The following is a 438,235-nucleotide window of genomic DNA, read 5'->3' on the forward strand; positions in this document are numbered from 1 at the left end:
TCATTACAACTATAATCGGCGTCACCGGTCATTAGGCTTCATTACCCCACAGGAAAAGTGGGAAATAACAATAGCTCTGACTCAACCATTATTAGAAAATATGTCCAACTAATCAGGGGCTAAGACATCCTGAATCCCTCGGCGCAAAGATGAAAGAAGCATTACGGCTTAGGCGGTCGAGTTTAGCGATAATCAGCGTCGCTCCCTGCTGCTTATTGGTGTCAATGGCTGAGGCTAGTTGAACCCGTTGATTTTTCTTTCCTGGTTCAACCTCCACAAAATTTAGGTATTCACTATAGGTAGGGAAAGGCAATGAAAGGCAGTCGGTTAGCAATCAAATCAGTAGTAAACTTAAGGCGGCTTTTATAGAGAGTTGCCAGGAGAGAGAAAGTAGTGGCTCCGACACGTTGCAGGATTTAATTGCAAAAAGTGCAAGGAATTATAAGAACGGTAAGATCAAGGGGGATGGATCGTGATAGTTTTTCGTTAACGTTATCGTCAACAAAGAAAAACGCAAGTAGCTAAGTCATTAAACAACAGCCACTTGCGTTAGTGAGTTTTGCTAAAAAAGTGATCCCGTTTGGATTCGAACCAAAGACCGACTGATTAGAAATCAGTTGCTCTATCCAACTGAGCTACGGGACCTAAAAAAGAGGAATGTTCACAATTTGCCCGCAAAACTACGGAGAATAGCCCAATTCGGCAAGTTGTAAAGCGCAATTCCGTCCGCATAACCCGTAATACTGCGTTTTTATCCGTAAAAATAGGGGCCTTGAATCTGCATCGGGATTCGAAACCGCAGGTGTCGGCCCGGATTCTAGTCGACGGCAGGCGCGTCAGCCGTGGTCACGGGAATGGTCGACAGGCGTCTGAATTCGGGTACTGTCGCTGACTGCTGCTTTATTAACTTGAGTTGCGCGGTATGTATCGCCAGCAGAAAAGCCGTTATTTTGCTGGTATCCAGGTCGAAGCAATAATACAAAGTCTGATTTCCTACCCGGCGACGATGTCCCGCCGAAAGGGCCGTTGCAAAGTGGGAGAGAACCTCCTGCTCCAGGTAGCTTTCCAGCCAATCAGCAACAATTAATTCACACGTACTCCGTAGTATACCCGTATCCGACCAAAGGGTGCTGGTGATCGTAATGTTGTTCAACATACGGCGCGGACGAGCAAAAAATGATAAAACCGTTGCTGGAAAAATAGGAGAGCAAAATAAGCTATCAATTGTTTTGGGGTCATAGCGATACGGAGGGAGTAACTGGCTGGAGATCGAAATAGAGTCAAAAAATATTCTATTTCGGTTACATGTTCCCAGTTTACCGATGAATGGAACAAAATTTAATACGGTGTTAATGGCGCCCCAGCAGGGTTAATCGTTATTTAATAAAAAGCAAAATTTGACGGATAAGGTAGCAGGTTGAGTTGTCACAGCCTTTGAAAGCCCCCGGAAAGAAGTTCGATTAATACCGAAGATTGACAGGGGCACTGCTTTGTAGGGGCCGACTAAACCGGAGAAGAACTTTTTTGAAAGGTATTGGGCAATCGGGGCTGCTCTTATGAAGAACAATTTTACTTTTAATGAAACCGTTAATAGAGGTATTGAAAACAAAATCTTCTCAGCAATGCCGGAGGATACTATTCAGCCAGAAAACCATCAGGCTTTTTTTTCACGTTCTTTCTTTCGTTTGATTGTCTTTTTGATTGTTTTTATTGTTGGTGGCTGCAAAACAAATGAAGCCATCGCTCCCGATACCTCAACTTCTGATTTCATTGTCGGGTGGGGGGATAGCCTGACGCAGGGAGTGGGCGGGACGCCCTACCTGACGGCACTGGAACAATTAACGGGTTATAAAACCATCAATGCCGGGATTGCGGGCCAGACCAGCACCCAGATTGCCCAGCGCATGCTGGCGGATAAAGAAAAGCATTCCTACAATACCATTATCTGGGTGGGGCGTAATAACTACCTGGAGCCCGACAAAATAAAATCCGATATCGCTGAAATGGTGGCGGCTCTGGGGCACAAACGTTACCTGATTCTGGGTATCATTAACGGAAGTATTCCGGTGTTAAATGAGCAGGTTTTTGGGCAAGGGCACCGCGCTATTACCCAATTAAATGTGGATTTGGGCAATATCTACGGCGATCATTACATCAATATCCACGCGTATCTGCTTTCCCAATACAATCCGGGTAGCATCAAAGATATCGCTGATCATACGAACGACGTGGTACCAGCTTCGCTTCGCTCCGACGAGTTGCACCTCAACACCGCGGGTTACATGAAAGTAGCCCAACGAATTAATCAAAGCCTGAAAACGCTGACCAATCGGTAGACAGAACTAGTCGCCGGAGTTCTGTAATTTAAGGTTCCTGCACACCGTGGCAGATCGGAACCGCTGGGGCATTGGGGCCGGGCAGGTGCCAGCCACTGACGCCCAGGCCGCGGCCAATGAGCAGTAAGGCTAAAAAAAGCGTGAAGACCGGTAGGATGCGGGTAAACCGTTGCCGAATCCGCTGCGGAAATAATTCCGGAATGAGCCGGATGCCCAACAGAGCAGGTAAGGTTCCGAGGCCAAACAAAACCATGTAACCCGCCCCGGCAACGGCCGATGACTGAGCGAGTGCTCCGGTTAAAGCCACATACACAAAACCACAGGGCAGCAAGCCATTCAGAAAACCGGCGGCACTCAGATTCAGCAAAGACGGATTGCGAAGTAATTTTGTCATGGGCGCGGTCAGCCGATTGAGAAAACCGGCCGTGTGGAAAAAACCGTACTTGCGGTTTGCCAGCGCCCACAGCAACAGTAAAAGCCCGGTTCCGATGGAAACCGGCCGCTGCAAACCGGCCAGCCATAATCCCTGACCCGTTAATCCGATCAGTAAACCCAGGAGCCCATACGCACTCACCCGGCCGCTGTGATACAGCAGGATTGCCGGAATCCGTTGCTGCGGTTGGAGCCGACCAACGGGCAGGGCCATCGCCAGCGGACCACACATGCCTACGCAGTGTAAGCTGCCGACCAGTCCCGTTACCAAAGCCGTTGAGTACCAGATATCCATGGGTGAGAAATCGATGCGGTCCGAGCGGATCGCGGGTGACTTATTTGATATAGAGTGGTTTTTCCGTAAAGTAGTCCTGCCGCCCGTCGGACCAGCTGAATTGAATTTTCCAGTACCCTTTCGCCAGTTTAGCCGTTGAAATGGTCTGCCGTTCCTGCTTCGGATTTAGAGACACGAACGTATCTTGCCGACGGTCGGAGGGCCGGTATAAGCTGACTTTTCCGCTCTGGACCGAGTCGGGGAAGGCGAATGCGATCTGCTGGTGATCTGCGTCGTAGGTTAGGTCAAACGATGACCCCAGCCGGGCGGTGCGGGCGGCCCGCTCAATTTGCAATTGATACGCCATTTCGGTCTGGTAATAATCGTCGCGAACCAGATCAACCCGCTGGCGCGTCATCAGGAAAACCAGGCTACCGATAAAACCGGCGAAAACAACGAAGACCAATACAATGCTTTTACCCCAGTTCATCTTTGTTTAGAGTTATGCGTGAAGAGTTAGGATCGAAGAGTTGTTGGAAGCACAGGGCCCCATTTTTCCTTCGTAACTCGTAATTTAGTTTGGACCCAGGAAGGTGGTGCTGACTCGGTCGACAACCGTGTTTCCCGACACTATTTCAATGTCCAGTTTGGTGCTGTTTTGCCGGATCGATTTTGCCGGTAAGCGGATAAAAAAGACGCTTTTGGCTAATTCGTTCGAAGGTACGTGGGAAACCGGCTGGACCATCCGAATTTGCCCGCCCGGATGATGGATACGGAACGAAACCGGCAGATCCTGGTAGGTTTTGTTCACAATTTCAACGGTGTACAGATTGGAAATAAAACCGTCTGCTTCCCGCTGAAAGAGCTGGCCTGGCGCCCTCAAAATGGTGGTTTCGATATCAGGGCGGCTGACCAACAGGTAAACCAACACGCCGAGTAAACCAACGAGCACGGCGGTATACGCTTTCATCCGTGTCGTAAACCGGAGCGGTTTTTTCTGTTCAATGCCCTCCAGCGAATCAACCCGAATCAGTCCCCGGGGACGGTCAATTTTGTCCATCACATTGTTGCAGGCATCGATGCAGGCTGTACAGTTGATGCATTCGAGCTGCGAACCATTGCGAATGTCAATTCCCATCGGGCAGACCTGAACGCAAAGAGCACAGTCGATACAATCACCTTTGAGCGTGGGCGAAGGTGCATTTTTTACCTTTTTTCCCCGAGGTTCACCCCGAACATAATCGTACGCAACCACGAGTGATGCTTTGTCCAGCAAAACGCCCTGCAACCGCCCGTATGGGCAAATGGTCGTGCAGACAATCTCCCGGAGTTTTGCGAAGACCAGGTAAAACGTAGCCGTGAAAATTAGGATAGAAGCCAGTCCGGCCCAATGCTCCGTCACGTCGTCGGTCATGATCTGGAAGAGGGCATCTTTTCCGATGATGTACGCCAGAAACAGGTTGCTGATGGCGAACGAGATCAGGAAGAAAACCGTATGCTTAGCGGTTTTTTTGACGATTTTCTCGCCCGTCCAGGGGGCTGCATCCAACCGTTTGCGGGCGTTGTGATCACCTTCGATCCAGATTTCAATTTTGCGGAAAACCATTTCCATGAAAATGGTTTGCGGGCAGGCCCAGCCGCACCACACCCGGCCGTAAATCACGGTGAAGAGGGCGATAAAGACGATAAATGTGATCAGTCCAATGGCAACCAGGTAAAAATCCTGGGGCCAGAACGGAACGCCAAAAAAGATGAATTTTCGCTCCAGCACGTTGAATAAAAACAGCGGATGGCCATCCATAGACAGAAAAGGCCCGGCAAATAAAGCCGCCAGCAATACCCAGGCAACGGCGGTTCGCCAGCGGAGCAGCGGCCCTTGCTCGATGCGTGGGTACAACCATTTCCGGCCACCCTGCTTGTCGGCATTCGGTAACTGGGTTCGAAAAGTATCGTTCTTGATCATCGTCGATTCCATGATGGAAGAATTAGTACGCGGGGGTCACCGGTGCTATGCCGATGCCCCGCGTGGTACTTTTATTCATTCAGCGCAACGGTTTCGGGCGCCACTTTTTCACCTTGAGGCTCCTTGGCGTTGGCCGGTTTGGAGCCTTGCAGCGACAGGATGTAACTGGCAACCTGCTGAATTTGCAGCGGGTTCAACTGATTTTTCCAGGGCACCATTCCTTTGTCCGGAACCCCTTCCGTAATCGTGTGGAAAACGGCCTTGATGGTGCCACCGTGCAGCCAGTACTCGTCGGTCAGGTTGGGGCCGATTACACCCTCGGCGCTCTGGCCGTGGCAGGCCGCGCAAAACTGGCTGTATATCACTTTGCCCGCATCCAGGGCCTGGGCATCGGCCAACACTGTAACGCTGTTTTCGTTGATCGAACCCGCTACTTTGGCGATGTAGGCTTCCCGTTGTTTCTTGGCAATGGTTACTTCCTGCGTGTATTCCTGAACCATAATGTCGCCATTACCGAAAACGTGGTAAACCAGCATGTAAATAACCCCAATGGCGATGGTGCCGTAGAAGAGTGACATAAACCAGGGCGGGGTAGGGTTGTCGAGCTCTTCAATACCGTCGTACTGGTGTTCCATCACCAGGTCTTTCTCCAGTTTCAGCGGAGCCAGCCCCGTAAACCGCTGCCAGAACGTCAACTTTTCGACGGTTTTTTGGGCTATCTCCTGCGGGGCCATCGCCTGTTTGACGGTGAGGTACAGATGGATGGATACCACCAGAAACAGCAGGCCAACCATCAGGAGAATACTGAGCAGAACAGCCAGGAAAAGGTCTTCACCGGTGTCTATCGTGAACCATCGGGTGTCGGGTTCAACGGCAAGCAAGATAGTCAATAGCTTCATTGTGAATAAACTAGGCGGTTTGGTCATCCAGTGGTAGCTGGCTAATCCGTTGAATGTGTTTCTTGTCGACGATCAGCAGATAAATGCCAACCAGCACAAAGAAGATCAGAAATGTTAGGAACGAGGTAACCATGTACAGGTCCGCGCCCGGGATTTTATCGATGAATTGCTTGAACATAGCTTTCAGGAGTTAAGATGTAGGAGCGAAGAGTGATGCGTTCGTTTCTGGGTATTTTTTAATTCATCACTCTTCCTTCCTGATGCATCATTCTAATTTCTTAATGTCGGTTCCCAGCCGCTGGAGGTAGGCGATAAGGGCAACGATTTCTTTGTCGGCTTCAACCTTGATGCCTTCCTTGGCCAGTCGTTGGCTTACTTGGGCAGCCTGGTTTTGCGCATCGGCTTCCGCGTTGGCAATCTGGAGATTATCGTAGGGAACACCGACGGCTTTCAACGCTTTCAGTTTCGCCGAGCTGTTGGTCAGGTCAAGTTTCTGTTCCAGCAACCACGGATACGGCGGCATAATCGAGCCGGGCGACATTGATGTCGGGTCACGCATGTGGTGGTAGTGCCACGAGTCGGGGTACTTACCGCCCTCCCGGTGCAGGTCCGGTCCGGTGCGTTTCGAGCCCCACAGGAACGGGTGGTCGTAGACAAACTCACCGGCTTTTGAGTATTCTCCGTATCGCTCGGTTTCACTCCGGAACGGGCGTACCATCTGTGTGTGGCAGTTTACGCAGCCTTCTTTGATATACAGGTCGCGGCCTTGCACTTCGAGCGCGGTATACGGTTGGACGGTAGCAATCGTCGGAACGTTGGAATCCACCATGAACGTTGGCACCAGTTCGATGAGTGATCCCACCAGAATCATAACCAGCGAGCCAATCAGCAGCGGAACGGGTTTGCGTTCAAACCAGCGGTGCCAATAAGTGTCGTGACCGGTCGCTACGTATTCTTTTTCCAGAGCCGGCGCTTCAGCCGGTTCGTTGGCCGTCAGGGAGCCAGCCACCATTGTTTTGAACAGGTTGTATCCCATCAGAATGGCACCGACCAGATACAGGGCTCCACCAGCCGCCCGCATCATGTGCATGGGCAGAATCTGAAGTGTGGTTTCCAGGAAACTGGGGTACTTCAGGGTGCCTTCGGGCGTAAATTCTTTCCACATCATACCCTGGGTGAAACCGGAGATGTACATCGGAATGGCGTAGAACAGAATGCCCATTGTGCCAATCCAGAAGTGAATATTCAGCAGCTTTTTGGAGTACAAAGGCGTGTGGTACAGGCGCGGAATCAACCAATACAGGATGGCGAAGGTGAGGAAACCGTTCCAGCCGAGGGCACCAACGTGTACGTGCGCTACGATCCAGTCGGTAAAGTGCGCAATGGCGTTGACGTTTTTGAGCGACAACATGGGGCCTTCGAACGTAGCCATCCCGTACGAAGTCAGACCTACCACCATGAATTTGAGAATGGCATCTTCCCGTACTTTATCCCAGGCACCACGCAGGGTCAGCAAGCCGTTGATCATCCCACCCCAGGACGGTGCAATCAACATCACCGAGAAAACAACTCCCAGTGACTGCGCCCAGTCGGGCAGAGAAGTATACAGCAGGTGGTGTGGCCCCGCCCAGATGTAGATGAAAATCAGCGCCCAAAAGTGCAGAATCGACAGGCGGTACGAATACACCGGGCGGTTGGCCATCTTGGGCAGGAAGTAATACATCATGCCCAGGTACGGCGTCGTCAGGAAGAACGCTACGGCGTTGTGGCCGTACCACCACTGCACCAGTGCATCCTGTACCCCGGCATAGAGGTAGTAGCTTTTGAACAGGCTCACCGGCATCTCAAACGAGTTGATGATGTGCAGGACCGCAACCGTTACGAACGTGGCAATGTAGAACCAGATGGCAACATACAGGTGACGTTCCCGGCGTTTGATGATCGTTCCAAACATATTGATCCCGAACACGACCCAGATCAGGGTGATGGCAATGTCGATGGGCCATTCCAGTTCGGCGTATTCGTGCGAGGTCGTAATGCCCAGCGGAAGCGTCAGCACCGCCGATAAAATGATGGCCTGCCAGCCCCAGAAATGGATTTTACTCAGTGCGTCACTGAACATGCGGGCTTTACACAGCCGTTGCAGTGAGTAATAAACGCCCATGAAAATGGCGTTTCCGACAAAGGCAAAAATGACAGCATTGGTGTGCAGCGGCCGAATCCGGCCAAACGTAGTGTACTGATTGCCGAGGTTGGCGGCTGGCGCAAATAACTGCGAAGCTGCGATTACACCCACCAACATGCCAATGACGCCCCAGATGACGGTGGCGACAGCAAAGTCGCGGACAATGGCATTGTCGTACGCGAAGCGTTCGGCCACCGGAGCGGGTTTAATGGGTACCCGGCGGCCTGAATCCGGTACGGTAGGATGACCGGAGGATGCTGCTGGTTCAAGAGATACATTCATAGGGACGGTTGGTTGTTTTTCGGTAGTTCGGTTGTTTTTAGGTCATCATCCAGCAACATTCGGATGGAGGGAGTGTAGAGATCATCGTTCTGTCCGTGGCGCATCGACCAGAAAAACGCTCCCAGAAACCCCAGCGCCAGCAACAGGCTGATGCCGATCATGAAAAAGATGACTTGCATGACGGTTTTGGTAACTTTTACGGTTTCAAAATTGGCGGAATTGTAACGGAGGAGGTATGAGGTTCATCAACAGCCAAGCTGATTTGAGTCAGGTCGACTCTTTACATGAAGAAATTGGTATGTGTGGAAGAATCGTTCGTTGAAAGGTGGAAACGGGGGAGCTGGCGGAGAAACACCGTTAGATTATCAGATTTTTAGTATAACGATATGGATATATAGTAGTATTTTACCGGTTAGGTTGTGGCGTTTTTAGGATTGAAAGTGACTTTTCCGGCAACAATTCTTCCAATAGGAAAAGGTTGTTCACTTTCAATAGGAAAACAAATGACTAGGACTCTCTTGACTGCTACGTTTGCTTTTGCCGTTCATGCTGCTTTGTGGGCCCAGCAACCGAATGCCCCGATTATTGAGCGGACGGAATCGATTATCTACGAAAAACGGGTGACCGAAAAGAGCCTGGGCACAACGCCCGTTGCCGTGACGATTCCCGAACTGCCTTCTCTGACTCTCGTTGAAGTTCCGGCTGGTGGAAATGCAGCACTGGGAAACGTTCCGCAAACGAACCGATCAGTTGCCGGGCAGTCCTTCACGCTACCTGTGGCACCCTCTGTCGATCAGAGCGAAATCCGGGCGTTGCGGTTGTTGATTGAAGCGCAGGGACATAAGATTGATAGCATCCAGCACCAAATCAGCCAGCAAAAAGCAGTAGCCATGACGCCCGAAACCGCAGGACGTCCGGCCAAGCCGCTCAAGCGCGATAATGTTTCCATCGGGGTTTATGCCGGTCCAAACCTGTCAACTTATTCAACGGACGAAGATAGCCTGGATTCGAAAGCGCGGGTTGGTTACCAGCTAGGGGTGTACGTGCGCGGTGGGGGGCGTTTGTTCGGTCAGCTGGGTGTTGAATACGTGGGTGTATCTTCCAAATTGTACAGCAAAGAAGACAAAGGAACGTCCCTGAATCAGATCAGCAGCACCATTAATACCCATTATGTCCAGATTCCGTTGCAAATCGGTTTCCGCCCCGCCATGACCCGGTCCAAACGCACCGGAATCCGGATTCAGGGGGGAGCTGAGTTATCGTATCTATTGGATACCGGTAAAAACGATTTCAAGCTGACGGATGATGACTACAACAAAACCGTCGTTAATTTACTCGGTGGTGTTGGTTTCGATTTGGGGCCGGTTACGCTCGACGTCGCTTATCACCACGGTATCAAAGATGCTTACAAAGCCCAAAATGCCAAGCTGCGCATGCTGAGTGCGAGCATTGGATTTAAATTCTAACGCAACTGGCTAGCTAAGCCGTCAAAACCACTATATCCCACCGGTCATCTTCCGGAGTCGCCTGTCTGTACGACGGCGATTTCGGAAGTTTTTATTTTCCGGCAAATACAAACTGCATCTACCGTCTGGAAACCAGAAAACAACTCTGTAATTTTGCGGGTAATTCGTGGTGATATTCCTGAAAAAATACAAAAAAGGGAACAATCATTGCGGGTTCAGTGTCTTTATTGGATAAGGACTACGCTTGCACACCATGACGCGAAGACAACACTTCATTATTATTCTGATTTTGGGGACGCTGACGACAATCAGTCCGTTCTCAATTGACATGTATTTGCCGGGCTTTCCGGCGATTGCCAAAAGTCTGCATACTTCCATTGATCAGGTCCAGCTTTCATTGACGGCTTATCTGATTGGTATTTCGTTCGGGCAGTTGCTGTATGGGCCACTGCTGGATCGTTATGGCCGCAAAATGCCGTTGTATGGTGGGCTGGTGTTATACCTGCTGGCGTCGGTGGGGTGCGCTTTTACCGATTCCATTGAAACCCTGATTTTGATGCGGCTTTTGCAGGCAATCGGGGGCTGTGTTGGGCTGGTAGCGGCTCAGGCACTGGTACGTGACTTGTTTCCGGTTTCAAAAATTGCGCAGGTTTTCTCATTACTGACCCTGGTGGTGGCTATTTCGCCCATGATTGCTCCGACCGTGGGTGGGTATGCAACGGTTGCTTTGGGTTGGCATTCGATCTTCCTGATTCTGGCCGGTATCACCGCCCTGATTCTGGTGGCTATTTACTTTGTACTGCCCGATGGAAAGCAGCCAGACCCTTCGTTGTCGCTGCGTCCGTCGGCCGTTATCGGTAATTTCTGGACGGTTTTGAAGCACCCCCAATTCCTGACCTATTCGCTGGTGGGCGGGATTGCTACTTCGGCCCCCTTTGCCTACATTTCCGGTTCGCCCGACGTGTTTATGAACATCTACCGCGTCAGTGAGCAGGAATACGGCTGGATTTTTGCTTTTCTGTCAATTGCTATCATCGCGCCTTCTCAATTAAATCATATTCTGTTAAAACGTTTCCGTAGCGAACAAATCATCTTCACAACCCTGACTTTTCAGTCGGTTATTGGGGTGATGTTGGTTTGGGGAACCTGGGCGGGCTGGTATGGCCCCTACGGTTTAATCGCCATGCTGTTTCTGTTTCTGCTGGGGCAAAGCCTGACCGGACCTAACGCGTCGGCGCTTTCCTTGATGCCATTTGCCCGACACGCTGGGAGCGCTGCGGCTTTGATGGGTAGTTTCCGGATGGGTTTTGGAGCCCTGGTTTCAGCCTCCGTCAGCATTTTTCACAATCATACGGCAATTCCAATGGTAGGCATGATGACACTTTGTGTTATTAGCGGTTTGGCGTTTTTACTGCTCGGGCAGCGGATTGTCCAATACCGGACTAAAAAGACCGGCGTAGGCGAATCGATTTCGGAAGCGATGCTATAACATACGATGCTGTATACACGAAAAGCCGTTGTAGAACTGATCTGCAACGGCTTTTCGTTTTTTGCTGTGCCGCTTACTTACTTGCCTCGGTGGTGGATTGCTCCTGAATGGCACTGGGATCCATCCACATCACTTCCCACAGGTGACCGTCCAGATCCTGAAAACCGTGTCCGTACATAAACCCCTGATCCTGCTTTTCATTCGGAGCTGTTCCACCAGCGGCTACGGCTTTGCTGACCAACTCATCGACGGCTTCCCGGCTTTCGGCCGATAGGCAGAAGATGGCTTCGGCACTTTTCTTTGTGTCCGCAATCTCTTTCTTCGTGAATGATTTGAAATAATCCTCGACCAGTAGCATGAAGTAAATAGTGTCACTGACTACCATGCAGGTGGCATTCTCATCCGTAAACTGCGGGTTGAACGTGTAACCAATTTTGGTGAAGAAGTCGACAGATTTGTTCAGGTCTTTAACGGGTAGATTGATAAAAATGCTAGTGGCCATGTGTATTTGTGTTTTGAAGTTTACAGGACAAAAGTAGCGCCGGATAAGGACAGTCAGCGTGTGTAGATGCGACAAGATGCGGGTTGTTTACGACATTTTTTTTACGCCGTTTTTAGCCTTTTTTGAGTTAAAAACCGGTTTTCTGACGCTTTTTTTGAGGGTAAATGTTACCGTATTTTAAACTATGGTTTCACAAATAAGTCTATAAGGCATTCACCTACAAAAAAGGAAGCCATGAAAACGATTCAATATAACCTCACTCTGATTGCGCTGGTCGTGATTCTGACAGGACAATCGATCCAGGCTCAAATCCTGAAAAGCTGGAGTCCACAGGCAAAAGGAGCGGCCATTGGGGCCGGTTCCGGTGCAGCCGCGGGGGCCATTATTCATAAACGGAACCGCGTTGTGGGCGGGGTTGTCGGGGGCGTTGTTGGGGGCGCTGCGGGCTACGCGATTGGCAAACACATCGACAATAAACGCAAAAAAGCCGCCTGGGAAGAAGCAGGCCGTCGGGCCGCCGAACGCCCGCTGGCGTCCGGTACGGGTGCGGCTCCTTCCATCACGAAGCGAACGGGTGCGGTGGCAAAACCGGCTAAGGCGGCAACCCCCGCCGTTGCGCCCGCGTTCAGCGCGGTGACCAAGCCAGCACCGGAAGTGGAAACTCCGGAGAATCCGGCGCTCTACATCCTGAATCAGGGGTATCTGCCCAATCCCTACTACGGGGAATCCGATTCACCCTATGGGTTGACGGACTACCGGCAAAAAAGCTGGTAACGGCCTTGATTTCTTAGTCAAACCTCAAATCGCAATCATCATGAAATCCTATCTGTATATGTTGTTGCTAACGATGCTGGGTACGGCGTGTTCAACAACCGACGAAAAAGTAACTGTTCAGGAACTGAACAAGCAGTTTATCACGGCCTGGAATACGAAAGAAGCCGATAAAATCATTGGTTTTCTGGCCGACGACGTGCAGTTTGTACAGGGCGGCAGCCACTGGCAGGGAAAAGCAGAAGTGGCCAACAAATGGGTGCGCGCTACGTTACCCACCCTGGACGACCTGAAGACCTACACCGTCAGTTCGGGAACAGACAATCAGATGGCTTACGAAGCGGGTACGTTTTCGGTGGATGTATTGCCCACCAATGCGGACGAACCGCACGGAACGGGCGAGGGGAATTTTATGCTCCTCTGGAAAAAGGCATCGGATAATACCTGGAAACTCAGCTATGCCCAACTGGAAGATTTGCCAGTGCGTGTCAAACGCTAATCAATGATTGTATTGCAATATCAGAATCACCGGCACTGGTAGCCGGTGATTCTGATTTTAAGGGGGTTACGAAAGAAAAAGCAACCGGCTGATGGGGATCATCTCATTGCCTGATGCAGATCATGGAGAGTTTGTGGAGGAACCGGCATTTTTACGGGCATTGTGAAATCGACCTTCGTCGGTTTTGATCTAATCACCTTTCTTACCGTGGCCGCCAACGGCCAGCGCTGTTTTTATGCCCATTCTTATCTTTTTTCTGGCCCATTGGTACCTGTCGGTGCTGATGCAGACATTTTTCCTCCACCGTTACGCAGCCCACCAGATGTTCACGATGAGCAAGGGTTGGGAAAAAGTTTTCTACGTACTGACGTTCATTTCGCAGGGTTCTTCGTTTCTGAGCCCCCGGGCGTACGGCATCATGCACCGGCTTCATCACGCCTACGCGGATACCGAAAAAGATCCGCACTCCCCCGATTTTTCGACCGGAATCTTCGACATGATGTGGAAAACGAAAAGCTTCTACAATGATATTGTTCACAACCGCGACACGATTCCGGCAAAGTTCAAAAAGGGTGTTCCCAACTGGAAATGGATGGAGTGGTTCGGCGACCGCTGGGCGGTTCGGCTGGCTTGGGGAACAGCGTACACGCTGTTTTACATTTACTTTGCCACTTCCTGGTGGATGTTCCTGTTGCTGCCGATTCACTACTTGATGGGGCCGGTGCACGGGGCAATCATCAACTGGTATTCGCATCGCTACGGGTACACCAATTTCGAGGTAAACGATACGGCCAAAAACCTTCTGCCGTTTGACTTTCTGATGATGGGCGAGGCTTACCACAACAATCACCACAAATTTGGCGGACGGCCCAACTTTGGTGGTTTTCGCTGGCACGAGTTTGATCCGGCGTATCCGCTGATTTTATTACTCAATAAGGTGGGCGTTCTGAAGCTCCGGCTAGGCCGGGATCTGGAGTATATGTAGCAATAGCACTGTTAGGGTAGGGTTTACTCCCGTCGCCAGTAATTTCATTGGTGACGGGAGTTTTTTATTGCCTGAAAGCGTGGAGGAAGACAAGATGATGGTCATACCAAGTACGGTTTTTGCCCCGTATCAGTCAATGGGCTGCCCAAACGTGAGCAAATTGTTGTCTGGATCAAGGATGGAAAATTCCAGCTGTTTCCAGGGTTTGTGGTCCAGTTTATTGCTGACAAGATTTTTGCTTCGGGCAACTTCATACCACGCTTCGATATGGTCTGTACGGATATACACCTGTCCGTAATTCTGGGTTGGATCAAGCTCTTTAAATTCAAAAAAATGAATTTGAATCTGATCCCGTTGAACCATCAGATAGCCTTCGTAGTCTGCGCTACCAACTTCCTGAAAGTCTAACTGGTTTAGGTAAAAATTCCGCGTAACGGTTTTATTCCGCATTGGGAGTTTGGGGTTGATGTCGGTAAGCATGTCTCTCGGGTTGCGATTTTCGGTATATGGTTTTTGGGACGCCTATGCCAGCTGTGTGGGAAAAAGAGAATGCGTCAGGCAACTAACTGTAAACGGTATTGTGTAAAAAGTGTCCACAAGCGTACGGCAGTTGTCCGTTATTGGACAGAACACTTTTCGTCAAGGTACAAAAAATCCCCTTCATGCGCAGCAATGCCTTTTGTTTGATCGTGGCAAGGCATTTGTTATACATTTACACAACTAATTAGTTGCCATGAAAGGGACCTGCCTGGGTAAATTTGAAGAGGTCGTTTTGCTGGGTATCGCCATTCGAACCGGAGATGCTTACGGAGCCTCGGTGGTCAGCGAGCTTGAGCAGCAGATGGGCCGGTTGGTCAATCTTGGGGCTGTGCACGCTGCCTTGTACCGGCTCCAGGAAAAAGGGCCGGGCACGTCAGCAATGGGAGGAATGACGCAGGAGCGGGGCGGTCGTCAGAAACGGTTGTACCCGATAACGGCGGTCGGTCGACGAACGCTGGAAAAAATCCAGCAGCTGCGCCATCAGATGTGGAACGCCATTCCCCAAACGGTCTGGTCATGAGCAGAAAATCGGATACTCCTCAGCCACCCCGGTGGGCCCGGCGTCTGCTGCACATGTTTTGCGCTCCTCATCGGCTCGACGAAATAGAAGACGATCTCGACGAGCTCTTTTACCAGCGGGTCGAGTTGCAGGGTGCCAGAAAAGCGCGTTGGCGCTACGTGCAGGATGTCATAAGCCTGATGCGGCCTTTTATTATGAAACGGAAAACGAACCCATACGCTACGCCAAACTATACCGATATGTTCTTGAATTACCTGACCGTTGCTTTTCGTAACCTGCAACGCAACAAGGTGTATACCTTTATCAACGGGGCCGGTTTGGCGCTGGGCATGATGTGTGGCATTCTGATCTTCACCCTGGTCAAATACCATCTTAGTTTTGACAATTTTCATGAACATAGCGATCGTATTTACCGGGTCGTAACGGAAATGCACCGGGATAATATCGGGTATAGCTCCAGTGTGCCGGTACCACTCGGAAAAAACTTCCGAAACGATTACACATTTGGCGAAAAAGTGGCCCGGATTGTCACCGTTCGCGATCAGCTCATTACCTTGAAAACCGGTGGTGAACCCCAAAAAATTAAGGAAGAGCAGGGGGTGGCCTTTACCGAACCGGAGTTTTTTGAGATTTTCAACTATCCGCTTCAGGAGGGCAACATCCGCACGGCCCTGCAGGCCCCCAATACGGTCATCATGACCGAACGCATGGCTCGCAAGTATTTCGGTGGTGCCAACCCCGTCGGCCGGTCGTTTTTGCTGAACAACACCATCCTGCTTCAGGTTACCGGCATTCTGAAGGATTTGCCTGCCAATACTGACCGCACGGCTGAACTCTTTGTTTCCTTTCCGACCTTAAAAAAGTACGACCCCTGGCTGGCCGATGATATCATCAGTTGGGGTGGAATCCGCGATGGCGTGGAATGTTTCGTACGGCTGCGGCCTTCTGTCTCCGTTGCTCAGGTCGAAAGTGTGCTTCCGGCCTATGTCAAAAAATACCGTCCGACCAGCAAAAATGTGCACCATTATAAATTGCAGCCGCTGGCCGATGTTCACTTCAACGCCCGCTACGGCGGTGCAATGGAGAAGAAAAACTTGTGGGTGCTGTCGGTAATTGGCCTGTTTCTCCTGGTTACCGCCTGCGTCAACTTTATCAATCTGGCAACGGCTCAGGCGTTAAAACGCGCCAAGGAAGTGGGGGTTCGAAAGGTATTGGGCGGTTTGAAAAGACAGCTATTCTGGCAATTCATTTCCGAAACCGCCATCATTACCGCTTTGGGTCTGCTGGTCGCCCTAACTGTTTCCTGCCTGATTCTTCCTACGGCTAATGCTTTTTTTCAGACCCGAATGACCATCAATCCGTTGCTCGATGGACAGTTGCTGCTTTTCATGGCCGCCCTGGGTGTCTCCATAACGTTCTTCGCGGGTTCGTATCCCGGATTAATTCTGGCGGGTTTTCAGCCGGTAGTTGCTCTGAAGGGAAAATTGTCGCAGCAAAACATTGGAGGCTTCAACACGCGTCGGGCCTTGATCATCACCCAATTTGCCATTTCACAAGTGCTTATTATGGGAATGCTGGTCATTATGAGCCAAATGCGGTATGCCAAGCAGGCTGATTTAGGCTTCGACAAAGAAGCGATTGTGATGATTCCGATGGGCAGTGATTCCACCGGTGTCAAAAAGAACACGTTGAAAAATGAGTTTGCCCGGCTGAACGGCGTCGAAAGCGTGTCACGTTGCTTTACAGCTCCGGCATCAGCAGCGGAATGGGGAAATTCGATAAAGGTTGATAATGAAGAAGTAAATTTTAGAACAAGCATCAAGTCGGCCGATGAAAATTACCTTTCAACTTTTGGGTTGGAACTGGTTGCCGGTAAGAATCTTTTTCCGTCTGATTCAGTCCGCGAGTTTTTGGTCAATGAAACATTGCTTCGAAAACTCAATCTATCACCTGAGAAAGCAATTGGAAAAATGATTGCTGCCAACGGCGGTAGAATGGTGGCACCCATTGTGGGTGTCGTGAAAGATTTTCATGATGCGTCGTTTCACCAGGAAATAAGCCCCGTCGCGATCACTACATCCGTCGATAATTACTCCGCGTATGCCGTAAAACTCAATCTGGGGCGGGCCAAAGCGACCATTGCTGCCATTGAAAAAGCCTGGTTGCAACAACACCCTGACCAGTTGTTTGAATACCAGTTTGTGGATGAAAGCATTGCTCGATTTTACCAAACAGAAGACCGGATTCTGACTCTGATTCAGGCATTTTCGTACATCGCTATCTTTATCGGTTGTTTGGGCCTGTACGGGTTGGTATCGTTTATGGCCACCCAAAAAACGAAGGAAATAGGCATTCGGAAAGTGCTGGGAAGCAGCGTGTTCCAACTCCTCTGGATGTTCGGTCGAGAGTTTTTGCGTCTGATTCTGTTGGCTTTTCTCCTGGCAGCACCCATCGCCTGGTGGGCAATGAATCAGTGGCTTCAAGGCTTTCAATTTCGTATTGAGATCGGGGCGGAGATCTACATACTGGCGTTGGGCGGCACGGTCCTGATTGCGGCCATAACCGTTGCATACCAGGCCATCAAAGCGGCCTTGATGGATCCGGTCAAGAGTTTGCGCGCCGAATGATTTTCCGTAAATAAATACCACACAAAGACTCCGCGTCGCTGCGGAGTCTTTGTGTGGTATTTATTTCATCTTCAGCAAGTGGCTTCCCCGCCACCGCATTCCGAGCGTCGCGATCAGGACCATCGTGGCCGAACTGACGGGCATGAGAATCGCGGCCACGACGGGTGATAGATTGCCAGTAACCGCAAAGGTCAAGCCGATGCAGTTGTAAATCAGTGAAATGCAGAAACTAAACCGAATCAGTCGCATCGAAAACCGGCTGTAGCGCAGAAAGGCAGGCAGGTGCCGCAAGGAACTGGCTTCCAGAATACCGTCACTGGCGGGTGTAAACTGGATGGTGTCGTCGGTGACGGCAATACCCACGTCGGCCTGTTTCAGCGCACCGGCATCATTCAACCCGTCGCCCACCATCAACACTTTTCGGCCCGCTTGCTGCAACGACCGGATCACGTCCAGTTTGTGTTGCGGGTGGCAGTCAAATACCATTTGTTCCTTGTCGGGAAACCAGCGTTGCAGATCGGCGCGGGCTGCATCGTTATCGCCGGAAAGCAGATGCAGGGCGTGGGTGGGCCGTAAAGCCGACAGCATGTCGCCGATTCCTTCCCGGTACTGGTTGGGAAATTGGAAACTGCCCCGGTAAACATGGTCAATGCTGATGTGCACCGCTGAACCTTCGGCATCAGTTTCGATAGCCGCCGACGGATGAACGAACGAACGCGATCCAATTCGCACCGGCACCAACCCGTCAACCAAGCCCTTGATGCCCTGGCCGGTGATTTCTGCGAAGTTCTGAACCGGAAAAACCGTACTTTCCGCCAAATAGGCCGTCAGCTTGCGGCTCATGGGGTGGGCCGATTGCCGGACGAGTGAGGCCACTACCGCCCGTTCGGTTTCGTCGAGTGGGCGGGCAAAGTGTTCCATCACCGAGGTGGCAGCGTTGGAGGTAAGCGTACCGGTTTTGTCAAAAACGACCGTATCACAAGCGGCCATTTGTTCGATCACATCGGCATTTTTGAGGTACAGTTTCAGTTTGCCCAAAATCCGCATGCCATTTCCCAACGCGAACGGGTACGACAGCGACAGCACGCACGGACAAGCAATGATCAGAATGGCGGTGAACGCATTGACTGCTTTAGAGGTATCGTTCAGGTACCAGTAAGTGCCCACCAGAAACGCCAGCGTTAGCACACAAATCGTGAAATAGTGTCCGACGGCATCGGCGAAGGTGCGAATCCGGCTGGGCTTGTTTTTTCGAAAGGCATCGTTGTTCCAGAGTTGCGTCAGGTAGCTTTGCGACACCTCCCGCACCACTTCCAGTTCAATGGTTTCGCCCACTTGTTTGCCGCCCGCGTAGAGCAGGGAGCCGGGGGTTTTGGGTTCCGGCTCCGATTCGCCGGTCACAAAGCTGTAATCAATGGTAGCTTGTCCTTGGTAGAGAATCCCGTCCGCCGGAATCAGTTCGCCATTCCGAATCCGGATGCGGTCACCTTTTTGCAGGGAAGCCACGGGAATCGAGGTTTCGCCGTCTTTTTTCAGCAGTGTTACCGCCAGCGGAAAATAGGATTTATAGTCCCGTTCGAAGGAGAGGAAATCGTAGGTCCTTTTCTGGAACCACTTGCCGATGAGCAGAAAGAAAATCAAACCCGTTACCGAATCGAAATAGCCCGAACCGGTGTGGGTCAGTACTTCGTAAACACCCCGGAAATAAGCGGTCAGCACCCCGACCAGAATGGGCAGATCGATGTTGATCATTTTCCGGCGCAGCGCGGCCCAGACTGACTCGAAATACTCCCGGCCCGAATAAAAAACGACCGGTGTAGCCAGCGCCCAGTTGAGGTAGCCAAACAACCGCTGGAAAGCCGGATCGTCGAGACCCAGGTACTCGGGAAAACTGAACAGCATGATGTTCCCGGCGCAGAACCCCGCCACCGCCAGCTTGTACAACTGGGATTTGTACGACGGTTTTTGGCCTTCCTGCACCACATCGTTGAGGCTGATCAGCGGTTCGTACCCCAGTGATGTCAGCAATTCGGCGAGTTGCCGCAGCGACAGTTCGCCCTGCCGGAACGACACATGGACGTGTTTTTTAAGGAAGTCCACCGTCGACCGCTGGATGGCCGGATGCAGCCGGTACAAATGTTCGAGCAGGTACAAACACGAACTACAGTGAATCTTCGGAACATAAAACGTGACGTGAGACTGGGTGCCGTCCGTGAATTCGATGAGCTGGGCAATGATATCGGGATGGTCCAGAAACTCCAGCCGCGAAACGCGGGGCGACTGGCCGGGTGCGTCCGTCAGGTCGTAGTATTGACAAAGCTGATTATCGTTCAGAACCTGGTAAACGGTTTTGCAGCCGTCGCAGCAGAACGGTTTTTCGTCGAGCAGAATGGAATCGTCGCAGTCAGTACCGCAGTGGTAGCAGGTGAGACGGGTGATGGTTGTTGGGCTCATAGTGCCTGAATTTTCCGCAAATTCGTTGTTTATGAGCCCGCTTTACATGAGAACAATCAGTTCCCCGGTTGATTTTTCTTACGGTTGGTTGAGGAGAATCCGGACAACTTTGTGCAACAATTAGGATGAACGGACGACTTGCTTCACGGCCTTCGTTCCCGCTACTTTCCCGACTACCATGTCTACGCTTATTCAGAAATACAACGTGCCCGGCCCTCGCTATACCTCGTACCCAACGGTTCCGTTCTGGGATGACAGCACGTTCAGTGAAAAAAGCTGGATCGAACGGCTGCAAACTGCGTTTTCGGTTAGCAACGGGAAAAAAGGAATCAGTCTGTACATTCACCTGCCATATTGCGAGAGCCTTTGCACGTTTTGTGGCTGCAACAAACGGATTACCAAAAACCACGCCGTCGAAGAACCGTATATCGAAGCTGTTCTGGCTGAATGGAACCTATATTGTGATGCGTTGCCCGAAAAACCGCGCATTACCGAACTGCACCTCGGCGGAGGAACGCCCAGTTTTTTCCGGCCCGAAAATCTGAAACGGTTGCTGGAAGGACTGTTTGCGTCGGCGGTTCGTCCGACCGACGGTTTTGAATACGGCTGGGAAGGGCACCCGAACAACACCACCCGCGAACACCTGCAAGTCTTGTACGATTTCGGTTTCCGGCGGGTCAGCTTCGGGGTGCAGGATTATGACCCCGTGGTGCAGCGGGCCATTCACCGGATTCAACCGTTTGAGAACGTTCGGCAAGTGACCGAGTGGGCACGGGCCGTTGGCTATACCTCCATCAGTCACGATCTGGTGTTTGGCTTGCCATTTCAGCAAATCGCTTCCATCCAGAAAACCGTTGAACAGACGCTGAGGCTGCGTCCCGACCGGATTTCGTTTTATTCCTACGCCCACGTGCCCTGGATAAAAGGCAACGGTCAGCGCGGTTTTAAAGACGAAAACCTGCCGAGCGGAGATCAAAAACGGCTTTTGTACGAAACGGGCCGCGCCCTGCTGGAAGCGGGCGGATACGCCGAAATAGGCATGGACCATTTTGCCCTTCCGCACGATGCCCTGTACCAGTCCGTGAAAACCGCCACCCTGCACCGCAACTTTATGGGCTACACCACGAATCAGACAGAGGTGCTGATCGGGCTGGGCGTTTCAGCCATCAGTGATTCCTGGACGGCTTTTGCCCAGAACGAAAAAGACATTGATGCGTACATCCGGCGCGTTCAGGCCGGTGAGCTACCGCTGCTGCGCGGGCACATCCTGACTGAAAAAGACGGATTCATCCGGCAACAGATTCTGAATATTATTTGCCGTTCGCAGACGACCTGGGAAGCAGATGACTGGTCGGAAGGGGAGTGGCAGCGACTGATTCCCCAACTCGAGGATTTTCGAGTGGATGGTCTGCTCCTCTACGATGCGAACGGTTTGCAGGTTTTACCCGCCGGTCAGCCTTTTTTGCGCAACATCTGTATGGCGTTCGACCTGCGGTTGGCCCAGGTGCAGGCCCTGAAAAATCTCTTTTCCCAGACCGTTTGACGGTTTTTCTGCATTTTATCCGATTATATCCAACCATGCGACGGCCGGAGATCTCCGGCCGTTTTTGTTTATCCCAGCTATTTGCCTCTTGTAATGGTATTTCAACCGCTAAAGTACTATGCATAGCAAGGTACCTTACGTTTGTACTATCTTTGAATCAACAAAGCAACTCAAACCGAGCAGTAAACAACAAAAACGAAACACCCAAACAGCAAATACTATGAAAACCTTATTCGCTTCCGCCCTCATCGCCCTGACTTTTGCCACTACGTCGGCTACCTATGCCGACGGACATAAGGAGGTAGCTGAGGTAAAATCGAACTTTCAGGCAGCGGTTTATCCGATGATCAACAGCATGAAGATCAACGTGAACGTAAACAAAGCGAAGGACAGCAAAGTCAACGTCCGGTTGCTGAACGCAGCGGGAACTACACTGACGGTTTTGAAATTGGGGAAACAAAACGAAGCCTCGACCATCCGGTTCGATCTCAACAACCTGGAAGATGGGATCTATACCGTCGAAATTTCGGATGGGTATAAAACGGAGGTGAAAGAAGTAAAAGTGCAAACCAACGCTCCCGAAGTAGCGAGCTACCGCGCCATTCGTCTAGACTAACTCTGGCAAACCTTCATAATTTGATAACCCATCGACAACGGAATTCGCGGTATTTTTGAGTCTCTTTTGTCTTCTCAGGTTCATTGGGTAATCAAACAGACTGCGGGATTCCGAAGGACACTGTTTTAGCGATTTAGATTGCAAGTACAAAGCCCGGCAATAGACCGGGCTTTGTTTGTAAGCAGCAGCGGCAACGGTTTTCACAATGGTTTACTGGCGGGAACATCCGTCAAGGCCTGCACAAAAGCAAGTAACGCGGCTTTTTCCTTAGGGCTTAAATTCAGCTTGTCGGTGGGCAACGTCTGGTTGTCGAGTTCAATGCCCAAACCGGCCCCACCACCATCTTCGTAAAAATCAATCACTTCTTCCAGGGTTCGGAAGGCCCCATTGTGCATGTACGGTGCGGTTTTGGCGCTGTTACGGATACTGGGCGTTTTGAAAGCATGTTTTAGCGAAGGCAGCTTCGTAAGGGCATAGCGACCCAGGTCCGGGTCAAGCTGGCGGGTGTTGGGCTGGGTCGGAACGCCGAGCACTTCGGATTCGGTTTTCGTAAAACCGGGCGGGATCGTGCCGTTAAAGAGGGGCATAAAATGGCAGATGCCGCATTTGGCTTTGCCCATGAATAAATTAAAACCGGCTATTTCTTCCAGGCTCATGGCGTTTTTTTCACCCCGCATGTAGCGGTCGAAGCGCGCGTTTAGCCGAACCAGGGAGCGTTCGTAAGCGGAGAGGGCGTTCTGGATTTCGACGGGCCGAATAGCTCCGGTTGACTGCGGGAAGGCTTTTCGGAATTGTTGCACATAGTTTGGGTTGCGTTGCAATTTGCGGGCGGCCTCTTCGAGGGAGCCCCGCATTTCATCCACGTTATGCACCACATCAAGCGATTGGTTTTCCAGCGATTGGGAGCGCATGTCGTAAAACTGGCTGTTTTGCAGGGCCGCGTTGATGATGCTGGGCGTGTTGCGGAGCACTCGTTTGTTCCCGGCCAACGTAGCATTTTGGGCCAAACCATCGGTAAAAGCTTTATCGGGTTGGTGGCAACTGGCGCACGAACGGCCATTGCCGGATGATAGGATGGGGTCGGAAAACAGTTGCTCGCCCAGCAGAACCTTGGCCGGATTGGAGCGCATGTCGGCGTTGGGCGCCCAGAAATCCGGGTTAAAAGCCGTGGTATCGAACAGCGTAGCGGCATCAGCGCGCAACGCCCGCACTTCCGAAAACGGCTGAATACCTTCCGACCGTTGGTACGCCAGCAGTTCGGTGGAAATCGGATTGGCGAAGTTGAGAATGAAGTGCGCCCGGTCGAATGCGTTGAAATCGGTGTGGTCGATCAGGTAACTTTCGGCCTCACGGAAACGATTTTGGAGGCTTGCAGACGCATCGGTTTGGGGGTAAAGCGACAAATAGGCCCGCAAACTGGCCAGCGATGCTGCGGCTTCGGGCATGGCCGTTTGGCACAAAGGCGTATCAAAACCGGCAATTCCCAGCGAAATGATCCGGAAAACCTGAAGCCGCAGCGCGTCGAAAACGTGCGCGTCGGTTAGTTCCGTGGCATTCCAGACGGTTCGGATGCGGGCGAGCTGATTGCGCAGATTCTGAATATGGCGGACCAGTTCAGGCGTGTCGATGGGTTCGTCGGAAAATACCTGTTCTTCGATCACCTGAAAACCGGCGGGCTCAAAGGCTTTTGTTTCTTCCACTTCCACTTCATCCAGCGGAGTTCCGTTGATCAGACGGCTGGTTCCGGGCAGGTAATATTCCGTGAAATGTTCCAGTTTTTTAAACCGTTGACGACACGTAACAAATACCCGGCGGAGACTGTCAGGTGATGCTGCGGATTGGGCTAACGGCAAAAACCGTCCCACGATTTCCTGTTCCAGCGAATCCAGATCCCGCATAAACTGCTGGTGGACCCGCTGGGTAGGTGGTTGGCTGACGTGCGTTGTTTTTTCGATCCAGCCGAACAGCAGCAGGCTGATCAGAATCATTCCGGCGAACAAACCGATTGTTTTTTTCATGGATGTCTTCAGGAAAATAAAAACCACACCCCGCCCATCATTAGACGGGCGGGGTGTGGCAACGTGGCAAGGTTAGTTAGGCAGTCCTTTCAGGATGACGACCTGACCACCTTCCTTGTTGGTGCTCAAACCGCTTCCGTCCGGATTCAGGTAGGCATCGCTCTGCCAGGTGTGCGGGTGCAGGTTCAGCAGGAACGTGTTCGGAACGCCGGTCAATTTCGAAACATCGTACATCGCGCCGTACTCCCACGAGCTGAGTTGCTGGTTGTTGCTCGGGTTATACTTGCTGTTGAACGCCGGCTCGTTCCGGCGGTGATTCATTTCGATCATCGGTTTCAGCTCCTTCGAAGCCATCGAATACTGCCATACCCGACCGTCGTGTTTGTTGTCCAGGTAATACGAATCACCGTCTTCCTGTATGTACACGTAGTTTTCGGTGACGCACAGGTTATCGGGGTTGACAATGTTATTGCCCGGATCGACGCTGCCGTCGGCGATAATTTCCAGCGTACCTTTCAACGGGTTGTTTTCGTTTAGGTTCACTTTGTACACCCGGCCCCACATGGTTTTGCCGGTCACCGGCGTTTTTTTATCGGCCTGGCTCACGCCCGTTGCGGTAAAGTAAAACTCCCGGCCCCGGTCACCACCGCCCCCTTTGCGGTAATCGATGTCTTCAACACGGGCAAACTGAACGGCTTTTTTCTCTACCGACTGAGCGGCAATCTGAGCACCGGTCGAAGAGCCCGGATTGTCGACTTCCACGAATTCAATGTCGTATACCTGGCCTTTTACCATATCGGTTTCCACCGTGTTCTGATTGACGCGACGCAGGAAATACAGTTTTCCGTTTTTCAGATCGCCCACGGTGTTCGACACATACGCCAGCACCTGACCGTTGGAGTCGTCTTCGCCAATGATGATAACGGTTTTGCCGGGAAACGCTTCTTTGGGCAACGGCACGGCATTTTCCATGCTGGCTTTACCCAGGGCGGGCAGCACCCGGTTTTTGTTTTTCTTATCGGGAGTGCCCAGCGGATCAATGGCGTGAACCATCGACTCGGCACCACTCTCTCCGGCAGTCAGAAACAACGGACCGAAACCGTGCTCTTCGGGCGTTGCCATCGTGGCCGAACACAACCGCCACTGACCTCCTTCGTAATCGACGATGTATTCACCCTTGACCGGTTTGAAGGTTTTGTCGAGGTACACCCGCGAGATGGACTGGTGGATTTCGTGGTTGTTGATCAACACAAAACCGTCGCCGTTGGGATCTTTCAACAATCCGGCTCCGTCGGGTTGCGCACCAAAAACAAAGTTGGGTGATTGCTCCAGTTTGTCGTCGCTGCTGATGAGGGTGTGAACTTTCAGGCTTTCAAAACCCGGCAATGTTTTGACAAGCGACGGATTAACCGAGTAATCTTTCAGTTGAACCGCCGAATTCACCGGAGGCTGGTGATCCTGCAAGGTGCAGCTGAACACCGTTGCAGCCAGGGCAGCGGTCAAAAGGGGGGGAGAGATTTTCATGGGTAAAAGCTAAAATCGTGAGTGAATTCCACTGCAAAGAAGCTCTCCGTAGATTAGTCCAGTTTTACCCGAATGTGATGGATAAAAGAAATAGATGAAAGTCGAATTAACAAAAAGGAAATCGTCGGTTTTGTGGTGTTAGTCGGTCACGATCAGGGGTTGCGAAAAGTCCATGCCGTCGGCCGTCAGGGTGTATGTTCCGGGCATCAATCGGGTTTCGATGGGGGTGCGCAAGTCAAAAATGAGTTGATTCGGAGCGGTACTTTGGCAGGAGTTCAGACAGGCCGCATCGGCACTGATTCTGATTTTCTCACCCGTCGATACGTTGGTAAAGACCAGCATCGAAAACCTGGGGTTAGTGTATAGGTTTTCGACGGGCAAGCGCATTTCCAGTCGTTTGGTCTGGCGGGAAAACGTAGACGGGCTGTTGCTGCTGACGGCTTTCAACGTACCACTGGGAATCACGCGCAGCTTGTAGGTGGCTGTCGTTGTCTGGTCACCAACTTTTAGGGTAATTTCCGTCGGTTGGTTGCTGAACGGGTTACAGCTGCAGAATGGGGTGAGATCCAGCGTATGATCCGCCAGCAAACCGTCCACCACGCGGGCTTCGTCTGTTAGTTTGAAAACGGGTTGGAGACCACCCGACAAGACCGCTGGCAGTTGAACCGTAATCCGGGCATTGGCCGCATCAAACCGCACATTCTGATCAGGAATACCGACAAACGACACCGATCGGATCGCTGGCCGACCGTTGGATTCGTCGCCCGGTGGGTGGCAGGCTTGCAGGAGAAGACTAAACCCGAGAATCAGAAAGGGAATGACGGTTTTCATGGAAAGGTGGTGGTTCCAAACTTGGCAGGTCTATCAGACTAAAAAACGCTGTAATTATCAAGGCTAATATAGCATAAAATTGATATAGTCTGGGAGGGAAACAAAAAAAGCCCGGATAGAATCCATCCGGGCGAGCTACTTTATCCAGGTATAAATGAAGCGTCAGGCCTTGGCCGTTTTCTTCTTTTTATCAGCCTTTTGTTTTTCTTTTTCTTCTTTTTTCGTGATTTTAATCAATTTTGCCGCTAATTTTTCAGCGGACTGCTGAACCGCTTTGTTTACTTTTTTGGACTGTTCGTCTACCTGAGCGAGTACTGATTCAACCGAACTGAAAATGTCAGCGGCCAGTGCCTTTTTTTGGGCTTTCATGCTAGAAATAATATTAGTTTGAATGTAATGTTACGCCCGGTAAGGGCGCAAAACGGCAGTTTTCGCGGGCTTATTTTTCGGAAACCGTCGCTTGTTCCACGACCCGGAAGCGGGTGTTGCCGGTGAATACCCGCCCGTACGAATCTTTCGCCCGAACGTCGACGGTGTGGTCGCCAACGGGTAAATTGCCGCTCAGCCGGGCTCGCCACAAATGCGTGGAGATAACGGGTGCGGAAGGTTTGGTGCCACTCAGCGGCTGCTCCGCCGAATCGTACCGATACCGGACGCCGAGCATGGCCGGGTCGGCTTCGTCAACCCGAACCATCGGTTTCCAGGCTCCCTGCCCGATCCGGTATTCGAGCGAATCGTGTTTGCTGCCCTGAAAGAAATTGACGTACAAATCGTTTTTGCCGACCTGCCCCTTTGTGATGGCTTTGGGCGCATACAATCCCATCTTGTACGTATCGGGTTGTCCGGCAATCCGGTAATCGAATGAATATTGGTTGCCGTTGAAGGTCAGGAACAGATAACCCTTGGGGGTTCCATCGCGCATGGTCGAAACCGGTACGCCCTGCGCGTTGTTTTCGCCGGAATACCAGTCGCCGGACGTGGTTCCGACGTTGTATTCGTGGTGGGGTTTGGTCCGTTCGAAACCATCTTCCTGACCGTAGAAAAAGTGCTGCTGAATGTGCGTATGGGCCGATAGCGAAAGCGTGTGTGGAAACTCTTTCAGGAGTTGGAACAGCTTTTGCCGATCGTTTCTGCGGAACGGTTCTCCGTCGTTTTCGCTGGCCAGCGGAATGTGATGACACAGCACCACCAGGTTGTCTTTGGAAACGTGTTTCAGGTCATTCTCGATAAACGCCAGCTGATCGGGCCGCAAACCGCCCTGGTAGCCGTTGCCGTCGCGCGGGTCGGGATACAGAATGTCGTCCAGGACGATAAAATGGACTTTCCCGTGCGTAAAGGCATAGTTGTTGGGGCCGTACATCGCTTCAAAACTTTCGTCCGACAGGCTATCAGCTTTTGCGTCGTGGTTCATGTCGTGGTTGCCCATCACCTGAAACCAGGGCAGATCAAGCTTTTTGATCACGGTATTGTAAGCGCCGAACAGGGTCGGGTTATCGCCAACCAGATCGCCGAGGCTCATGCCGAATCGGAACGAGCCCGTTTTGCCCTGCAACTCCGAAACCAGACCCCGGTCAAAGTACCCAATCTGATCGGTGTTGTATGCTTGCGGATCACCAAAAACCAAAATCTGGTATTGATCGGGTTCATCCTGTTTTGTCAGGGCAAAATCGACGGATTTGGGGAGCGGGCCGGTGGGAGACACACCCGTAAACTTCGACGGGGGTGAGCCCTGTGGTTTGTGGCGGTAAAAAAACTGCGGCAAGTTCTGCGCATTGACCGGCAGTTTGTAGCCCGATGGTTTGATGACGAACAGCATATTGTCGTTGCCAACGGGCAGCTGATACCGGCCGTTCGGATCGGTCAACACCACCTCACGACCGTTGGAAACGGGCACGCGCGCCAGACCGGCTTCGTGGCGGTCTTTCTTGCCGTTCTGGTTCCGGTCTTCAAAAACAAACCCCTGGGCCGTCGATTGTGCCTGAGCCAGTACGGAACCGGTCAGCAAGGCAGCGGTCAGAACGCCTTGGAGGGACGAGAAGAAATGCATACGTAATAAGGTAAATGATACAGATGCGACGAAACCGCAAAGAAAACCGTCAGGCATTAAGTCAATTCGACGGGTTTGTTACCAAATTATGAAAAGTAAGTAAAAAATTAGCGCTCGGCAGTGGTCAGGGCTTTCAGGCGCTGCCGGGGGCGTTGGGGTGTTTGCGAATTGGAATTGACGGCGCGGTTCAGGGCCGCCAGAAACAGAAAATACCCCTGCGCATGCCAGGTCCGAAACCGTTCGCCCGCAGCGGCATCGTAATGAGGAAGAAACGTAAGCAGACGATCCAGTTCGAAGGTATTGGCGGCAACGCCCGCACCCGCCCGTTGTCCGTCCAGCGCGTTGCAGGCCTGCTCGAAATGGTTTGGCTGCGGAATCATCAGCACGGGTTTGTTCAGGTAAAGCGCTTCACAAACGGATTCAAAACCAGCCGTGGTCACGACGGCCCGGCACCCCTGCATGGCATCCAGAAACCGCTGGCCATCGATGGCGTGGTAGGTCAGGGTGGTATCGATTCGTTCTTCAGTGGCCTGGGCGCCCGCGTGAAAGCACTGCATTGGAAGGGTCGGGTGGTTTTGGTGCGCTTTCGTCAGTTGGGCAACAAGACCGGGATTGGTGGTGTAGGCCAGCAGAAAGTCACCCGTTGTAGGAGTACGTTCGGTGGCTTCCCGGCGCAGGAGGGGTGGCACGATCCGTAACCGGTTGTCGGGCGCTTCCGCTTGCTTATCAAACGATAGCGCCAGCATTTCCCGTGCGCCCCAGGCCGTCAGTCGGGTGGTCATTTTGAAAAGCCAACGATCCATAAGCTGACCCGCCGGAAACGGAAAGTGAGGGTGAAAAGCGAGGTATTGATGGGCGATGCAGATCATGGGCACCGCAGGCTGGTAAAAACCGTAGGTCAATCCGCCCAATAATTCGTAAAAATTGACAACCAGATCGGGTTTGAGCGCATCAATGGTTCTCCGAATCTGACGGATGCTTTGCCGGTAGGTACGAAAATTCAGGAGGGCTTTCCAGGCGGTTCGAAGTGGCCGAAGGGCGTGCGTTTGAGTGTGGTACACCAGCCCGGGACTCAGTAAGGGCGTGATGGGCGCGGAGAAGTGTTCGCTGAAAAAAGCCGGAACCGGACGGTTCTGGGTAACGCCCACCAACGCGCCCACCACCTCATGTCCGGCGGTTTCGACCAGTTGGGTGAACGAAAGTGCCTGCGTCAGGTGGCCGCGTCCTTCTCCCTGTACCAACAACAGAATGCGCATGAACAAATGAGTTTACGAATTGGAAAGACGAAGCTAGTTTTTGAAGGTTACCTGAATTTTACGCCCGGATTATGAATTCGTTTGAACGGAGCTATTTGCTGGCACTTTTCTTAATGGTTTCTTAACGGCCTGCTTTTCAGGATATCGGCCTGAACCCGCTACCTTTCCGGCTGGTCTTTTTTGATTCATCCTTGCAATCGTCAACGTTTTCTTTTTCCCGTCAGGATTTTGGGTCGGATTTTGTCTGGGGAGCGGCTATCGCGGCTTATCAGACGGAAGGGGCGCACCAGACCGACGGGCGTGGAGCTTCCATCTGGGACACCTTCACCCACAGCCCGCGCTGGGGATGGCTTCGGGATCACGGCGATATCGCCTGTGAGTTTTATCACCGCTACGAAGCCGATCTGGTCTTACTGAAAGCGATGGGATTCCGGGCTTTCCGCTTTTCGCTGTCCTGGTCGCGTATTCTGCCCGAAGGCATTGGGCGGGTCAATGAGCAGGGGCTGGCTTTTTATGACCGGCTGATCGACACTTGTTTGCGGTTGGGTATCGAACCCTGGGTAACGCTGTACCACTGGGATTTGCCGCAGGTGCTCGAAAACCGGGGTGGCTGGACCAACCGGGCCGTTATTCGCTGGTTTTCGGAGTACGTCAATTGCTGCACCCAAGCCTTTGGGCATAAGGTGAAAAACTGGATGGTGCTGAACGAACCGCTGGTTTTTACGGCGGCTGGTTACTTTGCGGGTGTTCACGCGCCGGGTCGTCGGGGCCCCTGGAACTTCCTGCCTGCCGTCCATCATGCTGTGATTTGTCAGGGCGAAGGGGCCCGGATTGTACGCCGGAATGTACCCGGTGCCCGAATCGGGACCACGCTTTTCTGCGCACCTGTTGAACCGTACACCACGTCTCCGCGGGATGTGCAGGCTGCGGCCCGGATCGATGCACTGGGCAACCGGCTTTTCATCGAACCCAGCCTTGGACTGGGCTATCCGGTGCGGGAAGCGCCCCTGCTGCGGCAAATCCTGACGAAGTACGGCCAACTGGGCGATTTGCAGCGGGCCACGTTCGACTTTGATTTCATCGGGCTACAAAACTACTTCCGGTTGGTGGTTCGGCACGATTGGTTTACGCCGTACGTCTGGGCGCGGGAAATAAAACCTCGGCAGCGGCAGGTTTCCACCATTACGGCGATGGATTGGGAAGTTTATCCAGAAGGGATTTGTCAGGTGATTCGGCAGTTTTCGCAGTACGAAAAAGTCAATGATATTATCATTACGGAAAACGGCGCGGCTTTTCCGGATCAACTGCACAACGGCCAGGTCGACGATCCGCAGCGGGTGGCGTTTTATCAAAACTATCTTCAGCAGGTATTGCGCGCCCGACAGGAGGGATTTAACGTTAAGGGGTATTTTGCGTGGTCGTTGCTGGATAATTTTGAATGGGCCGAAGGGTATCGGCCCCGGTTCGGATTGATTTATGTCGATTATCCAACGCAGCAACGCATCATCAAACAATCAGGAAACTGGTTCCGGGACTTTCTGACGCGTTGAGCCGAATACAACAGGACGCTGGAAAATATTTTATTTTAAGACCTTAATTGTCAGTCTGCTCTGGGTAGCTTCGAAAAATAATTCGGCAAAAGTGATGATTCCGGCACCGGAACGGACTCTATTAGTAAGAAAAACACTTGTTTTTCGTCATAGGTTGGTTGAGCACAAACTCCGGCAGTTGCTGGAGTTTTGTGTTTGAGTGGGGAGCTGCCTGGATAAAACCTTTGTAATGAATAACGCCCGGGATCGTCTATGCAGCTGAACCTACTCGCGTCATTCCCATGAAAGTCACCTTTTTCTTCCTAGCGTTCGCTCTCCTGGCCATTCTGATCAGCGGAAGCGGATTGGCCCAGTCCCGCAGTGAATACCGGGTTGATGGCCACATTCACGGTTTGCCGAACGAAACCAAGGTATATTTGATCGATGGCGGCCAACGAAAAGTCATTGATTCGGCGGTGGTTCGGCAGGAACGGTTTTTGCTGAACGGCACGGTGGCAGAACCGGTTTTTACGTATTTGTATGCCGGAAAGGGAGCCGTGAGTTTGAAGCTGGCGGATATTTTGCTGGATAACCGGACGATTCGCGTCGAAGGAGCAAAACCTGTGTACGATAGCGTGGCCGTGAGTGGATCCGACATCGACCGGCTCTGGAAAGAATGGCATAAAGAAGACCAGCAAATCGGTTACCAACGCTACCGCATCAAGCGCGTGTACGAATCGCTGATGACACAAAGGGATACGGCGAACGCGGACGCCCTGAAAAAAGTCATGGATGAAATGACCGCCCGCCGGATCAGTTTATTGAAAACGTACGTCCGGCGGCACAGCACCTCTGCCGTGGGGGCGGTTCTGCCGACGCTTTGCACCCTGGGCGATTACCTGACCCGCGCCGATTACCTGGAAATGTACCGGGCTTTGGCATCAGTTTGGCAAAACTCGCAGTTTGGACGGGAAATTTTGAAAGAGGCTGAGCGGAGAAACATTCAGCCTTAGGAATATGGAACCAATCCGTTGGTTGACCAATTGCCAGACGGTTTTAAATTTGACATGATGGCTTTTTTGTATGAGCCTATTTTGCTTTTTTTACCCAAAAAATGGTAGAATAACTTTACTTACATGCGAAAAGTCTATTGTATTTTTCTGGGGCTCCTGCTAAGCCCGTTTATCACCAGCAAGGGCTTGGCTCAACAAACAGACAACGCGGCTTATTGGATCAGTCCCGGTTTGGGCTGGGCTTCGTTCCCAAGTGGCATGATCGCTTTGGGCTACGAACCGGCATCCAATAACAAGGTGATTATTAGTCGTTTCTCCGTCAGTGGCGAAATGATGCAGAATGTAGAACCCGGAATAAAAGTGAAGGAACTTGGATTACTGTATGGCGTTAAGGCGGGACATTTTCGTTTTGCCGCGGGCCTGAGTGCGGTTTGGGGCAACAACAGAGGCCAATACATCAGTACTGATCCGGACCCCCTTATTGGAACAGGACGACGTTACGATTATTTAGGGTATACTACCGTCGGTTTACCCGGTGAAATTCGCTACCTAACGGCCCTCAAAAACGTCGGAGTTGGAATAACGGCATTCGGCAATCTAAACACGAAGCGGTCAATTGCCGGCTTGAATGTGTCGTTTTACGTCGGGAAATTACGCAGATGATTACGTTTTAGCGGGGTAAAGCCGGATGGGGGACAATAAGTTTGGTTACCCAAAAACTACCATCAGCGTGATGACAACAAACGTGAGTACCACCAGCCAGTCGGGGCGGACGGGTTGGGGATTTTTCTGCGACGGTTTTCCGTACTGATTGTAGTAGTTGGCAAAGCGGGCCGGGCGGGTTTGAAGCTGACGTTGAAAGAGCAGTAGTGAAGTCATGATCCATTGGGTGTTTCGTGACACAAAACTGCACGCCAGTTCTTAAGCCGGACTGAATATCGGCTTAGAATTTACTTAGAACGCTAAAATTCGTAGCCGACTTTCTCCTGAAGGACCGGGCCGTTTTCGGGTTTGAAGGAGATGTTGACCACGGCTTTTTTATCGGTTTTCAGGTAGTGGTCAAGGTCTTTTAACTGCTGATAAGGAATCCGGGCAGAGGTAAAACCCAGCATCTTTTTTTGCTGCGAACCCTGGCCGAATGTGGTGTTGCGGAAATTGGCCTCGGTGAGCGCACTGTCAATTTCGGCCATTGTGAAAAGCGTGTCCTGTCTGGCAATTCCCTGAATCTGCACTAATAACAAGCCGTTGGCGGTGGTGGGTTTATCATTTTCGTCGACCAGCGCAAAGGAAACAATCATGCCTTTGTCATTGTCGTTTCGAACTTCGACCTGTTTCAGGAGTTTAGGAGCGTTTTCGTTTTTACAACCTGCCAGCAACAGCAACAGGGCCAGACGGATCATTTTCATGGGAAAAACAGCTAAGGGGATGGTTTTACTTACTAACCATCTGGCGAAGAAACGGTTTTACGATGCGGTTTCCGGCGGCCTAAAAAGCCGAAAAAAGGCTTTAAAAGACTCATAAACCGAAAACCGTATCGTAAAGTAGGGTCTTATTTGGGCCACTTGGCCAGTGCGTCAACGGTTTTTTGGGAACCCGATTTGGCTTTTTCCGGAATCAGTAGCACCGTTAAGGCCGATTTAGAATTGGCGGGCACCTGAACCTCAAAGCCCACCCGAACGCTACCGGGGTTGGCGGCATCGTAGTCGTTTGGTGGATCGGTCGACCACGTTTTCAGAACGGCATTGGCTGGCTCCCGGACTTCCAAGGTCAGTTTCTGGCCATCCTTGCTCAACTCCGCTTTGTTGCCGAGCAGTTTTACATCGGCCGGCGTCAGCATCGTCCAGCGAACGGTGGCTTCTTTCGAAGATGTTTCTAGTTCATCCCGCACCACTACGTAGGCTTTGTCGACCAACGCCAGTCCCCGAACGGCTTTTTGCAGCGATTCGGAGTATAGCTCCGTCAGGTCCGTTACGGCGTTCATGAATGCCGGTTTTGTCGAAACCGACGACAGTGGGGCCTTGCCCGTCACGCGCTGCAAGGCATTATCGACCGTCAGTGTGTTATGAACAAAGTTGTTGTACCGAAACACCTGCCAGCGCTGGGAGTTCTGGCTGCGGTTCCACAAATCTACTTTTTTCGACTCCAGGGATTCGTAATTCTGCATTCCGAAATCCATAGCCCAGCGAACGCCGTCGGCATCCATCACGAAGGAACCAACGTCCATGTGCGCGTGGCTGGCCGATGGCGTACCGGCCTTCATCGCCAGGTAAATGGCGTTCGGGTCGGTCCAGGATGTGCGCATCATCGCAACGGGGGTCGTTCCCCGGCCCGACCAGAAGATAGATTGGGGCGGTTTCATCTCGGCAGTTCGAACGCCCGCACTCCAGAGCAGGGCGGCTGGCAACAGCCGGTCGCTGACTAACTTCTTCGGGTCGTCGTTCATCAAGTGTTCCCGTTCAACCCACAGCAGCGATGGCTCTTTCAGGCGGCCGGAGAACCAGAACATGGCCGGTTGCAAACCGGTGCCCCCGCCCGCATCAGAGTAGTTGAAGGAGTTGCCGGTGGGGCCGGTCATGTTTTCCTGGTAGCCCGCCGTTTTCATGAAACCGGGTTTGGCCGCCAGTCCATAGTCACTGCCAAACGCTTTTTCGAGGGCGTTGATGAGCATGATGTTGAAACTCGTGCCGTAATCCCAGTAACTGTATCCTTCGGGATAGGCACCGTCGGGGCTGTATTCGGTCATTGACACGACTACGGTATTAACCGCCCGATTGACAATTGATTTCGCCAGCTCCGGCTGATCCTCAAAAATGGCCAGTGCGCCAAATACCATCCCCGCATTACAAACCTGATTCCAGTTATTGGTTGCTTTCAGCCAGCTGTTGTACTTCGCGTCAAGTGAAGGTTCAATCCCTTTTTTCAGGATCGCTTCTTTTATTTTATTCCGTGAAGCTTCGGGTAAACCACCGTATAACCAGTCATACCCAATGGACATGGCCATCGTCATTTCGCCCACATCCAGGAAGTGGGAGGGATTCCAGTCGCTGAAAGCCGCAATGGCGAGCAGTTCTTTTTCGGCCCGGCGCAGGTAGTTTTCCTGCTGGGTCATGCGCCAGGCGTAGGAGAGATAAAAGAGTCGGCGCAGGGCTTCCCGAGACTTGCCCAGCAACCGCCGGCCGATCTGAATTCGTTCAATGGGTGGCACGTCCAGCAGCGCGTCACATTCTGCCAGGATAATTCCGTGTAATCTTTCCCAGCTTTTGTCGGCGGCCAATGTTCGTTTGATGGCATTTTCTTCGTCTTTCAGGAGCAGAAGGCGTGGGTGGTCCGGCAGCGAGGCTTTGGCGCCGATATGATCAACCTGCGCTATAGCGGGGCTGTAGATCAACGCCAGTAAAATGATGATTTTCAGAGCGGTTTTCATGGTTCGTGTCGGGAGTAGGATTCTGATTACTAGTGTCTAAACCCAATGAGGCAGAACGTCTACCCATCTCAATGGTAAACTTGGGGGAAAAAGTTACCTTTTTCTGCGTTGGTAGTTTTTTAAAGTTTCGTACTTTACGAGTCTAGAGAATCATAATAAAACCTAAAAACCGGTGTCTACCGTCCGAAACCTACACATCAATGGATCTTTTTAATATCAACCGCCGACAGTTTCTGCAAGGGGCCACCGCATCGCTGGCGCTCTCGGCTTTCGGGGCGCAAGGAATGGATATACTTAACCAGGGCAAAACCTGGCGCGTTGCCCTGATCGGCACGGGATGGTACGGCAAAAGCGATTTGTTTCGCTTAATTCAAGTGGCTCCGGTTGAAGTGGTTGCCCTTTGTGATGTTGACAAAAATATGCTGGATGCGGCTGCCAAGCTAGTGAGTCAGCGGCAGAAGTCCGGTAAAACGCCCAAGCTTTATGGTGATTACCGGAAATTGCTGGCGGAGAATAAGCTGGACATTGTTTTGATTGGAACGCCTGACCACTGGCACGCGCTCCAGACCATTGATGCGGTCAAAGCGGGGGCGCACGTCTATGTGCAAAAACCGATCAGCGTCGATGTGATGGAAGGCGAAGCCATGGTGGCGGCTGCCCGGAAATACAACAAGGTAGTGCAGGTGGGAACGCAACGCAAAAGCACTCCGCACCTGATCGAAGCGAAGAAAAATATTGTCGACGCCGGTTTGCTGGGTAAAGTGTCGCACGTTGAAATGTGCTGTTACATCCACATGCGCGCCAACGGCAATCCGCCGACCGAACCTGTTCCGGCTTTTCTGGATTACGAAATGTGGACCGGCCCCGCTCCGCTTCGTCCGTACGATGGCTTGCCCCATATTCGCTGGTGGCGCACCTTTAAGGAGTACGGCAACGGCATCATGGGCGATATGTGCATTCACATGTTTGATACCGTTCGCTGGATGCTCAAACTGGGCTGGCCGACGCGCATTAGCTCCGAAGGCGGTATTTACGTGCAAAAAGAAGGTAAATCCAATATTTCAGACACACAGTCGGCGGTTTTTGAATACCCCGAACTGAATTGCGTGTGGCAGCACCGGACCTGGGGAACCCCGAATAATCCGGACTATCCGTGGTCGTTTACGCTCTATGGCGATAAAGGAACGCTGTGGGCCAGCACCATGCAGTACGACTTTATTCCACAGGCTAAAGGTGGGCAGAAAATTCACAAGGATGTGGTGTACGAAAAAGAAAAGTATCCGGAAGACAATTCCGAAGAACGCATTGAATTGAATGCGGCACCGGCTACTCGTCTTCATATGCTTGATTTTCTGGCCGCCATTGAGAAAAACAGCCGCCCGGTGGCCGACATCGAAGAAGGCCACATTTCAACGGCAAGCTGCATTCTGGCTAATATGTCGATGGAATTGAAACGTCCGATGGTGTACGATCCGAAAAAGCGTGAAGTCGTTGGCGACAAGGAAGCCACCGCGAAGCTGGCGCGCGAATACCGGAAACCCTGGATTCACCCTGATCCCAAGAAAGTATAGATGGATCGGCGAACCTTTGTGCGCATCGGAACAGTTTCGGTGTGCAGTCTATCCGTGTTGCCAATGGCAACGCGGGCTCGTTCCTTTGCCGCTGCTCCCGAAAAGAAACCCGAGTGGTTGCTGGCTACAATTAAAAGCAATGATGAGCAAATCGGAACCGTTCGGGAGCGTCGGGTCAACGAATCCGGTGCTGCGGCTTCTGGTGGGGTAAAAGATGGCGAGGACATTCCGAATCCGCAGTCGACAGCCGACTTTGTCCGGCGGTGTTGCTGCGCGATTTCCTGTCCGGAATCGTCATTTTACCGTTCGAAAGAACTACTCGGTGAAACGGGTCAGGCAATTCAGTATTTGCTAAAAATCCAGCATTCGGACGGCACCATTGATCTGCCCGCGACGAATTTTCATTCCACGCCCGATACCGGTTTTATTGTCAAACGGCTGACTACCGCGTACAGTTTGTTGAGTCGTTCAGGAACTCCGGGGGCCGAACCGGTTTTGGCGAACCTGAAAACGTTTTTGCTGCGCGCGGGCGATGCACTGGTGGTGGGCGGCATTCATACACCCAATCACCGCTGGGTGGTGTCGGCGGCTTTGACCAAGCTGAACACACTCTGGCCCGACAAACGGTATGTAAACCGCATCGAGCAGTGGTTGGGCGAACACATCGATATGGATGTAGATGGGCAGTACAACGAACGCAGCACGCTGATTTATTCACCCCTGACGGATCGCTTGCTGATCACGATTGCCAAAGGACTCAAAAAGCCTGAGTTGCTGGAGTTTGTGCGGAGAAACCTGGCCATGACGCTTTACTACATTCACCCGAACGGTGAAGTGGTGTCGGAAGCCTCGGGGCGGCAGGATAAAGCCGGCGTAGGAACGCTGGAAGGGTATTACTACGCGGCCCGTTATATGGCCTTGGCGGACAACAACGGCGAACTCGCTGCGCTATGTCGCCAGATTGAAAAAACCGTGCTGGACAAGGGCGTCTATTTTCTGGATTATTTTCTGGATGATCCCGCGTTCTGGCGCGAACTGCCGCCCAGCAAACCGTTGCCGACCAGTTATGTGAAATCGTTCCCGCATTCGGGATTGGTCCGCATTCGGCGCGGCAACTGGGACAGTACTATTCTGAAAGCCAACCCGGTTTGGATGACCTTTTCGAAGGGGGAAGCCGTGTTGCAGGGCGTTCGGGTAGCAGCTTCTTTTTTTGGAAAAGGCCAGTTTCAAACGGAAAAAATTGAGCAGCAGGGCAACAGTTGGGTGCTAACCCAGTCGCTGAAGGGACCGTATTACCAGCCCGTTGCCAAAAGCGATATTGACCCGGAAGGAGATTGGGAGAAGATGCCCCACGCGAAGCGGAAACAAACGGAAATTCAACGGTACGAAGCCAAAGTGACAATCCGGGAAGTCGATGGTGGGATGGAAGCCCAGATCCAAATTACCGGCACCGACAATGTTCCGGTTTCGCTGGAGTTGATTTTCCGGCCGGGGGGTAAGCTCGCGGGCGTTGCCAAGCACCCAACGCGCGCCAACGCGCACCTGTTAAGTGGTGATTCGGGTTCGTATACGTTTGGAAAAGATACGATTACGTTTGGGCCGGGAAAAGCCCTGCACAAAGGCGTGGTGTTGCGGGGAGCGTTGCCGCCGATGGATGCACCCACGGTTTACCTGACCGGTTTTACGCCGTTTCAGCACACCATTCGCTTTTCCTGACAATTTTGATAAACTCCCTCCCTCCGGTACTCAGCTCCGGAGGGAGGCTATGCTATTCATGACGGCTTTATACTAAGCCCTTGTCTCTGGATTGCATCCGGGGTTATTCAGAGTCAACCCCTGACGGGGTTGGATCTTAGCTCTGGATTTATGGCAGTTCTTCCAGCATCAGGTCTTTGTAATAAACCAGTGCTTTGCCTCCACCGTGGATTTGCAGACCGATCAGGCCGGTTTGTGGAATCGACTGGTCGGGCTCGGTATAGTCGATGGTTTGTTTGCCATTGAGGTACAACCGGATGCGCCGGTTTTCGGCCCGAATCTCGTAATCATTCCAGTCATTGCGCTTCAGAATTTTTGCAATCAGCGCCGAATCGGGTTTGATCAGGGTTTTGTTTCGTCGCGACTCGTCGTAGAGGCTGGCCCAGTATCCGTCGCCCAGATCGGCCTGATAGCCAGTCATTTCGTGGGCTGGGTCTGTGAGCCGTTTGCTCCGAAACTGGACGCCCGTATTAATAAAACCATCCGCTCCCAGCAATTTGAACTTAACGCGCAGGACGAAGTTGGCGTATTCGCGGGTAGTGCACAGAAAATCATTTTTGGGTACGGTTTCGGTGAGTGACCCGCCCACGAGCGCGCCGTTTTCGATGCGCCAGGTTTTCAGGGTATCGCCTTCCCATCCCCGAAAGGTCTTGCCGTCGAAAATCCGGACGGTTTTTTGCGGAGCAGGAACCATAAAAGCCATTAGCATCAATCCGCTCAGGAGCGTACCTAAGAGCAATAGTTTCATCATCGTATTTCGGTTTAGGAAGTTGGCATCCAGCCAAGAGAATACACCAGACGGTGTGCTTTTTCAAAGGTAATTAAATACGTGTCGGAATGGTGAGGTTTAATCGGGAGAATTGCCTGGAATGAAATCACTCAATGGGGACACAGGTTTTCGCCCATTTCTTTTACCGAAGGGGTGGATGAGGCAACACCATCGACGGGTACATCCGCTTTAGCGATCCAGGCGATGGCGTTCAGGACGAGTTTGCGCATGTTGTCATCGGCCCAGACTTCGTGAAAATGCCCACCCGTGATCCCGAATCCGCGTCCTCCGTCAGGCCGTTCACGACACCAGGCCATGTGCTGGGGTTGGCCGATTTTAGATCGCACCACCGGGTTGCCTTCGTGCGGGCCATCTTTTCGGTTCATGGTGTATTCGGGCGGAACGGTCGTTAAAATCGGTGTGACTCCTTCCATGTTGTTGCGAAAGCGCATGTGAAAATACCATTCATCCTTGAGCGTGAACGGTTTTACGCCCCGGGTAATCGTGTGGTTGGGGAGGGATTTGTAGTCGGCGGTCCAGACGGGGTTGACCGACCAGAACGTTTCAAAATAGCCGCCGATCCAGTCCAGAAAATAGTTGCCTGCCACGCCTTTGGGTACTTCCACCGCATAATGAATGCAGGCCAGTCCCACGCCCTTTTTCATGAGGTTGCTGACGGCTTTCAGGTGGTTATTGATCATGTGACCCTCACCGCCGTCGCCGTAGATTACCACGGCGTCGACGTTCTCAAAAGCTTTTGAGCTGGTTGGCCATCCGTCGGCGTAAACCTCCGTTTCGATCCCGGAGACATTTTCCTTGAGTCGTTTGGCCAGCAACTGGCAGCCCGCTTTGTGCTCATGTTGACCGGCGCCGTGGCTACAGGCACCCGCAATAAATACCACTTTTTTAGCGGTCGTGTGGGTGATTGGGGTGGGGAAGGAAGCCGTTAAGGAAAGAGGGGGCGGAGCAAAACAGGAAAACAAGCTCAGTAGACCAATTACACCAAAAACGGACAGAGAAAACAAGGTTCGCATCGTATTTCTTTTTGGAGTTGTCAGTAAAAGAAGGATGCTATTAGTAACTACTGATGCCTGCTTTTGATTGAAATAAATAGACTGACGGAAGAGACATTTGGTAAAAACCAATTAAAAACATTATTTGGCTTTGGTCTGGTGTTTGTGCGGTAAAGGGTGGGTAACTAATTATTTTACTGGAATTTATTAACTGTTTTTAATTTGTTAAATTGCGGTGTTTGTCGCTGTCCTTTTGGGTAAAAATTGAGTTGCTATAGGAAGACAATCAACCACGTATACGCTACTAACCGCTTGTATCGAATGAAAAAATCTGTTCTGGTAGTTGAAGACCAATCATCGCAACGCAAATTAATTGTTGATGCTTTGCAACGGGCCGGTTATCTCATTTATCAGGCGGCAGATGTGCGTGAAGCAATCAGTCAGATTCATTCGCAACGGCCGGACGTCATTGTGGCTGATATGCACTTACCCAATGGCGAAGGGGGTGATGTTATCCGGGAAGCCCGTAAGCTGGCGGGCCCTCCTATTGCCATTATAGCGGTTTCCGTTGATTTGGCCATTTTAAACCAGAATATCATGACAATGCATCCGGCCGATGCTTACCTGTCTAAGCCCTTTCATCCCCGGGAGTTGTTAAAGATTGTGGAGGAGTTGGCGGGGGTGTCGCTTTGAGCCGGATGAAGCCCATGCGGAGCAACTGTTTACCGACTTCACCCGTCACAACCCAATAGTTCGTTTTATCGTTGGTTACAATCCATAGGTTGCTTTCTTCAAAATAATTCAGCTGTATCCAAGCCAGTGCCTTTGTCGGATTATCGAATACGATGAGTGGCGTGTTGATGGAAGTGGGTAGCGCCTGCAATACTGCAAGCCATGTATCTTCATTCATAGGTAGTAAAACCAAAAAGGAATAATAAGGGCGAAAGAATAAAAGTCTCTTTTCTTAAAAAAATCCTATCGACGCCAAGCTTAATAAAACAGCCACGAAACCAATGGCCAGAGCCATTCCCAGACGACGCATTTTACGGGGGGTATTTTGGACCTTTTTAAACGCAGAGTATGCATAGTAACCAGCTACTAAGCCATACATGAAAATAGAAAAGCCGATAAAATGGATGGCTTGCATGCTTAAAGCTGTCGATAACGTGAGTAATGAGAAACTGGAAAATATATTCTTAAATTCAACAAAATATATGCCACTACTAACCTGTGAGGCCTATTTTTATTCCTTATTATAACGATTAGTAGAAAGAATAAGACGGATTTGGTGAGCTGTTGAGGAATTAGCAATGTTTTGCTCAATGCGCGCGAGCCAGGGTGAAGTGGTACAAAATTTGTGCGAACACGGGTAGGATTTTAAGTTTCGAACTGGCTTTTCAACGGGAATGAATGGCCTGGGAGCAGGGCTCATTCTCCCCGAAAACCGATGTTTACTGTTTTGCGGAAGCCCGCAGATTCAGCATTTTTCAACTTCTTTCTATAGTGGAAATAGCGACAAACAATCGTTCTAATTCTCGAAATAATTTAAGTTTTTAGAAGCGCCGACAATGAGTCTCGCTCAACAGAAGCAGTTGTGAGGGCGCACTGATTGGTTTAAGTGTGGTGTTGATGCGGAGCGGGTTTTGCTGTTCCGGCGTGGCTGAGCCAATGCCGCTTGCAGTCTGGCTGAATAGGAATATCTGGTCGAACAGGTTGGTCTGGGAACTTGTATTTGCACGTCGGAAAGTCTTCATTTTACCGTAAAAGGGAGTGGGCGGATTCCAATCCTTTATTTTTTCATTGTTCATTAGGCATTTAACCCCTAACTTGCCGCCCAACGTTACTAATTCGTAGAGAAAGTTGATTATTGAAACACGCGCCTATGCCCGCGCCGGGCTGTTAGGCAATCCTTCCGATGGCTTTTTTGGCAAAACGATCTCGATTTCCGTCCGCAACTTTGGAGCATCCGTATCGTTGTATGAGTCGCCAGAGCTGAACATTGAACCCCAGCCGCAGGATACGAATTCTTTCCGGAGTATTTACCACCTACGCGATGCCGTAGCCTCGTTGGGGTATCACGGTGGAGTGCCGTTGATCAAAGCGGCCCTCAAGCGGTTTTGTGAATACTGCGATCAGCAGGGAATCCGGCTGCCCAACAAAAACTTCACCATTCGTTACAGCACCTCCATTCCACGGCAGGTCGGGCTTTCTGGCTCCAGCGCAATCATCGTTGCTACGTTTCGGGCCTTGATGAAATTCTATCAGGTCGAGATCCCGCTGCCTCAATTGCCGACACTGGTGCTGAAAACCGAGTCGGAAGAACTGGGCATAACAGCGGGCTTACAGGACCGGGTGATTCAGTGCTACGAAGGGTGTGTTTATATGAATTTCGACCGGGAACAGATCGAACGCTGCGGACACGGTTTTTACGAGCCAATCGAACCCCGGTTGCTGCCCAAACTATACATCGCCTACAAAACCTCGTTAGGAAAACAGTCGGGGCGCATTCATAACGATGTGCGATCGCGCTGGGACAAAGGTGAGGAACTGGTAGTTAAGACGTTGCAGGATATTGCCGACGTAGCTCGTCGGGGCCGGGAAGCGATCCTGAACAATGATGCCAATCAGTTGCACGAACTGGTCAACGAAAACTTCGACCTGCGCACCCGGATTTACAACATCAGCGAAAGCAATCTGGAGATGGTTTCGGAAGCCCGGCGTATCGGCGCATCGGCCTCTTTTGCCGGTTCGGGCGGAGCCATTGTGGGTATTTACAAAGACGATGATATGCTCAACCGCCTGTTTGTTACCATGAAACAGCTCAACGCCCGGGTTATCAAACCGTACGTAGTTTAATTTCGAAAGAAAGGAAGAGCGAAAGAGCAAATTGCTCCGCCAGTTTTCAGTCTTCATTGCATCTTTTCGCTCTTTCATCCATTCACTCATTGATATGATTAAGAAAGCCGTTATTCCCGCTGCCGGACTGGGAACCCGTTTTTTACCGGCCACCAAGGCGCAACCCAAAGAAATGCTGCCCATCATCGACACCCCAACCATTCAGTATGTGGTTCAGGAAGCTGTTGATTCGGGAATTGAAGATATTCTGATCATTACCGGAAAGGGCAAGCGTTCCATTGAGGACCACTTTGATCGGAACTATGAACTCGAAACCCGGCTGGAAGAGAAAGAAGACGAGGCCCTGCTGCTGGAAATGCGCCGGTTGTCGGATATGGCCGATATTCATTTCGTTCGGCAACGGGAGCTGAACGGGTTGGGCGACGCGATTTACTACGCTCGTCACCACGTGGGAAACGAGCCTTTTGCGGTTTTGCTGGGCGATACGATCATGGATTCGGTGATTCCGGTCACGCAGCAGTTGATTGACACCTACGATCAGTACCGCGGAACGGTTATCGCCGTAGAAGAGGTACCCGCGGATAAAGTAAACCGCTACGGTATTGTAGGTGGGTCAATGCTGAGCGACAGCATCATGGAACTGAGCACCCTCATTGAGAAACCCGCCATTGATGCCGCTCCGTCAAATCTGGCCATTGCCGGACGGTATATCCTGACGCCTGATATTTTTGCCGCCATCGAGCAGACGTCGAAGGGGAAAAACAACGAAATCCAGTTGACGGACGCCATGCTGCTGCTGCTCAAACGCGAAAACATCTATTCGCACCGGATTGAGGGTAAACGGCACGACATTGGCAACAAAATGGACTTCCTGAAAACGACAGTTGAATTTGCGTTGAAGCGGAAAGAGTTTTCAGGACCTTTTCTGAAGTTCCTGAAAGAAATCGTAGCAGCTCACTCCTGAGCGTTTTTTGAACCGTTTGCTATAAACTTACAGGCCGTGTTTTTGCGATTTGCAGGCAAGAACACGGTTTTTTTATGGTTTGTTAAAAACAATGGCTAGTTCTTTCTCTAGTTCTGCTCCGTGCAGCCCTTTGCGAATCACGTACCCTTCTTTGTCGATGAGCCAGTTGATGGGCACGGAACCGTTTCCGTATTGCGTTCCCACCACATTGCGCGACCCGACCCGGTCGGAAAGCTGGGGCCACGGCAGACTCGCTTTCTGAAGTGCTTCTTGCCAGGCGCTGGGATCTTCATCAACCGAAATGCTGATAATCTGGAGGCCTTTGTCCTTGTATTGCTGGTACAGCGACTTGAGCCGATTGTGTTCCTGCTGACAATATTCGCACCAGCTGGCCCAGAAATCAAGCAGGACCACGTTGCCTTTATACGAAAGTAAGCTGACAGGTTTGGTCAGTTGATCGGCCAGGATCAGGTTGGGCATATGCTGGCGGGGTTCAGGTGCCCGATCAAAGACGTGCTCGCGGATTTGTCTGCCAACCGAGTGCTGCTGAAGCGTGTAATCCAGTTTGTTCCAGAGATCTTTTGCCTTTTCTTTGGGTAGATTGGGCAAAAGGGCATTCAACTCAAAAAGACTAACCGGAGAGCTGGCGTAGGATTCGATGAAGGTTGCCCGGACGTCAACCATATCCAGGGTTACGGATTCGTGCTGCTGCGCGTACACTACCGCTTTTTGTTTTTCTCCCTTTTGAATTGCCTTTACTCGCAACTGCTCAAGCTGGTCCCGTCTTTTCACGAAAGGTTCAAGCATTTTATCCAGCAATAGCTGCTGGCGCAACGCCGTAGAACCCACAATTGATACATGCTGCGGTGAATTGGCGTCACCGAGAATACTAACGGGCGCGTTATCCAGCAGAAAAGGGTTGAATCCATTGCCCCAGCGGACAAAAACCGCGTAATACCCCGCTTCGCCGATGATGCCCTGAAACGAAAAGTGACCGTCGGCGGAGCGGCAGGAATCCAGCGTAGCGGCTTTGGCGTCATACAAAGCCGCCTTGGCCTGCTCACGGGTGGCCAGGTAAATGGTGCGGCCTTTTAGATTGCTTAAATGCCCCGTAATTGAGTACCGGGTGGGGGCTTCCTGCCCAAATGCCTTACCGACAAGGAGCAGGATAAAAAGAAGTGTAAACCGACCCATCTCTATCTCATTTAGAATCCAAAAGAAAGGTAGAAGATGTTTTTTAAAAATGCAACGATATCTATAGTTTGACAGGAGGTCGGCTGCTATCGCATCAACCCATAGAATACCATGATGGAAATAAAAGTCGGATGAATGAAAAAAATAAAGCTAGCTTCTCTCATTGTGAAACTAGCTTTGTATGGCAAAATGGCGCTTTTAGTGATGTTTCATGCCCCCTTTTTTGCAGCAGGAGGGTAGTTTGGCGTAGCCCTTCTCATCGGCGGTTACCTCGTCGGCGTCGTAGCCGGTTTTGGAAATAGTCGCTTTGATTTTGCTGATGTCAGTTTTTTTAGGGTTGTACTTGACCGTCACCACTTTGTCTTTCAAATCCAGATTGGATTCCTTGATTCCTTTCTCAAAGGCCAGATTTCGCTCGATGCGTTCTTTACACATGGAACAGATGGCCGACGTTTTAATTTTTACTTCTTTTTCCTTGTCGTCGCTGGCCCGGGTTGTGAAGCCAACGGCCAATAAAACAAACGTCAGCATTCCAATTAAGTGCTTTTTCATAGCTATGGAGAGTTTGGGTAAAAGAGTCTCGGTTTTAATGGTGATTCATACGGTTTCCCGGCATCAATATCGGCATTAACGATGGCGTGATTCGCAAGTAAATCTGCCCTGATAACGGTGTTTTACCATAAATCGGTTCCAGTGATTTTGCGGGGAGATGACCCGTTAGCTGTGCGCCCAGCACCAGATCCGTCCGGGCTAGTTGCAAAAGTCGGCGGTTCATTCCCAACGTCAGGCTATTGATAGTAACCAGTTTCGTTCCGAAAGGCTGCGAAGCAAAATAATCTTCAAGTCCTAATTCATCAACGGATTTGGTGATGTTTTCGTACCGACCGTACAGGGCCGTCCGACCCAATTGCAAACTGCTTTCGGCCAGGTACGCGTTTTCGTGCAACCCATCGTGCGAATTCATTCCCCAGACCAGCGCCGAGGAAACATAGTGGTCGGGCCGCCCCAACGGTTTGCTATGCAAAAGTGATGCCGTTGTGCGGGTGACGTTGTGATCGGGGTCAACCGCTTCCGGACTTTTGATAAAACCCTGCGAAAACTGGAGCGCCAGCGACGGCGACGGATTGACCGACAAACGGTACGAATAACTGTCGAACCGGGGACGATCAAAGCCGTAGCGGTTTTCATTCGGTTCGCGGCCCGTGAAACTGGACACCTCCAGCTTCGCAATCTTGTAGCGAAAACCCGCCGTAGCAACGCCGTACGTAATGTGCGTTGCATCGGTCCAGTGATGGCCCAAAGGCGAATCCGGGTTGTTGAAGGACGAAATCCGGTGCATGAAAGCGGGTGGTCCCAAAGCCGGTTCGCCGGGATAGCCCACGTAGCCAAACACATCGGCGTTGGGCGAGAGCGCATAGGAGTACCCGGCCGACAGTTCCGAAAACAAATCGTGCTGGTGCTGGCGATCGACAAGCCGCTGGCCTTTGTAGGTTTCGCCCGATTGAAACAACAGTGGATAACCGCCGTTGCCAACGGTGAACGGATCGAGTGAAAGCATGGCTTTGATGGCCAGCAACCCGCGTCGACCCACTGGACGTTGTGCCATCCCCATCACGTAATTGGGCGCATCGAAAGCCGAAGCACGGCCCCGCTTGCCGGGGTTGTTGACGTTCTGGTTGGTGTGGCGTAGAAACACGCTATAGTGCAGCATCGTCATCCAGGGGCGACCGGTTGGTCCCGTTTTGTGGGACATGTACATGTACATCGGTGTTTGGTCGGGATGCCAGGCGGTGCCGGATGCATTCCGGTTCATCGGCAGATTCCGGGAATACAAGTGCGACATCATCGACATACTCTGCTGCATTTCCATCATGTTGTGCATGGCGTGCCCCATAGCGGCATGGTCCATGCTGTCCTGCCGCATCATCTTCCGGGCCGGTGGCATTTTGGCTTTCCGGCTGGTGTCGGCCGGAAAGTCGTTTGCCAGGGCCAGGCCCGTAATGCTGCACAAGAAAACGAGTACAAAGAACGGTTTTATGGTTGCATTGATCATAGTCGTACGTTAATTCAGGCGTATTCCTTACGCCGTGGCCGACAATCGCCGGCAATCGTCAGCGCAACGGCGGCAGGTTTCGGCGCAGGCCCGGCAATGGTCGTGATCGTGCCGGCCGCATTCGTCGGCACAGGCGTCACAGACATCGGCGCAAAGCACCATAAACTGCATCATAAAGGCCGAATCGCGGGCCGTCAGGCTGCCGCACATTTTACAAAAATCAGCGCAATCGCGGCAGAGCCGGATGCAATCGCGCATCATCATAATGTGATCTTCTTTCAAACAGGCCGTTGCGCAGTATTCGCAGGCGGCTGCACAATCAAAACAAATCTGGATGTGCTCCTGATGGTGTTGCAAAGTTTCCATGCCGTACTAAGTTTTTTGTTAAACAATTGATTACAAGCGAACTTCCGTTACGGTAGGATTGGCAAAGGTACAGCGGACAGACCCAGAAAAAGTACAGAACTCTGGTCGTCCTGTGCATCATTTTGAGTTGCCTATTTTGTCAATTTCAGTGCGGTAGGCCAGCCCGTTCCGTTTGTAATCGCTCGGTGTCAGGCCCACAATCTGCTTGAACTGATTCGACAAATGCTGGGTACTGCTGTAACCCAGCCGCCAGGCAATTTCACTTAAGGTTAACTCGCCGTATCGCAAATATTCCTTCACTTTCTCGATTTTCTGAGCAATGAGGTATTTTTCAATCGTCATTCCCTCGAGGGCCGAAAACAGGTGGCTCAAATATGAATAATCGTAGCCCACCTTCTGGGTCAGAAAATCCGACAGGTTCTGGTGCTCCGGGCGCTCCCGTCGGTCGTGATGAACTTCGTTCACAATGAGCGTTTTAATCTGTTCGACGACAACGGCCTTACGGTCTTCCAGCAATTCAAAATCATTTTCGGCGAGCAGCTGTTTAATTTGATCGAGTGAAACTGTCGCGGGCAACTCCCGAATCTCCACTTCGCCCAGTTCGACCTGCAGGACGTCCATTCCCAGCTCTTCCAGAATTTCGCGAACAACGCGTTTGCACCGCCCGCAGACCATATGTTTGATGTATAGTTTCATGAGAAATAGTGTCTAGAACCCTGATTACGCAGATTAAACCGGTCGGCGCGACCCGCGCTTAACATGAACTGTGTTAAAAGTCAAGCCATCGAACGTAAAATTGGTTGATAATTCGGATCATAGTCTTCGTTGAATTTAACCACCGCATACGCTTGGCGAAGCAGTTTGTTGACGACTGCCATTAACGCCACATTAGTCACCTTGCCCGCAGCTTTTAGCCGCTGATAACATTCCTGACACGGTTTATTGTAGCGGATGGCTGACAAGCTGGCCATATACAATTGGCCCCTTAAATGAGCATCTCCAGAACGGTTAATTCCCTTAGTGATCCCTACTTTCCCCGACTGATAAATAACCGGAGCTACACCGATAAACTTAGCCAAGGCCTTCGCAGAAATAAAGTCTTTAAAGCCATTGGTTGTCTCAATTAAGGCAGTGGCGACGGCGTCAGAAATGCCTTTTATGGACCGTAACCGCTTGTACTGATCGGCGAAATCAGCTTGACATACCTGGTTTATTTCGGCCTTTAATTGTGCAATGGCCGCCTGAAAATGAGCAATCATCTGCTGCAAACTAAACTGAACGGTAGCATCTTTTAGGGGTAATGGCTGGAATGATTCGAATAGGTTAAGCAGCGCTACCCGCTGTTTTTGATATTGCCGGAGCAACGTACGTTTCTGTCTGAGAAGCATCAGACTCTCGTTACTCATCTGATAAACAGGAGGTTGGATTGCCCTCCCATACTCAGACAATAAAATAGCATCACACGGATCGGTCTTAGTGATCGATAAATGCATTTTGGCGAAGTGATGGCTCTGCTTCGGGTTGATTACCGATATCGTCACCTTGGCTTTGGTGAGCATATAAGTCAACAGAACAGAATACGAACCGGTGGCTTCTAGCACACAATGGGCCTGCTCGGGAAGTTGATTTAATAGCGAATGAATACCGTCGGGCGAATTGACATAAGTACTTACTTTCCAGCCCGCCGTTGATTTCGGCATAGCCACTGACAAACTATTTTTAGACACGTCAATACCAATGTAAGTTGTCATAGAAATAGGGAGTTGCAAAGGGGAAAAGAAGAGATAACAGGTAATTGATGCCATGAATTTTAGACCCTAGCATAGCATACGCGGTTTTTTACCAATTGAACTGTCCAGGCTTAAAAATTCACCAGCGGGAGTCAAAACATGTTAAACAGGTTTGGCTAATAAGATTTCGGACTTGCCTCCGCTGGTGGCTCAAATCACAGCTGAATAACTGTCTTTTTTGAGTATTTTTCAATTCAGTTCAAACGTACTATAAGATTTCATTTATATCCTCTTAATACTACGCGTAATCCGAGGTTAAGACTTGGTTCAGATTTTAAGTTTATACCGGAATCCGGCGTAAATCATTCGACCCGTAATGGGACCCCAAACACGGCCTGCTGCGTCGAAATCCCGCCCGAACGGATCATTCGCACCAACAATGGGGTTCGCCTGCCGAAAGTTGCCGAGGTTTTCGCCACCCAGGTAGACCTCCCACAGCCGAAAGGATTTGCTGACTTGCGCGTTGATGTTGTAAAAACCGGGTGCATTTTCAATCGGCATGTTCTGGTAGCCGGTATGTTCGTAGCCTTCGCGCAGGTACGGAATGCGTTTCGGGCCGTTCCATTGCACCGTGACATCGAATTTCCACTTGTCGTAGGGCAGGGCATATCCGGCGTTGAATAACACGCGGTCGCGGCTCACCATCATGCGGGGCAGCAACCGATTTTCCCCGAAGCTCATGCCCATCGACTGCCGAACGTCAAAAAGCCGGTACGCCAGCTTTACCTCCAGGCGTTTGATCGGCTGGTAGTTGAACTCGGCCTGGAAACTGTTGGAAAACGAACGGCCTCTAGCACCACCCACTGACCGGCTGGATAGGTAGTAAAAATGCAGCTCGCGCGGGTGTTCCAGATCAACAATCAGCTGGTTTTGAAAATTCGTGCGGTAATAGTCCAGAATCAGCGAAGCTTTCTGACCAAACAAATTGAATTCCTGGGTCAGGCTGGTGCCGTAGTTCCACGAAATTTCGGCCTGTGGTTTGCTGTCAAAATAAACCGCTCGCGAGCTGACCAGGTATCCGTAATTCTCGGCGAGCGCGTTCGGTGTTCGAAAGCCCCGTCCGGCAGAAGCCCGAAGAATCAGGTTGTCCGTCAGGTCGTATTTGGCGTGGAAACGGGGCGTAAACTGCGTGCCGAACAGGTTGTGAAAGTCGAGTCGGGCTCCGGCTACCAGTGTTAGTTTCTCCAGGTATTTGTAGGTGTATTCGCCAAAGATGCCGGGAACCGATTCGGTGCGCGTCATGACCGTATCCCGGTATTTCTCCCGGTAATTGTCGAGCAAGTAACTCAAACCGGCTTTGAAGGAGTGATTGGTGTTGTCGATGATGGACTGGTAAATCAGATTACCGTACAGGGTTTGCTGGCGACCATCATACGGAATAAAACCGAACGTCGAGTTTTGTTCGTGGTTGACAGCATTCAGAATGAACCCCAGCCCCCGGTACGGTTTTTCCGGATACAACAAAGCCGTTTTGGAAAACGCTTCCAGCCGTTTGGTAGTGTTGGTAAACTGGTAGGTTGGGCCGGCGCTACGGTTTTCGTTGGCCTGGCCACCCGTACGGTCTTCGTGCAGTGCTTTGACCCCAAACTGCGTCATAAACCGTTCGGTTCCGTACTTGGCCCGAACAATACCGTTATACTGCGTGTAAAGCGGTAGATCCAGAAAATTGTCGCCATTCTGATCGATCCGGTTTTGCAGCGTGCTGGCATGACCCAGAAAGCCAACGCTCCATTTTTCGGAGAGTGGGCGCGACAGATTAAGGTTGCCTTCAACCCGGCCGAAGCTGTTGACGTAAGCATTGGCCAAGATGCGCTCCTGGGCGTCGGGCTTCTGCAACTCCACATTCATCGCGCCCGACATGCCTTCGTACCCATTCACGACCGAACCAGCGCCTTTGCCAATGTCGATGGAAGAAATCCAGGTGCCGGGAATATAATTCAGACCGAAAGTTGAAGCCAGGCCGCGAATGGTCGGAATGTTTTCGACGTTGGTTTGAACATAGTTTCCGCTTAGTCCGAGCATTTGAATTTGCTTGGCACCGGTGACGGCATCGCTGTAGGAAACATTGACCGACGCGTTGGTTTCGAACGATTCGGAAAGGTTGCAGCAGGCCGCTTTTGCTAGCGTCCGCGTGGTCAGAATTTCGTTTTGAATCGGTGATATTCGGTCAATCTGCGAGGAAGCACCCTGTACGGTGACTTCCTGCAGGGTGTTTTGACTCGCCAAAATGACCTGGAGCGGAACGGTATCCGAAACCGAAACCGTATCGGGTTGAAAGCCCACAAAACTGAACACCAGTTGATGGGTGGTTTCCGAACGGGCAATTTCGAAACTTCCCTCGGCGTTGGAGGTTGTTGACAGGGTGGTGCCGGCCCAGTAGATGTTGACGCCGACCAACGGCGTTGTTTGGGTATTAACACGCTCGAAAACCGTACCCGTGACGGTTTGGGCGTACGTTGAAATACAGTTGAAAATCAACAGCAACGGTGCTGTTAATCCATAGCGTATGATGGAAGATAGATGCATAGAAGGTCGAATTGTGGTGAAACCTGGAACAGTCCATGCGGAAAAGACGCAGTGGACTTCAACTCAGCACAAGCGATCGTCTATAGCAAAAAACGTTGGACAAACGAGAGCAGACTGCGCCCGTAGGGAAGAGGAGGGGAATCACCCGCGATTTTTACCAGATCCGTATCATCCGGAATGAGGTCGTCGATCAGCCACTGGAACAGCGCGGCCAAACCAGCCCCCGCTACGTCGGCGATGACCTTGATGAATTTGGCAACCAGTTGGGTAATGGACGACGAAAAGTCAACGTTTTCGTACCGTTGTTCTTCCTTACAGCAGTCCGTTCGTTTGACAACCGGGCCGATCGAGGTTTGGTTGGATACGGAAAATTTCTTGCTGTGGACCGGGCAGTCGGAATTGGTAGAGCGACTGATCGCCATTGACACTTTCTTGCCGCGCATCAGACACGTATGCTCAATCAGGCCAAAACCAGTACTGCTCAGCAGCACAAGGCAGGCCATCAGGAGGTTAAAGTATCGGAAGCACGTGTGTTTCATGACGGTTCAAAAGTAGAGCTTCCTGGGTGCAAATGCAAGTGCAGAATTTTGTGATCCGGTGCAGGATTTTGTGATAAAAGGCAAAACCGCATCAAAAAAGCGGTAAAGCCATTGGCTCCACCGCTTTTTACGTTATAGAGATTGGTAAGTAATAAGTGCTTAGTAACCAGGATTCTGCTTCAGAACATCGGCACCGAGAATGTCGATTTCTGCCTGCGGAATCGGTAAATACTCGTTTTTGTTCGGAGTAAATTTCGTACCACCCAGTGCACCCGGCAGGAATTGACTATCGTATTTCAGGTAGTCGTTGATTTCCTTGTCGGCCAGTCCCCAGCGAACGAGATCGTAGAAACGGTGGCCTTCCATCGCCAGTTCCAGCTTGCGCTCAAATTGAACAGCTTGCCGGGCGGCATCTTTGGTGCCAAAGGCTGAAGCGGGGTATTCGCTGATGACATATTTAGCGGCTGGTTTTCCGGCGTTCATCACAAAACCGTCGGCGTTGGCGGCCCGTTTCCGAACCATGTTAACGTATTCAAGCGCTTTCGTTAGCGAACCGACTTCAACTTCGGCTTCGGCCGCCATGAGCAGCACATCCGCATACCGGATGATGTTGAAGTTCATGGCCGTATAAGCCGGAGTCCAGGAGCTTTTATCAACCAGCGATTCGTCGGCTTTGTACCACACAAATTTTTTGGTCAGGTAAGGACCGGCGTTCGGTTGGTTCCGAATCCAGTCGTAGCCCGGCATCACGATCCAATCCAGGAACGGAATTCCCCGGCGACCGATCGTGTGGTCCAGACGAGGATCAACGTTACCTGCATCTGGAGTGAAGGCGACGTCTGATTTGAGACCCATGTCGTTTTTCAACGCATTAGCGGGCTGGTTATATGATTTGTCCAGCAAAGGCAAACCGTTAGCGTTCGTGCGGTACGAGTTAGCCAGTTCGAAGCTGGGCGCGAAGAAACCGCAGCAGCCCGCCGGGCCATTCGGCCCCGTGTTGTACGGGTAATTCAGGTCCATATCGGGGTTGGCGTTGTTGACGCTGCCTGTTCCGGAAGCGGCCTGAATCGCAAAAACGGATTCTTCATTGTTATCGTTGGCCGGGCGATACATGTCCGCGAATTTAGGAAACAGGCCGTATTTCTTACCGTTGGACGTTTTACCGTTCACAACAATTAGATCGTACAGCGCTTTGGCTTCGGTAAATTTTTTCTGGTACATGTAAATCTTCGCCAGGTACGCGGCTGCCGCCCACTTGTTCACCCGACCGACTGATGACTGCGTTTCCGGCAGGCTTTCGTAGGCGAACTTCATGTCAGCTTCGATTTTGGGCCACAGCTCCTGGTCGTTCTTCACTTTTTCGATGCCGGTGCCGTAATCGACGGTTTCATCCACGTACGGAACGTTGTTGAACGCCCGTTTCATCTCGAAGTAGAAGTGAGAGCGCAGGAAACGGGTCTCGGCTTCGATTTGCTTTTTATCGTTTGCGCTAACGTCGGGTCCGGCGGTAGGCAACAACCGCAGGATGGCGTTGGCTCGGGCTACCCCTTCGTAATTTCCCCGCCATTTATCCAGAATGACACCCTGGCTGGGCAGGTATTCAAAGCGTTGGATCGGGTTGATGTCGCTGAAATCGCCCGGATCGGTTCCTTTGTTGGCATCGCCCCCGCGGATACTTCCCCAAACCCAGTTAGAAGGGCTGGCCATCCGTTGATCCCGGCCATTTATTTGCCCATAGACCGAGATCAATGCGCCGTCTAACCCTTTCTTGGTCGTCAACTGCGCCCCGCTGACCTGCCCCGTTGGCAGCACCTCCAGGAACGAGTCCTTGCAGGAGTAACCAAGGAAGGTTAGCGCCAGGGTGGCGGCTGTCGTAACAGCCAATGTTTTATTGATAAGTTTCATTTTCGAATGAGCTTTTACAGAATCAAATAATTGGGAAATAGAGCGGGGTTAGAAGCCGAGGTTCAGACCAACCGTGAAGCTTCTGGTGATCGGGTAGTTACCCACGTCGATCCCGAAGTTGGTATCGGCATTACCACCCACACCCGGATCCAGACCCTGGTATTTCGTAACCGTGAACAGGTTGTTGGTTGAAACGAAAAGCCGGGCGCGTTGCAGTCTCAGTTTGCTGATCAGCTCGGGTGCAAACCGGTAGCCCAGGGTAATGTTCTGCATCCGCATGTACGAGCCATCTTCCACGTAGTAGGAGTTGGCCTGTGAGTTTGTACTGAAGTTAGAAACACTTTCAAAGATGGGGATATCCGTGTTGGTGTTCGTGGGCGTCCAGGAGTTTTTCACCCGCTCGCTGATGGCCGCTCCCGAGAAGGTCGGGTAGAAGTCGGTGAACAGTTTCGACACGTTGAAAATTTTGTTACCCAGGAACGCGTTCAGATACGTTTCCAGCTCGAAGTTTTTGTAGTTGATTTTCAGGTTCAGACCCCCACTGAATTTGGGCACCGGGCTGCCCAGGTACGTACGATCCTTGTCATTGATGACGTTATCGCCGTTCAGGTCAGCATAACGGAACCGGCCCACGCCTTTACCCGGTTGTTCGGGAGACGCCGTTACTTCTTCCTGGTTCTGGAAGAGGCCAATCACCTTGTAACCGTAGAAAGAAGAGATCGAGTAGCCTACCTGGTTACGAACCGGGTTGATCCCCCGGAAGCCGGGGTTAACGTAGGTGATGTAGTCCTGGTTGGGGGCCAGTGAAACGATTTTGTTGTTCAAGATACCACCCGTCAGGTTCACTTCGTAGCTCAGATCATTGTTGATACGGCCCCGGTTGATGATTTGCAGGTCAATCCCTTTGTTTGACATTTTACCAATATTCACGAACGGTGCCGAGGCCCGGAATCCAACCGTAGCCGGTGTCGGAATCTGGTACAGCAAGTCCTTGGTATCTTTCTGCCAGAGGTCGAGAACGATGTCCAGTTTTCCGTTGAAGAACGTTCCGTCAATACCAATGTTTTTGGTGATACTGGTTTCCCAACGAGCGTCCGTATTCCCGATCCGTGTCCGGTAATACCCTTCGAGCGTACTGGTGTTCGTACCGTTCAAGTCGTAGGCCGACTGACCGATGTTGGCTCCGTACAGGCTGTATTGGTTGTTGGGATCGACGTTGTTGGAGTTCCCCATCGTTCCGTAACCGCCCCGAACTTTCAGGTCGGTAATCCAGGTAATGCTCTTCATAAAGTCTTCGGAAGATACCCGCCAGGCTGCCGAGAAGGCTGGGAACACCCCGTACCGGTTGTTGGCTCCAAAGCGTGACGAACCATCCCGACGGACAACTCCCGTAACGATGTATTTGTCGTTGTAGTTATAAACTGCCCGACCGAAGACGGAGTAGAAGTTGACGCCTTTGAAGTAGTTACTGTTTACGATCCGTCCTGATGCGGAAGTCGTAGTGAGGGTGATGTAGTCAGGATCGATAGAGAACGGGTTCAAACCGTTACCGCTCATATTACGACCTGCACCGTCGTTGAGGGCTTCCTGTCCAACGAGCAGATCCAAACCGTGTAAGCCGAATTTCTTCTTATAGTTTGCGGTGTTCGTAAACGTCCAGCGGAATACATAGCCACTGCCTTCGTTATAGCCGAAGCTCCCGTTATTTTCCGAGTTTTCGTACTGAATCCGGCTATAGCCAACGTTGTAGAAATTGTCGTACTGACCACCCAGCGAACTCCGAAGCGTCAGGCCCGGAATCGGATCGTATTCCAGGTAAACGTTACCAAACGCGTTGCCGTTGAAGGCGTGGTTGTTTTTCAGGTTATCGCGTTCAGCCACCGGGTTCCGCGGGTTGTTGAAACCCTTAGCTGCCGTACCGGCATACCCGCCAAATTCGTCATAAATCGGGATAATCGATGGCATCCGGAACGCCCCCAGAATCGGGTTTTCGTCGGCGGCTACGCCTTGTCCACCGTTGCCCCCCATCTGGCCGACAACTGAGCGGTACGTAAATTGCAGGCTTTCACCAATCCGCACTTTAGGCGACAGATCAAATTCGGTGTTGGTCCGGAACGTATACCGGCTGAAGTCATTGTATTTCAGGATACCCGCCTGCCGCTGAGCTGTAAAGCTAACGTAATACCGGGCGCTTTCTGAACTGCCTGAGAACCCTAACGTATGGCGGGTTAGAGGAGCATTGCGGGTAATGGCCTTGTACCAGTCGGTACCTTCTTTATTGGCTTTTACCACCTGATAGATAGCGCCCCGCGATGGGTCGATGTTGTATTTGGCGCGTTCGGCGGCCAGATCAACCGTACCCACAACCCCGGAGCGACCACCGACGTTGATGTAGTCCGGAATAACGGGCGTAGCGCCGTTGCCAAACTGAGGGTGGGTCCATTCTTTATCACCCGGTTTCCAGCCGGAGTTCCGGAACGCATTCCAGGTCCAGGTGGCAAAATCCGTGGGATTCATCATGGCCTGACCTTGACCGGGAGTCGTCACCCCGTATTGGCCGTCATACGTTACCGATAATTTACGAGCGGTTTTTGACCCTTTCTTCGTTGTATAGACAATAACCCCGCTGGCGGCCCGGGCTCCGTAAATGGAAGCGGCCGCAGCATCTTTCAACACCGTTGTCGATTCAATATCATCCGGTGCGATGATGTCCGATGAACCTACCGGCACCCCGTCGACAATGATCAGCGGTGAGTTACCCCCGAAGGCACCGAAACCCCGTACCCGCACCTGGCTGGCCGTACCCGGTTGTCCGTTGGTAATAACCGTCACCCCCGGAACCCGTCCCTGCAACTGCTGCTCAACGTTTCCGGACGGAACGGCGGTCAGATCCTTGGACTTAACCGTTGAAACTGCCCCCGTTGTTTCCCGGCGACTATCGGTCGTATACCCTGTTACAACCACCTCGCTTAGCGCGGTAACGTCATCTTCCAGCGAAATGTCGACCGCAGACCGGTTGCCAACCGCTACTTCTTTTGATTTAAACCCGATGGCTGAAATAACGAGCGTTGGGTTTGCCCCCCGAATAGACAGGGTATACTCGCCATTTGCATCAGTGGATGTTCCCGTGGTCGTTCCTTTGATAACAACGTTAGCTCCTGGAACGGGGCCATCAGCACCGGTTACTTTTCCTGTGAGTCGGCGTTCCTGGGCCATTGCGTTGATGCTCCAAAAAAGCACGAACGCACCCAAAAATGCAGATTGGAACAATCTGTAGAATTGTGCTTTCATAATAGGTTTTGTAATAATTGGTTTTATTTTCGTACTAAAATAAGATGACTTTAAACATACTTCAAAATTTTCTAAAGAATATTATAAAAAATCGTGTTGAAACATCTTATTATAAGTTGAAATTATTCAGTTGTATTGAGTTGATTTTTAAGATTTTATCAAAAGCAGTGCGTTACATTTTTTAGCTTTTCTTTTTTTTGGTAGCGGTTGATTATTAGTGATATAGCCAGCATAACGTTGGATTTTCATTTAATTTGTCGTGCTGAATCAATGACGAAAAAGAGCGAACAGATGAGCCTGATTGAGAAGGAAAGAATTTAATTCAATTTTAACGGGCTGAATGTTTTATTTTTGTACTTTATTTATTTTGTATATTATTCTTTGTGTATGTTTCTACCATCTCTGCGGAAGCTCTGCTTAATTCTTCTAGGCGGTTTTACATGTTCCTGTCAACTCTCCGATAACCACCTTTTTAGTTTGTTGCCCGCCGGTGAAACCGGGATTACGTTTTCCAATCAGATGCCTGAAAAAGACACGCTGAGCATTCTGGACATCGATTACTTCTACAATGGAGGAGGGGCGGCCATTGGCGATTTCAACAACGACGGGTTGCAGGACGTGTTTTTTTCGGGTAACCTGGTCGAGAACAAACTCTATTTAAATCAGGGTGATTTTAAGTTTACCGATGTTTCTAGTCAGGCAGGCGTTGGCGGGGGCGGCAAATGGTGTTCTGGCGTCGCGCTGGTCGATATCAATAACGATGGGCTGCTGGATATATACGTTACCACCACCATCAAGAAATCGACCCGGGATCGGGAAAACTTACTGTTTGTGAATCAGGGCTGGAAAGGGCAGAAGGACAGCATCCCGGTTTTTAAGGAAATGGCGAAAGAATACGGAATTGCCGATGATAGCTATTCGACCAACGCAGCCTTCTTCGATTACGACAACGACGGCGATCTGGATCTTTTTGTGCTGACCAATATGGCGGAGAAATACCCGAATGCGTACCGCCAGAAGGTAGCGAGCGGGGCGTCACCCACCACCGACCGGCTTTACCGCAACGACTTTGACGCCAAGCTTGGCCACCCGGTTTTTACGGATGTATCGAAAGAAGCCGGGGTGCAATTGGAAGGGTACGGACTGGGCCTGAACATCTGTGATATCAACCGCGACGGCTGGAAAGACATTTACGTTACCAATGATTTTTTGTCGGAAGACCATTTCTTTATTAACAACCAGCAGGGCGGTTTTGGAAAACCCGCGTTTACGGAGCGGGCCGGGCAATTTTTCAAACACACCAGCAACACGGCGATGGGCAGCGATATTGTCGATCTGAACAACGATGGCCTAATGGACATCGTGGTGCTGGATATGCTGCCGAACGATAACTTCCGGAAAAAAATGTTCATTCCGCCGAACAACTACCAGACCTACCTGAACAACGAAGAATTTAAGTACACGCACCAGTACATGCGCAATACCCTGCAACTTAACCAGGGCTTTCGACCCGGTACGCGCGACCCGATTTTCAGCGAAATCAGCCTGCTGTCGGGTATTGCGGCTACCGATTGGAGCTGGGCTCCGCTGGCGGTGGACTTCGACCACGACGGGTACCGGGATATCGTGATGACCAACGGTTTTCCGAAAGACATTACCGATCGGGATTTCATGCAGTATTACGCCGATAATTCGTCGGTGGCCACCAAGGATTATTTGTTGAGCCAGATTCCGGTCATTAAGATCAACAACTACGCGTTCAAGAATAACGGCGGAAACCTGACCTTTTCGGACGTCTCCAAAGAATGGGGGTTGATGACACCGGCCTTTTCCGGAGGAGCCGCTTACGGCGATCTGGACAACGATGGCGATCTGGATATGGTCATCAACAACATCAACGATTCGGCTTTTGTCTACCGCAACAACCTGGTGGAAAAGAAACCGCAGCAAGCCAACTACCTCCGAATCAAGTTCAAAGGCAGCGCACAAAACCGGATGGGGCTGGGGGCTATGGTGGAACTGAAGTACGGCAACGGCCAACAGCAGATTTACGAGCACACCATTTACCGGGGCTATTTATCGACGGTTGAAAACGCGGCCCATTTTGGGTTGGGCGCCACGGCTGAAGTAGCCGAAGTTCGCATTAGCTGGCCCGCTCAGAATGGCCAGCCGGGCAAAGCCCAGACGTTGCGGAATGTAAAAGCAAACCAGGTGCTCACGGTTGATGTCCAAAACGCTACCGAAACCGCCACCCTGCCACCTAATGCACCAGCGGGGCCGATTTTTCGGGATATTACCGATTCGTTGCAGGTGAAATGGGTGCATCAGGAGCCGGAGTACATCGATTTTAACCAGCAGAAGCTTCTGCCGCACAAATTATCACAGTACGGGCCGTCTATTGCAGTCGGTGATGTGAATGGGGACGGGCTGGATGACCTTTTCGTGGGTGGTTCCAAAAACCAGAAAGGTACCTTTCTGGTGCAGACGGCGAGCGGCAAGCTGGTGCCGCAGGATTTGTTACCGGGTTTGCCAGGTGCTCCTAAACCCGAAGAAGATATGGGAACGTTACTTTTCGATGCGGATGGCGATGGCGACCTGGACTTGTACATTGCCAGCGGTGGCTTTGAAAGTGATGCCAATTCGGTAGCGTATCAGGATCGCCTGTATGTCAATGATGGCAAAGGGCGGTTTACCCTTTCTACCCAGGCTTTGCCGCAAAACCAGATCAGTAAATCCTGCGTGAAAGCGGCTGATTACGATCGCGATGGTGATCTGGATTTGTTTGTGGGCGGTCGGGTTGTGCCGAATCAATATCCCCGGCCGGTTTCGAGTTTTATCCTGCGCAACGATTCGCAGCCGGGACAGCCCAAGTTTACCGATGTGACCAAAACCGTTGCGTCGGAACTGCAAAATATTGGTCTGGTGTGCGATGCAATCTGGACAGATACCGACAACGATGGCTGGCTGGATCTGATGCTGGCGGGTGAGTGGATGCCGTTGACTATTTTGAAGAATCATCAGGGAAAGTTGCAGATCGATAAACGGGACGGAACGCCATCCCAGACACCAACTCTGGCGGGTTCAAAAACCGTTCCGACGGGCTGGTGGAACTCCCTGGTGGCGGCCGATTTCGACCATGATGGTGATATGGATTACATCGCGGGCAACCTGGGGTTGAACTCGCTCATGCAGGCCAGCGAGAAGGAGCCCGTACGGGTTTACGCCAAAGATTTTGATAATAACGGTTTTTACGATGCTATTCCCACGGTATTTTTTCCAAACAAGGATGGTAAAAACCAGGAGTTTCCGTTCAATGGCCGGGAGGATATGATTCGGCAGTTTATTGCCATGCGCGCCCGTTTCCCGTTGCACAAAGACTTTGCAGTGGCGACAATTGACAAGTTACTGAAAGAAGACGAACTCAAGGATGCCATCGTGCTGGAAGCAAACTACCTCAAGTCGGCTTACATAGAGAATAAAGGTGATGGCCGTTTTGAAGTGCATGATTTACCTGTTCAGGCGCAGGTGGCCCCGGTATTTGGAATGATTGCCGATGACTTCGACCAGGACGGTCACCCGGATGTATTACTGGTGGGCAACGATTTTGGTAATGAACTGCTGACGGGGCGGCTTGATGCGATGAACGGTCTGTTGCTAAAAGGCGACGGCAAAGGCGGCTTTTCGGCCCTCAATCCGTCGGCCAGCGGTTTTTACGTACCGGGTAACGCGAAAGGAATGGTTCGGCTGACGGGCGCTGGCCGGAAAGACGGTGCCGCAACCTCGCTTATTGTGGCGACCCAAAACCGGGGGCCGCTGAAAGTGCTTCAATGCACCCTTCCCACGCAAACCGTTCGGCTAAAACCAACCGACGTAGCTGCTCATCTGGTGTATACCGATGGGCGAAAGCAGAAGGTGGAATTTTACTACGGCCAATCGTTTTTCTCGCAGTCGGCGCGGGAGCTGGCACTGGGCAAAAATGTTAAAATGCTGGAAGTGATCGATTCGAAGGGGGCAAAACGAATCGTCCCGCTGCAAACGCTGGCGGGACGATAACCCTTTTGCGGTATTCGGTGTACGACGAAAAACCGTAGGCCGAATACCGGTTATTCTTCCTGGGCAACCACTTCGCTGAGCGGGCGCAGGTTGGCGGGGATCCGATCTTCTTCCGTGTACGGGAAAATGTCCAGAATCTTGGTGGTGTTGATGTCGGTTGTCTCAAACGGAATCAGCATGGTTCGCAGGCTTTCTTCAATCCGGTCATACGCCTGTTTCACGTTCTCGGCATTCACCAGCATTTGATTGACAATCCGTTTTTCACGCCCTTTGTCGTCTTCGGTGACGTACACCACCTTGCATTTGAACCAGGTTTCACCGCCATCTTCAAAATGGAATAAGTCCGCCAGGCGCATGCGGGAGATTGCCGTAACCGTAAAATCAGGCGTGTTGGCCGCGACCTCCTTGTACAAGCGGGCTTCAGCGTCAGTATACGAAACGGCGTCGATTAAGTACGCTTCATTGATGGTTTTGAATTTTCCGGTTGGATCCTGTAATTGATAGCGGATTTTCCCCTGATACCAGCTTGGCATAACGCGTTGGATTATAAGTTATATAGGGTTGTTACACAGCGTTGATCAGAGAAAGGTTGCACTTATCGAGGTCGCTCTCAGGTTACCTCCCACGGTCTCTGATCAGCGCTGTGTAACAACTCGCAACTCAAAAATACAGAACTTTCGGTAGCTTCGACGGCTCATCCGGCTTTTTAGTTAGTTCGTCGGCGGATGCTTGAAAGAGCAGTAGGGAGCGCACCATCTTTGTTAAAAAATAAGGAGTCTTGGAAATGAGTAACTTACTGGATGTACTGCTGCTTGCTGATGCGATGCCCATTGAGCCCGTAAAAAATTACCTGCACCTCACTTTGTTATCGATGGGCGTGCTGGCGCTGGTGACAACCATCTGGTGGCAGACCGATAAGGAGTCGTACGAGGAGGTCACGGAGGATCTGCCCATCACGGCTTTTGAAAAACTGGAGATTTGGGGAATGTTGAATGTCCTGGTCACCGACGGGCCATCGTATTCCCTGACCGCTCGCGGATCGCGCCGGGCCATCCAGAACGTAAAAGTACGGCAGCGGGGCAAGTGGCTGAAGGTCGGCTCGGGCTTTTTCTTCTGGCATCGCCAGTACGACTTGCTGCTCACCCTGACCACGCCGACGATCAGCAAACTGGATGTGTCGGGGGCGTGTACGGTACAGCTCACCGGTTTTCGCGAACTGACCGGTTTGGACATCGACATCACGGGGGCTTCCAACATTTCGCTGGAAGGCGAAGCGCAGGTGTTGAACATCGATATCACCGGAGCCTCGCGGTTGTCACTCATTGGTCGGGGCCGGGTGCTGGCGGCCGACCTGACCGGCGCGTCGACGCTTCATGCGCTCCAGTACACGGTTGAGGATGCTATTGTTGAAGTAACCGGCGCCTGTACGGCCCAGATTTACGCAACCCATACGCTGAAAGCCGAAGCCACCGGTGCCAGCAAAGTGCATTACCAGGGCGAGCCAAGTGTGCATTTTGAAAGTTCGGGAGCGGGTTCAATAAAAAAAGTATAGGGCGGATTGTTCATAACCACCGATGAGAAACAAAGTAAGACTGTGTATTCTGTTGATGTTGCTGGCGCTGCTAATCTACGCGCTGCTCAACACCGAAGCGAGCATACCCATTGAAATGAAGTGGACCATCATCTCCCTGGTGATCGGCAGTGGTCTGGTGATTTATACGGCCCTGTCCTGGTTCATTCCGTATATCCTGAATCATTCCGCAGAACAATTGTCGCCCCAGAAACTGGTGTCACTGACGGTGACATCAAGCGGTATTCTGGCTGCCATGACGGGCTTGCTGGCTACCTTGGGGCTGGCTTTTTTCGGCAATGTTCCGTTTGCGGTGCGGGATTATTGCTCCATCTGCGGATTGTTTGCCGTCATCACGGCGGGCGTTACGGCGGTATATTCCCTAAAATCGTTCGTGCAACGCTGGAAGGCGCTGCTCTTGATGGAGGAAGGTCTGAAGCAGGCGGTCTTGAAAGCCGAGTTTGAGTCGCTTAAAAACCAGGTCAATCCGCATTTTTTGTTCAACTCGCTGAATATTCTAAGCGCGCTGATCCCGGAAGATACCGGCAAATCCGTGCAATTTGTTGAACGGCTGTCCAAGTTGTTTCGCTACAGCTTACAGCATTCCGAACAGAATACCATTGAGTTGGCCACCGAACTGAAAATTGCTGAATCCTATCTGTTTATCAACCAGATGCGGTTTGGTGACAGCTTTACGTATACCGTTGATTTGTCGGAAGAAGACCGCGCCCGGCAGCTTGTGACCCAGGGCTTACTGACGCTGCTGGAAAACGTGGTGAAACACAACGAGTGTTCGCTGGAAAAACCGCTGGTGATTCGGATCTATACCGAAAAAGATTGTCTGGTGGTGTCTAATTCCTATCAGCCAAAGAGCCGGTTGCGCACCGATTCGACCGGCATTGGCCTGAAAAACCTGAAAAACCGGTATGTACAATTGGCCGCCGACCGGCCGGTGGTGATCGAAAAAACGGAGCGGGAGTTTATTGCTAAATTACCATTACTAGAACCGGCGACCCATCGTACGGTTGGAAATCAATAACGGGAATGAAAATAGTAATTGTGGAAGACGAGCCACTGGCTGTCAAACGAATGGAGGGGTTGATCCGGGAGGTAGCAACTGATGCCGAGATTGTCGGAAAAATAGATACTGTGCGGGCGTTTGTTCGCTGGTGGCAAACCAATCCATCACCGGATCTGCTGCTGATGGATATTCAACTGGCTGACGGCCTGAGTTTCGAAATTTTCCAGCAGGTTGACGTCAGGACACCGGTTATTTTTACAACCGCCTACGATGAATATGCGCTGCGGGCGTTCAAAGTGAACAGCGTTGATTACCTGCTGAAACCGATCGAGCAGGAAGAATTGGGGAAGGCCATTCAAAAATTCCGGGATCAGCGCCAATCCGGCGATGCCCAACCCGCAGCGTCGGAAAATCTGGTGAAAATGCTGGAAGAGTTCGGCATCAAGCCTGTTGCGTACAAAAACCGCTTTCTGATCAAGCAGGGCGGACGGTTTGATGTGGTCGAAACACCGGATATTCTGTATCTGTACGCCGATGATAAGGTCGTGTTTCTGATCACCAATCAGAATCGGAAGTACATCGTTGATGAAACACTGGATGAACTGGAAGGCAAGTTGGATCCGCGCTTATTCTTCCGTGTAAACCGCAAATACATCACGCATTTATCGGCCATCGAACGCATCGAACCGTACTTCAACGGACGGCTCCGAATCTGGCTGAAACACCGGCCCACTGAAGAGGAAGTGTCGGTTAGCCGGGAGCGGGCCGATTCGTTCAAAACCTGGCTGAACACGTAAAATAGAAGACCTAAATAACCGGATGGAGCCATGCCGAAAGGGATGGTTCCGTTTTTTGAATCGTCTGTAATTTTTCCGTATTTCGAAAAGTCCGTTAACCATCTCACTACGCGCTCATCATGCAATGTTTCAGCGTATTAACCGCGTTTTTGCTGGCGGGTTCAGTCTACGCACAAGCACCGGATTCCCTGACGGTTCAATTAGGAAGTCAGGTTTATGCCGCTACCTGTAACGCTTGTCATAAAGACGGCTCCGGGTTGAAGGCACCGAGCCAGGTTGCGTTGGGCATCCTGACACCCCGGGCGATTGTAGGTGCGCTGGAAACCGGAAAAATGCGTACGCAGGGAGCCAGCCTGACGCCCGAACAACGGAAAGCCGTGGCTCAGTTTCTCACCGGCAGAGCCCTGAAAGAAAGCCAGCCCCCCAGGGAGGCCTTTGTTCCCTTTACCTTGCCCGCCCGAAAAACCGGTCTGGTCGAGCATTCGGGTTGGGGGGGCGATCTGGCTGGAACGGGTTTTCGGTCAGCGCAACAGACAAAGATTACCCCGACCAATGTCGGATCGCTCAAACTGAAATGGGCTTTTGCGTTTCCGGAAGCGACCCAGGCACGCAGCAAACCGGCCATTGTGGGCGATTGGCTGGTGGTCGGTAGTCAGTTTGGTGAAGTATATGCCATTCACAAGGAGTCTGGCAAAATTGGCTGGCAGTTCAACGCCGATGGCCCGGTGCGGGGTGCCATCAGCGCAGTTCAGGATGAAAACGGCATTCGGGCGTATTTTGCCGACAATATCACCAACGTGTACGCGGTTGATGTGCAAACCGGAAAGTTGCTCTGGAAACAGCGGGCCGGCGAGCATTCACAAGCCTCCAATACGGGTTCGGTAGCGGTGTACCAAAACCGGGTTTTTGTGCCCATCAGTTCTATTGAGGTGTTCATGGCGCTGGATCCGAACTACAAGTGCTGTACCTCATCAGGGGAGCTGGTGGCGCTGGATGCGGGGTCGGGGCAACTGCTCTGGCGGCACCGCGTCATTCCGGAAGCAGCCAAAGAAGCTGGGAAAAAGAAAAACGATCAGCCGTTTTACGGGCCATCGGGTGCGCCGGTCTGGTGCAGCCCGACGGTGGATACGAAGCGGGGGCTGGTATACATCGGAACCGGCGAAAATTACACCAACCCGCCCTCAGCAACCAGCGATGCCGTTCAGGCCGTGGATATGAAAACCGGCAAATTGGTCTGGTCGTTTCAGGCAACGGATGCCGATACCTGGAACATGGGCTGTCCCGGTAATCCGAACTGCCCGGAAAAAACCGGTCCTGATTTTGATTTTGGGATGGCACCGATGCTGGTGAAAGATGGCAGCGGCACGGAGCGGCTGGTCGTAGGGCAGAAGTCAGGAGTGGTGCATGCGCTGAATCCGGACAACGGTAAGGTGCTCTGGCAAAACCGCATCGGAAAAGGAGGTTTTTTGGGCGGTATTCACTGGGGCATGGCAACGGATGGCAAGTATGTGTATGCGGCCAATGCCGATAACATCTGGGCCATCGATCAACGCGATTCGACGCGTAAGGCTACTCCCGGCTTGTTTGCGCTTAATCTGAAAGACGGAAAAATAATCTGGGCAACGCCGACGCCCTCCTGCGGGGAAAATAAAAATTGCGTTGCCGCCAACTCGGCCGCCCCAACGGTCATTCCCGGGCTGGTATTTGGCGGCACGCTCGACGGACATATTCGGGCTTACAACGCCACGGATGGAAAAATTGTCTGGGATTTCAACACGGTTCGGGAGTATCAAACGGCGAACGGTATTCCCGGCAAAGGCGGTTCATTGGATGGTCCGTCGCCGGTTGTTTCGGGAAAGTGGCTGTTTGTCAATTCCGGTTACGGTATGTTTAGCGAACTACCCGGCAATGTGCTGCTGGCGTTTGAGATAGAGTGAAGAGTTGGCTCCGCCGTATTAGATTGCGTCAGCCAACTCTTCACTCTCTTAAACTTTGTAGAACACCCACTTCATCAGTTCTTTGTACGACGGTTTTTTGCCGTACATCAGAATGCCAACGCGGTAGATGCGGGCCGCCAGCCAGGCTGTACCGAGAAAACCGCCAATCAGCAAGACCACAGATAGGGCAATCTCCCAGAACGGCACGCCAAACGGAATCCGAACCATCATGATGATGGGGGAGGTGAACGGAATCATCGACATCCAGAAAGCCACCGCACCGTCGGGTTCGCGAATGACGAACTGCGCCATAATAAATGATAAAACCAGCGGAATAGTGATCGGAAACATGAACTGCTGCACGTCGGTGTCGCTATCGACCGCCGAGCCAACCGCTGCAAACAAGGCGCTGTAAATCAGGTAGCCACCAATGAAATAGATCAGGAAGCAGCCAATGATGAGCGGAATATCGAGCGTGCTGATGGCTTTTAAAACCGCTCCCATTGGATTGCTCTTCTGTTCAGTTTTTGGTTTTTCCTCGGTAGGAGCCTGGTTCTGATTGGGTTGCTCAGTCATCATTTCAACCCGTTTTTGCGGCCCAACGCTTTCGCCCAGAAAACTCGACATCACCGACGAGATGCCGAACGTGAGCAAAATCCAGAGCAAAAACTGGGTTAGGCCAACGAGGGCTACGCCGGTGATTTTCCCCGCCATCAACTGGAACGGTTTGACCGACGAAATGATCACTTCCACGATCCGGTTGGTTTTTTCTTCCATAACCCCCCGCATGACCTGTACGCCGTAGATGAAAATGGCGATGTAAATCACGAAGGCACAAAAGTAGCCAATGCCCGTTGCTGCGCCCGAGCTGCTGTCTTTCTCGCCCTCGGCGCTCAGGCTATACGTATCCGATGATACATTGGCTTTGGTGCTTTCCAGAATCTTACGATCGATTCCGGCTTCCATCAGACGAATGTTTTCAATTTCCCGTTCGATGGCGTTTTCAATCCCGTTTTTCACCTCCAGGCTGACGTTCTTTTCCGCGTAAATTTTCAGGTTTTTCGGATTCGTCAGAATGTCTTTGGGAATGTACACCAATACGTCATAACCGCTTTGGGCGAAATCTTTTTTCGCTTGCTCAACCGGCACCGTTGCGGGTTTAAAAACGAGTTCTTTGGTATCTTTGAAGGTGTTGGCAAACCGGCCATTGTCGTCGATTACCTCCACTTTTTTCTGATCGATGCCGCGCATCGCGAAGAATACGGGAATGAGCCAGATGCACGAAACAAGCAGTGGTGTGACCAGGGTCATGATCAGAAACGACTTTTTCTTGACCCGCACCAGGTATTCGCGTTTGAGGATGAGGAAAATTGTCTTCATGTTGTCAATAATGGATGAGCAAATGAATGAACGGAAATAGAAGCTGGTAGTTTGTTCGCTCATTCATAGCTAATTAAGTGGTTGGAATTTCGCCGACGGCTTTGATGAAGATATCGTTCATGGATGGAATGTTTTCACCGAACGACCGAACGGTGACGTGGTCGATCAGATCGCGAATCAGCTCGTTAACAGCCGCGTCGCGCGGAATCCGGATGTTGGCGCGGTGAAAACCGTCGTCCAGCGGTTTTTTATCCAAAACCGTATAAGCCGGGTTCAAATCATTCAGCACACCCTGGTATTCGACGTGGTAGGTGTGGGTTTTGTATTGGTCCTTGATGGTTTTCTTAGGACCGTCGAGCACTTTTTTCGAGCGGTTGATCAAGGCGATGTGGTCACAAAGTTCCTCCACCGATTCCATGCGGTGCGTGGAAAAAATAATGGTGCTGCCTTTCTGACGCAGTTCCAGAATCTCGTCTTTGATCAGATTCGCGTTGATTGGATCAAAGCCCGAAAAAGGTTCGTCGAGAATGATCAGGTCCGGTTCGTGCAGAACGGTTGCTACAAACTGGATTTTCTGCTGCATCCCTTTCGACAGGTCTTCGATGTTTTTCGTCCACCAGGTTTTGATATCGAATTTGATAAACCAGTCACGCAGTTTCTCCATTGCCTGCCGTTCGCTGAGTCCTTTCAGTTGAGCCAGGTAGAGGAGTTGTTCGCCCACCTTCATCTTTTTGTAAAGACCGCGCTCTTCAGGTAAATAACCGATGCGTTTGATGTGTTCCTGCCCCAGCGGTTTGCCATCGAAAAGAACTTCGCCCTCGTCGGGGCCGGTGATCTGGTTGATGATGCGGATGAGGGATGTTTTTCCGGCACCGTTGGGGCCCAGGAGACCAAAGATCTGGCCACGTGGAATGTCAATACTCACATCGTCGAGAGCCCGGTGCTGGGCATATTGCTTGACAATGTGGCGAGTTTCAAGGATGTTCATGCAATCGTGGTTAAGACGCGTATTCCAATGGGCACTACCTGAGCGCGATTGGCCGATCAAAAGTAGCCGTTAGGCCGTTGTTCAGTGGATATTTTTGACAAAGAAACCTAATTCTACACAAACGGTCTAAAATAAACAAGCTACCAACAGGGTGCTGGTAGCTTGTTTATAAAAAAGTGGAATAGGTGCTATCAACGATAATAAGACCGTACCTGAAAAAGAAGCAGCAACCAGAGTAAGCCTATAAAAATGCCCAGAATGCTCAACGTAATCAGGCTGGACAGGAGGCTAATAAGTTGGGCATAGTAGCTGAACACCCACCCCTGGCGCCGACGATTGAACAAACCCGGCAAGGCGGCAATGCTCAGGACCATTCCGGCAATGGTTAAAATCATGGAAAGGTTGTATTGCAACCCCAAACCCGCACCACCCATAAAAGACACAGGCAGTAAGGCCGTTCCTAATCCCAGAAAAACCAGGATAGCGGGCAGGGAAATCAGTAGAAAAATAAGGGATACGATGGGCCAGTATTTCACAAATCCTTCCCGGAAACCAATCGGAACCTGAAAAGGCGCTTTTTCGGTAAAATAAGGAGCCAGCTCCGTTTCTAAAATTGCTTGTTGTGCCATGTTTGTTCGCAAAAACGTAAATGTTGTTTAAAGAAGTTGCGAAAGTAAAGAGTCAGAATAGTTTGGAGAAAGACTATTGTGTAAACGGCAACAAACTACTCTGTTTAAGCCAATTGTCAGTCTTTTAGAGCGATTTCTTCCGTGGGTTTTGTAAAATCGCCTTCCCACTTCGAAATCACGCAGGTCGCCACGGCGTTTCCCGCCACGCTCGTGGCCGAGCGGCCCATGTCCAGAAATGGATCAATACCCAGAATCAGCGCCAAACCTTCGGGGGGCAGGTCAAACAACGCCATCGTTCCCGCAATCACCACCAGCGATGCCCGGGGCACACCCGCGATTCCTTTGGAAGTCACCATCAAGGTCAATAGCATAATAATTTGTTGCTGAAGCGTTAGCGAAACACCGTAGGCTTGCGCCAGAAAACCCGTTGCGAATGTCATGTACATCATCGACCCATCGAGGTTGAACGAATAGCCGAGTGGAAGTACAAAACCGATGATTCGGGGCGATACACCAAAATTTTCGAGTGCCTTGATCTGTTGGGGAAGTGAAGCCTCCGAGCTGGCCGTACTGAACGACAGCAGCAGCGATTCTTTCATTTGGGCCAGCAGTTTGAAGAACGGGATACGCATGAAGGCGCAGATGGTTGCCAGGATCACAAAAACGAAGAACAGCAAACCGCCGTAAAAACAAAGCAGCAGGTAAGCGTAGGAAACCAGGATGCCCAGGCCTTTGGCGGCTACAACGGCGGTCATCGCGCCCAGAACGGCGTAGGGAGCTAATTGCATTACGTACCCTACCATCTTGAAAACCAGTTCGCTGAGGGCGTCCAGGGCTTTCATGAGCCCCTTGCCTTTTTCACCGATGGCACCGAGCGCAATTCCGAAAAACAGGGAGAACACCACAATTTGCAAAATCTCATTTTCTGCCAGTGCCCGAAAGGCGCTGTCGGGGAAAATATGCAGAATAAACTCTTCGACGCTGTTTAGTTTCTTGCCCTCAATACCGACGCTTGTGCCGGATGCCGGGCGGGGCCAGCTCTGAATGCTGCCGGGCTTGGTAATGTTGACGACCACCAGTCCGACGAGCAGGGACAAAATAGTGGCAAAATAGAAGTAGCCAAGTGTTTTGATTCCGATGCGTCCTACTACCTTGAAATCGCCCAGTTTGGCGATGCCCACCACCAGCGTAGAAAACACCAGCGGTCCGACGATCATTTTGATCAGTTTGAGAAAGACCTTACTAATCAACTGGAATTTATCACCGATTGAAGCAGCTGTTGCGGGGTCGGAGGTGGTATGCAGAATCTGACCAATGATGACACCCAGGATAAAGCCGACAACAATTTTGGTAGTAATGTTTAGTTTCATTCAGATGAAGATAAAGAGTAAGACGGGGATCGGAACACAGCCGTATAAGAACAAAAATAGAACAAAATTCCGAATAGGGGTAACGAAAGCCGGTTTCATCCGGAAATGAACCGGGGGCAAGAGTAATCGAAACAAATCAGATAAAACCGCATTTTCTGACTTTTAAATACCAGGTCACCAATTTTATAACATGGTACTATAGAGATTCCGTTTTACCAGCCCGGTTTCGACAACCGTGACCGGCGGGATGGCAATGCGCCGGGAAACCGTACGGCTAGTAACGGGCAGCAGTCGCGCTTGATGAAGGTTGTGAAGTAAAAGAGATGCGATAAGCAGACCCCCGATCGAACTTACGTCGTCGATGTGACGAAATTCGGTCGGGATTTTGCTTTTACCGGAAAAACCGTTTGTAAACCGGTTTTCGATACGCGAACAAACCGTAAAGAATCGGAAACATCAAAAAGTCGGTCAGGCGCGTCGGCGTGCGGAACGTGATTTCGTCAGCAATGCGGGTATGGGCGCCGTCGCGGATGATGCGGTGTCGGTGTTGCCAGTAGGTGAGGAAGAAAGGGAGTTTGACACCCCGATCGATGAAATAAATCTCCCGCTCGGTTTCCTGCTGCTCGGTAATCGAACTGATCCAGTCCTGTTTGAACAGCAGAAAATTGAGTTGCACATGCACCACATCGCCTTTCCGGCAGCCATCGAACCGAACTACTTTGACGGGCGGAAAGGGTGGATTGAGTTGTTCAAATAAGCGTCGGGTAAAACCGGTCCAAACGCGCTGGTAATCCTGCTGAACTGGAGTAATGAGCTTGATTTGCATCCCCGTAAAACGGAAAAGTCCGTGTTTTTAGGAACGGTTTCAGCGAACAAATGTTCACCTTTTCCATTCCCGAAAACACGGACTTTAGGGGGGCGTGAGCTTATAGTTGCTCCAGAATCCGCTCAATGGATACTTCCTGGCCGATTTTGCTTTTCAGCTCGCTGATCGGAACGCGCACTTGCTCGGTCGAATCGCGGTACCGGATCGTAACGGTGTCATCCTCCAGCGTCTGGTAGTCGACGGCGATACAGAACGGCGTTCCGATCAGATCCTGGCGGGTGTAGCGTTTACCGATGGCGTCGCGCTCTTCGTACACAACGCGGAATTCGCTGCGCAGCTGTTTCACAATTTCCTGCGCTTTTTCGGGCAAACCGTCTTTGCGGACGAGCGGGAAGATGGCGGCTTTCACCGGAGCCAGCGCCGGGTGCAGTTTCAGGTACGTACGGGTTTTCTGGTTTTCGCCTTCGCCCACCACTTCTTCCGTGTAGGCATTGCAGAAAACCGCCAGAAACAACCGGTCGGCGCCCACGGAGGTTTCGACCACGTACGGAATGTAGTTGCCGTACGGTTTGCCGTTTTCATCGAGGTCGTTGTCGAAATACTGCTGCTTTTTGCGGCTCAGTTCCTGGTGGCTTTTCAGGTCGAAATCCGTGCGGGAGTGAATACCTTCAATTTCACGGAAACCAAACGGAAACTTGAACTCGATGTCAACGGCGGCATTGGCGTAATGCGCCAGCTTTTCGTGGATGTGGTATTTTAGCTTTTCGGCCGGAATGCCCACGGCTTTGTGGAAGTTCAACCGGGTTTCTTTCCATTTCTCGTACCACTCCATTTCGGTGCCGGGGCGCACGAAAAACTGCATTTCCATCTGCTCAAATTCCCGCATCCGGAACGTAAACTGCCGGGCCACGATCTCATTCCGGAACGCTTTGCCGATCTGGGCAATTCCGAACGGAATCTTCATCCGGCCGGTTTTCTGCACGTTCAGGAAGTTGACAAAAATTCCCTGGGCGGTTTCGGGACGGAGGTAAATCAGGCTGGCGTCTTCGGCTACCGAACCCACCTGCGTCGAAAACATCAGGTTAAACTGACGAACTTCGGTCCAGTTGGCGGTTTTGGAAACCGGATCAACGATGCCCTCGCTAATGATCAGTTCACGTACACCGTTGAGGTCATTTTCGCCCAGCAGACGGCCCATTTCGAGCAGCAGTTCGTGGCCTTTTTCGGGCTGACCATTGGCGGCATATTCTTCCGCTTTCAGCTCGAGTAGCTGATCGGCGCGGTAGCGTTTTTTGGAATCTTTGTTATCAATCATTGGGTCGTTGAACGAGTCAACGTGTCCCGAAGCTTTCCAGGTCAGCGGGTGCATGAAAATGGCGGCATCGATCCCCACCACGTTTTCGTGGACCTGGGTCATGGCTTTCCACCAGACCGTTTTAAGGTTATTTTTCAATTCCACGCCGTTCTGACCGTAGTCGTAAACAGCCTGTAATCCGTCGTAAATTTCACTGGACGGGAACACGAAACCGTATTCTTTGGCGTGGGAGATAATGTCTTGCAGTGAGGTGGCCGGAGCCGGCGTTGGTTTTGCGTCTTCCATGATGCCGCAAAAATACGGATTTAGACCATCGCCCGGCAAAAATTTTATCTTTTTGACAATATTGCCCCGTCCACATTCCTTTGGGGCCTTTAACCGCGCTATTTCCAGGGGAAACCAATGCGGTGAGCGGTTCATCAATCCACAGTTGCCCTGGCATCATTACTCGCAGCTCCTTATTAAATATGTGTATATTTCGATATTAATTTTTATTTTTCCAGGTGTCCAACGGTTTTTCTGCTAAATGTGTCTTTGGAGGTAGCGTTCTCATTCACATCTTGTTAACTCCTTAATCTTGCCAGATTTTATGAAAAGAATTACGCGCTCTTTGCTTCCGCTTTGTTTTGCGTTTTTGTTGGTTTCCTGTGCCGTGCAGGATCACCAGAATCCGCAGCCGGTTTCCTGCCGAGTTACCGAAATCAAGTCAAATCTGGATTACTACAAACTAAAGCCCGGGGAAACGGTTTCCATTGGCCAGGTGGTGATCGGGAGGGAAACGGGGTATCCGGTCATCGATATTATTAAAATTGGGGATGATTTTTATGCGGTGGGTGGGCCGGAAGTGTCGACAACGTATGCATACAATTCAGAAGGGAAGGTGCAGAAATCCACGACGACGGGTCGGGCTCTTTCAAATTCCATCTTGATTAGTGAGTATGCTTACGGAACCAATCAGCTTACCCAGATCGATAAACAGAAACTGAGAGCGGTTCCCGATACCTCGGTTACATCCCGTGTGTATAACCTAAACAGTGATGGCCTTATTATTCTCGATAACACGACTTACCAAAATGGCTATATCGTTGAAGAGCGGTATTCGGGCTACACCACAAACTATACGCTCAATAATGGGAATGTTATAAAGCGGGAGCAATCGAATTCGAGTACGCCGGTTGTTTATGAGTTCGACTGGAGCAAACCCAACCCCATTCCGAACCTGTTGCCATTTCGGGGAAAATTGAATATAAACCAACTCATCAAAACGTATTACGAAAACGGGCAGGTTTACGAAGATCATCAATACATTTACGATGCGAATGGCAAGATCAAATTCTCAATTGGTATCCTGAAACGCCCGCAGGAACCGGATCGGTATACCATCAACCACTATACTTTTGATTGCCCAACTCCTCTCTAATTGGCAGGTTTGGCCGGAGAATACATTCTGATTCCCGGCCAAATCATTCCTTGGCCAGTAGGAGATTGAGTGTCGCACGTACCTGGGATGAATTGCCCGTGTACAGGTCAAGCACGTCCATGACGGCTTCGAAAAAATTAAAGAACTTGAGTTTTTTCGTTAAGATGACCGGTTCAGTGGGCGTTTGATAGTGCCCGGTTGCCAGCAGCCGATCAATGAATTCGGGGCCGTATTCGGCGTATAAATACTTGAGATCCAGGTCTGGGTCACCAACAGCCACATCGCCAAAATCAATAACACCCTGCGGAATTCCCGTTTCCGGATTACACAGAATGTGATCGGCGCTAAAGTCGTCATGAATCAGACAATTGGTGTCGGTAAAGTGTCGGGAGTCGGATAAAAATGCGTCAAACCGTTGGCTGACTTGTCGCTGTTGCCGCAGAGTCAGTACCGGAAGCAGCGTAGTTTGTATCTCCTGATAGGCGTCCTGATAGTCCTGCCGAGAATCCAGAAGTTCTACTCCCAGTTGGAGGGCACGCTCAGCCTGGAAAGCGTGGAGCTGGGTCAAAAAATTGCCAATTGCCGCTAGCGTTTGCTCTTGTTGTTCAGGGGTTTGCCGTTGAAAAACCGTTATGTCTCCTTCCGTGCCTTTCAGAATTGGATAGCCAACGAATGGCAGACCGTTTTCGGGATGGATGCCGGTGAACTGAAAGCAGGGAATCTGCAAAGGCAGGTCCTGAAGATGCGGCAGGAGCGCAATTTCCTTCGCCAGATTTCGGGCCACTTCCTCGCGTTTTGGAAACCGAAACACATACTGATCGTCGACGAGGAAAGTTTGACTGTCCAGACCCGCTCCCAGAAATCGGGCCTTCTGGAACGGGCGATCCGGAAAAACGCGGGCTAATAGATCAAGAATTGGCATGTTTTCCAGGGTCTTGTCGTGAAGATCGTTCGGGAACTCGACAATTGAAACATTCTGAACACAACCTGCGCCCGGATCGGTCAATGGGTTGAGTACAGCGTTTTAGCACCTTTTCAGGTGTTGGCAAATTGGTGAATTTTGCCAACGCCTGACCAGATAGTTGATGCCCGAATCTATCGAACGGAAATATACACTGGATTACAACGTACCAATTGATTGTCCATAACCACAAAGGTATCAGCCAGACGAACGGTTTTTTGCAAATCAATAGCAGGAAGTTCCAGCACGATTTTATAATCCCCTTTCGTTTGGTACAGAAAGGTGATCACGGAAAAATCTTGGAAATGCTCTTGGGCTTTCAGGAGTGTAAACAGGGCAGGCCCTGTCATACCGCTGGCTATTTTGAAGTGCTCGCGGTCGGCGTCTTTTATTTGTTCTTTATATTGGCTACTCCGGAAAAGATAGCCATACCAGAGCGAATCGTTCCGAATAAATTCGTTATAAAGCGCTGATTTTGCGTTATAATTGTTCCTGCCGAAATTATCGACAATGGTGTTAGCGACTTTAAACACACTATCTTTGAAAGCCATTTCTTTCCTTAACTCCTGAACCAGCGGATGAATCATTTCCCGATACTGCCGGGTTTGGGGATCGAGTTTGTAATATTTAATCGCTTGGGCCATGCTCCCCAACGGCGTATACAGGGCAATATCCTGATCGGCTAAATTCTTTACATCGACCAACAGACCGACATCCTGATGGGGTGCGTGACTGGTGGATCTGCTGACTACGGTCAGCTGTACGGAAATCCGTTGTTGCTGCGCGTAGGTAGACGTTACTCCCCACAAAGAAAACCACAGGAAAGCCGAAATTTTTGAGAGCATGATCACGAATTAATTACCGTACCAACTGGTCCACTAACCGTTCGAGCGTCTGGCCCGCATCTTCACACAAACCGGTATGCATGGGTGATGTCTGCACGATGGTGCTGCGGTTGGCGGCCAGCCAGCGAAACCGGGCAGCAATCGCCAATTGGCCAATGGGACCGCCTTCCCGCCGACCCGCGCAGATTTTCTGGAAAACTCGCAGCCGCTCCTGCAAATCCGTCAGATCCAAATCGGGGCAAAAAGCCCGCAGGCGTTCTTCGTTCAGGTCAAACACCGTCTGCAGAAAACCCTGCGCCGGGCAATAGAGGATAACGCCCACATTCATAAATTCTTCGCGTTCGACCCGCGGCACAGCGCGGATAACGGCGTACTCAAATAAGTGCTTTGGCATGCTGGGCTTCCTTAACAAAAATCTCAGAATGAGCGAGTCGGGTTTCCAGAAAACCGGTGTACATCCGGCGTTTGTCTGCAACCGAGTCGGTCGGATCTTCGCCGATCAGCCACTCGTCGGGCACCAGATCGACAATGGATTGGATGCGCTCCGGTGTCAGCAGCTGGCGGAATTCGGCATCGACGGTTTCGAGCTCGGTTGCCCAGGGCAACAAAACGTGGTCTTTTACGGCTCCAAACGGTTTTTTGGCCTGTTCCTCCCAGTTTTGTCCCGCGTGGTGAAAATACAGCGAAGCGCCGTGATCGATCAGCCACAGTTCCTTATGCCACATCAGCATGTTGGTGTTGCGGGCCGTCCGATCTACATTGGTAATGAAACAGTCGAACCAGACGATCTGGGATGCTAATCTGGCGCTGACGGTATTCAGAATCGGGTCGAACGTGGTAGCACGCGAGAGAAAGTGCAGCCCCAGGTTTACGCCCCCGCTGGCCCGCAGTAAATCCTGAATTTCTTCGTCGGGTTCCGTTCGGGCCATCACCGGATCGAGGTTGGCAAACACAATCTCGGGAATTTTGAAGCCCAGCGACCGCGCTAATTCCCCGGCAATCAGTTCGGCAATGAGCGCTTTCACGCCCTGACCCGCCCCCCTAAATTTCAGGACGTACAGAAAATCATCGTCGGCTTCGACAATAGCGGGCAGCGAGCCGCCTTCGCGCAAGGGGGTCACATAACGGATTACCTCGACGGTTCTGAGTTGGGATTCATTCGTACTCACAAGGCTTGCTCGGTTTTAGAAGTCCGTTCCGTAACCAGCGCTTTTCGCCGGTAACAGGAACGGACGGGAAATTTAGACCTATTTTCAGAACGGAGGAAATTTTGAGCGACGGTTTTGTGCACCGGAGCATTATTTTTGTGACCTATGCGCTATTTTATCCAACTTTCGTACCGGGGGACAGCTTACAACGGCTGGCAAATTCAGCCCAACGGCGTCACGGTACAGGAGGTTCTTGAACAGAAACTGAGTGCGATCCTGCGGGAACGAATCACCATTATCGGCAGCGGTCGCACGGATGCGGGCGTCCACGCTGAACAGCAATTTGCTCATTTTGAACTTGATCGGTCGCTCGAACTTACGGATTCCTTTATTCACGCGTTAAACTGCATGTTGCCGCCGGATATTGCGATACAGACTATCTTTCCGGTTGAAGCGCGGGTACATGCCCGGTTTTCGGCGGTTTCGCGGTATTACCAGTACCGGATTCGTCGGCAGAAAAGTCCGTTTCTGGATCTATTGCTCTACGTTTTTCGTCCCGAACTGGATATTGCCCGGATGAACGAAGCCGCTGCCCTGCTGTTTCAATACGATGACTTTGAGAGTTTCAGCAAAGTTCGGACGAAGGTTTCGCATTTCCGCTGTGACATTCATCGGGCGGAGTGGCTGGTGGAAGGCGACCAACTGACGTTCCACATCAAGGCGAACCGGTTTTTGTACGGCATGGTCCGAACACTTGTGGGAACGATGCTGGAGGTGGGGCAGGGCCGCATGACAGTTGAAGAGTTTGAACAGATCATCCAGGCCAAAGACCGCACGAAAGCAGGGCGGTCGGCCCCGGCCAGTGGATTGTTTCTGGTGGAGGTCGGCTATCCACCGGGACTTTTGCGAACAAAATGACGGATTATGAGGTATGAATGATGAATTAACGTAATTTTAGAAAGATTCATCGTTTATCATTCATACCTCATCCTTTGTAAAGCGTGATCAACGAATTCCAACAACTTATCCGCGCCTACCGAAAAACCGACTTCAGCCAGCGCAAAGCCGCTTTGGCTACGGTGGTTGGACTGACCGGTTCGGGATACCGCCGACCAGGTGCCCGCATGTACATCACCGACGATGGCCAGTGGTTTGGTGCCATCAGTGGGGGATGTCTGGAAGGGGATGCGCTTCGGAAAGCCCGCGAGGTGATGCAAAGCCGTCAGCCCCGGCTGGTTACGTACGATACCACGGACCCCGAAGGCGAAAACTTTGGCATTGGTTTGGGCTGTAACGGTATTTTGGATGTGCTGATTCAGGCCATCGATCCCAACGACCCCGATAATCCGCTCGAAACGCTCGACCGCGTCATGCAGGGGCGGCAACCGTTGACGTTCGAAACCGCGTTGCCCGATGGGGCCGGTGTTTTTGTGGAAGAACTCAAACCTGATATTCAATTGCTGGTTTTTGGTGGTGGGTATGATGCGGTTCCCCTGGTGAACCTGGCGAAGCAAATTGGCTGGCGGGTGGTGGTGACCGACGATTGTGTGGCCCACCTGCAACCCCGGCGCTTTGGTGAAGCCGACGAAATGCTGGCCGTCCAGCGGGATGCTATTCGGCAGCAGATTCCAATCGACGGTTTTTCGGCAGCGGTGCTGATTTCCCATAATTTCAAATACGATAAAGCCGTTTTGCGGGAATTGCTCCAAACCGATATTCCCTACATCGGTTTGCTGGGGCCGAAAAAGCGGGGTGATGCCTTGCTGGAGGAGGTGGCCGATTGGGTGAGTCCAAAGGACGAAAAACGCCTTTTCTGGCCGGTTGGTCTGGACGTTGGGGCCGATACTCCTCAGGAAATTGCCCTGTCGGTGCTGGCCGAAATTCAGGCGGTTTTTCGGAACGCGACGGCCCAGCCATTGAAGTTTAAAAATGCGCCAATCCACCAGCCGGTTCAGTCAATTAGCACCCCGGTTGATCTGGATTGATGAGTCTATCTATGAACATTGCCATCATTATACTAGCCGCCGGTGCGTCTTCGCGACTGGATCATCAGCCCAAACAACTCATCGAATGGGAAGGGCGCACCCTGCTCCGGCGGGTGGTCGATTCGGCTCTTTCAACACCTTTTCGTCCGGTTGTGGTGGTCGTGGGTGCTCATAAAGGGCAAGTGGTTCCCCAGCTGGACGGTTTGCCGGTAACCATCATCGACAACCAGCACTGGCAGCAGGGGCTGGCAACATCGGTGAAAACCGGACTGGCCGCCGTCTACCTGACGCAGAAAGAGATCGATGCCGTTTTGTTTTTGCTAACCGATCAGCCGCATGTCGACCGGGGCCTGCTGCAACAGTTGGTTCATGTGTATGAAGAGAGTGGTAAGGGGATTGTGGCCGCCAGTTACGCCGGTAGTCTGGGCGTTCCGGCCTTGTTCGACCGCAAATACATTCATGAACTACTGAGCCTGGACGGTGATGCCGGGGCCAAAAAAGTCATTAAAAACCATCCAGAGGATTGTGCCGAAGTGCCGTTTGAGTCAGGAAACATCGACCTGGATACCCGCCAGGATGTAGAACGGTTTTTGGGTCAGTAACCAAGAGGGCAACAGGCCGCTTTTCACGGTTTTAATTTCCCGTAGCTATTGTTGTATTCTTTCCCTTCTTTGGGATGGGTAAATTTAATGGCCGACCAGACGGAGTTAATGCTGAGTGTTTTGCTTTCAACCAGCCCGTAATCGTAACCAATTTCAATCACCTTGGTGAGCGTCAGGTCCGTTTGCAGTTGCCTGGCTTTCGGCCAGGAAACCCAAAGCATTCCGTTTGGTTTCAGGTACTTCTTCAGGGCAGGAAAACTTTCGTGTAACAGCGCCTGTGTTCGGGCAAACAGGTGAAGATAGTCAAAATCACCCCGGAGGATTGTCTCCTGTTCCAGCACCGGCAACTCCATTGCTTCCAGCGCATCGGCGGGTGCATTGATGAAAACGGCGCGGGTACCCGGTTTGATTCCCATTTTTTCGGATACGGTTTTTGTCATTTTCGTGGTTCTTTTAACCGCCCAATCCTGGTAGTGGCCAAACCGGGCTGGTTCTGTTGAAAAATGTCGCAATCGCCCCTGCCAAAAGGCACATGTTCTACCTATGTTTCAGTAAAGTGTCCCATACCTTTGTGAAGCACATAAACAACAACCATGAGAAAGTTAAAACTTCAGGTACAACTAAGCGTTGATGGATTCATGGCCGGACCGAACGGTGAAATGGACTGGCTGGCCTTCAACTGGGATGAGAAATTGCAAGCGTATGTAACAGCCCTTACCGAACCGGTGGATTGCATCGTTCTCGGCCGAAAACTGGCCCAGGGATTTATTCCGCACTGGGCCTCTCATCCCGAACTTGACGGCGCGGAAAAATTCAATAACACCAAAAAAGTTGTTTTTTCCAAAACTCTCCAGGTGTCAGAATGGGAAAATACCATGCTGGCAAAAGGTGACCTAGTTGACGAAATCACGAAATTAAAAAATCAGGACGGCAGTGATCTGATCGTCTATGGCGGAGCCACGTTTGTGTCGGCGCTCATCAGGCACAACCTGATCGACGAATACCATTTATTCGTTAATCCAACGGCGATCGGGCAGGGAATGCCTATTTTTCAGGCACTTGGTCAAAATCACCCCCTGACGCTGGTCAAATCAACTTCCTTTGATTGCGGAATTGTGGTGCTCCATTACGAACCGAAACGCGACTAGTTGTCTACATCCCGGATGGTCGGGCGGCTGTCGTTCCGACGGTGTTCGTACGAGAGTTGAAAGTCGGTCAAATCCGGACGGTTTTTGCGGGGACGTTTCAATTCGTACTGGTGAATGGTTTGCCCCAACTGGTACAGAAACGGGTGCGCCACGCTGTCGTACTCGTAGTTATTGTCGTTCAGGATTTCGTCCCTGTTCACGTAGAGTGTGGCCGACAGCATGTATTCAACCTTGTTTTTGAAGTCGGCCACGTACGAAGCATCGGTCATAAAACCGTAGGCCCAGCCTACTTTATTGAATATCCGTACGCCTTCGGGCAGGGTGCGGTGCAGACTATCCCGGAAGAAAAACTTCACGTAGCTGTCGAAATACTGCTCGGCATCGTACTTGGGATAATTGGTTTCGCCGGGAAACTGCGACAGGTATTGACGCATCAGGGCGTAATCATCGTCAGTTAGGTCAAACCGCTGGCTGGCCGGAACCGACTGCGGAAACAGCACCGATTGCAACGTTCGCTGAAACGCTTCCAGCGGGTATTTGTTGCGGGTTGTAAAATCGAACGGTTCATGAATCAGGCTGTCGCTGGCTGTTAAGTAGCCTTTCCCGATTCTGGCAGTCCGGCGGAAATCAAAGGCATCCGGGTTGTAGGCGGCAGGCTGAGTGTACAAAACCGTTCCATCTTCCCGAATAAACCGAACGGGGTTTGTATGTCGGTTTTCGTCGGGAGTCATTCGGACAAACCGGTGCGTGATGCGGGTGTCGGCATAGCCTTTGGCGTGCAGTGATCGGTTGATGGTCTGCTGCCCCACAAACTCGTACATCCGGCTGTAGGCGTCGTTGTCGCTGACCAACAAGGCTTTTTTAATGAAATGCGCAATCGACGGAAAACCGTTCTGAGCCGTATTGTCGTGCCATTCTTTCGTCTGATTGCGGTAGGCGCTGTCGAATTGCATAGCCGCGTATTTAGTCACATCCGGTTTTTTCAAACGGTTTAGTTTTTCGAGCGACAGCAGGGCCAGCGGCAGTTTTACGGTCGACGCCGGATTGAAATACGCCGTGCTGTCAACGTGGAAATAATAATGGGTGAACGTTGGAACGTTGCGCTTGTCCCGGTCGATTCGGGTGTAAATGATTTGCAATCGGTACGTTTCCGGATGGCGGATTACTTCCTGGAAAATCGGATGCGGATTTTTTGCAAACAAATGGGTCAGAAAAGCATCTGTGCGGGGCTGAGCCTGAGCGATAGTCGTTAGCAAACCGATCGCCAGAGAAAGTATTCGCTTGTTCATGAAGTGGGTAAAAGAAGATTGAAACTCAGAAATCGACTCGGTAATAAAATACCGGCAGAAAGCCCAGCTGGTATTCGCGTTTAATGAATGTGCCGTCGGGCTGGGGCGCATAACTCAGCGTCAGAATGTTCTGAATGCCCAGCGCATTGACAAAATCGACGGCGATGGTGTGGGTTAGCCGGTTGCGGTTGATTTTGTAGTCGACTTTCAGGTCAAACCGCCGGTAGGCCGGAAACTGGAGCGTATTGCGTCCGGCATTCTGGTAAATGATTTCCTGCGAAGCCTGGGAGCGGGCTTCATCGACTGGGCCGTACCAGCGGCCACCAACCGCCGTGAACTTTGCTCCCACGTTCAGGCTGCTTTTTCCGAATGTGAATTCTTTGGCAAAAACCGCATTGAAGGCGTATTTTCCGTTGAAATCTGTATTCCGCAGCACGCCGTCTGACCCTCGGTATTTGGCGTCAAACAGCGAACCCGTCACGAGAAAATAATACCCGTCGCTGAAAAACTTTTCCAGTGTCAGCTCGGCACCGTAGTTGCGTCCGGTACCGGTATTAACCATTTTATCCGGGAAGACCCGCGTAAAGCCGGAGCCGGTGTTCAGGATGGAGAATGAACTGTTTTGCTCTTCCACCGGTACGTTGAACAGCTTCTGGTAATACACTTCCGCTTTCAGACGGAGATTGCGGCTGAGCAGCCGGTCGTATGAGGTAACGTAATGCCAGCTTTTGGTTAAGCCAACGTCATGGTTCAACAAAGCCCCGCTTTGGGCCGGATTCGGATTGCGTAGGTTATCACCGTAAAAATAAATGTAGGTCGGCTGGATCTGGCTGTGTAATCCCACGGCAACGCTTACTTTCTGGCGGTTTGGCAGGTCCCAGGCTAGTCCGGCGCGGGGCTCAACAGGCGAGAAACTGTTTTTATTGACGGAAAAGTAAAGGCTGGTCAGCCCGGCACTGAGCGTTAGGCGTTCGGACAGATTCACGCGCCACTGCACGTACGGTTGTAACAGCATTGCGGTTTGGCGCGTATCCCAACGGTATTGCCACGGCCCCAATTGGGCAGGCGCGGTGGGAGAGGTAGTCACCGTGCGTACACTGTCGAGGAGGTTGAAAAATAATACATCGGCGTTTAAGCCTGCTTTCAGAATGCTGCGCGGACTAAATTTATGGTTGACTGATGCCGCCAGCGAAGTTTTGGTTTCGGCAAAACGGTAGTCGAGAATGGGCGCTTTCGCTAGAATCCTGTAACGGTTATTTTCTACAATGGGAAGCCCGTTGGCTCCGTACTGGAAGAAGAGGTAATCGTGGTTGGCATCCTGCGCGTTGGCGGACACGGCCAGTGTCGCTTTGAAAAACGTTTGTTGATTGAGCGGTTTTTCGTACGTCAGACCGGCCACGCCCATGCGTGAGGTATAATACTGGTCGCGGTCATTCTGGCCGAAAATATTGCGATCCGATACCTCCTGGTTACTAATCAGCAGGTCGATGGTGCTGGTGCCGCCAAACCCCCAGAGAGCAATTTTAGCATTGTTTTTCAGGGGGAAATTCAAGCGGAAGGAAGCATCCTGGTAGGTCGGAACGGCCTGCGTACCAATGTCAATTCCTGCTTTGTTGAACAGCCACAGATTGGCGTAGCGATAGGTGACAAAATAGGACGAACCGGTTTTTCGGGAAAGGGGGCCTTCCAGCGCGCCTTCAGTTCCTAAAAAACCGAATTGAATCATACGCTGGTGCTTTTCGTTGTTGCCGTTGCGAAGCCGAAGGTCGAAAACTCCGGCAATACCGTTGCCGAATTCGGAGGGGAAAGCGCCCGTGAAAAAGTCGGAGTTGGCCAGCATTTTGTTGCTGATGACACTCACGGGGCCGCCCGTGGTGCCGGCAATGGCAAAGTGATTGGGGTTCGGAACCGTAACTCCCTCGACGCGCCACAACACCCCGCTGGGTGAATTACCGCGGATCACAATGTCGTTGCGGGAATCGTCGGCACCCTGCACGCCAGCGAAATTGGAGGCCATCCGGGCGGGCTCGCCCCGGCTTCCGGCGTAACGGTCGGCTTCGTCGACGGTGAACTGCCGGGCCGATACGATTGCCATTTCGTTCCGGGCATCACCAGTTCGTTGTGCTTTGACGGTTACCGCCGATAGCTCAGTGATGGATTCTTCCAGTTCGACGTCCAGAATGGTTTCCCGGCCCGCGTCGACGATGATGTTATTTAGCAAGGCGTCTTTATAACCAATTCGGGTGATTCGGACGGTTCGCCGACCGACCGGAACATTGGGAATGCGGTACCGGCCTAGTGAATCGGTTTGTGTGCCCTGGCTGGCTGACGTTTCCAGTACCTGAACTGATACTTCCCGCAACGGGTATTTGGATTCCTTGTCGATGACTCGTCCGCGGACGGTTTGGGTGAAAGTGGTTTGGGCAAAGGACGGGGAGAGAAGGGCGAAATACAAAAACAGCCAATAAAGGTATTTCATGGTCTTTTAGCGGTGAAAAATGCGGTAATCCTCAAAGGATGAAACCAATCAACGCAAAAATACCCAATCCAATAACTGTTCCAAGCAAAGTTCGCCAGAAGCGCCTTCCTTCGCGCTTTCGTTCCTCTCGCGTCATCGTTTTATAGGGCTTCATCTCCTTATCGAAAACGCGTCCCAGAAAGTATAGTCCACCCGCCAGAACGCCCATTCCCAGTAAAATGACCAAGACGGCGGCAAAGCCCTGGTTGGTGCACGCCAATCGGCAGGCAAAACCGCTGGCCAGAAGCGATAAAAAGGCACTTGCAATAAACAGCAGCACATAACCGATCTTGATTCCGGAGCGGGAACGTTCCTGTTTTTTACCCTTTGCGGTATTTTTTTCGAGGGAATCCCGGGTTGAACGGGTTGTGGTCGAATCCTTCTCGCTGGCGTAGGTGCGAAATTCCCCGCTGGAAACGCTCACCGACGGTTCGGGGTGGATCACTGCCCGGCCACTAATACCGCCCGCGATACTGTAAATCAGAACATTGATGAAAAAGAAAAGGGCATACCTGTTTTTCTGGAATCGAAATCGTGCGCCAGCGGCCAGATCAATCAAGCGAAGAGCGCTATACCGGCTATACAAAATCCGAAAGACCAGCAGAGCTGCGAGTAAAAACGTCAGATACCAGGCCGGTTGATTCGCCAGCAGTGTACTCCCAAGGATTAGCCCAATCGCTGCATTCGTGAATTCTGAGAGAATAATGATACCGGCGGCCGTTCGAGGATGGCGGCTGGCGTAGGCCGAAAGGGGGCTGAGGTTCATCATCGGAAGGGTGTTTAGGATCAGCCTAAGTCCGTTGATACGACTGGCCGATGATACTTAACACCAATGGCTTTTCTACTGTTTTTGGCGATTGGCTAAAAGTCAGGAGACGAAGCTGAAAAATAAAAAAGGCGGATTCATCATCCGCCTTGTATTGGGCACTTATAAAAGTCGTTTGATAAGCTGGTTGACCGTGATACCTTCCGCTTCGGCCTTGAAGTTTCGGACGATGCGGTGGCGGAGAATCGGCAGGGCGACGGCCCGCACGTCTTCAATATCCGGTGAATATTTTCCGTTCAGGAGGGCGTTGCACTTAGCCGCCAGAATCAGCGATTGCGAGGCCCGGGGACCAGCGCCCCACTCCAGGTAAGTGTTGGCATCCGGGGCGGCTAATTCGGTATTGGGACGGGTTTTGTGCACCAGTTTTACGGCGTACTCCACCACGTTGTCGACCACCGGGACCCGGCGTACCAGATGCTGAAATGCCGAAATCTCCTCACCGGAAATAACTTTCTTAACCTGATACCGCTCGTCGGTAGTCGTTGATTTCACAATATCCAGCTCCGACTGGTAAGAAGGATAATCCAGAAAAACGTTAAACATAAAACGGTCCAGCTGGGCTTCCGGAAGCGGGTACGTTCCTTCCTGCTCGATGGGGTTCTGGGTGGCCAGAACGAAGAACGGACGGTCGAGTGGGTATTTTTGACCGGCGATCGTTACCGAGTATTCCTGCATTGCTTCCAGCAGGGCCGACTGCGTTTTGGGGGGAGTCCGGTTGATCTCATCGGCCAGAATAATATTGGCAAAAACGGGGCCTTTGATAAACTTGAAACGGCGTTCCTGATCGAGGGTTTCAGAACCTAATATATCCGACGGCATCAGGTCCGGCGTAAACTGAATCCGGTTGAAGCTAAGGTCAAGTGCGCCCGCAATGGTCTGGATGAGTAAGGTTTTCGCCAGTCCGGGCACGCCGACGAGCAGGCAGTGTCCCTGACAAAAAATGGCCGTCAGTAAAAGCCGTACGGTTTCTTCCTGCCCGATGACGACTTTCGAAATCTCACTGGTTAATTTTTTATACGCTTCATTCAGCGCTTCAGCAGCTGCAACGTCAGAATTATATTGTATCACAGGCAGAGGGGTTAAGAGTGATGAGTTAAGAATGATGAGTGAAGAGTTAAAAATTAAAAGAAGGTTGTCAATGGATAACCGCCGGACGGTCAACTCTTCACGCTTAATTCTTAACTCACCACTCCGTTAGGGTCCTTCAGTTTTTTGTGTAGCAAAAATGTGGCAGCTGTCGTATTCCGGGTCCAAATTGATGTACACGTCGCTGACCGCCTTTTTGAACCATTCATCGATGGCCTTATTCTTTTTGTTGACCATGACGATGTTCGCGATCTTTTCGTAATCCTCCTTGAGACTAGCCGTATGCGGAGCCACTTTGCGCTTGTAATACAGCAGCCGGACTGCGGTTTTTCCATCTTCCAGCCGGTAATCCATCGGTGGGCTAACCGTGCCGACCTTCATCGTGTCCAGGGTCATGTACAGCGTGTAATCCATGGTCTGGTCCAGCGGCTGGAGCGAGCTGTTGGATTGTGGATCCCGGATGATTCCCCCGGCATCGGCGGTGGCCTTGTCTTCCGAAAAATCCTTGGCGGCTTTCTCGAATTTGAGTGTATCGGCTACGATGAGGGTGCGCAGGCTGTCCAGAAACCGCCGGGGTTCTGTCAGATCGAGTCGATTGTATTCCGGGCGCAGCAGAATGTGTCGGGCGTGGTATTCGGCACCCCGAACTTCGACGAGCTGAATGAGGTGGAGGCCAAATTCCGATTCCACAATATCCGACATTTCGCCGGGTTTCAGCTTGAGGGCAGCACCTTCAAACTCGGATACCATCTGTCCGCGTTTGGCAAAACCGAGGCTGCCGCCTTTCTGGGCCGAACCGACATCTTCCGAAAACTCCGTGGCTAATTTGCTAAATTCTTCCCCTTTTTCAACGCGTTCTTTCAGCGCCTGCAGGCGTTTCCGCAGTTCGTCGCGTTGTTCTTTCGTGACTTTGGCCAGACGAACAATGTGCCCAATTTCAACCTCCGCCGGAATATAGGGCAAACTATCTTTAGGAATGGAGTTGAAAAACTTCCGGACTTCGTTCGGGCTAACCTTCACGTCGTCGGTAATTTTGGTTTGCATGCGTTGCCCCAGCATTTGTTCCTTTACTTCTGATCGCAGTTCGCTTTTCAGGGCTTCAATGCTTTTGCCGTACGCTTCGACCAGGTTTTTTTCGGAGCCAAACTGCTGGATCATGTACGACATCCGGCTGTCCATCTGGTTGTCGATAATCTTGTCGTCAACGGTTACGGAGTCAATGTCGGCTTTGGCCAGCAGCACTTTCTGAACCACCAGGCTTTCCAGAATCTGGCAATCGGCCGGAGCCTTCTGGTTTTGCTGGGAATACGACTGACGGGTTTGATCCAGATCCGATTTCAGTACGTAGTAATTATCAATTTTTGCGATGATTTTATTGATGCTTGCTCCTTTGTTCTGCGAAAAGCCAGGTAGCGCAGCCAAAGCCAGCAGGGCTGTCGCTATCAAGGAGGAGAGAATGGTTGATTTCATTAAAAAATTCCTTCAGGTTTGTTATTCAATATTACGGATTTCGGCAGGATTTATTGATATGCCCGGTCCGCGAATCTGTTAAATGATGTTAATCCGTTGCTTATTTGACGAGCTTACGGGCTTCTTCTTCGTTTATCTGAACCGGATATTGCTGCTTCAGCCGGTCCAGCCATTGTTTCTCCAGGATGGCCTGATAGTCATTGATAACCGCTCCCCGGGCTTCTTCGAACGTTTTCAGGCGAGGGGGTTCGATCTGATCAATTTTTACCAGAATCACTTTCCCATCGCGCCGTAGGGTGGTGGTCCCGGGCTTCCATTCAACGGCATCAAGGTACGGGTCAGCCCCTTTGGCAAAAATGCCTTCCGTCAATTTGACGGCTCCTGGTTCTTTCGAATTCAGAATTTTTTCAACGTCTTTTTTAGATGTTGAAAACAGCTGAAAAGTCACACGGCGGGCTTTATCATTTTTTCCTGTACTGCCGGTGACGCCCGGTCGGAACTTGCCGTGGTCTTTTTCCATGATTCGAACAATCGGTATCTGGTTAGCCGTCAGGAAATTAACCACTGTCCGGATACGGCTGGCCGAAATGGTGTCGCGTTCGGTGGGGTCGGCCGACCCGGATACCTCCACGATGTAATCGGAATTTTTAATCATCAGCACGAGTAAATCAAACAGGGTTTCCCGTTGTTTGGCGGTCAGGGCACTCTGGTTTACGCCATAACTCAGTTCTTCGACCGACCGGCGGAGTTGGTAGGGGCTTTTGACCAGCATCTCCGAAGCCTGTTTCAGGGTTTCTTCATTGGGTGCCGACAAGATGGTGGCGACGGCCCGCTGATCGTACCGATACTTCTCTTTATTGGTGTTGTGGAGCGCTCGCTGGCCCAGCGAATCGGCCAGGGACTTTTCCCACACATTGATTTCCATGACCTGCGAAAGCAGAACTCCATCGCGAATGTCGTTCATCAGGGCGCGGAATTCCGGGTATTTTTTTTCCAGACCGGCCTCTTCGTGTTCAATCAACTTATCATCCACAAACCGCTTGTACAGGCGCTCCATCTGAACGGTTGCCGAAGAAGTCGGCCCTCTACGTGGTTGTTGCCGCCGAACCACTGTTTCCAGAAACTCATTGGCCGTGTATGGTTGCTTGTTGATGAGCACAATCGGTTTTTTCTCAATGGCTGGGTCGAGGATCGCTGGCATTTTCCATTTGCCCAGCAACAACGTGCTGTCGGCCAGGGCCAGCGTCTTGTGCAGCACATCGGGCGATTCGGTAATGGTATAGGTTTTACGAAGCCGCTGCACCAGCGCATTCCGCACAATATCACCCCGCGTGTCCGTTACTACTTTCTGACGAAGCGTACCGGCCATTGAGTCGAATGATTCGAGCGGTTGGCGTTCAATTAGCCGGACAATGTGCCAGCCGTAGTTACTCTGAAACGGTTTGGAGTAACTGCCAGCCTGCGTCAGGCTGTACGCAGCTTCTTCAAAAGGTTGTACCATTTGCCCGACTCCGAAGACGGGCAAAAGCCCACCGGTGTTGCGCGATTCGCGGTCATCGGAAAAGTCCTTCGCCAGTTTGTCAAACGATTCCCCTTTTTCCAGTCGATTGTATACGTCGTCGATCCGGTTTTTAGCTGCTTTCTGCCCTTCGTCGCCATTGCCCGCCAAAGCCGCGCTTGGACTCACCCGAACCAGAATGTGCGCTACCTTCAGTTTTCCCCGGCTGGATCGCTTGTCGAGTACTTTCACCAGGTGGTAACCCGAGCGGGAACGAACGGGATTTGAAATAGTGCCAACCGGGGTTGTATAGGCAGCCGTTTCAATGGGGTAAACGACCTGAAAAGCCGTTAAATAACCTAAATTGCCACCGTTCGACGCTGCCGTCTGATCTTTGGAGTATTGCCGGGCTGCCGACGAAAAGTCCAGACCGTCCAGAAGTTTTTTGCGGACGTCGAGGGCAGCCTGATAAGCAGCCAGCGTATCGGTCGGGGCAGCATCTTCGGCCACGGCAAACAAGATGTGGGAGACGTTGACCTCTTGTTTCAGGCGCTCGTAGGCTTCGGCGGTCAAGTGCTCAATGATCTCTTTATCATTCAGATACGACTGAGCCAATTGCTTACGATACGAAGCAATCTCTTCCCGAAACCCTTCAGTGGTGTCGCGGCCTTCCTGCTCGGCCGCCAATACTTTAAGTTTCAGGTTTGTATACAAATCAATATACTCACGGAGGCCCGTCCGGCGGGACGAATCGCTGTTGATTTGGTTTTTGGTAAACGATTGAAAAAACTCATCCGTCGTAAAGGATTTGTTTCCCAATTTCACTATAACCGGTTCTGGAGCTTTGGTAGCCACCGGAGCCGATGATTTGCAGCCCGCCAGTAAGCTGCAGAAAATAAAAAGAACCGGCGCTTTTTTGGTGAGAATTGTTGAGGTCAAAACAAGTATAAATTGCGGTGAACGGTTTTCAATGCGATCCAGACGCAGAGAGGTCAGTGGCAGATAATACGGGTAAAAGGCTAATTAGGCGTATTACAATAAGCGTACATGTTCTAATTTCTTTTATCGGTTATCTGGCATATTCGCTTTAGACTTTATTCAGTAACAGCTATTTGCAGGAATTCGTTACGTTTTTAACGACCGGAAGCCGGCTTTATTTTCATTCGTTTGAGCTGAATGTCATACTCAACCTGATAGTCAAACGAATCGCGCAGATGCCGCCCCGTAAACCGGGCTGGCACGTGCACGGCCAACGGTTTTTTCTTTTTACGGGAATCCGGCGTGTCGCGCAGTTCCACGCTACTTTGCCCCAGAATGTCGTCTTTGTCCAACCGGTCGGTTAACTGAATGCCCAGACCCGCAGCCGTGAGTGCCGTGGTGACGTATTTCAATGGGGTAAGCAGCTCGGCGCCCAGTTCGAAAAAACCGAAAGGGACCTGAATCCAGCCGTTGACGTCGCGAATCCGCTTGATCAATTGCTGTGCCTGACTGTAGTCCTCTACTTCAATCAGGACCAGCGAAGCGACGACCTTGCCATCTTTTGGCACCGATAGTTGTACCGGTGCCTGCTGTTCAAAAGAAAGAAGGGCACCCTTTTTGACCTTTTCGACGCCCCAGGCGCTAGATGCGACGCCTACCAACCGGTTTTGTTTGTCAAAAGCCGTTAGCGACCAGGTCATCATCAGCTCGTCCTGACGGGTGATGGTTTCTTCCAGGTTGTTGGCTTTCAGGCTGCTAAGTTGCATTTCCGCCGTCAGCGGTTTTGAACCGGAGCAGGCTGAAAGCAGCAGCAGTAAGAACAGGTGATACGGTTTCATACGCAATCAGGCAACTTCTTCAATAACGGATGCGCCTTCCGAACCGTCCCCGTTGGTCCACCGCCAGCGCTCATGCAGGCGAATCCGGCCATCGGCCAGTAGTTCGGGCGTTGACTCGCAAACGCCCGTGCGAAACTGCCCCTCCGTATTCAGATGCTGGTACGTCATGTCCAACCGGCCGTTATCAAGTACTTTGGCAATCAGAAAACCTTTGACCACTGAGCCGCCCCGGTATTCTGCCCAGGCCACGTTGCCTTCCTGCTGGTACCAGAACGTAGTTGCGGCACTGACTTCCCCGTTGTCGGTATTGGCAACCGAACGAAAAATCTTCTTGTCGTAATTCATTAGTCAATGACGGGTTCCTGCTGACTGAGGCAATGGAATGTTCCCAGCCCCCAAACGATTTCCGTGGCATCGATGCCGACTACTTTCCGGTTCGGAAAGCAGGATTCCAGAATATCGATGGCCGTCTGGTCTTTGGCACACCGGAAGGTGGGAACAATAACCGCGCCATTCGAAATGTAAAAATTGGCGTACGAAGCCGGCAACCGCTGACCTTCGCTGATCACCGGATCGGGCATGGGCAATTCGACAATAGTAAGCTGTTTGCCGTTAACCAGTCGCATTTCGTTGAGCTCCTGGCGAATTTCCTTCAAAAACGGATAGTTCTCGTCGTTGGGGTTCGCTTCGGTTGCTACCACAACGGTATCTTCGTTAACAAAGCGTACGGTATCGTCGATGTGGCCGTCGGTGTCGTCGCCCACAATGCCTTCTTCCACCCACAACACCTGCTGGACGCCGTAGTAGTCGCACAAGTACTGTTCGATCTGAGCTTGCGTCAGGTGTGCGTTCCGGTTTTGATTCAGCAGGCAGGCCCGACTGGTCAAGACAGTGCCGTTACCGTTGAACTCCACTGCCCCGCCTTCCATGACGATGCCCGGGTTGACGTATGGTAGGTTCCGGTAGTGCGCAATTTCGACCGGAATCAGACCATCGCGGTCGTACGGCGGATACTTTCCGCCCCAGGCGTTGTATTCCCAATTAACAATCATTCGTTCTTTCGACGCCGGATTGATCAGAAACGCCGGACCATGATCACGGCACCACGAATCGTTGGTTGGGTGGGGGAGAAGCGTTACTTTCGACAGATCAACACCGGCCACTAACAGCCGCATTTTGGCGGTCTGAATAACGGTTTCGTTGTGGGCATTGATGCAAACCTGCTCGCTTTCGCTGATGGCGCGAATGAATTCAAGGTAAGCCGGAAACATTTTCTCCTGCCGTTCGTTCGACCACGATGCTTCGGTATGTGGCCAGCTGAGCCAGGTTGCTACGTGGGGATGCCATTCGGCCGGGAAGAAAAAACCGTTCTGAGCCGGAATAAAGTTGGTATTGTTTGAATGATCTTGGGATTGTATATTCATACGAAAATTTCCTATCACACTGCAAAACTACAAAAATATGTCGGCATGCCGGTTGCGAATCTTTTTGATGCTGCTCCTGGGTGGGTTGATTGCGCGCGTATCGGCGCAGAATCAGCCATTGAGTGATGAAGAACTGAATACCCTTACGAACTGGTTTCCGGCCCATCAACCCCAAACGCTGCAGCAAAAGGAGTTGATGAAAAAGTATGCTTCGCCAACGGCTTATGAAACGATTGCGGAGCTGGCTGACCGGGTTGCTAAAAACGATACGGTCCGGGCTTTGCAGATCAATACAGCGGTTTTATCGCGAGGAAACATCGAACGGATTGCGGAATTAAAGGACTTGCGGGTGCTGCACCTGACAGTTGATTCCGCGACAGCTACCGAGGTGTTATGGCGGGCGGTGAGTCAGCTCAAACGGTTGCAGCGGCTGTCGATTTCGCAGGCTACTTCGGTGGCCGGCCAGACTCCCCCGATTACCCTCCCTGCTACGTTACAGCAATTAACCGGGCTAAGTGAACTTCAGCTATTTATTAGTTGGTCGGACTGGAAGCAGACGGCTGCCACGATCGCCGGAATACCGGGCTTGCGAAGACTTGTTTTCGGAATTAATACGTTGCAGCCTGAAATACCGTCTGATCTGGGTAAAGTGGGGCAGCTGACCTCGCTGACCATCCAGAGTTACCAATCAACGGTTCTGCTTCCGACATCATTGGGCAATCTGTTGCGGTTGAAAGAATTAAATCTAAGTTATGTCCGGCTGGACCAAAAGCAGGACTGGAGTTTTCTAAACAAACTGACCGGACTGGAAACCTTACGAATGGCTTCTTCGAATCTGGAAAAGTTACCTGATCTACAAAAGCTGAAAAAACTGCGGGTATTGGAGCTGAGTATGAGCCCAAGCCTGATGCTCGGGCCGGACGCCTTGAACGGGCTTGTTGCACTGGAGAAACTGAATCTGTCCGGTTGCCAGCTGAAGCAGCTTCCTGCCTCGATCACGCATTTAATCAATTTGAAGGAATTGACAGTCTCCAACAATCCGCTGATCGAGTTGCCTGCTCAAGTTGGTGCTTTGACCAAACTTGAAATGTTGAATGCGAGTGGGTGCCGGTTGCAGCGATTGCCGGAGTCAATGGGTAAGCTAACGCAGTTGCAAACGTTAAATATGGCCGATAATCAGCTGGATTCCCTGAGTTTTGATCTGGGCAAGCTGACTCAGCTCCGTTCTGTAGAACTAAATAACAACCAGATTCGGGAGTTGCCTGCAACCATTGGGCGCTTGTCGAATTTGAGACTGCTGGTTTTATGGAATAACAAGCTGAAGGAGCTGCCGGAAACCGTTGGGGATTTGACTGAACTGACGAATTTGGCAGTGGGAGCTAATCAGTTAACCCGGTTGCCCGCCGGGATTGTGAAAACGTCAAATTTACAGAAATTGAATGTAAGCGAAAACCAGCTGCTGGATTTACCTGCTGAAATCGGCCAGCTTCGGCGCCTGAAAGACCTCTCGTTGGAATCAAATAAACTGGCCCAGTTGCCGGAAAGCTTAGGCCAGCTGGATTCATTAAATTGGCTTGATCTGCGCCGGAATCAGCTGAGCCGTCTGCCGGATGGCTTATTTCGGCTTGCTTTGTTGAATTATTTAAATTTAAGCGAGAACAAACTGGAGAGAATACCGTCGGCACTGGGGAGGTTGACGAATCTGGGAACCTTATCGCTTTACCAAAACCGCTTGTCGAGCCTGCCATCCGAACTCGGGAAACTGACGAAACTACACGCGCTCTGGCTGAGTGACAACCCGCTGGAACTATTGCCGGAAACTATTGGTGAATGCCGGGAATTGAATCAGATCATGGCCAAGAATACCAAATTGAGGGTATTGCCGGGTGGTTTTACACGTTTGAGCAAACTGCAAAACCTTGATCTGTCTGGGAATGAGCTAACCATTTTACCCGCAGGGTTGGGCAATCTGACGGAACTGCGTACGTTGCAGCTTGGAAGGACCCGACTGTTGGCTTTGCCGGAATCCATCGGGCGACTGACGAAGCTAAATCGGTTACAGATCGGAGAAATGGAAAACATTTCCGCTACTGAATACGCCGGTTTGCAGCAGTTGCCCGACAGTATTGTTTATTGTCAGGAGTTGAATCAGTTGCAATTGTTTAATCAGTTTGGACTCGACGGCGACGATACTTTTGCGAAAATCAGCCAGCTTCGAAATTTGAGAGGTCTGACGCTGTACCGCTGCAACCTCGAACGCATTCCCGCCCTGGATTGGAAAACCTTTCCGGTATTTGAACTGTCGCTCATGCGCAACCGCCTGACCGAGGTACCCATCGAATTGCTGGAGAGTCCAAAATTGCAGCAGATTGCCCTGTTTGAAAATCTACTTCCTAAACCGTTGAATACGAATTTTGGCAGCAAAGAAGCCTTGCGGCTGGCGATGAGCGAAGCGGGGTTGCTGGCATTGGATAAAATTACCAAACCCAATCGGGGGGTGGCTACCGCTTTTGTACAAATGGCCTTTCAGCAGGCCGGGCAGCGCAATTGGACCGAAGCGTTGGCCAACTTCGAAAAAGCAATTGATTACGCTTCCGATACCCTGCGAATTAGCCTGTATGCTCAACGGGCCGATATGCACCTTTTTCGCCAATCGTACGCGGAAGCCGTGGCCGACTATGACCAAAGTATTCGGCTGGCTAATCAGTTGACCAACGGGGCGTCCGCATCCAATCAAATTGTGGATCAGCAGATTGAGTACCCCACGATCATGGCTCTACGGGGCCGGTCTCATGCGAAAGGCAAACTGGGGCAGATCGAACCCGCCATGGCCGATATTAACCAGGCGATTCAGAAAGCCACGGCAATGAAGGCCGATCCGCTATTGTTAGGGAGCTTGTATACCGAGCAGGGCCGGTACCTGACGCTGCAAAACAAAGTAAAAGAAGCCAACGAAAGTTACCGCAAAACCATTGAAGAATACGAAAAAATGCGCTACGCCAACCCGGCGACTAAACTAACCGTTGTAGAATTGTATATTCTGATTGGAGAGCCGAATAAAGCGCGAAGCGCGTTGGGGCAACTCAACCATCAGGAAATGAACGGCGGTTTTGCTACTCTGATGAAGTACCTGGAAAGCAGCATTCAGGTGATGAAAAACGAAAAGCCGGACGATGAAATACTGGCCGACCTGAATACCTATTTGGCAAATCATCACGAACGAATTATGGGCTGGAGTTTTGAATTGTACGAAAATTGGCTGACTCGTTCTGGATTGCCACCGGCAAAACAAACGACTTTGCAGCAATTGACCCAGCTCGCCAAAAGCCGGCTTCTCAGGATGGACTAGATCAGAATAATTTGCTCCAGGCAAACCGGATAAGCAGAAGAACTGCTACGAAGCCAATGACTAGGTAGGCAAACGGGATGTAAGTAACGGCGTAAATGCGGGTGCGGTCGATGATCCACAAAATACCGATTACGGCGGTGATTAGCGTCATGAAACCGGACAATCTGCCAAAACCGGGAATGTACGCGAAAGGTAGCTTGCGTTTGACCAACATCAGGGTGGCTACCATGGTGACTACCGGCAAAACCTGCGTAACGAGGTTCATTTGCCAGATGCTCTGCCGCTCAAAAAGAAACAGGTAGATATTTAGGGTGACGGCAAAAATGCCGGGGATACAAGCCAGATACACCAGGGTAGCGTAGACAAACCGCCACCGCCAGATCTCCTCGGCCGTCTCGCCCGACCATAGATTAACAATGAAGGCCACCGCCGGAATGGACAACAGCAAAACCGTCAGTAGGGCAGGGTTGGATGAAACGTACTGGAAAAAATCCTGGAGCGTCATGAGTAGAAAGAAAATTATTACACAGAGTTGCTCAGAGGGAATCAGCGGATTGTTCTGAGCAACTCTGTGTAACAACTAAAACCTTACAACGTCAGCAAATATCCGATGGTAAAGTTGGCGTCCCAGTCGAAGACGAACTGGTTGCAGTTGGTACCGTCAGCGATGGCTTTGTAGATGTTAACACCGGCTTTGGTTTTGGCTTCGCCGGATTTGTAAGCCGAGGGCGCATTCAAAACCGTATAGCGTTCTTTACCATTACGAACCTGCTTGGCCAGCTCGAACGGTACCCCACCAATAATGAAGCAGGTTTTGCGATTGCCCGATGGAATTTGGCCGGCTTTCTCTTTCACTTCATTATACACTTTCGTATCGTCGTCGCCATTCTGAAAATACTTAGCGCCGTAGCTTTCCAAAGCTGAAGTTTTGCCGCCTTCTTTCCAGGAAATCTTGGTATTGCCCGATCCAATATCGACGACAAAACCGTTGCTTTCGAAATCTTTCGGTAACACTGACCGCAGCGCCAGGCGCCCTTCTTGCTCGGGCGTTACGGTATTGACCACGTAATTCAGACTCTTCAGCGCCCGGATAATTTTCTGGGTATTTTCCGCTTTTACCGCTCCGGAGCTAACCACAAAATGAATATCGCGTCCGGCCACACCGTAGTTCAGCATCTGGGCAATGTACTTTTTCAAACCCTCCCGAATGTCCTGGTCGGTAGCCATGTTTTCCAGCACCAGGCTGTTGCCAAATTCGGACTTCTCCAATTTCCAGTTTTTACGGGCATCGACCGTGATAATGAATGAATTGAAGCCACTGGCTCCTAACTCTACAACGCCTTTCAGTTTGCCGTTTTCGGGAGCAGGTGGGGTATAATTGAACGTGGACCGGGAACCGCCTTCGTCGGTGGCTTCCGTATCGGTACTCGCGGTGGTTTCAGAAGACGCCTGATCCGTTGACTCGGAGGATGCCGATGGCAGCGAGGGCGAATCGGATGTCTGTTCAGTATTGTTTTTGGACGAGAACTTCTTCAGCAAGTCAACTCCGCCGATGTATTTGAAACCAAAGTAGATAGCGGCCAAAATCAGGGCCGTAATCAGGAGCCTTCCGGCCACGGTTAATCGTTGCATGTTGGATTGAGTGGATTAGTGAATGAAAGATTGAGCAATTCTGGTGGAGAAATGAGCGGTTGATGTACAGCGTGATTCGAGCCAAATCGGGTACGAACTTCACTCAACCGCTCATTCACTCATTAATCAAGCAGACTTCGGTATCCTTCGTCCTTGGGAGGATTGATTGAACGGTTGGGAGTCGGTGGCGGGGTGTTTTCATCCAATTGGATGAGTTTGAAATCGCCGTGGTTGTAGGCTTCAAGCAGGGCTTGTCCCTTGTCCGACAAAATACCGTTCTGAATGTCTACCGAGTTGATAAAATCCATCGACATATCCATGGCGCGTTTCATCTCACCCAGTTTTTTGCTCATGTCGTCCTGAATATATTCCATCGACTCGTCGAAGTAGAACTTCTTGTCCGGATTGCCTTTGAAGATGCTGATTGCCGTCCGCAGGGCATTCGAGCTTTCTTTGACGATCTGGTATTCAGCCTCTTTCAATTTGACCTTAATCTCGGTTTCCTTGATGATGTAATCGGCGCTCTTGTTCACTTTTTCCATGAACTCCAGCACCGTCCGCATGTTGCGTTGCAGGGGGTGCAATTTTTCGTTCATTTCCTGCAAACCGGCTCCTTCGATGGTGGCCAGTTGAGCGGCTTCCCGCATGCCTGGGCGATCGGCCAGGTTGTTGGCTTTGTTAGCTTCGGCAAACTTCTGCTTGATGTTCTCGTTGTTCTCGGCAATTTTTCGGTTTAGTTTCACCAGTTGCCCGGCCAGCGTATCGATCTGACCCTGCATTTTCCGGCGTTTGTCTTTCAAATCGTCCACGTAAATTTTCATGATGGCGATCGGATCAAGCTCGATGACAATACCCGTCAGCTTTCGCATCAACGTTTTATACAGAAAGAAAACCGCCGTCCGGACGTCCTTGCTGGTAAACAGAAAAATAAGAAAGCCTAAAACCGCCAGCAAACCGGCCAGATACAAGGTGTTTTCGGTAACCCGGATCAGAAATTCAACAATCCGGTTGAAGTATACCAGGCCCATTGCACCGATAGCCGCCAGAAAAAACATGCCGGCGATGCCTTCCGGGCGGCTCCAGAACGAACGCTTGTCGCCGTCGTCGGTTCGGCCACCCACTTGTGAAAAATCAGGAGTTGATGCCATTGTTAGCGTTTGAAGTTTAAGGTTTCTGTTTTCGGTAAACGGTTTTCGGTGGCTGACGCATTCCGGGTAGTGGATCGTGAACCGAAAACCGTTTGCCGTTACTTGATGTATTCTCCCAGTTTCAGCAAATCCCGTTTGATCTGACCGATGAACACGGCCAGGGTTGCTTCGTAATTGCTTTTGTTCTGGGCAATCTTTTGGCTTTGTTCGTCAATTTCGCCCCCGATCTGAGCCAGCCGGGCGTTGTTGTTTTCAATTTTACGCTGCAACTCCAGTATCTGCTTGGCCAGCTGTTCGTTGTCGGCCTGCAACTGTTTTTGCTCGTTGGATAAACCGCCCACCTTTTCATTCAGAGCCGAATCAACGGTTTTGGCAAAGGCCTGCTGATCGTTGTTCAGAGCCGTCAGGTACTGATTGGCGGAGCTGACCAGAACCGCCACGTCTGCCGAACCACCCATCGCCTTGAAACTGGCCCAGGCTGCCTGGTACTGCTGATCTTCGCTCAGGTTCAGGTTCGAGAGATTCTTTAGCGTTTCACGAAACTCAAAATAATCCGGCCCGGGCTGGTTGGCTTTCGATAACACGGACGCAAAGTGATCAACGAATTTCGTATCGACCGATCCCTCCTTTGGCGTAGACATCGCTACGGCTGTCCCGCTTGGAATCGGATTTGACGGAGCCGCGGGAACGGGTTGAGCAGGCCGATCTACCGGGTCAGCTTTGGCGGCTGTCGGCTCGTCCTTGATGAAAATATTCAGTAGCTTTTTTCCGAAGCTTTCCAGTCCGGAGTTTGTTTCTGGTTGTTCTGCCATCGTGTTTTTCGCTCTTACGGGTGAAAGACGGAACAATATTACCTGAGTGCAAGATGATAAAATAACGGTTTTAAGCCAAACGGTCCACGGATGGCCTGTAAGGAAAAAAACAGGGCCGAGTTCAATGTATATACATCAAATCCGGCCTTTAGGAACCGATTCTGCCTAAACCGTCGTAATCAAACTTTTTTGCGGCTTTCGGCTGCTTTGGTCATGGTAGCCCGACCGAGAAAAATTTCGTCGCCAGTTAGTTTAATCGTTGTGTAAAACTGGTAGCCGTCTTCGATATAGCGCAGCATGACCTGCTTTAGTTCTCCGGTTTTGCCGTAGGGCTGCGTAGCAGCCACCAGAATCTGATCTCCGTTTACGATAGCGCGTACGAAAGGAACGTTGTGCGTTTTAAGCTGGTTGCCCGTGTACTTGTACCAGGTTTTGCCCCCGTCGATCGAACATTCGGTGTTTTCATTCAGGTATTTTTCCCGCCCATCGAACAAATCACTGTGGTGTTTGAACATGCGCCAGAGCCCATGAATGTAGTGTTCGTAGCAGGCGTATACCCGGTCATTACCCAGTTCCTGTTGATTAATGTCCGTTGGTGTCGGCTGGTCGGGCTTTAAGTCGTTGGCATCATCCCAGAAAAGCACGCCATATGCACCGGTAAACCAGAAAAAGACGGACATTCCTTCCGCAATAGCGGGCGGGGCGGCATTTTTGGCTTTTTCACTGTTCGGGAAGTCACTGCTCTGGGTATTGTACAACCATTGCCAGGCAATCCGCTTTTTGGGCGACAGCTTCATATTGACTTCCTGTTCGTGCAGCAAAGCCGCCAGCCAATGGCGTGAGCCGTCTTCGTTATGTTGAATCGAATAATCAAATTCGGGATAGAGATAATACGTTCCAGGCATCTGAAAATCAATGTAATCGGCGAAGGTTTTGCCCACAATGTCGTCGGGCATACCGCGTTGCCGGGAGATGTCGGTCTGTTTGGCGGGTAGAGCCCAAAGCCAGTCGGGCGAGGCCGTAAAGTCGCGGGCGCGCGAATAACCGTAACCGTTCAGCGGGACCGGTGCAATGGAACCCACTTCCGTGTAAGGACTCAGGTATTGCCGAAGTGTTTTGGTCATAAAAACGTACAGGTTAGCCTGTTCCTGACGGTTTAGGACGTTGTTAACGCCTTCGTTTTCAATATCAAAAAAGATTTTGCTGTAGGTAATCAGCTTTTTGTCGGGTGGGCAATCGCCGAAATTTTCACATTCACCATTCAACTCCTGAATAGCCACCGCGATGCTGTTCTTAAAATCCGGATCGCCCCACGGTCGCACGTACCAGGTGCCCGGTGCATTATCACCCGCGCGCGACCAGGGAATGTTAAACGGTGGATCTGCCATGTATCCTTGCCCAATTGTCAAGGCCCGCTGCGACGGTTTTAGCCGACTGGTCCAGCCCTCCGGCTTGGGGTTCCACGGACTTCGGAACTCCTCCGGTACCATGCGGCTTTTGTCAATGGAAGAAAAACCCCGGCGGAACAATTTGGACCAATCCTGATCGACATGCAGGTTTCGTCCGGCAGCATGAAAGGTGATGGTCTTGGTCGGGGGAAGGGCAAAATCACCGACCACATCGGGGTTCCAGTATCCTTTGCGAGTGGTGGGGGTAAAAGCTTGCCGGGGCGTAGGTGTCAACGGAGTTTGTTCGGGTAACGCACCCTGATGAACGACCACCGATTTCGCGTTACCCGGCTTAAATGCATACCAAACACCAACCCCCATTGCTCCGGCCAACAAAGCAATCAGAAAGTATTTCATGGAGTTGGTCATTCGTCAATATAGCGTTTCGTGATGGGCTGGTACGAATCGATGCGCCGGTCACGGAAATAAGGCCAGGTGGTGCGGTATTTATCGGTTAAGCCTAAGTCAACTTCCTGTACATGAACGACTTCTTGATCGTGTGGGGCCAAGTATAGCAGTGATCCGTGCGGATTGGCCACAAACGAACCGCCCCAAAACTGCTGGCCCCCCTCGGTGCCAACCCGGTTGACCGAAACCACATGAACACCATTAGCGATGGCGTGGCTGCGCTGAATGGTTTGCCAGGCACCGTATTGTTCTTCGTTCACTTTCGGATCTTTTTCTTCCGTATCCCAGCCGATGGCGGTGGGGTAAAACAGAATTTCGGCTCCCATCAGCGACGTAATGCGGGCTGGTTCGGGATACCACTGATCCCAGCAGATAAGGACGCCAATTTTAGCAAATTTCGTATCGAAAACCTTGTATCCGAGGTCGCCGGGAGTGAAATAAAACTTCTCATAATAGCCCGGATCGTCGGGAATGTGCATCTTCCGGTATTTGCCGAGATAAGTCCCATCAGCGTCCAGAACGGCGGTTGTATTGTGGTATAAGCCAGCGGTTCGCTTCTCAAATAACGAGGCCACGATAACGGTATTGGTTTCGCGGGCTACTTCTCCCAGCCGCGCCGTGGTGGGGCCAGGGATGGCTTCGGCAAGACTAAAATTATGGTGATCTTCGACATCGCAGAAGTACAGCGACCGAAATAACTCCTGTAAGCAAACAATCTGGGCTCCCTGGGCAGCCGCTTCCCGAACACCGGCAATGGCTTTTTCGAGATTAGCTTCTAGGTCGGCCGTGCACGACATCTGCACCAGGCCAATCTTTACTTTTTTTGACATGCTCTGCTAATAGGTTAACGTTCTGGACCCGTTCGATGGGCCGATGGGCCGGCTCCCCGCTTCAACTCGTACAGATCGAAGTCAAAAGGAAGTTCGTTCATGCATTTGAAATGACCCAGCGGACAGCGGTCGTAGCCAATTTTAGAACACGGGCGGCACCGTAAGGGTTTATTTTCGAGGGCAACAAATTGCGTTTTGTACGGATACATGCCCAATTGGGGGGTGGTATTGCCCCAGATGGAGTAAATTTTTTTCTTCAGCGCAGCGGCAATGTGCATCAGGCCCGTGTCGTGACTGAACACCAGCACCGATTGCTGCAACAGGGAAGCCGATTGGTTTAGGTTGTATTTCCCGCAGGCGTTGTAAATCCATGTATCGCCCAGGGCTTGTCGGATGTTCTCACCCGCTTCCGCGTCTTCCTTTCCGCCCAGCAGAATCACCGGGTAGTTGATTTGACGACACAGTTCAATCATGCGGGCAACGGGAAGTTTCTTGGTATTGTGCTGCCCGCCAATGGCGTAAGCAACATAGCCCCGTTGGTGAGTAGGCGGAATCCACCCAGGTTCAACCACGTCTTTGTACGGAATGAAGTAGTCCAGCCCGTTGTTGTCATTGACCACACCGAACGACTGGGTGGTTTTCAAATACCGGTCAACGATATGCACATTGGGCAAGGTGTTAATCTTAAACCGTACATACAGCCATTTTTCCCAGTTCAGCTTGTCGAAACTATAGGAGGGAACCCCCAGCCGCAATTTGATCAACAGCGTCCGGAGGTTGTTGTGTAAATCGATAATGTAATGATATCCTTCGGCTTTCAACTGCCGGATTAGCTCATTCAGATTTCCATCCAGGTACAGTCCCTTGTCAATATACGGATTGGATTCGACCAGCGACTGAAACGTCCGCTTCGTACAGAAATGAATTTCTGCCCCCGGAACCTGTTGTTTCAGGCAACGGACAACCGGCGTCGTCAGCACAATATCGCCGATGGAAGAAAACCGGATAACCAGGAACTTGACTGGAGTGGTATGCATGTACCGCCAAAATTACGATAAGCCCGGGAGATTTTGAAGGAAACATCCCTATCCTGCCGGTTTGTGCATCTAGAAATGATCGGACGGACCCGGACTCACCGAGAAGATGGTCAACTTCTAACGAAAAAAACGTTAAAACCGTATTGATCCGTCAAATGCGTTGTTTACGGCTTTCCAGGTAGGTCGTCATTTCTTTCAACGTTAGCCCATTAAAAGTCATATTTTTAGTCAGCCCACCTTTTCGGGCTACCGCCACGCCATAGTGCATGTCGTGAAAACCGGCCATTTCGTGGGCGTCCGGGTTGATACTTAACATGACTCCCTGACTGACAGCGTACTGCACCCAGCGCCAGTCGAGATCGAGCCGCCACGGGCTGGCGTTGATTTCAATGACCACTCCTCGTTCGGCGCAGGCATCAATCACGGCTTTATAATCGATTGGATAACCGGCGCGGGCTAGGAGAAGCCTTCCGGTCGGATGACCCAGAATGGTGGTATAAGGGTTGTGGATGGCATTAATCAGTCGGGTGGTGGCTTTTTCGCGGCTCATCGACAAATTGGAATGCACCGAAGCCACGACGTAGTCGAACGTCGCCAGAATATCGTCGCTGTAATCCAGGGAACCGTCGCCCAGAATATCCGACTCAATGCCTTTCAGGATGCGGAAGGAGTCGCCAAACTGTTCGTTCAACCGATCGATTTCCTCGTGCTGTTGTTTGACGCGATACGGTTCCAGCCCGTGGGCGTACGCAGCCGTTTGGGAGTGGTCGGCAATGCCGAAATACGAAAAACCCAGCTCCCGGCAATAGCTTGCCATTTGTTCGAGCGTGTGCTTGCCGTCGGAGTACGTGCTGTGGTTGTGGAGAATGCCGCGCAACGCGTCCCAGCTTACCAGCTCGTCGGGTTTATGGTTCTGTGCCCAGGTAAATTCAAAGCTGCCTTCCCGCATTTCGGGCACCGTATACGGCAGTCCGGCTCGGAGGTAAATTGCTTCTTCGGCCTCTTCCGGAAATGCCAGACTGGTCTGGAGCAGCGTCCAACCCGTTGAACCCGTGGTGGCCAGGTGCTTCTCAGCGGCTGAATGGGTGAAAAGGCCATTTTCGAACCGATCTGGTGCCGTTGTGATGACTTCTACTAACACCTCGTAGCCACTGGATTGCCCTCGCCAGACAAACGGTGTGGATTCAGTTTCGGATTGTTCTAGAAAGTCCAGCGAGTTCAGATAGACAAAAGCCGCGATTGGGTCCGTGGTGGCAACAATAAATTGCACGGTATCGACCTCTTCCGCTTTTTGCCGGATTTGCCCACTAATCTCAACCCGGCTGAACTCCTTTTCAAAAACATCCAGCAGCATGTTGGCGAGGGCTTCGGCTTTGTCCATCCGAAGTTTGCCGGTTTGTTTTTCCAGAAAAACGAGCGAGTCGAGAATGGCTTGCTGGGTTTTCTCCCCGAATCCTTTGATTTTGGCAATCTCACCTTTCTCACAGGCCAGGCGCAAATCCCGGAGGTTGTCGATTTCCAGCTCCTGCCAGATGACCCGGATTTTTTTTGCCCCGATTCCTTTGATCCGGAACATTTCCAGTACACCCTCCGGCGTTTGTGCCAGTAGTTCGTCCAGATCCTGTAGCCGCCCGGTTTCAACAATCTGGAGGATTTTGCCTGCGACCGATTTTCCCACGCCTGGTATCTTGACCAGTTCCGGAAAGGAGAGTTGGGTCAACTCTTCACTCGTTTTATCAAGGTTAAAAGCGGCTGCCTGAAACGTCCGGATTTTGAAGGCATCTCCGTCGTGGAGTTCCAGCAGCTTCGCCGTCAGTTCGAGCATTTCAACGATTTCGGTATTACTCATGGTGTTGGATTGGCTGTATTTTGTAACCAAAATATTCAATGTGGTTTATACTCGTCCCATTGTGAAAGAAAGTTGGGAAAAGTTATTGATTATGCCCTGAATCTGACTAACTTAATTCTCTCAACAACGGTGGAACCCTACATGGACACACGCGACCCTCATCTTTGGAAGCAGGCAAAAGCCCGCGCCGGTTTCAAAATGCATCTGCGGACTTATCTGTTTGTCAACGTTGTTCTTTGGCTGATCTGGCTTATTATTTCGCTGGTTTTTCAGGAGAAATGGGGCTATTACCCCTGGCCAATCTGGGCCACCCTGGGTTGGGGAATTGGTCTGGTTTCCCATTATTTCAGCGTTTACCACGGTTTTAACGAAAAAAACCTGGCGGAACGTGAATACGAGCGACTCAAACGGACCCACGGACTTTAATCCGGATTCGAAAAAAAGGATTCTTCTTCTCCCGGATCAAAGCACTCGTTGAGCCGTCAGACCGCCACCGGCGCTTTAATTGTCGGATGCGGATCGTAATTCTCCAGTTTGAAATCTTCGTATTTGAAATCAAAAATCGATTTAACATCCGGGTTTATTTTCATAACCGGTAAGGGACGCGGTTCACGCGAAAGCTGTAGGTTTACCTGGTCCAGGTGGTTGAGATACAGGTGGGTATCCCCGCCCGTCCAGATAAATTCATAAGGCTCGTAGCCGCACTCCTGCGCAATCATCATCGTCAACAGTGCATACGACGCGATGTTGAACGGAACGCCCAGAAATACATCGGCACTGCGCTGATAGAGCTGGCAGGACAGACGGTTTTCGGCCACGTAAAACTGGAACAGGGCGTGGCAGGGGGGCAAGGCCATGTTGGGTACATCCGCCGGGTTCCAGGCCGAAATGATCATTCGCCGGGAATCGGGACGGTATTTCAACTGCTTCAATACATCCTGTAACTGGTCGATCAATTGCCCGTTGGGGGCTTCCCAGCTACGCCATTGCTTGCCATAAACGGGGCCAAGCTCACCGTTTTCGTCGGCCCATTCGTCCCAAATCCGGACGCCGTGTTCACTCAGGTATTTGATGTTGGTATCCCCTTTGATAAACCACAATAATTCGTGGATAACCGACTTGAGGTGAATTTTTTTGGTGGTAACAAGCGGAAAACCTTCCTGTAAATCAAACCGCATCTGGTAGCCAAAAACACTGATGGTTCCGGTTCCGGTCCGATCGGTTTTTTGGGTGCCGTTGGCAAGAATATGGCGGAGCAGGTCGTGATATTGTTTCATACTGCCAAAATAAAAAAAGGCTTCCGGGATCGGAAGCCTCCGGGGTAAATTATGTTTTTTGAAAGACAAAGAAACGAGAGATTAGGCAAAGGAAACTCGGGTCGTTGGGGCTAATTGGGCACCATACCCGGTCCACGATGTGTCTATTCCCGTTTTGTCCCTTTTCTCAATTTCTCGTCTATCGCTCAATCGTCAGCGAGTATGTAATGCTGGCCGTGGGCCGGAGCTGGGCCGTGGCCGAACAGTATTTATCCATTGACAGGTCGATAGCCCGGCGTGCTTTGTCTTCGTCCAGCTCGCCTTTCAAGATATAATGCAGGTGAATCGTATGAAAAGGAGCGGGGTTAACGTCGGCGGGGCGCTGGCCTTCAACCGTAATGCGAAAGTCTTCAATGACCTGACGTTGCTTTTTCAGAATTAAAATGACATCGATGGCGCTGCATCCAGCGAGGCCCATCAACAGCATTTCCATAGGCCGGGCTCCGGCATTGTGCCCGCCAATATCAACGGCACCGTCGATGTGGATGGGAACGTCAGAAACGCCGGTTGCTTCAAAGTGGAAGGCATCATCGACCCGATTCAGTTCCACTTTCATGGTTTTTGTTGCGGGAGAAACGGTATTGGATTGCTCACTTAGCATGATTTTTTCGTTATGGCTATACGTAGTGGGTGCAAAATTGCTTGTTTCTCATAAATTACGTAATTTCACTCAAATAAATTCCTGACAATCATGTCGGATAAGCTATTTGACTTAAAAAACGACAGGCGGTTGAGCGTCTATTTATACCGCGCCGGATTTGGTTTCTGGCTGCTGTATATTCTGATGGGAGCCCGTTTTATGCAGGAATTGGTTGTTTACCGAACCGACTGTGCCCTATTCTCCTTCTTTCTGATGGTCATGGCATTGTCGGCATCGATGTATTATGACTACCATCATCATCCGGCCGAATTTGAGCAGAAGAAGAAGTGGCTGGTGATCATGTACCTGATTTTGGCCGGGCTGGTTTACGTCTTCATCATCCGGAAAGAACCGTTCGATGTTTCGCAACTTCTGCCCAATTTCTAGGATTTCATCACCTTGGTGATCTCGTTCAGCCGTTCCAGCTTTTCCTGAAAATCGCCTTTTAACCGATTCCGGATCGTTTGTAGGTTATCCAACGTCTCTTGTAAAGAATCCGGCAGGATATCTTCCAGCACTTCCCGAAACCGTTTCGCAAAGGTAGGTGATTTGCCGTTGGTAGAAATTGCTACTTTTAAATCCCCTTTTCGGACAACGGAGCTGAGGTAAAAATCGCACAGGTCGGGCGTATCGGCAACATTGACCAGAATGCGACGGTTTTTGCAGTCGGACTGGATCTGGGCATTAACGGTTTTGTCATTCGTGGCAACGATCACCAGATCGTTGTTGCTCAGAAATTCCGGAATATAGGTCGCGAAAACCAGGTGGAGGTTGGCGTGTTTTTCAGCCAGGGCAATGATCTCCGGCCGAATCTCCGGAGCAACCAGCGTAACCGGTGCCGTAGGGGCGTTGGAAAGCAAAGCCGTCACTTTTTCCAGTCCAACGTAACCGCCACCTACCACCAGCGTTTGCAGGTTTTCGATTTTCAGGAAGATGGGAAAGAGAGTATTCATGGGCACGGCGAATAAGACAGAACCGGTTTTATTGCAAAGAAAAAAGAAAAACCGGTTCTTTAAGAGCGCTCAATAGAAGTGACCAAATCAGCCAGCTGAACATCCCGAAGCCGGGCTACTTCCCCCACAACGATAATGGCCGGTGAGCTGATTTGGGAAGCAGCCACTTGTTCAACGATGTTCGAAACCGTTCCGGACACAATCTGCTCATCGGTTAGCGAACCATTCTGGATGATAGCAACGGGCAAATCCGTTTTTCCATATTCGCCAAAAACCGTCATGATTTCGGCTAGTTTATGCATTCCCATCAGAATCACCACCGTGGCAGTTGACTGAGCCGCCAGCCGTAAATCCTGCGAAAGCTGACCCGCCTTGGTCGTGCCGGTAACAACCCAGAAGCTTTCGCTCACACCGCGCGTCGTCAACGGAATACCCGCCAGCGCCGGAACCGAATAACTGCTCGATAAACCAGGAATTACTTCCGTTTCAATACCGTGTTGCTGGGCGTATTCCATTTCTTCAAAACCACGCCCGAAAATAAAGGAGTCCCCACCTTTCAAGCGAACAACGTGACCATATTGTTGCGCGTAATGCACAATCAACGGGTTAATTTCCTCCTGCGTACATGAGTATTCGTTCAACCGTTTGCCAACGTAAACTTTTAGGGCGTCCGGTTTGCAATAGTCCAGTAAATCGGGGTGCACCAGCGCGTCATACATCACTACATCGGCCTGTTGCAAGGCTTTCACCCCCTTAAGCGTCATTAGTTCCGGGTCGCCCGGACCCGCACCTACCAAGGTTAATTTCATCTTTAATGAGTTAACAATTAAGGGCTAAGAGTTAAGAGTTTGTCGACATGCTGATAAAGGCAGAGCAACTCTTCATTCTTAACTCCTAGCTCACCATTCTTCTTAACTGTCTTTTGCAATCACCAATTCCCGCAATTCCGGCAGGCCGTCCTGCTGAATTTGTTGTTCGCGGTAGGCTTTAACGCGTTCGATAAACGCTTCAGCCTGCGCAATGAATGATTGCGCAAACTCTTCGGTTGGTTCGTTTTTATTGATGCTGAACGCCAGTGCTTTGAAGTCGCCTTCCTGTTCGTGGAACCCTTCGCCTACAAAGTTTTTATCGAAGTCGCTCACAATACCATGCTGGGTATTGGTGTTGATGTCTTTCATCATCAGGCTCCCTTTCGCACCGGTAATCAGTACATTATAGGCGTGATAGATGGCATCGGCCCACCGGCTTTCCGAGAAGGCTTCTTTGGACCAGCTCAGTTTTTCAGCGGCTTCACTCAAAGTAGTGGCTACCAGGTCGATCATGACACCGGCGCACTCGCCAATCCCGATTTCGGTAACAAATTGTTCCGTATGATCCCAGTCGGTATAATCGTCCTGCGAGAGTGTCTTCAGATCGGCCAATGGTTTCAGGAACGTGTAGAAATAATTTTTTCCCTGACGAGCGTAGTAGTCGCTGTAATATTCGCCGTCGAAGGCATTGGCTTCATAATCCTGCAACAGCATCCGCAGAGCATCCGGACCGCGTTTTGTCGGAACTTTAACAACTTTATCGCCGAACAAGCCTTCGCCTTTGCCGTTGAAACCGCCACCAAGCAGTACCTGCAGAGCCGGAATCACGTAAGCGCCATTTTTTACCGAGCTGCTGTGAAAACCGATGTTGGCAACCGAATGCTGACCACAACCATTCATGCAACCCGAGATCTTGATTTTGATGTCGTTGTTGTAAATCAGGTCGGGGAATTCGGCTTTCATCATTTTCTCCAGCGCGCGCGTAATCCCGTAGCTGCTCGAAATGGCGAGGTTACAGGTGTCGGTGCCGGGGCAGGTTGTGATGTCAGCAGTTGAATCAAAACCCGGATCAGCCAGGCCTAACTCATTCAGTCCTGCGTATAAAGCGGGCAGGTTTTCCGGACGTACAAACCGCAGTAAATATCCCTGATTAACCGTTACCCGAATATCATCACCGGCATATTGCTTTACCAGGGCCGCCAAGGCCCGAGCTTTGTCTGAGTGCATATCACCTAGCAAAACCCGCAGCTGAACGGCATACCAGCCCTGTTGTTTTTGCTCAAAAACGTTGGTTTTCAACCAGGCCTGATAGCGTTCGTCGGTAGAAAGCTCGGCGGGGTGTACAATCCCGGCACCAGCGGTTAACTCGTCCAATTCAGCAGCTGGTACGGAACCGTGGGTAGTGTCAATGGCGTAAGTTTTATTTTTCAGCGCCAGCCGCTCTTCTTCAACCCGGCGTAAAAACTCGTCCAGGCCAATGTCCTGCAACAAAAATTTCATCCGGGCTTTGTGCCGCCGGGTCCGCTCGCCGTAGCGGTCGAAAACGCGGATACAGCCTTCAATGAACGGAATAACTTTATCTTCTTCCAAAAACTCGTAAGCCGTTTCGGCCATGTAGGGCTGAGCACCCAGCCCACCGCCAATCATCACTTTGAAACCGCGTTCACCAGCTTCGTTAATGCGGGCTACCAGACCTACATCGTGCATATAGCCGTAAGCATTGTCTTTTTCGCTCGATGAGAGAGAGATTTTAAATTTCCGACCCATTTCCTGGCAAATAGGATTGCGCAGAAGGTAAGTGAAAATTCCATAAGCGTAGGGCGTAATGTCGAACGGTTCGTCGGGGTCAATGCCCGCTTTGGCCGAACCCGTTACGTTGCGGACGGTATTGCCACAGGCTTCACGCAGGGTGATGTTGGCATCTTCCAGGTCGGCCCAGAGCTGGGGCGTGTCGGCCAATTTGACAAAGTGCAGCTGAATGTCCTGCCGCGTGGTAGCGTGCAGGTTGCCTGTAGCGTACTTGTCGGAAATGTCAGCAATCTGGATAAGTTGATCGGAGGTAATCCGACCGTGGGGCAGCTTGATGCGAATCATCTGCACCCCCGGCTGGCGTTGTCCGTAGACCCCGCGTGACAGCCGAAACTTGCGGAAATGTTCTTCGGTCATTTCGCCGTTTGCAAATCCTCCAATCTTTTTCTGAAGATTCAGTATATCGCGTTGGGCAAGCGCGCTGACATTATCGGTGAACTGAACTGACATAATGTATTGCTTTAGTGAGATAGTCGATAGAATTAAAAGACTAATGTAAAGAACAAAAGGCCGGTTCAGTTTCCGGCACTTTCAGTGTATGGTTTACATACAAATGTACTTCTTTATGAGTTCCAGACTGGAAACCGGTTTCGCTACTTTTTATTATCGGTCATAACTTCCGGTTATGATTAACGGAGGTAAATTGTATTAACCTAAAAAAGTCGTCAAGCGTTTTCGGATTGGTAGCGCTTAAGCTAGTTAGATCATCGTTTACAAAAACGGTGCCGCTATACTTGATAGGGCACCGTTTGAATGATTAGTTTTTGGAGGAATCCTTATTCGGCTTCGCCTTGCAGCATCAGGGCACCCACCGTCACGTTGGAGGTTTCATCAATCAGAATCGCACCACCATTGACCCGGTTTTTGCCGTAAGGATCAAAGCTGACAGGTTTAGCCGCTTTCAGAACCACTTTGGCAATATCGTTCAATTTCAGGCTTTCGACGTCCTCGGTCCGCTCATACGTATTTACGTTCAGCTGATAAACGATTTCACGGATCGCACAACGGGTTCGGAACGTACCGTGTTGCAACGTGTATTTGTTGCCAACTTTCAAGGCTTTGGTATCCATCCAGCATAGCATCGCTTCAACGTTCTGGCTGACAACCGGCTGGTTGTCGGATTTGACGATGAGATTGCCCCGGCTGATATCAACGTCGTCGGCCAGGTGCAGAACAACCGACATAGGCGCAAAGGCTTCGTCGTAATGCGCTTCGGCTATTTCAATGGCGTCGATGGTAGAGGTTTCGCCGGTTGGCAAAACCGTTACGGCATCGCCTTTGCGGAAAATACCGCTGGTGATTTTGCCGGCGTATCCCCGGTAATCGTGCAATTCGGCCGTTTGCGGACGGATCACGTATTGAACCGGGAACCGGGCATCCGTGAGGTTTTCGTCCTGATCAAGTTCAACGGTTTCGAGGTGGTTAAGCAGCGGCTGGCCTTCAAACCAGGGCATGTTGACCGATTTATCGACCACGTTATCCCCGTTAAGCGCACTTAGCGGAATGTAAGTAACCTGACCAAAGTTCAGCTTTTGCGCCAGCTCATTGTAGTGAATGCAGATATTGGAAAAAACATCCTGCGAATAATCGACCAAATCCATTTTGTTGACGGCCACCACAATATGCGGAATGCCGAGCAGAGACGCAATCAGTGAGTGCCGACGGGTTTGCTCCACCACGCCATGACGGGCATCGATCAGGACCACCGCCAGCTGGCAGTTGGAAGCGCCCGTCACCATGTTGCGGGTATACTGAATGTGGCCCGGTGCGTCGACAATGATAAACTTGCGTTGGGGCGTCTGGAAATACCGGTAAGCTACGTCAATCGTAATGCCCTGTTCGCGTTCGGAGCGCAGCCCATCGGTCAGCAGTGCCAGGTCGATTTCGCCTTCGTCACGGCTTTTGCTGGCCCGCTCGATGGCTTCCAGCTGGTCGGCCAGAATGGATTTGGAATCGTATAACAGGCGGCCAATCAGCGTACTTTTGCCGTCATCGACACTGCCTGCGGTAATAAATCTAAGTAAGTCCACTTGGTATAATGATGAGTTAAGAATGATGAATTATGAGTTAGGAAAGGATAGACTCTACATTCTTAACTCATACCTCTTACCTTAAAAATACCCGCCTTTTTTCCGGTCCTCCATAGCAGCCTCGGATACCTGATCGTCAATCCGGGTTTCGCCCCGTTCGCTGATGCGGGTGGCCTGAATTTCGGCAATGGCGGCTTCCAGCGTGTCGGCATCCGATTCCACAGCGGCTGTGCAGGAAATGTCTCCAACAGTCCGGAAACGTACTTTCCGCGTTACAATCTGATCGGTTTCTTCCACCTGAATGACGCCTTTCGCCGTAGCCAGCAATTTGCCGTCACGCAGAATCAGTTCTCGTTCATGAGCAAAATAAATGCTTGGCAGGTCAATGTTTTCGCGCTTAATGTAATTCCAGACATCCAGTTCAGTCCAGTTCGAGATCGGGAAAACCCGGACGTTCTCGCCCTTATGAATTTTGCCGTTATAGATGTTCCAGAGTTCGGGGCGTTGCAGCTTGGGGTCCCAGGAGCCAAATTCATCGCGAACCGAGAATACGCGTTCTTTAGCACGGGCCTTCTCTTCGTCGCGCCGGGCACCCCCGATACAGGCATCAAATTCGAACTCTTCAATCGTATCGAGCAGGGTGAATGTTTGCAAGGCGTTTCGGCTGGCGTTGCGGCCCGTCGGCTCCTTCAGTTTCTTTTCCCGAATGGTATCTTCTACGTAGCGAACGATCAGCTTTTCGCCCAGACTTTCAGCCAGCCAGTCCCGAAAGTCAAGCGCTTCCTGAAAGTTATGGCCCGTGTCGATATGCACCAGCGGGAACGGAAACTTACCGGGACGGAATGCCTTGCGAGCCAGGTGAACCAGCGTAATAGAGTCTTTTCCGCCCGAAAATAAGAGCGCAGGCCGTTCAAACTGCCCGGCAACTTCGCGCATGATGTGAATCGCTTCCGATTCGAGTTGATCTAAATAGTCAAGTTTGTAGGTACTCATATAGGAGTCTCTGCTTCCCTCTGCTATTCTCTGATTGACCCTGTGTAAGAGCTTTTTAATTGGTACACAGCGTTAATCAGAGAATAGCAGAATTGATCAAAGTTTATTTGGCGTGTAATCCACACTCTTTTTTCGAATTGTCTTCCCACCACCAGCGCCCGGCCCGGAAGTCTTCTCCTTCCTGAATGGCCCGCGTACAGGGCTGGCAACCAATGGAGACAAAACCGCGGTCGTGAAGGGGGTTGTACGGCACGTTGTTTTTCCGTACATAGTCTTTCACTTCGTCAAATGTCCAGTTCATCAGGGGGTGAAATTTGAACAGTTGATGGGCTTCGTCGTTTTCCAACTGGGTCATTCCCAGGCGGTTTTGCGATTGCTCCGCCCGGATTCCCGTAATCCAGATTTTGTTGCCCGCCAGCGCCCGGTTCAGGGGTTCAACCTTGCGAATGAAGCAACATTCCTTCCGGTTTTCAATCGACTCGTAGAAACTGAACGGCCCTTTGGCATTTAGCATTTTTTCCAGCGGTTCGCTTTTGGGGTAATACGCTTCAATCTTGGTGTCGTAGCGGCTGTTGGTTTTTTGCCAGACCTGATACGTTTCGCCAAACATCCGGCCCGTATCCAGTGAAAAAATGCGAATCGGGATGTTGTTGGCCAGAATCATGTCCGTAATGGCTTGATCCTCATAGCCAAAGCTGGAGGAAAAAACGACCTGGCCGGGAAATAGTTCTGCCAGCGTACGCAGGCTTTCCACCTCGCTTTTACCCGCCAGCAATTCGCTCAGACTTTCAATTGTGTAAGAAGGTTCTGCAATCATAGCATGTCTACGGGCTGGGTCTTGCGGACTGTGACCCGTACATTATTTATCCAAAGTAAGCTATAGTCGTATCACGGAATGGCGATGGGTGTGCCTCCCGACTGGGCCGACCGCCGGGCTGCATCCAGAATTTCCATCACCACCATATTCACTTTCAACGATGACAAATCATCTACTGATTTAGTTTCACTTCGTACTACTTGCGCCAGGTAATCAAAAGGATCCGTGACCGGCGCATCGGTTTTGGACGCTTCAATGGATCGTTCGGTTTTGTCCTCTTTCAGCCGAATGCGCATTCGGGTGCCATCCAGCGTCAATACATACCCCGTCTCGCCGTACACCTCCATATCTTTGCGGCTAAACGGCCAGTTCCACGATGCCTGAATCACCACCTGCGTTTTGGGGTATTCCAGGATGATGGTCGCATCATCGTCTACCTTCGGGTAAACATCCGGTTTGATCTGTAACGTAAACGCACTGACGGTACGCGGTTTTTCACCGTTCAACAGCCAGGTTGCCAGATTAGCGCCGTAGCACCCAAAATCGAACAAAGCGCCTGCTCCGTTATAAACCGGGTCGGTCAGCCAGGCGACAAATTCTTTGTTCATCCGGTTCGGGCCGTCGTGACCATCGTGGACCACAATCCGGCGAATCGGACCAATAGAACGGTCTTTAACCGCAATCTGGTGGGCTTTATGGTTACTGCCGTACCAGGTTGTTTCGTAATTGGTCAGCAAATGGATCTTATGCTTTTTGGCCAATGCTTCCATTTCCTTCGCCTGCTCGATGCTGACGGCCAGCGGTTTTTCGACCATAACATGAATGCCACGGGGCGCACAAACCCGGACGACGTTCACGTGATTGCTAATCTCGTTGAAAGCCGTTACGGCATCGGGTTTGGTTTTGTCCAGCATTTCTTCAAGGGAAGAATACACCAGACTCATTGGCAAACCGTGCTGTTTCATGTACCGTTCGGCTACTTCCCGGTTCGGTTCGGCAATGCCGACCACCTCAATGTTTGGGTCGCCCGTTTGTTTGGCCCGGTTCAGAATCCAGCCGACGTGCGAATGCACCAGACCCACCACGCCGACGCGTACCGGTTTTTTTGCAGGCTGGGCGTGAGTATTCATGCTTGAAAGGGCAGCCAGTAGCAGAAGAAAAAAGCAGTACGTGGTTCGTATGATATTCATCTGCTAGGGGCTTAGTAACGCGTTATTACACAGTTAATTTCATTCAGCAATAGCCGACTTGATCGTTTCTGCCGACTTGGCAACCGCCCGAGCAAAATCGTCGACCAGATCATCGCCGTCTTCCAGTCCGACCGATACCCGAATCAATCCCTCCGTAATACCAAGAGCGGCTTTTTCGTCCGCCTTCAGTTTGGAATGCGTGGTGGTAAAGGGGTTGGTGACAATTGTGCGCGTGTCCCCTAAGTTAGACGAAAGTGAGGCAATTTTCAAGGATTCGAACAGGGCTTTTACCCGTTCGAAACCGCCTTCCACTTCAAACGTCACAATGGCTCCTCCGGCGGCCATTTGCCGCTGGGCTAGCTCAAACTGAGGGTGGGAGGGCAGGAAAGGGTATTTGACGGCTTTTACATCTGGGTGTTGTTCCAGCGCCTGGGCTAATTTCAGTGCGTTCGAGCAATGACGATCCATCCGCAACTCCAGCGTTTCCAGGCTTTTCGACAAGGTCCAGGCATTGAACGGCGACATGGAGGGACCGGTATGGCGGGCAAAAAACCGAATCGGCGCAATGAGTTCTTCCGGGCCGACAATGATGCCGCCCAAAACGCGTCCCTGTCCGTCCATGTATTTCGTTGCGGAATGAACCGAAATGTCGGCTCCCAGTTCCAGCGGAGTTTGCAGAATCGGCGTGGCGAAGCAGTTGTCGACGTTGAGGATAAAACCGTATTTCTTCTTCAAACGCGCCAGCATTTCCAGATCGACCAGTTCCAGCCCCGGATTAGACGGGGTTTCCAGGTAGACCATCTTGGTGTTTGACTGGATCGCAGCTTCCCATTCGGCTTCGGTGGCAGTAGCATCGACGTACGTATAGGTAATACCCCATTTGGTCAGAATCTGGGAAATAATCTGGTGGGCTGAGCCAAACAACGCCCGGCAGGCCACGATATGATCACCCGATTGGAGCAACCCGGCCATGCTGGCGAAGACGGCGGCCATGCCGGTCGCGGTAGCAATCCCGGCCTGAGCATTTTCGAGCATGCAAACCTTGTCGACAAATTCGGTGACGTTCGGATTGGAAAACCGGGAGTAAATATTGCCTTCCTCGGTTTCTTCAAACAGGGCCTTTCCCTGTTCCGCACTTTCAAACGTAAAACTGGACGTCAGAAACAAAGGCGTCGAATGTTCGCGATACTGCGACTTCTTCGTCTGGATGCGGATGGCTTTCGTTTGTTTTTTCATGAATTAAAAGATAGACAGGAGAGAGGAGACGAAAGACAAAAGAAGCCTGCTTTTTAAACAGTCTCTCGTCTAGGCTCTAATTCTCTTTTGTCTCATAAAACGACCGACAAAATATTACGCAAACTTACAATGATTACTACGACGCCCACCATAATCATCATAGCTTTGATGGGCAGCCGGTTGGCCAGCAGAGCCGCAATGGGAGCGGCAATCATACCACCCAGCACCAGGCCCAGGATGACTTGCCAATGGGTCAGGCCGATGAGCGTAACGAAGGTCAGGGAGCTGGCCAGTGAAATAAAGAACTCGGCCAGGTTCACCGAACCAATCGTATAGCGTGGGTGCCGCCCGCTGGCAATGAGCGTTGAGGAGACAATCGGTCCCCAGCCGCCCCCGCCGATGGCATCCATCGTACCACCGAACCAGGCCAGCAAGCCAATTTTTTTAATCGGTTTTTTCTTTGTCTTTTTGGCCAGTGCTTTCCGCAGAATCAGAACGCCCAGGATGGCCGTATAAACCGCCACGGCCGGTTTGATATAAACGGAGTACTGTTCCAGCGAAACAAGCACGTAAGCCCCCATGCAAGCTCCAATCACGCCCGGGATCAGAACGGCTTTGAAAAGCTTGCTATTGACATTACCAAACCGCAGGTGCATGTAGCCCGAAACACCGCTGGTGAAAATCTCGGAACTGTGAACGCTGGCGCTGACAGCTGCCGGGCTGACCCCAACGGTGAGCAGCAGGGTCGATGCCGTAACGCCGTAGGCCATACCTAACGCACCGTCGATCATCTGAGCGACAAAACCGCCGACCACGTAATACCAGAAATCATTGTTGAGTTCCAGCGTCGTCATGAGCAACGTGAGCCGGTCGAGTGTCAGGTAGCTAAACAGCAGATGCCCAACCAGCATCAGAGCCAGAGCGGAAAAAATATAAATGGCAATTTCGGTGCGATTGCGTTTGCGCAGCAGAACAGAGCGCGTGGAAGCATCCGGAGCCAATTCAATGTCAGATGAAGGAAAAGCCGAACGCAGCAGGCTGATCTGCTCGGTAGCCGTTTCGCCCTGAACGGTTATTTTCAAGCCATTCAAGTTCAGTCCGACGGGAAGTGGAGCTTCGGGCGAAGAGTCGGAGGCTGAGACAGGTTGCATAACTAATTTGGTATATATAGTTACTAGAGAAAAGCTCTTAATGAAAAACGGCATATAACCATGCCGCCGGTTCATTCAGAATTGTACTGCAAAGGTGGGCAATATATTGTATTTAAGCAAGAAATGTTCGGGAGACTTTAGGGCGTTGGTTCAACCAGTGAAGCTCGTCATCATCCGGTTTTGCTTTCAGAGCACTCCAAAAGTTGCTGCGTGACGGCTACCCTGCTTCGGTTGAGGCTGGGAAATGGAAGCTGTAATTGGAATATATGAAGGACCAGTAAGATAATAATTGGCCGAATGGAAAAGAAATGCAGGAGCGGGATGCAACATTAGTGAAGTGCGCATCATCTTTGTTTAGTAGTCTTCAAGTACCAATCTCTTACCCGTTCCATTGCCTGTTCCAGGCCCGCCAGGGAATGGTTTTTCATTATTGCTGCACGTTAACCTGAACAACTACCTGTTTGATCGTTTGATGCAATCGGTGTTTTTACGCTGATTGATGCTAGATGGTTTTGCCTTTTGTAAACAACAAATCTATAAACGTATGAACCCCTTATTTCTGCAACGGACCAGCCGCCTGCTGGTGAAAGTTGTTATGGTCTTGACTCTGTTCAATTCTTCGGTTTTGGCCCAATCGGATTATTACGCCCGCGTCGACTCAAACCGGGCTTACTGGAAAATCCAGACCGATGCTACGAACCAGAAAACTCTCATTCGGTTTTTCAACCGCTGGCATGAACCCATTTATCAGGAGATATTACCGGGGCGCTATGTGAAACTGACCAATCGGAATGTTCGGGTATTCGACGAAATCCTGGATCGGTTGACCAACCAGCAGTTGGTATCGGCTGAAGTGAAAAGCTACGCCTTATCGTCAGCGAATGCGGAGGTTATCTATCCCGCTCCCTCACTACCGTTGCCCGGGGCGGTGATCACTACCTATCTATTGGACGAGTCCGGCGCATCGGCGGAATTTAATCCCCTGCGTTCTGATGTTTCGATCAGCGACGCGGGCAAGCTGAAGCTCCACGTGCTGAATTCCCTCCAGAAACCGCTGCTGATTACGTTGATGGATGAGCAAGGAAGGTATGTTTACAAAGAAAAAGCGGCTCTGCTCAATTACAGCCGGACGTTGAATTTGACGCGGTTGCACGAAGGAAGATTTACGCTGGAGGTGGCAGGTGACAAAAAGGACTACAGATACCGCTTGCTGATTCAGGGAGAACCACGAACCTACCAGTTGCGGGCTATGCGTTGATGAAGTATGCTGACTTTCGTTAGTCGTTCTTGAAGCGGTTTCTATCAGGGGATTAGGTGAGTTCGTCCTCAAAATTTACGATTTCGGCTCGCGCCACGCAGCTTTGCAGAAATAAACCATGACTCACGCAGTACGCAAGCGGACATCGTTCGCCAGCAGTGTACGGTTTCGGACAACCATTTTTGTAAAAAAGCCCTTAAATCACTCAAAAAGACAGTTTTTATTTCTGGCAACAGATTTGTCCTGCAAAGTATGAAGTAATAATAACCAGATTAAAAAACCTGTAAACAACAAGCACAATGCGCTCAAAATCCCTCCCCAAGACCCTGGCTCAAACCGCTGGAAAGCCGCTGGCTTTCGCTCTTATGCTGACCAGTTTGCTGGCCAATGCACAAACACATTCTTTTTCCGGCAAAACGGATGCGAAAGGCTACTGGAAAATCCAGACTAACTATGCCTCCCGAAGCACGGTTGTCCGCTTTTTCAATATTCAGGATGAACCCATCTATCAGGAAACGCTACCGGGTAAGTACGTGAAGCTCAACAAGCGAACCATTCGCCTGTTCGACCAGATGCTGGATCGGGTAGTGAATCAACAGTTGCTGGCTTCGCAGGTGAAAGCCCATGATTTGCTGGCGTCCAACGATTCACGATTCGTCAATGCCGCGTCAACGACTGACTACGCGCCGGAAGAAGTGTCATCGCTGGCCATTCCGGAAGCAGGGAAAGCGTTTCGGGTCAGCCCCATGATTAATTCGATGGGTAAACTGCGGGTTAGTTTTCTTAATCCCAACGAAAAGATAATCAATATCGAGCTGATGGATGAGGAGGAGCGAACCATTTATTACAATGAGTTGAGTCAGAGAACGGGGTACAAACGAGATTTCGATGTCACACACATGGCCAATGGGCGCTACCGGCTGCAATTGAGAGGGGCGGGTGAGACACATACGTACTGGCTGACGGTCGATAAAAACAGCCACCAGTTTGATTTGAAGCCGATCAAATAGAGCTTAAATCCGTTTCCGTTGTTCGGCTTCGGACAACCCAACTGTACGGATTCGGACAGATTTTTCTGGTAAAACCGTAAAGATGGCCCGTAAGGGCCATTTTTTGTTTCTGGCAATAGATTTGTTCTACAGAAGTTAATTATATCTCCGCTTTCATGAGACGATCTTATCTGGGCGAATTTGAAGAAATCGTATTGCTGACTGTAGCGGTGCTGGGAGATGGCGCGTACGGCGTGGCAATTACCGATGAACTGGACCGCCAAACGGGCCGGGCGGTCAGCATCAGCGCCGTCCATGCCGCCCTGCACCGGCTGGAAGAGAAAGGCATGCTGAAGTCGCACCTGGGCGATGCAACGGCCGAACGCGGAGGGCGACGCAAACGCCTGTTTTCGGTAACGGTTTTGGGAAGCCGGACCTTGCACGATATCCGGGCAGTTCGTGAGCAACTCTGGGATTCAATTGCCCCGAATGGACTGCCAGCGGTTAGTTTATGAATAACGGGTAATGCACAGTAGGTCGATAGCACCGGACGCGATGTCTTTATCCGGTGTGTTCCGCCCCAAGCTATGAAAAACAACAAGCCGCCCCGCTGGGCTGATCAATTGCTGGAATGGTCTTGCGCTCCGCACCTGGTCGAAGAGATTCAGGGGGATTTATACGAACGGTTTACGAAACGAAGCCGCCTGTTTGGCGTCTCGTACGCCCGTCAGCAATACGTTTGGGAAGTACTGAAATTTCTGCAACCCCGATTTCTGAAAAGAAAACAAAACCCTTTGAAACATTCCAACTGGAACGCTATGATCCGTAATTATTTCACGATTGCTTACCGGACTTTGCTGCAGCAGAAAAGCTATGCATTCATCAATGTGGTGGGGCTGGCGTTGGGTCTTGCGGCCTGTATTGTCATTTTTCTGGTGGTTCGCAATGAGCTGACCTACGATAGCTATCACCAGAAAGCTAGCCGTACTTTTCGGGTGACCAGTCATGGCCTTGATTACAACCCCAGTGTTTCTTTTGCCGTAGCACCGGCATTTCGGGCCGATTTTCCGGAAGCGGAGCAGGTTTCTCAGTATTTGTACCAGAAAGAAGTACAGATCCAGGTGGGTAACCAGCGGTATCTGCAGGAAGACTACGCCTACGCAGATGGTAATTTTTCGCAAGTTTTTGACTTTTTCTGGCTAGCCGGAAATCCTAAAACTGCTTTACTGGAGCCCAATACCGTTGTTCTGACCGAAACGCTGGCCCAAAAATACTTTGGCAAAACGGACGTACTGGGCAACATCATCCGGTTCGACAACAGCAAAGAGCTGCGCGTGACCGGTGTGATCAAAGATTTACCGGCCAACACCCACCTGCTCTTCAATTTTCTGGTTTCGTGGGAAACGATTCGGAAAGAGGTAAATACGACGAATTTCTGGTCAATTCAGGGGGGGTATCTCTACGTGGTATTACCCAAAAAACTTTCGCCCGAACGCGTAGAAGCCCGCATACCGGCTTTTCTGCAAAAAAACTGGGCGAATGAGCTCGAGCAAGACAAAGGTGTATTGCTGCTGCAACCGCTGCAGGAAATCCATTTCGACAAACGCTATTTGACTCAAATGACCATGCCGCGTTCCAAAGAAACCATCTTCGGGCTAGCGGGCGTGGCGGTTTTTATCATCCTGACGGCTTGCATCAATTTTGTCAACCTGGCCACGGCGCAGGCTGTCCGGCGGTCGAAGGAAGTGGGCATTCGGAAAGCGCTGGGTGCGTACCGGCGGCAACTGGTGGGGCAAGTGCTGGGCGAAACCACTCTGCTGGTCGGAGCGGCTGCGGTGGTGGCTCTGGGAATCGTCTGGACGTTTTTGCCCTTCACCAAACCATTACTGGACATCCGGATTGACAGCAGCCAATTACTCGAACCGGCGGTAGTGGCAGTTATGGCGGGCATTTTACTCGCAACCATTTTGCTGGCTGGGTTGTATCCGGCCTTTGTTCAGTCGGGGTTCCAGCCTATTAAAGCGCTGAAATCCCGTTCCACGGAAGCGTCTTTTGGGGGTATGACGGTTCGCAAAGGCTTGGTTATTATGCAGTTTGCCATCACGCAGGTGTTAATTATCGGAACGCTGGTGGTCGCGAGTCAGATGGATTTTTTCCAGAATCAGGGCATGGGATTTGAAAAAGACGCCATTATCTCGTTCGGGACTGGCAACAAAGCGGATGTGCTGCGGCAGAAACTAGCGGCTAATCCGGGTGTTGAGCAAGTCAGCTTCGCGTCGGCGGGACCAGCCTACAACGTCAATTTCGCTCCGTTTTCTGCCCCGGATCTGGGGATGACTGAGAACGATGTGGTGGAGCTGAAAATGGTGGATGAAAATTACCTGCCGATGTATCGCCTGGAAATGCTGGCCGGCGACCCAATCGGTAAAACCGCTGACACCGACACGATTCGCCGTGCAGTGGTCAATCAAACACTGATTCACCGGCTGGGCATTCGGAAAGAGTCTGATGCCGTTGGGAAGCAAATCCGGCTGGCGGGCAGACCCGCCCTGATCCAGGGGGTGATTCGGGACTTTCAGAGCGAATCCAAGCACGGAAAAATCCGGGCCTGTGCCTTGTTCTACGATTCGCGGGCGTTCTGGCAGACGAGCGTCAAACTACGCCCGCAAAACCTGCGCGAAACGCTGGCCACCATTGAGCGCGACTGGACGGAGCTGAATCCAGACTACCTGTTTCGCTACGAATTTCTGGACGAGCATATTGCCAAATTGTATAAGCAGGAAGAAAAGATGTACAACGCTTTCCGGCTGTTCTCGGGCATCGCTATCGTTATCGGCGGGCTGGGGCTGTTCGGGTTGGTATCGCTGATAACCGTTCAGCGGACCAAGGAGGTGGGCATCCGGAAAGTGCTGGGCGCGTCGGTGGGCAGTATTGTCGGACTGTTCTCCCGCGAGTTTGCCGGACTGATGCTGATTGCGTTTGTCGTGGCGGCTCCGCTGGCCTGGTACGGTATGGACAAGTGGCTTCACGAATACGCCTACCACATCCAGATTGGGCCGTCCATTTTCCTGCTTGCAATTCTGGCCACGTTTGTTCTTGCTGCCCTGACAATCAGTTACCAGAGCCTCAAAGCTGCCTTGGTCAATCCGGTGAAATCACTACGGTCTGAATGAAGAGTTAAGAATTAGGCATTCAGATCAGAAATGGAAGGCGTCAGTCCAAAACTCTTCATTAAAAAAGTATGAACGAGCAGCCGCCCCGCTGGGCCCAACGGTTTCTGGAGGTCTTCTGCGCTCCCCACTTGCTGGAGGATGTAGAGGGTGATTTGAACGAACGGTTTTTGCGGAATGTACGGCTGTTTGGCAAACCGTATGCCCGACGGCAGTACATCCGGGACGTGCTGGGATTTCTGAAGCCGCGGCTGGGCGGTCCGTTTTTCCAGAAAAAACCATCAATGGAATATCCATCAACGTATTCATTACAACCCGCTATGATTCGTAATTATTTCAAAACCGCCTGGCGAAGCTTATTGAAAAACCAGTTTTATTCCGCCATTAATATGGCCGGTCTGACTGTCGGCCTGGCCGTCGGAATGCTCATCCTGTTGTGGGTTCAGGACGAACTGAGCTTTGACCGGTTTCACCGGAAAGCCGACCAGATTTACCGGCTCGAAAACTGGGTAGGCACCGGAACCAGCAAACAGATCTGGACCTCAACGGTTGCTCCGATTGCCGAAATGGCAAAAAAGGAAGTGCCAGAGGTGAAGGATGCCGTGCGCATGACCAACAACGGGTTGTATTCCTTTTACAAATACCGTGATAAAACGTTTGCGGAGGAAAAGGTCGCTTTTACCGATCCAACGCTGTTTACGGTTTTCGACTTTGGACTGATCAAGGGCGACCCGACAAAACCGTTTCCGGACGACAATTCCGTGGTGATGACCGAAACCACCGCGACCCGCTACTTTGGAGCGGAAGAGCCTATCGGAAAAGTAATCACCGTCGACGGAAAAAACCGCTTTACCGTAAGCGGTATTATCCCGGATTTCCCGAAGAACTCCAGCACCAACAGTGACCTGCTTTTTCCCATTTCGATGTGGTTCAAAACCATTTACGCCTACCGCAAAGATGGTCGCAACGAAAACAACGATTTTCACGAATTTAATTACGTTACGTTTCTGCAATTGCAACCGGGCGTTTCGACGGATGTCCTGGCGAACAAACTCCGTACCATTCACCTGCGTAACAAACCGGACGATACCGACCTGACGTATCTGTTACAGGCCCTGCCCGATATGCACCTGTACAAAGCCGACGGGAGCGAAGGCGGCATTGAAACCGTTCGGATGTTTGCCATCATTGCCGTGCTCATTCTGGCCATTGCCTGCATCAATTACGTAAATCTGTCGACGGCGCGTTCCATGCTGCGGGCCAAGGAAGTGAGCATGCGGAAAATCGTAGGGGCGGCCAAATTTCAGTTGTTTCTGCAATTTATGGTTGAAACCGCCCTGCTGTTTCTGCTGTCGGCCCTGATGGCCATTACGCTGATGATGGTATTGATGCCGTTTTTCAACCAGCTTTCGGGCAAACAACTGACCATTGATTGGACGGACCCGCACATCTGGAAAGTGATGGGGCTGACAATTGCCGGAACCTTACTGGCATCGAGTATTTATCCCGCCTTGTTGCTATCCTCCTTCGAACCACTAAAGGCCCTGAAAGGCAACGTATCGGCGCGGCTGACGGATGCGGTTTTTCGGAAAATTCTGGTGGTAACGCAATTTGCGGTGACGGTAATTCTGATCTCCGGCACGCTAGTCATTGGCCATCAGTTAAGTTACATTCGATCCAAAGATCTCGGCTACGACAAAACGCACGTCTTCTCTTTTTTTCAGCGGGAAATGGGCCGTCATTACGAGGCCGTCAAAGCGGATTTACTACAACAACCCGGCGTAACCGGCGTCACGCGGGGTAATAGCAACATTGTGGAGCTGGGAGAGCAAACGGGTTCAAATTCGTGGGATGGAAAAGAACCCGGCGAAACCATGATGATCCGGCCCGTGGCGGTAGACGAAGGATTTATTCCATTCTTTAAAATGACTTTGCAACAGGGCGCTAACTTCACGGGAAGCGCTGCCGACTCGCTGCATTTTATCCTGAACGAAACCGCTGTCAAAGCCACCCGCATCAAAAATCCCATCGGCAAACGATTCAAACTCTGGGACCGGGAGGGAACCATCATTGGGGTGGTTAAGGATTTTCATTTTGCTTCCATGAAGCAGAAGATCGAGCCTTCGGTGCTTTTTTACGAACCCCGCTATGCGGGCCAGATTTACATCAAAACAACCGGCCAGGACGCGCCCAAAGCCATTGCTGCGGCCGAGCAGTTGTGGAAGCGCTACAATACCGACTACCCGTTTAAGTATGACTTTCTGGATCAGACATTTGATAATCTGTACAAAGGTGAGCAGCGTACCGGCACGCTCTTTACGATTTTTGCGTCCATTGCCATTCTGATTTCCTGTCTGGGTTTGTTCGGCCTGGTGGCCTACACGGCGCAGGTTCGCACCCGTGAGGTTGGCGTCCGGAAAGTGCTGGGTGCAACAGTTTTAGGAATCATTCAGTTGCTGGCGCGGGATTTTCTCAAACTGGTGCTGGTGGCTATCGTCATTGCGGTGCCGGTTGCCTGGTACACGATGGACCGGTGGCTCGACGGATTTGCTTACCGCATCACGATGCAATGGTGGATGTTTGCCGCAGCCGGTTTACTGGCTCTGGCCATTGCCCTCATCACGGTCAGTTTTCAGAGTATCAAAGCCGCCATTGTCAATCCGGTCAAGTCACTGCGTTCCGAATGATGGGTTAAGAATGAAGCGTGCTGAATGGAAGGCGTCGGTTCCTAACTCTTCACGCTTCATTCATCCCTTTTCACTAAAAAAGTATGAACGAGCAGCCGCCCCGCTGGGCTCAACGGTTTCTGAAAATGTTTTGTGCTCCCCACTTGCTGGAGGAAGTGCAGGGGGATTTGGATGAACGGTTTTTGCGGAATGTACGGCTGTTTGGCAAACCGTATGCCCGGCGGCAGTACGTTCGGGAAGTGCTCAGCTTTTTAAAGCCGTTCTTTTTGAAACGGCAACGTACAATGTATTCAACAACGCACCTAATGAACCCAAGTATGCTTCGAAATTATCTAAAAATCGCCTGGCGGAACATCGCTCACAACAAATCTTTTTCGGCCATCAACATACTGGGGCTGGCGCTGGGTATGGCGTGCAGCCTGCTCATCGGGCTCTGGATTCAGGACGAATTCAGCGTGGATGCTTACCACGTCAACGGGCCGCAGTTGTACAACGTCATGGAACGTCAGTTTTTTGACGGCAAGGTCGAAGCCGGCCCCGGAACGCCCGGTTTGCTGGCTGAGGAATTAAAAAAGGATTTCCCGGAAATTAAGTATGCCGCAAGCCTTTCGTGGGAGGAGGAGCAGACCTTTGCCGTCGGTGCGAACATCAATAAAGAAAAGGGGCGGGCTGCCGGAGCCGACTGGTTCAGGATGTACAGCATCCCGCTGCTGGCCGGGTCAGCGGAAACGGCACTGAATGCCCCTAACCACATCGCCATTTCCCGGAAACTGGCCGACAATTATTTTGGGAGTCCACAGGCAGCCTTGGGAAAGAGCATCCGGATCAACAACAGGACTGATTATCAGGTTGGTGCGGTTTTTGAGCTCCCGGCCAACAGTTCGGAAACCTACGATTACCTACTGACCTGGCAGGATATGCTGAACCGCAATCCGTGGCTTAAGGACTGGGGAAACAGCGTACCCCAAACCCGCATCATGCTGCAAACCGATCGCAACGGAGAATCGGCCGACGCGGCCCGGCTTGAAGCGAAAATGAAGTCGTTTCTGAAAAGCCGCAACCCCGGTATGCAGGCCAAGGGCTTCGATATTCAGCTATTTTTGCACCCGTACCAGGATGCGTATCTGTACTCAAATTTTAAAAACGGGTACCAGGACGGGGGCCGCATCGAATACGTGCGGTTGTTTGGCATTGTTGCGGTATTTATTCTGCTGATTGCCTGCATCAATTTCATGAACCTGGCCACGGCCCGCTCGGTCAAGAGGGCGCGCGAAGTGGGGGTTCGGAAGGTGGTTGGTGCCGGGCGGAGCTGGCTCATCGGGCAGTTTATCGGCGAAGCGCTGGTGCTGACGACCGTGGCATTGCTCATTGCCCTGGTGGCCGTCTGGCTCTTGCTGCCAACGTTCAACGCCCTAACCGAAAAGCACATCGTGTTTCAGTTCACCAACGCTTCGTTCTGGATTCTGTTGATTGGTATGACGCTGGTTACCGGGCTGATTGCCGGAAGTTACCCGGCGCTCTTTCTGTCGTCGCTAGATCCGGTTCGGGTCTTGAAAGGAACGGTTCGTTTTGGGGCCGGTGCACGGATGTTTCGGCAGGGGCTGGTGATTTTCCAGTTTGCGCTTTCCATGCTGCTGATCATCGGAACCATCATCGTATACCGTCAGATCAATTACATTCAGACCAAAAACCTGGGGTTTGACCGCGATGGAATGGTGTACGTGTCTTCGGAAGGAGAACTGACGAATAAATACGAAACCTTCAAACAGGAACTGCTGCGTCGGCCGGGTATTGCGTCGGTGACGTACATGGACGGCACGCCCACCAACGGTTTTGGCAGTACGAGTAACGTGCAATGGCCGGGCAAAGATCCCACCAACGGCGTCCAGTTTCAGTTTTCGACGGTAGACTACGATTTTACGAAGACGCTGAAAGTAAAGGTAAGCGGGCGGGATTTTTCGAGGGACTTTGGCGCTGATTCGCTCAATCTCCTTATCAATGAAACCGCAGCCCGCCGGATTGGTTACCGCGATCCGGTTGGCAAACCGTTGACCCTGTGGGGGAAAACCGGAACCATTGTTGGCGTCATTGCCGACTACCACCAAAGCTCCATGCACACGGCTATTGAACCGTTCATTGCCAAACTGGGACAGGGGGCCGATCATAAAATGATTGTGGTTCGGATGCTGCCGGGACAAACGAAGCTGGCCATGGAAAGTCTGGAAAAACTGGTGCGCCAGCTGAATCCTAATTTTCCGTTCCAGTATCATTTTGCCGATGAAGCCTTTCAGGCGCTGTACCGCAGTGAAACCGTGGTGGGTACGCTGGCCAACTACTTTGCGTTTCTGGCTATTTTCATCAGTTGTCTGGGTTTGTTTGGGCTGGCGGCTTTCATGGCTGAGCAGCGTACCAAAGAAATTGGCGTCCGGAAGGTGCTGGGCGCGTCAGTTCCGAGTATTGTAGGGCTGCTGTCGCAGGATTTTCTCAAGCTGGTGCTGGTAGCGATTCTCATTGCCTCGCCCGTGGCCTGGTATGCCATGAGCCGCTGGTTACAAACGTACGTCTACAAAATTGGAATGGAATGGTGGGTGTTCGGTCTGGCGGGTTTGCTGGCCATTGGCGTGGCTTTACTGACCATCAGCTTTCAAAGCATCAAAGCGGCCCTGATGAATCCGGTGAAGTCACTGCGGTCTGAGTAAAGAGTGATGAATGGAAGGCGTCAGCCCAACACTCTTCTTTTTTACGCTTCCCTAAAAAGCGATGAGACACAACGAGCCGCCCCGCTGGGCCCAACGGTTTCTGGAAATGTTCTGTGATTCTTACTTGCTGGAGGAGATTCAGGGGGATTTGCACGAGCGTTACGGGCGGGATGTGGCCCGGGCCGGGGTCGCAGCCGCCAACCGGCGATACCTGCTGAATGTAGTAAGGTTTATCAAACCGTTTGCGTTGAAAAGGCCGTTGGCGGTTCGACGCTTCGACAACTATTCAAATCCTTCTTTTCTGCATCCTGTCATGATTCGTAATTATCTCAAAACTTCATTGCGCAATCTGATCAAAAACAAGGTCAGCGCGTTGATCAATCTCTTTGGGCTGAGTCTGGGTGTAATCGCCTGTCTGGTGATCTACCTCATTACCCATTATGAGTTGAGTTATGACACATTTCACCCCGACCGGGAGCGGATTTACCGCCTGGTTGGTACCGAGAAGTTCAACCCCCGCGCAGATGCCGAACCGGCGGGTTTTGTTCCGAATGCGCTTCCGGCAGCGATCCGTCAGGAGGTGGCCGGGCTGGGAACGGTGGCGGCTTTTCACAATATCGAGTCGGAAGTGCTGATTCCAAACGGAACGGAAAAGCCAAAGAAGTTTGAAAGCCGGAGACACGGCGTCGATAACGCCGAAATCATCGTGGCTGACCCGCAGTATTTCGATATTTTCGAGTACCAATGGCTGGCGGGAAACCCGAAAACCGCTTTGCAGGAACCATTTCAACTCGTGTTGTCGGAACAGAAGGCCCGAAAATATTTTGGTGATCTGCCGCTTGAGCAAATGCTGGGCAGACAGGTCATTTACTGGGATTCGGTTCGGGTCAACGTGGCCGGAATTGTAAAAGACTGGAGCAAGCCGACGGATTTTACGTTTACGGACTTTATTTCGATGGCAACTGTCCGTACAAGTCACTTGAAGCGTGGCATCAATCTGGATCAATGGAACGATATCTGGTCATCATCGCAGGCTTTTGTCAAGTTACCGGAAGGAACCCGACCGGAACAGTTCGACGGCGCTTTCCGGCAGTTTAGCCAAAAACATTTTCAAAAAGAATTCAACTATTGGCCGGGGCTGCAACCGTTGTTGGACCTGCATTTCAATGCGGATTTTGGCGACAATTATTCCCGAAAAGCCCACCTGCCGACTTTGTACGGGATGATGGGCGTGGCGGTTTTTATCCTGCTGATTGCAGCCATCAATTTCATCAATTTATCGACCGCCCAGTCGGTGCAGCGGGCTAAGGAAGTGGGCGTTCGGAAGGTGCTGGGGAGCAGCCGAAAAAGCCTGGTTGTGCAGTTTTTGAGCGAAACCGTCCTGCTGACGATGTTAGCGGTTGTTGTCGCTTTGATGCTGGTCAACCCGATTCTTTCCGCCTTTCAATCCGTAACTCCCAAGGGGTTGACGTTCGATTTGTTTAGCTTGCCAACGTTGCTTTTCTTGGGCATTGTGACCATCACCACGGCTCTTCTGGCCGGGATTTATCCTTCGCTGGTGCTTTCGGCGTATTTGCCAGTGCTAACGCTCAAGGGCCAAAGTGTTCTGGTTGGCGGGCAACGAGGTTATTTGCGCAAAGGGTTGATTGTCTTTCAGTTTACGGTTTCGCTGATTTTCATCATCGGAACGCTGATTGTGGAACGGCAGCTCAGTTACATTCGGAATAAGGACCTGGGTTTTTCAACCAGTGCCATTATTGAGATCAAGTCGGGACGGGCGGGCAAAACCGAGGTGCTGGCCGAACGAATCAAGTCTCTTTCTGGGGTAGAGCGGGTGTCGAAGCAGTGGTTTCCGCCCATGGGCATGAGTTACATGCTGACCAAAATGAAGTATTACGGCAAGAAGGAAATTGAACTTGACGTATCGGCGAAAGTAGGCGACGAAAATTTTATTCCGCTGTATGGCATTCGGTTGCTGGCTGGCCGGAATTTCCAGAAAAGTGATTCGCTGCGGGAGCTGGTCATCAATGCGACTTTTGCCAAACGGCTCGGTTTTCGCAAACCGGCGGATGCCTTGCACCAGTTTCTGGATTTCGACGGGAAAAAATATCCGATTGTTGGGGTGGTAGACGATTTTCACGAACAGTCGTTTCATGCGCGAATCGATCCGACCTTTATCGGAAATCTGCCCCAGGCCCGCAATCTCGGTGTGAAGTTGGCCGGTAAATCGGTCGATGAGGTGACTGCGACACTGGCTCAGCTGGAAGAACAATGGAAAACCGTGCATCCCGATAAAAAATTTGAATTCGAGTTTCTGGACGAACGGATTGCCAGTTTGTACGAGAAAGAGCAGAAAACCAGCCGGTTGGTCAACACGGCTACCGCTGTTGCCATTCTAATTTCCTGCATGGGCCTGTTCGGATTAGCGACCTTTACGGCCGAACAACGTACGAAAGAAATCGGCATCCGAAAAGTGCTGGGAGCATCGGTGGCCGGTATTGTGGCCTTGTTGTCTAAAGATTTTCTGAAACTGGTTTTTATTGCCCTCTTGCTGGCCGCGCCCGTTGCCTGGTGGGTCATGACCGAGTGGCTGAAAGACTTCGCCTATAAAGTTGCCATCGAATGGTGGGTGTTCGCCGTGGCGGGTTTGCTGGCCGTTGTGATTGCTTTGTTAACGATTAGTTTCCAGAGTATTCGGGCGGCCCTGGTGAATCCGGTGAAGTCACTGCGATCGGAGTAAAGCTGTCCTGATCGGGCTGCCGACGCGGCTGGGATTATGCAAACTAAACGATTAAATGTGATGAAAAAGATTGCGCTGGGTATCTTAGTTAATCCCGCTACAGCTGACCGTTTTAATCTGCGTAATCCGAGTTCAAGACGCGACAAATTCGTACTTTTGCGGCTCAGATCATTTTTTAATCCCAGTTCAAGTGATTATTCCAGTAGCTCACCGGGCCGGACAAACGCAGGAATATTATTTTTCGGTTAAGCTGACCGAAGTACGTAAACTGCTAGCCGCCGGGCACGATGTGATTAACATGGGCATCGGGAATCCCGATATGATGCCGTCAGCCAATACCCTCCAGGCGTTAAGCCAATCGGCTGGGCAAGCCAATGCCCACGGTTATCAAAACTATAAAGGCACGCCCGATCTGCGAAAGGCCATTGCTCGCTATTACGCGCATACCTACCAGGTTTCGCTCGATCCGGAAACAGAAATTCTGCCTTTGTTGGGGTCCAAAGAAGGCATTACGCACATTTCGCTGACGTTTCTGAACGAGGGAGATGAGGTGCTTGTGCCCGAACTGGGTTATCCGGCGTATCGGGCCGTGAGCAAGATGGTAGGTGCTGCTGTAAAAGAATATCCGTTGCTCGAATACCAGGGCTGGCAACCGGACTGGCAGGCGATGGAAGGAATGGTTTCCGACCGAACAAAAATCATCTGGCTCAATTACCCGCACATGCCAACGGGGGCACCAGCCACACGAGACCTGTTTGAAAAAGCCGTCCGGTTTGCAAACGATCACCGCATTCTGCTGTGTCACGACAATCCGTACAGCCTGATCCTGAATAAAAAACCACCCATTAGCCTGCTTTCTATCGACGGCGCGCGGGAGGTGGCAATTGAGTTGAACTCGATGAGCAAGTCGCACAACATGGCGGGCTGGCGGGTTGGCTGGATGGCCTCGTCAAAACCGTACATTGATGCCGTTTTGTCCATCAAGAGCAACGTTGATTCGGGGATGTTCAAGCCCGTTATGGACGCGGCTGCCGAAGCACTGAGCAATTCGGACGAATGGCATCAGGAGCGTAATGCGGTTTATGCAGGGCGTCTGGAAGCTGCTACGGCATTTCTGGATACCCTGGATTGTACCTACTCCGACGATCAGGAAGGAATGTTTTTCTGGGCCAAATTGCCGGATGAGATCGAATCAGCGGAACAACTGGTTGATGAGTTGCTCTACAAAAAGCATATTTTCATTGCTCCCGGTTTTATTTTCGGTCCCAAAGGAAGTCGCTACATCCGCTTGTCGCTTTGCATGCCGAAAGAACGCATCTGGGAAGCCGTACACCGAATTTCAAAATAACCTCTGACTCCCTTTGGTGTTCTCTGATCAACTCTAATTTACAACCATTACACAGAGTTAATCAGGGAGGATCAGAGGTGATCAGGGATGAAAAATATGACCATTACAATAGTAGGAGTTGGTTTATTGGGCGGGTCGTTTGCCCTGGCGGTCCGGGAGAAATATCCGAAGGCAAAATTCATTGGGGTTGATGCGGCACAGGTGCACGGGCAACTGGCCCTGGCCAAAGGCATCGTTGACGAAATGAAACCGCTGGACGAAGCCGTGGCCGTCAGTACGCTGGTGGTGCTGGCAACGCCGGTGAACACTATCCTGGATTTATTGCCGCAGATTTTGGATCATTTACCGGAAGAAGCTACGGTAACGGATTTAGGCTCTACCAAAGGATTGATTTGCCAACTGGCCGACGTGCACCCGAAACGGTCGCAATTTGTGGCGGTTCACCCGATGGCAGGCACGGAAAACTCCGGGCCGGGTGCGGCTTTCCGGGAGTTGCTGCCCGGTAAAAACCTCATCATCTGCGACCGGGAAAAAAGCAAGTACGACAGCCTGAAACTGGTCGAAGCGCTGTTCAGCGATATCGGGATGAAGCTCTTCTACATGAATCCGCAGGAACACGATCTACACCTGGCCTACGTGTCGCACCTGAGCCACATTAGTTCATTTGCGCTGGGCCTGACGGTTTTGGAAAAAGAAAAGGACGAACAGGCTATTTTCGACATGGCCAGTACGGGTTTTAGCTCAACGGTTCGCTTGGCGAAGAGCTCCCCGCAGATGTGGGCGCCCATTTTCGACCAGAACCGCGCCAATGTTTCGCAGGCCCTGGGGGATTACATCGAATTTCTGAAGCAGTTTAAAGTCCTGATCGACGAGCAAAATCTGAAAGACTCCTCGGAGTTTATGACCCGCGCCAACCAGATCCGGCGGGTTTTGGAAGGTATCGACCGGAAATGACCTGTCCGACCGAATCAACGTTGGGTGGCCTTGCCGATCCGGTTGGAGCTGCTCTATGATTTCGTCTTTTTTCGTTCGCCCTCGAAAATCTGCCGGGCTTTCTCGATGCTGAGGTTCTGGATGAAGTAGGCCGTTGCGGCTTTACCAATGCCCAACGTGGCGGAACTGGCAATGCCGGCCGAAATGACGCTACCGCCCCCCGGAAACAGAAACTTGATGGACGCCCGGGCCACTTCCCGCAGCACGAGTCCGGCGCTGATGGTAGCTCCGATAGCTGTCAAAAACTCCTTCGCCGTTTCCGGACTTAGCTGCCGCCCGGCTACGTAGGCAATCGCACTGATCAGGGCAATTTGCAAGGCCGTGATCGGAACAATATCGCCAAACGGGATGGGTACGGCGGCAATGCCTCCGCAAATGGCCGCAACTATTTGCGTCAGTCGGTTGGCAATGGATTCCTGCAACGTTTGAATCTGGCTCAACCGGGCAAAGGCCAGTTTTCCTTCTTTCGGTAACTCGTTGAAAATGTAATCCAGCAGTGTGTCAATGCGCCAGCGTTCGTCGGAACGGAGCACGTCATTTTTCCAGGATTGGTAGGATGAAACGCCTAAAACCGTAATCAACGACTCGCTCAGGTACGAATCGGCTTCAAACTTGGCACGCAGGTGATTTTCAATTATGGCCACGCGTTCCAGCTTTTCCTGCACCTCGTCTGGGTCTTCGGCTTCCGGTTTGTGCAATCGAACGTTCTTGGGTTCGAGGGTGTCACAATGGGTTGCCACTACCATCACGGGTGGCCGGTAATTGTGGATTTTTTCAACGGTTTGGCTGATGGTTTTCAGTGCGTCGAGGTCGTTATCAATTCCGGCGTCGGCTTCCGTGGCTTTAATCAGAAACAGAATAATATCCGGCGCTTTTTCCCGTAAAGCCGCCAGAATCGATTCGATGGGCGAAGCTGCGGCATCCGCTTTGTCGGGGCGCGACCCTTCCTGCAACCCGCGCGTATCCAGGATGTCGATGGAGCCTAGTTCGCCCGAATAGGGCCACCAAGTTGCTTCGCCGGTTTGTGCTTTTTCGTGGCCGACTTCGGCGATTTTCTGCCCAAAAATGGCGTTGATCAGTGATGATTTTCCGCTACCTCGCCGACCGACCAACGCAAAACGGGGAGCGCGGGTGTCGACCAGCAGTTGACGAAACTCGCGCATTTGCTGGCGTACTTCTTTGGCCACGCTTTCGGGCACACGTTCCAGCAACGATTCCAGTTTCTGAAGGACTTCGCTGATCTGGGATTGCAGGGGTTGACTCATGGTAAATGCGGTTCTTGTCGTCAAGTATAGGGAAATAACGCCCGAAATGTTTTCGGAAATTCCACCATTGGTTAAATTTAGTTGCTGATCTGCTGTAGGGTGAGATTAGGAACCATCCCAATTCCAACGATTCGAGTATACAATGGGTCTACCTCGTTGGCAACCAAACCCCTTTCTACGATGAAAAACCGACTACTTCTCTTCCTTTCTGTCTTTTGCTGGCTGGCCTGCCAAAACGAAGCGTCTGAATTTGGCATTGAACCCGGTGGCAATACCTACAACGATGAAGCCGCTCCGCTCCGAAAAGTTTTCTGCTTTTCGAAGGATTGCACCGAGCTCATGAATAGTGAGCAGTACACTTACAACAAAGACGGCAAGCTCATTCGGATTGATTACCTGAATCGGGTACCAGGTGGAAAGCTGGAAACCCTGTCGTACGTAGAGCAGATTTACAACAAACACGGCAATCTGGTTGGCCGAATCCGTTACGGGAAATACGGCACTGATGGGAAATGGACCGCTTATGACGAGTCAGAATATGACTATGAAAACGGAGTTCTGAAAGCCGAACGAACGTACTATAATCAGCGAAATCCAGATCAGCGCGTCTTGTCCGGTTCTGTAGAATATGAATTTAAGGCGGGCAAAAAGGTGGGGCAGAAGTGGCTTGATCGGGATGGAAAACCCAATCACCGGGTCACCTATGAGTATAAAGGTGATGTACTGACCCGGGAAACATGGTATTCAAACACGGATCAGGTGATGCGGGTTTTTACGCATTCCTTCGCCGGTAGTCGTCGGCAGATTAGTGAACGGATGCCCAATCGGGATGAATTGATTGCCCTGATTGAGAAAACGTACGATAAAAAAGGCCGACTCTTAACCGAGGAAACGAAGGTGAATAATCCGTTGCTGTGTGCCATGGTGCCAGGCATCGTTCGGTATGAATACTGATCATCCGGTTTGTCCGAGCGTTGGGAAAGCAGTCCATTGAGACTGCTTTTTTATTTATTTCAGCCGCGACTACCCATTCAGGGTGTGGCGGGTCGGACCCGTTGGTGCTTTTTCTGAATCCAAAACGTTGACGCTCAGGAACAGCTAAAGCGGTATAAAAACCGTTGGTTGAATGAAAATTATCCCTGAAAAGTGAAAAAAAAGCCCAAAGGTTGTACATTGTGAAGGTACAACAACCCTTCAACGACTATGACCCATGCACACAATTCAGATCAACTGCTGGACATTACACTCCGGGAGCTGAATACCGATCCGGCTCATTTTCAGCCGATGGCGAACAGCTTTATCGACCAATGGGTTCGTGCCCTTGGGTCGGGACACGTGGTGTTAGACAATATTGCTGATGAACTCGAGCAGCTTAAAGCGGCTTTGGCTACGGGCAAACAGCTGCAAATTGCTGAGTCGTTGCATTCGTTGGCCAAACTGACCCGCAAAAGCCTTGAGGGAGCCGAGGAGGATGTTAAAACGAAACTGGACGAACTCGCCAACACGCTGGATGCGGTGTCGACAGGGCTGGGTAGAAAAGGGAAATAAACCGCACTAAACGACAAACAGGAATGGCATACTTGCCATTCCTGTTTGTGAATATCAAACCGATTACTCGGTCACGTCGCGCAGTGTAACAATCTGATCGCGGGTTTGGCGAAGCTCGTCAAGCTGGCTGCTGAGCGTCTGCCGAATGTAAGAAGGGATTTGTTCTTCTTCCAGAACTTCCTCGTATTCTTCAACGGCTGCATTTTCTCCGAACACACAGGATTCCAGGACGGTGTTGCGGTCTTTGCCCGTGAAAGCGGACTTAATGTCAATCCAGGCCCGGTGAATTTTGCTGCCGGTGCTGGTTTCTTCGATGCCCGGTACTTCACCGCCAATGCGGACGATGTCGTCGGCCAGCTGGCTCCGGAACTTCCGACTTTGTGAGGTCAGGTTCTTAAACAGAGAAGCTAGTTCAGCATCTTCAATATCTTCAGCGGCTTTTTCAAAACCGTTGATACGGTCATTGTTAATTTTGACCAGGTCGTTGAGCGAATCAACAATTTCGTCGTTTGTCATGATTGGATTGGGGTTGATACGTACAACCTAACTTTCGTTGCTGACCGAATGTTTACGAAAAATCGTCCGTTTTGGTAAAAAAATGAAAGCTATTTCAGGCACTGAGATGAGCCTTTCGATGCGACTCAAACGGAAATAAAACCCGCCCCGCCGATTGCGGAAAAGGGAGCACTTATTTGTGGAGAAAACCGTTTAATCCGAATCGCCGGTCTGGCCGGGCTCGATAGACACCCTGACCAGATCGATCCGGGCTTCGTTCATCGACAGGATCGTAAACGTAAAAGGCGACAGTTCTATTACATCATTAACATTCGGAATCTGGCCATTGATGGAAAGAATCAGCCCGCCCAGCGTATCATAATCACCTTCCGGAATATTCCAGCCGTATTTCTCGTTGAGGTTTTCAATCTCATGGCGGGCACTTAGGAGCCAGGTGTTTTCATCGAGTTGACGCTCATCCCAGTCTTCGTTGGTATCGTACTCATCCTGAATCTCGCCAAAAATCTGCTCAACCAGATCTTCCACGCTGACTAGTCCTGAAGTGCCGCCAAACTCGTCCACCACCAGGGCCAGGCTTTTGCGTTCGGCCAGAAATTTTTCGAGTAGCAGCCGGGCGGGCATGCTGTCGGGCACAACACGAATCGGTGTCAGGATGCTTTCGATGGTTTGCGGTTTTTGAAACAGCGACAACGCGTGACAATATCCGATCACATCGTCGAGGTTATCGCGGTAAACGACGATTTTCGAGTGGCCGCTTTCCTGAAAACAGCGTTTTAATTCCTCAATGCTATCTTCCACGTCGATGGCCGTAATATCGGTGCGGGGAATCATACAGTCGCGCACAGAAACATTGCGGAAGTCAATGGCATTGTTCAGAATTTCGGTGTCAATATCAATCTCCTCTTTGTCGCCGTTGTGATCGGTTTGTTTTTGCTGGTTAAACTGCTGGAGGTAGTGGTTTAAATCAATCAGTCCAAAAACCGGTCGGATTTCGGAGTATTTGCTGCCCGGAATAATTTTGACGATTCCCTTGGTCAGCCAGACCATCAGCCGAACCACGGGCGCGATGGCTTTGTAAATCACCCAGATCGGGATCGCCAGCCGCTCCATAAAGGCATCGGGGTGAATCAGGGCCAGGCTTTTAGGAACATAATCGGCAAACGGCATGAAGAGAATCGTCAGGATAAACGTCTCGATGACGATCAGAATGACCGGGTGCGTAAACAATTCGGGCAGGTAGCTAGCCAGAAACGGATTCAGAACCGTTACGCCCAGAACGCCATACAGAACCAGGAACAGGGTGTTGCCCGTTAGGGTTGTACCCACAAACAGAATGGGCTGCTTAAGAAAGGCCGAAACCAGCTTTTCGCCCAGCGGTCCCTGCTTGCTGTGCAATTCGAAATAGAGTCGGTTGACGGATTGGTAGGCCATCTCGACGGCCGAAAAAAAACCGGCCAGGACCAGGGCAATCAGCGCCCCGAGTAAAATGCTGTATGATTCCATACACGGTATATCTGAACTCGTATTCCACCGATTTAAAAGATAACCAAGATCTTTACCATCCTGTTACTCCTTTAATCGGTGGAATACGAGCCGCTTCGGCGATCCGATCAATACTTTTTTTTCTTCCGTTTGCCTGCTTTCACCGGAACGGACGGTTTTTGGCCCGCTGGGTTGATGCGTTGACCACGAACATACAGAAAAGCGAGCAGAAACGCCAGACACAGCATAAGTAACCAGTAGTGCTCACGAAAAGTACCGGTTCGCCGGAATTCCAGCACCCAAAGAATGAGACACCCCAAAGAAAGCGAACCCAGAACGGTTTCCTTTACCTTCATACGCGGTTAACGGAGGTTTTACGCACGGGTTGCGACGGTTTCTTTTGATCCCGTGTTTTGACAAACTCCCGGTAGCGACGAACGGAGGCCATGGAAAATCCGATTACCAGCACAAAGGTACCAATCCAGAGCAGGTTGATGAGCGGCATTTCCTTGGCTTTCATCACAACATAATCGCGCTGGGTTGTGTTGGCCGAGAAGGTAAATAAACCGGTGCGCGGATCAATTTCGTCCAGCTGTAGCCGTAGCCCCAGCTCTTCGTTGGTCTCGGGTTTGCGGCCCACCATCCGATCTTTAATGATAAATGCCGGTTTCAACACGTATTCGCGTTCTTTGTCGAGGACCCGGATGACGGCTTTTACAGCGGCATCATTTGGCCCCAACGGCGTACCTTCCACTTCGCGGGTTTGTTCAATGTTATCAAAAACCGCCACGTAATCATTGACAAAGAAGGTGTCTCTCGGCGCAATCCGGTACGTTTCAGCCTTGCTCCAGGTTCCTTCGCTGTTGGGATCGGGCACGGTAGCAACGTAGGTGTAAAGGTCTTTATCGGGCATCCGGCGAATATCGGGCGACGGAAGAAAACCACCCGCACCCATTTGATCGTTAATCTGGCCCCGGGGAAATAGCGTAAATATTTTGCCGCCGGGCTCGCGGTACTCAACTTCGTAGTACGTGTTTTCGGGATGTAGCGCTACCGTATCGCCTTTTTTGTGGTAAAGTTTGCCATTTTGCTCAATATCGCGCATGGCAATACCGTGGTAACTGAACTCGGGAGATGCGCCAATGAGCGGTTCAACCCAGTCGCGGGGCACATAGCCCGGTACATCACGAATCTCGATTCGCTGGCCACGGTAGGTCAGCAGGTAACCGCTCATTTTCTGCGGCTGGTTGAGCCACAGGATGACGTTTTCCTTGTTTTCTTTATTGTCGTTTTTCGTGAAGTCTTCACTTTTTGAAATCAGCAGGCCGGTGGTATTGAGGGACACAATTTTAGAATAGCCCGACGAAAACAAAACGCCAATCAACATCAGCGCGGCACCAATGTGCGTAACCGCCCCGCCCGACAGACGGTAATTTCCGCGAACCACACCCCATAAAATAGTGCTGTTGGCAACAATTGCGAAGATTGAGGTCGTCAGCAACGCCATAAACGCCGGTTTCGTAATGTTGCTATAGGCAATGATACCCCCACTGATGATAAGCGAAATGATTGCAGGTGTGATGAGCGCGTTTAAATTGGCTTTGGCGGTTTTTCGCCACCAGACAAACTGACCAATGCCCGTCAGGACGGCAATCACGGAGAAAAACCAGACCTGAAATTTGTTGTAATGCGCTACCTGATCGGCGGGCATCGCAATGTTGGGGCTAAAGCCGAGCGCTTCACCAATTTTATTGTAAACTGGAAACGAAGTAGTGTTTAGTATTTGAAAACCAGCAAGGCAGAGCACGATGGCGCCGATAAACAGCCAGAACTCTCGGGAATAAATTGTACTCTCTTCTTCATCTTTTTCCACCAGTTTCCATTTCACTGCAATCAGCGCAACCGCCATCACCACAAAAACCAGCATGTAAATCAGCAACTGCCCCGATAGTCCTAAATCCGTGAACGAGTGAACCGAGGCATTGCCGAGAATACCGCTGCGCGTGAGGAAGGTTGAATAAAGGATTAGCAGAAAACAGGAAACGGAGAGGATAATAGCCGTTTTTAGACCCGTTGAGCTTTTCTTTGCTATCAGCATAGCGTGGATAGCCGCTATCAGTACCAGCCAGGGAACCAGCACTGAGTTTTCGACCGGATCCCAGTTCCAATATCCACCAAAGTTTAGCGTTTCGTAAGCCCAGTAGCCGCCCATCAAAATACCAACACCCAGTACCATCGCCGAAAACAGCGCCCAGGGCAGGGCGGGGCGTATCCATTCTTTGGGTTCGTTTTTCCACAAACCGGCAATGCAAAAGGCAAACGGGATCAATGTGGTGGCGTAGCCCAAAAACAGGGTCGGAGGGTGAATCACCATCCAGTAGTTCTGCAGCAATGGGTTCATTCCCCTGCCATCTTCCGGAACGTAATTAGGATTGGTGGTAAAGATAGGGGTATCCGGAAGGGCATCCCGCAGCAGCAGGAAAGGTGAACTACCAATTTTGAAGGTTCCACCGAAAACAATACCCAGAATCATGGACGCCAGGAACGCCTGAACCAGCGCAAAAACCGTCATCATGGGAGCTTCCCACTGGCGGGAACCCAGGCTACGTGGCCGGTCATCGCGATTCGTATAAATCAACACTGCGCCCAGAATGGCGTTCCAGAACAGCCATAGCAGGAAGCTTCCTTCCTGTCCGTGCCAGAAGCTGGAAATGATGTACTCCGCCGGCAAGGCCCGCGACGAGTAACTCCAGGCATAATGGTACTCGTAGTAGTGATTGAAAATAATATAGAACAGACTGGCAACTATGCCGAGAATGGCAAAACCGTGCACAAAAAAAGCACCCCGGGCCAGCCAGCGCCACTGCGTAATTTCCCGTTGGTTCTGGAGAAGTTCGTTACCCGCCAGCGAAATCCGGAGGTAGGCAACCGTCGACACCAAAGCCGTAACAAAAGAAAGGATGACAAAGAGGTGACCGATATCACCAGCGGTCGTATGAATCATGTTTGAATGGCTAAAGGATTTGCTACCGGGCTTCGATAGAAAACCGGCTTAGATGGATGCTTTTTTTGCTTCGTACTCTTTGGTTTCCAGCTTGTTCTCCTGGTATTTTGAAGGACATTTCAACAGAATTTTGTCGGCGCGGAAATGATCACCGTTCATGGTGCCAATCACAACCACCTGCTCCGAACGGTCAAAATCCTGCGGTTTAGGGGCACCGTAGACGACTTTCTGGACCCGGTTTTCGTTATCGACCAGACTAAATTCGAAGTGATTGGGGTCGACCTGAGGCTGATACATCATGTTTGTAATTTGCCCCTGGGCGTCTTTGGTCAGTTTTCCGACCACGTGCACACCGTCTTTTTCACCATTTTCGGCCATTTCAGCCGCCTGCGTGAAGGAAACATAAGAACTGGCATCCCCGGCGGTAGAAATAATAATGCCGATGGCCAGTGCAATAACAATAATTCCCAGAATATGAGTTGTTTTCATGTCGATAGTGAGTAGAATATACCTGAGAAAGATGGGGAGTTCTGGAAAAAAAGCGAATGACAAAGATCAAGATAACGGCTTATTTTCCTCCTTTTCTTTCCGTAACCGGCTTATTTTAAAACCTCTTTTTCCAGTTTGCTGATTTTGGTGTCGAGACGAATGAGGTACAGGATAACCCCAGCAAAAGTGACTAAAAAAACCGCCACAACGACCCAGATTTTTCCATCGGCCCGAAGGCGGTCGGCCATCTCAATGTCCTGAGCCTGGCTGCTAAACGAGAGCAACAACAAAAAGCAGAGGATAAGGAATCTATGTATCATACGAGTGAGTAGTGTAAAATGGTAACAAGTTTAATCGGGTAATCATTCCGCAGTGGAGTGCGCTTTTGGCAAGGCGTCGTTGACGTTGTCCAGCCGATCACGTAACCGGCGCAGGCGAATCCGCAACTGCGTCATCCAGACGCCCAGCAGCGTCATGCCAATAACGGCAGGATACAGCACCATCCGCATTCCGTTGTCCATATCATATTGCCCAAACGCCGGGTTGCCACCGTTGCCGGGATGCAGCGAATCGGTCAGGCGGGGCAAGATGAAAATAAGCGGGATAAAAACGGCAAAGGCAAAAATGTTATAAATCGCTGAAATCCGGGCCCGGCGCAGTTCGTCGTCGAAGGAATTGCGAAGAATCAGGTACGCAAAATACATGAGCATTCCCACGGCCACACCGTTTAGCTTGGGGTCGTTCGGCCAGGGATCGCCCCAGGTAACGGAGGCCCAGAGCGAGCCCGTTGCGCAACCCAAAATACCGTACAGAATGGCGCAATTGGCAAATTCGACGGAAATATGATCGTCGTCCGGGCGGCCTTTTCGCAGGTAGCGAATCGCAAAAACCGTAGACGTCAGCATCAGAATAATCATCGAAAACCAAAGTGGAACGTGAAAATAAACGTTCCGAATGCTTTCATTCAGAATGGGTTGGCGGGGAACGGTTCCCATCAAACCGACCCAGATAACGTACGTCATGATTACGACGGACAACGCTTTCCACCAATTTTTTTTCATAGTCTTTTTAACTTCTCCACAGATAGGGAAATAACATCACCGATAACACCAGCACAATGGCATCAATCGCCAGCAAAGTACCGATTTCGTCCATGCTCACGCTACGGTCTAAGCCATCAAGTGCATTTTTTGATACCCGAATCAGCATCAGCAGCATTGGAAGGATCACCGGAAAACTCAGGACCGCCATGAGCGTCGCGCTGTTTTCGGCCTTGGAGGCAATGCCCGCAACCAGCGTAAGCGAAGCGGCAAAACCAACGGCCCCTAGCAGCAGATTCGTGACAAACAGGAGCATATCCATATCTTGCCCCGGTACGCCCATGACCAGGGTATAGATGCCAAAACCCAGCCCCGCCAGCACTAGCATCAGGATGGTGTTGTACAGAATTTTTGACAGAATAATCTTCTGGGGGCTAATCAGCGTATAATAATACAATAGCCGACCGGAACGCTCCTGAACGAAACTTTTTGCAATAGCATTTATAGCGGTAAACAGGAGAATGATCCAGAAGAGCGCGTTCCAGACCATGGGTGTCAGTTGGTTACGGCGTAAGCTGAAACTTAGAAAACAGACAAAAACCGTACTGACAATGTACAACAGCATTCCGTTCAGGGCGTAGCGTTGGCGCCATTCCAGCCGAAACTCCTTGCCTATTAGTACACTGATTTGTTGCATCGCGCTAGTGGGATAATCCTGAAAATTTCTCTGAGTAATGAAGGCAATCGTTACCTAAGACATTCCAGATTTTACAAAATTACAACACAAACCGCAGTTCCGCTTGCTAAGAATACGGTTTTTTCGAGTTGACGGCTCCACATAGAGAAGATCCGGGAAATTTTGCCTGCCTTTGAATTCAAACTATTTTCACCGTTTAGAATAAACGATTAGAAAACCGCTATTTTTTACGTTATCCTTGTAAAAACGGATCGCTACTGGTTAATTTGTAATAGTTCTAAATAGTACAGGTATGGTGAATCGGACGATAAATCCACGAAGTGTGGCTGATTTGAAAATGGGCGAAACGGCCGTTATTCAGTCGTTTAGCGACCCGTGGATGTCACTTAAACTGCTGGAAATGGGTTGTTTGCCCGGTACAGAAGTATCGTTGCATTGTAAAGCTCCGCTGGGCGATCCAATCTGCCTGAACGTTTCAGGCTATTGTTTGTCGTTGCGGAAATCCGAAGCCGCTACTATTTTGGTTGAATCTCATTAATGTTTGGCCGGGTCGATTGATTACCCTGGCTCTTTTCCCGTTGAATCATTGAAATTGAAACCTATAATCGCCCTTATTGGAAATCCGAATTCCGGAAAATCATCCTTGTTTAATGAGCTGACCGGCCTTCGTCAAAAAGTGGGGAATTTTCCCGGAGTTACGGTTGATAAAAAGTCCGGTACGGCTTTTTTGAACGAAAGCACCGAAATAGTAGTGGTCGATTTGCCCGGTGTGTATAGCATTTACCCTAAATCGGCCGATGAGCAGGTGGTGACGGATATTTTGGCAAACCCAAGCCACCCGGATTATCCGGATGCCGCCGTTGTTGTTGTGGATGCCTCAAACCTGAGTCGTAATCTATTGCTCTTCAGTCAGGTGCAGGATTTGGGGGTGCCGGTCATCCTGGCGCTGAATATGCTGGACATTGCGCAGCAGCAGCAGATCGAAGTCAATGCGGTTCGCCTGTCGATGCAGCTGCAAGTGCCGGTCGTCAAAATCAATGCCCGGGTAGGAGAGGGGATGGATCTCCTGAAAAAAGCCATTGAACAACAAATAGCCGCGCCAGCCAGGGCAGACAAGCTCTTTTTTGATCCGGAACAACTGACAACGACCGTCAATACTGACGTGAAAGGATTGATTGCGGACGTGCGAAAGGAATATAAGTTAGCGAATAACTACTTGGCTCTTCAATACGTTATCCAGCACGACGGTTTTTCGTTTCTTGGCGAACCGCAGCGCGTGGGGCTGGACCGGCTGATTGAAAAGCATCGCTTTAACGAACTGGACTTCCAGGCGAGTGAAACCATTGGGCGCTATCAGCGCATCGGAACCGTCGTAAAAGAGGTAGTGACTAATAAACGGCCGCTTGGCCAGTCGACCTGGAGCCAGCGCATCGACCGGATTTTGCTGCACCCGGTTTGGGGCTATGCCACCTTTCTGCTGATTTTGCTGCTGATTTTCCAGGCGATTTTTGCCTGGGCGCAACCGTTCATGGACGGTATCGACGAAGGCGTAGCCTGGCTGAACGGAACGTTGAAAGAACGATTGCCCGAAGGCCCGCTGACCGACCTGTTGACTGATGGCATTATTGCCGGTGTAGGCGGTGTGGTGGTGTTTATTCCGCAGATTGCCTTCTTGTTTCTGCTGGTTTCTATCCTCGAAGAATCCGGCTATATGTCGCGGGTTATGGTATTGATGGACCGGGTCATGCGGCAATTCGGGTTGAACGGGCGGAGTGTTGTTCCATTGATCTCGGGGGTAGCCTGCGCAGTTCCGGCCCTGATGGCAACCCGCAGCATTGGTTCTTGGCGCGAACGTTTGATTACGATTCTGGTGACTCCCTTGATGAGTTGTTCGGCCCGGTTGCCCATTTACACCATCCTGATTGCTCTGGTCGTGCCCGAAAAAACCGTGCTGGGTTTCCTGAATTTGCAGGGGCTGGTTCTGATGGGCCTGTATCTGCTGGGGTTGGTAGCCGCTCTGGTGGCCGCTTATGTGTTCAAAAAGATTGTCCGCTCGCGCGAGCGGAGTCTGTTCGTAATGGAGCTGCCTACCTATAAATGGCCGCGCTGGAACCACGTTGGAATTACGGTTTGGGACAGCGTGAAATCGTTTGTCTGGCAGGCTGGGCGGGTTATTATGGCCATTTCAATTGTGCTGTGGGTACTGGCTTCCTACGGTCCGGGCGATAGTATGGAGCAGGCTGAAAATCAGGTTCGTCAGGAAATGGCCAATCAGCCGTCTGAAGAAATCGAAAACCGGGTTTCATCCGAAAAGCTGGAAGCATCCTACGCCGGGCGGTTTGGGAAAATTCTGGAACCAGCCATCAAACCGTTGGGATACGACTGGAAAATTGGTATTGCGCTTATTAGCTCATTTGCTGCCCGCGAAGTGTTTGTGGGCACGATTGCCACGATTTACAGCATTGGGAGTGCCGACGGCGAAAACGATAGTACAATTCGGGAAAAACTGGCCTCAGAGGTAAACCCGGAAACGGGCGGCCCGATGTACACACCAGCGGTTGCGTACTCGCTCCTGATTTTTTACGTTTTTGCGATGATGTGCATGAGCACCATTGCCACGGTTTACCGCGAAACCAAAGGCTGGAAATGGCCAATGATTCAACTTGCCTATATGAGTGTGCTGGCTTACGGTTCGGCGTTTTTGGTCTATCAGCTAATGAAATAAAAAAGAAACAGGTTTCATAACGAGAAACAGGACTGTGAGTTCTGAGTCTCTCTATGAAACCTGCTATTTTCTTAAAATGGGTGCGCTACCAGAGTAATCCTTTTGATATAATTGGATAGATGAAGTGAAAAAGAATGTAAGCAAAAATCATAACCGTTAGCACACCCAGTAAAGAAATCTGATCGATCTCAAAACGAACCCGGCGACTCGGGCGACTTACTCTCCATTCTTTCTGAACAACATTTCTCATGGTAACTTTTCTTCGTAATGGTGTTGGATATATTTATTTATTGCGGTGTTGGATATAGTTGCAAAAATCGATAAACAGGCTGGTTTTTAAGTACGTACAACTACGTGTTTTGTAAAACAGGTAGTTTTCACTTCTTTACCTCAACCCGTTGCTTACCAAGTTCCAAATTCTATTCCAGTTACAGCCAATATTTTGCTTTTTTTGGGCAGATTAGGTAGATATACCTGAAATACAGTTCCTTAAATTCATTCAGAAAGCCCAAAAAAGCATTTCCTATTTTTAGACACTGCAAACTGGAATGGGTAAATGTGGATTAATTTCCACACTTATTGTGAAACTATTACACAGATAAGACCCAAGTAGATCTACGATGGTTGTAAGAAGATTGAATTTTGGGGGACTTTTTTTGAGAAAACAATCGTCTGAACAGTTTCCATCAGATTGTCAGGTATAGACTCTTCTAATCCCAGCGCAGCGCTTCGACGACATCCAAGGCCGTCAAACCGATGAAACCGCGCTGGTCGGCCGCCCGGTCACCTGCCCGGCCGTGTTCGAAAACGCCCAATACAGCGGCCTCAACCGGATCGTAACCTTGCGCGAGCAGGGCCGTCAGAATACCCGTCAGTACGTCGCCGGTGCCGCCGGTACTCATACCTGGGTTGCCCGTTGAATTGAAATGCATGGTGCCATCGGGGGTAGCAATGGCCGTATTGGCTCCTTTCAGAACAACGACCAGCCGATTGCGCTGGGCAAAGTCCCGTAGAATGCCCAGTTTGTCGTAATCGCTCGTCCACCGTCGGGTTAGCCGTTCAAATTCTTTGGGGTGCGGAGTCAGAATGCTGTTTTTGGGTATTCTATCGACCAATTCGCGATTTTGAGCAATCAGATTGATTGCATCAGCGTCGATTACCATGGGCTTTTCAACGCCGGTGAGGAGATGCCGGAGCATAGCCAGCGTTTCTGGGGCGGTTCCGATGCCTGGCCCAACGCCAATAGCTGAATACGAACTCAATTCGGGACTTTCCAGATCAGCCTGACCCGTCAGAATATGAATATGGCCGTCGGGCAGGCACATGGCTTCCGGCACCGTTGTCTGAATAATATCGTAGCCACATCGGGGCGTTTGGACTGATAATAGTCCCACACCTGAGCGCAGGCAGGCCCGGGAAGCCAGAACACCAGCCCCAATTTTGCCGTAACTACCCACCAGCAGCAGCGCATGACCAAACGAGCCTTTGTGCGAAAACCGGTCGCGTGACCGCAACAAATGCCGAACTTCCTTGTGGGTTGTATAAAAATAGGTGGTAGGGGTGCGTTCAATGAAGGCACGGCTAAGCCCAATATCGATCCAATGCCAGTCACCCACGTAGCGACTGAGTTGGGGCAGCAGAAACGCCAGTTTGGGCAACTGAAAGGTTACGGTATAATCGGGCTGAACAATCGTTGCATTAGGCCCATTGGCCGTATGAGCAAATAAGCCACTGGCAATATCCACCGCCACCACCGTGGCCGGGCTGTGGTTGATGGCGTCAATGACTGATTGCACAATGCCCTCGGTTGTTCGCGACAGACCTGACCCCAGAATGGCGTCAACAACCACCTCCTGGGGGCGAATCAACGGAATATCGCGTTCATTTTCGATGTAGTTGATTGAGGCAATCAGTTTCAGACGCCGGTGGTTGTGCATAAAGTCCTCCGATTCGCGGGGCGCATACCGCACCACGTACGTCTGGACAGAGTACTCCAGTTGAATCAACAGGCGTGCAATTGCCAAACCGTCACCCCCATTATTACCCAGTCCGCAGAAAATCTTTACCGGTCGTTTTTTATCAAATCGGGCGGTATACCAGTCTGTAAAAGCCTGCGCAGCTCTTTCCATCAAATTAATGGGAGCAATAGGCTCGTGTTCGATGGTATACTGGTCGAGGGCGCGAGTTTGTTCAACAGTTAGGATCTTCATTGGAAAGGGCGACGGTTTGCGGCTCGGTGATAGTCTTCAGTGCCTAAATAGCTAAAAACCTGTAAACCTTCCAACGGTTCGTGCTTCAATCAATTTATTTCGGAGAAACTATTTATAAAACGGAAACTAATGGCTATCTTTGCGGCTTATTAAGAAGTTTCATACCCCCGAAGATATCTACGGTCATGAGTGAATTAATTAAACTGGTCGAATCTGAGAATGCAGGTCGCCGGGAAGGCTTCCCCGATTTCCAGGCAGGCGACACAGTCAATGTACACGTTAAAATCCGCGAAGGAAACAAAGAGCGGATTCAGGTTTATTCGGGTACGGTAATTCAACGCCGGAATCCGAACACCAACGGAGAGACTTTCACAGTACGTAAAATTTCAAACGGTGTGGGTGTAGAGCGGATTTTTCCGGTTCTGTCGCCGAACATTGATAAAGTTGAAGTTGTTCGTCTGGGTAAAGTTCGTCGCGCCCGTTTGTTCTATCTACGTGGTCGTCAAGGTAAAGCAGCTCGTATTAAGGAGCGCAAGCCGAAAGTCAGACAGGCACAGGCATAGTACTGTATCCTCTCATCAGGAAGGAAGCTGTCTGCGAAGACGGCTTTTTTTATTTTAAAAAGGTAACAAGTAAGCGTGATGAAGGAGGGATTGGTTGTAGGAGAACCAATTCTTAAAACATCATTTTTAACGCGCCACGACCAATGATCGAATTCTTCAAATACCAGGGCACTGGCAACGACTTTATCCTGATTGATGATCGTAACGAAACGTTTCCCGTTTCGCAGGAACGCATTGCTCAGCTGTGCCACCGGCGTTTTGGCATCGGTGCCGACGGCTTGATTTTACTTCGTAATCATCCTGATTATGATTTTCGGATGGTTTATTTCAACGCTGATGGGGGCGAAGGCAGCATGTGCGGAAACGGCGGGCGGTGTATCGTACGGTTTGCGCACGACCTGGGGTTGTTTGAAAAAGAAACCCGCTTTCTGGCGGTTGATGGCGAACACCTGGCCTCGGTGAATGGGGGCGAAGTGTCCCTGAAAATGAACGACGTTGCCCGTATCGATCAGCAAACGGATTACTCGTTTCTGAACACTGGCTCCCCGCATTTTGTCAAGCTGGTTGAAGACATCGAGTCGATGGATGTGGTAGCCGAAGGGCGACCGGTGCGGTATAGTGAGCAGTTTGCGCCCGGTGGTACAAACGCAAATTTTATCGAAGCGATCGGTAATAATGCTCTGTTTGTCAGGACGTACGAACGGGGCGTGGAAGACGAAACTTATTCCTGCGGTACGGGTGTGACGGCGGCCGCGCTGGTAGCCCATCAACAGCTCGGAATGGCAAGCCCTGTTGCCATTCGTACCCTGGGTGGAAATTTGAATGTTTCTTTCGAGACGGCGGAAAACGGCGGATTCAACAATTTGTATTTAACGGGCCCGGCCCTGCGGGTATATCGCGGTTCGATTCCGGATTGAGTATGTTAATCTTCGGCGCCCAGAATACCACCGTGGAGGTGATAAAGGTGTTTGTCCTGCATTTCGGGTTGACGGCATAAGTCTTTGGCCGCGACCCGGCTTCGGACGCCATTGGTACACACCACAATAACGTTTTCGTAGGGGACCAGATGGTGGCGTTTGTTGCGAATCTCGGCGAGCGGAATATTCAGGCCACCAATGTTAAATTCTTCGAATTCCCATTCGTCGCGCACATCGACAATGACGGTATCTGGGTCCGTCACCAGCGATTCCATTTCTTCCGTGGAAATGTCGGTATAGGTTTTTGAATTCACAGAGAACAAAACTGATAAAGACGGACGACGTTATCCGGTCTCACGGTTGTATAGTGAAACACAAAAAGAACAAGGGGTGTTTGTCGCTGGGCCTGAAAAGTTGGCCAGTAAGCAGACCATGCTCGCCAGCTGACTAACCGATTTGGTGCGCATTTCCTGGCTAACAGACGAATCGGGTGGAGAGCAAAACCATCCCGCTTCGGGACGCTCTCGCCTGGTTTTCGTAGATAATCTGCCAACTTGTCACACCCTGCGGCTCTGGAACAGTTGTTGGTGCCGGATGAACAGCGATTTATTGTGTCAATTAAACAGCATTTTATTGTCATGAGCTCGACCATTCAGGAAAAAGGTCAAATTTCGATTCATACGGAGAATATTTTTCCGATCATCAAAAAGTTTCTTTACTCCGATCACGAAATTTTCTTGCGGGAGTTGGTTTCAAATGCCGTCGATGCATCGCAGAAACTCAAAAAACTGGCAGGGTTCGGGGAATTCAACGGCGAACTGGGTGAACAGAAAGTAACCATTACGCTGGACGAAGAAGCTAAAACCATTACCGTCAGTGACCGGGGTATCGGAATGACGGCGGAGGAAATCAAGAAATACATCAACCAGATTGCGTTTTCCGGAGCGTCGGAGTTTCTGGAAAAATACAAAGACAAGCTGGACGAAAAAGGAGCGATTATCGGTCATTTTGGCTTGGGCTTTTATTCGGCATTCATGGTGGCCGATCACGTGGAAATCATCACTAAATCGTACAAGGAAGGATCAGAGGCAGCCCGCTGGATTTGCGATGGTTCCACCGAATTCGAAATTACAGAGGCTGACCGCACCGAGCATGGTACGGATGTGATTTTGCACATCGCGGCTGATTCGGAAGAGTTTCTGGATAAAAACCGTCTGCGGTCGATTTTGGAGAAGTATGGTCGCTTTCTGCCGGTTTCCATCGAGTTTGACGGAACGGTTATCAACAATACTACGCCGATCTGGACGAAGTCGCCGTCAGACCTGACGGATGAGGATTACAAGAATTTCTACCGGGAACTCTACCCCATGTCGGAAGAACCGTTGTTCTGGATTCATCTCAACGTGGATTATCCGTTCAACCTGACCGGCGTTCTTTATTTCCCCCGGGTTAAAAATGACTTCCAGATCCGTCGCGAGAAAATTCAACTTTACAGCCGGCAGGTATTCATTACCGATGAGGTCAAAGACATTGTACCGGATTTTCTGATGATGCTGCATGGCGTAATTGATTCGCCGGATATTCCGCTCAACGTGTCGCGGAGTTTCCTGCAAGCCGACAGCAACGTAAAGAAAATCAACGGATATATTACGCGTAAGGTAGCTGACAAACTAGCCGAAATCTTCCGGAACGACCGTGCCGGTTTCGAACAGAAGTTCGAAGACATTGGCCTGTTTGTTAAATACGGTATCATCAGCGACGAGAAATTCTACGAGAAAGCCAAGGACTTCTGTCTGGTGAAAAACGTCGACGGCAAGTATTTCACCTTTGAAGAGTTTACAGCCGCCGTCAAGGAAAACCAAACTGACAAAAACGAAACCGTAGTCTGGTTGTATTCAAGTGACGCACAGAAGCAGGACGGTTTTATCGAATCGGCTAAAAAACGCGGGTATGAAGTGTTGCTGTTTGACCACATGATCGATAGTCACTTCATTAATACGCTGGAATACAAACTCGAGAAAACCAGCCTGAAACGGGTTGATTCGGATACGTTTGATAAACTGATCGATAAAGGTGTAAACAACGAAAGTGTGTTGTCGGAAGACGATCGGACGAAGTTGAAGACGCTATTCGAAGAAGTACTGGACAACAAAACGGCTTCGGTGTCCGTGGAAGCCATGCCAACGGACGACTTACCGGTCCTTATTACGTTGCCTGAGTTTTTCCGCCGGATGAAAGATATGTCAGCCCTAAGCGGAGAACGCAACATGTTCGGTCCTATGCCAGATAGTTATAACGTCGCGGTGAATGCCAATCACCCGCTGGCTGATCGAATTTTGAAAGTGAATGATACCGAGGAGCAAAAAGTGCTGGTGAAGCAGAGCCTGGATCTGGCTAAACTGGCTCAGGGTATGCTTTCTGGGGCTGATTTGACGGCATTCATCCGCCGGACTGTGGATACGCTTTAATGGTTGATACCATCACTAACACAAAACGGCGAGCTACCAAGCTCGCCGTTTTGTGTTAGTGATGGCCCTTACCGGACCGGTCGACCATATTTTGCTTCGTAGAGTTGCTGGGCTTGCCCAACCCAATTTTCGCGTTCGATACGATCCGGAAAAAATTCAATAATGTCACTGAGTTTCTCCACATCTTCAGCGGTGAAATTTGCAAGCTGACGGAAGCTGAAAATGCCGAGCGTATGTAACTTTCGTTCGAAAAATGGCCCAACTCCCACAATGTCTTTTAAGTCATCGGCGTCGTGTTGGGTGGCGTAACCAATGCGGGTAAAGTTGAGTTCATTAGCCCGCGACGCAATTTTGCTAAAGATAGTTTCCTCCGCTTTCCGCTTGCGAAGACACTCGTCCAGCGAGGCTTCCTGATCGGCCAGGGCCGACTGTAATTCATTGATGCGCCCCCGGGTGACTAATTGGGCGAGCACGTAGCCAACCAGAGCTGCAAAAGCTACCAGCAGCAGAATTTCGGAAATGGCAACGCCCCGGCTTAATGGATCCAGATTAAACATAAGAATGGCAACGGTTTTAAGTCAAATGGTTAGTTTATGCTCCGTATTTCTTGCGGTGTAGGGTTCTGGCCTGACCAATCCAGTCTTCGCGTTCGACGCGGTCCGGAAAGTACTCGATAAGGTTCGCAATCTGCTCGGTATCCGCCGGGGTACAATTGGCTAATTGACGAAACGTATAAATGCGGAGGCTGTGCAGCTTTTTCTCGAAAAACGGTCCAATTCCGTTGATTTCTTTCAGGTCATCCGCTTCGGCACGGGTCGCCAGGCCGATCCGGCTGAAATTTAGCTCGTTCACCCGGGAGGCTATCCGTTGCAACGCCAGTTCCTCCTGTTGTACCGGATTGATTTTCCGGCACTCTTCCACCTGAATGCTGGTTTTATTGATCTGTTTTTCGAGCTGGCGGATTGTCGCTTTGCGACCGATATACCCAATGATGAAGCCAAGGGTTCCGGAAACCAGCAGCATGATCCATTGCTGCATAACGGCGTCAGGCAGCTGATGGGGATTCATTTCAAACATAGTCGTAATAAGTTATGGAAGCAGAGGAAGGTTATTTTTTCACGACAATCGAGGTCCGGCGGTTCGTTCGGCGGCCTTTTTCAGTATCGTTGGAAGCCAGGGGTTGCGATTCGCCTTTTCCGTCGGTTTCAATCTGGCTGGCGGCAATTCCGGCAGTGACAAATTGTTTTTTCACGGCGGCAGCCCGTTCTTTGGACAGGGCAAGGTTGATGGCATCAGACCCGGTATTATCGGTATGACCGGTTATAAGGAGCTTCTGTTCAGGGTGCTCCTGTAAATACGCTCTGGTTTTTTCGAGGAAGGTTTGGGTTTCACTCGTTTTGATGTAATCAATTTTTCCCGTACTGAAATAAAGATCCAGGGGCTCAAATATGGATTCGAACTTTGCCTTTTTAGCTAGATCTTCTTCCGCTGTTGATTGCTCCACCTTCACTAATACTTCATTCAGAAAGGCGAATCGAATACCGCCGTACAATGAGTCGCCCGCCGGTGTAAAATCCAGCTGAGCATTTTCTTCACCGGCCAGTTGCAACTGCTCTTCGGGTATTCCCAGGCTGATCAGATAAGCCCGGATGCTATTGGCCCGGGCTAGCCCCAAATTGGGTTCGGTTGACGAATTTGTCTCGGTGGGATCGTAGAAACCCGTAAGTTGAATCCGTTTTTCAGGATTTGATTTCAGGTAAATAGAGAGAGAGTCCAGCAGGGGACGAACGCCATTGAGGTTGACGTCTGCACCGGATTTGGCAAAGGCCAGATGACCCGACGAGCGGAACGATGCGCTACTGCCGTCGGTAAACTGCAAACCGGGAACCGTAAAGGCGGGCGTGGTTGGGGTGCTGACAGAGGCCGATGGCGTGTCACCATCTGGGCATAGCTGTTTGATGCGGCAAACGTGCCAGTACGTAGAGCCGCCCGTCCAAAGCGCCAGGACTACTACCCAAGGGAGTTTATTGGTGAACATCGAAATAACGAGGGATTTGAGGTTGTAATCTTCCCTTGAGACTCAAAGAACCCTGGAAAGTCATGCATCCGCGTTATTATTTTTGGCCACTAACTTCATTTTCACCCCTATAAAGCAAAAAACCGCATGCAAGTCGGTGAAGACGGACATACGGTTTTTATACGAAACGGAATTCGTAAGATTATAAATAGGTTACCGGTTCATCGAAACCAGGAATTCGTCGTTGTTGCGGGTGCCGCGCATCCGGTCGAGCAGGAAATCCATGGATTCCATGGCATTCATATCGGCCATATGTTTACGCAGAATCCAGATACGCTGTAGGCTTTCCTTATCGAGCAGCAGGTCTTCGCGCCGGGTACCGGACGCCAGGACGTCAACGGCCGGATAAACGCGCTTGTTGGACAACTTGCGGTCGAGTTGAAGCTCCATGTTACCTGTTCCCTTAAACTCTTCGAAAATAACTTCATCCATTTTAGAGCCGGTATCGATCAGAGCCGTGGCGATAATCGTTAGAGAACCCCCATTTTCGACGTTGCGGGCAGCCCCAAAGAACCGTTTGGGTTTATGGAGCGCATTGGCATCAACCCCCCCTGACAGGATCTTCCCTGACGACGGTACCACCGTGTTGTAAGCCCGGGCCAGACGCGTGATGGAGTCAAGAAGAATGACCACATCGTGTCCGCATTCAACCATTCGTTTGGCTTTTTCTAGAACCATCGCCGCCACTTTTACGTGCCGTTCGGCCTGCTCGTCGAAAGTAGATGAAATCACCTCGGCATTGACACTACGGGCCATGTCGGTTACCTCTTCCGGTCGTTCGTCGATCAGCAGGATGATCAGGTAAACTTCGGGGTGGTTTTTAGTAATGGCATTGGCAATATCTTTCAGCAGAACCGTTTTACCGGTTTTGGGCTGGGCAACAATCATTCCCCGCTGTCCTTTACCAATAGGGGCAAACAGGTCCACGATCCGGGTGGAATACTGATCGGCCCGGTAGCTCAGATTCAGTTTTTCTTCCGGGAACAGCGGAGTCAGGTATTCAAACGGAATGCGGTCGCGGATTTCCTCAGTTGTTTTGCCGTTAACCGACGACACGCGCAAGAGGGCAAAGTATTTCTCGCCTTCTTTGGGGGGGCGAATCTGGCCGCGAACCGTATCACCGGTTTTCAAACCAAAAAGTTTGATCTGTGACGGTGATACATATATGTCATCCGGGCTAGCGAGGTAGTTGTAATCGGCCGACCGCAGAAAACCGTAGCCACCGTCGGACATAATTTCCAGAACACCCTCGTTTTCGATAATACCGTCAAACTCGCGAACGTGCTGGTTATACTGCCGCCGAATCCGATTGGTGTATTCGTCGGGGCGCGTGACGTCCCGCTGCTGGCGTTCAGCTGGCTGCGGTGCCTGGCTAGCCGAAACTTCCGGCTGATCCGGCTGAATCGGAGCCTCCGGCGTTGCTGGTGTTACAACAGCGACGTCGACCGGGTTTGTTTCCGGTTCAAGGGTTGGTGTATAAAAGTCTTCCGAATCGGTTTCGGCTGGCAGGTCGAGCACCGGCTGTTCAAACTCCCGTTTCCGGTTGCGAAACGGATCGTTGCGTGGACGACGATCCTGCTCTGGTTTGGCTTCCGCCGTTTTCTCACGAGCCGAAACCGCCGGAGCATCCGCCGAAAATCCTTCGTTTTCTTTCCGAATCCGCTGCCGCATCCGGCGTGGATCGTTCGATTCGGTCTGCTCATTCCGGGCCGGGCGGGCGGGGCCGTTCTGTTCCGGACCACGACGGTTTTGGGGTCGAACAGGTTGTTTTTCAGGTGATTTGTTCTCTCGCGGAGTCGTATCCCGACTCGGTTGAATCGCGGGAGCGGGAGTCGTATCCGTTTGTTCTGCTATAGGTGCGGCCTGGCTATCAGGCTGCGGTTGTTCCGGCGCTGACACCGGAGTATCCTGAACCGCGGGAGCGGTTTCCACCGCAGGAGCTTCCTGGCGGGGACGGCGTCCCCGGCGGACTCCTTCGGCAGCTGCCGGAGCCGGTTTAGTGGAAGGCTCCGTGCCGTTTTCCGAAACCGCTGACGTGGTTTCGGGGAGTAAGGCTTGTTGGTCTAATATCTTGTAAACCAGTTCCTTTTTATTGAGTTTGCTAATGTCGCGAATGCTGAACGAATCCGCAATCGCTTTCAATTCTGATAAGAGTTTCAGATCGAGGTCTTCCTTTTTATACATAAAAAGCCAGAGTAAGCAAAGAGGGCTTTACTTGATAAGTGTGAGATAATTGTCGCTACGTCGGACCATCGTTACGGAGAACCGCAGATAGATGAATGAATCCAAAAGAGGGAAAGTCGTGCTTAAATAGTTATGAAAATTTACAGTCAGATACTTGCTTGACCTATGCACTTGCAGCAACTGTTTCAGGGCGTAAACTCGACTACGCTGATGCGTGGTATGGTTTGATTGAAAGACAGTTTGTCCAGGTGGATTTGGCTTACAGCCTCAGATTACATGGATAAAATAGGCAGAATACCAGTGAACCGGGTCAGGAACTATTATGACCGCAATGTTAAGATTTAAATCCCGCTTTGTCAACTAGAACGAGTAAAACCCGTAAATGTTTTAACATTGTTAAAAAGAGCGGAAAATTTATTGCTGTTTCTCGAGCGGGTACTCAGGATGGGTCCGAAGATATACTGTTCTTGATGGAAAAGCAAACTGTCCGCTATGTTTTTTAACAATGGCAATTAATTGATAGTTCACGTCTTCCTTGACTTTGTTAAATTCCCGCCAGTCGGCGGTTGCAACATAGTATTGAATCAGAACGTCCAAAGAGCTTTCGCCCAGGGCATCAAACTGAATAAGGGCAGGATTCTGGCTCGTTTGGGGCTGGTCGGCCAGCCATTGCCGGATGTCATCAACAATGGCCCGGAGTGCTTCCGGTGGTGTGTCAAGCGCCAGACGAAGGTGAAACTTTGTTCGGCGCTGGCTGCGTTGCGTCAAGTTATCCAGCGACTGAGAGATCATCAGACGGTTGGGGACCGCAATCTGGCTGCCGTCGTCGGTGCGGAGCCGGGTGCTCCGAAACCCGATTTTCTCGACCGTTCCCGTTACCTGGTTGGGGCCTGTTCCGGCAGTAACGGTATCGCCGGTCAGGAAGGGGCGGTCGAGCAGAATGGCAAAGGAAGCAAATAAATTTTCGAGGGTTTCGCGGGCGGCCAGCGCAATAGCCAAACCGCCGATTCCCAGGCTCGTGACGAGCGCAATGACGTTAATGGCAAAGACAATGCTGAGCGTGGCAAAAAACGTGATGGCGCAAACCGCAATAATGAGCAGATCGCGCACGAAGGGAACCAACTGATCATCAAGCTTGGTTTCGGTTAACTCGGCCCGTTTCTGAAAAATGATTCCTACAAACTTGACAAACCGGATAGCGATCCAGGCCAGGTTGAACATCAGGGTTGTTTGGTACAACCGGAAGATGATAAGCCGGTAGCCGAATTCCGTGCGGGGAACCAGTCCCCACTGTTCCGGAATTGCCAGTCGGTCGAACGCCAGAAACAGCATGAGGAGCAGAATGAACAGCTCAATTGGTTTGCGCATCAGCTGAATAAAATCGCTGATGGGAACAGAGTTAGAGTCGGGTTTGACGAGTCGGTAAAAGAAGCGGCTTACGAGGAGGGATAACATGCGTTTAAGCCACAACGCCAGCAGGATCATGACAGCAAATACAACCAGATTACCGACGGAGTTGCCCATCAATTGCTGTTCAAACCACCTTTCTAACGATTCCATGCCGCTTTTAAGCTATTTTAACACCCAAAATTCAGGAATCTGATCTCTATTTACAATTTTTGCACTAATGAACATCGCCATTGATTGGGGCAACAGTGCCATTAAAGCCGGTTTTTTTGAAAAAGATGTATTACAGGAGGTGTATTCGCAATTATCCGTTGAGGCATTACAGGAACTGATTCAGAAGACTGTACCTGGCGCGGTGGTGATTTCGTCGACTAGCCGCTCGCCGGACCAGTTGCGGCAACAGTTGTCGTTGCCTTCTTCTACGTTCTGGCTGGCGGTGGATGGGAATACGGCGGTGCCGCTGGAGAAGCGGTATGATACGCCCAATACGCTCGGTACCGACCGGATTGCCTCGGCGATTGGGGCGAAGGTGCGGTTTCCGAATGATGCCTGTCTGGTGATTGATTTAGGAACCTGCGTGACGTACGATTACGTCGATGCAAACTCGGTTTTTCACGGTGGAATGATTTCTCCCGGCTTTCGTATGCGATTCCGGGCGATGCATTCGTTTACAGAAAGGCTGCCGTTGGTTGAACCGGACGAACGTCGGCCTTCGTTGCTGGGGAAAAATACCCGGCAGGCGATGCAGGCCGGTGTTGTCAATGGGTTGCTGGCCGAACTGAACGGAATTATTGATGCCCATCGCCACGAACACCCGAATATAAGCGTATTAATATGCGGGGGAGATGCGTCGTTTTTTGAAAGTAGCCTGAAACCCCCCATCTTTGTAGTTCCGGAACTGGTACTGATCGGATTGAATCGTATTTTACAATATAATGTCGACTTCTCGTAACGGATTTTACTCCGTCTTATTAACCGCCCTCGTTTTGCTTGGAATGGCGCAATCTCCCGCTCGGGCACAGGGTTTAGGCAATTCTCCTTATTCGTCATTGGGTATTGGCGAAATCTATGGAAACAGCAATATCACCAATCTGGGTATGGGGGGGCTGGGAACAGCCTACGCCAACGGTTTTTTTCTGAATACGGCCAATCCGGCTTTACTGGTACGAAACCGCTACACGATATTTGAAGTCGGTTTACTGGGTCAGAGCAAGCAAATTGCCGACAGCCGGGGGCAGAATCAGCAGGATTTTGGAGCCAACCTCAGTTACCTGAACCTGGCATTTCCGGTGACGCGGTATTGGTCGGCGGGGATTGGTCTGCGGCCTTATAGTTATGTGGATTACCAAACCACGCAATACCAGCGAGTACCCGGCACCATTTATGAGTCGGAATATATTTATCGGGGACGGGGAGGATTGAATAAGGCTACGTTTACTAACGGTTTCAGCCTGACCAAGAGTTTATTTGTTGGCGTAGAAGCAGCATTTCTATTTGGAAACATTACCAACGACTCCGACTCGCGGTTGCTCATCGGGGGCGATGATATAACCGTCAAACGCTCGACTCTGGTCAGTCACAGTGATATTGTCTGGCGGCTGGGAGCGGCCTGGCGACCAAAATTGAACAAAGACTGGTTTCTGAACGTCGGTGCGACTATTGACCCGATGACGAAAATTGGAAGCAGTTCCGTAGATACCTACCAACAAATTGACGCCAACGGAACACAGATATCGAATCCGGATACGGTTAGTACCCGGACGAGTGGTTCGATGACATTGCCGACGCAGTTTAAGGGCGGAATTGTTCTGGAAAAATCGCAAAAACTAGCCGTAGGCGTTGAATTTGGTTACCAGCCCTGGTCAAAATTTGCTGGCTTAAATGGCCAATCAGGTAATTTACGGGATAGCTATTCCATTGCCGCCGGGCTTGAATATACTCCAAAGGTCCGCTCAACCCGTTACCTGGAGTTGATCCCTTACCGGCTGGGCTTTAATTATACCAAGCTCCCGTACTCGGTTGGCGGAAAGCAACCGGATGACATGAGCGTAAGTCTGGGAATCTCCCTGCCTGTGGGGCAATACGTGAATTCGGCCACTATCTCGCTGGTCGGTGGGCAACGCGGAACGGTAGCGGATGGGCAGATTCGGGAACGGTATTTTAAAATCGGGTTGGGTTTATCGCTTAACCAATTGTGGTTCATCCGTCAAAAAGTTGATTAAACATTGGCGCATGATTCGGTTGATTGGCTAACGTGCGAACCAGGCTGGCCCGACTTGTGTTCTAAGGGGGTGACTAGTGGATGTTTTAACAACAATGAATACTACGTTTTTTGGAACGGTTGTGCTGGCTGCCTTGCTCGGCATCGGATTGACCAGTTGTAATGAAGAACCTGCAGCTAAAGCCTCCAAACCCTATACCGGGCCGTTGGAAGAGATCAACAACGTGCGGGTTTTGTATAGCGAATCGGCTCAGTTGAAAGTGAAAATGACAACGGCGTTGCAGTATAAATACCAGTCGAATGACCGAGTTTATCCGAAAACTGTCAACATTGAATTTTATGGGCCTTCCGGAGAAATCGAAACCACGTTGCGGGCGGATTCTGGACGTTACGTGCATGCCCAGAATTATTACCGTGTGATGGGCAACGTAGTGGTGGTCAATAAACAGAAAAATCAGGAGCTGTATACACCAGAACTCAACTGGAACCCAACGACCAAGAAAGTGTATACCGAAAAGCAGGTGAAAATTCTCAGCAAGAACACGAATGAGCGGCTGGAAGGCATTGGCCTCGATACAGACCAGTCGTTCTCACACTATTTTATTCGGAAGCCAACCGGTATCTTCCGCCTTTCCGGCACCAATTAAGGCAGGTGGGAATCCTGACGCTGGCGTTGTACCCGGCAGGTATCCAGGATCACCGACGCTTCCTTTACGTCCGTAAGGGTGGCTTCTTCCCCCCATTTGTTATAAATAAATGTTGTGATGGCCGCAATGTCGATGTCGGTTAATTGCGGATTGGCGGGCATGGGGCGGTTATACGTTTTGCCATTAACGATAATGGCTCCCGTTTGCCCGTACCGAATCAGGCAGAGAACCGCTTCCTTGTTTTTGAGATAATCCGAACCATTTATCGGCGGATAAAGAGCTGCCAGCCCCTTCCCGTCTTCCTGGTGACAATTGGCACAGTGCTGGGTATACAGTTGATAGCCTTCAACGAAATACTTCTCTTTTTTTAATTCCTCCTGGTTCTGGCAGGCGGTTTGGAAAAGCAACGGTAAGGCCAGAAAAAAAGGTGCTATTTTTTTCATTTTTGTTTGTATTCGGCGAGCAACCGGTCAATATCGGCCATGAGTTTGTTGGCGCCTTCTTCGGTGGTACCGTCGTACATACCCCGAACGTGTTTTTCCTTGTCGACCAGTACAAAATGGCCACTGTGCAGGAGGCCGCCTGGCGCTCCGGCATCTTCCTGAGCCACCACCATGTAGCTTTTTCCGGTTTTGAATATTTCTTCTTTGGGGCCGGTGGCAAACTGCCACTGATCACCGGTAACGCCCAGGTTGCTGGCAAACTCTTTCAGAACGGCCGGGGTGTCGTGTTTGGGATCGATGGTGTATGACAGAAACATCACATCCGGATTCCCTTTGAACTTGTCGTACACCCGTTTCATCTGGGTTTTCATTTTCGGACAAATGGTGGGGCAGGTTACAAAAAAGAAGTCGGTGATGTAAATTTTCCCATCGAATGTCTGGTTGGAAACCGGCAAACTGTCCTGATTGACAAACTGGAAGGAAGGAATTTGATAATAAGCGGTGTCCGTAACGGGTTTTCCGTCTACTTCTTTGGTAACTACGTCGCGTTCTCCGTATATCGGTAACCGGTTTTCGCTCGAAGAACAAGCGCTCAGAAGGGCAATCGCTGCTGCAATGAAGGTACTATTTTTAAGGATTGAAAGCATACGGTATGACTATGACCTATGACCAGGGATTGGATGAACAAAAATCCTACGGGAAGGATTTACCTATTCAACACACTTAGTTCGCTAAGAATTTCTTGGCTTGATTGATTCCGTCATTTATTTGCGTCTTGATGACGGTAATTTTCTTCAATTCCTCATCCAGATAGGATTTGGCCTGTGTTTCGTCCATGCCGCGAAGGGTGTCGGCGTTGTAGTTGTTCATCCAGTCGTACATGACACTGTCGGCTGCGGTCAGGGCCTGGTTGATGGCGATTCCCTGCTGCTGGCGAGTTTGGGTGGCTTCCGACGAAGGCGTAATTTTGGACAGACTATCAATCCGAAGACTGATTTTTTCTTTCAAATCCATCAGTTCGCCTGTACGTGGCATCACTTCATCGTGTACAACCATAACCTGATCCTGCATCTTTTCAATGCTTTTTTGATCGTCGGATGGCTGGCAACTCGTGGCTAAAAAAAGAACGGTAGCGGAGGAGAGAAGGACGGTTTTCATACCGCAAAAATAAAGGCTATTCGCCAGTATTAGCCTAACCGCTACGAGAAATATGCTTTCGAGAATACCAATGACCTCAGGCTGATGCTTTTAAAAGCTCTTTGGCGTTTTTCAGCACACTGGGCGACGGATTATTGCCACCAATCATCTGCGCTATTTCCTGAACGCGCTCGTTAAAACTAAGTTTTTTTACCCGGCTGACAGTCCGGTTGCCCGAATGGTCTTTGTATACGAAGTAATGGGCTTTTCCCTGAGCGGCAATTTGGTGGAGGTGTGTAATGGCAATAATCTGATGACTTAAGGCCATGTCGCGCATCATGTTGCCCATTTTTATGGCAATTTCGCCGGAGACCCCTGTGTCGATTTCGTCAAAGATGATGGTTGGCAACGAGCGTTTGCTGGCCAGAATATATTTGATGGCCATCATCAGACGGGAAAATTCTCCCCCTGAAGCGACGTTTTTGAGTTGCTGCGGTTTGACACCTTTGTTGGCGCTGAAGAGGAACGAAACCGTATCAATTCCGTTTTCGGTTGGCTTGCCAGTAGTCAGGCTGATTTTGAGTGAGGCATTTGGCATACCGAGGTCCACCAATAAGCCACCTATCTGTTGCTCAATCTGCGGACTAACCTCCTGTCGAGACGCCGACAGTTTTTCGGCGCTTGCCATAAGCCGTTGCAAAGCAACCTCATTTTCGGTTTTAGCCAGGGCCAAGGCTTCGTCAGAATGGAGTATCTTACTGACTTTCCGCTCCAGGTCAGCCTGAATTTCAAGCAGCTCGGCAATCGTTTTAACGGCGTGTTTGGTTTGCAGTTGGTAGATCAGATTCAGGCGCTCCCGAATGGCTTCAACGCGGCTGTCGTTGGTCTCGATATGATCTTGTTCCATACCGATTTCGTTGGCCAGATCCCGTAGTTCAATCAGTGAACTCTGCGCCCGATCCCGGAGCTGATCAAACCGATCCGTTAGCTTGCCGACGTAATTCAGGTTGTTAACAACGTTCCGCAGGTAATTAACCACCGATTGCTCGGGATTGTCGAGGTAGTCGGCTGATAACTGAAGGCGCTCTTTGATATCTTCCGCATTTTCCAGAATAGTCAGTTCCTGCTCTAGTGCTTCCTGCTCGGCGGGCTGGAGCGCCAGCTTTTGCAGCTCTTCGTACAGAAAATTGTTGTAATCAAATTCCTTTTTCATCTGCGCCGTTTCGCTCAACAGGCGGTCGTAGGCTTCCTGTTTTGACCGGTAAGTACGGTAATCGGTGCGGTACTGACGCAGCAGCTCGTCGTTTTGGGCGTAGGTATCAACTATCTGTAACTGGTATTCGTTAGAACCCAACAGAATAGAGTCGTGCTGTGAATGAATATCCATCAACTGGCTGGTCACCCGGCGGAGTAGCTCAAGATTCACCGGCGTATCGTTTACGAAAGCGCGGGATTTGCCACTGGGACTGATTTCGCGCCGGACCACGCAGATTTTATCATAATCCAGGTTCTCTTCTTCGAACAGGTTCTCAATGATGTAACCAGATACGTCGAAATAGCCTTCAATCACGCATTTTTCCTCCGGATTGTAAAGCGATTTGGTATCCGCGCGGTTTCCCATGAGCAGACCGATGGCACCAAGCATGATGGATTTTCCGGCCCCGGTTTCGCCCGTGATGATATTCAGGGCGGAAGCGGGGTCCATTTCCAGGTGTTCGATTAAGGCGTAATTTTTTATTAGTAAATGCGAGAGCATACAAGATTCTAATAAGGCGCTTTGGCATCCAGAATGACTTCATCAACGGTTTCCAGCGCAACAGTATGCGCATGACCACGGTTATCCCGAACCAATAACACTGATTCCTGAAAATTGGTTAGGTTGCCGTGCAGCGTTCGTCCGTCAATAAATACAACATTCACCTCTGCATTGATCAGCTTGGTGGGTTTTTCAGAAGCCCAGGTAGCTGGCAGGTCGTTGGCTCGAATGCGAATTAAACGCTTCCCCATGAATTATCGGAGTAACTTGCGGTAAAGTTCTGTTTTGGCCGGGTCGAGAGTCGACATCAGGGTGAACGCTTTCTGCCGCTCATCGCGGGAACCTTCGTTCATAATGTTAACCAGTTCTTCACCTTTGGCATCAAAAAAAGTATTGATAACGATGGAGTTGGGTCGTTGCTGACTCACCTGGCGAATGGTGTTCAAAACGTCTAAAACCTGTTGCCGCGAACTGGCAGGGCTGGCCGTAAAATTATCCAACGCCTGACGGTAATAGGTGTAAACGGCATCGTGATAAGGTAAAAATTGCTGGCTTTGCAGGTTCTCGATCAGCCAGTATCGATTTCGGATATCGCCCTGTGCGCTCCAGGCTCCCCCGCCAACGGCAGACTGATTGGCCAGCGACATGACGTTATAAGCCCGTTGGAAGAACAGTTTTCCGCCCTGTTTGCTGAATGAATCGTAGTCTACTCCCAACATGATCAATGCGTGAAAAGCCAGCAGCGAAGTAAGCTCGCTTGAGTTGGTGTTTTCATTGAAAAACATCGGATCGTTGGGGCGGTATGTAAAGTTAAAGGCATTGTCGATGTACCGGAGGGTTACGGTTTCGTAGTTACTGCCGTATACGGGCCGGGTTGTAATCACCTGCGCACGACCCTGGTAATAATTTTGCTCCGGTACCTTTAGAATATCGATAATGAGTTTACAATTGATACGTTCTTCCGGCGTAAAGGCATCGCTGGTCCAGCGACGGTTGTTAATAAAATCGGTAATGAAGGCCTGCATTTGGGGGAAAATCTGGCGATCCGTCACCTGTGAAGAATTGGCCTGATTAAAGTTGACGGTAACCTGGCAATTCAATTCCTGCGCCAGACAGGTACCGGATGACAAACCGATACTCACTGCCAAAACCCAAAAAAGTGAATGAAATTTCATACTATGGCTAGCTGTTCCTGAACGAGATTGAGCAAATCTTCGGCCACTTTATCTTTCGATTTCAGATCAAACTCATACATCCGTTCCTCTTTGTCAATAACGGTAATTTTGTTGGTATCGTGCCCAAATCCGGCACCCGGATCACGCAACGAATTCAGAACAATATAATCAAAATTTTTGGCGCGCAGTTTGGCCGTGGCGTTGATTAATTCGTCCTGCGTTTCGAGGGCAAAACCTACGATAAGCTGGTTGGGGCGTTTCTGCTGGCCCAGCGTCGCAGCAATATCCACGGTCTTGGTCATTTGGAGCGCAAAGACCGTTTCTTTCTTTTTAATTTTTTGTTCAGCGGCCTGGAGCGGGGTATAATCCGCAACGGCTGCTGCCAGCACCACGATGTGGGCTTTGGAAAACTCGGCTGCGGTGGCTTCATACATTTCGCGCGCCGACCGGACCGCTATGCGCCGGATTGTCGGATCCGGAAGGGGTAGTACGGTAGGGCCGCTAACCAGCGTCACATCAGCACCAGCGCGGGCGAAAGCACGGGCAATGGCGTACCCCATTTTGCCGCTTGAATAATTGCTGATAAACCGTACCGGATCGATGGCTTCCTGGGTAGGCCCGGCGGTAATCAGCACCTGTTTGTGTCTGAAAATTGGGCGGTGGGCCAGGTAGCGCTCCAGATCCGCGATGATATGTTCTGGTTCGGCGAGCCGACCTTCACCAATTAAGCCACTGGCCAGCTCACCGTGTTCTGCCAGAATCAGATGATTACCGAACGATTCGAGCCGGCGAAGGTTTTCCAGGGTGGTTGGATGGCGGTACATGTCCAGATCCATGGCTGGGGCCAGAAAAACCGGGCATTTGGCGGACAAATAAACGGCGGACAAAAGATCATCACAGAAACCGTGGGCCAGCTTAGCCAGGCTATGGGCCGAAACGGGGGCAATCACGATCAGATCAGCCCACAGGGCTAATTCAACATGATTGTTCCACTGCCCGTCGCCGGACGTCTGGTTAACGAAATCCGAAAATACGGGTCGCTTCGACAGGGTCGAAAGGGTAAGGGGCGTGATAAAATCTTTGGCAGAGGGGGTCATGACAACCTGTACCTCGGCACCAACTTTCACCAACAATCGGATCAGCAAAGCCGACTTATACGCGGCAATGCTTCCGGTTACGCCCAACAGAATTTTCTTTCCGGCCAGATGAGACATGGAGTTGCAATGGAAAAGTGTACCAGACAAACAAAGCGGAGAAGAACAAAGGTCACCGAGAAGGGCCGCCATTTCGGTTTCTCCGTGGTACTCTGTGCTTCTCCGCTCAGCCTTTTGTTAGGCGCTTAAAACCGTCTAACGTTCAGTAAGGCAGTACTTGATTCTTCTACAGCGAACTGTTGGTTTCTTCGTCAACGGTGCGCCACTGCAGCTTTCCTTCGAGAAACTCGTCCGTTGCTACGGTGGTTGGTTTCGGCAGGCGCTCGTAATATTTAGAAATTTCAATCTGCTCACGGTTTTCGAATACCTCTTCGAGGTTATCCACGGCCGACGCAAATTCGGAGAGTTTGTTGCTCAGCTCTTCTTTCATTTTGCTCGAAATCTGCCGCGCCCGTTTAGAAATGATCGATACTGATTCGTACAGATTTCCCGTTGCTATCGCAATTTTGTCGGTATCGCGGGTGATGATAGAAGGATTATTGGCCATAGCTAGTTTATTTTCAATCGTCTGATATGATCGCAAGGGACGCTTGCGAATCTGTTAATTATTGTGCCGTCGCGGTAACCTTGGCGGGCTTTTGTTGTTGATTCAATTTTTCTTTTTCCTGTTTGGCGATCGTTTCCAGTTCGTTTCGGCTGTCTTCATACATCCGTTCCGCCCTTTTGAGATCCGTGCTTTTGGGGAATTTATCGACTAAAGCCAGGTAATAAGTAACAACTTCCTGATGCCGTTCTTTCAACTTATCCACAAAGCTGTTCTTCGCCAGGTTATACTGAGCGTCAACCCGGAGGTAAGCAAGTTCTGCGTTGTATTTGGAGTCGGGATATTCCCGCAGGAAATTAGTGATGGAAACGACGGATGAACGGTAGTTTGCAATATTAGCCGAGCTGGTCTTGTAATACTGCTTGCACTTATCGTATGCTTTCAGCTCCAGCTTATCCCGCAACGCGGCAATGTACCCCGTACATTCCTGACGGAAAGGGCTTTGGGGATTGGCGTTGATAAAATCCTGTAAAGCCGCCATCGCGGTTAGCGTGTTCGACTGATCGAGGTTGTAATTGGGGGAATCCTTGTATAAGGAAAGGGCGTAGAAGTACATAGCCTCATGAGCGTAATCACTCCGGGCAAATGTTTCGTAAAATTGCTTGAAGTGAAATGCCGACAACTGGTAATTCTGTTGCTGGTATTCGCAATGGGCGCGGTAAAACTGAGCCATTTCCGATTCCGTGCTTCCTTTCAGAATCGGAATCAATTCTTCAAACAACAGTCCGGCTTTGTAAAACTCACCTTTCTTGAAGTACGATACGGCTGCTTTGTACTTTTCCTCGTCAGTGCCTTTTTTCTGTAATTTTTGAAAAGGGCTGCACGACGCAAGAAACACCATCAACACGACTGCCCACGCACCGGTTTTCCAATAATGCTGCATAAGGATGCAAAATTAATAAAAATCTATGTAAGACTAACGATTACGTTGCGTAAATAGTGCGGAATGGGAGGGGGATCATTGGCAAAAAATAAGCAGTAAACAGAAAACTGTCTACTGCCTACAGGAAAGAATGGCTGATCAACGGCGGCTAACCATCAATTTCTTGGTTTTCATTTTTTTGCCATCAAGGGACAGCTGGTAAAAATACATGCCTGGGCTCATTACATTAGTAGCGATCCGAATTTTTCGTTCGTTCCGGTCCAGAATGTATTCGCCAACCTGAGCACCCATCACATTATAAAATATCAATTTGGCGTCTTTAACAGTTCCCGAAATCTGGTAATCGATCTCAGCGCTCTCATCTGCCGGATTAGGGTAGATGTTAGAAACCACGATCCGGTCATTTTCAAACAACCATCTATCATCTTTCTGGGCGTCTTCAGGCGATTGGTGAGTCTCCTGAGCCGCCGAATTTCCACTGTCTGCGTTTACTGTTCGAACCGGAGCTTTGCTGGTCGAGTTCGTGAGAAGTTGGTTGCGATAAAACTGGGTAATGGCGACGTTTTTCTGAACGGTAACTCCCCGATCCAGGCTGGATACGCTCGGGTGTTTCAGAAAGGGAAAATTTCGGGAGTGAATGATGCGGCTTGCCGGAGCGGGTTTTTGCCCCAACTCCAATCGGCTTTTGGGTTTGCTGCTATCACTCTGCGCCAGTAAGCCGTGTGATACCAGAAGTCCCAGTCCGATTAACCAGGCATATAAACGTACAGGTTGTTTCATAAATTTCCATTCAGTAACATGGGTGGATATAATAGCCCACCACAAACATATTTAAAAAAGCGAGAAAGTCAACGTTTGCTTTCTCAAAAAATTGTTATTCAGATTCTTTTTTGTCAATTAGAACCCAAAAGGCTCCCAATGGTTTAAATGGCGTAGAAAATTTTATTTAATTTCATGCCGTTTCGTTCAATTACCGGGCTTCAAAGTGGGTTTGGTCAGGGCCTCTTTCTTTTTCAGGTTATCGTTTGAGACACTATCCGGGGACACTACTCTTTTAGACGCTGATTTTTCCGGAAGTGTTGCATTCTCGGAAATTTTTTTGGTGTTCGACCGAATCATGTTCTTGATATTGGACTCTTTTGTCGGCACCGCCCGCTTAATGGTTGCCGAAGCATCGGCTGGGGTAAGGGGCGTTACAGGCTGCTCCGGCTTCTTGTCTGAGAGGACGGATTGATCACTCGGCTTTTCCGGGATTCCCGTTACCCGGGCTTTGGTGGGCCGTTCGGCAATCCGCCAGTTGAAGCCGTCTAACTTTTTCTCGCTGTCTTTGAGCTCCTTTGGAGGAACTAGTTTAGAATCGGGCTGGCCGTAAAAACTGATTTTTTTAACTTTTCGATCTACGAATCGAAGGGTCATTTTGCTGCATAGGACCCGGTTCATGCCAACCATTTTGTTATTGTCGTCAACGGCGAAATACAAACTTTCGCCGTTGCCTTCAACGATTACGCGGTCAATGTCAGAGCGATCTTTTTGCTGATCGTACGCAAAAAAGGCGGTTAAAGTACGTCCTTTTACCTGATTGAAATTCAGTAGAGTATCCTGCGAAATGACGAACGAATGGCCCCGAATCAGCATTTTGTTGATCCGGTTATTTTTCATCAATGCCGTTATCGAATCGCCTTCCATCTGATAATTGGTACTCCAGACAATCGGATCCCGGAAGAAAAAGATCGTCGAATCGGCGGTTTCGTAAACAATGGAATCGCATTTACTCTGTAAATCACTTTTAAAAACCAGTACATTCTTCTGGCCGATCAACCGACGATAGGTTGAATCGGTGTTGGTGGTTCCTTTCTTCCACTTCGGATTAGGCAGTTCAAAAGACCAGAGGGTGTCCGCGCGCATGAACAAGGTATCTGAACCCGTAATACTTTTGACAACGGCATTGCCCGTCATGCGGGCAACGCCGACCTTCCGGTTGTACCGCCCGAAATTTCCCGTCAGAATCGTTTTATCTTCTTTCGCCAGCAGGATTACGTTGCCACGAGCCGTATAAAAGTCACTGGCATTATTGCCGAGCAGGGTATCACCCGTCAGGGTGTATTTTTCCGTTTCAATCGTGGCCCGGCGCTGAAAATTCGAAAACCGGGATATGGTATTGTAATCGCCATCCTTGGCAATCAGAGTTCCTTCCTTACTCACAATTTTAGTCGGCCCCTGAAACGTGGCGATCTTGCTAAACGAGTTGTAGAGCAACGAATCCGCCGTTAGCGTATATTTTGGGTTGACCAGGCGCACATCTTCCAAAAAGGTGAACAGTTTGGTCCGGGTGTTGTAATAGCCCTCCCGACTGGTCAGAATATTTTCCCGGTCAACGATCCGGCCTTTTACCGGATAATGGGCAATCCCATTGGCCATATCGTATTCCAGCTTTCGGGTGGTGAGCGTCATTTTTCGATCTTTCAGGATTACCGTACGACCTGTTACGTTAGCCTGGCGGGTTGCTCCGTAATAAAAAACCGTATCGCCCTTTACACTTACCGTATCACCCTGAACCATGCGCACGTTGCCATACGCTTCGATGACGTTGGTGGTCAGGTTCTGAATGGCCCGGTCGCAATACATCAGCATGTTTTTGTGCTGAAGAAAGACGTTGCCGGTTAGCTTCCGAATTTCCTCGGTGCCCAATTGCAGCCCCTCCAGTTGATCGGAACGTTTCAGAATCACAATCTCATCCGAGCTTCCTGCCGCTGGATTGCCAACCTGAGCACTTGCCCGGTCCACTACCAGGAGCAGCAGGATTGCAACGAGTCCGCATAACTTACTGTACGTATGGACGCACGTTTTATTCAAAAGGTTGTGATGCATGAAAAATATTGTTGAACAGCCTGCTCAGAAAAACGTGGATGAATGAAAAACGGCTTTAGGCCGGTTCGTCTTATCATTGCTCACGGAATGCCTGATTCGATGCTTCCTGAATGCAAAATTATGGCTTTCCCTGATAGCAGACGCCTGATGGCTTGTTTTTAAGCTTTATTAACAGTAAACGGTCTGATTTAATTTGGTTGAACAGGTATAATTTTTAGGCTACGAACAAATGCAATAAACTATGGGCCTGATGGGTTGAGAAGGGGGGGGTGGGTATTTTTCACACTTGCTTTGTGGTAAAATCTACACACCTATATCTAAACTAGCTTATTATAATAAGTAGCAACGGATAGTTAATAATATAAAGTAATATAACTAATGTCATAAAGTTAATGATTAGGTTGGCCCACTGTTGTCTGTTAACCAATTATATACATTCGTTCTTCCGGGTGATAATGAGCCAATTGAGAGGAGTCTAAGGAGCTATTGACCGTAAAATCAAATTGGGATTTTTACGCTAACTATCGCAAACAATTATCGAATCGGCTAGTTCATGGCCCTCAAATTGCGAATAGTAGGGTACTTACCAGAGTACAGGTAAGACAGAGAATAGTTCTTACAGCCCGGCCTATTTTAGGTCGGGCCTGTTTGATGAGTTGCTTGTAGCCAATTCGTTGGCTTATCCGTACCACCGCCATGACTTTTACATTCACAATTCTGCACCCAGAAGGGCAGATTCAGACGTTTTCTATCTCATCAGAATCGGTGGAAGAGTGCCTTATCGAGATAACTCCCATGCTGAAATTTGGCCGTTCTCTGCTCTTTGCCAGCTTTAAAAAAAGAGATCAAAGCCTAAAAATTCTGCCCGTAAAAAGAACGGATGAGGAAGCTGTCACGGAATTTATCCGACGACTTCGGAGCGAGTGGGTGCAAATCGTAGAAGAATCTTAAGTGAAAAACGGGTAGGCAACCAAGTGGCTTTTGGACAACCTTCGCAGGAGCACCCGGCGGTTTTGGTATATTTGATAAATTTACCCCACGGCATTTGAGCGTTTCCATGCCGATCCCGCGAAATGCATACAGACGAAGATTTTGACAGCGCAGCGTTGGAGCCGCAATTTCTAAGCTTCATTCGTACTCGACACCTTTTTAGCCCGGAACAGCGTATCCTTCTGACGGTTAGTGGCGGTCTGGATTCGGTGGTAATGACTGAATTATTCCGGCGCGCAGGTTTTGTCTACGGGATTGCGCACGTCAATTTTCAACTGCGCGGTTTGGAGTCGGATCAGGATGAGGATTTTGTTCGGGCATTGGCAGCGCAGCACGGGGTGCAGTTTCATACGGTTCGTAAGCCGACGACACAGAAAGCCGACGAGTGGGGCGTATCGACGCAAATGGCCGCCCGGACACTGCGTTACGAGTGGTTCGACCAGCTTGCCGACGAGTTTGGGTATGAACGCGTTGCAACCGCTCACCACCAGGACGATGTGCTGGAAACGATACTGTTAAATCTGGTACGTGGAACGGGATTGAGCGGATTGCTCGGAATTCCGGTTCGGCAAGGGCGAATTATTCGGCCGCTTTGGTTTGCGAACCGCAGTATTCTTGAACAATACGCGCTGCATCACGCGTTGCATTGGCGCGAAGATAGCTCCAATACGTCCGATTACTACCGTCGGAACCGGCTTCGTCACCAGCTGATTCCTGTCCTGAAAGCGATAAATCCTAATTTGCTCCAGACCTTACAGACAACGATTGCGCGTTTGCAATCGGCCGACACGTTGGTGGAAAACGTTCTGAACCATTCGTGGAATGAGCTGGTGGTCCATCGTTCCGGAAAAGTTTTACTCGATATTTCGCGGCTGGTATTGCTGCCCGAATGGGAATTTCAGTTGTCTGAATGGCTGAAACCGTACGGGTTTCACTATGCCCAACTGGCGCCGATTGCAGATGCGGTGCAGCATACCAATTTTGGGCAGCGGTTTTATTCAGCTACGCACCAACTCCTGCGCGACCGTCAGTTGCTGGTAATTGAACCGAAAATACTGGCCGACGATAAACCCATTGTGCTTCCCGCATTGCCGACTGAAGCAGTGCCTGTTTTTGATCAATACCGGTTGCAATTCGAACTGATCGATAAGTCCGACGATTTTCAGATTCCCGTCAACCCACATGTTGCCTGTCTGGATGCCGACAAAATGGAGTGGCCCTTGACTATTCGCCGTTGGCAATCCGGTGACCGCTTTCGACCGTTGGGACTGCGAGGAAGCCAGACCGTAGGCGATTTTCTCACCAACCACAAAATAAGCCTGTCCGATCGATCTTCGGTTACGGTTTTAACGACGACGAGCCAGATTGCCTGGCTGATCGGCTACCGGCCAGATGATCGGTTTCGAATTACTACCCACACCCAAAAAGTACTGCTGATCGAGCAGCGTTCAATCTAGCTCTCCATCCACCCATCGGCTGAAGGCAGGAAGGATGGATTGTACTATACGATGTGCAAGCAAATTTGGCATTTCTTTTGATGTAGTTATTGGGGTAACCCTTTCAATCCACTATGAAATTTGTACGACTGTTATTCCTGAGTGCCGTTTTGTGCGCAGTAGCATTGGCAGCTCAGGCACAGAGCGCGCGTCTGAAAGCGGCTAACAAGCAGTTTGAGAATCTGGCTTATGCCCAGGCAGCGCGGGGATACGAAGAATTTTTGCGGTCGGACAAACGGAAAGATGCCGCTGAAAGCCAGGAAGCTTACACCAAATTGGCATACAGTTACCGGGCGCTGCAAGATACCAAAAATGCGGAGCGGGTTTACGCGGATTTGCTGAAAGAATTTCCGGAAACGGACTCGAAAAACTATTTATACTACGCACAGGCATTGGCGGCTAATGGTAAATATCGGGATTCGCAACGGATGTACAGCAAGTATGGCGAGAAGCAGAAAGAGGACCTTAGAGGCCAGAAATTTACGGTGTCGTACATGGACTTGAACCGGTTTTATCAGGATTCGTCCTCGTACCGGGTCGAATTTTTGCCCATCAATTCCCGACAGGCTGATTTTAGCCCGATGTATTACCGGAATGGGTTAGCGTTTGTGTCGGCGCGGGACGAAGCAGGTCCGGTAAAACGGGTTTTTGGGTGGAATCAAACCCCTTTTCTCGATCTCTACTTTTTTCCGGATACGACGGAATTACAAAAAAACGTTGCCCTGCAAGCGGCCTCGCTGGGGGGAGGAAATGCAACGTCCGAAGCGGTTGGGGTAGCCTCGATGGAACAAAAACCGCTCTCCAAAACCGAGGTGTTTAGCCGGACGCTCAATACCAAATACCACGAAGGGCCCATGACCTTTTTTAAAGACCAGAAACGGGTTGTTTTTACGCGAAACAATACCGCGAGGGGTAAAGGAGGAAAAAGCTCGGACGGAATCCGGAAACTCAAATTATACACGGCTGAAGAAAATAACGGAAGCTGGCAAAAAGTAGAAGAGCTTCCCTTTTGCAGCCATGATTACTCCGTGGGCCACCCGGCTTTGTCAGCGGATGATTCCAAACTTTATTTTGTGTCGGATATGCCCGGCGGTTTTGGTGGAACGGATATTTATGTGGTTGAATACAAGGATGGACAATGGTCGACGCCCGTAAACATGGGAAAAGAGATCAATACGGAAGGCAATGAGATGTTTCCGTTTGTGGACGAAAATAATAATCTGTATTTCTCGTCCGACGGCCACGAAGGGCTGGGAGGGCTGGACTTATTTTATGCCGAACTGCGCGAGGGAGTGGCGTACAAAGGTGTTCAGAACCTGGGCTATCCAATCAATTCCGAAAAAGACGATTTTGGTTTGATTACCGACAAAAATCGGGCGACGGGCTATTTCAGCAGTAACCGTAAAATGGGGGCCAGCGACGACAATATTTATAGTTTCCGGCGGACGTGCAAGCAGTTGAATATTTACGTGTATGATGCCAAAACCAATGAGCCTATTCCAGTGGCTGATGTTCGGGTGGTTAAAGCGGGCGTGAATCAGGACCTACGTTTTACCGACAGCGAAGGCAAAACCAGCTTCTGTGTCGACGCCAACATCGACTATGAATTCAAAGCCATAAAAGAAGGATTTGCGACAAATAGCCTCCGGTTTTCCACCATGACACAATCGGAGAAGCCAGTCATGACCTTGTCAATCTATTTGGAGAAAAGCGAAAATACGCTTGTCAAAGGAACTGTGAAGACCGAGGTTAATCAGCAACCGGCTCCGGGCGTTACAGTGACCTTGCGCAACGACAAAGACAATTCAGAACAGAAAGTGGTGACGGGAGCGGACGGAAAATATGAATTTGAGATGAAGCCGGGTGCGCCTTATACTTTGACAACCCAGAAAAATCGGTACACGGCAAACCGGGAACAAATCCCGAAAATAAAATCGGGTAAAAACCCCCGACTGATTGAAAAGCAGCAGGGAATTTACGGAGAAGGGGACGTATTTGTTCTGAAAAATATTTACTACGATTACAACAAGTTCTTTATTCGGCCAGACGCTGCCCGCGAGCTCGATCACGTTGCGGTATTGCTGAAGAAGTACCCGGAAATGAAAATCGAACTGCGGTCGCATACCGACAGCCGCGCCAGCGATGCCTATAACCTCCAATTGTCGACGTACCGGGCCCGGGCCACCGTCGATTACCTGGTCAATCGGGGTATTGAACCGGGTCGTTTAAGTGCGCAGGGATACGGCGAAAGCGAAATTCTTAACGGTTGTACTGATGAGGTGGCGTGTCCGGAAAGCAAACACCAGCAAAACCGTAGAACCGAGTTCAAGATTATGGCGGTTCAATAACAAAATCCTGAGCAGGGGTTGATTCGCTCCCGTTAATGCACGAGCATCCGGCTGGACGGGGCGAAGTCGATTAGCCCGACCGTTCAAATTTCAAACGGGTTCCTCAACACTTTTGCCTTTATTTTTCCGGATTTGCTCTTATCTTGTCGCATCATCAAAGACTGTCGTTACCTAAACGGGGTTTTTAGTACCGGTATCTCAATATACCAGAGACGAATTCATTTTCGTTTCCATAACGTACGGAAAGCCCTAACCTTACTGCAATCATGACTCATCAATCTTCGGATTTACCTTCTTTTGTCCGGTCGTGGCGTCAGCTGTACTTCATTACCATTGGGAGTTTGCTGCTTGAAATTGTCTTATTTTACGTATTCATGCAGTACTTTTCATGAGTGCGCTCGATTGGCTGATACTGGTTGGGACACTGACCGTAATTATTGTGTACGGGGTTATTCGCAGCCGGGGCAACCGCAACATGGACGATTACCTGCTGGCCGATCGGTCTTTGCCGTGGTACCACGTCTGTTTGTCGGTTATGGCGACTCAGGCCAGTGCCATTACCTTTCTATCGGCACCCGGTCAGGGCTTTACGGATGGAATGCGGTTTGTGCAATTCTACTTCGGGTTGCCGCTGGCAATGGTGGTGCTGGCCGTTACGTTTGTGCCCATTTTCCATCGACTGAAAGTTTTTACCGCGTACGAATACCTGGAATCCCGATTTGACGCCCGGGTTCGGGTCTTTACAGCCTTGTTGTTTCTGCTACAGCGAGGGCTATCGACGGGACTATCCATCTATGCACCCTCCATCATTTTGTCGACCATCCTGGGCTGGAACATTTTCTGGACGAATATCATCATGGGGGGGATTGTGCTGGTTTATACCGTTACGGGCGGAACCAAAGCCATTTCGTACACCCATTTGCAGCAGATGCTGATCGTAACTGGGGCAATGTTTATTGCTGGCTGGATGACGGTTCACTTGCTGCCGGAAGGAGTGGGCTTTGTTGATGCCCTGGAAGTGGCCGGTAAAGCCGGGCGCCTGAATACGATTGCCCTAAAATTTGATCCGAATAGCCGCTATAATTTGTGGTCGGGTCTTATCGGCGGTTTTTTCCTGCAATTGTCGTATTTCGGGACGGATCAATCGCAGGTCGGACGGTATTTAACTGGACAGTCGGTGGGGCAGAGCCGCTTGGGGCTTTTGGCAAACGGAATGCTGAAAGTGCCGATGCAGTTTTTGATTCTACTAGTGGGCGTACTGGTTTTTGTTTTTTACCAGTTCAATCCGTCGCCGGTATTTTTTAACAAAGTTGAAACAGACCAACTCCTTAACAGTCCGTACGCGGATCAATTCCGCCAGCTGGAAGCGCAGCATCAGAACATTGCGGCCCAGCGACAACAGGCCGTTTTGCGCCTGAACAAAGCCGTTTCCGACAACAACGAGGCTTTTATCGAACAAACCAAAGCGCAGATCAGTCGCACCGATGAAGAAGCCAAAGCCGTCAAAAGCCAGGTTGTGGAGTTGATCAAGAAAAACAATCCGGTGGGGGATACCAGCGATGTCAATTACGTGTTCTTACGGTTTGTGCTTGATTTTCTCCCGCACGGTTTGATCGGTTTGTTGATTGCGGTAATTTTTAGTGCGTCGATGGGGTCCATTGCGGCAGCTTACAGTTCACTGGCTTCTACAACTATCGTGGATATTTACAAACGGCTTTTTTGTAAAAATTATTCGGACGGCCATTATCTGAAAGCCTCCCAGATTGCCACCATTCTTTGGGGAATATTCTGCATCGTCGTTGCGCAATTTGCCAGTAAACTGGGGAGCATGATTGAAGCCGTCAATATCCTGGGGTCGTTATTTTACGGCGTCATTCTGGGAATCTTTCTGGTAGCCTTCTATTTCAAATCAATTGGTAGCAAAGCAACATTCTGGGCAGCCGTCCTGACCGAAGGCCTGGTGGTCTGGTGCTGGCTGGTCGAATTAACCGCTTTTCTGTGGCTGAATGTGATTGGCTGCGTGCTTCTGATCGGCATTGCCTGGTTACTGGAAAAAGTGATGCCTTCCCAAAAGTCGGCTCCGGTTCATTGAGTGCAAATAAAAACACCTCCGATGGTCGTCGGAGGTGCTACCGTAAGAATTGCTGGTTGTCTTACGCTTTCTTCTTTTTGCCTTTTTGCATTTTCAAGGGTGTTGCGGGAGTCTGTGCCTGGAAATCGGAAACTCCTTTTTGGATGCCTTCCTTGTAAAACCGGAAGATCGGATCATTGGAGGCTTCACCCAGGGCGAGAGCCTTTTGCGCCAGCGGGAGCGCCTGTGCAATTTTGCCCATTTTCGACAGAATCTGCGCTTTCGTCCAGACATTCGCGTAGGTTTCCTTGAGTCCAATCGATTTATCGACCCAGGCCAGAGCCTGATCCAGATTCCGGTTTTTGGATAAGTTCCAGTTGGCCGCAGCCTGCAACACGCCAGCGTCTTCGGGTTTGTCAGCAACGGCTTTTTCGATGTTGGCCTGTGCGTTGGCTATCACATCTACCTTCAGGTTGGCCGTTGCCTGGGTTTCGCCCCAATAAAAATTTAAATTTGCTGTGCTATCGGTCAAGTCGCTGAAGTCGATGCTGAAGCTCTGAACGGGCTGCGCTACTTTGCCCGATTTAATCTGAACCCGGAGGGCATCGTCTCCCTTTTTGTAACCATTCGGAGCACCTTCTTCGGCGGTGGCATTCAGGGATTTATTAAAGATTAACGTCCAGTCGTTCTGATTTGGAATCGAGAAAACCGAGTAGGTTCCGGCGGGCAGCTTTTGCCCCTGCACCATCACATCCGTCGTTGTCTTAAAGTTGGTAGCCGCATTGGCACCGGTCCGCCAGAGTTGACCGAGTGGGGCTAGTGGGGTCTGGGTGCCAAAAGCAGTACGGCCTTTGAGACTCGGGCGGGAGTACGTAACGGTAAAATCGGTGGTGCCAACCGTCTGCACAACCGTGGCGGCCGGACTAGGTTGGGGTAATTTAATTTGCGCGATGGAAAGTTGAGCCGCCAATACAAGGGTGGCTACAAGAGTAATTTTTTTCATAATTACAGATAATTGTACGTCGTAGTAAACTTACGACGAAATTGCTTCTTTTTCACTTGAAACCTGTTATTCATTTTTACGATGCACCGACAACCGTTGCTAAACCTGTTGAAAAATCACCAGGCTTTTGATGAGGATGAACAAAAAATGCTGGAACAAACCATTCATTTTGTGGAAGATAACAGCGACTGCTTTGAGCGGCATCTGCAAATTGGGCATGTGACCGGTTCTGCCTGGATTCTGAGCCCCGATCGGCAGCAGGTCATTTTGCTGCACCATTATAAACTGGATCGCTGGTTACAACCCGGTGGCCACGCCGATGGTGATTCAGATGTGCTGAGAGTTGCCCTGCGGGAGGCCGAAGAAGAAACCGGCTTGCAGCAGATTAGCATCGTAAGCCCGGCCATTTTTGATGTAGATGTTCACCGGATTCCCGCCAGGGGATCGGAGCCCGAACACCTGCATTACGACATCCGGTTTTTGCTGGAAGCACCAACCGATCAACCGTTCATCCAATCCCGGGAAACCAAAGACGTACGCTGGGTCCGTTGTGACGAAATTGAAAAAATAACCACCGAAAAATCCATATTAAGGATGAATTGTAAGAAAAAACGGGTTAACTAGAAGAATAGTTATCGGCTAGGCTGTTATATTGTCAGCGAAAACGAATTCATAGTTTTCACAGTGCAACAAAACCACAGGATAATTATGAAGAAGATCATGCTGACCTTCGTGGGTCTGCTGGCGATAGCCATCGCTATCCCAGTATTAGCGCAAAATAAACTAAAGAGTGATCCGACGTATTCAACGGCGAATTACAAACATCCGAATAAAGCCGCAGCGGCCCGTCAGTGGGAACCCGAATCCAAGATCGAGTTTCGTAGACGGAAACGCCAGCCGGAAAACATTGCTACGTACCGTGAACAGCAGCGCCGGGGTGGCATCGGTGATCCCGCCATTGCCGTACCCGCCAATCCATCGGTAGCCAACCGGAATTACAAGCAGCAGAATCTGATGGTTAAACCGCAGCCTGCCAGTAAGCCGGAAGTGGCAAACCGGGTCGAAGCCGACGAAAGTGTTGGCAATTAATCAGAGCCTCCTCGATCGAAGCCACCTCAGTAATGGGGTGGCTTTTTTATTTTTTCCAGATACTGAACTGGTTCGGGTGGTAGCTTACTCGGATAGTTGCTGCTGGTAGAGCCGGTAATTTTCGTTGTCGAAGCAGACGAAAAGGACTTCCTTGACGGAGGTGGCTTGTTGACTCCCGAAATGGCGTACGGTTTTAACAGCAACCGCACAGGCCTGATCTTTGGGATAACCATACACTCCCGTGCTGATATTGGGAAAGGCCACTGTTGCAAGCCCGCGTTCAGCCGCAATTTCCAAAACCCGGCGGTAACAACTTGCCAGCAGCTCCGGCTCACGGTTTTTGCCCCCGTGCCAGACGGGCCCAACGGTATGAATAACGTATTGAGCAGGCAAGCGATATCCGCGGGTGATTTTCGCATCGCCGGTCCGGCAGCCGTTCAATGTCCGGCATTCGGCCAGCAGCTCGGGACCGGCGGCCCGGTGAATAGCCCCGTCGACACCTCCTCCACCTAGTAGGCTTGAGTTGGCTGCGTTGACAATCGCATCGACGGGGAGCCTGGTAATGTCACCCTGAATAATCGTCAGTTCCATGCGTTAGTATTTCAACAGTTTGACCGTCCGGCGGGCATTTTCGCTCGAAAGAGTCAGAAAATAAAGCCCCGGTGATAAGCTCAGCGTTTGCAGGGAAAACGAAGCGGGCTGATCGGACGAATACTTTTGCCGTAAAACCACCTGTCCCGCTGAATTGGTCAACACCGCATCAACGGTTTGGGTCAACGGTATTTCGTTCCATTGAACCATCAGACGGTCGGTGCTGGTGAACGGATTGGGATAAATCAGCAGCGAATAGGAGGTGCTGGCCAATGCGGTGGCCCGCTCAAAGTTTGGAATACCGTACCCCAATTGGTTATCAGGCTGGGTAAACTGGCTCCCGGATTGACGCAGGCTTTCAATAACCTGCTGGGCAGTCAGACGCGGGTGCGCCTGCCAGAAACCTGCCGCCAGCGCAGCAACCAGGGGCGAAGAATAGGAAGTCCCGTTGCCAATGGTAATCAGCCCATTGGAATTCCCGAGCGTTGTGCCGGACCCCTGAGCCACCAAATCTGGTTTGATCCGCCCATCGGGCGTGGGGCCCACCGAGCTAAAGGGCGATCGGAGACCATTGCGATCCACAGCACCAATGGCCAAAACCGTCGCTACATCAGCGGGGGCTCCGATGTAGCGCCAGGCGTCATTACCTTCATTGCCGGCCGAAACCACCACCAGCATACCGGCCTCGGCGGCCCAGCGGGCGGCCCGGCTAATGAGTGTGGTCTGGCCATTCAGGTCGTTATAGGTGTGATCCTGCGTTGGATCATCAAAGGTGGTATAGCCCAGCGATGAATTAACCACATCGACCCCGACACTGTCGGCGTATTCAACCCCGAAAAGCCAGTTGGCTTCTTCCACCCGCGTTTCACTGAACGGATCTTCCGTCCGCAGCAGAAGGTACGATGCTTTGTAGGCCGGACCAATCAGGCTATTTTCCTGGTAGCCCGCCATGATCGACAAGACGTTCAAACCGTGTGAATCGTCCTCGTAAACACTCGTTTCCTGATCGACAAAATCATACGTTCCAATGATGCGGTTTTCCTGAAAGAGCTGACTTAGAAACGGAACCTGATTGGCGTTTCGAAAACCGGCGTCCAGAACGGCAATTTGCATTCCCTCGCCGTGAAAACCCTGCGCGTGCATTTTGTCAACCCCAATCTGAATCAGTTGTGGGCCGGAATTGCCATACTGAGCCGGATTTTCGACCTGTTCCAGTTTGCTGTTGCGCTGCCGGTTGGCCAACTGAGGAGCGCCAACCCGGGCATTTCCAATGGAACGGTTTCCTTCAATTCCTTGCACGAAAGGTAAGGCCCGAATGGCCGTCAGGTTGGCTTCAGTGGTTTCTACCAGCACGGCATTGGCCCAGCGTGAGCTGAACCAGATTTTGGCACCGGCTCGCTGCAAAGCCGAAACGTAAGCCGGATTGACCGGCAAATCCTTCTCCTGAACGGTTATTCCCTGTTTATACCGTCGCTGGATGGCGCGTTGGGATAAAAATTGCTCCGGACGACTAATCGAATAAGGGCTATTGGTTTTATCTCGCAGCAGGACCAGGTATTTGCGGGTCTGGGCCTCCACCGATAGCCCGGCCATCATCAGCAACAGCAGAAAAAGTAAGGTTTTTTTCATCGTTCCGGTTAAAAAGAGATGCGTTTCATGGGATCAGGCTCGCTTTGGATGTAGCTTGACGGCGGGTGGGAGTTACTGTATAATCAATTATCCCTTCGTATTGTTTTAGATCGGAATAAAGCTTGATGCCGAGCAAGTTCCAATGAATTAGCCCCGTTACCGTATACGTAAATTCTTCGTTCTCCGTTGCGTTAACAACAATGGAAATTGGTTCCCAGCGGTGACCGCTGACTAACCCTGATGAGGATGAAGTGGCAGACACGGCAATTGGTTGGTGTGAATGATTTTCGGTTCCATAATCAACCACTAAACCGATGTCGAAAAAGCCGTTTTCTGCAATGGTCCGATGCGCAAATTGTAAGGAACTAAAAGTGAGGCTGTCCGAAGAAGCAAAAGTCCACTGCTTTACCTGACTTCTCTTTTTTGCGGGCTTCTGATAGGTAGTTGTACCCGCGATGGAAAACAAACCAAAAACGAAAAATGCAGCGGCCCAAATCCCCTTTTTTTCGCGTAGTAATTTAGTCGCGCGGAAGCAGAGAAATAAAAAGAAAAACAAGGCAACGAGATTGAACAAAGACCAGAGTGTGTAGAGCATAGATTGTCGGTTCTAGCAGTTCATTCAATAGGCCGGGCAGCCTGAGTCCTGGTGAGTAAATGACAATACCGAAAGGTAGTAAACAATCGGTTTGTACGCTATAAAAACAAAAACCGTTCCTGATTGGAACGGTTTTGGGGAGTAGTAACATTACTTTACAAATTACCGAAAGGCGGGCATTTCGAAGCTGTTGGGAATTTGTTCGCCGTCGGATTGCCGGAAGCTTTTCATGATCCAGCCGCCACCGATGACGTCTTCACCTTCGTAAAAAACCGCAGCCTGGCCCGGTGCGATGGCCGAAACGCCCTGTTCGAACAATACCTGGATTCGATCCTCAGATTCCTGCGTGATGAGCGCGGGAGTTCCCGGATCTTTGTACCGCACTTTGGTAACGGTTTCCAGCGGTTTTTCGAGCGATGCATATTTTTGCAAATTCAAACGGCTGACAATCATACCGTCGCGGTATAAATCTTTATCAAGACCGAGCACCACTTCGTTGGTGTCTTTCCGAATGTCAGTCACAAAAATTGGATAACCGAGCGCAATGCCCAGCCCTTTGCGTTGGCCAATGGTGTAGAAAGGGTACCCTTCGTGTTTACCAACCACTTTCCGGGTACCGGTTGCCGGATCTTCCAGAATGAAGTTTCCGCCCGCAACGGTTTGCTCCAATCCCGGTACGCGCCGTTTCAAAAAGCCACGGTAGTCGTTGTCGGGCACAAAGCAGATTTCGTATGACTCGGATTTGGTTACCAATTCTGTAAAACCGCGCTCGGTAGCCATGGCGTAAATTTCCGATTTGCGCAGGTGACCCAGCGGTAATTTGGTGCGGCTCAGGCTTTCCTGCGAAACGCCCCACAACACGTACGATTGGTCCTTCAGCGTATCGACACCCTTAGAGATGACGAAGCGGTTGCTTTCTTCCCGGATATGGGCGTAGTGGCCGGTGGCAATAAATTCGCAGTCGAGCCGGTCGGCTCGGCGGAGCAGCGCATCCCATTTGATGTGGGTATTGCAGAGCACACACGGGTTAGGCGTCCGGCCTTCCAGGTACTCGCCCGTAAAATGGTCGATAACGGCATCGCCAAATTCGGAGCGAATGTCCAGAATATAATGCGGAAAACCGAGGTTGACGGCGATGTTACGGGCATCGTTGATGGAGTCGAGGCTGCAACAGCCGGTTTCTTTTTTGGTACCACCCGAAGACGCATAGTCCCAGGTTTTCATGGTCATGCCAATGACTTCGTAGCCTTCTTCATGCAGCAGTACTGCCGCCAGCGAGGAGTCAATGCCGCCACTCATGGCGACCAGAATACGTCCGTGTTTGCTCATGGTATCTGACAAGGTTCAAAGCCTTGCGATAGGGGGTGAAAGATAATGTATTGACAATTAGTTGATTGCTGCCGATTGACTGGGCAAAACCGATGCAAAGATACAGTCTAACACGAATTTCGGAAAATGGATTCCCCCGGAAAGCCGAAAAGCCAGCGTCGTGCTGGCTTTTCGGATGTATCTGAGAGAAATCAATCAACGGCCCATGACAAGGCGAGTTTGGGCCGGAGCCGTTGTGGCATCCTGCAACTGAATGTTTAGCGATCCTTCTTTTTGAACATTCCGGTCCAGAGCCAGGGTGATCGAGTGAACCCCCTGACCCAGTTCGGTGACGATACCCTGATCGGTTAATTTTACCGGTTTCTGATCGATCCAGGCCGTTACACCATTAGGGTACCCCAACGCCAGGTTCACGTTTCCTTTGCTCACGACTTCAATGTCAAACCGGACAACGCTGTAGCGTTTGCCCGCACCGGCATCTACCACCGGCAACTCATCCAGCGGTAAATCACCGGCTACTTTGCTGTAAACCGGTTGCCAGTAGACCTTGGCGTTGTCCTTGGCGAGGTATCCCAATCCATCGGTCGCCAGCTTTTTGCTCAGGTCTTTGGAAGACCCTGCGGCACTCCAGCGCCGGACAAACCGGGCCGTCGGAACGCGGAATTTGCCGGATTCACCCATTTTGGAAAGGAAACCGACGAGGTTGACAAACTCCTCCCGATCTAGGCTAGCCGTCAATCCCGGCGGCATCAGCGAGCCTGGCACTTTTTCAATCGCATTAATCTGGCTTTTCGGAACGGACACTTCCGAGCCGGTAACATCCCGGATCACGATGTCGGCGGTGCCATTACTAACAATATAGCCCATCAGCTCGCTGCCGTCTTTCTTTGCTACGCGCTGCAATTCGTATCCTTCTTTGATGGACTGATTGGGGTACAACAGCGACCGGATGATGGTTTCGACCGGCGAGCTGGTTCCCAAACTGCTCAAATCCGGACCGATGCGTCCGCCCGCCCCGCCGATAGCGTGGCAGGTCTGGCAGCTCAGGGCAGTTTTCCGGAAAACGAGTTCGCCTTTCACCGGATCGGCGCTTTCCCGAATGACTTTAGCCAGCCCGTTGATTTCAATATTGCTTAATTCCTGGGGCATTTTTTCGGCGGGTAAAACGCCACCGGAGGCTTCCAGCGCCTGGGCCAGCAGCTTAACGCCTTCGTCGTTGCGACGGTTATAAGGAACCTGGCGTTGCAGGATCTGGCGACCGGTTTTGGCCATACTGGCCGGAATTTTCCGTGCCGTTAGTTCATCGGCGAGCGCACGGGCACCCTGGCGGTTGGTCAGAAACGCGCCAAAAAACTCGGAAACATCGGTTTGGGCTGGCAACGACCGCAGCAAATCTCCCCCAAGGCGGGCGGCTTCGGCTGCATTCACCGAAACCAGTTGAGCGGCCGCGGCCAGACGCAAATCGGCGGGATTTTTTGCGCCCGTCAGGTCCTTCAATTGCTTTCGGGCATTATCGTTATTCATCGCAGCCAGTGCCCCCAGTGCGGCTTTTCGCGTTGTTTTATCACCCTTTTGAGCCAATGTCACCAGTTTGTCGGTTTGCTCATTCAGTCCCCACAGACCGATCAGACGGATGGAACTGCTGGCTATGGCATCGTCATCAATTTCGACAAACTCGGTAATTCGGTTCAGATTTTGCGTCGGTTTAACACCCCGTCGGGCCGCTTCCTCCAGCGTAGTAAGCTGGGCGGCTGCATTTTTGCCCGAATTGTTCTTACCCTGAATGGCCTGATCCAGCAAAACCGTCAGGTCCGACGGGCTGCCAAATTTGGCAATGGCTCCCAACACGTCTTTTTGGTATTCGTCCGGAATCTGGTTTTTCTGGTACAGCTGCGTCAGTTGCGAAACGGCTTCGGGCGTGCTAACCGATTTGAGAGCAAAGACGGCTTTCCGCGCGTCGCCAAAGAAGTTGGGCTCGGCTTTCAGGCGTTTGGCCCACTGCGGTTCGAGTTCGCGCACGGTTTGCCACAGGGCAAAATCAAGAAATTCATCCATTGGCTGCTCCAGAACCGACAGAGCCGTGCGGGCCGCTTCGGGCGTTTGTATCTTCCGAAGAGCGATGACGGCTTCCAGCCGCACTTGCGGATGCGGGTCAGCCACGGCTTTGGTCAGTAGTGCGGGTACGTTGGTCAGCTGGCCGTGCCAGAGTTCGAGCGCCCGCAGGGCTGCGGCCCGGGCTTTGTGACTTTTCGCACTTAACAAATTCAACAGAAGCGGTTGGTTGACTACTTCGAGGGTCTGATAGGTCCAGAGCGCTTCCAGCAGCTGGTGTTCGTAATTGGCGTCGTTTTTATCCAGATTCTGCACCCACTTCTGGAGCGCCGGAATCACTTCTTTGGCACCGCGTGCCTTCAGAACCTGCTTGGCTTGCAAACGGGTCCAGTCTTCCGGCAGTTTCAGAGCGTCCAGCAATTCGGTAACGGATGCTTTGCTCAACTGCGGTGTTTTAACCAGCGGACGGTTTTTGGCAACAATCCGCCAGATCCGACCGTGCTGCTGATCCCGGCGCGGGTCGTGAAAATCCACTTCACCGTGCTGAATGATGGGGTTGTACCAATCGGCTACGTAAATGGCTCCATCGGGGCCCACGGAAATATCGACGGGGCGAAACGCCACATGATCGGTCCATAGCAAATCTTCTACCTGCTTGGACGCGTAGCCGCTGCCTTGCTCTTCCAGTTTAAACCGGTTGATCCGGTTGGCCCGAAAATCATTGGTAATCAAGCTTCCCTGCCAGGATTCGGGTAGGTGACGACCCGAAACAATGTCCAGACCGCTGTGTTTGGGCTGGCCCGGATTCAACCCCCGGATGATTCGGGCAGCTCCCGGGGCGGTTACGAATGTTGCACCCGGAAAGGCGTAGTTAATACCTTCGCCCCCGGCACCATCGGTCAGGAACGACTGACCCCAGCGATCGAACTGGAGACCCCACGGGTTGATCAATCCCCGGGCGTAGACATCCATGTTCAGGGTATTGGGCGTCAACTGCCAGACGCCACCGCCCTCGAGCCGTTTGATGCCCTGCGGGGTTTCAACGTGGCTGTAAATGTAAATTGACTGGTTGAAGTACATTTTTCCTTCGGGTCCCCAGCGGAACGTATGAATCAGGTGGTGGGTGTCACCAGTTCCGAAACCGTTCAGAATCCGGCGCCGTTGGTCGGCTTTGCCGTCGCCATCGGTATCCTTGAAGTGCAGAATTTCGGTGGAGTTGGCCACGTAAACCCCGCCATCGCCGGGCAGGATTCCCGTCGGCGTGATGAGTCCTTCGGCAAAAACCGTTGATTTGTCGGCCTTACCGTCGCCGTCCGTATCTTCCAGGACAAACACTTTGTCGTTGGCTTCTTCGCCGGTTTTCAAGTGCGGATAGGCCGTGCTGCTGACCACCCACAACCGTCCGTCGGCATCCCAGTTCATCTGGATGGGTTTGGCTACCAGCGGTTCGGCGGCAAACAGCGTGACTTCAAAACCATCGGCAATTTTGAAGGATTCCAGTTCGTGCTTGATATCCGGATTCGGGATGTCTTTTCGGTCGTCCTCGTTGACGGAGGCCGTCAGCAGCAGCAATACCGGCAGACTGATGGCGCGTATAAATTTGAAAGACCGTATTGTTTTTAAAGCGTTCATGCTACTTCAGCAGGGTTAGGGTGTAAACTCTTGACTTGGGGGCGCGGGTGAGGGCTATCTGACTTTCCAGCCATTTGATGAGGATATTTTGTTCCTCCAGCCCTTTGACGTGCCGCCCCTGTTCGTAGGAGCGGAAGCCAAGAATATAAGTTTGATTCAGCGGACGGTATTGAAAGTAAAACAATTCGTTCTTTTTCAGAATCATCTGACGCAGCTCGCGCGCTTGTTCAAACGACTGACCCTGCCGGATGGGAACGCCTTCTGCCCATTCTTTCGCCGAAGCCGTGACGATTTCTCCGTCTTCGCTTGCCAGGGTATAATATCCCTTTTTCAGACCCTCAATTTTCAGAAACCGTCCATCGGGGGCCGGCTGAGGAAGCGATCTGGGTAATGGAAGTGGCAGGAATCGCTCATCCATCGTAAACTTCAGGCTGCTGTTGTCTTTGGTTGTGGCCAGCATTTTGGCCGGAGCATTGGCCACCGGGCCACTTTTCGCAGCCTGGATGGTAATGATTTCGTTCTGGGGCGTTACACCCAGTCCTTTTTCCAGGATGTTGGCCAGATAATAATAGCCTGTTTCGTTGAGGTGAACACCGTTGTCGATGATCGGAACTTTCCGGCTAATTTCCTGAATGGGTTTGTAGAGGTCGATAAACCGTTTGCCCCGTTCGGCTGCTGTTTTGGCCAGCTCCGCCGAATACCGTTCCAGTTGCGCATTCCGCTGAGAAACGTTTTGTGTTGAATCGAACGCAACGACCGGAATGGGCGACAGGATAACGGTGCGGGCACCCAACTGGTCAATTTTGTCGAGCAATTTGGCTAAACCGTCCTTGAACCGCGTCAGCCCGGCTTCACCTTCCTGCGCTTCCACACCGCCATAGCCCAGAAAAACCACCGTGGGCTGGGCTTTGGTAAGCTGGTCCATCAGGTGCTGGTAGGCCGTTGGAGGATTGGTGAATGTGCTGCGAGCATCCCCAAAAACATTGTCGCCCGTCCAGCCCAGGTTCCGAAAGGTGACATTGCGATTAGGCCAGCGGGTGGTCAGGGCTAGTTCGAGGTAACCATACTGAAAATCATTCTCAAACAGGGAGCTCCCCAGAAAAACCACGCGATCGTCGTCCTTCAGTTCGAAGGCAGACGCAAGGTTGTCGGTATTGCTTTGGGGCTTATTCTGAGCAACGGCCAATCCGTCGGGGTAGGAGATCAGGAATAGGAATAGATAACCAAGTGTGGCCGCTACCTTCATCTTTCTCATGAATATGGGGGTTAAGTGAATATGGGTTCAGGTGGTCAAAGGTAGCAACAAATGGTTTATTGAACACTTCCATGTCTCAAGTAGTTACGGTCTTTGTCTTTCCATCCGGGCCACAGCAACGTTAATCCGATGGTACTGATTAGCCAAAACCAATTCTATGCAGTCGGCCCGCCCATTCGTTCAATACCCGTTGATTCTGGAGGAAAATCGTACGCTGCGATACGGCGTTTTCTTCTACCTGTATGTGATGCAGGGAATTCCGGCCGGTTTTTCACTGACAGCCTTGGCAAATTACCTCACCGCTGAGGGCGTCAACCCGGCCATTATTGGTTCTTTTGCTGCGCTGGTTGGCCTTCCTTGGGCGTTTCAGTTTGTGTGGGGAGCCGTCATCGACCGGTTTCAGGGGTCGTCGATGGGGCGCCGAAAACCGTGGGTACTGGGTGCGCAGGCCCTAGCGTTTACGGCTTCCCTGGGTTTGCTGGTGGTGCAGAATCCGGTTGCGCAGGTACAAACGCTGGGGTGGTTGTTTTTCGGACACAGTATTTTTGCGTCCATTCAGGATGCCAGTGTCGATGCGATGGCCATTTCGATCATCAAGGAGGACGAGCGGGCGCGCATTAATGCGTTTATGCGGGCGGGATTCCTGGTCGGTACCGGACTGGGAGCGGCTGTCTTTTCGCAGCTACTCCGGCAGTACGGTTTTTTTTGTGCCGCCCTGACCCAGTCAATCAGCTTGCTGGTGTTTATGTTGCTGACGGTTTTCGTCCGGGAGCGACCGGAGGATAGCCTATGGCCTGCCTGGGGGCGCACGAGCAATCGCCTGGACGGATACCGCCAGGTGCGTACCAGCCCTGATTTTCGGTGGCTGTTTACCGAATTATTGAAAGGCCTGATAGCCCCCAGGAGCTTGCTGTTGTTTGGGGCTTCCGTGATGGCGTATGTCAGTGTGAGCTTGTTCATTCGGGCTTATAACTACCATCTGATTCAAAAACTAGGCTGGGCGGACACGTCCGTTTCCTGGTTAACGGGCACCTACGGTATGTTGGTTGCCACGATGGCTTCCCTGCTGGGCGGTTACCTGGCCGACTGGTTTGGAACCCGTCGCTTTTTACTAATTGTTCTGACGCTGATTGCGGGATACCTGATGGGTTTTAGTCTTATAAATGGCTTTTGGCAGCGCCCGCAGATTGCCCAAACGGGTTTGATTAGCTTTTACCTGATGGATCCCTTTCTCAGCGCGGCCGCCATTCCGTTGCTGATGGCGGTTTGTCGGCCCGGCGTGGAGGGGTCGCAGTTTACAACGTACATGGCACTGATTAACTTGTCCGATATCGCCGGGTCGTACGCAGCGGGACAGGTTGTGGCTTCCGTTGATGCGCCTGTTGTCGGTTTGGTGGCGGGAGGATTGGTTTGCCTTGCTTTTCTGATCCTTGCTCTGATGCCTCATTTCGTTCCGAAGTTTTAAGAACGTCATGAACCCTGTAGCGGTAAAGGTGGAGCAGTGATTGGCTTTCAGGGGGAGAAGTGTACGGAAATGAATGTATATTTGATATCGAAAAAATAAAACAATCGGCTTTGTCTGCAACTAATCTACCTGAATTTGAGGTATCCGAACAATTTCTAGCGGGAGGGGGTGAAATGGGGCAACTGATCCGGTCGATGGATTGGTCGAAAACCGCCTTGGGACCAACCTCTACCTGGCCTCAGAGCTTACGTACCTCTGTTAGTTTATGTCTCTCCTCAACGTTTCCGATCCTGATTGCCTGGGGGCCCGAAACCATTCAGATTTACAACGACAGCTACCGGCCAATCTGTGGGGCAAAGCACCCCGAGTCAATGGGCCAGAATTTCCGGATTTGCTGGGAAACGGCCCTGCCTGTGGTGGGTGATAAGTTTACCCGTGGGCAACAGGGGGAAGGTACATACATCAAGGACCAGCGCATGTTTCTGGACCGGTATGGCTACCTGGAAGAAGCGTTCATGACCTTTTCGTTTGCGCCCATTCGGGACGAATCGGGCGAGGTCGGTGGCATTTTTCACCCCATTACCGAAACGACCGATAAGATGCTCAGCGCCCGTCGGACACAGGTGCTGCGAGACATTGCTTCGTTGACCAGCCAGGCGAAAACCAACGACGATATTTACGCCGGTCTGACGGCAGCCGCTGCGGATTTCGACCTTGATTTGCCCTTTCTGCTATTTTATGAACTTCAGGAAGAAGGGCAACGGGCCCGCTTAGTAAGCACGGCGGGTTTATCGGGTGAGCAGCCCGTTCCCGACGGTTTGGATGACCTGAGTACCGCAGAAACCGAGTGGCTTACCGATTTGCACCAGACGCAGGAAATCTCGGAGGTGGCCCAACGAATCGGTGCGTTGGTGGGCGGCCCTTATCCCGAACCACCCCATACCGTTCTGCGCTTGCCCATTTTTTTATCGACCAAAGAACAGCCAGTGGGTTTCTTTCTGGCGGGCGTAAGTCCGCGACGGGCGCTTGATCAGGATTATCTGAACTTTTACGCCTTGCTGGCAAATACGATCAATATGGCGTTTTCGAATGTTTATGCATACCAGGAGGAGCAAAAACGGGCAGAAGCGCTGGCGGCCATCGACCGCGCCAAGACGGCATTTTTCAGTAACATCAGTCACGAGTTCCGGACGCCATTGACCCTGATGCTGGGGCCATTGGAAGAACTGCTGCGGGATGATGATTTGCAGAGCTCTACGTACAAAGAGCCGGTGGAAGCCACCCACCGGAATGCCTTGCGCCTGCTGAAGCTGGTGAATAACCTGCTGGACTTCAGTCGAATTGAAGCCAATCGGGTTAAGGCTAGCTTTCGGCCACTGGACTTGCTGGGGCTGACGGTGGACCTGGCCAGTAGTTTCCGGTCGCTTATTGAACGGGCGGGACTACGCTATACCGTTCAGTGCGAGCCATTGCCGCCGGGCCTGTATGCCGACGCGGAAATGTGGGAGAAAATCGTCCTGAATCTTCTGTCGAATGCCTTCAAATATACACTGCAGGGTGAAATTCGGGTTGAATTGAAAGCCGAAGGGAGAAATGTGGTGCTGCGGGTAGCGGATACCGGAATTGGGATACCGGAAAAGGAATTGCCGCACATGTTCGAGCGGTTTCACCGGGTGGAAAACGCGGGTGGACGTACCTACGAAGGCAGCGGAATCGGTCTGTCGCTGGTGCACGAACTGGTGCGTTTGCATGCGGGTTCGATTACGGTGGAAAGTGTAGAAGGAGAAGGGAGCGTCTTTACCGTGCGTATACCGATTGGAAAAGATCATCTGCCAGCCGGTCAGGTGATTGAGGACACGCAACTGAATAAGGGCATCAGTCAACTGGCAGATTCCTTCCTGAAAGAAGCCCGGACAATGCTGTCGGACGAAAAAATACCCGCCGATCCAACGGAAGCAACGCCCAAAGAACCTGAGGTCGATCTGGCCACGAGTATCCTGGTGGTGGACGACAATGCCGACATGCGGGCGTACCTAACCCGGTTGCTGGAACCGTATTTTACAGTTCATACCGCCACTAACGGAGCGGATGCACTTCAGCAATTGACCCGTCATACTCCCCAGCTCATTTTGAGCGATATCATGATGCCGGTGCTGGATGGGAAAGAACTGTTGCATCGGTTGAAACAAAATCCGGCCACGGCGCATATCCCGCTGATTTTTCTCTCCGCCCGGGCGGGGCAGGAGGCCCGGATCGACGGGCTCGAAGCAGGTGCCGACGATTACCTGGTAAAACCGTTCTCGGGCCAGGAGTTGCTTACAAAAGTTCGGGGTCAGATCTCGCTGAATCAGTCGCGTCGACAAATTGAAACGCGGCTGCGGAATCTGGTCCAACAGGCCCCCGTGGCGATGTTGCTGGTGAAAGGCGATGAACTGATTATTGAGTTGATCAACCAATCCATGACCGAGCTTTTTCAGCAGGAAACCGATGGCCTGGGAAAACCGCTTCTCGAAGTCTGGCCGGAACTTCGGGAGCAGACGTTTGTAGAAAGGTGCCGACACGTTTACCAAACGGGCGTTTCGGATCGGAGCTGGGCGCTTCCCATGCCGATCTGGCGGAATGAAACGCAGGAAACCGGGTATTTTAATATTCTAATTTCGCCGTATTACGAAGGCAGCCTGATTACGGGCGTATTGGCCATTTGTACCGAAATTACCGAACAGATTCTGGCGGTTCAGCAGGTGGCCGCCAGCGAAGCCCGCTACCGGCAGCTTTCGGCTGAGCTGGACGAGCAGGTTCGGCAGCGAACCCACGAGTTACAGGCGTCGGTGCTCGATCTACGGCGATCCAACGACAATCTGCAGCAGTTCGCTTACGTGGCTTCTCACGATTTGCAGGAACCTTTGCGCAAAATTCAGTCGTTCGGGGATTTGCTGCTGAAACAGTATGCTGATCAACTGGACGATGGGCGCGATCACCTGATCCGGATGCAGTCGGCCGCTCACCGGATGTCGCGGCTGATCAAAGACTTGCTGACGTACTCCCGGATTTCGACCCGGCAGGAAGCCAGCCGGTCGGTATCACTTTTGCAGGTGGTGAATACCGCCATGACGGATTTGGAGCTGGTCATTCGGGAAACCGGGGCGCAAATCCGGGTGGCACCATTGCCGACTATCCAGGGCGATCCCTCTCAGCTGGGCCAGCTTTTTCAGAACCTGTTGGGCAACGCCCTGAAATTCCGCCGGCCGGAGGTAAGCCCCGAAATTCGGGTCGATTGGAGTCGGGTGCTGGCCCAGGACCTGCCCGCTGCGGTCAATCCGGTTCGGAAAACCGAGCGGTATTACCGAATCGACGTAACCGACAATGGGGTGGGCTTCGACCAAAAATACGTAGACCGGATATTTCAGGTTTTTCAGCGGCTACACGGTAAAAGCTCATTTTCCGGAACCGGCATTGGGCTTGCCATTTGTGAAAAAGTAGTGACCAACCACGGCGGAGCCATTACTGCCACCAGCGAACCCGGCAAAGGGGCTACGTTCAGTATTTATCTGCCCGACCATTCGCCCGCATGAAACCTTGCAAAACAAAATTTGGGGAATATCCGGGCTGAACGCAAAAGCAGGTTTACATTTGCGGGATTAGACCAGATCGGGTACGGTTTCGACCGGTTTCTCCGAAAACCGTGCGCCGAAAATTGAAACCACATGGCTTTAGAAACAATCGTTAAAATCAGTAACGTAACCAATTTGAGTGACGCCCGCTACTGCGCCGGGATGGGCGTCGATTTGCTGGGTTTTTCCATGGACGGAAGTTCCAACCAGTACGTAGCGCCCGAAAAATTTAAGGAAATCCGTTCGTGGGTGGCTGGCCTGCATATCGTTGGCGAAACGAATTCAATAGATGCCGTCGAAATTGAACAGTTACTGGAATTGTATCGGCCCGACGTACTGCAAATCGAAGAGCCAGCCTTGTTGCCGTATCTATCGACGTTCGACTGCCGCATCATCCTGAAAACCGACCTGTCGTTGGTGACGCTCGACCAGTTGGAAGCAGTTTTTGCGTCGGTTTCCTCGGATCAGGTGGATTATTACCTGCTCGAAAGCAAAGGAGCCGTCAACCTGGACGACGAGTTGAAAGCCGTACTGCAACGCCTGGCGACCCGCTATCCTGTTTTGCTGGGATTCGGTTTTTCGGCAGATTCAGTCCATGCGTTGCTGGCCGACATCCCGGTGCAGGGAATTGCGCTGACAGGTGGGGATGAAGAACGCCCCGGTTCGCGGGATTTTGGCGAATTGATGGACATTCTGGAAGCCATCGAAACTGACGATTAAATTATTAGGTTTTACCCGGTAGTATGTATTACCTATTATCATGTGTAGCGTACTTCCATCCCAAGCCACGTCCATTCTTCCCATCTTACTTTTAAGCTACCCAAAACGGGCCTAGGTTTACAGCGTATTTTAATGAATACGCTCATGACTAAACGCTTAGAACGTTATCGCGACGAGGCCATGTTGGGCGGTGTAGCCGCTGGTCTGGCCCATTATTTCAACATCGACCGGACGTTGATCCGGGTTCTTTTTGTGGCTGGCTTTTTCATGCCCCACGTTCCGTCCCTGATAATTTATGCTATCTTGTGGATCGTGTTGCCGGAGCGGGTTTCCGGCTATTACACCGAATATCAAGCTGAACCTTCAACCAATCTGTACACAACCATGAATACAAATGAACGCAATGGCAACCTCGTTGGGGGGGCAATTCTGGTCGGAATCGGGGTTCTTTTCCTGCTCGATCGCTGGTTTGATATCCGTTTTGGGGATATGTGGCCGCTGATCCTGATCGGAATTGGTGCCTGGTTGATTGTCAAAGACCGGAACCGGAATGACAACCCGCCACCGTCGGATCGTTACAACAGTGGCTCGAATCCATACAACTCGGGTTCGAATGATCCCTACGGTCCTACTAATCCGCCACAACAGCCGCTCTGATGATGACTAGAGGAGGTTTATTCTGGGGTATTGCGTTGATCACGCTGGGCGTGATCTTCATGGGACAGAACTACAATTGGTTCGACATCGATTGGGGCTTCTTCTCGCGCTTCTGGCCAGTGTTGATTATCCTGGCCGGGTTGAACCTGATCTTTGCCCGCCGAAACTCCGGTGCGGCTTTGGTGACTACCGTGTTGCTGGCTGTGTCGGTTCCGCTGGCTATTGTCGGGGCGTTTAGTGGCCGCTACTGGAACCATGACCGGTATGAGTATAGTCAGGACGATGACAGCGATGAGGAAGAACGTCGCGATGATGATGACGAGGATAATCACCGCTCCAAGGTGCATACCAGCCACATTGCCGAACCCATGGATTCCGTTATTCAGCAGGCCCGGCTGAAGTTTGAGAGCGGAGCCGGACGGTTTTACATTGGCTCGCCGACCGATAGTCTGATACAGGCCGACACCCGAATGAGTGTCAGCAAGTATAGCATGTCGGTGAGCCGGGACGATGAAGGCCGGTCAGCCGATATCGAACTGAAACTGGATGATGAAGAGATAAAGCTCAAATCGGGCGAACTGGTCAATCTGGTTGATCTGCGTTTAAATCCGAAACCGAGCTGGGATTTTGATTTTGGAATCGGTGCCGGAAAGGCCGCCTTCGATTTAAGCGCGTATGCCGTCCGGTCGGTCAAGTTAGGGGCGGGGGCGGCCGATATTGAACTGAAATTGGGGGACCGGGCTTCTCAGTCTGATATCAAAATTGAATCGGGTGTAACATCCGTCACGGTCAAGATTCCGAAAACGGTTGGTTGCCAGGTTGAAACCCAGGGCGCTTTAACGGTTAAAAAACTCGACGGTTTTGATCAGATAGGCGGAGGTGTTTACCAAACGCCAGCGTACGGCAGCAGTACGAAGAAAATCACAATTCGTTACGAAGGAGGAGTGTCCCGATTTGCCGTCGAACGATATTAATTGTTCAGGCAACTGAGCAAAACCGTTCACCACTATGAAAAGCAACCCGGCAGGTTCTGAAACCTGCCGGGTTTATTATTTTTTAAACACCAGTGCTTTAACCGGTTGAATGCGGGTGGCAATGAGGGTAGGGAGCCAAAGAACCAATGCAATGACGGTGATCGTGGCCAGGTTGACCAGCCCGATAATCCCAAAGTTCCAGGCAATCGGAACCGTGTCCATGTAGTAGTTTTTGGGATCGAGCGGAATTAGTTTGAAATAGTACTGAAGCGCACACAGACCCATGCCAACGAGGTTGCCAATCAGCAGCCCCCGAAACACCATATTGAGCCCAACGTACAAGAAAATGCGCCGGATCAAGTTATTTTGACTGCCGAAGGCTTTCAGTAGACCGATCATGGGCGTTCGTTCCATCATGAGGACAAGCAAAATAGCCACCATGTTAAAACCCGCGACGAAGAGGATCAGGGCCAGAAAAATCCCGGTGTTCTGATCGAGCAACATCATCCAGTCGAACAACGGTTTGTAGGTGTCGGTAACCCGCATGGGGCGCATATCGGGCGAGGCCGCATCGCGCACCTGCCGGTAGGTTTCATCCAGTTGGTTGAAATCCTTGACGAAGATTTCGTAACTGCCCACCGAATCGGGCCCCCAATTGTTTAGTTGCTGAATGAGTCGTAAATCTCCGATCACCATGACGTTGTCCCCTTCTTCAAGTCCCGTGTCATAGATGCCCGAAACCTGAAGTTTGCGCGGACGTAAGGTATTGCCAATGAAATACATAATTACATCATGCCCCACACCAAGTTGAAGCCGCTCCGAAATGCGCTTGCTAATCAGAATCTGGCAGGAGTAACCCGGGTTGCATTGCGCACTGTCTTTGAAAAACTGCGGTAGTTTGCCAGCCACCAGCGAACTCTGAAACAGATTCCAGTCGTATTCTTTCCCGACACCTTTCAGAATCGCTCCCGATAATTCGTCGGCGGTTTTGAGCATTCCGGCTTTGGTGGCCACGCCCTGGATGTGCCGGATGTTCTCGATCGTTGAAGCCTGTTTGTAGAGGGGTGTCTGAAGCTCCAGGGGCGTTTCTTCGTAGGAATTGTTCAGTGAAAACTTCGAAACCGTAATGTGAGAGCCAAACACAAAAATCTTTTGCTGAATGGCGTATTTGTAACCGAACAGGACTGCAAAAGCAACAATGATACTGGCCAGACCAATAGCAATACTTGCGATGCCAACTTTAGTAACAGTCGCTGAAAAACTCGTTTGGGTGGTGTGACGGATGCGCTTGGCAATAAAAAATGGAACGTTCAAGCGGAAAAGAGTTAAGTCGTCGTAGTCAGATTAGCGCACTGTTTGCAGTTTTATAAACTGAAAAAGTGCGAACCGGTTAACGGTTTTCTATAAAATACCACCTAAATGTAACAGATGTGGGCGGTACTACCTAATCCTTCAGCGGTTTCGTCACGCGTTTTGCCAGATGCGGGCTTGTTCGGCCAAAACAAGCGCCTGGGATCGTTTGTGCCATCTTTTAACATGCCTCAGGTATAGTTCTTCAGCCTCACTGTCACGGAGGCTTTGTGCTTGATTTTACCGGATTGCTAAATCATACGTAGATTTGTCGAAAGCCCAGAAATTGTTGAGGGACATTGTAAAAGTCAGGGTCGGAGTAGCTACTTCGACCCTGATCAATACTGAACTCCCGGCAGGGGTGTCAGTCCAAACCCACGGTACAGAGGGCTGAAACCGGCAGCTTAGTAGCTCTCATAATCATACGTTAAAATTTCGGTTACTTCACCTTTAGAGGTTGTTGTTCGGCTTGTTGGCAAATTAGCACTGTTGTAGGTATACGCATACGTGTTGGTGCCGTCTGAGAGCACGTTGTTCCGACTGAGATTGAATAAGTTGTCGAAACCACCAAAATACGTGTAATAATCCAGGATACCGGAACGGGGATTGGAAAGCTGGACCTTAAAAGGGGCCGGAATGACAAATACGCCGTAGAAAGGGTTGAGTCCTGTATCATGCGTAAAATTGATCGTTTGTGTGCCAGTGGAGGACGATGCCGGGGCACGACTGAGGGTTGACGTTACCACAGCCTGGGTTAAGTTCCGGCCGGTAAAGGTATATTCACTTTCCTCACGATAGGAAATCGGGTACAATGAAAAGGATTTGGCGCTGCTTTTCAGCACATTCGTAGGGTGATATTGAAAAAGTACCTTCCAGCTATTGTCTCCACCGTCCAGGTTATTATTGTAGTCTAGCTGAGAAACTTGCCCGGCTATGTTATAGCTGTACAAATAAGTTTCAACCGGAGTCGGGTTGGTTCCTGATCGTCTTACGATCTCCCGGCGGAGTTGCGTTAGGCGGTTTTGGGCATCATACGTATAGATGCTCTGTTCAACCGGAGCCTGCGTGCTGTCGGGTGTCTGATAAGTAAGAATCATGCTCAGTCGATTCTGGGCATCATAACTAAACATGCTGACTTTTTGAGTCGCACTGACCCGGGCCGACATGTCAGGGATTTCCTGCGTGATGGATTTAATACGAAGGCGGTCGATGACGGAGCCCGGAGAAACGGCCGGGATGCGGTGGTCATCACAACTTAGCAACCCAACTGCTGCTAACAAGCAAACAACGACACGAAGGAGCATACATGTTCTCATAGCTTTTTCCAGATAAGGTAACTGATTAGAATGTAGAATCGGTACGAACTCCCTTAGAATGAGAGCGTTTCGAGATCTAAATTATACTATTTGAGTATACGTTTACATTATTTTAATCTAACGGTAGAGGCTATTGCTTTTGCTAAGTAATTGGCGATCTTTTTATGGTTGTTCAGGAAAAATGAAGCTTGAAGGCAGAGATATTGCAGTGCAGGTAGGCATGGGTTGACACAGCCCATAAAAACCGTATCCTACGTTGGCAAAAAAATGAAGAACCGAAAGAGGACGTAAGGAGTTTAGTTTACCAGCCTTACCCACTGATCAATTCGAACGTTTTGGTTCTGGGGCCAATGATCAGATCAGATTTACAAAACTGTTGGTAATAATGAACGGGAATGGAGTTGAAGAGCAGTAGGTTACAGAGCAACCCGAAGGAAATAAAAAAAGCCCAGGTTATCGCTGGGCACATCTATGGACAATGAATTGCAGTTAACTACGTCGAGTTAAGTGCGTGATAGGATGTGCGAATATAACAACATTTAATGATTAAATTTTAATAAGGCAGAAAATATGCATCGACTACCTGGTTTGGTGCATGAACGGCATGAGCCATTCACTCGCCATATCAGGCTGGAGTATCATTTCGGCTCTATTTTGTCTAAAATGTTGACCAGGAGCCTGTCTCTCAAAAGACGTGAAAGCGGTTACCGAAACCGTTTTACAACCCTGCTAAAACGAACGGTTTGTGACTGACAAGCCACAAACCGTTGTTGTTCGATCAACCTAACCTTGGATTACTATTTACAAGCTTCGGTGTTCGATTTCAGCACGTAATTTAAAGTGCGGCTTTCGGAGGCAGTACCCGTTGTGAAACGCTCCGACCAGGTGCCTTCATAGTCTACCCGCGCTTCATAAGCCGTATTAGGTGCCAGGCCCACCAGCGTTCCCTGTCCATTGACAAAGGTAGTGCCTACCAGAGACGCGGCATCGCCATTTGCCGGACCATACCGCACCAAAACGGTTGGATACACTTCCACATTTTTACCATTTTCGCAGGAAGCCCGAACCGTAAAGGTGACATTGACCGCACCTTGGGGGGCCGAGACGGCCAACGCATGTGTTCCGCACATCGTCGCAACACGGGAGGTCCCCAGGAGGCTACCCGAGGAGGAGAATACCGACAACTCAGCTGCCCCTTCACTGACTGCTCCAAAATCCAGGGTGGAACTACTGCTGGTGCCAGAGGCCCGTAAAATACCGTCCCGCACCAGTTCATACCGATACGCGTATCCCGCCGGTAAGCCGCTGATGTTCCAGATCGCCTGGCAAGTTGACGCTACATTTTGTGCCTGCGCTGCGGCATAATCCGTGAAATGGCTTACCGAAAAGCGCACTCCTAACCCGGAACCGATTGCTTCGACCTTCGCATCCTGAACAAAGGACCAGTTTCCCGTTTTTTCGTTCCGCATGTAGATTCCTAGGTCGTCACCTATCTGCACACGTTGCCCCGTCTTTTTATTAATGTAAGTAGGGGAAATGCCCATTGCGATCCCAATCGGTTTGCTGAAGTTCGTAACGGATTGCCCAGCCTGATTGGTCAGGTTAATGGAAGTGTAGCCGGCCACACTCAGGGAAACGTTCGTCGTTGCGCCGGCATTGGCACCAACGGGGGTCGTCAGCCCGATAGGAATGCTGGCTGCATCCGCGGCAAAAGCGGCCACCGATGCGCCGACGTTGCCCGTGATGGTGGTGCCCTTGTCATCTTTCATAACCGTGCCGCTGGGGAACTGAATGGAAGTGGGGACAGCCGTAGCTACTACAATTTGTTTCTCGGCCGGTAGCGTACCGTTGGCGGCCAGACTGATCTGGTCGTTTTTGACAGCTACACCAGTCGGCGGATCGGATTGTTTAACCAGCCGAATCACGAAAGGATCATTAAGATCTTTGGTCAGGCGTAAATCAATAGCCGAAGGAATATAACCGGCGGCACTGGCCACTACCCTGAGTTGAGCCGGGGCCTGGCTGGTGGGGACAGCGCCCTGCAAGCCCAGAAAGAGGTCGCCTTTCGGACTGGTGTACGTTGTCTGGGCTTTGCCGTCAAAGGAAACTATCCGGTTGGCATCGTTGCCGGAGATAGTGACCTGAACCGGAATAGTTAATGACTGGCCGGTTTTGGCATCGACGACTAGCCCCTGTATTTGTGTTTTGGTCGGTCGGTAGTTTAGTTTATAGGTCACCCCCTTCAATGGATCCAGATTTTTTAAGTCATTACAGCTTCCCAGCAAGAGAAGCAAGGCAAGGCCCATCGCGGACGCTTTTGGGGCGGTATATAAGTTTCGTAACGTTTTCATGGTACAAAAATTAGAGTAAAGAACTATAAACGGTAAGCGAGCCCCAGGTTGAGAACGGGATAAAACTTAAGCGGCTGGAGGTTTTGCTCAATCACCGCGCCCTGATCGCTGGAGGGCTCAAGCATACCGGTTGTTACGAGCGTGACTTGGGGCGATTGCTGGTAGAACAGGCCCAGGTCCACCATGAACGTCAGCTTACTACCCCGAAAGGGATGGCCCCAGCCTAGGCCCAGATAGGGGGCCAGTTTGTTGAAAGTCGTCTTGCCGTTCATGGTGCCCACCTCTTGCCGAGTAAAAACCACGTCATTAAATTTGACATCTTTGGTGGGCATGCCGTCAAAGGTTAATTGATTGAGGTTATAAAAAAGCCCCCCTGTTAACCGAAATCCGGCTCGTTGGAAGGGGTAAAAGTCGATCAAGGCATTGACGGAGGCTAATTTGATCTGATAATCAAAGCCCATCTGAATGTCATCGGTCTGCTTGCCGCTGGTCAGGGTTCCGTTGTAACGGAAGAGGCTGGCACCCAGCCGGGCAGAAACGCGGGATGAGACCGATTTGACGACATCCAGCCCCACTCCGGCGGTACCAGCTCGGACGGCAAGGGCTAGGCCGGGTTGAAAGGAGGGGTCGTTGGAGACGCTCGCTCCATCGCTCTGAGCAAAGTTTATCAAAGGCATCAGCAAGCCAATGAAACACAGTAGTACTTTTAGCATCGCTTTTTAGGGAATTTTGTCTGATAATTATCGCTCAAAGATAAATGATAATTGTGAGGAGATTGTTTAGGTATTTCTCTATTGTTATCGGACGGTATTTTTATACATAAGCTATAAATGCTGTTTTGGTCTGAATTCTGGCCGAGCTAGTTAGATTTATAGCGTATTCTAAGAGAATATGAGTAACAGTTTTCCTTACTTAAATAATGCCTTCTCATTTTTGATTATTTTTAGAAGCGCTTTGTAGATCATCCTATCAGATACAATATCGATGATTTGTTTTAAATAGTTGATTAAAAGGATATTGTAGATTAGATGGCAGGGCCTTATTCCTAGGAATAAGGATAATATCGTTATGTTAAATTAAGGGAATTATTACTTATAATCCGGATACAAACAAAATTTAATCCAGAGAGCTCAGGTAAAAGTAAAATGTTCGCGAATTGCAAAGTTTTGTGTATGAAACTTAAAAATTTGTAATTAGATAGTGTTAATATTAGTACAGATACAGCAGGGTATTATTTTAAATAATGTCTTTATTACACTTGAAAAATAGTATTTTAGGAGTAGGTAAAACTGTCTGATAATATATTGTTTGTACCAGCAATTATAATGTTACTTTAGATCCGCTAGTTAGTGGGTAAACTTAGAAAAGGCAATAAGCATGTATTTACGGTAAATTCGGGTAAAGTAGAAAGCAAAACAACCCCGGCAGGTCGCCGGGGTTGTAGTAGTAAATTTAATTTTAGTAGTATCCCTTTTGTTGTATATACATTAGTATATCCCTGTTATTTTATCACCAATAGTTTTATCCGTATTACTGAAAAAATTACGACAACAACTAAGATTATGTTATATAAGCCTTGAATAGTCGGGTACTATCCTACTTCGTCCAGGCGATGAGAAAAGAGCAATCACCCCGTTCTTTATTTTTTTGAAGGCCTGCTGTTCTTTGGTTTTATAAGAATATGCCCATCGTCAGTTAAGGCTTTGGCAAACCGTGTACGAACCACCCAGAAAATCTCCTCATTTTTATGTTTGACCACTGAGTAATCTTTGCCGCTGCTGAACAAACGGTTACAAACCCTTGTAGCATCCAGTAGGTTTGTATACTGCTGTGATTGAGCTTCGTTTATTGCTTTAGCAAGGCGGCTAACTTGCAGATAGGAGCGAATAGATTCAAACATTGAGTAGCTGATATTAAAGTACTTTTACTCAAATATTGCTGATTGTTCATTAAAAAGCAACTAATAATTCATTGTTAACCAAATTTTAATAATAATAAATAGAGTTTTGTGAAATTTTATAATAACATAATATTATTATACCAAATTATGTATTAATGATTGAGCCTGTTTCCATTCGGCTTTGAAAGTACTTTCCTTTTCTACGCTCTGCTGTCGAACGATGCAGGAGAGTTCCATTGTCTATGGTATTTTAATTCCCCTGCGGAATAGCATTCTCTGTCTCTTTCGCACGTTAGTGACTTTAGGCTATGTTCTTGTATACTGATACCTGCCCGAAATCGTATCGTTTACTGCTTCGTGTGATTTTAATGTTACACACTCACAATCCATGTCTGGTAACTATACTATCTGTACAAATTTTTGTGAAAATATTGACGTACTTGCTCAGCTGGAGATGAGTACCAAGACACTTGAGTTAGCGTGACTATCCACTAAATTAAAGCGATTCGGGAAGGGGGGCAAGAAAAAGCTATCAACAACAGTTATCGGTACATCAACAACAAAAAATGGTAAATGAGATCAACGCCTGAACGTTTTTGAGCAGGCTACTTAGCATTTGTTTGTTGGAAGCTCAACTTAGGTTGGGAAAGAGGGTTTCAAAAAAAATCCCTGCACGCAAATCAGGTGCAAGGATTCCGTACCCACCGTAACTTGTACTTAAACATACAAATATACGAGAAGGCAGATTGTAAGCGTTCATAACTGATTATACGGAGAGCGAAGCGGGCATTATTAAAAAAATGGCACGGCCAACGGTTTTTTAATCGGGCTTGCAAATTCGTGCTACCTTTGCGAAAACCTCCCTAATCAGCGAATTGGCTGACAAAAGGTGTTTTTAGGCAAATTTTTCTGTTCATAAGTTCCTGAAAAGGTTGGGACCTGTCCCTGCTAATTTGTTAGGATAAACAACCTGTGACCATGACATCGTCCGCGAAATTGCTAGTTATCATTGGCTTCGTCAGTCTTCTCAGTTTGTCGATGGGATGTTCGGGACAAACAAACCGGCAAACCGATGCCGCAGCCGTGGCCCAAACTATTCAGACGGGGGCCGAGCAAATGAACTTATACGTACCTTCCCTGCTCGGGAAAAAAGTGGGTTTGATTGTCAACCATACTTCGGTCGTTGGCAAAACGCACCTGGTCGATACACTCGTAGCAAAGGGAGTTACAATCAAGACTATTTTTGCGCCCGAACACGGTTTTCGTGGGCAGGCCACCGATGGGGAGCACGTTGCCAATGGACGCGATCCGCGCAGTGGTATCTCGATCATTTCGCTCTACGGCGCCAATCGTCGGCCAACCAAAGCGCAAATGGATTCGCTGGATGTACTTATTTTCGACATTCAGGATGTAGGCACCCGCTTTTACACGTACATCAGCACCATGCACTACGCCATGGAAGCCTGCGCGGAATACAAAAAACCACTCATCGTCTTGGATCGCCCCAATCCGAACGGGCGTTACGTGGATGGGCCGGTTCTGAATCCGAAATTTCAGTCGTTCGTTGGGATGCATCCTATCCCGGTTCTGCATGGATTGACGGTGGGCGAACTGGCCCGTATGATCAATGGTGAAAAATGGCTGAAACCGCTGAAGGGAAGCCAGGAACTGCGGTGTTCGCTGACGGTAGTACCGGTAAAAAATTATTCGCATGAAATGGTGTACACCCTGCCCGTAGCACCGTCGCCTAATCTACCCAATCAGCAGGCTATTTTGCTTTATCCTACGCTTTGCCTTTTTGAGGGGACAATCGTTAGCGTTGGACGCGGAACGGACAAGCAGTTTCAGGTGATTGGTGGGCCCGGTAATCCCCGATTCGGCTCGTATCAGTTTACGCCCGTGGACAAACCCGGCGCTATGAACCCGCCCCAGGAGGGAAAGCTTTGTTACGGAGTAGATCTATCCGGAATCGACGCCACGAAGATGGGCTTTACACTGAAATACATCATCGATTTTTATAATAAGGCCGTCGACAAAGACAAGTTTTTTCTGGCTACGAACTACATTTATAAGCTGTATGGCAGCGAGCAATTGCCGTTGCAGCTCAAAGCTGGTTTGACGGAAGATGCGATCCGGAAGACCTGGGAGCCTGGCCTGGGTGACTACAAACTGAAACGCAAGAAGTACCTCATTTATCCGGACTGATTCCTAACGCTAAATAAAAAGTATGGCCGTACCAACCGGTTTTGGCGCGTTTACGTTAAAACCGGTTGATTAATTGGGGCGAATGGCAGATATTTCGGATTGATATGGAGCGTGTCATATGAAAAAATATTCTACTGTTTTTGGCTGGCTTATTTCGTTTCTATTTCCATTGGCCTCCTTTGCTCAGGTAAACGTAATTTGGCAAAAATGGCCGGCAGCTTTGCAACTATATCCCCGCGACGAGCAAAACAAAGCCGAAGTGCCGCTCGCCGGGCAACTCCAATCAACGGCTTATTCGCACGCATCGGTATGGGTTTTTCAGGATGGTAAAAAGTGGAAATACCAGCGGGTTGCTCTTACGAAAGCGGGTAACCTGTCGCAATTTCAGCTAACGCCTACGATAGCAGCGGGGCAGCATCTGTACAAATTTGAGGTATACGCAGTGAACGGCGCCGATTCGGTGCTGGTCGACGCACGCAATGACATTGTCTGCGGAGATGTGATTGTTTTCCACGGTCAGTCCAACATCACGGGTTATTATCCGGATGACTATTTTTACCGGAACGACTACCTGCGGACGTTTGGTAACAGCTCCTCGGATAACCCCCCCGATACACTCTGGCATTATTCGAACGTGCAGGATGGGCAGCCCGGGCGGATTGGCGCGGTACTCCAGCGGCTGATTCTGGAGAATTTCAAAATGCCGACCTGCCTGATCAACGGGGCCGTTGGCGGAACCTCGGTATTGGAACATGTCGCGCGTAATCCGGCTAACCCGGCAGATCCGAACACCCTGTACGGCAAACCGCTGTACTGGGCCCAAAAGGCTGGCGTAGCCGACCGGGTGAAAGCCTTTGTGTGGCGGCAGGGCGAAAACGAAGCGGGGGGCGGCAAGGCCGACGGATATGATCAGTACCTTAAAACCTTATTTGACTACTGGCAGAAGGATTACCCGAATGTCGGGAAGTTTTATATTGCGCAGATAAACCTGTTGTCCGATGAAAACCTCGGCGCGGCTCAATTACGGGATTTTCAACGCCGGACCCCGCAGCTTTTCCCCCGCACGGAGGCCATCGCTACCGTGGGGCTGGCGGGGTATGATGGGGTGCACTACGATCCGCCGGGGCATTACCAGTTTGCTCATGAACTCTTTCGTCTGATTGCCCGTGATGTCTATAAATCGGATGATGTGGACGGAATCGACTCGCCCTCCATTCAGCGGGCGTATTTTGGCACGGCGAATAAAAACGAAATCGTCCTGGAGTTTGAACCCGGAACAAACATGGTCTGGCAACAGGATACGATAGTGAATGGCCAGAAAATAGACCTGCGTGATTTGATTTATTTTGACTACGCGGGCGATCAGCAGGAACGCGTTATTGCAAGCGGAGTGGCCGACAATAATCGGATTGTACTGAAATTAACAAAGCCGATTTCGGCCAAAACCGTTACCTATCTGCCCAACAGTTACCCCACTGCTTTTCGCGGCCCTTTCCTGAAAAATCGGCGCGGTATGCGGGCATTTACATTCCATAATGTGGCCATTAGTGACACACCGCCCGCACCGGATACCCTATATAGCGGTATGTTGCAAGGAGCCAGTTGCGACAGCATCTGGGGGTGGGCAGGTGCCAGTCCGGGTGCTGCCAATCCGTCTATCACGGTGGACGTTTTAGCCAATAATGCGGTGATCGGCACGTTGAAAGCCACAACCGTTCGAGCGGACCTGAAAAATGGAGAGCGCGGTTTTTCATTTACGACGCCGGAGGTTGTCAAGAATGGACAGAATCAGGCGATTTCGGCCCGCATTGCTGGGAAAAACTTTACGTTGGCGGGTGGTCCCAAAACAATCAATTGCCCGAAAGATTCTCCAATTTTAAATAACCCGGAACGGGAGGATTTGTCGGTGAGTGTGTATCCGAATCCCTCATCGGGCCAGTTTGCTATCAAGCTTTTCATTCCGTCTCGTAAAACGGCTGATCTGCGGATTGCCGACCTGGCCGGTCGGCTGGTGTGGCAGAAAAGCATACAGGGTGCCGGAAAAATCCATGAGGAGATTGTAGAATTACCCGATTCGGTGATGCAGTTGTTGCTGGTTTCGGCCCAATTAGACGGCAGGAAAGCCGTTCGGAAAGTGCTGATTACCCGTTGAGGACGGGAAGGTGGGAAGGTTTTTTCGCCGGATTTGGCACCGAAAGAAAGATTCCCAACGGGATTCGGCAGGATGTATTGTCCGGTTCCTAAAAACCGCCTAATTTTGCGTTTTAGATACGTACCATGACAACCGAACAAATTCTAATTCTCGACTTCGGTTCGCAATATACCCAACTCATTGCCCGCCGGGTTCGCGAACTTAATGTCTACTGCGAAATCCATCCGTATAATCACATTCCCCCCATAAGCCATGATGTAAAGGGAGTCATTCTGTCCGGCAGTCCCTGCTCGGTTCGGGATGAGGACGCGCCCATGGTTCATCTGGCCGCTTTTCGGCATCGCTTACCGATTCTTGGTGTTTGTTACGGCGCTCAGTTGATGGCCCATACCAGCGGGGGAGAGGTGAAACCGTCGGCCATCCGGGAATACGGCCGTGCCAAATTGAGCACCCTCAATGGCGAAAATGCGTTGCTGAAGGGACTTGACGTAAATACGCAGGTCTGGATGTCACACGCCGATACCATTACGTCGGTGCCCGATAATTTCGAAATTATTGCTTCTACGGAAAGCGTGCGCGTTGCGGCTTTTCAGGTGAAGAATGAAAATACGTACGGGATTCAGTTTCACCCCGAAGTAACGCACTCGACGCAGGGGAAAACCTTGCTGAAGAATTTTGTTGTCGATATCTGCGGCTGCGCGCAGGACTGGACGGCCGAGTCGTTTGTGGAATCAACAATTGCCGATCTGCAGCAAAAATTAGGCACTGATAAGGTGGTCATGGCGCTTTCGGGCGGGGTTGACTCGTCGGTTGCCGCCACGCTCGTTCACCGGGCCATCGGACAGAATCTGTATTGTATTTTTGTGGATAACGGTCTGTTGCGGAAAAACGAATTCGAGGACGTTCTCGAATCGTACCAGCACCTGGGCCTGAATATCAAGGGCGTCGATGCCAAAGACCAGTTTTACTCGGCGCTGGCTGGCCTGACGGACCCCGAAGCCAAACGCAAAGCCATTGGCCGGACGTTTATTGAGGTTTTTGACCACGAGTCGCATCTGCTCGAAGGGGTTGACTGGCTGGGTCAGGGGACGATCTATCCCGATGTGATCGAGTCGGTTTCGGTCAAAGGACCGTCGGCGACCATCAAATCACACCATAACGTTGGCGGGTTGCCCGATTTCATGAAACTGAAAGTGGTAGAACCGCTCAACACACTGTTTAAGGACGAGGTAAGAACCGTAGGAAAGGCGCTGGGCTTGCCCGAGGCTATTCTGAAACGGCATCCATTCCCCGGTCCGGGGCTGGCTATCCGGATTTTGGGTGATATTACCGCCGAGAAAGTCCAGATTTTGCAGGAGGTTGATGCGCTCTACATCAACGGGTTGAAAAAATACGGTTTATACGATCAGGTCTGGCAGGCGGGTTCCATTTTGCTGCCGATTCAATCAGTGGGGGTTATGGGCGACGAACGGACGTACGAGCGTGTGGTGGCCCTCCGGGCCGTTACCAGCGTGGACGGCATGACTGCCGACTGGGCACACCTGCCGTATGAATTTCTGGCTGATATTTCCAACGAAATCATCAACCGGGTGAAAGGCGTCAACCGTGTTGTTTACGATATTTCGTCTAAACCGCCGGCAACCATCGAGTGGGAATAACAAAAGTAAGGAGCAACCAGGAATGAGGAACGATAAACTGCGCAAGTCGCTTTTCCATCGTTTCTCATTCCTGGTTTCTCATTAAAAAATTAATCTTCGCTGGTTAGGCCAGAATCATTGTCTTCCTCTTCGTAGCGTGTAGATTCCTCCAAGTCTGGTTCGGGTCCCGGTAAATTACCCGATGGGCTCAGATCGGGCTCCAGTTGTTCGCCAACTTCCTCATCAGTGCGGGCCAGGGTAGAAGCAACGCCCTGATTTTCGTCTTCGGCAGGATTGTAGTTTTCCATACGGTTTTAAGTTAGGTGCCACTTCGGGTGACTTTACCGCCGAGGGCATAGTTATCGTCTTGGTGATGATCGTGTTCGCCGGTCGGGTCACCGTCTTCATCGACCGGTTCGTCGTAAAGGTCCGTTTCCTCCTCAACTTCTTCAAACTCCTCGTCATCATCGGCAATGGCCGCGCCACTCTGGTTGGTGAACAGGCCGGGGCTCATCCGTAAAATACGGGAGCCAATCAGTTCCAGCTTTTCCATAACGTAACGGTTTTGTGTATTGCACAATGAGCCAAATGGCCGCTCATGCATTGGGTTGCGAGTTCATTTATAACAACTCGATTCCAGAAAGGTTTTTTGTAACTTATCGCCGTAAACCTTTACCCTCGTGGAAAAAATACGCATACTCATCCTGTTGGCCTGGTCAGTTACGGTATTCTCCCAAACCGTTCGGGAGTCCTTATTCACGTCGTTTGATGGAACGAAGATTCATTATGAAGTAGCGGGCAGCGGCAGGCCCGTGGTGCTCGTACACGGTTTTATGGGCAGTGGGGCTTCCTGGCAGAAAACCGTTCTGCGGCAATCGCTGCTCGATGCGGGTTATCAGGTCATTCAACTGGACTTACGGGGCAACGGGTTGTCGGATAAACCGCATGCCGTGGCGGCTTATCAGAACGACGCCGAAGCCCGCGACATTATGGCGTTGATGGATCATCTGAAACAGAAGAAGTACAGTGTGGTGGGTTATTCGCGCGGCTCCATCATTACGGCGCGGTTGCTGGTGTTGGATAAAAAGCTGCGTTCGGCGGTGCTGGGCGGTATGGGATCAGAATTTACCAATCCGAACTGGCCGCGCCGAATGGCGTTTGCCGAGCTATTCAGCGGAAAAGCGCACCTTCATCCGGAGTTTCAGGGCGCGTTGAATTCTGCCAAAAACCGGGGCCTGGATACGCTGGCGCTGGGTTTTCAGCAGCAGGCCCAGCCATCGACCAGCCCGGCCGAATTAAGCCAGGTCAAGGTTCCGGTTTTAGTGATTTCCGGTGATCAGGATGAGGACAATGGCCAGGCGGCTGATCTGGCAAAAATGTTGCCCCGCGCCACGTTAAAAACCGTTCCGGGCAATCACAATAACACCTCAGGCTCGGAAGGATTTGCCCGGGAGGTGCTGGCGTTTTTGAAGACGGTTAAATGAAAGTGTCCTAGCGTTTTTGGGTGCCTAAATGCAAAAAGTAGCCGGTGACTGCATTGGCTATAAAACTTGGTGCGACATAACCCCGATAAATCCAAAAATTTCCTAAAGACAAATGAGGTTTATCGGAGAAATGATAAATAATAAGAAAAACGCTTATCCAGGCAACAGCTGCCAAAATATTCCCTCCTGTCCACCACCCATATCGCCATGTTCGAAAGATTTGCGGGCATAACAGCTCTGCAACTAGTTGACTTCCGTAAAAAGAAAGAATGTATTGAATAACGTTTCTTCTGAAAGATAAGCTGGGAAATTGGTAACCTATAAATTCTAAAATATGTCGAAGAAGAATCGCGATTAAAATACAAAATAGGATGGTCGTTACTAGAGTGCACCACCACCAATTTGGTTTAACCGCGGCAGGATGCAAACCAATGGAAATGAATTGAACCGCAACCAGGAAAAGAGGATAGTAATAGACCAACCCTGTTCCTTTAATCATGCTGAAATAATAGGCCCCAATGGGTAAAAAGACCCACAGCAAATACCACTGCTGTTTAAATAAGCTAGTATTTTCGATATTTTTCATATTATATTTTCAGAAAAAATTGAAATTTTGATGCAAAAAAATTAGCGAAACACTTTTAGGAACTGGCTCATCAACCAATTCTCCTCGGCTTTGATGACGGCGTTTAGGGTGTTGTCAGCGAAGCCCACAACCCGGCTGATATCGGTAATGACTTTCTGAAATTCCCTGGCCTCGGGCGAATCGGTTTCAACGGCTTTCAGCTGTTCCAGGACTTCAATAACCGGTGTAATTTCCCGGCGACGGCGTTCTTTAGCTACCTGACGCGCTATTTTCCAAACGTCTTTTTCAGCGTAAAAAAACTCTTTTCGTTCACCCACCTTGAGGTGCTTATAAATTAAACCCCAGTCCATTAAGTCACGGAGATTCATGTTGGCGTTGCCCCGCGATATCTGAAGCGTTTCCATGATAGCATCTGTATCAAGCGGTTCGAGTGATACCATCATCAGTGCATGAATTTGGGCCATCGTGCGATTAATGCCCCACTGGGTTGCCAACGTTCCCCAGGATTGAATAAATCGAGATTTTGCTTCATCAAGTGTCATGGCGTAAATATAAAATATCTTTTTTGAATTTTCAGTAATTATTGAAAGTTTAAATCTTCATTGATAAATAGGAGAAGAGATGAAAATACGGTTTTTTTAGTTTTCACCTGATTCTACACGATGCAAAGAATAGTTTTTATTGCTGTATTAGGACTGCTGTTCAGTAGCCAATCGGGTTGCACACAATCCCAGTCATCTGAAAGACTCACCCTTCCGGGATTGCGGCAACCGGTTGAAATTCTCCATGACCGCTGGGGCGTAGCGCACATTTATGCCCAGAACGAACACGACCTGTTTTTTGCACAAGGGTATACCGCTGCATCTGACCGGCTTTTTCAACTCGAAATCTGGCGTCGGCAGGCTACCGGAACCGTCGCGGAGCTGCTTGGGCCTAAGGAAATCAAACGGGATCAGGGGGCGCGGCTGTTTAAATTCCGGGGGGATCTGGAACCGGAGCTCAAACACTACCATCCACACGGCCCGCAGATTGTCCGTGCCTTTGTCGAGGGGATCAATGCTTACATCCGGCAAATCAATAAAACGCCCGACAAACTCCCGGTTGAATTTAAACTCCTGAAAACCCAGCCGGGTTTGTGGACGCCGGAAGTGGTAATCAGTCGGCATCAGGGATTGCTGGAAAACGTGCGTGATGAACTGAATTACGGGCGACTGGTGCATTTGCTGGGTGCTGATAAAGTCCGCGAGTTGGCCTGGTTCCACCCGAAAACGAAAGCTTCCGAACCTGACTTAACACTGCAGTTGAATGGGGCGGAGTTGTTCCAACCCATTCTGGAACTGTACGAAGCTTTCCGGCTGCCCATCCGGTTTACGGACAAAGACCGGGGGCTAGGTGCCACGGAAGAAGAAGCGGCTGTCTGGTTCGATAACGAAAAAAAGTTTGTTGGATCCAACAACTGGGTGGTGAGCGGTAAGCGATCAGCGAGCGGTTTTCCCATGCTGGCCAACGATCCGCACCGCGCCCAGGCGATTCCGTCGCTACGGTATTGGGTTCATTTGCAGGCGCCTGGCGTGGATGCGCCGGGCTGGAATGTGGTGGGAGCGGGTGAACCGACGTTGCCGGGCGTTTCGATCGGACATAACGAGTTTGGAGCCTGGGGACTGACTATTTTTGAAACCGATAACGAAGATTTGTACGTTTACGAAGCCAATCCGGCTAACCCGGATCAGTACAAATACCGGGGTAAATGGGAGTCGCTGCGGATTGTTGCCGATACAATTCCGGTCAAAGGCCAAAAACCGGTGGTGGTTCAGTTGAAATACACGCGGCATGGCCCGGTGGTGTTCGAAGATGCAGAGAACCGCAAGCTTTACGCCGTGCGGGCGGCCTGGCTCGAAACCGGTTGTGCGCCGTATCTGGCCAGTTTGCGCATGAATCAGTCGAAAAACTGGAATGCGTTTCGGCAGGCCTGCACTTTTAGTCGGATTCCGGGCGAAAACATGGTCTGGGCCGATCGTCAAAACGGATCGATTGGCTGGCAGGCGACGGGCATTTCGCCGGTTCGGCCAAACTGGACGGGGCTGGTGCCAGTGCCGGGTGACGGACGATTTGAGTGGAACGGTTTTCTGCCCATTCGGCAGTTGCCCAGTAAGGCCAACCCGCCGGAAGGCTACCTCATTACAGCTAATAACAACCTGACCCCCGCCAACCATCCACACCGGAATGCCATCGGCTGGGAGTGGGCATCGCCGTCGCGGGCGAACCGGATTGCCGAGGTTCTGAAAGCGACACCAAAACATTCGTTGGCCGACTTCAAAACATTGCAGGCAGATTATGTGTCCGCTCCGGCGCGCAGGCTTGTGCCGTTGCTGAAGAGCCTGCCGACCGCCGACGAACCGGTGGAGTGGGCACGGCAGCAGTTGCTGAACTGGGATTACCGGCTTGATCCAGAATCGATTCAGGCGGCTGTGTACGTAGCCTGGGAAACGAATTTACGGGCTGCCGTTTATGAACAGGTGGTGCCGGAAAATGCCCGGAAATACCTCAGTTCGCTCACAACGGAGCGGGTAATTGAATGGCTGCAACCCCATACGCCGGGACCATTGAAGGGTATTGACCGGGCTGAGTTGATGCTCGATTGCCTGGAAAAGGCCGTGGCCGATCTGACCGACCGGCTGGGTTTTGACCGGACGCACTGGTGGTATGGCCAACCCGCCAACAAACACATTGCGCTTCGGCACCCACTCAGTAACCTCATGGATCCGCAGCAAGCCGCCCAGTACGGGATTGAGCCGGTGGCACGGGGTGGCTACGGCGAAACCGTGAACAATACCGGCAACAGCCTGACTCAGGAACACGGCGCCAGTTTCCGGATCCTGGTCGATACGCAGGACTGGGACAAAACGCTGGGCATCAACAGCCCCGGCCAGTCGGGCGACCCAGCCAGCCCGCATTACCGGGATTTGTTCCCAATCTGGGCCAAAAACGAGTACTTCCCGGTTTATTTCACGAAAGAAAAAATAAAAACCGTCACGGAAAAACGGACGGTTTTGGAGCCGTAAACGTATTACGGATTCAGCTTTTTGAGCAAACTGCCGGGTACCTTCACCGTCGCCAGGCTGTCGGTTTGCAACCGCAGCGTGCCAAAAACATCGCGCTCCGCCATAAAACCGGAGCTATCGCGGGAAACGATTACTGCGGTGTTGATGTGTGTGGTTGGTTTGATGTGAAGATCACTGCCCTGCGTGTCGGTGACGGTCAGGGTGCCTATGGTGCTGTTGGTCAGCAAAACGCCCCCACTTTTCTGAACAACAGCCAGGTTGTTGCTTTCAAAATGGTTTACGTTGCAGCTAATTCGGTTGGTCATGACGGTTTGTAGCGTTGGCGTCAGAATAACGGCTGCGGGAATCGCATCCAGGTACATGTTGGCCCGGGACTGCCAGGGAATGCTTGATGGTATATAATTGACCAGAAGTGTGTCGCCCTGATACCGGAACGTAAATTGCGCCCGGGCCTGATCCGGAAGCCGGATTTCGTGCCTTTGGCCGGTTTGAACACTGACTAATCCGGCGTTATCTCCTTCCAGTTTTAGCACCCGGAATGGTTGCAGGGGAATTGACTCCAGACCATAAAAAGGGTCATTAAAATCAATCTTGTCGTGTTTAACTTTCAGGGCCACGTTCGCGCCGATCAGCGTAAAAAGACCCATAATGAATAAACCAATCAGAAGTTTATTGCTTGTTTTCATGGTAATGTATGATTGATAAGATTGGGGACTGGCTGATCCGCTGGTAGCAGCGTCACCGACCACCCTCGCTGACTTTGTTGGCGTTAAATTCTTTGTCAACGAAAGATTTAAACCGTTCTTCAATGTCCTTCAGGTCAATATCCAGCAGGTACAAACTGCGAAAAAACTGGGGCAGTTCGGTTTCCAGAAACACCTCCCGGCGGTAAGATTTGATGCGTTCAACGGCATCTTCAGCCGCAAAGTATCCGATGCCTCGCTTGTTGTAAATGATATTTTTCTGCTGTAAAAAGTCGTAGGTCCGCACGACGGTATTCGGGTTCACTTCCAGCTCGACGCCCAGATCCCGCACGGAAGGGATTCGCTCGCCCGGCGGCCACTGACCCAGGAGCACTTTCTCGCAGACATAGTCGGCGATTTGAAGGTAAATGGCTTTTTTATCCTGAAAATCCATGCTTAAAGTTCTTTCTCTTTGAAACGGATGTAGGCAATGTACGATAAGGAGGGAATTGCCAGCAGTAAAATGGTATTGACGATGAGGTAGGTCTTACCCGTTAATTCCAGCCGATACCAACGCCGGTTTTCCAGAAAAGATAGTTCCCGAAAGGGAGTTGAACCATACTGCTCATGCCCCGGAATCAGTTGACGAATGATCCAGTCGTTGAGGAATGTCAAAACAAGAAACAGAAGAGCAAAGGCAATGACCCCGGTTTTGACAAAGGGTAGTTTGGAAAAATAGATGGACCCCACCAGAAAAAAGTACGGCGTGATCAGGGCGATGTAGCGCATAACGGGGTCCATGTAGGGGCCTAAAATATTCAGAAATGCATAGTGCGGAGAGCCCTGGGGAAGCCGGGCGTTGATAATCGAAAAGCAGATCCCTTCGGCAGTATAAAAGATGCTCAGAAAAACGGGAATAAACAGCAGCAGCATGGAAAAAGCCACCAGAAATTTCTCCAGCTGGGAGGCTGGCAGGGTCAGATAAGGAATGCCCCGAACCGGTGTGCTGACCATTCGAAAGGCTTCGCTGGCAAACCAGGCACCGGCTCCGGTGGCAATGATGCCAAACATGGTGCCGTGGTTTCGGTATACTGATTCGTGGAAGGCGGTGATCTTGGCGGCACTGGGCATAAATGCAATAAGCCAGACACCAAACAAGACACCAATGCCGAGGAGATATGAGTTGAGATGCTCGTGCAGGTGTAATTTTAGCAGCAGCAGAAAGCGTGGGAAATTAAAGGTCTGATTCATGGTTTAGAAGAGCGATGTGAAACCGGTGAAAAACGATAGCAGAGGAGTGGGCAGGCCTGCAAAAAGAGCAGCCAGCAGAATGTGAAGAATGGGAAAAAAGCTCATAGCCGTTAGCGGAATATGCTTTTGATGCCGGCGCGGTTGGTAACAACGGCGTTGAATAGCCGTTCCAGATCCACCCGGCTGTCTTCCTGTTCCAGATTTTCCATTACAACTGAGTAACCGCGCATGGACGGCTCGGCATACAACACCCGGTCTGACTCAGTGACACTGCTCAACGTACTGAACATCAGCCGTTCGCTAATGTGATCGAGTGAATGATTCAGCAGGATTTCGCTTTCGTCGATGATGATGATTCCGTCGATCAGGTTGTCGAGATCCCGGACCTGATGGGTCGAAATCAGCATCAGCCGGTCGGCGGTAAGGGCGGAGGAAACAATTTTCCGGAATTGGCTTTTCGACGGAATATCAAGCCCGTTGGTTGGCTCATCCATGATCAGAATTTGGGTGTTGGTGGCCAGTCCGAAACTGATAATAACTTTCTTTTTCTGACCGTACGACATCGCCGTGAGTTTTTGATCGGGTGGTACGTCAAATTCGCTCAGGTACTTCCGGAACTGGGCTTCGTTGAATTTCGGATAAAACGGCCCCATCGTGTCGATAAAGCGGTTGAGCGAAACCGATGGCAGGTAGATTTCTTCCGGAATGAAATACATCTCCTGCAAAAAGGCCGGTTCGCGCTTCCGGGGTGTAAAACCTGCTACGTTGACGGTACCCGCCGTTGGGTAGAGCAACCCGCCCATCAGCCGGAGCAGACTTGATTTTCCGGCGCCGTTCTTGCCCAGCAAACCGTAAATGCTGCCCGGTTGCAGGGAAAGGTCCAGATCGCGATACAAGATTTTTTTCGGTGTGTAACCGAACGTTAAGTGAGAAATCTCGATCATAGCTTTAGTGTACTATTTGTCTAATACACTGCAAAGGATCAAAATTGTTTTCTAAATGTCAAGCGCTTAGAAAAATAAAGGGAAGTTTTACCGAAGTTTTATGGGGTAAAAATCAACTTCAATGGGTAGGTTCGGTTTCAAGTAATCCGCATTGAGAATTCGTAACCGGTTCTCCGCAGGGAGAAACTGATAGTCTTTACCGTCTTCCAAAACGGTTTTTCCAGCTCGCACCGTACTAATTTTCTCGATCAGCACGCCCGGCAACTGAATTTCACTGGGTATCGATTCGCCAGCTGGTAGTTGGGCGCCAGGTTGTACCGCGACGAAATGATGGAACGAGTGGGAGGGAAGGTCGCGCAGGGAAAGCGAATGAACGGACCGTAATGGAGAAGTGGATTGCAAGGGCCAGGCTGTTCGTGGACTAAAAAGGGCACGGTTTTGGATAAACGAAGGCGACTGGCCGAGTGCCTGCGTCAGGCCTGCCAACCCCAATAGCGTTACGGAAACGGTATTTTTCATCGGTCGTAAGGAAAGAGTTTGAATTAAAACGACCCGCCAGGGACAAAATTATCGGATAGATTCATCCGGCCCGAAAGGGCATTCATCTATATAAAACCGGCATTCGGCGATTTTGAATGGCAAAACTCGCCGGTCCGTCCTACCTTCGAACGTAATAGGCGTACTCCGCTTATTTTTTTGTAATAATTGGTTTTATTTCGCACAATCCCCGGTACTAACCGGGGATTTGTCTTAGTCAGCTATTTCACCATGACCACCATGCTGGGCACGGTAGGGGCTGCGTTCCATTCGATAGCCACCCGGCGCATTGGATCAACAGAACACCGAAAAGCGAAGCGTTACCAATGAACACGAATACCATCTCTAATCAGCTCACCAATCTTCAGAAATGGCAGTTGGCAGCCAGCGTGTTTGTCATCTACTGGCCCATCCGGGTCTATACCAACTGGCCGATCTGGATCGGCAAAAGCCCGGAGAACTATGTCGAGGAAATGTTGAATCGCATCTGGCCGTTGTGGCTGATGGAAATCATTTTCACGATGCTGTTTTTTATCCTCTGGCTCAATGTGACCGAATGGATTCAGCAGCGGTTTTTTAATCAGTTAGGCAAAGAGTTTTTGGTGGAATTTACGTTGCCGGCGCAGCTGGCCACGCTCGTCATCGCCGGGGCTTTGGCGGTTTTGTTCAACCTGGTATTCAATTATCTGTGGGTGTCGATTAGCAGTTTTCTCGAAAGGCAACTGAATGATACCACGATAGCAACCTGGCGGTTATTCGTCGATCCGGCCTGCCTGCGCACGGATTTTGAACGACGTCACAAGGTGAACAACGGATTGACCGTCATGGCGATGCTGGCCGGATTTTACCTGGCGGCAAATCGCCGGGGGTACAAACGGCTGGAGGACCTGCGGGTGAAGGGCGAGCAATTGAAACAAGAAGCCGTGCAGTCGCAGTTTTTGGCGTTGAAAAATCAGGTTAATCCGCATTTTTTGTTCAATAGCCTGAGCATTCTCTCCTCGCTCGTTGAAACCAATACCAAATTGTCGGTGCAATACATCAACCGGTTGTCCAAGGTGTACCGGTACATTCTGGAACAGCGCAATGCCGAGCGGATCAGCCTTAAATCGGAGCTCGAGTTTGTTGACTCGTACCTTTTTCTGCTCAACATCCGCTTTGCCGACAAACTGAAGGTGGTGATCGATATGCCGGAAAGTGACAAAACCCGGTACGGGATTGCGCCGTTGACATTGCAACTGCTGATTGAAAATGCCGTGAAACACAACCAGATGTCCAGTGAAAAACCGCTGGTGGTCACGATTCAGAAAGTGGATGATTACCTGGTCGTTCGCAACGGCATTCAGCTGCGACCGCAAACCGAAGGTTCAACGGGACTGGGATTGCAGAATATCATTGGACGCTATAAGCTGTTGACTGATAAGCCCGTTGTTGTTGATCGGCAGGCGGATGGATTCGTCGTTCAAATACCGTTATTAGGATGAATGTACTGATTATTGAAGATGAGGAACTGACGGCCCGGCGACTCGCCAGCCTGTTGCACCACTACGATCCGGAGATCCGGATTCTGGCGCAGTTGCCTTCCGTGGCCAAATCGATTCATTGGTTTGAAACCTACGACGAGGCTGGCCCGGATTTGATTTTTCTGGATATTCACCTCGAAGATGATCTTGGCTTTAATCTAATCGATCAGCTTAACCTGACAACGCCCATCATTTTCACGACGGCTTACGACGAATACGCGCTGCAGGCCTTCAAGGCCAACAGCATTGATTACCTGCTCAAACCGATTGATGCCGACGAACTGGCAGCCGCCATCAATAAGTTTCGGATGCTGCACCAGAACCGGGTTGAACCGTCAATCAATGAAGAGGTGATGACCCAGATCAAGGCTAATTATCGGCCGAATACGTACCGGGATCGGTTTATGGTGACGGTGGGACCCCGGCTATTCCGGATTCCGACCGACGACATTGCGTACTTCTTTTTCGAAAACAAGGCTACGTTTCTGACCACGCATCAGGGGCAGAACTACGGCATCGATTACAGTTTGGACAAATTGGGACAACTGCTCGATCCCAATCAGTTTTTTCGGGTCAACCGCTCGTTTCTGGTGGCGTCGGTGGCCATCCAGTCGGCTTATACCTACTCCGGAAGCCGACTGAAGCTGAATTTGCTGCCCGAACCGAAGCAGGAAGTGTTTGTCAGCATTGACCGGGTGACGGCTTTTAAGGAGTGGATGGGGCGCTGAGAAGGGATTCTTTGGGCCACTTTTTGTGACGAACATACCCCCAGATATCCCGGAAAAAATCCCAGTACAGCGTGGTGCCCACGCTGTAATACGTGCCGTTGTAATGCTGACTGACGTTGGTCTGAAAAACGGAATAGCGGTACCCAATCTGGGCGCTTAGCCCGATCCAACGCGTGGCTTTCCACTGTCCGTAAGCGCCGACCTGAACCGGCATGAAAAAATTCCAGCGTGCATCTTCCTTCGCATCCGTCTGGGTTTCGGTGGTGATCGTCGACGCTTTCCCGGCGCCAACCTCAACCGGCAGGCTGAACATCCACCGGCGGTTGTTGATGAGGTTAGGCCAGAACATCAAACTACCGTAGGCCATATCGGTTTGGGTGTAATAGTCCAGATTGAGTCGTCGGGCGGCATTGCGGTGCCAGTTGATCAGCCGCAGGTACGAATTGTACGACAGCCAGTAATAACCGACGGTGATCTGGTGCCGTTTGGGGCCTACGATGATGCCCGTGTTGACGCCCCAGACGTTGACCGGCTGGCGGTTGATGAATGAGTTCCGGAAATCGAGGTTAAGCGCCCAGCGCATGAGTTTTCGTTTCGGGTTCGATGTCGAATCCAGGGGGACCTGTGTTGACACGGTTTGTGCCAAACAGCCGGTGATACCGGCCCCAAGTAATCCCAATATGATCAAAACCGTTTTCATGTTCCAAGACAAAACCCGCCAAAGTTGGCGGGTCTGTACCGATTCTCTTAAAACATTATCATAATTTTTTTAAACGGCCGCCAAAGTTTTCGGCCGATAGAACACGTAAAAAATCAGCGGAAAGATGAACAGCGTCAAAAAGGTGGCCGTGATCAAACCGCCAATGACCACGATGGCCAACGGTTTTGAGGTTTCGGAGCCGATGCCCGTGGAAATGGCCGCCGGAATCAGCCCGATGGCCGCCATCATGGCCGTCATCACAACGGGCCGTACCCTTGAAATCACGCCCTGCCGGATTGACTCGTTCAAACTGAGCTTATTATGCAGGTTTTTCTTGAAGACCGAAATCAGAATGACACCATTCTGAATACAGATTCCAAACAGGGCGATAAAGCCGATACCGGCCGAAATGCTGAAATTGACGTGCGTAATCAGCAGGGCGGCAATGCCGCCGATGATGGCAAACGGGACGTTGAACAGCACTAGCCCGGCATCTTTGACGTTGCCAAACAGCACGAACAAAATAAAGAAAATGCCCAGCAGACTGATCGGGACAACCTGCTCCAGCCGGGCCGTAGCCCGTTGCTGATTTTCGAAGTCGCCCGCCCATTTGATGGTGTATCCCTGCGGTAATTTTACGTTGGCGGCTACTTTCTGCTGTGCTTCGGCCACGGCTCCGCCCATGTCGCGCCCCCGAACCGAGAACTTCACGGCCCCGTAGCGCTGGTTGCCTTCGCGGTAGATCAGAATGGGGCCGGTCTGGGTATATATTTTGGCGATTTCCTTGATCGGAATCTGGGAACCGTTGTTGGTCGGCACCATGAGGTTACCAATTTCAGATTCGTTCGAGCGGAACGGTTCATCGTAGCGAATCCGGAGGTCAAACTTGCGTTCGCCCTCGTAAATCTGGGTGGCGGCTTTTCCGCCAATCGCCATCTCGACCACCGCCTGGGCGTTGGCTTTATCAACGCCATAGAGGGCTAATTTGCGTTCATCCAGTTCGATACGGAGTTCTGGCTGGCCAATGTTGCGAATGACACCCAGGTCGGTAATCCCGTCAACGGTGGCCAGCTGTTTCTGAATTTCGGTGGATTTCTGTTCCAGGGTGTACAGATCCGGGCCGTAGACTTTAACGGCAATTGAACCCTTTACCCCCGAAACCGCTTCGGCTACGTTGTCCATGATGGGTTGCGAGAAACCAAAGTCAACACCCGGAAAAACCGCCAGTTTCTGTTGCATCTGAGCAATCAACTGCTCTTTGGTGATTCCGCTCTTCCACTCTTCTTTCGGGAAAATGCTCACCAGAAATTCGATGTTATAGAAGCCCGTGGGGTCGGTTCCGTCGTTGGGGCGGCCGGTTTGCGAGATAACACCTTTCACTTCCGGAAATTCCTCGAAAACATGACGCATCTGCGTGGTCAATTTGACGGATTCGGGTAGTGAAATGCTCATGGGCATGCTGGCCCGCACATAAATGGAACCTTCGTCCAGCTCGGGCAGAAATTCCGTTCCCAACAGTTTAAAACCCGACAGGCCGACAACAACCAGACCCGCAGCCACCAGCAAACTCAATTTTTTGTGGGCGAATGTAAAACCGAATGCTTTGGTCGCGTTGCGGGTGATGAATTCCACCACGGGGTTGTGTTTTTCGCGCACATTCTTTTTCAGCAGAAAACTGGCCAGCACCGGTACCAGTGTCAGGGTAAAAATCAAGGCACCCAGCAGGGCAAAACCGAGCGTCCAGGCTAGAGGGGAAAACATCTTTCCTTCCACTTTCTGGAATGAGAAAATTGGGATTAAGCAGGTGATAATGATGAGTTTGGAAAAGAAAATGGCCTTACCCATCTCCGTGCCGGTTTTCCGCAGTACGCCCAGCTTGGCGAGCTTATTGAACTTCTGCATCCCGTTGTGAATTGCCATTTCGTCGAGCGTCACGAAGATGCCTTCTACCATCACCACCGCGCCGTCCACGATGATGCCGAAGTCGATGGCACCCATCGAGAGCAGGTTGGCCGACATGCCTTTCAGCCGCAGACAAATGAATGCGAACAACAGCGCCAGCGGAATGATAATAGAAACCGTAATGGTGGTGCGCCAGTCGGCCATAAACAGAAAGACAATCACGGTTACGAATACGAGTCCTTCGATCAGGTTGTGGGTTACTGTATGGGTGGCGAAGTGAATCAGGGTTTCGCGGTTGTAGAAGGTATCAATCTGAACGTCCGAGGGCAGAATGCTGGTGTTCAGTTCGTTGATCTTTGCTTTTACATTCTCAATCACTTCGCTCGGATTTTCGCCTTTCCGCATGACCACGATGCATTCGACCACGTCGTTCTGTTTGTCGCGCCCCGCCTGACCCAGCCGGGGCAGCGCCGACTCCGACACTTGGGCTACGTTCCGGACCATGATCGGTGTTCCGTTGGCGTTTTTGATGATGATGTTGCCAATGTCCTGGCTGTTTTTCAACAAACCGATGCCGCGCACAACGTAGGCTTCCGAGTTTTTCTCGATCACATCCCCACCCACGTTGACATTGGAATTGGCAACGGCCTGGTACAGTTCGAGCGGGGTGATGCCGTAATCGAGCAGCCGGCGCGGATCCACCGAAATTTCGTAGGTTTTGGCTTCACCACCGAAACTCACCACGTCGGCTACGCCCGGCACACTTTTGAGTTGCCGTTCAATAACCCAGTCCTGCAGGGTTTTCAGCTCGCGGCTGTTGCGGGTGGAACTTTTGAGGGTGTACCGGAAAATTTCGCCGGTGGGTCCGTAGGGGGGCTGTACATCCGGTTTGATGCCTTCCGGCAGGTCAATGTTACCGAGCAAGTTGTTGACCTGCTGGCGCGCAAACGCATCGTCCACCCCGTCGTCGAACATTACTTTCACAACCGACAGACCGAATAGGGTGGTTGAGCGGATATCGGTTTTTTTCTGAACGGAGTTCAGGCCGATTTCAATCGGGATCGTAACAAATTTTTCGATTTCTTCGGCACTCCGGCCCGGCCACTGCGTGATGATGGTGATTTGCGTGTTGGTCACGTCCGGAAAGGCTTCAATTGGCGTGTTCTGGTAGCTGATAAACCCCGCCACGATGGCCAATGCCGTCAGGAAGAAAATGAAAAAGCGGTTTTTCAGCGAGAACGAGATGATATTTTTGATGAACTTGTTCATGGGAGTTCAATGAGTAAAAGATTGAAAGAGCGGATTGAAAAACCGATAGGATTCGAAAACCCATTCGAATCCTCACCCTTTCGAACTTTAGTTGCCTAACGCATTGTAAATCAGGAGTTGATTTTGCTTCACGACCCGGTCGCCGGGTTTCAGGCCGGAGTTGAGGTAAGTGATGTCTCCGATGGTTTTGAAGATATCGATTTCACGCACGACGGGTTGATTGCGGGAGTTGACGGCCACGACAAAATTGCGACTCCGGTCAAAAACGATGGCTTTGGCCGGTATGCCGATCCGTTGGTCGTATCCGGCGTATTCGACGCGCACGTTGGCGAACATTTCCGGCTTCAGGGTAAAATCAGGGTTCAGAAGGGTTACCCGAACTTTCATGGTTTTGCTTTCGGGGTCCAGCACGTTGAAGATTTTATCAATCCGGCCTTTGAACACGCGGTCGGGATACGACAGCGTAGTGATGGTAGCATTGTACCCTTCTTTCACGTTCGCCAGGTCGGATTCGTAGACATTGGCCAGGACCCAGACCTGGTCGAGGTTGGAAATCGTGAACAGGTTTTCGGGGTCATCGGAGCGGAGCTCCATGCCTTGTGCAGCATTTTTCTCAACCACAAAACCGTCGGTAGGTGCTTTCACCACATAAATAGAACCTGAGCCACCGAGGATGCTTTTGCGCTCGGCCACCCGGTTTACTTCACCCTGAGCAGCCTGCATTTGCTCGCGGGCGGCTATCAGGTCTTTCTGAGCCGCCAGTCCGGCTTTCGACATGTCTTCCGTAACCTGGAGGTTTTTGCGGGCCACTGCCAGTTGGCCTTTGGCCGCAACGGCCTGTTGTTCCAGATCGGCCATATCGCCGGATCGAATGATGGCCAGCGTCTGGCCGCGTTTCACGTAATCGCCCAGATCGGTTTTTACTTCTTCAATATGCCCACCCACCAGCGGAAACACCTTCACCACTTTATCCTGATTGAAGGTGATTTTTCCGGTGAGATTCAGTTCGTTATTGACGGGGAGCAATTTGGCAGTATCGATTTTCGCGGTAGCCAGCAGGTCCACTTTTTGCTGGCTGGCGGCATCTCCGTTGGATTCGGGGGTGGCTGAAGACTGGCAACCAGCCAGATGCGTCACCAGCAGACCCGTTAGGAGCCAGGCAGCCGGTTTTACTAACGATTTCAGAGACGGTTTTAAGAGATGATTCGCTTTCATGATGGTACGGTTTTCAAACCGTGGGTTATTTTGTGAATAGGGTTGTGCCGACGGCAAAGTTCAGTTCTTCAAGACTTTGCATCCGGTTGTTTTGCAGTTGATTGTATTGGATTTGACTGGATTTGTAGGAATCGAAAAAGTCCAGAAATTCCACCACGTCAATGTTCTGCTTGCGGTAATTGGTGGTCACGCCGTCGATCAGCCGCCCGAAGTCGTCGTTGAATTTCCGGTCGAAGGTGCGATACACCAGGTCGGTTTGCTGAACTTTCTGGTACGCCCGCTGAACATCGCTATCCACCTGTAGGGTGTAGGCATCGGTGGCCTGCTGGCTGCTCTGGGTGCGGATGGTGGCGGCTTTGATGTTGCCCTGGTTCTTGTTGAAAACCGGAAGGTTGATACCGACACCGATGCCCACGTAATTCGGGATGTAACCGGCGTTGCGGTCGTAGGTGGCCTGCAACGACAAATCCGGGACGGCCATCGCTTTTTGCAGCGCCAGGTTCTGTTTTTCCTGAATGGCCTGATCACGGAATGCCTTCAAATCGTACCGGTTTTCTTCGGCTAGTTTATAGAGTTCGTTCACATTAAGTTGACCGACGGCAGGCTGAACGGCCTCCGTATTTTCCAGCATCGGTTGAATGGGTACAGAAGGGCTGGCATTCAGTAAGACAGCCAGATCGGCCTGGTCGTCGGTCAGTTTCAGCAGCAGCTGCTGGCGTTCGGAAGTGAGGTTAAACAGATACGCTTTCAGGCGGGCCAGATCCTTTAACGGTACGTTGCCTTTGTCGTACTGTTGCTGGAAAAGCGCAACGGTCTGGCGAAGCGTGCTGATTTCCTGTTCGTAAACTCCCAATGCCTGCTGGCTATAATAGAGATCGTAGAACGTACTCCGGAGCTGGTAGTTCAGGGTGCGGAGCAGGTCGTAGAAGCGGTCGTTGGCCAATTCGCTGTTGGTGCGGGCAATGGCCAGCTGTTTGTTGCGTTTTCCTGCTAGCAGCAGGAGTTGCTGGAACTGAACGACCTGCTCCGAATTTCGCTGCCGAACCGGCATCACTTCTTTCGTTTGGGCGTTGTAGGGCATTTGCTCGACGTAAATGCTGGGATTATTCCAGAGCTTGGTCTGAAACTCGTACGCTTTGTTTTCGTCGATGCCCAATTTGGTGGCCATCAATTGCAGGTTGTTCTGACGGAACTGTGCTTCGGCTTGGGGCAGGGTCAGCCGCAGGGTATCGCTTTGCGCAAACGACACCAGCGGGCAACTCAGCGCGCACCCAAACACGAAAAGAAGCATCCTTTTCATGGGGGTAATGGATAATCTGTTTTAAGAGTGTATGGCGCCCCGGGGTGTTGAAGGGGCATTGGTGGACGAAAGTGTCCGGAGACTACTTAGACGGCAGGAATGCGTAACGAACAGTAAAGCAGGTAATAAGGTGGATGCGTGCCCGCAGGTTTTCGCAAGAGAAACCGTTGAATGGGTTGTTGCGCGAGGATAAGCAGCAACAGACTGAGCCATTCCGTGGGCAGCGTAGGAACAAAGTCCGGGTTGGGCGAGGCAACCGCCCGTTCGTCTTCATCCTGAATCAGAAAAACCGCCGAATCGGTCGAAGAAATAGCGTGGTGGGTATCCTGTTTAACAGTAGTTGGGGTAAGGCCCTGTGCGGAAAAAACCGTTCCGGCTACCACTGGGCAGATCCGGAAAAGCACCGCCCAGAGCAGGCCGACCGTTAACACTATGTTGCGAAGGATACCCATCAGTGGTTTGTCTTGCTGCAAACAAAACACGGCCGGATTTAAAGCGAATGAAATTGCCGTTAAAAGAAGGTTAAAACTTACGTAGGCGATACTGCGGATCGATCCGGGAAAGATTATCGGAATTTCAGCGTGGTACCAATCCGGAAGCCGAGCTTCTGATACTGCCAGTCCTGCCACTGCGAAATGACTTCAATCCGGAAAAACGGAAGAATACCGGGAATGAGTCCGTCGAGGGCGTAACCCACTTCCGTATAGTTGCGCGAGTTGGGCGTGCCCAGGTAATGCACAAACAGGTTCTCTTTCAGGCCCGTCAGCCGGACCAGCGTCAGTTGCGTGATCAGAAATTTCCGGTATTCCATCAACACATGGCCTTCGACAAACCGTTTGCCGGTGCTGTACTGGTAATACGGCAGCATCCGGAAAATGGACGTAGGATCGCCTTGTTGAAGGAAAAACTCGTTGCCTTGAAAATGCTTGAAATCCGGAAAATAGACGGCCTTGTCGTTCAGAAAAGCCCCCGCCGAAACGTTGTAGCTCAACCGGCTGCGGATGCCGGTTTCGAACGAATGACTCAGGCCAGCCTGTAAAAAATCGTAGTCTACGTCGCTGGCTTCGACTGCGCCCGATCGGAACGGAATGCCTTTGCGGTAATTCAGGGTCAGTTCGGGACTGTTGTTGCGGCTGGCCACCCGCCGACCGTTTCGAATCCGGTATTGGGTAGCCGCCAGTTTGCCCGAAACGGCCAGGTTGAAAACGAGTGCCTGATTGACCGGAAAAGCCGACGACCCCACCTCCGCGTTGGCCGGACGGTTGGAGGTATAGCTAAACTGGTTCCAGTCGATCCACGGTTTGAGATTTTCTTTGTAATTAGCGAGCTCGGTTCGTTCGGCGTATTCGAGACTGCCTGAAACGTTGATCCGGTTATTGAACGGGCGGGCGGATACCCCCAGCCGCAGAAAATCGCGCTGGTAAAACTTCGCGTAATTCTGTTCAAATAGCAGCGTGGTCAGCGAATTAAGAAAAGGACTGATGGGCTCATTGGGATTAAACTGATTCACCCAGCGCCCGGCCACCAGGCCAATGTCCGTGCTTTTGTAGTGGTAGCTGAGGCCGCCGGTTCCGATAAACCGTTTCAGTCCAAATTCGTAGCGTCCGGCTCCGCCGAGGGTCAGATCCGGTGTTGGTTTGGTGGTCACCCGTCGGCGGGTAGAGTCACGCTGCGGTTTTCGAAGGTAATACCGGAGCCGCAAACCCAGATCGACGGTGTAGCCTTCAACGGTATTGTAATAAATTTTTTGCAATGGACTGTCCCAGGTCAGGGCGGTTCGCGGACTGAAATTCCAGGTGTTGCCCGAAATTACCTGGCCTGGGTTAAACGTTTTGCTCGCCCGGTTTTTGCGGGTTGAGTCTTTGGCCGCTTTGGTACTGTCTTTTTGTACCTCCACTTTTCGGACAATTTGCAGGCTATCCCGTTTGACGTAGCTTTTTATTTCTGCCGAGGTGAGCGGAACCGCCCGGAGCGAATCCCAGAAGGCATTGCTGCGTTTGTGGGCCAGTGAATCAACGATGGTGGAATCATTGCGGGATACCTCCACTTCTTCCTTGCGTTCCTTTTTGGCCTGTAGCTCCTGTTTTTCGTACTCTTTCAGCAGTTTTTTGAAGTCTTTGGCCGAATATTCTTTCTGCTGGGCAATTTTATCCTGAAGTTTCTGTCCTTTGATCTCTTTATTTGACAGCCGAATGGCCGGTTTTTCGATTTTTTCATCAACAATTTTTACTTCCTCCACAAAAGCGGGGTTGACCTGTAAGTTGCTGAATGTCTGATTGATGATGAATTGAGCGTTTCCGGCTGCGCCCATGATGCGGCCCTCCAGATTGTACCGCTGATTGACGGGCAACCAAACGTTTTGCAGCGGACTGTACACTTGCCGGATTTTGATGTCGAAGCCGAGCGGATTGCGCGTTTCCAGTTGCAGACTATGAATGGCCCAGCTGTTTTCGATGATGAAAATAGCACCCCGGAAAACGCCTTCGCCGTAGGCCCTGGGCGTCACCTTGATTTTGCTGACATCGATGCCGCGTTCGCTGAAGGTGCCCTGGTATTCAAACTTATAATAAGCAAAGGCCTTGGGCGACAGGGGTGAAACGGCTTTGTTTACTTCCGGTCGGTAAAAACTCGTCAGGAAATAATCGGTCACTGAAACATTATCACCCAACGAATTGCGGGTGGCCATCAGGCGGTGGCGGTAAGAATTGGGCTGCTTAAAGGTTACTTCCGAAACGGACTCGTAGAGCATCGGTACACCAATTTTGAAACCTTCTTTTTCGGCTTCTTTCAGCTGTTTGCGGTACATAAACTGCATGGGCAGGTCCGTAATGGTGAACGTGGTTTTGGTGTAAGCCCGGGCGGTGTAGCTCAATACCTGCAACTCGTGGTATTTCGCTTTGGCAATGGCCCGGCGCATGATGCTGTAGGCCGGGTCTTCCTTTCCCTGCCGGGCTTGTACTTCCTGCAATCGAAACGCCTGCTCCTGCATGGTAACATCAATTGTCTGCCAACTGCTGCCGATTTCGACGGTTTTTTCCTGCGCCTGAAAGCCTAAATACTGAAATACAATCGTATAGTTGCCCGGCTTAAGAGCCACTTCATACCGTCCCTCCGAATTGGTGATTGTCCCGTAGGGCGTGCCTTTGACGACAATGGCTGCATAGGGAAGAAGGTCCCCCTGGGTCGTTTTGATGGTTCCCCGGATACCCTGAGCTGTTGAATAAGAAAGAAAAGCAAGCACGAAAAAGAAGGTCAGCAGGTATTTCATACAGTCAGGTTATGTATTCGTAAGGGAAATTACCACTTTTGGCGGTTGGGTGCAATGATACGGCAAATTAAGCCACTCTTTGTAGACTGGTTGGACGTATGATGCTGATGGAGGGGATAACGTTGCCTGAATCGACAGAAAAGACCGCATTTTTAACGGAAACACGTTTGAGACCTCTCAAAGAAATTGGGAACAGGGGAGACAGGTAGTTAGTTTTTGGCGTTATTTTCAGACAGGAATATTCTGTTAGCACTGCCTGTTTTTACTTAGCAAAAAGAATGGATTGATGAGAAAATGAACATAAAAGGCTACTTGCTAATTGGCCCCAATTAGCAAGTAGGATAGATCTGATACGACGATCATGTGATCTTACAGTAGATGAAAATATGATCAATTGTTCCCGATTCGGATGAATTTTTTTCGGCAACCCAGGCAGCGGTATAATCGATTGGTGGTGAAAAACAAAAGCCCTTTCATTAAGAACGTGCGGGGAATTCGTTCCGCCGAAGCTTCATTCCGGCCGCAATAAGGGCAGTTTTTTAAGGTGGTAAATCGTTTAGAGATGGATACTACATTCAAAGCTCCTGAAAGTAGAGATAAGGGTTTCATAACACGTTTCGAGATATATATTCGAAAATACACCAACTCACCTAAAGAAGACTAGCTTAAAATCTAATTTAATAATAAGTTCTTGATAAGTTTTTACACTTTCATTCTTATATTCAAGAATTTCGTATAAATGACTGGGGCGTGATTAAGTACAAATACGGTTTGTTTTTGGGTAGATATCAGACAGGCTAATTGGTGAGTTTACTTGTCGTTTGGCGAAATTTTCGGAATAAATGCCCCAATATCGTATGTTCGTCGGTCACCACATCCGCTTTCCCCTCCATACCGATTCGCAGCAACCGATGCAGGTGGGCCTCGTCCGTGACGCGAATCCGCACGTTGAATAGCCCTTTTTCGTCGGGTGTAAACGAGACGTTGCTGACGGTGCCGTAAGCAGGCCCCCATTCATAAACCGGGTAAGCATCTACTTTCAGAACCACGGATTGCCCGGCCCGGATTTTTCCAATCTTTGAAGAATTGACCTGCGTGTGGGCGTAGAGGGGCGTGTCGTTTTGCATCAGTTTCAAGAGAATAGAACCCGCAGCGGCTTCTTTGTCGCCCTCAAAAACAAACGAAACCAGGCTGTTTTGGGTTGCTTTCAGCCGTAAATGATTGTTTTTTGTCACCTCAAAAGCGCCGTAGGTGCCCGCAATGCGCTGCTGGGTTGTGCTCAGCGTGGTATGGAGCTGGGTATTTTCCAACTGAAGATCAACCGATGTTTTGGCCATCTGCTGCTCAAGCCCCGTAATTTCCAGCTGCTGGGCCGTGATTTGCCGGATCAATGTCGAGCGGGTATCCAGGTAATTCTGATAGGCAACGTCATACCCGCTTTTAGCGCGTAGCTGGTTGGCTTCAATACCGTTCAGGTCATTTCGGCTGATGTCGCCATCCTTGAAAAACTGGCGGTTGATCGTCAGTAAGCGGGTTGTTTCCTGCACGTCGTACGCCAGCCTGGCCGACTCGGCAGTCCATTTCTGCTCGTTCATGGAAAGTTGGGAATCTTTCAATGCAATGGCTTCGCGCAGCCGCCGAATGTTTGTTTCGATAACCGATCGTTCGTGGGCCACCGAAGCAGTACGAAACCGCTGGAAGCTGACCACGTTGGCCTGGGCTGCGGCCAGCTCATGGGTGAGTGCGGCAATGTCGGGGGCGCTGATTTCCAGCAACACGTCGCCTGCCTGGACCGACTGACCCGGCTTAACAAAAAGTTGCTCAATGTATACCGTTGATGGAAATCGGTAAATAGCCTCGGCCCGTTCCGATTTAAGCACAAAGGAGGTTGGTACGGTATCCGGCAGCACTACTACAGCTCCCAGAAAAAGACTGATTCCTACCAGAAAAACCGCCCACCAGCCCATTCGGCGCAATGCTTTCAGCCGAAGATCCGCCAGGGGCGCGTCGTCGACGTGGTAAAGATCCTCGTATTGGGTTTCATTCAGATCGTGAAGCAGGGTATTCATAACGGTTCGATTGGTTACTCTACGTAAGTTTTCATAAAGTCGTAGTAAATTCCTCCCTGGTTGAGTAGTTGGGTATGGCTGCCCTGTTCGGCAATGGTGCCCTGATCGAATACCAGAATCCGGTCGACGGCTTTGAGGGTGTGCAGCCGGTGGGCGATGGAAATGATTGTTTTTCCGGCGTATTTCCGGTAAACGTTGTCCAGAATTCGCCGTTCGGTTTCGACATCCAGCGCGCTGCTGGCTTCGTCCAGAATGATGATGTCGGGGTCGGGGGTGATGAAAAGGCGCGCAAAACCAATTTTGAGCACCTGACCGCCCGATAGATTGCTACCAAAATTTCCCACCATCTGGTTGTAGCCCAGGTGCGTGCTTTTGACAAAAGTGTGCAGGTCGGCCAGCCGCGCGGCTTCAATCACCTGCTCCGTTGTGGCCGACAGGTTGGCGCACCGGATGTTTTCCTTGATTGTGTCGTTGAATACGTACGTATCCTGTGGGAACAGGTAAACGTGGTTGCGCAGGACTTTGGGATGAATCGTGCGCATTTCCTGATCGTCGCACCAGATTTTGCCTTCGTATTCGGGATAAAGATTGAGCAGGAGTTTCACAAAGGTCGATTTTCCTGCACCATTGCGGCCCACAATCCCGATCCGTTCGCCCTTCCGGATTTCGCAGTTGAGGTTGCGCAGGACGTAATTTTCGCTCCGCTGGTTATACCGAAAGCTGACGTTTTCGAGCCGGATCCGGTGGCCGGAAAACGTATTGCTTTGCTGCTGGTAATTCGTTTCTTCGCGTTCTTCCAGGAAAATCTCGTTGATTTTTTCGAAGCTCACGCTCACCTGCGTAACCATCATCCAGAGCGCACTGACGCTATTGACGGCGTTCATGACGGTCATGAAAATAGACGTAAACGCCATGTACTGCCCGATGCTCAGCGTACCGGTAAAGACTTCGTAAGCACCCACCCAGAAAACCGCTACCTGGCTGAAAATGAAGATGAATTTTTGCAGGGAATTGATCAGAATCTGCCGTTGCTCGTCGGCCATAACCGAATTGATGGATTCCCGATGCAGGTGTTTCCAGCGCACCAGCTTGTATTTTTCCAGCGACAGCAGTTTGACGGTTTTGATGCCCAGCAGCGCATCCAGAAAACCGCCCAGCGACGCCTGGTTTTTGTGGTAAACCTTTGACCGCAGGTTCTTGACGATAGGGATAAAATAGGTAGTTGTCAGCCCGTATGCCACGAAACAGCTCAGCGCAATACCCCCTAACAACCCATTGAACCAGAACAGGATCGGGAAGTAGATCAGCATAAAGAACACGTCCAGAAACTGCTGGATAATCACCGGGTTGGTAAATTGCCGGATGCCGATGCCTTCGTTGAACCGCGCCATAAACTCCTCACGCTTGCGGTTGTCGTAGTATTTCTGCTTGAGCGAAATCATGCGGTCGAAAAACTTCGTCATGAAGTCCATTTCAAACCGAAACCGGTAATGGACCATCAGCATACTGCGGGTGTAAGTCAGGACGATCTGAATCACGAACACCAGCATCAAACCCGCCAGGATGCCAATCAGCAACTTTTTGTTCTGGTTCACCAGTACGTTGTCGAGCATGGTTTGGGTAAACAGCGGCAGCACAAGACCCACCAGCTCAAGCAGGAATGAGAAGAGGAAAATCTCGCCCAATACTTTTTTGTTTTCCCGCAAAATGGGTCGGTAGAGTTGCTGGAAAATGGTTTTCTTTTCGGCTTTTTGTTCCTGGATGGCTTCCGTCAGTGCTTCGTTCTGGTAGAACTGTTCGGTTGGTTTTAGCTCAAGTACCACCCCGCTCCACTTGTTCCGAAAAGCTTCTTTTGAATACCGAACTTTGCCGAAAGCTGGGTCGGCCACCCGAACGTGGGTATCGGTGGCTTCGTAAACAACCACAAAATGCTGCCCTTCGTAGTGGGCAATGCACGGCAGCTGAATCTGTTGCAAATACGGATAATCCAGCTCGTACCCCTCCGCCTTACAGCCAAAATTCTCGGCTACTTCCATCAGTGTATACAGGCTGGAACCCTCCTGCGAAATGTCGGCGAGTTGGGTCAGCACATGTTTGGCGTTCGCGACCCCGTAGTGCTTGAAAATCATCGCCAGGCAGGTCGGGCCGCAATCCATCATGGCACCCTGTTCCACGTAAGGAAACCGGTCTATGAAGGCGTAATGACCCATTTTGCCGCCGAACACGGTTTTAAGAAACTGCTTCATACGCTTTAGGCTTCGGATAAGGTGGGGAAACGGTTTTCGGCCGGTGTCCGTGCGCCATCCGACCATACGTTATCCGGTAATATTTATGGAGGTGATAATACAGGGCATATTCGACCTGTCGTTGCCGGTGGCAAAACAACCGATTGATGGTCATGTGGATGAGACTATCCAGCAAACTTTCCAAAGGCATCTCCAACGCTCCCTGTTGGTGCAACGAACGGAAGTAGGAAATCATCGGCTCTGATTGTCTGGTGCGCTGGTGGCTTAGTGCGTAGAAAAACCGCTGATCGTTGCTGGTTTCGTTGAACAGTGCCGCAATCGAACTTTCAATTTCCTTGTACCGGCTATCCAGCTGTTTTTTACGGGTGGCATTGTACCCGAATTCACGGCCAAACATCGCCGTTTGCTGTTCGGTGAACGCCAGGCGCTCCGGCCAGTCCAGTTCAAACGCATCCAGCAACTCGTGCATCATTTTCATCCCGAACTGCCAGCGACATTCTTCCCCCTCGGCGCCCTCAATCTGACTCAGGAAATCCAGAACAGTCTGGCTGTCAACGTGAAAAAAGGCTTCGGCGGTCAGGATGGAGTGGCGGCCATACCGTTCCAGCTCGCGGTTGTAAGTGGCGGTTTCTACCGAGGTTACGCTCCGGTTGGCGAGGTAGGGGGCCAATGCATCGTGGAATTCGCAAACCAGATTGCCTAAAAACGCAACGTCGGTCAGATGAAACCGAAATCGGAAATGATGATCCGGGTCGGACAACCGAATAAAGAAAAACTGATCGATCCAGCCAGATGTCTTAAACCGCTCGGTCAGCGGTCGCATGACTTCCGTCAACAGCCAGTCGGCGGTTTTGATGCCGGTATAAATTTTGTAATACAGCCATTCCGAGCCCGCGAAAAATTTTCGGGTAACTAACTGATGATCAGGAGAGAAAAAAGGTTTGTTCGTGGGTGGGCTGGGTTTGTTCGTACGGTTTTTGAAAGCAACCACAAACTGGTTGGTGTGCCAGCCCTGTTCCGAATGGACCACCGCTGTCTCGGCGCTGTACAGGAATTCCTTAATGGTGAATGTCGGGCGGGATTTGATTTCGTTAACGAACGTTTCGGCCAGCCAGGCGTTTTCGAGATCCACGTAGAGCTCATTGTCAGAATCAGCCAGCGTAATGTAGCGGGGTATGCGAAATTGGGCGCGCCAACGGTCGATTTCTTCGCTCAACGAAGACCATTGGCCGGTTCTGAACGCCGTTACCAACGGTTTGACGTGATGATCCCGGAAGTTCCATTGGGCTTCCACCAGAATCAGGTTATCCAGTACGATGCGCGGAATAAAAACGAACACGCTGCTGGCGTTTCCGATAAAATTGCTTAGTGACAGCCGCTGATTCTGGCCTTGCAGGTCGCAGAGAAAATGGTAGAGGTCCAGCGAATCGGGGTGGGAATAGTTATGGGCATTCGCCAGGCGGGGAATCACCGTTTTGTTCAGCGATTTTGACCGGAGCCGAATGGAATTGCCGCGTACGCTCACCATCAAATCCGTGACCGGAATCTGGTGGTCCTGATCAACCGATGCATTGCCCAGATACGGTATCTGATAACATTTCAGCGCCGGGCGAATAATAACGTTGCCGGTTCGGGCTTCGGGCAGGTGAACAAGGTCGGCGAAAATCAGGTCGGGCCGGGCTTCATCTTCCGCCCGGCTAATGTCGTGCAGCAGCGCTGCTACCGACGGATCAGTATGCCCAAAGCGGCCCAGCAACTGGGTGCCGGTGGCACCACCAAAGTGATTGAGCACGAGCTGTTCACGGCCTTTTTCCCGGATTACGGAGAACATCGCGCTGTTGGTGAGGGGCAAATCGGTTCGCCGGGGCTGCATAGTGCGTAGTTCTTCTTCCTGAATAACAAGCTGGTAGCTATTGGTTACTTGAGCGTCCGCAATTTTCCGGAACAGATACCGCTGTTCGACCGGGATCGTGAGCGTTTGCGTCTCGTTAATCCGATCGGTTTCGATGTTGTCAAGCAGTGGAGATAAATCAGCGCCCGCTTGCCCCGCCGGATAGCCCAGACCCAGCTCGGGGTCCAGGGCGATCACAAGCGGAACTTCCTCCTCCTCGTATTTTTCGTAAAACAGGTTCCGGAACGTGTCCAGCTTGGGGTTTCCGGTCGCCGACAGCGTCATCAGGGTTGGAATTTTAGCGACCAGCTTGTTCAGCAATCCCTGGTTTACCTGTCCACCGATCGAGGGTAAATAAGCGTCGATCTGAAACAGAGCCTTGCGGTCGAACGGTGTGGCAAACGGGCTGAGTTGCGATTCAATGGCGGTCAATTGGTCGATAGCCGGGTTGGGGCCGGTTTCTTTTTCAATCGCTTTCAGGCTTGTTTTCAAAACCGTCAACTGGTCGATCAGCGTGGTCAGGTTGTCGGCCGGATGCTGTTGGTGAATGGCCTGAAGTCGGGTCAGGATCTGAACCAGAAAATCATCGCCCGTCACCGCCGGTTCCAGCTCGCTAACCAGCAGTTGGGCCTGCACGATTTGCTGAACAAACGCCCGGGCATCTTCCTCCGAAATCTCGTCGGAAACCAGCGCCATTTCCAGTTGGCGTAGGGTCGTGCCGGGTTGGGCAGTTTGTAAAACCGTAGCCAGGTAGTCGGATCGGTCGGCGCTGCTGAGTTGGTGAGATCGTTGCCCGGCCTGGTCGTAGCGGTACGAAATATACCGGTATTGGTCGTTGACCACGTAAAGGCTCGAGTTCGGGAAAAAACGGAGATGCGGTTGGAGGGCCGGATGATTTTCCAGGTCCTGCGCCAGTGCGCAGAGGTAATTCATGTCAAGCCGGGTTACCTTTCGCGGTGTAACGGATGGTTGTATACGCAGTTGGGTTGGTCCGCTGGCAACTGCCAGGGTCGAAAAACCGCTAAACAACCCGAATGGGGTGCAGCGGGTGCTGTAGCGGATAAGGTACTTGATCAGGGCGTAAAGAATCCGTTTGTCTTTCTCGCCCGGTAAGCGGGTGAAATCAAGTTTGATGGCTTCTTCGTGGAGCGCAGGCGACGCCAGGTACAAGGCTTCCAGAAATGTCGGTTGCCGAATCAGACTTGTCAAGCGGGTCCAATCCAAATCCTGAATGGATTCGTACGGAGCGAGCGGCACCCGGACAAAGGCGGTTGGAAATACAGAGGTAGTCATGGAGGAGAGCGGTTGAGAGGATCAGGAAAGAAGCAGGAAACGTTCCCAGGCCGGAGAAGCACCCAACTCGGTTAGCAACACGAGGCCGATGCTGCTTTCACCGTCGAGCAGACCCAGGTTCGGCATGTACTGTTTATCCAGATAACTTAAAAATACGTTATCCTGAGCAGGCATCGTAGCCAGCCGGGCTGTTTGCTGCATCCAGTAATCGGCGGCCTGATGGAAGGCTGGATGGCTACTTTGCCGACCGAAGCGCCGAAACAGGTAAGCGACGCCAGCCGACCCGTGGCAGAGCCCGGCATCGTGAATGGCAGCGTCGGATGTGCTCCGGCGAGCTGCGGCTTTCAGCATGGTTTCGTAGGCAACGGTTCGCCAGGGAGCGTGGCGTAATTTCTGCCCGCAGAGCCAGAAGGTACTGGCAATTCCCAGATCGCCATAACACCAACCCAGGCGGCTGTCCTGATCCTGCCGGGTTTCATGAACAAAGCCTGGGAAAGTACTGATTCCCGAGCGGTTACGGTTTTGCCACATCCATTGAAGCGTTCCCCGGATCAGTTCGGCACAGCGCTGACGGGCATATCCCCGTTCGTAAAAAAGGCTGAGGAGAGCGGCAATGCTGGCGGTGCCGTGCGAAAGGCTCGGGTTATACCGGGGGGCTTCGTACGTTTTCGGACGTTTGTGGTGATCGAAACGCCAGGTCATGGCACCATCAGGCAGCCGAATGGCCGTCGCCGACAGCGCTTCAACCAGCTCCGTAACATACCGCGTAAGGGCAGGAGAGGGTTGGCGTTCCAGAAAATATAAACCGGCGCTTAAGCCACCGTGCAGGTAATCGTAATCTCCGCTTTGCAGGCAATCGAGGGAGATTTCAAAAAGCGCTTCGTCCAGGTCGGCAACAATGTCCTGAGGGTCGATTTCATCCGTTTGGAGCAAACCCTGGTTACAAAGGTGCAGAAATCCCCAGGCAATGCCCGCCATGCCGGAAGCGAACGAGTGGTGCAAGTCACCGTGCTGGACAGCGGCCAGGCTGGCCGAAACGCGGGACCAGACGCGGCTGTCGTCGGTTTGGTCGTAATAGCGGTTGGCATACGCTTCCAGCAGGGCGTAACCCATCTGGCCGCCCATCAGCGAAACATCACCGTCCAGGGGCTGACCGGCCATGTGTTTATAAACACGGTCGAGCAAGACTGCCGTTGCGGTATTTGGTACAAGCGTAACAGGATTCATAACACAGCGGTTACATCAGAAGTTGTGAAAACCGTATCGCCATAAGCCGGTAGCGCCCGGGCGAGCCATTCAATGCCGGCCCGTTTGTGACGGGTTTCTTCGGCCATGTTCAGAAAAATGAATTCGTTGACGCCGTAACGTTCCCGCAAAACGGCCAGCTGATCCAGAATGAAGGAAGGCGAGCCAATGAGTTCACTGGCTACCGAAACCGGTCGTTTCAGGGCGTTGCGGATCTGGTGGGCCTGTTGGTTGGTTCGGGCACAAACACCGGCGACCGCCAGTGTAATCTGGGGTTCGGTCTGGTGGTGGCTGTAAAAAGCCGCCCGGTACTGCTGTAATCGGTCGGCGTCCTGATGGTGGTCTTCGATTTGGGTATGAAAAACCGATTTGCAGAGGGCCGACTGCTGCCGGGCGATGGCCGGGCCGTTGTTTAATCCGGCACTTAGCGACCAGACCGTGGGAAGATACCCCCCGTGGGGTGTTATCTGGTTGGCGTTTTCGGGGGCGTACAAATAGTCGTATACGGCTTTGCTATTTCGGAGGAAGGTGCTGGTTTTGACAAACGGTTGCGAAAAATCAAGATCCGGTGCCAACTTCAAAGCGGTTTCTGGGGGTACATGTCCACCGGCAATTCCCAGATCAATCCGGTGGGGAAACAGGTTGTTCAAGAGCTTAAAGACCGTGGCCACGCGGTACGGATTGTGGTAAGCCATGAGCAGACCGGCTACGCCAACGTTGATGCGGCTGGTGAGTCCGGCAATGACGGGAATCAGCGCTTCGGGGTTGGTGTAAGCGGAGGAGGCCCCGTAATGCTCGCCGAGCCAGAACCGGGTGTAACCCAGTTCTTCCGCCTGTTGGGCGTATTCGAGTACATTTTCGACAATATCCATCGGGCTGACGCAGCCGGTTCCGAACTCAAGAAGACCAAGTTTCATGATTGACAGGGAGGTAAGGTGTGGATGCAGGAATAAGCAAACAGAGCAGCACCTACTCGTTTCAATGCTGCTCTGTAGGTTTGTCGTACCCGGCGAATTAGATTCTCACGGGGCAGTCTCTGTGTCCGCTACAGTTGCCTTTGTAGGAGATCAGGATGGGGCGTCCACCGGCGATGTTCTGAGCCTGTGATTTTGACAGCGCAATGATCTGATCGGTTTTCAATGATAGTTTTGCCAGTTGTTTTTTCATGATTGTTAGTAAACAGTGTGAATGGTGCCTACTCTGTCAAAGGTTTTCGGCGTTCCCTTTTGTGGATTAGATGTCGGTCGGGCAGAAACAGGTGTCCCGGCCGGCATTGCTTTTGGGCAGGGCACCCTTAACACTCTGAGCCTGGTTTTTTGACAGCGCGATGATTTGATCCGTTTTCAGCGTGATTTTTGAAACTTGCTTTTTCATGATTGTAATTGAATTATTGTTAAACAGTGTGAATGGTGCCTACTCTGTTGAAGGTTTTCGGCGTCCCCTTTTTGTCCGAATTAAATGGTGTGTATAAAGCCAAAAGGCTATTGGTACCTTAGATTTTTAGGGCAGCGGCATTGATTTTCATTGCGCCGATGTTGATTTTTAGGGCCACTTCGTTGATCTTCATGGATACCGTGCTTGAACGCAGATCCGGGCAATCAACTCCGCCGACGATACTTTGAGCCTGTTCCTGGGTCAGGGATTTCAGGGTGCCGTTGGTCGTCATTTTTACATTTTTCATGAGGTAATTTGATTTGTTGTTAGTGCCTACTCTAGTCGGTTTTCGGCGGCTCCCGTTGTGATTAACGATTCAAAGTTGCAGCGAAAATCACCGGAATCTGGACGGAGAAATACGGAGAAGACGAAACGCCACGTTGGCAGCGTGAAAGAAAAGCCTCGCGCGACGAATGATTGAACGGTAAAAAAAATGGCGCTACAGCTTAGCCGTAACGCCATTTGGAATCTAAAATAGGTTGGTTGAATTCAACGACGGTTTTTAATTGGCCTCGCCTTTTACGTCATCATTATTCACGGACCGGCTTTTTTTGCGCTTCTCCTCAAAAGTCATTTTACCAATACGGTACGAGAAGGTCACTTTTACATTCTGATTGTACAAATGCATGGCGCTGGTTTGCGATAGGAGCGGAGCGTTTAGGTTGGTTCGCATGGTTACGCCGTTGCCGATGAAGTTTTCGGCCGCCAGCCCGATGCTGCCCCGTTTGTTGGCAAAATCTTTCTTCACCCCCAGCGAGTACATGTACATGCCGCCCATTGTGCCCTGCAACTGGGGCATGGGCGAGCGCCAGAAACCGAAACCCTGAATGCCCCAGCCTTTATTGAGCGACCATTGCGACATCAACCGGCCACCGATGCTGAAACCGTCGTTGCTAATGGACTGCGAACGTCCGTCGGTGCCTGCCGTCATGCCCTGCATGTAGATGTAAAAACCGTCCAGTCCGCCATTGATGGTCCATTTGGGCGTCAGGCTGGTGTTGAAAAAGACGTTGGCGCCGTACGTGCGTTGCACCCCGATGTTCTGAAACGTTGTCAGAATTCCGCCCGCCAGCGTATCCGACGGCAGCCGTATCTGGGTGATGGCGTTGTTGGTCAGCCGCCCGAACAGGGCGGCATTGAGGTAGGTTTTCCTGATCGTCGAACTCAGGCTCAGTTCGAAATTATCGGTCAATTCCGGGCGCAGGATGGGGTTTCCTACCATGATATTCTGCGGGTTGGCCGCGTTGGGGTTGGGGTTGAGTTGTTGCAAACCGGGGCGCTGGATCCGGCGATTGTAAGCGGCTTTCAGCGTAACACCACCCTTCAGACCTTTCGATACGTTGATGCTCGGCACGAGGTTGCTGTAGTTCGGAATCGCCAGCGCCATCGTTTCATCACTGGTGGCGTCGATGCCGGTGTATTCGTAGCGCGTGCCCACTTTAAAGGTGTACTTGTTGGGGGTTACGTAGGTGTAGGAAACGTACCCCGCGCCGATGTTCTGCGAGTAATTCAGCGAACCCGCCGGGTTAGTCGGATCAAAAACCAACTCACCGACGGGGCCGCCAATCTGGTACTGGTACCGGCTATCGACCTGCCGCAGGATGGCTTTAGCGCCAAATTCGAGCAACTGATTCGTTCGGATGGGGGTCTGATAATCGGTTTGAAGGGTAATTTCCTGGTTGGTATTGTTGTTAAGGTTGCGCTGGCGGGCGGTCAGTTCATTACCGGCACCCAGCAGGTTGGCGTAAAAATTATTGGTTAGTCCCGTGCGGCTGTACTGCGTGGAAATGCTCCATTCCTGCTGCGGCTTGAACGTGCGGATGTAGTCCACGTTGATGTCTACAGAATTCGATAAGTCTTTGCGGTTGACGTCGCGGTTGGTAAAATTCAGCAGCGAATCACCGATGTACGCGTTGGTCAGCTGATTTTGCTCCTGAACAAAATTGCGGGTTCCGTACCGGATGTTGGCCGACAGCGATTGGTTTTTCGCCAGATCGTAATCGATTCCCAGCGTATACTGCCCGAACAACGGTTTGTCGAAGGCCGTGGCGGTCTGGCTCGTGCTCATGGGCATGCCATTGATCAGGGTAGTTTGGTCCATGCTCGACGAGGCCCGGTTGTACATGGCCCGTCCAAAACCACCCAGGCTGATGCCCAGTTTTCCCTGCCGGTACGAACCGTTCAGACCGAGGTTGGAACCCCGGATGCCCACGCCGGTATCGACGTTCAGGGTCAAACCGTGCAGGGTGTTCTTTTTTGTAATAATGTTGATGATCCCGGCGGCCCCCTCCGCGTCGTATTTGGCTGATGGCGAAGTAATCACTTCTACCGATTTGATCATGTCGGCGGGCAATTGCTTGAGGGCGTCGGCCACGCTGCTGGCCACGATGGTCGACGGTTTGTTGTTGATCAGCACCCGGATGTTCTGGCTACCCCGCAGGCTGACGTTGCCGTCCAGGTCCACCGATAGCATCGGCACTTTCTTCAGAATATCCGTTGCGTCACCACCCTTGGAAGTCAGGTCTTTTTCGGCGTTGAACACCAGCCGGTCCACTTTTTCTTCAATCAAAGCCGCCTGCCCCGTTACCACCACTTCGCTTAGCGTTCGTACATCGGGCTGGAGCGTCACATTGCTCATATTCAGGTCGGTTCCTTTGGCAATGGTGAAGGTTTTCGAATCGGCATTTTTGTAACCGATGAACGAATACTGTAACCGGTATTCCCCGGGTGCCAGTTTGGTCAGCGCGAATTTACCTTTGTCGTCGGTGGTGGTGCCGTCAATGGGCTTGCCGGTTTTGGAGCTGATCAGCGCCACGGTGGCATATTCAACGGGTTTGCCGGACGTGGAGTCGATGAGCATTCCCGTGATTTTGCCATTGCCTTTGGGGGCTTCTTCGGCTACGCCCGTAAATTCCTGCTTCTTCCGACCGCCGTCCTGGTTGCCGAAACCGCCACCCGGAGGTCCTCCGCCCGGAGGGCCAAACTGCGCCATCGCGGTCGAGTAGCTGATAAATAAAGAGAGGGCGAAAACCGCCGAACGAACGAAAAGAGAATAGTGCGTTTTCATGATCGGGCTGCCGTGAAGAAGCAGTGTACAAAGGTGACACGGCCTTCTGGCATCCGAAAAAGAATGTTGCCCAGTCGGTTTTTTGGGGCGCGGAATTGGCTTTTTTCGGTGCGGAACGCCCGGCTGCTGGTGATGAAATTGGGGCCATCAATCAATCCGCCACCTTTGTCAAAACCAGTAGCTTACATGGACGCCCGTTGCTAAAAAGTTGTTGGGGATAGCCCCCCGCTCTTCTGGTTTGGTCAGATTGGAAAGAATGATTGCCCGAACTCCAGCGCCAACCTGGGGCGTTATGGCGTATTCGTAGGCTAGCTGCAGATTAAAACCCAGCACCACTTCGGGTTTCTTCGTTCTCTCTACGGTAATTTTATCAACTTCCTGACCACCGTTAAGCCGGATCGTTACATCGGTTTCGAGTTCGTTTCGTTGATACCACAGCGAAGGACCCGCTCCAAGTTGTAGTGTGTGCCGAGGGCTTTTTAATATATTGTACAGGGCCGCAACATCGGCGGAGATTCGCTGCGAGCGCGTCCCAATGTAGCTTGCATCAAATCCAGACGCCTTTTCACGGATGTGATTTTGCAGATAACTTAAGCTTCCGTCTACCAGCCAGCGGCTGTTGGATAGTTTCCGATGATAACCGACCGAATACCGCAGGATATGCCTCTGCATTTGCACCTTGTTTTCATATTTGTTGGTGGCTTCTACCGATACGCGCAGCGCATTGTTGTAAACGGGTGATTGGGCGTATGAAGATCCGAGAAGGCCAAAGAACAGGCTGATCAGTAGAATCTTTTTCATCGTCGAATGGTGGTCAGTTAGCCTAAAAGACACCAGAACGACCGGCGGGGTTGTAAGTGGTTTTCGGGAAAATGGTTATTTCCCGAGCCACTCCTTCAAATCCGTCAGGCGATCCCCGCTGACAAACACTTCGTGTCGGGATTTGGGCTGGAGTTCAAGCTTCCATTTACCTGCCGAATACATCTGGATGGATTGAATAGCCGTCAACGCTACCAGAAACTGCCGACTGACGCGAAAGAATTGCCTGGGGTTGAGGAGCGTTGTTAGTTTGTCCAGGCTGTAGTCGACGGGCAGGGTAGAACCGTCTTTGGTAACGAGAAAGGCCATGCGCTCATCCAGGAAAAAATAGGCGATTTCGCTTGTTTCGACGCTGCGGACTTTCGATCCGACGGTAATCATGAACCGGTCTTTGTAGGTGGTTTCCTTAAACCCACCGAGCATCCGAACCAGCGCATCCAGGTCCGGTCCAACGAGCGGGGGAGCCGGTTGCGCGGATGATAATTGCTGGTGAGTCGCAAATTGGTCCCGCAGCGCCTTGAATTTGGTAATGGCGGCCACCAGCTCGTCGTAGTTCAGCGGTTTGAGCAGGTAATCAATGCTATTGACCTTGAAGGCCTGAATGACGTACTCATCGAAAGCCGTCGTGAAAACAATCGGTGTAGTCAGCTTCACCTGCTCGACGATGCGAAACGAAAGCCCGTCCTGCAAATGAATGTCCATGAACACCAGATCCGGTTTCACGGGCTGCGGGTCGGTAAACCACGCCACGGCTTTCTCGACCGATGGCAGAACGGCCAGAATTTGAATTTCGGGGTCGTAGCGGTGGAGCAGGCTTTCCAGCCGCTGGGCTGTCAGACGCTCATCTTCCAGAATAACGACGTTCATTGAATCAGAGGGATTTTAACCACAAACGAACCGTTCTGTTCGCCCACCCACACGGGTTGGTCGGTTAGCAGCGCGTAGCGGTTGATGATGTTTTGTAAGCCCAAACCCGTCGAGTGTTCGAGTTGTTCGCGCGGCTGAATCCGGTTGTGCACGACCAGAAACTCGCCCTCGGTCTGCACGAACACCCGTTGCGGTTTTTCGGGACTCATCCGATTGTGCTTGACGGCATTTTCGACCAGAAGCTGCAACGTCAGCGGAGCAATGAAATACTGGTCGGCCACGGTTTCGGGCACGTCGATCAGCACGTCAAAACTCTCTTCAAAGCGGATTTTGAGCAGAAAGGTGTAGGATCGAATAAAATCCAGTTCGGTTTTTAGCCGGACTTTGTCGTTGTCTTTCTGCTCCAGAATGTACCGGTACGCCCGCGAAAGCTGATCGATGAACTGTTCCGACAAATCGGCATCGACGTGCACGAGTGAGGATAGTATGCTCAGGCTGTTGAATAAAAAATGCGGACTGATCTGGTTTTTCAAAGCGGCAAACTGCGTCAGGATGGCTTCTTTTTCCAGCCGTTCGGCCCGAATCTGCACGTCTTTCAGTCGGCGATTGGCCCGGCGGTTGGCCGATAGATAGAAAATGGACAGCATGATGACGATGGTCAAACCGTTGTTCGACCGCTCAAAAAACTCCCAGCGTCCGTGGCGCGGTGGGTGGTTGTCCTGATTTTCATTGCGGGCTACGGCCGGGATCGGACGCGGGATGTAGTGTAAGACCTCGCGCCGGGCGTAATCACCAACCGCATTCAGACCCATGCCGGCGATGATCGTGATGAAAAGAGCAAGCACTTGAGTCCGCAGCTTGAAATCCACCAGAAATTCCTCTCCGTACCGGTTGGCCGTCCAGTCCAGCACAATTTCGGTGAGGTAAATCCAGGCAAAATACAGGGCAAACGTCACCAGGCCCTGGCCCAGCAGAAACGGAAGCGATTGCAGCACAAATAGCCAGGTACGTTCCGGCAGGTTGACGTACAATAGGATGGGGTAATAGATCACCAGCACGCTCAACGCGAGTTGCGCAATCTGACGGGTAGTAAGCCGGTAAGCTGATTTCGGATTCATGCCGCGTAAAGCTAATCAACATTCCATCAACGAAGGCGTGGACCAGCCGATGGAACTGAGGAAAAAGAATATCTTCCTTTTTCGCGACGGCGAAGGTCACGATTTGGGCGACGGTTTGACAACCAAAGTTGCAGAATACGGTTTTTGACCACCTGAATCCGGATTTTTCGGGGCGGAATAGAAATTGTAAAATTTTGCCAGAACAGGGCTGTAGGCATAATAATTGCCTTTTATCCAATCGAGCCGACCATTCGGGTCGGACGATTTATACGTGAAGCACGTCCACAAATTGTTACTCAACTTTATGAAAGCAGCTCGTGTTCTCCTTTTTCTTTGGGCGCTGAGTTTGGGCGCTTGCCGGCAAAACCTGGTCGAAGCCCAAACCGGCAGCGTTTTGGTGTCATTATCGTATGCCGAACGACCCACCGGCGATGTCTATTACGAAGTATACAGCGAATCGGGATACCGCCAGGTTCCGCCGTTGCTGACCGGAACGCTGACTGCGGCCAATTCATACCAGGCGGTCTTTACAGACCTGAATCCGGGGAATTATGTGATGGTGATCAACGGGAATCCGTTTTCATTGCAGGTTACTGCCGGTCGCCAGCGGGAATACAAATTCCCGTAAGCACGGGGTTCAGCATTCGGTTGCACTCAGCGCCAGCCCCGCTTCCGACGTTTCCTTGTATTTGGTTGACATGTCGCGCCCGGTGGCTTTCATCACCTTAACGACGGCATCCAGTGAGATTTTCTGGTTGGCCGGGGTGCCGGCCGTGGCCAGCAGAAAAGCGTTGTAGGCTTTCACGGCCCCCATGGCATTGCGCTCGATGCACGGAATCTGGACGTACCCGCCGATGGGGTCGCAGGTCATGCCGAGGTGGTGTTCGATTCCGATCTCGGCGGCTGCTTCCACGGCATCGATCGATTTTCCCGCGCCGTACGTCAGAAACGCAGCTCCCATAGCCGAAGCCGTACCGATCTCGCCCATGCAGCCCATCTCAGCGCCGGAAATGCTGGCGTTGTGTTTGACCAGAAAACCGATGGCCGCTGCGGCCCACATGCCTTTGCGGAGGGTGGCCTTGTCGTAATGAAAATGATGGCGGGCCAGGTAGGTCAGTCCCGGAATCACGCCCGAAGCGCCGGAAGTCGGCGCCGTTACCACAATACCGCCGGCTGCGTTTTCCTCCGAAGCTGCCAGGCAATAGGCGTTCAGGAAAATCAGGAAGCTGTCCGACGATTGCGGCAACCCCCGGGCCTGCTGGTAGAGAACCGGGGCTTTCCGGCGCAGTTTAATTGAACCCGGCAGCGTTCCCTTGTGCCGTAGGCCGCGCCGAACGGCTTTGTGCATAAAATCCAGAATCTGATCGATGCGGGCGTTGATTTCCTTCAAAGACCGCCCGGTCAGGGCCTGTTCGTTCGCCAGCATCAACTGGTCCAGCTTTAGTTGATGGTCGTACAGCCGGGTTTTCAACTCCTTCATGGTGCTGTACGGGTACGGCAGGTCGGCGGTGAGCGGAGAGGCAGTTTCTTCACCTCTGCGCAGGATAAAACCGCCCCCGATGGAATAATATTCTTCTTCAAAAACCGTGTTGCCATCTTTGGCCAACCGGAATATAACTGTATTGGCGTAGGGGGATTCGTACTTTTTTCGCTCAAAGTGAATGTGTTCTGCGCTCAGGGCAAACTCCCGGTGGTCTACTGGGACTGAGTAGGTCAGCTCCGGGTCTTTGAGCAGGGCCATCAGCGCCGTTGGGTCGGTGGATTCGGGTTGCCAGCCCAGCAGTCCGGCCACAATGGCGCGGTCGGTACCGTGGCCTTTGCCGGTGGCGCTGAGGGAACCGTACAGGTGAATGTGAATCGAATCGGCGGTTTGGATGGTTGAGTCGGGCAGTTGGCGCAGCCGCTCCAGAAAATCGAACGCGGCTTTCATGGGGCCGATTGTATGGGAACTGGAAGGGCCAGGGCCCACCTTAAACAGATCAAATATAGAGGTGGTGATGGGCGAATTGCGCATGGATACTAGCAATCAGTGTGTATAAAGTTGTATATTTCCGGGCTTTTGCCAACGCTGTCAGTGCTCAGTCAGCGGCAGTCGGTCGAAACCCACTTAGCTTTTCGGACTTGAATGAAACGTTTGTTATTGCCTGCCCTTTTTCTGTCGGCTGCCTTGTTTACCGCGGCTCGGTGGACGCCCGAAATACCTTCATCCAGCCAAACTTCCCGCGAATGGCCTGAATACCTCGGCGGCCCCGACCGGAACCACTATTCGCCACTCGATCAGATTAACGCTTCCAACGTCGGTAAGTTACAAATTGCCTGGGAATATCATTCCAAAGACTCCGGGCAAGTACAATGCAACGCCATCATCGTCGACGGAACGCTATTTGGCGTAACGGCCTCTAATCAGGTATTTGCGCTGGATGCGGCCACGGGCCAGGAAAAATGGCGGTACGGCGAATCCAGTAAGGGGGGCGTTAACACCCTGCGGGGGGTTACCTACTGGAGCGACAAGGAGGACAAACGCATTCTGTTCGGATCGGGGCCGTCCCTGTGTGCCGTGGATGCGCGGACGGGGGTATTGATTCCGGGTTTTGGTACCAACGGAAAAGCGAGCCTGAAAGCCGGATTAGGACCCACCGCGGTGGATAAATTCGTCATTTCCAACACACCCGGTACGGTTTTCGGAGATCTGATCATCATGCCGTTGCGGCTTTCCGAGGCTTCTGACGCGGCTTTGGGTTACATTCAGGCGTTTAATGTTCGGACGGGTAAAGTTGCCTGGGTGTTCCGCACAATTCCGAATCCCGGTGAGTTTGGCTACGATACCTGGCCGAAAGAGGCTTACAAGAACACGAACGTGGGTGGAGCCAACAACTGGTCGGGCATGTCGATCGACCGGAAACGCGGGATCGTGTACGTACCAACCGGTTCGGCGGCTTTTGACTTTTACGGCGGAAACCGCAAAGGGCAAAACCTGTTTGCCAATTGCCTGCTGGCGCTGGATGCGAAAACCGGCAAACGACTCTGGCATTACCAGTTTGTGCACCACGACATCTGGGACCGTGATTTGCCCGCTCCACCCAACCTGGTGACGCTTCGGATGAACGGGAAAACCGTGGATGCTGTCGCGCAGGTTACCAAAACTGGCCACGTCTTCGTCTTTGACCGCGTGACCGGAAAACCGTTGTTTCCCATCAAGGAAGTTCCATATCCGAAATCGGATCTGCCCGACGAACCAACCTGGCCGACGCAGCCCGTTCCGACCAAACCGGCCCCGTTTGCCCGGCAAACCATTGCCGAATCGGATTTAAATCCTTACGCCGAAAACCGCGATTCGCTGCTGGCTACCTACCGGCGCTCTAAAATCGGTCCGTATCAGCCGCTGGGCAAAACGCCAACGCTGGTGTACCCCGGCCTGGATGGCGGGGCCGAATGGGGTGGGGCCGCCGTCGATCCCGACGGAATTATGTACGTGAACGCCAACGAAATGGCGTGGGTGCTGAGCCTGCGGGATACGCCGAAAGAAGAAGAGTTGGCGCACCTGAGTCCCGGCGAACGGCTTTACACGCTCAATTGTGCCGTTTGTCACCGTCCTGACCGTAAAGGAAACCCGACCAGCGGTTATCCGTCTCTGGTCAACATCGGCCAGCGCCGGGAACGGGATTTTGTGCATAAACTCATTACCACCGGCAAAGGAATGATGCCCGGTTTTACCCGCCTGTCGGAGATTGAAAAGCAGGCGTTGGTGGCGTTTCTGTTCGGCGATGAAAAAGTGGAGGTTGCCGCCGGAGCCAAAGGTAAGAAAGAACCGTACGTACCCTATAAGTTCAACGGATATACCAAATTTCTCGATAGCAAGGGGTATCCGGGCATTCGTCCGCCCTGGGGAACCTTAACGGCCATCAACCTGAACACGGGAGAACACCTGTGGCAAAAACCGTTCGGCGAGCTCAAAGAGCTAACCGCCAAGGGGATTCCGCCCACGGGTGCCGAGAGTTACGGCGGTCCGGTGGTAACGGCCAGCGGGCTGTTGTTCATTGCCGCCAGCAAAGACGGCCTGTTCCGGGTGATCGACAAAAAAACCGGTGATGTACTCTGGCAAACCGAACTCCCGGCAGCGGGTTATGCCACGCCGAGCACCTACGAAGTGAACGGCAAGCAATACATCGTCATTGCCTGCGGAGGCACGAAGCTGGGAACCAAAAAAGGAGATAGTTACGTGGCCTTTGCCTTGCCGTAATCCCACGGGGCCGCCCGGCAGTTCAGGCCGTCAAACCGCCAGCGCCCGGCGGTATTCTCCGGGCGTTTGGCCCGTCCGCTGCTTGAAAACCTTATTAAAATGGGAAAGGTTATTGAACCCACTTTCGTAACAGACGTCGCCGATGCTGCGGTCGCCCGTTAGCAGCTTGCGGGCCTGCGTAATCCGGAACTCATTGACGAAATCGGTAAACGTCATCTGCGTCATTTTTTTGAAATAGCGGCAGAAGGCCGGAACGGTCATATTGGCGACCGATGCAACCTGCTGTATCTCAATAGGCTGCGTATACCGGTTTTCAACAAAACCATAAATGCGGTTGATGCGCTCCTGCTCCCGGCCGTTGATTTCCATATTATCATAACCTGCGTTCAGCAATTGGTATTCGGTCGATGTAGCCAGCTGCTGAAAGATTGTCAGTAAGGCCATCATGCGCTCAAACGGCGGCAGACGGACCAGCGAAGCCACCTGCGGGCCCACCTGCTGCTTTGTTTTTCCGTAAAAAGAAATGCCTTGGTGGGCTCGTTCGAACAAACGTCGGATGGCGGCCAGTTCAGGTTTTTGCAGGAAGTCGGTGCCGAGAAAATCCTCGCGCAGCTGCACCACAATTTCTTCGAAATCTCCGATCACACCGTGGCTGAAATTCAGGTGGGGCAGATTCGGTCCCAAAAAAACCAACTCCCCGTCTTCGTAAGTAGAAACATGGTGACCGATGTGCCGTTTGCCACTGCCGCGCGGTATATAAACGATCTCATGTTCAGGGTGATAATGCCAGTAAACCCAGCAGCTATCGGGTTCGGTATGGTGTACCAGCCGAAATGAACTCCCAAATTCTGGTTCGATTTTTTCAAACTGCGGTTTCATCGATCTATTTGTAATTTAGGTGCCAAATTAACATTAATGCGGAGTTATTAACACATCGGTGGTTAATACAGCATTAAAAACGGATAATTAAACTTTAGCCTAGCTCGGAAAACCGCATTAATTTTGCCACATGATTTGATGAAGTGATCATGAACATAAGCCTCGACGACAAACCTTCTTCCACACCTTCGCTGTTTCGCAGCCTGCACACGTTTTTTACGAATCCGCATGCCCGGGCCGTAGGGCTGGTTTTCACGACCGAAAGCCTGCTGCTGGGCGGCTGGGTGGCACACATCCCGCATGTGAAGGAAAAACTGCACCTGACCGATGGCGGTTTGGGCATGGTGCTGTTTGCAATGCCGGCCGGACTGCTGCTGATGAACCCGCTCACGGGCTGGATTATTGCCCGACTAGGAGCAGCCCGGACCTGTTTTTTGAGCGCTCTGGCGTTGTGCATCAGTACGCTGGTGCCCATTAACGCACCTTCCGTTGCTGTAATGGCGGTTGGCTTGTTTCTGGTGGGGTTGAGTGCCGCCTTGCTGAATGTGGCCATGAACACCAGCGCGGCTGATGTTGAACGGGAGCATAATATTATGATTATGTCGTCCTGCCACGGGATGTGGAGTCTGGGGGGAATGATGGGATCGCTGCTGGCGGGCATCCTGATTGCGTTTCAGGTGCTGCCTTCCATTCACATGTTGGCCATGACCTTTCTGCTTCTGGTATTGACCTTTTTGCTGCGACCTATCCTGGCAACCATTCCGGCTCAGCCACCGACTGAATCGTCGGCGTCTTTTGTTCAGCCCAACCTGTTGTTACTGTTGATGATTTTGATTGGTCTGGCTGTGGCAATGGGCGAAGGGGCCGCTCTCGACTGGAGTGCGGTGTATCTACGGGAAGCAACGGGCGCGACAAGCCAGCTGGCGGCCCTGGGTTTTGGCTGTTTTTCCTTAGCCATGACTTTGGGGCGGTTTATGGGTGATGCCATCATTCCGCGGGTGGGTGCCAAACGCATTCTTTTTTTCGGAAGTCTGGTGGCGGCTGCCGGGTTGTCACTGGCCATTACGGTTTCGGATCCGGTTGTTGCACTGGGTGGTTTTGCCCTGCTGGGGGCGGGTTGTTCGCTGACGGCTCCAATTTTGTACGCAGCTTCAATGCGTGTTCCGGGTATTCCGGCAGCTACCGGGCTGGCTACATTTGCCACCTTCAGCTTTGTGGGTTTCCTGGCCGGACCACCCGCCATCGGTTTTATGGCTGAGGGGTACGGGCTGACCTACGGGTTGGGCCTGGTAGTGGTGATGCTATTGCTATCCGCTGTTTTTTCACGAAAAATTAATATGTAATTAACCGATGGGAGGAGTCTGGCTTCTGCCGTCATTTTCTAACAAATGAAAGCTGCTATTTTTGACATGGATGGTGTGATTGCTGATACCAATCCTCACCACCGCATTGCCTGGCGGAAGTATTTTGAACGCTACGGAAAAACGCTGACCGACGATGATTTTATCCGGTATATCTCGGGAAAACACAATAATGAAATTCTGAGCCATTTGTTCGCCGATCAGGCGCTGTCAGTGGCCGAATCGAAGCAACTGGCGGCCGAAAAAGAAGCCTTGTTCCGGGAGTTGTACCGGCCTGATATCAAACCCGTTAATGGGTTACCCGAATTCTTGCAACGACTGCGGAAAGCAGGGGTGCAAACCGCCGTGGGAACATCGGCACCCGTTGAAAACCTTGATTTTGTGATAAACACCCTGAATCTGCGGGCTTATTTTGACGTATTGCTGAACGAAGGCGACGTGACACGGCCCAAACCGGATCCGGAGATTTATCAGAAGGCCATGCAATTGCTGGGCGTTGTGCCGCAGCAAAGCGTCATTTTCGAAGATTCGACAACGGGAATTCGGGCGGCCAGTGCCGCGGGGGCGTACGTGATCGGGCTGGCCACGACCGATTTACCGGACGTTTTGATCGAAGCCGGTGCTGATGAAGTGATTCAGGATTTTACGGAACTGACGGCCAGCCGGTTTCAGGAATTGGTGAACCGTTCCGTATCGGTTTGATCCGGTGGTAAAACCGTTATGGCATCGCCCAGCTGAATCTGACCACCCTGCAACACCCGTGCGGTAAGCCCGCCGTGGCCGCGCATGGCATTGTAGCCGCCCGGTCCCAGGTTGGTTTCCATGCGGGAGCAGGGATGGCAAAAACCGGTAATTTCCAGCACAACGGTTTTTCCAATCTGAATTTTATGATCCTTTAAGGCCAGCAGATTCAAGCCGGAGACAACGATGTTTCGGCGCAGCAGACCCGGATCAATGGATTCGTGGCCGGTTAAAGCCGCTACGGCTGGCAGGTGTTCCGCCTGAATCAGCGTCACGTGGCGGTTGCCACTGCGACCGTTGTAGTGATCGCCCACCAAACCGCTTTTTTCCGACACTTCCACTTCCGGAACGGATTGAAGCGCGGCCTTTCGAACGGGCCGAATGCCAATCCATTCAATGCGACCCGGATGAGGAAAAACTTCCAATAATTGTTTCAGGCTTGTTTCCACGGTTTTCAAAGGGATTAACTAAGCTGGCAGAAGCCAGACATGGTTAACCCGTGGCCGTGTTGAATTGTTACCGACCCGCCGGGTAATTTCTTAATAGAAAACCTCAGTTTTATTGTTTTCGAGTTGCTGGATCAGGCTGGCCGAGATGCCTTTCTGCTCGCTGACGGGATTGCCGCGCAGGTGGAGTTTTTTCAATGTTTGCATCTTTGTCAGGTGCAGCGGGATCTCGGTCAGGCGGTTATGGCTTATGTCGAGTTCTTCCAGATTTGGCAGGGTTAACACCCGATCCGGAACCGTCACAAACGCGTTGTGTCCAATATCCAGAATCCGCAGAGCGTGGAGCTTTGGCAGGCTGGCGGGCAACGTGCCCAGAAAGTTGTGGTGGGTGTAAAGAACCTGAAGTTTTCGGAGCCGTCCCAAATTCTGGGGTAACTCATTGAGTTGATTGTTGGAAATGGCCAGTTGCTGCAACCGGGGCATACGGCAGAGTTTTTCGGGAAGTACCCGCAGCTGGTTGTAATACAGGTCCAGTACTTCCAATCGCTTCAATCGGCGAATGCTGCCGGGCAATTCATTCAGTTTTGCCTTATACAGATTCAGGTCTTTCAACCGGCGCAGCTTCCGCAATGGCGCGGTATTGAGTCCCCCCGAAAAATCATTCAGGCCCAGCCAGAGGCTTTCCAGCCGTCGATTACGGGTGACGGTTTTTGGAACGGTTTTGAGGCCGGTTGACTGAATGTTAAGGATTTTAAGGTGTTTGTTACGAGCGACGTGCAGGCCGTCTTGAGCTAGTGGGTTGCTGGAGACATCGAGTTGCCGGAGTTTCGGAATCCTGAAAACCGTTTCGGGAATGGTGTTAATCCCGTTGATGCTAAGGTCCAGCACTTCCAGGTTCGGAAATCGGTAAATCACATTCGGCACTTCTTTTAATTCCAGTGTGTTGAATACCAGGTGTTTGACGGTGTCTGGGCGGGTGGTTTGCTCTGCCTGTTCAAGGGTTGTCAGGATGCCCGGCCCCCGGCGTAGTTTTCGGCGGGAAGGAAGTTTGCCGATGACCTGGCTTGTCTGGAATCGGTAGGGCTTCTCGCCGGTGACGGGGAACTGATACGTTGCAAACCACGAGCAGAAGAGCGGATTGATTTTTTCCTGAAAGCGGGCCGATGCCACGCTGTCGATTTTAGGACGCATGAAATTCTGGGTCATCTCATAATACACCCGATTGATGGAGCCATCAGCATTAGCGTAGAGAGTCACCATCAGAAAACAGGTGGTGTCCTGCAAGGCATTCGCCTTTTTCAACAGCTGGTTCAGATCGCGGCCAAACTGTTCGTGCAGTTCAAATCGCTTCTTTTCACCGGGTGTCCACGCATCGGGCGTACGCGGCCCCGCAGCGGCAGGGGGTTTTCCAAACGTCGGATCGACAACTTTTTCAACGACAACATACTCTTTGGCCAGCTTCTTGGCGGTGGCTTCGTGCTCGGCTTTGGTCAGGCAAACGGTTTGGGCATTGACCTGCGTAAGCGTGAATACCAGCAGGAATAAGAAGGAGAGGGGTCTCATGGTGCAGCCGATGTAACGTAGTGTTTAGGTGTTTAACGGTAAATGTAGTTGAAAATTTGGGTTTCCATTTTATTTTTCAATCGGGGAGGGAAAATAACGTGAAATAAGATACTACGAAAAAATTCGTAGTAGAGGCTTGACTTCTACGAAACGATTCGTATATCTTTGTTACGAAATATTTCGTAGAAGTGCTCTTCCGTTTTAAATTCCCTATTCCGAACAGTAAACAAAAAGTTATGAAACCGACCGAGTCCGAATTAGAGATTTTACATGTGCTGTGGGCCAACGGTCCGAGTACCGTGCGGCAAGTGAATGACCGATTGAGTCAGACGCGTGAAATCGGGTACACTACCACGCTGAAGCTGATGCAGATTATGCACGACAAAGGGCTGCTGAGCCGCACTGAAGAAGGCAGATACCATGTATATCAGGCATTGGTTGATGAACAGCAAACCCAGCAACATCTGCTCGAACGGTTTGTGGATACGGCCTTTCGCGGATCAGCCATGAAGCTGGTCATGCAGGCGCTGGGCAACAGCAAAGCAACACCGGAGGAATTGAAAGAGCTGCAAAAACTCATCAATAACATGAACCCCAACGCAACCAACTGATCGTATGAACGCCTTTCACTTTTTTTCAGAACCCGTTACGAATGCACTGGGTTGGGGCCTGATGCATACCACCTGGCAGGGCACGTTGCTTGCGTTGACGACCGCCCTGCTTTTGCGGCTTACCCAGCAAAAAGCTTCGTCGGTGCGCTACAGCATCAGCATCGGGGCGCTGGCTTTGCAACTGGTGCTTTTTGTGATTACCTGCTGGATCGCCTACGAACCCGTTCGACCGACGATGCTCATTCGTGGTGAGCCGCTGGAAGAGCCGGCTTCGGCGGTTCTGGTCCTGAATTTACCCGTGGTCGACAATTGGTCGGGGCACATCATCAACGGGCTGCAACCGCATTTGTCGGTTGTGGTGGCGCTCTGGTTACTCGGCTCGGCTGTGTTGTTCGTTCGCTTACTGGGCGGCTGGCTGTTTATTCAACGATTACAGAAACGCGGTATTCAGGCGGCTCCGGTGGCCTGGCAACAGCATCTGAATCGGTTGGCAGAACAGCTCGGTATCTCCAATGCCATCCGGTTGTTCGAATCGACGGAAATAACCGTTCCGATGACCGTTGGCTGGCTCAAGCCAATCGTGTTGATTCCCGTTGGCTTGCTGGCCGGGTTGTCGCCCCGGGAGGTGGAAGCGGTTCTGATCCACGAACTGGCCCATATTCGCCGGTACGATTATCTGGTAAATTTGGTACAGTCGGCGGTGGAGGTGGTGTTGTTTTTTCACCCGGCCATCTGGTGGTTATCGGCGCGGGTGCGCGAAGAGCGCGAACACTGCTGCGATGATGTGGCGATTCAGCTGTGCGGAGAGCGGGCCAGCCTGGCCCAGGCGTTGGTTCATATCGAACAACGGCGACAGGCGCAGGTGCCTACGCCGGAATTGGCAATGGCGTTTGGTGCCCGGAAACCGTCGTTTATGCAGCGTGTCAAACGGGTAATTGGGGTGCCGGTTTCCAACCCGAAACCCAACGGCTGGGGCGTGGCCGGGCTGCTGGTGTTACTGGCGGGTCTGGTTACGGGGCAGAATCACTACCGGCCCGCCATGATCAACCGGGCCGTCAGCAATCCCCGCACAGCCAGCAATGCACTGCCCCGTGCTGCTACGCAGCAACTGGATTCCCAGACAAGGGAAGAACCGCAATCGATGAGCGTGTCTACGGCAATTCCAGGCGACACAATAGAACCGGAAAAGCCTGCCGAAGAAAGTGGGCTGGAATATCAAATTAGAGCATTGGAGGAGTTGAAAGAGGAACTGGCAAAGCTGCACGAGTCACTGGTTGGCGAGCAGGTGGAGCAGGAGGGCACGAACCGCACCGATGAAAGTCAGAAGTCGAGGCAAAAACTCCAAAAGGAATTTGCGCGGGTGGAAAGGGAACTGGCCAAACAGTTTCGGAATCAGTCTCACCTACAAGGGAAGCTAAAGGAGGCTGAAGCTGATCTGTATAACCGTTTTCGTCAGCCGATGGGTCCCTCGTCCCGGCGTCACTGGGAGCAAATGCGTTATGAGGACCAGCAGAAAGTTCTTGAGGAATCACAGGAAGCCCTGCAGCAAGTCTGGCAGAGCATGGCGAAACCTATGGACGATTTCTTGAAAGAGCACGAAAATTTCGCCCAACCGGATTCGCTCCCAAAACCGAAGCCTGCTGTTGCGCCTAAATCCAGCTTTTCGGCAGAGCCAACCCAGGAGCCGAGTCCGGCCGTGGCCCCATCGGTGGCAACCCCACCGGCTCGCGTGGGCAAAGCAGCAGCGAAAAAGGGAGAATACTGGTACAATGGCAAGCGCTACAACAGCCCGGACGAAATACCAGCGCCCCCCACACCGCCTGTTCCACCCCCAGCCGTCGAGTCGGTAGAACCGTTCCCTCCGGCGGAGGTACCAACTGAGCCAGCGCCATCCCGGTTTGAAGCCGTGCCGGCTGCACCGGCTCCCCCCAAGGTTCCAAAAGCGCCCAAAGCGGCTAAGAAAGGGTGGCATATCAAAACGAATGATTGAGTCGAAAAGGGGAAGGAGGTCGTTCTTTCCCCTTTTTTATTTAAATGCCGCCCGGCGCAGACGGTCGTTGACGGCCCGGCCCAAGCCCGTTTCGGGCACCAATTCGGCGGCAATCACATCAATATCTTTGGTGTCCAGGGTTCGCATGGCCGAAAATAGGTTTTTGGCAGCTTCGGATACATCGCCCGTAACGGACAGGATCTGCTGGTTTTCGGCCGGAACCAGCCGGGTGATTTCCTCAAAGGCCAGCACGCCAATTCGCTCGGGCTGGTGCGCTTTCAGGAGTTCGTCCGGTGCTTTCAGAAAGAGCGGTTTGCGGGGGGCATAATGACTGCTCAGCATACCCGGCGCTTTGGGGTTGGATGTCGAATGGCTGCGCACGGCGACCTTCCCGACCACCGCTTCCAGCTTTTCAAGGGTCATTCCGCCAAGCCGGTAAACAATCGGCCCACCGTCCGAAAAACCGATAATAGTCGATTCGATGCCCACCTGGGCCGCACCACCATCGAGCACGTACGGAATCTGGTCGCCCAGTTGGTCGGCCACGTGCCGGGCGGAGGTCGGGCTGATGTAACCGAACGGATTGGCACTGGGCGCGGCTAGTGGAAAATCCAGGGTTGCCAGGAGTTTGAGCGCCAGCGGGTGGTTCGGAATCCGGATCGCAACGGTGTCGAGACCCGACGACACCAGGTCGGGAATGATGGATTGCTTGGGCAGTAAAATCGTCAAAGGACCCGGCCAAAACCGTTCGGCGAGCTGCCGGGCTTTTTCCGGAATGTCGATGACGAAGGTTTCTACTTTGGCAATTGTGTCGGTATGAACGATAAGTGGATCGAACGAGGGCCGGTTTTTTACCCGGAAAATCTTTAGCACGGCATCCGGATTGAGCGCGTTCCCGGCTAGCCCGTATACGGTTTCGGTGGGCAATCCAACGACGTCGCCCTGTTCTAAGAAAGCTTTTGCTTGTTGTATGTCCGTTCCAATTGCCGCCATACCGCAAAGGTACGGTTTTCTGCTTTATGGTTCCCGGCGGCTTCTCGTCCAATTCTATTCCTCAACTTTTTTTGAAGTTCCTGTCCAGTTTTTCTTTCTTCGTTCGTCGTAGGGCTGATCAATCACTAATTCACTTTCAATGTACGTACCATGGAAAAATTCATGCTGATCTTTCACGGACCGCAGACCGACGAAGAGGCTTTTCAGGAAATGTCACCCGACGAATTTCAGGCTGTTATTGAAAAATGGAACACCTGGATTGGCGGCATCGAGGCTCAGGGAAAAATGCTGGGGACGGACGCTCTGTTGCCCGCCGGAAAAGTGTTATCTAATAAGGGGCAAACGGTTACGGACGGACCGTTTACGGAAGGGAAAGAAATTGTGGGCGGCTACCTGCTGCTGAACGCCGAAAGTTTTGAAGAAGCCCTGACTCTGGCCCAGGGATGTCCGCATTTTGATACGGGCGGCAAGGTGGAAGTGCGCCAGGTCCAACAGTTCTGATTGATTTACCCAACAACAGCGTGAACGATTGGTATCTTCACGCTGTCTTATCTTTTTTGTTACGTGGAGTCGTCGAATACGCATCAACTTGTCGCGCATCTTTTTCGGCATGAAGCGGGCCGGATGGTGACGGTATTGACCAAAATGCTGGGGTTTGAGCAGCTTGAGGTGGCCGAAGATATTGTGCAGGACACGATGATTCAGGCGCTCCGGAGCTGGTCGTTTCGGGGAATTCCCGACAAACCGTCGGCCTGGTTATACCGGGTGGCTCACAACCAAGCTCTGGATGTAGTTCGCCGGGAAAAGGTACACCGGAATCTGACGGCAGCGTTGGGGCGGGAACAGCCATCCGAAGATCAGCTGGAACGGTTTTTTGCGGAAGATGAAATCAACGACAGCCAGTTACGAATGCTTTTTACCTGCTGCCATTCCGCGTTGCCGTTTGAGTCGCAGGTGGCCCTTTGCCTGAAAATTTTGTGCGGATTGAGCATTCGGGAAATTGCCAACGCGTTTCTGACAGGTGAAGAAACGATTACCAAACGCATCTACCGGGCCAAGGAAAAAATCCGTTCGAAAGAAATCCGGCTGGAAGTGCCATCGGGTGCTCAGCTGCCCGTTCGGTTGCAGGCGGTTTTGAAGAGCCTTTATCTGTTGTTTAACGAAGGCTACAATTCCTCCCATCCCGACACGCTCATCCGGCAGGATTTATGCGAGGAAGCGATGCGGTTGTGTTTGCTGCTGACGCAAAACGCTCAGACGGCGGCTCCGGCTGCCCATGCCCTGCTGGCGTTGATGTGTTTTCAGGTAGCCCGCTTCGACGCTCGCACCGACTTAGATGGGGCCATTGTTGTGCTGAAAGACCAGGATCGCACGCGCTGGAGCCAGCCACTCATTGAGCAGGGAAAACGCCAGCTGGCTCGCTCGGCCGCGGGCGACGAACTGACCGACTATCACCTGGAAGCGGTTATTGCCCTACAGCATTGCAGCGCACCGAGCTATGAAAAAACGGACTGGAAGGCTATTCTACGGTATTATGACCTGTTGCTGGAACGAAAGCCCGGCCCCGTTGTCGCGCTGAATCGGGCGGTGGCGCTAGCCGAGGTGGAAGGGCCTGCGGTAGCCTTGCAAACGGTTTTACAACTGACCGGGTTAGCGCACAACCACTATTATTACGCCATTCTGGGCGATTTTTACGCGCAGCTTCGGCAAACTGACCAGGCCCGTGAACGGTATAGGCAGGCGATACACCGCACGTCATCAGGGGCTGAACGGCAACTTCTACAGAAAAAAATAGCATTGCTTTCTGAAAATCCTTCGACGGTTTTTGCGCCGGATGAAACCCCTCAATAACGGCATTGGGGCAACCGGGTTCTTCGCAATCCCTTTTTACAAGTACGCTGGAGCTATAGCATATTTTGCTACTTAACACGTTCTAGGTTAAAAATGAGTAGTCTTTTAATACCTATGAAACAGTTTGTCAAAATCAGCGTGATTCCTGTCCTGGTGTTCGGTGTCGGTCTATCGTCCTGCGTTGTTTCCAAATTTAAACCCCTGTCGCAGGTGAGCGGGGTGGAAGCCGATTCATCCTCCGTAACGGTTTTTTTGCTGGAAAGGGACATTCCTCAAGACATCGAGAAGTTGGGGGTGGTCACGATTGCCAACATAGAAAGGGCCACGGTCAACACCGACAAACACGTCAAGCGGCAACTTCAGAAAGATTGCCAGCGATTGGGGGCAAACGGGGCTTTTCGGGTGAATGACGGCACTTATCATCCTGCCATTGTGAATTATTTAGTCTTTAAATATAAAAAGGAATAAACCTCAGAAGATTCACATGTTGGGTGTCCGGAAAAGCAAAAAGTAAAATCAGAACCGTGTGCTGGCATCTGGTGGGCCCGTCATTGTGACGGGCAATGAGCGTAACAGGGTTGCCGTCGATTTCAACGGTACAGCAAATACTTCTTACGCATTTTCTTGTAGGCGGTCAACCCCGGCTCCCAGCTGGCGCGAATTTCTTTTTCCGAACGGCCTTCCATAATTTGTTTCCGGAACAGCCCATTGCCGATCAGCCTTTCGATGGTGCCCATTTCTTTGCTCAGTTTTGAATCAAAGAATTTCTCTTTGTGGGGGTGGGCCTTGTAGAGCTCCATCAGCCATTGGATATTAATCTGACCGCTCTTGCGCAGTTGGCTGACATCGTAGGTCCGCAAATCCAGGCCGTAGCAAACCTGATCCATAAACAGGGGTGTTTCCGCCATTCCCTTGATGCTCGTCGGGGTATAGGAGAAGGAGTAGATTCCCTTGAGCTCCGGACTTCCGATCACCGTAAACGGAAATTGAGTGCCACGCCCGTGGTTCAGGTAAACGCCCTCAAACATGCAGGTGGAGGGGTACAGCAAAATGCTCTGCTGGGTATTCAGATTGGGTGAGGGGGGCACCGGCAACGTGTACGGCATATCGTGCTCGTAGTTGGCTACTTTCACAATCTTGAGTTTACACTTCACTTTGTTGGTAAGCCACCCTTCTCCGTTCGCCATCTGGGCAAATTCCGCCACCGTCAAACCGTGAGCCATCGGAATCGGAAACATGCCGATCCCTGATTTATACTGCATATCCAGTACCGGGCCGTCGATGAGGTAACCGTTGGGGTTGGGTCGGTCGAGGATCATCAATTCCTTGCCATTTTCCTGACAGGCTTCCATGACCCGGACGAGGGCGTTGATGTTGGTGTAAAAACGGCAACCCACATCCTGAAGGTCGTACAACAGAATGTCGACATTGGCGAGATCATCCCGGGAAGGTTTGTTTTTCTTGCCATAGAGCGAAACAATCGGTATGCCGGTGGCGCTATCCACTTCATCGGCTACAGAGATCCCGGCGCTGGCTTTGCCCCGAAAACCGTGTTCCGGGCCGAATATTTTTACAATATTGACGCCAAGGGTCTTCAGGCTATCGACCAGGTGTTTCTTGCCGATGATCGATGTCGGGTTTGCCAGCATGGCTACCCGTTTGCCCTTTAAATACGGCACGTATTGATCCGGCTGATCGGCACCCGTTACAATTCCTTTAGCAGCACCCCGAAAATTTTCAGTATTTCGGGAGCGGATGCTTATGGTACTAATCAAAGCAAAAGCAGTAATAAGGAGAGCACTAAGGATGGAAAACCGGTTTTTCATAAAATTACTGACGTGATGAATGGCCGAATGTAAGCACTTCTTGCTTTGTTTTAGCCGTATTTTGGATTAAAAACGGAATGAAAGGGATAAACTACTCGGATATTTTCCGGAAAGCAGGGCGGAGGGATCACCACCGAACCTGGCCGACCACCTGCGAGCGACGACGGATTTCGAAGCCCAGGCCGGAAAACGGATTTTAAAAGGCCCCTGGAGACGCCGTATGCATCGGCTCCCTGGATTTGTATTCAGCGGAGATGATTCGTAACTTTAGCCGTTATCATAAATTTGACGATTCCAAGCTAAAAGTGGACTGACAGGGCCTGGTGACTGGTAAGCCGCTTGCGCCTGATTCTGAGGATAAAAACGGCTGATTCATTTACTATTGATTGAGCTGTTCGAGCGAAAAGTCAAAAAGTTCATGTTTCAATTCTTGAGGCATTTTTTGCAAAAGGTTGAATCTTTTAGTGCAATCCGTATTAATTTTAACAGTTAAATTCTACTTTTTTAATCAGTGACCTACTCACTAAACCAAAATTCAATGGATGTTCCACAAATAAAAAAGGCAGCGAAGCTTTACGACGTTGTCATTGTTGGCTCAGGAGCAGGGGGTGGTATGGCGGCTTATCAACTTTCCAAAGCCGGGGCTACCGTTGCCTTGCTTGAAGCCGGAGGTTATTTCGACCCTGCCGACCCAAAATACATTAACCAGCTGAAATGGGTTTATGAATCGCCCCGGCGCGGGGCCGGAACAACCCGTGCGTTTGGTGATTTTGATGCTGCCTGGGGAGGCTGGGAAATTGAAGGAGAACCTTATTCGGCCGCGAAAGGCACCGAATTTCACTGGTTCCGCTCCCGGATGCTCGGCGGACGCACCAACCACTGGGGACGGATTTCACTGCGGATGGGTCCTGATGACTTCAAACGGAAAAGCCTGACAGGAATCGGAGAAGACTGGCCGCTTAGCTACGAAGACTACGCACCGTATTACGACAAAGTTGACGATCTGATTGGAGTATTCGGGTCCAAAGAAGGGTTGCGCGATGCGCCCGATGGGCGGTTTTTGCCTCCCCCCAAGCCCCGTCTGCACGAGTTGATGATTAAAAAAGGAGCCAAGAGCGTTGGAGTGCCGGTCATTCCGTCGCGGCTTTCAATTCTGACCAAACCCATCCACGACCGCGGGGGCTGTTTCTACTGCTCACAATGTGGCCGGGCGTGTCAGGCGTATGCCGACTTCTCTTCGTCATCCGTATTGTGTATTCCGGCTGTAAAAACCGGGAAAGTGACGCTGATCAACAATGCGATGGCCCGTGAGGTCCTGACCGACGCCAAAACCGGTCTGGCCAATGGCGTTTCGTACGTCGATACGCTCACGTTGACCGAACAGTCGGTTATGGGAAAAGTGGTCGTTCTGGCGGCTAGTACCTGCGAAACGGCCCGGTTGTTGTTGAACTCAAAATCATCCCGTTTCCAGAACGGTCTGGCCAATTCAAGCGGAGTGGTGGGTAAATACCTGAACGACTCGACGGGTGCATCACGCGGGGCCTTTATCCCGGCGCTGATGGATCGCAAACGCTACAACGAAGACGGTGTGGGCGGTGCACACATCTACTCGCCCTGGTGGCTGGATAATAAAAAATTAGATTTCCCGCGCGGCTACCACATCGAATACGGCGGTGGTATGGGTATGCCGATGTACGGTTTTGGTTTCGGCATGGAAGGTCGTAATGCAATGGTACCAGGCCGGGATGGTAAACCGAAAGAAGCGGGCGGTTACGGTGCGGGCCTGAAAGATGATTTCCGGCGGTTTTACGGTGCCAACATCGGGATGGCCGGTCGCGGAGAACCTGTTCCATTGGAAAGCAATTACTGCGAAATTGACCCGAATACGGTGGATAAGTACGGTATTCCGACGTTGCGGTTCAACTACAAATGGTCCGATTACGAGATCAAGCAGGCCAAACACATGCAGGATACGTTCGAGGAAATTATCCACGCCATGGGTGGGATTCCGCTTGGTAAAAAACCGGGACCGGAAAACAACTACGGTTTGGAAGCACCCGGAAAAATTATCCACGAAATCGGTACGGCCCGGATGGGAAATGACCCGAAAAACTCGGTATTGAACAAATACTCGCAGGCTCACGACGTCAAAAACCTGTTCGTTGTTGATGCAGCCGCTTTCCCGTCGCAAGGTGACAAAAACGTGACGTGGACGATCCTGGCGAACTCCTGGCGGACTTCCGATTACATCATCGACCAAGTTAAACAAAAGAATATTTAATTTATGGTTTATAGTTTAAGGTTTATAAGCGTCTGACAGCGAGTGTATTTGTTGTCCGCTTTAAACCTTAAACCAAAAACCTTAAACCATAAAAACATGAAACGTAGAGATTCTCTCAAAGCCATTACCTTGAGCAGTTTGGGATTTGCGGGGATGAATCCGCAGATTGCCGCTGCCGAGTCAATCGCACCACCTGACGTTAAACCCGTCAAAATTCCCGGCGGTCGGCAGAAGTTCGAAGCAGAACGCGATGCCAAACTGAACGCCGACAAATTCTTTACGCCCCACGAACTCAAAACTGTAACGGTTTTAGGGGACATTATCATCCCGGCGGATGCCAAATCCGGCAGCGCTTCGCAGGCCGGTGTGCCCGCTTTCATCGAGTTCATGATGAAAGACCAGCCCCAGTGGCAGACGCCCATGCGCGGAGGTATCCGTTGGCTCGACAACCAGTGCGTGAAGCGGTTCGAAAAGAAATTCGCGGATTGTACCAAAGCGCAGCAAATTGAAATCATCGACGAAATCGCCTATCCGGCCAAAGCCAAACCGGGCCTGTCGCAGGGTGTTTCGTTCTTCAACATGATGCGCGGATTTGTGTCTACGGGCTTCTTTACCAGTCAGATGGGTATCAAAGACCTCGGTTACGTAGGCAATACGCCTAACCAATGGGAAGGTGTTCCTGCCGATGTGCTGAAGCAGTACAATTTGAGCTACGAAGATTAATTCAGTTAAGAGTAAGGGGTTAAAAATCAAGCGTTAACGATCTGGTATTTGACGGTCTCATTTGTTTTTAACTCCTAACTCTTAATTCACAACTCCTTACTCCACCTATGACCTCCCGACGACTTTTTCTCCAGCAAACCGGATTGATTGCTTCTTCCCTGGCTTTTTCGCCGTTGACCATTGCGCGGTCGCCTAAAAAAGATCGGCTGGGCGTGGCGCTGGTAGGTCTGGGTTATTATAGCACTGACCTGATTGCTCCGGCTTTGCAACTGACCAAAAACTGCTACCTGGCGGGCATTGTTACCGGTACCCCATCAAAAGCGGAAACGTGGGTGAAAAAGTACAACATTCCCGAAAAGAATGTCTATAACTACAGCAACTTCGATCAGATCGCGAACAACCCGGATATCGATGTGGTGTACATCATCCTGCCGCCGTCAATGCATCGCGAGTACGTGATTCGGGCGGCCAAGGCGGGCAAACACGTCTGGGTGGAAAAACCGATGGCCATGACCGAGAAGGAGTGTCAGGATATGATCACGGCCTGCAAACAGAACAAACGGTTGCTGGCAGTGGGGTATCGGCTTCAGCACGAACCCAACACGCAGGAGTACATTAAATTGTTGCGAGACGGAAAAATCGGGAAGATCAAAATGGTGAGTTGTTCGGCGGGTTATAACGACAACCGGACCACCCACTGGAAGCAGAAAAAAGAAATGGGCGGGGGTGTCATGTACGACATGGGCGTCTACGTTTTGCAGGGTGCGCGGCTGGCCACGGGCGAAGAACCGATTTCGGTGACAGCCCAGCAGTTTACTACCCGACCCGAAATTTACAAAAATGGGTTGGATGAGACCACCATGGCCCAGTTGGTGTTTCCGAGTGGGGCACGGGCTGCGGTGCAAACCAGCTTTGGCATGAATATGAACTTCCTGCACGTGACGGGCGAAAAAGGCTTTCTGAAAATGGAACCTTATTCGGCGTATAACGGGCAAACGGGCGAAGCAACCGGTGGGGTGAAAATCCAGCACAAATACGATGTGCCCCGGCAGCAGGCCATGCAGATGGACGACGATGCCGACGCGATCATGAACAACAAACCGTTGATTGCGCCGGGCGAAGAAGGTATGCGGGATATCCGTATTGTAGAAGCCATTTACCGAGCCGCCAAATCCGGCCAGTCTGTAAAGTTGACGTAACTTAACCGAAAAAATCAATGAACGACGCAAAGTGGACCGCACCTTTTTGGGTTACACTTTGCGTTCTTTTTTTGGGGCTGGGTTCGTCGATTTGTCAAGCTCAAGCGGATGAGTGTCCCGCCCCGGGTGAGATTTCTGGAGACCTTCAAATAACACCGGGGTACGGTTGTGTTCCGTTAACGATCAAAACGTCCAGCGGAACGAGCGGGGCAAAAAACATTCGCTACGTATATGATTATAAGGGGGGCGCTGTCAATGCTGCTGAAATAACCACCAAGTCGTCTTTTGAATATAAAAAGGCGGGCCTATACAGGATTCTGCAATACTCTGAACAAGATGGACGACAGCTGCGGGCTTGTGAGTTGGTCCAGGTGTATGATACGATCCCGCCCGAGTTGGTGGTTACGGGTTGCCTGACCCGTGTGATGGTTTCTATTCCGAAAGCCGCTGATTACCAGTATGATTGGTATACGGTTAATTGGGGTGACGGAACGCACGAACAGATTAGCGGACCAGCTCCGGTGGGCGTGCATACGTATGCTGATGATAGCCAACGGAACATTACGGTTCAGGGAACTCATTTTTTTGGCCATTGCGGGGGAACAACGCGCACCGTTTTCCGGCCCAATACAAAAGTCGAAATGCCGCACATTGACCAGATGCGCCCGGTGAGTACGGACGCGCTGGAACTGGTTATTGCCAACCCGAGTGGCAATCGTTTTTGGCTGGAGCAGCGCGTGGAAGGGGGCGATTTTGAGCGCACAACGTCACACGCCGAGTTTGTCTTGAGAACCCAGATCAATGCGGATCTATCGGCTCCGATCTGCTTTCGGTTTACGTTAGCCGATACCTGTTTACAAGCTCCGCCTTCCCCCGAAGTGTGTTATTTGCCGCCCAGCCCCGAGCCGGAACCAGCGGCCGATTCGACGGTTTTTATGCCCGATGCTTTTAGTCCCAACGCCGATGGCATAAACGATCGCTTTCAACCTCAGGGCTTGCAGGTCGGTCTCTTGCAGCTAACGGTTTATAACCGCTGGGGAGAAGTCGTGTTTCAAACAAACGAAGCTCGGGACGGCTGGGACGGTAAAAGGCACGGTCAATCTCTGCCGCCGGGTGCGTATACGTACCGGCTGGATATTGAAAAAACCGATGGGCAGCGGTCCCAAAAACGCGGCATCGTGCTGTTGTTGAAGTAACTCAGGGCGTAGACGGTTCGTTCAGCAGGCCCAGGTCGGTGGGCAAACCATCGAGGCTGACAAGGTTTTTTTCCTGCATGTATTCCTGCAAACCATCTTCCCCCTTTTTGTCCGCCCATTCGAAATGAATAGCCCGTTCGCCCTTGTAGTCGAACAACGGCACACCAAAACCGCAGGATGTTTGCACGAGTGTAATGTCGGCAATTATAAGTTGCCGTGTACTCGGGTAAATCGTGAAATGCGGGGCAAATGTTTCCCACTCGTCCGTGCCGGGTAAAACCGCACGCCCCTTACCATACAGCCGCAGAATCAGCGGAGCGCCCGTGAACGAACAGAACATGAAGGTAATGCGCCCATTCTCCAGGGTGTGGGCCGATGTTTCGTTGCCACTGCTGATCAAATCCATGTAGCCCACCTGGCTTTCGGAAAACACCCGGAAGCAATCCAGCCCTTTGGGCGATAGATTGACGTGCCCCTCGGCGCTTAAAGGAGCGGTACTGACGAAAAAAATAGGCTGCTTTTCAATGAATGCCCGATGAGGAGGTTTGATTGAATCATGAAACTTACCCATGAATGTTCGGATTTCTGGTGAAAAAAGAGCGAAGTTGACGTGGGTAAATATATCAAAAATAAATCGTCCTATGTTGCCTTCCTGAACTTGCTTTTTGTGTTATATGCCGGCCTGCTCAAGTTGTCGCAGGTTGCTTTTGGCTTCTTCATAATCCGGTTTTAAGGCAACCGACCGACGAATGTCAGCCAATGCTCCCGCCCGGTCGCCCAGGTAAAACCGATCAACTCCCCGGTTGTGCAATGCCGTCGGATCGTTGGGTTTATAGCGGAGGAAGCGGTTATAATCAGACAGTGATTCTTCATAGCGTTTCAACTGTAAGTACGTAAAGCCGCGGGCGGTAAGGACCAGCGTATCTTTGCCGGGCACCAGCGCTAGGGCTTTGTTAAAATCCCGCAAAGCATCTTCAAAGCGGTTTATTTTGTTGTACGTTAAGCCCCGGTTGTAGTAAACATCGCTTTTGGTGGAATCCATCCGAATGGCTTGATCATACATCTCCAGTGCCTTTGTTAATTCATTTTTTAGACCGTAGGCGTTGCCTAGCCCTTCGTAACAATGGTACCGGCTGCTCCCGTTGGCAACAGCGGCCTGAAACTGTTGCAGGGCTTCGTCGATTCGGTTGTTTTTTCCGTAATAATCGCCCAGTCCTTCCCGCATCTGGTCGTTATCGGGATAAAATTTCAGCGCGTTGATCCAGAGCGTTTCGGTATTTTTCCAGACTTTGACCTGTTGGGTGGTCAGGTAAAAAAACAGCAAGCTGAAGCAGCCCAACCCCACCGTGGCCCACCGAAACCGTTCCGGCGAATGACCGATGAGTAGATACAGGCCGTAGACGACCAGAAACAACAGGCCAAAGTAAGAAAGGTAGCTGTACCGGTCGGCCATGATGGCAGCGCCCACCGTCATAAATTGCAGAACAAGAATGATGGTGATTAGAAAAAAGCCGATCCCGAACGCTACCAGCCGCTGCCGTTCGGTTTTGGCGGTCAGCAGATACCACAACCCCAGACTCACTACCAGGATGAAAGCTAGCGGACCCAGCCAATGCTGCGGTTCGATGTTTCGGACGTTTTCGGGGTACGGATAAAAGGCCGACAGCCGGAAAGGAGCGATTAGTTTAACCAAATACATCAGGAAACCGTAGCTGCCGTACACCAGCCAGCGGGCAGCAAACGGCTCCTGACCAACGGCATCTTTCTTTTCCGCAATTCGGACAAACCAGCCGTGAAAATCCCCTCCACTCTGTACGTTAGTCGCAATCAATCCGATGAAAATCGCCACCAGCACAAAGGGAAGCAGGGTGAACAGTACAGACGGTTTTAGCACTTTTTTAAGCCCCTGATCTCCGGCTTGCCAATAATCAATCAACAGTAAAACGAGAGGCAGAACAACCGCCATCGCCTTGGCTAGACAAGACAGAACAAACAGGCCAAACGTGAGAAAAAGCCAGCTCGCCGACTGTGTTTTTCGGTATTGAAGATACGTTAGGCAGGCAGACAGGAAAAAAAACGTGTAAAGGACATCTTTCCGCTCCGAAACCCAGATGACCGATTCCACGTGCATCGGATGCAGGCCCCACAATGCGGCAACAAACAGGCCCACCCAGCGATTTTGGTGGCTTAACTGATAAGCCAGCCAGAACACCAGCCCGGTATTAAACAGGTGAATAACCGTGTTTGTCACAATAAAAGAACTGGCTCCGGGCCCGAATAAGGCGGAGTTGGCCGCGAGCGATAGCATTGTGAGCGGGTGATAATTGAGCGCTACCACGGACTGTAGCAGCGTTTGTACGTGTCCGGCGGTTGGGTCCAGCACATACGGATTGGCGAACACATACTCCGAATCGTCCCAGTCAACAAACCCGTTGCCAAATCCAAACGCGTATGCAATAAAAACCGTTAGCAGCAGCAGCGGCAACCACAGTCCTGCCCGAATATCTGCTTTGCTCATGGAAGCGGACTTGCTTCGTACGGGCGCTGTAGGAACCGGAGTAGCAACCGGCGATGAAGACGCTACGGTACCCGAACGGGTTTTGGAAGATTTGTGTTTGGCCATGCATATAATTCGTTTTGCCATAATTACTGCAAAAGCTGTACCACATGGCTGCCGGGAGCCAAACGGAGTAAAAACAAAAAAGCCCCGCCAGGGGCGAGGCTTTTCCGGAGGAAGATCACGGATTATGCTTTGCTGGCATTATCGGTTTTTCCTTGTTGATTCGTTAATTTGGGGCGTTTTACGCCATAAGAACCGCGCCAGATTTTGCCGCGCTTGGTTTTAACATCTCCTTTTCCCATGTTCAGAACGTTAGATTGACTTAACTAAAAGGACCTGGATTAACGAGTAATCACCATTAATAAATCCTAGTTACTCATTTATTCGTAATAATCAAAACCGGATAAGAGTAAGTTTATTGCTTCTATTTTGGGGCTACCGGCGGGATTTCCAAACATCTGTCAGCGAATTGAGTTAGCCTACAAACAACAGTTAAAAACAAAACGTATGGCAGGCAATAAAACAACGGTTCTGGAAAATTCTGGAATCGGACAGCTTGAACCCGAAACGAGCGGATCAAGCCTTATCAATGTCGGTGAAGAAGAACGCGTGTGGTCGACGGTTGGCGGGGGATTGTTGCTTACTTATGGATTAAAAAAAGCCTCCATTGGTGGTATTTTGCTGGCGGCTGTGGGTGGTTATCTGGCCTACCGGGGCATGTCGGGCCATTGCCCGGTTAGCGAAGCCGTTGGACGAAATACCGCCGGAAACGAAGCCGGTCCCGTTGAACCCATTGAAATTTCGACCAGCCAGACCGTTTACAAACCCCGCGAGGAGGTGTACCGGTTCTGGCGGCACCTGGAAAATCTGCCCCGGTTCATGTCGCACCTGAAGGAAGTACGGCAGCTGGATTCAACGCATTCGCACTGGGTGGCTCAAATCGGTGAGGGAACCGTGGCCGAAGCCATCGCATCGGTGGAATGGGATGCGCAGATTATTCACGAAACACCCAACGAACGGTTGGTCTGGAAGTCAGTCGAAGGAGCCCGGATCCATAACGTGGGAGAGGTGCGGTTTTCAGATTCGCCGGACGGTTTCGGCACCGTCATTCACGCCACGATTCGGTACCGTCCGCCCGTTGGTCACTTGGGAAGCGCCCTGATGAGCCTTTTCAATCCGGCGTTTGCGCAACTGATTGAAAAAGATCTGCGCCAATTTAAGCAGGTCGTCGAAACCGGTGAGCCCACGCCGGGTCAGGAGCAGCATCCGGCAGAACTGGAGTCTGGTATCGCTGATATATAAGGTCGGTTAAATGAATCGCCAAACCTGGCAGGTCAGACCTGCCAGGTTTGGCGATTAAATTTTTAGTCATCAATCATAGGGGTAATTTCGTTAAGAGCTGTCATTAGGGCGAACAGTAAACAACGCACTAATGGACTTGCTACAATTGGAACGGGAATTACTTCCCCTGACTACCTATGCCGCTCCGGTTATTTTAGGCTCCGTCCTGCTGGAATTCTGGTTGAATCGGCACGATGAAGAACACCGCTACGAAAGCCGTGATTTCTGGTCGTCGGTGGGCATCGGACTCGGTAGTCTGATTATAAACGGCATTCTGAAAACGAGTGTATTCGGAATGGCCCTGTTCTTTTACAAACTGATCCCCTGGCGAATCGAAACCGGCTGGTGGGCGTGGCTATTGGCTTATTTTCTCGTCGATTTTTGCAACTATTTCGCGCATTTTATTGCGCACAAACAGCGCGTCTGGTGGGCTACGCACGTAACGCACCATTCGTCCGAACACCTTAATTTTTCGACGGCATTCCGGAATTCATGGACGCAGCATTTAAAGCTGGTTTTCTTCATTCCGGCCTGGGTGTCGGGCATCAATCCGGTGGTGTTGTTGACGTGTTACCAGATCAACCTGTTGTATCAATTTTGGATTCACACCGAGATGATCGGAAAACTACCGCGCTGGTTTGAATTCTTTTTCGTCACGCCTTCGCACCACCGGGTGCATCACGGGAGCAACGACCGGTACATCGACAAAAACTTTGGGTCCTCGCTGATCATCTGGGATCGTCTGTTTGGAACCTTCCAGGAAGAAGATGAAAAACCCATTTATGGGTTGACCAAGCCCGTTGCGTCGTTCAATCCGGTTTACCTGAATTTCCACGTCTGGGCCGACATCTGGCAGGATCTGCGCCGGGTTCGTTCCTTTCGGGCTGCCTGGGGCATTTTGTTCGGCCCTCCCTGATTCGGCCCGCAATCTGGTTAAAATCCCATTGAGGTTGCATCCACTGGTTTGATGCAGTGCTCGTCATCCACCAAAACCTTCTGTCATGAAAAAATACGTGCTGATTACCGGCGCCAGTGCTGGTTTGGGCAAAGCATTTGCCCTCGAACTGGCCCGGCAAGGACATAATTTGATTCTGGTAGCTCTCCCGAACGAAAACCTACCCGCCCTGGCGCAGCAAATCCGGCTGAATTGTAACGTCAGTGTGGCCTGTTACGAAACCGATCTGTGCCAGCGACCCAACCTGGAAGAGCTTGTTGCCTGGCTTCAATCGTCGCGGTTCGAGATCTTTTATCTGATCAATAACGCCGGAATTGGCGGCTCGCAGGCATTTGATCAGGCCGATACGGAACGGATTGAGCGTATTTTGCAACTAAACATCATCGGAACGGCGTTGCTGACGCGGCTGGTGCTGCCCTTTCTGCTGAAATTTCAGCAATCGTACATCCTGAACGTGTCGAGTATGGCTGCTTTTTCGCCGATTCCGTACAAAACGGTTTATCCGGCTTCCAAAGCGTTTATCTATTCGTTTTCCCTCGGGCTCCGGGCGGAGCTGAGTGCGCTGGGCGTGCGGGTCAGTGTCGTTCATCCGGGTCCGATGCCGCATTCGCCGGAGAATCAGGCCCGGTTGCAAAAACACGGTCGGCTGGGGCGGCTGGCAACGGTTCCGCTGGAGCTGATTGCGCAAACGGCCCTGCAGCAGGTGGAGCAGGGGCAGTCGGTGATTATTCCGGGCTGGACCAACAAATTTGGCTACTGGATGATGCGCTGCATACCCTGGTCCTGGCGAAAACCGTTTATGGTATCCATGTTGCGCAAAGAACTAAGTCTGGCGGTATGAACGTATTGTTGACCGGCGCAACCGGCTTGCTGGGCATCCACGTAGCAGGTGAACTGATTCGGCAGGGACACGCGGTGAAAGCCCTGTATCGCTCGCTACCGAAGCGCATGGACGAACTGCCCTGGTTCAAAAATGTCGATTGGGTGAAAGGAACGCTGATCAGCCAGAGCAATTTGGAGAGTCTGGTGCAGGATTGCCAGGCGGTGATCCACGCGGCCGCGCGGACCGATCCGTACCCAACGCAGCTTTCAGCCTATTACGAAACCAACGTTACGGGTACCGAATACCTCATCGAAGCGGTTCGCCGGAAAACGGATACGCGGCTGGTTTACGTCAGTACGGCAGCGGTTTTTCGCCCGGGTAGTCTGGCCACGCCGGCAACGGAAGAAAGCCCGTACGCGTTCAAGCTCATGGCGTCGGGCTACATCGCGAGCAAGTACCAGGCGCAGCTGCGGGTTCTGGAAGCTGTTCGGCAGGGACTGGATGCCGTGGTTGTCAATCCGACTTTCATGCTGGGACCGTATGATTTCAAGCCGAGCTCGGGCGCCGTCGTCCAGTATGCCCGACAAAACCGGCTGATCCTTCACCCCGGAGCGGGTGGCAAAAGCTTCATTGATGTGCGGGACGCGGCCCGGGCGACGGTCAATGCGCTGCAACTGGGCAAAACGGGCGAATGCTATCTGCTGGCGAACGAAAACCTGACGTACGACCAATTCTTTACCCTGCTTGTGCAGTTGTCAGGTAAGCCGAAAACCGTAGTTCCCATTCCTGCTTCTTGGATTCAACTAGCCGGTAGAATGGGGTCGACCGCGGAGCGGTTGTTTCGACGCGGTTTGCCCATGAACCGGATCAATGCAACCTTATTGACGCAGGACAACTATTATTCGGGCGAAAAAGCGCGCCGGGACCTGCACATGCCGAGATCGCCGGTGAGCCAGGCTATCGAGGAGGCTATGCATTGGTTCGATCAAAAACCGGAACGATTACAACCCGAGCGTTTTTAAAAAACCGTCCCGGTAATTACTGCCAATCGGTATCTCAAATTTTCCGATGTAAACGCGGTTGCCTTCGATGTGCGTTATTTTGGATTTGTTGACCAGAAACGAGCGATGCACTCGCAGAAACAGGGCCGCAGGCAGCATGTTTTCAAAGGAAGAAAACGTCAGGCTGGTGCTGACGGTTTGCTGGGTTGTTATCACTTTGGTGTAATTCCCGCTGGCTTCGGCATACAACAGATCGTGGTGCGCAATTTTGTAAATTTTGCCGTCGGATTTGACAAACGTATAAGGCTCGTCGCCCGGTTCGGTGGGTTCAGAAACCGGGAGTGAGGCTACCTGAATGCGTTCCAGGGCTTTGTCGACGGCCACCATAAACCGTTCCAGCGAGAACGGTTTTAGCAGGTAATCGCAGGCCGATAAATCAAAAGCATCGAGCGCATACTCCTTGTAGGCCGTGGTGAAAATCACCTGTGGTTTGTGCCGGAGGGTTTTTAAAAAAGAGATGCCGTTCAACACCGGCATGTTAATGTCCAGAAACAGAATGTCGATGGAGTGCTCCTGAAAAACCGCTTTGGCCTCCAGGGCATTACCGCAGGAAGCCACCACATTCAGGTTTGGAAAATGGCCGCAATAGGTTTGGATGATTTCCCGGGCGATGGGTTCGTCGTCCACAATCAGGCAGTTGATCCGGGTCATTTTATCTTGAGTTGAAGCATGACGTTGTAAAAATTTGCCCCGTTTTCCACCGACAGCTCATAGGCATTGGGGTAGAGCAATTCGAGCCGTTTCCGAACATTCGACAGCCCTAGGCCCCGGTTTTTTTCGAGATGCTGCTCGTCGCTCACAGTACCGCCGTGCGAATTCCAGACCGAAAACAGCAGGGAGTTGCCCCAGCTTTTTATCGAAATAGCGATGGAGATTTGCGGATCGGTGGTGTTTTTGGAATGTTTGAACGCATTTTCGATGAATACGATCAACAGCATGGGAGCAATGGTGAGATTCGTCTGGCTAAAATCCTCGATGGACGTGCTCAGGGTAAGTCGGTCGCCAATCCGGATTTTTTCAAAGTCGATGTAATTCCGGATGTACGCCAGTTCGTCCGGCAGCGGAACAAACAACTCTTTCGCATCATACACCGAATAGCGCAGCAAATCCGAAAGTTTTAACAACAACGGCGGTATTTTGTCCGACTGCGTGATCGACAAGCCGTACAGATTGTTGAGAGTATTGAACAAAAAATGCGGACTGAGCTGCGATTGTAACAAATGCAGTTCTACCTCGCTTTGTTCGGCTCGTGCGTTGGCGTTCCGGATCTGGTTCTGAACGGCAATTCGGCCCAGCTTGACAAGCATACCGAGGGCAACGCTGAGGACAAACAGCGGCAGGTAAAACAGCATCAGGTTGAGGGCGATCCGGTTGGCCAGCGGAAATTCGGCGTGCACAAAAAGCCAGATGATACTCCCGATAACCAGGAACGACAACACCGCAAAAATAGTGTTCGGGATCGGTTTCGAAATCCAGAGCTGCGATAGATAGCGTCCCAGGTACAAGCCAACAAAGACCAGGAGGGTTGCGGCAAAAGCGGCCTGTTCGCTGTCTTTGGGGTTAATGGTTTCAGCGTAATAGTTGGAGATGAAGAAGACGGCGAGGGCAATAAAAATGGCCGGTATTGTATACCGTCTCAGGGAAGAGAAATCGCTTTTGGGCTGCACTTTTTTCATGCAATTTTTTTTTGTACAAAGTTGAGCAACCTTTCCCAGTTGGTGAAAGGAGCTGGACGGATGGGGTCTAAAACAGGACAGACAAGCGTAAAACCGGCACGAACGCATTCGCCCCGCCGAAACCGCTTTTTGTCAGCGCTTGTCACCGGTTCGGCCTGATAACTTGGATACCCCGGCACCCAGGCCAACCTTTGTTGCGAACGAACTAAGCCGCTCCGGCAACCGCAACAGCCATGAAAGGTAGTGTATTGCTATTTTATCTCACTCTTTATTGTTTGCCTCTTTGGGCGCAAGATACAACCAAATCCATTCAGGGAACCGTCACGGATTTACAAAACGAGCCGTTGCCAGGCGCGACGGTTAGTTTGTACCGGGCCTCCGACTCCACGCTGGTTCGGGGTGAGTCGACCACCAACGTCGGGAAATTTGAGCTGAAAGGGTTGACCGACAACGTCTATTACCTGCGGGTATCGAGCGTTGGCAGCAACGAGCACCGCAGCGGCCCGCTGACGATTGATGACCATCATACCGTCATTGTACTGCCCATCATTGTGTTAAGTCCTTCAAAAACGACGCTTCAGGAAGTGACGGTGGTGGCCAAACGGCCGCTTTTGGAGCAGGAAATCGATAAAACCGTCGTGAACGTGGATGCCATGATCAGCAGCGTTGGCAGTAATACGCTGGAAGTACTGGAAAAAACGCCCGGCGTTACGGTGGAAGCCGACGGCACAATTAGCCTGAACGGGAAAAGTGGGGTGTTGGTGCTGATCGACGGGCGGCAAACGTATTTGTCGGGACCGGATCTGGCGGCTTACCTGAAATCGTTGCCCGGTGGTTCGCTGGATAAACTGGAACTGATGACCAACCCGCCCGCCAAATACGATGCCGCCGGAACTGCCATCATCAACATCCGCCTGAAACGCAATCGGTTGCAGGGTTTTACGGGTGACCTGAGTGCAAACTATAGCCAGGGAAGAACGGTTCGTAGTAACGAAGTAATCAATGTCAACTTTAACCGGAAAAAGCTGAACGTATTCGGTAGCTTGGGGTATAACAAAGACGCAGACTACGCCAATAATTTCGTTGACCGGATTTTTTACAACGAAAATGAGGACATCACGTCGTCTATCCAGTTACAAAACAATTTCCGGGGCCGCAGCCACGGGCTGATGGGAAGAATGGGGATGGATTACGCGGTTTCTCCCAAAACAACGTACGGTTTTGTGATTAGTTTGCAAAACCGACCCCGGCACGAAAGACGGGATTATGAAAGCCGAAATTTCAACGCCAATGCAATGCTGGATTCACTGGGAAGGGGATATACCGATGGCGATTTCGCCTGGCGAAACGGGAGCGCCAACATTAATTTTCAACACCGGTTTGATGATCAACGGGGACGGGAATTAACGGCTGACTTAACCTACGCCCGCTATCAGTCCCACGGCATTCAGCAGCTCCATAATTTTACGTATCTGCCGGACGGCACGCCCGGTAGCCGCAGTGATTTTTTGTATGACCTGCCGTCAGACATCACGATTTATACCGCCAGTGCCGACTACGTGCATCCGCTGAAAAATAAAGTTACGCTGGAAACCGGGGTGAAATCCAGCCTGGTCAATACGGATAATGATTCAAAGTATTACACCGTGATTGATTACGTTAACATTCCTGATTACCGTTATTCCAACCATTTCATCTACCGCGAAACCATCAATGCCGCCTATGTGAACTCCCGTAAAGAATGGAAACGGCTGGGGATTCAGGCGGGGTTACGGCTGGAAAATACACTGGCCAACGGGCGGCAGCTGGGCAATGCGGAAGGGCAGGCCAGCTCATTTGCCAAAAACTATACGCGCCTGTTTCCAACGGCTTTTGTTCGCTACAAACTGGATACGGTGGGAAATAATACGCTGACGGTCAGTCTGGCCCGGCGCATCCACCGAGCCAATTACCAGCTGTTGAATCCATTCGTGTTCTTCCGCGACAATTACTCCTACACGGTGGGCAATCCGGATTTGAATCCGCAATACCACTACCAATATGAACTCAAATACCAGCATAAAACGCAGCTGGGTATTGCGCTGCAATACAATCGGTTTTCCGACGTGATTTTTCCACTCACCGAGGCCGTCGGGGATCGGTTTATTACCAGCCCTCGCAATGTGGCAAAAGGACATATTCTATCACTGGCAACGAATTTGTCGCTCAATCCCACAAAATGGTGGCGCCTGAATGCGAATCTGATGGGGTCTCGGATGGCGGTTCAGGGAACGGCCTATTCCGAAAGCCTGAACCCCGGCATTTTTCACGCCCGGTTGAACCTCATGAATCAATTTCAATTTCAGAAAGGATGGAATGGAGAGGTGACCGGTTTTTTTACCACGAAAGATCTGGCGGGACAAACCATCACCGAGCCGCGTTACCGCGTTGGCTTTGCGGTCCAGAAGAAAGTATTGAAAAACAAAGGAAGCGTTCGGCTGATTGCGGAGGATATTTTTCACTCCTGGCGGCAAAACGATCGAACCGTTAGTCTGAAACAGGCCGACGCATTTCACGCCGGGTTTAGCGATACGCGCCGGATTGGCCTGGCGTTTACGTATCAATTTGGCAAAGAAACGTTCGCCCGAAAACGCCGGCACAGTGACAATGCGGCCGACGCGGAAAAAAGACGGGTCGAGTAACGTTTACGGTTTACAGTTTATAGTAGAAGATCGGTAAAAGGACAAACTGTATACCGAAAACTATAAACCGTAAACCGTAAATTGCTTAACGCCCTACCGGTACAACGCTTCGCGCTGCGTTTTTACTTTTTCGTCCGTCAGGTATTCGTCGTACGTCATCAGCTTGTCGAGGAAACCGTTCGGGGCAATTTCAATGATGCGATTGGCAATCGTTTGTGCAAACTGGTGATCGTGCGAGGTAAACAAAACCGGGCCTTTGAAGTCAATCAAACCATTGTTGAGCGCCGTAATCGATTCCAGATCGAGGTGGTTGGTGGGTTCGTCGAGCAGGAGCAGGTTGGCCCCCGAAAGCATTACTTTCGACAGCATACACCGGACTTTTTCCCCCCCGGACAATACCGTGGATTTCTTCAGCGATTCCTCCCCCGAGAACAGCATCCGACCCAGAAAACCCCGAATAAAGCTTTCGTCTTTTTCCGCAGAAAACTGCCGTAGCCAGTCGACCAGGTTCAGGTCGTTCTGGAAGAATTTATCGCGGCCGGTGTCATTCGGAAAATACGAGGGCGTGATGGTGACGCCCCATTTGAACTCCCCTTTATCGGCTTTGCGTTCACCCGCCAGAATATCAAACAGGGCCGTAACGGCCAGCCCGTCGCGGCTGAAAACAAAGATCTTATCGCCCTTTCGCATGGAAAACGACAGGTCGTTGAACAGTTTAGCGCCTTCTTCGCCCGTGTAGCTAAGCCCTTCGACGTTCAAAATCTGGTCGCCAGGTTCGCGCTCTGATTTAAAATTGATGTACGGATATTTCCGGGACGAAGGTGCGATATCGTCAATCGTCAGTTTTTCCAGCAGTTTAGCCCGGCTGGTCGCCTGTTTCGACTTGGATGCGTTGGCCGAGAAACGCCGGATGAATTCTTCGAGTTCTTTCCGTTTATCTTCCGTCCGTTTGTTCTGATCCTGCCGTTGTTTCAGCGCCAGCTGGCTCGATTCGTACCAGAAGGTGTAGTTTCCGGTAAACAGTTTAACTTTCGAAAAATCGATATCGACAATGTTGGTACAGACCTGATCCAAAAAGTGCCGGTCGTGCGAAACCACGATCACGGTGTTCTGGAAATTGGCCAGAAAGTTTTCCAGCCAGATGCTGGATTCTACATCAAGGTTGTTGGTCGGCTCGTCGAGGAGCAGGATATCCGGATTTCCAAACAACGCCTGCGCCAGCAGCACCCGGACCTTCTCCGAACCGTTCAGGTCGGCCATCAGGCTGTAGTGCAGGTCTTCCTTGATGCCCAGGCCGCTCAACAACGTGGCCGCGTCGGATTCAGCATCCCAGCCGTTCATTTCGGCAAACTCGGCCTCCAGCTCGGCGGCTCGTTCGCCGTCGGCGTCTGAAAAGTCGGTTTTGGCGTACAGCGTGTCTTTTTCCTGGGTAATTTCGTACAGCCGCTGGTTGCCCATGACAACGGTTTGCAGCACCGGGTGTTCGTCGTAGGCAAACTGATTTTGTTTCAGCACCGAAAGCCGCTCGCCCGGAGTGATGGTCACCGAACCCGTCTGGGGTTCAATTTCGCCCGAAAGAATTTTGAGGAAGGTTGACTTACCGGCCCCGTTGGCCCCAATGACGCCATAGCAGTTGCCGGGTGCAAATTTTATATTGACGTCGTCGAACAACACCCGCTTTCCGTAACGGAGTGAGACGTTTTGTACTGAAATCATTCGATTGCTTTCCTGGTTGAATTGAAGGGGCAAAGGTACGGAAATCGGACCGTTAATGCCATTTTTCGGGCGAAAAACCCTGACAAAACCGGGTCTATACAACCAAAGACGGTTTTGCCAGGGTTTTGCCCGAAAGCGGACGGAGAAATTCAATAGAGATGGTCACTAACTAGCGCGGCTACCGCTTTCAGGATTAATCCCGTTCAATTTTGCTGGCGCCGGATGAGTTTTCCTTGATAAACGTTGGGTTCCCTTTGTAGCGAATGCCGCTGGCCCCGCTGGCTTCGGCCGTCAGCGATTTGGCCACGCTCACTTCCGCCTTGCTGGCCCCCGAAGCAATCACCGTAACGTCGTCGACGGCGTAGTTAAACGCTTCGAATTTTGACGCGCCGGATACATACGCCTGCAGTTTGGTGGCGGTTCCCTTCAGGGTTAATTTTGAGCCGCCGGACAGATCAACGGCGCTTTCGGCTGCGCTGACTTCCCAAGTGCCGTGCGATCCGCCGGATAGGTTGGCTGTCAGGCTGGTGAGGTTGCTGAATCCGTTGACGGTGGAATGTACTCCGCCCGAAAAGTCCACTTTCCGGAGCGTGGGCATGGTGATGATGAATTCCGTCGTGAATTTTCGGTTGCGGTGGCTGCGGTATTCCGCCGTTAAGGTTCCGTTCCGAACTTCCACTTTTAAATCAGCCAGATTTCGTTTATCACCTTTGGCCATAACGCTGAAGGTGGTGCCAGCCTGCACGTTAACATCAAAGCCGCTGCCCATTTCGAGCTGATCGAAACCGGTTAGCGAATACGTCTGCTGATCTTCCTGAAGAGGGCCGACATCTTCCCGGTTACAACTGGTCAGGCCGGTGAGAAAAGCCGTTAGCACGGTGAAAAATAAGACAAATCGTTTCATTCGTAGTTGTGTTTATTGTACGGCAAAATTGAGTTGATTTGGATTTTTCTTCAAGAATTTGCCGACTCAATTGGCGATTTAAGGAGTTGAAACGTATAATAGCAATCCTTACTCTATCTTTCTGCCAGACCAAAATCCGCAAATGGTTTAGGTCTGCAACCCCCAACATCATGGTGTACCGGTCCCTTTTTGTTCTTTTTCAACTTGTTTTCTGGCAGGCATCCTTTGCGCAATCGCCTTACAAACCCTGGATGATTGGGGCTTTTGTGAAGCAGGATGCGGCTAATCCGGTGCTGGAGGCTACCAACACCACGACGTTTCAATGTCCGGTCCGGAACGAAACCGTTCGCTGGGAGGAAAAAGATGTGTTCAATCCGGCTGTGGTGGTTCGGAAAGGAAAAATTTACCTAATCTACCGGGCCGAAGATACCGTGGGCAAACACGCCGGAACCTCGCGGCTGGGCCTAGCTACGAGCACGGACGGTTTGCACTTTAAACGGCGACCCAAACCCGTTTTTTACCCCGATAATGATCCCATGAAGGAGTTTGAATGGGAAGGCGGCTGCGAAGATCCACGCATCGTGGAAAGCCCGAATCGGGTGTATGTGATGACTTACACGGCGTACGACGGCGACAAAGCCCGGCTTTGCGTGGCAACATCCCGAAACCTGATCAACTGGAAAAAACAGGGTCTGGCGTTCGACGATCTGAAATACCGCAAGGAATGGTCGAAATCGGGGTCCATTGTGTGTAAGCGCATTGGCAACCGGCTGGTGGCGCAGCAGATCAACGGCAAATACTGGATGTACTGGGGCGATCAGCCGCAACTGTATTGCGCATCGTCGCCGGACCTGATTCACTGGACGCCCGTCGAAACTGCCAACGGGAAGTTGTACGCAGTGGCCGAACGACGCAAGAACAAGCACGATTCCCGCTTGCTGGAACCGGGCCCGCCCGCACTGTTGACCGACAACGGTATTGTGCTGCTCTACAATGGCATGAACCAGGCCAAAGACGGTGACCGCGATTTGCCGGACGGAGCCTATGCCGCCGGTCAGTTGCTGTTTGACGCCAATGACCCAACGAAATTGGTTGACCGCTCGGAAACCTACTTCATGAAACCGGATCAGCCGTATGAAACAACGGGCCAGGTCAATCAGGTTTGTTTCATTGAAGGGTTGGTGCCCTATAAAAACCGCTGGTTTCTGTATTACGGAACCGCCGACTCAAAAATTGCCGTGGCAACGGCTTCGCTGGAAACCGGAAAATGAGCGGAAACGATCCTGACAACGTTCCATAACCGCCAGCGGTAAAATTGGCAGGGTTGACTCAGTCAAAACCGTTACGCCATTTTTGGGCGATGGCCATGGCTGTTTCCAATTGAGCGGGGTGCCAGCTTTCGACCTTCCATTCAGAATCCGCCAAACTCGAATAAGTGAGAAGTGCCTGGGCATGCTGATGGTCAGTGGCCGTTTCAAGAATAAAAGCCAACTGCCGCTGCTGGTTGAACAAACCAAGATCTTCAAGGGGAGCCTCCGCCGTTCCGTTGAATGCCGCGGGGAGAAAGGCACTCAATGGCGTGTTGGTAAGGCGTTGTTGGTTTTTGCGGGTTACAACAGCTACGATACGCTGAAAGTCTTCGGCAAACCCCTGACGGGCGTCGGCTGTGACCAGGCCTGAGCCCAACTGCTCCATAACAACGTACTTGACGTTAGGGCAGCGATCAAGGACATCGTCCAGCCAGGCGAATAACTCCGGCGGTACCGCATCGTCGTGGGTATCGCGCCGGACGGGTCGTTCGGGGGTACTTTGGGTTGTGGCCCAACTGCCGCCGGAAAGGTGAATTTCCCGCACGCGCTCCAGGGGATAAGATTCCACCAGTTTGTCAAACGCAACACCGAAGTTCTGGCATTGACAGAACAGATTGTGCAGGTCTAAAATCAAAAAACCGTTGACGGGTTCAAGGAGCCTGGCCAGAAAGTCGCCCTGTTGGCGGACGTCATCCGGTGAATAGGCAAAGGCCAGATTTTCCAGGCCAACCGGGCAACGGGCGGTATCCTGAATCCGCTTCAGGCGATCCTGCCCAATCGCCAGGGTCGATGGCGTGAGAGGAACACTCAGGGGCGCACCCGTATGAAAGTCGGCCCCCGTCATAAAGCCAAAATGCTCGGTGATGTGGCTAAAGTGGTAACGCGTCACCAGCGTTGAAAGGCGATCCAGCCAGGCTTGCTGGTCGGGTGTCCAGCGCCCCGAAAACAGCGAGAAAAAAACGCCGTGACCAATCAGCTGGTGCGCATCGCTGTACGTGCGTAATAACGCGTCGAACCAGTCCGGCAACTGATCAACGCGATAAAGGGCGTCGAATGACCACTCCAGAGCAGCTACCTGCTCGGATGCGAAAAGGGGTAGACTGGCCTGCAACATATGGCTGTCCAAATTGCAGGCCAGTGCGGAATGAATGAAGGACATGGAAATGAGCCGAATTAACCCATGCCGCAAGCCGGGCAATCATAGGGTTGACGTTTTTCGGTTTCTTTCTTTTTGGGCTTGACATCATCCAGTCCGCATGAGGAACTGACGGTGGAAACGGCCACGGCTACGGCAATGGTCTGGAGCAGGGTTTTCGAAATTTTCATGGGTATCGGCTGGCAGCCCGAATTGCGGTTGCCTAGCGACGTAGAGTTATTTCAGGCCCTAAGGGTTGGAACGGCAATCATTATTTTGGAAAATACCCGCAGTCCGGCCTGATTTCCCTGTTCGTAAACCTACCACGGCTCGACGGTTCCCTGGCCCGCGTCCAGGCGCAGGACCTGCGTGACACAGGTTGGAATTTCTTCGGCATAGTGCGAAACGTACAGCAGCGTCCGGGCCGACGATTGACACAACTCATCAACCAAATCCCGAAACCGGGCAATGTGCGCCGGATCGAGGTTCTGGCAGGGCTCGTCCAGCACGAGCATCGGCGGGTTTTTCGACAGGGCGCGGGCCAGCAACACCCACCGTTGTTCGCCCGTGGAAAGCTCCGCCAGTCGTTTATCGCGCAGGTGCCGGATGCGCAGCAAATCCAGCATGAAATCGACGCGCTCCTGTTGATCGGACGTCAGCTTCCGAAATAATCCGGCGGTATCGAACAAACCGGAGGCAATGACTTTCCAGACGGGCTGTTCGCGGGGAAAATACAGGTGCAGCTCGGGCGAGACAAAACCGATGTTGCGTTTAATATCCCAGATGCTTTCACCGGTTCCGCGCTTTCGGTCAAACAGTGCATAATCATTGCGGTAGCTTTGTGGATTGTCGGCGGTGATCAGGCTCAGTAAGGTGGATTTTCCGGAACCGTTATGGCCCAGCACAGCCCACTTTTCTCCCCGGCGCACTTCCCAGTTGATGGAGTCCAAGACCAATTTATCGCCGTAACCGACGGAAACATTCCGCATCCGGACGGCGTAATTGAACGCCAGGAAGGAGGTGTTGAGCCAGCGCGGGAGCAGGGTAGGATCGGTGAGGGTTTCCGGGTCGGATTCGGGCCGGGCCGGGCGGTTTTCTTTCGGCCCCTGCCAGCTAATCTGTCCGTGGGTCAGCTCGACGACGTGCGTGATGCAAGCCGGGATTTCGCGGGGTGTGGTGGCCAGCACGAGTGTGGTTCCTTCCGCGGCAATCCGGTTCAGAATACCGTGCAGGCGTTCCCGGCTATTGGCATCCAGCCCGCCAAACGGATTGTCCAGCAGCAGCAGCCGGGGGCGACGCAGGAGCGAACGGGCCAGCAACGTCCGGCGGGTTTCGCCGTTGGAGAGCGAAGTAAGCCGCCGTTGCAACAGGTGCGTAATGTGAACCCATTCGGCTACTTCAGCGAGCCACTCTTCCGCGTAGGCCGGTGGGGGCAGCGTCACCGAGTGCGTGTCGATGGTGCCCGTGGGCTTGATCTGATTTTGCAATACTTCCCAGACCGTCGGCGACTCTTCGGCGGCATCAGCGTTGAACCGTTGTTGGTAAAACTGAGCGGCTGAAGCCACTTTTCGGTCAAACTGGTAGTCGTTCGCAATCTGCTCAACCGAATCCCGCAAGGCACCAATCGGGTGGAAATAGTACCCGCTGGCGATCGGCAGTTTCCCGCCCAAGGCGTCGAGAAACGAGCTTTTTCCGGAACCCGTTGCACCCAGGATGGCCCAGTTTTCGCCGGGCCGAAGCGCCCAGTTGAGGTTTTGCAGAACCAGGCCGGTGGGCCGGCGAACAACAGCATTTTGTAACGAAAGCAGGGAATCAACAGTCATTTCCGGTCAGGTTTGAGCCCCAAACTTAGCAAGACCGGCACAAACATCGGACGTTCGAATCGGAAATATGTTTAAGAAGACACGGTTTCGGGACCTGAACCACCCGGCGCTCAATTGGTGGGTTCGGCGGTGGGACGGACGGTTCTTGTACGGTTCAGGCTGCGGCTTCGTGAGGAGGCAGCAGGCCTGGCAAGAGCCGCGAACAAAACCTCGTCGAACCGCCGGGCCATGTCGGCGATGGTTTGCGCTTTATCGGTTCCGTTGATGATGGCGCGGGCTTTCTCGTACTCGGGTGGCACATTGTCTTTGATGAACTGGTCGAGCCGGCGGCCCGTAAACCAGCCTTCTTTCATGCCCTGCACCGCAATTTGATACGCTAATGACGGTTGTTTCGCCAAAGCCGGATCGTTGATCAGGTCGACGTTGAGGAAATTGCCCGCTCGCTGGTAATTGGCCCGTCCGGTCAGCTGCACATAGCCGCGACCTTTGAAGTGGGCTCCATCGCCCGGTTGAGTGTTGCCCAACACGTTGCCGACCCTCGTTTCTGGGCCATAGAGCCGGTTAAACCGTTCGTCGGTGCCAAATTCGTCGATGGGTTCCATCGTGTGGGCCGTTTCCCATTTGAAGGTTGCCAGACAATACGCCAGCTGTCGACGGTTTTTTTCGGAATCCGTAAAGCGGTCGTCCTGTTCGATCTGATCGATCAGAAAATCCAGGGCGTCAACCAGCGGTTGGGTCAGTTTACCGAAACGGGTTCGGTAGGCATCAAAGAAGTTTTTACGGTTGAAGGAAAGCATGATTGGGTATTATTTACGGAAATAGTTGTTGAAAAGAAACGGCACTGAGGTCAGAAAAGGTGGGTACGCGGTTGAAGCAGGAAAGTGAAAACCTGCGGATCGTGGAGTCAATCGTTGAGCCGCAGGTTGGGAAAAGCGGTGCCGGATTTACCAGGTAGGGTTGGCGTCGGGCGGGCCAATGTCGATGCCCGCTTCCGGCGAAACGTCCGTGACATCCGGGAGGGAGCGGAGCTTTTTCGCGGTTTCCTCGCTGGCGGTTCCCGTGACGCAGTTGATTTCGTCGAGTACCTGATCGACGGTAAAACCGTTTTGGGTCAATTCCTGCGCAACTTCTTTTGTCGGACGCCGATCCGAAAGCGTCACAATCCATTTTTTGGTTTCGGCCATACGCTTGTTGATAGAAGGGTGTAACTGCCTGTTGCCAGTGACGGTTAGCGAAAATAACAAAATGAGTAACCACTTTTTACCGGCAGACATGGTGTTTCGGGTGGAGTTTCGGAAAATTGGTAAAAGCGGTTGTCGGTGGCATTCAATGCGGCAAGGGACAGAACAATCCGCCCCTTGCCGCGTGAATTATCAGGGCGCTTGTACCAGTCCGGCCCCAACCTGCGAAACCGGGTAGGGCAGCCGCCGGGCCGCGGCCTGAAGTTTTCGCCACAGGCTGAGACCGCGCAGGTTGGGCGAGGTTTCGGCCCAGAGCGCTGCGCAACCGGCTACGTGCGGTGTGGCCATGCTGGTGCCGCTTTTGTTTCCGTACCGGGTGGGGCGGGGAACGGAAGAATACACATCCCGGCCCGGCGCGGCAATCTCAATTTTTCCTTTGTTGGAAAACGAAGACGGCGCCAGGTTTTTGTCCAATGAAGCCACCGATAGGATGGTAGGCGAATTGGCCGGAAAGCCCGTTGGTCCTCCAGCGTTACCGGCCGCGGCAATAATCAGACAGCCTTTGTTTAGCGCCGATTGCCCGGCCGCTGTATAGGAGGGTTGTACTCCGCCTTGGCCGCCAAGCGACATGGAAATGACGGCGCACCGGTTGGCAATGGCCCAGTTCATACCCGCCAGCACACTCGCCCCGACGCTACCGCCCGAATTGGACAAAACCTTTCCGACAAAAATGGAAGAGCGATAACCGATACCGTACCGCGGAATGGCTCCGGCGGGAGCTTTGGGGCCGCAGGCCGTGCCGATGCAGTGGGTGCCGTGGCTGTGCAGATCCTGAACGGGCTGACCAACGAACGTGGCGCTGACGATCGGGCGACCCGCAAAATCCGGGTGACCCAGATCCATGCCGGTGTCGAGTACGGCCACCCGAATCCCGTTTCCGCTGCGGAGGCTGGGCGGCACTTTGCAGGCGGCCAATCCCCAGGTAGCACCCAGTACCATGACTTCTTCTTCAATGTCGGCTGGCGAAAAACCGTTGCCGCGCATTTCCCGGGCAATGGTTTCGGTAGCCTGAAGAAACCCTCTCAGATAATCGCTGGAAGGGGCTTCGATGGTAGGTGTATGGCCGTTTTCCAGGAAATCGGTGAAGGCGTTCTCCGCAAAGACAAAATATTCCGGATCGATGGATTCGATGGGACTGTCGGCGGTTATTTCCGCAAACGTGTTCATTTTGCGTTCCTGAGCGGGTTCGCCACCCAGCAGTGCCACGCCGATTTCCGGAAAGACAATTGCGTCGGCATCTCCGGTATTTTCCAGAATGGTAGCCTGGTCGTTGAAGTCGCGGGCATCGGCGATGCGCAGGCCCTGGGCATTCAGCGACTGAAGGCCTTCTTCACCGGCGTCCTCTTTGAAGGTAACCAGGAACCGACCGGTTTCGAAGCTGTCGTCACCGCGTTCCAATGCCGCGAGCAATAATTCGTCGACGGAGGAAGAGGCTCGGTTTGGGGAACCGTTTGTATTTTTCTTAGCCATGATTTTTGTGTTGGAAAAGGTAAACAGGATGAAGAAATGGAGAGCAGAAAGGACAGAACGGGTTGAAAAGAGGTCCCGTTCTGTCCGAAACCGTGGGGCAACTCAGACAATGTACACGTACGGTACGCCAATGAAGTTGGCGTTGCCGGTGCTGAAATTAAGCTGGGCGGTTGATCCACCTCCGCGGGCGTAGACGTAGAAGGATGCCGTAACCCGCAGATACGCCTGATCAGCACCCAGTAGCGTGGAGTAATACATGGTACGCCAGCCATCAAAGCGGTCGTTTACGTTGATGTTGTCGTTGCCCATGGAAAACACATTGGTGCTGGCGGTTGCCTTGTAGTTGTACTGGTAACCCACTGCCGAAAGACTGATGCGGGCTCTGGCCTCCTTGGAGGTGAAAATGCCGTCGTCCGACCGGATGATGTAAAAACCGTTGAACGGCACCTGAATGGTATGGGAGTAGTTCCGATTTTCGGGCGCCCGGAAGGTAAACCACCAGTCGAGGTAAATCGTGAACGAAGCTGCTCCGCTACCCAGGAGTCCTGACCCGCTGCCATTGGCGTAGTCCCACAGGTCGAAATTGCCGGGGTTGTAACCCTGCCAGGAAATTTTACCATCCGAACCGTGCAACGTGGCATAGTACGGTTTGTAAAGGCCCAATGCCTGCGCTCCAACGGATGACGAAATCAGGTGACCCTCCGCAAAACCCGGATTATCGGACACGCTCGCTTCGGGCGCTTCGTCGATTCCGGCCACGGAAAGCGTATTGGACACTTCGGTGATGTAGGCTTCGACGGCGGTTTTGGCATCCTTGTGCATTTTCTCCTGCTTGTCCAGGAACGTCACAATGTCCTGGGGCAGACTCTTTTTGTATTCCGTCATCCGGGTCTGACCCAGTTGATCGGCTTTGGCAAGTTGGTCGGCTTCGGCTTTTTGTAGCCGCATGATTTCCTGACGACGAGCGTTTACGAGTTCTTTTAAAATGGTGTCGGAAGCTTTAAATCGCGGTTCCATGTGCTTGAAGTTTTGAAAGTTTGGTTACTAGAAAAACAGGCCATTGTGGATGGCGGGAAGAAAATGAGGAGAGATAGCGGGTATCTCCGTAGGACGCGCAGCCGGTAGAAACTGGTGTGATGGAGCGGAATTCGACCCCGCCGATGGGATAGACACGGCGGAGTTAACCGTTAACGGTGGCAGAAAAAAGCCGGTAAAAGGGACCTGCCGGGAAAGACCGATAGGTCGATGATCATTCGGAAAGCAAGCCGTTCGTTTTAGCCATACACGTTTCGCATTTGTCAGTGTGGAGATAGTGAGCCTGGCCAGACCGCTGTAAAACAATGCAAAAAAATAATGGCAGAGAACTAAGGATTATTTTGCGGCAAATAGGTAATAATCAACATTTTATTGCTGGATCATATTGGCTTTTAACGCGCGAAATAAAAAGGGGGAAAAGTCAGCCGTTTGGTTCGGACCCGTAAATCTTTACGGTTTTAGCCCGATTCTATGGAACAAATTCTATTTTTGAACCACTGTTGCTGCGTTTTCCTAAACTCGTTTTCTACCCCCATGATACTCCGTAATTCACTTCTTTTGACCGCCCTGGTGGTTGCTTTTTGTCTGTCAACCCGGGCGCAGGTACCTATTAAACGGTTTGAGCCAGTTGGCTTTTCGCAGGTGGATATTACCGATCATTTCTGGCGCCCGAAGCTCGATAAGGTTGCTACCACTACCTTGCAGGCCTGCATTGTCCAGACCGAAGAAAAAACGGGCCGCATCCGGAATTTTGAAAAAGTGCAGCGCGGGCGACACGAAAAACATGAAGGTATTTATTACGACGATAGCGATGTTTACAAAGCCTTGGAGGCCATTGCCTATTCCTTGAAAAACCGTCCGGACGCTGAACTGGAAAAGAAAGCCGATGAATGGATTGACAAGATTGCGGCCGCCCAGCAGCCCGACGGTTACCTGAATACGTACTACACGCTGGTGGGGCTGGACAAACGCTGGACCGACATGGAAAAGCACGAAGACTATTGCGCCGGTCACCTGATTGAAGCGGCTGTAGCCTATTACAACACAACGGGAAAGCGCAAGTTGCTGGATGTGGCCATTCGGTTTGCGGATCATATCGATGCCACGTTTCGGCAAGCCAACCGGCCCTGGGTCAGTGGCCACCAGGAAATTGAGCTGGCCCTGATGAAATTGTATCACCAGACCAAAAACGATCGGTACCTGAAACTGGCCGATTGGTTTCTGGGGCAACGTGGCCGCGGTTTTGGTAAAGGGAAAATCTGGGATGACTGGAAAGACCCGAATTATTGCCAGGATGGGCAGCCGGTCAAGGAGCAGAAAGAAATTACCGGACACGCCGTGCGGGCGATGTACATGTATACCGGAGCCGCTGATGTGGCGGCTTCCAACGGCGACGCTGACTACATGAAAGCCATGAAAACCGTCTGGGAAGATGTGGTTTGCCGAAACATGTACATCACCGGTGGCATTGGTTCGTCGGGTAAAAACGAAGGATTTTCGGTGGATTACGATCTGCCCAATGAAACAGCGTACTGTGAAACCTGTGCGTCGGTCGGCATGGTATTCTGGAACCAACGCATGAACCGGCTCACCGGTGAGGCTAAGTACATCGATGTGCTGGAGCGGAGCCTGTACAACGGCGCGCTGGACGGGCTGAGCCTGAGTGGTGACCGGTTTTTTTACGGCAACCCGCTGGCATCCAACGGCAACAACGCCCGCAGTGAGTGGTTCGGAACGGCCTGCTGCCCTTCGAATATTGCCCGGCTGGTGGCGTCTTTGGGTGATTACATTTACGGTAAAAACGATTCCGGCATCTGGGTGAATCTTTACATCGGTAGCAACACAAAGGTTAAAATCGGCAAGACCGAAGTACCGGTTACGATGGAAACCAATTATCCGTGGGAAGGCAGCGTGCGTTTGACGGTTCAACCGGCGAAAAAGACCGCTTACACGCTGCACCTACGAATTCCGGGATGGGTCAGCAACGTGCCGGTGCCCGGCGATCTGTACCGCTTTGCCGACGAAAGCAAGGCGGCCATTACCGTTAAGCTGAACGGAAAACCGGTGGAATACAAAGAAGAAAACGGCTACGTAGTGATCAACCGGACCTGGCAAAAAGGTGATATGGTCGAGCTGTATCTGCCGATGGAAGTGAAGCGGGTAACAGCTAAAAAAGAGTTGGTGGCCGCTAACGACCGGGTTGCCATTCAGCGGGGACCGTTGGTTTACTGTGTGGAAGGTGTTGATAACAACGGCCAGGCCTGGAACCTGCTGGTGCCCGAACAAACGACCTTTACCACCCAATCGTATCAGGTGAGTACCGAACCGGTGGTGGCCATTCAGGCCCAGTTGCCGGTGGTGGGGCCATCGGCGGATGGTTCGAGTGTGACAACGGAGAAAAAAAATGTTACGGCTATTCCATACTACGTGTGGGCCAACCGGGGCAAAAGCCCAATGCAAGTCTGGCTCCCCACGAAAGCCAAGCAAGTCAAGCTGGTGGATTAATGGCCTGACTACCAACCCTGCAAGGCTTGTGCGACCTTGCAGGGTTGAGTTAGTCGAGCACTAGAACGGATTAAAATTCTTCGTTGATCAGTTCGCGGTTGAGTACGGCAGCCGCTTTCATGCCGGTCATGGCGGCCACCGAAACCTGACGCAGCATCGTTTGCGTATCACCGGCTGCATACACGCCCTCTGTTGTTGTTTTGCCAAATTCATCGACGATCACCAATCCTTTTTCATCGTGTTCACAACCCAGTTGCTGCCCCAGGTCCGACGCTTGCTGTAAGGTTGGGTGGGCATAGAGGGCATCAAGTGAAACGCTGGAATCGTCGGCCAGCTTAAGCGAACGAAGCTGACCCGCCTGGTGTTGAAGCGCTACAATTGGGGTTTCGATAATGGAAATAGCGTGTTGCTGAAGTTTGGCCTGCTGCTCGGCAGTCAGGGTTGAGGGCCCGTTGGTAAATAGCCGCAAACCGGGGTTCCAGTGTTGGATCAACTTGGCCAGTTCAAAGCCTGCATCCCCATTACCCAGCACACCAACGGTTTTGTCTTTGACTTCATAGCCGTGACAATACGGGCAGTGCAGGATCGAGATTCCCCAGCATTCGGCAAAACCGGGCAGGGCAGGGAGAATATCTCTGAGGCCGGTCGCCAGCAGCAACCGTTTGGCTTGGTACGAATCGCCCGTATGGGTGGTGACCGTAAAGCCGCGTAACGAACGCGTAGCGGAGCGCGCGGTTGCGGTTTCCAACCGGACCGTCGGATACGCCAGGGCTTGCTGCCGGGCAATGCTGCTGAGCTGGGCGGGCGTTTCGCCGTCCCGCGTCAGGAAACTATGGGAGTGGGGCGTCTGGCGATTGGCAGGCTGGCCGTTGTCGATGACCAGAACCGTGCGTAAGGCGCGGCCCAGTACCAGCGCGGCACTCAAACCAGCGTAACTACCGCCCACAATAATGACATCGAAGAAATTTGAAGAAGATTCCATGTTGAACTGAAACTACACTCGTGGGGAAATTTAGTTGCTTTCTATTTGCAACAACGTTGCAAATAGAAAGGTTTCAGTAAGGCAACAAAGATTTGGAGCGCAAAAAGAACGGTTTTACCAGAATCATTCTGGTAAAACCGTATTGACTCAGAAAGAATGAATTAACGAAGGATGGTGCTGGCCTGGGTGAGTGCACTTTCGGTTCGTTCCTGAATTTGCCGGATGTTATCGAGTGTTTCCCGCTGTAAATTCCGCATCTGATCCGCTGGCAGGTCTTTCAGCGTGGCGTCGGCATGGTGATGGTGTTCGTGTTTTCCGTGCTCGTGGTGGTGCTCATGGGGCATTCCCGGTACTTCCACCAGATTTTCCTCCCACTGTTCAAATGCCTTTTTTAAACTGTCGAGGCTGGCAGCTGTGGCTACAGCCGCGGGCTCGTTGCGGTTGGCGAGCAGCGATCGAAGCGAATCAATCTGGTCAATTTTGGGTTCTACCAACTTTTGGACCTGAGTTGCATCATTATGGTATTGAGCGGCTTCTACCAGCAGTGGGTCTTTTTTTTCGGAAGACGAACAGGCCGCCAGCAAGGAAATAAGTGCAACAGAAAGAAGGAGATGATTCATCGAACAGGTTGTTTATGGCAGTAACTTAATTTCAGCAGAAAGATACATGGTATGCAACTGTGTTGCAAGTTTGCGGTAAAAACGGTGCCAGTTTGTTCATCAGATCATTCCCAAACCGGAAACGGATCGGTAAACCGTCCCCCGGCATTGAGGAGTTGAAGTTCGGCTTCCGTACACAAGCAATCCTGCAATTCGCGGTTGATCTGGGGTTCATTTAAATCCTGCCCAATAATGACCAGTTCGTTCTGGCGGTCACCAAATTTGGGGTGCCAGCGTGCTTCAATGGAAGGCTGATTGTCGACAAAACTGGCGTAACGAATACGTTGGCTAAAGGGCATGGATGCCCACCAGATCCCGGCTTTTTCGGCCCGCAAACTACCACCGGCCTGACTGAAATTGAGGGCATCGTTGGGCCGGGAAGCCAGCCAGAAAAGTCCTTTGCTGCGAAGGATGGTGGCCGGAAAATTTTCGCTCAGGTAATGCCAGAACCGGGCGGGGTGAAACGGTCGGCGGTCGCGGAACACGAACGAACTAATGCCGTATTCTTCTGTTTCCGGCCGATGTCCTTTTCCGCTACGGTGGTTTTGTAATTCCTGAATCCAGCCCGCCGATTGCGATACTTCCTCGAAATCAAACCGCTGGGTGTTCAGGATAAGCGCCGGATCGACGCGGCCAAACTGGCTTTCGAGCAACAGGGCGCCGGGGTTGAGGGTTTGCAGGATGGCTTTCAGTTCGCCAAGCTGATGCGGACTTAATTGATCGGTTTTGTTGAGCACCAGCACATTGGCGAATTCGATCTGGTCGGTTAGCAGATTGACGATGGAACGAGTATCGGCTGCGTCGTCGTTGAGGTTTCGGTCCACCACGGTTTCCATACTCCCAAAATCGCGCCCGAAGTTTGCCGCGTCGACCACGGTGACCAGCGTATCCAGGCGGGAAAAACGTGATAGGTCAGCCCCATTTGGATCGTCGGACTGAAACGTGAAGGTCTGAGCCACGGGCAGCGGTTCCGAAATGCCCGACGACTCGATGAGCAGGTAGTCGAAGCGGTTTTCGCGGGCCAGTCGCTCCACTTCCAGCATCAGATCTTCGCGCAGGGTGCAGCAGATGCAGCCGTTGGACATTTCCACCAGTTTTTCTTCCGTCCGCGACAGAGTATTCTCATTCCGCACGAGTTGCGCGTCAATGTTTACCTCGCTCATGTCGTTAACGATGACGGCCACTTTCAGCCCGGCTTTGTTGTGGAGCACATGATTGAGCAAAGTGGTTTTGCCAGCTCCTAAAAAACCGCTCAAAACCGTTACAGGAAGTCTTTTCATGATAGTGAGTAGAGGATAAAGAAATTGCTTACGATGCGTGGTGATGCTGATGGGAGCGGAGGTTGAGAATATGCATGGCGATCAGTCCGGCAGATGCGGTAAACGCCAGGTATTCAAAGCTTTCGTGGATGTCTTCCAGCAGCAGGGCTCCGGCAAACAAACCAAGGAAAGTCCAAAGGCCGATTCGGATATAGGATTGGCTGGCCCGGCGCGTAGCGAAGAAAACCGCCACGATGTTCACGAGGATAAAAACGTAATCCAGACTCAGGAAACCAATACGGAGCGTTCGGTCGGTGAGCAGGGTAGAAGAGATGAGCAGAACGGGCGTGATGAGGCAGTGGATGATGCAGAGGACTGAACCGGTGATGCCGATGACGTCGGCTTTGTTGTACGATGTTGCCATAACAAACGGAGTTTTGAAGTAATCGGGTGCGGCAAAAGTACGTAAAATTCCATAAATGCAACAATGTTGCAAAAATGAAAAAATAAATTGTGTTACCAACTGCAATTCTAAAATCAAACAACAGACCGTCTCTGGCCGAAACCACCGGAAGGTTAAATCGAGAATTTTTAAGTTATTGGGGATTCATTGGACATTATCTTTTACAGCGCATGATTAACACCGTCATTTTTGATCTGGGAGCCGTTCTGATCGACTGGAACCCGCATCATCTCTATTCTAAATTTTTGCAACAAGAAGAAATGCTTCAGTTTCTGGCAACGGTTTGTACGCCAGCCTGGAACGAAGAACAGGACGGGGGACGCTCACTGGCCGAAGCCACCGAGCTGCTCGTGGCGCAATTTCCGGAACACGAAGAAAACATCCGGCACTTTTACGGCCGGTGGGACGAAATGCTGGGGGGCGAAATTGCCGGAACAGTCGACCTGCTCCGGCAGCTGAAAGCAAGTGGCAAGTACAAGCTGTATGCGTTGACGAACTGGTCGGCCGAAACATTTCCGATTGCGCAGGAACGCTACGAGTTTTTGACCTGGTTCGACGGTATTGTGGTGTCTGGCACCGAAAAAGACCGCAAACCGTTTGCTTCCTTTTACAATACCCTCCTCAACCGCTATTCGGTTCAACCCGATGAGGCTCTGTTCATCGATGACAGTCTCCGCAATATCAAAGCGGCTGAACAACTCGGTATTCACGCGATCCATTTTCAAAATCCCGATCAGTTGAAAGAAGCACTGATGGAATATGGCATTCTTTCCTGAATCCTCTAAAACCGTATGAAAAAACCGTTCTTCCTAACCCTAAACCTTTGTCTGGCCCTGATCAGCCTGGCCCAGGCACAACTGCCCCCCATCTTTGAACCATCCCGCGCGAAAGAAGCGCAAACCGAAGCTACCGTCCGGCGGTTTTTGTCGCCCGTGAAGATTCTGTGGCAAACCGGTACCATTCGCAACGCCGAACGGCTTTTGCAGGTCGGTAACGGCCAGGCCGATCTATCCGGAAAAAACATGTGTTCCCTGAAAAGTGACGCCAATGGCAAGGCGAGTCTATTGCTCGATTTTGGCCGCGAATTGCACGGTGGACTGCAAATCGTGACGGGGCAGTGGAAAGAAAGCAAGCCGATCACGGTCCGGATTCGGTTTGGGGAGTCAGCCAGCGAAGCCATGGCAGACATTGAACCCAAGCAGAACGCCACCAACGACCACGCCATCCGTGATTTGACGGTGCAGGTGCCCTGGCTGGGTAAACTGGAAATCGGAAACACGGGCTTCCGGTTCGTTCGGATCGATCTCGTAGACGGCAATACCGAGCTGCTGCTGAAAGAGTTGCGGGCCATTTTTGTGTTCCGGGATATTCCGTACCTGGGGTCATTCCGCAGCAGCGACGAATTGCTGAATAAGATTTGGGCAACGGGCGCGTATACCGTTCATCTGAACATGCAGGACTACCTCTGGGATGGCATCAAACGCGACCGGCTGGTGTGGGTGGGCGACATGCACCCCGAAGTAGCGACGATCAACGCGGTTTTTGGCTACAACGAGGTTGTGCCGAAAAGCCTGGATCTGGCGCGCGACATTACACCGCTGCCGGGCTGGATGAACGGCATCAGTACCTATTCAATGTGGTGGCTATTGATTCATAAAGACTGGTATTTGCAGAACGGAAATCTGGCTTACTTAAAGGAGCAGCAGCCTTACCTGGTGAAACTGGTGGATCTGCTAATCCAGAAAATTGACGATAAAAACAGCGAAAAACTCGACGGGACGCGGTTTTTGGACTGGCCTTCCAGTGAAAACCCGAAAGGCATTCACGCCGGATTGCAATCGATGCTGGTGTGGTCGCTGCAAGCGGCTGGTGACCTGAGCCGAATTCTGAAGGATCCGGCTACCGCCAAAAAATGCGACGAGGCCGTAGCTCGACTGAAGAAGTACGTGCCTGACCCAAACCATTCTAAACAGGGCGCGGCATTGCTCGCGCTCTCGGGCCTGATGACCGCCGAAAAAGCGAACAAGGACGTTCTGTCGGTGGGTGGTGCTCATAACTTCTCGACGTTTTACGGGTATTACATGCTTCAGGCGCAGGCTAAAGCGGGCGACTACAAGGGTGCGCTGGCCAACATTCGGGAATTCTGGGGTGGGATGCTGGACCTAGGGGCAACTACCTTCTGGGAGGATTTTAACCTGGATTGGGTTAAAAACGCCGGTCGGATCGATGAGCTGGTTCCGGAAGGAAAAAAAGATATTCACGGCGATTGTGGCGCGTACTGCTACGTCGGTTTTCGGCACAGTCTGGCGCATGGCTGGGCGTCGGGGCCCACGCCCTGGCTGACGGAGCACGTGTTGGGAATCAAGGTGGTCGAGCCGGGTTGCAAAGCCATTAAGATTGAACCTCACCTGGAAGACTTGACCTTCGCCGAAGGGAGCTTCCCGACGCCGTATGGAGTCGTGAAGGTCAAGCACACGAAACTGGCCAGCGGCAAAATTCAATCGGAGGTCTCAGGACCGAAGGAAGTGCGAATCATTCGGCAGTGATTGGCTGGTGGGACAATCGCGTTGCTGGGAAATTTTAGGACAAAAACCGCCGGATCAACAATCTGATCCGGCGGTTTGTCGTTGCACCATCGTGACCCCCGTCGACTTATGAAACAAAGCCTACTGCTTCTTCTTTCCTTTTTGTGTTTTTCCGGCCTTTCGCGGGCGCAAGTGCCCACCCATAAACCCATCAATCGGGCGCAATTCATTCGGTTAATGCAAACCGTAGCCGACGGCCTGAATGAAAACAACGGGCGAAAAGCCGCAGATTGCTTCGCGCTGGATGCGATTTATTCCGAACCGCCCAACAAACAGATTTACCGGGGCCGCGACCGGATTTTTGAATTTTTCGGGGGCTGGAAAGGGCGCCCGAAACTTACGCAGATGGTCTGGCATCACCTGGCTTTCGACGAGCAGACGCAGACCGGCTCCGGGGAGTTTTCGCTCACCTATGGCTCAACGGTTCATGGCATGGTTAGCATTCGGATTCGTGACGGGTTGATTGGCAACTGGCGGGAATATTTTTACCAGTCGGCGCTGGACTGGAACGGTTTTGTGTTGCAGAATCCGTTTTGAAAAACCGCTCATTCCGGTTAAAAAGCCGTTTTAGTTGTGGTTTTGTCGGTTCAGATAGTTTGTTTTTCGCGCCGGACCAATAACTTTGGTCATTGCTTCTGAACTCCTAAAAAATGAAATTCGACCCTGCCCGCAGAACCTTTATCAAGTCGTCCTTGCTGACCAGTTCCGTTCCTTTTCTTCCGCCCGGCCTTGACGCGATCTGGGCAAATCAGGAAGACAACCCAATTCCCCCCGGAGTGGCGCCCGAAACGAAAAGTATCATCGGGGCGTATGGCCCCTGGGCGGCTTCGCTTCATCCGCATCGCGCCCTCTCGTTCCGGAATGCCGAGTGGAAACCGGCGCAGCTGGCTCGGTGGAAAAAAGAAGCGGTAAGCAAAACCAAGGAATTGGTGTCGGCTCCTCCTCAACCGGCTATGCCCCGCGTGCAGATTGACCGAACGTTTGAGTATGACGGTTTGGTAATTGAAGAAATAAGCTGGCAACTGCCTTACGGCAGACCCACGAAGGCCGTTGTTCTAAAGCCGAAAGGAGCCAAGGAACCCTTGCCTGGCATACTCGCGCTGCACGACCATGCCGGGAAGAAATATTTCGGGTACCGGAAAATCGTCAAAACCGGGGATGACCAGCACCCGTTGCTGGTTGAACATCAGCAGGAGGATTACAGTGGAAGAGCCTGGGCCAATGACATTGCCAAGCGGGGATACGTGGTGCTGGTGCACGATGCGTTTGCGTTTGGCAGCCGGCGGGTCTTGTATGAAGAGGTAGTTGACTTAAAGTATGAAGGACTCGACACCAGGGGGAAAACCGATGCCGACCCGGAGAAAAAGGAGAACATCGAGGCCTACAACAAATGGTCTGCCGAACATGAAAACGTCATGTCAAAGTCCTTGTTTTGCGCGGGAACCACGTGGCCGGGGGTTTTCCTGACCGAAGATCAGGTGGCCCTGTCCATTTTGTGCGCCCGAAAAGATGTTGATCCGCAGCGGGTGGGCTGTGGCGGTTTGTCCGGCGGGGGCCTCAGAACCGTCTATCTGGCGGGGTTGGATGATCGGGTCAAATGCTGCGTTTGCGTCGGCTTCATGACAACCTGGAATGATCTGACGTTGCACAAAACGTATACGCATACCTGGATGACCTATACGCCTTTGTTGCCCAAGTACCTTGATTTTCCGGAAATTCTGGGATTGCGCGTCCCCCTTCCGACGATGGTTCAAAGCAACAATCAAGATGAATTGTATACGCTGCCCGAAATGAAAGCAGCCGACCAGATCCTTAAAGAAGTGTTTGTAAAAGCCGGAGCGTCAGATCGGTATACAAGCCGGTTTTACGACGGTGAGCACAAATTCGATAGTGTTATGCAAGCTGATGCATTTGACTGGTTTGACCGGTGGCTGAAAAAGGCATAGCCCCAAAGTAAAACGGCCTCCAATTTACCGATTGGAGGCCGTTTTGTTTGGGGAGAAGCTCAGGCAACGCAAGGGTCTTATTTGGCAATCTGGCCCGCGGGACGCACATTTTTTCCGGTTCGGTTTTGTAGATCATCACCCAGATCGTTCCGGGCTTCTTCGGCCACTTTTTCGAGGGCTGCTACAATGTCCGGATTTTGCTCGCGCACATCGTACCTCTCACCCGGATCACGCCGGAGATCATACAGGGCCGCCGGAAAACCGTGCGTCTCGGTGGTAGGACCGGGCTGACCACCTTTGCCCGGCATAAATCCTTCGTAGGTGCGTCCGGGATGCGCAAACACCAATTTCCAATGACCCTGGCGAACGGCTTCGAGGCTGTTTTTTCGGTAATAATAGTAAAACCGGTCGCGGGGCGTGGCGGTTTCATCGCCCTTTAACAGGGCGACCATGTCCACGCCGTCAATGGCTTTTTTGGGCAGGCGCGCCCCACACAACTTAGCGACCGTCGGCAGAATTTCCATCGTCGTCAGCAATTTATTGGAAACCCGCCCGGCCGGAACCACGCCCGGCCAGCGAATAATGCAGGGCACGCGGTGTCCTCCTTCAAACGAAGTGCCTTTGCCTTCACGAAAACCGCCTGCCGAACCCGCGTGCTCGCCGTAATTGAGCCAGGGGCCGTTGTCGCTCGTAAAAATGACGAGGGTATTTTTATCCAACCCCTGCTGTTTTAGTTCCTGCAAAATCTGGCCGACCGACCAGTCGAGTTCCATCATCACATCACCCAGCAAGCCGGCTGAACTCTTCCCCCGAAAGCGACTTGAAGCCGCCAGCGGAACGTGCGGCAATGGGTGAGGAACGTACAGAAAAAAGGGCTGTTTTTTGTGTTTTCGGATAAAACCGATGGCCTGTTCGGTGATGCTCGGAGTCAGCTCGCTGGCATCTTCCAGCGTTTTAATCTCCCGCCCGGGGGTATCTCCTTCGATCAGGTGCAGGGGCGGATAATGGGCGTTGGCCTGGTTGGGGTGCAACGGCCACATATCGTGCGAATAAGGCACCCCATAATAGTCATCAAAGCCCTGCTGACGGGGTAAAAAGGCCTTCTGGCTGCCCAGGTGCCATTTTCCAAAGATGCCGGTTGCATAGCCTTTTTCCTTCAGCAGTTCCGCAATCGTTTCTTCTTCCGGATTCAGACCAATGGGCGAACCCGGCCCCAGCGCTCCGGAAATGCCAACCCGGTTGGGATAACAGCCGGTTAGCAAAGCCGCCCGCGATGCACTGCAAACCGCCTGAGCGGCCAGAAAACTCGTGAATCGGGTGCCTTCGGCGGCCATTTGGTCGAGGTTGGGGGTGGTGTAACCAGTAGCACCGTAACACGACAGGTCGCCGTAGCCCAGATCATCGATGAAAAACAAAACAACATTCGGCGGACTGGCCTTCGGCTGGCTTACCCATCCGCTCAGGCCAAAACCAATTCCGGAAAGAAGAACGAGACAAAAAAGAAGGTTGAAGAAAGGGAATTTGCTGAGGTTCATTTTAACGCGTGTTAGGTCAACTGGTTCAGCTCAACCGCTTTCGGGTTTCGGGTCAAAAGATGAATAATCACCCAAACCGTCAAATACGTGAATCCGCAAATGGTGAAGAGCAGGTTGTAGCCGCCCGCTAAATTATCAGCGGCTTTGTAAGAATCCAGCAGATAGCCCACGAGCATCGGAAAAAAAATGCCACCGACGGCCCCGGCCATTCCACCAAGACCGACAACCGAACTGACCGCCTGTTTCGGGAACAGGTCGGATGCGATGGTAAAGACATTGGTGGCCCAGGCCTGATGCACCGCCACGGCCAGGCTGATCAGCGCTACAACCATCCAGACGTTGGTGGCAAACTGCGCCAGAATGATGGAAATTTCGAGAAAGGCGAACACCAACAAAACGGTTTTCCGGGCTTTTAACGTGGGCCAGCCGCGTTTGATCAGGGCCGATGAGAAATACCCTCCGCCAATACTGCCGACGGTGGTAGCGATGTAAATGATCAGCAGTTCCACGCTCACCTTCTTTAGATCGAGTTGGTAAGCCGACGAAAAATAGGAGGGGAGCCAGAACAGAAAAAACCAGAATATCGGGTCGATGAAGGCCTTTCCAACGATAAATGCCCAGGTCTGCGGCAGGGTAAATAACTTAAACCAGTTGATTGAAAGCCGGTTTTGGGCTTCGGAAGTTTCCTGATCCTGCCCGCTGGTAATCAGGTTCAGTTCGGCGGTGGTGAGCCGTTTCTGTTTTGTTGGCACATCGTAAAAAATGAGCCAGATGATCAGCCAGACAAATCCCAGCGCGCCCGTAATCCAGAATACCTCCTGCCAGCCGTAATTCCTTAAAATCCAGGGAACGAGCATGAGTGCGGCCACCACGCCAACGCTGGTTCCGGAGTTGAACAGGCCGGTTGCCAGCGCGCGCTCTTTTTTCGGAAACCATTCCGCTACGGTTTTGACAGCCGCCGGGAAGTTACCGGCTTCACCCAGTCCTAAGCCCAGTCGGGCTAGTGCAAATCCGGACGCACTGCGGGCCACCGCGTGAAGCATGCCAGCCACACTCCAGAACACAATCGTAATGGCGTAGCCCAACTTCGTGCCGGTTTTATCAATCATCCAGCCCGACAACGCCAGGCCAATGGCGTAGGCCGCCGTAAACGCCATCACAATCTGGGCGTAATCCGTTTCTGACCAGTTGAATTCTTTTTCAAGGATCGGTTTTAATAAACCGATGATCTGGCGGTCGAGGTAGTTGATCGTCGTGGCAACAAACACTAAGGCAACGACGAACCAGCGGTAGTAAGGTATTTTCACAAGGTTACAGTCTTAAGGAGGAAAAGAGTGATTGGCGCGGCAGACCGGTCAGGTCAGGTCTTGAAAATCTGAACGGTCTGGGAAATTTTACGATGAAACGGTCTTAATCTGTTGGACAAAGGCCTGGAAATGCTGCCGTAAACCGTCCCAATCCTGGTTTTTAAGGCGTGTTTTGTCAAAAAGCTGCCCGCCAATACCAAGTCCGTCGGCTCCGGCGCGTAGAAATTCCGCCATGTTGGCGAGACCGACTCCGCCGGTAGGTAAAAGCTTGACCTGATTCAACGGTGATTTAACTTCTTTGAGGTAATTGGCTCCCAGCGAAGCGGCCGGAAACACCTTGACCATTGGCGCACCGAGCGACCAGGCGCGGTAAATTTCGGAAGGTGTAAACGCACCCGGAAAGATCGGAATACCCCGCTCTACGCACCGTTTGATTACCGTTTCATTCAGAATGGGCGTCACGATGAACTGCGCCCCGGCGGCCAGTGCCCGGTCCAGCTCCTGTTCGGTACAGACGGTTCCGGCACCGATGTTCAAGTCGCCCGGTTCCTGTTCCGTCGCGGATCGGATCAGCTGCTCGGCCCCGGGCGTATTCATGGTTATTTCCAGGGTGGTCAGTCCGGCTTCCCGGTAAATTGGCAGTAGGGACAGAACATCTTCAACGGCCAGATTACGAATGATTCCGATGATCGGAACCTGCTTGAATAACGTCCACGAAAAGGTAGGTTGACTCATTCGAATGCGGGTGTTACACGTTTAAGTTTGAATGCTGAAACAGAATCGTTTGGCCAACAAAAGCCGCTTTGTCAATCACATCCGCCGGAATGGTCGTCGTCCGGTCGGTAAGCTGTAAGGTTTCAATGGCTTGTTCGTAAAACGGAAACAAGTTGGAGCCGCTGCATAGAACGAGTTTCCAGTGTTCTTTTTCCTGCAGTATTTTCAGCTCGGCTCCCACCAATAAACCACTCAGGTAGTAGGCGTTTTCCTGCTTTTTTCGTTTGTCGAACAGCTGGTTGGTCCGAACCGTAAACAGGCGGTTGAGCAGGGGCGAATCCGCTTCGGAAATACCGGCCTGAAAAGCCGACAGGTTCTGACCGGTTAGCTCACGGAGGTGACTAAGGTCAACGGAATCTTTCAGAATGCTTTGTGAGGCCATCAGGTTGAACACCTCGCCCGTCATGTACGTCTCGAAATTGACCAGCTGCCCGCCCTGCACATACATGTGTTTGGAGTGCGTGCCCGGAAAAATAAAAATGGCGTCGCTGGGCCGTTTGCCTTCCGAATCCAGCAGGGCCGCCAAACCGATGAGCTGGGTTTCTTCGCCCCGCATGACATCCTCCGTACTCTTCACCCCCGAAATCAGAAGCAGCTCGTGCGGAAACGATTCAAGGGCTTCAAAATGCCGCACGCTGGCCTGGCTTCCATCAATGGAAAAAGGGAGCGTAGCATACGGTATTTCGGCCATGCCGATGGAGGAGGAGGCCATTCCGGACACCACAACGGGCACTTTGTCCAGCAGAACCGAAGTTTGCCGGGCCAGGATGGCAAGTTGTTTTTTTAGTGCCTGGCGGAAAAATTCGTCGCGCGAAATACCATGATTTTCCCCGGTTTTTTTCCAGGCATCGAAGAGATGGGCGATTCCCTGCTGCGAAACCACTTCATCAACCAGCCGATAATTGGAACTGTCGATCAGCCGAAGCCGGAAGGAAGAGGTCCCCCAGTCGCAGCACAGTAGATAATGGATCATTTAAATTAGTTAGGTTTTGTTTGCGGTGAAAACCGTGGGTTTCATTACCAATCGACAACTGAACCGTCCAGGGCATTATACGTTTCTGGGTTTTTCCAGTCGTGGCCGATTTTGTCTTTGAGCTGGGCTTCGTCCAGTTCAATGCCGAGACCCGGTCCTTTCGGAACCAGCACCGTACCGTCTTTTTCCAGCTTGAACGGTTTTTTAAGATAGCCTTCGCCCAGCGATACCTGTTCCTGCACCAGAAAATTGGGGACGCTGGCGGCCAGATGAAGCCCCACCGCGAGTGAAATCGGTCCCATCGGATTGTGGGGCGCAATCGGCACGTAATAGGCTTCGGCCATGCCCGCAATGATGCGACCTTCGGTGATGCCGCCCGCGTGGCACAGGTCCGGCTGGATAATGCTGGCGGCCCGTTTTTCCAGGATTTCCCGGAATCCCCACTTTGTAAAAATCCGTTCGCCGGTTGCAATGGGCAGGTGCGTTCCGCGGGCAATGTCGACCAGCACATCCACATTCTGCGCCTGGACGGGCTCTTCCACAAACATCGGTTTATACGGCTCCAGCTCCTTGATCAGCAGTTTGGATGTTTGCGGTGAAATGGCTCCGTGGAAATCGATGGCTATGTCCATGTCCGGCCCTCCGGCTTCCCGCAGCGAGGCAAAGTTATCGATTGCGTACTGGATGAACTTGGGGTTTTCAACAATATTGGCCGGATTCTTTTTGGCCACCCCGGTTTTAATGACCGTATAACCTTCGGCCTTGCGTTTTTTCATGTCTTCGGCATTGCCCGCCCGGCCATAAATCCGGACACGGTCGCGGGTGGGGCCGCCGAGCAGTTCATATACCGGTACGTTCAGCAGCTTGCCTTTGATATCCCACAAGGCGTGGTCGATGCCGCTCAGGGCGCTGGTCAGGATGGGGCCGCCCCGGTAAAATGCGTGGCGATAAATGGCCTGCCAATGGTGAACGATGGCCCGCGGATCTTTGCCAATCAGGTACGGTTCTACTTCCTTGATGGCGGTTTGAATGGTCAGCGCCCGGCCTTCCAGCAGCGGTTCGCCCAGGCCCACAACGCCGACATCGGTGTGGATTTTCAGGAAAATCCAGCGGGGCTTGACCAGAAAGGTTTCCAGTTTGGTAATTTTTACTTTGCTATAATCCCGAAACTGGCCGGGATTGTGCGCATAAGAGGTTTCGGGTAACGTCAGTAGATTGGCTCCTGCCACACCCAGAACTGACTGGATGACCGTGCGTCGGGATACGGTTGATTTCATTTTTCTGAGGATTTAGGTTTGGTTATTTCGCAGAGTAAAGCGGAGGTTTCTTACGTTGAGCCGAGGCTCCGTTAACCTCCTTAAAACTCCGCTTAACTCCGCGATACAGCTCATACATCTCTATTTCTTATCCCACCAGACGCGGGTGCTTAAGGTGTTGGCTCCCTGCCGGGCAATCGCTTCGTTGACATTCTGCTGGTTAACAATGGTTTCGCTGTCGGGATACGGGATTCGGCGGATGAAGTCTTCGGTGATTTCGGAGGCCGGATACGGGTTCTTGGTCAAAGCCGGAAAGCCGCTTCGGCGGAAGTTAGCAAACAGCTCGGGACCGTTCAGGAAAGAGGCCACCCAGTATTGCGTGTTGATCTGCTCCAGCGCCCTGGCCGTTGCGAACGGGTGCGCTGTCAGGTACGCCTGGATGGCGGCTTCGGGAATGGCAGCCGCGGGGTCATAAGCAGCCATCTGTTCCATATTGGCCCGAACTCCTTTGGTGTAAAAATCCGCGGCACTCCCCGTAATCCAGCCGCGCTGGGCGGCTTCGGCCAGGAGCAGCTGCGTTTGCGCGTAGGTGACGTGAAATTCCGGTGCGTCGAGTTTCAAAACCGTATTCAGATTCACCTGCGAAAAATCCCAGAGGCTGGCAACACCATACTGCGTCAGTACTGCCGGAACCGAGATCGTGACGTTGTCGTAGCCCATGGGCATACCAATCTGCACACTCGGCTCGGTCGACGCCCGGGAAGCCACCTGTTCCGGCCCGCCTTTGGCCCCGACGTACCGCACCGCGATTGATTTCAGGCGCGGATCGTTGTTGGTTTTGAGGTAGTTGACAAAGGGTGCGGCCAGGTAAAAGTTGGTTTTTTCACGGGCCTGCAAATGGTTGGCAATCCAGTTGTTATACAAAGCCGTGTGGCGCATCACCGCGTTGTCGTCGTTGGATTGCATGACGCCCCCGGCCACGGCTTTCGTAACGTAACTCCGGGCGGTTGTAGGATCTACTTTGGTTAAGCGCATGCCCGCCCGCAGCATCAGCGAATACCCAAACCGTTTCCATTTCGCAATATTACCACCGTACAGGATATCGGTCGTCTCCACGGCTTTGGTGGCATCCAGCCCCGCCGAGGCCTCCTCCAGTTCCTTCAGTATATCCGCATAAATGGCCTGCTGGGTGTCGTATTTCGGCGCGGTGATTTCGCTGATGTAGCCTTTGGCCGCTTCGGTATACGGAATGTCACCGTACGTATCCGTCAGGATCATGAACGAATACGCTTTCCAGATCCGGGCCATGTGGTACAGGTTGGTGCGGTTGGCGTCGTCTTTGGTCTTATCCACCACATCCACAATCTGCTTCAGTACGTTTCGGTAGAAATTCTGCCAGACAAGTGGCGTGTTGCTCACATTGTTCTGGTTGTAATTTGCTCCGGCCAGCGAACTGCCGTAGGGCGTGATGATCTGCTGCACGATGCCGAATTCGTAGGTCAGCATTTGCAGCGTGCCAAAACCGTCGAGGTAGGTTGCGTCAATGATGGCCTTGTTCATCACAAAGGACGGCGAAAGCGTTGTCGGATCGACCTTGTTGGTGTTGATTTCGTCGAATCGGTCGTCGCAGCCGGAGAGCAGACAGAGCGATGTCAGCAAGCCGAACAGGTATTTTCCTTTCGTTTTCATGGCTAAGTTGTCTTTAGGAAATGGTCAGCGGCTTAAAATTTGAGATTCAGGTTGAAACCCATGCTCCGGGTGGGCGGCAAACTGGGCCAGAAATCCAGACCCGTTGCATTGTCCGATGCGTTGTTGACCATTTCGGGGTCCATGTTTTCGGTCCATTTTTTCAGCACCGCGACATTGTTGGCCACGGCGTTCAGGCGGATGCCCTTGATGAAGAAATTCTGGGGCAGGAGCTTCGTAAAATCGTAGCCGAGTGTAATCTGCCGCAACTTCCAGAAACCGGCATTGTAGATAAAATCTTCGTAAATCCCGAGCACGTTTGGGGTTTCGTAGAACGGCTGAATCGGCGAGCGGGTGGTGTTGATTTCGCCGTCTGGATTGACGCCCACGCCCACCACATACCCTTGTTCACGACCCACCAGCGTTTTTTTGTGCAAACCGTGCCGCAGGTAGTTCATGTTCTGTCCGCCAATCATTTTGTGGCCCAGTTTAAAGTCGATTAGGGTAGTCAGCGTAATGCCTTTGAAACTGAAGGTGTTGGTAATGCCACCGAAATACCGGGGCAGTGCACTGCCAACGTTCACGGGCGTGTTGTTGCGCAGGGGTCGACCACTTCCCTTATCGAACACCTGACGCCCCTGATCGTCGCGCAGGTAGTTGAAGGTAAATAACTGACCGATCGGTTTGCCAACCACTTGCCGGAGCGTGCTGCCGCCCGAACCTCCCACGGTAATCATGGTATCAGCGGGAGAGAGGCCCAGCGTCAGGACTTCGGACGTGTTATAGGATACGTTGGCGCTGATATCCCACTGAAAAGCCGCCGTTTGCACCGGTGTTCCCGTTACGAGCAGTTCAACGCCTTTGTTCATGCTCTTGCCAACGTTGATCAGTTTGTTGGTATACGACGACGCGTCTGAGATCTGGGTGGCCAGAATCTGATCCTCCGTCACTTTCCGGTAATACGTGAAATCCAGTCCCAGGCGGTTATTGAAAAACTTCAGCTCGGCCCCAACCTCGGCTTCCGAAACCCGCAACGGACGCAGGCTGCGGTTGGGCACCGATGAGGCATTGATACCGCCCACCGGCACCAACTGGCCGGCTGGTGTCGGAAAGTTGTTGTTGTTGACCGCGTAGAACAGCGCGTTGGAATAAGGACTCACGTTGTCGTCGCCAACCTGGGCGTAAGCCGCCCGGATTTTGCCAAATGTCAGCCAGGTGGGAAGGTTGGAGAAGGCTTGCGAGAACACGAAACTTCCGGTGATGGACGGATACAGAATGCTGCGGTTTTCGGGTGAGAGCGTCGAGAACCAGTCGTTGCGGGCAGTGGCATTCAGGTACAGAAACTCTTTGTACGAAAGCGTCACAGCCGCGTACAAAGAGTTGATTTTCCGTTCAGACAAGCTATACAACGGGTTTTTGACCCGGCCATTCATGACAGTATACAGGCCCGGCTGCACGAAATCCTGAACCGTCACGCTGTTGTAATCCATCCGTACAATCCGTTGGTTTCCACCGAAGGTAGCATCAATGCCAACATCACCAAAGGTATGGTTCGCGCCCAGAATGAAATCGTAATTCCGTTCGACAAACTGGCGCACGTCCTGCGTGTATGAGCCGTTGACGTACCCGGCGGGGGCTTTGGCAATCGGTGCGTACCCGTTCGGAATGTTGTAATCCTGGCTCCGGGTGTAGAGATCCTGCGCGAGCCGTCCCTGCAAATACAGCCACTTGGTAAACTGGTATTTCAGGGCGACGTTCCCGAAAAGCCGGTCGCGTTTGATGTTTTCGAAGTGATAGTATGCGGAGTAATACGGATTGTTGCGCACCAGAAACCGCGAAAACACGAACTCATCGCCGTTGGGCATCACCTGGTGTTCTTTCAGGGCATCGAGCGGCATGGAGTTGGCGAGTGTCATAATTACCGTCGGGATGGCAAAGTCCTGGGTGTTGAGCTGGGCCGGATTGCGGTTGTATTCGTTGGAGTAATTGATGTTTCCGCTTGCTACCAGGTTTTTGTTGATGTTCTGCGAAAAGCCCAGATTGATCGTTTTGCGGTTAAAATCCGAATTGGGCGTGATGGCTTTGTTATCGGTGTTGGCAAAAGACAAACTGAAGCCGCCGTTTTCCCCGTTGTTCGAAACCGTCAGGGTGTTGGTGAAATTGGTGCCGACGTTGTAAAATTTCCGAACGCGGTTGCGTACGGGTTCGTAGGGATACGTGTCGCCGTCGAACAGCACCTGCGTCATACCTGGCTGAAATTTTTCACCGAAACTCCATACCCCCGAAGTTGGATACGGTGTAGTGGGCCGCACCCCGCCTTCGCCCTGCCCGTACTCGTACTGAAAATCGGTAAAATCCAGGGGCGTGTCGGTGGTGAAGTTCGTATTGTATTCCACGCCAAACCCTTTGCCCGCGCCCCGGCTTTTGGTGGTGATCATGACTACGCCGTCTTTGGCCCGCGAACCGTAAAGGGCGGCCGCCGTGGCTCCTTTCAAAACCGTCATCGTCTCGATATCGTCGGGGTTGATGCTGGAAAGTCCATCACCACCGTCTGAGCTGTTGGCCGCGCGGTTGCCGAAATTGCCGCCCAGGGCATAGTTGGAGTTGTCGACCGGAACGCCGTTAATGACGATTAGCGGGTTGTTCTGACCACTGAACGACGACTGCCCCCGGATGCGGATTTTGGAGCTTCCGGCTGGCCCGGTCGACATGGTAGAAATGTTGACACCGGCCATTTTGCCCTGCAAACCCGACATCAGATTCGGACTCCGGTTGGTCGAAATCTGGTCGGCATTGACCGTAGCGGTGGCGTAGCCCAGCGTTTTGGATTCCCGCTTTATCCCGAGCGCTGTGACCACCACTTCGTCCAGACTTTTCGTGTCCTCGGCCAGCTGAACGTTAATAACCGAGCGCCCGTTGACCGGAACAGTCTGGCTGACATAGCTGATGTAGGAGAACACCAGCGAAGCATCCGCCGGAACGTTAATAGCGTAATTTCCTTCTGCATCGGCCACGGTTCCGGTTGTTGTACCATTAACAAGAACGTTCACGCCGGGCAGCGCTTTGTTGTCTGGTCCGGTTACCTTACCAGTAACGCGGTTGTTCTGGGCAAAGCCGTAACCCTGCCCCAGCAGTAGGAGCAGGATTAAGAGTTTAACAGGTTTTTTCATGGGTATGGTTTAGGAAATGAGTTGAGAGTTAAGAGCGATGAGTTAAGCAATCTCCGCTTTGGCAGAACGCGGCAGCCAACTCACCACTCTTAACTTACCAATTGTGAATGGAGCCATCCGGGGCTTTCAGGATCGGGTGCGGAAACTTCGTGTTGGACGTAACTTCCAGGACGAACGTTGCTTTTTTGGGGTCAAATTTGACGCCCAGACCCGGTTCCGGATTAAGGTAGAGCTTGCCGTTGTTAAACCGTACGAAATCATCGTTGAAGTAGGGCGGTCGTTCGGGTTCGCCCCCGCCCAGTTCCATCAGCGCGCGGGCCGGGCTGCTCGAACCCAGCACGTGAACCAGCGTCGCCGTGGCGAGCGGTCCCGTAAAGTGCGGAATCATGCCGACGTAATGGGTCTCGCACATCGAAGCCAGCTTTTTGAATTCAGAAATGCCGCCGGTGTTGGGAACCGTGAAGCGGGTGTAGTCAATCAGGCGTTGCTCAATGAAGTTGTTGCTGTCCCAGCGGTCGCCAAACTGTTCGCCCACGGCAATGGGCACCGTGGTCATCTGCCGCACGGTTTTGTACACATCCGGGTTTTCGGAGCGAACAATGTCTTCGATAAAATACGGTTCCAGCGATTCGAGGGCTTTACAGATTTTGACGCCCTCGGTCAAATCAAAGCGGGTGTGCAGGTCGATGGCCCAGTTGCCGTTTCCGCCAACAGCCGCATCGATGCGTTTGCACAGCTCAATGGTTTTTCGGGCATTCTGGTAAAAGTCAAACGGTTCGGCGCCGTTGCCCCCTGTGGGGCCGATGCGGTAGGAGCGCAAACCGGCTTTGAGGCAATCCTGGGCGCGTTCTTCTTCCGTTTTGGCTTTCGACGCCCGGAAACCGGTGGCGTAACATTCTACGTAATCGCGGGTAGCCCCGCCCAGCAGTTCATACACTGGTACGCCCAGCGCCTTGCCTTTGATGTCCCAGAGTGCCATGTCCAGAGCGCCCTGGGCGTGCAATTTTTCCCGGCCCGGCGGATAGAACATGCCCCGGTAGAGGTTCTGCCAGATGTGCTCAATGCGGAACGGGTTTTCACCGATCATCATCTGGGCGCATTGTTCAATCATATCTTTGGAGCCGCCTTCGCCAATGCCGATGATACCGCCGTCGGTTTCGATCTCGACAATGCCGCGGGCCTGATTGAACAAAGGTTTGTTGTAACCCGGCGCGGCATAATACCGAATTTTGGTGATCTTCAGCTTGGGTACAGCCGCTTCACTGACCAACGGGAAGCCTGTCAGGAGGGCTCCGGACCCCAGTACCGCAGATTTCAGAAAACTTCTTCGTACCATAAATCAAGAGGTAAATTTATCAGGAAAAGAGTTGGTGTTTAAACGATTAAGCAGGGATGCAAAATAATAAAACTCAAGTCACTGTTACGTTGGGTCGGGATGAATCTCTGACCATCAATTTGGCATCCATCAATACCTGTTTTCGTTTCGTATCTGTATTTGTTAAGTTTTCAACGAGAATCTCAACGGCGGTTTTGCCCAACTGCTCCATGGGTTGAAGCACATACGTGATGGGGCAGTAGTACAAGTCAAAAGCTTCAGCCTGGCCGAAACTCACAATGGCTACATCATCGGGCACCTTCAAGCCCAGGGAGTTGATGTACTTCAAACCGGTAATAGCCAGCCGGTACGTCGCAAAAATGAGGGCATCAATCCGGAACTCGGAAGCCAGCATTTCGTCGATACCAATCTTTATTTCCTTCTCGATAGCATCGAATTCCACTTCTTTCAGCCATTCCGCACGAAGCGGAATCTGGTGAGTTTCCAGGGCGGCCCGGTAGCCACGGATTCGCTCCTGCATATGGAATAGCTTCGATTTATAAGCAATCAATCCAATGTGTTTGTACCCGTTCTGGATCAGGTGAGTACCCGCATCCAATGAGGCTCTGTAGCTGTTGAGCGATACATAATCGGTTGGCAGATTCGGAAAATGCCGGTCGAGCAACACAAATGGTACGTTTTTATCAAGCAGGTATTGAATCTGTTCTTCCGAATCCTCCGACGAGACGATGATAAAACCGTCTACCTGGCGATTGAGGAATACACTGATCAAATCCCAGGATTTGTCGGCCTTTTCATCGGAACTGCCAATCAGAACCGTATAACCGTGCTTTTTAGCTTCATCTTCAACAATTCGGGCAATATTGGCAAAAAACGGGTTTGAAATATCGGCGATAATCAACCCGATGGTTTGCGTTTTACCACTGCGCAGGCTTTTCGCCAGGTAGTTGGGCTTGTAATTCAACTCCTGCGCTATCTGTTTGATTTTTTGCGCGATCTCATGCCCAACCCGGCTTTCCTTTTCTTTTCCATTTAATACGTAGGAGACTAATGCCGTAGAAACCTGTGCCTTCTCGGCAATATCCTTCAGGGAAATTTTTTTCTTATTCATACCAGTATTGGGTATTTCAAAAGTATGTTTAAACGATTAAACAAGCAATGAAATAGTATATTTTTTTTATTTAATTATGTTATTTATGTTTTGTGTGAAAAATAAGCCGTGAAATTTTATGTTTTTAAAAAAGGGATTCTGGCAGAAAGTGGGTAAAATGCTCCAGCAAAGAGAATAAGCGTTGAAAGGGGGCTGCTAAACCTGTACATTTCCGTTGATTCTGAATGGAAAAGCAGTCCTTACGAAATAGGGTTCCAGCAATTCTGGAGGCTAAAACGTATGAAACCGTTCCTGCATGGCTAGGGGAACCAACCTTATCGATTTGATGAAACGGAGTCGTGTAAGCGACGTTAATAAATTGAAACTAGTGCCGAACGCCATCGTCCACGCGCTGAAACAAGCCGCAGCTATTTCTTAAACGAGCTTTATGGCAAACGTATTTTTGAAGTCACCGGATGATAAACCTTCGCTGGATCGCGTCGATGGGCGATTGAAGGTTACCGGTGCCGCCACCTATTCCGCCGAATACCGCCTGGACCAGCTGGCCCACGCCGTGCTGGTGACCAGCACCATTGCCAAAGGGCGTATCCTAACCCTTACTACACAACAGGCCGAAAAGGCAGCCGGGGTCCTGGCGGTTCTGAGCCATCTCAATTCGCCGGGTGTACCCGCTTACGGTTCGGTAAAACAACCCGCTGAACGGGCAACGGTCGGCACCGCTTTTCGTGTGTTTTATGATTCCTTCATCTACTTCAGCGGGCAACCCGTAGCGTTAGTCATTGCCAACACACCCGAGCAGGCGCAGTACGCGGCTACCCTGGTGCGTGTTGATTATGAGGGTGATACGCATCAAACGGATTTCGACGCCAACCAGGCAAACGCCGTTTTGCCCGGTAGTGTCCGACGTAACCAAACATCGCCTTTCCAGGATTATGATCGGGGTAATCCGGCAGTCATTCAAACGGCTGATGTTCGGCTGGATGTTTCGTACATCGTACCGACGCAGCACCACCAGCCCCTGGAGCCGCACGCCATTGTAGCGGCATGGGAAACAGAAGATCGACTGACGGTTTACGATAAAAATCAGGGCGTTAAGTCCGTGCAGGGCAACCTAGCCAATGCGTTCAAAATACCCCGTGAGAATGTAAAAGTGATTTCACCGTTTATTGGCGGGGCGTTCGGGTCGGGCATTCGGGTGTGGCCTCATACCGTAGCGGCTGTGCTGGCCGCAAAAAAAGTGAAGCGGCCTGTTAAGCTGGTGTTGGGCCGGGAACAAATGTTTACGTCGGTGGGCTACCGTCCGTATACGGTGCAGAAGCTCACGCTGGGCGCGAGCAAAACCGGAAAGCTCCTCTCGCTGACACACGAAGGGATTGGTCAGACCTCTACGTACGAAGAGCATTTGGAACGAACGGTTCTGGCCACGCGGGTTATGTACGCCTGTCCGCACGTGTCAACGCGCTACCGGTTACTCCCTCTGGACGTTAATACCCCAACCTGGATGCGGGGGCCGGGCGATGCCACGGGCATGTTTGCGCTGGAGTCGGCGCTCGATGAACTGGCTTTTGCGCTCAACCTGGATCCGTTGGAATTGCGTTTGCTGAATCACGCTGATGCGGACCCGGAGCGGAACCTGCCCTGGTCAGCCAAGTTTCTGAAGGAGTGTTACCAACTGGGTGCTGATCGGTTTGGCTGGAAAAACCGTCGGCTCAAGCCACGTTCTATGCACAAGGACGGGATGATGGTGGGCTACGGGATGGCTTCCAGTTTGTACGGTTTTCATCGTCATCCTTCCAAAGCCAGAGTTGTTCTGCGGGCCGACGGTTCTGTGGTGGTGCAGAGTGCCACGATGGACATTGGGCCCGGTACCGGAACGGCACTGATCCGGATAACCTCTCAGGTCCTGGGGATCGACCCGAAGAAAATTCAGTGCGATCTGGGCGACTCTTCGCTGCCTGATGCGCCCGGCCAAAATGGTTCGGCCACCATCACGAGTGTTGGGTCGGCTGTGCACATCGCCTGTGAAGCGCTCAAACTAAAACTGCTCACGCTGGGAGCCACCATGCCCGGTAGTATTTTAGCGAATCGACACCCCGAGACTGTGAAGACAAAAAACGGACGATTTTTTTCGGTCGATGAGCCAAATCGGAACGTCTTGTTTACCGATATTTTGAAACACCATCAATTGCCTCAGGTGGAAGTAACGGAAGAAGCGAAGCCGGGCGCCGAACGGGATCGGCATTCGATGTACTCCTTTGGGTGTCATTTTGTGGAGGTGCACGTGAGCCCGGTGACGGGCGAGGTGCGGGTGAAACGGGTCGTCACCTGCGCGGATGTGGGTACTATTATTAATCACAAAACTGCCCGCAGCCAATCCATCGGAGGGGTAGTCGGCGGCATTGGCATGGCGCTGATGGAGGAATCGGTGATGGATCACCGCTACGGGTGTTACGTAACCAGCGATTTGGCGAACTATCACATTCCGGTAAACGCCGATGTTCCGTCCATCGATGTTTTATACGTTGATCAGCCGGATCAATTTGTCAATCCGATTGGGGCGAAGGGGTTGGGCGAGATTGCCATTGTTGGGGTGGCGGCTGCGGTGGCCAATGCGGTTTTTCATGCTACCGGCAAGCGGATTCGGGATTTACCCATTACACCGGATAAAGTCCTTTGAATGACCGTTGGATTGATCCCATCGGAAAAGATGATTTTCAGATAACGGTTTGGGCGTTTCATACAAATCAAGATAGCTGAACCGGGCAATGGATGTAGGTTTGCCGCGAGAAATCGCAATCAAACCACCCATTTTTCATCCATGAAAAAAGTTCAGAAGTTTTTGGTGTTCAGTTTTTTAGCGCTGGTTCTAACAAACTGCAAGAAGTCGGAAGTTGATCCGCCAGAGCCGTCTGATGCGCAGTGCAAGCTGACCGCTATTCAGGCGCAAAGCGGAGACAAAGACGAATTCCAGTATAATTCGGCGGGGTTGATTAGCAAACGCACCCTGACGCTGCGCGGATCGGGTAGTTCGGTATCGGTGTACGAGTATACGTATCAATACAATGCTAGCAACCAGGTAGTTAGTGCTTCCATTCTGTTGAATGGGAAAGTGCCGGACCATGTTACGGATGAGTGGACGGGAAACCGGATGGAATTCAAATGGACTAACGGAAAGCTGACCGAAGTGAAAGATTTGCTCGGAGCCGAAACCCTTTATACCACTACTGTCCGGTACGACAACCAGGGCCGCATCACCCGCTTTGCCGGTATGCCCGCTGATCCGCAGGAATTTCCTTACGAAAAAGTATACACCTATGAAGCAAACGGGAAGGTCAAATTTGAGTTCATCGAAAACGATTTGAAAGTTGGCTACGACGAAATCGAGTACGATAATGCCATCCGTAGCACCGAGTCTTTACTGATGACCCACGGGTTGCCATTTGATCACCATCGCCAGATACCGTGGAAAAGCAACGTCCTGAAATCCGTTAAGAGCTACGATCTGGATCAGGCGGGTACTTTTCGGTTGGCCCGTGATTATCAGGTGACGAAGGTGGACAAAAACCGTCACAACCTTGCAATCGCCCAGACCATTGATGAAGAGGGTAAACAGCGGTCGTACACGTTTACCTTGTCGGATTGCGAGTGAGCTGCCAGTTTAATTTACTCATCTTGCTCCAACGGTTTGTAAGTTTTTCGGTGTGAAAATTGATATTGAAGCCCAAGCTGGAACATAAAACCGTTGGCAGCGCCAACGGCCCGGGTTTTATAGGGAACCATTTCGCCATACGGTTCAACGGTCGTATCCATCCAGACAATTTCTTTTTGACTGAAAACCCGTTTCACCGATAAATTAGCCCCCAGTCGGCGACCCAATTTCCAGTGCAGATCAAGCCCGGCCAGGCCAATCAAAAATGATTCTTTATTACCAGTATGCGTCGTAGAGGTAACGGTGCGCGGTGTGCCGTTTGAGCCGATATTTGTTAGCGTTGAGACACTGCTGGGGTTGAAACGTATTCCGCTGCTTTCCCAGATCAACCCCATTCCTGCTGACGCCCGGAGCTCAAACCGTTTTCCTGGTTGCCAGACCGTATATCGGAAAATTAGTGGTATGTGGGCATACGTAATTCGTCGGCTCTGGCCAATGCCCGTCGCGTACATCTCGTTGACCGGCTCAAACGGAAAACGGTAACCGGTGGCTACGGGAAGATTCAAAATACCGGTTTCCAGCTCCCAGCGCTCACGGTGGTAGCCGATTGCCAGCCCAAAAGTGGTGTTGAACAAATTGCCGGGATAAGTTTTCGTAAACCGGCTGTGCCCCTGAAGCGTTGATTGGTTCTGGAACTGGCCCCAAATTGGTTTGAGATAATAATAACTGGCTATGGGTTTGAACGTATTGATCAGGCTGTCGGCCCCGCTCCACTGGGCTTTGGCGGGTGTAAGGAAGAAATAAATACCCAGGAAGATACTCAGCTGGAGCAGCTTGCAGTGGATTTTTACAAAAGCCATTTTCGAGGGAATCAGCAGACGGTAAATGGACTGGACCCTACCCATAACGAATCAGCAAACCGGTCAGATCCTTAAAACCTGACCGGCTGTATTATATGGGATTATGATGCAATATGGGATTTTTCATTTGTTTTTTGGGAAATTACGCACTAAAAAAGGGCCATCGGCTTTGGCCCAGCCCTGACGGGCGAGCTGACGTTCGCGTTCGGCGGTGGTTTTGTCACCCTTCAGGTCGGCAATGCGAGCGAGGGCAAAATGGGTGCCCGGGTAGACGGGATCGTGCTCGGCGAGTACCCTGGCCGACTCTTCCGCAAAATCATTAATCTTTAACTGGTGGGCAACCTGCGCAATCAGTTCCAGTTGAAACAGTGCTTCGATCCAGGGATCCGGCCCGGTTTGGTTCCGGGCGCTGGTCTGGAATTTCCGGATATCGGCCAGGCCTTTCTCCCGGTTGGCGGGGTCGTGCAGGGTAATGAGGGCCGCCAGCAGCTTCGGATGTGGGTCCAGCCAGGCGTTAAGCCAATCAGTTTGCGTGGCTTTTTTGGCTTCGGCCAGTTCGTTCTGAGCCGCTTTCAGCGAAGCCTGGGCGGCTTCCATGCGTTGCTGCTTCAATGCCATCATGCCCAGCAGATAGTGGCCGATAACGCGCTCACCGGGTGTTTTGCCTTTGGTCATTTCTTCGGCAATAGGCGCAGCTTCGCTGTCCCGGTTTTGGGAGAGCAGCAGGGCGGGATACCCCATTTTGTTGTAGAACGTCCGCTCCTGATTGATGGGCCGTTTGGTGTCAAACCGTTCTTTGACCAGTTTTTCGGCTTCCTGAATCCGGCCTTGGTATTGGTAGCACAAGGCCAGCAGCGAGATGTTATGAATGTGGTGCCAGTCGTACATCGATTCATACTTTTCGCTGGTGTATAAATTCCGTTCGATGGCGTCGGTTTGTTTCATTTCGGCAATGGCTTCATCCACGTTGCCGGTTTTCATCAGGTCGTGGGCGTACATATGCAGGGCATGGGCCAGATTCGGGGCCAGTCGGGCGTAGGCTTTGCCGTGTTCCAGGGCTTTGTGGTAATCACCCATCCCCTCGTAGGCATGAATCAGGTAATGGTGGGCTGCCGGATGGTCGGGTGCGAGCTGGAGTACTTTTTCGTAAATCGCAATGCTGGCCGAAGAGGTTCCCTGGCCGCGGCCTGTAGCGAATTTTTCGTAGGAATTACCTGCCAGCAACCATAGCTCCGGGTCCGTAGGAAACTGCCTGACCAGCGTGTTTAATTTGCTGCGATACTCATTCAGCAGGTTCTGATTGCTAAGTGAGTCAACGGCTTTGAGTTGGGCAAACCGGGCTTCAATATGGGCTTTTTCGCGGGGTGACGCAAGTTTTGAAAACGATTGCGCTTTTTCGGCAGCTTTGCGGGCGGTCTGGTTATCTTCCAGCTGAATATACAGACGGCTCAGGCCAACGTGCGCCATCACAAACGTTGAATCGTGGTGCAGGGCCTCGTGGAACGACCGGGCGGCTTCGACCAGCGAATAGCCATGCAGATACGCCATGCCCTGTTCAAAAAAAGCCTGTGCTTTCGGGTTTGTAGTGGAGGTTGGAGTCGGGAATTGCCCGACCCTGGACCGCAGGGCGACAGACTGTTGCAGGAGCGAAGTCGGAATTCCACCCACGTGAGCCAGACCGCATACGGGTGCGGAGGGAACCGCCGGGGCTTTGGGAGCCGATTTGGAGGATGGGTGCTGTTCCGTGGAAGAAGGCCTGCTAATGAGTAAAGCGAACAGGAAAACCGGAACAAGGGAATAAGAGTGGAGTCGGTTCATCGGATGAAGAAGATTATCGTAACCAGGTCCGTGCGGGGATTTTAGTAAAGATAGTGTTTTCCAGAGCGGCATGATCAACCGTTTGGTAAATGATAAAGCTGACACACCGGGGGTAACCCGCTAACTTTTGGGCCTTTCGTGAGTTATATTGAAAAACCAGTACTTGTATGGAAAAGATGTTTGTTATACACGCCGTTGGGGTTGACGAACTAGGCGTTGAAACACCCACCACGATACCCATGAAATTAAGTGGAGAACCCGATGCTGCCTTAATTGTGCAGGATCTGGATGCGCAGTATCCGCATCTGAAACACCGGATTACACAGATTGAAGAGCTAAAAACGCCCGATCAAGTGGAAGACTGGCAGCACTCGTACCTGGGCTCTATCTTTGGCTCTGAACACCAAAAAGGGGAGTACGATGAAAAGAATTCCAATGTGACACCTTGACGGTTGACGGTATACAGGTACGGTGAGCTGACGCATTAAAAGCATGTGTCAACCCACCGTAAACTGTGTACTGTAAAATTATTTACCCAGCAGCTCCCGGCCTTTGGCCAGGGCGCGATCCAGGCCACTGGCATCGGAACCGCCCGCCGTGGCAAAGAACGGTTGGCCGCCACCTCCTCCACGGATTTCTTTTGCCAGCTCTTTCACCAGATTACCTGCGTGGAGGTTTTTGCCACTGATGAGTTCATCGGGCAACATGACCGCCAGTTGCGGTTTTCCGTTAATGTCGGAGCCAAGCACCAGCGCGAGGTTGTCGACTTTGGCTTTCAGATCGTACGCCAGTTGTTTCAAGGCATCCGCCGAAGGAACATTGACACGCTCGACGATCACAAAATGCCCATTGTTGGCGTGTACCTTTGTCAGGAGGTCGGACTTCACCTGCTGCAATTTTTCGGCTTCCAGCGCGTCAATTTTTTTCTGCAACTGCTGGCGCTCGTCCAGCAAGCTCTGAACGGCTTTGACAACATCTTTGGGGGCTTTGAGCAAGTCTTTGAGTTGCGTCAGGGTGGCCTGCTGTTCGTTCAGGAGGGCCAGCGCCTTTTCGGCCGTTACGGCTTCGATCCGCCGAACGCCCGTTGATACCGATCCTTCCGAAGTGAATTTGAAGAGGCCAATCTGTCCCGTGGCCGGAACGTGCGTTCCTCCGCAAAGTTCGACGGAATAATTCGGATCGAATGTAATTACCCGTACGAAATCACCGTATTTTTCGCCGAACAACGCCATCGCTCCGAGGGTTTTAGCCTCTTCGATGGGGACATTGCGCCGTTCGATCAAGGGAATATTTTCGCGAATTTTCTCGTTCACAATCCGTTCTACCTCCGCCAGTTCTTCGTCCGTCACCTTGCTGAAGTGGGAGAAGTCAAAGCGCAGCGCGTCCGGCCCGACGTACGAACCTTTCTGGGCCACGTGTTTGCCCAGGACGTCCCGCAGGGCCGCGTGCAGCAGGTGGGTAGCCGAGTGGTTGTCGGAGATGGCGTTGCGCCGGTCGGCGTCTACTTTCGCCAGAACAATCGAATGATTATCCAGCACTTCCTCCAGATTTTTATCGTTGGAAATGTGAATGATCAGGTCGTTTTCTTTTTTGGTATCGGCAATTCGGATGAGTACTTTTTCGTCGCCCAGCAGGACTTCCAGTGCGCCGGTATCACCAATCTGACCGCCGGATTCGGCGTAGAACGGGGTCCGATCCAGCACAATCTGGTATTGCGTACCCTGTTTGTTCTGCACCTTCCGGTATTTGGCTACCCGCGCTTCGGCTACGACCTGATCGTATCCCAAAAACTCGACTCCGTCGATATCGTTAAGCTCGGTCCAGTCGCCGGTTGAGGAGGTAGCATCTTTCCGCGAGCGTTCCTTCTGTTGCTGGAGCGCTTTCTGGAAACCGTCTTCGTCAATCGAGAAGCCTTTTTCGCGGGCAATTAGCGCCGTCAGGTCGACCGGGAAGCCGAAGGTATCGTTCAGTTCAAAAACCGTCGCGCCATCGATTACTTTTTCGTTTTTCTGCGTCAGTTCGGCGGTGATTTTATCCAGCAGTTTCAGGCCGTTTTCGAGGGTGCGCAGAAACGCAGCTTCTTCTTCCCGAATCACCGTCGCCACGAAATCGCGCTGGGCGTTCAGTTCCGGAAAAACGTCGGCAAACTGCAACGCCAGCGTTGGTACGAGCTTGGTCAGGAACGGTTCAGTAAAACCGAGGTACGAATACCCGTAGCGCACGGCACGGCGCAAAATCCGGCGGATTACATACCCCGCCCGCGCATTCGACGGAATCAAACCGTCGGCGATGGCAAACGAAACCGCCCGGATGTGATCGGCAATCACGCGCATGGCTACATCCGGGTAGTCGCGTTGCGAACCCGCGTATGTTTTGCCCGAAATCTCTTCAATGACCCGAATCGTGTGCGTAAAGACATCGGTATCGTAGTTCGATAGCTTGCCCTGAATGGCCATGCAAAGCCGTTCGAAGCCCATGCCCGTATCAACGTGCCGGGCGGGCAGCGGTTCCAGTGATCCGTCGGCCTTGCGGTTGAACTGCATGAAGACCAGGTTCCAGATTTCCACTACCTGCGGGTGATCGGCGTTCACCAACTCCTTGCCGGGTTTCTGATCGACGTCGGCCTGGGGGCGCAGGTCAACGTGGATTTCGGAGCAGGGGCCACACGGACCCGTATCGCCCATTTCCCAGAAGTTATCCTTTTTGTTGCCGAGAATGATGCGCTCTTCGCCCACAATCGGTTTCCACAGATCCCAGGCTTCCTGATCGAAAGGAACATTGTCTCTTTCATCACCCTGAAAAACCGAAACATACAACCGGTCTTTCGGCAATCCGTACACTTCCGTCAGCAGTTCCCAGGCCCAGCTAATGGCTTCTTTCTTGAAATAATCACCGAATGACCAGTTGCCGAGCATTTCGAACATCGTATGGTGGTAGGTGTCGAACCCTACATCTTCCAGGTCATTGTGCTTGCCCGAAACCCGCAGGCATTTCTGGGTATCGGCCACGCGTTTGGCGGGCGGTGTTCCGTTGCCCAGAAAAAAATCTTTAAATTGAGCCATCCCCGAATTATTGAACATCAGCGTGGGGTCGTTTTTGGCAACCAGGGGCGCTGAAGCCACAATCAGGTGGTCTTTGCTGCTAAAGAAGTCTAAAAAGTGCTGGCGAATTTCGGAAGAAGTCATGGTACTGTCTGGTGCGTCATCGGTCATCGAATGACTACGGATTGAATTGTTTTGCAAATTTACGGAATAACTTGTGTTTCTTCCGGGTAGAACGGAAGTTTGTTGTATGGAGGAGTTAACCAAACGGTACTACGGCATTCGGGAAGTGGCCGACATGCTGGGGGTGAATATTTCAAAACTACGGTTTTACGAAAAGGAGTTTCCGACCCTTAAGCCCCGAAAAAACCGGGCGGGCGACCGCATTTATACCAAAGAAGACATTGAGCACCTGCGGGCTATTCTGGAGTTGGTCGAAGAAAGAAAGCTGACGCTGGAGGGAGCGCGCCAGCACCTGAAAACGCGCTCAACCCGTCAGTCGGAAATCAAGCAGATGATTGCCCGTTTGCAGGAAATTCGCAAATTTCTGGTCGAAGCGCGGGGTCAGCTGGACGGCTAGTCGGAAGGGGTGATTTACGACGTTTAGCGACTGGCGCATTAGGCCGTAAACCAATGGCATCCGGCGTTAGCGATTTGCCCGGTACTTATAATAATCCCACGTCTTGCGGATGCCGGCATACACCCCCGTGCTGTTCTGGAATAACCCACCCTGGTCGGATGCCGCCGAAACCGTGACCAGCAACCCATTTTTGCTCAGCGGAATGCCAACCTGAACCAGCGAAGACAATTGCTCGACGGTATTGGCGAACGGCATTTCGTACGTTCCGTAATTCTGGCTGTACGACACTTTGATGAGAAATACGGCATTCTGAGCGAAAGCACCCTGAAGCCCCGCGTGGAAAACCCGGACCCGATTGTTGACAAAAAAACCGTAGCGGGGTAAGTCGGGGCGCGTGTCGGTCATCGGCGTGATGAAGGGCGTGCCAATGCCATTGCCCATGTACGACCAGCCGTTCCGGTATTGCGAGTGGTTGAAGTAATTATCCCGTCCCCGAAGCAGATCGCTATCTTCAAAAACACTGCCTCCCTGGCTTTTGGTATACAGCAGTTCGGCTACGGCACCCGTGATGCGTAGGCCGGATGAACGGGGAGCCAGGTTGCGGTAGCGAATTCCGTGAAGCCCATCTTCCAGGTTGGTGCCGTAAAACAGCGAGCCATCCTCAATAAGGCTTTGCCGATAGAAAAGAATCGACAGCTTGCGCGTGCTGATTTCCAGGCCAACGTCAATGCTTCCCAAGTGATTACCGATGCGGTTTTCCCGGTCAAATCGGCTGAAGTAGGTGGTATCGACTTTCTGGGAGCTGGCGCTGATGCTTTTTCCCATGACCATGTTGTAATAGGCTTGCCGGTTGGCAGGAAGCTGGTTGTTTTTTACCAACCCCTCCGACAAGTCCGTGGTAGTGCCACCCCATTGAACCTGGTGGTTGAAACCGGCGTAGAGTTTGACAGGCCAACTGGGCTTGCCAAGCCGGGCGTACAAGACTTTCTGGTGTAAATACGCGTTGCGGACAATGCTTCGGTTGTCCAGCCAGCCGTGGGCGAAAAAGCCACGAAAGGCCAGAATACCTTTTGTGAAGGGAACCGCCGTAAAATCCGACAGGGCGATCTGAACTTTGGGAATGGGCAGCGCATTGCCCGCCCAGCTGTACGAGCCCGAAGTAAGGGTGGAATCAACCAGCCCTATAATTTCCCGACGGCGTCCTACAATCAGATCAAAAGCCCCGGCCCGGGCTTTGACGTACATTTCGGGCACGAGCAACGACGTTTTCATGCCGGCGCTGACATTGCCCACCAGATCAATACCGTAGCCAACGCCAAAGAAATTCCGTTTCTTGGATGAGGTACTATCGCTGACGGGATAATACCGGTAATCCTGGCGAAAGCCGGTGCGAACGGTGGCGTAAGGAATGGCTGTAGGAACAATACCGAACTGATTGGCGCGCAGCCAGAACGGGGTTTGCCCAGCGGTGGCGTAAAAACCACCCGTTTCGACATAAAATTGAAACGGTTTGATCTCAAGCCGGGGCTGACTAAATCCAAGAAGTGGGCTAAGAAGGAGTAGTAAAATTTTTCTCATTTAATTCCTTTTAAAAAAGAGAGAACGGACGAAGAAGAACATGACGTAAAAGCCAATGCCGGTGAAGCCGACAGCGATTGAACTCTCCCGGGTAAGTTCGTAGGCCATATATCCACTGCTCACCGCCAGGAAAGTACTCATTGTGAACAGCAAAGCATGCATACACCAAGAGCGGAGCGTACGTTTGGCAACGATTATCTTAAATGCCATAGCGAATAGTTGGATATGCTATAAACACATCGGGTTGTCCGTCAAAACCATTTTGACGGCTGGGGTAAATTTGAAGGGAGTTACGGTGGAACGGGGTTGGAATCCGTTTAGATTACCAGTACCAAACTTGCACGTTTGGAATATGTTTTGAAAAAAAAGACATTTTGAGTAATTTATAACAAGTCTAACTGTAAAATAATGAGAAAATATTTTTGCAGGTGGTGCATGATGTCTAGTAACTGGATCTTGATGAATTGTAACCAATTGGCTAGTAAGGCTCTAGAAAGCAATTGTTGAGAAAAGAAAAATAGGTTTACCCGTCGACTAACGAGCGATCAGCGTATGAGCATATTTCCGTGAATCTTATGGAGACACTAAAACCGGCTCCTTGGCAGGTAAACTATTCAAGGAGCGGAGGAAAGCCACTAGCGCGGCTTTTTCAAAAGAAGTGAGGTTAAGTTTACTGTCTGGCAACGTTTGATTGGCTAGGGCAATCCCCAGCCCTCTTCCTCCTCCCTGGTCGTAAAAGTCGATCACTTCCGCCAATGTTTTGAATGAACCGTTGTGCATATAGGGAGCGGTTAGTGCGCTGTTTCGGATCGTCGGAGTTTTGAACGAATAGCGGAGAGCCGCAAGCGGAAAGCGGGCGTAACGGCCCGGATCTGGATCAATCTGATGGCTTCCGGGTTGAACAGGAACCCCAATAATTTCCGATTCGGTGTGGGCGAAAGCCGGCGGAACCGTGCCGTTGAAGAGGGGCAGAAAATGGCAGGTGCCGCATTTAGCTTTGCCCATAAACAAATTAAAACCGGCCAATTCTTCGGTCGATAGCAACGGTTTTCCGGTTGGCGACCGCTGGCCCCGCATGTGTTGGTCAAACCGTGAGTTCAGACTGATCAGCGAGCGTTCGTAGGCCGCCAGCGCATTCTGGATATGCAAGGGCTGAATGGTGGTGCCCATTCGGGGGAAAGCTCGTTTGAACCTGCGGAGATACAGCGGGTTTTGCTGTAACAACCGGGCCGCAACAACTAGTGAACCGTGCATTTCATCCGGGTTGTGAATCACGTCGGACGATTGATTCTCGAGTGTTTCCGAGCGGAGATCGTAGAATTGCGCGCTTTGCAAAGCCGCATTCAGCAGGGTGGGCGTATTGCGGTGGCCGGCTCGGGCGGCCGAGAGCGTTGCATTTTTGGGCAAACCGTCGCTGAAAGCCCGGAATGGTTGGTGGCAACTGGCACAGGAACGCCGGCTTGCCGTCCCGCCGTCGCTGATCGACAGAATAGGGTCCGAAAACAATTGCTCGCCCAGCAGCACCTTGGCGGGATTCGTGCGCAGGTCGGCGCTCGGTGCGTAGAAATCCGGGTTGAAAGCCCTCGGCGAAAAAAGCGTCGGTGCGTTGGCGCGCAACGGGCGAATTTCCTGGAAAGGAGGAATGAAACGCTGTTGCTGAAAATGCAGAAGGTGTTGGGAAAGCGGATTGGCGTAAGTCGTGATGAACCGGGCGCGGTCAAACGCATCGAAAGAAATCGGTTGACGCAGGTAAGCCTGGGTGTGTTCCAACCGGTGGAGAAGCTGGTCATACACAGAGTCCTGGTCAATAGCGTACAGCGCTACGTAGGCCCGAATACTTTCAATGGCACTGGCCGCTTCCGGAATAGCCGTTTGGCAAATCGGGGTGTCAAAACCGCTGATGCCCAGGGTAGTGATCCGGAACAGTTGCAGACGCAGGGCATCAAAAATATGGGCATCGGTTAGTTCGGTATCTTTCCAGAGGTCCGAATAGCGACCCAGTTCGCGCCGAAGTTTCCGGATTTCCCGTGTCAGCCCGTCGCGGTCGCGGGGATCGAAACGGGGAAATAGCATTTCTTCAATTACCTGAAAGCCACCGGGCTCAAAGAGCTTTCCTTCTTCGGCTTCGATCTCGGGCAGGGCAGGGCCGTTGACCAACCGCGTTGTGGCTGGAAAATAATATTCCGTAAATGGCTCCAGTTTTTTGTAAGCCCGCCGGCAAGCCAGAAAAGCGGTTTGGAGCGAGTCCGAAGAGCGGCTTCTTTCGGCCAGTGGTGCCAACCGGGAAACGACCAGCTGGTCTAATGTGGCCAGATCCCGGGCAAACTGCGCTTGGGCCCGTTCCGTAGCCCGCAGGGGTACCGTCTGTGAATCCAGCCAGCCCAGTAAAACAACCGCCAGAAGCGTTGTGGCCAGCAGCACCAGTGGAGTTGACGGTTTCACCTCGGAATACCACGAACAATGACAATCTGTCCTCCTTCGGCCATATTGCCAATGGCGTTGTCGTAAATGTTAACATCTTTGGTCAATGAGCTGCCATCGGCGTTGACAAACCGCGTGTCGCGCCAGGTATGAGCCTGTAGATTGACCAGAAAGGTATTGGGCACACCGATGATCTCCGAAATGTCGTGCATGGCGCCGTACTCCCAGGTGCTGATGCCCTGGTGACCAATTGGATTGTACTTCTTCTGAAAATCAGGGTCATTGCGCCGGTGATTCATTTCCAGCATCGGTTTCAGCTGCCCGGTAGCAATGCTGTATTGCCAGACGCGCCCGTCGTGGTCCGGGGGAGTAATTGGTGCGTCGCCATCTTCCTGGATGTAGACGTAATTTTCGGTAACGCAAATGTTGTCCGGATTGACGAGATTTTTGCCCGGATCAGTAGAGCCGTCGGCGACGAACGACAACTTACCCTTCAGCGGATTTGACGGGTCAAGTTCGAGCCGGTAGATCCGTCCCCACTGGACCCGTTCACGGTCGAACGAACCGGTAACGGCAAAATAAAGCTCTCGACCGTGAGCCGGGCTGCCTTTGCGGTAATCGATGTCTTCTACGCGCGCAAACTGAACCACGTTTTTTTCCTGCTGCCGGGCGGCAATTTGCACACCCGTTGCGGTTTTGGCATTTTCAATTTCTACAAACTCCACGTCGTACCGTTGTCCGGCCTGCATGTTTTTCTCGACCGGATCCTGGTTGGTCCGCCGGAGGGTGTAAAGCTTTCCGTTTTGCAGATCGCCCACCGAGTTGGAAACATACATTGTAACCTGACCGTCGGTGGCGTCTTCCGTCATAACAATAACGGTTTGGTTGGGGTACGAATCTTTGGGCAAGGGGAGGGCATTTTCCAGTGAAGCTTTTCCCAATGCCGGTAAGGTACGGTTTGCGTTCTTTTTGTCGGCAAGGCCCAGCGGATCAATGGCGTGGACCCGACCTTCCGAATCTCCTTCGCCGACGGTCAGAAAAACGGGACCGAAACCGTGTTGTTGCGGGGTGGCCAGGGTGCCCGAACACAGCCGCCATGTTCCGCCTTCGGCATCGAGCAGGTATTCACCTTTGACGGGCCTGAAAGTTTTGTCCAGATAAATCCGGGAAAGCGAGCGGATGATCTCGTGATTCGTCAGCAGTATAAAACCGTCGCCCGATGGGTTTTTCAGCAAAGCCGCTCCGTCGGGTTGTGGGCCCAGTATAAAACCGGGCGACTGTTGCAACTGGTCATCGCTGCTGATAAGGGGGAGAATTTCGAGCCCTTCAAAACCCGGTAAGGCTTTCACCAGGGGAGGAGTCATCGAATGCGATTTTAAGACAATTTCTGGGTTCAAGGGTACGGACCCTTCCTTGTCGTTTTTTTCGCAGCCCGCCAGTGCCAGCGCCGAGAGGAGAAGGATACGGGCCGGTGATCCGGGGCAAATACGTAACTGTGTCATGAAGAGCGGCTAATTCCCAAAGATAGAATTTTTTTGCCTTCAACCGTTACTCCACCAGGCTGGCAACGTCTTGATAAAAACCGTTTTTCTGTGAATCAAACCGAATTATTTTATCAGTCGGCCCTAACCGCCGTACCCGGTGTGGGTGGCATCCTGATTCGTCAGCTGATGAGCCATTGCGGTTCGGCTTCCGAGGTGTTCAAATCGAGTTTTTCAAAGTTGATTAAAATTCCGGGAATCGGCGATGTGACAGCCCGCTCCATCCGACACCCGGATGTGCTGCGCGACGCCGAGCAAACTGTCCAGCGATGCGAAAAATTGGGAATTCAGCAGCTGTTTTATACGGATAAACGGTATCCGCACCGCTTGAAAGCGCTGTACGATTCGCCCGCCATGCTATACTGGCAGGGTGGCGCTGACCTGAATGCCGTCCGTACCATTGGGTTGGTCGGCACCCGCCAGGCGACGGATTACGGGCGGCATGTAACGGAGGAGATTATTCAGGCATTGCGTCCCTACCAGCCACTGGTTATTAGTGGCTTGGCATACGGAATTGATATTGCGGCCCACCGGGCAAGTTTGCTGAACGGATTGCCCACGATTGGCGTCATGGCGAGTGGGGTGGACATTGTGTATCCGCATGTTCACAAAAAAACAGCTCAGGAAATGACCTTGCTGGGTGGACTGCTGACCGAAAACCGGCCGGGCGTAAAACCGGATGCGCGCCTGTTTCCGGCCCGAAACCGGATTATTGCCGGAATGAGCGACAGCGTTGTGGTGGTGGAAGCCGCAGTCAAAGGCGGGGCTTTGATTACCGCCGAATACGCCAACAATTATCATCGGGAGGTTTTTGCCGTTCCGGGGCATCTGAATCAGCCCTTTTCGCAGGGATGTAACAAGCTGATTCACCAAAACAAGGCGCAAATTTATACCAAACCGGAGGATCTCATCGAAGCGCTGAACTGGGATCAGGCGATTGCGAAAAATGAACCCGGCCATGAACTGGTTCTGACCCGGGAGTTTACCGAAGAAGAAAGTCAGATTCTGGCGCTGTTTCGCCAGCAATCGGAATGGCAAATTGATGAGCTTAGCTGGCGGACGGAAGTTCATCTGAGCAAACTGGCCTCGCTGCTCTTGAATCTGGAGTTTAAAGGAATCATTCGTACGCTGCCCGGAAAGAAATACCGGATCAACTGAAGAAATTGTACCTGCGGACTTTCGTTCGTAATTTCCTATGATTTTCGATGAAACGAAAGCCCGCAGGTACGGGTTAATTAGAAGCCTAATCCGATGGCAAAACCACTTACTGTAGTCGAGAAAATACCCAGATCGGTCAGCTTGCCGTTGTTCAGGTTGATTTCGTAAAGCCGGGTTGAGTTGCCGGATGTCAGCAGCGCATAAGCTTTGTTGCTGCGTCCCCCGATATCAAAACCGTTCGTTGCGGTTACATCAATGCCCAGCGGACTGCCCCCGACCACGGTTCCGTCGTTCGGCGGAATCTGGCGGTACAAGCGATCGTCTAGGTCATCGATGTCGTATAAAACGGTGGAGGTTGCTCCCTGGAAGTTGTTCAGGTAGGCAACCGCCCGGACCGACGGTTTGTCCACCGCCGTTGGCCCAAAGTTGAGGGGTTTATCCACCGCTACTTCGGCCGTCATCGGGTTGATGCGCAGGTTCTGTCCGGTATTGCTCACCACCCGAATCCGGTCAACGGTTGGGTTGAAGTCAAAACCGTAATCACTACCCGTCAAAGCAGGGGTGAAAGCCCCGGAGCCGACTACGTTGGCCAGGGCATTAGTCGTACCGGCTGGGTAAGTGATGGCGTAAATACGGCTGGAAGAACCCAATGCATACAATTGGCCCGTTGCCGGACGCATATCGATGCCCCGGATGGTTTCACCGGGCTGCAGGCCCGTAATGACCCGTTGCGTCGGCGACAAATCCCAGGGGTTGAAAATCAGAAGGTTGTTGCCACTGACCGCGTAAGCTACCGGATCGGTCGGGATGGCTAGTCCCAGATAGGGCTGATTACCCAGTTCACTCAGCTTTTGCAGGGAGCCATCGGCCAGATTGATTCGTCCTAATTCCGATTTGCCATCCATCCAATAAACCAGCAAGGCGTATTGGTTGTCCGACGAAATGTCGAATCCGGCGCTGCCCGAAATGTCTTTGCCCAACGGGCCTACATTGACCAGCGTGCCGTTATTCGGCGGATTCTGGATGTAAAGCCGGTCGGAAGACGGATCAATATCGTACAGAGTAGTGCTGTTGGCAACGCCCTTGCTGTTGGTGTAGGCCACCGCCGAAATGGACGGGCTGGTACCGCCATTAATGGCTCCATCCTCACCGCCGGGTTGCAACAGGCCGGTGTTCGGGTTGAGCCGCAGGTTTTGTCCGGTATTGGTTACAACGCGTATCAGGTCAACCGTCGGGTTAAAATCAAACCCCACAATGGTGCCTTTCAAAGCCGGTGTAAAAGCATCGGTGCTAACGGAGCGGGCTTTTCCGGTTTCCTGATCGATCACATAAACGCGGCTGGTACTGCCCAAACCGTAGAGCTGCCCTGTAGCCGGCCGAAAATCGATGGACAGAATTTTCTCGCCATCCATCAAACCCGTTATGGTCGTATTGGACAGGTTTCGGGTTGGGTCGGTAATGGTTTTTTTCTGAATTCGGTTGTCGTTCGTAAGTACGAAAAACTGTCGTTCAGTGGCTCCTTCGCGGGCACTTTGGTGACGGGCTTCGTCCGAATTCAACGGGGTTTCCTGGTTCGTACAGGCATTCAGGCCAAGTAGCAAGGCCAGAAAACAGCCGCCCGCAATCCTGCGGAAATTGCTTCGGTCCATTGTAGTCATGTGTCAATCGTTTTGGAGTGGTTGAAATAGATAGGAAATTGACAGTCATACGCTACAAAGGCCACCTTTAGATTTCGGCAGAAGGGAAATTTTAGTGTGTGGTTCTTGAAAAAGGTGTTTATGTGTTGATAATGAAGTGGTTATCGTAGGAGTTGATTCTGAAAAAATAATGCCCATCAATGAGCAGAGAAGCGTTACCAGGTTTTTTTGACGGACAAAAAGAAGCTGGTTTGGCGAGGGTATAAGTCCCCCTGATCAATAGCCGACGAAGCAGTTAAAACCGTGTTGGAGATTCGGGGCAGTGCAAATTGGGCCGAAAGCAGGCCGGAGAATTGCCTGAATGGGGGGGAGTAAGGTTCGTTAAAGGTGCCGTAGTTCCGGCTGAGCGACGCCCGGGCGTTCAGCCGAACTTGGTACAGGGTTCCATCCAGACCCAGATGCCAGACGTTGACCCGGTTGTTGGGAAAAAAACCGCCACCGATGTATTCCCGAACCCGGGCCGTGAAATCAGCCCGGGGAGCAATAAACGGTGTGCCGATCGTCCGGCTGAAATACGACCAGCCTTCCCGGTATTGACCGTGGTTGAAATAATTATCTCCGCCCTGGTACTGTGCAGTCTGGTCAAAAACCGGCCCGCTCTGGTTGGTGGTCGGGAGCCATTCCAGAACCGCACCGTTCAGACGAAAGCGGGAATTGGACAGTGTGCGATTGCGGTACCGAATGCCCCACAAACCGTCGGGAAAATTCAGGAAAACCACCCCGCTGGCATCTTCATAGAGGTGCTGGTAATAGAGTAAAAAGTTGGCCCGGGAGTGGGTCCATTCAACCGCGTAATCGATCGAACCGATGTGGTTGCCCACCCGGTTTTCGCCGTCAAATGCGGTTTGCTGGTTGTTGACCAGATCCTTGGGGTAGCGGGCCAGAAGCAGGCTCACATAATCGTTGAAGGAGGAGGGTAATTTCCCGTTGGCCGCAAACGGACTGCCACGCAAATAATCCGCATGACCGCCCCATTGCACCTGGTGGTTTATTCCGGCATATACTTTGACGGGCCAGTGCGGCTTTCCGAACCGACCATACAGGTATTTCTGGTGCAGAAATGCATTTTGAATGTAAGGGGCGTTGAACCAGCCGTGTGCGTAGCCGGCCTGCACCGCCACCAGTTTTTTGACAAAACCGCCAATGGGAACAAACCCCGCCGTTTGCAACTGCACTTTTGGAATCGGGAGCGCATTGCCCGACCAGATAACAAAACCGGAAGTCAGGGTAGTGTCACCAATTCCGTAGACTTCGCGTCGTCGTCCGGCCCAGAGCTCGATCTGACCATAGCGAACTTTTGCGTAGTATTCGGGCAGCAGAAACTGGCTCGTTTTTCCCAGGTTCGCAGCGGCATAGATACCCGCGCCCCAGTCGAATCGGCGCTTCCGGAAGCGAGTGGTATCCGGTTTGTAGTCGCGCATCAGGCTCCCACGGAGTGTACCAAACGGGCCTTCCAGCGGCACAATGCCGTTCTGATTGGCCCGCAGCCAGAACGGCAATTGACCCACAGCGGGGCCCATTCCCCCCACTTCCAGTTCGGTTCGGACGGAACCCGTTGTGGGGGTGGATTGCCCATAAACCGTAGCGGCCAGGAGCCAGCCGAAAGCCAGCGAGAAAAGTTTTCTCATCGGCAGGAAGTGGCTATTGGTTCCATTCCGCAGGATTTTCCCGCCACGCAGCTAAGGAATCCGTGGCATCTGCCGCGATGTAGTTAAGATTTCGAGCTTCGCCGATCAGTGTTTCGTAATCGCTCAGGCATGTTAATTTCACGTCCTTGTCCGCAAAATTTTGGGCGGCAATCGGAAAACCGTACGTAAAAATAGCGACCATGCCCAGCACTTCGGCCTCTGACTGACGCAAGACATCGACCACTTTGAGTGAACTCCCTCCGGTGGAAATCAGATCTTCAATCACCACGATGCGTTGCCCCGCTTCCAGTCGTCCTTCAATCTGGTTGCCCATGCCGTGTTTCTTCGGTTCCGGGCGCACGTACAGAAAAGGCAGATTCAGCGCGTCGGCCACCAGCGCACCCTGTGGAATGCCGGCGGTGGCTACTCCTGCAATGGCCTGAACGTCCGGAAAATCCCGGCGAATGGCGTTGGCCAGTTCGTTACGGATATACGTGCGCGCTTCCGGGTGAGAGAGGGTGATGCGGTTATCGCAATAAATGGGGGATTTCCAGCCCGAACTCCAGGTGAACGGTTCGTTCGGCCGCAAACGAACGGCTTTTACTTCCAGCAATAATCGAGCAATCTGTTCTGCAATCATGGGTACTATTAATGATGAATTTTAAATGCTGAATTATGGATAGGAGAGTTGTGTAAAAGAACCTTCATCGTTCATGATCCATAATTCATCGTTAAAAATTATTCTTCCGCTCGCTTCGTTACCATGATTTTATCGATGCGGCTTTTGTCCATATCGACAATTTCAAACTGGTACTCCTGCCAGGTAAAGGTTTCGCCGGTTTTCGGGATGTCTTTGATAATCTGCAACGCAAAACCGCCTAGTGTATCGAAGCCCGTCAGCTCGCGCCGGTTTTGCATGACGATGTTGAAATAATCCAGAAAGTCATCGAACGGGATTTGCGCGTCGATCAGGTAACTGCCGTCGCCCCGGTCAACAATTTCATATTCAAACTCGTTGGTGTCCGAAATATCGCCCACCAGCGCGTCTACAATATCGTTCAGGGTAACCATGCCAAGCACCCCCCCGTACTCATCGACGATGATGCCCACGTACTGCCGGCGCTCGCGAAACCGTTCGAGCACTTGATACGCCATGTTATTTTCCGGAATATACAGCAAATCACGCTTGATGTCTTCCAGGCGGGTGAGCTGGTCGTTCAGGTCTTTACCCAGAAAATCTTTGCTGTTGACAAGGCCAATCATTTCGTCGACACCACCCCGGCAGAGCGGGTAGTGAGAATGGCGGTGTTCAATGATTGACTGACGGTTTTCTTCCACGGTGGCTTCCAGGTCGAGGTACACAATTTCCTGGCGGTTGGTCATCAGGGAGGTAATCCGGCGGTCGCCGAGCTGGAAAACGTTCTGCACAATTTCCTGCTCAATTTCTTCGATGACCCCGCCCGAGGTGCCTTCCTGAATCAGGCTCTTGATTTCCTCTTCCGTGACGGCGCTGGCGTTGGGTTTAATGTTCAATATTTTGATAATCAGGTCGCTGGAAAAGGCCAGCAAGCTGATGAACGGAGATGTCAGCCGGGACAGCATGTTCATGGGACCGGCTATGAATTTGGCAATACCTTCCGGGTTCGAAAGCCCAATGCGTTTGGGGACCAGTTCGCCCAGTACCAGGGAGAGATACGTAATAAAAATAACGGTTATGGTAACGGCAATGCTGTTGGCGTAGGGTTGAAGAAGTGGAAACTGGGTAACGAAGGCGGAGATTTGATTCGTCAGGCTATCTCCGCTAAAAATACCCGTCAAGATGCCGATAAGGGTAATTCCAATCTGAACCGTGGCCAGAAAACGATTGGGAGATTCGGCCAGTTTGAGGGCTTCTTCGGCCCGGCGGTCGCCGTTGCGGGCATCAGTTTCAAGGCGGGCTTTGCGGGAGGAAACCAGCGCGATCTCTGAGAGGGAGAAAACACCGTTCAGAATGACTAAAAATAGAATGATTGCAAGTTCCACACGGGGAAAAGTTGGCGTCTTGCAAAAATAGTGGATTTAGTTTCTCTTCAAAGATGAATGGTTTTCTAAATTTGTTTTGTAATTCACGGGAACCGTTACGTCGACGATTCGACGGATTTGTTTAACTACTTGCATGACCATTTTTATTGACGACCGGCCTATTCATCTGAAAGGCGCCAACAAAGCGGCCCAATTACAGGATGCTACCTTGGCGAGCCATATTGATTACGACCGGATTATTGACGCGCGGCTCGAAGGGTTGAAGCTGGCCATGCTGAAAGGGCATCTGCTGGTGCTGAATGCCACTACCATTACGGTCGAAAAACTGGTCAATCTGCTCAACAATTACAAGGTGAGCGAATTAAATTCCGTGACGCTGGTTGCCGTCGAAAAAAAGGCCGTTGAAGAAAAGTTCAAGAGCCTGTTTCGGATTGTGAAAGCTGCGGGTGGCGTCGTGTTCAAAGGTGAAAAAATGCTGTTGATTTACCGTCGCGGGAAGTGGGATTTGCCCAAAGGGAAGCTTGACGACGGGGAATCGTCGCGGGGGGCGGCTGTGCGCGAGGTGGAAGAGGAAACCGGGGTTGTGGCCACACTGGGCGACCGCATCTGTACTACCTGGCACACCTATACGCTGAACGGAAACCGTATTCTGAAAAAGACAAAGTGGTACCGGATGAGCTGCGTAAATGATAGCAAAATGGTGCCCCAGGCCGACGAAGATATCGAACAACTCGAGTGGATGGATTCGAAAAAAACCGCCCTGGCCCTTACCAACTCGTTCAGTTCCATACGGTATGTAATCGATGCCGTTGCTGAGAAAGTAAGCGAATAATTGAAGGATGAATTATAAACGATGGAGTAGGCGTGGTGGTCGACGGACCTCGCTCTAGCCTCCGTCATTTATAATTCATCATTATTTTAACTTGTAGGGAAGAAACTCGTCAATGTTTTTGGCGTATTTGTGAAGCTCCCGAATGATGCTCGAGCTAATGGGGGCGAGATGCGGAGAGGTGATCAGAAAAACCGTTTCCACATCTTCGTATACGTAGCGGTTGACCTGCGAAATGCTGTTTTCGTACTCAAAATCCGTCGTGTTACGAAGGCCACGCAACAGAAACCGGGCCTCCAGATCGCGGGCCACGTTGGCCGTCAGGTCATCGTAGGTGACCACCCGGACGGACGGCTGACTGGCGAACGTTTGTTCAATCAGGTTCGCCATAACATCCAACGGGAAATACCGTTGTTTGTTGGCGTTACGTCCAATGCCAATTATAACCTCGTCGAATAGCTTCAGGCCCCGTAAAACAATATCTTCATGTCCTTTCGTAAAGGGATCGAAGGAGCCTGGGAAGAGCGCAATTCGTTTCATAGAAATCGGTCAGGTGGGAGCAAGAGTAGGGTTTAATGACCTTTATCAGTCGATCAGCGAATTGCCAAATAAACTAAAATAGCGGTGTTCGGGCACGTCATCGAAAGCCGCTGTCAGTTGCAGGGCGGGCGGAGTCGGGCCAAAACGGAGGTTGGGAAGAAACTGTTCCAGCGCCGAATAAATCTCGGCGAAGGGTGTAATTTCTCCAAACAGAACCACTTGTAATTCCTTCGGCTGCGTTTTCAGCTCGTTGATGACGTAAAGAATATAATACACCAGATCGGTGGCATTTTTGTAGGAAAACCGGTTGCAGAACTGGAACTGACCACCTTTTCGGAAAATCACGGTAACGGATTCGTCTTCGAAGTTCAGCGACAGTTTCTGCGAAGAATCCAAAACAGAGTCGGTCAATGATGTGGCCTGAATCAACGTGCTTGATTGGTGTACCAGCGTAATCTGTTGCAGCGGATAGGTGGCTGCCAGCCAGTCGGTTAGCGAATTGTCGACGTTGAAAACGGAGTGAAAATCTTCTTTTTTATGCGCGTATGCCAGGGCATGTTCGGAAAGCGAGAGCGGATTGCCGCGCATTAGTTGCAGGTATTGCGTAGCGTATTCTTTCCGAAACAGGCTGCTTGGAATGAGCGTAAACGAAGATGAATTAACCGACACCTGAATTTTTTTCCAATACGTTGATTGAAGCAACGGATGATTTTGGTAAATCGTCCGGAGCGACGGCAACAGGGGGTTCTCGGTCAGTAACGTGGGAAACGTATAGTCTTCCAGCCAAAAACAACGGCGTTGCTCGGGGTCAATTACACAAAATCGAAAACGTTCATGGCTCATCTCCAGGCAAAGCTGGTAAGATTCTGTCATGGAAACATCAAATGATTCATCCCGAATGGCGACGGTTGGGGTCACAGCGGCTAGGGTCTCGATACGCACAACAACTAACTATTGAATTATTCAGTGGGGAAATAAGGCGTTTACTGCATCCTGAAACTAAAAGTACGAAAATACGGGAAAGCCTGCTCTTATTGTTTCAAATATCCTTTTAAATGGAAAACGTCGTCCATCGACTGGCAGAGCCGAAACAGCCGATGCACTTCGTCGGGAGGATACGCTTTGATTTCGTCGAACGTCATCAGGCGCACTTCGGTGATGATCTGCTGGTCGGCGCTCATCTCGGGGTCGAAACCCTGATGGAGCTGCCCACCGACAATCTGAACGTCAAAAAATAATTCCATTGCGTGCAGGGGAGGCTGCATGAATTCATTAACGAACTGCATTTCCCCCACTTCGATGGCCAGGCCGGTTTCTTCCTGAAACTCCCGAATCAGGGCTTCGTAGGCAGTTTCGCCGAATTGGGGGCCCCCGCCAGGCGGACACCAGAAGGTATCGGTCGGACCGATGCCCCGGTGCCGAACCATGAGTAGTTTGTTATCAATCAGGCATAAACCGCAGACCCGCAGCCGCAGACGATTGCCGTACAGCCGCATTACTTCTTCGCGTGCAATATCCAACGTAATTGAGAATTGTTTTTGGCAGCGCAAAGGTAGCAATTAATGGATAATGAAGAATGAACAATGAATGGGGCGCACTCATTGTTCATCGGGGTGTTTAGTAAGGACTGCCGGAAATGTAACTTTCCAGCGAATCGATGTGTACTTTCTGGGCGTTGATAATGGCCGAAACTACGTCATTAATGGAGATGATCCCAACCAGTTCACCATTGTCGACCACGGGCAGGTGGCGAATGTGTTTGTCCGACATGAGAATCATGGCGTCTTCCAGCAACTGATCACTGCTGATGGTAATGAGGTTGGCCGTCATGACCTCCCGAATCAGGGTGTCTTTCGAAGCCCTGCCTTGCAGAATTCCTTTCCGGGCGTAATCACGTTCTGAAAAAATCCCGGTCAGTTTACCGTCATCCATGACCAGAACCGCACCGATATTTTTAACCGACATCGTTTCCAGTGCTTCGTACACCGTAGATCCGGAGGTAACGGCGTAGATGGTGTTGATGGTTTTGCCTTGCAAAATCTGACGAATGTTCATGGTATCGAGGGGTTTGTTTGAACGTATTCATTCAAAATAGGCAATGTGTATGACAAAAGCAATGTAATATTGAATTTGACATCAGGATTGTGTGGTATTTCTTTGAAAAATCAAACATTTATTCTCGAAACGATGACGAGCCCTGGTAGGCAGTAGCGGGTTTACCGGGTTTGTTCATCGGCTGTCAAATGCCGAATAACCCGACAGGGATTACCGGCGGCAAAAACATCCGCGGGAATGTCCCGGGTAACGACGCTGCCCGCTCCGATGATGGTTCGGTCGCCAATGCTGACGCCCGGGCAAATGATGGCGCTGCCGCCAACCCAGACGTCTTCCCCAATTACAATGGGTTTGGCCGATTCGAGGCCGGATGCCCGAACTTTCCAGTCTGTTGGGTGAGTAGCTGTATAAATCTGGACATTGGGGCCAAAGAGTGTCCGGCTGCCAATCGTTACCGTGGTGACATCGAGCACAATGCAGTTAAAATTGAAAAATACTTTTTCGCCCGTCACGATGTTGCTGCCGTAATCGCAGTAAAACGGCGGTTGCAACCAAAGACCGGCTCCGGCCTGGGGAATCAGCTCCTGCAGAATACGCATCCGCTCGTCCGGCTGGTCTTCGCGTGACGCGTTCAGTTCCTGGATGAGCAGACGGGTCCGGGTTCGTTCCTGCGTCAACTGGGGATCAAGGGCGTCGTAGAGCTCGCCAGCGAGCATTTTTTCCTTTTCGGTTTTCATATAAAGGGAATGGTTTTAAACGTCAACGCCGAAGAGGCAGGCCTTGTTTGAGGAGACCAGACTGTCAACAGCGGTCTGGTTTCGTGGAAAAACAGTGGAAAACGAAATTTATCCGGTTTTCTGGTGCGGGAGAAGTTTACTACTTTCGGAAACATTTTTACGGTATTGCAAGTAGTCTGTAACACCGATTCCACCCATTTCAGTAAGTGTATGAAGCCCATTTCCTGCTCCTGTCTCGCTAATTGGCTGACCAGCCTGTTTCTTATCGGAACGCTGCTGGGCGCTTGCCACCGGCCACCGGTTCGCACCGAAAAAAACGAGACGAATGTGTTGATCGGTGCCTGGGAAAAAGTCAGCCCGGTGGAGTGTAGCAAGGGCTATCCGGATATGATTGAGTTTGGCCAGGACGGTATTTACCAATCGCAATCCGAAGCAACAGCGGTCGTGATGGCCTGGGATGCGGGCACCTACGAAGTTGATCGACAGATTGTGAAAATTGCCAACGCGCAGGAAATTTCGAAATCCTATCGGTTTGTAATCAAGAATGAAATTGTTACGTTTGAAGACGATCAGGGTTGTAAATTTCCCTATCGCCGGATGTAAAGCGGGTTGAAAAAAACGGGCGATTTACCGATATTCGTACAATGAATGAAACTCTTACGCCCGCTCAATTGCTGGCGAAACGCTTCCCTTTTAAGCCAACGTCTGGCCAGCAGGACTTCTTCGAGCGGATGAATGTGTTCGTGAGTCGTTCGGAGCACGAACACTACCGGGATTGTTTTCTGCTGAAAGGATACGCCGGAACCGGAAAAACCACCCTGATCAGTACGCTGATCAAAGTACTGCCCAAATTTGGGTTTAAATCGGTTTTGCTGGCGCCTACGGGCCGGGCCGCCAAGGTGATGGCAAACTATTCGAAACGCATGGCCCAAACCATTCATCGAAAGATTTACCGTCAGATCGCCGACGCCAATTCCGGGAACCTGGTGTTTCAGCGGCAGAAAAACTACCACGAAGACACGGTTTTCATTGTCGATGAGGCCTCAATGATCAGCGATGATGCCGAAATCGGAATGAACGGTTTGCTCGCGGATCTGGTCGATTTTGTATTTGAAAACGCGGGAAATCGCCTGATTCTGGTGGGCGATGTAGCCCAGTTGCCGCCCGTGGGCAAAGACATTAGTCCGGCGCTGGACAAAGGCTATCTGGAACGACAGTTTGATATGGTGGTGGTTGAACAGGAGTTGCTGGAGGTGATGCGGCAGGACGAGCGTTCCGGTATTTTGCTGAATGCCACCAATTTGCGGGGAGTTTTGAACGAGCGCAATCCGCAAATAAGCCTGGACGTGCGTAAATACCGTGATATCTACAAGATGACCGGCGACCGGCTGGAAGACGGTATTCGGTATTGTTACGACAAATACGGCCGCGAAAATACCATCATAATTACCCGTTCGAATAAGATGGCGGTGCAATACAATCAGTACATTCGCCGGGCCATCAACCAATGTGAGGAGGAACTCGACACGGGCGACATGCTGATGATTGTCAAGAACAATTATTCGGTGCTGGATGACGATTCGCCCGCGGGTTTTTTGGCCAACGGTGATTTTGTGGAGGTCCTGAAAATCCGCAAGCGCGAAGAGATGCACGGCCTGAAGTTTGCCACGGTGACGATGCGGCTGGTCGATCTGGAAGAGCAGCCGGAATTTGAAAGCAAGATTATTCTTGATACGCTGTATTCTCCGCAGCCATCGCTGGGGCGCGACGAAAACCGTCAGCTCTACGAAAATGTGCAGAAGGATTACTTCTACATCAAAACGAAAAAAGAACGTTCGGAAGCCATTCGGCGTGATCCGTACCTCAATGCGCTGCAGGTGAAGTTTGCCTACGCCCTGACCTGTCATAAGGCGCAGGGGGGGCAATGGCCCGCGGTTTTTGTAGATCAGGGCTATTTGCCCGATGGTCAGGTGAACCAGGATTTTGTTCGGTGGTTGTATACCGCCATTACAAGGGCCACCGACGAAGCTTTTCTGATGAATTTCATGCCACAGTTTTTTCAGTAACCCATTTCATGAAACTGACTGATTTTACCGCCACGCTCAACGACGCCAAGCCACCCCAGGGCTTATCGCCGGTGGCCGAAGCGCTTTGGTACGATGCCAACGGAAACTGGGAGCACGCTCACAACATTGCGCAAAGCCGCGAAGGAACTCGGGATTATGACCGGCTGCATGCCTATTTACACCGCAAGGAAGGCGACGAGTGGAATGCCGGTTACTGGTACCGGCGGGCGGGTGCATCGGTTTTTTCCGGCACACTGGAGGAGGAGTGGAAGGTGCTGGCGGAAACATTTTTACAGCAGTGAACGAAGCCCGGCCCCTTGTTCCATGAACGTTTCGAAACTTTTTGACCTGATCACCCCCTTTGTGCTGCTTGCTCTGATGGGCGGTATGATGATTCTGCACGGCCTGACCAATCTGAAAGAAGAAAACATTGTTCTGAATTTTTTCTTTGGAGTTCCACTGCTCATTTTCCCGCTCGTCTTTCACTACCTGATTCGCCAGGTTTTAAACCGCAACGTGCTGCACGTGTGGTTACTGGAGTCTTTTCTGGTGGCCAGCCTGGGTTTTTTGTTTTTTTACGTCTGGTGATCGAAGGGCTACCAAAGAAAAAGACGCGGTTCATACTGACCGCGTCTTTGTTACCTTTTATTCCTAAACCCTTTAAAAAAAATGTTGATGAAGTTACAAAATGATGTTGTTGATGAAGTGTAAGGTACTCAAATTAGGTTACGCGTTGATTTCTTCTTCTTCCTGCCGCAGCAGTTCATCTACGTTTTTTAGGGGCAATCCGAAGGTATCGGCTACTCCTTTATAAACCACCTGGCCATTGACCACATTCAGTCCTTTTTTCAATTCTTCGCTGTCGAGGCAGGCTTTTTGCCAGCCCTTGTTGGCCAACTGAAGCGCGTACGGAAGTGTTGCGTTCGTCAGCGCGACAGTTGAAGTATACGGAACCGCGCCCGGCATGTTGGCTACGCAGTAATGCACTACGTTGTCGATAACATACGTCGGATTCTCGTGCGTGGTGGGGGTACAGGTTTCGATGCAACCACCCTGATCGACAGCTACGTCGACCAAAACCGTACCGGCCCGCATTAATTTCAGCATGTCGCGTGTCACGAGGTGAGGTGCTTTGGCTCCCGGGATCAGGACGGCACCGATAATCAGGTCCGAATACCGCACGGCTTCCCGGATATTATATTCGTTCGACATCAGGGTGTCTACGTTTTCGGGCATGATATCCGATAAATACCGGAGCCGGGGCAGGCTGACGTCCATGATGGTAACGTGTGCGCCCAGACCAGCCGCCATTTTGGCGGCTTGGGTGCCAACAATTCCACCCCCCAGAATCAGGACGTGTGCGGGCTTAACACCCGGAACGCCACCGAGCAGAATACCACGTCCTTTTTGCGGTTTTCCCAGGTATTTTGCTCCTTCCTGAACTGCCATTCGGCCCGCTACTTCCGACATGGGAATAAGCAGGGGCAGGCTGTGATCCGCTTTTTCAACGGTTTCGTAGGCCAGACAAACCGCCTTGCGACTGATCATCGCCTGGGTCAGTTCTTCCGAAGAGGCAAAGTGGAAATACGTGAACAGCAACTGGTCATCTTTGATCAGTTCGTATTCCGACGCAATGGGCTCTTTTACCTTGATAATCATCTCGGCAATGCCGTATACCTCCTCAATGGTGGGCAACATGATGGCTCCCGCTTCAATGTATTCTTCGTCCTCAAAACCGCTCCCCACGCCAGCATTCACCTGTACATAAACCGTATGCCCCTGCTTGCGAAATTCGGAAACTCCGGCGGGAGTCAGTGCAACGCGGTTTTCATTGTTTTTGATTTCTTTTGGAACACCGATGACCATTTTGCTGTGTGATTGTGGTTGGTTGAAAAGACTGGTACAAAGGTACCGAGTGCCAAACTTATTTCTAATTCATTAACTGATTTTGGGAAATACTGTTTAGATTCCGTAATATGGAAGGAAAAAATTTGGCAATGTGCTTTTGCTGTGGCATTGTAAAGAAAAAATTCCGTTCTGATGATCGTAGACAAAATAGACCGGCAAATTCTGGCCCTTTTGCAAGAGAATGCGCAACTCACCATCCAGGAAATCGGGCAGCGTATTAATCTTTCCAAATCACCCATTCATGAACGAATCAAACGGCTGGAACGGGACGGGATCATCGAGCGGTATGTGACCTTACTGAACAAAAAAAAACTAGGAAACCTGCTGGTGGTGTTTTGCCACGTAACGCTTGATAAACAAACGCGCGAAACCTTTATCGTGTTTGATCAGACCATCGCGCAATTGCCGGAAGTGATGGAATGCAATCGGGTATCGGGAACGTTCGATTACCTGCTGAAAATTGTGGTTCACGATATGGAAACTTATAACCGGTTTTACCAGGAACAGCTTTCGGTTATTCCGGGGATTCTGAACATCAGCAGTTTTTTTGTGATGTCGGAGGTGAAGAATACCACCGTGATTCCGGTATGAGGTTCAAAAACAAAAACCCGGACGGTTTTCCGTCCGGGTTCGATTGTATAGTTATAGTGAGTAGGGAATCCCGGAATTATTATTCGGCACCGCCACCATCGTAGGTGATTTTCGGGATGGCTTTGTCGATCATGTACCGACCAACGCCTTCTTCGCCGATGACGTCGAACAGTTCGATGGCCCGGCGGGCAACGTATTCTTCCTCGATTTGTTCCTTCACAAACCATTGCATGAACTGGTCCGTCGCAAAATCGTTCAGCTGGCGGGCCGTTCCGACAATCCGGTTGATCGAGTTACTAACGGCAATTTCCTGTTGCAGCGCCAGTTCGAAGATATCCCGGAAGCCGTTGAATTCCTGCGGAACGTTCGTAATGTCGGGAGAAATCGCGTGGCCGCCCATGTCGGAAACGTACTGGAAAATCTTCAGCATGTGGTTCCGCTCTTCGTTCGACTGTTTGTAGAAGTAGCCAGCGCTGAAATCAAAACCGTTGCGGTCGCACCACGCAGCCATTGCCAGGTAGATGGCAGACGAGTGGGCTTCCATTTTTATTTGTTCGTTGAGAATTCCCTCAATCTCTTCTTTCAGGGAGGTTCTCATTCTAACCAAGTCTTTCATCGGTATAATCAGTTTTTAGTTCTTGTTCGTGTGGGCAGTTAATTGCCGTTTCTGTTACAAGAATACTGATTTCGACCGAAAAAAGTTTTTCCGGTATAAAATTTGGAAACAGTCTAATTGCAGTGTTTCTGCTTGATAGAAAGCGAATTGAATAAAAAGCCGGAAGCTGAAACCGTTGGAATTAATAAACTACGGCGCTGTAAATCCGTTCGTTTAGCAGCGTATTCAGGTCCAGCGCAAAGCGGGTTCCGGCCAGCAGGTCGCGCAGGGCAATGAGGTCACAAAGGTTCAGGACAAATAGATGATCTGTGCGGGGAGCGTCGATCACTTCTACGTCGTAGGCATCGTCCGTATTGAAAATCATTGTATGAATATCCACCGAATCGACCCGCTTCTTAAACGTCAAAAAATCGGAAATCCGCAACGAAACACGTGTTTCGCCGAACTGAATAATAATCCGATTGGTTGTATCGCATTGGTAGGTAACACCTTTGGAGCTGGCAAATAATTCGGTTAGTTGAAGGGTATTCGACACGGATGACACAATTTACAGAAAGGATGAAATACGAATCGCTATGCGTTAGACTTCGTAAAATTACAACCTGGATGAAGACATGTCAAGATTAATTTGAAACTATTCTAAATAAATTTATTTGTATTGCGAAGCACTTAGGCAGCAGGTTGGTTAAAATCGCACGCTCCACCGAATCAGGACGGTTTTTAGACAATTTTCGGGGTGGTGATTGCAAAAACCGCATATGCTTGAGTTACTTTTGTTCCATTCACTTGATAGATCCACATGAATCGTAATATTTCCGACGGACTGAATTTTTTATCAAAAGTTACCCCCAAGCGGGCCTGGAATGCGCTGAAAGTATTGTCGAGTTATTACGAATCGAAGTGGACCGGGAAAGCCGTTCACCGGGGTTCGCCCATTGCAATTTCGTTCGAACCCACCACCTCCTGCAACCTGCGTTGCCCCGAATGCCCCAGTGGGTTGCGGTCGTTTACGCGTCCAACCGGGATGTTGCCCGCCGATCTGTTCAAACGCACCATTGACGAACTGGCGGGCACCCTGCTGTATCTGACCTTTTATTTCCAGGGAGAACCGTACCTGCATCCGGACTTTTTAACGCTGGTTGGTTACGCGTCTAAGAAAGGTATTTACACCGGAACCTCCACGAATGCCCATTACCTGACGGATGCCAACGCGAAAAAAACCGTGGAATCGGGCCTGGATCGGTTGATCATTTCCATCGATGGAACGACGCAGGAGGTGTACCAGCAGTACCGGGTAGGAGGGAAACTACACAAGGTGCTGGAAGGAACGAAGAACATTATCAAATGGAAAAAAGAATTGAAGTCGAAGACACCGCATGTGATCTTTCAGTTTCTGGTGGTTAAGCCGAACGAGCACCAGATTGCAGAGGTGTACAAAATTGCGGACGAACTGGGTGTGGACGAAGTGGCGTTGAAAACCGCCCAGATTTACGATTTCGAACATGGCTCTGACCTGATGCCAACCATCGACAAATACTCCCGTTACGAGAAAACCGCGGGTGGAACCTACGCCATTAAAAATGCGCTGGATGGTCATTGCTGGAAAATGTGGCACTCGTGCGTTATTACCTGGGATGGGCTGGTGGTGCCCTGCTGCTTCGACAAAGATGCCGATTACCGACTCGGAGATTTAAAAGAGCAGACGTTCGAAAAATTATGGTCGAGCGAACCCTACCAGCAATTTCGGCAAACCCTGATTCACTCTCGCTCCGGAATTGAAATGTGTAAAAACTGCACCGAAGGTACGCAGGTCTGGGCCTGAGTTAGTTATGAATGAGGAATGAGGAACGAGGAATGGACGGATGAATTCTTTTCCTCGTTCCTCGTTCCTCATTCCTCATTCAGTCTGTGGAACATTTAAAAAAAAACCGTGGAACGTTACTTGTTTTAGAATAACCATCTCCTGATATTTGGGGCTGTAACGAACAAACCCATGGGTAAAGTTATTGCTATTGCCAACCAAAAGGGGGGCGTCGGAAAAACCACCACTACGATCAATCTGGCGGCCAGTCTGGCGGCACTCGAATTCCGAACATTGATTGTTGACGCCGACCCGCAAGCCAACTCCACGTCGGGTCTTGGTTATAATCCGAAAGAGATTGAGAACAGCATCTACGAGTGCATGATCGAGGACATCCGGACGCGGGATGCCATCATTCAAACCGATTTTCCGAACCTGGACCTGCTGCCGTCGCACATCGATCTGGTGGGGGCCGAAATTGAGATGATCAATCTCAAAAACCGGGAAGAAAAGATGAAGGAGGCCCTGTACGATGTCAAGGATGAGTATGACTTCGTGATCATCGACTGTTCTCCGTCACTGGGTTTGATTACAATCAACAGCCTGACGGCGGCCGATTCCGTCATTATTCCGGTGCAGTGCGAATATTTCGCTTTGGAAGGTCTCGGTAAGTTGCTCAATACTGTCAAGATCATTCAGTCGCGGCTGAATACCTCGCTGGCCATTGAAGGCATTCTGCTGACCATGTACGACCTGCGGGTTCGGCTCTCGAACCAGGTCGTGGGGGAAGTAACCGCTCACTTTCAGCAGATGGTTTTCAACACCATTATTCCCCGAAACATCCGTCTGAGTGAGTCGCCGAGCTTTGGATTACCGGTTCTGGCGCAGGATGCCGACAGCAAGGGCGCTATCAGCTATCTGAATCTCGCCCGTGAAATTCTGGCTAAAAATGGCCGGTTACCGCAGGATCAGACCGTATAGTATGCAGACCGTTAGAATGACACCAAGAAATTAGTCCGTCATGGATAATACGAACGCAAAAAGTAATCCGAAAAAAATGATAGGTCTGGGCAGGGGATTAGGAGCCTTATTGCACGACAGCGAACAGGTAAATCGACCGAGTAAGCCGTCGCCGTATGAGTCGATCTCCACGATGACGGAAATTAACGTTCACCACATTGAAACCAACCCTTTTCAGCCCCGGACCCGGTTTGACGAAGAAGCGCTGATGGAGTTGGCGGAGTCAATTCGTGTGCAGGGAATCATTCAGCCCATCACGGTTCGGCAACTGGGGCGTGATCAATACCAGCTGATTGCCGGCGAACGGCGGTTGCAGGCATCGAAACTGATCGGTCTGACACACGTACCGGCTTTTGTCCGGCAGGCCAACGATCAGCAGATGCTGGAAATGGCGTTGATCGAGAACATTCAGCGTGAAAACCTGAACTCCATCGAGATTGCCCTCAGCTACCAGCGGCTCATTACCGAATGTAGTCTGAAGCAGGAAGAACTGGGTGCGCGCGTAGGAAAAAACCGGACCACCGTTAATAATTACATCCGACTGCTGAAATTACCGCCGGTGATTCAGGCGGCTTTGCGCGATACCAAAATATCCATGGGCCACGCTCGGGCTATTATTAATGTCGACAACCCGGATATTCAGATCACCCTATTCAATAAACTGATTGAAGAAGATTGGTCTGTCCGCCGGGTAGAAGAGGCCGTCAGAAGCCTATCGACCGCGCCGGAGAGTGAGCCTGCCCGGCGTTCAACCCCGTTCAAACAGGAAATCCGGGGGCTGCAATTCAAGCTGTCGTCCATGTTTGGAACGAAAGTGTCGATCAAGGCCGATGACAAGCACAAAGGTGAAATCAAAATCCCGTTTACGTCGCAGGACGAGATGAACCGGATTCTGGAAGTCCTGAATTACAAGGCTTAAAAAATGTTAATTTCCCGGCTTTTCGTTCATTTACAGATTTCTGTTCGTTTTCTAGACGAAGCAATGGACAGGAAAATGAACGAATCAAACCGGGTAATTGATCGAATGGGGTTTCGAAGATACGTCTGGATAGGGCTGATGGTGTTGCTGAGCGGAGTGGCCTTTGGGCAGAATCCGGCCCCAACTGTTCCGGACTCGGTACTTATCCAGCCGTTGCCCGCTTCATTGGATTCCCTAAACGTTCTGGCGGCCGATACCGTTGAACTGACGCCCCAACAGAACGCCCGGATTCGCAAGATCATACCCAAAAAGTCGACGGTGCTGTCGGCGGTTTTGCCTGGCCTGGGCCAGATTCATAACGGCCACTGGTGGAAAGTCCCCATTATATATGCCGGTTTTGGAACCCTGGGCTATTTTGCCAACTATTACAGCAAGGAGTATCGAACCTACCGTCGGTACGGTATTCTGGCTTACAATGATCCGTCGAAAGAAACCGAAGTGGAGGGAATTTCCCGGAAAGTCGGCGTCGCTCAGTTGGAACGGGCCGCCCGTGCCTACGCCCGGTATCGAGACTATAATTTTCTGGGAATGGCCTTACTCTGGGGCGTCAATGTGATTGAAGCAAACGTAACGGCCCACCTGAAGACATTTGATATTTCGGAGGATCTGACCCTGAATGTAAAGCCCAGCATCCTGATGCCCGCAACGGGTATGCTCCCGGTGCCGGGCGTGCGGGTGGCTTTTCACTTTAAGAAGTAAAAACATCGATTGGAATGAAAATACTCTTACTCGGCTACGGCAAGATGGGCAAAACCATCGAACAGATTGCGTTGGATCGGGGACACGAAATTGCGGGCCGGATTGATCTCAACAACCGGGCTGATCTGGACGCTCTCGGCTCAGAGGATGTGGATGTAGCCATTGAATTTAGCTCACCGGAAGCCGCCGTTGGCAATATAAAGGACTGTCTGAAAAGGGGATGGCCCGTAGTGTGCGGTACGACCGGCTGGCTGGCTCACCAGACCGAAATCGAGGAGCTGTGCACCCAGCATCAGGGCGCGTTTTTTTATGCCTCCAATTACAGCATTGGCGTCAATCTGTTTTTTCGGCTGAATAAAATGCTGGCCCGGTTTATGAAGGGATATCCTTCCTACCATGTCTCGATGACCGAGATCCACCACACGGAAAAGAAAGACGCCCCGAGTGGTACGGCCATTACCCTGGCCGAAGGCATTATTGAACAGAATCCACTGAAAAAGCGTTGGGTGAACGATGCTGAGGATCAGGAAGATGCGCTAGCTATTGAGTCATTGCGGGAGGGTGTAGTACCAGGAACGCACATTGTTCGGTATGAATCGGAAGTGGATACCATCGAAATCAAGCACGCGGCCCACAGCCGCCAGGGGTTTGCCCTGGGAGCGGTGGTGGCCGGGGAGTGGCTGGTGGGAAAACAGGGTGTGTTTGGGATGGAAGATTTGTTGGGCGAAACCGTCGCCGGCTAAATAAAGTTGGACATTGTTCATTAATTTTTTAGTATGTCACTAGTTAAAAACCAGGAGTCGACTACCCAGAGAACCCCGAAGAAAAAATCACCTGCCCGGGAGTGGGTTGACTCCATTGTATTTGCGGTTGTAGCCGCTACGCTGATTCGCTGGCTGTTCATGGAAGCCTTCACGATTCCGACCCCTTCTATGGAAAAAAGCCTTTTAGTGGGTGATTTTCTGTTTGTAAGCAAACTTCATTACGGTACCCGAACGCCCAAAACGCCTTTACAGGTACCCCTGACTCACCAGAAAATATGGGGCACCGAGATTCCATCGTACCTCGATTGGATTCAGTTGCCACAATACCGTTTGCCCGGTTTTTCTTCCGTCAAGCAGGGTGATGTCGTGGTGTTCAATTACCCGCCCGAAGACTACCCCACCGATTTGAAAACCAATTACATCAAGCGTTGCATTGGTACGCCGGGCACTACGGTTGAGATTCGGGATCGCAAGGTGTTTGTGGATGGAAAAGAATTTGCCGACCCGGTTAAATCCGAAACGGAATACTTTCTGAAAACCAATTCAGTCATCAGTGCCAAAGTATTCAAACGGTACGACATAACCGATTACGAGCAAACGACCGAAACTTACAATGATACCATTGCTGCCAACGATGCATCGGGCTACCGGATTCATACTACCCCGGAAACAGCTGCGCTGCTGAAACAGCAGGACTTTGTGCAGGGCCTGGAGGTGTTGAATACCCCCAAAGGGTCGGTTAATCCGTTTCAACCGGTGTATCCACAGTCTTCCCTGTTTCCCTGGAACGTGGATAATTACGGACCGATTACAGTTCCGAAAGAAGGAGTAACAATCCAGCTGGACGAGAAGAATATCGCGCTCTACGGGCCGGTGATTCAAAAATACGAAGACAACGACAAGGTAGAGCTGGCTGAAAACTCGATTAAAATTGACGGGAAGGCCATCACCTCCTATACGTTCAAGCAGGATTACTACTTCATGATGGGCGATAACCGCCATAACTCGGCCGACTCGCGGTATTGGGGGTTTGTGCCATCCGACCACATCGTAGGCAAAGCGGTTTTTATCTGGATGTCCATCGATCCCAACCCGGAAAGCATTTTACATAAAATTCGCTGGAGCCGTTTGTTCCGGATCATTGAGTAAAAAGCGCCACAAAAAAGGGAAAATGACAGTGGTCGTTTTCCCTTTTTTGTGGCGCTACTCACCACTCTATTTCCTTCAACCCCTTACTTCTGAGGTAGTCATTCGTTTGGCTGAAGTGTTTGTTGCCAAACCAGCCGCCCCACTGAGCAGCCATAGGAGAAGGGTGTTTGGCTTTCAAAACAAGATGTTTCTGGGCGTCGATCACCGCTCCTTTTTTCTGGGCGTATGCACCCCACAACAGAAAAACCAAGTTTTCTTTTTCGTTGGAAAGGTGCTGAATCACCGCATCGGTAAACGTTTCCCATCCTTTGTTCTGGTGTGAACCCGCCTGGTTGGCCCGAACGGTTAGTGTTGCATTCAGGAGCAGGACACCCTGGACGGCCCAGCGTTCCAGATTCCCGGATTGGGGAATTGGAGTACCCAAGTCGTCCTTAATTTCTTTGAAAATGTTGATCAGTGAAGGCGGTTTGGTAATCCCGTCGTTGACCGAAAACGAAAGCCCGTTGGCCTGCCCTTCTCCGTGGTAAGGGTCTTGCCCCAGAATAACCACCTTGGTTTGGTCAAACGGACATTTGTCGAAAGCGTTGAAAATCAATTTGCCCGGCGGGTAGCAACGATGGGTGGTGTATTCCGTCCGGACAAATTCGGTTAATTGGGTGAAATAGGATTTTTCAAATTCATCGTGCAGCCGTTGCTGCCAGGAGGGTTCAATAACAACCTTCATAGGAATCGTGTGCTCTGTTTGAAGAGACGGGAACGGATAAAGTCGCAACAATTCATTTACTGTCCCGGCAAAAGTAGATGAATCTTAAAATAATTGTTGTTCCATGTTGGATTTATAAACTCTTAAATTTTATTTTCGTTTAAAGGTTGTTCAACAAAGAGGTCATCAACATGATATCGGCAGTTACCGACGGCGTCAAGGTCAGTGTCATGGCCGAATACCAACCCGAGTATTCTAGTCCACTGCAGGCGCATTTTGTCTTTACCTATCGGATTGCAATTACCAACGAAAGCAACGCCACCATTCAGTTGCTGCGTCGTCACTGGATCATTTATGATGCATACGGTTCGGCGCGAGAAGTGGAAGGAGAGGGGGTGGTTGGGCAGCAACCCGTACTGGAGCCGGGCGAAACCCACGAATACGTGTCGGGGTGTAACCTACGCTCAAGCCTGGGCAAAATGGGCGGTACCTACCTCATGGAGCGTGTTGTAGACGGAAAACAGTTTCGGGTTAATATCCCCGAATTTACAATGGTGGTTCCCTACCGGTTGAATTAATTATAGTCTGTAAACGCTCCGCCGTAGCGGTTTTTGGTTTCTTGATTCGTGCTTATCTAAAATTCCTCCTGAAGGCCCGCGACGCACATGCGCTGCATTCGCCTTTTGTGTTTGATCTTTACACCAAACTCATCCGTGCCGACAATCCGCACGAACCCGCATTTGAGTCCATCCGGGCGTTGCAGCTCGATTTGCTGAAGGATAATCGCAAGATTCAGATCACCGACTTTGGGGCTGGGTCGCGGATCAACGCGTCGCGCGAGCGGGCAATCAAAGACATTGCAAAAAATTCGCAAAAACCGGCTCGTTTCGGGCGATTGCTGTTCCGGCTGATCAAACGGTTTCAGTACCGGACAATCATCGATCTGGGAACGTCGCTGGGCATTACAACCTTGTACGAAGCCGTGGCAGCGCCGGGGGCCCAGATTCTGACGTTTGAAGGATGCCCGCAAACCGCAGCGGTGGCGGAGCGTAACTTCCGGAAGCAGAATCGCCAGAATATCGAAATCATAACTGGTAATCTCGATGAAACACTGACGGAACGATTAAAGACGGTTCCGGGCGTTGATTTTGTTTTCTTCGATGCCAATCACCGGTACGAACCCACCGTACGGTATTTTGAGACCTGCCTGGCGAAAGCCCATCATGATTCCTGTTTTATTTTTGACGATATTCACTGGTCCGACGAAATGGAACAGGCCTGGGAGAAAATCAAAGCCCATCCGTCCGTTACGGTTTCCATTGATCTTTTTTACGTTGGACTGGTATTTTTTCGGCAGCAGCAGCCCAAACAGGATTTTATCTTACGGTTTTAGGCGTTTGCAGCAGGGTATCTGAACGGGTCAGTAATACGGTTTCGTCACCTGAAAAGCTATTGTATGAAGAACAAATGTTATCTTTTTCAATGGAGTGTGCTGGGGGCACTGGGGCTGGGATTACTGGCTTCGGCTTGCCAGAAAAACGCTGGTAAGCCCGATGAAGAACCGGAGCCCACGCCGGTGGTAAGCAGCAGCTTTGATCTGCTACAGCGCCGGATTCTGACACCTACCTGCGCAACCTCCGGCTGCCACGCGTCGGAATCGGACCCTACGTTTGGGCAGCACCGCCTGGTATTAGCCGCCGGACAGTCCTACAAAAACCTGGTTGGGGTTGCACCGACCAACAGCACGGCCAAAGCGAACGGTTTGCTGCGCGCAAAGCCGTTTAATGCCCAGGAAAGTCTGTTGTATCATAAACTCAACGCTGCCGCGGGGCACCACAGCGGAGCGGACTACGGAAATCCGATGCCGTTGGGAAAAGACCTGCTGACAGTGGGGCAGATCGAATTCGTCCGGCGGTGGATTGAAGCCGGGGCTCCGCAGACCGGTAGTATGGTGGACTCCACCCTGCTCGACGATAAAACGCCCAGTGTTGTACCGGATGCGTTTGAAGCCCTGAAAGCCCCGGCGGCTGGCGAAGGGTTTCAGGTAAAGCTGGAACCATTTTCCATCAAGCCTTCTTTTGAACGGGAGTTGTTTGTCCGTAAACCTATTGGAAACACGCAGGATGTTTATGTCAGCCGGTTTGAGGTGAAAATGCGGGCCAATAGCCACCATTTTGCCCTGTATAATTTTCGTGTAAATCAAAATCTGCCCACTTTAAACGAAATTCGGGATTTGCGAAATCCCGATAATACCTACAACCTGCAAACGGCGCTGTCCATGCAAAACCACGTTTATTTCATTGGTGTGCAGTCGCCCTATGTCGATTACGCTTTCCCGGAAGGCACCGCCTTGCTCGTTCCGGCCAACACCACCATGGACCTAAACTCGCATTACGTCAATAAATCGGCGAGTGCCATGACGGGTGAGGTCAACGTCAATTTGTATACCGTCGACAAGTCGAAAGTGAAAACCGTGGTGAAAACCATGGACTTCGTCAATACCAACCTGGATATTCCGGCCAAAAAACGAGTGGTCATCACCAAAGAGTTTCCGATGTCAAAACCGGTGAAAGTGCTGGTATTAACGTCCCACACGCACAAGCTGGGGGAAAAATTTGTGGTGCGGGTGAAAGGCGGAGTGCACGACGGCGAAGTGATTTACACCTCCACGAACTGGGAGCACCCTGAAATAAAAACCTTTACCACGCCGGTTCAACTGGCCAAAGGCGATGCGCTCGTTTCTGAAATTACCTACAATAACACAACCGATAAGAATGTGAATTTCGGGTTGAGCAGCGAAGATGAAATGGGGATCATTTTTGGCTATTACCTGGAAAACTAATCGGGTTTATAACAAAAAAGCCGTTCGGATATCCGAACGGCTTTTTTGTTTATTCGATAATTGCGGCTTAGCGCGCAACTTCAATCTGCACCCGCTTTCCTTTGATGGTATTTCCTTCCATCGCATCCACAACACGATTGGCAACATCGCGGGGAACGTCAACATAGGTGTGTTTGTCGAAAATGTCGATATGACCGATGCTGCTGCCCGGAATGTTGGCTTCGCCAGCAATGGCGCCCACGATATCACCCGGACGGATGAAGTCACGACGTCCCACGCTTACGAACAGGCGAGTCATGTTAGCTTCCCGTTCGCGCGGAGTCCGATCCCGGTCTTCGCGCTCGAACCGACGGCCACCTTCACCGCGGTCATCCCGGTTGCCGAAGCGTCCACCGCGGTCATCCCGGTTACCAAACCGTCCACCCCGATCCCGATCGCCAAACCGGCTCTCACCGCGGCCCCGATCGCCGAAGCGGCCCGAACCTTCGCGTCCACCCCGATCCCGGTCGCCGAAACGACCGCCTTCCCGACGTTCGCGACGATCATCGTCGTGGCCCAGGTTTTGGTCGGAGAATTCATTTTTCTCGATGCCCATACCCCGTTTGACCAGGGAAGCGACAATCTGTTCAACGGTAAAACCGGCGTGTTGCAACGCCGTCAGCATGTCTTCGTACAAATGCAGGTCTTCGCTCGTCTCGATGGTTTGTTTTACCTGCTCAATAAAGCGGGCTTTGCGCAGACCAACGATATCTTCGAAGGAAGGAATCACACCTTTTTCAACCCGAACTTTAGTATAGTTCTGAATTTCGCGGAACCGGTATTTTTCATCGCGGCCCACCAGTGAAAATGCTTTCCCTGATTTTCCGGCCCGACCAGTCCGGCCAATCCGGTGTACGTAATATTCTTCGTCGAGCGGAATGTCGTAGTTAATCACCGCGTCAACATTGTCGACGTCGATACCACGAGCCGCTACGTCGGTAGCAACCAGAATGTTGGTAACGCCCGAACGGAATTTTGACATCACGTTATTGCGTTGCGCCTGGCGCAAATCGCCGTGCAAACCTTCGGCCTGATAACCGCGAACTTGCAGGTCTTCAACGATTTCGTCAACCCGTTTCTTCTGATTACAGAAAACCAGTAGCAGTTTCAGGTTGTACGTATCGATCAACCGGCACATCACTTCGACTTTCGCTTTGGGCTTCACTTCGAAGTAAACCTGCTCGATATTCTGATTCGTTAGCTCGTTTTTAACGACTTTCACCAGCACCGGATCTTTCTGGAAACGTTGGGTGATCGTCATGATCGGTTTCGACATTGTGGCCGAAAACAGAATGGTCTGGCGCTCTTCCGGCATGTCTTCCAAGATGCCTTCAATGTCTTCGCGGAAGCCCATATCGAGCATTTCGTCGGCTTCGTCCAGAATCATCATTTTGATGTTTTCCAGTTTCAGCGTCCGGCGCTCCATGTGGTCCATGACGCGGCCCGGGGTACCGATTACAATGTGAACGCCGTTTTTGAGTGACTTGATTTGCCGGTCGATGGAGTCACCACCATAGATGGATTCAACCCGGATGCCCCGTTTGAATTTTGATAATTTACGAACTTCGTCGGCAACCTGGAGCGCCAGCTCGCGGGTCGGACAAAGCACCAGCACCTGCGGATGACGCTCCGTTACATCGATCATCTCGATGGCTGGAATCCCAAACGCTGCGGTTTTCCCGGTTCCCGTCTGCGCCTGACCAATAACGTCGCGTCCAGCAAGGATGGGAGGAATGGCTTCGGCCTGGATGGGTGAGGGATGCTCAAAACCCATTTCGGTGACGGCCTGTAAAATGTCTTCGGATACATTTAAATCGGCAAAAGTCCGTTGCGGAGTTGCCGGTTTGGTACTCAGTTCCTGTTCTGTGATTTCAGGAGTCATAACTTGTAAAAGTTTTTAAAATGAAACTATACAAGCGTTTAATCGGCAGGAGTGCTCGCTCTGCACGGCCATGCAGTCCGATTGTAAAAAATCGGTAACGATACTACTATGTGTTTGAGATACAGTCGTGAAGGAACCCCCGAAAATGCCCAGCTTAGCCCAATGTGAATTGTCCACCAATGCGATTGCCCCAACAGATGCGCCCAACGAATGTTAAACCCCTTTCCGGTTGACATCCGTGCTGCTCTGCGGTAGTAGAAAAAATCTCATGAAGAATATCTATTACAGAGATCGGACGGATGTCCGCTTGAAAACTGTTGCAAAAATAAGACAAATTTCTGATAAAAGCAAGGCTCTTTTCGTCTTTTGTTGTACTATTTGGAGAAACGGTTTTACAAGATGGACTGAATGGCTTTGGCTTTCAGCAAGCATTCTTCGTACTCTTGTTGAGGGTCAGCATCATACGTAATGGCGCTGCCTACGGAGAATGAAAGGTAACGATTTTGCCGGTTGTAAAAAATACTTCGGATCATGACGTTGAAGTCAAAATCACCATCGGGTGTGATGAAACCGGCCGCTCCGGAATACAGGCCTCGTCGGCTAGATTCGTAGTGGTCGATCAACTCCATAGCCCGCACTTTGGGAGCCCCGGTCATGCTTCCCATCGGAAAGGCGTTCCGGATGGCGTCGGTAAACGGCAAACCGTCTTTCAAGGTGGCCGAAACCGTCGAGATCATCTGCGACAGCTGGCGGAACGGGTAAATACCAAACAACTCTTCCACGTGCACCGTCCCGGTTTCGGCACTGCGGGCCAGGTCATTGCGGACCAGATCGACGATCATCAAGTTTTCGGCCTGCTCTTTCTCGCTGTTGCGGAGTTGCTGGCGGAGTTGCTCATCTTCTTCCGGTGTGCTGCCGCGCCGGACGGTACCTTTGATTGGCTGAGCGATCAGTTGCTGGCCTTCTTTTTTCAAAAATCGTTCGGGTGAAGCGCCCATGACATACGCATCGCCGATGCGCTGGAACAGCGAAAAAGGCATGGGCGATTGTTCCGTCAGCGCGAAATAAACCGTGAGTGGGTCCAGGTCGGCTTCTTCAGCGAAGAATTCAATGCAATAGTTCAGCTCATACACGGTTCCTTCCAGAATATCCTGCTGAATGCGCTGAACGGTTTGCCGGTATTCGTCGGGAGCAACGCGGCTTTTAATTTGATGACGGATAGTGGGGCGGTCGGTCCCACGGATGGTGGGTTCGGCCTGATGGGAAAGAATGGCCTGCACAACAGATTCCGGGTTGCCCCACGACCGAACGGTTAAAGCGTCCTGGCTAAAATCAAGGAGATGCAGGGGATGAAAAAAGTAAATCTCCGGAAATTTCAGCCGATCAGGGTGCTGGCTTTCCAGTGGTTCGATGCGATTTTTGAGGTCGTAGCCAAAATACCCTACCAGATAATCCGGCTGGTGCAGGTGGTGGAGCCGTAGCGTTTCGAAAGGATCAGTAGCCGGTGAAAAGGCAACGGTTTGGTAAACGCCGATGGCCAGTCGGTTTGGAAAGGCACCGTAAGGCAACGTGAAGTCGGGGCGTTGCGAACGGTTGTTATTGAAATAAACAACGTGGTCAAATTGGCTTACGGCCCATTGAAGGGCTTTTGTGGGCCAGAAATCAACGGGTTGTTGGCCCGTTGATTTCAGCGATACCGTAAGCTCCTGACGAGCGTTCAGATGCATTAGTTAATTTCCAGGTGGACATCAATGGCTATATCCTTGCTCTCGGCGTTTTTTCCGATGCGGAACTTTACCTCATCGTCAACCTGTAATTCATTGAAGTCGATGTCGTTTAAACTGGTGTAGTGAAAAAACAGGTTGTTAGGCGGGTAGTTAATAAAACCGTACCCGTTTTTTAAACTACGTATTGTGCTGATTTTGTATTCAGACGGGTCCGAATCGGAATCATCCGTATACGCATCAAAATTGTCGTCCAGCGAAAGGGGATTCGTGCTGACCAGCATCCGCGTTGATTGCTTGACAAACAGATTCTGGATCAATGGATCGTTTTTCCGAAGCCGGGTGTCGATCATCTCGTGCATCGCCACCGGATAAGAAACTTCCTTCAGCAAGTCCTGCGATGTTCGTGTGACCAGTTTTTCGCCTTCGTCGTTGTAATATTCAAAATCCCAGCTCAACACCATGACACGGGTACCGAGGGTATTCAGCTTCCGAATCAAGGGGACGTAATCGCCGTCAGCGGTGATCAGCACAACGACATCAAATTTTTTGGAAATGGTTAATTCAAACGTTTCCAGAGCAAGCCAGACATCAATTCCTTTCTCCTGGCGAGATCCGTGAAAACTTTTGACGGGTAAGTAATGCGTGACGACGCCCTCCGACATTAAAATGTCATCGAATAGCCGGTCATAGAACAACTGATTGCCGCGTTGGCTGGCTTCGTGGGCATTGAGCCGCCCCCGAAAATAGTGAGCATCAACAATTTGGCACAGGCGAAACTCGGTATCTTCTTCGATAGCCACCTGTGACCGTATGAATTCATGCAATCCCGATATGCTGATTCGGCTTCGTCTTTCGTGAGAATAGTTATAATAATTACTTACATGTAGAAAATAGTTGCCATCATATATTACTGCAATACGGGTTAATTGCGTGGATTTTTTTGTTTGCATTTTTTTACTTTAAATGAAAGATAGTAACAATAAGAATCTATTTGTTGAATAAAAATACGTAGTTGCTAGTTGACTACTGGCTACAAAAAGTATAAGGCATTATCCTGACAATCTGTCAGTTAAGGCTTCGCGTGCTAATTAATAGAGTGTAGTAAGTGAATAGGGGAGGTATATAGGTGTGCAAAATAGTAAAAAATAACATAAATGCCGCTCTGTTGCGCGTATTTGCTACCTTTGTTTGCCACTATGTTAACTGTATGAAGAAAGTTTTGTTCATTGATCGGGATGGTACCATTATCTTCGAACCCCAGCCCGATCAACAGGTCGATTCCCTTGAAAAACTGGAGTATATCCCCAAAGTGCTGTCGAACCTGCGTAAGATCGCCGAAGAAACCGATTTCGAACTGGTGATGGTTACCAATCAGGACGGTTTGGGAACTGCCGTGTTTCCGGAAGATACCTTCTGGCCCGCTCACCATAAAATGATGAAGACGCTGGAAGGGGAAAACATTCACTTCGAAGCCGTTCACATTGACCGCACCTACCCACACGACAAGGCACCAACCCGCAAACCCGGGATCGGTATGTTGACGAGTTACCTCACGGGGGGCTATGATTTGGCCGGAAGTTATGTGATCGGCGACCGGTTGACGGATATCCAGATGGCGGTCAACTTGGGTTCGAAAGCCATCCTGATTGCCCCCCAGGATCCAACCGAAGGAATGACCGACAGCATGCATAACGCCCTGGCGCTGTGTACGGACGATTGGGACAAGATTTATGAACTCCTGAAGTTGCCGGCTCGCACCACAACAGTTGACCGGAATACGAATGAAACCCAGATTCACGTTGAACTGAACCTGGATGGGTGCGGTCGGTCGTCCATAGAAACCGGCATTGGTTTTTTTGATCACATGCTGGATCAGGTGGCCAAACACTCGGGGGCGGATCTGGTCATTCGGGTGAAGGGCGATTTACACATTGATGAGCACCACACCATTGAAGACACCGCTTTGGCACTGGGCGAAGCTTATCGGCGGGCGTTGGGCGACAAGCGAGGCATCAGCCGGTACGGTTTTTTGCTGCCTATGGATGACGCGCTGGCGCAGGTTGGTATTGATTTTTCCGGGCGGCCCTGGCTGGTATGGGAGGCTGAATTCCGGCGCGAAAAAGTTGGCGAAATGCCCACGGAGATGTTTTACCACTTTTTCAAGTCGTTCTCGGATGGCGCACTCTGCAATCTCAACATCAAAGTGGAGGGACAAAATGAGCACCACAAAATCGAAGCGATTTTCAAAGCATTCGCCAAATCCATCAAAATGGCGGTGAAACGTGATTTGAAAGCACTGGATTCGTTACCCAGCACGAAAGGGGTCTTGTAAAGGTAGGTGCTTTGACGAAGAATCAAAGTCGGATCAGTCAGAAGACTGCACGAAAATACCGTTGAGATTGTCTTCGATACGCAGTTTTTTATATTTTTGCGGTAACAACCAATAAACAGGTACCATTATGTTCATGACTATTGTTGCACTCGTTTTCTTCGCTTCACTTTTAATTGCGGCTTTTATTGCAGGTCGCTGGCTGGAAGGTAAAGAGCGGAACTATTAATATCAAGTGAATCAGTTGCGGTGAGGTAAGTATGTCATGTACTGGCTGAGCGGCATTATATATTAACGAAGGGCCTTTCTGGCCCTTTTTTATTGCCTGATGCTGAAGCGGTTTGGAGTTCAGATTCTGAATCAGCTGCTAGTTCAAAAAAAACAATAACCTTTCCAACGTTTGTTCATATAAGCGGGTCAGATAGCTAAACAATAACAACAAACGTAAAATGACACCATTTAAAAATTGGTACGGATTGCTGCTCGTAGGGCTATTGGCATTGGGCTGCGACAAAGGCAACAAGGTAGCACCGGTCGAAGAAAATCAGCCGGTAGCGGTCAAAGTCAACCAGTCGGCCCGGGTAAAACAGAACGTATCGCTGAATGTCGAAAGTATTACGGACGGACGTTGCCCCATCAATGCCAATTGCATCTGGCTCGGAAATGCGCAGGTGAAATTTTCGCTTAAAAACGACACCCAGTCGAAATCCGGCGAACTGTGTATTGGTCAATGCGGGGAAAAACTCCAGAACCGTAGCTCGGTAATTATTCAGTTGGGTAGTGAAAGCTACGAAGTAACGTTGTCGGAGGTACAACCTTTCCCGGGTTCCAAGCCGGACGGCACACCGCAGGAAGCGGTTATTTCTGTCACACAGAAGTAAAAAGCTGGGCCAAAACGTTTCGCAAAAACCACCTGACAGGTGGTTTTTGCGGGCTCCCAATTACAGCATCCCCTCGTCAGCAAAACTCAGGTACGCCTGATCCGTAAAAATCAGGTGGTCGAGCACCGGAATATCCAGAATTTTTCCCGCTTCTTTCAGCTTTCGGGTTAAGTCACGGTCGGCCTGGGAAGCCGTCAGGTTGCCGGAGGGGTGATTATGAATTAAAATAACGGAACTGGCCAGCTGGTCAATGGCGTGTTTAAAAATCAGCTTGGGGTCTGCTACGGTTCCCGATACTCCCCCCGAGCTAATCTGTACGGGCCGGATCACTTCATTGGCGCGGTTGAGAAGCAATATCCAGAATTCTTCGTGCGGTTTGTCCAGCAGGTGCGGTTTTATTTCCTGGTAAGCATCGCGGGAGCTGGTGATGCGCAGTTTCTGGGGGCGGTCTTGCTCCCTACGCCGACGGCCCAGTTCGAGGGCGGCCACGATGCTGATCGCTTTGGCTTCTCCAATTCCCTTGAATTTCGACAGATCCTTAACGCTCAATTTGGCCAGGTCGTTGAGGTTTTGCCCAACGCTCTGCAAGATTATTTTTGATACGTCGACGGCGGATAAGTCGCGGGTTCCGGAGCCAATGAGAATGGCAATCAGTTCCGCGTCAGACAGCGCGGAACGGCCTTTGAGCATCAGTTTTTCGCGGGGGCGGTCTTCTTCAGCCCAACTCAGAATTTTACGGAAGTTTTCGTAGGACATGATGGTGTGTGGAAAGGGCACAAAAAAACCTCATCCGATGCGATCAGATAAGGTTTCTCTAACGTTTTGGTACGCGTATCCAGGGAAAGGCCGTATCGGGCGCTATCCGGAGGTTACGTTAATTAAGCAGCAAGAGCCAAGCCGTTGACAAGTTTTGCCAGCTTCGACTTGTTGTTGGATGCTTTGTTTTTGTGAATGATGTTACGCTTTGCCAGTTTATCCAGCAGCGACGACACCGTTTTATACAATTCAGTTGCAGCTGCTTTATCCGTGGTCAGCCGCAATTTTTTGATCATCGTACGGGTCGTTTTGTGTTGGAAACGGTTCAACAAACGTTTTTTCTCGTTTGCCCGGACCCGCTTCAATGCCGACTTATGATTTGCCATTGCTTATTGGTAATGTATACAGTTTGCTCACAAATGTCCGCAAAAGTAGGAATTTGCGGGAAACAATGCAAATTATATCTTCTAATTACTGGATTACAGCCGATTTATCAGCGAATGTCCGAATTGATGATAAACACTTTGTCCCAGGCTCCCTGATTATTTTTTACGAACGCCCGTTGCTTTTCGTGCTGGTTGAACGTCTTAATGTCATCTTCACTCTGAAACGTAATATAATGCATGACGTCATATTCCCCGGAATTACTTCCCTCGGTATGCAGCGTCTTGCCGGAGGTGTAAGAAATGATCTGTGGAATTTCATGCTTTAACAAGGCAAATTCGCGCATATGCTGTTCAATAGCCTCAGTTTTAGTGCCTTCTTTAAATTTAAAACATACAATTTGCTGTTTTTGCGCTTTTCGTGCAGGTGAGTAAGCACCATAGATTACCAAGCCAAAAACACTCATAAATAAAAGAATTACGCTGTAGCCAATTGATTTGCGGTTCATGATTTTGTGAAATTAATGTTATTCGAAATATTATTCTGAATAACATAGGTATTTATAAATAAAGTGTAAACTTTTCTTTCTTAAATGCTATGTTTTGTCAAAGGTACTGGGCAAATGTTTTGAAACAAGCATTTTTGTTGTTTTTTTTCGTACCGGTAGCCAGCGCGCATTTTACCGTCAGCCCGCACTGGGGATTTTACGGCCATAAACGGATCAATCGGTTGGCGGTGTTTACATTACCACCAGAAATGATGGTCTTCTATAAAAAGCATATCGATTACCTCACCGAGAACGCGGTTAATCCGGATAAGCGTCGGTATGCGGTGGTGGGAGAGGCTCCGCGCCATTTCATTGATTTAGATGCCTACGGTGATACAACCCAGCGTGTTTTACCCCGGAGTTGGCAATCGGCCGTAGCGAAATACGGAGAGGATAGCCTGGCGGTGCACGGTATTTTGCCTTGGCACATCCAACTGGCTAAATACCAATTGACGGAAGCGTTCAAAGACCGTGATCCCCGGCGAATCCTGAAGCTCTCGGCGGATTTGGGGCATTACATCGCCGATGCAAACGTGCCGCTGCACACCACCCGTAATTACAATGGCCAGTTGACGGGGCAGCAGGGCATACACGGTTTCTGGGAGTCGCGGTTGCCGGAACTGTTCAGTGATGAGTATGATTTGTTTGTGGGTACAGCTGGTTACGTGTATTCGGCCCAGAACCGGGCCTGGCGGGCAATTTTTGATGCGCACGCTGCACTGGATTCCGTTTTGCGAATCGAGAAAGAATTGACAGAAGTGGTGGGTGGAACGCGAAAATACGGTTTTGAGGAGCGCAACAACCTGACAGTCAAAGTTTATTCCCAGGATTTTTCCCGCAAATACCACGAGCGGTTGCGGGGGCAGGTGGAGCGGCAAATGCAGGCTTCAATCAAGATGGTGGGCGATTTCTGGTATACCTGCTGGGTGGATGCCGGGCAGCCGGAGCTGAAAAGTCTGGCAACGTTCAAACTTACGGACGACGAGCAGAAAGCGGAAGTAGTGGAAAAGGAAAGCTGGTTGAAACGGTTATTGAAAGTGCGCAGTGAAGAGTAAGAGGCATTCATTTTGTCCCGAATTTTGTAGCTTCGGCCCTTCAATATAGCTCAAGCGTTCAATGGATTTACCCAAAATATTTTTACGTTCCGGTCGCGACGAAGCGGTTCGGCGGTTTCATCCCTGGGTCTTTTCCGGGGCCGTAGCCCATACCGAAGGCGATCCTCAGGATGGCGATGTGGTGGAGGTGCTGGATAAGAAAGGCAAGTACCTGGCAACGGGCCACTACCACAACGGCAGTATTCTGGTTCGGATTTTTTCGTTTGAACGGGTTGTACCTGATGTGGCTTACTGGACGGCCAAGCTGGCCCGAATTCGGAAGGTACGCACGGCGATTTTACCGCCCAATACCAACTGCTATCGGTTGGTTCACGGCGAGGGGGACGGCTGTACGGGATTGGTTGTAGATGTGTACAATGGCGTAGCGGTTTTGCAAGCCCATTCAATTGGCATGCATCGCGAGCGAAACCTGATTACCGAAGCCCTCAAAAACGTGTTTGGGGAAGAACTCAAGGCGGTGTATGACAAAAGTGCCGAAACCTTGCCCGATGAGTACGGCGCAACCGTTCAAAACGCGTACCGCTACGGGTTGGTGAATGTGCCGCATGAAGTGGAGGAGAATGGGCATAAATTCCTGGTTAATTGGATTACCGGCCAGAAAACCGGTTTTTTCCTGGATCAGCGTGATAACCGTAAGCTGTTGGCCTATTATTCGGCCGGGAAAAAGGTGCTGAACGCCTTCTGTTATTCCGGCGGTTTTTCCATTTATGCCCTGAAAGCCGGGGCTACACTGGTGCACTCGGTGGATGCTTCCCAGAAAGCCATTGATCTGACCAACCACAACGTTGCTTTGAATGTTGGAAATTCAGATCTCGGTGAACGGCACGAAGCCTTTGTGGATGATGTAATGAAATATCTCCAGGCGCATAATGATGAATACGAGGTGATGGTACTGGACCCACCTGCTTTTGCCAAAAGCCTGTCGGCCCGACACCGCGCCGTGCAGGGCTACAAGCGGCTGAATGCCGAAGGGTTGCGCCGGGTGGCCAAAGGGGGAATCCTTTTCACGTTTTCGTGTTCGCAGGTGATCGACCGCGAGTTGTTCTACAATACCGTGGTTGCCGCAGCCATCGAAGCCGGGCGCCAGGTGCGGGTATTACACCATTTGAGTCAACCCGCCGATCACCCGGTCAATTTGTTCCATCCGGAGGGTAGTTACCTGAAAGGACTGGTATTGTGGGTTGAGTAAATCGATTGAATTAAATGGGCCGGTTTTAACGAGCCTTTCGGACGTATCGGTCAGCGAAAACTGGCAACGGAAAGTAAAAATCCGTCCGGTCGCATCGTCGGCAGCCGGACGGATTAAACCACGGTGTGCGGCTAACATCCCTAGCAAGTGTTAGCCTATGAAAGAAACTCAATTTTTTTGAAAGCGTCTTCCGTACAGGCATGAACGCGAATAGTAATTGGTCAAACCAGCTTATTTATACTGCGAAAAGTATTTCTACTTTTAGCTTCTTTGGTAGACAGAAACCGCAAGCTAGCTGGATTTTGACAGTTGATCCGATTTTCTGGTGATTTTAATGGTGGGCCGGACCCGACAAAGGCCAACACCTGGACAAAATGACCGTTTTCTCCAGCAAGTGAATGCGGTAAATAACCAAGATTATGTATAAACTTGCAAGTATGAAGATTAGTACGTTTTTCATCGGACTTGCGGGTTTGGCTTCCCTGGCCACCGATTCAAAGGATATTCAGTTCAGTCGCTACTTTGTTGCCGCCGAAAGCTACGAAACCGTCGGGGTGGTCGATCTCAACAAAGACGGCCTTCCGGACTTGGTTTCGGGTGATTTCTGGTACGAAAACTCGAAAGACCCGAAAGCGATGTTTCGTAAACGCTATCTGATCGGTAACCAAAAACGGTTTGACCAATACTACGACGACTTTTCAACGATTCCGCTGGATGTCAACGGCGATGGGCATTTTGACATTATCACCGGGGGCTGGTTCGGGCAGGATTTGAAATGGCTGGAAAACCCGGGACCGGATAAAAAGGGAATGTGGCCGGTGCACGAAATTGCGAAAGTCGGCAACGTAGAAACCACCCGAGCCTGGGATGTAGACGGCGATGGAACCGTGGAAATTGTACCCAATAACCCCAAGCATCCGCTGAAATACTTTAAATTGGAAAAAGGAGGCACGTTCAGCCAAGTGAATGTGGCTCCTACCCAAGATCACGGCTTGGGAATGGGTGACATTAACGGCGACGGGCGCAATGATTTTATTGTCAGCCAGGGTTGGCTCGAAGCCCCTGCCGACCGGGAAAAGGGCCCCTGGACACTGCACTCGGAATTTGACCTGGGCCGCCAGGCCAGCGTTCCTATTTTAGTGGTGGACGTAAACGGTGATAAACTCAATGATTTGATTGTAGGACAGGGACACGGGTACGGTTTACACTGGTACGAGCAAACGAAAGAAGGGGGCAAACGGGGTTGGAAAAAACACACCATTGACGAAAAAGCGTCGCAATACCACGTATTGGAATGGGCCGATCTCGACGGTGACAAAAAGCCCGAATTGATCACCGGCAAGCGTTACCGGGCGCATAACGACGGCGATGCTGGTGCTTATGATGATGTGGGCTTGTATTATTTTACCTGGAATGGCAAAGAATTCATAAAGCATACCATCGCGTATGGCCAGCCGGGAAAAGGCAAAGGCACCGGCATTTACTTCGCCCTGGCCGATCTGCGCGGCACCGGACGTCTGGATATTGTTGTTGCAGGAAAAGACGGTCTGGAGATCTTTTTCAACGAAAAATAACGCCAGCTTTCAGGATACGGTTTTTCGGCTTTTGGCCTTTCCGTTCAGGGAAGTATGGTTTGTGGTGGTTCCTTGGTCTTCATCGTCTTCAATCGATCCGGTTGTCGCCGGAACCGCTTTTCCGACGAATTCACCTTCAGCAATGTGTTTGCCATCCTTGATACGAACGCGTCCTTCAAAGTCGGTTGCTTTTCTGCCCCCCACATTCAGCGAGCCAATCAGGCGCTGGAGCTGCGTCGGGTCATAGCCCACCAGGTAAGACAACAGCGAAACCGTAACGGCGAATTTGAAATAAGAAGAAGCCGACATACCCTGAATGGTGGTAGGATGATCGGAATCGACGGGCATGGTGAAATTGGCAATGTACGATCCGGCTACCAGAATCAGGTACGCCAGAAACCCCCGAAACATCGAAACAAGCGGATGCTCACTCATGTAAATCAGGCTTCGGTATTCGAATGATTCAGTGTCCAGTTCGCTGATGTCGACGTGCTTTTTCTGATTGTAGGCACTCAGATTACTGGCAATGCCGCCAATGATGCCGCCCAGCGCGGCCATAATAGCGGTATTGGTGGGGGTGAAACTAAGGCCGTAAACGATCAGGTTTTCCCAATTAATTCCTTTACCACTTTCGATAATTTTCAGTTCTGAAGACTGGATGCTCATTCCAAAAATAAAAAGAAGCAGCCAGCCGAAAAAAATGACAATGCCGATGAGAACCCGGCTGCCAACGTAATTTTTTCCGATTCCTAGTAGCGTGTCCGTTTTCATGGGGTAAGGGTTTATATCGGATAAGTTAATCGTTTATCTATTCATTGTCAATAAGTTAGTTTTAGTTTGAGGGATACTACGTATTGTTTTCCGTGCAACTACGTAGGAGGAAGCATACGAAATAATTGAAAATAGAGGAGCTGAAGCATCAGGTGCCGAAGCACAACACGCTGATGCTGGCTCCCTCTTTTCTGTCATTTCACTTCGCCGGGAATGACAACAATCTCATGGCGCAGGTTTCCCCGCAAGACCGTCATGGGTGTGCGTTGGCCGATTGTCTCTTCCGTCAGAACCTTGTGGAGATCATCAACGGAAGTAATAACCTGACTGTTGAATTCGACAATAATATCACCCTGCTGGATTTCGCTGTTGTACGAAACGCCGTCGGCTTCTGTGCTGACCACAATCACCCCGGTTTTGGCGTTTAGGTGATTGTACTGCTTAATGCGTTCTGTCAGGTTAATTAATTGACCGGCAATGCCCAGATACCCCCGGCGAACCCGGCCCTGCATGATGAGTTTTCCGGCTACCATAGCGGTCAGGTTGGACGAAACCGCAAAACAGATACCCTGGGCGGGCAGAATGACGGCAGTATTGACCCCGATCACGTCGCCCTGCGAGTTGACGAGCGGCCCGCCCGAATTGCCCGGATTCAACGATGCGTCGGTCTGAATGACATCATCAATTAGCCGCCCGGACTCTGAGCGGAGCGTCCGGCCAAGCGCACTCACAACCCCGGCGGTAACGGAATACTGAAAACCGTATGGATTGCCAACTGCAATGGCAATTTGCCCCACCTGCACCTGTTTTGAGTCGGCAAACCGGATCGCTTTCAGGCCTTCGCCGTATATTTTGATAACAGCAATGTCGGTAGCGGGGTCACGGCCAATGAGGGTCGCTTCAAAATCCCGTCCGTCGGGCAGAGCCACGTCAATTTTTTGCGCACCCGCCACCACGTGGTTGTTGGTGATTATGTAACCGTCGGATGAAATGATGAAACCTGATCCGGTTCCGCCGTCGGGCTGGCTACGGCCCCGGAGCGGTTGCTGGCCTTCTTTTTGCCGACCACTTACTTTAATCTGTACAATCGACGGACTGACTTTTTTCGCTACATTTACCACGGTGTTGGAATACGCGTCGAGCAAGGGTGCATCCTGATTTTCCTGAACGCCCGGTACGGTATCCAATCCCGTGTTGCTTACCAATTGTAATTCCATGGCTTGAAAATTTAGTTGTAAATACAACTTTCAAACGGTATGCCAGCAGGAACGGAACTTCAAGATCCGTCAATTTGTCAGGTTTACACAACCAGTATGCTTTGAACCAATGACTTTTGAAGAATTTCTGATCAGTAAAAAAATTAACGAACAGCTATTCCGCCAACAGGAACCGGCGCGGTTTGAGGCCTGGAAGACGGAATTCGAGCAGCTCCATCCGGAAAGTTTTACGACCCAGAAAAAATTTCTGATCAATGAAATTCGTCGGAAATACCTGATTCGCTAAATAAGGATTCATTGTTTACCAGGAGGCTGTTAAAGAAAAATTGCTATTTTTAAGCCCGTAAAAAAACTATATCGTCTGTTTATGCAGCATTACGATTTTGCAATTGTTGGAGCCGGATATGCCGGTAGTGTGTTGGCTGAGCGCCTGGCCAGCCAGTCCGGAAAGAAAGTTCTATTGATTGACAAACGACCACACATCGGCGGAAATGCCTACGATTATTACAACGAAGACGGTATTCTGATTCACCTCTACGGTCCGCACATTTTTCACACCAATTCGCCGGAAGTCTTTGGTTATCTGTCTAAATTCACGGAGTGGCGCCCCTACGAGCACCGGGTTCTGGCATCGGTAGAAGGCCAGCTGTTGCCGATTCCGATCAACCTGGATACCGTAAACAAACTCTACGGGAAAAACTTTACGTCTGACGAACTGGCTGAATATTTCAAAACCGTGGGCGAACCGGTTGATGATATCAAAACCTCGGAAGATGTGGTGGTGAGTCAGGTGGGACGCGATCTGTACGAGAAATTCTTCAAATACTACACCAAGAAGCAGTGGGGGGTTTACCCATCGGAACTGGATAAATCGGTGACTTCCCGCATTCCCACCCGGACTAACCAGGACGATCGTTATTTTTCCGACGAGTTTCAGTCGATGCCGTTGCACGGTTTTACGAAGATGTTCGAGAAGATGGTCGACCATCCGAACATCACGCTGATGCTCAGTACGGATTTTAAAGAAGTGAAAGACAATTTGTCATACGATCAATTGATCTATACGGGACCGGTCGATGAGTATTTTGATCATTGTTACGGTAAGTTGCCATATCGTTCGTTGCGCTTTGAACACCAGACACTAAACGAAGAATGGCACCAGCCGGTGGCTGTGGTCAACTACCCGAATGACCATGCATACACGCGGGTGACGGAATACAAACACCTGACGGGCCAGGAACACCCGACCAAAACAAGCATCACGTTTGAATACCCGCAATCGGAAGGGGATCCTTATTATCCCGTACCGATGCCCGAAAATGCTGAGTTATACCGGAAGTACAAGCAACTGGCGGATCAGCAACAAAATGTATACTTTGTTGGGCGTTTGGGGACGTACCGTTACTATAACATGGACCAGGTTGTGGCGCAGGCGCTGACGCTCTACAAAAAACTGGTAGGAGCCGATTCGCTGGCTGAGGCTGCGGGCGACAAAGCGTCTGTCAGCTAAGACGAAAGAACGGTTTTGGCAAGGAATAAATTTCCGGGTTGCGTAGGAGGTCAAAACCGTCTATGTGATCCGGAAATGGTTTTTTAGAGGAGTTGGAGCAGATCAATGTGATCCACATACGGCTCAAAAGGGTGTTGGTTTCGGGAATGCTGCCGCTGCTGGCTACGAAGCGAGAACAGATGCTGAAGTTCGTGATTGCCTTCGTAATATTTGCTTTCGGTAAAGTAGGCCTCCACAAAAAAATCCCCCACGGCGTACAATCCTACTGTAAAGGGAGGCACCGGCCGATTCATTAAATGTTGCCCGTGCTGCCAAAGCAAGTCGGCCTTCTGGGTTAACGGCAGTCGATCGTATTCTGGTAAAGTCACCATGAGGTGCAGGAAAATTAAGAGACGGGGGTACGTTGAAATCCAGCACAGTTTACAGTTCCTGTCGGATAAAAGTAAATCCGGGCCTTCAATTCTACGATCAAAGTTAGTTAGCGGTTTTTAATGTGACATATTTAATTGTATAGTCGATAGGGTGTTAATGAAAGAGGGTTAATGGTTACAAGGTATTTTCTTTAAACCGGGGTGTCTTTTCCGTTCTCCCTTTTTTTGATACGACTCAAATCGGCCAGGTACTGCTGTAGTTTTTCTTCTAGTTCGGCTGAAGAAATGTTGGCATACAATTCACCATCAATGGCCAGTGAGATGCGGCCCGTTTCCTCGGAAATGGCAATGGCAGCCGCATCGGTCACTTCGCTAATGCCAATGGCGGCCCGGTGTCGAAAGCCCGTTGAGGTCAGAATTTCGTCGTTTTCGGAAATGGGTAAGATGCAACGGGCCGCCCGGATACGGTCTTCGGCAATAATGATGGCACCGTCGCGAAGGGGGCTGTATTGGCTGGCGATTGATAAAAGCAAGCGTTTGGTAATGATCGCTTCGAGGGGGTCACCGGTCTGGATGAATTTGTCCAGATCGTCGTTTTTCGCAATGACGATGAGGCCGCCCGTAAATTCCGTTGACATGGATTTGCAGGCATCAATGACGGGTTTCAAAGGGGTCGACGGTTCTACCACCGCTGGTTGTCGAAACCACCGCATGAACAAACGACTGTTGGCAATATTGGTGGATTTGCCGATGATGAGCAGAAACCGTCGGATTTCCTGCTGAAAAATAATGATCAAAGCGAGTGCGCCCACGCTAATAAAGTACCCCAGGATGGTGGTCAGTAATTCCAACCCCACGGCCTTGGCGACCAGGTAAAGCAGGTACACCAGCAGATAGCCCAGGAATATCCGGCTGGCAATGGTGCCTTTTACCAGGAAATAAATCTGGTACAACAAAAAGGCCAGCAAGAGAACGTCTACAATATCAACCCATTCAATGTCGAGAAAGCCAATTTTCATAATAGAGATTGTGTGATTTAGGGATTGGTTTTAAGTCGCTTGTTGGTAACTCATCACGAGCTGAATCGCTTCGGTTGCTTCGCGTACATCGTGCACCCGCAAGATAGCGGCTCCTTTGGTCAGGGCAAGGGTATTTAAAACCGTGGTTCCGTTCAAGGCTTCGTCGGGCCGGATGTTTAGCGTCCGCCAGATGGTTGATTTGCGCGACAAGCCCACCAGCAACGGGCAGTCGAAGGTGTGGAAGGCGTCCAACTGGTTGAGCACCTGAAAATTCTGTTGCGGATTTTTGGCAAAACCGAAGCCGGGATCGATCAGAATATCTTTCTGACCAAGTTCCCGCAGACGTGCCAGTTGGAGTTGAAGCTCCGATAAAATTTCCGGCAGCAGACTTCGGTACACGGTATGCTCCGTCATGGTCTGGGGGGTACCACGCATGTGCATCAGCACGTAGGGAACACCCAGTTCGGCAACGGTTTCGAACATCTGTGGGTCCAGGGTGCCGCCGGAAACGTCGTTGATCAAAACCGCTCCCGACGCTACTGCCTGCCGCGCCACTGAAGCCCGAAAGGTATCCACCGAAATCCAGCTATCCGGAACTGCCCGAACAATGGCTTCGATGATGGGTAAAACCCGGTCGGCTTCTTCTTCCGCACTGATGTTTGCGGCCCCGGGCCGGGTCGAATAGCCGCCAATATCCAGAAACGTAGCCCCTTCGGAGCGCATGGCTGCGGCCCTTTCAACGGCCTGATCGACAGACTGAATACGGCTTCCGGCGTAGAACGAATCAGCAGTGCTGTTCAGGATTCCCATCACTACCGGGGTACTTAGGTCCAGAACATTTCCCCGCAGGTTGAGCGTTTTTTTCGTAACTTTCGGCATGAAATTAGTAGGTAGTCTTTGGGCGCCTCTCTTCAGTCATTGCTCAGAATGCTGCGGAAAACAAAAGGCTACTGAAGACTGACAACTGAAGATTCCAACGTATGTTGCAAACCGAAGCTCAATATCGGCAAGTGATTCAACTCTGCAAAGAGGTTTTCCAGAAAAAGAATAAAGACTACGGTACGGCCTGGCGCATCCTGCGGCTGCCCTCCATCACCGACCAGATTTTCATCAAAGCGCAACGGATTCGGACCTTGCAGGAACGCGGTACGCAACGGGTAGAAGAGGGTGTTGTACCGGAATTTATGGGCATCATCAATTATTGTGTGATGGCCCTGATACAACTGGAACTGGCCGACAGCGACCGACTGGAAATACCGGCTCAGGAGTTGACAGAGCTGTATGACCGGCAGGTGGGCAACGTCATGGCCTTGCTATTTGCCAAAAACCACGACTACGGCGAAGCCTGGCGGGAGATGCGGGTGAGCTCAATGACGGATATCATCCTGATGAAACTTCTTCGCACGAAGCAGATCGAAGACAATCAGGGCCAGACGCTCATCTCGGAAGGCGTCGATGCCAATTACATGGACATGATTAATTATGCGGTGTTCTGTTTGATAAAGTTAGGCATAGTAGAAACCTCTGTACCTCAATGAATGTAGCCCCAAACCGTACCCGGGTAGCCCCCAAACCGGCTACCTGGCAGCGTGTCATCGCGCAGATTTCCCGTTTCCTCGTCGGCGTTATTTTTATCTTCTCGGGATTGATCAAAATCAACGATCCGGTTGGAACGCAGATTAAACTCACCGAATACTTCGAGGTTTTTGCCCTTGATTTGCCGTCGATGGCGGGCTTTTTCCACGGTTTGATTCCATTTACATTAATTCTGTCTGTATTTTTTTGTGCAGCCGAAGTCGTGTTGGGCGTAGCGTTGCTGTTGTCGTACCGGATTCGGTTCACTTCCTGGGTACTGCTGGCGTTAATTGTATTTTTTACCTTCCTGACGTTTTATTCGGCTTATTTCAACAAGGTGACCGATTGCGGTTGTTTTGGAGACGCCATCAAACTAAAGCCGTGGACGTCGTTCAGCAAAGATATTTTTCTGCTGGTTCTGATTCTGGTCATTATCTGGCAGCGGAAAGTTTTTCGGAACCTGCCTACGGGGTTCCTGGTTGGGCTGGCTACGATTTGCTCCGTTGGCCTGGGCGTGTACGCGATTCGCCATTTGCCTCCTCTCGATCTGCTTCCGTACGCCGTGGGAAAAAGCATACCGACCCAGATGCAGCCTTCGGAACCGTTGCGCTTTTCTTACAAAATGGAAAAGGACGGAAAAGAAGTTGAACTCGAAAAATACCCGACCGACACGACCTATAAGTTTAAGGAAATGGTATTGCTGAACGAATCGGCCAAGCCTAAAATTACGGATTACCGCGTCTGGAACGACGAGGGTGACTTTACGCAGGGAACGTTTGAGGGTAACAAGCTCATGCTTATCATTCGGGATATTCACGACATGAGCATTGGCGACATGCCCGCTATCCGCAAAGTAATGAAAGGCGTAGAAGGCAGTCAAATTATGCCTATGATTTTAACCTCGGTCAGTGATCAGGAAATCAATGATTTTCGGCACGAATACCAACTTTCTGTTCCGGTTTACAAAGCGGATGCCACGGTTTTGAAAACCATCGTGCGCTCCAACCCCGGCTTGTGGCTGATCAGCGATGGCGTAGTAAAAGGAAAGTGGCACCATGTGGATACGCCAGCTCCCGAAGAGGTTGTGAAGTTGGTGAAAAACAAATAAGTGGTTGTCGTTCAGGGATTTTAAATGAAAAATATTTTTTTGGTCGGGATGCCATCGTCGGGGAAGAGTACCCTCGGCAAACGATTGGCCCGGCAACTGGCGTACCGGTTCGTCGATACAGACAAACTAATCATTAAGGAAGAGGGCGGACGCAGCATCAATGCTATTTTCCAAACCGATGGCGAGGCCTATTTTCGGGAAGTGGAAAGCCGGGTTTTGCATACCATTCAGCCCGATAGCCGGCTGGTTGTAGCAACTGGAGGAGGAATGCCCTGTTTTCACGACAACATGGCGTACATCAAAACCGCAGGGTTCAGTATTTTTCTGGATGTATTGCCGGAGCTGCTGCTCGACCGCATGGTGCGCCACCAGCACGATGAACGCCCGCTTTTCAACCGGAATGACCCTACATTACTGGAAAATCTGCGTCAGAAGTACGACGACCGGCGAATTTTTTATACCCAGGCTGATTTAATTGTCTCGGGCGAAACGGCTGTAGAAGAGCTTAGTAAGCAAATTGAACCTTTTTTATAACATTAATAGGGGTTAAAAGGTTATAATCTTTTTCGCACAGGTTGGAACCATTTAAAAGTGTCAATGTGTATTATATACAGTTTCACACTCTGATTGCTGTTTTTAAAAGGTTATCGTGCCGTAAACCTCTATGTTCGTAGCGAAAAAGTGCCTGATTGCTTGCCTGGTTTTTCTTTGGCCCTATTTGTCTTATTCGCAACAATCTGCCGACTCCACGCTACAACAGGCTACACTGGAGAATTGTATCCGCTATGCCGTTCAGCATCAGCCCGTTATTAAGCAAAACGAAATTGATCAGTTGATTGCCGAACGGACCATCAGGTCGGCTTTGTCGGCCTGGCTACCCCAAGTTTCCGGCGCTTACAACATTCAGCATTACCTCAAACTCCCCATTTCCTTACTCCCTAATTTCAGCAATCCCTCATCACCGGAACGGGTACCGGTAACCACGGGTTTGGCTAATTTATCGAATATCCAGTTTGCACTAAGCCAGAATATTTTCAACCGCGATGTGTTGCTGGCCAGCCGGACCGCCAACACCTATCGGCAACGGGCGCGTCAAAATTTGGTGGATAACCAGATCGATGTAACCGTGAACGTGAGTAAGGCGTTTTATGACCTGATCCTGACCCAAAAGCAGGTCGATATTCTGGATAGCGACATTGTTCGGCTGGAGCGTAGTTTGCAGGATGCCACCAATCAATATAAAAGTGGAATTGTAGACCGGACGGACTACAAGCGGGCGGCTATTGCCCTGAACAATTCGCGGGCTCAGCGTAAGCAGGCCCAGGAGCAGATCAGCGGAAAAGCGCAGCTTTTGAAGCAATTGATGGGCTATCCGGCCAAAGCGGAGCTGAACGTTGTTTATGACACGCTCCAGCTAACCAATGAAGTTTTTATAGATACCAATCAACTAATCAGACCTGAAAACCGCATTGAGTTTCAGCTCCTTCGGACGCAGCAGGATCTGCTGAAAGCGAACATTAAGTACAACCGATGGGCGTATCTGCCTTCCGTTTCGGCGCAGGCTAATTATAATTTTGTATTCCAGAACAATGAGTTTTCCCGCTTATATAGCCGAAACTTTCCCAATTCTCTGGTTGGTCTGTCGATAGCCTTGCCCATTTTTCAGGGTGGTCGGCGTATCCAGGAAAACCGGATTGCTGAACTTCAATTGCAGCGTTCGGAGTGGGATGTTACCAATCTTTCCAATATAGTTAATACAGAATACAGTCAGGCGCTGGCCAATTACAAAGGCAATCTGGCGACGTACCGCGCCTTACAGGAAAATCTAGAACTGGCCAACGATGTATACCGGGTTATTCAGTTGCAATACCGTTCGGGGGTTCGGGCCTATCTGGATGTAATCATTGCGCAGAACGACCTTCGCGCTACCCAACTGACGTATTTTAACGCGCTGTATCAGGTGCTGGTCAGCAAACTGGACGTGCAACGGGCGTTAGGAACGGTGCCGACTTACTGAAAATGAATTATGCAATTCCCCATTTATCCTTCATTTCGAATGAATAGGAGCTTTAAATCGCTTTCCATCCCGGTTGTTCTGCTGGTTGTTCTGACGGCTTGCGGAGGAGATAAAAAACAAGCCCAGCAGGGGCCTCCACCGCCCACCCCGGTTGCTATCGCGGTAGCTAGTCAGGGAACGGCGGTCTATTACGATGAATATCCGGCTACGGTAACGCCTTTGAATCAGGTCGAGATTTTTCCGCAGGTAGCGGGTTATATTTCCGGTATTTTCTTCACGGAAGGTCAGGTGGTGAGCAAGGGGCAAAAGCTGTACGAAATTGACAAACAGCAATACCAGGCAAATTACGACGAAGCAGTTGCCAACGTGAGCGTGGCGCAGGCAAACCTGAACCGCGCCCAGAAAGATGCCGACCGGTATCAGACGCTGGCCAAGGAAGATGCGATTGCCCGGCAGGTTGTTGACAACGCCGAAGCCACGCTGGAATCCGCCAAAATGCAGGTGGCAGCTGCCAAAGCCAATGTGTCGCGGGTGGCAACGAGCCTGAATTATGCAACGATCAAAGCGCCCTTAACGGGAACGATTGGAATCTCGCAGGTGAAACTGGGAGCAGCTGTATCGCCCGGCCAGACGCTGTTGAACACCATTTCCGCCGACGATCCGATTGCCGTCGACATTGCCATCGATGAAACCGATATTCCGCGGTTTATCCGGCTGCAAAACCGGAAGGCCAGCGACTCGACGTTTATTTTCGTGCTGCCCGACGGAACTCCCTACAAGGCTGCGGGCAAAATTGGCATCATCGACCGCGCCGTTGATCCACAAACCGGAACGCTCAAAGTACGTTTGTTTTTTGCCAATAAACAGAACATGCTCAAATCCGGCATGAATGGTAACCTGCGGGTGCTGAACAGCGAGTCGGGCCAGCGGTTGTTGATTCCCTACAAATCCGTTACGGAGCAAATGGGAGAATACTTTGTCTATGTGGTGGGAGACAGCAGCAAAGTTGCGCAGAAAAAAGTTTCGCTGGGAAACCGCATTGGGCCTAACGTCATTGTGAAAGATGGGGTTCAGGAAGGCGACAAAATTGTGACAGAAGGTATTCAAAAATTACGGGAAGGATCTGTGGTGAAAGTAGCCGCTGATTCGGCTGCGGTGTCGGCATCGACACCACCAGCTCAGTCAACCACCGGAAAAACCCGTTAATCAGAAGTAAAGATGTTTGCTAATACGTTCATCAACCGGCCGGTCATGGCCATCGTTATTTCTATTGTCATCGTGCTGGTAGGGGCTTTGTCCATTCTTAACCTGCCGGTTGGACAGTACCCGGATATTACCCCGCCGGTTGTTCAGGTAACGGGGACTTATACCGGCGCTGATGCACAGACGGTTGAGCAAACGGTAGCAACACCCATCGAAACACAAGTAAACGGAACGCCCGACATGCTGTATCTGCAAAGCAACAGCACCAGCGACGGGCGAATGACCATGAACGTGACCTTCGATGTGGGCACGGATGTCAATATTGCGGCTCTCGATGTGCAGAACCGCGTGGGCATTGCCCAACCGCAGTTGCCCTCGGAAGTAACCCGGCTTGGTCTGACGGTTCGGAAACGGAACCCGAGCTTGTTTATGCTCGTCGCGATTTATTCGCCCAACAAAACCCACGGGGTGACGTTCCTGGATAACTACGCCAATATCTTTATCCGCGACGCCTTACTGCGGGTGGAAGGAGTGGGGGATATTTTCTCGCGGGCTGACGACTTCAGTATGCGGATCTGGTTGCAGCCGGACAAAATTGCTCAATTGGGTCTGACCCCGGGTGATGTCGTTGCGGCTTTGCAGGAACAAAACCTACAGGTGGCCGCCGGTTCGGTGGGAGCTCCTCCGCAGCAATCCGCCCAGGCGTTTGAATATACGGTTTTTACCAATAGCCGGCTCAGCAAAGAAGAGGACTTCCGGAACATCATTGTTCGGAGCAGACCCGGGTCGGGGGGCATTGTGTACCTGAAAGATGTTGCCCGTGTGCAGTTGGGAAAATTCAGCTATACCAGCAACTCTTTTGTCGACGGAAACCGGGCGGCTTATTTGCTGCTCTACCAATTGCCCGGGAGCAATGCACTTTCCACGGCCAAAGGCGTTTATGCGGCTATGGATGAGCTGAAAAAATCGTTCCCCAACGACATTGACTATGTAGTGCCTTTCGAATCGGTTTCGGTTGTTCAGGTATCCGTTGATGAGGTGGTGAAAACGTTGATGGAAGCCCTGGGACTGGTCGTGGTGGTGGTGTTTCTGTTCCTGCAAAACTGGCGGGCCACGCTGATTCCGGTATTGGCCATTCCGGTTTCCATCCTGGGTACGTTCGCCTTCTTTATTCCGTTAGGATTTACCATCAATACGCTGACGCTGTTTGGCTTCGTGCTGGCCATCGGTATTGTGGTCGATGATGCTATTGTGGTGGTTGAAGCCGTTCAGCACTACATTGACCACGACCGAATATCCGCCAAAGAAGCCACCCGAAAAGCCATGCGGGATATTTCCGGCCCGGTGGTCGCCATCGCGTTGATTCTGGCTGCGGTCTTTGTTCCCGTCGGATTTATTCCCGGAATTGTTGGGCGGCTTTATCAGCAGTTTGCCATCACCATTGCGGTATCGGTGTTGATCTCAGCGTTTGTTGCCCTTTCGCTGACGCCAGCTTTGTGCGCCCTGATGCTGAAACCAACAGAAATTACCGATAAATCGAAAGGACTGAACGGGCTTTTCTACCGCTTCAACCTGTGGTTTGAACGAACCAGTAGTAGCTACAGTCGAAGCGTTAACCGCTTGATTAAAGCCTCTCCGCTGGTATTGGTGTTGCTGGCGTGTTTGTTCGTGGGAACGGGAATCCTGTTTAAAAACAAACCAACAGGATTTATCCCAACGGAAGACGAAGGCCGGGTCATCATCACGTACGAAATCCCGGAAGCCTCTTCCACCACGCGTAGTTTAACGGTGCTCAATCAGGTGATGAAAATCCTGAAAGAACAGCCTTACGTTGCCCACTTTTCGGCTTTGGGCGGTTTGAACGCCGTTACGTTTTCGAGCAAGTCCAATAGCGGTACGGTCTTTACTCAACTAAAACCGTGGAGCGAGCGGAAAGATAAATCGGTTCAGATTGATTCCGTAGTGGCAAAACTGCAGCGGGCGCTTTCTACGATTAAGGAAGCTAATGTGGTGGTTATCCCTCCTCCGGCTATTCCCGGTATGGGCCAAACGGCGGGCTTTACCTTCGAAATAGAACAACGGGAGAGTACGGACGATGTGCGGGCATTTGATAAAGTTGTTCAGAATTTTGTGGCCGAAGCGAATAAACGGCCGGAAATCGCGCGGGCTTTTACCTATTTCACGTCTAAAACGCCCGCTTTCCGCGTCGATGTAGATCGTGAAAAGTGTAAGAAGCTGGGGGTGAACGTCAGTGAAGTGTATACCACCATGCAGACGTACCTCGGCAGTATCTACGTGAACGACTTCATTGTCTACGGTCGCAAATTCAGGGTGGTGGCCCAGGCTGACACCGCTTATCGGGGCGATATTCAGCAGCTTGGCCGGTATTTTGTCCGGAATCAGAATGGAGCGATGGTACCGCTGAGTACCGTGATCAAAACCGAGGTCATTGAAAATGCTCCGCTTATATCGCACTACAACCTGTTCCGTTCCGTCGAAATCAACGGCAGTCCGAAGCCGGGGTACAGTAGTGGGCAGGCCATTGACGCCCTTCGGGAAGTTGCGGATAAGGTGCTGCCCGCCGGATATGGCTACGATTTCTCCGGGTTGAGTCGCGAGGAAATTAGTTCAGGGTCCAGCTCAGTCTATATTTTTGGTCTCTCTATTCTATTTGTTTTCCTGTTTCTGGCGGCCTTGTACGAGAGTTGGTCGGTACCTTTTGCGGTTTTGTTGTCGGTGCCCATTGGTGCATTTGGAGCTATCCTGACGCTGACGCTTATTCCGTATCTTAGCAATAACGTTTATGCCCAGATCGGTCTGATTACTCTGATTGGTCTGGCCGCCAAAAACGCCATTCTGATTGTCGAATTCGCGAAAGAGCGGGTCGATAAAGGGGTTGATTTGCTGGAATCGACACTGGAAGCGGTTCGCTTGCGGCTACGACCCATCATTATGACCTCGCTGGCCTTTATTTTGGGCGTGTTGCCGCTGGTTTTTGCCAGCGGGGCCGGAGCCGTTGCGCGGAAAACCATCGGCTGGACGGTTTTTGGCGGGATGCTGGCCGCTACCTCGCTTGCCATTTTTGTTGTTCCGGTTCTGTTTGTTGTGATTACCCGGTTTGCTTACGGCAAGAAAAAGCTGGAAGAATTAAAAGAGCAGGCGAAGAAGCCAGCTCAACAGTTGCAGGAAAACGATGGCGTGACGCTTTGATCACCCCTGAAACGCAAACTGTTCGGAGTGAAACTGTTGCCGTAATTGAATAAGAGCCAGTCGGGTCCAGGTTTTGACCGTGCCGAGGGGTAGTTTGAGCTCCTCGGCCGCTTCCTGTTGGGTGTAGCCCTGGTAGTAGAGCAAATGAATCACCTGCCAGTGGCGGGGGTCCAGCGTGGTGTTGATAGCCTCCGTAAAGCCAATATATCCCACATGATTGAAGGTCATCCCCATGCCGGGTAAATAGCCATCCAGCGGCAGTTCGGTTTGATTTTCGGTTTTCTTCGCACGTAAAAAGTCAAAGGCTGTGTTCCGGGCCACATTGAGCAGCCAGGTAAACAAGCGGCCTTTGTTAGGGTCGTGGCGGTGAATATTTTTCCAGACTTTGACGAACGTGTCCTGTAACAAATCCTGGGCCTCTGTTTCGTTTTTTACGATTTTGGTCAAAACCCCTAAAAGTGTGTTGGCGTATCGATCGTATAACTGGCTGAAGGCGACGCGGCTGTGTGCTTTCAACCCGTCGATCAAAGCAAGTTCTGAAGCGGTGGTAAAGGGCTTTTTCAAATGAAAAAAGGAATAAGCTGAAAATCAGTTCAGGTAGCCACCGTTTGCCGGATCCAACGCAGCATTTTGAATCTACCCATTGAAAGTTAGTTCAACTACTTAACCGAATTTACTTAAAATTGTTGTGAGCGGTTACAGTTTGCGTGAAAAATACTCACCCTGGACCAACAAAAAGGGCTTCCCGAAATCGGGAAGCCCTTTTTGTGCCGGGAGCGGAGCTGTTAAAAGAAAGCACCGACTGACAAGGTAACATTCGTCATTCGGGTGTCGATTTGGGCCGACGCGTAATCCGACGCGTTAGGTAATGTGTACGGAGTATAAGCCGATTTCGTGGTGCCGTACGTGCCGCTGGCATCCACGAAGAAACGATCCGTCCGCACCCCCAATCCACCCGACAGCAACAACCGGGTCCGATCAATGTTATTCAACTGCTGTTTGTAAGCATCGGGCAGGTAAGCAACCCCACCGCGAATGCGCAACAACCCGGCCCGAATTTCGGCACCGGCGCGCAGGTTTACGACGTTTTTATAGGTCCGCTGTACTTCATTTTTTACGTCGTTTTTGAAATCCGTGTTATCCTGGGTGTTGTACACGCTGGTGGTGGCCCGCATACCGCCATACCCCACGTAATCAGCCGTGGCCGTGATGAAGCCGAGTTTTCCGCCCCCCAAAAAGTATGTTAACCCCCCGGAAGCCCGGAACGGTGTTGTTATGGAATATTCGAAGTTGTTCGGAACGACAAAAACCTCAGTGCGATCCAGCCGCTGGCTTAGGTTAGGGTCTCGGGCAACAACCCTTAACGACTGCTCAAAGGTTTCCCGTACACTGGTGAACGTAGGCGTCGCTAATGTTGCGCCAATTTGCAGGTTACGGTCGGGTTTGTAAATCATGCCCAGCGAGAAGTTAATCCCATTACCCGTTACGGTAAAATTGTCGATCTGGCTATAGTTGTCGAACACAGCCCCACCCACTACGGTTTCCCGGTAAACGTTTTCAAAGTCAAACCGCAGGCGGGTTAATCCCAACGACGCTCCGATGTATAATTTGTCATCCAGGTTTCCGGCGTATCCAATGGTCCACTGCGAATGGCCGCCCGATGACTGGTACGTGTTGCGCTGTTGGGTAGGAGCCGTAGGGTCGTATCGAAAGTACGGAGGACCTCCCTGAGATGGGTCTTGGGGTGTTACCGTCCCGTTAATTAAAAAGAGCTGGTAAGCAGCCGCAGACGGAAAATCGGCTTCGTTTGTACTACTGTTATACGCACTGTTGATTTGATTGCCCGTCAGATTCCGTCTATTAGCGTCAACAATATAGGAATCAACAATTGAGCTGCGGTTGTTCCGGCCCTCAAATACAAAATTATTGCTGAGTTGAACCTGACGGTTATACGTAATCCCCAGTGCGGTTCTTCGCCAGCGACGGTTTTCGTTTTGTTTGTTGCCCGCCAGCACTACACCGAATTGACTGATGCCCGGTTTTGTCATGCTGTTCGAAGTTTGACTTCCGATGTACGTAGCCTGCGCGCTCGTTATGTTCAGCGACGGGCTCAAACTGATCTCGGAGCGGTTGTAGAAACCCAGACCGGCTGGGTTACCAAAAACGGAGCTGGCGTCACCGCCGATGCTGGCGTGGTTGCCGCCCAGTGCGCGCATTCGGGCAGTACCGGTTTGGGTAATCTCTGAATACCGAAATGCGTCACCGGCGTAAATGTCAGCCTGTCCCAGGGCAGAACCTGCGTACAGCAGAAGCCCTACAATGCAGATGCTATTTTTCATAAAAGTGTGTGCTAGAAATAAGAATCATGTAACGGTTTTGCCTGTTAACCGGGCGGTGAACTATAGATGCATTTAAAAGAGCTTTGGTTTAATAATAACTCCAAAAAAGATCATTCGTTCGACCGTTGAACAGCAATTCCGGCACGATTATACAACGAAAAAGCCCGTCGATTGTAATAACCGACGGGCTTTTTATTTTTTATGATCGGATTGAATCACCGTTAACGCGGACCGCGTGAGCCACCACCACCGGAGTAGCCACCGCCACCCGATGATCCGCCACCACCCCGGCTACCACCGTAGGACGGTGAGCTGTAGCTCGGTTGCGAGGGTGGGCTGTAGGTTCGCTGTGGAGCTTCGTAACTACGAGTTGGCGCCTGATACGTCCGGGTCGGTTGCTGTTGTGGAGCACTATACCGCGAACCGCTGTTTGACGGGGGCGTGTAGCTGCCCCGGCTGTTTTGGCGCGGAGCTGCGTAATAGTCGGAATTGCTGGGGGGAGCGCTGTAGCTTGGCCGGGCTGATGAATTGCCGGAATTCGCATTCGCGCGACCGCTATTGCCAGAACCGCCGTAGTAATAATCCGCACCCCGGCTGTTGGCCCGACCAGCTCCGTATCCACTGTTTGTGGCGTTGCCGCTGTTGTTGTTCGGGCGGCTATAGTAGGTGTTGTTGTTCGCCGTATTGTTCGACGAGTTCAGCTCACCTGACCGGCGGCCACCACTGTTGTTGTTATAGCTGCGGGGCGTATTCACGAACGAACCGTTGTAGCGGTCGCTGCTGGCTCCCCGGCGGGCACCGTAAGTGGCGCGGTTGGCACCGATGCGATCGTAATTGTTGACCACAACGACCGGGCGGTTAAAGCCAAACCCACCTCCGTACATGTACGGGTTGTAAAAACTGTTGAAACCGTACCCAAATCCGAAGGGTGAATAGGCCATGAACGGATCATAAAAACCGCCAAAACCGCCCATTCCTCCGAAACCACCGTAAAATGGATCATACATACCCATTCCACCATAGCGCCAGCTATTCCAGCCCCAGGGAGACATACCTACACCAATGCCCAGGCCTAAACCCCCGTAGAATGGGCTGTTCCAGCCCCAGCGGTTCCAGCGCGAATTCATGAAGGCCATGTTGTAGCCATCGGCAAACCCATCGTTGTAGTTCGTTGTACTCCAGCCCGGATCGGGTGAAATACCGCGTTGTACTTTCCGGGCCGTAATATCGCTGTAGTATTCATCGTCATACAAAGCCGCCGTCTCCTCGTTGTAATAGTCGGGGTTAGCGTTCAGTTTACTGTCCTCATACCGTTGTGAGGCAGTGCGCGTACGTTCAACCGGCCGAGACTCCCGCTGAGTCGAGGCATAAGCCGGGGCGTCTGATGACGAACCGTAAAGGTCATCGGATTCACCCGCAAGCTGCTTACTGGGACTACAGCCCCAAAAGCCGAGAGCCGCCAGTAGCGTGAGGTATTTCCAGGTATGTTGCACTTTCATGGTGTTGTGGTGATAAAAGGTTCTTAGGGACCCCGTCATATTACAAAAACACAGAAGTCGGCAAAATGATTACAACTAGGCCGTTTGATTACAAATATAGGATAAAAACCTATCTTTGCAAGCTTCTCATATTATTAGACCCACATTTATAGGTGAGGGTTTAATTGCACCAAAAATATATTTCAGTCAGTCATGGCAAAAGCTATTCCGTCGCGTTCCGAGAATTATTCAGAGTGGTATAACGAGTTGATCAAAAAGGCCGACCTAGCCGAAAATTCGGCGGTTCGGGGCTGTATGGTGATTAAGCCGTACGGTTTTTCAATCTGGGAAAAAATGCAACGGGCGCTGGACGATATGTTCAAGGAAACCGGCCACACCAACGCCTATTTCCCTTTGTTTATTCCGAAGTCTTTCCTGAGCAAAGAAGCATCGCACGTGGAAGGGTTTGCCAAGGAGTGCGCCGTGGTGACGCACTACAGGCTCAAGAACGCGGAAGACGGCTCCGGGGTGGTGGTTGATCCCGAAGCCAAACTGGAAGAAGAATTGATTGTTCGGCCCACCTCAGAAACCGTGATCTGGAGTACGTATAAAAACTGGATTCAGTCGTACCGTGACCTCCCGCTGCTGATCAATCAGTGGGCCAACGTGGTACGGTGGGAAATGCGGACCCGCATTTTTTTGCGGACGGCGGAATTTCTCTGGCAGGAAGGACATACTGCCCACGCGACGGCGCAGGAAGCCCAGGAGGAAACCCGGCAGATGCTGGACGTATACGCCCGGTTTGCGGAGGAGTGGATGGCGGTACCCGTGATTCGGGGTGCTAAAACACCCAATGAACGGTTTGCAGGTGCCGACGATACGCTGTGTATTGAGGCTATGATGCAGGATGGCAAGGCGTTGCAGGCCGGAACATCGCACTTTTTGGGGCAAAATTTTGCGAAGGCTTTCGATGTGAAATTTCTGACCAAAGACAACCAGCAGGATTACGTCTGGGGAACGTCCTGGGGCGTTAGCACCCGGTTGATGGGGGCCCTGATCATGGCGCATTCCGATGATGACGGTTTGGTGTTGCCGCCCAAACTGGCTCCCATTCAGGTGGTGATCGTTCCGATTTTCCGGAATGAAGAACAGCTGGCGCAGTTGTCCGAAAAAATCAATCCGTTGGTGAAAGAACTCCGCAAAGCAGGAATATCGGTGAAATTTGATACCAGCGACGCCAACAAGCCGGGCTGGAAATTTGCCGAGTACGAACTTCGGGGTGTGCCGGTTCGGCTGGCCATGGGGATGCGGGACATGGAAAACAATACCGTCGAAATTGCCCGCCGGGATCTGAAAACGAAAGAAACCATTTCATTCGATGGCCTGGTGAACCACATTCAGCATCTGCTCGAAGACATTCAGGCAACGATTTACCAGAAAGCCGTGCAGTTCCGGCAGGAAAATACGTTTCGGGTGGACACTTACGATCAATTCAAAGAACAAATCGAAAAGGGCGGTTTTCTGCTGGCGCACTGGGATGGCACTCCCGAAACCGAAGAAGCGATCAAGGAAGAAACCAAAGCCACCATTCGGTGCATTCCGTTTGACGCTGAAGCGGAAGAAGGAACGTGTCTATACAGCGGCAAACCGTCTAAACAGCGGGTGATCTTTGCCAGGGCCTATTGATTCAGGCGTTGTAGCCCAAAAGCAGGGACGGAGGGCTAAAAGAAAGTGGCTGAACGCGAGCGGATAGGGACATGTTAACTCAAATAATTACCAAAACGTAAGTGACTTTCGGTGGGTTTACCTAGTTTTGGGCACACAACTTATTCTATTTTTATGGCACAAGCAAAAGCTGGAGATACGGTGCAGGTGCACTATACCGGCAGAAAAAACGATGGTACCGTGTTTGATTCCTCCAGCGGCCGGTCGCCCCTTCAGTTTCAGGTAGGAAGCGGCATGGTGATCCGAGGATTCGACGAGGGCGTAAATGGCATGGAAGTAGGCGAAGCTAAAACCGTCCGGATTCCGGCCGAAGATGCGTATGGTCCATCCAGCCCGGATATGGTTTTTGAGTTTGAGCGTTCGTTAATTCCCGATGATATTGAACTGGAAATTGGCCTGACGCTTAACATGCATCAGGACGGCAATCCGCAAACCGTACCGGTTGTGGTTCGGAATGTAACCGCTACCACGGTAACGCTGGATGCGAATCATCCGTTGGCTGGTGAAGAGTTGATTTTCGATATTGAGCTGGTTGGTATCAATCCCCAGGGTTGATTATAACGTTCTATAAAACAATGAAAACCGGAGTTGCACTTACCGAAGGTTGCCGTAAGCAACGGGTAAGTACAACTCCGGTTTCTGATTTTTCTGAAAAGCTGTTAGTTAATCCGGATCAGATCAATTTTGAAAATCAGAATTGAATTGGCCGGAATCCCGGCCTGAGCCCGTGAGCCATAGGCCAGGCTGGGCGGGAGGTAGAGCGTGATGCTGCCGCCCGGCGCAATGAGAGGAATTCCTTCCTGCCAGCCCAGAATAAGCTGATACAAGCCAAAGCTTATATTTTTTCCGCTGTCAAAGACTTTGCCGTTGGTCAGCGAACCCTCGTAGTTGACGGTTACGTTGGAACGTACCGTTGGGTGGGGGCCTGAACCCGGAGCGTGGATGGCATAATAAAAGCCGCGTTCGTCGGCCGTTGCCGAGGTTCCGCTTGCCTCAATAAACTCCTTCAAAACCGCTACTTCAGCCTCTGGTGCTTTTGCCATAATAATATGTGATTGATTAGGGGACTTTTACGGGTGCAAGATATTACATTTAGCCCATACTACGCCGGATTCTCACCGGTTCATTTGGCCGTGGTAGGCATTGGGTAAAAGCCCGGTGCTATAAATTAACCCAGGCCGATACTTTGATGCCAAAGGTGGAAATGTTGGGATTCGTGCGGTATGTCAGGCGGTGAATGGCATCGATGCGCAGCACTTTGAAAATGTTGTCGATGCCGTAACCGACTTCTACATACGGGGTTTGCCCCAGCGACTGAAAGCCCAAAACCGTCTGGCCCAGCTCGTTTGTTGCCGGAATGAGCGCCCGATTGGCGTTGCTCACATTGCCCATCAGAATGGCACCCGTAGCCAGGAATCGCCATTTCAACCGGCGAATGGCCGGAATCCGGTTAAAGAACAACCCCTCAAAATTGTGTTCCCCGAAAGCGCCCACGTAGCGGTCGGTGACGAATTCAAAGAAATTCATCAGGTTATAGGCATTCTCGACGCGGAAGAAGGTTTCGTTCCCCAGAGGCATGTACAGCAGCGGATAGGGGATCGTGGAAGGAATATAGCCGGCATTGATCTGATATCGGGTGCGGCCCAGTACGCCCATTCGAAAGGAATGCCGCAGGTTCAAACTAAAGCGATGGTAGGCGAAGTCGCCGTGTAGAACGTTTCGCATTCCTACCTGATACCGAAAGGTGATCACCGGATTATTGACACCATCCACCCTGAATCGGTCGTTTTCACTCTGGATCATCAGCGAGCCCGGAGCAAACCGCGTCTCGAACAGCATTTCCGTGGTTTGGTAGGTGCTAGCGGTTGTCTGATCCCGTTGGCTGGTCAGGTAGGCAAATGGAAACAGCGGTTCAAACGTACGGTTTCGCAGGCTGATTGTTTGCGTGATGCCTTTGCCCAGCTCGCTCCGGATGTAAGTAGTGCGTGACTCCTGCATGTAAGGTCGTCGCAGGGTGCCAAAGCGGGTGTAAGCGGCAAAAATGGTGTTTCCGCCCAGGTTTTCAAGTGAGGTACCCAGCCGTTCGATGTCGTAGCTTTTTTGAATGCCGGCAACGGTATACGGTTTTTTACGGATAACATAGTCGACGTTCAGGCCGTACTTGAATTGCTGATCCCGCGTACCGTATGCCAGGTAGCCACCCAGCACCCACCGGCGGCTAAAACCCGTATTGGTTCGAAGTCCCAACCGCAACCGGTGCCCTTCCACGTTATTGAACGCGTAACTGTTGAGCAGCGGGCCAGCGTCGAGATGAATGGAGCCCAGCGGGTAATACCCCACCATAGTCAGGTTCACTACCTCGCCCAAGAACTTCATCAGTGGCATATTTCGTACCGAGTCGACCACATCGAAAGCGCGCAACTCCGACGGACTCAAGCCTTCCGGGCGCGCTTTCTGCCAGTAGTCCGGTGATTTCTCGCTGTAGTTTTCGGCCAGTTCGAGGGGTGGTTCGTAAAATTTGGCTTCTTTGGGCTGATTGACCTGCACGTTACGGGCGGCCATATAAAACCGGACCAGCGCCCCGGGCGCATTGGGCGTTGGCTCATCGGTATCAATCAGAAGCTGGGTTAAGACCGGCAACCGAACCGCCGTGGTCGACTCACTGTCTTCTACGTCTTCCCATTCCTGCTCAATCCGGATTTCATCGACAAAGTTAATATTGGCTCGCTGGTCGATGCGGGCTTCAATCTGCGCCAACCCCAGCCGGGTGGTATCGATCCAGACCGTACCGGCAAAGGCCAGATCCGTTGCGCGTTTGGGTTCGAAATCAATCTGATAGCAGCTTTTTCCGGCAACATCGACGGTATCGACCAGCCGAAAGGTGTAAACTGCCTGCCAGGCTTGACCCAGAGGAGAGGGGAGGTCTTTCCGGAGCAGACTGATGTAATTTCGGTAAAAGTTATACTGTTGAAACGAAGAACCCGTCAGCTGGGCCGCCACCCCGCCGTCGCTGACGCCAACACCCGACGCCCGACTTTTCAGAATGCGCTCTTTGGTTTTGTTCGGGCTGGAGCGTTGGTAATATTCCGAAAGGGTTTCGGATACATACACCGGTACTGCAGGTTTGCCGTCTTTGTCGTAAATAGCGGGTAATTTAGACAGCACACGGCCCAATGGGCCAGGTTTGCGCCCGTTTTTTCGTTCATTCGCGAAGTTGTTGACATATGCCTCCACTTTGGAATAGCTTTCGTACTGAAAAGCCAGGAGCTGGTCGGGATCAAACTGATCCCGACGACGGATCGTTTCCCGAAGAATTCGGTAAGCTGGATCGCCCCCTTTGGCGTACACCTTAACTTCCTGAAGCTTGGTGGCTGACGAAGGCAGTGCGGCATCAATGGTCTGATCGATAGCCCCGTTGATCCGGAAAGATCGTGTCTGATAGCCAATACTCGACACAAGCAGTGAGTCGCCCCGCTGCGTCGTTTTTAGCAGGTACTGACCCGTCTCATCGGAGGTTGTTCCAGCCGTTTTGCCTTTGATGGCAATGCTGGCGAATGGAACGCCTTCACCGGTGGCTGCATCAGTTACCCGGCCTTTAATCTGGTAAGATGTTTGCGCAATAACCGGCAAAAAGAGTGTATTCAGGATGACAAAAAGAAGCCCGAACCGCCCACGTAGAATATAGTTCATCCGTTGATGCAGTGGTAGTAGCAATTGCAGTTTAACACAAAAATAGTCAACATGGTTTACCAGGTAGATGGAACGGAACGATTTGTGGTGGAATCATTGAAAAGTCTAAAAAGGTGGCCAAATTGTTTTATATTTAAGAACTGTCATAGATAAATTGGTTACAAAGCTGGATGGTATGCGGGTGGTTTTCAGCCTTATTTTACAAGCGCTTCAATTTTTGCTATGCTTACCAATCATCTTAATTAACCATACGCCAGAGTACGATGAATCGTTGCCCGATTTTTGTACGGAAATTGAATGCAGGTCTCTTGTTGGGTCGGATTAAGCGCAGAACAGCGGTTATTAGTTATGAGCCGTTCTCCATTTATAGTCGATTCTGGACATTGCTAAAGCATAGAGGATGATAGCAGTTCTACATCCTGATTACTCATTAAAATCTTAACCTTGTAGACACTGAGTGATGCGTAAAGTTTATGGGTATTTTTGGGTCTTTTTGGTGATACTGAGTGCCTGCGACTCGAAAAAAATGCAGGATTCAAAAACCGTTGAACAAACTGAAGTTCAGGTAATCCCGTATGATTTAACAGCGCCCGCCCAGCGGTTTACACTTCCCCCGGAGTTGGAGGAGGTTTCCGGTTTGTCGTATTATCAGCCGGGAAAATTGCTGTGCATTCAGGACGAAGTGGCCGTGGCTTACATCTTTGACCTGAAAAAAAAGCAGATTGCAGATTCTTCGGTATTTGGGAATTACGGCGATTTTGAGGGAATTGAGTGGGTGAAAAATGAAATTTTTACGCTAAAAAGTAACGGTGATTTATACCGTTTCAAGCCGTTTTCCAAAGAAATTGCCCGGATTCCGACTGATCTGCCGGGCAAAACGGAAGTTGAAGGACTAGCTTATGACTCCGAAAGCGACCGGCTCATGATTGCTGTAAAAGACGGTCCCAAAAAAGAGGAAAAAGCGGTTTATATGTACGACCTGAAATCCAAAGTGGTTTTTAAAGGGCTTGTTTTGAAAGAAAAAGCGCTGAAGGAAGCCGGGATCAAGGCGGACAAGTTTAAACCGTCTGGGCTGGCGGTTCATCCCAAAACCGGTGATTTTTATTTCATCACATCGGTGGGTAAAATGTTGGTTGTGGTCAATCGGAAGGGGCGGATCGTGGCGTCAACGCCCCTCGATCCCAGCTTGTTTCGCCAGCCCGAAGGCATTTGTTTTGCCCCCGATGGAACGCTTTACATCGCCAGCGAAGGAGATAAAAAAGCGGGATATATTCTGGAATTTGCCAACCTGCCTTAATTCCAATTAAGGGCAAAACCGATGATGAGTAAATCGTAAGAGAAATACAGCCGGAATACACTATTTGATTTCAATGTTTTCCATAACCGGTTGTGGATGAACAATGTAAACATCCAGAACGGCCAGTGGGCGGGCAAGATACTCACGAATCAGCGTCCGGAAGGAATAACCGCCGGGAATATCCTGGGCGGCAAAAGCGACGGCTTCAATGCCCTGATGATTGCCGATGTAAAGGGCGCGGGCGTTGTGGAAGTTCTGGGAGATGATGGTAATCTTATCCTGATTAAAGACCTGTTTGCAGCGAACCACCGAATCGAACGTTCGATAACCGGCATAATCGAGGGTCATGTCAGCTTCGGGGATACCCAGCCGAAGCAGCGCCTTTTTCATATCCGACGGTTCGTTGTAGTACTCGGAGTCGTTGTTGCCGCTCAGGATGATGTGCTTGATTTTTCCAACTTTCCACAAACGGGCCGTGGCCTCCATCCGATAGCGGAAAAACAGGTTTTCATTTCCACTTTTAACGGATTTGCTAGTCCCCAGCACCAAACCGACCTCGTTGGTGGGCAGCGAGTCGGTATCAAAATAAACCTGGCTCCGGGTACTGTACACGACCCAGAAATTACAAAGGAGCACAACGGTAACCCCCACAAAGGTAAGGATAATTCCCCCTTTGATCAGACGCTTCACCCGCGACACCCGAATGCGGTGTCTGGCTCGTTTGTAATTACCGGATTGCCGGCTGGTCGTGTACGGCATCGAATTCATCTCATGAGAACAAACCTAGCTGTTTCACCTTTTTCTCCGAACTAGTATCTTCGGTGACGGAAGTTTCATCCGTTGGTTCTTCGGGTTCCGGTTCCACAACGATTAAGTTAGGAGTTCCCGTTCTATTTTCCGCACTATCCCGCTCATTATTCCGTCGGGGTGCTAATAATTTTACTTCTTTCACCTTGGCGAATGGAAGTTTTGCACCCAGGGCTTTCCAACCCCGGATGTCGATGAAGCCTTCCGGCTCCAGTACCATTTTTTCAAGTGGCCCCCGCTCTTTTAGCTGGTGGGTAATCTCAAACCGTGGGTATTGATCCGCAGAAACCGCCAGCATCTTCGAGCCTTTTGTATCACCGATGAAACTGAATTTCTTGTCCTGCGTCGTCGTTTCAACCTTAAACCGCTTGATGTAATGCAGCTTCTGGTTGGCTTCGTAATACACCGCCGACAAAACCCGTTCGGGATCAAACTTTTCAAGCACCACAATTTCTGCCGGTTCGTACCGATTGGTCAGATTGTAGTTGGTCAACTCATACTGCCCATCTTTATAGACGACCAAAATGCTCATTCCGTTGTCGAAGTTGCCTAAATATTTTCCGCGCTCGTCGCGGTTCAGGCGACCCAGATGTTCGTCGTACCAGATGTCGACACCACCCAGCGTAGAAACGCCCCCAGATTTCAGGCTCACTTTCCGGACGGGGTATTTAGAAACGATGTTGCCCTGGGCGGCCCGGTTTTTGATCAGAACTTCCGCAAAATTGTAATCAAACTGCTTGATTTTGGCGGTGCTCTGAGCGGTCAGGTTGATGGTCACCACTTCGGCTTCGCCGTTGTCGTTGGCGGTAAACCATAATACTTTGGACTTCGGATTGCCCATCGTCAGGTCGTATTCCCGGTCGCGTGTGACGGCGGTAATGCAAAACCGTTTGGCCATGGTGATACCCGATTTACCGTCCAGATACAGCATGTTATAAACTTTCCGTTCATCGTTCTTCTTGAAAACGGAGCAGTAAATAATGTCCTTGCCGACGAATGTTTTATCCTGAATTTTGGTGACCAGGCATTTTCCATCGCGCCGGAACACAATGATATCGTCGATATCGGAGCAGTCGGAGACAAATTCGTCTTTCTTCAGACCGGTCCCGACAAAACCGCCTTCCCGGTCAACGTACAGCTTGGCATTGGCAGCGGCCACCACATTAGCCGCAATGGTATTGAATGCCCGGATTTCCGTTTTACGCTCCCGTCCTTTTCCGTATTTTTTCAATAACTCTTTGAAGTAACCGATGGCGTAACGCGTCAGGTTCTCCAGGTTGTCTTCAGTTTCGGCCAATTCCTGCTCCAGGCGTCGCATCAATTCTTCGGCCTTGAAACCGTCGTATTTGGAAATCCGTTTAATTCTAATTTCCGTCAGCCGAATCAGATCGTCTTCCGTGATTTCGCGGTAGAACTGCTTCTTGAACGGTTTCAGCCCTTTGTCAATAGTTTCCAGAACGGCCTCGAAGGTTTCGCACTCCTCGATTTTGCGATAGATGCGGTTTTCGATAAAAATCTTTTCGAGCGAACTGTACAGTAATTTTTCCAGAAGCTCCGACCGCCGGATTTGCAACTCGCGTTCCAGCAGCGAAACCGTCTGGTGGGTATTTATCGTTAAAATATCGTTGACTGAAACAAAATGCGGTTTGTCCCCGATAATGACGCAGGCATTCGGCGATACCGAAACCTCGCATTCCGTGAAGGCATACAAGGCATCAATGGTTATGTCGGGCGACACGCCGGTGGCGAGGTGAACGTGCACTTCCACATCTTTCGACGTGAGGTCCTCGACTTTCTTGATTTTTATTTTTCCGTCGTCATTGGCTTTGATGATGGAATCTTTGATGGAAGTAGTCGTAGTGCCGAACGGTATTTCGCGAATGATCAGCGTTTTCTTGTCGAACTCTTCGATTTTAGCCCGGATACGAACTTTACCGCCCCGGCTACCATCGTTGTAGTTGCTGACATCGATGAAACCGCCCGTCTGAAAGTCTGGGTAAAGGGTGACCGGTTTATCTTTTAGAATATTAATTGACCCCTCGATCAACTCGATAAAGTTGTGGGGTAAAATTTTGGTCGACAACCCAACGGCAATTCCTTCTACGCCCAACGCCAGCAGCAGCGGAAACTTAACGGGCAGCGTAACCGGCTCTTTTTTGCGTCCGTCATACGACAACTGCCACTCCGTGGTCTGCGGGTTGAAAATAACGTCGTTACCAAATTTGGACAAGCGCACTTCGATGTACCGCGGAGCCGCTGCCCCGTCACCGGTACGGATGTCGCCCCAGTTACCCTGGGTATCAAATACCAGGTTTTTCTGGCCAATCGTCGTCAGGGCATCGCCAATGGAAGCATCACCGTGTGGGTGGTACTGCATGGTTTGCCCGATGACGTTTGCAACTTTATTGAAACGCCCGTCGTCCATTTCTTTCAGGGCGTGCAAAATCCGGCGTTGTACCGGTTTCAGACCGTCTTCAACGGCCGGAACAGCCCTTTCAAGAATAACGTAGGATGCGTATTCTAAAAACCAGTTTTCATACAACCCCGACACTACGGTTTGTTGCTGTAGGGTTTCTTCATTTTGATCTTCCGGTAATTCAGTGGGGTCCAGAATTTCGCTCATTCGAATGGTTACGGATAAAAATCGATGGTAAATGCTATCGTTGGGAATAGGTCGGCGGGGAAAAAAGCTCCGTCGATAGCTCAATAAAGATACAACAGTTTTCGTAAAATAGTGCCTAAAATACGCTAAAAGGCGGTATTTAAAGCGAATAAAACCGTGTCTTCAGGTCGCCAGTTCAGAAATAAACAAAAGCGATGCCGATTTAAAAAGGTGGCGCTAGTGCGTTGGTAAAAAGAAGAATTGTAGCCATAGTTTACAAAAAATATGTAATACTTGTATTACAAATATAGTGAATTTTAAATAGAAAGCCATCTTTTTTCCGGCCTACTTGGAATCTGGGCTATTGCTCTTGCGGTCTGGCTGAAACAAAATTATGGCTGGTTTTGGGCAAAGATGAATGGCAATAACCGGCTAGTAGTCACACTTTTGGTATATACCTTATGGTGCGAAGAGTCCTTTCGTTCACGTTATCCCACCACGCAGGTCTATACGTTGGTCTTTTGTGGTGGATGCAGACACTCATTACGTTAAATTCTGGCTGAATACGGGCGGGCTTTGTGGCAGATAACGCACTTATTGCCCCTGGGCAGCCTATTTTGCAATGGAATTGATAACGGTTAGTAATTCGCTGATCATCATGGCAGTAGCGCCCCAGACCTTGAAGCCCTGTACCTGATAAAAGGGAGCGTCGATCACGGTGCCGCGCACCTCTACGGCATTTTCACCAATGATGCTTTCGTCCATCAGCTCATCCAGCTCAACCTCAACAACGTGCTCTACTTCGCGCGGGTCAGGGTAAAAGTCGGGGCGGTAGGGAAGTATGCCGACCACGGGCTGCACGTAAAAATTACTCGGTGGAATGTAGATTTCGGTGAGTTTGCCCAACACCTTTACATCCGTAACCCGAATACCGACTTCCTCCTGGGCTTCCCGCAGGGCCGTGCGGATCAGGTTCTCGTCGGTGCGTTCCATTCGCCCGCCCGGAAAGGCCATCTGCCCGGCATGAACGCCGTCGTACTGGGGCCGCAGAATCAACGGAACCAGGATGGAGCCTTTGTAGGGATAAAAAACGATTAGCACGGCACTCCGCCGGGTCCGTTCATTCGGTTGCATAGCCATGCGAAGTCGCGACCGCGAAGCCATTTTCAGGTGTGCTTCAACGCCGGGCAGCGGTTCAGCCAATCGCTCCTTCAGGGCGCTGGCAAAGCTATGAAACGAATGATCAGGCATAAAGTCTATACAGTTGTTCCGCACATTTCTCGCCATCCATGGCTGCGGAAACGATCCCACCGGCGTATCCTGCTCCCTCACTACAGGGGAAAAGCCGCTGAATTTGAACGTGTTCGAGGGTGTTGGGGAGACGCGGAATGCGAACGGGCGAAGAGGTGCGGCTTTCAACGCCGATCATCTGCGCATCGTTTGTGACGTAACCCCGCATTGATTTACCAAACTGCTGCAACCCGGCTTTCAGGGGCGCGGCAATGGTGTCGGGCAATACGGTTTGCATATCAACCGGTTTTAACCCGGGTTGGTACGAAGTCGGTAACAACCGGTTGGAAACCCGCCCGTTGACGTAATCAGAAACGCGTTGGGCCGGGGCGGTTTGGTTGCCGCCCGCCAGCAGACAGGCGCGCTGCTCGAGTTCTTTCTGGAATTGCAAACCGGCCAGTGGGCCGTACGCCCGGTAGTTCTTCAAATCGTTTTCGTGAATGGCCACCACCAGGCCGGAATTGGCGTATTTCGAATCCCGGCGCGAGGGTGACATCCCGTTCACGACCAGTTCGCCCGGTGCTGTTGCCGCCGGAACGATAAAACCGCCCGGACACATGCAAAAGGAAAATACGCCCCGTTCGATGCCTTTGTAGCGGGTTTGTGTCACCAGGCTGTAGGAAGCCGCCGGAAGGTAATCTCCGCGTTCGGGGCGGTGATATTGCAGCGCATCAATCAGGGATTGCTGGTGCTCGATCCGGACACCCATCGCAAACGGTTTGTTCTCGATTGTAACTCCTTTTTGGTGCAACAACTCAAACACGTCGCGGGCCGAATGCCCAGTGGCCAGAATGACACCCAGACCCGTCAGCAGTTCGCCCCGGTCCGTCACAACGCCCTTGATTTCGCTTTGCTCGATTACCAGATCGACCATGCGGGTATTGAAACGAACGTCGCCACCGGCTTCGATAATGCTTTGCCGAAGCGCCACCACCACTTCAGGTAATTTGTTGGTACCGATGTGCGGATGTGCATCCACCAGAATCTGGTCGGTGGCCCCATGAGCGACAAGAATTTCGAGAATCCGGCGCACATCACCGCGCTTCTTGGAGCGGGTATAGAGTTTACCGTCGGAATACGTACCGGCTCCGCCTTCGCCAAAGCAATAGTTGGATTCGGGGTTGACCAGGTGGTCTTTGTTAATGGCCGCCAGGTCGCGCCGACGCGCGCGCACGTCGCTGCCGCGTTCGAGAACGATCGGTTTCAGGCCCAGCTCAACCAGTCGCAAAGCCGCAAACAAACCGGCAGGCCCGGCCCCAACCACTATCACCTCACGGGCGCGGCTAACATCCGGAAAATGACGCTGATACGACAATAGTGGCCGTGGTTGTTCGTCGACGTAGACTTCGGCATCGACGTGTACTTTAACCTGCCGGGAACGGGCATCGATGGATTGCCGGAGTTTCCGAACAACGGGGCGATCCGGCTCTGCTTCAGTCAGCAAATCAGCCGGAAGGTGTAAGCGGTTATAAATTTCCCGCTCGAAAGCTGCATCATCAAAAGCAATGTCTGGTTCGAGGGTTAACGAAAGCGTATGAATCATAAATGAAATTTCCTACTCTCTCAACAATGGAGTGTGGTTCTGGGTTCGCCCCGGATTTCTTATATTATTTAGGTATTTTTTGGTAAAATTAGTCAATTCGGCGGATAAGTACGGATTCTGATTACAGACGTTCGTATTCCCGGCGTTGAAGCAATATATTTGAAGCCAAAAACGTATTGCCGGAACACCCCGCCCGGGAGACTTTAACCCCGTTTTTAATGAAAAAATTACTCTTCGTTTTTCTACTCAGTTCAGTGCATTTGGCCGCTCAGAAAACGGCTCCGCCCGCGCCCTACGGTGCCGTGCCGAGTCCGCAGCAGGTTGAGTGGCAGAAAATGGAATATTATATGTTCATCCACTTCGGGCCCAATACCTTTACCAACAAGGAATGGGGGCACGGTGATGAAGATCCGAAAGTATTCAACCCCACGCGGCTCGACGCCCGGCAGTGGGCCCGGACGGCCAAGGCGGCTGGTATGAAAGCCATCATCATTACGGCCAAGCACCATGACGGTTTTTGTTTATGGCCCAGCAAATTTAGTAAACATACGGTCCGGGAAAGCGCCTGGAAAAATGGCCAGGGCGATGTATTGCGGGAATTGTCCAACGCCTGTAAGGAATACGGACTGAAATTCGGGGTTTACCTCTCACCCTGGGACCGAAACCATCCGGCCTACGGAACCCCGGAGTATAACCAGATTTTTGCCAAAACGCTCGATGAGGTGCTGAGCAGCTACGGCGATGTGTTCGAGCAGTGGTTTGATGGGGCCAATGGGGAGGGTCCAAACGGAAAACGGCAGGAATATGACTGGGATTTGTTTCGGGGTGTGGTTTTCAAACACCAGCCCAAAGCTATCATTTTCAGTGATATAGGTCCGGGTTGCCGCTGGATGGGCAACGAGTCGGGAATTGCGGGCGAAACCAACTGGTCGACGCTCAATACCGACGGTTTTGGTATGGGGCACGCGGCTCCACCGACCCACGTTTTGAATACCGGAAATGAAAATGGCAAATACTGGATTCCGGCGGAAGTCGATGTGTCGATTCGGCCCGGTTGGTTTTATAGCCCCGATACCGACGACCGCGTAAAAACGCTGACGCATCTGATGAAAATTTACTATTCGTCGGTGGGCCGCAATGGGAATTTGTTGTTGAACGTTCCGGTGTCGCGCGAAGGATTGATTCATAAAAACGACTCAATCCGCCTGATGGAGTTCCGAAAAACTGTGGCCGAATCGTTCAAAACCAACCTGGCGTTGGGAAAAACCGTAACGGCTTCGGCCGCGCGCGGAAACGACAAGCGGTTTGCCGCCAGCAACCTGTCCGATGGTAAGTTCGATACGTATTGGACCACCGATGATGCCGTGCGAACCGGTTCGTTGGTCGTCGATCTGGGCAAACCGACGGAAATCAATCGGTTGGTGTTGCAGGAATATATTCCGCTGGGTCAGCGCGTTAAATCGTTTAAGGTAGAAGCCTGGAACGGGAAGCAGTTTGAAATCGTCGACCAGCAGACGACCATTGGTTACAAGCGAATTCTGGCGTTTCCGACCATTAAAACCGCGAAGGTGCGGGTAACGATTCTGGAATCCAACGCCTGCCCGGTTCTGTCAGAAATTGCGGTTTATAAAGCCCCCGAGTTGCTGTCTATTCCCGAAATCATACGTGACAAAAAAGGCCAGGTCACCATCTCGTCCGAAGTCGCCGATCCGGTGATTCGGTACACCACCGATGGCAGCGAACCAACCCTGGCATCGGCCCGTTACACAGCACCGTTCAACTACGGAAAAGGGGGAGTCGTCAAGGCCAAAGCGTTTATTAACAACGGGGCCGCATCCTCCGAAACCGTACTGGCCTCGTTTGATCTGGCTCCCGAAAAATGGTCGGTTGTAAGCAGTGATGAGCAGGCCGCTCGTTCGGCCGCCCGAGCTATTGATTCAAATCCAAAAACCGTCTGGCAAACCGCCCGGCAGGAGGGAGGAAAAAAACACCCGCACGAGCTGGTCATCAACCTGGGAGAGCCGTTGAACCTGAAAGGTTTTACCTACACACCCCGCCAGGACGGGCAGAATGGCGGCACAATTTACCAATATAGCTTTTACATAAGCGAAAACGGAACCGACTGGAAGCCGGTACTGGAGAAACAGTCATTTGCTAACATCCGGAATAACCCGGTGAAGCAGGAGGTTCCGTTTGCGACTCCGCAGAAAGCCCGTTTTATAAAGCTGGTTGCGCTCTCGTCGGTCAACGAAAACGAGAACTGGGCATCGGCGGGTGAAGTGGGCGTGCTGATCAATTAATGCCTAAATAATTGTAATTTAAGCCCGTCGGGGTCGGCTAGTTGGCCGCCCGACGGGTTTTTTAGTATGAAACAGCTAGCAATGGATTTTGAAGCGCCCGATTTCTATACCATCGACGAACTGCTGAGCGAGGACCAGAAACTGGTGCGGGCCTCCGTGCGGGATTTTGTAAACCGGGAGATTCTGCCCACGATTGAAGAATACGCCCAGCGAGCCGAGTTTCCGGCATCCATGCCCCGTAAGTTTGGTGACATCGGGGCGTTTGGACCAACTATTCCGGTGGAATACGGCGGAGGGGGGCTCGACGCCATTTCGTATGGGCTGATGATGCAGGAGATCGAACGGGGCGATTCGGCCCTGCGTTCCTGCGTGTCGGTGCAAAGTTCGCTGGTTATGTGGCCCATTTACGAGTACGGAACCGAAGAACAAAAGCAAAAGTACCTGCCGAAACTGGCGACGGGCGAATGGCTAGGCTGCTTTGGGTTGACCGAGCCCGACCACGGTTCCAACCCGGCTGGGATGCAAACCTCGTTCACGGAATTGGACGATCACTACCTGCTGAATGGCTCGAAGATGTGGATTACCAACTCGCCGGTGGCTGATCTGGCCGTAGTATGGGCCAAAAACGAGCAGGGCCGTGTGCGAGGATTGGTGGTCGAACGCGGAATAGACGGTTTTTCGGCGCCCGAAATTCACAATAAATGGTCGTTGCGGGCCAGTGCGACGGGTGAACTGGTGTTTCAGGACGTTAAAGTGCCGAAAGAGAATCTGCTGCCGGGGGCTGACGGGTTGAAAAGTCCGTTGCGGTGCCTGGATCAGGCTCGGTACGGCATTGCCTGGGGAGTAGTGGGTGCTGCAATGGCCTGCTATGATTCGACGCGTCGGTATGCACTGGAACGACAACAGTTTGGAAAGCCAATTGCCGCGTTTCAACTGGTGCAGAAAAAACTGGCCGAAATGCTGACGGAAATCACCAAGGCTCAACTGATTTGCTGGCGACTGGGCGTGTTGAAAAATGAAGGAAAAGCTACCACCGCTCAAATTTCGCTGGCCAAGCGGAACAACGTCGAAATGGCGCTCAAGGTGGTTCGGGAAGCCCGGCAGATCCACGGAGCAATGGGCATTTCGGGCGACTACCCCATCATGCGGCATCTCATGAATCTGGAGTCGGTTGTTACCTACGAAGGCACGCACGACATTCACTTACTAATCCTGGGCAACGAAATTACGGGACTAAGCGCTTTTAAATGAGGAGCGAAGAGCTGGCTGATGCACTCATCACTCTTCACGCTATTTCAGTTCGTCCAGGGTTTTCTTCATGGCTTCGACCTGTCGCTTTCGTTGCAGCACGGTTGGGGCGGCTACGCGCTCGCGGCAATCGAAAATACCGCAGCGCTCGCAGGCTTCGTTGACAATGCGCTGGGGAATGCCGGGGGCCAGCGGATTCAGAAATTTCATTTTACTGCGCAGGGTGTCTGTCATCTTGAAACACATCGACACGCTCATATTCTGTTGCAGATGCGGTTGGTACGACTGGGCGACCGACACAATGAAAAAGGTGTTGCCGGAATCAGCGTATGTCGACAGCTGCGCCTGGCAAAGGGCACCAACGTGGTTTTTATTCTTCTGCAAAAACGCTAGTTCCTGAAGAATTGTCAAGGCTACCCACCGGCGACAGTAGTGCTCATCCATCATGCTTTTGGGGCCTTGCTGACGGGTCAGGTGCATCTCCTTCGTCAGGTGAAAGTTGGTTTGCCCGGCGGTACTATTAAAGCGGTAAAAGAAGAGCTGATCGATGCCGAAATACTTGGGAAGCAGGTTGCTAAGTCGGTAGAAAAACGGTTCGGGGGTTACATTAAACGACTGGATGAGGTTCAGAAAGTCGTCGTTGTGCCAGGTTGGGCGGTCAAACAATGCCTGCAGGCGCGGAATCAGATCGGTCCGGCGAATCAGAATTGTCCCGGCAAAATAGGAAGCACGGTAGTTGTTCAGAATCTGCTCAAACGATTCTACCTCTACATAGGAGTACGTGTAGGGACGAATCTTGAGGGTGAGGTATTGGAAACCTACTTCTCGAGCCAGAATAAACGTTTTTTGTTCAACAGACAGGTGGCTGTTTAAATATAAAGTACTGGATTCCGGGCGAAAAACCGAGCGTAAACCGGCCAGTTCGGGACTGGTTTCCGGGTCGAAATGCTGAATGGTGTAGTTGTATCGGTTCCGCAGCAGGCTGGCCAGCAGTGCCTCGTCTACCCGGACGTGACCTGAAGCAAATTCCGTCAGAAACCGGTCGCCATCCTGCTCGATATCGTCAAAATAGTTATCGTGCATCTCCTGGTACGACCGCAATACCGCCATATAAAGCCGTTCGACGCTGACGTGGTAACTACGGCCAATGTTCATAACCGTCGAAATCATCGCGCTAACTTTCGCCGGGGCCTCGGCCAGAAGCTCGAGCAGGTCGGCAGGGTCGATGCCCAGTAATTCGAGTGGGATTTCGGTCAGAAACCGAGACCGAAGGAGGTCGGAAATTGGCTCTAACTTTTTATTAAGCTTGAGCGAAACCAGCGTGTCGTAATCAACGTCCATCGCCTTGGCCAGGGCGGCAATTTTATCCGTTTTTGGGTATTTACGTCCTTTCTCGATCTCGGTTATGTACGAAATGGAGAGCCCCGAAATCTGGGCCAGCTCGCTGATCGAGAGTCCTTTGTCCAACCGGATCTGTTTAAGTTTCAGGCCAAAAAGCAAGCGGATATGGTCAGTATAAACGGCCACAGGTGAACGGGTGTGAAGTGATGATGGAAGTAAAAATACCGCTAAAAACGTCGGTAAACAAAAAAGTCCACCCGGTAGCTCCTTGAACCGGGTGGACTTATAGGTTGGAAAGCAGTCTTAACGCTTCAGACCTTTGTAGGATTCATTCCATTGAGCAGTAGACGCTTTGGTAATCATGCTAACGGTTACATTACGCCCTTCAAACAAGCCCGTTCCGGTAAACTCTCCTTCGTAGCTTTTTCCATTGATAATCATGGTATTACGCGTCTTATTCATGGTAAATTGCGTGCCATTCAGTTTAACCATTTCTGTTTTGGCGCTAAAGCCTGGAAACTCGATGGTCATTCGAAGTTCGTTTGTAGCATCGCCTTTTGCAAAAGTAAGACTTGCTTTGCCACTGCCTTCGCCATATTCCGGGAAGCCCGCTAAAGCGGTCGTTGTCGTATAATCAACATCGTACGTACCAAGGTATTGCTCCCGGGGGTCGACATCTTCCGAGCCAGAACCGCCTTTTTTACAGGCTGAAATGCTCAATACGAGGATAAAAAGGGTGACGATTAGTCTCATTTGGGCCTTTGGGATTTTCATAAGTTGAAAGAAAATACGATTCATCTACGCTATACAACGAAAACGAACCGGCTTATGATATATTGCAGCAAACCAAAGGCCAGAAATGGGAGTATTTTAGGATTATTCCCCCAATTGTGAATAAAAACCTAGATTATTTTGAGTGCGGTTTCTGTTGACAACTGGGGGGAAGTGCTTATGAAAGCGTGGCGTCAACACTGATTGTGGTATTGAACAATTTTGAAATCGGGCAGTTTTTTTCCGCATCAGCCACCAACTCATCAAATTTCTCTTTCGAAATATCCGGAACGCTGGCCGTAACCGTTAGCTTCGAGCTGCTGATGCTGCCGCTGTTGGAATCGAGCGTAACGACGGCTTTGGTATCAATGGAACTGGCGGTGAAGCCGGCTTCCTGCAGATTGAAAGCTAACTTCATCGAAAAACAGCCCGCGTGAGCGGCTGCCACGAGTTCTTCGGGATTGGTGCCTACGCCGTCGGCAAACCGTGTATTGAACGAATATTGGGTATCGCTTAATACGGTGCTGGCGGTACTGACGGTTCCTTTGCCATCTTTTCCGGAACCTTCCCAGTGGGCGGTGGCATTGCGTTTGATTTCCATAATGTACGTGTGAATTTGAAGTTTAAGAGCGGGAAAGTAAGAAATGTTGGGCAGAGCCGGGCCATTTACTTAGTTTTTGGGAAAGAAAATAATACTGGGGTAAAAGCCGGGAGGATAAAGTCACGCTTTTCGGCGGAATGAATAGTCTGAACCGGGTTGTCTGAGCGTACTATGAGTGCGCTCCTTAAACCGGGCGAAAACTATGTATGCAACTACTCAAAAATTTATTTCAGGTAGGTGGAGATCTGAACGGCATCACGTTCGACCAACCGGGCGCGTTGTGGAACGACGCCAATTCGTATGTGCTGAAGACGGAAGAGGGGCTGATATTATTTGATTGTGGTTGTGGCGACACCCTCGACCAGATTTTTGCCAACATGCGCTACTGGGGGCTGTCGCCCGCCGATATCCGGTATTGTTTTTTGACTCACGCGCATTTTGACCACGCGGGCGGAGCACATTTGCTCAAAAAACAGGGCGTTCCGTTCATTGCCATTCAGGAAACCGCCGATGCGGTAGCTGCGGGCGACGAACGCTGTTGTGGCTATCTGTACCATAAAACCTTCATGCCTGTATTGGTTGACCGGGTCGTGTCTGACGGGCAGCAGCTAAAGGTGTTGGGAGTCGACATTGACGTGATGCACCTGCCGGGTCACAGCATGGGCTGTACGGCTTTTCTGTTTACCTGGGAGAGCAAGCGGGTTGTCATCAGCGGGGATGTAATCGGAACATTGCTGAGTGGCGACTTTGGCTGGAGCGGTTCCATCGATTTTGATAAGAAAATCTATACGGAATCACTCCGCCGGTTTGCAAAGGTAGACACGGACCTGATGTTGCCCGGGCACGGCATGGTTTACTTCCACAAACCCCGTCGTCGGGTGGAGCAGGCGCTGAATTCGGCCCTGATGCAATGGCGGTAATAGCGGAGCAGTAATAAAAAAGGGCGCATTCAGCGCCCTTTTCATTAGTGCCCCCCGCCGTACGAGGGTTTATCCAATTGCGGTTTGCCGTCCCGATTGCGGTTGGGGTGGGTTTCCCGGACATTGGCGCCCGTCTGGTCCTCATCGCCGTCCAGGTACCGATCTTCGATTTCTGTCGGCGAAATGTCCTGAATTTCTTCGTCGGGCAGTTGACTGCCGGGGCCGCTGGTTCCTTCTACAGACTGATTGGCCAATCCAGCCGGACTAATGGCTTGTTTGGCGTTGATTTCATTTTTCTTTTCCTCGTTCATACTTTTTAAAAAGTTTAGATACTGAGTGAATTTGACCATTTTAATTGTCCCTAGCGGTTGGTATAATCGTTTTCCATCTGGTTGGTCAAACCGCACGCATGACATCCCTTTTTTGCCTTCATCACATCCTTGGGCTGGTGAAAGGTAGTCTACGGTTTTACAAATCAGCTGGCAAAAGCTACTTGCTCACTTCTGATAAGAAAAAAACAGGCGGCTTTTTTACGTAACCGTTCGGAGCGGTATAGGTTATGGGGTTTGGTCAGAAAATAGCTAGTAATTTACTCTACGGCCGCAACAAAACAACGCGCTTGAAAACGTTCGAAACCAGGTTTTAGCTTCTATGAAACGGTTTGTAAACGGACAGACCTGCGGTTAAGGCGCAACAAAATGGCAGGCAATCGGCAGGATTGTTAGGAGGTGGTTGACCAGCGTACCCCGACCCACTTGCACCTGCAAGATCTGGGACCCCGTCTGGGCGACCCCGTCTGGTTGGCCGGGATGCAACTCTTCTGGATAGTCTTTACTGCCCGAATCCGGCAACTTTGCAGTAAGCCAAACGGAGTAAATTCAGCAGGAAACCTAACTTTATTCAGTTCGTGGTGTTATTCAGATATATAATGTCTGATGCGTAATGGATTAGAAATAAGAGCTTTATGCTGGATGTGCTCAGAAGTGATGAACTACTTTGGAAAACGTTTAAGGAAGGCCATGAAGAAGCCTTCGGAGAATTGTATAATCGGTATTTCAAAATTCTGTACAGCTACGGCAGCAAATTCACGCCCGACAAGGAACTGGTGCGGGACGGTATTCACGACCTGTTCATCGAATTATGGGAAAACCGCCATAACCTCCGGGAAACGACTTCCGTCAAATATTACCTTCTGAAAGCCATGCGATATACCATGATTGACCAGCTGAAAGCCAGACCGTGGCAGGTGGTGGATCAAAGCAACCAGGTGTCGGGTGGTTTTGATTTAGTTCCTCCGCACGAAGCTCACCTCATTGCCGAGCAACTGGACGAAGAACAGAAAGAGCGTATTCTGAAAGCGTTGAATACGCTGACGCAGCGTCAAAAAGAAGCGATCTACCTGAGGTTTTACAGCAATCTGTCTTACGAAGAAATTGCATCGATTTTGTCCATGAATGTGGACTCTTCCTACAATCTGATTTCCAGAGCGATTGGTGTTTTGCGGAAAAACATAACGCCCATTGGCCTGGCGTTGCTCCTGATCCGGTTCTATTAATCGACGATTTTGGGGAAATAATCATACTTTTTGAAAATATTTTCACTTTGCTGATGAGATCTGGTTCAATTCTCAGATTAGCCTAAAATGTACTGCTAATTCTGAAACTGAGCCTGATGAATTTTGAAAATTACTCCGCCGAGGACTTCGCGTTGAACCCCCTTTTTCAACAATGGGTTCGGCATCCGGATCCGGAAAATGACCGCTTCTGGCAGAATTGGCTTGCACAACACCCTGATAAACAAGGTCTCGTTAGTGAAGCCCGGCAAATTGTGGTACTTCTGAACTTCCGCGCCGATGAACCCACGCCAGCGGAACAAACCGCCGTCTGGAACCGGATCATGCAAACCCGCCAGCAAACCCAACGACCAAAAACCGTTGGCTGGCCGTTGCAGTCGTGGGGGCGCTGGGCTGCGGTACTGGCCGGAATCGCTTTGCTGGGAAGCTTGCTGTATTACCTCAACCGCCGGGCTGCTCCGCAGTATCATACCAACTTTGGTGAAACGCAGACGATAACCCTGCCCGACGGATCGCAGGTAACCCTGAACGCACATTCCACTCTCAAACTGGCAACAAACTGGCAGGGTGGCCAAACTCGGGAAGTCTGGCTAACGGGGGAAGCCTTTTTTCAGGTGGTCAAAAAAACGGTGCCGACACGCTTCGTTGTGCATACCGACGAACTGAATGTGGAAGTGATGGGCACCGCGTTTAATGTCGCCAGCCGGAAAGGAGCGACTCAGGTGGTGCTCAATTCAGGAAAAGTCAAACTGGATGTGGGTCAGGGAACAGTCCGGAAAAGCATCGTCATGGCACCCGGCGAACTGGTGGAAATTACCGGAAAACAGAAAAAACTCACCCGGCGGATGGTAGAACCGGAACGCTACAACGACTGGACAAACCAGCAGTGGATTCTGGAAAACACAACCCTAGAAGAGGTGACGACCCGTCTGGAAAATACGTTCGGATTAACCGTTACGTTTGACGATCCCGACATCGCGCAGGAACGAATGACGGGCGTGGTGCCCGCCGAAAACCTGGACGATCTGATCGACGCGCTTGCCACGACCAACAAACTCCAGATCACCCGCGATGGTGACCAGCTTCACATTAGTCGCTAAGTTCTTTTTCTATTCCTAACCATTAGCCAAGCATGAAATGAAAAACCGTTTCTCTTTGTCAACGGCCCGTTTAGGGCTGATTCTACTTCTGTTTGGGGGACCGGGGGCCGTCTTTGCGCAGGGCGTAGCACTCGCTCAACGACCCGGCCAGGACCGAAAACAAGCGGTATCGTCGACGCCCGCATCGAGTACGCAATCGTTAAAAGATGTTCTGAAACAGCTGGAAAATCGTTTCGGTGTTCGGTTTACTTACAATGAAAAAACGGTCGAAGGCCTCCAGGTTTTGCCCCCCGATGCGTCAGCGAGCGACCTGAACCGGCTGTTGACCCCTTTGCTCAAACCGGTTGGGCTGGCTTACAAGCGCTACAAAAAACCGAATAGCATTTATTTTATCTTTTCCATCAATGAGCCATCGGTTCGGCAAAAAAGCGCACCGGTTTTGGATGAAGAATCGACCACCAGCATACCTGCCGAACAATCGGCAATCAACCCCGTACTGCCCGAAGGTAAGGTAATTGCGGGTGAAAATGCGGTTCGTCCAGCCATTGAGTTTTCTGTCAAAGGTGTTGTGCGCAGCGAAACCAATGAAGGGCTGCCGGGGGTCAGCGTCGTTCTGAAAGGAACCACGACCGGTACGGTTACGGACGTGGATGGACGGTTTTCGCTGACAGTACCATCGGGAAGCAGTACGCTGGTTTTCTCCTACATCGGTTACACGCGGCAGGAAGTAGCAATCAACAACCGCTCGGTGGTTGACGTATCGCTCGTGCCGGACACCAAAGCCCTGGACGAAGTGGTGGTGGTGGGGTACGGCACCCAGCGGAAAAGCGAGGTTACCAGTGCCATCACCAGCGTCAAAGCCGCAGAACTGCTCCAAACACCGGCATCCAATCTGGCGCAGGGGTTGCAGGGACTGGTTGCGGGCTTGCAGGTTACCCAGAGCAACGCGGCCCCCGGTGGAGCCATCAGTATGCGGATTCGGGGCACTAATTCCATCAATGGCTCGTCTGAGCCGCTTTACATTATTGATGGGGTTCAGGTTCAGAACACGACCCAAAATATTCCGATCAATACCAACGGAGGGCGCCAGATTGTGGGCGGAAACGCCAACGAAACCAGTCCATTATCCAATCTGAATCCGAATGATATCGAATCGGTTGAGGTCTTGAAAGATGCTTCGGCGGCTGCTATTTACGGTTCTCAGGCGGCAAACGGCGTTGTGATTATCACCACCAAGCGGGGGAAAAGCGGAAAAAGCAAGATCAGTTACGAATCGTATGTTGGCCAGCAGCAGATTACCAAAACCATCCCGGTGTTGAATGGTACGCAGTTTGCCGAGTTGGAGAATGAAGTGTACCGAAACCCGAACCGGTTTCCAAGACCGGATTCCATTGGGGCCGGAACGGACTGGCAAAGCCTGATTTTTCGGAAGGCGAAGATTCAGAATCACCAGTTGACGGTATCGGGCGGCAATGAAAAAACGCAGTTGCTGGTTTCTTTTAATTATTTTAATCAGGACGGAATTGTAATCAACTCGTCGTTTGACCGGTATTCACTCCGGCTTAACCTTGATCACCAGGCCACAAAATGGCTCAAAATAGGAACCAGTACCCTGATGTCCCGGTCGATCAACCAGCGGATTCCGACGGGTTCGGTTGATCCCGACGGCGGTGGGTTGCTTAATTCGCTGGTCGGACTGGCCCTGGCAACCCCGCCGGTTTTGCGGGCGTACGATGATCGGGGGGATGTTCTGAATTTTGATCGGCAACTGCGGGGTATGTACCTGGATTTGAGGCATCCTTTGCAGTTTACCAAAATCCTCGATCAGCAGCAAACCAACACGATTGTGCCGAATGTTTACCTCGATTTCAGTCTGCTGAAAGGCTTGAAATACCGGGCCAATTTCAACGCCGTTATCACGGGCAGTCTGCTGGATTATTACTTTCCCATTGTGGCAGCCACGATTACGGATATTTCGGCCAATGGCGGGGGTGGTGGTTTTGCCATGAAGCAGAATCAGAATTACAACCGGCTGATGCACGAAAGTATTCTGAGCTACGACCGGGTTTTTGCTACTGATCACACGTTTCGGGGCATCGCCGGCTACAGTTACATTGTCAACAACAGCAACTACAATTATGCCACGGGCCAACGGTTTGCGTCCGATGCAACTTCCAACGAATCCATCGGCCTGGCACAGGTGCGCGATGCCCGCAGCAGCCGATCCAGAGACGAACTCGTGTCGTTCTTTGGCCGGCTTTCCTACAACTTTAAAGGCAAATATTTCATCGATTTCAACGGACGGGTGGATGGTTCGTCGAAATTTGGCCGGAATAATAAGTTTGCGTTCTTCCCGGCGGTTTCGGGGGCCTGGAATGTCACCGAAGAGGAGTTCCTGAAAAACAGCGCCATCGTTTCCAATCTAAAACTGCGGGCGAGTGCCGGACAAACCGGGAACCAGGGTGCCATTGGAGCCTATCAGTCGCTGGCCACCGTTGGATTGGGCCGCGACTATATTTTTAACGGCGTCAACATCGTTGGAACACAGCCAACCGGGGTGGCTAATCCGGATTTGAAATGGGAGAAAAGCACGCAGGTCAATGTGGGATTTGATCTGGATTTATTCAAGAATAAACTCTCACTGGTGATGGACGCGTATTCCAAACGCACCGAGGACCTGATTTTTGCCCGCAGCCTACCGCTGTCATCGGGGTATTCAACCGTATTTGGCAACTTTGCGTCCCTGCAAAACAAAGGGTTGGAGTTTGCCCTGAAAACCCACCCTGTTACTACCGAGAAGTTCAAATGGGATGTTTCGGCCAACATTGCCTTCAATCGTAACAAAGTCACGCGGTTGCAGGATGATCTGAAAAAATTTGACGTCAATTTTTATAACTCCCTGGTGGTAGGGCAGCCGATCGGGTTGTTCAGAACCTACGTGTTTGACGGTATTTACCAGAACGGAGAGACGATCCTGGAAGGCTCCGGCTCGCGGGTTGGGGGCGTGAAAGTAAAGGATGTGAACGGGGATGGCCGGATCAATGACGGCGACCTAGTACTGACCAATTCGGCACCGGACTTTACCTACGGTTTTTCGACGAATCTCCGGTTTAAAAGCTTTTACATGAATGCGTTGTTTTCGGGTGTTCACGGCAATAAAGTGCTCAACCTGGCGGCTTACCAGCTGGAAAATCCGCTGGGTATGCGCAACGCGCTGAGCGGCCTGGCGGATCGGTGGACGCCCGAAAATCCGAGTAACGAATACGTTCATGCCGGAACCAACCTGGCGCAGCGCATTCCGCTGACGGATCGGTACATTGAGGATGGGTCCTTTTTACGCGCCCGGAACATCACAATCGGTTACCAGTTTTCGCCGATCAAAGGGCTCTCTAACGCCAAAGTATACATCAGTGGTAACAATCTGTTTACCCTAACGCGTTACACCGGTTTCGATCCGGAAGTCAATTCGTTTGGTGGTTCCAACACGCTCGTCGGTGTTGATAACATCGTTTATCCCGTCTCCAAATCCTGGCTAATCGGGCTGCAGGTCGAATTCTGACACCAAACCGTTAAAAATCAAGATGGTAATGAAAAGATATAACCGATCCCTGTCCGTTACGCTCCTCAGTCTGCTGTTTACAGCATTGACGGGCTGCGATCTGGAAGAAACGGCTTTTTCCCAGATATACACCGACAATTATTATAAAAACTCGGCGGAGGTAGAATCCGCTCAAGTGGCGATGTACGGCAGTTTCTACGATCTGTACGGCGGGCATTATCCCTTGCTGGCCGAAACCGCCAGCGACCTCATGTTTCCCCGGAATGTGGTGGGCCGGGCTTCCATTACGCTTTACACGTACGAGCCTACCTATTCGGTGCAGACCGGTTTTGCGCGGGTTTTTGAGTCACCGATTCAACTTTGGCAGTCGGCGTACCAATGCGTCGAAAAAGCGAACTGGCTGCTGGAAAAAGCGCCCAACACGGATATGGATACCATACGACGCCGGGAGGTCATCGGGGAAGCCTATTTTTTGCGGGCGCTGATGCACTGGACACTGGCCAAGAACTTCGGTGAAATTCCGCTGAAAACCACCCCGACCAATACCATTGAAAAAGCGATCAATGCCAAAGCCCCCCTGCCGGAGGTTTATGCCCAGATTTACACCGATCTGAACCGGGCAACAGCCGCCTTACCCGATTACTCCGCTAGTCTGGTTTCTGGCAGAGCCAGCAAACAGGCGGCTATTTTATTGCACGCGAAAGCCGCACTCTACGGCGAAGACTGGCCCACGGCGCTGGCCAAGTCGAAGGAATTGATCAGTTCTGGCAGACATAGCCTGTTGCCCAATGTGCTGGATGTGTACGCCGTCGATAAAAAGGCCCTGGCTCGGGTGGAGAACATTTTTGCGGCTGAATCCAACGGTTTGGCAACTCCCAATAAATACACGGCGGTAGCCTGGCAGGTGGCTCCCCAAACCGGGGTGGGTGTTTATTCAAACGGCGCTTCCGGCGGTTTTTACATGTATCAGTCGTTTTACAATTCCTTTAACCCGGCTGATAAACGGCGGTTATTGCTGGACACCAGCTTTGTGTCTAGTTCAGGAACGGTGGTCCGGCAGTCGGCCATTGATACGCGCTTGCTTTCCAGAGACAGTCTGGTGGTACTCGGTAAATTTAAAGATCCGAAATCGATCGGGGCAGCCAACAGCAATAACATGCCAATTTTGCGCTACGCCGATGCGTTTCTGATTGCCGCCGAAGCCGAAGCGCGCCTGAATGGCGGCACCGCAGCTGCGTATGATTTCATCAACGTAATCCGCCGACGAGCCGGGATTCCGGACCTGACACCTGGCTTGGGCAAGGAGGCTTTCATCGATGCGGTGCTGCGGGAACGCGCCTGGGAGTTTTTTGGAGAGGGCGATCGCTGGTATGATCTCACCCGCACCGGCAAGTTTTTGACGGAAATCCCCAAAGCAAAAAATGCGGATTATCCGGAACGCAAACCGTTGCCCAGGCATAAACATTTCCCGATTCCTCAAGTAGAAATCAACGCGAATCCCAAGTTGCAGCAAAATCCAGACTGGCAATAAGCCAGGTCCAGGCCAACCGAAAACCCGTACGGAAGCACGCTTTCGTACGGGTTTTCGGTTTCAAATGTTTACTCGAATCAATCCGCTTGAGCGTCACCTTGGTTTATGAATTTTTTCAAGCCGTAACGATAAGAGGGGCACGTAGGTAATCCAGAAAATGCAAACGAAACAAAGAACAGGTCTATCCACCCTGAAATGAGAGTATTGTCGGTTAGTTCTTACGATTGGAGAACGTTCTTTTGAGATCGGTGAAGCCCTAAAATGGATCAAGAAACCAAACTCTAACTTTTGAACAATTCCAAGGATGGAAATTATTAAATGTGTTGCTAAGTGTGTAGGTTAGTCAATTGATTTGGCAAGACCGAATGATGTTCCGGGATATTGTGAACGAGTAGTCACAGAAGAAGGAAGCGAGAAGCGCTGGGCAAGTCAGCTCTGCTCTTGAAAAAAGTTTGCTTGAAGATCAACATACTACTCAATAAATACTGAAAAACTACCCCCCGATTACTAAGATTAGAATACAGTTGAATGGTTGTAAGCGGTTGATTTATAGAATATTATTCGGTTGCGGTATCAATTGTCCATGAAAAAAAGATTTGCCATTTTAGACGGTTTTAGGGGGCTTTTTGCGCTGCTTGTTGCTGTTTATCATTATGCTCCGGGCCCGGGTTATGTAGGGTATACCCGATTTGTGTCGCACTCATCTTACTTTACTGACTTTTTTTTTGTGCTGAGTGGGTTCGTCATCTATTACAATTACCAGAATTTACAGCCAAGCGGGATAGGGAAGTTTATGATAAAGCGGGTGATTCGTCTGTATCCGCTTCATTTTTTTATGCTTTTCGTCTTTCTGGGCGTTGAAGTATTCAAAATGCTATTGTTTGAATTCATACCGTTTGAGAATCCTCCCTTCGCTCGTAACGATCTTGCCGCGTTTATCAGCCATCTTTTCCTGATTCAATCCTACGGTATGCCCGTTTTCTGGGGCTCCTGGAATGCGCCCAGTTGGTCAATTAGTGCTGAGTTTTTTAGCTATATCGTGTTTTGTATTACCATCATTTTTATAAGAAAGAATAAGCCCAGTTATAAATTGATGGTTTATCTCATTCTTTCGGCTATAATGCTTCTGGCGATCTATTTAATTCATGGCGATCTGGATGTTAAAACGGAGCAGTTTGGCGTATTGCGGTGCGCCTATAGCTTTTTTATGGGCTGTATGGCTTGCATTTGCTATGAGCACATTAACCGCCGTAGCGTTGCCAGTAAAAGGCTTTTTTCAAAGCTGGAGATCATCTTTTTGATTATATCGGTCGGTTCGATTATGTATGTACCGATTCAGTACACGTTTTTAATTCCGATTTCATTTTTTATTACCATTCTGGTTTTTTCATTTGAAGCAGGCTTCTTATCCTCCATTTTAAATACGAAGATTTTTCATTACTTAGGAACATTGTCTTACTCCATTTATATGACGCATTATATGCTCATGTTTTTGTTTAAAATTGTCCTGATCAATATGCTAAAAACGCAAAATCCTTTGCTTTACGACTTAATGATCATTCCGTATTTAGCACTGATTATTGTTGTTGCCAACTTTACATACCATAATGTAGAAATAAAAGGCAAGCTGTTCCTGGAGAAAAAGATGAGCTTCAATCCGTATAAGGCGGATAAAGAACTAACCCACAACGTTTAATAAATTGCCTGGCATTTAAAATCTACTTACTACTCTACATTAACGCCGTTATTTTGCGTCTCTGAGCAGAGCAATGGTTTTCTTACTTAACTAACAACGTGTGGTTCAGTCGGTTGTAGCCCGTTGCCGCTTCCCAGGTATTCTCGTTGGCCAGCCGGATGCTGTACTCGGGGCGCTGGGCCAGCGACGGATAGGCATCCGGTAAGTTCATAAACACCTCGTAACGGCCAGAAGGCAATTCCTTAGGCAGTTGTAGCGACTCTTTCCACTGAATGTTTCCGCTGAACCATCGCCGGATGTCGGTCTGGCTGGTCAATACAGTTAGGGCACCGGTCGTCGAATGCCGTAGGATTAGCTGAAGCGGACGCGGATTGTACGGCGCAGCATACCCCTCGTTTTTTAAGTTGATCTGGCACGCAAGCGCCTGACCTGCCCGGGCAGAGGTGGGGAACAGAGCGTTTTCCAGGACTAGTCGATACCCCAGATTTCGGCGGATCTGCGCCATACAGCCACTGCTCTGCCAATCATTGTTGACGGTATTGTTGTAGGCCGCATTCAGGTAGCTGTAATGCATAGCCGCCATTTCCTGTTCGGCCCGGCCTGCGGGGGCGCAATCGTTCTGGGGGCTGAAGGTGTCGTCGCAGGTTTCGCCACCGACTGCGGTATAGCGGCTGTCCTGTTCAAAATACCGGCGAAGCACTTCATTGGCGGGGCCGCGTTTGGTCGATGAATTGCCGTAATCATAAAAGGTCCCGTAGTCGTCGGGGCTCGCCAGAAAGCAATCGTTATGAAACCCGATGCGGGCCACATTGGATTGGTCATACGCCATCTGGGCGGTCATACCCGGCAGGGTTACCGGCGCCTGCGGTCCATTGACAAACCGCTGTTTGATCTGCGGTGTACGGACCTGAACCATTCGGTCTTTGGGTAAGGCATCCAACAGCGCCCGCAATACCGCGTTCCGATCTTGCCAGCTACTGTCGGGAATGATACCGAGGTGGTTGAGCGAAGCATCGCCGAAGTGGTCCGTGTAGTAGTTTTCACCCCAGATACCGATAAACCCCATCTGCAACACCGCGATTATGTCGGCGTTTTTCTGCAACAACGGTTTGAGCTGGGCGATGTGTTGTAAAACAACCGGTTTGCTCGCGTCGCCGTAGGGAGGGCAAATTTTGTATTCGTCGACGCAGGTGCCGGAATGCGTCTTGTCAGTATATGAAAACCGTAGGATTAACTTGACGCCGGCTGAACGGGCGGTGTTGAAATCGTCCTGAATTTTTTGCAGAAAATCCGCATCGATGGGCGAGTCCTTAAAGCGTTCGAGTCGGTAAGCGCGGTAAATGAGGGAACAGAAAAATGAATAATTGGCGCTTTTGGGTTGTTGTGCTTCGTTCCGGTATTTCTGCAGAACGGTTTTATCAAGCGGAGTAAACTTTTCCGTGCTGGTGCCGAACGGCAGGTAAAATCCCCGCTCCGGATTGGGGAAATCCTGCGTACTTTCTTGATAGACAATTCGTTTGGTCTGGGCAAAACCGGGGGTTGGGAAAATAACTGCGGGCAGACTACTCAACAGCAGGATAAAAGCGTGGAACAACCGATTATTCACGGAGAGCTACGTTTAGGAGGGAGACGTTAACAAAGCGTGAATTTCGGGGTCTGTGCCCAGATTTACAATGGATAAAGTTGATTTTAAACCGGTCAGGTGATCCCTTCTGGGCCATCCTGTCTCCAGGACCTGACCGGTTTATCGTTGGTTTAATTTGGCGACTTGCGATGCTGGGTGCCAAATACTTTCAGGGCACCCTGGTTGGTGGATACCAAAAACAGCCGTTTACCCCGCCCGTTGAGCCCAATAACACTTTTGCAGTCACCATCCGCTAGAAAACCACTTTGTGGGAAAAGCAGTGGCCGGAAGTTTCCTTTGCCATCCCCTTTCAGGACCACACCGGTCAGTGCATCATACTGGCCCGCTACCGACTCGGCATCCAGGGCGTTACCGACCGCCAGAACGTCGAGATGGCCGTCCTGATCAACGTCTTCGACCCAGAAATCCTGAATAGGCCCCCACTGCGCCAGGGCAGGCAGCGGTTTGAGCCGGAAACGGCCTCCCGTGTTTTCGAGCAACATGCTTTGTTGCTGGCAGGCCCGCAAAACCGGACTGCCTTTTTGCCGGTCGGGGGGTAATAAGTCCGTAAGCTTCGCTTTGGCGTACTGGGCGTAGTTTGTAAACTGTTTTTTAATGAGGGGTAACTGTTTGCCCAGTTCGTCGCGGGAGGCAATCGGGTATTCTGCGCCATTGAGGTAGTAAGACGCTATGGCGTCGATCCGTCCGTTGCCGTCGTAATCACCCGCGTACACGCGCATAGGCTCTTTCGGTGACATGCGGTAACGGCTGTTGAGGCCCAGGTTTCCAACCACAAAATCCAGGTCGCCATCATGATCGAAATCACCCGCCCGGATGCAGTTCCAGAAACCGTCCGAATTCGTCAGAGCATCGCTGGCCTGACGGATTAGTTTCCCCCGGTTGTTTTTAAAAACCGTTATCGGCATGAGTTCACCTACCACCAGCAGGTCGGGCCACGAATCGCGGTCCAGGTCAGCCCAGACGGCATCGGTTACCATGCCGATTGTCCGTAAGTCCGGGGCCAGCTCGTTGGTGGCATCCCGAAACCGACCGCCTTCGTTGATCAGCAGGTAACTTTCACCGGGTAGGGGATATTGCAAGGCTTTGAGCCGACCGCCCCGGAACAAATCCAGATCGCCGTCGTGGTCGATGTCCACCGCCCGTACACACGACCCGCTGTGCCGAATTGTGGGCAATCGGTCGGTGGCCAGTTGGAAATTTCCTCTGCCGTCGTTGAGGTACAGCCGGTCCTGGAAATAAGCCGAACCGTCGAAATACTCGTTGGAACCGCTAACGATGTACAGGTCGTTGTCGCCATCGCCGTCGGCATCGAACAGCAATGCACCCACATCTTCCTCGTCTTTGGGTTGGGATTCGTCGGTATACGCTTTTTGGACAAATTTTCCGGAGGGCAATTGAAGCAACAGGTTGCCGTAATGCCGGAACGAACCACCCACGAACACGTCTTCCAAACCGTCGCCGTTTACGTCGCCTACCGCCAGTTTGGGGCCCTGCTGCGAGAGTTTATGCGGCAACAGCGGTTCCTGGTTGTAATCCAGATACGACTCTTCGCGGTGGACAAACTGAATACCGGTATCCTGGGTAACATCCGTCAGCAGCGTTGCAGGAGGGTTTTCGGCTTTCAAAACGGTTTGCTGGGCCTGCCGGTAGTCCAGCGCGATAATCCGGTCAATGGCCGGGTTTCTGATGGTTTGTGATTTGCCGTCCGGCCAGGTTACGGACAAGGAGTCAACGGTTTGGGCCGTTCCCAGACCGAAGTGAATCAGGTAATCGCTCGACGATTGAAAGCCGCGCGTCACGGTTTGGTGATGCGTTTGCGTCAAGCCGTTTGCGAAAACCGTCACGTTGGCACCCAGGCCAAACCGGTTCTGCGCCGGGCCTGTTAAGTGAGCTTGCAGGTAATGCCGGTTGACGGTATTGTTTTGCAGGATGTAAGCATCCTGATTGATGTTGTTGATAATCAGATCCAGATCGCCATCGCGGTCCAGGTCGGCGTAGGCTGACCCGTTCGAAAGGGAGGTTTCCGTGCCGAACCAGTCCGTAGTTACGTCAGCAAACGTCAGGTCGCGGTTGTTACGGAAAAATCGGTTGGCTTTCCGAATGCTCGGCATCTTGGGTGCGCCCTGCCGCAAATACTGGTTGATTTCCTCGGGTGTCTGATTGCCATCGCGGGCGAAGGCGTTGTTGAACGACACAAAATCCAGGTCGGTAATGTCGCGCAGATAACCGTTGGTGATGACCAGATCCCGCCAGCCGTCGTTGTCCAGGTCGGCCAGCAGGGGAGACCAGCTCCAGTCGGTGGCCGACACCCCGGCAAACTGCCCGATTTCCGAAAACACCATGTGGCCATCGGGGGCTTTGCCGCCGTTGACCTGGAGCATGTTGCGCATGAACTGCGGGTGGTAGCCCTGCCGGACGATGCTTTCAAACTGCTGGTAGTTGGACGGTCCCGCCATTTTCTTGCGTTGTTCGTTATCGGCCGGGAGCATATCGGCCACCACCAGATCCGTTAACCCGTCGTTGTTGATGTCGGCGGCATCGCAGCCCATCGAAAACTGGCTATGGTGTTTGAAATACGTTTTGCTAACCTCGTCGAAGGTGCCATTTTGGTTGTTTACATACAGAAAATCGTTCGCCAGAAAATCGTTCGCGACGTAAATGTCCTCCCAGCCATCGCCGTTGAAATCGGCGATGGTGAGCCCCAGTCCAAAACCGTCGTGCAGGATTCCGGCGGGTTTGGTCACTTCGGTAAATCGGGGGCCGGAAGCGTCAGAATCGTTGCGAAACAGCTTGTCATTGGCCAGCCCGGAACCGTCGGCAATGACCGGCGTAACCTGGTTGGGGTTGCGAATCAGGTTGGTGCTGGTGAGCAGGTACACGTCCAGATCGCCGTCTTTGTCGTAATCGAAAAAAGCGGCCTGGTTGGTATAACTGCTGTCGGCCAGGCCGTAGCGCTCGGCGCTTTCCTCAAAACGGAAGTTTCCCTGGTTGATGTACAATTGGTTTTTTCGCCCGCTACCCGCATAATTTCCGGACTTGCAGACGTAAATATCCAGCAAACCGTCGGCGTTGACATCGACCATCGTTACGCCCGTTGACCAGCCTCCGTTTTTCAGGCCGGCCTGGCTGGTCACATCTTCGAATGTCGGATGGTCAGAACCGGGTTTCGTGGTGTTGCGGTAAATCCGGTCGCCAACCTGATTGCCGGTGAAGTACAGATCGGGAAGGCTGTCGTTGTTCAGATCCCCGACGGCTACACCACCGCCGTTGTAAACGTAGTAGTAATCGACCAGGTTGAACGAATCATTTTCGGTCACGGTATTCCGAAAACGGACCCCCGATTCGGATGCGGATAAGGTGGTAAACAGCGTGCCGGGTTTTTGTTCGCAGGCCAGGAGGACGAGGAAAACCGAGCAGAAAAAGAGGTACTTCATGAGGGAAAGATCGCTAAAAAATCGGCATCAAAAAAGGGCTTTTGCAAGCCCCTTTCTGATCGATGGAAGGTTGTCGCCTACCAACCCGGATTTTGTTTGACATTCGGATTTCCCTGAATTTCTTTCAGTGGCAGGGGCAGTACATAATCGCGGGCTTTGAGCGTTCGGCCGACGCTGTATTTGGTAATGTAATGCTTGATATGGTCGCCCAGGTAATCCGGTTGCCCACCAAATTTGCTTTTCCGGCGTAACTCCGGATACATGACCTGCTCGAACACAAACTCCTGTTCGCGCTCTTTGATGATCGCATCGCGCAATGCCGACTGGCTTAATCCGCTCAACGCTGCCAGCCCAGCCCGTGCCCGTACTTTGTTGATACCCATGAATTTGTCGCCCGAATTGCTTTCGTTGCAGGCTTCGGAATGACCCAGCAGGATGTCGGCCAGCCGGAGGTAGATGGTATTCTTTTCAGTGTTGTTGTAATTGATGCCCAGCTCGACGAGCTTGCCGGCCCAGGCTTTTCCGAAAATCAACTGCGAAGGATCTTTCGGATTGGCGTCGGCTTTCACCACTCCGCCGAAACGTGACAAGTTGAAATCGGCTTTGGGGCTCCACTTCACAACGGGGTACTGGCCATCCACCTTGCCAAACCGCCCCGTCGGGTACGATTCGATGAAGGTGGCATCAATGCGCTTGTCTTTCGGATCGTACGAGGCCCGGAATTCCTGAGTGGCACTCAACCAGCTCCAGCCTGCCCCGCCCAGTTCACTGGGGTAATCTTCGGGGTTGAAGTGCGCGGAATGTACATTCCATTCGCTGGCGTTGGCTCCGGCGGATACCTGCGCTTCGAAAAGCCGTTCGCCCTGGTTCTCGTGTGCCAGGTCGAAATTGTAGCCGAAGTTTTCAAATAGCTGTAAACCGCTGTTGTTGACGATGTCTTCGGCCGTGGTTTTGGCGTCGGCCCATTTTTCGTCCCAGAGCTGGGCTTTCATCAGAATCGCTTTGGCGGCCCATTTGGTCGCCCGCCCGGCGTCGGCACCCGAGTACGAAGCGGGCAACACGTCCGCAGCGGCTTTGGCATCGGCGTAAATCTGATCAATGACGGCGCGTTTGCCGCCCGAATTGGACGGTAAATCACTGATGCCTTTGGTCGATTTGATCGTCAGCGGAGGATTGTCAAAGTAAATCAACAAACCGTAGTAATAGAACGCCCGCAGGAATTGCGCTTCGGCTTTCAGCCGTTTCACCAACGCATCGTTGGCCGGGTCCTGCATACCATCGGCAATCTCAATGGCGGCATTGGCCCGGTTGATGGACCGGTAGCTGATTTGCCAGTAGGCTTCGATGTATTCATCGGCGGTGCTGACGTTGCCCAGGTTGTACTGCAACGGGCCCTTTTCCCAGCCGATCTGGTCGCCCGTCAGGCATTCGAACACATAACGATCGTAGAAATAACCGGAGTAGCCGGAGTTCAGGTCGTCGTAAATTCCGTTGACGCCCAATTGCAGTTCGTTGGCTGATTTATAAAACGTATCGGGATTAATAAAATCCGGGGTCTCTTTTAAGTCCGAGCAGCCCACGCCCGCGGCCAGCATTGACACCAGCAGCAGCGATTTGAGTCGGGTAGAATGAAACAGGTTCATGAGTCTTTTGCGATTGAAGGGTTAGCGTTCTTACAGACCAAGGTTGACGCCGAACGTAAACATCCGGGCGCGTGGATAGGCATCGTAATCATCCCCCCGGTTCAGGTTGTTCTGGCCCTGGTTGTTTACTTCCGGATCGAAGCCTTTGTACTTGGTAATCAGGAAGAGATTCTGCCCACTGGCGTAAATCCGGGCGCTGCGGATGTACTTGGTATTCAGCGGCAGGTTGTAGCCCAGCGCCAGGTTTTGAAGCCGGGCAAACGAACCGTCCTGAATGAAGAACGAGGACCGACGGAACGAGATAAAATCCCGGCGACCGTCAATCACAGGGCGGCTGGCGTTCGGGTTTTCGGGAGTCCAAGAATCGGTCAGGATGTTGCCGATCTGGTTGATTTTCTGCACACCGTCGCCCATCTCCGATTGTTGCAGGTTACGCACGTCGTTGCCGTGAACACCCCGGAAGAAAATGGCCAGGTCGAAGTTCTTAAACTTGACGCTGGAATTCAGCCCCCAGGTAAATTTCGGGTTTGGGTCACCAATCGTCACGTAATCGTCGGAAGTGTATTTGCCGTCGCCGTTTACGTCCTCGTATTTCGGATACCCGGCACGGGCCGCAAAGCTTTTGCCTTCGTCGTCGGACTGGAACAGGCCAACGTACTTATAGCCCTTCCAGATGCCGATTGGATTGCCCGCTTCCACCCAGCTACCAAAAACCCCCAGGTGGCCGCTCGTGCTGTTGGCGAAGAAAGGCGTACTTTTACCCAGGTCCAGAATTTCGTTGCGCAGAATCGAAATGTTCCCGCTTACGTCCCACTTCCAGGCCGAGCTATTGAAGATTTTGTAGTTCGTCGAAAACTCGAAACCCTTGTTGGAAAGTGAGCCGGAGTTGAGCATGATGGTGCTGAAACCCGTACTCTGAGGAATGGAAACGTCCAGGAGCAAATCCGTGGTTTTGTTGTTGAACACGTCGAACGTCATCGACAGACGGTTGTTCAGCAGTGATAAATCCAGACCCAGGTTCAGCATGGCGGTGCTTTCCCATTTCAGATCGGGGTTGGCAATCCGATTCGGGCCGTACCCTGCCACCAGCGTGTTGCCCAGTACGTAGTTGTACGGCACCAGACCCGCCAGCGATCGGTACACCGGAATCTGCGAATTACCCGTCAAACCGTAGCTGGCCCGGAACTTGAAATCGTCGAACACCTTGCTCAGGCCGGAATTCTGGAAAAAATTTTCGTTGACCACCCGCCAGCCCAGGGCCGCCGACGGGAAATTGGCCCATTTGTTACTGGGGCCAAACTTGGACGAGCCATCGCGCCGAACGGTAACGGTCAACAGATAACGGTCTTTCAGGTTGTAGTTGACCCGGCCCAGAAACGATTCCAGCGTCCAGTCGAGCCGTCCGGAGTTGGGAACCTGCGGGCGGCTTCCGTTCTGCATGTTCACCGACAGCGGGTCATCGGATGGTAGCCCACGGGTGGAGGCTGAATTGAGCTTGTTGCTTTCCTGCTGGTAGGTGTATCCCAGCGTCACGTCCAGGTTGTGGCCCGGGCGAAGCTGCTTGTTGTAGCTCAGGATGTTTTCGTTCAGAATGCTGCTGACGTTACGGTTGGCGCGTTCCAGTTGCCGCGCATACTGCCGACCCGTGTAGGTATAGTTATTATAAAACGTGGTGCGTTCGGCAGTAACCACATCGGCCCCCAGGCTCGTTCGGAATTTCAGCCCTTCCAGTAGGTTGATGGTCAGGGCGGTGGTGCCAAACAGGCGGTTGATATTGTCCCGGTCGTACCCTTCCTGCGCTTCGGCCAGCGGGTTGATGATGAAACGCTGGTCGTAGCTGGGGTAGTTGTAAGCACCATTCTGGTCGTAAATGGCCACGGTAGGGTCCAGGCCCAGGGCGGTAATGATGATCCCGCCCGGACCGCCCCGGTCAGTGGCGACGTTGCTGCTCCCCGTGCGATTATACGACCAACTGTTGCTCAGCGTGGCCCGGCCGTTCAGAAAATCGTTGTCCAGGTTCAGGCGAAAACCGTAGCGTTTGAAAAAGGTGTTTTTAACAATTCCCGGATTGCTCAGGTAGTTGCCCACGAAGGCGTAGCGCGTCCCTTTTGTACCGCCCGTAAACGAAAGCTGGTGGTTGGAGAGGGCACCGGTTCGTGTAATAGCATTCAGCCAGTTGGTGCCTTCGCCAATCTGGTTAATCTGCGCGTCGGTAAAACGTGGACTACCGCCCTGGCTGCGTTCCAGAATATTCAGATACCGGGCATAATCTGCGCCGTTCAGCACCTCAATAGGCCGGGCAATCTGCTGGATCGAATACGAACCTTCGTAGTCCACCCGGCTGGCACCTTCTTTCCCGCGTTTGGTCGTAATGAGCACGACGCCGTTGGCCCCGCGTGACCCGTAAATGGAGGTCGCCGAAGCATCTTTCAGAATTTCGATGGATTCAATCTCGTTGGGGTTGATGGTGGCCATTGCGTTGCTGGCCTGCCGGTTACCGGCTGTTCCCATCGCACCGTTGTCGGGGTACATCGGAAAACCGTCGATGACGTACAGCGGCTCACTCCCACTGTTGATGGAGTTGGCACCCCGCACCCGGATGGAAATGCCTCCGCCCGGTGCTGCCGAGCTTTGCGTTACTTGTACCCCCGGCGCCCGCGATTGAATGGCCTGATCGACTGATACTACGGGCATTTCCTTGATGGCGTCGGCCTTGATGGTGGATACCGAACCGGTCAGGTCGCTTTTCCGCACGGTTCCGTATCCCACTACAACCACTTCTTCCAGGCTGCGATTGTCGGTCGTCATCCGAACGGTCAGGGTAGTTTGATTGCCCACGGCAATTTCCTGGGTGGTGTAGCCAACGTAGCTGAACACCATCGTTTCATTCGGGCTGGCGTTGAGCTGAAACGCACCCGCTGCGTCGGTTGTCGTGCCCCGGGTCGTTCCTTTGATTGTGATGGTCGCACCGGGTATTCCTTCGTTTCGCTCATCCATGACCCGTCCCTTGATCAGGTTTTGGGCAAAGGAGGTGAGCGTAAAGCAAACGAGCAACAAGATCGTTTGCAGACACCGTAGAGAGAAATGCATAGAAGAAACGGCTAAGGGTTTAGTTAAGGATTCGGGAACAGGAGTGAAAATAGTCAGTTGGCGCGGTAAAGTCCAAATAGTTATTTGCTTAATTCCAAAAATACAAAGATTAGGGGTGGCTCTGGGGAAATCAATGGCGAGAATAGGGATTAAGATGGATAATCTTACGGTTTCAATGGCCGATAAAAGTTTCTTCCAGCTCTTCCAGTGTTTTTCCTTTTGTTTCCTGGACATGGCGCCGGACAAACCAGAATCCCAGCAGACAGATTATGGCATACAGCCAGAAGGGGCCGTACGTGCCCAGCCATTCGGCCAGAATCGGAAACGTGAAAACCAGCACAAAGTAAGAGCCCCACAGCGCCAGCACCGCCACCGACAGCGCCAGTCCCCGAACGCGATTCGGAAAAATCTCCGAAATCAATACCCAGGTGATGGGGGCCAGGGAAGTTGCATACACGCTGATGGCCAGGAGTACAAACACCGACAGCAGCCCCGACGACGCGCCGGTTTTGAGCAGCGTAGCAATAATAACGTACAGTACGGAAAGGCCGAGCGTGCCGATGAGCATCAGCGGTTTTCGGCCCAGCCGGTCGACCTGCCACATAGCCACCAGCGTAAACACCAGATTGACCACACCAATGGCAACGGTTTCAAAAAGTTGGCGATCCAGGTTGGCACCGACGGTCTCAAAAATGGTGGAGGTATAGTTGAATACCACGTTGATGCCGCACAATTGCTGCAAAACGGCTAATCCCATGCCCACAAAAATCGCCGGGCGGACACTTTTTTCCCACAGCAGTGCAAACGAAGACTTCCCGGTTGTTTCTTTTGACCGGTTAATGGCCGCAACGGTTTGCTGGACGAAAGCATCCCCGCCAATCCGGCGCAAGATGGTTTCACCCTGACCAACGTTTCCGGTCTGCACCAGCCAGCGCGGACTTTCCGGCAGCCAGAAAACGCCCAACAGAAAGCAGGCCGACGGTACCGCACCCAAGCCGAACATCCAGCGCCAGGCGTCAGGCCCCTGATCGGCCAGGTTATAGTTCACCAGGTTCGTAATCAGAATCCCAACAACAATGGTCAACTGGTTGATCGACACGTTACGACCCCGCACTTCGGCCGGCGAGATTTCGGCAATGTACAAGGGGCTCAACGTAGATGCCATGCCGACGCCAATACCGGCAAAAAAACGCATAGCGATAAAAACAGACAGGGTACTGGAAAAAGCCATACCAAGGGACGATAGCGCAAAGATGAGGGCAGCTACCATCAGTCCCGGCTTGCGCCCGTAACGGTCGGCCAGGGTGCCCGCCAGCAGACACCCGACCATGCAGCCCAAGGCCAGCGAACCGGTCAGGAAGCCTTCCCACCAGGCCGTCAGCCCAAAATAAGTGCGAAGAAACGGCAGTGCGCCCGAAATGACGGCAAAATCAAAGCCGAACAGGTAGCCGCCCAGCGCCGAAATAAAGGCAATGCCGAAAATATAGTTTGCATTAAGACCGTTGGTTGCCATGACGGTTGTTGGAACAAATTGAAAATTGAGCAAGAAAAGGAGACTGTTCTGTATTTTTACGGACTTTCACCTAGCCCGTACCCCAGTAAAAAGCGATATGATCAGGAAGAAGGAAGGCTTTGCCGGACAACGCAGCTGCGTCTTGCCCAGTGATCTGAAGAAACAGGTCGCCGTTCATCCCCTTTGCGAAACGTTGTACATCACCGACATTGGGTATTACCCGAAAGCGGCTTTTCACGACCGCGAACGCCGGAAAGGCAGCCCCCAGCACATTCTGATTTACTGTGTTCAGGGGGAAGGCTGGTATTTTCTCAACGAACAGAAATACAGCGTCAAGCCCAACCAGATGTTTATCCTGCCGGCTGAACTGGCTCACCGCTATGGCACCGATGCCCGGAACCCCTGGACGATATACTGGCTGCATTTTACGGGCTCGCGGGCGCATCATTTTTTAGATTTTTTGAAGTCGGACCGTGACAAGCCGGAGCACGATTTTGCTCCGGTAACGGTTTCTCCCCAGCCCGAACGGTTTCAACTGTTTGACGACATCCTGGCGCACGTTGAAATGTCGTTTAACCTGGATAATGTTATTTACGCCAACAGCAGCCTGGCGCGTTTTCTGGCGACGTTCAACACGGCGGTTTACAACCCCAATACCCTCGTTCAACCGGAAAATGACCCGGTCAGCCGGACCATCTCGTTTATGAAAGAAAACCTGAGTAAGTCGCTCAGTTTGGAAGAGCTGGCCCAGGTTGCGGGCATGTCGGCTTCTCATTACTCGGCGGTTTTTCGGGCCAAAGTACAAAGTGCGCCCATCAACTTTTTCACCTTTTTGAAAATTCAGGAAGCCTGTCGCCTGCTCGAAAACACCCGGTTCCGCATCAAGGAAGTGGCCTACCAGATCGGCTACAGCGACCCTTACCATTTCAGCCGGGTTTTCTCGCACGTCATGGGCGTGTCGCCCCGTGAATTTCGCCAGCGCCGGAAAGCCTAACCTGCTACTTCCAGAAGAGCCAGAAAATGGATCATCTTCCGATGCACCGCAGCTCCCTGGTGGTTGACATCCCGCGCCAGAACGCGGTCAAAGCAGTCGGTCGCCTGCTGCGTGTGGTTGCTGCCCAAGCCTAAATAACCCAATCCCATCAGGTAATCGCAATGCATCCGGTTTCGCTCGTTCAGGTCAGCGTCGAATACCAGCAGATCGGGTAGTGAAACGGCGAAGTAGTCGATCTTGATGGAGTCGTTACGGTGCGCCTGTCCGTACTCGATCAGACGGGTAAAGAGGGATTCGGCCCGCTCGTGCAACCCCAGCTTTTTGCGGGCTAGCCCCTGATAAAATAGTTTGTCCGGCTGCTGGTCGTTGTAAAAGACGGCCTGTACCGGCGCTTCCAGCCCCACCGACGCCCGCTCAAAATAGCCTTGGGCGGTTTTCGATTCGCCCAGTCCTTCATAAGCCAGGCCTTTCAGGTAAAAAATGTCGGGTTCGTGAACGCCAAATAATTTGCCTTCACCCAGATTCGGCGGATAGGTTTCGGCGGCTTCCAGCAGCGTCAGCGCTTCGGCGTAATTGGTGTTTTGCAGCGCCTGTTTGGCCAGCTCGAGGTGGCAAATCAGGTATTGACCCACTACTTTGCCTTCGCCCCCTTCCCAGGGATGAAATTGCCGGGCGGCCAACAAATCGCGGGCTTTCTGGTGATCGCCCAGCTGGTTGTACAGGGTGATTCGCTCCAGATACAAATCATCCCGCTGCTCGGTGATGGCGCGGTGTTTTTCCAGCAGTGCCAGTCGCTCGGCGGGCGGGTGGTTTAGCTTCTTGTACAATTGATCCAACTCCATGAACACCCGTGCATCGGTCGGGTCCAGCGTAAATGCCTTTTCCAGGGCCGTCCGGGCCTGTTCGGGCTGCCGCCGTTTGTTATAATAGGCCAGCGACAGATTTCGGAAGACTGTCGGGAAGGTATCCTTCAGGCTAACCGAGCGTTCCCAGGCAGCAATGGCTTCGTCATACTGGCGGTTGGCGTACCAGAAATTTCCCAGAAAATACCAGGTGGGGGCGTGATTGATGGGCTGATTCTGACGGACTTGCGAAGTCGCCCACTGCAAAACGAGCAACTCTTCCAGCCGGTTGGGAAACACAAAGTCCGGACTAGCGTCTGTTGCTTTTTTAAGATATTCCTGAGCGGTTTCGCTTTGGCCCAACTGATGATGGAAATGGGCCAGGAAATAGTACACCATCGGGTAAACGGCTTGCCCGGACGGCTGCCATTCCGACAGCAGGGCAATAGCTTCGTCGTACAGTCCGGCGCGGCTGTAATCCAGCGCGTAGGCCAGGTAATTATGGACGTAATGCCGCATCAGCGTATTCAGCTCCCGGCGTGTTTGGGCCGCTTTCGACGGCTCATCTGTCTGCTCAAGGAGCGATTTCTCAAACAGGCAACCAAAGTGAAACCGATCAAGAGCCAATGTGTCGTCGATAAGCCGTCGGGCTTCTGCCGTCTGCCCGGTTTTGCGTAGTAAAGCCACTTTCAGATGCCGCGCCGAATGGCCGTGCCAGTTGCGGATTAACGATTGCTCAGCCAGCTTCAGCGCTTTATCGTACGTTTTCCGGTGCGTGGCAATGCGGGCCAGTTCGAGGAAACTGGTGCCCTGCCAGGCCGCATTCCAGGTGGCTTTGTAAAAGGCGTCGTACGCTTCGTCGTAGCGACCCAGCAGTTGCAGACAAAGCCCCAGATTGTAATAGGGTTCGCCGTCGTAGGGGTTGGGGTTGCGCTGTGTCAGCGTCTGAATGGCCCGCCGGAAATACGGTTCAGCTTCGGCAACCTGTCCGCGTCGAAGCAGCCAGAGCCCCATTGCGTTGTTGCTCCGGACATCGCCGGGATCGCGCCGGAGCGCTTCCTGGTAATAATCGGTGGCCACGTAAGTCGCGTGTCGGTATTGCTCGATGTGCAAACCCGTCAGGTATAACTGCTCGTTATTCTCCACGTCGGCGGGATCTTGGGCTGCCTGGGCCGGATCCGGAATGGTCTGCTCTGCGGTTTCTTCGGGTTGGTACGTGACCAGTTCGATCGCGTCAACGGTTTTAACGACCAGCCGTAGTTCCGCTGGGGTTATCACCGGGTAGTTGATTTCGTAGAGGAAAGGCTGTTCGGGCGCCAGATCAACGGTTTTCTCAAGGATAGCCTTTCCGTTCTGAGTCAATTGGACCGTGGCACCGGCGTAAACGGCGGTTGCATAGACGCTTATCTTGACGGTTTTTGCCGTCCATTCCAAATTAACAGCGGCTTCTTTCGTGGCATTCTTGACCAGTCCAATTTCACTGTATGGCATGAAATACTGCGTAAACTGCCGCTCTTCATTGGGCATGATCCACGAAAAATCCGGCTGATTGTCCGTGAACACGCCGGTCATTAGCTCGATGTACGGGCCGTCCTCGTCGGTCAGGTTGCGGTCCCAGGCGTAGCCGAATTCGCCATTGCCCCAGGTCCATTGTTTTTTGCCCGGCGACAGGTGATGATCGGCCACGTGCAGCAAACCGCCCCGGCTGTCGTGTTCGTAGCCGCCCATGAAGTCGTACTTCGAGGCCACGGCCATGTACGAGGTTGGTACCGGGATCGTTGCATAACGAGAAATGTCAGTGCCCGGTGCATAATCCACTTTGTAGTACGTTCCCTTCGCAATCGGAAAGGCCGAAACGTCTCGTTTTCCGTGATCGAACACCGCATAGACATCCGGCGGAAACACGGACTGGTAGTGATCGTTGACCTTGACGGCGGGGTTGGCCCACCACAGGAAGGTTTGCGGCAATTGGGTGCGGTTGTAGAGCACGCCCTGAATTTCCAGGTACGCCTTGTCGGGGTACAGTCGGAAGCCCGCCATTCCTTTCGTCTGAAACATTCGCTCCACTTCACTAACCCACACCGTTTTGGAGCCATCGGCATGGGCTTCCGTGGTGTAGTCCACCGGTTCGAACGTGCTGGGACGGTGGTGCTGCGGCCAGTTGAACTCGATTCCGCCCGAAATCCACGGTCCCGTCAACCCCACAAGTGCGGGTTTTATGACCTGATTATAATAGATAAAATGACGGTTTTTGACCTTGTCGTACGCCATCTGTATCCGGCCACCCAGCTGGGGCAAAACCATGATTTTCAGGTAGCGGTTTTCGAGAAAAATAGCCTGATACACCCGGTCTTCCTTGTGGTCGTCGATCTTCTCGATGACGGCATTCGGATACACCACGCCACTGCTGCCCTGGTAGACCCGCTTTTCGAGAAACATCGGATTTTTTTCGGGAGCCCCAACACCGTAGGTGGGAATGATAACCGATTCTTCCCACACATGTACTTCCTGCAAAGCCATAAATTCGTTTAGCGGAGATGATAGGTTTGTTTATTTCTTTTGGACGGGACTAACCAGCGTGGTTTCCTGCTGAAACAATTGGTTGATCTGCTCGACCGAAAGCGCGTGGGTCGGCTTGAACCGGCTGCTGTTCATATAGTTCAATAGGCTGTATTTCAGCTGGCGGGCCGCGGGTCGCTGGGCTAAGTCCTTTTCCAGATCGATGCTGCAAACCAGCAGGTTTCCTTTGCCGACCCGCCCCTCGAACGCCAGCGACAACCGGCGGTTTTCAAACCAGGTATCAATCGGCTGAATCAGGGGGCGGAGCGTTTTCGGGAAACCGTTGAGAATGACTGTTTGGGAGTGGCTGACCAGATCCTGCCACTGGTAATTGCTGCTGGATTCTGTCGGGAAGGCTGCAAACAGCGGGTGTGCCGGATCGCAGAGCAGCCCCAGCGTCTGGGGCGCCTGGCCTTTTGTCCACGATGTGTTCCAGAATACGCTCGAAAAGCCAATTTCCACTTCGGCACCTTTGCCTTTTCGGACATGCCCGTAGGGCAGCAATAACACGTTGGCCCCGTTTTGCAACTGGTTGACAACATAGGCAGTCAGTGAGTGGGTGACAATCACCTTGCCCGTGGCCGCGTCAGGGTTGGTGCCCGCCGGGTACACCCAGAAGTTCCAGGCGTTGGTAAGGTTCGTACCTTTCAGGGCTACTTTCAACGTCAGCATCTCCGGTTTTTTGAAGCCCGACAGCGGCAATTGAACGGTGCCGACGGTTTGCCCGTTGTCGATGGCAACCCGCTCTTTTTGCAATGTGCCTCTCTGCCTGATTTTCCCCGCGGCATCGAGTACCTGCCAGGTCACGGTTTGATTCTGCAACTCCTGGGCACCGAAATGGGCTATTTCCAGCGCGGCCTGTAGCGTTTCATTGTTTTCGTAAATCAGCTTGTCCAACCGGGCCAGCAAAACCGTCGTGTTGTTAAACATCCGGTATTCTTCCGGAGAGGTGTAACCTTTCGATTCCCAGAATACGTCCAGCGCCCCGACCAGGGCCGTACCCTGGCCCGGGAAATCGTGCAGGCCCAGCAACTGAAAACCGGCAAAACCGGGCGTGCGCAGGGCCGCTTCAATGTCGGCTTTGTAACAGAGGGTTTGCAACCGGCCCGACGCGTGCAGAAAGGCTTCGGCCTGATCGCCCATGCCTGCCTCTTCGAGGGTTTCTTTGAAAATCTCGAAATTGGTCGGCTTCACCACACCCTTGTATTTGACCATCTCCTTGAAATTTGGGTAGACACACCACTGCCCAATTTCGTGGCTAATGTACGGGGCCGAAGCCTTTTGGATGATCTCCCGCCAGTCGTAGCCGGTTTGGGGAGGCTTGGCGTTGATGATGCTGTTGACACCCTGACCCCACTGCTGAATCCGGGCGTCGGAGTGAACGTGGAACTGGTTTTCGGGCAGCATCGGCCAGCCCGCTCCGCTGGTGTAGAGTCGCCGGCTGTCTTTCTGTTTGAAATGGTCGACCCAGCGGCCCAGAAAATCCGACTGAAAAGCGCCACCCGGTTCGTTGCCATACGACATCATGCAGAACGATGGATGATTTCCGTACGCTTTCAGGATGCGCTCCGATTCGCGGTAAATAAAGTCGTCGATCACGCCACCGGTTCCGACGGCGCTGCTTTGATTGGCCCAGAGCGGACTTTCCACGTACAGATACACGCCTAACCGGTCGGCCACTTCGAAAGCCGCTTCGGGCGGGCACCAGGAATGGAAGCGCAGGTGATTCAGACCGTACGCTTTGGCCGTTTTCATGATTTTTTCCCAGTAGGGTTCGGTGGTAGGCGGGTAACCCGTTAACGGAAAAGCCGCGCAATCGACGTCACCCCGCAGAAAAATGGGCCGCCCGTTGATGGTCAGCCGGGTGCCGTTGGTGCCCATTTCGCGCATCCCGAACGGTACCGTTTTTTCGGAAAGTACCTCGCCCTGATCGCTGATTAACTGGGCGCGTAATTGGTATCGGTTGGGGGTAAATTCATCCCAAAGCTGCGGGTTTGGAATCGCATAGGTAGCCGTAACGGTGGTTTCTTCGGTAGAAAAATTGACGGGTTGCTCCTGGTTGGGCAAGGTCGTTGCGTTCGGTTGCAGGGGTTTGGCCTGGAGAATAATCTTGCCCCGAAAGGTTTGACGCCGGGGTTGCTGCAAAGCAAGTTTTACGTCAATGGCTTGGGCTCCAGGTTTCGGATGGACCTGAACGTCTTCAAAGTACGTCGGTGATCCGGCGGTTAGGGAGAGGTCGCCAACCAGGCCGTTCCAATTGGTCTGTGTGTGGTCCGCAACGCTGTGGGAGTTGGGGCCGATGTGCATTTGGTAGCGGTTATCCACCCGCACCACAATCGTATTCCGGCCCGGGCGCAGGGCTTTGCTCAGGTCGAACTGGTGGGGGGCAACCAGGCTGTTGCGGGTGCCGCAGAATTGGCCGTTGACGTACACCATCGTTTCCCAGTGACAGCGTTCCAGGTTTAAGGTGAGCTGTTTTTTAGCCCAGTCCGCCGGAATGTCGATTTGCCGTTTGTACCAGGCCGGACCGGCATAATATGTAACGGGCTTAAGCCAGAACGGGATTTTGATGACTCCCTGCCGGTATTTTTGATACCGGTCCGAGACAAAGTACGTACTGTCAAAAACGTCACCTGTCCAGGGCGTTTGCAGGGTGACCTTGTTGCCTTTGCCGTTTTCCGTGAGCGAACCGGGCAGCGTCACCCGGTCGGGATACTCAAGTTGCCACCAGTGCTGGCGTACACCCAGATCGTCCGGATCCAGACGAAGTTGCCACTCACCGGCCAACGAGAGTTTTTGTTGAGCAAGGACCCGACTTGATGCGATAAACCAGATCGCGAGCACAAGGGCACTGATGCCTGGCCATAATTTTTGCATACACAGTAAGGGTTAACGGCGGAAGGTGTATCAGAATGGTATGCAAAAAACACAAGTTTATATCCGATAAACCATAGCACTAATTGGGAAAAAGATGGATAATTTAACGGCAGAGTGACGGCTAGAGAATGGACAACCGGCCAGTTAGCAGATCCAGACGATGAGTAACTGGCTTGCCACCAGATCAGTAGGTCAGGCCATTACGTAAAAAGTAACCAGTTTTTCGAAGTGTGTGAACGCCTGATTTTATATCGTTGCGGAGTGTTTGTACGGTTGCAGGATGCTGTAGCCCTCTTCAGTTAGTGCCTGGGCCGATCGGCTACCCACTACGTAATAAAAATCGTGTTGCTCGTGTTTAACTACGGCGTGTTTTTTGCCGGTTTGGCGAAATTTTTTAGTACAGGCGCTTAAGGCTTTCAGTTCATCATCGAACTGGTTCTGATGAGCCTCATTCAGGGCTTTGGCGAGTTTGCTCAGGCGAATGTACGAGCGGATGGAGGTAAACACGGCGTTCTGGTTTTTATGATTACGGTTGCCAGCAAGTTATAGTCTATTCGTTTTGCCATCTCAAAAGATGCTATCAACAACGTATACTAGTGTACAGACGGCCAAAAATAGTAAGTAAGGGTAGGCGCCAGGTAAAGTAAGTTGCTTCGATTGAACGAGACTCGGGGATTCCAGTCGAAAAAGAATAGGTGACGGTTAGCGTTTGTAAACCAGCTGGTTTTGGTGGGATTTTTGTCAGTTTGCCAACAAAATAAAAAATATAGCGTCAATAAAGCTCTTGTTTTCGGAACTTTGTAGACCAACCTCGTATCAATGAACTACCAACCACTGCCCACTCCGGAAAAATACCGCTTACTGGATCATTCGGTTCGCCTAGTATGGGAAAGCCTGACGCTTCCTCAAATCAATTGGTTAGTAAAGCAGTCCTTCTACTTCAAGGAGTTTGTATTTGCCGACCTTCCCTATTATGGACAGGTTTTTTCGCTCGACATTAAGATTGGACCGGATCAGCTAACGACTCTCTATTTCCCTAAAGCAGAAGTTGGGACCATGACCGATGAAATGATCCGGCAAATTATTGATGAGTTAGTGACCGTTCCGGTTGAATCGCAGAGCATGGTATAATAGCATAGCGGATTTCTGGCAACTCCGCCATTCACGATTAGCTTGTACGCCCGCGCTTTCGCCAAAATCATCATCCGACCCGTTTTTTTATACGCTCCCTTCTCATGGTCCAAATTCTGGTCGCGGCCGGGGAGGTGTGCGTATATCACGGAAAACCGAAACAAATTAGCCCATTTGGTTGTCAACTGGAAATGAATGATTCATAACAGTTATCGTCGCTATGCACAAACTATCGGCTGTATTAGGTTTATTGATTACGCTTTCCGCGCTGCTTAGCTTCCGGCAGACGGACGGATGGCTGGGGAAATGGTCGGGTGAGCACCCGGATGGCGTGACTTACACCATCCGGGTCAAGGATCAATACCGGGGGATGAATCTGTGTGAAATTCACGCAACAGGGGTGCAAACGTTCTACCGCCTGGAGTGTTGGGCAACGGGCAACCCCAGCACTTTAAAAGTGTATTACCGATCTACCCTGGAAGGCGCTTTTCATGCCGCAAACCGCGTGAAACTAAACGATCCATTCGTGATTTTAACGCGTGAAAAAGGAAAAGTGGATTGGCAATGGCAGCAGGTGTTCGATGGAAAAATAGCCATGCGTAAACGTTGACAGGATTGGGAAGCAAATCCAGCTATGCTGCTGTCGCATCTCAACTATTGGAGCCTGTCTGGCAGGAATGGGCTTTTTTATTTCCATAAAAATAGCCGGAAAGCAAAGGCCGTCCGGCTATCCAAAGTTCATCCTCAGAGTTAACAACCATTATACATTCCACAGCCAGTAAAACCGCTACCCTAACCTGGCGTTTCAAACGATTAGCAAACGGGCCGAAGCCGGGTTCTCGGTAGAACTCAGCCGCAAGGTCCATTCAGCTCTTTCTACAGTTGATCCTTGGTGATGGTTGGGTATAAGGAGGGTTTATTTTCCACTGCAGGTTGGAAAAAGATTCTATCAAAATTCTGTTTGACTGTTTAATATGCCATTTCAGCCCCCAATATCAGTTATTCAGCCTTTATTTTTTTATGAAAAACCTATTGTTGCCGAGCTTAGGCTAAAAATAGAGTTGAACTTTCAAGCCCGGCAACTATTTTGCCGGGTTTTGATTTTCGGAGGTTTGTTAGACTGTTCGTTGTTAGGAGTATTCTTTCTAAATTCGCTTACTATCATCCTGCCTCCAGAAGCTATGCTATCCCTTCTTAAGCTTTCCGCCCTTATCTATGTGCTATCCTTCGTGCCTTTAACGGTTTCAGCTCAGCACTGTAGCCACCTGCTTGCCCGGAACGAAAATAAAAAGGAAGGTCGTATCGGCTTTCGAACGACCTTGCTCAACCAGCCGATTGAAGCCACTAAATCCATGTCTAAAGGCACTACTAACTACTTGCTTAGACTTGAAGTGTTGGGCAAATCAAAACTTCCTTACAATTTTATGTTAACGCTTAAATTGGAAAATGGAGCTAAAATTGAGAAGAATCAGCAAGAATTGGCAGGGCATATCATGGAATCCAACGTTCAAAATGATCCCAGAAAAGTCTATATGGTTTTTGTTAAATTGTCACAGAATGATTTGGAACTTCTGGCGGAAAACCGCATGACTAACTATCAATTACATCGGTTTGCTGTTGCATTGAAACCGGAAAATCAGGACATCTTTCAGCAGTCAATCAAATGTTTGATAGAGGCTAAATAAAAATTGACCCTTGCAAAATATTGTCAGTTGAATAGGTTATGACGCCCACACAATGCGTGATTTAGATTCGGGGCTTTAAAAAAATGGTAGGATTAGTTGGCCTTCTTTATAACTGTCTTAGCCCCTTAAATAGTTGGAGACAAAATCTAAAAAGGATTTGTCACTAACTTTAAGGAAATGAAGAAAGAAAAACGAGTTTTTACTCCCGAACACCGGGAATCAATCCTGAAAGAAGCCGCA

General features: G+C 51.3%; 366 protein-coding genes and 1 tRNA gene. 142 read left to right on the forward strand and 225 right to left on the reverse strand.

What is annotated here, in order from left to right:
* Positions 1-112 precede the first annotated feature (112 nt).
* The 3 genes from ACYVH9_RS20015 to ACYVH9_RS20025 all read right to left on the reverse strand — a co-directional run bounded on the left by ACYVH9_RS20015 (position 113) and on the right by ACYVH9_RS20025 (position 1,156).
* Positions 113-277, reverse strand: coding sequence for a hypothetical protein (locus tag ACYVH9_RS20015; protein ID WP_460638530.1), 165 nt, complete (start codon positions 275-277; stop codon positions 113-115).
* A 294-nt stretch (positions 278-571) separates the two neighbouring features.
* Positions 572-645: transfer RNA gene (locus ACYVH9_RS20020), tRNA-Arg, on the reverse strand.
* Positions 646-817: 172 nt separating this feature from the next.
* The gene (locus ACYVH9_RS20025; protein ID WP_460638169.1) at positions 818-1,156 is read right to left on the reverse strand and encodes a hypothetical protein; all 339 of its coding nucleotides are present in this window, start codon (positions 1,154-1,156) and stop codon (positions 818-820) included.
* 529 nt (positions 1,157-1,685) lie between these two features.
* Between ACYVH9_RS20025 and ACYVH9_RS20030 the strand changes: the two genes are divergently transcribed.
* A complete protein-coding gene (locus tag ACYVH9_RS20030; RefSeq protein WP_460638170.1) occupies positions 1,686-2,336 on the forward strand; it encodes an SGNH/GDSL hydrolase family protein in 651 nt (216 codons plus the stop codon).
* Between the two features lie 28 nt (positions 2,337-2,364).
* On the opposite strand, the gene ACYVH9_RS20035 is transcribed toward ACYVH9_RS20030, so the two are convergent.
* The 7 genes from ACYVH9_RS20035 to ccoS form a co-directional block, all read right to left on the reverse strand.
* Entirely contained in the window at positions 2,365-3,063 is a 699-nt protein-coding gene (locus tag ACYVH9_RS20035) for a sulfite exporter TauE/SafE family protein (RefSeq protein ID WP_460638171.1), read from the reverse strand.
* Positions 3,064-3,103: 40 nt separating this feature from the next.
* Complete coding sequence (locus tag ACYVH9_RS20040) at positions 3,104-3,532, reverse strand: FixH family protein (protein WP_460638172.1); 429 nt, start codon at positions 3,530-3,532, stop codon at positions 3,104-3,106.
* Between the two features lie 84 nt (positions 3,533-3,616).
* Positions 3,617-5,017, reverse strand: a complete 1,401-nt coding sequence (ccoG, locus tag ACYVH9_RS20045) for a cytochrome c oxidase accessory protein CcoG (RefSeq protein WP_460638173.1) — start codon at positions 5,015-5,017, stop codon at positions 3,617-3,619.
* 59 nt (positions 5,018-5,076) lie between these two features.
* Positions 5,077-5,904, reverse strand: a complete 828-nt coding sequence (locus ACYVH9_RS20050) for a cbb3-type cytochrome c oxidase N-terminal domain-containing protein (RefSeq protein ID WP_460638174.1) — start codon at positions 5,902-5,904, stop codon at positions 5,077-5,079.
* A gap of 10 nt (positions 5,905-5,914) precedes the next feature.
* Positions 5,915-6,082: a hypothetical protein gene (locus ACYVH9_RS20055; protein ID WP_460638175.1), complete on the reverse strand. Its 168-nt coding sequence runs from the start codon at positions 6,080-6,082 to the stop codon at positions 5,915-5,917.
* Between the two features lie 87 nt (positions 6,083-6,169).
* Positions 6,170-8,371, reverse strand: coding sequence for a cytochrome-c oxidase, cbb3-type subunit I (ccoN, locus tag ACYVH9_RS20060; protein ID WP_460638176.1), 2,202 nt, complete (start codon positions 8,369-8,371; stop codon positions 6,170-6,172).
* Positions 8,368-8,550 (reverse strand): cbb3-type cytochrome oxidase assembly protein CcoS, encoded by a 183-nt coding sequence (ccoS, locus tag ACYVH9_RS20065; protein ID WP_460638177.1) that lies wholly within the window; start codon positions 8,548-8,550, stop codon positions 8,368-8,370. The genes ccoN and ccoS overlap by 4 nt, the downstream gene beginning before the upstream one ends.
* 324 nt (positions 8,551-8,874) lie before the next feature.
* Here ccoS and ACYVH9_RS20070 point away from each other — a divergent pair, with 324 nt between their 5' ends.
* A complete protein-coding gene (locus tag ACYVH9_RS20070) occupies positions 8,875-9,837 on the forward strand; it encodes a porin family protein (protein ID WP_460638178.1) in 963 nt (320 codons plus the stop codon).
* Positions 9,838-10,090: 253 nt separating this feature from the next.
* A complete protein-coding gene (locus ACYVH9_RS20075; RefSeq protein WP_460638179.1) occupies positions 10,091-11,326 on the forward strand; it encodes a multidrug effflux MFS transporter in 1,236 nt (411 codons plus the stop codon).
* 73 nt (positions 11,327-11,399) lie between these two features.
* Here the strand turns inward: ACYVH9_RS20075 and ACYVH9_RS20080 are convergent, their stop codons facing one another.
* Entirely contained in the window at positions 11,400-11,828 is a 429-nt protein-coding gene (locus tag ACYVH9_RS20080) for a VOC family protein (RefSeq protein ID WP_460638180.1), read from the reverse strand.
* 234 nt (positions 11,829-12,062) lie between these two features.
* Between ACYVH9_RS20080 and ACYVH9_RS20085 the strand changes: the two genes are divergently transcribed.
* The 3 genes from ACYVH9_RS20085 to ACYVH9_RS20095 all read left to right on the forward strand — a co-directional run bounded on the left by ACYVH9_RS20085 (position 12,063) and on the right by ACYVH9_RS20095 (position 14,083).
* On the forward strand, positions 12,063-12,602 hold the full coding sequence (locus tag ACYVH9_RS20085; protein ID WP_460638181.1) for a YMGG-like glycine zipper-containing protein: 540 nt from the start codon (positions 12,063-12,065) through the stop codon (positions 12,600-12,602).
* A 40-nt stretch (positions 12,603-12,642) separates the two neighbouring features.
* Positions 12,643-13,098 (forward strand): YybH family protein, encoded by a 456-nt coding sequence (locus tag ACYVH9_RS20090; RefSeq protein WP_460638182.1) that lies wholly within the window; start codon positions 12,643-12,645, stop codon positions 13,096-13,098.
* 235 nt (positions 13,099-13,333) lie between these two features.
* Positions 13,334-14,083, forward strand: coding sequence for an acyl-CoA desaturase (locus tag ACYVH9_RS20095; RefSeq protein WP_460638183.1), 750 nt, complete (start codon positions 13,334-13,336; stop codon positions 14,081-14,083).
* A gap of 129 nt (positions 14,084-14,212) precedes the next feature.
* Here ACYVH9_RS20095 and ACYVH9_RS20100 read toward each other — a convergent pair whose 3' ends face one another.
* Positions 14,213-14,563: a bleomycin resistance protein gene (locus tag ACYVH9_RS20100; RefSeq protein WP_460638184.1), complete on the reverse strand. Its 351-nt coding sequence runs from the start codon at positions 14,561-14,563 to the stop codon at positions 14,213-14,215.
* Positions 14,564-14,816: 253 nt separating this feature from the next.
* Between ACYVH9_RS20100 and ACYVH9_RS20105 the strand changes: the two genes are divergently transcribed.
* Together ACYVH9_RS20105 and ACYVH9_RS20110 are read left to right on the forward strand one after the other, a co-directional pair.
* The gene (locus tag ACYVH9_RS20105; protein ID WP_460638185.1) at positions 14,817-15,143 is read left to right on the forward strand and encodes a PadR family transcriptional regulator; all 327 of its coding nucleotides are present in this window, start codon (positions 14,817-14,819) and stop codon (positions 15,141-15,143) included.
* The gene (locus tag ACYVH9_RS20110) at positions 15,140-17,770 is read left to right on the forward strand and encodes an ABC transporter permease (protein WP_460638186.1); all 2,631 of its coding nucleotides are present in this window, start codon (positions 15,140-15,142) and stop codon (positions 17,768-17,770) included. Before ACYVH9_RS20105 ends, ACYVH9_RS20110 begins: the two co-directional genes overlap by 4 nt.
* A gap of 60 nt (positions 17,771-17,830) precedes the next feature.
* On the opposite strand, the gene ACYVH9_RS20115 is transcribed toward ACYVH9_RS20110, so the two are convergent.
* Positions 17,831-20,224 (reverse strand): heavy metal translocating P-type ATPase, encoded by a 2,394-nt coding sequence (locus ACYVH9_RS20115; RefSeq protein ID WP_460638187.1) that lies wholly within the window; start codon positions 20,222-20,224, stop codon positions 17,831-17,833.
* A 178-nt stretch (positions 20,225-20,402) separates the two neighbouring features.
* On the opposite strand from ACYVH9_RS20115, the gene hemN reads away from it, so the two are divergent.
* Positions 20,403-21,767 (forward strand): oxygen-independent coproporphyrinogen III oxidase, encoded by a 1,365-nt coding sequence (gene hemN / locus ACYVH9_RS20120; RefSeq protein WP_460638188.1) that lies wholly within the window; start codon positions 20,403-20,405, stop codon positions 21,765-21,767.
* Between the two features lie 220 nt (positions 21,768-21,987).
* Positions 21,988-22,383: a T9SS type A sorting domain-containing protein gene (locus ACYVH9_RS20125; RefSeq protein WP_460638189.1), complete on the forward strand. Its 396-nt coding sequence runs from the start codon at positions 21,988-21,990 to the stop codon at positions 22,381-22,383.
* A gap of 200 nt (positions 22,384-22,583) precedes the next feature.
* Here the strand turns inward: ACYVH9_RS20125 and ACYVH9_RS20130 are convergent, their stop codons facing one another.
* The 6 genes from ACYVH9_RS20130 to ACYVH9_RS20155 form a co-directional block, all read right to left on the reverse strand.
* Positions 22,584-24,401, reverse strand: coding sequence for a cytochrome-c peroxidase (locus tag ACYVH9_RS20130; protein ID WP_460638190.1), 1,818 nt, complete (start codon positions 24,399-24,401; stop codon positions 22,584-22,586).
* A gap of 72 nt (positions 24,402-24,473) precedes the next feature.
* A complete protein-coding gene (locus ACYVH9_RS20135; RefSeq protein ID WP_460638191.1) occupies positions 24,474-25,925 on the reverse strand; it encodes a PhoX family protein in 1,452 nt (483 codons plus the stop codon).
* Positions 25,926-26,063: 138 nt separating this feature from the next.
* Complete coding sequence (locus tag ACYVH9_RS20140) at positions 26,064-26,756, reverse strand: hypothetical protein (RefSeq protein WP_460638192.1); 693 nt, start codon at positions 26,754-26,756, stop codon at positions 26,064-26,066.
* A 162-nt stretch (positions 26,757-26,918) separates the two neighbouring features.
* Positions 26,919-27,125, reverse strand: coding sequence for a hypothetical protein (locus ACYVH9_RS20145; RefSeq protein ID WP_460638193.1), 207 nt, complete (start codon positions 27,123-27,125; stop codon positions 26,919-26,921).
* A 70-nt stretch (positions 27,126-27,195) separates the two neighbouring features.
* Positions 27,196-28,803 carry a calcineurin-like phosphoesterase C-terminal domain-containing protein gene (locus tag ACYVH9_RS20150; protein ID WP_460638194.1) on the reverse strand — a complete coding sequence of 536 codons (1,608 nt, stop codon included), beginning with the start codon at positions 28,801-28,803 and terminating at the stop codon, positions 27,196-27,198.
* A 107-nt stretch (positions 28,804-28,910) separates the two neighbouring features.
* Positions 28,911-30,059 (reverse strand): glycosyltransferase family protein, encoded by a 1,149-nt coding sequence (locus ACYVH9_RS20155; protein WP_460638195.1) that lies wholly within the window; start codon positions 30,057-30,059, stop codon positions 28,911-28,913.
* Between the two features lie 191 nt (positions 30,060-30,250).
* Between ACYVH9_RS20155 and ACYVH9_RS20160 the strand changes: the two genes are divergently transcribed.
* From ACYVH9_RS20160 to ACYVH9_RS20170, 3 genes are all read left to right on the forward strand, one after another.
* On the forward strand, positions 30,251-31,609 hold the full coding sequence (locus ACYVH9_RS20160) for a GH1 family beta-glucosidase (protein ID WP_460638196.1): 1,359 nt from the start codon (positions 30,251-30,253) through the stop codon (positions 31,607-31,609).
* Positions 31,610-31,890: 281 nt separating this feature from the next.
* Positions 31,891-32,601, forward strand: a complete 711-nt coding sequence (locus tag ACYVH9_RS20165) for a DUF4369 domain-containing protein (protein ID WP_460638197.1) — start codon at positions 31,891-31,893, stop codon at positions 32,599-32,601.
* 123 nt (positions 32,602-32,724) lie between these two features.
* Positions 32,725-33,264: a hypothetical protein gene (locus ACYVH9_RS20170; protein WP_460638198.1), complete on the forward strand. Its 540-nt coding sequence runs from the start codon at positions 32,725-32,727 to the stop codon at positions 33,262-33,264.
* Between the two features lie 45 nt (positions 33,265-33,309).
* Here the strand turns inward: ACYVH9_RS20170 and ACYVH9_RS20175 are convergent, their stop codons facing one another.
* From ACYVH9_RS20175 to ACYVH9_RS20185, 3 genes are all read right to left on the reverse strand, one after another.
* Complete coding sequence (locus ACYVH9_RS20175; protein ID WP_460638199.1) at positions 33,310-33,480, reverse strand: hypothetical protein; 171 nt, start codon at positions 33,478-33,480, stop codon at positions 33,310-33,312.
* A gap of 83 nt (positions 33,481-33,563) precedes the next feature.
* Positions 33,564-34,007: a hypothetical protein gene (locus ACYVH9_RS20180; RefSeq protein WP_460638200.1), complete on the reverse strand. Its 444-nt coding sequence runs from the start codon at positions 34,005-34,007 to the stop codon at positions 33,564-33,566.
* 143 nt (positions 34,008-34,150) lie between these two features.
* Complete coding sequence (locus ACYVH9_RS20185; RefSeq protein ID WP_460638201.1) at positions 34,151-36,025, reverse strand: heparinase II/III domain-containing protein; 1,875 nt, start codon at positions 36,023-36,025, stop codon at positions 34,151-34,153.
* A 200-nt stretch (positions 36,026-36,225) separates the two neighbouring features.
* Here ACYVH9_RS20185 and ACYVH9_RS20190 point away from each other — a divergent pair, with 200 nt between their 5' ends.
* Complete coding sequence (locus tag ACYVH9_RS20190; RefSeq protein WP_460638202.1) at positions 36,226-37,596, forward strand: Gfo/Idh/MocA family protein; 1,371 nt, start codon at positions 36,226-36,228, stop codon at positions 37,594-37,596.
* Positions 37,597-39,312, forward strand: coding sequence for a hypothetical protein (locus ACYVH9_RS20195; protein ID WP_460638203.1), 1,716 nt, complete (start codon positions 37,597-37,599; stop codon positions 39,310-39,312).
* Between the two features lie 148 nt (positions 39,313-39,460).
* On the opposite strand, the gene ACYVH9_RS20200 is transcribed toward ACYVH9_RS20195, so the two are convergent.
* The gene (locus ACYVH9_RS20200; RefSeq protein ID WP_460638204.1) at positions 39,461-40,099 is read right to left on the reverse strand and encodes a 3-keto-disaccharide hydrolase; all 639 of its coding nucleotides are present in this window, start codon (positions 40,097-40,099) and stop codon (positions 39,461-39,463) included.
* Between the two features lie 131 nt (positions 40,100-40,230).
* Positions 40,231-41,154: a ThuA domain-containing protein gene (locus ACYVH9_RS20205; RefSeq protein ID WP_460638205.1), complete on the reverse strand. Its 924-nt coding sequence runs from the start codon at positions 41,152-41,154 to the stop codon at positions 40,231-40,233.
* A gap of 300 nt (positions 41,155-41,454) precedes the next feature.
* Between ACYVH9_RS20205 and ACYVH9_RS20210 the strand changes: the two genes are divergently transcribed.
* Complete coding sequence (locus ACYVH9_RS20210) at positions 41,455-41,826, forward strand: response regulator transcription factor (protein WP_460638206.1); 372 nt, start codon at positions 41,455-41,457, stop codon at positions 41,824-41,826.
* Positions 41,827-42,097: 271 nt separating this feature from the next.
* On the opposite strand, the gene ACYVH9_RS20215 is transcribed toward ACYVH9_RS20210, so the two are convergent.
* Entirely contained in the window at positions 42,098-42,280 is a 183-nt protein-coding gene (locus tag ACYVH9_RS20215; protein ID WP_460638207.1) for a hypothetical protein, read from the reverse strand.
* Positions 42,281-42,993: 713 nt separating this feature from the next.
* On the opposite strand from ACYVH9_RS20215, the gene ACYVH9_RS20220 reads away from it, so the two are divergent.
* Both ACYVH9_RS20220 and galU read left to right on the forward strand, forming a co-directional pair.
* Positions 42,994-43,989: a mevalonate kinase family protein gene (locus ACYVH9_RS20220; protein WP_460638208.1), complete on the forward strand. Its 996-nt coding sequence runs from the start codon at positions 42,994-42,996 to the stop codon at positions 43,987-43,989.
* Positions 43,990-44,083: 94 nt separating this feature from the next.
* Positions 44,084-44,953 carry a UTP--glucose-1-phosphate uridylyltransferase GalU gene (galU, locus tag ACYVH9_RS20225; RefSeq protein ID WP_460638209.1) on the forward strand — a complete coding sequence of 290 codons (870 nt, stop codon included), beginning with the start codon at positions 44,084-44,086 and terminating at the stop codon, positions 44,951-44,953.
* 72 nt (positions 44,954-45,025) lie between these two features.
* Here the strand turns inward: galU and ACYVH9_RS20230 are convergent, their stop codons facing one another.
* From ACYVH9_RS20230 to ACYVH9_RS20275, 10 genes are all read right to left on the reverse strand, one after another.
* Positions 45,026-46,147 carry a redoxin family protein gene (locus ACYVH9_RS20230; protein WP_460638210.1) on the reverse strand — a complete coding sequence of 374 codons (1,122 nt, stop codon included), beginning with the start codon at positions 46,145-46,147 and terminating at the stop codon, positions 45,026-45,028.
* Positions 46,148-46,345: 198 nt separating this feature from the next.
* Positions 46,346-46,678 (reverse strand): heavy-metal-associated domain-containing protein, encoded by a 333-nt coding sequence (locus ACYVH9_RS20235; RefSeq protein ID WP_460638531.1) that lies wholly within the window; start codon positions 46,676-46,678, stop codon positions 46,346-46,348.
* A gap of 55 nt (positions 46,679-46,733) precedes the next feature.
* Positions 46,734-48,200 (reverse strand): hypothetical protein, encoded by a 1,467-nt coding sequence (locus ACYVH9_RS20240; protein WP_460638211.1) that lies wholly within the window; start codon positions 48,198-48,200, stop codon positions 46,734-46,736.
* 27 nt (positions 48,201-48,227) lie between these two features.
* Entirely contained in the window at positions 48,228-48,566 is a 339-nt protein-coding gene (locus tag ACYVH9_RS20245) for a four-helix bundle copper-binding protein (protein WP_460638212.1), read from the reverse strand.
* 117 nt (positions 48,567-48,683) lie between these two features.
* Entirely contained in the window at positions 48,684-49,262 is a 579-nt protein-coding gene (locus tag ACYVH9_RS20250; protein ID WP_460638213.1) for a helix-turn-helix domain-containing protein, read from the reverse strand.
* 80 nt (positions 49,263-49,342) lie between these two features.
* Positions 49,343-50,317, reverse strand: coding sequence for an IS110 family RNA-guided transposase (locus tag ACYVH9_RS20255; protein WP_460638214.1), 975 nt, complete (start codon positions 50,315-50,317; stop codon positions 49,343-49,345).
* 306 nt (positions 50,318-50,623) lie between these two features.
* Positions 50,624-52,882 carry a TonB-dependent receptor gene (locus ACYVH9_RS20260; protein WP_460638215.1) on the reverse strand — a complete coding sequence of 753 codons (2,259 nt, stop codon included), beginning with the start codon at positions 52,880-52,882 and terminating at the stop codon, positions 50,624-50,626.
* A gap of 80 nt (positions 52,883-52,962) precedes the next feature.
* Positions 52,963-53,421, reverse strand: a complete 459-nt coding sequence (locus ACYVH9_RS20265; protein WP_460638216.1) for a hypothetical protein — start codon at positions 53,419-53,421, stop codon at positions 52,963-52,965.
* A gap of 159 nt (positions 53,422-53,580) precedes the next feature.
* Positions 53,581-55,326, reverse strand: coding sequence for a RagB/SusD family nutrient uptake outer membrane protein (locus tag ACYVH9_RS20270; protein ID WP_460638217.1), 1,746 nt, complete (start codon positions 55,324-55,326; stop codon positions 53,581-53,583).
* 48 nt (positions 55,327-55,374) lie between these two features.
* A complete protein-coding gene (locus ACYVH9_RS20275) occupies positions 55,375-58,617 on the reverse strand; it encodes a SusC/RagA family TonB-linked outer membrane protein (RefSeq protein ID WP_460638218.1) in 3,243 nt (1,080 codons plus the stop codon).
* Positions 58,618-59,004: 387 nt separating this feature from the next.
* Here ACYVH9_RS20275 and ACYVH9_RS20280 point away from each other — a divergent pair, with 387 nt between their 5' ends.
* Positions 59,005-62,670: a CRTAC1 family protein gene (locus ACYVH9_RS20280; protein ID WP_460638219.1), complete on the forward strand. Its 3,666-nt coding sequence runs from the start codon at positions 59,005-59,007 to the stop codon at positions 62,668-62,670.
* A gap of 50 nt (positions 62,671-62,720) precedes the next feature.
* On the opposite strand, the gene ACYVH9_RS20285 is transcribed toward ACYVH9_RS20280, so the two are convergent.
* Positions 62,721-63,203, reverse strand: coding sequence for a DUF4494 domain-containing protein (locus ACYVH9_RS20285; RefSeq protein WP_460638220.1), 483 nt, complete (start codon positions 63,201-63,203; stop codon positions 62,721-62,723).
* A 251-nt stretch (positions 63,204-63,454) separates the two neighbouring features.
* On the opposite strand from ACYVH9_RS20285, the gene ACYVH9_RS20290 reads away from it, so the two are divergent.
* The 4 genes from ACYVH9_RS20290 (at position 63,455) to ACYVH9_RS20305 (ending at position 67,995) form a co-directional block, all read left to right on the forward strand.
* Positions 63,455-64,222: a GIN domain-containing protein gene (locus ACYVH9_RS20290; protein ID WP_460638221.1), complete on the forward strand. Its 768-nt coding sequence runs from the start codon at positions 63,455-63,457 to the stop codon at positions 64,220-64,222.
* Positions 64,223-64,244: 22 nt separating this feature from the next.
* Positions 64,245-65,279, forward strand: a complete 1,035-nt coding sequence (locus ACYVH9_RS20295; RefSeq protein WP_460638222.1) for a sensor histidine kinase — start codon at positions 64,245-64,247, stop codon at positions 65,277-65,279.
* Positions 65,280-65,284: 5 nt separating this feature from the next.
* Positions 65,285-66,058 carry a LytR/AlgR family response regulator transcription factor gene (locus ACYVH9_RS20300; RefSeq protein ID WP_460638223.1) on the forward strand — a complete coding sequence of 258 codons (774 nt, stop codon included), beginning with the start codon at positions 65,285-65,287 and terminating at the stop codon, positions 66,056-66,058.
* A 119-nt stretch (positions 66,059-66,177) separates the two neighbouring features.
* Entirely contained in the window at positions 66,178-67,995 is a 1,818-nt protein-coding gene (locus ACYVH9_RS20305; protein ID WP_460638224.1) for an outer membrane protein assembly factor BamB family protein, read from the forward strand.
* A gap of 48 nt (positions 67,996-68,043) precedes the next feature.
* On the opposite strand, the gene ACYVH9_RS20310 is transcribed toward ACYVH9_RS20305, so the two are convergent.
* From ACYVH9_RS20310 to ACYVH9_RS20335, 6 genes are all read right to left on the reverse strand, one after another.
* Positions 68,044-69,375 carry an ABC transporter permease gene (locus ACYVH9_RS20310; RefSeq protein ID WP_460638225.1) on the reverse strand — a complete coding sequence of 444 codons (1,332 nt, stop codon included), beginning with the start codon at positions 69,373-69,375 and terminating at the stop codon, positions 68,044-68,046.
* 73 nt (positions 69,376-69,448) lie between these two features.
* Positions 69,449-70,363 (reverse strand): ABC transporter ATP-binding protein, encoded by a 915-nt coding sequence (locus ACYVH9_RS20315; RefSeq protein WP_460638226.1) that lies wholly within the window; start codon positions 70,361-70,363, stop codon positions 69,449-69,451.
* A gap of 191 nt (positions 70,364-70,554) precedes the next feature.
* Positions 70,555-70,992 carry a chromate transporter gene (locus tag ACYVH9_RS20320; RefSeq protein WP_460638227.1) on the reverse strand — a complete coding sequence of 146 codons (438 nt, stop codon included), beginning with the start codon at positions 70,990-70,992 and terminating at the stop codon, positions 70,555-70,557.
* Positions 70,993-71,108: 116 nt separating this feature from the next.
* Entirely contained in the window at positions 71,109-72,362 is a 1,254-nt protein-coding gene (locus tag ACYVH9_RS20325; protein ID WP_460638228.1) for a dicarboxylate/amino acid:cation symporter, read from the reverse strand.
* A 391-nt stretch (positions 72,363-72,753) separates the two neighbouring features.
* Positions 72,754-73,188: an SRPBCC family protein gene (locus tag ACYVH9_RS20330; protein WP_460638229.1), complete on the reverse strand. Its 435-nt coding sequence runs from the start codon at positions 73,186-73,188 to the stop codon at positions 72,754-72,756.
* 100 nt (positions 73,189-73,288) lie between these two features.
* Complete coding sequence (locus tag ACYVH9_RS20335; protein ID WP_460638230.1) at positions 73,289-74,788, reverse strand: glycine--tRNA ligase; 1,500 nt, start codon at positions 74,786-74,788, stop codon at positions 73,289-73,291.
* A 304-nt stretch (positions 74,789-75,092) separates the two neighbouring features.
* Between ACYVH9_RS20335 and ACYVH9_RS20340 the strand changes: the two genes are divergently transcribed.
* Entirely contained in the window at positions 75,093-75,923 is an 831-nt protein-coding gene (locus ACYVH9_RS20340; RefSeq protein ID WP_460638231.1) for a hypothetical protein, read from the forward strand.
* Positions 75,924-75,966: 43 nt separating this feature from the next.
* Here the strand turns inward: ACYVH9_RS20340 and ACYVH9_RS20345 are convergent, their stop codons facing one another.
* The 4 genes from ACYVH9_RS20345 to ACYVH9_RS20360 all read right to left on the reverse strand — a co-directional run bounded on the left by ACYVH9_RS20345 (position 75,967) and on the right by ACYVH9_RS20360 (position 78,898).
* The gene (locus ACYVH9_RS20345; protein ID WP_460638232.1) at positions 75,967-76,845 is read right to left on the reverse strand and encodes a phosphotransferase family protein; all 879 of its coding nucleotides are present in this window, start codon (positions 76,843-76,845) and stop codon (positions 75,967-75,969) included.
* 173 nt (positions 76,846-77,018) lie between these two features.
* The gene (locus ACYVH9_RS20350) at positions 77,019-77,729 is read right to left on the reverse strand and encodes a hypothetical protein (RefSeq protein ID WP_460638233.1); all 711 of its coding nucleotides are present in this window, start codon (positions 77,727-77,729) and stop codon (positions 77,019-77,021) included.
* A 13-nt stretch (positions 77,730-77,742) separates the two neighbouring features.
* Complete coding sequence (locus ACYVH9_RS20355; protein WP_460638234.1) at positions 77,743-78,123, reverse strand: DUF3037 domain-containing protein; 381 nt, start codon at positions 78,121-78,123, stop codon at positions 77,743-77,745.
* Positions 78,104-78,898: a HipA family kinase gene (locus tag ACYVH9_RS20360; protein WP_460638235.1), complete on the reverse strand. Its 795-nt coding sequence runs from the start codon at positions 78,896-78,898 to the stop codon at positions 78,104-78,106. Before ACYVH9_RS20360 ends, ACYVH9_RS20355 begins: the two co-directional genes overlap by 20 nt.
* Positions 78,899-79,042: 144 nt before the next feature.
* On the opposite strand from ACYVH9_RS20360, the gene truA reads away from it, so the two are divergent.
* The 3 genes from truA to ACYVH9_RS20375 all read left to right on the forward strand — a co-directional run bounded on the left by truA (position 79,043) and on the right by ACYVH9_RS20375 (position 81,464).
* Positions 79,043-79,795, forward strand: a complete 753-nt coding sequence (truA, locus tag ACYVH9_RS20365; protein ID WP_460638236.1) for a tRNA pseudouridine(38-40) synthase TruA — start codon at positions 79,043-79,045, stop codon at positions 79,793-79,795.
* A gap of 83 nt (positions 79,796-79,878) precedes the next feature.
* On the forward strand, positions 79,879-80,862 hold the full coding sequence (locus ACYVH9_RS20370; protein ID WP_460638237.1) for an XdhC family protein: 984 nt from the start codon (positions 79,879-79,881) through the stop codon (positions 80,860-80,862).
* Positions 80,863-80,873: 11 nt separating this feature from the next.
* Complete coding sequence (locus tag ACYVH9_RS20375) at positions 80,874-81,464, forward strand: nucleotidyltransferase family protein (RefSeq protein ID WP_460638238.1); 591 nt, start codon at positions 80,874-80,876, stop codon at positions 81,462-81,464.
* A 23-nt stretch (positions 81,465-81,487) separates the two neighbouring features.
* Here the strand turns inward: ACYVH9_RS20375 and ACYVH9_RS20380 are convergent, their stop codons facing one another.
* A complete protein-coding gene (locus ACYVH9_RS20380; protein WP_460638239.1) occupies positions 81,488-81,904 on the reverse strand; it encodes a hypothetical protein in 417 nt (138 codons plus the stop codon).
* Between the two features lie 153 nt (positions 81,905-82,057).
* Here ACYVH9_RS20380 and ACYVH9_RS20385 point away from each other — a divergent pair, with 153 nt between their 5' ends.
* Entirely contained in the window at positions 82,058-82,612 is a 555-nt protein-coding gene (locus ACYVH9_RS20385) for a dihydrofolate reductase family protein (protein WP_460638240.1), read from the forward strand.
* Here ACYVH9_RS20385 and ACYVH9_RS20390 read toward each other — a convergent pair.
* The 9 genes from ACYVH9_RS20390 to ACYVH9_RS20430 all read right to left on the reverse strand — a co-directional run bounded on the left by ACYVH9_RS20390 (position 82,609) and on the right by ACYVH9_RS20430 (position 94,540).
* Positions 82,609-83,901 carry a serine hydrolase gene (locus ACYVH9_RS20390; protein WP_460638241.1) on the reverse strand — a complete coding sequence of 431 codons (1,293 nt, stop codon included), beginning with the start codon at positions 83,899-83,901 and terminating at the stop codon, positions 82,609-82,611. The genes ACYVH9_RS20385 and ACYVH9_RS20390 overlap by 4 nt on opposite strands.
* Before the next feature lie 25 nt (positions 83,902-83,926).
* Positions 83,927-86,380 (reverse strand): carboxypeptidase regulatory-like domain-containing protein, encoded by a 2,454-nt coding sequence (locus tag ACYVH9_RS20395; RefSeq protein ID WP_460638242.1) that lies wholly within the window; start codon positions 86,378-86,380, stop codon positions 83,927-83,929.
* Between the two features lie 31 nt (positions 86,381-86,411).
* The gene (locus ACYVH9_RS20400) at positions 86,412-87,185 is read right to left on the reverse strand and encodes a hypothetical protein (protein WP_460638243.1); all 774 of its coding nucleotides are present in this window, start codon (positions 87,183-87,185) and stop codon (positions 86,412-86,414) included.
* A 162-nt stretch (positions 87,186-87,347) separates the two neighbouring features.
* Positions 87,348-88,310, reverse strand: a complete 963-nt coding sequence (locus ACYVH9_RS20405) for an AAA family ATPase (protein WP_460638532.1) — start codon at positions 88,308-88,310, stop codon at positions 87,348-87,350.
* A gap of 129 nt (positions 88,311-88,439) precedes the next feature.
* Positions 88,440-89,801, reverse strand: a complete 1,362-nt coding sequence (locus tag ACYVH9_RS20410) for a peptidylprolyl isomerase (protein ID WP_460638244.1) — start codon at positions 89,799-89,801, stop codon at positions 88,440-88,442.
* Between the two features lie 100 nt (positions 89,802-89,901).
* The gene (locus ACYVH9_RS20415) at positions 89,902-92,238 is read right to left on the reverse strand and encodes a peptidylprolyl isomerase (RefSeq protein WP_460638245.1); all 2,337 of its coding nucleotides are present in this window, start codon (positions 92,236-92,238) and stop codon (positions 89,902-89,904) included.
* Positions 92,239-92,432: 194 nt separating this feature from the next.
* Positions 92,433-93,116 (reverse strand): hypothetical protein, encoded by a 684-nt coding sequence (locus ACYVH9_RS20420; protein WP_460638246.1) that lies wholly within the window; start codon positions 93,114-93,116, stop codon positions 92,433-92,435.
* 6 nt (positions 93,117-93,122) lie between these two features.
* Positions 93,123-93,461, reverse strand: a complete 339-nt coding sequence (locus ACYVH9_RS20425; protein WP_460638247.1) for a n-acetylglutamate synthase — start codon at positions 93,459-93,461, stop codon at positions 93,123-93,125.
* Positions 93,461-94,540 (reverse strand): agmatine deiminase family protein, encoded by a 1,080-nt coding sequence (locus ACYVH9_RS20430; RefSeq protein WP_460638248.1) that lies wholly within the window; start codon positions 94,538-94,540, stop codon positions 93,461-93,463. The genes ACYVH9_RS20425 and ACYVH9_RS20430 overlap by 1 nt, the downstream gene beginning before the upstream one ends.
* A 37-nt stretch (positions 94,541-94,577) precedes the next feature.
* Between ACYVH9_RS20430 and ACYVH9_RS20435 the strand changes: the two genes are divergently transcribed.
* Positions 94,578-97,889, forward strand: coding sequence for a leucine-rich repeat domain-containing protein (locus ACYVH9_RS20435; protein ID WP_460638249.1), 3,312 nt, complete (start codon positions 94,578-94,580; stop codon positions 97,887-97,889).
* 1 nt (position 97,890) lies between these two features.
* Here the strand turns inward: ACYVH9_RS20435 and ACYVH9_RS20440 are convergent, their stop codons facing one another.
* The 8 genes from ACYVH9_RS20440 to ACYVH9_RS20475 all read right to left on the reverse strand — a co-directional run bounded on the left by ACYVH9_RS20440 (position 97,891) and on the right by ACYVH9_RS20475 (position 107,053).
* Positions 97,891-98,394, reverse strand: a complete 504-nt coding sequence (locus ACYVH9_RS20440; protein WP_460638250.1) for a hypothetical protein — start codon at positions 98,392-98,394, stop codon at positions 97,891-97,893.
* An 83-nt stretch (positions 98,395-98,477) separates the two neighbouring features.
* Entirely contained in the window at positions 98,478-99,521 is a 1,044-nt protein-coding gene (locus ACYVH9_RS20445) for a Ppx/GppA phosphatase family protein (protein ID WP_460638251.1), read from the reverse strand.
* Positions 99,522-99,643: 122 nt separating this feature from the next.
* Complete coding sequence (locus tag ACYVH9_RS20450) at positions 99,644-100,669, reverse strand: hypothetical protein (RefSeq protein WP_460638252.1); 1,026 nt, start codon at positions 100,667-100,669, stop codon at positions 99,644-99,646.
* A gap of 98 nt (positions 100,670-100,767) precedes the next feature.
* Positions 100,768-101,481 (reverse strand): hypothetical protein, encoded by a 714-nt coding sequence (locus tag ACYVH9_RS20455; protein WP_460638253.1) that lies wholly within the window; start codon positions 101,479-101,481, stop codon positions 100,768-100,770.
* A gap of 179 nt (positions 101,482-101,660) precedes the next feature.
* On the reverse strand, positions 101,661-103,286 hold the full coding sequence (locus ACYVH9_RS20460) for a hypothetical protein (RefSeq protein ID WP_460638254.1): 1,626 nt from the start codon (positions 103,284-103,286) through the stop codon (positions 101,661-101,663).
* A gap of 8 nt (positions 103,287-103,294) precedes the next feature.
* Entirely contained in the window at positions 103,295-104,167 is an 873-nt protein-coding gene (locus tag ACYVH9_RS20465; RefSeq protein WP_460638255.1) for a carbon-nitrogen hydrolase, read from the reverse strand.
* 14 nt (positions 104,168-104,181) lie between these two features.
* The gene (locus ACYVH9_RS20470; RefSeq protein ID WP_460638256.1) at positions 104,182-105,204 is read right to left on the reverse strand and encodes a glycosyltransferase family 9 protein; all 1,023 of its coding nucleotides are present in this window, start codon (positions 105,202-105,204) and stop codon (positions 104,182-104,184) included.
* A gap of 151 nt (positions 105,205-105,355) precedes the next feature.
* On the reverse strand, positions 105,356-107,053 hold the full coding sequence (locus ACYVH9_RS20475; RefSeq protein WP_460638257.1) for a PHP domain-containing protein: 1,698 nt from the start codon (positions 107,051-107,053) through the stop codon (positions 105,356-105,358).
* Between the two features lie 72 nt (positions 107,054-107,125).
* Here ACYVH9_RS20475 and ACYVH9_RS20480 point away from each other — a divergent pair, with 72 nt between their 5' ends.
* Positions 107,126-107,479, forward strand: a complete 354-nt coding sequence (locus tag ACYVH9_RS20480; protein WP_460638258.1) for a 2TM domain-containing protein — start codon at positions 107,126-107,128, stop codon at positions 107,477-107,479.
* 56 nt (positions 107,480-107,535) lie between these two features.
* Here the strand turns inward: ACYVH9_RS20480 and ACYVH9_RS20485 are convergent, their stop codons facing one another.
* Together ACYVH9_RS20485 and ACYVH9_RS20490 are read right to left on the reverse strand one after the other, a co-directional pair.
* Positions 107,536-108,330, reverse strand: a complete 795-nt coding sequence (locus ACYVH9_RS20485; RefSeq protein WP_460638259.1) for a thymidylate synthase — start codon at positions 108,328-108,330, stop codon at positions 107,536-107,538.
* 178 nt (positions 108,331-108,508) lie between these two features.
* Positions 108,509-108,970: an OsmC family protein gene (locus ACYVH9_RS20490; protein WP_460638260.1), complete on the reverse strand. Its 462-nt coding sequence runs from the start codon at positions 108,968-108,970 to the stop codon at positions 108,509-108,511.
* Positions 108,971-109,060: 90 nt separating this feature from the next.
* Between ACYVH9_RS20490 and ACYVH9_RS20495 the strand changes: the two genes are divergently transcribed.
* Positions 109,061-109,396 (forward strand): hypothetical protein, encoded by a 336-nt coding sequence (locus ACYVH9_RS20495; RefSeq protein WP_460638261.1) that lies wholly within the window; start codon positions 109,061-109,063, stop codon positions 109,394-109,396.
* Here the strand turns inward: ACYVH9_RS20495 and ACYVH9_RS20500 are convergent.
* The 9 genes from ACYVH9_RS20500 to ACYVH9_RS20540 all read right to left on the reverse strand — a co-directional run bounded on the left by ACYVH9_RS20500 (position 109,393) and on the right by ACYVH9_RS20540 (position 119,997).
* Positions 109,393-109,962 carry a precorrin-2 dehydrogenase/sirohydrochlorin ferrochelatase family protein gene (locus ACYVH9_RS20500; protein WP_460638262.1) on the reverse strand — a complete coding sequence of 190 codons (570 nt, stop codon included), beginning with the start codon at positions 109,960-109,962 and terminating at the stop codon, positions 109,393-109,395. The two genes, ACYVH9_RS20495 and ACYVH9_RS20500, sit on opposite strands and share 4 nt — an antisense overlap.
* 59 nt (positions 109,963-110,021) lie before the next feature.
* Positions 110,022-110,771, reverse strand: a complete 750-nt coding sequence (gene cobA / locus ACYVH9_RS20505) for a uroporphyrinogen-III C-methyltransferase (protein WP_460638263.1) — start codon at positions 110,769-110,771, stop codon at positions 110,022-110,024.
* A 102-nt stretch (positions 110,772-110,873) separates the two neighbouring features.
* Entirely contained in the window at positions 110,874-113,030 is a 2,157-nt protein-coding gene (locus tag ACYVH9_RS20510; RefSeq protein ID WP_460638264.1) for a nitrite reductase, read from the reverse strand.
* Positions 113,031-113,356: 326 nt separating this feature from the next.
* Positions 113,357-114,610 carry a sulfate adenylyltransferase subunit 1 gene (locus ACYVH9_RS20515; RefSeq protein ID WP_460638265.1) on the reverse strand — a complete coding sequence of 418 codons (1,254 nt, stop codon included), beginning with the start codon at positions 114,608-114,610 and terminating at the stop codon, positions 113,357-113,359.
* Positions 114,611-114,691: 81 nt separating this feature from the next.
* On the reverse strand, positions 114,692-115,603 hold the full coding sequence (cysD, locus tag ACYVH9_RS20520) for a sulfate adenylyltransferase subunit CysD (protein ID WP_460638266.1): 912 nt from the start codon (positions 115,601-115,603) through the stop codon (positions 114,692-114,694).
* A 103-nt stretch (positions 115,604-115,706) separates the two neighbouring features.
* On the reverse strand, positions 115,707-116,420 hold the full coding sequence (locus tag ACYVH9_RS20525; protein ID WP_460638267.1) for a phosphoadenylyl-sulfate reductase: 714 nt from the start codon (positions 116,418-116,420) through the stop codon (positions 115,707-115,709).
* A 71-nt stretch (positions 116,421-116,491) separates the two neighbouring features.
* Positions 116,492-117,550 (reverse strand): Gfo/Idh/MocA family protein, encoded by a 1,059-nt coding sequence (locus ACYVH9_RS20530; RefSeq protein WP_460638268.1) that lies wholly within the window; start codon positions 117,548-117,550, stop codon positions 116,492-116,494.
* Positions 117,551-117,649: 99 nt separating this feature from the next.
* Positions 117,650-118,846 (reverse strand): trans-sulfuration enzyme family protein, encoded by a 1,197-nt coding sequence (locus ACYVH9_RS20535; RefSeq protein WP_460638269.1) that lies wholly within the window; start codon positions 118,844-118,846, stop codon positions 117,650-117,652.
* A gap of 92 nt (positions 118,847-118,938) precedes the next feature.
* Complete coding sequence (locus ACYVH9_RS20540) at positions 118,939-119,997, reverse strand: sulfite exporter TauE/SafE family protein (RefSeq protein ID WP_460638270.1); 1,059 nt, start codon at positions 119,995-119,997, stop codon at positions 118,939-118,941.
* A 544-nt stretch (positions 119,998-120,541) separates the two neighbouring features.
* Here ACYVH9_RS20540 and ACYVH9_RS20545 point away from each other — a divergent pair.
* From ACYVH9_RS20545 to ACYVH9_RS20585, 9 genes are all read left to right on the forward strand, one after another.
* Positions 120,542-121,255 (forward strand): hypothetical protein, encoded by a 714-nt coding sequence (locus tag ACYVH9_RS20545; protein WP_460638271.1) that lies wholly within the window; start codon positions 120,542-120,544, stop codon positions 121,253-121,255.
* 299 nt (positions 121,256-121,554) lie between these two features.
* Positions 121,555-122,265, forward strand: coding sequence for a hypothetical protein (locus tag ACYVH9_RS20550; protein ID WP_460638272.1), 711 nt, complete (start codon positions 121,555-121,557; stop codon positions 122,263-122,265).
* Between the two features lie 155 nt (positions 122,266-122,420).
* Positions 122,421-122,759 (forward strand): PadR family transcriptional regulator, encoded by a 339-nt coding sequence (locus ACYVH9_RS20555; RefSeq protein ID WP_460638273.1) that lies wholly within the window; start codon positions 122,421-122,423, stop codon positions 122,757-122,759.
* A 72-nt stretch (positions 122,760-122,831) separates the two neighbouring features.
* Entirely contained in the window at positions 122,832-125,417 is a 2,586-nt protein-coding gene (locus ACYVH9_RS20560) for an ABC transporter permease (RefSeq protein WP_460638274.1), read from the forward strand.
* 68 nt (positions 125,418-125,485) lie between these two features.
* Positions 125,486-128,101 (forward strand): ABC transporter permease, encoded by a 2,616-nt coding sequence (locus tag ACYVH9_RS20565; RefSeq protein WP_460638275.1) that lies wholly within the window; start codon positions 125,486-125,488, stop codon positions 128,099-128,101.
* Between the two features lie 83 nt (positions 128,102-128,184).
* On the forward strand, positions 128,185-130,800 hold the full coding sequence (locus tag ACYVH9_RS20570; RefSeq protein ID WP_460638276.1) for an ABC transporter permease: 2,616 nt from the start codon (positions 128,185-128,187) through the stop codon (positions 130,798-130,800).
* A 61-nt stretch (positions 130,801-130,861) separates the two neighbouring features.
* Positions 130,862-133,540 carry an ABC transporter permease gene (locus ACYVH9_RS20575; RefSeq protein ID WP_460638277.1) on the forward strand — a complete coding sequence of 893 codons (2,679 nt, stop codon included), beginning with the start codon at positions 130,862-130,864 and terminating at the stop codon, positions 133,538-133,540.
* Positions 133,541-133,730: 190 nt separating this feature from the next.
* Entirely contained in the window at positions 133,731-134,888 is a 1,158-nt protein-coding gene (locus ACYVH9_RS20580) for a pyridoxal phosphate-dependent aminotransferase (RefSeq protein WP_460638278.1), read from the forward strand.
* A 96-nt stretch (positions 134,889-134,984) separates the two neighbouring features.
* Positions 134,985-135,842: a prephenate dehydrogenase gene (locus tag ACYVH9_RS20585; protein WP_460638279.1), complete on the forward strand. Its 858-nt coding sequence runs from the start codon at positions 134,985-134,987 to the stop codon at positions 135,840-135,842.
* A 53-nt stretch (positions 135,843-135,895) separates the two neighbouring features.
* Here ACYVH9_RS20585 and ACYVH9_RS20590 read toward each other — a convergent pair whose 3' ends face one another.
* Entirely contained in the window at positions 135,896-137,146 is a 1,251-nt protein-coding gene (locus ACYVH9_RS20590; protein WP_460638280.1) for a GTPase family protein, read from the reverse strand.
* Between the two features lie 180 nt (positions 137,147-137,326).
* Between ACYVH9_RS20590 and ACYVH9_RS20595 the strand changes: the two genes are divergently transcribed.
* Both ACYVH9_RS20595 and ACYVH9_RS20600 read left to right on the forward strand, forming a co-directional pair.
* Positions 137,327-138,100: a hypothetical protein gene (locus ACYVH9_RS20595; protein WP_460638281.1), complete on the forward strand. Its 774-nt coding sequence runs from the start codon at positions 137,327-137,329 to the stop codon at positions 138,098-138,100.
* Between the two features lie 249 nt (positions 138,101-138,349).
* A complete protein-coding gene (locus ACYVH9_RS20600) occupies positions 138,350-138,694 on the forward strand; it encodes a hypothetical protein (RefSeq protein ID WP_460638282.1) in 345 nt (114 codons plus the stop codon).
* Between the two features lie 63 nt (positions 138,695-138,757).
* Here ACYVH9_RS20600 and ACYVH9_RS20605 read toward each other — a convergent pair whose 3' ends face one another.
* The 8 genes from ACYVH9_RS20605 to ACYVH9_RS20640 form a co-directional block, all read right to left on the reverse strand.
* Positions 138,758-139,210, reverse strand: coding sequence for a ferritin-like domain-containing protein (locus tag ACYVH9_RS20605; RefSeq protein WP_460638283.1), 453 nt, complete (start codon positions 139,208-139,210; stop codon positions 138,758-138,760).
* Positions 139,211-139,402: 192 nt separating this feature from the next.
* Complete coding sequence (locus ACYVH9_RS20610) at positions 139,403-140,713, reverse strand: hemolysin family protein (protein WP_460638284.1); 1,311 nt, start codon at positions 140,711-140,713, stop codon at positions 139,403-139,405.
* Positions 140,714-140,820: 107 nt separating this feature from the next.
* The gene (locus ACYVH9_RS20615) at positions 140,821-141,048 is read right to left on the reverse strand and encodes a hypothetical protein (protein ID WP_460638285.1); all 228 of its coding nucleotides are present in this window, start codon (positions 141,046-141,048) and stop codon (positions 140,821-140,823) included.
* Positions 141,045-143,696: a cytochrome c biogenesis protein CcsA gene (ccsA, locus tag ACYVH9_RS20620; protein WP_460638286.1), complete on the reverse strand. Its 2,652-nt coding sequence runs from the start codon at positions 143,694-143,696 to the stop codon at positions 141,045-141,047. The genes ACYVH9_RS20615 and ccsA (ACYVH9_RS20620) overlap by 4 nt, the downstream gene beginning before the upstream one ends.
* A 48-nt stretch (positions 143,697-143,744) precedes the next feature.
* Positions 143,745-144,185 (reverse strand): cytochrome c maturation protein CcmE domain-containing protein, encoded by a 441-nt coding sequence (locus ACYVH9_RS20625; RefSeq protein WP_460638287.1) that lies wholly within the window; start codon positions 144,183-144,185, stop codon positions 143,745-143,747.
* A 110-nt stretch (positions 144,186-144,295) separates the two neighbouring features.
* Positions 144,296-144,505, reverse strand: a complete 210-nt coding sequence (locus ACYVH9_RS20630) for a CcmD family protein (RefSeq protein WP_460638288.1) — start codon at positions 144,503-144,505, stop codon at positions 144,296-144,298.
* Between the two features lie 42 nt (positions 144,506-144,547).
* Entirely contained in the window at positions 144,548-145,246 is a 699-nt protein-coding gene (ccsA, locus tag ACYVH9_RS20635) for a cytochrome c biogenesis protein CcsA (RefSeq protein ID WP_460638289.1), read from the reverse strand.
* A gap of 7 nt (positions 145,247-145,253) precedes the next feature.
* Positions 145,254-145,922 carry a heme exporter protein CcmB gene (locus ACYVH9_RS20640; protein ID WP_460638290.1) on the reverse strand — a complete coding sequence of 223 codons (669 nt, stop codon included), beginning with the start codon at positions 145,920-145,922 and terminating at the stop codon, positions 145,254-145,256.
* A gap of 307 nt (positions 145,923-146,229) precedes the next feature.
* Between ACYVH9_RS20640 and ACYVH9_RS20645 the strand changes: the two genes are divergently transcribed.
* Together ACYVH9_RS20645 and feoB are read left to right on the forward strand one after the other, a co-directional pair.
* The gene (locus ACYVH9_RS20645) at positions 146,230-146,460 is read left to right on the forward strand and encodes a FeoA family protein (RefSeq protein ID WP_460638533.1); all 231 of its coding nucleotides are present in this window, start codon (positions 146,230-146,232) and stop codon (positions 146,458-146,460) included.
* Between the two features lie 48 nt (positions 146,461-146,508).
* A complete protein-coding gene (gene feoB / locus ACYVH9_RS20650; RefSeq protein WP_460638291.1) occupies positions 146,509-148,647 on the forward strand; it encodes a ferrous iron transport protein B in 2,139 nt (712 codons plus the stop codon).
* 710 nt (positions 148,648-149,357) lie between these two features.
* Here feoB and ACYVH9_RS20655 read toward each other — a convergent pair.
* Positions 149,358-150,857, reverse strand: a complete 1,500-nt coding sequence (locus ACYVH9_RS20655) for an NAD(P)H-hydrate dehydratase (protein ID WP_460638292.1) — start codon at positions 150,855-150,857, stop codon at positions 149,358-149,360.
* A 185-nt stretch (positions 150,858-151,042) separates the two neighbouring features.
* On the opposite strand from ACYVH9_RS20655, the gene rplS reads away from it, so the two are divergent.
* The gene (gene rplS / locus ACYVH9_RS20660; protein ID WP_460638293.1) at positions 151,043-151,420 is read left to right on the forward strand and encodes a 50S ribosomal protein L19; all 378 of its coding nucleotides are present in this window, start codon (positions 151,043-151,045) and stop codon (positions 151,418-151,420) included.
* A 146-nt stretch (positions 151,421-151,566) separates the two neighbouring features.
* Complete coding sequence (dapF, locus tag ACYVH9_RS20665; protein ID WP_460638534.1) at positions 151,567-152,337, forward strand: diaminopimelate epimerase; 771 nt, start codon at positions 151,567-151,569, stop codon at positions 152,335-152,337.
* A gap of 5 nt (positions 152,338-152,342) precedes the next feature.
* Here dapF and ACYVH9_RS20670 read toward each other — a convergent pair whose 3' ends face one another.
* Positions 152,343-152,651, reverse strand: a complete 309-nt coding sequence (locus ACYVH9_RS20670) for a rhodanese-like domain-containing protein (RefSeq protein WP_460638294.1) — start codon at positions 152,649-152,651, stop codon at positions 152,343-152,345.
* A gap of 324 nt (positions 152,652-152,975) precedes the next feature.
* Here ACYVH9_RS20670 and htpG point away from each other — a divergent pair, with 324 nt between their 5' ends.
* Positions 152,976-154,805 carry a molecular chaperone HtpG gene (htpG, locus tag ACYVH9_RS20675; RefSeq protein ID WP_460638295.1) on the forward strand — a complete coding sequence of 610 codons (1,830 nt, stop codon included), beginning with the start codon at positions 152,976-152,978 and terminating at the stop codon, positions 154,803-154,805.
* 68 nt (positions 154,806-154,873) lie between these two features.
* Here htpG and ACYVH9_RS20680 read toward each other — a convergent pair whose 3' ends face one another.
* The 5 genes from ACYVH9_RS20680 to ACYVH9_RS20700 all read right to left on the reverse strand — a co-directional run bounded on the left by ACYVH9_RS20680 (position 154,874) and on the right by ACYVH9_RS20700 (position 160,626).
* Positions 154,874-155,362, reverse strand: a complete 489-nt coding sequence (locus ACYVH9_RS20680) for a hypothetical protein (RefSeq protein WP_460638296.1) — start codon at positions 155,360-155,362, stop codon at positions 154,874-154,876.
* Between the two features lie 34 nt (positions 155,363-155,396).
* Entirely contained in the window at positions 155,397-155,882 is a 486-nt protein-coding gene (locus tag ACYVH9_RS20685) for a hypothetical protein (protein ID WP_460638297.1), read from the reverse strand.
* Between the two features lie 31 nt (positions 155,883-155,913).
* Entirely contained in the window at positions 155,914-156,843 is a 930-nt protein-coding gene (locus tag ACYVH9_RS20690) for an OmpA family protein (RefSeq protein ID WP_460638298.1), read from the reverse strand.
* 192 nt (positions 156,844-157,035) lie between these two features.
* Positions 157,036-159,066, reverse strand: a complete 2,031-nt coding sequence (gene rho / locus ACYVH9_RS20695) for a transcription termination factor Rho (protein ID WP_460638299.1) — start codon at positions 159,064-159,066, stop codon at positions 157,036-157,038.
* Between the two features lie 414 nt (positions 159,067-159,480).
* Entirely contained in the window at positions 159,481-160,626 is a 1,146-nt protein-coding gene (locus ACYVH9_RS20700) for a mechanosensitive ion channel family protein (RefSeq protein ID WP_460638300.1), read from the reverse strand.
* 67 nt (positions 160,627-160,693) lie between these two features.
* Here ACYVH9_RS20700 and ACYVH9_RS20705 point away from each other — a divergent pair, with 67 nt between their 5' ends.
* The 3 genes from ACYVH9_RS20705 (at position 160,694) to lptC (ending at position 163,341) form a co-directional block, all read left to right on the forward strand.
* Positions 160,694-161,425, forward strand: coding sequence for a type III pantothenate kinase (locus ACYVH9_RS20705; protein ID WP_460638301.1), 732 nt, complete (start codon positions 160,694-160,696; stop codon positions 161,423-161,425).
* On the forward strand, positions 161,409-162,695 hold the full coding sequence (locus tag ACYVH9_RS20710) for a hypothetical protein (RefSeq protein ID WP_460638302.1): 1,287 nt from the start codon (positions 161,409-161,411) through the stop codon (positions 162,693-162,695). The genes ACYVH9_RS20705 and ACYVH9_RS20710 overlap by 17 nt, the downstream gene beginning before the upstream one ends.
* 94 nt (positions 162,696-162,789) lie before the next feature.
* Positions 162,790-163,341: an LPS export ABC transporter periplasmic protein LptC gene (lptC, locus tag ACYVH9_RS20715; RefSeq protein ID WP_460638303.1), complete on the forward strand. Its 552-nt coding sequence runs from the start codon at positions 162,790-162,792 to the stop codon at positions 163,339-163,341.
* Here lptC and ACYVH9_RS20720 read toward each other — a convergent pair.
* The 11 genes from ACYVH9_RS20720 to ACYVH9_RS20770 form a co-directional block, all read right to left on the reverse strand.
* Positions 163,338-163,784 carry a c-type cytochrome gene (locus tag ACYVH9_RS20720; protein ID WP_460638304.1) on the reverse strand — a complete coding sequence of 149 codons (447 nt, stop codon included), beginning with the start codon at positions 163,782-163,784 and terminating at the stop codon, positions 163,338-163,340. The two genes, lptC and ACYVH9_RS20720, sit on opposite strands and share 4 nt — an antisense overlap.
* Positions 163,781-164,431 carry an SCO family protein gene (locus tag ACYVH9_RS20725; protein ID WP_460638305.1) on the reverse strand — a complete coding sequence of 217 codons (651 nt, stop codon included), beginning with the start codon at positions 164,429-164,431 and terminating at the stop codon, positions 163,781-163,783. Before ACYVH9_RS20725 ends, ACYVH9_RS20720 begins: the two co-directional genes overlap by 4 nt.
* 76 nt (positions 164,432-164,507) lie before the next feature.
* A complete protein-coding gene (locus tag ACYVH9_RS20730; RefSeq protein WP_460638306.1) occupies positions 164,508-164,942 on the reverse strand; it encodes a hypothetical protein in 435 nt (144 codons plus the stop codon).
* Positions 164,943-165,018: 76 nt separating this feature from the next.
* Positions 165,019-166,677, reverse strand: coding sequence for a DNA repair protein RecN (gene recN / locus ACYVH9_RS20735; protein WP_460638307.1), 1,659 nt, complete (start codon positions 166,675-166,677; stop codon positions 165,019-165,021).
* Positions 166,678-166,685: 8 nt separating this feature from the next.
* Entirely contained in the window at positions 166,686-166,928 is a 243-nt protein-coding gene (locus tag ACYVH9_RS20740) for a hypothetical protein (RefSeq protein ID WP_460638308.1), read from the reverse strand.
* Positions 166,929-166,931: 3 nt separating this feature from the next.
* Complete coding sequence (gene porD / locus ACYVH9_RS20745; protein ID WP_460638309.1) at positions 166,932-167,852, reverse strand: type IX secretion system protein PorD; 921 nt, start codon at positions 167,850-167,852, stop codon at positions 166,932-166,934.
* Positions 167,849-169,066 (reverse strand): bifunctional phosphopantothenoylcysteine decarboxylase/phosphopantothenate--cysteine ligase CoaBC, encoded by a 1,218-nt coding sequence (coaBC, locus tag ACYVH9_RS20750; RefSeq protein WP_460638310.1) that lies wholly within the window; start codon positions 169,064-169,066, stop codon positions 167,849-167,851. The genes porD and coaBC overlap by 4 nt, the downstream gene beginning before the upstream one ends.
* Before the next feature lie 166 nt (positions 169,067-169,232).
* Positions 169,233-169,553, reverse strand: a complete 321-nt coding sequence (locus ACYVH9_RS20755; RefSeq protein WP_460638311.1) for a DNA-directed RNA polymerase subunit omega — start codon at positions 169,551-169,553, stop codon at positions 169,233-169,235.
* 58 nt (positions 169,554-169,611) lie between these two features.
* On the reverse strand, positions 169,612-170,493 hold the full coding sequence (locus ACYVH9_RS20760) for an outer membrane protein assembly factor BamD (RefSeq protein ID WP_460638312.1): 882 nt from the start codon (positions 170,491-170,493) through the stop codon (positions 169,612-169,614).
* Between the two features lie 138 nt (positions 170,494-170,631).
* Positions 170,632-171,273 carry a T9SS type A sorting domain-containing protein gene (locus tag ACYVH9_RS20765; RefSeq protein WP_460638313.1) on the reverse strand — a complete coding sequence of 214 codons (642 nt, stop codon included), beginning with the start codon at positions 171,271-171,273 and terminating at the stop codon, positions 170,632-170,634.
* A 186-nt stretch (positions 171,274-171,459) separates the two neighbouring features.
* The gene (locus ACYVH9_RS20770; RefSeq protein ID WP_460638314.1) at positions 171,460-173,361 is read right to left on the reverse strand and encodes an OstA-like protein; all 1,902 of its coding nucleotides are present in this window, start codon (positions 173,359-173,361) and stop codon (positions 171,460-171,462) included.
* 696 nt (positions 173,362-174,057) lie between these two features.
* Here ACYVH9_RS20770 and ACYVH9_RS20775 point away from each other — a divergent pair.
* From ACYVH9_RS20775 to ACYVH9_RS20795, 5 genes are all read left to right on the forward strand, one after another.
* Complete coding sequence (locus ACYVH9_RS20775) at positions 174,058-174,312, forward strand: hypothetical protein (RefSeq protein WP_460638315.1); 255 nt, start codon at positions 174,058-174,060, stop codon at positions 174,310-174,312.
* A gap of 122 nt (positions 174,313-174,434) precedes the next feature.
* Entirely contained in the window at positions 174,435-175,808 is a 1,374-nt protein-coding gene (gene tilS, locus ACYVH9_RS20780) for a tRNA lysidine(34) synthetase TilS (RefSeq protein ID WP_460638316.1), read from the forward strand.
* 113 nt (positions 175,809-175,921) lie between these two features.
* On the forward strand, positions 175,922-178,195 hold the full coding sequence (locus ACYVH9_RS20785) for a carboxypeptidase regulatory-like domain-containing protein (RefSeq protein ID WP_460638317.1): 2,274 nt from the start codon (positions 175,922-175,924) through the stop codon (positions 178,193-178,195).
* Positions 178,196-178,461: 266 nt separating this feature from the next.
* Positions 178,462-178,587, forward strand: coding sequence for a hypothetical protein (locus ACYVH9_RS20790; RefSeq protein ID WP_460638318.1), 126 nt, complete (start codon positions 178,462-178,464; stop codon positions 178,585-178,587).
* Complete coding sequence (locus tag ACYVH9_RS20795; RefSeq protein WP_460638319.1) at positions 178,584-180,287, forward strand: sodium:solute symporter family protein; 1,704 nt, start codon at positions 178,584-178,586, stop codon at positions 180,285-180,287. Before ACYVH9_RS20790 ends, ACYVH9_RS20795 begins: the two co-directional genes overlap by 4 nt.
* 61 nt (positions 180,288-180,348) lie before the next feature.
* Here the strand turns inward: ACYVH9_RS20795 and ACYVH9_RS20800 are convergent, their stop codons facing one another.
* Positions 180,349-181,269: a DUF2911 domain-containing protein gene (locus tag ACYVH9_RS20800; RefSeq protein WP_460638320.1), complete on the reverse strand. Its 921-nt coding sequence runs from the start codon at positions 181,267-181,269 to the stop codon at positions 180,349-180,351.
* 81 nt (positions 181,270-181,350) lie between these two features.
* Between ACYVH9_RS20800 and ACYVH9_RS20805 the strand changes: the two genes are divergently transcribed.
* Positions 181,351-181,893 (forward strand): NUDIX hydrolase, encoded by a 543-nt coding sequence (locus tag ACYVH9_RS20805; RefSeq protein ID WP_460638321.1) that lies wholly within the window; start codon positions 181,351-181,353, stop codon positions 181,891-181,893.
* An 84-nt stretch (positions 181,894-181,977) separates the two neighbouring features.
* Complete coding sequence (locus tag ACYVH9_RS20810) at positions 181,978-182,358, forward strand: hypothetical protein (protein WP_460638322.1); 381 nt, start codon at positions 181,978-181,980, stop codon at positions 182,356-182,358.
* A gap of 84 nt (positions 182,359-182,442) precedes the next feature.
* On the opposite strand, the gene ACYVH9_RS20815 is transcribed toward ACYVH9_RS20810, so the two are convergent.
* The 6 genes from ACYVH9_RS20815 to ACYVH9_RS20840 form a co-directional block, all read right to left on the reverse strand.
* Entirely contained in the window at positions 182,443-182,949 is a 507-nt protein-coding gene (locus tag ACYVH9_RS20815) for an O-acetyl-ADP-ribose deacetylase (RefSeq protein WP_460638323.1), read from the reverse strand.
* Between the two features lie 3 nt (positions 182,950-182,952).
* Complete coding sequence (locus ACYVH9_RS20820) at positions 182,953-184,578, reverse strand: S8 family serine peptidase (protein ID WP_460638324.1); 1,626 nt, start codon at positions 184,576-184,578, stop codon at positions 182,953-182,955.
* A gap of 25 nt (positions 184,579-184,603) precedes the next feature.
* Positions 184,604-185,173, reverse strand: coding sequence for a hypothetical protein (locus ACYVH9_RS20825; RefSeq protein WP_460638325.1), 570 nt, complete (start codon positions 185,171-185,173; stop codon positions 184,604-184,606).
* Positions 185,174-185,335: 162 nt separating this feature from the next.
* Complete coding sequence (gene mnmA, locus ACYVH9_RS20830; RefSeq protein ID WP_460638326.1) at positions 185,336-186,502, reverse strand: tRNA 2-thiouridine(34) synthase MnmA; 1,167 nt, start codon at positions 186,500-186,502, stop codon at positions 185,336-185,338.
* A 195-nt stretch (positions 186,503-186,697) separates the two neighbouring features.
* Complete coding sequence (locus ACYVH9_RS20835; RefSeq protein ID WP_460638327.1) at positions 186,698-190,186, reverse strand: PVC-type heme-binding CxxCH protein; 3,489 nt, start codon at positions 190,184-190,186, stop codon at positions 186,698-186,700.
* 1 nt (position 190,187) lies between these two features.
* Positions 190,188-191,441 carry a GDSL-type esterase/lipase family protein gene (locus tag ACYVH9_RS20840; protein WP_460638328.1) on the reverse strand — a complete coding sequence of 418 codons (1,254 nt, stop codon included), beginning with the start codon at positions 191,439-191,441 and terminating at the stop codon, positions 190,188-190,190.
* 157 nt (positions 191,442-191,598) lie between these two features.
* Between ACYVH9_RS20840 and ACYVH9_RS20845 the strand changes: the two genes are divergently transcribed.
* The 5 genes from ACYVH9_RS20845 (at position 191,599) to ACYVH9_RS20865 (ending at position 198,868) form a co-directional block, all read left to right on the forward strand.
* The gene (locus ACYVH9_RS20845; RefSeq protein ID WP_460638329.1) at positions 191,599-192,906 is read left to right on the forward strand and encodes an MFS transporter; all 1,308 of its coding nucleotides are present in this window, start codon (positions 191,599-191,601) and stop codon (positions 192,904-192,906) included.
* A gap of 110 nt (positions 192,907-193,016) precedes the next feature.
* Positions 193,017-196,478 carry an ATP-binding protein gene (locus ACYVH9_RS20850; RefSeq protein WP_460638330.1) on the forward strand — a complete coding sequence of 1,154 codons (3,462 nt, stop codon included), beginning with the start codon at positions 193,017-193,019 and terminating at the stop codon, positions 196,476-196,478.
* 132 nt (positions 196,479-196,610) lie between these two features.
* Positions 196,611-197,237: a phosphoribosylanthranilate isomerase gene (gene trpF / locus ACYVH9_RS20855; protein ID WP_460638331.1), complete on the forward strand. Its 627-nt coding sequence runs from the start codon at positions 196,611-196,613 to the stop codon at positions 197,235-197,237.
* 144 nt (positions 197,238-197,381) lie between these two features.
* Positions 197,382-197,894 (forward strand): PspC domain-containing protein, encoded by a 513-nt coding sequence (locus ACYVH9_RS20860; RefSeq protein ID WP_460638332.1) that lies wholly within the window; start codon positions 197,382-197,384, stop codon positions 197,892-197,894.
* Complete coding sequence (locus tag ACYVH9_RS20865) at positions 197,894-198,868, forward strand: LiaI-LiaF-like domain-containing protein (protein ID WP_460638333.1); 975 nt, start codon at positions 197,894-197,896, stop codon at positions 198,866-198,868. Before ACYVH9_RS20860 ends, ACYVH9_RS20865 begins: the two co-directional genes overlap by 1 nt.
* A 75-nt stretch (positions 198,869-198,943) precedes the next feature.
* Here the strand turns inward: ACYVH9_RS20865 and ACYVH9_RS20870 are convergent, their stop codons facing one another.
* The 5 genes from ACYVH9_RS20870 to ACYVH9_RS20890 all read right to left on the reverse strand — a co-directional run bounded on the left by ACYVH9_RS20870 (position 198,944) and on the right by ACYVH9_RS20890 (position 205,785).
* Positions 198,944-200,182: an ABC transporter permease gene (locus tag ACYVH9_RS20870; RefSeq protein WP_460638334.1), complete on the reverse strand. Its 1,239-nt coding sequence runs from the start codon at positions 200,180-200,182 to the stop codon at positions 198,944-198,946.
* A 440-nt stretch (positions 200,183-200,622) separates the two neighbouring features.
* Positions 200,623-201,522 (reverse strand): hypothetical protein, encoded by a 900-nt coding sequence (locus ACYVH9_RS20875; RefSeq protein WP_460638335.1) that lies wholly within the window; start codon positions 201,520-201,522, stop codon positions 200,623-200,625.
* A gap of 809 nt (positions 201,523-202,331) precedes the next feature.
* On the reverse strand, positions 202,332-203,885 hold the full coding sequence (locus ACYVH9_RS20880; RefSeq protein ID WP_460638336.1) for a hypothetical protein: 1,554 nt from the start codon (positions 203,883-203,885) through the stop codon (positions 202,332-202,334).
* 23 nt (positions 203,886-203,908) lie between these two features.
* Positions 203,909-204,598 carry a hypothetical protein gene (locus tag ACYVH9_RS20885; RefSeq protein ID WP_460638337.1) on the reverse strand — a complete coding sequence of 230 codons (690 nt, stop codon included), beginning with the start codon at positions 204,596-204,598 and terminating at the stop codon, positions 203,909-203,911.
* Between the two features lie 926 nt (positions 204,599-205,524).
* Positions 205,525-205,785, reverse strand: coding sequence for a hypothetical protein (locus ACYVH9_RS20890; RefSeq protein ID WP_460638338.1), 261 nt, complete (start codon positions 205,783-205,785; stop codon positions 205,525-205,527).
* 978 nt (positions 205,786-206,763) lie between these two features.
* Between ACYVH9_RS20890 and ACYVH9_RS20895 the strand changes: the two genes are divergently transcribed.
* The 3 genes from ACYVH9_RS20895 (at position 206,764) to guaA (ending at position 211,800) form a co-directional block, all read left to right on the forward strand.
* On the forward strand, positions 206,764-207,990 hold the full coding sequence (locus tag ACYVH9_RS20895) for an exo-beta-N-acetylmuramidase NamZ family protein (RefSeq protein ID WP_460638339.1): 1,227 nt from the start codon (positions 206,764-206,766) through the stop codon (positions 207,988-207,990).
* A 118-nt stretch (positions 207,991-208,108) separates the two neighbouring features.
* A complete protein-coding gene (locus ACYVH9_RS20900) occupies positions 208,109-210,142 on the forward strand; it encodes a T9SS type A sorting domain-containing protein (protein WP_460638340.1) in 2,034 nt (677 codons plus the stop codon).
* A 125-nt stretch (positions 210,143-210,267) separates the two neighbouring features.
* Positions 210,268-211,800 carry a glutamine-hydrolyzing GMP synthase gene (gene guaA, locus ACYVH9_RS20905; RefSeq protein WP_460638341.1) on the forward strand — a complete coding sequence of 511 codons (1,533 nt, stop codon included), beginning with the start codon at positions 210,268-210,270 and terminating at the stop codon, positions 211,798-211,800.
* A gap of 89 nt (positions 211,801-211,889) precedes the next feature.
* Here the strand turns inward: guaA and ACYVH9_RS20910 are convergent, their stop codons facing one another.
* Together ACYVH9_RS20910 and ACYVH9_RS20915 are read right to left on the reverse strand one after the other, a co-directional pair.
* Entirely contained in the window at positions 211,890-212,087 is a 198-nt protein-coding gene (locus ACYVH9_RS20910) for a hypothetical protein (RefSeq protein WP_460638342.1), read from the reverse strand.
* Between the two features lie 11 nt (positions 212,088-212,098).
* Entirely contained in the window at positions 212,099-212,383 is a 285-nt protein-coding gene (locus ACYVH9_RS20915) for a hypothetical protein (RefSeq protein ID WP_460638343.1), read from the reverse strand.
* A 76-nt stretch (positions 212,384-212,459) separates the two neighbouring features.
* Here ACYVH9_RS20915 and ACYVH9_RS20920 point away from each other — a divergent pair, with 76 nt between their 5' ends.
* Positions 212,460-213,263 (forward strand): alpha/beta fold hydrolase, encoded by an 804-nt coding sequence (locus ACYVH9_RS20920; protein WP_460638344.1) that lies wholly within the window; start codon positions 212,460-212,462, stop codon positions 213,261-213,263.
* A 7-nt stretch (positions 213,264-213,270) separates the two neighbouring features.
* On the opposite strand, the gene ACYVH9_RS20925 is transcribed toward ACYVH9_RS20920, so the two are convergent.
* Positions 213,271-213,849, reverse strand: a complete 579-nt coding sequence (locus tag ACYVH9_RS20925) for a hypothetical protein (RefSeq protein ID WP_460638345.1) — start codon at positions 213,847-213,849, stop codon at positions 213,271-213,273.
* Positions 213,850-213,890: 41 nt separating this feature from the next.
* Positions 213,891-214,391 (reverse strand): GbsR/MarR family transcriptional regulator, encoded by a 501-nt coding sequence (locus ACYVH9_RS20930; protein ID WP_460638346.1) that lies wholly within the window; start codon positions 214,389-214,391, stop codon positions 213,891-213,893.
* Between the two features lie 120 nt (positions 214,392-214,511).
* Here ACYVH9_RS20930 and ACYVH9_RS20935 point away from each other — a divergent pair, with 120 nt between their 5' ends.
* On the forward strand, positions 214,512-216,911 hold the full coding sequence (locus ACYVH9_RS20935; RefSeq protein ID WP_460638347.1) for a penicillin acylase family protein: 2,400 nt from the start codon (positions 214,512-214,514) through the stop codon (positions 216,909-216,911).
* Between the two features lie 5 nt (positions 216,912-216,916).
* Here the strand turns inward: ACYVH9_RS20935 and ACYVH9_RS20940 are convergent, their stop codons facing one another.
* The 5 genes from ACYVH9_RS20940 to ACYVH9_RS20960 all read right to left on the reverse strand — a co-directional run bounded on the left by ACYVH9_RS20940 (position 216,917) and on the right by ACYVH9_RS20960 (position 220,308).
* Positions 216,917-217,597 (reverse strand): hypothetical protein, encoded by a 681-nt coding sequence (locus ACYVH9_RS20940; protein WP_460638348.1) that lies wholly within the window; start codon positions 217,595-217,597, stop codon positions 216,917-216,919.
* A gap of 52 nt (positions 217,598-217,649) precedes the next feature.
* Complete coding sequence (locus ACYVH9_RS20945) at positions 217,650-218,048, reverse strand: GntR family transcriptional regulator (protein WP_460638349.1); 399 nt, start codon at positions 218,046-218,048, stop codon at positions 217,650-217,652.
* Between the two features lie 2 nt (positions 218,049-218,050).
* Positions 218,051-218,845 carry a hypothetical protein gene (locus ACYVH9_RS20950; RefSeq protein WP_460638350.1) on the reverse strand — a complete coding sequence of 265 codons (795 nt, stop codon included), beginning with the start codon at positions 218,843-218,845 and terminating at the stop codon, positions 218,051-218,053.
* A 110-nt stretch (positions 218,846-218,955) separates the two neighbouring features.
* On the reverse strand, positions 218,956-219,789 hold the full coding sequence (locus ACYVH9_RS20955) for an ABC transporter ATP-binding protein (protein WP_460638351.1): 834 nt from the start codon (positions 219,787-219,789) through the stop codon (positions 218,956-218,958).
* 87 nt (positions 219,790-219,876) lie between these two features.
* Positions 219,877-220,308, reverse strand: a complete 432-nt coding sequence (locus ACYVH9_RS20960; protein WP_460638352.1) for a hypothetical protein — start codon at positions 220,306-220,308, stop codon at positions 219,877-219,879.
* Positions 220,309-220,652: 344 nt separating this feature from the next.
* Here ACYVH9_RS20960 and ACYVH9_RS20965 point away from each other — a divergent pair, with 344 nt between their 5' ends.
* Together ACYVH9_RS20965 and ACYVH9_RS20970 are read left to right on the forward strand one after the other, a co-directional pair.
* Positions 220,653-221,807, forward strand: a complete 1,155-nt coding sequence (locus tag ACYVH9_RS20965) for a sensor histidine kinase (RefSeq protein ID WP_460638353.1) — start codon at positions 220,653-220,655, stop codon at positions 221,805-221,807.
* Complete coding sequence (locus ACYVH9_RS20970; protein WP_460638354.1) at positions 221,804-222,574, forward strand: LytR/AlgR family response regulator transcription factor; 771 nt, start codon at positions 221,804-221,806, stop codon at positions 222,572-222,574. Before ACYVH9_RS20965 ends, ACYVH9_RS20970 begins: the two co-directional genes overlap by 4 nt.
* Here ACYVH9_RS20970 and ACYVH9_RS20975 read toward each other — a convergent pair.
* The 18 genes from ACYVH9_RS20975 to ACYVH9_RS21060 form a co-directional block, all read right to left on the reverse strand.
* Complete coding sequence (locus ACYVH9_RS20975; protein ID WP_460638355.1) at positions 222,552-223,208, reverse strand: hypothetical protein; 657 nt, start codon at positions 223,206-223,208, stop codon at positions 222,552-222,554. The two genes, ACYVH9_RS20970 and ACYVH9_RS20975, sit on opposite strands and share 23 nt — an antisense overlap.
* A 135-nt stretch (positions 223,209-223,343) precedes the next feature.
* Positions 223,344-226,445 carry an efflux RND transporter permease subunit gene (locus tag ACYVH9_RS20980; protein WP_460638356.1) on the reverse strand — a complete coding sequence of 1,034 codons (3,102 nt, stop codon included), beginning with the start codon at positions 226,443-226,445 and terminating at the stop codon, positions 223,344-223,346.
* Between the two features lie 87 nt (positions 226,446-226,532).
* A complete protein-coding gene (locus ACYVH9_RS20985) occupies positions 226,533-227,660 on the reverse strand; it encodes an efflux RND transporter periplasmic adaptor subunit (protein ID WP_460638357.1) in 1,128 nt (375 codons plus the stop codon).
* A 25-nt stretch (positions 227,661-227,685) separates the two neighbouring features.
* Positions 227,686-228,960 carry a TolC family protein gene (locus ACYVH9_RS20990; RefSeq protein WP_460638358.1) on the reverse strand — a complete coding sequence of 425 codons (1,275 nt, stop codon included), beginning with the start codon at positions 228,958-228,960 and terminating at the stop codon, positions 227,686-227,688.
* Positions 228,961-229,046: 86 nt separating this feature from the next.
* Positions 229,047-229,412 carry a hypothetical protein gene (locus ACYVH9_RS20995; protein ID WP_460638359.1) on the reverse strand — a complete coding sequence of 122 codons (366 nt, stop codon included), beginning with the start codon at positions 229,410-229,412 and terminating at the stop codon, positions 229,047-229,049.
* A 113-nt stretch (positions 229,413-229,525) separates the two neighbouring features.
* Positions 229,526-232,228 carry a DUF5686 and carboxypeptidase regulatory-like domain-containing protein gene (locus ACYVH9_RS21000; RefSeq protein ID WP_460638360.1) on the reverse strand — a complete coding sequence of 901 codons (2,703 nt, stop codon included), beginning with the start codon at positions 232,226-232,228 and terminating at the stop codon, positions 229,526-229,528.
* Between the two features lie 797 nt (positions 232,229-233,025).
* Positions 233,026-234,297 carry an HlyD family secretion protein gene (locus tag ACYVH9_RS21005; protein ID WP_460638361.1) on the reverse strand — a complete coding sequence of 424 codons (1,272 nt, stop codon included), beginning with the start codon at positions 234,295-234,297 and terminating at the stop codon, positions 233,026-233,028.
* A gap of 14 nt (positions 234,298-234,311) precedes the next feature.
* Positions 234,312-236,543, reverse strand: a complete 2,232-nt coding sequence (locus ACYVH9_RS21010) for a peptidase domain-containing ABC transporter (protein ID WP_460638362.1) — start codon at positions 236,541-236,543, stop codon at positions 234,312-234,314.
* Positions 236,527-239,727, reverse strand: coding sequence for a lantibiotic dehydratase (locus ACYVH9_RS21015; protein ID WP_460638363.1), 3,201 nt, complete (start codon positions 239,725-239,727; stop codon positions 236,527-236,529). Before ACYVH9_RS21015 ends, ACYVH9_RS21010 begins: the two co-directional genes overlap by 17 nt.
* Positions 239,728-239,748: 21 nt before the next feature.
* Positions 239,749-240,954: a lanthionine synthetase C family protein gene (locus ACYVH9_RS21020; RefSeq protein ID WP_460638364.1), complete on the reverse strand. Its 1,206-nt coding sequence runs from the start codon at positions 240,952-240,954 to the stop codon at positions 239,749-239,751.
* Positions 240,951-241,889: an LLM class flavin-dependent oxidoreductase gene (locus ACYVH9_RS21025; protein ID WP_460638365.1), complete on the reverse strand. Its 939-nt coding sequence runs from the start codon at positions 241,887-241,889 to the stop codon at positions 240,951-240,953. Before ACYVH9_RS21025 ends, ACYVH9_RS21020 begins: the two co-directional genes overlap by 4 nt.
* 97 nt (positions 241,890-241,986) lie before the next feature.
* Positions 241,987-242,139, reverse strand: a complete 153-nt coding sequence (locus ACYVH9_RS21030) for a class I lanthipeptide (RefSeq protein ID WP_460638366.1) — start codon at positions 242,137-242,139, stop codon at positions 241,987-241,989.
* Positions 242,140-242,205: 66 nt separating this feature from the next.
* Entirely contained in the window at positions 242,206-242,346 is a 141-nt protein-coding gene (locus ACYVH9_RS21035) for a class I lanthipeptide (RefSeq protein ID WP_460638367.1), read from the reverse strand.
* 118 nt (positions 242,347-242,464) lie between these two features.
* Positions 242,465-242,653 (reverse strand): hypothetical protein, encoded by a 189-nt coding sequence (locus ACYVH9_RS21040; protein ID WP_460638368.1) that lies wholly within the window; start codon positions 242,651-242,653, stop codon positions 242,465-242,467.
* Positions 242,654-242,908: 255 nt separating this feature from the next.
* Positions 242,909-245,473: a TonB-dependent receptor gene (locus ACYVH9_RS21045; RefSeq protein ID WP_460638369.1), complete on the reverse strand. Its 2,565-nt coding sequence runs from the start codon at positions 245,471-245,473 to the stop codon at positions 242,909-242,911.
* Between the two features lie 168 nt (positions 245,474-245,641).
* A complete protein-coding gene (locus tag ACYVH9_RS21050; protein ID WP_460638370.1) occupies positions 245,642-246,274 on the reverse strand; it encodes a hypothetical protein in 633 nt (210 codons plus the stop codon).
* 75 nt (positions 246,275-246,349) lie between these two features.
* Entirely contained in the window at positions 246,350-247,159 is an 810-nt protein-coding gene (locus ACYVH9_RS21055; protein ID WP_460638371.1) for a LytR/AlgR family response regulator transcription factor, read from the reverse strand.
* The gene (locus ACYVH9_RS21060; RefSeq protein ID WP_460638372.1) at positions 247,156-248,277 is read right to left on the reverse strand and encodes a sensor histidine kinase; all 1,122 of its coding nucleotides are present in this window, start codon (positions 248,275-248,277) and stop codon (positions 247,156-247,158) included. The genes ACYVH9_RS21055 and ACYVH9_RS21060 overlap by 4 nt, the downstream gene beginning before the upstream one ends.
* Here ACYVH9_RS21060 and ACYVH9_RS21065 point away from each other — a divergent pair.
* Both ACYVH9_RS21065 and ACYVH9_RS21070 read left to right on the forward strand, forming a co-directional pair.
* The gene (locus ACYVH9_RS21065) at positions 248,276-248,425 is read left to right on the forward strand and encodes a hypothetical protein (RefSeq protein ID WP_460638373.1); all 150 of its coding nucleotides are present in this window, start codon (positions 248,276-248,278) and stop codon (positions 248,423-248,425) included. The two genes, ACYVH9_RS21060 and ACYVH9_RS21065, sit on opposite strands and share 2 nt — an antisense overlap.
* Positions 248,426-248,581: 156 nt before the next feature.
* Complete coding sequence (locus ACYVH9_RS21070; RefSeq protein ID WP_460638374.1) at positions 248,582-248,905, forward strand: hypothetical protein; 324 nt, start codon at positions 248,582-248,584, stop codon at positions 248,903-248,905.
* A gap of 9 nt (positions 248,906-248,914) precedes the next feature.
* On the opposite strand, the gene ACYVH9_RS21075 is transcribed toward ACYVH9_RS21070, so the two are convergent.
* On the reverse strand, positions 248,915-250,291 hold the full coding sequence (locus tag ACYVH9_RS21075; protein ID WP_460638375.1) for an L-serine ammonia-lyase: 1,377 nt from the start codon (positions 250,289-250,291) through the stop codon (positions 248,915-248,917).
* Positions 250,292-250,402: 111 nt separating this feature from the next.
* On the opposite strand from ACYVH9_RS21075, the gene ACYVH9_RS21080 reads away from it, so the two are divergent.
* Positions 250,403-252,517, forward strand: a complete 2,115-nt coding sequence (locus ACYVH9_RS21080) for an outer membrane protein assembly factor BamB family protein (RefSeq protein WP_460638376.1) — start codon at positions 250,403-250,405, stop codon at positions 252,515-252,517.
* 30 nt (positions 252,518-252,547) lie between these two features.
* On the opposite strand, the gene ACYVH9_RS21085 is transcribed toward ACYVH9_RS21080, so the two are convergent.
* Complete coding sequence (locus ACYVH9_RS21085) at positions 252,548-253,396, reverse strand: AraC family transcriptional regulator (RefSeq protein WP_460638377.1); 849 nt, start codon at positions 253,394-253,396, stop codon at positions 252,548-252,550.
* 149 nt (positions 253,397-253,545) lie between these two features.
* Between ACYVH9_RS21085 and ACYVH9_RS21090 the strand changes: the two genes are divergently transcribed.
* On the forward strand, positions 253,546-254,739 hold the full coding sequence (locus ACYVH9_RS21090) for an MFS transporter (RefSeq protein ID WP_460638378.1): 1,194 nt from the start codon (positions 253,546-253,548) through the stop codon (positions 254,737-254,739).
* 45 nt (positions 254,740-254,784) lie between these two features.
* On the forward strand, positions 254,785-255,459 hold the full coding sequence (locus tag ACYVH9_RS21095) for an HAD family hydrolase (protein ID WP_460638379.1): 675 nt from the start codon (positions 254,785-254,787) through the stop codon (positions 255,457-255,459).
* On the opposite strand, the gene ACYVH9_RS21100 is transcribed toward ACYVH9_RS21095, so the two are convergent.
* Positions 255,426-255,947, reverse strand: a complete 522-nt coding sequence (locus ACYVH9_RS21100; protein WP_460638380.1) for an MOSC domain-containing protein — start codon at positions 255,945-255,947, stop codon at positions 255,426-255,428. The genes ACYVH9_RS21095 and ACYVH9_RS21100 overlap by 34 nt on opposite strands.
* 90 nt (positions 255,948-256,037) lie before the next feature.
* Positions 256,038-257,507 carry a leucine-rich repeat domain-containing protein gene (locus tag ACYVH9_RS21105; RefSeq protein ID WP_460638381.1) on the reverse strand — a complete coding sequence of 490 codons (1,470 nt, stop codon included), beginning with the start codon at positions 257,505-257,507 and terminating at the stop codon, positions 256,038-256,040.
* A 236-nt stretch (positions 257,508-257,743) separates the two neighbouring features.
* On the opposite strand from ACYVH9_RS21105, the gene ACYVH9_RS21110 reads away from it, so the two are divergent.
* A complete protein-coding gene (locus ACYVH9_RS21110; protein ID WP_460638382.1) occupies positions 257,744-258,118 on the forward strand; it encodes a BlaI/MecI/CopY family transcriptional regulator in 375 nt (124 codons plus the stop codon).
* Positions 258,119-258,122: 4 nt separating this feature from the next.
* On the forward strand, positions 258,123-260,108 hold the full coding sequence (locus ACYVH9_RS21115) for a M56 family metallopeptidase (protein WP_460638383.1): 1,986 nt from the start codon (positions 258,123-258,125) through the stop codon (positions 260,106-260,108).
* A gap of 36 nt (positions 260,109-260,144) precedes the next feature.
* On the opposite strand, the gene ACYVH9_RS21120 is transcribed toward ACYVH9_RS21115, so the two are convergent.
* Positions 260,145-261,101 (reverse strand): L-threonylcarbamoyladenylate synthase, encoded by a 957-nt coding sequence (locus ACYVH9_RS21120; RefSeq protein ID WP_460638384.1) that lies wholly within the window; start codon positions 261,099-261,101, stop codon positions 260,145-260,147.
* A gap of 150 nt (positions 261,102-261,251) precedes the next feature.
* Here ACYVH9_RS21120 and ACYVH9_RS21125 point away from each other — a divergent pair, with 150 nt between their 5' ends.
* The 3 genes from ACYVH9_RS21125 to ACYVH9_RS21135 all read left to right on the forward strand — a co-directional run bounded on the left by ACYVH9_RS21125 (position 261,252) and on the right by ACYVH9_RS21135 (position 263,420).
* Entirely contained in the window at positions 261,252-261,602 is a 351-nt protein-coding gene (locus ACYVH9_RS21125) for a YciI family protein (RefSeq protein ID WP_460638385.1), read from the forward strand.
* A gap of 63 nt (positions 261,603-261,665) precedes the next feature.
* The gene (locus ACYVH9_RS21130; RefSeq protein ID WP_460638386.1) at positions 261,666-262,952 is read left to right on the forward strand and encodes an RNA polymerase sigma factor; all 1,287 of its coding nucleotides are present in this window, start codon (positions 261,666-261,668) and stop codon (positions 262,950-262,952) included.
* Between the two features lie 114 nt (positions 262,953-263,066).
* Positions 263,067-263,420, forward strand: a complete 354-nt coding sequence (locus ACYVH9_RS21135) for a hypothetical protein (protein ID WP_460638387.1) — start codon at positions 263,067-263,069, stop codon at positions 263,418-263,420.
* Positions 263,421-263,542: 122 nt separating this feature from the next.
* Here ACYVH9_RS21135 and ACYVH9_RS21140 read toward each other — a convergent pair whose 3' ends face one another.
* Complete coding sequence (locus ACYVH9_RS21140) at positions 263,543-264,727, reverse strand: exo-beta-N-acetylmuramidase NamZ family protein (protein ID WP_460638388.1); 1,185 nt, start codon at positions 264,725-264,727, stop codon at positions 263,543-263,545.
* A 589-nt stretch (positions 264,728-265,316) separates the two neighbouring features.
* On the opposite strand from ACYVH9_RS21140, the gene ACYVH9_RS21145 reads away from it, so the two are divergent.
* The 4 genes from ACYVH9_RS21145 to ACYVH9_RS21160 all read left to right on the forward strand — a co-directional run bounded on the left by ACYVH9_RS21145 (position 265,317) and on the right by ACYVH9_RS21160 (position 270,177).
* Positions 265,317-267,059 (forward strand): GMC oxidoreductase, encoded by a 1,743-nt coding sequence (locus ACYVH9_RS21145; protein WP_460638389.1) that lies wholly within the window; start codon positions 265,317-265,319, stop codon positions 267,057-267,059.
* A gap of 96 nt (positions 267,060-267,155) precedes the next feature.
* On the forward strand, positions 267,156-267,782 hold the full coding sequence (locus ACYVH9_RS21150; protein WP_460638390.1) for a gluconate 2-dehydrogenase subunit 3 family protein: 627 nt from the start codon (positions 267,156-267,158) through the stop codon (positions 267,780-267,782).
* Positions 267,783-267,889: 107 nt separating this feature from the next.
* Entirely contained in the window at positions 267,890-268,981 is a 1,092-nt protein-coding gene (locus ACYVH9_RS21155) for a Gfo/Idh/MocA family protein (protein WP_460638391.1), read from the forward strand.
* 17 nt (positions 268,982-268,998) lie between these two features.
* The gene (locus ACYVH9_RS21160) at positions 268,999-270,177 is read left to right on the forward strand and encodes a gliding motility-associated C-terminal domain-containing protein (RefSeq protein ID WP_460638392.1); all 1,179 of its coding nucleotides are present in this window, start codon (positions 268,999-269,001) and stop codon (positions 270,175-270,177) included.
* Between the two features lies 1 nt (position 270,178).
* On the opposite strand, the gene ACYVH9_RS21165 is transcribed toward ACYVH9_RS21160, so the two are convergent.
* The 3 genes from ACYVH9_RS21165 to ACYVH9_RS21175 all read right to left on the reverse strand — a co-directional run bounded on the left by ACYVH9_RS21165 (position 270,179) and on the right by ACYVH9_RS21175 (position 273,039).
* A complete protein-coding gene (locus tag ACYVH9_RS21165) occupies positions 270,179-270,748 on the reverse strand; it encodes a pyridoxamine 5'-phosphate oxidase family protein (protein ID WP_460638393.1) in 570 nt (189 codons plus the stop codon).
* Between the two features lie 99 nt (positions 270,749-270,847).
* Positions 270,848-272,800, reverse strand: coding sequence for a tetratricopeptide repeat protein (locus tag ACYVH9_RS21170; protein WP_460638394.1), 1,953 nt, complete (start codon positions 272,798-272,800; stop codon positions 270,848-270,850).
* A gap of 122 nt (positions 272,801-272,922) precedes the next feature.
* Positions 272,923-273,039 carry a 30S ribosomal protein THX gene (locus ACYVH9_RS21175; RefSeq protein ID WP_460638395.1) on the reverse strand — a complete coding sequence of 39 codons (117 nt, stop codon included), beginning with the start codon at positions 273,037-273,039 and terminating at the stop codon, positions 272,923-272,925.
* 205 nt (positions 273,040-273,244) lie between these two features.
* Here ACYVH9_RS21175 and ACYVH9_RS21180 point away from each other — a divergent pair, with 205 nt between their 5' ends.
* The 4 genes from ACYVH9_RS21180 to ACYVH9_RS21195 all read left to right on the forward strand — a co-directional run bounded on the left by ACYVH9_RS21180 (position 273,245) and on the right by ACYVH9_RS21195 (position 276,878).
* Positions 273,245-274,039: an SRPBCC family protein gene (locus tag ACYVH9_RS21180; protein WP_460638396.1), complete on the forward strand. Its 795-nt coding sequence runs from the start codon at positions 273,245-273,247 to the stop codon at positions 274,037-274,039.
* A 130-nt stretch (positions 274,040-274,169) separates the two neighbouring features.
* Complete coding sequence (locus ACYVH9_RS21185; RefSeq protein ID WP_460638397.1) at positions 274,170-274,994, forward strand: sterol desaturase family protein; 825 nt, start codon at positions 274,170-274,172, stop codon at positions 274,992-274,994.
* Between the two features lie 85 nt (positions 274,995-275,079).
* Positions 275,080-275,874 (forward strand): SDR family NAD(P)-dependent oxidoreductase, encoded by a 795-nt coding sequence (locus ACYVH9_RS21190; RefSeq protein WP_460638398.1) that lies wholly within the window; start codon positions 275,080-275,082, stop codon positions 275,872-275,874.
* The gene (locus ACYVH9_RS21195) at positions 275,871-276,878 is read left to right on the forward strand and encodes an NAD-dependent epimerase/dehydratase family protein (protein WP_460638399.1); all 1,008 of its coding nucleotides are present in this window, start codon (positions 275,871-275,873) and stop codon (positions 276,876-276,878) included. Before ACYVH9_RS21190 ends, ACYVH9_RS21195 begins: the two co-directional genes overlap by 4 nt.
* Here ACYVH9_RS21195 and ACYVH9_RS21200 read toward each other — a convergent pair.
* Together ACYVH9_RS21200 and ACYVH9_RS21205 are read right to left on the reverse strand one after the other, a co-directional pair.
* On the reverse strand, positions 276,858-277,568 hold the full coding sequence (locus ACYVH9_RS21200; protein ID WP_460638400.1) for a LytR/AlgR family response regulator transcription factor: 711 nt from the start codon (positions 277,566-277,568) through the stop codon (positions 276,858-276,860). The genes ACYVH9_RS21195 and ACYVH9_RS21200 overlap by 21 nt on opposite strands.
* Complete coding sequence (locus ACYVH9_RS21205) at positions 277,565-278,593, reverse strand: sensor histidine kinase (protein ID WP_460638401.1); 1,029 nt, start codon at positions 278,591-278,593, stop codon at positions 277,565-277,567. The genes ACYVH9_RS21200 and ACYVH9_RS21205 overlap by 4 nt, the downstream gene beginning before the upstream one ends.
* Before the next feature lie 233 nt (positions 278,594-278,826).
* Between ACYVH9_RS21205 and ACYVH9_RS21210 the strand changes: the two genes are divergently transcribed.
* Positions 278,827-281,274 carry a TonB-dependent receptor gene (locus ACYVH9_RS21210; protein WP_460638402.1) on the forward strand — a complete coding sequence of 816 codons (2,448 nt, stop codon included), beginning with the start codon at positions 278,827-278,829 and terminating at the stop codon, positions 281,272-281,274.
* Between the two features lie 93 nt (positions 281,275-281,367).
* Here the strand turns inward: ACYVH9_RS21210 and ACYVH9_RS21215 are convergent, their stop codons facing one another.
* Together ACYVH9_RS21215 and ACYVH9_RS21220 are read right to left on the reverse strand one after the other, a co-directional pair.
* A complete protein-coding gene (locus tag ACYVH9_RS21215; protein ID WP_460638403.1) occupies positions 281,368-282,990 on the reverse strand; it encodes an ABC-F family ATP-binding cassette domain-containing protein in 1,623 nt (540 codons plus the stop codon).
* Between the two features lie 193 nt (positions 282,991-283,183).
* Positions 283,184-283,894, reverse strand: coding sequence for a head GIN domain-containing protein (locus ACYVH9_RS21220; protein WP_460638404.1), 711 nt, complete (start codon positions 283,892-283,894; stop codon positions 283,184-283,186).
* Positions 283,895-284,064: 170 nt separating this feature from the next.
* On the opposite strand from ACYVH9_RS21220, the gene ACYVH9_RS21225 reads away from it, so the two are divergent.
* Positions 284,065-285,165: a glycoside hydrolase family 130 protein gene (locus tag ACYVH9_RS21225; protein ID WP_460638405.1), complete on the forward strand. Its 1,101-nt coding sequence runs from the start codon at positions 284,065-284,067 to the stop codon at positions 285,163-285,165.
* Positions 285,166-285,223: 58 nt separating this feature from the next.
* On the opposite strand, the gene ACYVH9_RS21230 is transcribed toward ACYVH9_RS21225, so the two are convergent.
* The 7 genes from ACYVH9_RS21230 to ACYVH9_RS21260 all read right to left on the reverse strand — a co-directional run bounded on the left by ACYVH9_RS21230 (position 285,224) and on the right by ACYVH9_RS21260 (position 291,890).
* On the reverse strand, positions 285,224-286,363 hold the full coding sequence (locus ACYVH9_RS21230; RefSeq protein ID WP_460638406.1) for a multinuclear nonheme iron-dependent oxidase: 1,140 nt from the start codon (positions 286,361-286,363) through the stop codon (positions 285,224-285,226).
* Positions 286,364-286,377: 14 nt separating this feature from the next.
* Positions 286,378-286,530 carry a chryseobasin-related MNIO class RiPP peptide gene (locus tag ACYVH9_RS21235; RefSeq protein WP_460638407.1) on the reverse strand — a complete coding sequence of 51 codons (153 nt, stop codon included), beginning with the start codon at positions 286,528-286,530 and terminating at the stop codon, positions 286,378-286,380.
* Positions 286,531-286,659: 129 nt separating this feature from the next.
* Positions 286,660-288,162 carry an ATP-binding cassette domain-containing protein gene (locus ACYVH9_RS21240; RefSeq protein ID WP_460638408.1) on the reverse strand — a complete coding sequence of 501 codons (1,503 nt, stop codon included), beginning with the start codon at positions 288,160-288,162 and terminating at the stop codon, positions 286,660-286,662.
* A gap of 110 nt (positions 288,163-288,272) precedes the next feature.
* Positions 288,273-288,959, reverse strand: coding sequence for a glycoside hydrolase family 19 protein (locus ACYVH9_RS21245; protein ID WP_460638409.1), 687 nt, complete (start codon positions 288,957-288,959; stop codon positions 288,273-288,275).
* A 147-nt stretch (positions 288,960-289,106) separates the two neighbouring features.
* The gene (locus ACYVH9_RS21250) at positions 289,107-289,436 is read right to left on the reverse strand and encodes a hypothetical protein (RefSeq protein ID WP_460638410.1); all 330 of its coding nucleotides are present in this window, start codon (positions 289,434-289,436) and stop codon (positions 289,107-289,109) included.
* Between the two features lie 99 nt (positions 289,437-289,535).
* The gene (locus ACYVH9_RS21255; RefSeq protein ID WP_460638411.1) at positions 289,536-290,873 is read right to left on the reverse strand and encodes a S8 family serine peptidase; all 1,338 of its coding nucleotides are present in this window, start codon (positions 290,871-290,873) and stop codon (positions 289,536-289,538) included.
* A 102-nt stretch (positions 290,874-290,975) separates the two neighbouring features.
* On the reverse strand, positions 290,976-291,890 hold the full coding sequence (locus ACYVH9_RS21260; RefSeq protein ID WP_460638412.1) for a hypothetical protein: 915 nt from the start codon (positions 291,888-291,890) through the stop codon (positions 290,976-290,978).
* Positions 291,891-292,442: 552 nt separating this feature from the next.
* Between ACYVH9_RS21260 and ACYVH9_RS21265 the strand changes: the two genes are divergently transcribed.
* Positions 292,443-294,413 (forward strand): glycoside hydrolase family 127 protein, encoded by a 1,971-nt coding sequence (locus tag ACYVH9_RS21265; protein ID WP_460638413.1) that lies wholly within the window; start codon positions 292,443-292,445, stop codon positions 294,411-294,413.
* Between the two features lie 70 nt (positions 294,414-294,483).
* On the opposite strand, the gene ACYVH9_RS21270 is transcribed toward ACYVH9_RS21265, so the two are convergent.
* The 4 genes from ACYVH9_RS21270 to ACYVH9_RS21285 all read right to left on the reverse strand — a co-directional run bounded on the left by ACYVH9_RS21270 (position 294,484) and on the right by ACYVH9_RS21285 (position 297,737).
* Entirely contained in the window at positions 294,484-295,395 is a 912-nt protein-coding gene (locus ACYVH9_RS21270; protein WP_460638414.1) for an NAD(P)/FAD-dependent oxidoreductase, read from the reverse strand.
* 161 nt (positions 295,396-295,556) lie between these two features.
* Entirely contained in the window at positions 295,557-296,015 is a 459-nt protein-coding gene (locus ACYVH9_RS21275; RefSeq protein ID WP_460638415.1) for a hypothetical protein, read from the reverse strand.
* Positions 296,016-296,119: 104 nt separating this feature from the next.
* The gene (locus ACYVH9_RS21280) at positions 296,120-297,334 is read right to left on the reverse strand and encodes a GTP-binding protein (RefSeq protein ID WP_460638416.1); all 1,215 of its coding nucleotides are present in this window, start codon (positions 297,332-297,334) and stop codon (positions 296,120-296,122) included.
* 28 nt (positions 297,335-297,362) lie between these two features.
* Positions 297,363-297,737 carry a MerC domain-containing protein gene (locus ACYVH9_RS21285; protein ID WP_460638417.1) on the reverse strand — a complete coding sequence of 125 codons (375 nt, stop codon included), beginning with the start codon at positions 297,735-297,737 and terminating at the stop codon, positions 297,363-297,365.
* Between the two features lie 209 nt (positions 297,738-297,946).
* Between ACYVH9_RS21285 and ACYVH9_RS21290 the strand changes: the two genes are divergently transcribed.
* The 4 genes from ACYVH9_RS21290 to ACYVH9_RS21305 all read left to right on the forward strand — a co-directional run bounded on the left by ACYVH9_RS21290 (position 297,947) and on the right by ACYVH9_RS21305 (position 302,307).
* Positions 297,947-298,552: an HAD family hydrolase gene (locus ACYVH9_RS21290; protein WP_460638418.1), complete on the forward strand. Its 606-nt coding sequence runs from the start codon at positions 297,947-297,949 to the stop codon at positions 298,550-298,552.
* 15 nt (positions 298,553-298,567) lie between these two features.
* A complete protein-coding gene (locus ACYVH9_RS21295) occupies positions 298,568-300,322 on the forward strand; it encodes an alpha-L-rhamnosidase-related protein (RefSeq protein ID WP_460638419.1) in 1,755 nt (584 codons plus the stop codon).
* 108 nt (positions 300,323-300,430) lie between these two features.
* Positions 300,431-300,898 carry a nuclear transport factor 2 family protein gene (locus tag ACYVH9_RS21300; RefSeq protein WP_460638420.1) on the forward strand — a complete coding sequence of 156 codons (468 nt, stop codon included), beginning with the start codon at positions 300,431-300,433 and terminating at the stop codon, positions 300,896-300,898.
* A 113-nt stretch (positions 300,899-301,011) separates the two neighbouring features.
* Positions 301,012-302,307, forward strand: a complete 1,296-nt coding sequence (locus ACYVH9_RS21305; protein WP_460638421.1) for a dienelactone hydrolase family protein — start codon at positions 301,012-301,014, stop codon at positions 302,305-302,307.
* Positions 302,308-302,384: 77 nt separating this feature from the next.
* Here the strand turns inward: ACYVH9_RS21305 and ACYVH9_RS21310 are convergent, their stop codons facing one another.
* From ACYVH9_RS21310 to ACYVH9_RS21350, 9 genes are all read right to left on the reverse strand, one after another.
* Complete coding sequence (locus tag ACYVH9_RS21310) at positions 302,385-303,842, reverse strand: sulfatase family protein (protein WP_460638422.1); 1,458 nt, start codon at positions 303,840-303,842, stop codon at positions 302,385-302,387.
* Between the two features lie 11 nt (positions 303,843-303,853).
* Positions 303,854-305,149: an MFS transporter gene (locus ACYVH9_RS21315; RefSeq protein WP_460638423.1), complete on the reverse strand. Its 1,296-nt coding sequence runs from the start codon at positions 305,147-305,149 to the stop codon at positions 303,854-303,856.
* Between the two features lie 87 nt (positions 305,150-305,236).
* Entirely contained in the window at positions 305,237-305,884 is a 648-nt protein-coding gene (locus ACYVH9_RS21320; protein WP_460638424.1) for a bifunctional 4-hydroxy-2-oxoglutarate aldolase/2-dehydro-3-deoxy-phosphogluconate aldolase, read from the reverse strand.
* Positions 305,885-305,897: 13 nt separating this feature from the next.
* On the reverse strand, positions 305,898-306,896 hold the full coding sequence (locus ACYVH9_RS21325) for a 2-dehydro-3-deoxygalactonokinase (protein WP_460638425.1): 999 nt from the start codon (positions 306,894-306,896) through the stop codon (positions 305,898-305,900).
* 44 nt (positions 306,897-306,940) lie between these two features.
* Positions 306,941-308,173 carry a galactonate dehydratase gene (gene dgoD, locus ACYVH9_RS21330; RefSeq protein ID WP_460638426.1) on the reverse strand — a complete coding sequence of 411 codons (1,233 nt, stop codon included), beginning with the start codon at positions 308,171-308,173 and terminating at the stop codon, positions 306,941-306,943.
* A gap of 120 nt (positions 308,174-308,293) precedes the next feature.
* Positions 308,294-309,841 (reverse strand): SusD/RagB family nutrient-binding outer membrane lipoprotein, encoded by a 1,548-nt coding sequence (locus ACYVH9_RS21335; protein ID WP_460638427.1) that lies wholly within the window; start codon positions 309,839-309,841, stop codon positions 308,294-308,296.
* Between the two features lie 32 nt (positions 309,842-309,873).
* Positions 309,874-313,008 (reverse strand): SusC/RagA family TonB-linked outer membrane protein, encoded by a 3,135-nt coding sequence (locus tag ACYVH9_RS21340; protein WP_460638428.1) that lies wholly within the window; start codon positions 313,006-313,008, stop codon positions 309,874-309,876.
* A gap of 94 nt (positions 313,009-313,102) precedes the next feature.
* On the reverse strand, positions 313,103-314,344 hold the full coding sequence (locus ACYVH9_RS21345; RefSeq protein WP_460638429.1) for a mandelate racemase/muconate lactonizing enzyme family protein: 1,242 nt from the start codon (positions 314,342-314,344) through the stop codon (positions 313,103-313,105).
* A 73-nt stretch (positions 314,345-314,417) separates the two neighbouring features.
* Positions 314,418-315,455, reverse strand: a complete 1,038-nt coding sequence (locus ACYVH9_RS21350) for a LacI family DNA-binding transcriptional regulator (RefSeq protein WP_460638430.1) — start codon at positions 315,453-315,455, stop codon at positions 314,418-314,420.
* A 427-nt stretch (positions 315,456-315,882) separates the two neighbouring features.
* On the opposite strand from ACYVH9_RS21350, the gene ACYVH9_RS21355 reads away from it, so the two are divergent.
* Together ACYVH9_RS21355 and ACYVH9_RS21360 are read left to right on the forward strand one after the other, a co-directional pair.
* Positions 315,883-318,132, forward strand: coding sequence for a xanthine dehydrogenase family protein molybdopterin-binding subunit (locus ACYVH9_RS21355; protein ID WP_460638431.1), 2,250 nt, complete (start codon positions 315,883-315,885; stop codon positions 318,130-318,132).
* Positions 318,133-318,273: 141 nt separating this feature from the next.
* Entirely contained in the window at positions 318,274-319,104 is an 831-nt protein-coding gene (locus ACYVH9_RS21360; protein ID WP_460638432.1) for a hypothetical protein, read from the forward strand.
* Positions 319,105-319,118: 14 nt separating this feature from the next.
* Here the strand turns inward: ACYVH9_RS21360 and ACYVH9_RS21365 are convergent, their stop codons facing one another.
* Entirely contained in the window at positions 319,119-319,964 is an 846-nt protein-coding gene (locus tag ACYVH9_RS21365; RefSeq protein WP_460638433.1) for a hypothetical protein, read from the reverse strand.
* A 123-nt stretch (positions 319,965-320,087) separates the two neighbouring features.
* A complete protein-coding gene (locus tag ACYVH9_RS21370) occupies positions 320,088-321,782 on the reverse strand; it encodes a tetratricopeptide repeat protein (protein WP_460638434.1) in 1,695 nt (564 codons plus the stop codon).
* A 167-nt stretch (positions 321,783-321,949) separates the two neighbouring features.
* On the opposite strand from ACYVH9_RS21370, the gene ACYVH9_RS21375 reads away from it, so the two are divergent.
* Complete coding sequence (locus ACYVH9_RS21375; RefSeq protein ID WP_460638435.1) at positions 321,950-322,231, forward strand: hypothetical protein; 282 nt, start codon at positions 321,950-321,952, stop codon at positions 322,229-322,231.
* Positions 322,232-322,309: 78 nt separating this feature from the next.
* On the opposite strand, the gene alaS is transcribed toward ACYVH9_RS21375, so the two are convergent.
* Positions 322,310-324,967, reverse strand: a complete 2,658-nt coding sequence (gene alaS, locus ACYVH9_RS21380) for an alanine--tRNA ligase (protein WP_460638436.1) — start codon at positions 324,965-324,967, stop codon at positions 322,310-322,312.
* Positions 324,968-325,073: 106 nt separating this feature from the next.
* Here alaS and ACYVH9_RS21385 point away from each other — a divergent pair, with 106 nt between their 5' ends.
* The gene (locus ACYVH9_RS21385; protein ID WP_460638437.1) at positions 325,074-325,403 is read left to right on the forward strand and encodes a MerR family transcriptional regulator; all 330 of its coding nucleotides are present in this window, start codon (positions 325,074-325,076) and stop codon (positions 325,401-325,403) included.
* A gap of 66 nt (positions 325,404-325,469) precedes the next feature.
* On the opposite strand, the gene ACYVH9_RS21390 is transcribed toward ACYVH9_RS21385, so the two are convergent.
* The 3 genes from ACYVH9_RS21390 to ACYVH9_RS21400 all read right to left on the reverse strand — a co-directional run bounded on the left by ACYVH9_RS21390 (position 325,470) and on the right by ACYVH9_RS21400 (position 330,904).
* On the reverse strand, positions 325,470-326,981 hold the full coding sequence (locus tag ACYVH9_RS21390) for a capsule assembly Wzi family protein (protein WP_460638438.1): 1,512 nt from the start codon (positions 326,979-326,981) through the stop codon (positions 325,470-325,472).
* A gap of 573 nt (positions 326,982-327,554) precedes the next feature.
* Positions 327,555-329,423, reverse strand: coding sequence for a cytochrome-c peroxidase (locus tag ACYVH9_RS21395; RefSeq protein ID WP_460638439.1), 1,869 nt, complete (start codon positions 329,421-329,423; stop codon positions 327,555-327,557).
* A complete protein-coding gene (locus ACYVH9_RS21400) occupies positions 329,420-330,904 on the reverse strand; it encodes a PhoX family protein (RefSeq protein WP_460638440.1) in 1,485 nt (494 codons plus the stop codon). The genes ACYVH9_RS21395 and ACYVH9_RS21400 overlap by 4 nt, the downstream gene beginning before the upstream one ends.
* A 90-nt stretch (positions 330,905-330,994) precedes the next feature.
* Here ACYVH9_RS21400 and dprA point away from each other — a divergent pair, with 90 nt between their 5' ends.
* Positions 330,995-332,101, forward strand: coding sequence for a DNA-processing protein DprA (gene dprA, locus ACYVH9_RS21405; RefSeq protein WP_460638441.1), 1,107 nt, complete (start codon positions 330,995-330,997; stop codon positions 332,099-332,101).
* 77 nt (positions 332,102-332,178) lie between these two features.
* On the opposite strand, the gene ACYVH9_RS21410 is transcribed toward dprA, so the two are convergent.
* The 4 genes from ACYVH9_RS21410 to ACYVH9_RS21425 form a co-directional block, all read right to left on the reverse strand.
* On the reverse strand, positions 332,179-333,759 hold the full coding sequence (locus tag ACYVH9_RS21410) for a DUF4394 domain-containing protein (protein WP_460638442.1): 1,581 nt from the start codon (positions 333,757-333,759) through the stop codon (positions 332,179-332,181).
* Positions 333,760-333,953: 194 nt separating this feature from the next.
* Entirely contained in the window at positions 333,954-335,426 is a 1,473-nt protein-coding gene (locus ACYVH9_RS21415) for a capsule assembly Wzi family protein (RefSeq protein ID WP_460638443.1), read from the reverse strand.
* Positions 335,427-335,439: 13 nt separating this feature from the next.
* Positions 335,440-336,066: an orotate phosphoribosyltransferase gene (pyrE, locus tag ACYVH9_RS21420; protein ID WP_460638444.1), complete on the reverse strand. Its 627-nt coding sequence runs from the start codon at positions 336,064-336,066 to the stop codon at positions 335,440-335,442.
* Positions 336,067-336,164: 98 nt separating this feature from the next.
* A complete protein-coding gene (locus tag ACYVH9_RS21425; protein ID WP_460638445.1) occupies positions 336,165-337,448 on the reverse strand; it encodes a hemolysin family protein in 1,284 nt (427 codons plus the stop codon).
* Positions 337,449-337,581: 133 nt separating this feature from the next.
* Here ACYVH9_RS21425 and ACYVH9_RS21430 point away from each other — a divergent pair, with 133 nt between their 5' ends.
* Entirely contained in the window at positions 337,582-338,280 is a 699-nt protein-coding gene (locus ACYVH9_RS21430) for an NUDIX hydrolase (protein ID WP_460638446.1), read from the forward strand.
* Positions 338,281-338,361: 81 nt separating this feature from the next.
* Here ACYVH9_RS21430 and coaD read toward each other — a convergent pair whose 3' ends face one another.
* From coaD to ACYVH9_RS21455, 5 genes are all read right to left on the reverse strand, one after another.
* A complete protein-coding gene (gene coaD / locus ACYVH9_RS21435; protein WP_460638447.1) occupies positions 338,362-338,817 on the reverse strand; it encodes a pantetheine-phosphate adenylyltransferase in 456 nt (151 codons plus the stop codon).
* A 45-nt stretch (positions 338,818-338,862) separates the two neighbouring features.
* The gene (locus tag ACYVH9_RS21440) at positions 338,863-339,735 is read right to left on the reverse strand and encodes a DUF3822 family protein (protein ID WP_460638448.1); all 873 of its coding nucleotides are present in this window, start codon (positions 339,733-339,735) and stop codon (positions 338,863-338,865) included.
* A 113-nt stretch (positions 339,736-339,848) separates the two neighbouring features.
* On the reverse strand, positions 339,849-340,337 hold the full coding sequence (locus ACYVH9_RS21445; RefSeq protein WP_460638449.1) for an NUDIX domain-containing protein: 489 nt from the start codon (positions 340,335-340,337) through the stop codon (positions 339,849-339,851).
* Between the two features lie 97 nt (positions 340,338-340,434).
* Positions 340,435-340,872: a CBS domain-containing protein gene (locus ACYVH9_RS21450; RefSeq protein ID WP_460638450.1), complete on the reverse strand. Its 438-nt coding sequence runs from the start codon at positions 340,870-340,872 to the stop codon at positions 340,435-340,437.
* 161 nt (positions 340,873-341,033) lie between these two features.
* A complete protein-coding gene (locus tag ACYVH9_RS21455) occupies positions 341,034-341,609 on the reverse strand; it encodes a sugar O-acetyltransferase (RefSeq protein ID WP_460638451.1) in 576 nt (191 codons plus the stop codon).
* A gap of 210 nt (positions 341,610-341,819) precedes the next feature.
* Between ACYVH9_RS21455 and ACYVH9_RS21460 the strand changes: the two genes are divergently transcribed.
* Genes ACYVH9_RS21460 through ACYVH9_RS21475 form a run of 4 tightly spaced genes read left to right on the forward strand, consistent with a single transcriptional unit; the run spans position 341,820 to position 344,263 of the window.
* On the forward strand, positions 341,820-342,212 hold the full coding sequence (locus tag ACYVH9_RS21460; RefSeq protein WP_460638452.1) for a hypothetical protein: 393 nt from the start codon (positions 341,820-341,822) through the stop codon (positions 342,210-342,212).
* 41 nt (positions 342,213-342,253) lie between these two features.
* Positions 342,254-343,675 (forward strand): ATP-dependent DNA helicase, encoded by a 1,422-nt coding sequence (locus tag ACYVH9_RS21465; protein ID WP_460638453.1) that lies wholly within the window; start codon positions 342,254-342,256, stop codon positions 343,673-343,675.
* A gap of 8 nt (positions 343,676-343,683) precedes the next feature.
* Positions 343,684-343,977: a hypothetical protein gene (locus tag ACYVH9_RS21470; protein ID WP_460638454.1), complete on the forward strand. Its 294-nt coding sequence runs from the start codon at positions 343,684-343,686 to the stop codon at positions 343,975-343,977.
* Between the two features lie 22 nt (positions 343,978-343,999).
* Positions 344,000-344,263 carry a hypothetical protein gene (locus tag ACYVH9_RS21475; RefSeq protein ID WP_460638455.1) on the forward strand — a complete coding sequence of 88 codons (264 nt, stop codon included), beginning with the start codon at positions 344,000-344,002 and terminating at the stop codon, positions 344,261-344,263.
* Between the two features lie 138 nt (positions 344,264-344,401).
* On the opposite strand, the gene ald is transcribed toward ACYVH9_RS21475, so the two are convergent.
* Positions 344,402-345,541 (reverse strand): alanine dehydrogenase, encoded by a 1,140-nt coding sequence (gene ald / locus ACYVH9_RS21480; protein ID WP_460638456.1) that lies wholly within the window; start codon positions 345,539-345,541, stop codon positions 344,402-344,404.
* Positions 345,542-345,715: 174 nt separating this feature from the next.
* Here ald and ACYVH9_RS21485 point away from each other — a divergent pair, with 174 nt between their 5' ends.
* On the forward strand, positions 345,716-346,174 hold the full coding sequence (locus ACYVH9_RS21485) for an Lrp/AsnC family transcriptional regulator (RefSeq protein WP_460638457.1): 459 nt from the start codon (positions 345,716-345,718) through the stop codon (positions 346,172-346,174).
* A 79-nt stretch (positions 346,175-346,253) separates the two neighbouring features.
* On the opposite strand, the gene ACYVH9_RS21490 is transcribed toward ACYVH9_RS21485, so the two are convergent.
* Together ACYVH9_RS21490 and ACYVH9_RS21495 are read right to left on the reverse strand one after the other, a co-directional pair.
* Entirely contained in the window at positions 346,254-346,790 is a 537-nt protein-coding gene (locus ACYVH9_RS21490; RefSeq protein WP_460638458.1) for a ferritin, read from the reverse strand.
* A 181-nt stretch (positions 346,791-346,971) separates the two neighbouring features.
* Positions 346,972-347,325, reverse strand: a complete 354-nt coding sequence (locus ACYVH9_RS21495; RefSeq protein ID WP_460638459.1) for a hypothetical protein — start codon at positions 347,323-347,325, stop codon at positions 346,972-346,974.
* Positions 347,326-347,589: 264 nt separating this feature from the next.
* Here ACYVH9_RS21495 and ACYVH9_RS21500 point away from each other — a divergent pair, with 264 nt between their 5' ends.
* The 6 genes from ACYVH9_RS21500 (at position 347,590) to lepB (ending at position 353,202) form a co-directional block, all read left to right on the forward strand.
* The gene (locus tag ACYVH9_RS21500; protein WP_460638460.1) at positions 347,590-348,612 is read left to right on the forward strand and encodes an SPASM domain-containing protein; all 1,023 of its coding nucleotides are present in this window, start codon (positions 347,590-347,592) and stop codon (positions 348,610-348,612) included.
* 171 nt (positions 348,613-348,783) lie between these two features.
* Positions 348,784-349,572, forward strand: a complete 789-nt coding sequence (locus ACYVH9_RS21505; protein WP_460638461.1) for a ParA family protein — start codon at positions 348,784-348,786, stop codon at positions 349,570-349,572.
* A 40-nt stretch (positions 349,573-349,612) separates the two neighbouring features.
* Positions 349,613-350,530, forward strand: coding sequence for a ParB/RepB/Spo0J family partition protein (locus ACYVH9_RS21510; RefSeq protein ID WP_460638462.1), 918 nt, complete (start codon positions 349,613-349,615; stop codon positions 350,528-350,530).
* 75 nt (positions 350,531-350,605) lie between these two features.
* Positions 350,606-351,289: a DUF5683 domain-containing protein gene (locus ACYVH9_RS21515; RefSeq protein ID WP_460638463.1), complete on the forward strand. Its 684-nt coding sequence runs from the start codon at positions 350,606-350,608 to the stop codon at positions 351,287-351,289.
* A 14-nt stretch (positions 351,290-351,303) separates the two neighbouring features.
* Positions 351,304-352,032, forward strand: a complete 729-nt coding sequence (gene dapB / locus ACYVH9_RS21520; protein ID WP_460638464.1) for a 4-hydroxy-tetrahydrodipicolinate reductase — start codon at positions 351,304-351,306, stop codon at positions 352,030-352,032.
* Between the two features lie 33 nt (positions 352,033-352,065).
* Entirely contained in the window at positions 352,066-353,202 is a 1,137-nt protein-coding gene (gene lepB, locus ACYVH9_RS21525; RefSeq protein ID WP_460638465.1) for a signal peptidase I, read from the forward strand.
* Positions 353,203-353,260: 58 nt separating this feature from the next.
* Here the strand turns inward: lepB and ung are convergent, their stop codons facing one another.
* Positions 353,261-353,926, reverse strand: a complete 666-nt coding sequence (ung, locus tag ACYVH9_RS21530) for a uracil-DNA glycosylase (RefSeq protein WP_460638466.1) — start codon at positions 353,924-353,926, stop codon at positions 353,261-353,263.
* Between the two features lie 170 nt (positions 353,927-354,096).
* On the opposite strand from ung, the gene apaG reads away from it, so the two are divergent.
* From apaG to ACYVH9_RS21545, 3 genes are all read left to right on the forward strand, one after another.
* On the forward strand, positions 354,097-354,483 hold the full coding sequence (gene apaG / locus ACYVH9_RS21535; protein WP_460638467.1) for a Co2+/Mg2+ efflux protein ApaG: 387 nt from the start codon (positions 354,097-354,099) through the stop codon (positions 354,481-354,483).
* A 41-nt stretch (positions 354,484-354,524) separates the two neighbouring features.
* Positions 354,525-355,298 carry an O-methyltransferase gene (locus tag ACYVH9_RS21540; protein ID WP_460638468.1) on the forward strand — a complete coding sequence of 258 codons (774 nt, stop codon included), beginning with the start codon at positions 354,525-354,527 and terminating at the stop codon, positions 355,296-355,298.
* A gap of 63 nt (positions 355,299-355,361) precedes the next feature.
* Positions 355,362-356,747, forward strand: a complete 1,386-nt coding sequence (locus tag ACYVH9_RS21545; RefSeq protein ID WP_460638469.1) for a monooxygenase — start codon at positions 355,362-355,364, stop codon at positions 356,745-356,747.
* Positions 356,748-356,814: 67 nt separating this feature from the next.
* On the opposite strand, the gene ACYVH9_RS21550 is transcribed toward ACYVH9_RS21545, so the two are convergent.
* The 3 genes from ACYVH9_RS21550 to ACYVH9_RS21560 form a co-directional block, all read right to left on the reverse strand.
* Positions 356,815-358,668 carry a DEAD/DEAH box helicase gene (locus ACYVH9_RS21550; protein WP_460638470.1) on the reverse strand — a complete coding sequence of 618 codons (1,854 nt, stop codon included), beginning with the start codon at positions 358,666-358,668 and terminating at the stop codon, positions 356,815-356,817.
* Between the two features lie 392 nt (positions 358,669-359,060).
* Positions 359,061-360,395, reverse strand: coding sequence for an anthranilate synthase component I family protein (locus ACYVH9_RS21555; RefSeq protein WP_460638471.1), 1,335 nt, complete (start codon positions 360,393-360,395; stop codon positions 359,061-359,063).
* Positions 360,395-361,345 carry an NYN domain-containing protein gene (locus ACYVH9_RS21560; protein WP_460638472.1) on the reverse strand — a complete coding sequence of 317 codons (951 nt, stop codon included), beginning with the start codon at positions 361,343-361,345 and terminating at the stop codon, positions 360,395-360,397. Before ACYVH9_RS21560 ends, ACYVH9_RS21555 begins: the two co-directional genes overlap by 1 nt.
* A gap of 257 nt (positions 361,346-361,602) precedes the next feature.
* Between ACYVH9_RS21560 and hisB the strand changes: the two genes are divergently transcribed.
* Positions 361,603-362,727, forward strand: coding sequence for a bifunctional histidinol-phosphatase/imidazoleglycerol-phosphate dehydratase HisB (gene hisB / locus ACYVH9_RS21565; RefSeq protein WP_460638473.1), 1,125 nt, complete (start codon positions 361,603-361,605; stop codon positions 362,725-362,727).
* Between the two features lie 446 nt (positions 362,728-363,173).
* On the forward strand, positions 363,174-363,605 hold the full coding sequence (locus ACYVH9_RS21570; protein ID WP_460638474.1) for a hypothetical protein: 432 nt from the start codon (positions 363,174-363,176) through the stop codon (positions 363,603-363,605).
* Between the two features lie 60 nt (positions 363,606-363,665).
* Here the strand turns inward: ACYVH9_RS21570 and radC are convergent, their stop codons facing one another.
* The 3 genes from radC to ACYVH9_RS21585 all read right to left on the reverse strand — a co-directional run bounded on the left by radC (position 363,666) and on the right by ACYVH9_RS21585 (position 365,253).
* Positions 363,666-364,361, reverse strand: a complete 696-nt coding sequence (gene radC / locus ACYVH9_RS21575) for a RadC family protein (protein WP_460638475.1) — start codon at positions 364,359-364,361, stop codon at positions 363,666-363,668.
* Between the two features lie 122 nt (positions 364,362-364,483).
* Entirely contained in the window at positions 364,484-364,747 is a 264-nt protein-coding gene (gene rpsT / locus ACYVH9_RS21580; protein WP_460638476.1) for a 30S ribosomal protein S20, read from the reverse strand.
* Between the two features lie 107 nt (positions 364,748-364,854).
* Complete coding sequence (locus tag ACYVH9_RS21585; protein ID WP_460638477.1) at positions 364,855-365,253, reverse strand: Dabb family protein; 399 nt, start codon at positions 365,251-365,253, stop codon at positions 364,855-364,857.
* An 89-nt stretch (positions 365,254-365,342) separates the two neighbouring features.
* Between ACYVH9_RS21585 and ACYVH9_RS21590 the strand changes: the two genes are divergently transcribed.
* The 3 genes from ACYVH9_RS21590 (at position 365,343) to ACYVH9_RS21600 (ending at position 369,170) form a co-directional block, all read left to right on the forward strand.
* On the forward strand, positions 365,343-366,347 hold the full coding sequence (locus ACYVH9_RS21590) for a zinc dependent phospholipase C family protein (protein WP_460638478.1): 1,005 nt from the start codon (positions 365,343-365,345) through the stop codon (positions 366,345-366,347).
* Positions 366,348-366,408: 61 nt separating this feature from the next.
* A complete protein-coding gene (locus ACYVH9_RS21595) occupies positions 366,409-367,596 on the forward strand; it encodes a class I SAM-dependent rRNA methyltransferase (RefSeq protein WP_460638479.1) in 1,188 nt (395 codons plus the stop codon).
* Between the two features lie 437 nt (positions 367,597-368,033).
* Positions 368,034-369,170 (forward strand): FG-GAP repeat domain-containing protein, encoded by a 1,137-nt coding sequence (locus tag ACYVH9_RS21600; RefSeq protein ID WP_460638480.1) that lies wholly within the window; start codon positions 368,034-368,036, stop codon positions 369,168-369,170.
* A 9-nt stretch (positions 369,171-369,179) separates the two neighbouring features.
* Here ACYVH9_RS21600 and ACYVH9_RS21605 read toward each other — a convergent pair whose 3' ends face one another.
* Together ACYVH9_RS21605 and ACYVH9_RS21610 are read right to left on the reverse strand one after the other, a co-directional pair.
* Positions 369,180-369,941 (reverse strand): hypothetical protein, encoded by a 762-nt coding sequence (locus tag ACYVH9_RS21605; RefSeq protein ID WP_460638481.1) that lies wholly within the window; start codon positions 369,939-369,941, stop codon positions 369,180-369,182.
* Between the two features lie 194 nt (positions 369,942-370,135).
* Positions 370,136-371,158, reverse strand: a complete 1,023-nt coding sequence (locus ACYVH9_RS21610) for a S1C family serine protease (protein WP_460638482.1) — start codon at positions 371,156-371,158, stop codon at positions 370,136-370,138.
* 109 nt (positions 371,159-371,267) lie between these two features.
* On the opposite strand from ACYVH9_RS21610, the gene ACYVH9_RS21615 reads away from it, so the two are divergent.
* Together ACYVH9_RS21615 and glf are read left to right on the forward strand one after the other, a co-directional pair.
* Positions 371,268-371,444, forward strand: a complete 177-nt coding sequence (locus ACYVH9_RS21615) for a hypothetical protein (RefSeq protein ID WP_460638483.1) — start codon at positions 371,268-371,270, stop codon at positions 371,442-371,444.
* Positions 371,445-371,525: 81 nt separating this feature from the next.
* Complete coding sequence (gene glf / locus ACYVH9_RS21620) at positions 371,526-372,668, forward strand: UDP-galactopyranose mutase (RefSeq protein ID WP_460638484.1); 1,143 nt, start codon at positions 371,526-371,528, stop codon at positions 372,666-372,668.
* A gap of 83 nt (positions 372,669-372,751) precedes the next feature.
* On the opposite strand, the gene ACYVH9_RS21625 is transcribed toward glf, so the two are convergent.
* The 3 genes from ACYVH9_RS21625 to folP all read right to left on the reverse strand — a co-directional run bounded on the left by ACYVH9_RS21625 (position 372,752) and on the right by folP (position 374,937).
* Positions 372,752-373,039: a hypothetical protein gene (locus tag ACYVH9_RS21625; RefSeq protein WP_460638485.1), complete on the reverse strand. Its 288-nt coding sequence runs from the start codon at positions 373,037-373,039 to the stop codon at positions 372,752-372,754.
* A 191-nt stretch (positions 373,040-373,230) separates the two neighbouring features.
* The gene (gene cdaA / locus ACYVH9_RS21630) at positions 373,231-374,058 is read right to left on the reverse strand and encodes a diadenylate cyclase CdaA (RefSeq protein WP_460638486.1); all 828 of its coding nucleotides are present in this window, start codon (positions 374,056-374,058) and stop codon (positions 373,231-373,233) included.
* Between the two features lie 30 nt (positions 374,059-374,088).
* A complete protein-coding gene (gene folP, locus ACYVH9_RS21635) occupies positions 374,089-374,937 on the reverse strand; it encodes a dihydropteroate synthase (protein ID WP_460638487.1) in 849 nt (282 codons plus the stop codon).
* A 101-nt stretch (positions 374,938-375,038) separates the two neighbouring features.
* Here folP and ACYVH9_RS21640 point away from each other — a divergent pair, with 101 nt between their 5' ends.
* The 6 genes from ACYVH9_RS21640 to ACYVH9_RS21665 all read left to right on the forward strand — a co-directional run bounded on the left by ACYVH9_RS21640 (position 375,039) and on the right by ACYVH9_RS21665 (position 383,171).
* Positions 375,039-375,596: a DUF1599 domain-containing protein gene (locus ACYVH9_RS21640; protein WP_460638488.1), complete on the forward strand. Its 558-nt coding sequence runs from the start codon at positions 375,039-375,041 to the stop codon at positions 375,594-375,596.
* On the forward strand, positions 375,593-376,741 hold the full coding sequence (locus ACYVH9_RS21645) for a BT_3928 family protein (RefSeq protein ID WP_460638489.1): 1,149 nt from the start codon (positions 375,593-375,595) through the stop codon (positions 376,739-376,741). The genes ACYVH9_RS21640 and ACYVH9_RS21645 overlap by 4 nt, the downstream gene beginning before the upstream one ends.
* Before the next feature lie 24 nt (positions 376,742-376,765).
* Positions 376,766-377,275, forward strand: a complete 510-nt coding sequence (locus tag ACYVH9_RS21650) for a shikimate kinase (protein WP_460638490.1) — start codon at positions 376,766-376,768, stop codon at positions 377,273-377,275.
* 130 nt (positions 377,276-377,405) lie between these two features.
* Positions 377,406-378,758 carry a TolC family protein gene (locus ACYVH9_RS21655; RefSeq protein WP_460638491.1) on the forward strand — a complete coding sequence of 451 codons (1,353 nt, stop codon included), beginning with the start codon at positions 377,406-377,408 and terminating at the stop codon, positions 378,756-378,758.
* Between the two features lie 39 nt (positions 378,759-378,797).
* Positions 378,798-379,964 (forward strand): efflux RND transporter periplasmic adaptor subunit, encoded by a 1,167-nt coding sequence (locus tag ACYVH9_RS21660; RefSeq protein ID WP_460638492.1) that lies wholly within the window; start codon positions 378,798-378,800, stop codon positions 379,962-379,964.
* Between the two features lie 12 nt (positions 379,965-379,976).
* Positions 379,977-383,171 carry an efflux RND transporter permease subunit gene (locus ACYVH9_RS21665; RefSeq protein ID WP_460638493.1) on the forward strand — a complete coding sequence of 1,065 codons (3,195 nt, stop codon included), beginning with the start codon at positions 379,977-379,979 and terminating at the stop codon, positions 383,169-383,171.
* Here the strand turns inward: ACYVH9_RS21665 and ACYVH9_RS21670 are convergent, their stop codons facing one another.
* The 3 genes from ACYVH9_RS21670 to ACYVH9_RS21680 form a co-directional block, all read right to left on the reverse strand.
* A complete protein-coding gene (locus ACYVH9_RS21670) occupies positions 383,172-383,735 on the reverse strand; it encodes an RNA polymerase sigma factor (protein WP_460638494.1) in 564 nt (187 codons plus the stop codon).
* Between the two features lie 221 nt (positions 383,736-383,956).
* The gene (locus ACYVH9_RS21675; protein ID WP_460638495.1) at positions 383,957-385,510 is read right to left on the reverse strand and encodes an OmpP1/FadL family transporter; all 1,554 of its coding nucleotides are present in this window, start codon (positions 385,508-385,510) and stop codon (positions 383,957-383,959) included.
* Between the two features lie 221 nt (positions 385,511-385,731).
* Complete coding sequence (locus ACYVH9_RS21680; protein WP_460638496.1) at positions 385,732-387,009, reverse strand: hypothetical protein; 1,278 nt, start codon at positions 387,007-387,009, stop codon at positions 385,732-385,734.
* Between the two features lie 192 nt (positions 387,010-387,201).
* On the opposite strand from ACYVH9_RS21680, the gene proS reads away from it, so the two are divergent.
* Positions 387,202-388,674 carry a proline--tRNA ligase gene (proS, locus tag ACYVH9_RS21685; protein ID WP_460638497.1) on the forward strand — a complete coding sequence of 491 codons (1,473 nt, stop codon included), beginning with the start codon at positions 387,202-387,204 and terminating at the stop codon, positions 388,672-388,674.
* Between the two features lie 153 nt (positions 388,675-388,827).
* Positions 388,828-389,268, forward strand: coding sequence for an FKBP-type peptidyl-prolyl cis-trans isomerase (locus ACYVH9_RS21690; RefSeq protein ID WP_460638498.1), 441 nt, complete (start codon positions 388,828-388,830; stop codon positions 389,266-389,268).
* Between the two features lie 104 nt (positions 389,269-389,372).
* Here ACYVH9_RS21690 and ACYVH9_RS21695 read toward each other — a convergent pair whose 3' ends face one another.
* Together ACYVH9_RS21695 and ACYVH9_RS21700 are read right to left on the reverse strand one after the other, a co-directional pair.
* Entirely contained in the window at positions 389,373-389,756 is a 384-nt protein-coding gene (locus ACYVH9_RS21695; protein WP_460638499.1) for an FKBP-type peptidyl-prolyl cis-trans isomerase, read from the reverse strand.
* Positions 389,757-389,874: 118 nt separating this feature from the next.
* A complete protein-coding gene (locus ACYVH9_RS21700) occupies positions 389,875-392,403 on the reverse strand; it encodes a DUF5686 and carboxypeptidase-like regulatory domain-containing protein (protein ID WP_460638500.1) in 2,529 nt (842 codons plus the stop codon).
* A 460-nt stretch (positions 392,404-392,863) separates the two neighbouring features.
* Here ACYVH9_RS21700 and ACYVH9_RS21705 point away from each other — a divergent pair, with 460 nt between their 5' ends.
* Complete coding sequence (locus ACYVH9_RS21705; protein ID WP_460638501.1) at positions 392,864-393,700, forward strand: SdiA-regulated domain-containing protein; 837 nt, start codon at positions 392,864-392,866, stop codon at positions 393,698-393,700.
* Positions 393,701-393,760: 60 nt separating this feature from the next.
* Here ACYVH9_RS21705 and ACYVH9_RS21710 read toward each other — a convergent pair whose 3' ends face one another.
* The 4 genes from ACYVH9_RS21710 to ACYVH9_RS21725 form a co-directional block, all read right to left on the reverse strand.
* Complete coding sequence (locus ACYVH9_RS21710; RefSeq protein ID WP_460638502.1) at positions 393,761-394,468, reverse strand: SanA/YdcF family protein; 708 nt, start codon at positions 394,466-394,468, stop codon at positions 393,761-393,763.
* A 1-nt stretch (position 394,469) separates the two neighbouring features.
* Positions 394,470-397,130, reverse strand: a complete 2,661-nt coding sequence (locus ACYVH9_RS21715) for a DNA gyrase/topoisomerase IV subunit A (RefSeq protein ID WP_460638503.1) — start codon at positions 397,128-397,130, stop codon at positions 394,470-394,472.
* A gap of 591 nt (positions 397,131-397,721) precedes the next feature.
* Positions 397,722-398,360 carry an NUDIX hydrolase gene (locus tag ACYVH9_RS21720; RefSeq protein ID WP_460638504.1) on the reverse strand — a complete coding sequence of 213 codons (639 nt, stop codon included), beginning with the start codon at positions 398,358-398,360 and terminating at the stop codon, positions 397,722-397,724.
* Positions 398,353-399,942 carry an FAD-dependent protein gene (locus ACYVH9_RS21725; protein WP_460638505.1) on the reverse strand — a complete coding sequence of 530 codons (1,590 nt, stop codon included), beginning with the start codon at positions 399,940-399,942 and terminating at the stop codon, positions 398,353-398,355. The genes ACYVH9_RS21720 and ACYVH9_RS21725 overlap by 8 nt, the downstream gene beginning before the upstream one ends.
* A gap of 218 nt (positions 399,943-400,160) precedes the next feature.
* Between ACYVH9_RS21725 and ACYVH9_RS21730 the strand changes: the two genes are divergently transcribed.
* Together ACYVH9_RS21730 and ACYVH9_RS21735 are read left to right on the forward strand one after the other, a co-directional pair.
* Complete coding sequence (locus tag ACYVH9_RS21730) at positions 400,161-402,242, forward strand: alpha-L-fucosidase (RefSeq protein WP_460638506.1); 2,082 nt, start codon at positions 400,161-400,163, stop codon at positions 402,240-402,242.
* 66 nt (positions 402,243-402,308) lie between these two features.
* Positions 402,309-403,493, forward strand: a complete 1,185-nt coding sequence (locus ACYVH9_RS21735; RefSeq protein WP_460638507.1) for an acyl-CoA dehydrogenase family protein — start codon at positions 402,309-402,311, stop codon at positions 403,491-403,493.
* Positions 403,494-403,532: 39 nt separating this feature from the next.
* Here the strand turns inward: ACYVH9_RS21735 and ACYVH9_RS21740 are convergent, their stop codons facing one another.
* From ACYVH9_RS21740 to ACYVH9_RS21750, 3 genes are all read right to left on the reverse strand, one after another.
* Positions 403,533-405,017, reverse strand: a complete 1,485-nt coding sequence (locus tag ACYVH9_RS21740; protein ID WP_460638508.1) for a helix-turn-helix domain-containing protein — start codon at positions 405,015-405,017, stop codon at positions 403,533-403,535.
* A gap of 117 nt (positions 405,018-405,134) precedes the next feature.
* A complete protein-coding gene (locus ACYVH9_RS21745) occupies positions 405,135-405,629 on the reverse strand; it encodes a hypothetical protein (protein ID WP_460638509.1) in 495 nt (164 codons plus the stop codon).
* A gap of 151 nt (positions 405,630-405,780) precedes the next feature.
* Positions 405,781-406,203: an OsmC family protein gene (locus tag ACYVH9_RS21750; RefSeq protein ID WP_460638510.1), complete on the reverse strand. Its 423-nt coding sequence runs from the start codon at positions 406,201-406,203 to the stop codon at positions 405,781-405,783.
* Positions 406,204-406,409: 206 nt separating this feature from the next.
* On the opposite strand from ACYVH9_RS21750, the gene ACYVH9_RS21755 reads away from it, so the two are divergent.
* Positions 406,410-407,123, forward strand: a complete 714-nt coding sequence (locus tag ACYVH9_RS21755) for an MBL fold metallo-hydrolase (RefSeq protein WP_460638511.1) — start codon at positions 406,410-406,412, stop codon at positions 407,121-407,123.
* 44 nt (positions 407,124-407,167) lie between these two features.
* Here ACYVH9_RS21755 and ACYVH9_RS21760 read toward each other — a convergent pair whose 3' ends face one another.
* A complete protein-coding gene (locus ACYVH9_RS21760) occupies positions 407,168-407,434 on the reverse strand; it encodes a hypothetical protein (RefSeq protein WP_460638512.1) in 267 nt (88 codons plus the stop codon).
* 653 nt (positions 407,435-408,087) lie between these two features.
* On the opposite strand from ACYVH9_RS21760, the gene ACYVH9_RS21765 reads away from it, so the two are divergent.
* The 5 genes from ACYVH9_RS21765 (at position 408,088) to ACYVH9_RS21785 (ending at position 416,582) form a co-directional block, all read left to right on the forward strand.
* Positions 408,088-408,678: an RNA polymerase sigma factor gene (locus tag ACYVH9_RS21765; protein WP_460638513.1), complete on the forward strand. Its 591-nt coding sequence runs from the start codon at positions 408,088-408,090 to the stop codon at positions 408,676-408,678.
* 116 nt (positions 408,679-408,794) lie between these two features.
* Positions 408,795-409,796 (forward strand): FecR family protein, encoded by a 1,002-nt coding sequence (locus ACYVH9_RS21770; protein ID WP_460638514.1) that lies wholly within the window; start codon positions 408,795-408,797, stop codon positions 409,794-409,796.
* 37 nt (positions 409,797-409,833) lie between these two features.
* A complete protein-coding gene (locus ACYVH9_RS21775) occupies positions 409,834-413,355 on the forward strand; it encodes a SusC/RagA family TonB-linked outer membrane protein (RefSeq protein ID WP_460638515.1) in 3,522 nt (1,173 codons plus the stop codon).
* A 28-nt stretch (positions 413,356-413,383) separates the two neighbouring features.
* Entirely contained in the window at positions 413,384-414,886 is a 1,503-nt protein-coding gene (locus tag ACYVH9_RS21780; protein ID WP_460638516.1) for a RagB/SusD family nutrient uptake outer membrane protein, read from the forward strand.
* Positions 414,887-415,469: 583 nt separating this feature from the next.
* Positions 415,470-416,582 (forward strand): acyltransferase family protein, encoded by a 1,113-nt coding sequence (locus tag ACYVH9_RS21785; protein WP_460638517.1) that lies wholly within the window; start codon positions 415,470-415,472, stop codon positions 416,580-416,582.
* 82 nt (positions 416,583-416,664) lie between these two features.
* Here ACYVH9_RS21785 and ACYVH9_RS21790 read toward each other — a convergent pair whose 3' ends face one another.
* The 5 genes from ACYVH9_RS21790 to ACYVH9_RS21810 all read right to left on the reverse strand — a co-directional run bounded on the left by ACYVH9_RS21790 (position 416,665) and on the right by ACYVH9_RS21810 (position 427,907).
* Positions 416,665-418,188, reverse strand: coding sequence for a DUF4832 domain-containing protein (locus ACYVH9_RS21790; protein WP_460638518.1), 1,524 nt, complete (start codon positions 418,186-418,188; stop codon positions 416,665-416,667).
* A gap of 149 nt (positions 418,189-418,337) precedes the next feature.
* Positions 418,338-421,661 carry a VCBS repeat-containing protein gene (locus tag ACYVH9_RS21795; RefSeq protein WP_460638519.1) on the reverse strand — a complete coding sequence of 1,108 codons (3,324 nt, stop codon included), beginning with the start codon at positions 421,659-421,661 and terminating at the stop codon, positions 418,338-418,340.
* Between the two features lie 77 nt (positions 421,662-421,738).
* Positions 421,739-423,304 (reverse strand): RagB/SusD family nutrient uptake outer membrane protein, encoded by a 1,566-nt coding sequence (locus tag ACYVH9_RS21800; protein ID WP_460638520.1) that lies wholly within the window; start codon positions 423,302-423,304, stop codon positions 421,739-421,741.
* A 30-nt stretch (positions 423,305-423,334) separates the two neighbouring features.
* Positions 423,335-426,394 carry a SusC/RagA family TonB-linked outer membrane protein gene (locus ACYVH9_RS21805; RefSeq protein ID WP_460638521.1) on the reverse strand — a complete coding sequence of 1,020 codons (3,060 nt, stop codon included), beginning with the start codon at positions 426,392-426,394 and terminating at the stop codon, positions 423,335-423,337.
* A 172-nt stretch (positions 426,395-426,566) separates the two neighbouring features.
* Positions 426,567-427,907 carry a sugar porter family MFS transporter gene (locus tag ACYVH9_RS21810; protein WP_460638522.1) on the reverse strand — a complete coding sequence of 447 codons (1,341 nt, stop codon included), beginning with the start codon at positions 427,905-427,907 and terminating at the stop codon, positions 426,567-426,569.
* 97 nt (positions 427,908-428,004) lie between these two features.
* Here ACYVH9_RS21810 and ACYVH9_RS21815 point away from each other — a divergent pair, with 97 nt between their 5' ends.
* Positions 428,005-428,901, forward strand: a complete 897-nt coding sequence (locus ACYVH9_RS21815) for an AraC family transcriptional regulator (RefSeq protein ID WP_460638523.1) — start codon at positions 428,005-428,007, stop codon at positions 428,899-428,901.
* Here the strand turns inward: ACYVH9_RS21815 and ACYVH9_RS21820 are convergent.
* The 3 genes from ACYVH9_RS21820 to ACYVH9_RS21830 form a co-directional block, all read right to left on the reverse strand.
* Entirely contained in the window at positions 428,898-432,263 is a 3,366-nt protein-coding gene (locus ACYVH9_RS21820) for a DUF5107 domain-containing protein (protein WP_460638524.1), read from the reverse strand. The genes ACYVH9_RS21815 and ACYVH9_RS21820 overlap by 4 nt on opposite strands.
* Positions 432,264-432,293: 30 nt before the next feature.
* Positions 432,294-435,179 (reverse strand): sugar-binding domain-containing protein, encoded by a 2,886-nt coding sequence (locus ACYVH9_RS21825; RefSeq protein ID WP_460638525.1) that lies wholly within the window; start codon positions 435,177-435,179, stop codon positions 432,294-432,296.
* Positions 435,180-435,425: 246 nt separating this feature from the next.
* Entirely contained in the window at positions 435,426-435,686 is a 261-nt protein-coding gene (locus ACYVH9_RS21830; RefSeq protein ID WP_460638526.1) for a hypothetical protein, read from the reverse strand.
* Positions 435,687-435,998: 312 nt separating this feature from the next.
* Here ACYVH9_RS21830 and ACYVH9_RS21835 point away from each other — a divergent pair, with 312 nt between their 5' ends.
* The 3 genes from ACYVH9_RS21835 to ACYVH9_RS21845 all read left to right on the forward strand — a co-directional run bounded on the left by ACYVH9_RS21835 (position 435,999) and on the right by ACYVH9_RS21845 (position 437,995).
* On the forward strand, positions 435,999-436,310 hold the full coding sequence (locus ACYVH9_RS21835) for a hypothetical protein (RefSeq protein ID WP_460638527.1): 312 nt from the start codon (positions 435,999-436,001) through the stop codon (positions 436,308-436,310).
* 220 nt (positions 436,311-436,530) lie between these two features.
* Complete coding sequence (locus tag ACYVH9_RS21840; protein WP_460638528.1) at positions 436,531-436,920, forward strand: DUF5991 domain-containing protein; 390 nt, start codon at positions 436,531-436,533, stop codon at positions 436,918-436,920.
* A 364-nt stretch (positions 436,921-437,284) separates the two neighbouring features.
* Positions 437,285-437,995, forward strand: coding sequence for a hypothetical protein (locus tag ACYVH9_RS21845; RefSeq protein WP_460638529.1), 711 nt, complete (start codon positions 437,285-437,287; stop codon positions 437,993-437,995).
* The last annotated feature ends 240 nt before the right edge of the window (positions 437,996-438,235 follow it).

Source organism: Larkinella harenae, assembly GCF_054780515.1.

Bases quoted from the DNA above. Each gene is read 5' to 3' on its own strand.
- ACYVH9_RS20700 (WP_460638300.1), bottom strand. From the start codon at position 160,626: ATGGAATCGTTAGAAAGGTGGTTTGAACAGCAATTGATGGGCAACTCC.
- ACYVH9_RS21300 (WP_460638420.1), top strand. From the start codon at position 300,431: ATGAAACAAAGCCTACTGCTTCTTCTTTCCTTTTTGTGTTTTTCCGGC.
- porD (WP_460638309.1), bottom strand. From the start codon at position 167,852: ATGAAATTTCATTCACTTTTTTGGGTTTTGGCAGTGAGTATCGGTTTG.
- ccsA (WP_460638289.1), bottom strand. From the start codon at position 145,246: ATGAAAAAAAATTGGTGGAAAGCGTTGTCCGTCGTAATCATGACGTAC.
- ACYVH9_RS21170 (WP_460638394.1), bottom strand. From the start codon at position 272,800: ATGGCCAAACACAAATCTTCCAAAACCCGTTCGGGTACCGTAGCGTCT.
- ACYVH9_RS20475 (WP_460638257.1), bottom strand. From the start codon at position 107,053: ATGAGTAATACCGAAATCGTTGAAATGCTCGAACTGACGGCGAAGCTG.
- ACYVH9_RS20315 (WP_460638226.1), bottom strand. From the start codon at position 70,363: ATGAACATCCTTGAAACTCGCCACATTGTCAAGCAATATGCCCAGCAC.
- ACYVH9_RS20455 (WP_460638253.1), bottom strand. From the start codon at position 101,481: ATGGCAGAACAACCAGAAACAAACTCCGGACTGGAAAGCTTCGGAAAA.
- ACYVH9_RS20230 (WP_460638210.1), bottom strand. From the start codon at position 46,147: ATGGGTCGGTTTACACTTCTTTTTATCCTGCTCCTTGTCGGTAAGGCA.
- ACYVH9_RS21795 (WP_460638519.1), bottom strand. From the start codon at position 421,661: ATGAAGTACCTCTTTTTCTGCTCGGTTTTCCTCGTCCTCCTGGCCTGC.
- pyrE (WP_460638444.1), bottom strand. From the start codon at position 336,066: ATGATTGCAGAACAGATTGCTCGATTATTGCTGGAAGTAAAAGCCGTT.
- ACYVH9_RS21070 (WP_460638374.1), top strand. From the start codon at position 248,582: ATGAAAGCAGCTCGTGTTCTCCTTTTTCTTTGGGCGCTGAGTTTGGGC.
- ACYVH9_RS20335 (WP_460638230.1), bottom strand. From the start codon at position 74,788: ATGGAAGACGCAAAACCAACGCCGGCTCCGGCCACCTCACTGCAAGAC.
- ACYVH9_RS21105 (WP_460638381.1), bottom strand. From the start codon at position 257,507: ATGAGACCCCTCTCCTTCTTATTCCTGCTGGTATTCACGCTTACGCAG.
- ACYVH9_RS21485 (WP_460638457.1), top strand. From the start codon at position 345,716: ATGATCGTAGACAAAATAGACCGGCAAATTCTGGCCCTTTTGCAAGAG.
- ACYVH9_RS20250 (WP_460638213.1), bottom strand. From the start codon at position 49,262: ATGAAACTATACATCAAACATATGGTCTGCGGGCGGTGCAAACGCGTT.
- ACYVH9_RS20200 (WP_460638204.1), bottom strand. From the start codon at position 40,099: ATGAAACTATTGCTCTTAGGTACGCTCCTGAGCGGATTGATGCTAATG.
- ACYVH9_RS20740 (WP_460638308.1), bottom strand. From the start codon at position 166,928: ATGGGGAAGCGTTTAATTCGCATTCGAGCCAACGACCTGCCAGCTACC.
- cdaA (WP_460638486.1), bottom strand. From the start codon at position 374,058: ATGAAAATTGGCTTTCTCGACATTGAATGGGTTGATATTGTAGACGTT.
- ACYVH9_RS21650 (WP_460638490.1), top strand. From the start codon at position 376,766: ATGAAAAATATTTTTTTGGTCGGGATGCCATCGTCGGGGAAGAGTACC.
- ACYVH9_RS21745 (WP_460638509.1), bottom strand. From the start codon at position 405,629: ATGAATCGTATTTTCTTTCAACTTATGAAAATCCCAAAGGCCCAAATG.
- ACYVH9_RS20955 (WP_460638351.1), bottom strand. From the start codon at position 219,789: ATGATCGAGATTTCTCACTTAACGTTCGGTTACACACCGAAAAAAATC.
- folP (WP_460638487.1), bottom strand. From the start codon at position 374,937: ATGCCGAAAGTTACGAAAAAAACGCTCAACCTGCGGGGAAATGTTCTG.
- ACYVH9_RS20610 (WP_460638284.1), bottom strand. From the start codon at position 140,713: ATGGAATCATACAGCATTTTACTCGGGGCGCTGATTGCCCTGGTCCTG.
- ACYVH9_RS21655 (WP_460638491.1), top strand. From the start codon at position 377,406: ATGTTCGTAGCGAAAAAGTGCCTGATTGCTTGCCTGGTTTTTCTTTGG.
- ACYVH9_RS21515 (WP_460638463.1), top strand. From the start codon at position 350,606: ATGAACGAATCAAACCGGGTAATTGATCGAATGGGGTTTCGAAGATAC.
- ACYVH9_RS20425 (WP_460638247.1), bottom strand. From the start codon at position 93,461: ATGAATTACGACAAGAAGATTTTTCGTTCGGTTGCCAATACCGACAAC.
- ACYVH9_RS21080 (WP_460638376.1), top strand. From the start codon at position 250,403: ATGAAACGTTTGTTATTGCCTGCCCTTTTTCTGTCGGCTGCCTTGTTT.
- ACYVH9_RS21050 (WP_460638370.1), bottom strand. From the start codon at position 246,274: ATGAAAAAGATTCTACTGATCAGCCTGTTCTTTGGCCTTCTCGGATCT.
- ACYVH9_RS20960 (WP_460638352.1), bottom strand. From the start codon at position 220,308: ATGAAAAATACCGTTTCCGTAACGCTATTGGGGTTGGCAGGCCTGACG.
- ACYVH9_RS20530 (WP_460638268.1), bottom strand. From the start codon at position 117,550: ATGAATACTCACGCCCAGCCTGCAAAAAAACCGGTACGCGTCGGCGTG.
- ACYVH9_RS20270 (WP_460638217.1), bottom strand. From the start codon at position 55,326: ATGAAACTTATCAATAAAACATTGGCTGTTACGACAGCCGCCACCCTG.
- ACYVH9_RS21220 (WP_460638404.1), bottom strand. From the start codon at position 283,894: ATGAAACGATTTGTCTTATTTTTCACCGTGCTAACGGCTTTTCTCACC.
- ACYVH9_RS21545 (WP_460638469.1), top strand. From the start codon at position 355,362: ATGAAGAACAAATGTTATCTTTTTCAATGGAGTGTGCTGGGGGCACTG.
- ACYVH9_RS21675 (WP_460638495.1), bottom strand. From the start codon at position 385,510: ATGAAAAATAGCATCTGCATTGTAGGGCTTCTGCTGTACGCAGGTTCT.
- ACYVH9_RS21305 (WP_460638421.1), top strand. From the start codon at position 301,012: ATGAAATTCGACCCTGCCCGCAGAACCTTTATCAAGTCGTCCTTGCTG.
- ACYVH9_RS21400 (WP_460638440.1), bottom strand. From the start codon at position 330,904: ATGACACAGTTACGTATTTGCCCCGGATCACCGGCCCGTATCCTTCTC.
- ACYVH9_RS21055 (WP_460638371.1), bottom strand. From the start codon at position 247,159: ATGAACGTCGTTATTCTGGAAGATGAGCGTCTGACAGCCCAGCGGCTG.
- ACYVH9_RS20445 (WP_460638251.1), bottom strand. From the start codon at position 99,521: ATGCAACGATTAACCGTGGCCGGAAGGCTCCTGATTACGGCCCTGATT.
- ccoS (WP_460638177.1), bottom strand. From the start codon at position 8,550: ATGCAAGTCATCTTTTTCATGATCGGCATCAGCCTGTTGCTGGCGCTG.
- ACYVH9_RS20195 (WP_460638203.1), top strand. From the start codon at position 37,597: ATGGATCGGCGAACCTTTGTGCGCATCGGAACAGTTTCGGTGTGCAGT.
- ACYVH9_RS21555 (WP_460638471.1), bottom strand. From the start codon at position 360,395: ATGCATCTGAACGCTCGTCAGGAGCTTACGGTATCGCTGAAATCAACG.
- ACYVH9_RS20325 (WP_460638228.1), bottom strand. From the start codon at position 72,362: ATGAAACTAAACATTACTACCAAAATTGTTGTCGGCTTTATCCTGGGT.
- ACYVH9_RS20705 (WP_460638301.1), top strand. From the start codon at position 160,694: ATGAACATCGCCATTGATTGGGGCAACAGTGCCATTAAAGCCGGTTTT.
- ACYVH9_RS20980 (WP_460638356.1), bottom strand. From the start codon at position 226,445: ATGAACAAGTTCATCAAAAATATCATCTCGTTCTCGCTGAAAAACCGC.
- ACYVH9_RS20840 (WP_460638328.1), bottom strand. From the start codon at position 191,441: ATGAGAAAGATGAAGGTAGCGGCCACACTTGGTTATCTATTCCTATTC.
- htpG (WP_460638295.1), top strand. From the start codon at position 152,976: ATGAGCTCGACCATTCAGGAAAAAGGTCAAATTTCGATTCATACGGAG.
- ACYVH9_RS21295 (WP_460638419.1), top strand. From the start codon at position 298,568: ATGAAAAAACCGTTCTTCCTAACCCTAAACCTTTGTCTGGCCCTGATC.
- ACYVH9_RS21075 (WP_460638375.1), bottom strand. From the start codon at position 250,291: ATGCGCAATTCGCCCATCACCACCTCTATATTTGATCTGTTTAAGGTG.
- ACYVH9_RS20025 (WP_460638169.1), bottom strand. From the start codon at position 1,156: ATGTTGAACAACATTACGATCACCAGCACCCTTTGGTCGGATACGGGT.
- ACYVH9_RS20775 (WP_460638315.1), top strand. From the start codon at position 174,058: ATGACTTTTACATTCACAATTCTGCACCCAGAAGGGCAGATTCAGACG.
- coaBC (WP_460638310.1), bottom strand. From the start codon at position 169,066: ATGTCTCATCTGGCCGGAAAGAAAATTCTGTTGGGCGTAACCGGAAGC.
- ACYVH9_RS20625 (WP_460638287.1), bottom strand. From the start codon at position 144,185: ATGAAAACAACTCATATTCTGGGAATTATTGTTATTGCACTGGCCATC.
- ACYVH9_RS20510 (WP_460638264.1), bottom strand. From the start codon at position 113,030: ATGTCAGTTCAGTTCACCGATAATGTCAGCGCGCTTGCCCAACGCGAT.
- ACYVH9_RS21065 (WP_460638373.1), top strand. From the start codon at position 248,276: ATGCCGCGTAAAGCTAATCAACATTCCATCAACGAAGGCGTGGACCAG.
- ACYVH9_RS21165 (WP_460638393.1), bottom strand. From the start codon at position 270,748: ATGGGTAAGTTTCATGATTCAATCAAACCTCCTCATCGGGCATTCATT.
- dapB (WP_460638464.1), top strand. From the start codon at position 351,304: ATGAAAATACTCTTACTCGGCTACGGCAAGATGGGCAAAACCATCGAA.
- ACYVH9_RS21030 (WP_460638366.1), bottom strand. From the start codon at position 242,139: ATGAAAAAACAACTGGCAAAACTATCATTGAAAACCGATCAGATCATT.
- alaS (WP_460638436.1), bottom strand. From the start codon at position 324,967: ATGACTTCTTCCGAAATTCGCCAGCACTTTTTAGACTTCTTTAGCAGC.
- ACYVH9_RS20565 (WP_460638275.1), top strand. From the start codon at position 125,486: ATGAACGAGCAGCCGCCCCGCTGGGCCCAACGGTTTCTGGAGGTCTTC.
- ACYVH9_RS20125 (WP_460638189.1), top strand. From the start codon at position 21,988: ATGAAAACCTTATTCGCTTCCGCCCTCATCGCCCTGACTTTTGCCACT.
- ACYVH9_RS20240 (WP_460638211.1), bottom strand. From the start codon at position 48,200: ATGATCAATGCAACCATAAAACCGTTCTTTGTACTCGTTTTCTTGTGC.
- ACYVH9_RS21110 (WP_460638382.1), top strand. From the start codon at position 257,744: ATGAAACCGACCGAGTCCGAATTAGAGATTTTACATGTGCTGTGGGCC.
- ACYVH9_RS21695 (WP_460638499.1), bottom strand. From the start codon at position 389,756: ATGGCAAAAGCACCAGAGGCTGAAGTAGCGGTTTTGAAGGAGTTTATT.
- ACYVH9_RS20790 (WP_460638318.1), top strand. From the start codon at position 178,462: ATGACTCATCAATCTTCGGATTTACCTTCTTTTGTCCGGTCGTGGCGT.
- ACYVH9_RS20275 (WP_460638218.1), bottom strand. From the start codon at position 58,617: ATGAAAGCACAATTCTACAGATTGTTCCAATCTGCATTTTTGGGTGCG.
- ACYVH9_RS21810 (WP_460638522.1), bottom strand. From the start codon at position 427,907: ATGGCAACCAACGGTCTTAATGCAAACTATATTTTCGGCATTGCCTTT.
- ACYVH9_RS20755 (WP_460638311.1), bottom strand. From the start codon at position 169,553: ATGGCCAATAATCCTTCTATCATCACCCGCGATACCGACAAAATTGCG.
- ACYVH9_RS20765 (WP_460638313.1), bottom strand. From the start codon at position 171,273: ATGAAACAACCTGTACGTTTATATGCCTGGTTAATCGGACTGGGACTT.
- ACYVH9_RS21785 (WP_460638517.1), top strand. From the start codon at position 415,470: ATGAAAAAAAGATTTGCCATTTTAGACGGTTTTAGGGGGCTTTTTGCG.
- ACYVH9_RS21285 (WP_460638417.1), bottom strand. From the start codon at position 297,737: ATGGCAACATCGTACAACAAAGCCGACGTCATCGGCATCACCGGTTCA.
- coaD (WP_460638447.1), bottom strand. From the start codon at position 338,817: ATGAAACGAATTGCGCTCTTCCCAGGCTCCTTCGATCCCTTTACGAAA.
- ACYVH9_RS20540 (WP_460638270.1), bottom strand. From the start codon at position 119,997: ATGCAACCTGTCTCAGCCTCCGACTCTTCGCCCGAAGCTCCACTTCCC.
- ACYVH9_RS21715 (WP_460638503.1), bottom strand. From the start codon at position 397,130: ATGAGCGAAATTCTGGACCCCACTGAATTACCGGAAGATCAAAATGAA.
- ACYVH9_RS21835 (WP_460638527.1), top strand. From the start codon at position 435,999: ATGAACTACCAACCACTGCCCACTCCGGAAAAATACCGCTTACTGGAT.
- ACYVH9_RS20420 (WP_460638246.1), bottom strand. From the start codon at position 93,116: ATGAAACCGTATCACCTGTTCTTACTGCTGCTGCTTTCAGCCTGCTCC.
- ACYVH9_RS20080 (WP_460638180.1), bottom strand. From the start codon at position 11,828: ATGGCCACTAGCATTTTTATCAATCTACCCGTTAAAGACCTGAACAAA.
- ACYVH9_RS21005 (WP_460638361.1), bottom strand. From the start codon at position 234,297: ATGAATACCCTGCTTCACGATCTGAATGAAACCCAATACGAGGATCTT.
- ACYVH9_RS21360 (WP_460638432.1), top strand. From the start codon at position 318,274: ATGAAAAAAGTTCAGAAGTTTTTGGTGTTCAGTTTTTTAGCGCTGGTT.
- ACYVH9_RS20835 (WP_460638327.1), bottom strand. From the start codon at position 190,186: ATGAACGCTTTAAAAACAATACGGTCTTTCAAATTTATACGCGCCATC.
- ACYVH9_RS21095 (WP_460638379.1), top strand. From the start codon at position 254,785: ATGAAAGCTGCTATTTTTGACATGGATGGTGTGATTGCTGATACCAAT.
- ACYVH9_RS20465 (WP_460638255.1), bottom strand. From the start codon at position 104,167: ATGTCAAAAAAAGTAAAGATTGGCCTGGTGCAGATGTCGTGCACGGCC.
- ACYVH9_RS20340 (WP_460638231.1), top strand. From the start codon at position 75,093: ATGAAAAGAATTACGCGCTCTTTGCTTCCGCTTTGTTTTGCGTTTTTG.
- ACYVH9_RS20965 (WP_460638353.1), top strand. From the start codon at position 220,653: ATGAACACGAATACCATCTCTAATCAGCTCACCAATCTTCAGAAATGG.
- ACYVH9_RS20760 (WP_460638312.1), bottom strand. From the start codon at position 170,493: ATGCAGCATTATTGGAAAACCGGTGCGTGGGCAGTCGTGTTGATGGTG.
- ACYVH9_RS21045 (WP_460638369.1), bottom strand. From the start codon at position 245,473: ATGAAAACGCACTATTCTCTTTTCGTTCGTTCGGCGGTTTTCGCCCTC.
- ACYVH9_RS20135 (WP_460638191.1), bottom strand. From the start codon at position 25,925: ATGAAAATCTCTCCCCCCCTTTTGACCGCTGCCCTGGCTGCAACGGTG.
- ACYVH9_RS20945 (WP_460638349.1), bottom strand. From the start codon at position 218,048: ATGGATTTTCAGGATAAAAAAGCCATTTACCTTCAAATCGCCGACTAT.
- ACYVH9_RS20400 (WP_460638243.1), bottom strand. From the start codon at position 87,185: ATGAACCTCAGCCCCCTTTCGGCCTACGCCAGCCGCCATCCTCGAACG.
- ccoG (WP_460638173.1), bottom strand. From the start codon at position 5,017: ATGGAATCGACGATGATCAAGAACGATACTTTTCGAACCCAGTTACCG.
- ACYVH9_RS21310 (WP_460638422.1), bottom strand. From the start codon at position 303,842: ATGAACCTCAGCAAATTCCCTTTCTTCAACCTTCTTTTTTGTCTCGTT.
- ACYVH9_RS20985 (WP_460638357.1), bottom strand. From the start codon at position 227,660: ATGAAAGCGAATCATCTCTTAAAACCGTCTCTGAAATCGTTAGTAAAA.
- ACYVH9_RS21410 (WP_460638442.1), bottom strand. From the start codon at position 333,759: ATGACTACAATGGACCGAAGCAATTTCCGCAGGATTGCGGGCGGCTGT.
- ACYVH9_RS21415 (WP_460638443.1), bottom strand. From the start codon at position 335,426: ATGAGAAAACTTTTCTCGCTGGCTTTCGGCTGGCTCCTGGCCGCTACG.
- ACYVH9_RS21430 (WP_460638446.1), top strand. From the start codon at position 337,582: ATGACCATTTTTATTGACGACCGGCCTATTCATCTGAAAGGCGCCAAC.
- ACYVH9_RS20265 (WP_460638216.1), bottom strand. From the start codon at position 53,421: ATGAAACACACGTGCTTCCGATACTTTAACCTCCTGATGGCCTGCCTT.
- ACYVH9_RS21180 (WP_460638396.1), top strand. From the start codon at position 273,245: ATGGCAGGCAATAAAACAACGGTTCTGGAAAATTCTGGAATCGGACAG.
- ACYVH9_RS20555 (WP_460638273.1), top strand. From the start codon at position 122,421: ATGAGACGATCTTATCTGGGCGAATTTGAAGAAATCGTATTGCTGACT.
- ACYVH9_RS21195 (WP_460638399.1), top strand. From the start codon at position 275,871: ATGAACGTATTGTTGACCGGCGCAACCGGCTTGCTGGGCATCCACGTA.
- ACYVH9_RS20875 (WP_460638335.1), bottom strand. From the start codon at position 201,522: ATGCTCCTTCGTGTCGTTGTTTGCTTGTTAGCAGCAGTTGGGTTGCTA.
- ACYVH9_RS21755 (WP_460638511.1), top strand. From the start codon at position 406,410: ATGCAACTACTCAAAAATTTATTTCAGGTAGGTGGAGATCTGAACGGC.
- ACYVH9_RS21770 (WP_460638514.1), top strand. From the start codon at position 408,795: ATGAATTTTGAAAATTACTCCGCCGAGGACTTCGCGTTGAACCCCCTT.
- ACYVH9_RS21115 (WP_460638383.1), top strand. From the start codon at position 258,123: ATGAACGCCTTTCACTTTTTTTCAGAACCCGTTACGAATGCACTGGGT.
- ACYVH9_RS20570 (WP_460638276.1), top strand. From the start codon at position 128,185: ATGAACGAGCAGCCGCCCCGCTGGGCTCAACGGTTTCTGAAAATGTTT.
- ACYVH9_RS20725 (WP_460638305.1), bottom strand. From the start codon at position 164,431: ATGCTTTCAATCCTTAAAAATAGTACCTTCATTGCAGCAGCGATTGCC.
- ACYVH9_RS21235 (WP_460638407.1), bottom strand. From the start codon at position 286,530: ATGAAAATTTCGAAAACCCTGCTCCAGACCATTGCCGTAGCCGTGGCC.
- ACYVH9_RS21615 (WP_460638483.1), top strand. From the start codon at position 371,268: ATGACTTTTGAAGAATTTCTGATCAGTAAAAAAATTAACGAACAGCTA.
- ACYVH9_RS20490 (WP_460638260.1), bottom strand. From the start codon at position 108,970: ATGCTAAGTGAGCAATCCAATACCGTTTCTCCCGCAACAAAAACCATG.
- ACYVH9_RS20245 (WP_460638212.1), bottom strand. From the start codon at position 48,566: ATGGAAACTTTGCAACACCATCAGGAGCACATCCAGATTTGTTTTGAT.
- ACYVH9_RS21705 (WP_460638501.1), top strand. From the start codon at position 392,864: ATGCGTAAAGTTTATGGGTATTTTTGGGTCTTTTTGGTGATACTGAGT.
- ACYVH9_RS20235 (WP_460638531.1), bottom strand. From the start codon at position 46,678: ATGCTGACGTTTGTTTTATTGGCCGTTGGCTTCACAACCCGGGCCAGC.
- ACYVH9_RS21470 (WP_460638454.1), top strand. From the start codon at position 343,684: ATGAAACTGACTGATTTTACCGCCACGCTCAACGACGCCAAGCCACCC.
- ACYVH9_RS20170 (WP_460638198.1), top strand. From the start codon at position 32,725: ATGCGAAAAGTCTATTGTATTTTTCTGGGGCTCCTGCTAAGCCCGTTT.
- ACYVH9_RS21750 (WP_460638510.1), bottom strand. From the start codon at position 406,203: ATGGAAATCAAACGCAATGCCACCGCCCACTGGGAAGGTTCCGGAAAA.
- ACYVH9_RS20940 (WP_460638348.1), bottom strand. From the start codon at position 217,597: ATGAAAACAAGCAATAAACTTCTGATTGGTTTATTCATTATGGGTCTT.
- recN (WP_460638307.1), bottom strand. From the start codon at position 166,677: ATGCTCTCGCATTTACTAATAAAAAATTACGCCTTAATCGAACACCTG.
- ACYVH9_RS20865 (WP_460638333.1), top strand. From the start codon at position 197,894: ATGATGACTAGAGGAGGTTTATTCTGGGGTATTGCGTTGATCACGCTG.
- ACYVH9_RS21595 (WP_460638479.1), top strand. From the start codon at position 366,409: ATGGATTTACCCAAAATATTTTTACGTTCCGGTCGCGACGAAGCGGTT.
- ACYVH9_RS20180 (WP_460638200.1), bottom strand. From the start codon at position 34,007: ATGAAAATGATCCGTCTGGCCCTGTTGCTGTTGCTGGCAGGTTGTAAA.
- ccsA (WP_460638286.1), bottom strand. From the start codon at position 143,696: ATGATTCATACGACCGCTGGTGATATCGGTCACCTCTTTGTCATCCTT.
- ACYVH9_RS21090 (WP_460638378.1), top strand. From the start codon at position 253,546: ATGAACATAAGCCTCGACGACAAACCTTCTTCCACACCTTCGCTGTTT.
- ACYVH9_RS20630 (WP_460638288.1), bottom strand. From the start codon at position 144,505: ATGATACATAGATTCCTTATCCTCTGCTTTTTGTTGTTGCTCTCGTTT.
- ACYVH9_RS21550 (WP_460638470.1), bottom strand. From the start codon at position 358,668: ATGACTCCTGAAATCACAGAACAGGAACTGAGTACCAAACCGGCAACT.
- ACYVH9_RS20615 (WP_460638285.1), bottom strand. From the start codon at position 141,048: ATGAAGGTAAAGGAAACCGTTCTGGGTTCGCTTTCTTTGGGGTGTCTC.
- ACYVH9_RS20605 (WP_460638283.1), bottom strand. From the start codon at position 139,210: ATGACAAACGACGAAATTGTTGATTCGCTCAACGACCTGGTCAAAATT.
- ACYVH9_RS20915 (WP_460638343.1), bottom strand. From the start codon at position 212,383: ATGCATGAGCGGCCATTTGGCTCATTGTGCAATACACAAAACCGTTAC.
- ACYVH9_RS21805 (WP_460638521.1), bottom strand. From the start codon at position 426,394: ATGCATTTCTCTCTACGGTGTCTGCAAACGATCTTGTTGCTCGTTTGC.
- ACYVH9_RS21275 (WP_460638415.1), bottom strand. From the start codon at position 296,015: ATGAATCATCTCCTTCTTTCTGTTGCACTTATTTCCTTGCTGGCGGCC.
- ACYVH9_RS20050 (WP_460638174.1), bottom strand. From the start codon at position 5,904: ATGAAGCTATTGACTATCTTGCTTGCCGTTGAACCCGACACCCGATGG.
- ACYVH9_RS20810 (WP_460638322.1), top strand. From the start codon at position 181,978: ATGAAGAAGATCATGCTGACCTTCGTGGGTCTGCTGGCGATAGCCATC.
- ACYVH9_RS21260 (WP_460638412.1), bottom strand. From the start codon at position 291,890: ATGGAACCGCGATTTAAAGCTTCCGACACCATTTTAAAAGAACTCGTA.
- proS (WP_460638497.1), top strand. From the start codon at position 387,202: ATGGCAAAAGCTATTCCGTCGCGTTCCGAGAATTATTCAGAGTGGTAT.
- ACYVH9_RS21725 (WP_460638505.1), bottom strand. From the start codon at position 399,942: ATGATTCATACGCTTTCGTTAACCCTCGAACCAGACATTGCTTTTGAT.
- ACYVH9_RS20440 (WP_460638250.1), bottom strand. From the start codon at position 98,394: ATGACGCTCCAGGATTTTTTCCAGTACGTTTCATCCAACCCTGCCCTA.
- ACYVH9_RS21720 (WP_460638504.1), bottom strand. From the start codon at position 398,360: ATGCCTGATCATTCGTTTCATAGCTTTGCCAGCGCCCTGAAGGAGCGA.
- ACYVH9_RS21560 (WP_460638472.1), bottom strand. From the start codon at position 361,345: ATGCAAACAAAAAAATCCACGCAATTAACCCGTATTGCAGTAATATAT.
- ACYVH9_RS21390 (WP_460638438.1), bottom strand. From the start codon at position 326,981: ATGAGAAAAATTTTACTACTCCTTCTTAGCCCACTTCTTGGATTTAGT.
- ACYVH9_RS21760 (WP_460638512.1), bottom strand. From the start codon at position 407,434: ATGAACGAGGAAAAGAAAAATGAAATCAACGCCAAACAAGCCATTAGT.
- rplS (WP_460638293.1), top strand. From the start codon at position 151,043: ATGAGTGAATTAATTAAACTGGTCGAATCTGAGAATGCAGGTCGCCGG.
- ACYVH9_RS21645 (WP_460638489.1), top strand. From the start codon at position 375,593: ATGAATGTAGCCCCAAACCGTACCCGGGTAGCCCCCAAACCGGCTACC.
- ACYVH9_RS20165 (WP_460638197.1), top strand. From the start codon at position 31,891: ATGAAAGTCACCTTTTTCTTCCTAGCGTTCGCTCTCCTGGCCATTCTG.
- ACYVH9_RS20655 (WP_460638292.1), bottom strand. From the start codon at position 150,857: ATGAAGATCCTAACTGTTGAACAAACTCGCGCCCTCGACCAGTATACC.
- ACYVH9_RS20350 (WP_460638233.1), bottom strand. From the start codon at position 77,729: ATGCTCTCAAAAATTTCGGCTTTCCTGTGGTTTTCTTTGTGGGGAGTA.
- ACYVH9_RS20075 (WP_460638179.1), top strand. From the start codon at position 10,091: ATGACGCGAAGACAACACTTCATTATTATTCTGATTTTGGGGACGCTG.
- ACYVH9_RS21455 (WP_460638451.1), bottom strand. From the start codon at position 341,609: ATGAAAACCGAAAAGGAAAAAATGCTCGCTGGCGAGCTCTACGACGCC.
- ACYVH9_RS20500 (WP_460638262.1), bottom strand. From the start codon at position 109,962: ATGAATACTCTCTTTCCCATCTTCCTGAAAATCGAAAACCTGCAAACG.
- ACYVH9_RS21040 (WP_460638368.1), bottom strand. From the start codon at position 242,653: ATGAAAAATGTAAAAATGACGACCAACGGCACCCTGAAATCCCTGACC.
- ACYVH9_RS21175 (WP_460638395.1), bottom strand. From the start codon at position 273,039: ATGGGAAAAGGAGATGTTAAAACCAAGCGCGGCAAAATCTGGCGCGGT.
- ACYVH9_RS20190 (WP_460638202.1), top strand. From the start codon at position 36,226: ATGGATCTTTTTAATATCAACCGCCGACAGTTTCTGCAAGGGGCCACC.
- truA (WP_460638236.1), top strand. From the start codon at position 79,043: ATGCGCTATTTTATCCAACTTTCGTACCGGGGGACAGCTTACAACGGC.
- ACYVH9_RS20070 (WP_460638178.1), top strand. From the start codon at position 8,875: ATGACTAGGACTCTCTTGACTGCTACGTTTGCTTTTGCCGTTCATGCT.
- ACYVH9_RS20205 (WP_460638205.1), bottom strand. From the start codon at position 41,154: ATGCGAACCTTGTTTTCTCTGTCCGTTTTTGGTGTAATTGGTCTACTG.
- ACYVH9_RS20485 (WP_460638259.1), bottom strand. From the start codon at position 108,330: ATGAAACAATATCACGACCTGCTCCGCCATATTCTTGCCAACGGCACC.
- ACYVH9_RS21765 (WP_460638513.1), top strand. From the start codon at position 408,088: ATGCTGGATGTGCTCAGAAGTGATGAACTACTTTGGAAAACGTTTAAG.
- ACYVH9_RS21210 (WP_460638402.1), top strand. From the start codon at position 278,827: ATGAAAGGTAGTGTATTGCTATTTTATCTCACTCTTTATTGTTTGCCT.
- ACYVH9_RS20305 (WP_460638224.1), top strand. From the start codon at position 66,178: ATGCAATGTTTCAGCGTATTAACCGCGTTTTTGCTGGCGGGTTCAGTC.
- ACYVH9_RS20910 (WP_460638342.1), bottom strand. From the start codon at position 212,087: ATGGAAAACTACAATCCTGCCGAAGACGAAAATCAGGGCGTTGCTTCT.
- ACYVH9_RS20825 (WP_460638325.1), bottom strand. From the start codon at position 185,173: ATGCTCTACACACTCTGGTCTTTGTTCAATCTCGTTGCCTTGTTTTTC.
- hemN (WP_460638188.1), top strand. From the start codon at position 20,403: ATGTCTACGCTTATTCAGAAATACAACGTGCCCGGCCCTCGCTATACC.
- hisB (WP_460638473.1), top strand. From the start codon at position 361,603: ATGAAGAAAGTTTTGTTCATTGATCGGGATGGTACCATTATCTTCGAA.
- ACYVH9_RS20460 (WP_460638254.1), bottom strand. From the start codon at position 103,286: ATGAAATACTTTCTGATTGCTTTGTTGGCCGGAGCAATGGGGGTTGGT.
- ACYVH9_RS21500 (WP_460638460.1), top strand. From the start codon at position 347,590: ATGAATCGTAATATTTCCGACGGACTGAATTTTTTATCAAAAGTTACC.
- ACYVH9_RS21625 (WP_460638485.1), bottom strand. From the start codon at position 373,039: ATGGTGACTTTACCAGAATACGATCGACTGCCGTTAACCCAGAAGGCC.
- ACYVH9_RS20535 (WP_460638269.1), bottom strand. From the start codon at position 118,846: ATGAAAAAACAAACGAAAGCCATCCGCATCCAGACGAAGAAGTCGCAG.
- ACYVH9_RS20145 (WP_460638193.1), bottom strand. From the start codon at position 27,125: ATGAAAGCCCAAAAAAAGGCACTGGCCGCTGACATTTTCAGTTCGGTT.
- ACYVH9_RS20495 (WP_460638261.1), top strand. From the start codon at position 109,061: ATGTCGGATAAGCTATTTGACTTAAAAAACGACAGGCGGTTGAGCGTC.
- ACYVH9_RS21775 (WP_460638515.1), top strand. From the start codon at position 409,834: ATGAAAAACCGTTTCTCTTTGTCAACGGCCCGTTTAGGGCTGATTCTA.
- ACYVH9_RS20560 (WP_460638274.1), top strand. From the start codon at position 122,832: ATGAAAAACAACAAGCCGCCCCGCTGGGCTGATCAATTGCTGGAATGG.
- ACYVH9_RS21270 (WP_460638414.1), bottom strand. From the start codon at position 295,395: ATGGAATCTTCTTCAAATTTCTTCGATGTCATTATTGTGGGCGGTAGT.
- ACYVH9_RS20035 (WP_460638171.1), bottom strand. From the start codon at position 3,063: ATGGATATCTGGTACTCAACGGCTTTGGTAACGGGACTGGTCGGCAGC.
- ACYVH9_RS21035 (WP_460638367.1), bottom strand. From the start codon at position 242,346: ATGAAAAAGCAAGTTTCAAAAATCACGCTGAAAACGGATCAAATCATC.
- ACYVH9_RS21280 (WP_460638416.1), bottom strand. From the start codon at position 297,334: ATGAAAAGACTTCCTGTAACGGTTTTGAGCGGTTTTTTAGGAGCTGGC.
- ACYVH9_RS21640 (WP_460638488.1), top strand. From the start codon at position 375,039: ATGTTGCAAACCGAAGCTCAATATCGGCAAGTGATTCAACTCTGCAAA.
- ACYVH9_RS20900 (WP_460638340.1), top strand. From the start codon at position 208,109: ATGAAAAAATATTCTACTGTTTTTGGCTGGCTTATTTCGTTTCTATTT.
- ACYVH9_RS20550 (WP_460638272.1), top strand. From the start codon at position 121,555: ATGCGCTCAAAATCCCTCCCCAAGACCCTGGCTCAAACCGCTGGAAAG.
- ACYVH9_RS20090 (WP_460638182.1), top strand. From the start codon at position 12,643: ATGAAATCCTATCTGTATATGTTGTTGCTAACGATGCTGGGTACGGCG.
- ACYVH9_RS20110 (WP_460638186.1), top strand. From the start codon at position 15,140: ATGAGCAGAAAATCGGATACTCCTCAGCCACCCCGGTGGGCCCGGCGT.
- ACYVH9_RS20785 (WP_460638317.1), top strand. From the start codon at position 175,922: ATGAAATTTGTACGACTGTTATTCCTGAGTGCCGTTTTGTGCGCAGTA.
- ACYVH9_RS20805 (WP_460638321.1), top strand. From the start codon at position 181,351: ATGCACCGACAACCGTTGCTAAACCTGTTGAAAAATCACCAGGCTTTT.
- ACYVH9_RS21160 (WP_460638392.1), top strand. From the start codon at position 268,999: ATGAACGACGCAAAGTGGACCGCACCTTTTTGGGTTACACTTTGCGTT.
- ACYVH9_RS20930 (WP_460638346.1), bottom strand. From the start codon at position 214,391: ATGACACTTGATGAAGCAAAATCTCGATTTATTCAATCCTGGGGAACG.
- ACYVH9_RS21150 (WP_460638390.1), top strand. From the start codon at position 267,156: ATGAAACGTAGAGATTCTCTCAAAGCCATTACCTTGAGCAGTTTGGGA.
- ACYVH9_RS21060 (WP_460638372.1), bottom strand. From the start codon at position 248,277: ATGAATCCGAAATCAGCTTACCGGCTTACTACCCGTCAGATTGCGCAA.
- ACYVH9_RS21570 (WP_460638474.1), top strand. From the start codon at position 363,174: ATGACACCATTTAAAAATTGGTACGGATTGCTGCTCGTAGGGCTATTG.
- ACYVH9_RS21375 (WP_460638435.1), top strand. From the start codon at position 321,950: ATGGAAAAGATGTTTGTTATACACGCCGTTGGGGTTGACGAACTAGGC.
- ACYVH9_RS21510 (WP_460638462.1), top strand. From the start codon at position 349,613: ATGGATAATACGAACGCAAAAAGTAATCCGAAAAAAATGATAGGTCTG.
- ACYVH9_RS20895 (WP_460638339.1), top strand. From the start codon at position 206,764: ATGACATCGTCCGCGAAATTGCTAGTTATCATTGGCTTCGTCAGTCTT.
- ACYVH9_RS21255 (WP_460638411.1), bottom strand. From the start codon at position 290,873: ATGGCTAAGAAAAATACAAACGGTTCCCCAAACCGAGCCTCTTCCTCC.
- ACYVH9_RS20845 (WP_460638329.1), top strand. From the start codon at position 191,599: ATGCAGTCGGCCCGCCCATTCGTTCAATACCCGTTGATTCTGGAGGAA.
- ACYVH9_RS21155 (WP_460638391.1), top strand. From the start codon at position 267,890: ATGACCTCCCGACGACTTTTTCTCCAGCAAACCGGATTGATTGCTTCT.
- ACYVH9_RS21000 (WP_460638360.1), bottom strand. From the start codon at position 232,228: ATGAAATACCTGCTGACCTTCTTTTTCGTGCTTGCTTTTCTTTCTTAT.
- ACYVH9_RS20720 (WP_460638304.1), bottom strand. From the start codon at position 163,784: ATGAAAAAAATAGCACCTTTTTTTCTGGCCTTACCGTTGCTTTTCCAA.
- ACYVH9_RS20880 (WP_460638336.1), bottom strand. From the start codon at position 203,885: ATGAAAACGTTACGAAACTTATATACCGCCCCAAAAGCGTCCGCGATG.
- ACYVH9_RS21665 (WP_460638493.1), top strand. From the start codon at position 379,977: ATGTTTGCTAATACGTTCATCAACCGGCCGGTCATGGCCATCGTTATT.
- ACYVH9_RS20890 (WP_460638338.1), bottom strand. From the start codon at position 205,785: ATGTTTGAATCTATTCGCTCCTATCTGCAAGTTAGCCGCCTTGCTAAA.
- ACYVH9_RS21340 (WP_460638428.1), bottom strand. From the start codon at position 313,008: ATGAAAAAACCTGTTAAACTCTTAATCCTGCTCCTACTGCTGGGGCAG.
- ACYVH9_RS20545 (WP_460638271.1), top strand. From the start codon at position 120,542: ATGAACCCCTTATTTCTGCAACGGACCAGCCGCCTGCTGGTGAAAGTT.
- ACYVH9_RS20590 (WP_460638280.1), bottom strand. From the start codon at position 137,146: ATGAGTCAACCCCTGCAATCCCAGATCAGCGAAGTCCTTCAGAAACTG.
- cobA (WP_460638263.1), bottom strand. From the start codon at position 110,771: ATGAAATTAACCTTGGTAGGTGCGGGTCCGGGCGACCCGGAACTAATG.
- ACYVH9_RS20860 (WP_460638332.1), top strand. From the start codon at position 197,382: ATGACTAAACGCTTAGAACGTTATCGCGACGAGGCCATGTTGGGCGGT.
- guaA (WP_460638341.1), top strand. From the start codon at position 210,268: ATGACAACCGAACAAATTCTAATTCTCGACTTCGGTTCGCAATATACC.
- ACYVH9_RS20095 (WP_460638183.1), top strand. From the start codon at position 13,334: ATGCCCATTCTTATCTTTTTTCTGGCCCATTGGTACCTGTCGGTGCTG.
- ACYVH9_RS20260 (WP_460638215.1), bottom strand. From the start codon at position 52,882: ATGCATCTATCTTCCATCATACGCTATGGATTAACAGCACCGTTGCTG.
- ACYVH9_RS20310 (WP_460638225.1), bottom strand. From the start codon at position 69,375: ATGAAGACAATTTTCCTCATCCTCAAACGCGAATACCTGGTGCGGGTC.
- ACYVH9_RS21450 (WP_460638450.1), bottom strand. From the start codon at position 340,872: ATGAACATTCGTCAGATTTTGCAAGGCAAAACCATCAACACCATCTAC.
- ACYVH9_RS20100 (WP_460638184.1), bottom strand. From the start codon at position 14,563: ATGCTTACCGACATCAACCCCAAACTCCCAATGCGGAATAAAACCGTT.
- ACYVH9_RS20055 (WP_460638175.1), bottom strand. From the start codon at position 6,082: ATGTTCAAGCAATTCATCGATAAAATCCCGGGCGCGGACCTGTACATG.
- ACYVH9_RS20585 (WP_460638279.1), top strand. From the start codon at position 134,985: ATGACCATTACAATAGTAGGAGTTGGTTTATTGGGCGGGTCGTTTGCC.
- ACYVH9_RS21700 (WP_460638500.1), bottom strand. From the start codon at position 392,403: ATGAACTATATTCTACGTGGGCGGTTCGGGCTTCTTTTTGTCATCCTG.
- ACYVH9_RS21690 (WP_460638498.1), top strand. From the start codon at position 388,828: ATGGCACAAGCAAAAGCTGGAGATACGGTGCAGGTGCACTATACCGGC.
- ACYVH9_RS21605 (WP_460638481.1), bottom strand. From the start codon at position 369,941: ATGAAAACGGACACGCTACTAGGAATCGGAAAAAATTACGTTGGCAGC.
- cysD (WP_460638266.1), bottom strand. From the start codon at position 115,603: ATGAGTACCTACAAACTTGACTATTTAGATCAACTCGAATCGGAAGCG.
- ACYVH9_RS21815 (WP_460638523.1), top strand. From the start codon at position 428,005: ATGATCAGGAAGAAGGAAGGCTTTGCCGGACAACGCAGCTGCGTCTTG.
- ACYVH9_RS20105 (WP_460638185.1), top strand. From the start codon at position 14,817: ATGAAAGGGACCTGCCTGGGTAAATTTGAAGAGGTCGTTTTGCTGGGT.
- ACYVH9_RS21780 (WP_460638516.1), top strand. From the start codon at position 413,384: ATGAAAAGATATAACCGATCCCTGTCCGTTACGCTCCTCAGTCTGCTG.
- ACYVH9_RS21250 (WP_460638410.1), bottom strand. From the start codon at position 289,436: ATGTCTGCCGGTAAAAAGTGGTTACTCATTTTGTTATTTTCGCTAACC.
- ACYVH9_RS20925 (WP_460638345.1), bottom strand. From the start codon at position 213,849: ATGAAAAATATCGAAAATACTAGCTTATTTAAACAGCAGTGGTATTTG.
- ACYVH9_RS20330 (WP_460638229.1), bottom strand. From the start codon at position 73,188: ATGCAAATCAAGCTCATTACTCCAGTTCAGCAGGATTACCAGCGCGTT.
- ACYVH9_RS21325 (WP_460638425.1), bottom strand. From the start codon at position 306,896: ATGATCCATTATCTACTGTGCTGCGACTGGGGGACCTCTTCCTTCCGG.
- ACYVH9_RS21345 (WP_460638429.1), bottom strand. From the start codon at position 314,344: ATGGTACGAAGAAGTTTTCTGAAATCTGCGGTACTGGGGTCCGGAGCC.
- ACYVH9_RS21475 (WP_460638455.1), top strand. From the start codon at position 344,000: ATGAACGTTTCGAAACTTTTTGACCTGATCACCCCCTTTGTGCTGCTT.
- ACYVH9_RS21145 (WP_460638389.1), top strand. From the start codon at position 265,317: ATGGATGTTCCACAAATAAAAAAGGCAGCGAAGCTTTACGACGTTGTC.
- ACYVH9_RS21350 (WP_460638430.1), bottom strand. From the start codon at position 315,455: ATGAATAAGAAAAAAATTTCCCTGAAGGATATTGCCGAGAAGGCACAG.
- ACYVH9_RS21490 (WP_460638458.1), bottom strand. From the start codon at position 346,790: ATGAAAGACTTGGTTAGAATGAGAACCTCCCTGAAAGAAGAGATTGAG.
- ACYVH9_RS20150 (WP_460638194.1), bottom strand. From the start codon at position 28,803: ATGCATTTCTTCTCGTCCCTCCAAGGCGTTCTGACCGCTGCCTTGCTG.
- ACYVH9_RS21020 (WP_460638364.1), bottom strand. From the start codon at position 240,954: ATGAATCCTGTTACGCTTGTACCAAATACCGCAACGGCAGTCTTGCTC.
- ACYVH9_RS21610 (WP_460638482.1), bottom strand. From the start codon at position 371,158: ATGGAATTACAATTGGTAAGCAACACGGGATTGGATACCGTACCGGGC.
- ACYVH9_RS20795 (WP_460638319.1), top strand. From the start codon at position 178,584: ATGAGTGCGCTCGATTGGCTGATACTGGTTGGGACACTGACCGTAATT.
- ACYVH9_RS20210 (WP_460638206.1), top strand. From the start codon at position 41,455: ATGAAAAAATCTGTTCTGGTAGTTGAAGACCAATCATCGCAACGCAAA.
- ACYVH9_RS21185 (WP_460638397.1), top strand. From the start codon at position 274,170: ATGGACTTGCTACAATTGGAACGGGAATTACTTCCCCTGACTACCTAT.
- ACYVH9_RS20355 (WP_460638234.1), bottom strand. From the start codon at position 78,123: ATGCCAAAGCACTTATTTGAGTACGCCGTTATCCGCGCTGTGCCGCGG.
- ACYVH9_RS20395 (WP_460638242.1), bottom strand. From the start codon at position 86,380: ATGAAATACCTTTATTGGCTGTTTTTGTATTTCGCCCTTCTCTCCCCG.
- ACYVH9_RS20130 (WP_460638190.1), bottom strand. From the start codon at position 24,401: ATGAAAAAAACAATCGGTTTGTTCGCCGGAATGATTCTGATCAGCCTG.
- ACYVH9_RS21845 (WP_460638529.1), top strand. From the start codon at position 437,285: ATGCCATTTCAGCCCCCAATATCAGTTATTCAGCCTTTATTTTTTTAT.
- ACYVH9_RS20680 (WP_460638296.1), bottom strand. From the start codon at position 155,362: ATGTTTAATCTGGATCCATTAAGCCGGGGCGTTGCCATTTCCGAAATT.
- dgoD (WP_460638426.1), bottom strand. From the start codon at position 308,173: ATGAAATCAACCGTATCCCGACGCACGGTCATCCAGTCAGTTCTGGGT.
- ACYVH9_RS21840 (WP_460638528.1), top strand. From the start codon at position 436,531: ATGCACAAACTATCGGCTGTATTAGGTTTATTGATTACGCTTTCCGCG.
- ACYVH9_RS21600 (WP_460638480.1), top strand. From the start codon at position 368,034: ATGAAGATTAGTACGTTTTTCATCGGACTTGCGGGTTTGGCTTCCCTG.
- ACYVH9_RS21290 (WP_460638418.1), top strand. From the start codon at position 297,947: ATGATTAACACCGTCATTTTTGATCTGGGAGCCGTTCTGATCGACTGG.
- ACYVH9_RS20815 (WP_460638323.1), bottom strand. From the start codon at position 182,949: ATGGAACTGACGATTATTCAGGGTGACATTACCAGGCTCCCCGTCGAT.
- ACYVH9_RS20385 (WP_460638240.1), top strand. From the start codon at position 82,058: ATGAGAAAGTTAAAACTTCAGGTACAACTAAGCGTTGATGGATTCATG.
- ACYVH9_RS21825 (WP_460638525.1), bottom strand. From the start codon at position 435,179: ATGCAAAAATTATGGCCAGGCATCAGTGCCCTTGTGCTCGCGATCTGG.
- ACYVH9_RS21735 (WP_460638507.1), top strand. From the start codon at position 402,309: ATGAAACAGCTAGCAATGGATTTTGAAGCGCCCGATTTCTATACCATC.
- ACYVH9_RS20140 (WP_460638192.1), bottom strand. From the start codon at position 26,756: ATGAAAACCGTCATTCCCTTTCTGATTCTCGGGTTTAGTCTTCTCCTG.
- ACYVH9_RS20575 (WP_460638277.1), top strand. From the start codon at position 130,862: ATGAGACACAACGAGCCGCCCCGCTGGGCCCAACGGTTTCTGGAAATG.
- ACYVH9_RS20995 (WP_460638359.1), bottom strand. From the start codon at position 229,412: ATGGGTATCCTTCGCAACATAGTGTTAACGGTCGGCCTGCTCTGGGCG.
- ung (WP_460638466.1), bottom strand. From the start codon at position 353,926: ATGAAGGTTGTTATTGAACCCTCCTGGCAGCAACGGCTGCACGATGAA.
- ACYVH9_RS20295 (WP_460638222.1), top strand. From the start codon at position 64,245: ATGAGAAACAAAGTAAGACTGTGTATTCTGTTGATGTTGCTGGCGCTG.
- ACYVH9_RS20320 (WP_460638227.1), bottom strand. From the start codon at position 70,992: ATGGCACAACAAGCAATTTTAGAAACGGAGCTGGCTCCTTATTTTACC.
- ACYVH9_RS21335 (WP_460638427.1), bottom strand. From the start codon at position 309,841: ATGAAAACGAAAGGAAAATACCTGTTCGGCTTGCTGACATCGCTCTGT.
- ACYVH9_RS20800 (WP_460638320.1), bottom strand. From the start codon at position 181,269: ATGAAAAAAATTACTCTTGTAGCCACCCTTGTATTGGCGGCTCAACTT.
- rho (WP_460638299.1), bottom strand. From the start codon at position 159,066: ATGTATAAAAAGGAAGACCTCGATCTGAAACTCTTATCAGAATTGAAA.
- tilS (WP_460638316.1), top strand. From the start codon at position 174,435: ATGCATACAGACGAAGATTTTGACAGCGCAGCGTTGGAGCCGCAATTT.
- ACYVH9_RS20685 (WP_460638297.1), bottom strand. From the start codon at position 155,882: ATGTTTGAAATGAATCCCCATCAGCTGCCTGACGCCGTTATGCAGCAA.
- ACYVH9_RS21125 (WP_460638385.1), top strand. From the start codon at position 261,252: ATGGAAAAATTCATGCTGATCTTTCACGGACCGCAGACCGACGAAGAG.
- ACYVH9_RS21230 (WP_460638406.1), bottom strand. From the start codon at position 286,363: ATGTCCTTCATTCATTCCGCACTGGCCTGCAATTTGGACAGCCATATG.
- ACYVH9_RS20640 (WP_460638290.1), bottom strand. From the start codon at position 145,922: ATGCAACAAATCAGTGTACTAATAGGCAAGGAGTTTCGGCTGGAATGG.
- ACYVH9_RS20255 (WP_460638214.1), bottom strand. From the start codon at position 50,317: ATGACAACTTACATTGGTATTGACGTGTCTAAAAATAGTTTGTCAGTG.
- ACYVH9_RS21225 (WP_460638405.1), top strand. From the start codon at position 284,065: ATGGTGTACCGGTCCCTTTTTGTTCTTTTTCAACTTGTTTTCTGGCAG.
- ACYVH9_RS21265 (WP_460638413.1), top strand. From the start codon at position 292,443: ATGATACTCCGTAATTCACTTCTTTTGACCGCCCTGGTGGTTGCTTTT.
- ACYVH9_RS21190 (WP_460638398.1), top strand. From the start codon at position 275,080: ATGAAAAAATACGTGCTGATTACCGGCGCCAGTGCTGGTTTGGGCAAA.
- ACYVH9_RS21660 (WP_460638492.1), top strand. From the start codon at position 378,798: ATGAATAGGAGCTTTAAATCGCTTTCCATCCCGGTTGTTCTGCTGGTT.
- ACYVH9_RS20215 (WP_460638207.1), bottom strand. From the start codon at position 42,280: ATGCAAGCCATCCATTTTATCGGCTTTTCTATTTTCATGTATGGCTTA.
- ACYVH9_RS21730 (WP_460638506.1), top strand. From the start codon at position 400,161: ATGAAAAAATTACTCTTCGTTTTTCTACTCAGTTCAGTGCATTTGGCC.
- galU (WP_460638209.1), top strand. From the start codon at position 44,084: ATGATTAAGAAAGCCGTTATTCCCGCTGCCGGACTGGGAACCCGTTTT.
- apaG (WP_460638467.1), top strand. From the start codon at position 354,097: ATGATATCGGCAGTTACCGACGGCGTCAAGGTCAGTGTCATGGCCGAA.
- ACYVH9_RS20730 (WP_460638306.1), bottom strand. From the start codon at position 164,942: ATGAAAACCGTCCTTCTCTCCTCCGCTACCGTTCTTTTTTTAGCCACG.
- ACYVH9_RS20935 (WP_460638347.1), top strand. From the start codon at position 214,512: ATGCAAAGAATAGTTTTTATTGCTGTATTAGGACTGCTGTTCAGTAGC.
- ACYVH9_RS21355 (WP_460638431.1), top strand. From the start codon at position 315,883: ATGGCAAACGTATTTTTGAAGTCACCGGATGATAAACCTTCGCTGGAT.
- ACYVH9_RS20375 (WP_460638238.1), top strand. From the start codon at position 80,874: ATGAACATTGCCATCATTATACTAGCCGCCGGTGCGTCTTCGCGACTG.
- ACYVH9_RS21120 (WP_460638384.1), bottom strand. From the start codon at position 261,101: ATGGCGGCAATTGGAACGGACATACAACAAGCAAAAGCTTTCTTAGAA.
- ACYVH9_RS20770 (WP_460638314.1), bottom strand. From the start codon at position 173,361: ATGCATCACAACCTTTTGAATAAAACGTGCGTCCATACGTACAGTAAG.
- ccoN (WP_460638176.1), bottom strand. From the start codon at position 8,371: ATGAATGTATCTCTTGAACCAGCAGCATCCTCCGGTCATCCTACCGTA.
- ACYVH9_RS21385 (WP_460638437.1), top strand. From the start codon at position 325,074: ATGGAGGAGTTAACCAAACGGTACTACGGCATTCGGGAAGTGGCCGAC.
- ACYVH9_RS21010 (WP_460638362.1), bottom strand. From the start codon at position 236,543: ATGAAGCAGTTTCTTAAAACCGTGTTCGGCGGCAAAATGGGTCATTAC.
- ACYVH9_RS20450 (WP_460638252.1), bottom strand. From the start codon at position 100,669: ATGGCATCAACTCCTGATTTTTCACAAGTGGGTGGCCGAACCGACGAC.
- ACYVH9_RS20600 (WP_460638282.1), top strand. From the start codon at position 138,350: ATGACCCATGCACACAATTCAGATCAACTGCTGGACATTACACTCCGG.
- ACYVH9_RS20950 (WP_460638350.1), bottom strand. From the start codon at position 218,845: ATGAATCAGACCTTTAATTTCCCACGCTTTCTGCTGCTGCTAAAATTA.
- ACYVH9_RS20040 (WP_460638172.1), bottom strand. From the start codon at position 3,532: ATGAACTGGGGTAAAAGCATTGTATTGGTCTTCGTTGTTTTCGCCGGT.
- ACYVH9_RS21505 (WP_460638461.1), top strand. From the start codon at position 348,784: ATGGGTAAAGTTATTGCTATTGCCAACCAAAAGGGGGGCGTCGGAAAA.
- ACYVH9_RS20885 (WP_460638337.1), bottom strand. From the start codon at position 204,598: ATGCTAAAAGTACTACTGTGTTTCATTGGCTTGCTGATGCCTTTGATA.
- ACYVH9_RS21135 (WP_460638387.1), top strand. From the start codon at position 263,067: ATGAAACAGTTTGTCAAAATCAGCGTGATTCCTGTCCTGGTGTTCGGT.
- ACYVH9_RS21320 (WP_460638424.1), bottom strand. From the start codon at position 305,884: ATGAGTCAACCTACCTTTTCGTGGACGTTATTCAAGCAGGTTCCGATC.
- ACYVH9_RS20595 (WP_460638281.1), top strand. From the start codon at position 137,327: ATGAAAAACCGACTACTTCTCTTCCTTTCTGTCTTTTGCTGGCTGGCC.
- ACYVH9_RS20410 (WP_460638244.1), bottom strand. From the start codon at position 89,801: ATGAAATCAACCATTCTCTCCTCCTTGATAGCGACAGCCCTGCTGGCT.
- ACYVH9_RS21710 (WP_460638502.1), bottom strand. From the start codon at position 394,468: ATGAATTCGATGCCGTACACGACCAGCCGGCAATCCGGTAATTACAAA.
- ACYVH9_RS21025 (WP_460638365.1), bottom strand. From the start codon at position 241,889: ATGAAACTTGGTCTTCTTGAGTTCGGAACCGGCTGCGTCAGCCCGATG.
- ACYVH9_RS21240 (WP_460638408.1), bottom strand. From the start codon at position 288,162: ATGACTGTTGATTCCCTGCTTTCGTTACAAAATGCTGTTGTTCGCCGG.
- ACYVH9_RS21820 (WP_460638524.1), bottom strand. From the start codon at position 432,263: ATGGCTTTGCAGGAAGTACATGTGTGGGAAGAATCGGTTATCATTCCC.
- ACYVH9_RS20280 (WP_460638219.1), top strand. From the start codon at position 59,005: ATGTTTCTACCATCTCTGCGGAAGCTCTGCTTAATTCTTCTAGGCGGT.
- ACYVH9_RS20300 (WP_460638223.1), top strand. From the start codon at position 65,285: ATGAAAATAGTAATTGTGGAAGACGAGCCACTGGCTGTCAAACGAATG.
- ACYVH9_RS20185 (WP_460638201.1), bottom strand. From the start codon at position 36,025: ATGAAAACCGCTCTGAAAATCATCATTTTACTGGCGTTGATCTACAGC.
- ACYVH9_RS21370 (WP_460638434.1), bottom strand. From the start codon at position 321,782: ATGAACCGACTCCACTCTTATTCCCTTGTTCCGGTTTTCCTGTTCGCT.
- ACYVH9_RS20525 (WP_460638267.1), bottom strand. From the start codon at position 116,420: ATGATTGCAGAACCTTCTTACACAATTGAAAGTCTGAGCGAATTGCTG.
- ACYVH9_RS21465 (WP_460638453.1), top strand. From the start codon at position 342,254: ATGAATGAAACTCTTACGCCCGCTCAATTGCTGGCGAAACGCTTCCCT.
- ACYVH9_RS21205 (WP_460638401.1), bottom strand. From the start codon at position 278,593: ATGAAAAAAGTGCAGCCCAAAAGCGATTTCTCTTCCCTGAGACGGTAT.
- ACYVH9_RS20380 (WP_460638239.1), bottom strand. From the start codon at position 81,904: ATGACAAAAACCGTATCCGAAAAAATGGGAATCAAACCGGGTACCCGC.
- ACYVH9_RS21365 (WP_460638433.1), bottom strand. From the start codon at position 319,964: ATGGCTTTTGTAAAAATCCACTGCAAGCTGCTCCAGCTGAGTATCTTC.
- ACYVH9_RS21215 (WP_460638403.1), bottom strand. From the start codon at position 282,990: ATGATTTCAGTACAAAACGTCTCACTCCGTTACGGAAAGCGGGTGTTG.
- ACYVH9_RS20435 (WP_460638249.1), top strand. From the start codon at position 94,578: ATGTCGGCATGCCGGTTGCGAATCTTTTTGATGCTGCTCCTGGGTGGG.
- ACYVH9_RS21800 (WP_460638520.1), bottom strand. From the start codon at position 423,304: ATGAACCTGTTTCATTCTACCCGACTCAAATCGCTGCTGCTGGTGTCA.
- trpF (WP_460638331.1), top strand. From the start codon at position 196,611: ATGGCTTTAGAAACAATCGTTAAAATCAGTAACGTAACCAATTTGAGT.
- ACYVH9_RS20990 (WP_460638358.1), bottom strand. From the start codon at position 228,960: ATGAAAAGGATGCTTCTTTTCGTGTTTGGGTGCGCGCTGAGTTGCCCG.
- ACYVH9_RS21590 (WP_460638478.1), top strand. From the start codon at position 365,343: ATGTTTTGTCAAAGGTACTGGGCAAATGTTTTGAAACAAGCATTTTTG.
- lptC (WP_460638303.1), top strand. From the start codon at position 162,790: ATGAATACTACGTTTTTTGGAACGGTTGTGCTGGCTGCCTTGCTCGGC.
- ACYVH9_RS21015 (WP_460638363.1), bottom strand. From the start codon at position 239,727: ATGACTACCTCTGTATTTCCAACCGCCTTTGTCCGGGTGCCGCTCGCT.
- ACYVH9_RS21585 (WP_460638477.1), bottom strand. From the start codon at position 365,253: ATGAACCGCAAATCAATTGGCTACAGCGTAATTCTTTTATTTATGAGT.
- ACYVH9_RS21460 (WP_460638452.1), top strand. From the start codon at position 341,820: ATGAAGCCCATTTCCTGCTCCTGTCTCGCTAATTGGCTGACCAGCCTG.
- ACYVH9_RS21200 (WP_460638400.1), bottom strand. From the start codon at position 277,568: ATGACCCGGATCAACTGCCTGATTGTGGACGACGAACCCATCGCCCGG.
- ACYVH9_RS20285 (WP_460638220.1), bottom strand. From the start codon at position 63,203: ATGCCAAGCTGGTATCAGGGGAAAATCCGCTATCAATTACAGGATCCA.
- ACYVH9_RS20390 (WP_460638241.1), bottom strand. From the start codon at position 83,901: ATGAACAAGCGAATACTTTCTCTGGCGATCGGTTTGCTAACGACTATC.
- ACYVH9_RS20290 (WP_460638221.1), top strand. From the start codon at position 63,455: ATGAGTAACTTACTGGATGTACTGCTGCTTGCTGATGCGATGCCCATT.
- ACYVH9_RS20820 (WP_460638324.1), bottom strand. From the start codon at position 184,578: ATGAAAAAAACCTTACTTTTTCTGCTGTTGCTGATGATGGCCGGGCTA.
- ACYVH9_RS20970 (WP_460638354.1), top strand. From the start codon at position 221,804: ATGAATGTACTGATTATTGAAGATGAGGAACTGACGGCCCGGCGACTC.
- ACYVH9_RS20175 (WP_460638199.1), bottom strand. From the start codon at position 33,480: ATGACTTCACTACTGCTCTTTCAACGTCAGCTTCAAACCCGCCCGGCC.
- ACYVH9_RS20115 (WP_460638187.1), bottom strand. From the start codon at position 20,224: ATGAGCCCAACAACCATCACCCGTCTCACCTGCTACCACTGCGGTACT.
- ACYVH9_RS20690 (WP_460638298.1), bottom strand. From the start codon at position 156,843: ATGTTCACCAATAAACTCCCTTGGGTAGTAGTCCTGGCGCTTTGGACG.
- lepB (WP_460638465.1), top strand. From the start codon at position 352,066: ATGTCACTAGTTAAAAACCAGGAGTCGACTACCCAGAGAACCCCGAAG.
- ACYVH9_RS20345 (WP_460638232.1), bottom strand. From the start codon at position 76,845: ATGCCAATTCTTGATCTATTAGCCCGCGTTTTTCCGGATCGCCCGTTC.
- mnmA (WP_460638326.1), bottom strand. From the start codon at position 186,502: ATGAGCAAACACGGACGTATTCTGGTCGCCATGAGTGGCGGCATTGAC.
- ACYVH9_RS20085 (WP_460638181.1), top strand. From the start codon at position 12,063: ATGAAAACGATTCAATATAACCTCACTCTGATTGCGCTGGTCGTGATT.
- ACYVH9_RS20470 (WP_460638256.1), bottom strand. From the start codon at position 105,204: ATGCATACCACTCCAGTCAAGTTCCTGGTTATCCGGTTTTCTTCCATC.
- ACYVH9_RS21680 (WP_460638496.1), bottom strand. From the start codon at position 387,009: ATGAAAGTGCAACATACCTGGAAATACCTCACGCTACTGGCGGCTCTC.
- radC (WP_460638475.1), bottom strand. From the start codon at position 364,361: ATGTCCTACGAAAACTTCCGTAAAATTCTGAGTTGGGCTGAAGAAGAC.
- ACYVH9_RS20155 (WP_460638195.1), bottom strand. From the start codon at position 30,059: ATGCGCATTCTGTTGTTGGTACAGGGAGAAGGACGCGGCCACCTGACG.
- ACYVH9_RS20430 (WP_460638248.1), bottom strand. From the start codon at position 94,540: ATGAATATACAATCCCAAGATCATTCAAACAATACCAACTTTATTCCG.
- ald (WP_460638456.1), bottom strand. From the start codon at position 345,541: ATGGTCATCGGTGTTCCAAAAGAAATCAAAAACAATGAAAACCGCGTT.
- glf (WP_460638484.1), top strand. From the start codon at position 371,526: ATGCAGCATTACGATTTTGCAATTGTTGGAGCCGGATATGCCGGTAGT.
- ACYVH9_RS20710 (WP_460638302.1), top strand. From the start codon at position 161,409: ATGTCGACTTCTCGTAACGGATTTTACTCCGTCTTATTAACCGCCCTC.
- ACYVH9_RS21245 (WP_460638409.1), bottom strand. From the start codon at position 288,959: ATGCTTTCCTTCAACCGTAAAAACTTCTTTGATGCCTACCGAACCCGT.
- ACYVH9_RS21085 (WP_460638377.1), bottom strand. From the start codon at position 253,396: ATGAAACCGCAGTTTGAAAAAATCGAACCAGAATTTGGGAGTTCATTT.
- rpsT (WP_460638476.1), bottom strand. From the start codon at position 364,747: ATGGCAAATCATAAGTCGGCATTGAAGCGGGTCCGGGCAAACGAGAAA.